This is a genomic window from Nonomuraea sp. NPDC048881 (genome assembly GCF_040649795.1).
GTDB lineage: Bacteria > Actinomycetota > Actinomycetes > Streptosporangiales > Streptosporangiaceae > Nonomuraea.
In genome coordinates this window covers 389,091-845,178 of record NZ_JBEZGC010000001.1, presented here as the reverse complement: position 1 = coordinate 845,178, position 456,088 = coordinate 389,091, and the positions used below count along the sequence as shown (strand labels likewise).

The 456,088-nt window shown below is 71.3% G+C and carries 412 protein-coding genes, 1 tRNA gene, 1 other RNA gene, 3 pseudogenes and 1 riboswitch (2 of these 418 only partly in view); of the genes and pseudogenes, 190 read left to right on the top strand and 227 right to left on the bottom strand.

Features of this window, described 5'->3' with window-relative positions; translation table 11 throughout:
• From AB0C33_RS03990 to AB0C33_RS03975, 4 genes are all read left to right on the top strand, one after another.
• A protein-coding gene (locus AB0C33_RS03990) for a uracil-DNA glycosylase (RefSeq protein ID WP_352320349.1) crosses the window boundary here: on the top strand, positions 1-527 show its 3' portion. The gene continues 151 nt to the left of window position 1, outside the view; 527 of the gene's 678 nt are visible here — the last part of the coding sequence; the start codon falls outside the window, past its left edge; it ends in the stop codon at positions 525-527.
• A 10-nt stretch (positions 528-537) separates the two neighbouring features.
• Positions 538-867: a hypothetical protein gene (locus tag AB0C33_RS03985; RefSeq protein WP_352320347.1), complete on the top strand. Its 330-nt coding sequence runs from the start codon at positions 538-540 to the stop codon at positions 865-867.
• Between the two features lie 286 nt (positions 868-1,153).
• Positions 1,154-1,444 (top strand): MTH1187 family thiamine-binding protein, encoded by a 291-nt coding sequence (locus AB0C33_RS03980; RefSeq protein ID WP_358283378.1) that lies wholly within the window; start codon positions 1,154-1,156, stop codon positions 1,442-1,444.
• Between the two features lie 790 nt (positions 1,445-2,234).
• Entirely contained in the window at positions 2,235-3,836 is a 1,602-nt protein-coding gene (locus tag AB0C33_RS03975; RefSeq protein WP_358283376.1) for an FAD-dependent monooxygenase, read from the top strand.
• Positions 3,837-3,952: 116 nt separating this feature from the next.
• On the opposite strand, the gene AB0C33_RS03970 is transcribed toward AB0C33_RS03975, so the two are convergent.
• The 4 genes from AB0C33_RS03970 to glgX form a co-directional block, all read right to left on the bottom strand.
• Positions 3,953-4,945, bottom strand: coding sequence for a hypothetical protein (locus AB0C33_RS03970; RefSeq protein WP_358283374.1), 993 nt, complete (start codon positions 4,943-4,945; stop codon positions 3,953-3,955).
• Between the two features lie 203 nt (positions 4,946-5,148).
• A complete protein-coding gene (gene treZ, locus AB0C33_RS03965; RefSeq protein WP_358283372.1) occupies positions 5,149-6,861 on the bottom strand; it encodes a malto-oligosyltrehalose trehalohydrolase in 1,713 nt (570 codons plus the stop codon).
• Complete coding sequence (treY, locus tag AB0C33_RS03960) at positions 6,851-9,001, bottom strand: malto-oligosyltrehalose synthase (protein WP_358283370.1); 2,151 nt, start codon at positions 8,999-9,001, stop codon at positions 6,851-6,853. The genes treZ and treY overlap by 11 nt, the downstream gene beginning before the upstream one ends.
• Complete coding sequence (glgX, locus tag AB0C33_RS03955) at positions 8,994-11,087, bottom strand: glycogen debranching protein GlgX (protein WP_352349923.1); 2,094 nt, start codon at positions 11,085-11,087, stop codon at positions 8,994-8,996. The genes treY and glgX overlap by 8 nt, the downstream gene beginning before the upstream one ends.
• Before the next feature lie 606 nt (positions 11,088-11,693).
• Here glgX and AB0C33_RS03950 point away from each other — a divergent pair.
• From AB0C33_RS03950 to AB0C33_RS03930, 5 genes are all read left to right on the top strand, one after another.
• The gene (locus AB0C33_RS03950) at positions 11,694-12,542 is read left to right on the top strand and encodes a helix-turn-helix transcriptional regulator (protein WP_358283368.1); all 849 of its coding nucleotides are present in this window, start codon (positions 11,694-11,696) and stop codon (positions 12,540-12,542) included.
• Between the two features lie 221 nt (positions 12,543-12,763).
• Positions 12,764-12,967, top strand: a complete 204-nt coding sequence (locus AB0C33_RS03945; protein ID WP_352349919.1) for a DUF397 domain-containing protein — start codon at positions 12,764-12,766, stop codon at positions 12,965-12,967.
• 161 nt (positions 12,968-13,128) lie between these two features.
• Entirely contained in the window at positions 13,129-13,344 is a 216-nt protein-coding gene (locus tag AB0C33_RS03940; RefSeq protein WP_358283366.1) for a DUF397 domain-containing protein, read from the top strand.
• Between the two features lie 80 nt (positions 13,345-13,424).
• Positions 13,425-13,844, top strand: coding sequence for a large conductance mechanosensitive channel protein MscL (gene mscL, locus AB0C33_RS03935; protein ID WP_358283364.1), 420 nt, complete (start codon positions 13,425-13,427; stop codon positions 13,842-13,844).
• 67 nt (positions 13,845-13,911) lie between these two features.
• Positions 13,912-14,490, top strand: coding sequence for a hypothetical protein (locus AB0C33_RS03930; RefSeq protein ID WP_358283362.1), 579 nt, complete (start codon positions 13,912-13,914; stop codon positions 14,488-14,490).
• Here the strand turns inward: AB0C33_RS03930 and AB0C33_RS03925 are convergent.
• The gene (locus AB0C33_RS03925; RefSeq protein ID WP_358283360.1) at positions 14,481-15,398 is read right to left on the bottom strand and encodes a threonine/serine dehydratase; all 918 of its coding nucleotides are present in this window, start codon (positions 15,396-15,398) and stop codon (positions 14,481-14,483) included. The genes AB0C33_RS03930 and AB0C33_RS03925 overlap by 10 nt on opposite strands.
• A 66-nt stretch (positions 15,399-15,464) precedes the next feature.
• Between AB0C33_RS03925 and pip the strand changes: the two genes are divergently transcribed.
• Positions 15,465-16,424, top strand: coding sequence for a prolyl aminopeptidase (gene pip / locus AB0C33_RS03920; RefSeq protein ID WP_358283358.1), 960 nt, complete (start codon positions 15,465-15,467; stop codon positions 16,422-16,424).
• On the opposite strand, the gene AB0C33_RS03915 is transcribed toward pip, so the two are convergent.
• The gene (locus AB0C33_RS03915; protein WP_358283356.1) at positions 16,390-16,938 is read right to left on the bottom strand and encodes a phosphatase PAP2 family protein; all 549 of its coding nucleotides are present in this window, start codon (positions 16,936-16,938) and stop codon (positions 16,390-16,392) included. The genes pip and AB0C33_RS03915 overlap by 35 nt on opposite strands.
• An 86-nt stretch (positions 16,939-17,024) precedes the next feature.
• Entirely contained in the window at positions 17,025-17,327 is a 303-nt protein-coding gene (locus AB0C33_RS03910) for a hypothetical protein (protein WP_358283354.1), read from the bottom strand.
• A 79-nt stretch (positions 17,328-17,406) separates the two neighbouring features.
• Between AB0C33_RS03910 and AB0C33_RS03905 the strand changes: the two genes are divergently transcribed.
• Together AB0C33_RS03905 and AB0C33_RS03900 are read left to right on the top strand one after the other, a co-directional pair.
• Positions 17,407-18,201 (top strand): universal stress protein, encoded by a 795-nt coding sequence (locus AB0C33_RS03905; protein ID WP_352349903.1) that lies wholly within the window; start codon positions 17,407-17,409, stop codon positions 18,199-18,201.
• Positions 18,202-18,211: 10 nt separating this feature from the next.
• Positions 18,212-20,314, top strand: coding sequence for a histidine kinase (locus AB0C33_RS03900; RefSeq protein ID WP_358283352.1), 2,103 nt, complete (start codon positions 18,212-18,214; stop codon positions 20,312-20,314).
• Here the strand turns inward: AB0C33_RS03900 and AB0C33_RS03895 are convergent.
• Genes AB0C33_RS03895 through AB0C33_RS03885 form a run of 3 tightly spaced genes read right to left on the bottom strand, consistent with a single transcriptional unit; the run spans position 20,255 to position 22,965 of the window.
• On the bottom strand, positions 20,255-20,863 hold the full coding sequence (locus AB0C33_RS03895) for a response regulator transcription factor (RefSeq protein ID WP_358283350.1): 609 nt from the start codon (positions 20,861-20,863) through the stop codon (positions 20,255-20,257). The two genes, AB0C33_RS03900 and AB0C33_RS03895, sit on opposite strands and share 60 nt — an antisense overlap.
• Before the next feature lie 12 nt (positions 20,864-20,875).
• Positions 20,876-21,994, bottom strand: a complete 1,119-nt coding sequence (locus AB0C33_RS03890; RefSeq protein WP_358283348.1) for a glycosyltransferase — start codon at positions 21,992-21,994, stop codon at positions 20,876-20,878.
• On the bottom strand, positions 21,991-22,965 hold the full coding sequence (locus tag AB0C33_RS03885) for a glucosyl-3-phosphoglycerate synthase (RefSeq protein ID WP_358283346.1): 975 nt from the start codon (positions 22,963-22,965) through the stop codon (positions 21,991-21,993). Before AB0C33_RS03885 ends, AB0C33_RS03890 begins: the two co-directional genes overlap by 4 nt.
• Before the next feature lie 98 nt (positions 22,966-23,063).
• Here AB0C33_RS03885 and AB0C33_RS03880 point away from each other — a divergent pair, with 98 nt between their 5' ends.
• Positions 23,064-24,014 carry a Gfo/Idh/MocA family oxidoreductase gene (locus AB0C33_RS03880; protein ID WP_358283344.1) on the top strand — a complete coding sequence of 317 codons (951 nt, stop codon included), beginning with the start codon at positions 23,064-23,066 and terminating at the stop codon, positions 24,012-24,014.
• Positions 24,007-25,125, top strand: coding sequence for a zinc-binding dehydrogenase (locus AB0C33_RS03875; RefSeq protein WP_358283342.1), 1,119 nt, complete (start codon positions 24,007-24,009; stop codon positions 25,123-25,125). Before AB0C33_RS03880 ends, AB0C33_RS03875 begins: the two co-directional genes overlap by 8 nt.
• Positions 25,126-26,309: 1,184 nt before the next feature.
• Here AB0C33_RS03875 and AB0C33_RS03870 read toward each other — a convergent pair.
• The gene (locus tag AB0C33_RS03870) at positions 26,310-27,095 is read right to left on the bottom strand and encodes a sugar phosphate isomerase/epimerase family protein (RefSeq protein ID WP_358283340.1); all 786 of its coding nucleotides are present in this window, start codon (positions 27,093-27,095) and stop codon (positions 26,310-26,312) included.
• The gene (locus AB0C33_RS03865; protein WP_358283338.1) at positions 27,092-28,126 is read right to left on the bottom strand and encodes a zinc-binding dehydrogenase; all 1,035 of its coding nucleotides are present in this window, start codon (positions 28,124-28,126) and stop codon (positions 27,092-27,094) included. Before AB0C33_RS03865 ends, AB0C33_RS03870 begins: the two co-directional genes overlap by 4 nt.
• Positions 28,127-28,576: 450 nt before the next feature.
• Between AB0C33_RS03865 and AB0C33_RS03860 the strand changes: the two genes are divergently transcribed.
• The 4 genes from AB0C33_RS03860 to AB0C33_RS03845 are packed head-to-tail and all read left to right on the top strand — an operon-like array spanning position 28,577 to position 32,838.
• Positions 28,577-29,947 (top strand): extracellular solute-binding protein, encoded by a 1,371-nt coding sequence (locus AB0C33_RS03860; protein WP_358283336.1) that lies wholly within the window; start codon positions 28,577-28,579, stop codon positions 29,945-29,947.
• Positions 29,944-30,858, top strand: a complete 915-nt coding sequence (locus AB0C33_RS03855) for a sugar ABC transporter permease (protein WP_358283334.1) — start codon at positions 29,944-29,946, stop codon at positions 30,856-30,858. Before AB0C33_RS03860 ends, AB0C33_RS03855 begins: the two co-directional genes overlap by 4 nt.
• A complete protein-coding gene (locus AB0C33_RS03850; RefSeq protein ID WP_352349881.1) occupies positions 30,845-31,690 on the top strand; it encodes a carbohydrate ABC transporter permease in 846 nt (281 codons plus the stop codon). Before AB0C33_RS03855 ends, AB0C33_RS03850 begins: the two co-directional genes overlap by 14 nt.
• 2 nt (positions 31,691-31,692) lie before the next feature.
• Positions 31,693-32,838 carry an ROK family transcriptional regulator gene (locus AB0C33_RS03845; RefSeq protein ID WP_358283332.1) on the top strand — a complete coding sequence of 382 codons (1,146 nt, stop codon included), beginning with the start codon at positions 31,693-31,695 and terminating at the stop codon, positions 32,836-32,838.
• On the opposite strand, the gene AB0C33_RS03840 is transcribed toward AB0C33_RS03845, so the two are convergent.
• Complete coding sequence (locus AB0C33_RS03840) at positions 32,839-33,564, bottom strand: helical backbone metal receptor (RefSeq protein WP_358283330.1); 726 nt, start codon at positions 33,562-33,564, stop codon at positions 32,839-32,841. It abuts the gene before it with no gap.
• Positions 33,565-33,706: 142 nt separating this feature from the next.
• Between AB0C33_RS03840 and AB0C33_RS03835 the strand changes: the two genes are divergently transcribed.
• Entirely contained in the window at positions 33,707-34,513 is an 807-nt protein-coding gene (locus AB0C33_RS03835; protein ID WP_358283328.1) for an SAM-dependent methyltransferase, read from the top strand.
• Positions 34,514-34,522: 9 nt separating this feature from the next.
• Positions 34,523-35,422, top strand: a complete 900-nt coding sequence (locus tag AB0C33_RS03830) for a TIGR03619 family F420-dependent LLM class oxidoreductase (RefSeq protein ID WP_358283326.1) — start codon at positions 34,523-34,525, stop codon at positions 35,420-35,422.
• Between the two features lie 66 nt (positions 35,423-35,488).
• On the opposite strand, the gene tpx is transcribed toward AB0C33_RS03830, so the two are convergent.
• Together tpx and icmF are read right to left on the bottom strand one after the other, a co-directional pair.
• Positions 35,489-35,989, bottom strand: coding sequence for a thiol peroxidase (gene tpx / locus AB0C33_RS03825; RefSeq protein ID WP_358283324.1), 501 nt, complete (start codon positions 35,987-35,989; stop codon positions 35,489-35,491).
• Between the two features lie 140 nt (positions 35,990-36,129).
• Positions 36,130-39,336: a fused isobutyryl-CoA mutase/GTPase IcmF gene (gene icmF, locus AB0C33_RS03820; protein ID WP_358283322.1), complete on the bottom strand. Its 3,207-nt coding sequence runs from the start codon at positions 39,334-39,336 to the stop codon at positions 36,130-36,132.
• Between the two features lie 126 nt (positions 39,337-39,462).
• Between icmF and AB0C33_RS03815 the strand changes: the two genes are divergently transcribed.
• Positions 39,463-40,515: a glucose 1-dehydrogenase gene (locus AB0C33_RS03815; protein ID WP_358283320.1), complete on the top strand. Its 1,053-nt coding sequence runs from the start codon at positions 39,463-39,465 to the stop codon at positions 40,513-40,515.
• An 11-nt stretch (positions 40,516-40,526) separates the two neighbouring features.
• Here the strand turns inward: AB0C33_RS03815 and AB0C33_RS03810 are convergent, their stop codons facing one another.
• Positions 40,527-41,516, bottom strand: coding sequence for a CHAP domain-containing protein (locus AB0C33_RS03810; protein WP_358283318.1), 990 nt, complete (start codon positions 41,514-41,516; stop codon positions 40,527-40,529).
• A gap of 115 nt (positions 41,517-41,631) precedes the next feature.
• On the bottom strand, positions 41,632-42,402 hold the full coding sequence (locus AB0C33_RS03805; protein ID WP_352349865.1) for a protein phosphatase 2C domain-containing protein: 771 nt from the start codon (positions 42,400-42,402) through the stop codon (positions 41,632-41,634).
• Positions 42,403-42,477: 75 nt separating this feature from the next.
• Here AB0C33_RS03805 and AB0C33_RS03800 point away from each other — a divergent pair, with 75 nt between their 5' ends.
• Together AB0C33_RS03800 and AB0C33_RS03795 are read left to right on the top strand one after the other, a co-directional pair.
• The gene (locus AB0C33_RS03800; protein ID WP_358283316.1) at positions 42,478-44,325 is read left to right on the top strand and encodes an N-6 DNA methylase; all 1,848 of its coding nucleotides are present in this window, start codon (positions 42,478-42,480) and stop codon (positions 44,323-44,325) included.
• Between the two features lie 38 nt (positions 44,326-44,363).
• The gene (locus AB0C33_RS03795; RefSeq protein WP_352349861.1) at positions 44,364-45,260 is read left to right on the top strand and encodes a serine/threonine-protein kinase; all 897 of its coding nucleotides are present in this window, start codon (positions 44,364-44,366) and stop codon (positions 45,258-45,260) included.
• Here the strand turns inward: AB0C33_RS03795 and AB0C33_RS03790 are convergent.
• Entirely contained in the window at positions 45,244-46,206 is a 963-nt protein-coding gene (locus AB0C33_RS03790) for an alpha/beta hydrolase-fold protein (protein WP_358283314.1), read from the bottom strand. The two genes, AB0C33_RS03795 and AB0C33_RS03790, sit on opposite strands and share 17 nt — an antisense overlap.
• Positions 46,207-46,396: 190 nt before the next feature.
• Between AB0C33_RS03790 and AB0C33_RS03785 the strand changes: the two genes are divergently transcribed.
• Genes AB0C33_RS03785 through AB0C33_RS03760 form a run of 6 tightly spaced genes read left to right on the top strand, consistent with a single transcriptional unit; the run spans position 46,397 to position 52,720 of the window.
• Positions 46,397-47,692, top strand: coding sequence for an extracellular solute-binding protein (locus tag AB0C33_RS03785; RefSeq protein ID WP_358283313.1), 1,296 nt, complete (start codon positions 46,397-46,399; stop codon positions 47,690-47,692).
• Entirely contained in the window at positions 47,689-48,648 is a 960-nt protein-coding gene (locus AB0C33_RS03780) for a sugar ABC transporter permease (protein WP_358283311.1), read from the top strand. Before AB0C33_RS03785 ends, AB0C33_RS03780 begins: the two co-directional genes overlap by 4 nt.
• The gene (locus tag AB0C33_RS03775; RefSeq protein ID WP_352349853.1) at positions 48,645-49,448 is read left to right on the top strand and encodes a carbohydrate ABC transporter permease; all 804 of its coding nucleotides are present in this window, start codon (positions 48,645-48,647) and stop codon (positions 49,446-49,448) included. Before AB0C33_RS03780 ends, AB0C33_RS03775 begins: the two co-directional genes overlap by 4 nt.
• Positions 49,445-50,815, top strand: coding sequence for a GH1 family beta-glucosidase (locus AB0C33_RS03770; RefSeq protein WP_358283309.1), 1,371 nt, complete (start codon positions 49,445-49,447; stop codon positions 50,813-50,815). Before AB0C33_RS03775 ends, AB0C33_RS03770 begins: the two co-directional genes overlap by 4 nt.
• 32 nt (positions 50,816-50,847) lie before the next feature.
• Positions 50,848-51,843, top strand: coding sequence for a LacI family DNA-binding transcriptional regulator (locus AB0C33_RS03765; protein ID WP_358283308.1), 996 nt, complete (start codon positions 50,848-50,850; stop codon positions 51,841-51,843).
• On the top strand, positions 51,830-52,720 hold the full coding sequence (locus tag AB0C33_RS03760; RefSeq protein WP_358283306.1) for an aminoglycoside phosphotransferase family protein: 891 nt from the start codon (positions 51,830-51,832) through the stop codon (positions 52,718-52,720). Before AB0C33_RS03765 ends, AB0C33_RS03760 begins: the two co-directional genes overlap by 14 nt.
• Before the next feature lie 59 nt (positions 52,721-52,779).
• Here AB0C33_RS03760 and AB0C33_RS03755 read toward each other — a convergent pair whose 3' ends face one another.
• A complete protein-coding gene (locus AB0C33_RS03755) occupies positions 52,780-53,541 on the bottom strand; it encodes an SDR family oxidoreductase (RefSeq protein ID WP_358283304.1) in 762 nt (253 codons plus the stop codon).
• An 82-nt stretch (positions 53,542-53,623) separates the two neighbouring features.
• On the opposite strand from AB0C33_RS03755, the gene AB0C33_RS03750 reads away from it, so the two are divergent.
• Positions 53,624-54,496 carry a LysR family transcriptional regulator gene (locus tag AB0C33_RS03750; RefSeq protein ID WP_358283302.1) on the top strand — a complete coding sequence of 291 codons (873 nt, stop codon included), beginning with the start codon at positions 53,624-53,626 and terminating at the stop codon, positions 54,494-54,496.
• Positions 54,497-54,510: 14 nt separating this feature from the next.
• Here AB0C33_RS03750 and AB0C33_RS03745 read toward each other — a convergent pair whose 3' ends face one another.
• The 3 genes from AB0C33_RS03745 to AB0C33_RS03735 form a co-directional block, all read right to left on the bottom strand.
• Positions 54,511-55,146: a hypothetical protein gene (locus AB0C33_RS03745; RefSeq protein WP_358283300.1), complete on the bottom strand. Its 636-nt coding sequence runs from the start codon at positions 55,144-55,146 to the stop codon at positions 54,511-54,513.
• A gap of 57 nt (positions 55,147-55,203) precedes the next feature.
• Entirely contained in the window at positions 55,204-56,193 is a 990-nt protein-coding gene (locus tag AB0C33_RS03740) for a LacI family DNA-binding transcriptional regulator (protein WP_358283298.1), read from the bottom strand.
• A 191-nt stretch (positions 56,194-56,384) separates the two neighbouring features.
• Positions 56,385-57,257, bottom strand: a complete 873-nt coding sequence (locus AB0C33_RS03735; protein ID WP_358283296.1) for a PfkB family carbohydrate kinase — start codon at positions 57,255-57,257, stop codon at positions 56,385-56,387.
• A gap of 190 nt (positions 57,258-57,447) precedes the next feature.
• On the opposite strand from AB0C33_RS03735, the gene AB0C33_RS03730 reads away from it, so the two are divergent.
• The 4 genes from AB0C33_RS03730 (at position 57,448) to AB0C33_RS03715 (ending at position 60,210) form a co-directional block, all read left to right on the top strand.
• Entirely contained in the window at positions 57,448-58,188 is a 741-nt protein-coding gene (locus tag AB0C33_RS03730; protein ID WP_358283294.1) for a hypothetical protein, read from the top strand.
• A 172-nt stretch (positions 58,189-58,360) separates the two neighbouring features.
• Positions 58,361-59,044: a DUF4344 domain-containing metallopeptidase gene (locus tag AB0C33_RS03725; RefSeq protein WP_358283292.1), complete on the top strand. Its 684-nt coding sequence runs from the start codon at positions 58,361-58,363 to the stop codon at positions 59,042-59,044.
• 17 nt (positions 59,045-59,061) lie between these two features.
• Entirely contained in the window at positions 59,062-59,763 is a 702-nt protein-coding gene (locus AB0C33_RS03720) for a maleylpyruvate isomerase family mycothiol-dependent enzyme (protein WP_358283290.1), read from the top strand.
• Positions 59,764-59,775: 12 nt separating this feature from the next.
• Positions 59,776-60,210, top strand: coding sequence for a DUF6343 family protein (locus AB0C33_RS03715; protein WP_358283288.1), 435 nt, complete (start codon positions 59,776-59,778; stop codon positions 60,208-60,210).
• On the opposite strand, the gene AB0C33_RS03710 is transcribed toward AB0C33_RS03715, so the two are convergent.
• From AB0C33_RS03710 to AB0C33_RS03700, 3 genes are all read right to left on the bottom strand, one after another.
• Positions 60,118-60,357 (bottom strand): DUF3040 domain-containing protein, encoded by a 240-nt coding sequence (locus AB0C33_RS03710; RefSeq protein WP_358283286.1) that lies wholly within the window; start codon positions 60,355-60,357, stop codon positions 60,118-60,120. The two genes, AB0C33_RS03715 and AB0C33_RS03710, sit on opposite strands and share 93 nt — an antisense overlap.
• A 153-nt stretch (positions 60,358-60,510) precedes the next feature.
• Complete coding sequence (locus AB0C33_RS03705) at positions 60,511-60,756, bottom strand: type B 50S ribosomal protein L31 (protein WP_358283284.1); 246 nt, start codon at positions 60,754-60,756, stop codon at positions 60,511-60,513.
• Positions 60,757-60,784: 28 nt separating this feature from the next.
• Complete coding sequence (locus AB0C33_RS03700; protein ID WP_358283282.1) at positions 60,785-61,546, bottom strand: SDR family oxidoreductase; 762 nt, start codon at positions 61,544-61,546, stop codon at positions 60,785-60,787.
• 75 nt (positions 61,547-61,621) lie between these two features.
• Here AB0C33_RS03700 and AB0C33_RS03695 point away from each other — a divergent pair, with 75 nt between their 5' ends.
• Both AB0C33_RS03695 and recQ read left to right on the top strand, forming a co-directional pair.
• Entirely contained in the window at positions 61,622-62,842 is a 1,221-nt protein-coding gene (locus AB0C33_RS03695) for an MFS transporter (RefSeq protein WP_358283280.1), read from the top strand.
• Between the two features lie 64 nt (positions 62,843-62,906).
• Positions 62,907-64,754, top strand: coding sequence for a DNA helicase RecQ (gene recQ / locus AB0C33_RS03690; RefSeq protein WP_358283278.1), 1,848 nt, complete (start codon positions 62,907-62,909; stop codon positions 64,752-64,754).
• A 194-nt stretch (positions 64,755-64,948) separates the two neighbouring features.
• On the opposite strand, the gene AB0C33_RS03685 is transcribed toward recQ, so the two are convergent.
• Together AB0C33_RS03685 and AB0C33_RS03680 are read right to left on the bottom strand one after the other, a co-directional pair.
• Positions 64,949-65,536: a TIGR03086 family metal-binding protein gene (locus AB0C33_RS03685; protein ID WP_358283276.1), complete on the bottom strand. Its 588-nt coding sequence runs from the start codon at positions 65,534-65,536 to the stop codon at positions 64,949-64,951.
• Between the two features lie 208 nt (positions 65,537-65,744).
• Positions 65,745-66,635 (bottom strand): SMP-30/gluconolactonase/LRE family protein, encoded by an 891-nt coding sequence (locus tag AB0C33_RS03680; RefSeq protein ID WP_358283274.1) that lies wholly within the window; start codon positions 66,633-66,635, stop codon positions 65,745-65,747.
• Positions 66,636-67,387: 752 nt separating this feature from the next.
• On the opposite strand from AB0C33_RS03680, the gene AB0C33_RS03675 reads away from it, so the two are divergent.
• Positions 67,388-67,687 (top strand): hypothetical protein, encoded by a 300-nt coding sequence (locus tag AB0C33_RS03675; protein WP_358283272.1) that lies wholly within the window; start codon positions 67,388-67,390, stop codon positions 67,685-67,687.
• A 107-nt stretch (positions 67,688-67,794) separates the two neighbouring features.
• Here AB0C33_RS03675 and AB0C33_RS03670 read toward each other — a convergent pair whose 3' ends face one another.
• Positions 67,795-68,607, bottom strand: coding sequence for a lysophospholipase (locus AB0C33_RS03670; protein WP_358283270.1), 813 nt, complete (start codon positions 68,605-68,607; stop codon positions 67,795-67,797).
• A gap of 74 nt (positions 68,608-68,681) precedes the next feature.
• Here AB0C33_RS03670 and AB0C33_RS03665 point away from each other — a divergent pair, with 74 nt between their 5' ends.
• Genes AB0C33_RS03665 through AB0C33_RS03650 form a run of 4 tightly spaced genes read left to right on the top strand, consistent with a single transcriptional unit; the run spans position 68,682 to position 70,946 of the window.
• Positions 68,682-69,170 (top strand): methylated-DNA--[protein]-cysteine S-methyltransferase, encoded by a 489-nt coding sequence (locus AB0C33_RS03665; RefSeq protein ID WP_358283268.1) that lies wholly within the window; start codon positions 68,682-68,684, stop codon positions 69,168-69,170.
• Positions 69,167-69,868, top strand: a complete 702-nt coding sequence (locus AB0C33_RS03660; protein WP_358283267.1) for a 2OG-Fe(II) oxygenase — start codon at positions 69,167-69,169, stop codon at positions 69,866-69,868. Before AB0C33_RS03665 ends, AB0C33_RS03660 begins: the two co-directional genes overlap by 4 nt.
• Positions 69,865-70,308: a hypothetical protein gene (locus AB0C33_RS03655; RefSeq protein ID WP_358283266.1), complete on the top strand. Its 444-nt coding sequence runs from the start codon at positions 69,865-69,867 to the stop codon at positions 70,306-70,308. The genes AB0C33_RS03660 and AB0C33_RS03655 overlap by 4 nt, the downstream gene beginning before the upstream one ends.
• A gap of 11 nt (positions 70,309-70,319) precedes the next feature.
• Positions 70,320-70,946: an alpha-ketoglutarate-dependent dioxygenase AlkB gene (locus AB0C33_RS03650; protein ID WP_358283914.1), complete on the top strand. Its 627-nt coding sequence runs from the start codon at positions 70,320-70,322 to the stop codon at positions 70,944-70,946.
• Here the strand turns inward: AB0C33_RS03650 and AB0C33_RS03645 are convergent.
• Entirely contained in the window at positions 70,912-71,610 is a 699-nt protein-coding gene (locus tag AB0C33_RS03645) for a helix-turn-helix domain-containing protein (RefSeq protein ID WP_358283265.1), read from the bottom strand. The two genes, AB0C33_RS03650 and AB0C33_RS03645, sit on opposite strands and share 35 nt — an antisense overlap.
• 92 nt (positions 71,611-71,702) lie before the next feature.
• Positions 71,703-72,917: an amidohydrolase family protein gene (locus AB0C33_RS03640; protein ID WP_358283264.1), complete on the bottom strand. Its 1,215-nt coding sequence runs from the start codon at positions 72,915-72,917 to the stop codon at positions 71,703-71,705.
• Positions 72,918-73,005: 88 nt separating this feature from the next.
• On the opposite strand from AB0C33_RS03640, the gene AB0C33_RS03635 reads away from it, so the two are divergent.
• Both AB0C33_RS03635 and AB0C33_RS03630 read left to right on the top strand, forming a co-directional pair.
• A complete protein-coding gene (locus AB0C33_RS03635; RefSeq protein WP_358283262.1) occupies positions 73,006-74,214 on the top strand; it encodes an MFS transporter in 1,209 nt (402 codons plus the stop codon).
• A gap of 4 nt (positions 74,215-74,218) precedes the next feature.
• Positions 74,219-74,671 carry an SRPBCC domain-containing protein gene (locus AB0C33_RS03630; RefSeq protein WP_358283260.1) on the top strand — a complete coding sequence of 151 codons (453 nt, stop codon included), beginning with the start codon at positions 74,219-74,221 and terminating at the stop codon, positions 74,669-74,671.
• A 48-nt stretch (positions 74,672-74,719) separates the two neighbouring features.
• On the opposite strand, the gene AB0C33_RS03625 is transcribed toward AB0C33_RS03630, so the two are convergent.
• The gene (locus tag AB0C33_RS03625) at positions 74,720-77,845 is read right to left on the bottom strand and encodes a BTAD domain-containing putative transcriptional regulator (protein WP_358283258.1); all 3,126 of its coding nucleotides are present in this window, start codon (positions 77,843-77,845) and stop codon (positions 74,720-74,722) included.
• Between the two features lie 89 nt (positions 77,846-77,934).
• On the opposite strand from AB0C33_RS03625, the gene AB0C33_RS03620 reads away from it, so the two are divergent.
• The gene (locus AB0C33_RS03620) at positions 77,935-79,413 is read left to right on the top strand and encodes an MFS transporter (protein ID WP_358283256.1); all 1,479 of its coding nucleotides are present in this window, start codon (positions 77,935-77,937) and stop codon (positions 79,411-79,413) included.
• A gap of 149 nt (positions 79,414-79,562) precedes the next feature.
• Here AB0C33_RS03620 and AB0C33_RS03615 read toward each other — a convergent pair whose 3' ends face one another.
• Positions 79,563-79,916, bottom strand: a complete 354-nt coding sequence (locus AB0C33_RS03615) for a nucleotide pyrophosphohydrolase (RefSeq protein ID WP_358283254.1) — start codon at positions 79,914-79,916, stop codon at positions 79,563-79,565.
• 106 nt (positions 79,917-80,022) lie between these two features.
• Here AB0C33_RS03615 and AB0C33_RS03610 point away from each other — a divergent pair, with 106 nt between their 5' ends.
• The 3 genes from AB0C33_RS03610 (at position 80,023) to AB0C33_RS03600 (ending at position 83,211) form a co-directional block, all read left to right on the top strand.
• The gene (locus tag AB0C33_RS03610; protein ID WP_358283252.1) at positions 80,023-81,294 is read left to right on the top strand and encodes an FAD-binding oxidoreductase; all 1,272 of its coding nucleotides are present in this window, start codon (positions 80,023-80,025) and stop codon (positions 81,292-81,294) included.
• A 103-nt stretch (positions 81,295-81,397) separates the two neighbouring features.
• On the top strand, positions 81,398-82,627 hold the full coding sequence (locus tag AB0C33_RS03605; RefSeq protein WP_358283250.1) for an ATP-binding protein: 1,230 nt from the start codon (positions 81,398-81,400) through the stop codon (positions 82,625-82,627).
• Positions 82,624-83,211, top strand: coding sequence for a hypothetical protein (locus AB0C33_RS03600; RefSeq protein ID WP_358283248.1), 588 nt, complete (start codon positions 82,624-82,626; stop codon positions 83,209-83,211). The genes AB0C33_RS03605 and AB0C33_RS03600 overlap by 4 nt, the downstream gene beginning before the upstream one ends.
• A gap of 184 nt (positions 83,212-83,395) precedes the next feature.
• Here the strand turns inward: AB0C33_RS03600 and AB0C33_RS03595 are convergent, their stop codons facing one another.
• Positions 83,396-84,406, bottom strand: coding sequence for a LacI family DNA-binding transcriptional regulator (locus tag AB0C33_RS03595; RefSeq protein ID WP_358283246.1), 1,011 nt, complete (start codon positions 84,404-84,406; stop codon positions 83,396-83,398).
• Between the two features lie 151 nt (positions 84,407-84,557).
• On the opposite strand from AB0C33_RS03595, the gene AB0C33_RS03590 reads away from it, so the two are divergent.
• The 7 genes from AB0C33_RS03590 (at position 84,558) to efeB (ending at position 92,404) form a co-directional block, all read left to right on the top strand.
• The gene (locus AB0C33_RS03590; RefSeq protein WP_358283244.1) at positions 84,558-85,850 is read left to right on the top strand and encodes an extracellular solute-binding protein; all 1,293 of its coding nucleotides are present in this window, start codon (positions 84,558-84,560) and stop codon (positions 85,848-85,850) included.
• Positions 85,847-86,806 (top strand): sugar ABC transporter permease, encoded by a 960-nt coding sequence (locus AB0C33_RS03585; RefSeq protein ID WP_358283242.1) that lies wholly within the window; start codon positions 85,847-85,849, stop codon positions 86,804-86,806. Before AB0C33_RS03590 ends, AB0C33_RS03585 begins: the two co-directional genes overlap by 4 nt.
• The gene (locus AB0C33_RS03580; RefSeq protein WP_358283240.1) at positions 86,803-87,648 is read left to right on the top strand and encodes a carbohydrate ABC transporter permease; all 846 of its coding nucleotides are present in this window, start codon (positions 86,803-86,805) and stop codon (positions 87,646-87,648) included. The genes AB0C33_RS03585 and AB0C33_RS03580 overlap by 4 nt, the downstream gene beginning before the upstream one ends.
• A 2-nt stretch (positions 87,649-87,650) precedes the next feature.
• Complete coding sequence (locus AB0C33_RS03575) at positions 87,651-89,018, top strand: cellulase family glycosylhydrolase (RefSeq protein ID WP_358283238.1); 1,368 nt, start codon at positions 87,651-87,653, stop codon at positions 89,016-89,018.
• Positions 89,019-89,141: 123 nt separating this feature from the next.
• Positions 89,142-89,975 (top strand): iron uptake transporter permease EfeU, encoded by an 834-nt coding sequence (gene efeU, locus AB0C33_RS03570; protein ID WP_358283236.1) that lies wholly within the window; start codon positions 89,142-89,144, stop codon positions 89,973-89,975.
• An 11-nt stretch (positions 89,976-89,986) separates the two neighbouring features.
• The gene (gene efeO / locus AB0C33_RS03565) at positions 89,987-91,126 is read left to right on the top strand and encodes an iron uptake system protein EfeO (RefSeq protein WP_358283234.1); all 1,140 of its coding nucleotides are present in this window, start codon (positions 89,987-89,989) and stop codon (positions 91,124-91,126) included.
• A 15-nt stretch (positions 91,127-91,141) separates the two neighbouring features.
• Complete coding sequence (gene efeB, locus AB0C33_RS03560; RefSeq protein WP_358283232.1) at positions 91,142-92,404, top strand: iron uptake transporter deferrochelatase/peroxidase subunit; 1,263 nt, start codon at positions 91,142-91,144, stop codon at positions 92,402-92,404.
• 19 nt (positions 92,405-92,423) lie between these two features.
• Here the strand turns inward: efeB and AB0C33_RS03555 are convergent, their stop codons facing one another.
• Positions 92,424-92,963, bottom strand: a complete 540-nt coding sequence (locus AB0C33_RS03555) for a CGNR zinc finger domain-containing protein (protein ID WP_358283230.1) — start codon at positions 92,961-92,963, stop codon at positions 92,424-92,426.
• Between the two features lie 28 nt (positions 92,964-92,991).
• Here AB0C33_RS03555 and AB0C33_RS03550 point away from each other — a divergent pair, with 28 nt between their 5' ends.
• Positions 92,992-93,873 (top strand): arginase family protein, encoded by an 882-nt coding sequence (locus AB0C33_RS03550; RefSeq protein WP_358283228.1) that lies wholly within the window; start codon positions 92,992-92,994, stop codon positions 93,871-93,873.
• Between the two features lie 116 nt (positions 93,874-93,989).
• Here the strand turns inward: AB0C33_RS03550 and AB0C33_RS03545 are convergent.
• Both AB0C33_RS03545 and AB0C33_RS03540 read right to left on the bottom strand, forming a co-directional pair.
• Positions 93,990-94,127 (bottom strand): annotated as a pseudogene (locus tag AB0C33_RS03545) (nitroreductase family deazaflavin-dependent oxidoreductase); the annotation flags it as partial.
• 77 nt (positions 94,128-94,204) lie between these two features.
• Positions 94,205-94,633, bottom strand: coding sequence for a hypothetical protein (locus AB0C33_RS03540; protein ID WP_358283226.1), 429 nt, complete (start codon positions 94,631-94,633; stop codon positions 94,205-94,207).
• An 80-nt stretch (positions 94,634-94,713) separates the two neighbouring features.
• Between AB0C33_RS03540 and AB0C33_RS03535 the strand changes: the two genes are divergently transcribed.
• Positions 94,714-95,391: a TetR/AcrR family transcriptional regulator C-terminal domain-containing protein gene (locus AB0C33_RS03535; protein ID WP_358283224.1), complete on the top strand. Its 678-nt coding sequence runs from the start codon at positions 94,714-94,716 to the stop codon at positions 95,389-95,391.
• A 52-nt stretch (positions 95,392-95,443) separates the two neighbouring features.
• Here AB0C33_RS03535 and AB0C33_RS03530 read toward each other — a convergent pair whose 3' ends face one another.
• Complete coding sequence (locus AB0C33_RS03530; RefSeq protein ID WP_358283222.1) at positions 95,444-97,018, bottom strand: hypothetical protein; 1,575 nt, start codon at positions 97,016-97,018, stop codon at positions 95,444-95,446.
• Between the two features lie 106 nt (positions 97,019-97,124).
• Between AB0C33_RS03530 and AB0C33_RS03525 the strand changes: the two genes are divergently transcribed.
• On the top strand, positions 97,125-97,907 hold the full coding sequence (locus tag AB0C33_RS03525) for an SDR family oxidoreductase (RefSeq protein ID WP_358283913.1): 783 nt from the start codon (positions 97,125-97,127) through the stop codon (positions 97,905-97,907).
• Positions 97,908-97,921: 14 nt separating this feature from the next.
• On the opposite strand, the gene AB0C33_RS03520 is transcribed toward AB0C33_RS03525, so the two are convergent.
• Positions 97,922-98,311 (bottom strand): VOC family protein, encoded by a 390-nt coding sequence (locus AB0C33_RS03520; protein WP_358283220.1) that lies wholly within the window; start codon positions 98,309-98,311, stop codon positions 97,922-97,924.
• 64 nt (positions 98,312-98,375) lie between these two features.
• On the opposite strand from AB0C33_RS03520, the gene AB0C33_RS03515 reads away from it, so the two are divergent.
• The 3 genes from AB0C33_RS03515 to AB0C33_RS03505 all read left to right on the top strand — a co-directional run bounded on the left by AB0C33_RS03515 (position 98,376) and on the right by AB0C33_RS03505 (position 101,087).
• On the top strand, positions 98,376-98,804 hold the full coding sequence (locus AB0C33_RS03515) for a MarR family winged helix-turn-helix transcriptional regulator (RefSeq protein ID WP_358283218.1): 429 nt from the start codon (positions 98,376-98,378) through the stop codon (positions 98,802-98,804).
• A 116-nt stretch (positions 98,805-98,920) separates the two neighbouring features.
• Positions 98,921-100,012 carry an ABC transporter ATP-binding protein gene (locus AB0C33_RS03510; RefSeq protein ID WP_358283217.1) on the top strand — a complete coding sequence of 364 codons (1,092 nt, stop codon included), beginning with the start codon at positions 98,921-98,923 and terminating at the stop codon, positions 100,010-100,012.
• A complete protein-coding gene (locus AB0C33_RS03505; RefSeq protein WP_358283215.1) occupies positions 100,005-101,087 on the top strand; it encodes an ABC transporter ATP-binding protein in 1,083 nt (360 codons plus the stop codon). Before AB0C33_RS03510 ends, AB0C33_RS03505 begins: the two co-directional genes overlap by 8 nt.
• On the opposite strand, the gene AB0C33_RS03500 is transcribed toward AB0C33_RS03505, so the two are convergent.
• From AB0C33_RS03500 to AB0C33_RS03480, 5 genes are all read right to left on the bottom strand, one after another.
• Positions 100,982-102,262: a Gfo/Idh/MocA family oxidoreductase gene (locus AB0C33_RS03500; RefSeq protein WP_358283213.1), complete on the bottom strand. Its 1,281-nt coding sequence runs from the start codon at positions 102,260-102,262 to the stop codon at positions 100,982-100,984. The genes AB0C33_RS03505 and AB0C33_RS03500 overlap by 106 nt on opposite strands.
• A gap of 10 nt (positions 102,263-102,272) precedes the next feature.
• Positions 102,273-103,547, bottom strand: coding sequence for an extracellular solute-binding protein (locus tag AB0C33_RS03495; RefSeq protein WP_358283211.1), 1,275 nt, complete (start codon positions 103,545-103,547; stop codon positions 102,273-102,275).
• Between the two features lie 45 nt (positions 103,548-103,592).
• A complete protein-coding gene (locus AB0C33_RS03490) occupies positions 103,593-104,459 on the bottom strand; it encodes a carbohydrate ABC transporter permease (RefSeq protein ID WP_358283209.1) in 867 nt (288 codons plus the stop codon).
• A complete protein-coding gene (locus tag AB0C33_RS03485; RefSeq protein WP_358283207.1) occupies positions 104,443-105,402 on the bottom strand; it encodes a sugar ABC transporter permease in 960 nt (319 codons plus the stop codon). The genes AB0C33_RS03490 and AB0C33_RS03485 overlap by 17 nt, the downstream gene beginning before the upstream one ends.
• 206 nt (positions 105,403-105,608) lie before the next feature.
• Positions 105,609-106,562 (bottom strand): LacI family DNA-binding transcriptional regulator, encoded by a 954-nt coding sequence (locus tag AB0C33_RS03480; RefSeq protein WP_358283205.1) that lies wholly within the window; start codon positions 106,560-106,562, stop codon positions 105,609-105,611.
• A gap of 192 nt (positions 106,563-106,754) precedes the next feature.
• Between AB0C33_RS03480 and AB0C33_RS03475 the strand changes: the two genes are divergently transcribed.
• The 5 genes from AB0C33_RS03475 (at position 106,755) to AB0C33_RS03455 (ending at position 112,614) form a co-directional block, all read left to right on the top strand.
• The gene (locus AB0C33_RS03475; RefSeq protein ID WP_358283203.1) at positions 106,755-107,645 is read left to right on the top strand and encodes an NAD(P)-dependent oxidoreductase; all 891 of its coding nucleotides are present in this window, start codon (positions 106,755-106,757) and stop codon (positions 107,643-107,645) included.
• Positions 107,642-108,514: a 5-dehydro-4-deoxyglucarate dehydratase gene (locus AB0C33_RS03470; RefSeq protein WP_358283201.1), complete on the top strand. Its 873-nt coding sequence runs from the start codon at positions 107,642-107,644 to the stop codon at positions 108,512-108,514. The genes AB0C33_RS03475 and AB0C33_RS03470 overlap by 4 nt, the downstream gene beginning before the upstream one ends.
• Positions 108,511-109,560 carry a mandelate racemase/muconate lactonizing enzyme family protein gene (locus AB0C33_RS03465; RefSeq protein WP_358283199.1) on the top strand — a complete coding sequence of 350 codons (1,050 nt, stop codon included), beginning with the start codon at positions 108,511-108,513 and terminating at the stop codon, positions 109,558-109,560. The genes AB0C33_RS03470 and AB0C33_RS03465 overlap by 4 nt, the downstream gene beginning before the upstream one ends.
• 11 nt (positions 109,561-109,571) lie before the next feature.
• On the top strand, positions 109,572-111,545 hold the full coding sequence (locus AB0C33_RS03460; RefSeq protein ID WP_358283197.1) for a DUF6807 family protein: 1,974 nt from the start codon (positions 109,572-109,574) through the stop codon (positions 111,543-111,545).
• A gap of 73 nt (positions 111,546-111,618) precedes the next feature.
• Entirely contained in the window at positions 111,619-112,614 is a 996-nt protein-coding gene (locus AB0C33_RS03455; protein ID WP_358283195.1) for an acyltransferase family protein, read from the top strand.
• Positions 112,615-113,061: 447 nt separating this feature from the next.
• On the opposite strand, the pseudogene AB0C33_RS03450 reads toward AB0C33_RS03455, so the two are convergent.
• Positions 113,062-113,238: pseudogene (locus AB0C33_RS03450) on the bottom strand (TetR family transcriptional regulator); the annotation flags it as partial.
• Positions 113,239-113,306: 68 nt separating this feature from the next.
• On the opposite strand from AB0C33_RS03450, the gene AB0C33_RS03445 reads away from it, so the two are divergent.
• Positions 113,307-114,530, top strand: coding sequence for an acyl-CoA dehydrogenase family protein (locus AB0C33_RS03445; RefSeq protein WP_352319665.1), 1,224 nt, complete (start codon positions 113,307-113,309; stop codon positions 114,528-114,530).
• On the opposite strand, the gene AB0C33_RS03440 is transcribed toward AB0C33_RS03445, so the two are convergent.
• From AB0C33_RS03440 to AB0C33_RS03420, 5 genes are all read right to left on the bottom strand, one after another.
• Positions 114,525-115,286 (bottom strand): polyphosphate polymerase domain-containing protein, encoded by a 762-nt coding sequence (locus AB0C33_RS03440; RefSeq protein ID WP_358283193.1) that lies wholly within the window; start codon positions 115,284-115,286, stop codon positions 114,525-114,527. The genes AB0C33_RS03445 and AB0C33_RS03440 overlap by 6 nt on opposite strands.
• The gene (locus AB0C33_RS03435) at positions 115,283-115,813 is read right to left on the bottom strand and encodes a DUF4956 domain-containing protein (RefSeq protein WP_357991601.1); all 531 of its coding nucleotides are present in this window, start codon (positions 115,811-115,813) and stop codon (positions 115,283-115,285) included. The genes AB0C33_RS03440 and AB0C33_RS03435 overlap by 4 nt, the downstream gene beginning before the upstream one ends.
• Positions 115,814-115,900: 87 nt before the next feature.
• Positions 115,901-116,563: a response regulator transcription factor gene (locus AB0C33_RS03430; RefSeq protein WP_352319662.1), complete on the bottom strand. Its 663-nt coding sequence runs from the start codon at positions 116,561-116,563 to the stop codon at positions 115,901-115,903.
• On the bottom strand, positions 116,560-117,957 hold the full coding sequence (locus AB0C33_RS03425; protein ID WP_358283191.1) for a HAMP domain-containing sensor histidine kinase: 1,398 nt from the start codon (positions 117,955-117,957) through the stop codon (positions 116,560-116,562). Before AB0C33_RS03425 ends, AB0C33_RS03430 begins: the two co-directional genes overlap by 4 nt.
• A 12-nt stretch (positions 117,958-117,969) precedes the next feature.
• Positions 117,970-118,287, bottom strand: coding sequence for a hypothetical protein (locus AB0C33_RS03420; RefSeq protein WP_358283189.1), 318 nt, complete (start codon positions 118,285-118,287; stop codon positions 117,970-117,972).
• Between the two features lie 129 nt (positions 118,288-118,416).
• On the opposite strand from AB0C33_RS03420, the gene AB0C33_RS03415 reads away from it, so the two are divergent.
• The 4 genes from AB0C33_RS03415 to AB0C33_RS03400 all read left to right on the top strand — a co-directional run bounded on the left by AB0C33_RS03415 (position 118,417) and on the right by AB0C33_RS03400 (position 124,233).
• The gene (locus AB0C33_RS03415; RefSeq protein WP_358283187.1) at positions 118,417-119,214 is read left to right on the top strand and encodes an SDR family oxidoreductase; all 798 of its coding nucleotides are present in this window, start codon (positions 118,417-118,419) and stop codon (positions 119,212-119,214) included.
• 74 nt (positions 119,215-119,288) lie between these two features.
• Complete coding sequence (locus AB0C33_RS03410; protein WP_358283185.1) at positions 119,289-120,122, top strand: hypothetical protein; 834 nt, start codon at positions 119,289-119,291, stop codon at positions 120,120-120,122.
• A gap of 90 nt (positions 120,123-120,212) precedes the next feature.
• The gene (locus AB0C33_RS03405) at positions 120,213-123,302 is read left to right on the top strand and encodes a DUF3427 domain-containing protein (RefSeq protein ID WP_358283183.1); all 3,090 of its coding nucleotides are present in this window, start codon (positions 120,213-120,215) and stop codon (positions 123,300-123,302) included.
• Between the two features lie 79 nt (positions 123,303-123,381).
• A complete protein-coding gene (locus AB0C33_RS03400) occupies positions 123,382-124,233 on the top strand; it encodes an SDR family oxidoreductase (protein ID WP_358283181.1) in 852 nt (283 codons plus the stop codon).
• A 9-nt stretch (positions 124,234-124,242) separates the two neighbouring features.
• On the opposite strand, the gene thiC is transcribed toward AB0C33_RS03400, so the two are convergent.
• The gene (gene thiC, locus AB0C33_RS03395; protein WP_358283179.1) at positions 124,243-125,721 is read right to left on the bottom strand and encodes a phosphomethylpyrimidine synthase ThiC; all 1,479 of its coding nucleotides are present in this window, start codon (positions 125,719-125,721) and stop codon (positions 124,243-124,245) included.
• Positions 125,714-125,826, bottom strand: a riboswitch (TPP riboswitch). Its footprint overlaps the gene before it by 8 nt.
• A gap of 35 nt (positions 125,827-125,861) precedes the next feature.
• Here thiC and AB0C33_RS03390 point away from each other — a divergent pair.
• Positions 125,862-126,482, top strand: coding sequence for a class I SAM-dependent methyltransferase (locus tag AB0C33_RS03390; protein WP_358283177.1), 621 nt, complete (start codon positions 125,862-125,864; stop codon positions 126,480-126,482).
• Here AB0C33_RS03390 and AB0C33_RS03385 read toward each other — a convergent pair.
• Positions 126,442-128,685 (bottom strand): glycoside hydrolase family 95 protein, encoded by a 2,244-nt coding sequence (locus AB0C33_RS03385; protein WP_358283175.1) that lies wholly within the window; start codon positions 128,683-128,685, stop codon positions 126,442-126,444. The genes AB0C33_RS03390 and AB0C33_RS03385 overlap by 41 nt on opposite strands.
• Before the next feature lie 59 nt (positions 128,686-128,744).
• On the opposite strand from AB0C33_RS03385, the gene AB0C33_RS03380 reads away from it, so the two are divergent.
• Together AB0C33_RS03380 and AB0C33_RS03375 are read left to right on the top strand one after the other, a co-directional pair.
• The gene (locus AB0C33_RS03380; protein ID WP_352349714.1) at positions 128,745-129,095 is read left to right on the top strand and encodes a hypothetical protein; all 351 of its coding nucleotides are present in this window, start codon (positions 128,745-128,747) and stop codon (positions 129,093-129,095) included.
• Positions 129,096-129,097: 2 nt separating this feature from the next.
• Positions 129,098-129,934 carry a universal stress protein gene (locus AB0C33_RS03375; protein ID WP_358283173.1) on the top strand — a complete coding sequence of 279 codons (837 nt, stop codon included), beginning with the start codon at positions 129,098-129,100 and terminating at the stop codon, positions 129,932-129,934.
• 76 nt (positions 129,935-130,010) lie between these two features.
• Here AB0C33_RS03375 and AB0C33_RS03370 read toward each other — a convergent pair whose 3' ends face one another.
• The 4 genes from AB0C33_RS03370 to AB0C33_RS03355 all read right to left on the bottom strand — a co-directional run bounded on the left by AB0C33_RS03370 (position 130,011) and on the right by AB0C33_RS03355 (position 132,174).
• A complete protein-coding gene (locus AB0C33_RS03370) occupies positions 130,011-130,640 on the bottom strand; it encodes a YbaK/EbsC family protein (protein WP_358283171.1) in 630 nt (209 codons plus the stop codon).
• Positions 130,630-130,929: a winged helix-turn-helix domain-containing protein gene (locus AB0C33_RS03365; protein ID WP_352349708.1), complete on the bottom strand. Its 300-nt coding sequence runs from the start codon at positions 130,927-130,929 to the stop codon at positions 130,630-130,632. Before AB0C33_RS03365 ends, AB0C33_RS03370 begins: the two co-directional genes overlap by 11 nt.
• Positions 130,930-131,003: 74 nt before the next feature.
• A complete protein-coding gene (locus tag AB0C33_RS03360; protein ID WP_358283169.1) occupies positions 131,004-131,666 on the bottom strand; it encodes an AIM24 family protein in 663 nt (220 codons plus the stop codon).
• A 121-nt stretch (positions 131,667-131,787) separates the two neighbouring features.
• Entirely contained in the window at positions 131,788-132,174 is a 387-nt protein-coding gene (locus tag AB0C33_RS03355; protein ID WP_352349704.1) for a response regulator, read from the bottom strand.
• A gap of 114 nt (positions 132,175-132,288) precedes the next feature.
• On the opposite strand from AB0C33_RS03355, the gene AB0C33_RS03350 reads away from it, so the two are divergent.
• The 3 genes from AB0C33_RS03350 (at position 132,289) to AB0C33_RS03340 (ending at position 133,742) form a co-directional block, all read left to right on the top strand.
• Positions 132,289-132,360, top strand: a tRNA-Arg gene (locus AB0C33_RS03350).
• A gap of 664 nt (positions 132,361-133,024) precedes the next feature.
• Entirely contained in the window at positions 133,025-133,186 is a 162-nt protein-coding gene (locus AB0C33_RS03345) for a hypothetical protein (RefSeq protein ID WP_358283167.1), read from the top strand.
• Between the two features lie 85 nt (positions 133,187-133,271).
• Complete coding sequence (locus AB0C33_RS03340) at positions 133,272-133,742, top strand: hypothetical protein (protein WP_358283165.1); 471 nt, start codon at positions 133,272-133,274, stop codon at positions 133,740-133,742.
• A 36-nt stretch (positions 133,743-133,778) separates the two neighbouring features.
• On the opposite strand, the gene AB0C33_RS03335 is transcribed toward AB0C33_RS03340, so the two are convergent.
• The gene (locus AB0C33_RS03335) at positions 133,779-134,603 is read right to left on the bottom strand and encodes a hypothetical protein (RefSeq protein WP_358283163.1); all 825 of its coding nucleotides are present in this window, start codon (positions 134,601-134,603) and stop codon (positions 133,779-133,781) included.
• 193 nt (positions 134,604-134,796) lie between these two features.
• Between AB0C33_RS03335 and AB0C33_RS03330 the strand changes: the two genes are divergently transcribed.
• Together AB0C33_RS03330 and AB0C33_RS03325 are read left to right on the top strand one after the other, a co-directional pair.
• The gene (locus tag AB0C33_RS03330) at positions 134,797-136,812 is read left to right on the top strand and encodes a CehA/McbA family metallohydrolase (RefSeq protein ID WP_358283161.1); all 2,016 of its coding nucleotides are present in this window, start codon (positions 134,797-134,799) and stop codon (positions 136,810-136,812) included.
• A gap of 96 nt (positions 136,813-136,908) precedes the next feature.
• Positions 136,909-140,046 (top strand): BTAD domain-containing putative transcriptional regulator, encoded by a 3,138-nt coding sequence (locus AB0C33_RS03325; RefSeq protein WP_358283159.1) that lies wholly within the window; start codon positions 136,909-136,911, stop codon positions 140,044-140,046.
• Positions 140,047-140,091: 45 nt separating this feature from the next.
• Here AB0C33_RS03325 and AB0C33_RS03320 read toward each other — a convergent pair whose 3' ends face one another.
• The 3 genes from AB0C33_RS03320 to AB0C33_RS03310 form a co-directional block, all read right to left on the bottom strand.
• Entirely contained in the window at positions 140,092-142,929 is a 2,838-nt protein-coding gene (locus AB0C33_RS03320) for a M48 family metalloprotease (RefSeq protein ID WP_358283157.1), read from the bottom strand.
• Positions 142,929-143,489 (bottom strand): hypothetical protein, encoded by a 561-nt coding sequence (locus tag AB0C33_RS03315; protein ID WP_358283155.1) that lies wholly within the window; start codon positions 143,487-143,489, stop codon positions 142,929-142,931. The genes AB0C33_RS03320 and AB0C33_RS03315 overlap by 1 nt, the downstream gene beginning before the upstream one ends.
• 143 nt (positions 143,490-143,632) lie before the next feature.
• A complete protein-coding gene (locus AB0C33_RS03310; protein WP_358283153.1) occupies positions 143,633-144,493 on the bottom strand; it encodes an alpha/beta hydrolase in 861 nt (286 codons plus the stop codon).
• Positions 144,494-144,581: 88 nt separating this feature from the next.
• Here AB0C33_RS03310 and sigJ point away from each other — a divergent pair, with 88 nt between their 5' ends.
• On the top strand, positions 144,582-145,526 hold the full coding sequence (gene sigJ / locus AB0C33_RS03305) for an RNA polymerase sigma factor SigJ (protein ID WP_358283151.1): 945 nt from the start codon (positions 144,582-144,584) through the stop codon (positions 145,524-145,526).
• A 94-nt stretch (positions 145,527-145,620) separates the two neighbouring features.
• Positions 145,621-146,817: an FAD-dependent oxidoreductase gene (locus tag AB0C33_RS03300; protein WP_358283149.1), complete on the top strand. Its 1,197-nt coding sequence runs from the start codon at positions 145,621-145,623 to the stop codon at positions 146,815-146,817.
• A gap of 37 nt (positions 146,818-146,854) precedes the next feature.
• Here the strand turns inward: AB0C33_RS03300 and helR are convergent, their stop codons facing one another.
• From helR to AB0C33_RS03285, 3 genes are all read right to left on the bottom strand, one after another.
• Positions 146,855-149,032, bottom strand: a complete 2,178-nt coding sequence (helR, locus tag AB0C33_RS03295; protein WP_358283147.1) for an RNA polymerase recycling motor ATPase HelR — start codon at positions 149,030-149,032, stop codon at positions 146,855-146,857.
• Between the two features lie 232 nt (positions 149,033-149,264).
• Positions 149,265-150,260: a sporulation protein gene (locus AB0C33_RS03290; RefSeq protein ID WP_358283146.1), complete on the bottom strand. Its 996-nt coding sequence runs from the start codon at positions 150,258-150,260 to the stop codon at positions 149,265-149,267.
• Between the two features lie 174 nt (positions 150,261-150,434).
• Positions 150,435-150,707: a GlsB/YeaQ/YmgE family stress response membrane protein gene (locus AB0C33_RS03285; RefSeq protein ID WP_358283144.1), complete on the bottom strand. Its 273-nt coding sequence runs from the start codon at positions 150,705-150,707 to the stop codon at positions 150,435-150,437.
• 131 nt (positions 150,708-150,838) lie between these two features.
• Between AB0C33_RS03285 and AB0C33_RS03280 the strand changes: the two genes are divergently transcribed.
• Positions 150,839-151,324, top strand: a complete 486-nt coding sequence (locus AB0C33_RS03280; protein WP_358283142.1) for a YbhB/YbcL family Raf kinase inhibitor-like protein — start codon at positions 150,839-150,841, stop codon at positions 151,322-151,324.
• Complete coding sequence (locus tag AB0C33_RS03275; RefSeq protein WP_358283911.1) at positions 151,240-151,416, top strand: hypothetical protein; 177 nt, start codon at positions 151,240-151,242, stop codon at positions 151,414-151,416. Before AB0C33_RS03280 ends, AB0C33_RS03275 begins: the two co-directional genes overlap by 85 nt.
• Positions 151,417-151,444: 28 nt before the next feature.
• On the opposite strand, the gene AB0C33_RS03270 is transcribed toward AB0C33_RS03275, so the two are convergent.
• The 3 genes from AB0C33_RS03270 to AB0C33_RS03260 are packed head-to-tail and all read right to left on the bottom strand — an operon-like array spanning position 151,445 to position 154,868.
• Positions 151,445-153,259, bottom strand: coding sequence for a glycoside hydrolase family 15 protein (locus tag AB0C33_RS03270; protein WP_358283140.1), 1,815 nt, complete (start codon positions 153,257-153,259; stop codon positions 151,445-151,447).
• Positions 153,260-153,289: 30 nt separating this feature from the next.
• A complete protein-coding gene (locus tag AB0C33_RS03265) occupies positions 153,290-154,534 on the bottom strand; it encodes a DUF6596 domain-containing protein (RefSeq protein ID WP_358283138.1) in 1,245 nt (414 codons plus the stop codon).
• Complete coding sequence (locus AB0C33_RS03260) at positions 154,527-154,868, bottom strand: YciI family protein (RefSeq protein ID WP_352319589.1); 342 nt, start codon at positions 154,866-154,868, stop codon at positions 154,527-154,529. Before AB0C33_RS03260 ends, AB0C33_RS03265 begins: the two co-directional genes overlap by 8 nt.
• A 143-nt stretch (positions 154,869-155,011) precedes the next feature.
• Here AB0C33_RS03260 and AB0C33_RS03255 point away from each other — a divergent pair, with 143 nt between their 5' ends.
• Together AB0C33_RS03255 and AB0C33_RS03250 are read left to right on the top strand one after the other, a co-directional pair.
• Complete coding sequence (locus tag AB0C33_RS03255; protein ID WP_358283136.1) at positions 155,012-156,211, top strand: serine hydrolase domain-containing protein; 1,200 nt, start codon at positions 155,012-155,014, stop codon at positions 156,209-156,211.
• A gap of 55 nt (positions 156,212-156,266) precedes the next feature.
• Positions 156,267-158,588, top strand: a complete 2,322-nt coding sequence (locus tag AB0C33_RS03250; RefSeq protein WP_358283134.1) for a tetratricopeptide repeat protein — start codon at positions 156,267-156,269, stop codon at positions 158,586-158,588.
• Positions 158,589-158,597: 9 nt separating this feature from the next.
• On the opposite strand, the gene AB0C33_RS03245 is transcribed toward AB0C33_RS03250, so the two are convergent.
• A complete protein-coding gene (locus AB0C33_RS03245) occupies positions 158,598-159,284 on the bottom strand; it encodes an alpha/beta fold hydrolase (protein ID WP_358283132.1) in 687 nt (228 codons plus the stop codon).
• Positions 159,285-159,295: 11 nt separating this feature from the next.
• Complete coding sequence (locus AB0C33_RS03240) at positions 159,296-160,255, bottom strand: alpha/beta hydrolase (RefSeq protein WP_358283130.1); 960 nt, start codon at positions 160,253-160,255, stop codon at positions 159,296-159,298.
• Between the two features lie 174 nt (positions 160,256-160,429).
• On the opposite strand from AB0C33_RS03240, the gene AB0C33_RS03235 reads away from it, so the two are divergent.
• Entirely contained in the window at positions 160,430-161,155 is a 726-nt protein-coding gene (locus tag AB0C33_RS03235; protein ID WP_358283128.1) for an alpha/beta hydrolase, read from the top strand.
• Between the two features lie 42 nt (positions 161,156-161,197).
• On the opposite strand, the gene AB0C33_RS03230 is transcribed toward AB0C33_RS03235, so the two are convergent.
• The 11 genes from AB0C33_RS03230 to hisG (AB0C33_RS03180) form a co-directional block, all read right to left on the bottom strand.
• Positions 161,198-162,130, bottom strand: coding sequence for a hypothetical protein (locus tag AB0C33_RS03230; RefSeq protein WP_358283126.1), 933 nt, complete (start codon positions 162,128-162,130; stop codon positions 161,198-161,200).
• Positions 162,131-162,178: 48 nt separating this feature from the next.
• Positions 162,179-162,874 (bottom strand): LuxR C-terminal-related transcriptional regulator, encoded by a 696-nt coding sequence (locus AB0C33_RS03225; RefSeq protein ID WP_358283124.1) that lies wholly within the window; start codon positions 162,872-162,874, stop codon positions 162,179-162,181.
• A 58-nt stretch (positions 162,875-162,932) separates the two neighbouring features.
• Positions 162,933-163,658, bottom strand: a complete 726-nt coding sequence (locus AB0C33_RS03220; protein WP_352323225.1) for a GntR family transcriptional regulator — start codon at positions 163,656-163,658, stop codon at positions 162,933-162,935.
• Positions 163,655-164,584, bottom strand: a complete 930-nt coding sequence (locus tag AB0C33_RS03215; RefSeq protein ID WP_358283122.1) for a PfkB family carbohydrate kinase — start codon at positions 164,582-164,584, stop codon at positions 163,655-163,657. Before AB0C33_RS03215 ends, AB0C33_RS03220 begins: the two co-directional genes overlap by 4 nt.
• Positions 164,581-165,492, bottom strand: a complete 912-nt coding sequence (locus AB0C33_RS03210) for a hypothetical protein (protein WP_358283120.1) — start codon at positions 165,490-165,492, stop codon at positions 164,581-164,583. Before AB0C33_RS03210 ends, AB0C33_RS03215 begins: the two co-directional genes overlap by 4 nt.
• A gap of 1 nt (position 165,493) precedes the next feature.
• Entirely contained in the window at positions 165,494-167,596 is a 2,103-nt protein-coding gene (locus AB0C33_RS03205) for a N,N-dimethylformamidase beta subunit family domain-containing protein (RefSeq protein ID WP_358283118.1), read from the bottom strand.
• Positions 167,596-168,816: an ABC transporter permease gene (locus tag AB0C33_RS03200; RefSeq protein ID WP_358283117.1), complete on the bottom strand. Its 1,221-nt coding sequence runs from the start codon at positions 168,814-168,816 to the stop codon at positions 167,596-167,598. The genes AB0C33_RS03205 and AB0C33_RS03200 overlap by 1 nt, the downstream gene beginning before the upstream one ends.
• Complete coding sequence (locus AB0C33_RS03195) at positions 168,813-169,904, bottom strand: ABC transporter permease (RefSeq protein ID WP_358283115.1); 1,092 nt, start codon at positions 169,902-169,904, stop codon at positions 168,813-168,815. The genes AB0C33_RS03200 and AB0C33_RS03195 overlap by 4 nt, the downstream gene beginning before the upstream one ends.
• Complete coding sequence (locus tag AB0C33_RS03190; RefSeq protein WP_358283113.1) at positions 169,901-170,920, bottom strand: BMP family ABC transporter substrate-binding protein; 1,020 nt, start codon at positions 170,918-170,920, stop codon at positions 169,901-169,903. The genes AB0C33_RS03195 and AB0C33_RS03190 overlap by 4 nt, the downstream gene beginning before the upstream one ends.
• A gap of 148 nt (positions 170,921-171,068) precedes the next feature.
• Positions 171,069-171,875: an HAD family hydrolase gene (locus AB0C33_RS03185; protein WP_358283111.1), complete on the bottom strand. Its 807-nt coding sequence runs from the start codon at positions 171,873-171,875 to the stop codon at positions 171,069-171,071.
• Complete coding sequence (hisG, locus tag AB0C33_RS03180; protein ID WP_358283109.1) at positions 171,872-172,738, bottom strand: ATP phosphoribosyltransferase; 867 nt, start codon at positions 172,736-172,738, stop codon at positions 171,872-171,874. Before hisG (AB0C33_RS03180) ends, AB0C33_RS03185 begins: the two co-directional genes overlap by 4 nt.
• A gap of 183 nt (positions 172,739-172,921) precedes the next feature.
• Here hisG (AB0C33_RS03180) and priA point away from each other — a divergent pair, with 183 nt between their 5' ends.
• A complete protein-coding gene (gene priA, locus AB0C33_RS03175) occupies positions 172,922-173,659 on the top strand; it encodes a bifunctional 1-(5-phosphoribosyl)-5-((5-phosphoribosylamino)methylideneamino)imidazole-4-carboxamide isomerase/phosphoribosylanthranilate isomerase PriA (RefSeq protein ID WP_358283107.1) in 738 nt (245 codons plus the stop codon).
• On the opposite strand, the gene AB0C33_RS03170 is transcribed toward priA, so the two are convergent.
• The 5 genes from AB0C33_RS03170 to AB0C33_RS03150 are packed head-to-tail and all read right to left on the bottom strand — an operon-like array spanning position 173,656 to position 180,115.
• Positions 173,656-174,141 carry an NUDIX domain-containing protein gene (locus AB0C33_RS03170; RefSeq protein ID WP_358283105.1) on the bottom strand — a complete coding sequence of 162 codons (486 nt, stop codon included), beginning with the start codon at positions 174,139-174,141 and terminating at the stop codon, positions 173,656-173,658. The genes priA and AB0C33_RS03170 overlap by 4 nt on opposite strands.
• Complete coding sequence (locus AB0C33_RS03165; protein WP_358283103.1) at positions 174,138-175,916, bottom strand: ABC transporter ATP-binding protein; 1,779 nt, start codon at positions 175,914-175,916, stop codon at positions 174,138-174,140. Before AB0C33_RS03165 ends, AB0C33_RS03170 begins: the two co-directional genes overlap by 4 nt.
• Before the next feature lie 21 nt (positions 175,917-175,937).
• Entirely contained in the window at positions 175,938-177,761 is a 1,824-nt protein-coding gene (locus AB0C33_RS03160) for an ABC transporter ATP-binding protein (RefSeq protein WP_358283101.1), read from the bottom strand.
• 28 nt (positions 177,762-177,789) lie between these two features.
• The gene (locus AB0C33_RS03155) at positions 177,790-178,845 is read right to left on the bottom strand and encodes a Gfo/Idh/MocA family oxidoreductase (RefSeq protein ID WP_352349616.1); all 1,056 of its coding nucleotides are present in this window, start codon (positions 178,843-178,845) and stop codon (positions 177,790-177,792) included.
• Complete coding sequence (locus AB0C33_RS03150) at positions 178,838-180,115, bottom strand: aminotransferase class III-fold pyridoxal phosphate-dependent enzyme (RefSeq protein ID WP_358283098.1); 1,278 nt, start codon at positions 180,113-180,115, stop codon at positions 178,838-178,840. Before AB0C33_RS03150 ends, AB0C33_RS03155 begins: the two co-directional genes overlap by 8 nt.
• 224 nt (positions 180,116-180,339) lie before the next feature.
• On the opposite strand from AB0C33_RS03150, the gene AB0C33_RS03145 reads away from it, so the two are divergent.
• The 5 genes from AB0C33_RS03145 to AB0C33_RS03125 all read left to right on the top strand — a co-directional run bounded on the left by AB0C33_RS03145 (position 180,340) and on the right by AB0C33_RS03125 (position 185,451).
• A complete protein-coding gene (locus AB0C33_RS03145) occupies positions 180,340-181,059 on the top strand; it encodes a phosphoribosylaminoimidazolesuccinocarboxamide synthase (RefSeq protein ID WP_358283096.1) in 720 nt (239 codons plus the stop codon).
• Positions 181,046-181,750 (top strand): SDR family NAD(P)-dependent oxidoreductase, encoded by a 705-nt coding sequence (locus tag AB0C33_RS03140; RefSeq protein WP_358283094.1) that lies wholly within the window; start codon positions 181,046-181,048, stop codon positions 181,748-181,750. Before AB0C33_RS03145 ends, AB0C33_RS03140 begins: the two co-directional genes overlap by 14 nt.
• Before the next feature lie 43 nt (positions 181,751-181,793).
• The gene (gene hisG / locus AB0C33_RS03135) at positions 181,794-182,681 is read left to right on the top strand and encodes an ATP phosphoribosyltransferase (RefSeq protein WP_358283092.1); all 888 of its coding nucleotides are present in this window, start codon (positions 181,794-181,796) and stop codon (positions 182,679-182,681) included.
• A 71-nt stretch (positions 182,682-182,752) separates the two neighbouring features.
• The gene (locus tag AB0C33_RS03130) at positions 182,753-183,961 is read left to right on the top strand and encodes an MFS transporter (protein WP_358283090.1); all 1,209 of its coding nucleotides are present in this window, start codon (positions 182,753-182,755) and stop codon (positions 183,959-183,961) included.
• A 50-nt stretch (positions 183,962-184,011) separates the two neighbouring features.
• A complete protein-coding gene (locus AB0C33_RS03125; RefSeq protein WP_358283088.1) occupies positions 184,012-185,451 on the top strand; it encodes a cation:proton antiporter in 1,440 nt (479 codons plus the stop codon).
• 83 nt (positions 185,452-185,534) lie between these two features.
• Here the strand turns inward: AB0C33_RS03125 and AB0C33_RS03120 are convergent, their stop codons facing one another.
• Together AB0C33_RS03120 and AB0C33_RS03115 are read right to left on the bottom strand one after the other, a co-directional pair.
• Positions 185,535-188,696 (bottom strand): CARDB domain-containing protein, encoded by a 3,162-nt coding sequence (locus tag AB0C33_RS03120; protein WP_358283086.1) that lies wholly within the window; start codon positions 188,694-188,696, stop codon positions 185,535-185,537.
• 71 nt (positions 188,697-188,767) lie between these two features.
• The gene (locus tag AB0C33_RS03115; RefSeq protein ID WP_358283084.1) at positions 188,768-189,571 is read right to left on the bottom strand and encodes a class I SAM-dependent methyltransferase; all 804 of its coding nucleotides are present in this window, start codon (positions 189,569-189,571) and stop codon (positions 188,768-188,770) included.
• Between the two features lie 72 nt (positions 189,572-189,643).
• Between AB0C33_RS03115 and AB0C33_RS03110 the strand changes: the two genes are divergently transcribed.
• The gene (locus AB0C33_RS03110) at positions 189,644-190,243 is read left to right on the top strand and encodes a TetR family transcriptional regulator (RefSeq protein ID WP_358283082.1); all 600 of its coding nucleotides are present in this window, start codon (positions 189,644-189,646) and stop codon (positions 190,241-190,243) included.
• Between the two features lie 9 nt (positions 190,244-190,252).
• Here AB0C33_RS03110 and AB0C33_RS03105 read toward each other — a convergent pair whose 3' ends face one another.
• Positions 190,253-191,278, bottom strand: coding sequence for a hypothetical protein (locus AB0C33_RS03105; protein WP_358283080.1), 1,026 nt, complete (start codon positions 191,276-191,278; stop codon positions 190,253-190,255).
• 98 nt (positions 191,279-191,376) lie between these two features.
• Here AB0C33_RS03105 and AB0C33_RS03100 point away from each other — a divergent pair, with 98 nt between their 5' ends.
• The 5 genes from AB0C33_RS03100 (at position 191,377) to AB0C33_RS03080 (ending at position 199,387) form a co-directional block, all read left to right on the top strand.
• On the top strand, positions 191,377-192,159 hold the full coding sequence (locus tag AB0C33_RS03100; RefSeq protein ID WP_358283078.1) for an SAM-dependent methyltransferase: 783 nt from the start codon (positions 191,377-191,379) through the stop codon (positions 192,157-192,159).
• Positions 192,160-192,274: 115 nt separating this feature from the next.
• Positions 192,275-195,325: a WD40 repeat domain-containing protein gene (locus AB0C33_RS03095; protein ID WP_358283077.1), complete on the top strand. Its 3,051-nt coding sequence runs from the start codon at positions 192,275-192,277 to the stop codon at positions 195,323-195,325.
• A gap of 54 nt (positions 195,326-195,379) precedes the next feature.
• On the top strand, positions 195,380-196,759 hold the full coding sequence (locus tag AB0C33_RS03090; RefSeq protein WP_358283075.1) for an FAD-dependent monooxygenase: 1,380 nt from the start codon (positions 195,380-195,382) through the stop codon (positions 196,757-196,759).
• Between the two features lie 253 nt (positions 196,760-197,012).
• Positions 197,013-198,413, top strand: a complete 1,401-nt coding sequence (locus AB0C33_RS03085) for an AMP-binding protein (RefSeq protein WP_358283073.1) — start codon at positions 197,013-197,015, stop codon at positions 198,411-198,413.
• The gene (locus tag AB0C33_RS03080; protein WP_358283071.1) at positions 198,413-199,387 is read left to right on the top strand and encodes a hypothetical protein; all 975 of its coding nucleotides are present in this window, start codon (positions 198,413-198,415) and stop codon (positions 199,385-199,387) included. The genes AB0C33_RS03085 and AB0C33_RS03080 overlap by 1 nt, the downstream gene beginning before the upstream one ends.
• A gap of 18 nt (positions 199,388-199,405) precedes the next feature.
• Here the strand turns inward: AB0C33_RS03080 and AB0C33_RS03075 are convergent, their stop codons facing one another.
• Positions 199,406-202,447, bottom strand: coding sequence for a BTAD domain-containing putative transcriptional regulator (locus AB0C33_RS03075; RefSeq protein WP_358283070.1), 3,042 nt, complete (start codon positions 202,445-202,447; stop codon positions 199,406-199,408).
• 111 nt (positions 202,448-202,558) lie between these two features.
• On the bottom strand, positions 202,559-205,903 hold the full coding sequence (locus AB0C33_RS03070) for a serine/threonine-protein kinase (RefSeq protein WP_358283068.1): 3,345 nt from the start codon (positions 205,901-205,903) through the stop codon (positions 202,559-202,561).
• A gap of 99 nt (positions 205,904-206,002) precedes the next feature.
• Here AB0C33_RS03070 and AB0C33_RS03065 point away from each other — a divergent pair, with 99 nt between their 5' ends.
• Both AB0C33_RS03065 and AB0C33_RS03060 read left to right on the top strand, forming a co-directional pair.
• Positions 206,003-206,542: a hypothetical protein gene (locus AB0C33_RS03065; RefSeq protein ID WP_358283067.1), complete on the top strand. Its 540-nt coding sequence runs from the start codon at positions 206,003-206,005 to the stop codon at positions 206,540-206,542.
• A gap of 37 nt (positions 206,543-206,579) precedes the next feature.
• Positions 206,580-207,020, top strand: coding sequence for a PPC domain-containing DNA-binding protein (locus tag AB0C33_RS03060; protein WP_358283065.1), 441 nt, complete (start codon positions 206,580-206,582; stop codon positions 207,018-207,020).
• 102 nt (positions 207,021-207,122) lie between these two features.
• On the opposite strand, the gene AB0C33_RS03055 is transcribed toward AB0C33_RS03060, so the two are convergent.
• On the bottom strand, positions 207,123-207,257 hold the full coding sequence (locus tag AB0C33_RS03055; RefSeq protein ID WP_358283063.1) for a hypothetical protein: 135 nt from the start codon (positions 207,255-207,257) through the stop codon (positions 207,123-207,125).
• 190 nt (positions 207,258-207,447) lie between these two features.
• Between AB0C33_RS03055 and AB0C33_RS03050 the strand changes: the two genes are divergently transcribed.
• The gene (locus tag AB0C33_RS03050; RefSeq protein WP_358283061.1) at positions 207,448-208,050 is read left to right on the top strand and encodes a DNA starvation/stationary phase protection protein; all 603 of its coding nucleotides are present in this window, start codon (positions 207,448-207,450) and stop codon (positions 208,048-208,050) included.
• 359 nt (positions 208,051-208,409) lie between these two features.
• The gene (locus tag AB0C33_RS03045; RefSeq protein ID WP_357970689.1) at positions 208,410-208,697 is read left to right on the top strand and encodes a DUF3040 domain-containing protein; all 288 of its coding nucleotides are present in this window, start codon (positions 208,410-208,412) and stop codon (positions 208,695-208,697) included.
• A gap of 15 nt (positions 208,698-208,712) precedes the next feature.
• Here the strand turns inward: AB0C33_RS03045 and AB0C33_RS03040 are convergent, their stop codons facing one another.
• The 3 genes from AB0C33_RS03040 to AB0C33_RS03030 form a co-directional block, all read right to left on the bottom strand.
• Positions 208,713-209,801, bottom strand: a complete 1,089-nt coding sequence (locus AB0C33_RS03040; RefSeq protein WP_352349572.1) for a LacI family DNA-binding transcriptional regulator — start codon at positions 209,799-209,801, stop codon at positions 208,713-208,715.
• Between the two features lie 43 nt (positions 209,802-209,844).
• Positions 209,845-210,717, bottom strand: coding sequence for a PfkB family carbohydrate kinase (locus tag AB0C33_RS03035; RefSeq protein WP_358283059.1), 873 nt, complete (start codon positions 210,715-210,717; stop codon positions 209,845-209,847).
• Positions 210,718-210,806: 89 nt separating this feature from the next.
• Complete coding sequence (locus AB0C33_RS03030) at positions 210,807-211,808, bottom strand: SIS domain-containing protein (RefSeq protein ID WP_358283057.1); 1,002 nt, start codon at positions 211,806-211,808, stop codon at positions 210,807-210,809.
• 286 nt (positions 211,809-212,094) lie between these two features.
• Between AB0C33_RS03030 and AB0C33_RS03025 the strand changes: the two genes are divergently transcribed.
• Genes AB0C33_RS03025 through AB0C33_RS03010 form a run of 4 tightly spaced genes read left to right on the top strand, consistent with a single transcriptional unit; the run spans position 212,095 to position 216,011 of the window.
• Positions 212,095-213,417 (top strand): extracellular solute-binding protein, encoded by a 1,323-nt coding sequence (locus AB0C33_RS03025; protein WP_358283055.1) that lies wholly within the window; start codon positions 212,095-212,097, stop codon positions 213,415-213,417.
• A 28-nt stretch (positions 213,418-213,445) separates the two neighbouring features.
• Positions 213,446-214,333, top strand: a complete 888-nt coding sequence (locus AB0C33_RS03020; protein ID WP_358283053.1) for a sugar ABC transporter permease — start codon at positions 213,446-213,448, stop codon at positions 214,331-214,333.
• Positions 214,327-215,163 (top strand): carbohydrate ABC transporter permease, encoded by an 837-nt coding sequence (locus AB0C33_RS03015; protein WP_358283051.1) that lies wholly within the window; start codon positions 214,327-214,329, stop codon positions 215,161-215,163. The genes AB0C33_RS03020 and AB0C33_RS03015 overlap by 7 nt, the downstream gene beginning before the upstream one ends.
• Before the next feature lie 5 nt (positions 215,164-215,168).
• Positions 215,169-216,011, top strand: coding sequence for a TIM barrel protein (locus AB0C33_RS03010; protein WP_358283049.1), 843 nt, complete (start codon positions 215,169-215,171; stop codon positions 216,009-216,011).
• Here AB0C33_RS03010 and AB0C33_RS03005 read toward each other — a convergent pair.
• The 3 genes from AB0C33_RS03005 to AB0C33_RS02995 all read right to left on the bottom strand — a co-directional run bounded on the left by AB0C33_RS03005 (position 216,006) and on the right by AB0C33_RS02995 (position 218,776).
• The gene (locus tag AB0C33_RS03005; RefSeq protein ID WP_358283047.1) at positions 216,006-217,130 is read right to left on the bottom strand and encodes a hypothetical protein; all 1,125 of its coding nucleotides are present in this window, start codon (positions 217,128-217,130) and stop codon (positions 216,006-216,008) included. The genes AB0C33_RS03010 and AB0C33_RS03005 overlap by 6 nt on opposite strands.
• On the bottom strand, positions 217,127-217,636 hold the full coding sequence (locus tag AB0C33_RS03000) for a SigE family RNA polymerase sigma factor (RefSeq protein WP_352349556.1): 510 nt from the start codon (positions 217,634-217,636) through the stop codon (positions 217,127-217,129). The genes AB0C33_RS03005 and AB0C33_RS03000 overlap by 4 nt, the downstream gene beginning before the upstream one ends.
• An 81-nt stretch (positions 217,637-217,717) precedes the next feature.
• Complete coding sequence (locus AB0C33_RS02995) at positions 217,718-218,776, bottom strand: DUF418 domain-containing protein (protein WP_358283045.1); 1,059 nt, start codon at positions 218,774-218,776, stop codon at positions 217,718-217,720.
• Between the two features lie 118 nt (positions 218,777-218,894).
• Between AB0C33_RS02995 and AB0C33_RS02990 the strand changes: the two genes are divergently transcribed.
• Together AB0C33_RS02990 and AB0C33_RS02985 are read left to right on the top strand one after the other, a co-directional pair.
• Positions 218,895-220,031 (top strand): histidine kinase, encoded by a 1,137-nt coding sequence (locus AB0C33_RS02990; protein ID WP_358283044.1) that lies wholly within the window; start codon positions 218,895-218,897, stop codon positions 220,029-220,031.
• A complete protein-coding gene (locus AB0C33_RS02985) occupies positions 220,028-220,675 on the top strand; it encodes a response regulator transcription factor (RefSeq protein WP_358283042.1) in 648 nt (215 codons plus the stop codon). Before AB0C33_RS02990 ends, AB0C33_RS02985 begins: the two co-directional genes overlap by 4 nt.
• 21 nt (positions 220,676-220,696) lie before the next feature.
• Here the strand turns inward: AB0C33_RS02985 and AB0C33_RS02980 are convergent, their stop codons facing one another.
• From AB0C33_RS02980 to AB0C33_RS02940, 9 genes are all read right to left on the bottom strand, one after another.
• Positions 220,697-221,107 carry an Rrf2 family transcriptional regulator gene (locus AB0C33_RS02980; RefSeq protein ID WP_358283040.1) on the bottom strand — a complete coding sequence of 137 codons (411 nt, stop codon included), beginning with the start codon at positions 221,105-221,107 and terminating at the stop codon, positions 220,697-220,699.
• A gap of 13 nt (positions 221,108-221,120) precedes the next feature.
• Positions 221,121-221,984 (bottom strand): ABC transporter permease, encoded by an 864-nt coding sequence (locus tag AB0C33_RS02975; RefSeq protein ID WP_358283038.1) that lies wholly within the window; start codon positions 221,982-221,984, stop codon positions 221,121-221,123.
• A complete protein-coding gene (locus AB0C33_RS02970) occupies positions 221,981-222,787 on the bottom strand; it encodes an ABC transporter ATP-binding protein (protein WP_358283036.1) in 807 nt (268 codons plus the stop codon). Before AB0C33_RS02970 ends, AB0C33_RS02975 begins: the two co-directional genes overlap by 4 nt.
• 12 nt (positions 222,788-222,799) lie before the next feature.
• Positions 222,800-223,864 (bottom strand): ABC transporter substrate-binding protein, encoded by a 1,065-nt coding sequence (locus AB0C33_RS02965; RefSeq protein ID WP_358283034.1) that lies wholly within the window; start codon positions 223,862-223,864, stop codon positions 222,800-222,802.
• 83 nt (positions 223,865-223,947) lie between these two features.
• Positions 223,948-224,412 carry a GNAT family N-acetyltransferase gene (locus AB0C33_RS02960; RefSeq protein ID WP_358283032.1) on the bottom strand — a complete coding sequence of 155 codons (465 nt, stop codon included), beginning with the start codon at positions 224,410-224,412 and terminating at the stop codon, positions 223,948-223,950.
• Positions 224,409-225,392, bottom strand: a complete 984-nt coding sequence (locus AB0C33_RS02955) for an ABC transporter substrate-binding protein (RefSeq protein WP_358283031.1) — start codon at positions 225,390-225,392, stop codon at positions 224,409-224,411. Before AB0C33_RS02955 ends, AB0C33_RS02960 begins: the two co-directional genes overlap by 4 nt.
• Before the next feature lie 15 nt (positions 225,393-225,407).
• Positions 225,408-226,163, bottom strand: coding sequence for an amino acid ABC transporter ATP-binding protein (locus AB0C33_RS02950; RefSeq protein ID WP_358283029.1), 756 nt, complete (start codon positions 226,161-226,163; stop codon positions 225,408-225,410).
• Positions 226,160-227,032: an amino acid ABC transporter permease gene (locus AB0C33_RS02945; RefSeq protein ID WP_358283027.1), complete on the bottom strand. Its 873-nt coding sequence runs from the start codon at positions 227,030-227,032 to the stop codon at positions 226,160-226,162. The genes AB0C33_RS02950 and AB0C33_RS02945 overlap by 4 nt, the downstream gene beginning before the upstream one ends.
• The gene (locus AB0C33_RS02940) at positions 227,019-228,188 is read right to left on the bottom strand and encodes an LLM class flavin-dependent oxidoreductase (RefSeq protein ID WP_358283025.1); all 1,170 of its coding nucleotides are present in this window, start codon (positions 228,186-228,188) and stop codon (positions 227,019-227,021) included. The genes AB0C33_RS02945 and AB0C33_RS02940 overlap by 14 nt, the downstream gene beginning before the upstream one ends.
• Before the next feature lie 120 nt (positions 228,189-228,308).
• On the opposite strand from AB0C33_RS02940, the gene AB0C33_RS02935 reads away from it, so the two are divergent.
• The 3 genes from AB0C33_RS02935 to AB0C33_RS02925 all read left to right on the top strand — a co-directional run bounded on the left by AB0C33_RS02935 (position 228,309) and on the right by AB0C33_RS02925 (position 230,566).
• Positions 228,309-229,205, top strand: coding sequence for a TauD/TfdA family dioxygenase (locus AB0C33_RS02935; protein WP_358283023.1), 897 nt, complete (start codon positions 228,309-228,311; stop codon positions 229,203-229,205).
• A 129-nt stretch (positions 229,206-229,334) separates the two neighbouring features.
• Positions 229,335-229,469 (top strand): hypothetical protein, encoded by a 135-nt coding sequence (locus AB0C33_RS02930; protein WP_352330037.1) that lies wholly within the window; start codon positions 229,335-229,337, stop codon positions 229,467-229,469.
• Positions 229,469-230,566, top strand: a complete 1,098-nt coding sequence (locus tag AB0C33_RS02925) for a putative sulfate exporter family transporter (RefSeq protein ID WP_358283022.1) — start codon at positions 229,469-229,471, stop codon at positions 230,564-230,566. Before AB0C33_RS02930 ends, AB0C33_RS02925 begins: the two co-directional genes overlap by 1 nt.
• A 32-nt stretch (positions 230,567-230,598) precedes the next feature.
• On the opposite strand, the gene AB0C33_RS02920 is transcribed toward AB0C33_RS02925, so the two are convergent.
• The 16 genes from AB0C33_RS02920 to AB0C33_RS02845 form a co-directional block, all read right to left on the bottom strand.
• On the bottom strand, positions 230,599-231,138 hold the full coding sequence (locus AB0C33_RS02920) for an OsmC family protein (RefSeq protein ID WP_358283020.1): 540 nt from the start codon (positions 231,136-231,138) through the stop codon (positions 230,599-230,601).
• Positions 231,139-231,162: 24 nt separating this feature from the next.
• Positions 231,163-231,783, bottom strand: coding sequence for a VOC family protein (locus AB0C33_RS02915; protein WP_358283018.1), 621 nt, complete (start codon positions 231,781-231,783; stop codon positions 231,163-231,165).
• Positions 231,780-232,346, bottom strand: coding sequence for an alkylhydroperoxidase domain protein (locus AB0C33_RS02910; RefSeq protein WP_358283016.1), 567 nt, complete (start codon positions 232,344-232,346; stop codon positions 231,780-231,782). Before AB0C33_RS02910 ends, AB0C33_RS02915 begins: the two co-directional genes overlap by 4 nt.
• Positions 232,343-232,927 carry a CMD domain protein gene (locus AB0C33_RS02905; RefSeq protein WP_358283014.1) on the bottom strand — a complete coding sequence of 195 codons (585 nt, stop codon included), beginning with the start codon at positions 232,925-232,927 and terminating at the stop codon, positions 232,343-232,345. The genes AB0C33_RS02910 and AB0C33_RS02905 overlap by 4 nt, the downstream gene beginning before the upstream one ends.
• Positions 232,924-233,916, bottom strand: coding sequence for a putative FMN-dependent luciferase-like monooxygenase (locus tag AB0C33_RS02900; protein WP_358283012.1), 993 nt, complete (start codon positions 233,914-233,916; stop codon positions 232,924-232,926). The genes AB0C33_RS02905 and AB0C33_RS02900 overlap by 4 nt, the downstream gene beginning before the upstream one ends.
• A complete protein-coding gene (locus tag AB0C33_RS02895; RefSeq protein ID WP_358283010.1) occupies positions 233,913-235,460 on the bottom strand; it encodes an ABC transporter ATP-binding protein in 1,548 nt (515 codons plus the stop codon). Before AB0C33_RS02895 ends, AB0C33_RS02900 begins: the two co-directional genes overlap by 4 nt.
• Positions 235,457-236,245, bottom strand: a complete 789-nt coding sequence (locus AB0C33_RS02890) for an ABC transporter permease (protein WP_358283008.1) — start codon at positions 236,243-236,245, stop codon at positions 235,457-235,459. Before AB0C33_RS02890 ends, AB0C33_RS02895 begins: the two co-directional genes overlap by 4 nt.
• Positions 236,242-237,171 (bottom strand): ABC transporter permease, encoded by a 930-nt coding sequence (locus AB0C33_RS02885; protein WP_358283006.1) that lies wholly within the window; start codon positions 237,169-237,171, stop codon positions 236,242-236,244. The genes AB0C33_RS02890 and AB0C33_RS02885 overlap by 4 nt, the downstream gene beginning before the upstream one ends.
• Entirely contained in the window at positions 237,168-238,790 is a 1,623-nt protein-coding gene (locus AB0C33_RS02880; protein WP_358283004.1) for a TIGR04028 family ABC transporter substrate-binding protein, read from the bottom strand. Before AB0C33_RS02880 ends, AB0C33_RS02885 begins: the two co-directional genes overlap by 4 nt.
• 111 nt (positions 238,791-238,901) lie before the next feature.
• Positions 238,902-239,990, bottom strand: coding sequence for an LLM class flavin-dependent oxidoreductase (locus AB0C33_RS02875; RefSeq protein WP_358283002.1), 1,089 nt, complete (start codon positions 239,988-239,990; stop codon positions 238,902-238,904).
• Positions 239,987-241,021 carry an LLM class flavin-dependent oxidoreductase gene (locus AB0C33_RS02870; protein ID WP_358283000.1) on the bottom strand — a complete coding sequence of 345 codons (1,035 nt, stop codon included), beginning with the start codon at positions 241,019-241,021 and terminating at the stop codon, positions 239,987-239,989. The genes AB0C33_RS02875 and AB0C33_RS02870 overlap by 4 nt, the downstream gene beginning before the upstream one ends.
• Positions 241,018-242,187, bottom strand: coding sequence for an LLM class flavin-dependent oxidoreductase (locus tag AB0C33_RS02865; RefSeq protein ID WP_358282998.1), 1,170 nt, complete (start codon positions 242,185-242,187; stop codon positions 241,018-241,020). The genes AB0C33_RS02870 and AB0C33_RS02865 overlap by 4 nt, the downstream gene beginning before the upstream one ends.
• Positions 242,184-243,506, bottom strand: coding sequence for an NtaA/DmoA family FMN-dependent monooxygenase (locus tag AB0C33_RS02860; protein WP_358282997.1), 1,323 nt, complete (start codon positions 243,504-243,506; stop codon positions 242,184-242,186). The genes AB0C33_RS02865 and AB0C33_RS02860 overlap by 4 nt, the downstream gene beginning before the upstream one ends.
• Positions 243,503-244,414, bottom strand: a complete 912-nt coding sequence (locus tag AB0C33_RS02855; RefSeq protein WP_358282995.1) for a glutathione S-transferase C-terminal domain-containing protein — start codon at positions 244,412-244,414, stop codon at positions 243,503-243,505. Before AB0C33_RS02855 ends, AB0C33_RS02860 begins: the two co-directional genes overlap by 4 nt.
• The gene (locus AB0C33_RS02850) at positions 244,411-244,929 is read right to left on the bottom strand and encodes a flavin reductase family protein (protein ID WP_352349501.1); all 519 of its coding nucleotides are present in this window, start codon (positions 244,927-244,929) and stop codon (positions 244,411-244,413) included. The genes AB0C33_RS02855 and AB0C33_RS02850 overlap by 4 nt, the downstream gene beginning before the upstream one ends.
• 347 nt (positions 244,930-245,276) lie before the next feature.
• Positions 245,277-246,617: a lanthionine synthetase LanC family protein gene (locus AB0C33_RS02845; protein ID WP_358282994.1), complete on the bottom strand. Its 1,341-nt coding sequence runs from the start codon at positions 246,615-246,617 to the stop codon at positions 245,277-245,279.
• Between the two features lie 110 nt (positions 246,618-246,727).
• Between AB0C33_RS02845 and AB0C33_RS02840 the strand changes: the two genes are divergently transcribed.
• Positions 246,728-247,282 carry a hypothetical protein gene (locus tag AB0C33_RS02840; protein ID WP_358282992.1) on the top strand — a complete coding sequence of 185 codons (555 nt, stop codon included), beginning with the start codon at positions 246,728-246,730 and terminating at the stop codon, positions 247,280-247,282.
• On the opposite strand, the gene AB0C33_RS02835 is transcribed toward AB0C33_RS02840, so the two are convergent.
• A complete protein-coding gene (locus AB0C33_RS02835; protein WP_358282990.1) occupies positions 247,268-247,870 on the bottom strand; it encodes a TetR/AcrR family transcriptional regulator in 603 nt (200 codons plus the stop codon). The two genes, AB0C33_RS02840 and AB0C33_RS02835, sit on opposite strands and share 15 nt — an antisense overlap.
• Before the next feature lie 67 nt (positions 247,871-247,937).
• Here AB0C33_RS02835 and AB0C33_RS02830 point away from each other — a divergent pair, with 67 nt between their 5' ends.
• Entirely contained in the window at positions 247,938-248,969 is a 1,032-nt protein-coding gene (locus AB0C33_RS02830; protein WP_358282988.1) for a saccharopine dehydrogenase NADP-binding domain-containing protein, read from the top strand.
• Positions 248,966-249,814, top strand: a complete 849-nt coding sequence (locus AB0C33_RS02825) for an NAD(P)H-binding protein (RefSeq protein ID WP_358282986.1) — start codon at positions 248,966-248,968, stop codon at positions 249,812-249,814. Before AB0C33_RS02830 ends, AB0C33_RS02825 begins: the two co-directional genes overlap by 4 nt.
• A 34-nt stretch (positions 249,815-249,848) precedes the next feature.
• Here the strand turns inward: AB0C33_RS02825 and AB0C33_RS02820 are convergent, their stop codons facing one another.
• Positions 249,849-250,337, bottom strand: a complete 489-nt coding sequence (locus tag AB0C33_RS02820) for a helix-turn-helix domain-containing protein (RefSeq protein ID WP_358282985.1) — start codon at positions 250,335-250,337, stop codon at positions 249,849-249,851.
• A gap of 69 nt (positions 250,338-250,406) precedes the next feature.
• Here AB0C33_RS02820 and AB0C33_RS02815 point away from each other — a divergent pair, with 69 nt between their 5' ends.
• Positions 250,407-251,831, top strand: a complete 1,425-nt coding sequence (locus AB0C33_RS02815) for an MFS transporter (protein ID WP_358282983.1) — start codon at positions 250,407-250,409, stop codon at positions 251,829-251,831.
• Here the strand turns inward: AB0C33_RS02815 and AB0C33_RS02810 are convergent.
• The 4 genes from AB0C33_RS02810 to AB0C33_RS02795 form a co-directional block, all read right to left on the bottom strand.
• Entirely contained in the window at positions 251,828-252,502 is a 675-nt protein-coding gene (locus tag AB0C33_RS02810) for a sigma factor-like helix-turn-helix DNA-binding protein (protein ID WP_358282981.1), read from the bottom strand. The two genes, AB0C33_RS02815 and AB0C33_RS02810, sit on opposite strands and share 4 nt — an antisense overlap.
• Positions 252,503-252,559: 57 nt before the next feature.
• Complete coding sequence (locus AB0C33_RS02805; protein ID WP_352349485.1) at positions 252,560-253,852, bottom strand: ArsB/NhaD family transporter; 1,293 nt, start codon at positions 253,850-253,852, stop codon at positions 252,560-252,562.
• Between the two features lie 172 nt (positions 253,853-254,024).
• On the bottom strand, positions 254,025-254,810 hold the full coding sequence (locus AB0C33_RS02800; protein WP_358282979.1) for a hypothetical protein: 786 nt from the start codon (positions 254,808-254,810) through the stop codon (positions 254,025-254,027).
• Positions 254,811-255,068: 258 nt separating this feature from the next.
• The gene (locus AB0C33_RS02795) at positions 255,069-257,807 is read right to left on the bottom strand and encodes an AAA family ATPase (protein ID WP_358282977.1); all 2,739 of its coding nucleotides are present in this window, start codon (positions 257,805-257,807) and stop codon (positions 255,069-255,071) included.
• 102 nt (positions 257,808-257,909) lie between these two features.
• Between AB0C33_RS02795 and AB0C33_RS02790 the strand changes: the two genes are divergently transcribed.
• The gene (locus AB0C33_RS02790; protein WP_358282974.1) at positions 257,910-258,524 is read left to right on the top strand and encodes a LysE family translocator; all 615 of its coding nucleotides are present in this window, start codon (positions 257,910-257,912) and stop codon (positions 258,522-258,524) included.
• Between the two features lie 3 nt (positions 258,525-258,527).
• Complete coding sequence (locus AB0C33_RS02785; RefSeq protein ID WP_358282972.1) at positions 258,528-259,067, top strand: TetR/AcrR family transcriptional regulator; 540 nt, start codon at positions 258,528-258,530, stop codon at positions 259,065-259,067.
• A 12-nt stretch (positions 259,068-259,079) separates the two neighbouring features.
• Here the strand turns inward: AB0C33_RS02785 and AB0C33_RS02780 are convergent, their stop codons facing one another.
• Genes AB0C33_RS02780 through AB0C33_RS02755 form a run of 6 tightly spaced genes read right to left on the bottom strand, consistent with a single transcriptional unit; the run spans position 259,080 to position 267,347 of the window.
• The gene (locus tag AB0C33_RS02780) at positions 259,080-260,276 is read right to left on the bottom strand and encodes a hypothetical protein (RefSeq protein WP_358282971.1); all 1,197 of its coding nucleotides are present in this window, start codon (positions 260,274-260,276) and stop codon (positions 259,080-259,082) included.
• A 9-nt stretch (positions 260,277-260,285) separates the two neighbouring features.
• A complete protein-coding gene (locus AB0C33_RS02775) occupies positions 260,286-260,666 on the bottom strand; it encodes a Rid family detoxifying hydrolase (protein ID WP_352349473.1) in 381 nt (126 codons plus the stop codon).
• Between the two features lie 9 nt (positions 260,667-260,675).
• Positions 260,676-261,752, bottom strand: coding sequence for an alanine racemase (locus tag AB0C33_RS02770; RefSeq protein WP_358282969.1), 1,077 nt, complete (start codon positions 261,750-261,752; stop codon positions 260,676-260,678).
• A gap of 44 nt (positions 261,753-261,796) precedes the next feature.
• On the bottom strand, positions 261,797-263,326 hold the full coding sequence (locus AB0C33_RS02765; RefSeq protein ID WP_358282967.1) for an amidohydrolase family protein: 1,530 nt from the start codon (positions 263,324-263,326) through the stop codon (positions 261,797-261,799).
• 8 nt (positions 263,327-263,334) lie between these two features.
• A complete protein-coding gene (locus AB0C33_RS02760; RefSeq protein WP_358282965.1) occupies positions 263,335-266,691 on the bottom strand; it encodes a DUF4153 domain-containing protein in 3,357 nt (1,118 codons plus the stop codon).
• Positions 266,688-267,347: a response regulator transcription factor gene (locus AB0C33_RS02755; RefSeq protein ID WP_352350467.1), complete on the bottom strand. Its 660-nt coding sequence runs from the start codon at positions 267,345-267,347 to the stop codon at positions 266,688-266,690. The genes AB0C33_RS02760 and AB0C33_RS02755 overlap by 4 nt, the downstream gene beginning before the upstream one ends.
• A gap of 96 nt (positions 267,348-267,443) precedes the next feature.
• Between AB0C33_RS02755 and AB0C33_RS02750 the strand changes: the two genes are divergently transcribed.
• The 4 genes from AB0C33_RS02750 to AB0C33_RS02735 all read left to right on the top strand — a co-directional run bounded on the left by AB0C33_RS02750 (position 267,444) and on the right by AB0C33_RS02735 (position 271,117).
• Positions 267,444-268,298: an arylamine N-acetyltransferase gene (locus tag AB0C33_RS02750; RefSeq protein WP_358282964.1), complete on the top strand. Its 855-nt coding sequence runs from the start codon at positions 267,444-267,446 to the stop codon at positions 268,296-268,298.
• A 39-nt stretch (positions 268,299-268,337) separates the two neighbouring features.
• Positions 268,338-269,405 (top strand): protein kinase, encoded by a 1,068-nt coding sequence (locus AB0C33_RS02745; RefSeq protein WP_358282962.1) that lies wholly within the window; start codon positions 268,338-268,340, stop codon positions 269,403-269,405.
• Complete coding sequence (locus AB0C33_RS02740; protein ID WP_358282960.1) at positions 269,402-270,820, top strand: glycosyltransferase family 39 protein; 1,419 nt, start codon at positions 269,402-269,404, stop codon at positions 270,818-270,820. The genes AB0C33_RS02745 and AB0C33_RS02740 overlap by 4 nt, the downstream gene beginning before the upstream one ends.
• Before the next feature lie 105 nt (positions 270,821-270,925).
• Positions 270,926-271,117: a hypothetical protein gene (locus tag AB0C33_RS02735; RefSeq protein WP_352322643.1), complete on the top strand. Its 192-nt coding sequence runs from the start codon at positions 270,926-270,928 to the stop codon at positions 271,115-271,117.
• A gap of 25 nt (positions 271,118-271,142) precedes the next feature.
• Here the strand turns inward: AB0C33_RS02735 and AB0C33_RS02730 are convergent, their stop codons facing one another.
• Together AB0C33_RS02730 and AB0C33_RS02725 are read right to left on the bottom strand one after the other, a co-directional pair.
• Positions 271,143-271,454: a DUF3817 domain-containing protein gene (locus AB0C33_RS02730; RefSeq protein WP_352349459.1), complete on the bottom strand. Its 312-nt coding sequence runs from the start codon at positions 271,452-271,454 to the stop codon at positions 271,143-271,145.
• 2 nt (positions 271,455-271,456) lie between these two features.
• The gene (locus tag AB0C33_RS02725) at positions 271,457-272,239 is read right to left on the bottom strand and encodes an SURF1 family protein (protein WP_358282958.1); all 783 of its coding nucleotides are present in this window, start codon (positions 272,237-272,239) and stop codon (positions 271,457-271,459) included.
• A 106-nt stretch (positions 272,240-272,345) separates the two neighbouring features.
• Here AB0C33_RS02725 and AB0C33_RS02720 point away from each other — a divergent pair, with 106 nt between their 5' ends.
• Both AB0C33_RS02720 and AB0C33_RS02715 read left to right on the top strand, forming a co-directional pair.
• Entirely contained in the window at positions 272,346-272,519 is a 174-nt protein-coding gene (locus AB0C33_RS02720; protein WP_357990759.1) for a hypothetical protein, read from the top strand.
• A gap of 234 nt (positions 272,520-272,753) precedes the next feature.
• A complete protein-coding gene (locus AB0C33_RS02715) occupies positions 272,754-274,208 on the top strand; it encodes an NAD(P)/FAD-dependent oxidoreductase (protein ID WP_358282956.1) in 1,455 nt (484 codons plus the stop codon).
• Positions 274,209-274,218: 10 nt separating this feature from the next.
• On the opposite strand, the gene AB0C33_RS02710 is transcribed toward AB0C33_RS02715, so the two are convergent.
• Complete coding sequence (locus tag AB0C33_RS02710; RefSeq protein ID WP_358282954.1) at positions 274,219-274,896, bottom strand: GH25 family lysozyme; 678 nt, start codon at positions 274,894-274,896, stop codon at positions 274,219-274,221.
• Positions 274,897-275,107: 211 nt separating this feature from the next.
• On the bottom strand, positions 275,108-276,832 hold the full coding sequence (locus AB0C33_RS02705) for a gamma-glutamyltransferase family protein (protein WP_358282952.1): 1,725 nt from the start codon (positions 276,830-276,832) through the stop codon (positions 275,108-275,110).
• 95 nt (positions 276,833-276,927) lie between these two features.
• On the opposite strand from AB0C33_RS02705, the gene AB0C33_RS02700 reads away from it, so the two are divergent.
• Together AB0C33_RS02700 and AB0C33_RS02695 are read left to right on the top strand one after the other, a co-directional pair.
• Positions 276,928-278,037, top strand: coding sequence for a sensor histidine kinase (locus tag AB0C33_RS02700; protein WP_358282951.1), 1,110 nt, complete (start codon positions 276,928-276,930; stop codon positions 278,035-278,037).
• A complete protein-coding gene (locus tag AB0C33_RS02695) occupies positions 278,034-278,681 on the top strand; it encodes a response regulator transcription factor (RefSeq protein ID WP_352349443.1) in 648 nt (215 codons plus the stop codon). Before AB0C33_RS02700 ends, AB0C33_RS02695 begins: the two co-directional genes overlap by 4 nt.
• Here AB0C33_RS02695 and AB0C33_RS02690 read toward each other — a convergent pair.
• Positions 278,662-280,167, bottom strand: a complete 1,506-nt coding sequence (locus AB0C33_RS02690; protein WP_358282950.1) for an FAD-dependent monooxygenase — start codon at positions 280,165-280,167, stop codon at positions 278,662-278,664. The two genes, AB0C33_RS02695 and AB0C33_RS02690, sit on opposite strands and share 20 nt — an antisense overlap.
• A 57-nt stretch (positions 280,168-280,224) precedes the next feature.
• On the opposite strand from AB0C33_RS02690, the gene AB0C33_RS02685 reads away from it, so the two are divergent.
• From AB0C33_RS02685 to AB0C33_RS02660, 6 genes are all read left to right on the top strand, one after another.
• Positions 280,225-280,422: a helix-turn-helix domain-containing protein gene (locus AB0C33_RS02685; RefSeq protein ID WP_352326953.1), complete on the top strand. Its 198-nt coding sequence runs from the start codon at positions 280,225-280,227 to the stop codon at positions 280,420-280,422.
• The gene (locus AB0C33_RS02680) at positions 280,419-280,892 is read left to right on the top strand and encodes a Clp protease N-terminal domain-containing protein (RefSeq protein WP_352349439.1); all 474 of its coding nucleotides are present in this window, start codon (positions 280,419-280,421) and stop codon (positions 280,890-280,892) included. The genes AB0C33_RS02685 and AB0C33_RS02680 overlap by 4 nt, the downstream gene beginning before the upstream one ends.
• A 59-nt stretch (positions 280,893-280,951) precedes the next feature.
• Positions 280,952-281,725: a class I SAM-dependent methyltransferase gene (locus tag AB0C33_RS02675; protein WP_358282948.1), complete on the top strand. Its 774-nt coding sequence runs from the start codon at positions 280,952-280,954 to the stop codon at positions 281,723-281,725.
• A 140-nt stretch (positions 281,726-281,865) separates the two neighbouring features.
• Positions 281,866-282,102, top strand: coding sequence for an SHOCT domain-containing protein (locus AB0C33_RS02670; protein ID WP_352349435.1), 237 nt, complete (start codon positions 281,866-281,868; stop codon positions 282,100-282,102).
• A gap of 96 nt (positions 282,103-282,198) precedes the next feature.
• Positions 282,199-283,077 carry a sulfite exporter TauE/SafE family protein gene (locus AB0C33_RS02665; RefSeq protein WP_358282946.1) on the top strand — a complete coding sequence of 293 codons (879 nt, stop codon included), beginning with the start codon at positions 282,199-282,201 and terminating at the stop codon, positions 283,075-283,077.
• A 56-nt stretch (positions 283,078-283,133) separates the two neighbouring features.
• Positions 283,134-284,522 carry a tetratricopeptide repeat protein gene (locus AB0C33_RS02660; RefSeq protein WP_358282944.1) on the top strand — a complete coding sequence of 463 codons (1,389 nt, stop codon included), beginning with the start codon at positions 283,134-283,136 and terminating at the stop codon, positions 284,520-284,522.
• A 34-nt stretch (positions 284,523-284,556) separates the two neighbouring features.
• Here the strand turns inward: AB0C33_RS02660 and ald are convergent, their stop codons facing one another.
• Together ald and AB0C33_RS02650 are read right to left on the bottom strand one after the other, a co-directional pair.
• Positions 284,557-285,666: an alanine dehydrogenase gene (gene ald, locus AB0C33_RS02655; RefSeq protein ID WP_358282942.1), complete on the bottom strand. Its 1,110-nt coding sequence runs from the start codon at positions 285,664-285,666 to the stop codon at positions 284,557-284,559.
• Positions 285,667-285,718: 52 nt separating this feature from the next.
• A complete protein-coding gene (locus AB0C33_RS02650; RefSeq protein WP_358282940.1) occupies positions 285,719-287,101 on the bottom strand; it encodes an aspartate aminotransferase family protein in 1,383 nt (460 codons plus the stop codon).
• 231 nt (positions 287,102-287,332) lie between these two features.
• On the opposite strand from AB0C33_RS02650, the gene AB0C33_RS02645 reads away from it, so the two are divergent.
• Positions 287,333-288,688: a dipeptidase gene (locus tag AB0C33_RS02645; RefSeq protein ID WP_358282938.1), complete on the top strand. Its 1,356-nt coding sequence runs from the start codon at positions 287,333-287,335 to the stop codon at positions 288,686-288,688.
• Between the two features lie 100 nt (positions 288,689-288,788).
• Positions 288,789-289,559, top strand: coding sequence for a phytanoyl-CoA dioxygenase family protein (locus AB0C33_RS02640; RefSeq protein ID WP_358282936.1), 771 nt, complete (start codon positions 288,789-288,791; stop codon positions 289,557-289,559).
• A 22-nt stretch (positions 289,560-289,581) separates the two neighbouring features.
• Here AB0C33_RS02640 and AB0C33_RS02635 read toward each other — a convergent pair whose 3' ends face one another.
• Positions 289,582-289,800 carry a hypothetical protein gene (locus tag AB0C33_RS02635; protein ID WP_358282934.1) on the bottom strand — a complete coding sequence of 73 codons (219 nt, stop codon included), beginning with the start codon at positions 289,798-289,800 and terminating at the stop codon, positions 289,582-289,584.
• Positions 289,801-289,812: 12 nt separating this feature from the next.
• Positions 289,813-290,262 (bottom strand): hypothetical protein, encoded by a 450-nt coding sequence (locus AB0C33_RS02630; protein WP_358282932.1) that lies wholly within the window; start codon positions 290,260-290,262, stop codon positions 289,813-289,815.
• Between the two features lie 94 nt (positions 290,263-290,356).
• On the opposite strand from AB0C33_RS02630, the gene AB0C33_RS02625 reads away from it, so the two are divergent.
• Genes AB0C33_RS02625 through AB0C33_RS02610 form a run of 4 tightly spaced genes read left to right on the top strand, consistent with a single transcriptional unit; the run spans position 290,357 to position 294,446 of the window.
• Positions 290,357-291,001, top strand: a complete 645-nt coding sequence (locus AB0C33_RS02625; RefSeq protein WP_358282930.1) for an alpha/beta hydrolase — start codon at positions 290,357-290,359, stop codon at positions 290,999-291,001.
• A 60-nt stretch (positions 291,002-291,061) separates the two neighbouring features.
• A complete protein-coding gene (locus tag AB0C33_RS02620) occupies positions 291,062-291,628 on the top strand; it encodes an ATP-binding cassette domain-containing protein (protein ID WP_358282926.1) in 567 nt (188 codons plus the stop codon).
• A complete protein-coding gene (locus tag AB0C33_RS02615; protein WP_358282924.1) occupies positions 291,628-293,883 on the top strand; it encodes a YhgE/Pip domain-containing protein in 2,256 nt (751 codons plus the stop codon). The genes AB0C33_RS02620 and AB0C33_RS02615 overlap by 1 nt, the downstream gene beginning before the upstream one ends.
• Complete coding sequence (locus AB0C33_RS02610) at positions 293,880-294,446, top strand: TetR/AcrR family transcriptional regulator (RefSeq protein ID WP_358282922.1); 567 nt, start codon at positions 293,880-293,882, stop codon at positions 294,444-294,446. Before AB0C33_RS02615 ends, AB0C33_RS02610 begins: the two co-directional genes overlap by 4 nt.
• Before the next feature lie 7 nt (positions 294,447-294,453).
• Here the strand turns inward: AB0C33_RS02610 and AB0C33_RS02605 are convergent, their stop codons facing one another.
• Positions 294,454-294,975, bottom strand: a complete 522-nt coding sequence (locus tag AB0C33_RS02605; protein WP_358283909.1) for a cysteine dioxygenase family protein — start codon at positions 294,973-294,975, stop codon at positions 294,454-294,456.
• A gap of 117 nt (positions 294,976-295,092) precedes the next feature.
• Here AB0C33_RS02605 and AB0C33_RS02600 point away from each other — a divergent pair, with 117 nt between their 5' ends.
• The 3 genes from AB0C33_RS02600 (at position 295,093) to AB0C33_RS02590 (ending at position 303,159) form a co-directional block, all read left to right on the top strand.
• Complete coding sequence (locus AB0C33_RS02600; RefSeq protein WP_358282920.1) at positions 295,093-295,974, top strand: LysR family transcriptional regulator; 882 nt, start codon at positions 295,093-295,095, stop codon at positions 295,972-295,974.
• 60 nt (positions 295,975-296,034) lie between these two features.
• Positions 296,035-296,664, top strand: coding sequence for a LysE family translocator (locus AB0C33_RS02595; protein ID WP_358282918.1), 630 nt, complete (start codon positions 296,035-296,037; stop codon positions 296,662-296,664).
• Positions 296,665-296,748: 84 nt separating this feature from the next.
• The gene (locus AB0C33_RS02590; protein ID WP_358282916.1) at positions 296,749-303,159 is read left to right on the top strand and encodes a hypothetical protein; all 6,411 of its coding nucleotides are present in this window, start codon (positions 296,749-296,751) and stop codon (positions 303,157-303,159) included.
• Positions 303,160-303,329: 170 nt separating this feature from the next.
• On the opposite strand, the gene AB0C33_RS02585 is transcribed toward AB0C33_RS02590, so the two are convergent.
• The 5 genes from AB0C33_RS02585 to AB0C33_RS02565 are packed head-to-tail and all read right to left on the bottom strand — an operon-like array spanning position 303,330 to position 309,526.
• Positions 303,330-304,916: an acyl-CoA synthetase gene (locus AB0C33_RS02585; RefSeq protein ID WP_358282914.1), complete on the bottom strand. Its 1,587-nt coding sequence runs from the start codon at positions 304,914-304,916 to the stop codon at positions 303,330-303,332.
• Positions 304,916-306,064, bottom strand: coding sequence for a thiolase domain-containing protein (locus AB0C33_RS02580; RefSeq protein WP_352323091.1), 1,149 nt, complete (start codon positions 306,062-306,064; stop codon positions 304,916-304,918). The genes AB0C33_RS02585 and AB0C33_RS02580 overlap by 1 nt, the downstream gene beginning before the upstream one ends.
• A gap of 3 nt (positions 306,065-306,067) precedes the next feature.
• A complete protein-coding gene (locus AB0C33_RS02575) occupies positions 306,068-307,087 on the bottom strand; it encodes a thiolase domain-containing protein (RefSeq protein ID WP_358282876.1) in 1,020 nt (339 codons plus the stop codon).
• Positions 307,084-307,986 (bottom strand): OB-fold domain-containing protein, encoded by a 903-nt coding sequence (locus AB0C33_RS02570; protein WP_358282874.1) that lies wholly within the window; start codon positions 307,984-307,986, stop codon positions 307,084-307,086. Before AB0C33_RS02570 ends, AB0C33_RS02575 begins: the two co-directional genes overlap by 4 nt.
• Complete coding sequence (locus AB0C33_RS02565) at positions 307,976-309,526, bottom strand: acyl-CoA synthetase (RefSeq protein WP_358282872.1); 1,551 nt, start codon at positions 309,524-309,526, stop codon at positions 307,976-307,978. The genes AB0C33_RS02570 and AB0C33_RS02565 overlap by 11 nt, the downstream gene beginning before the upstream one ends.
• A 126-nt stretch (positions 309,527-309,652) precedes the next feature.
• Here AB0C33_RS02565 and AB0C33_RS02560 point away from each other — a divergent pair, with 126 nt between their 5' ends.
• Entirely contained in the window at positions 309,653-310,462 is an 810-nt protein-coding gene (locus tag AB0C33_RS02560) for a crotonase/enoyl-CoA hydratase family protein (RefSeq protein WP_358282870.1), read from the top strand.
• A 105-nt stretch (positions 310,463-310,567) separates the two neighbouring features.
• Positions 310,568-311,041, top strand: a complete 474-nt coding sequence (locus AB0C33_RS02555) for a carboxymuconolactone decarboxylase family protein (protein WP_358282868.1) — start codon at positions 310,568-310,570, stop codon at positions 311,039-311,041.
• Positions 311,042-311,192: 151 nt separating this feature from the next.
• Here the strand turns inward: AB0C33_RS02555 and AB0C33_RS02550 are convergent, their stop codons facing one another.
• The 5 genes from AB0C33_RS02550 to AB0C33_RS02530 all read right to left on the bottom strand — a co-directional run bounded on the left by AB0C33_RS02550 (position 311,193) and on the right by AB0C33_RS02530 (position 316,301).
• Complete coding sequence (locus AB0C33_RS02550; RefSeq protein ID WP_358282866.1) at positions 311,193-312,299, bottom strand: nitronate monooxygenase family protein; 1,107 nt, start codon at positions 312,297-312,299, stop codon at positions 311,193-311,195.
• An 88-nt stretch (positions 312,300-312,387) separates the two neighbouring features.
• Positions 312,388-313,128: an SDR family NAD(P)-dependent oxidoreductase gene (locus AB0C33_RS02545; protein ID WP_358282864.1), complete on the bottom strand. Its 741-nt coding sequence runs from the start codon at positions 313,126-313,128 to the stop codon at positions 312,388-312,390.
• 52 nt (positions 313,129-313,180) lie between these two features.
• Complete coding sequence (locus tag AB0C33_RS02540) at positions 313,181-314,500, bottom strand: FAD-binding oxidoreductase (RefSeq protein ID WP_358282862.1); 1,320 nt, start codon at positions 314,498-314,500, stop codon at positions 313,181-313,183.
• Complete coding sequence (locus AB0C33_RS02535; RefSeq protein WP_358282860.1) at positions 314,497-315,384, bottom strand: decaprenyl-phosphate phosphoribosyltransferase; 888 nt, start codon at positions 315,382-315,384, stop codon at positions 314,497-314,499. The genes AB0C33_RS02540 and AB0C33_RS02535 overlap by 4 nt, the downstream gene beginning before the upstream one ends.
• The gene (locus tag AB0C33_RS02530; protein WP_358282858.1) at positions 315,381-316,301 is read right to left on the bottom strand and encodes a DUF3068 domain-containing protein; all 921 of its coding nucleotides are present in this window, start codon (positions 316,299-316,301) and stop codon (positions 315,381-315,383) included. The genes AB0C33_RS02535 and AB0C33_RS02530 overlap by 4 nt, the downstream gene beginning before the upstream one ends.
• 120 nt (positions 316,302-316,421) lie before the next feature.
• On the opposite strand from AB0C33_RS02530, the gene AB0C33_RS02525 reads away from it, so the two are divergent.
• Entirely contained in the window at positions 316,422-317,669 is a 1,248-nt protein-coding gene (locus AB0C33_RS02525; RefSeq protein WP_358282856.1) for an acyltransferase, read from the top strand.
• Here the strand turns inward: AB0C33_RS02525 and AB0C33_RS02520 are convergent.
• A complete protein-coding gene (locus tag AB0C33_RS02520; protein WP_358282854.1) occupies positions 317,612-319,435 on the bottom strand; it encodes a hypothetical protein in 1,824 nt (607 codons plus the stop codon). The two genes, AB0C33_RS02525 and AB0C33_RS02520, sit on opposite strands and share 58 nt — an antisense overlap.
• 34 nt (positions 319,436-319,469) lie before the next feature.
• Between AB0C33_RS02520 and AB0C33_RS02515 the strand changes: the two genes are divergently transcribed.
• A complete protein-coding gene (locus AB0C33_RS02515; RefSeq protein WP_358282852.1) occupies positions 319,470-320,207 on the top strand; it encodes a methyltransferase domain-containing protein in 738 nt (245 codons plus the stop codon).
• On the opposite strand, the gene AB0C33_RS02510 is transcribed toward AB0C33_RS02515, so the two are convergent.
• From AB0C33_RS02510 to AB0C33_RS02475, 8 genes are all read right to left on the bottom strand, one after another.
• Positions 320,148-321,125: a DUF3068 domain-containing protein gene (locus tag AB0C33_RS02510; RefSeq protein ID WP_358282841.1), complete on the bottom strand. Its 978-nt coding sequence runs from the start codon at positions 321,123-321,125 to the stop codon at positions 320,148-320,150. The genes AB0C33_RS02515 and AB0C33_RS02510 overlap by 60 nt on opposite strands.
• The gene (locus tag AB0C33_RS02505) at positions 321,122-322,960 is read right to left on the bottom strand and encodes a hypothetical protein (RefSeq protein WP_358282840.1); all 1,839 of its coding nucleotides are present in this window, start codon (positions 322,958-322,960) and stop codon (positions 321,122-321,124) included. Before AB0C33_RS02505 ends, AB0C33_RS02510 begins: the two co-directional genes overlap by 4 nt.
• Positions 322,957-327,096 (bottom strand): alpha-(1->3)-arabinofuranosyltransferase family protein, encoded by a 4,140-nt coding sequence (locus AB0C33_RS02500; protein WP_358282838.1) that lies wholly within the window; start codon positions 327,094-327,096, stop codon positions 322,957-322,959. Before AB0C33_RS02500 ends, AB0C33_RS02505 begins: the two co-directional genes overlap by 4 nt.
• Positions 327,093-328,316, bottom strand: a complete 1,224-nt coding sequence (locus AB0C33_RS02495) for a glycosyltransferase family 4 protein (RefSeq protein WP_358282836.1) — start codon at positions 328,314-328,316, stop codon at positions 327,093-327,095. The genes AB0C33_RS02500 and AB0C33_RS02495 overlap by 4 nt, the downstream gene beginning before the upstream one ends.
• 82 nt (positions 328,317-328,398) lie before the next feature.
• Positions 328,399-328,530: a hypothetical protein gene (locus AB0C33_RS02490; protein ID WP_260477562.1), complete on the bottom strand. Its 132-nt coding sequence runs from the start codon at positions 328,528-328,530 to the stop codon at positions 328,399-328,401.
• A 124-nt stretch (positions 328,531-328,654) separates the two neighbouring features.
• Positions 328,655-330,163 carry a hypothetical protein gene (locus AB0C33_RS02485; RefSeq protein WP_358282834.1) on the bottom strand — a complete coding sequence of 503 codons (1,509 nt, stop codon included), beginning with the start codon at positions 330,161-330,163 and terminating at the stop codon, positions 328,655-328,657.
• Positions 330,164-330,240: 77 nt separating this feature from the next.
• Positions 330,241-332,418 carry an acyl-CoA dehydrogenase gene (locus AB0C33_RS02480; protein WP_352349366.1) on the bottom strand — a complete coding sequence of 726 codons (2,178 nt, stop codon included), beginning with the start codon at positions 332,416-332,418 and terminating at the stop codon, positions 330,241-330,243.
• 70 nt (positions 332,419-332,488) lie between these two features.
• A complete protein-coding gene (locus AB0C33_RS02475) occupies positions 332,489-333,271 on the bottom strand; it encodes a hypothetical protein (protein ID WP_358282832.1) in 783 nt (260 codons plus the stop codon).
• Between the two features lie 665 nt (positions 333,272-333,936).
• On the opposite strand from AB0C33_RS02475, the gene AB0C33_RS02470 reads away from it, so the two are divergent.
• Together AB0C33_RS02470 and AB0C33_RS02465 are read left to right on the top strand one after the other, a co-directional pair.
• Entirely contained in the window at positions 333,937-335,367 is a 1,431-nt protein-coding gene (locus AB0C33_RS02470; protein WP_358282830.1) for an AMP-binding protein, read from the top strand.
• Positions 335,368-335,386: 19 nt separating this feature from the next.
• Positions 335,387-336,475: a trypsin-like peptidase domain-containing protein gene (locus AB0C33_RS02465; protein ID WP_358282828.1), complete on the top strand. Its 1,089-nt coding sequence runs from the start codon at positions 335,387-335,389 to the stop codon at positions 336,473-336,475.
• Between the two features lie 95 nt (positions 336,476-336,570).
• Here AB0C33_RS02465 and AB0C33_RS02460 read toward each other — a convergent pair whose 3' ends face one another.
• From AB0C33_RS02460 to AB0C33_RS02450, 3 genes are all read right to left on the bottom strand, one after another.
• A complete protein-coding gene (locus tag AB0C33_RS02460) occupies positions 336,571-337,110 on the bottom strand; it encodes an OmpA family protein (RefSeq protein WP_358282826.1) in 540 nt (179 codons plus the stop codon).
• A complete protein-coding gene (locus AB0C33_RS02455) occupies positions 337,094-337,663 on the bottom strand; it encodes a lipoprotein (protein ID WP_358282824.1) in 570 nt (189 codons plus the stop codon). Before AB0C33_RS02455 ends, AB0C33_RS02460 begins: the two co-directional genes overlap by 17 nt.
• A gap of 83 nt (positions 337,664-337,746) precedes the next feature.
• Positions 337,747-338,715, bottom strand: a complete 969-nt coding sequence (locus tag AB0C33_RS02450; RefSeq protein WP_358282822.1) for a helix-turn-helix domain-containing protein — start codon at positions 338,713-338,715, stop codon at positions 337,747-337,749.
• 98 nt (positions 338,716-338,813) lie between these two features.
• On the opposite strand from AB0C33_RS02450, the gene AB0C33_RS02445 reads away from it, so the two are divergent.
• The 3 genes from AB0C33_RS02445 to AB0C33_RS02435 are packed head-to-tail and all read left to right on the top strand — an operon-like array spanning position 338,814 to position 341,148.
• Positions 338,814-339,239: a hypothetical protein gene (locus AB0C33_RS02445; protein ID WP_358282820.1), complete on the top strand. Its 426-nt coding sequence runs from the start codon at positions 338,814-338,816 to the stop codon at positions 339,237-339,239.
• A 47-nt stretch (positions 339,240-339,286) separates the two neighbouring features.
• Positions 339,287-339,748 (top strand): SRPBCC family protein, encoded by a 462-nt coding sequence (locus tag AB0C33_RS02440; RefSeq protein ID WP_358282818.1) that lies wholly within the window; start codon positions 339,287-339,289, stop codon positions 339,746-339,748.
• Positions 339,745-341,148, top strand: a complete 1,404-nt coding sequence (locus AB0C33_RS02435; RefSeq protein WP_358282816.1) for a hypothetical protein — start codon at positions 339,745-339,747, stop codon at positions 341,146-341,148. The genes AB0C33_RS02440 and AB0C33_RS02435 overlap by 4 nt, the downstream gene beginning before the upstream one ends.
• Positions 341,149-341,228: 80 nt before the next feature.
• On the opposite strand, the gene ssrA is transcribed toward AB0C33_RS02435, so the two are convergent.
• The 6 genes from ssrA to prfB form a co-directional block, all read right to left on the bottom strand.
• Positions 341,229-341,613, bottom strand: a transfer-messenger RNA (tmRNA) gene (gene ssrA, locus AB0C33_RS02430).
• A 304-nt stretch (positions 341,614-341,917) separates the two neighbouring features.
• Positions 341,918-343,783: a penicillin-binding transpeptidase domain-containing protein gene (locus AB0C33_RS02425; protein WP_358282814.1), complete on the bottom strand. Its 1,866-nt coding sequence runs from the start codon at positions 343,781-343,783 to the stop codon at positions 341,918-341,920.
• A 20-nt stretch (positions 343,784-343,803) separates the two neighbouring features.
• Positions 343,804-344,271, bottom strand: a complete 468-nt coding sequence (gene smpB / locus AB0C33_RS02420) for an SsrA-binding protein SmpB (RefSeq protein ID WP_352321717.1) — start codon at positions 344,269-344,271, stop codon at positions 343,804-343,806.
• Between the two features lie 23 nt (positions 344,272-344,294).
• A complete protein-coding gene (gene ftsX / locus AB0C33_RS02415; RefSeq protein ID WP_352321716.1) occupies positions 344,295-345,203 on the bottom strand; it encodes a permease-like cell division protein FtsX in 909 nt (302 codons plus the stop codon).
• A gap of 20 nt (positions 345,204-345,223) precedes the next feature.
• Positions 345,224-345,913 (bottom strand): cell division ATP-binding protein FtsE, encoded by a 690-nt coding sequence (ftsE, locus tag AB0C33_RS02410; RefSeq protein ID WP_020541427.1) that lies wholly within the window; start codon positions 345,911-345,913, stop codon positions 345,224-345,226.
• A gap of 379 nt (positions 345,914-346,292) precedes the next feature.
• Positions 346,293-347,408, bottom strand: a complete 1,116-nt coding sequence (gene prfB, locus AB0C33_RS02405; RefSeq protein WP_358282811.1) for a peptide chain release factor 2 — start codon at positions 347,406-347,408, stop codon at positions 346,293-346,295.
• A gap of 47 nt (positions 347,409-347,455) precedes the next feature.
• Between prfB and AB0C33_RS02400 the strand changes: the two genes are divergently transcribed.
• Positions 347,456-348,487, top strand: a complete 1,032-nt coding sequence (locus AB0C33_RS02400; protein WP_358282809.1) for a hypothetical protein — start codon at positions 347,456-347,458, stop codon at positions 348,485-348,487.
• Between the two features lie 19 nt (positions 348,488-348,506).
• On the opposite strand, the gene AB0C33_RS02395 is transcribed toward AB0C33_RS02400, so the two are convergent.
• The 3 genes from AB0C33_RS02395 to AB0C33_RS02385 all read right to left on the bottom strand — a co-directional run bounded on the left by AB0C33_RS02395 (position 348,507) and on the right by AB0C33_RS02385 (position 354,385).
• Positions 348,507-353,375: an NAD-glutamate dehydrogenase gene (locus AB0C33_RS02395; RefSeq protein WP_358282807.1), complete on the bottom strand. Its 4,869-nt coding sequence runs from the start codon at positions 353,373-353,375 to the stop codon at positions 348,507-348,509.
• 258 nt (positions 353,376-353,633) lie between these two features.
• Positions 353,634-353,831: a zf-HC2 domain-containing protein gene (locus AB0C33_RS02390; RefSeq protein WP_352349335.1), complete on the bottom strand. Its 198-nt coding sequence runs from the start codon at positions 353,829-353,831 to the stop codon at positions 353,634-353,636.
• On the bottom strand, positions 353,831-354,385 hold the full coding sequence (locus AB0C33_RS02385; protein ID WP_352321706.1) for a sigma-70 family RNA polymerase sigma factor: 555 nt from the start codon (positions 354,383-354,385) through the stop codon (positions 353,831-353,833). Before AB0C33_RS02385 ends, AB0C33_RS02390 begins: the two co-directional genes overlap by 1 nt.
• 141 nt (positions 354,386-354,526) lie before the next feature.
• Between AB0C33_RS02385 and AB0C33_RS02380 the strand changes: the two genes are divergently transcribed.
• The 4 genes from AB0C33_RS02380 to AB0C33_RS02365 all read left to right on the top strand — a co-directional run bounded on the left by AB0C33_RS02380 (position 354,527) and on the right by AB0C33_RS02365 (position 360,074).
• Complete coding sequence (locus tag AB0C33_RS02380) at positions 354,527-355,957, top strand: DUF1996 domain-containing protein (protein ID WP_358282804.1); 1,431 nt, start codon at positions 354,527-354,529, stop codon at positions 355,955-355,957.
• A 55-nt stretch (positions 355,958-356,012) separates the two neighbouring features.
• Positions 356,013-356,840 (top strand): hypothetical protein, encoded by an 828-nt coding sequence (locus tag AB0C33_RS02375; protein WP_358282802.1) that lies wholly within the window; start codon positions 356,013-356,015, stop codon positions 356,838-356,840.
• A gap of 31 nt (positions 356,841-356,871) precedes the next feature.
• Positions 356,872-358,479 carry an NADH-ubiquinone oxidoreductase-F iron-sulfur binding region domain-containing protein gene (locus AB0C33_RS02370; protein WP_358282800.1) on the top strand — a complete coding sequence of 536 codons (1,608 nt, stop codon included), beginning with the start codon at positions 356,872-356,874 and terminating at the stop codon, positions 358,477-358,479.
• 86 nt (positions 358,480-358,565) lie between these two features.
• Positions 358,566-360,074 carry an FAD-binding oxidoreductase gene (locus tag AB0C33_RS02365; RefSeq protein WP_358282798.1) on the top strand — a complete coding sequence of 503 codons (1,509 nt, stop codon included), beginning with the start codon at positions 358,566-358,568 and terminating at the stop codon, positions 360,072-360,074.
• A gap of 1 nt (position 360,075) precedes the next feature.
• Here the strand turns inward: AB0C33_RS02365 and AB0C33_RS02360 are convergent, their stop codons facing one another.
• Positions 360,076-360,729, bottom strand: coding sequence for a L,D-transpeptidase family protein (locus tag AB0C33_RS02360; RefSeq protein ID WP_358282796.1), 654 nt, complete (start codon positions 360,727-360,729; stop codon positions 360,076-360,078).
• 588 nt (positions 360,730-361,317) lie between these two features.
• Here AB0C33_RS02360 and AB0C33_RS02355 point away from each other — a divergent pair.
• Positions 361,318-361,953 carry a GNAT family protein gene (locus AB0C33_RS02355; protein ID WP_358282794.1) on the top strand — a complete coding sequence of 212 codons (636 nt, stop codon included), beginning with the start codon at positions 361,318-361,320 and terminating at the stop codon, positions 361,951-361,953.
• Between the two features lie 10 nt (positions 361,954-361,963).
• Here AB0C33_RS02355 and AB0C33_RS02350 read toward each other — a convergent pair whose 3' ends face one another.
• From AB0C33_RS02350 to AB0C33_RS02340, 3 genes are read right to left on the bottom strand one after another with little or no spacing between them, the layout of a single operon-like run.
• Entirely contained in the window at positions 361,964-363,925 is a 1,962-nt protein-coding gene (locus AB0C33_RS02350) for an acetoacetate--CoA ligase (RefSeq protein WP_358282792.1), read from the bottom strand.
• A gap of 58 nt (positions 363,926-363,983) precedes the next feature.
• On the bottom strand, positions 363,984-364,841 hold the full coding sequence (locus AB0C33_RS02345; protein ID WP_358282790.1) for a serine hydrolase: 858 nt from the start codon (positions 364,839-364,841) through the stop codon (positions 363,984-363,986).
• On the bottom strand, positions 364,838-365,767 hold the full coding sequence (locus AB0C33_RS02340) for a LysR substrate-binding domain-containing protein (RefSeq protein ID WP_358282788.1): 930 nt from the start codon (positions 365,765-365,767) through the stop codon (positions 364,838-364,840). The genes AB0C33_RS02345 and AB0C33_RS02340 overlap by 4 nt, the downstream gene beginning before the upstream one ends.
• Positions 365,768-365,952: 185 nt before the next feature.
• Here AB0C33_RS02340 and AB0C33_RS02335 point away from each other — a divergent pair, with 185 nt between their 5' ends.
• Positions 365,953-367,461 (top strand): penicillin-binding transpeptidase domain-containing protein, encoded by a 1,509-nt coding sequence (locus tag AB0C33_RS02335; protein ID WP_358282786.1) that lies wholly within the window; start codon positions 365,953-365,955, stop codon positions 367,459-367,461.
• A gap of 108 nt (positions 367,462-367,569) precedes the next feature.
• Here AB0C33_RS02335 and AB0C33_RS02330 read toward each other — a convergent pair whose 3' ends face one another.
• The 10 genes from AB0C33_RS02330 to AB0C33_RS02285 all read right to left on the bottom strand — a co-directional run bounded on the left by AB0C33_RS02330 (position 367,570) and on the right by AB0C33_RS02285 (position 375,543).
• Complete coding sequence (locus AB0C33_RS02330; RefSeq protein WP_358282784.1) at positions 367,570-368,277, bottom strand: haloacid dehalogenase-like hydrolase; 708 nt, start codon at positions 368,275-368,277, stop codon at positions 367,570-367,572.
• A 96-nt stretch (positions 368,278-368,373) separates the two neighbouring features.
• Positions 368,374-369,000 carry an HAD hydrolase-like protein gene (locus AB0C33_RS02325; RefSeq protein WP_352321686.1) on the bottom strand — a complete coding sequence of 209 codons (627 nt, stop codon included), beginning with the start codon at positions 368,998-369,000 and terminating at the stop codon, positions 368,374-368,376.
• Between the two features lie 34 nt (positions 369,001-369,034).
• Positions 369,035-369,544 (bottom strand): hypothetical protein, encoded by a 510-nt coding sequence (locus tag AB0C33_RS02320; protein WP_357990569.1) that lies wholly within the window; start codon positions 369,542-369,544, stop codon positions 369,035-369,037.
• A gap of 31 nt (positions 369,545-369,575) precedes the next feature.
• The gene (locus AB0C33_RS02315; RefSeq protein ID WP_357970302.1) at positions 369,576-370,223 is read right to left on the bottom strand and encodes an HAD family phosphatase; all 648 of its coding nucleotides are present in this window, start codon (positions 370,221-370,223) and stop codon (positions 369,576-369,578) included.
• Positions 370,224-370,282: 59 nt separating this feature from the next.
• The gene (gene nagZ, locus AB0C33_RS02310; protein WP_358282782.1) at positions 370,283-371,599 is read right to left on the bottom strand and encodes a beta-N-acetylhexosaminidase; all 1,317 of its coding nucleotides are present in this window, start codon (positions 371,597-371,599) and stop codon (positions 370,283-370,285) included.
• 59 nt (positions 371,600-371,658) lie between these two features.
• Positions 371,659-373,323 carry a phosphoenolpyruvate--protein phosphotransferase gene (gene ptsP / locus AB0C33_RS02305; RefSeq protein WP_358282780.1) on the bottom strand — a complete coding sequence of 555 codons (1,665 nt, stop codon included), beginning with the start codon at positions 373,321-373,323 and terminating at the stop codon, positions 371,659-371,661.
• Positions 373,320-373,583, bottom strand: a complete 264-nt coding sequence (locus tag AB0C33_RS02300) for an HPr family phosphocarrier protein (protein ID WP_352321677.1) — start codon at positions 373,581-373,583, stop codon at positions 373,320-373,322. Before AB0C33_RS02300 ends, ptsP begins: the two co-directional genes overlap by 4 nt.
• Before the next feature lie 180 nt (positions 373,584-373,763).
• Positions 373,764-374,210 (bottom strand): PTS glucose transporter subunit IIA, encoded by a 447-nt coding sequence (locus tag AB0C33_RS02295; RefSeq protein ID WP_352349301.1) that lies wholly within the window; start codon positions 374,208-374,210, stop codon positions 373,764-373,766.
• A gap of 10 nt (positions 374,211-374,220) precedes the next feature.
• Entirely contained in the window at positions 374,221-374,457 is a 237-nt protein-coding gene (locus AB0C33_RS02290) for a PTS glucose/sucrose transporter subunit IIB (protein WP_352349299.1), read from the bottom strand.
• Between the two features lie 51 nt (positions 374,458-374,508).
• The gene (locus AB0C33_RS02285; RefSeq protein WP_357970290.1) at positions 374,509-375,543 is read right to left on the bottom strand and encodes an SIS domain-containing protein; all 1,035 of its coding nucleotides are present in this window, start codon (positions 375,541-375,543) and stop codon (positions 374,509-374,511) included.
• A gap of 177 nt (positions 375,544-375,720) precedes the next feature.
• On the opposite strand from AB0C33_RS02285, the gene AB0C33_RS02280 reads away from it, so the two are divergent.
• The 3 genes from AB0C33_RS02280 (at position 375,721) to AB0C33_RS02270 (ending at position 379,201) form a co-directional block, all read left to right on the top strand.
• Complete coding sequence (locus AB0C33_RS02280; RefSeq protein WP_352349295.1) at positions 375,721-376,461, top strand: GntR family transcriptional regulator; 741 nt, start codon at positions 375,721-375,723, stop codon at positions 376,459-376,461.
• Positions 376,462-376,530: 69 nt separating this feature from the next.
• Positions 376,531-377,847 carry a PTS transporter subunit EIIC gene (locus AB0C33_RS02275; protein ID WP_358282778.1) on the top strand — a complete coding sequence of 439 codons (1,317 nt, stop codon included), beginning with the start codon at positions 376,531-376,533 and terminating at the stop codon, positions 377,845-377,847.
• Positions 377,848-377,926: 79 nt separating this feature from the next.
• Positions 377,927-379,201, top strand: coding sequence for a PTS transporter subunit EIIC (locus AB0C33_RS02270; RefSeq protein WP_358282776.1), 1,275 nt, complete (start codon positions 377,927-377,929; stop codon positions 379,199-379,201).
• Positions 379,202-379,284: 83 nt separating this feature from the next.
• On the opposite strand, the gene secA is transcribed toward AB0C33_RS02270, so the two are convergent.
• Positions 379,285-382,074: a preprotein translocase subunit SecA gene (gene secA, locus AB0C33_RS02265; protein ID WP_358282774.1), complete on the bottom strand. Its 2,790-nt coding sequence runs from the start codon at positions 382,072-382,074 to the stop codon at positions 379,285-379,287.
• A 225-nt stretch (positions 382,075-382,299) separates the two neighbouring features.
• Between secA and AB0C33_RS02260 the strand changes: the two genes are divergently transcribed.
• The gene (locus AB0C33_RS02260; RefSeq protein ID WP_357970282.1) at positions 382,300-382,560 is read left to right on the top strand and encodes an HGxxPAAW family protein; all 261 of its coding nucleotides are present in this window, start codon (positions 382,300-382,302) and stop codon (positions 382,558-382,560) included.
• A gap of 280 nt (positions 382,561-382,840) precedes the next feature.
• Positions 382,841-384,034: a crosslink repair DNA glycosylase YcaQ family protein gene (locus AB0C33_RS02255; protein WP_352349285.1), complete on the top strand. Its 1,194-nt coding sequence runs from the start codon at positions 382,841-382,843 to the stop codon at positions 384,032-384,034.
• Between the two features lie 199 nt (positions 384,035-384,233).
• Here AB0C33_RS02255 and AB0C33_RS02250 read toward each other — a convergent pair whose 3' ends face one another.
• From AB0C33_RS02250 to mtrA, 6 genes are all read right to left on the bottom strand, one after another.
• Positions 384,234-384,932 carry a response regulator transcription factor gene (locus AB0C33_RS02250; protein WP_352326269.1) on the bottom strand — a complete coding sequence of 233 codons (699 nt, stop codon included), beginning with the start codon at positions 384,930-384,932 and terminating at the stop codon, positions 384,234-384,236.
• Positions 384,933-385,196: 264 nt separating this feature from the next.
• Positions 385,197-385,862: a ribosome-associated translation inhibitor RaiA gene (gene raiA / locus AB0C33_RS02245; RefSeq protein WP_358282772.1), complete on the bottom strand. Its 666-nt coding sequence runs from the start codon at positions 385,860-385,862 to the stop codon at positions 385,197-385,199.
• 627 nt (positions 385,863-386,489) lie between these two features.
• Complete coding sequence (locus tag AB0C33_RS02240) at positions 386,490-387,089, bottom strand: ComF family protein (protein ID WP_358282770.1); 600 nt, start codon at positions 387,087-387,089, stop codon at positions 386,490-386,492.
• 250 nt (positions 387,090-387,339) lie between these two features.
• The gene (locus AB0C33_RS02235; protein ID WP_358282768.1) at positions 387,340-389,064 is read right to left on the bottom strand and encodes an LpqB family beta-propeller domain-containing protein; all 1,725 of its coding nucleotides are present in this window, start codon (positions 389,062-389,064) and stop codon (positions 387,340-387,342) included.
• Positions 389,051-390,721, bottom strand: a complete 1,671-nt coding sequence (gene mtrB / locus AB0C33_RS02230) for an MtrAB system histidine kinase MtrB (protein WP_358282766.1) — start codon at positions 390,719-390,721, stop codon at positions 389,051-389,053. Before mtrB ends, AB0C33_RS02235 begins: the two co-directional genes overlap by 14 nt.
• An 84-nt stretch (positions 390,722-390,805) precedes the next feature.
• Positions 390,806-391,483: an MtrAB system response regulator MtrA gene (gene mtrA, locus AB0C33_RS02225; protein ID WP_043620615.1), complete on the bottom strand. Its 678-nt coding sequence runs from the start codon at positions 391,481-391,483 to the stop codon at positions 390,806-390,808.
• 268 nt (positions 391,484-391,751) lie between these two features.
• Here mtrA and AB0C33_RS02220 point away from each other — a divergent pair, with 268 nt between their 5' ends.
• The 5 genes from AB0C33_RS02220 to AB0C33_RS02200 are packed head-to-tail and all read left to right on the top strand — an operon-like array spanning position 391,752 to position 397,415.
• Positions 391,752-393,119 carry a glycerophosphoryl diester phosphodiesterase membrane domain-containing protein gene (locus AB0C33_RS02220; RefSeq protein WP_358282764.1) on the top strand — a complete coding sequence of 456 codons (1,368 nt, stop codon included), beginning with the start codon at positions 391,752-391,754 and terminating at the stop codon, positions 393,117-393,119.
• Positions 393,116-393,754, top strand: a complete 639-nt coding sequence (locus AB0C33_RS02215; RefSeq protein ID WP_358282763.1) for a DUF4129 domain-containing protein — start codon at positions 393,116-393,118, stop codon at positions 393,752-393,754. The genes AB0C33_RS02220 and AB0C33_RS02215 overlap by 4 nt, the downstream gene beginning before the upstream one ends.
• Positions 393,751-395,016: a DUF4350 domain-containing protein gene (locus AB0C33_RS02210; protein ID WP_358282761.1), complete on the top strand. Its 1,266-nt coding sequence runs from the start codon at positions 393,751-393,753 to the stop codon at positions 395,014-395,016. Before AB0C33_RS02215 ends, AB0C33_RS02210 begins: the two co-directional genes overlap by 4 nt.
• 13 nt (positions 395,017-395,029) lie before the next feature.
• A complete protein-coding gene (locus AB0C33_RS02205) occupies positions 395,030-395,986 on the top strand; it encodes a MoxR family ATPase (protein WP_358282759.1) in 957 nt (318 codons plus the stop codon).
• A gap of 55 nt (positions 395,987-396,041) precedes the next feature.
• On the top strand, positions 396,042-397,415 hold the full coding sequence (locus tag AB0C33_RS02200; protein WP_358282756.1) for a DUF58 domain-containing protein: 1,374 nt from the start codon (positions 396,042-396,044) through the stop codon (positions 397,413-397,415).
• A gap of 11 nt (positions 397,416-397,426) precedes the next feature.
• Here the strand turns inward: AB0C33_RS02200 and AB0C33_RS02195 are convergent, their stop codons facing one another.
• Positions 397,427-398,419 (bottom strand): stage II sporulation protein M, encoded by a 993-nt coding sequence (locus AB0C33_RS02195; RefSeq protein WP_358282754.1) that lies wholly within the window; start codon positions 398,417-398,419, stop codon positions 397,427-397,429.
• Between the two features lie 51 nt (positions 398,420-398,470).
• Between AB0C33_RS02195 and AB0C33_RS02190 the strand changes: the two genes are divergently transcribed.
• A complete protein-coding gene (locus AB0C33_RS02190) occupies positions 398,471-399,454 on the top strand; it encodes an RDD family protein (RefSeq protein WP_358282752.1) in 984 nt (327 codons plus the stop codon).
• A 27-nt stretch (positions 399,455-399,481) separates the two neighbouring features.
• Here the strand turns inward: AB0C33_RS02190 and AB0C33_RS02185 are convergent, their stop codons facing one another.
• Complete coding sequence (locus AB0C33_RS02185) at positions 399,482-400,888, bottom strand: hypothetical protein (protein WP_358282750.1); 1,407 nt, start codon at positions 400,886-400,888, stop codon at positions 399,482-399,484.
• 168 nt (positions 400,889-401,056) lie between these two features.
• Here AB0C33_RS02185 and AB0C33_RS02180 point away from each other — a divergent pair, with 168 nt between their 5' ends.
• Positions 401,057-401,689: a DUF305 domain-containing protein gene (locus AB0C33_RS02180; RefSeq protein ID WP_358282748.1), complete on the top strand. Its 633-nt coding sequence runs from the start codon at positions 401,057-401,059 to the stop codon at positions 401,687-401,689.
• Positions 401,690-401,693: 4 nt separating this feature from the next.
• On the opposite strand, the gene AB0C33_RS02175 is transcribed toward AB0C33_RS02180, so the two are convergent.
• Both AB0C33_RS02175 and ahcY read right to left on the bottom strand, forming a co-directional pair.
• Positions 401,694-402,929: an adenosylhomocysteinase gene (locus AB0C33_RS02175; protein ID WP_358282746.1), complete on the bottom strand. Its 1,236-nt coding sequence runs from the start codon at positions 402,927-402,929 to the stop codon at positions 401,694-401,696.
• A gap of 65 nt (positions 402,930-402,994) precedes the next feature.
• Entirely contained in the window at positions 402,995-404,422 is a 1,428-nt protein-coding gene (ahcY, locus tag AB0C33_RS02170) for an adenosylhomocysteinase (RefSeq protein ID WP_352349253.1), read from the bottom strand.
• 102 nt (positions 404,423-404,524) lie between these two features.
• On the opposite strand from ahcY, the gene AB0C33_RS02165 reads away from it, so the two are divergent.
• Entirely contained in the window at positions 404,525-404,860 is a 336-nt protein-coding gene (locus AB0C33_RS02165) for a MerR family DNA-binding transcriptional regulator (protein WP_352323391.1), read from the top strand.
• A gap of 62 nt (positions 404,861-404,922) precedes the next feature.
• On the opposite strand, the gene AB0C33_RS02160 is transcribed toward AB0C33_RS02165, so the two are convergent.
• From AB0C33_RS02160 to AB0C33_RS02140, 5 genes are read right to left on the bottom strand one after another with little or no spacing between them, the layout of a single operon-like run.
• Positions 404,923-405,849 carry a cation diffusion facilitator family transporter gene (locus AB0C33_RS02160; RefSeq protein ID WP_358282744.1) on the bottom strand — a complete coding sequence of 309 codons (927 nt, stop codon included), beginning with the start codon at positions 405,847-405,849 and terminating at the stop codon, positions 404,923-404,925.
• A 50-nt stretch (positions 405,850-405,899) separates the two neighbouring features.
• Positions 405,900-407,006 (bottom strand): SIS domain-containing protein, encoded by a 1,107-nt coding sequence (locus AB0C33_RS02155; RefSeq protein WP_358282742.1) that lies wholly within the window; start codon positions 407,004-407,006, stop codon positions 405,900-405,902.
• The gene (locus AB0C33_RS02150; RefSeq protein ID WP_352323388.1) at positions 407,003-407,170 is read right to left on the bottom strand and encodes a Trm112 family protein; all 168 of its coding nucleotides are present in this window, start codon (positions 407,168-407,170) and stop codon (positions 407,003-407,005) included. Before AB0C33_RS02150 ends, AB0C33_RS02155 begins: the two co-directional genes overlap by 4 nt.
• Entirely contained in the window at positions 407,167-408,516 is a 1,350-nt protein-coding gene (locus tag AB0C33_RS02145; RefSeq protein WP_358282740.1) for a phosphomannomutase/phosphoglucomutase, read from the bottom strand. Before AB0C33_RS02145 ends, AB0C33_RS02150 begins: the two co-directional genes overlap by 4 nt.
• A 42-nt stretch (positions 408,517-408,558) precedes the next feature.
• Positions 408,559-408,927: a DUF3499 domain-containing protein gene (locus AB0C33_RS02140; protein ID WP_352323386.1), complete on the bottom strand. Its 369-nt coding sequence runs from the start codon at positions 408,925-408,927 to the stop codon at positions 408,559-408,561.
• A 415-nt stretch (positions 408,928-409,342) separates the two neighbouring features.
• Here AB0C33_RS02140 and AB0C33_RS02135 point away from each other — a divergent pair, with 415 nt between their 5' ends.
• Complete coding sequence (locus tag AB0C33_RS02135) at positions 409,343-409,702, top strand: metallopeptidase family protein (protein ID WP_221762053.1); 360 nt, start codon at positions 409,343-409,345, stop codon at positions 409,700-409,702.
• 44 nt (positions 409,703-409,746) lie between these two features.
• On the opposite strand, the gene AB0C33_RS02130 is transcribed toward AB0C33_RS02135, so the two are convergent.
• The 4 genes from AB0C33_RS02130 to AB0C33_RS02115 all read right to left on the bottom strand — a co-directional run bounded on the left by AB0C33_RS02130 (position 409,747) and on the right by AB0C33_RS02115 (position 417,055).
• Positions 409,747-411,054, bottom strand: coding sequence for a DUF5719 family protein (locus AB0C33_RS02130; RefSeq protein WP_358282737.1), 1,308 nt, complete (start codon positions 411,052-411,054; stop codon positions 409,747-409,749).
• Positions 411,051-413,858, bottom strand: coding sequence for a glycosyltransferase family 2 protein (locus tag AB0C33_RS02125; protein WP_358282735.1), 2,808 nt, complete (start codon positions 413,856-413,858; stop codon positions 411,051-411,053). Before AB0C33_RS02125 ends, AB0C33_RS02130 begins: the two co-directional genes overlap by 4 nt.
• A 104-nt stretch (positions 413,859-413,962) precedes the next feature.
• Complete coding sequence (locus AB0C33_RS02120; protein WP_020546325.1) at positions 413,963-414,223, bottom strand: WhiB family transcriptional regulator; 261 nt, start codon at positions 414,221-414,223, stop codon at positions 413,963-413,965.
• A gap of 321 nt (positions 414,224-414,544) precedes the next feature.
• Positions 414,545-417,055 (bottom strand): hypothetical protein, encoded by a 2,511-nt coding sequence (locus tag AB0C33_RS02115; RefSeq protein WP_358282733.1) that lies wholly within the window; start codon positions 417,053-417,055, stop codon positions 414,545-414,547.
• A 182-nt stretch (positions 417,056-417,237) separates the two neighbouring features.
• Here AB0C33_RS02115 and cofD point away from each other — a divergent pair, with 182 nt between their 5' ends.
• The 4 genes from cofD (at position 417,238) to AB0C33_RS02095 (ending at position 420,724) form a co-directional block, all read left to right on the top strand.
• Positions 417,238-418,176, top strand: coding sequence for a 2-phospho-L-lactate transferase (gene cofD / locus AB0C33_RS02110; RefSeq protein ID WP_358282731.1), 939 nt, complete (start codon positions 417,238-417,240; stop codon positions 418,174-418,176).
• Positions 418,173-419,444 carry a coenzyme F420-0:L-glutamate ligase gene (locus AB0C33_RS02105; RefSeq protein ID WP_358282729.1) on the top strand — a complete coding sequence of 424 codons (1,272 nt, stop codon included), beginning with the start codon at positions 418,173-418,175 and terminating at the stop codon, positions 419,442-419,444. The genes cofD and AB0C33_RS02105 overlap by 4 nt, the downstream gene beginning before the upstream one ends.
• 100 nt (positions 419,445-419,544) lie before the next feature.
• Complete coding sequence (locus tag AB0C33_RS02100) at positions 419,545-420,282, top strand: lytic polysaccharide monooxygenase (RefSeq protein ID WP_352349228.1); 738 nt, start codon at positions 419,545-419,547, stop codon at positions 420,280-420,282.
• 16 nt (positions 420,283-420,298) lie between these two features.
• Positions 420,299-420,724, top strand: coding sequence for a DoxX family protein (locus AB0C33_RS02095; RefSeq protein ID WP_358282726.1), 426 nt, complete (start codon positions 420,299-420,301; stop codon positions 420,722-420,724).
• 31 nt (positions 420,725-420,755) lie between these two features.
• Here AB0C33_RS02095 and AB0C33_RS02090 read toward each other — a convergent pair whose 3' ends face one another.
• Positions 420,756-422,468, bottom strand: a complete 1,713-nt coding sequence (locus AB0C33_RS02090; RefSeq protein ID WP_358282724.1) for a substrate-binding and VWA domain-containing protein — start codon at positions 422,466-422,468, stop codon at positions 420,756-420,758.
• A gap of 846 nt (positions 422,469-423,314) precedes the next feature.
• On the opposite strand from AB0C33_RS02090, the gene AB0C33_RS02085 reads away from it, so the two are divergent.
• The 10 genes and pseudogenes from AB0C33_RS02085 to AB0C33_RS02040 all read left to right on the top strand — a co-directional run bounded on the left by AB0C33_RS02085 (position 423,315) and on the right by AB0C33_RS02040 (position 430,306).
• The gene (locus AB0C33_RS02085) at positions 423,315-423,794 is read left to right on the top strand and encodes a hypothetical protein (RefSeq protein ID WP_358282722.1); all 480 of its coding nucleotides are present in this window, start codon (positions 423,315-423,317) and stop codon (positions 423,792-423,794) included.
• A 206-nt stretch (positions 423,795-424,000) separates the two neighbouring features.
• Positions 424,001-424,705, top strand: a complete 705-nt coding sequence (locus AB0C33_RS02080) for a hypothetical protein (protein ID WP_358282720.1) — start codon at positions 424,001-424,003, stop codon at positions 424,703-424,705.
• A 545-nt stretch (positions 424,706-425,250) separates the two neighbouring features.
• Entirely contained in the window at positions 425,251-426,090 is an 840-nt protein-coding gene (locus tag AB0C33_RS02075; protein WP_358282718.1) for an AAA family ATPase, read from the top strand.
• 14 nt (positions 426,091-426,104) lie between these two features.
• Complete coding sequence (locus AB0C33_RS02070) at positions 426,105-426,299, top strand: hypothetical protein (RefSeq protein WP_358282716.1); 195 nt, start codon at positions 426,105-426,107, stop codon at positions 426,297-426,299.
• A 752-nt stretch (positions 426,300-427,051) separates the two neighbouring features.
• Complete coding sequence (locus tag AB0C33_RS02065) at positions 427,052-427,447, top strand: hypothetical protein (protein WP_358282714.1); 396 nt, start codon at positions 427,052-427,054, stop codon at positions 427,445-427,447.
• A 9-nt stretch (positions 427,448-427,456) separates the two neighbouring features.
• Positions 427,457-427,666, top strand: a complete 210-nt coding sequence (locus AB0C33_RS02060; protein WP_358282712.1) for a hypothetical protein — start codon at positions 427,457-427,459, stop codon at positions 427,664-427,666.
• 3 nt (positions 427,667-427,669) lie between these two features.
• Positions 427,670-427,858, top strand: a pseudogene (locus tag AB0C33_RS02055) (CHC2 zinc finger domain-containing protein); the annotation flags it as partial.
• A 16-nt stretch (positions 427,859-427,874) separates the two neighbouring features.
• A complete protein-coding gene (locus AB0C33_RS02050; protein ID WP_358283931.1) occupies positions 427,875-428,567 on the top strand; it encodes a hypothetical protein in 693 nt (230 codons plus the stop codon).
• Positions 428,568-428,575: 8 nt separating this feature from the next.
• Positions 428,576-428,797, top strand: coding sequence for a hypothetical protein (locus AB0C33_RS02045; RefSeq protein ID WP_358282710.1), 222 nt, complete (start codon positions 428,576-428,578; stop codon positions 428,795-428,797).
• Between the two features lie 795 nt (positions 428,798-429,592).
• Positions 429,593-430,306 (top strand): hypothetical protein, encoded by a 714-nt coding sequence (locus AB0C33_RS02040; protein WP_358282708.1) that lies wholly within the window; start codon positions 429,593-429,595, stop codon positions 430,304-430,306.
• A 171-nt stretch (positions 430,307-430,477) separates the two neighbouring features.
• On the opposite strand, the gene AB0C33_RS02035 is transcribed toward AB0C33_RS02040, so the two are convergent.
• The 3 genes from AB0C33_RS02035 to AB0C33_RS02025 form a co-directional block, all read right to left on the bottom strand.
• Positions 430,478-430,876 (bottom strand): hypothetical protein, encoded by a 399-nt coding sequence (locus tag AB0C33_RS02035; RefSeq protein WP_358282706.1) that lies wholly within the window; start codon positions 430,874-430,876, stop codon positions 430,478-430,480.
• Between the two features lie 118 nt (positions 430,877-430,994).
• Entirely contained in the window at positions 430,995-431,390 is a 396-nt protein-coding gene (locus AB0C33_RS02030; RefSeq protein WP_358282704.1) for a hypothetical protein, read from the bottom strand.
• 1,103 nt (positions 431,391-432,493) lie between these two features.
• Positions 432,494-432,862, bottom strand: coding sequence for a hypothetical protein (locus tag AB0C33_RS02025; protein WP_358282702.1), 369 nt, complete (start codon positions 432,860-432,862; stop codon positions 432,494-432,496).
• 1,295 nt (positions 432,863-434,157) lie between these two features.
• On the opposite strand from AB0C33_RS02025, the gene AB0C33_RS02020 reads away from it, so the two are divergent.
• Positions 434,158-434,439: a winged helix-turn-helix domain-containing protein gene (locus AB0C33_RS02020; protein WP_358282700.1), complete on the top strand. Its 282-nt coding sequence runs from the start codon at positions 434,158-434,160 to the stop codon at positions 434,437-434,439.
• 1,299 nt (positions 434,440-435,738) lie between these two features.
• Here AB0C33_RS02020 and AB0C33_RS02015 read toward each other — a convergent pair.
• The 16 genes from AB0C33_RS02015 to AB0C33_RS01940 all read right to left on the bottom strand — a co-directional run bounded on the left by AB0C33_RS02015 (position 435,739) and on the right by AB0C33_RS01940 (position 443,824).
• Positions 435,739-436,038: a hypothetical protein gene (locus tag AB0C33_RS02015; RefSeq protein WP_358282698.1), complete on the bottom strand. Its 300-nt coding sequence runs from the start codon at positions 436,036-436,038 to the stop codon at positions 435,739-435,741.
• Positions 436,039-436,719: 681 nt separating this feature from the next.
• Positions 436,720-437,055 carry a hypothetical protein gene (locus AB0C33_RS02010; protein WP_358282696.1) on the bottom strand — a complete coding sequence of 112 codons (336 nt, stop codon included), beginning with the start codon at positions 437,053-437,055 and terminating at the stop codon, positions 436,720-436,722.
• A 504-nt stretch (positions 437,056-437,559) separates the two neighbouring features.
• Positions 437,560-437,880 (bottom strand): hypothetical protein, encoded by a 321-nt coding sequence (locus tag AB0C33_RS02005; RefSeq protein WP_358282694.1) that lies wholly within the window; start codon positions 437,878-437,880, stop codon positions 437,560-437,562.
• Positions 437,881-437,964: 84 nt separating this feature from the next.
• Positions 437,965-438,396: a hypothetical protein gene (locus tag AB0C33_RS02000; protein ID WP_358282692.1), complete on the bottom strand. Its 432-nt coding sequence runs from the start codon at positions 438,394-438,396 to the stop codon at positions 437,965-437,967.
• An 85-nt stretch (positions 438,397-438,481) separates the two neighbouring features.
• Positions 438,482-438,805: a hypothetical protein gene (locus AB0C33_RS01995; RefSeq protein WP_358282690.1), complete on the bottom strand. Its 324-nt coding sequence runs from the start codon at positions 438,803-438,805 to the stop codon at positions 438,482-438,484.
• 74 nt (positions 438,806-438,879) lie between these two features.
• Positions 438,880-439,302 (bottom strand): hypothetical protein, encoded by a 423-nt coding sequence (locus AB0C33_RS01990; protein WP_358282688.1) that lies wholly within the window; start codon positions 439,300-439,302, stop codon positions 438,880-438,882.
• A gap of 81 nt (positions 439,303-439,383) precedes the next feature.
• A complete protein-coding gene (locus AB0C33_RS01985; protein ID WP_358282686.1) occupies positions 439,384-439,713 on the bottom strand; it encodes a hypothetical protein in 330 nt (109 codons plus the stop codon).
• 298 nt (positions 439,714-440,011) lie between these two features.
• Complete coding sequence (locus AB0C33_RS01980) at positions 440,012-440,266, bottom strand: hypothetical protein (RefSeq protein ID WP_358282684.1); 255 nt, start codon at positions 440,264-440,266, stop codon at positions 440,012-440,014.
• Between the two features lie 132 nt (positions 440,267-440,398).
• Positions 440,399-440,677: a hypothetical protein gene (locus tag AB0C33_RS01975; RefSeq protein ID WP_358282682.1), complete on the bottom strand. Its 279-nt coding sequence runs from the start codon at positions 440,675-440,677 to the stop codon at positions 440,399-440,401.
• Positions 440,678-441,047: 370 nt separating this feature from the next.
• On the bottom strand, positions 441,048-441,326 hold the full coding sequence (locus AB0C33_RS01970) for a hypothetical protein (RefSeq protein ID WP_358282681.1): 279 nt from the start codon (positions 441,324-441,326) through the stop codon (positions 441,048-441,050).
• 84 nt (positions 441,327-441,410) lie between these two features.
• Positions 441,411-441,749: a hypothetical protein gene (locus AB0C33_RS01965; protein WP_358282679.1), complete on the bottom strand. Its 339-nt coding sequence runs from the start codon at positions 441,747-441,749 to the stop codon at positions 441,411-441,413.
• Between the two features lie 84 nt (positions 441,750-441,833).
• The gene (locus tag AB0C33_RS01960; protein WP_358282677.1) at positions 441,834-442,160 is read right to left on the bottom strand and encodes a hypothetical protein; all 327 of its coding nucleotides are present in this window, start codon (positions 442,158-442,160) and stop codon (positions 441,834-441,836) included.
• Between the two features lie 77 nt (positions 442,161-442,237).
• Complete coding sequence (locus tag AB0C33_RS01955) at positions 442,238-442,453, bottom strand: hypothetical protein (protein WP_358282675.1); 216 nt, start codon at positions 442,451-442,453, stop codon at positions 442,238-442,240.
• A gap of 87 nt (positions 442,454-442,540) precedes the next feature.
• Complete coding sequence (locus AB0C33_RS01950) at positions 442,541-442,828, bottom strand: hypothetical protein (protein ID WP_358282673.1); 288 nt, start codon at positions 442,826-442,828, stop codon at positions 442,541-442,543.
• A gap of 252 nt (positions 442,829-443,080) precedes the next feature.
• The gene (locus AB0C33_RS01945; RefSeq protein WP_358282671.1) at positions 443,081-443,269 is read right to left on the bottom strand and encodes a hypothetical protein; all 189 of its coding nucleotides are present in this window, start codon (positions 443,267-443,269) and stop codon (positions 443,081-443,083) included.
• Between the two features lie 174 nt (positions 443,270-443,443).
• A complete protein-coding gene (locus tag AB0C33_RS01940; protein WP_358282669.1) occupies positions 443,444-443,824 on the bottom strand; it encodes a hypothetical protein in 381 nt (126 codons plus the stop codon).
• A 1,316-nt stretch (positions 443,825-445,140) separates the two neighbouring features.
• Between AB0C33_RS01940 and AB0C33_RS01935 the strand changes: the two genes are divergently transcribed.
• The 6 genes from AB0C33_RS01935 to AB0C33_RS01910 form a co-directional block, all read left to right on the top strand.
• A complete protein-coding gene (locus AB0C33_RS01935; protein ID WP_358282667.1) occupies positions 445,141-446,988 on the top strand; it encodes a hypothetical protein in 1,848 nt (615 codons plus the stop codon).
• A 160-nt stretch (positions 446,989-447,148) separates the two neighbouring features.
• Positions 447,149-448,954: a hypothetical protein gene (locus AB0C33_RS01930; RefSeq protein ID WP_358282665.1), complete on the top strand. Its 1,806-nt coding sequence runs from the start codon at positions 447,149-447,151 to the stop codon at positions 448,952-448,954.
• 587 nt (positions 448,955-449,541) lie between these two features.
• The gene (locus tag AB0C33_RS01925; RefSeq protein ID WP_358282663.1) at positions 449,542-449,910 is read left to right on the top strand and encodes a hypothetical protein; all 369 of its coding nucleotides are present in this window, start codon (positions 449,542-449,544) and stop codon (positions 449,908-449,910) included.
• Positions 449,910-454,694, top strand: coding sequence for a hypothetical protein (locus AB0C33_RS01920; RefSeq protein WP_358282661.1), 4,785 nt, complete (start codon positions 449,910-449,912; stop codon positions 454,692-454,694). The genes AB0C33_RS01925 and AB0C33_RS01920 overlap by 1 nt, the downstream gene beginning before the upstream one ends.
• Positions 454,694-455,791 (top strand): hypothetical protein, encoded by a 1,098-nt coding sequence (locus AB0C33_RS01915; RefSeq protein ID WP_358282659.1) that lies wholly within the window; start codon positions 454,694-454,696, stop codon positions 455,789-455,791. The genes AB0C33_RS01920 and AB0C33_RS01915 overlap by 1 nt, the downstream gene beginning before the upstream one ends.
• On the top strand, positions 455,791-456,088 hold the beginning of the coding sequence (locus tag AB0C33_RS01910) for a C40 family peptidase (protein WP_358282657.1). Its footprint extends 326 nt past the window's final position; the window shows 298 of its 624 coding nt (coding positions 1-298); its start codon is at positions 455,791-455,793; its stop codon lies off the right edge, out of view. Before AB0C33_RS01915 ends, AB0C33_RS01910 begins: the two co-directional genes overlap by 1 nt.

The following is a 456,088-nucleotide window of genomic DNA, read 5'->3' as shown; positions in this document are numbered from 1 at the left end:
GCGCGTTCAACCAGCCCTTCGACGACGTCAGGGTGCTGATCGTGGGCCAGGACCCGTACCCCACGCCCGGCCACCCCGTCGGGTTGTCGTTCTCGGTGGCGCCCGAGGTGCGGCCGATACCCGGGAGCCTGCTCAACATCTACAAGGAGATGGAGTCCGACCTCGGCCTCCCCCGCCCCGCCAACGGCGACCTGACCCCGTGGGCCGAGCAGGGCGTGCTGCTGCTCAACAGGGTCCTGACCGTCATGCCCGGCAAGCCCGCCTCCCACCGGGGCAAGGGCTGGGAGCAGGTCACCGAGCAGGCCATCCGCGCCCTCGTGGCCCGCGACAAGCCGATGGTCGCCATCCTGTGGGGCCGCGACGCCCGCAACCTCGCGCCCATGCTCGGCAGCGTGCCGCGCATCGAGTCGGCGCACCCGTCCCCGCTGTCGGCGCGCAGCGGCTTCTTCGGCTCGCGGCCGTTCAGCCGCGCCAATGAGCTGCTCACCCAGCAAGGCGCCGCACCTGTCGAGTGGAAGCTGCCCTAGCATCGTCGCCATGAGTGATGAACCGAAATACCTGCGCCTTACGGTCGAGCTGACCGTGGAGGTGCTCGACGTGAACGCGCTGCAGGCGGCGGCGCTGGCCGAGATCCGGCATCCCGACGCCGACCTCAGCGACGAGGAGCGCTCCGAGCAGGCCGACCTCGTCAACTCCGACGAGACCGGCGCCTCGGCGCTGCAGTGGCTGATCGAGCCGGACCACGTGCTGCAGCTCGTGGACCACATCACCGAGATCGAGCCGCGTGAGGCCGTTCTCGGGGTGGAGCCGTCCGAGGGGCCGAGCGAGGACGAGGACGAGGACCACCACGACCACGACCACGCGTGACCTCTCGCACGTGACGTGACCTGAAGTGGTGTGACCTGATGTGGTGTGGCGTGACGTGACGTGATGTACGCCGACCGGCCACGGCGCCCATCGCGTCGTGATCTGCGACGTGCGGCGACCGGCCACGGCGCTCCATCCGCGCCGCGGCTCCGTCGTACGGCGCCCATCACGTCGTGACCTCTGACGTACGGCGATCAGCCACGGCGCCCCACCCGCGTCGTGGCTCTTCGCCCCGGCTACGATCGTCTCGTCCGGGCTCTTTCCGTTCTCCGAGGGATCTGTCGCCATGATCGTGGCCTTCTCCATCACCCCGCTGGGCGTCGGCGAAGGGGTCGCCGAACCGGTCGCCCGCGCCGTCAAGGTGGTCCGCGAGAGCGGCCTGCCCAACCGCACGGACGCGATGTTCACCACGATCGAGGGCGAGTGGGACGAGGTCATGGACGTCGTCAGGCGCGCGGTGGACGCCGTCGCCGAGGTCGCCCCGAGAGTCAGCCTGGTCCTCAAGGCCGACCTGCGCCCGGGCGTGACGGACGGCATGACCACCAAACTCCAAAGCCTCGAACGCCACCTCCCCTGACCCACCTCCCCCACGCAGAGGAACTCTCGGCCGCACCCTCGTACCGCGAAGCCCACGATCTGCGGATGCCGGCTGAGCACGCAGCTGGGCACACGGGTGAGGAACCTCCCACAGTCGGACGTGGTGTGGAACCCCGTAGGGGGCACGTGGCGCGCCACCCCTGCGGCAGACATATGGCTCGGAGCCGTCCATGGCGGGACGTGGCAAGGAGCCGCGCAGCAGGCACGTGGCGCGCAACCATCCCGTAGCGGACACACAGCGAGAAGCCCGGCAGCCGGCATGCAACGCGCAGCCCCTACGGCGGGCACAGGGCAGGAAACCTCCCGTAGCGGGCACATGGTTGGGGCGGGCACCCGGAGCACAACCCCCCGGCGGTCACAGGGCTCGGAGCCCCAGTAGCGGGCGCGTGGCGCGGAGCCCTGCAGCGGGCACGCCGCGCGCAGCAGCCCCTGCGGCGGGCACATGGCGCAGAGCCCCCGTAGCGGACACGTAGCCCGGAGCTCTCGTAGCACAGCATGGCGAGTAATCCCGTAGCGGATGCGGGGCGCCGAAGGTTGGATCCAAGCGCCACTGCTCGACCTTCTGGTGATGTCGGCGTTGCGCGGCTTGCGAGCGGGGCGGGCAGCGGCCGTTTGGCCTCGCGCTCAGACGGCGGCACGCTCCTTTCGGGGAGCGCAGAGCTCCGATGAATGTTGGGATTCGCGATATGTCTTGACCGTCTCCGTAAACGCGACATATCGTGTCGCTTGATCGGAGAACGCGATACTACTCGTGCCCGGAGGTGGAGGCAATGAGACAAGAGCGAGTGCCCGTGCTGGTGGTCGGCGGCGGGTACGCGGGCCTGAGCGCTGCCGCGCTGCTGGCGTGGCGCGAGGTGCCCGTCATTCTGGTCGAGCGGCACCCGAGCACGTCCATCCAGCCCAAGGCGTTCGGCATGGGACCGCGAGCCGTCGAGCTGCTGCGGCCGCTGCCGGGGATCGAGCAGACGTTCGCCGACATCTGGATCGGCATCGGCGACTCCATGCGCATCGCGATCGCCAAGACGCTGGCCGACCCCGATCCGCAGATGATCTTCGAGGACACGGGCGAGTTCGACGCCCTGGCCGACCTCACCCCCGTGCCCCGCGTGGGCGCCCCCCAGTCGGAGGTCGAGCGGGTGCTGCGCGCCTACGCCGACGAGCTCGGCGCCGACCTGCGCTTCTCCACCGAACTGATCTCCCTCGACCAGGACGACGACGGCGTCACCGCCGTGATCCGCGCCGCCGACGGCGAGGAGAGCGTCGTACGGGCCGACTACGTGGTGGCGGCCGACGGCCACCGAAGCTCCCTGCGCGAGCGGCTGGCCGTGCCCACCTCCGGGAGGGGCGACCTGGTGCAGATGCGCTCGATCATGTTCGACGCCGATCTGACCGGTCTGGTGAACGAGCGCGAGGTCATCGTCTGGTACCTCCACAACGACGCGTTCACCGGCGTCATCGTGACCGGCACGGGCGTCGGCGCGCACGTGCTCGGCATCAACCAGACCCCCTCCCCGGACGGCGGCGCGGACGCCCTCACCGAGGAACGCTGTGTCGAGCTCATCCGCGCCGGAACCGGCATCCCGGACCTGGACGTGCAGGTGCTGGACACGGCGACGTTCAGCCTGGCGCACGTCGTGGCCGACACCTTCCGCGCCGGACGCGTCTTCTTCGCCGGCGACGCCGCCCACACCATGCCGCCCACCGGCGGCCAGGGCGGCAGCACCGCCCTCCAGGACGGCTGCGACATCGCCTGGCGCCTCTGGCTGGTGCTCAGCGGGCAGGCCGGCCCCGGCTTCCTGGACACCTACGACGCCGAACGCCGCCCGATCGGCGCCCTGACCGCCGACGCCCAGCTCGCCAACCTCAGCGTGCGGATGCCCGTGGACGAGCGCTCCGACTACCCCGAGCCCCTGGAGGACTTCCTGCAGGCGATGCTCGGCTACCGGTACCACTCCGCCGCCGTCCTGGAGGAGCCCGGCGACGACGGCTCGCTCCTGGAGGACCCGCGCGTCCCGAGCGGCCGGCCCGGCAGCCGCGCCCCGCACGTCGTGCTCGACTGGGAGGGGCAGCGCATCTCGACCATCGACCTGTTCGGCTCCGGTTTCGTCCTGCTGGCCGACAAGTGCGGCGGCCAGGTCTGGATGGACGCCGGCCGCGTGGTCAAGGAGCGCCTGGGCGTGCAGCTCACCCGCATCCTGGTGGACGACGAGCTGGTGGACGTGGAGGGCCGCTGGCGGGAGCGGTACGGGGTGCGGGAAGGCGGCGCTGTCCTGGTGCGGCCCGACGGGTACGTGGCCTGGCGCGCCCCTCGCCCCACGTCGGACCCCATGTCCACGCTCGACCAGGCCCTCACCCGGATCCTGCACCGCTGACCACCTGCCTTTCGCCGGACCGGGCCCGATGGCCTTCGCCGGGGTCGTGAAACGTGTGCATGGGCGGGGAGGCACGTACGTGCTCCATGGGTCTGGCCGTCTCGCGGGGGCGGGGGTCAGGCGGCCAGGGCCGGGCGTGCGGGGTGGTCGGCGGAGGTCAGGTCGAGGCTGGCGGCGGCGCACAGCCAGTCGTTGACCGAGCCGGTGAAGCCGGACGGCGGCCCCACCTTGAGACAGGTGAGCCGGCCGCTGCCGGGGGCGGGGCCCACCTTCAGGCGGCGGATGGCGCCCGAGCTACCCGGCTCGCCGAGGTCGGCGAGGACGCCGAGGTCGGCGAGGTCGGCGTCGCACGGGGTCAGCCGCACGCCGAAGGGCGGGACGCCCCTGAGGGCGCCGGACGGCTGGATCCGCAGGAGGTCGTCGATCTCGTGGCAGTTGGCCTGCGGGTGCACCCGCAGGTGGGCGAGCTGGTCGGCGACCAGGCGATGGGCCACCGATCGGAGGAGGGCGGTCGCGCAGAGGCTGTGGGCGCAGGCGGCGCCGTCGAGGGTGATCTCCGGGAGCGCGAAGCGGCGCAGGCCGCGCGAGGTGACGCGCAGGCAGTCGCAGGCGGCCGTCTCGGACGGGTCCCATGGGGGGCAGGTGGCGTCGTCGCGCATCTGCACCTCCCAGGTGAGCCAGTCGTCGCCGAGGCGGAAGTCTTCCGGCTCGCCCGGCGACCTCGGGCAGGCGGGCACGGCCGAGGCGGTGGACGGGTCGATCAGCAGGCCGTCGCACTGGCGGGCGAGGGCGCGGGCGACGGCTCTGGCTGTCTGGGCGTTGCCGGGCAGGCGGCGTGGAGGCGCGGTGGTGGACACCAGCACGTGTTGCCCGGCCCGACGAATCCGCCGTCGTTCGTCGCCCGTGAGGGTGAGGCCGGCCGGTCGCCAGGGGGCGGGGACATGGGTGACGGTCAGGGACGGCGGGGTGTCGAGCGCGTCACGGGCCGCCTTCCGGTACGGCGCGGGGACGCGCCAGGGCACGAAGGTGTCGACGTCGAACGGCAGGTGCTCCACGGCTACGACGAACAGTGAGGTCAGCATGGCGGGGAGCGGCAGAACGATCTTCATGAGGTGCCTCGCCTTCGAAAACGTGGTGAGGCACCCAGGATCCGGAACCGGGCCGGCCGTGGTGCGGCCGAACCCGGTTCTGGGGACGAACCCGCCGACCGGCCCCCACCCTGTGGACAACCACCGGGGAGGCGGAGGCCGGACATTCCGGGGATGGTGCGGGTGATGGCGAAGGTCTGACCAGGAGGCGGAGAGCGTTCCGGTCAGGGGGTGGTGCGGGTGATGGCGAGGGTTTGGCCGGGGAGGCGGAGGCCGTCGGGGCCGGCGGCGACCGGGTCGTCCGAGGCCAGGAGGAGGGTGGCGCCCGCCGGCGGCAACGTCAGCGTCTCCGGGGAGAAGTTGACGCTGACGCACACCGTCCCGCGCCACATGACCAGCCACCTGCCCTCCGGATCGGCCTCCACCCGCACCCGGTCCAGCCGCGGATCCGACAGCTCGGGCAGCGCCTTGCGCAGCGCGATGAGGTCCCGGTACCAGCACAGCAGGGACCAGTTCTCCTCCTCCTTCAGCTCGCTCCAGTCCAGCTTGGAACGGAGGAACGCCTCCTCGTCGGACGGGTTCGGCGCGTCCCAGGCGTACCCGAAGCCGTCGAACTCGCGCTCGCGCCGCGTCCCCTCGCTCTCCCGCAGCTCGGGCTCCACATGGTCGGAGAAGAACAGGAACGGCGTGCCGGCCCCCCACTCCTCCCCCATGAACAACATCGGCGTGAACGGCGAGGTCAGCAGCAGACCGGCCCCGAGCCTGAGTGCGGACACGGGCAGGCGGTCGCCGCCGGGCCGGTTGCCGATCTGGTCGTGGTTCTGCAGGCAGGCGACCAGCCGGTGGCCGGGCACGCCGGTGAAGGGCTGCCCGTGCGCCCGGTCGCGGAAGCTGGAGTAGCCGCCGTCGTGCAGCACGCCCCGGGTCAGCACCCGGGCCAGCGCCGACGGATCGGCGAAGTCCTCGTAGTAGCCGTGGCTCTCGCCGCTCACGGCGGTGTGCAGGGCGTGGTGGACGTCGTCGTTCCACTGCGCGGTCATCCCGAGGCCGCCGGCCTCCAGCGGGCGTACCATGCGCGGGTCGTTGAGGTCGGACTCGGCGATCAGCGACAGCGGCCGGCCGAGCGAGCAGGCCAGCGCGTCGACCTCCTCCGCCAGCTCGGCCAGCAGGTGGCGGGCGCGCCTGTCGTGCAGCGCGTGGACGGCGTCCAGCCGCAGCCCGTCGATGTGGTAGTCGCGCAGCCACTGGACGGCGTTGCCGACGAAGTACCGGCGGACCTCGTCGGACCCCGGCCCGTCCAGGTTGACCGCTTCACCCCAATAGCTACCAGCAAAGCCGGAAAAATACGGACCAAAGGGGTGGAGGAAGTTGCCCGACGGCCCCAGGTGGTTGTAGACCACGTCCAGGATGACGCCGATCCCGGCCCGGTGGCACGCGTCCACGAACGACTTCAGCCCGTCGGGCCCGCCGTACGTCTCGTTGACCGCGTAGAGGTCGACGCCGTCGTACCCCCAGTTGCGTCCGCCGGGGACGGGGGCGACCGGCATGATCTCCACGAAGTCCACGCAGAGCTCGACCAGGTGCTCCAGCCGCTCGATCGCAGCGGCGAACGTCCCCTCGCCGGTGAACGTGCCGACGTGCAGCTCGTAGATCACCGAACCGCGCAGGTCGCGGCCCTTCCAGTCGTGGTCGGACCAGGTGAAGCGGTCGTGCTCGTAGACCGCGCTCGGCCCGAACACCCCCTCGGGCTGCCGCCGGGAGCGCGGGTCGGGGTAGGGCCCGCCACCGTCGAGGACGAAGGCGTACCTGGTGCCGTGGCCGGCCTCGGCGACCTCGGCCCACCACCAGCCTCTCTCCCCCTGGGACATCGGCCGGCGTCCGTCCAGAACGTCGACCTCGACAGCCGTGGCCTTCGGTGCCCAGACCTCAAAGATCATGTCGCTCCAGCAGTGAGACGGGGTACTGATCGAGCAGCCGGGCCAGCGGAACCGTCCCCGAGTGCGGCTCGCCGGTGAGCAGGTCGCGCCAGGATCCGCCGGGCAGCGTCAAGGTGGTGTCGCCCCACACCGAGTGGCCGGCGACCGCGGAGCGGCGCGCGAGGCGTACCGGCAGCCTGGTGGCGACCGCCACCGCCCGCGGGCCTTCGCCCCGGGCGAAGGCGATCGCGTGCTCGGCCGCCTCCCCCTCCGCCCGCAGCGGCAGGTACGGCGCCGCGCCCCCGAGCCGCCTGCGCAGCCGCAATGCCTGCGTCGTGACCAGGAGCTTGGCGGCGTCCCAGGAGCTCTCGGGCTTGCGCGGGTACGTCACGGGCCGCCGGTTGTCCGGATCGACCAGCGAGAAGTCGGTGGTCTCGTTGCCCTGGTACACATCGGGCACCCCGGGCATCATGAGCTGCACCAGCTTGGCCCCGAGCGAATTCGACATCGCGAACGGCTCTATGCGCTCGGTGAACTCCTCCACCGGCAGCCGCACGGCGGCCTGCGCGAACTCCCGCAGCCGCCGCTCGTAGCCGGCGTCGGGACGCACCCACGAGATCGCGGTCTTGGCCTCCCGAGCCGCCTTGAGCAGGTAGTCGGTGAAGCGTTCCGCGGAGATCGGCCAGGCGGCCATGAGGTTCTGCCAGGCCAGGTAGTCGAGATGGGGGTCGAAGGAGAGCTCCCGCGACCACTCCGACACCACGGACGCCCACTCCCGCGGCATCTCCGACAACACCGACAACCGGGCCCGCACGTCCTCCGACCGCTTGGTGTCGTGGGTGGACAGGGTCGTCATCGTGTACGGGGACATCTCCCCGCAGAAGTCGTGGAACTCCTCGACCGACACGCCGAACACGTCCGGCTCGCCGCCCACCTCGTTGAGGCACGACAGCGGGAACCACCGGTACAGCGCGGTGTCCTCCACGCCCTTGGCCATGACAGGGCCGCACGTCTGCTGGAAGCGCACGATCGCCTCCGGCGAGCCGTACAGGACCTCCCGGACGAGCGGCCGCACGGCGGGCGAGCACTCGGCGGCGGCCAGCTCGACGATCTCCACCGACTCGGGCGGCGGCTCCTCCCCCGGCACCAGGTACGCCCGGTAGAGCGGCATCGCGGCCAGCAGCTCCGACACCGCGGCGGGTGCGCAGCCGGTGACCCTGGCCAGCCGGTCGATCTCCGCCCCGAAGAACAGGTCGAGCACCTCGCGCTTGGCCTGCGTCATCACCGGACGGTAGTCGTCGGGCTGCCCGGTCAGCTCGCTGAACAGCCGGACCAGCGGCTCCTTGCCCGAGGGGTCGACGAACAGGCCGTTGACCCGGTTGAGCACCTCGTAGCCGGTGGTGCCGTCGCAGGCCCAGTCGGGCTGCAGCCGCTCGGGGCCGATGAGGATCTTCTCCACGACCGTCCAGGGGCCGCCGGTCCGCTCGCGCAGCCGGTCGAGGTAGCCGCGGGGGTCGGCCAGGCCGTCGGGATGGTCGATGCGCAACCCGTCGACCAGGCCCTCGTCGAGCAGCCAGAAGATCACCTCGTGCGTGGCGAAGAACACCGCCGGGTCCTCCACGCGCAGCCCGATCAGCGAGGAGACGTCGAAGAAGCGCCGGTAGCCGGGGCCCTCCCGCCAGTCGACCAGCCGGTAGTGGCCCGGGTGGGGGAAGGCGTGCTCGTGGTAGCGCAGGACGTCGCCGTCGACCACGGGCTCGGTGTCGTCGCCGAGCACCGGCAGCGCCACCTTCCCCTCCACCCACTCGATGTCGAACCAGTTCGCGTACGGCGAGGCGGGCCCGTCCTTGAGCACCGACCAGAACTGGGCGTTCATCGTGTTCATGTGGTTGGGCACGATGTCGATGACGATGCCCAGGTCGTGCGCGGCCAGTTCCTGGGCCATCTCGCGGAAGCCGGTGGCCCCGCCGAACTCCTCCCTGATCCTGGAGTGGTCGACGACGTCGTAGCCGTGCCGCGACCCGGGCGTGGCCTGCAGCACCGGCGACAGGTAGACGTGGCTGACGCCGAGGTCGCGCAGGTAGCCGGCGATCTCGGCGACCTGCGCGAAACCGAAGTCGGGGGTGAGCTGCACCCGGTACGTCGAGGCCGGCCTAGACACGGCGCAGCACCCGCACGCTGCGTCCGGGGACCTCGATCGCCTCGCCCGCGCGCACCATCCGCACGTCGAGCCTGATGGGCATCGCGGTGTCGATCTCGGTGTGCCACATCTCGCCGTAGTCCTGGGGGATCGTGAACTTGATCGTGTCGTGGTGGGCGTTGAACAGCAGCAGGAAGGAGTCGTCCCGGATCGGGCGGCCGCGCCGGTCGGGCTCGGTGATGGCGTCGCCGTTGAGGAAGACGGCCAGCGACTTGGCGTAGCCGACGTTCCAGTCGCTGTCGGTCATCTCCTCCCCGGACGGGGTGAGCCAGGCGATGTCGCTCAGCCCGCGGACCGGCCTGCCGTAGAAGAACCTCCTGCGCCGGAAGACCGGATGCTTCTTCCGCAGCGCCGCGAGCTCCTGGGTGAACTCCAGAAGCAGCCAGTTCTCCCTGATGTCGGACCAGTCGACCCAGGTCAGCTCGTTGTCCTGGCAGTAGCCGTTGTTGTTGCCCTTCTGGGTGCGGCCCAGCTCGTCGCCGTGCGAGAGCATCGGCACGCCCTGCGACAGGAACAACGTGGTGAGGAAGTTGCGTTTCTGCTGCTCGCGCAGCGACTCGATGGCCAGGCTCGCCGGGCCCTCCTCGCCGCAGTTCCACGACCGGTTGTCGTCGGTGCCGTCGCGGTTGCCCTCTTTGTTCGCCTCGTTGTGCTTGTCGTTGTACGCGACGAGATCCTGCAGGGTGAAGCCGTCGTGGCAGGTCACGAAGTTGATGGAGGCGGCCGGGCGGCGGCTGTCGTCCTTGTACAGGTCGCTGGACCCGGTGAGGCGGGAGCCGAACTCGGGCAGCGTGGCGGCCTGCCCGCGCCACAGGTCGCGGATCGTGTCGCGGTAGCGGCCGTTCCACTCGGTCCAGCGCGAGGGGAAGTTGCCGACCTGGTAGCCGCCGGGGCCGACGTCCCAGGGCTCGGCGATGAGCTTGACCTGCGACAACACCGGGTCCTGCTGCACCAGGTCGAAGAACGCGCTCAGCCGGTCGACCTCGTGCAGCTCGCGGGCGAGGGTGGAGGCGAGGTCGAAGCGGAACCCGTCGACGTGCATCTCGATGACCCAGTAGCGGAGCGAGTCCATGATCATCTGGAGGACGTGCGGGGAGCGCATGAGCAAGCTGTTGCCCGTGCCGGTGGTGTCGACGTAGTAGCGCTTGTCGTTCTCGACCAGGCGGTAGTAGTTGCTGTTGTCGATGCCCCTGAACCCCAGCGTCGGCCCCAGGTGGTTGCCCTCGGCGGTGTGGTTGTAGACGACGTCGAGGATGACCTCGATGCCCGCCTCGTGCAGGCTGCGCACCATCGCCTTGAACTCCAGCACCTGCCCGCCGCGCTGCCCGGTGCTGGAGTAGCGGTTGTGCGGGGCGAAGAAGCCGATGGAGTTGTAGCCCCAGTAGTTGGACAGGCCGCGCTGCTCCAGGATGTGGTCGGTGACGAACTGGTGCACCGGCATCAGCTCCAGCGCCGTCACGCCGAGCTTGGTGAGGTGGTCGAGGATCTCTGGGTGGCCGAGCGCCGCGTACGTGCCGCGCAGGTGCTTGGGGATCTTGGGATGGCTTATCGTCAGCCCGCGCACGTGGGCCTCGTAGATCACCGTGTCGTGGTACGGCGTCGCCGGCGGCCGGTCGTGCCCCCAGCCGAAGAACGGGTTGATCACGATGGACCGCGGCACGTACGGGGACGAGTCGGCGTCGTTGCGCGTGTCCGGCTGGCCGAACCGGTAGCCGTAGACCGCCTCGTGCCAGTCGACGCCGCCCTCGATCGCCATCGCGTACGGGTCGAGCAGCAGCTTGTTGGGGTTGCAGCGCAGGCCGCGCGCCGGCTCGTACGGCCCGTGCACGCGGTAGCCGTAACGCTGGCCGGGGCCGATGCCCGGCAGGTAGCCGTGCCAGATGAACCCGTCGACCTCCGTGAGCGGCACCCGCGACTCGACGTTGTCCTCGTCGAACAGGCACAGCTCCACCGCCTGGGCGACCTCGGTGTAGAGCGAGAAGTTCGTGCCCGCGCCGTCGTACGTCGCCCCGAGAGGATAGGGGTCTCCAGGCCAGATCTCGATCATCGAGGCTCCCTTGCGGTCTCTCCCATGTTCCGTTCCCCCGCTCCGCCGGACAAGGCCACCCTGTTCCTTCCCACGCGTCCGTCCGGAATACTCCGAAAAATCGAGTGAGCCGCCTCCGACGGCGCGGTGTCGAAGGCGGCTCACGTGTTCGGCCCGGTGGGGGGTGCGGCGAGGTTCACGGATCCGGTGCGCGGCCCCCGCGCACCGGATCCGCACCCGCGATCGGGCGACGCGACGCTGCGTCCCCGATCCCCCGCGATCAGGACGGTCGATCCTCGCTCTGGCAGGAGCGAACGATCGTCGCAGCCGGGCCGACGAGCCCCCGTCGGCCCAGCCTTATGTGACGGACGGCCTCTGGTGAGCCATCACGTCAGGGAATGAACGCGGCATTTCGATCTCTGGTGGTTTGATCAAATCAGCCCCAGGGCATCCCCCTCTCTTACGGCTTGGCTGACTTTTACCCTCCGACACCGGAAACCCACCCCGAATTGGCACTTGCCATAGGAACGTGCCGGTGACGATTACCTACCGCACATGCCTTCGAAACCGAACCCGGGGGTACGCTCCGGGGCAACCGGCCACCGCGCGGGAAGGGAGTGTGCGGCGATGACCATCCCCAACCCGACGCTCCGGCAGCGGCAACTGGCGATGCGCTTACGCGAGCTGCGCAACGAGAAGAACCTCAGCATCGCCGAGGTCGCCCAGCTCCTCCTGTGCTCCCCGGCCAAGATCAGCCGGATCGAGACCGCCCAGCGCGGCGTCAGCCTGCGCGACGTGCGCGACCTGTGCCGCCTGTACGAGGTCTCCCCCGCCGAGTCCGCCCAGCTCATGACGCTGGCCAAGGACGCCAGGCAGAAGGAGTGGTGGCAGTTCTACGACAACCGCGAGCTGCGGCAGATGCTCGGCCTGGAGGCGGAGGCCAGCGCCATCACCGAGTACGAGATCACCACCGTGCCCGGCCTGCTCCAGACCGAGGACTACGCCCGCGCCGTGATCCGCGGCTGGCTGCCCCGCATCGCGCCCGACGTGCTCGACGACCGGGTCAGGGTGCGGATGAAACGCCAGGAGTGGCTGCACCGGCCCGACACCCTGCGCTACTGGGTCCTGCTGGACGAGTCGGTGCTCTACCGGCACGTGAGCAGCCGGCAGACCATGCGTGAACAGCTCGACCGGCTCATCGAGCTGAGCGAGCTGCCGCACGTCACCATCCAGGTGATCCCGTTCACGGCGGGGGCGCACGTGGGTTTCGACAGCACCTTCCGGCTCATGGAGTTCGACCATGACTCCGGCATCGCCGACACCATTTTCGTGGAACATCAAATGGGCCTTTTCTACCTGGAGGCCGATAAGGTGGTCCGGCGGTTTCGTGAGATCATCGACCATCTGCGGGCCGAGGCCCTGGGCATCCAGGAATCGAAGCGGCGAATTACCGAGATGGCCGCAAACTTCGCTTAGCACTTCGTCACGAGATCATCTCTTTTTTTCTGGCCACCTGGCATGATGCCGCCGACACATCGGGACCTCGCTTCCGCGGCAAGTGCCAGGTGCTACTGTTCATCCATTGGGACACTTTCGCTCTCCACGTGAGATCGCCGGTGTCCGACCAACACCGTTCCAGCGCGCCCGGCGAGGTCCGACCGCCGCCGCGCCCATTGTCGATGCACGAGGGGGAGACAATGACGTCCCACCACCCTGACGTCCAGGCGGGTCCGCGGTGGCGGGCCGCGTCGCGCTGCAACAACGGAGAATGCGTCGAGGTCGCGTTGCTGTCCGCCGGCGAGATCGGCGTGCGGGACAACAAGAACCCGGCCGGCCCTGTTCTCACGTTCAGCGCCCGGGAATGGGACGCGTTCCTGCATGGAATACGTCAGTCCGGCTGAGCGCGCGACGCTTTTTTCCGGCGGACGTCCTCACGGACGCCCGCCTTTTTTGTCCGGCGCTGACGGTTGCACTGCCCCTTTTGTCGCCTGGTCATCCTCTGCTGTCAAGGTAAAATCACCTTCGGCTCAATACCTCTACAGCCGCCTTCAGGAGGTAATGGATGAAACGCCCACCTGCCCTTGACCAGGCACGCTGGCAACGGTGCAACAATGGCGACTGCGTCGAGGTCACCATGCTCGCCGACCGGGTCTGGGTGCGGGGAAGTCAGGACGCCAGCGGTGCCGTCCTGTCGTTCACCACCGACGAGTGGGCCGCGTTCCTCGACGGCGTGCGGCGCGGCCACTTCGATCTCGAACGGCTCGCGCCCCAGGTCTGACCGGCCACGACGTTCTCCATCGGGCTCTGTCGGGGGCCATCGGGGTTTCAGGCCGCGGCCCCCGGCAATATGCCGACTCCATGGGCGGTTTCAAGAAGTTCTTACTCCGAGGCAACATCGTCGAGCTGGCCGTCGCCGTCATCGTCGGGGCGACCTTCAGCGGGCTCGTCCAGGCACTGGTCACCGATCTCATCACCCCGCTCATCGGCGCGGTGACCGGCGGCCGGCAGCCGAACTTCGCCGAATACTCCTTCACGATCAACGGCAGCCAGTTCAAGTACGGCGACTTCCTCAACCACCTGCTGACCTTCCTGGTCATCGCGGCGGTCGTCTACTGGCTGGTCGTGGCCCCGATGACGCGGCTGATCCACCTGCTCGACCGCGACAAGGCAGCGACGACCAAGGAGTGCCCCGAGTGCCTGTCCGACATCCCGGCCGAGGCCAGCCGGTGCGCCCATTGCACGGTGGAGCTGGTGCCCCAGTCCGAGAAACCGCGCTGAACCGTACATCACGGACTCTTGACCCCAGTGGCGCGCCGGCACGGTGGACGTTCGGCAAGATGGACCGATGAGCGTTGAGTTGATGGTCTGGGACGAGCCCGTGCCGATCAGCAGGGATCAGGCCCGGACCACGTATCTGGCGGTGAAGCGGAGCGACCCCGTCGAGGGGGACGTGCCCGACGTCGCCAAGGAGCTGCCCGGGCAGGTCGCCCTGTACCCCGGGCACGTCCTGGTGACGATGGACCTGGACACGATGGACGAGAGCTCGGCCCAGGTGTTCACCACCGCCCGCGCGCACGGCCTGGTCTGCTACGACCCCCAGCGCGACCTGGTGCACAACGTGGCCCCGCTCGGCGTGTACGAGGGCATGCAGCTGCACACCGGCGACGGGATGGTCGTGCACGACCCCGACCTCGGGCTGGTCCAGGACGTCCTGGCCACCCTGTCGCCGCAGAACCCGTTCGTCGCCCTGGTGAACTTCGGCCGGCACTTCCTCCAGGTCTCCCCCGGCTACGAGCTGGAGTACAAGGAGGGCGCGATGGTCCGTGCCGTGGTGCCCGAGCTGGCCGAGGTGCAGCAGGCCTTCCACGAGTACGCCACCGGCGAGCGCGGCTTCCTCACCCGCCACACCTGGGCTCAGGCGTAGACCTGGGCGAACAGCTCCGGATCGACGTTCCCCCCGGACAGCACGGCCACCGTGCGCCCGGCGGGGACGCGGCCCGACAGCAGGGCGGCCGTGGTCGCCGCGCCGCTGGGCTCGGCCACCAGCCGGGCGGTGCGCGCGATGTGCCGCATGGCCGCCCGCAGCTCGTCCTCCGAGACGGTGACGATGCCTTCGAGGTGCTCGCGCAGGTGGGCGAAGGTCAGCTCGGACACCTGGTTCACGCGCAGCCCGTCGGCGATGGTCCGGAACGTGCGGGTGGTCTCCCAGGCGACCACGTGCCCGGCCGCCAGGCTCTCGGCGGCGTCGGCGGCCAGCTCGGGCTCCACGCCGTACACGCGGACGTCGGGCCGCAGCGCCTTGACCGCCGCCGCCACGCCGGCGGCCAGCCCGCCGCCGCTGACCGGCACGAGCACCACCTCGACGTCCGGCAGGTCCTCGACGATCTCCAGCCCGATCGTGCCCTGCCCGGCGATGATCGCGCGGTGGTCGTAGGGCGGCACCAGCGTCAGGCCGCGCTCGCCGGCCAGCCGCTCGGCCGTCACCTCGCGCTGGTCGGGCGGCACGACCACCAGCTCGGCGCCCCACCCCTCGATCGCCGCCGCCTTGACCGCAGGGGTGCCCTCGGGCACGACGACCACGCACGGCACGCCGAACTGCGCCGCCGCGAACGCCAGCGCCTGGCCATGGTTGCCCGAGGAGTGCGTGACGACGCCGGCCGGACGCAGCGAGGCCAGCGCGTTGTAGGCGCCGCGGATCTTGAACGACCCGACCGGCTGCAGGCTCTCGGGCTTCAGCCACGCCTCGCCCATCCTCAGGAGCGGCGTGCGCACCGCGGTTCCGTTGATCCGCCCGGCCGCCGCGCGGATGTCGTCGATCGTCACCAGGTCCATACGGTCACTCTAGGCGCGGACCGGCACAATTCGGCCGGCTCCTGCTCCATGGCAGGATCGCGAGACATGAGAACTCTGTACCCGCCCATCGAACCCTACGAGTCCGGCCTGCTCGACGTGGGTGACGGCAACCAGATCTACTGGGAGGTCTGCGGCAACCCCGACGGAAAGCCGGCCGTCATGCTGCACGGCGGGCCGGGCGCCGGGTGCAGCGCCAACCACCGCCGGCAGTGGAACCCCGAGCTGTACCGCATCGTCCTGTTCGACCAGCGCAACTGCGGGCGCAGCCTGCCGCACGCCAGCACGCCGGGCACGTCGCTGGCCGCCAACACCACCTGGAACCTGGTGGCCGACATGGAACGGCTGCGCGAGCACCTGGGCATCGAGCGGTGGCAGGTGTTCGGCGGGTCGTGGGGCAGCGCGCTGTCGCTGGCCTACGCCCAGACGCACCCCGACCGTACGACCGAGCTGGTGCTGCGCGGCATCTTCACGCTGCGCCCGCACGAGCTGCGCTGGTTCTACCAGGAGGGCGCGAGCTACCTGTTCCCCGACCTGTGGGAGTCGTACCTGGCGCCGATCCCCGTCGAGGAGCGCGGCGACCTCATGGCCGCCTACCGCGCCCGGCTCGAAGGCGACGACGACGCGGTCCGGCTCGCGGCGGCCAAGGCGTGGTCGCAGTGGGAGGGCGCCACGATCACGCTGCTGCCCGACCCGAGCCTGGTGGCGGAGTTCGGCGAGGACAAGATGGCGGTGTCGTTCGCCAGGATCGAGAACCACTACTTCCACCACGGCGGCTGGTTCGAGCCCGAGCAGCTCATCAGGGACGTCGACCGCGTCCGGCACATCCCGGCCGTGATCATCCAGGGCCGCTACGACGCCTGCACGCCCATGGCCACCGCCTGGGACCTGCACAAGGCCTGGCCCGAGGCCGACTTCCAGGTGGTGCACGACGCCGGGCACGCGGCGACCGAGCCCGGCATCGTCGACCGGCTCATCGCGGCGACAGACGGCTTCGCGCGAGCCTGACCGCGGGGGTGACCGCGCCGACCAGCAGCAGCGCGAACAGCGGCGCGAGCACCAGGCCGAGCAGGAAGCCGCCGGCCACGTCGTGCGGGTAGTGCACGCCGACGAACACCCGGGAGAAGCCCATCAGGGCGGCCAGCGGCAGCACCACCCAGGCCAGGGCGCGCCAGACCAGGATGAGCGTGCCCGCTGCCCCGGCGGCGATGACGGTGTGGTTGCTGGGGAAGGACCAGTCCGTGGAGGGCGGGCAGGCCGCGATCGTGGCGATGCCGCCGCGGCACGGCCGGTCCTCCCGGACCAGCAGCTTCACGCCCTCGCTCACGATGTACGCGCCCACCACCCCGGCCGGACCGGCGATGGCGAGCGCGAGGTCGCGGGCGGGGGCCTGGCGGGCCCGCCACCAGCACACGAGGAACAGCGCCGCGAAGATGAACAGGCCGGCGTCCGTGCCGAACTCGGCGAGGGCGTGCAGCCACCCGGGCGTGGTCAGAGCGAAGTCGACGATGTCGCGGTACACAGGTGTCCAATCCGTGAACGGGTAGTGGACACGACCTTATGAACTTTGATCGTCAAATGCTTCGACCGAAAGGGCGATTCCGGTCCTTACCCAAGATACTGGCGCACGAGGAGGGCGCGCCTCTGCTCCAGCTCGCCTTCGGTGATGAGCCCGCGGTCGAACGCCTCGGCGGTGGCGTCCCGCTCGGCCATGTAGTACGCGGCCATGATCTCGCTGCGCAGCGGGGTGAAGCCGCGCTCCACGCAGTCGGAGAAGACGGTGACCTTCTGCTCGACGACGCCGGCGGGGACGGTGCACGTCAGGTCGTGCGCCTTGAGGTGCTGAACCGCTTCACGAAGGGTGACCGGGCCGAGGGACCCGTTGAAACGGGTGTCAAGGGTGATCTTCACTGTTTTTACGCCTCCAATCGTTGCAAACGCATCGACAAAGACCGCGTATTCCCAGTTCAGAGCGGGTAAGGAGGCAAACGTGATCGGAGAGCACGTGATCGTCGGCTACAGCAACGACCCCGGTGGGCGGGACGCCCTCGCGCTCGGGGCCGCCATCACCCGGCTGACCGGGGGCGAGCTCACGGTGGCGTCGATCTATCCCCCGGGCAGCCCGGGGCTGGCCGTCGAGGCCCAGGCCAACCTGGCGCACGCGGGTGAGGAGCTGGGCGTCGTCCCGGCCGAGTACATGGCGTTCGAGAGCCGGGGCACCGGCCGCGGGCTGTCGGTGCTGGCCAGCAGGATCAGGGCCGACCTGATCGTGGTCGGCTCGGCGAGCGGCGGCCAGTACGGCCGCATCGCCGTCGGCAGCACCGCCGACCACCTGCTGCACCTGTCGCCGGAGGCGGTGATGCTGGCGCCCTCGGGCTACGTGCCGCCCGACGAGCCCGCCCGGCTCACCCTGGCCTACGTCCACCGGCCGCAGTGCGACGCGGCGGTCGAGCGGGTGGCCCAGGCGGCGCTGCGGCTCGACGTGCCGCTCCGGCTGATCACCCTCGACCTGCGCACCGAGAACCAGGGCAAGCTGCGCGACGACCTCGCCCTGGCCGTACGGCTGGCCTGGGAGAGCACCGGCATCGAGGCCGAGTCGGAGGTGGCCGAGGGCCACGACGTGCAGGCCGCGCTCAAGGACGTCGAGTGGCTGCCCGGCGAGCTGCTGGTCTGCGCCGCCGGCGAGGACGCCCAGCCCCACCGGGTGTTCCTGGGCGAGCTGGCGATGAAGGTGCTGCGGTCGTCGTCCTGCCCGGTCACCGTGCTGCCGCGGGGGTTCTCCTAAGCTTCTGGGCGTGCGTGTCGCCCGATTGATCGTCGTCGTGGTGCTGGCCTCGCTGGCCGGCGTCTACGTGGTGGCCGGCGCCTGGGGGGCGCTGCCGGTGCTGGCCGTGCAGTGCGCCTTCACGCTGCGGGCCAGGAAGGGGTGGCTGCTCGCCGTCCAGGGTGTGCTGGTCTACGCGGTGACGCTGGGGCAGGGCGCGTCCGTCGCGATCCTGGGCTTCCTCGCCGGGTCGCTGCTGGTGACGCGCTGGTGGGCGCTGGCGCCCGCGGTGGCCTTCAGCGGCGTCGTGATCCACCACTGGCGCAATGCCGGCGACGCGGTCTCCACGACGGACCTCGCGATCACCACGGTGCTGGTGTCGCTGGTCGTGTTCGGCCTGATCCGGCTGGTCGAGCGGGTGACCGAGATGGAGGCCACCCGTCCCGCGCTGGCCGCGGCGGCGGTGGCCGAGGAGCGGCTGCGCATCGCCGCGGAGCTGAGCGACGGCCTCGGCCGCGGCCTGGCCACGATCGGCGCGGGCGCGCGGCGGGCGCTGGCCGCCCCGCGGGACGCGGCCGGGACGCTCGGCGAGGTGGTCGCGACGGCACGGCTGTCGCTGGCGGACGCGCGCGCCGCGGCGGCCGGCTACCGCGCGATGTCCCTGGCCCCCGAGCTGACCACCGCCCGCGCCCTGCTGGAGGCGGCCGGCGTCGGCGTGGAGGTGCGCGCCGCCCACACCGAGCCGCTGGGCCCGGCGGGCGCGCTGCTCGCCTCGGTGCTGCGCGAGGCGGTCACGGACGTCGCCCGCCGCGGCACCGCCACGGTGTGCGTGATCGAGACCTGGGAGGAGCCGGAACGAGCCCAGGTGCGCCTGCGCGTGGCCGACGACGGCCGCCGCACGGCCGAGGACGACGACGCCGGCGGGCTCGCCGGCCCGGCGGGGCTCACCCGCCAGGTGGCGGCGGCGGGCGGCACGCTCACCCGCGGCCTGTCCAGCCGGGGCCGGTACACGGTGGAGGCCGCGCTGCCCGCCACCCGCCCGCCCGCGGCGGCCCGGCGCGAGCCGCCCGACGTCTCGGTGGTCCTGCTGGCCGCCGTGCTGGTGGGGTTCAGCGTCAAGGCGCTGCTGCAGATCCCGGCCGGGCTGCTGGCCCCGGCGGTCGCGGCGCTGGCCGTGATCGTCGTCATGCAGCTGCGCTCGGTCGCCGGCCGCCACATGGTGGCGCTGGGGGTGATGGCGGCGCTCACCTTCGCCCCGATCCCGGTGTTCGGGCCGATCTGGCTGGGGACGGCGGGCTTCCTCGCCGGTCCGGTGCTGCTCGCCTTCCGCCCGCGGACGGCCTGGCCCCTGACGGCCGCGATCCTGGCCGCGGTCTGGACGATCGCCTCCCTGTACGAGCTGCCCGGCCGCGTCAACATCACGGTGAGCACGCTCACCACCGGCCTGGTGGTCTACAGCCTGCTGCGCCTGGCCCAGCTCGCCAAGGAGCTGCACGCGGCCAGGGAGAGCCTGGCCCGTTCGGCCGTCGTCGAGGAGCGCCTGCGAGCCGCCCGCGACCTGCACGACCTGCTCGGCCACAGCCTGGCCGCCATCCTGCTCACCTGCGAGCTGGCCCGCCGCCTGCCCGACCCCGTCCGGGAGCTGGAGAACGTCGTCGCCATGGCCGAGCACGCCCGGCACGACCTGCGCTCGGTCACCGGCGAGCAGCGCGAGCTGTCCTTCGCCGCCGAGGCCGAGTCGGCAGGGAAGGTGCTGGCGGCGGCCGGGGTCGAGGTCACCCTGCGGCTCGCGCACCCCGAGCTGCCGGCCGAGGTCGAGACCGTGCTCAGCACCGTGTTGCGCGAGGCCGTGACGAACGTCCTGCGCCACAGCGCCGCGCGCGCCTGCGTGATCTCCACCTCCGTGGCCGGCGACGAGGTCGGGCTGCTCGTCCGCAACGACGGCGCGGGGACGGCGGCCCCCCGTCGCGGCTCGTCCGGGCTGGGCAACCTCACCACCCGCCTGGTCACGCTGGGCGGCCGGCTCACGACCTCCGCCGCCGACGGCTGGTTCCGGCTCGACGCGCGGGCCCCGCTAGATCCAGCCGGCCTCGGTGGCGATGCGCACGGCGTCGGTGCGGTTGCGCGCGTTTAGCTTGGCCACGATGGCCGTCAGGTAGTTGCGCACGGTCCCGGCGGTCAGGTGCAGCCGCCGGGCGATGTCGGGGGCCTCGGCGCCGCCCGCCACCAGCCGCAGCACGTCGGCCTCGCGCGGCGTGAGCGGGTTGTCGGCCAGGTCCCAGGCGGTGACCGCGAGCGACGGGTCGAGCACCCGGCCGCCCCGGGTGACCTCCCTGATCGCCGCGACCAGGTCCTCCGGCGGCGCGGTCTTCAGCAGGAAGCCGTCCACCTGGGCGGTCAGGGCCCGCTTGAGATGGCCGGGTTTGCCGTAGGCGGTGAGCATGAGCGTGCGGCACGAGGGCACCCTGGCCCGGATCTCCGCCGCGGCGGCCAGCCCGTCGAGGGTGCCGGGCATGTCGATGTCCAGCACGGCCACGTCCGGCCGGTGCGCGGCGGCCGACGCCAGGGCCGCGTCACCGGACTCGACCGCGGCCACGATCTCGAAGTCGGCCTCCAGGCCGAGCAGGGTCGCGAGCGCGTGCCTGATCACGGCCTGGTCCTCGGCCAGAAGTACGCGAATCATCGGACATGTCTATCAGTCGGCGCGCAGCACCCGGTCGTACAGGTCCAGGTAGCGGTCGGCCATCACGCCGGGCGAGAAGCGGCGCCGGGCCTCGCGGCGGCACTCCTCCGGATCGATCTCGTCCACCCGCTGGACGTACTCGGCCAGCTCCTCCTCGGTGTCGGCGAGGAAGCCGGTGCGGCCGTGATCGATGATCTCGGGCAGGCAGCCGCGGCGCAGGCCCACCGGCGGCACCCCAAGTGCCAGGGCCTCGACGACCGCCGTGCCGCCCGGCTCGTCCCACTGGATGGGGAAGAGCGCGGCGCGGGCCGAGGCGTACAGCTCGTCCCTTTCCTGGCCGCCGACCGCGCCGACCCACCTGACCAGGTCGCCGTCGAGATAGCGGGACACCTGGTCGAGGTGGTAGCGCACGTCGGGGTGGCTGTGCAGCGGGTGGTAGGGGTCCTGCAGGACGACGTCCAGCTCGGCCTGGCTGTCCCGGCCGCAGACCGGGCCGGCCACGACCAGCGGCAGGCCGAGCTTCTGGCAGATCCGGGCGGCCACGTGCTGGCCCTTGAGCCCGCAGATCCGTCCCATGATCACCAGGTGCTCGCCGCGCTCGGCGCGGACGTCCTGGCCGGCCAGCGGCGTGGCCAGGTGGACGGCGCCCAGCGAGGCCGCGCGCAGAGCCTCCGGGGCGCGGGCGAGCTGCGAGTCCGACACCCCGTTGACCGCGATCGAGCGCGGGAAGGCGCCGTAGAACGCCGGGTGTTTGCGCAGGTCCCAGTGGAGGGTGTGGAGGACCGGCGGCCCGCCCAGCGCGGCCAGCACCGCCGGCCCGACGACCTCCACGTGGTCGTGCACGAGGTCGATGTCGTCGCGGCCGCGCAGCTCGGCGGCCACCCGCGCCTGGTGCGCGTGCGCGATCCCCATGACCTGGTTGTACGGCTTCTGCAACTCCGCGAACTGGCCCTCGTCGTAGACGGCGATCAGCTCGTCGGCCTCCAGCGTGCTCGACGCCACGGAGGCCAGCACGACCTCGACGCCGCGTTCGCGCAGCGCGGGGACCAGGGTGGCGACCACGTTCTCGATGCCGCCGTAGCCGGGCGGCGGGACCGCCAGCCACGGTCCCGCGTTGATCAACACCTTCACGCGACGTCCTCCTCCAGCATGAGCGAGGCGAGCGGCGGCCGTTCCGCCACTCCCACGTCCACCAGGCCGGCCCGCCCGTCGAGACCGAACTGCAGCAGCGTGTGAGCCGGGGGTACCGAGGACACCACGCGGCCCTGGCGTTCCAGCCGGGACCACGCGGTGAGCATGATCTGCCCGGCCATCCGGCCGAGAGCGTGCACGGACTGGTGGCCGTGCGCGCGGGAGCCCAGGTCCACCTGGGCCATGGCGTCGAGTCCCACCAGTTGGAGGAGGTCGACGAGGAGGCCGAACTCCACGCCGTACTCGGTGACGAAGGGCACCTGTTCCAGCACGTCGCGCCGGGCGGCGTACTCGCCGCCGAGGGGTTGGCGAAAGCCCGCCAGCTCCGGCCAGAACAGGTTGAGCAGGGGCCTGGCCACCAGCTCGGTGACCCGGCCGCCCGCGCCGCGCCGGGGCACGCCGTCCTCGCCCGTGAAGGGCCGTTCGTACGTGGCCTTGACGAAATGGGTGCCCGGGTTCACCAGCAGCGGACCGACCAGCCCCGACACGAAGTGCGCGCCGAAGTTGAGCAGGTCCGAGTCGACGAAGGCGACGATGTCGCCGTGGGAGGCGGCCAGGCCCTTCCACAGCGCCTCCCCCTTGCCCGACAGGCGCGGCAGGTGGGGCAGCACCTCGTTCTGCGCCACGACGCGCGCGCCCGCCGCGCGCGCCCGTTCCGCCGTCGCGTCGGTGGAGTTGGAGTCGACGACGAGGATCTCGTCGACGAGTGGCGCCTGCTCCACCAGTTCACGTCTGATCACGGTGACGATGTCCCCGACCGTGCGCTCTTCGTCGCGCGCCGGCAGGACGACGCTCACCGTTGTGTTGCCCTTGGCCTCGATTAAGGCATCCACCGGCCATTCCGCGGCCGTACTGGAATGCGGGCCGCACCACTCCTGGGCCCTGGCAAAGGCTCGCACATCTGTCTCCATGCAGTCAGCCCCATCTCATAGGGGCACGACCCCTGCCCGATCTATGCGCCTTCGAACATCCTTGTTTGTTAACCCCTAGACGTGGCATATGTCGGGTTGTGTCCCCAATTACCCGTGTCGGCATCATTGGTGCCGGAAATGTCGCCGCTCGCCACGCAGATGTCCTGTCCGGCTTCCCCGATGTGACGATTGCCGGGGTGGCCGACACCGATCTCCACAAGGCTGAGGCGTTGGCCTCCGCGCACGGCGCCCCCGCCTACGGCGACCATGCCGGTCTGCTGGAGGCCGGCGGTCTCGACGCTGTCTACGTCTGTGTGCCTCCTTTCGCGCACGGTAACCCTGAATACGACGTCTTGTCGTGCAATCTCCCGATTTTTGTGGAAAAACCCCTTTCTCTCGACCTCAAAACCGCAGAAAACATCGCAGCCGAAATCGACCGGCGCGGGCTGCCGTCCGCCGTCGGCCACCACTGGCGCTACCTCGACATCGTCGACCGGGCCCGGGAGCGGCTCGACGGCCGTCCCGTGCAGCTCGCGCTCGGGCACTGGCTGGACAAGGTCCCGCCGGTCGGCTGGTGGCTGAAGGCGAGCATGTCGGGCGGCCAGATCCTGGAGCAGGCGGTCCACGTCCTGGACCTGGCCAGGCTGCTGGTGGGCGAGGTGTCGATGGTGCACGCCGTACCGGCCGGGAACGCGGTGGACGGCGAGATCGACCGGGCCACGTCGGCCGTCATGAGCTTCGCGGGCGGCGCGACCGGCCTGCTGGCCACCTCCTGCCTGCTGCGCCACAAGCACCGGGTGGGGCTGGAGGTGTGCGCCGACGGCATCGCGCTGGAGCTCAGCGAGACCCGGCTGCTCGTGGACGGCGAGGAGGCCGTCGAGGACGGCGGGCACGCCAAGACCCTCGTGGACCGCGCGTTCATCGACGCGGTGCGCGGGAAGGACGCCGACGTGCGCGCGCCGTACGGCGAAGCCCTGCGAACCCACCGCCTGGCCGTCGCGCTGGCGCGCTCCGCGGCGGAACGGAGGCCGGTGATGCTGGATGACTGAGGCGACGAGCACGATCCTGAGCATCGAGGCGCCCGGCGAGGTGCGCCTGGTCGAGGAGAAGCTGGCCGGCCTGCCCGACGGCGGGTTCATGGTCGCCACCACGCACAGCGGCGTCTCGGCGGGCACCGAGCTGACCTATCTCAAGGGCGCCAACCCCTACCTCACCTCGGCCTGGGATCCGGCGCTCGGGCTGTTCCTGCCGGGCACGCCGTCGGTGGCGTACCCGGTGCGCGGCATCGGCTACATGCAGGTGGGCGTGGTCGCCGAGACCCGTACGCGGGCCGTGGCCGAGGGCGCGCGGGTCGCCATGGCCTACGGCCACCGCACGGCGTACGTGGCCGACCCGATGGCCGACCGGTTCGTCGTGCTGCCCGGCGACCTCGACCCGCTGCTCGGCATCTACGTCGCCCACATGGGCCCGATCTGCGCCAACGGCCTGCTGCACGCGGCCGCCGACCTGCACGGCCCGGCCGTCCAGCACCTGGGCGACGGCGTGCGCGGCCGCCGCGTCGCGGTGGTCGGGGCGGGCGTGGTGGGGCTGCTGACCGCGTCCTTCGCCCTGTCCTGCGGGGCCGCCGAGGTGGTGGTCGTGGACGAGACCAGGGCCAGGCTCGCGGTGGCCGAGGCGATCGGCGCGCAGGTCCTGGCCGCCCCCGACGACGACCCGGCGGTGACGCTGAAGCGCCGCTGGCGGCACGCCCCGGGCGACCGCGGCGCGGACCTGGTCTTCCAGTGCCGCGGTCAACCGCGGGCGCTGGCCCTGGGGCTGCGGCTGCTGCGCCCGCAGGGCACGCTGATCGACCTCGCGTTCTACACCCAGGGCGCCGACGAGGTGCGGCTCGGCGAGGAGTTCCACCACAACGGGCTGGCGCTGCGCTGCGCCCAGATCGGCCGGGTGCCGCGCGGCCTCGCGCACGCCTGGGACCGGGAACGCCTGTCGCACGAGACGATCGGCCTGCTCAGGGAGCGCGGGAGGCTGCTACGCGAGCACCTGGTCACCGACGTCGTCGGCTTCGGGGAGGCTCCCGAACTTCTGACCGATCTCGCGGCCCGACGGCGGCAGGCCGTCCAGGCCGTGCTCAGCCACGACGTCGAGGATGAGGGCCGCTGACCAGCTGAAGTCCCGGCACCCGTGGCCGCGCAGCGTGAACGGGTTGAAGTACTCGCGGAAGCCGGAGTGGGCGACGGCGTGGATCATGCCCTCGGCGAGCAGGTCGGCCAGGTCGGGACGGCGGTCCCGCAGCCCCTGCCAGACCAGCCAGGTCAGGTTGATCCAGCTCGGCCCGCGCCAGTAGCGGGCCGGGTCGAACTCGGCCGTGGCCGGGGCGTGGCTGGGCAGCACGCCGTCCTTGAGTGAGAACTTGTCCAGGGCCGTGCCGATCAGCGCCTCGGCGATCTCCGGCGGCAGCCCCGGGAGCATGAGCGGCACCAGGCCGGCGGCGCTGCCCGAGCGGATCAGCCGGCCGGTGCGCAGGTCGCGGGGGCGGAAGTGGCCGTCCTGGTAGAGGTGGTCGACCATGGCGGCGGTGACGGCGGCGGCCTCACGCCGGTGGGGGCCGGGATCGTGGCCGCACACCTGCGCGATCTCGGCGAGCGCCGACTCGGCCACGCCGTACGCGGCGTTGAACAGCGGGTCCTCGATCTCGAACGAGCCGGCCCGCCGGTAGCCGCTGTCGCGGTAGGCGCCGGCCAGGGCGACGTACCGCTCGTAGTCGCGGTCGGTGGGGCGCTCGTCGGCGCTGACGGTGTTGAGGTCCCGGCGGACGAAGCCCGTCGCGCCGGTCTCGACCGCCCGCAGCGGAAGGTCCCAGGCCGGGCTGTTGTCCATGCCCGACTCCCACGGGTGGACGATCGAGATCAGGCCCTCGGGCGAGCGGCGGGAGGCGCGCAGGAACTCCTGCTGGGCGACGAGCTTGGGATAGATCCTGGCCAGGAACGCCGGGTCGGGCTCGGCCTGGTGCACCTTCCAGGCGGCCAGCGCGTGCACGGGCGGCTGCACGATGCCGGAGGTCGCCGAGCCGGACGGCGCGCGGGCGCCCCAGAACTGCGGGCCGGGGAAGTAGGCGCCCTCGGGCACGACGGGGTTGAACACGATGTGCGGCACCCGGCCATCGGCCCACTGGGCGCCGAACAGCGACAGCAGCTCCGCCCTGGCCCGCCGCGGCGACCAGCGGGCGTTGCCGATCGCGATGAAGGCGGAGTCCCAGCTCCACTGGTGGGGGTACAGACGGCGGGAGGGAACCGTGTGGCTGCCGTCCCAGTTGGCGACGAGCACGCGTACGGCGTCGCGGAGGATCATAGGAATTTCCTGATGAAGGCCGCCGTCTGCGGGAGCACGATCTCGGGCTCGCCCCGCAGCCGGCATTCGAGGGCGAGGTAGCCGTCGAAGCCGACGGCGTCGAGCGTGGCGAGCTGCGCGCCCCAGTCGAGGTGGCCGGTGCCGGGCTGGTTCCTGTTGGACTCGCTGATCTGCATGTGCGCGAGGTACGGGGCCGCCTCCGCCAGGGCCCGGCAGGGGTCGTCCTCCTCGATGTTCATGTGGTAGGTGTCGCCGACGATCCTGATCGAGTCCATCGAGCAGTACGAGACCGCGTCGGCCAGCGTGTTGACCATGTGGTTCTCGTACCGGTTGAGGGGTTCGAGCATGATCAGCACGCCGTTGCGCTGGGCGTGCTCGCCGAGGATGCCGAGCGCCTCGGCCAGCACCTCCCGGTCGTCCGCGGCGGTGCGCGGCGGCTCGAACGGCGGCAGCCGGAGCGAGAACTGGCCCCACGAGGCCGGGGTCATGACGCCGATGCCGCCCAGCTCGGCGATCACCGTGAGCTGCGACCTGAGCTGCTGGATGGCGTCCTTGCGTTTGGCCGGGTCGAAGTCGCCGATGAAGTGCGGCATCTCGACGCACACCGTCGGCATCACGACGCCGTCGGCCAGCGCCCGCTTGAGCTCGGTCAGCCGGCCGGCGAAGTGGAAGTCGCCCTTCCCCCTCAGCTCGATCGCGTCGAACCCGGCCTCCACCGCGAACGCGAACTTCTCCTGCAGGCTGCGGCCGGGCAGAAGCTGCTCCTGGGCGGCGAGCTTCATCGTGACTCCTCGAAGGTGAAGACGAGCTGGAGCACCTCGGACTGGTGCTTGTCGATCAGGTCGAACGCCTCGGCCGCCTGCTCGACCGGCACGAGGTGGGTGACCAGGTCGCCGACCTCGACCTCGCCCCGGTGCACGAGCTCCATGAACGTGCGCTGGAGGCGTTCGACGTCCCAACGGTGGGCCAGCCAGGAGGCGACGCCGCCGATCTGGGAGGAGACGAGCTGCACCTGGTTGTGGTGGAACTCCTCGCCCAGCCGCAGCCCGATGCCGTCGCCCTGGTAGAAGCCGGCCGCGACGACCCGGCCGCCCTTGCGCACGCTCCTGATGGCCTCCTGGAGCCCCAGGTGGTTGCCGCTGAGCTCGATCGCGGTGTCGGCGCCCTCGATGCGCTTGCGCAGGAACTCGGCGACCGACCCCGACCGCACGTCGAACGTCTCGGCGGCGCCGAACTTCCTGGCGAGTTCGAGCCGGTCGGGGATGGCGTCGGCGGCCACCACCCGGGCGCCGCTGAGCACCGCCATGCGGGTGGCGAGCAGGCCGATGACGCCCTGGCCGAAGATCGCGACCTGGTCGCCCAGGTGCACGTCGGCGGCGTGGACGGCGTTGAGCGCGATGGCGCCGACCCGGGCGAAGACGCCCGCCACGGGGTCGGCCCCCGGCGGCAGGATGTGCCCGGCCAGCTTCTCGGCGGGGACGACGGCCTCGGCGCGGTGGCCCCAGATGCCCCACACGAGGCTGCCGACGGGCGGCTCGGCGACGTCGGGGGCCGCCTCCACCACCTCGCCGACCTCCTGGTAGCCCCAGCCGGACAGGGGGTAGGCGTGCGTCTGGCCTTCGAGGAAGAGCCGGCGCTCGGTGTCCCACTTACGGGTGAGGTAGGGATTGGTGCCGCGATATGCGGTCAGCTCGGTGCCCGCGGAGACCCCGGAATAGAGGGTCCGCACCCGGACGGAGCCCGGCACGAGTTCGGCGGGCGACTCCAGGCTGACGCTGACACGGCCTGGCTCTTGGAAGGTGATGACGCGCATACCCCACACTTACGCTTTTTGATCAAACAAAAGTCAGAGATTTAGTGTTTGTTTGCACACCATAGTTGCGCTCGAAACACTCGTAAGTCTACGACTTCCGTCGATCGCGGCCGATGGAATCCAGGTTTCCGGGAGGGCGCGTTCTGGAAAGAGACCTTACCGACATGTCACGCCCTGTCTGTCCACCTGATCCGGAAGCGCCAGAAGTGCTTGCCCGGGCAGCAGCCGGATGACCGAAATGACATCAGACCAGATCGTTTCGAGGTGGGCGTCCGTGATCGGTTCTGGGGAAGATTTGCCGGAACGCCGAGCAACCTTTTACCGAAGGCCCTGGTGACGGGCGGCGGCGGCACGGCGAGAGAACGGACCGGTCTCGTTCTCGCCTACGCCAGGTGCCTGCCCCTTATCTACGGGTAAGTGCGGCATATCCCCAAACCAGAGGAGCGTGCCATGCCGAACCGGGTCACCGCCGTCCTCTCCGTCGCACTGCTGGCCTCGGCCGCCCTCACGGCCTGCGGCGACGGCGGCGAGCAGCAGTCCGGCGCGAACCAGATCACCGTCTGGACCGAGGAGAACCTCGGCGACCGGATGGCCGTGCAGAACCAGATCATCGCCGAGTTCACCAGGAAGACCGGGATCAAGGTGAAGCTGGTCGGCGTCGGGGAGGACCAGTTCAGCCAGACCGTGACGGCCGCCGCCGCCGCGGACGACCTCCCCGACGTCATCGGCGCGCTACCGCTGGCCTCCGTCCGCGAGCTGGAGGCCAACGACCTGCTGGACACGGAGACGCCGGGCCGGATCGTGGACGGGCTCGGCAGGGACTCCTTCTCGCCGCGCGCGCTCGAACTGGACTCCTCGGGCGGCAAGCTGCTGGCCGTGCCCAGCGACGGGTGGGCGCAGCTCCTGCTCTACCGCAAGGACCTGTTCGACAAGGCCGGGCTGGCGCCGCCGGACACCTACGAGGCGCTGGAGGCGGCGGCGGCGAAGCTGAACGCGGGTGGGGTGGCGGGCATCACGCTGGCGATCGCGCCCAAGGACTCCTTTACCGCGCAGAGCTTCGAGCACGTGGCGCTGGCCAACGGCTGCCAACTGGTCGACAATTCCGGAAATGTCACGCTAGATAGCCCACAGTGCGTGAAAGCCTTCGACTTCTACGCAAAGCTGGCGAAGAACTACTCGGTCAAGGGCAAACAGGACGTCGACTCCACCAGGGCAACGTACTTCTCCGGGAAGGCGGCCATGATGATCTGGTCGTCGTTCATCCTCGACGAGCTGGCGGGGCTGCGTAAGGACGCGCTGCCGAGCTGCGCCGAGTGCCGCGCCGCCCCCGAGTGGCTGGCGAAGAACACCGGCGTGGTCACGGCGCTGAAGGGCCCCGGCGCGAGCGCGCCCGCCCAGTACGGCGAGATCGTCTCCTGGGCGGTGCTGCGCGGCGCCGCCGCCGATCCGGCCGCCAAGTTCGTCAGGTACATGATGGACGAGGGCTACGAGCGCTGGATCGGGATGGCGCCCGAGGGCAAGTTCCCCACCCGCAAGGGCTTCGCCGACAAGTGGAAGCAGCTGCCCGCGGGCGTGGACGCCAAGAAGCCGCTGTCGGAGGTCTACCCGGCCGACGTGCTCGACGCGCTGCGCCGCAGCCCCGACACCTTCGCCCGCTGGGGCATCCCGCAGGGCCAGGGCAAGCTGGTCGGCGCCACGATGGGCGAGCTGCCCGTGCCCAAGGCCCTGAGCCAGGTGGCCGACGGCTCGCTGACCCCGCAGGCCGCCGCCGTCCAGGCCAAGAAGGACGTGGAGACCATCAAGCGCGGGATCCGGCAATGAGCGCACCCCGCACCCTGCGGCAGCGGGAAGGGCGGGCCGGGCTGGCGTTGATCTCGCCCACGCTGGTCATCACGCTGGTCGTGGTGGTGCTGCCGCTGCTGTGGGCGGTCATGCTGGCCTTCCAGGACGTACGGCTGATCAACATCCGCCGGGCCGGCGTCTTCGGGCACTACACGCTGGAGAACTTCACGTACGTGATCTCCGAGCCGGGCTTCTGGGCGTCGCTGGTCAACACCCTGATCTACACGGTGGCCGGCACGGCGTTGTCGATCGCGCTCGGCCTGGTGACCGCGCTCGCCCTGCGCGACCGGTTCCCCGGCCGCACCCTGGTCAGGGCCTCGATCCTGATCCCGTACGTGGCGCCGGTGGTGGCCGTGGCCTTCCTGTGGGAGACCATGCTGAACCCTCAGTACGGCATCGTGAACACCTGGCTGAAGGAGCCGATCGCCTTCCTCACCCAGGCCCAGGGCGACTTCCTGGGGCTGAAGGTGCCGGTCGCGCTGCTCACGGTGATCGCGTTCGAGGCGTGGCGGTACTTCCCGTTCGCGTTCCTGTTCATCCTGGCCCGGCTGCAGGCCCTGCCGGCCGAGCTGGAGGAGGCCGCGGTCGTGGACGGCGCCACCCCCACCCAGCGCTTCCGGCACGTGATCATGCCGCAGCTCTGGCGCATCGTGGCGCTGCTGGCGGTGCTGCGGTTCGTGTTCACCTTCACCAAGTTCGACGACGTCTACCTGCTGACCGGCGGCGGCGCCGGCACCGAGGTGGTCAGCGTGCGCGTCTACAACTTCCTGACCGCCCGCGACGACATCGGCGCCTCGGCCGCGCAGGCGATCGTGCTGGCCGTCGTCCTCGTCGTCCTGCTGGCCGTGTACCTGCGCTTTTTCTCGGGAGGCGACCGTGAGCAGGGATAGGTTCGAGCGCGCGCTGTTCGCGGCGCTGCGGCCCGTGGTCATCGTGTTCCTCTTCGCCGTCACCGGGCTGCCGTTCCTGTACATGGTGACGCTGTCCGTACGGGACATCCAGGAGCTCATCCTGGAGCCCGGCTCGGTGTGGCCGCGGCACTTCACCCTGGACACGTACGTGAACGTGCTGACCACGCAGGGGTTCCTCACGTTCATCAGGAACAGCGCGGTCGTGGCGGTCGCCTCGGTGGCCGCCACGCTGCTGATCTCGATCCCGGGCGCCTACGCCGTCGCGCGGCTGCGCTTCTTCGGCCGGCGGCAGGTGCACTTCCTGTTCCTCGCCGTCTACCTGTTCCCGGCGATCGTGCTGGCCATCCCCCTGTTCGTGCTGTTCACCATGCTGGGCCTCAGGGGATCTCTGGTCGGACTGATCCTGGTTTATATCGCGCAGACCGTGCCCGTCACGGTATACATGCTGCGCAACTACTTCGAGACCGTGCCGCAGAGCGTGGAGGAGGCGGCCGCGATCGACGGCTGCTCGCGGCTGTCGACCATCTGGCGGGTGGTGCTGCCACTGTCCAAGCCCGCGCTCATGGCAACCGGCCTCTACGCGTTCATGATCGCGTGGAACGAGTTCCTGTTCGCCCTGCTGTTCCTCGTGGAGCGGCGGGAGAGCTGGACGGTCTCCCTGGGGCTCTCTCAGCTGGCGGGGAGCATAGAGATCCCCACGACGGTGCTGATGGCAGGATCCGTGGTGCTGACGCTGCCCATCGTGATCGTGTTCTTCGCCAGTGAACGGCTGCTGACGGAGGGCCTCACGGCAGGAGCGGAGAAGGGATAGACATGCTGACGGCAGGGCAGGTCCTCCAGCTCATCCGCGATGGCTCCTGCCGTACCCGCAAAGACCTGATCGAGTTCACCGGCCTGTCCCGGTCGACCGTCACCGACCGGGTCGACCGGCTCATCGCCGCCGGCTACCTGCACGAGTCCGGCGTCGGCGCCTCGGGCGGCGGCCGGCCGCCCTCGGTGCTCGACGTCGACGCCGCCCGGCGGCTGATCCTCGTGGCCGACCTGGGCGCCACCCACGCCAGGGTGGCGCTCACCGACCTAGCCGCCCGTCCGATGGCCGAGGAACGCGCGGAGATGCGCATCGACCGCGGGCCCGAGCCCGTGCTGACGTGGGTGCGCGAGGCGTTCCAGCGCCTGCTGGACAGGGCCGGGCGGCCGGCGGGCGACGTGTGCGGCATCGGGCTCGACCTGCCCGGCTCGGTCGACCACACCGGCGGACGGGTGATCAGGTCGTTCCTGATGCCGGGCTGGGACGACCATCCGATCAGGGAGGCCGTCGGGCGCACGTACGACGTGCCCATCCTGGTGGAGAACGACGCCAACGCGATGGCCCTCGGCGAGTGGTGGTCGTCCTGGCGGGAGACCGACTCGCTGATCCTGGTCAAGGTGTCCACCGGCATCGGCACCGGCATCGTCCTCGACGGGCGGATCTACCGGGGCGTCGAGGAGGCCGCGGGCAACATCGGGCACGTCCGCATCCGGGAGACCGACGACCGGGTGTGCACCTGCGGCTCGCGCGGCTGCGTGGCGTCCCTGGCCAGCGGGCACGCGCTCGCGGCCGACCTGGGCCGGGAGACCAGCCGCGACGTCGTGCGCCTGGTGCAGGCCGGCGACCCGGCGGCGATCGCGCGCGTCCAGGAGGCGGGCCGCACGCTGGGCGTGGTGCTGGCCACCGCGGTCAGCCTGCTCAACCCCGGCGTGCTGGTGCTGGCCGGGGACATGGCCCAGACGGAGGAGCACTACCTGACCGGGATCAGGGAGATCGTCTACCGGCGGAGCCTGCCGTACACGACGCGCAACCTGGAGATCGTCACCAGCAGGCTCGGCGACCGGGCCGGGATCGTGGGCATGGCGGTGATCGTGATGGAGCACGTGCTCTCCCCCGCGGCCGTGGACGCCGCGCTGGCCGCCGTCGGCTGATCAGGCCAGCGCGCGCGGCAGGGCGGTGGCGGCCTCGGTGAGCGAGGGGCCGTACCAGGTCAGCAGGCGGCCGCTGACCAGCGCGCAGTCCAGGCCGGGGAACGCCTCGGGGCCGTCGTCCGCGCTGAAGGCGTAGGGCTCGTCGGGCAGGACGACCAGGTCGGGGCGGTTGCCGGTCAGCTCGGGCAGGGGGATCTTCGGGTAGCGGTCGGGGTGGGCGGCGTACAGGTTGTCCACGCCGAGGTGGCGCAGCACGTCCCCGGTGAAGGTGTCGCGGCCCACGACCATCCAGGGGCGGCGCCAGATCGGGACGATCGCGGTGCGGCGCGGGCCGTCCGCCGGGGCTCCCCACGCCTGGCGGGCCTCCGTCAGCCAGTCCGGGAGGTCCGTCCGGCAGGCGTGCGCGAACATGCGCTCCAGCGAGGCGAACGCCTGCTCCAGCGTCTCGATCCTGGTCACCCACACCGCCACGCCCGCCTCGCGCAGGGCCTCGACGTCGGGTGCGCGGTTCTCCTCGGCGTTGGCCAGGACGACGTCCGGGCGCAGCCGCAGGACGGCGTCGAGGTCGGGGTTCTTGGTGCCCCTGACCCGGGCCACGTCGAGGTCGGCCGGATGCGTGCACCAGTCCGTCGCCCCGACCAGCGCCTCCGGGACGGTCGTCGCCACGGACTCGGTCAGCGACGGCACCAGCGACACGATCCGCCGGACGGTCTGGGGTACCTCCACAGGGATCCCTGTGTCATCGTGGACCACGGCACCACCTTAGGTTGCGTTTTCCTGAAATATGCGTAGCACCACTCTTATGTCGGTATAGATCCGTAGAATCCCGGTAAAGATCGTTAAAACTCTGTGATCGGGGGCTCGACGGTTGGAGCACGAGGCATCGGATTTCGATCCGAACACGCCGAACGTGGCACGGCTCTACGACTACTACCTCGGCGGCAAGGATCACTTCCCGGTCGACCGCGAGGCGGCCGAGCGCATCCTCACGGTGGCGCCCGAGGTACGGGCGGCGGCGCGGGCCAACCGCGCCTTCCTCGGCCGCGCCGTACGCCACCTCGCCGAGTCCGGGATCAGGCAGTTCCTCGACATCGGCACGGGGCTGCCGACCCAGGGGAACGTGCACGAGGTGGCCGCCAAGGTCGCCCCGGGCTCCCGCGTCGTCTACGTCGACCGTGACCCCGTGGTGCTGGTGCACGCCAGGGCGCTGCTCACCGGCCACGGCGAGGACACCACGGTGGTCGAGGGCGACCTGCGCAGCCCGGGCGACATCCTGCGCGACCCGGAGGTGCTGCGGACCATCGACTTCAGCCGGCCGGTCGCTGTGCTGCTGGTGGCGATCATGCACTTCATCGAGGAGTCCGACGATCCCGAGGGCATTCTCAAGACCCTGCGTGAGGCCATGGCGCCGGGTAGTTACCTGGTCATGTCCCACGGCACCAGCGACGCCCGTCCCGACGCGGTCAGCGCGGGCACCGAGGTCTACCGCAACGCCACCGCGCGGCTGGCGCTGCGCAGCCGGGCCAGGATCAGGGAGCTGTTCGAGGGCTTCGAGCTGGTGGAGCCCGGTCTGGTGTGGCTGCCCGAATGGCATCCCGACCAGGCGGACACGATCGACTTCATGGACCGCCCCGAGTCGTCGCTCATCGTGTGCGGCGTGGCCAGGAAGGTCTAGGACGCGCCCATGGACCTCGGCCTCGCCGTCCCGCAGTACGGCAGGTTCGCCGCGCTGGGCAGCGTGACGCGGGTGGCCCGCGAGGCCGAGGCGATGGGGTTCGCCGGCCTGTGGGCGGGCGACCGGCTGCTGACGCCGCTGCGGCCCAAGGACCGCTATCCCGGGGGCGACGGCAGCGTGCCGCAGGCCCATCGGGTGTTCCTCGACCCGTTCGCGGTGCTGGCGGTGGCCGCGTCCGTGACCTCGTCGGTCCGGCTGGGAACCAGCGCGCTCAACGCCTGCTGGTACCCCCCGCCGGTGCTGGCCCGCTCGCTCACCACGATCGACCACCTGAGCGGCGGCCGGCTGGCGGCGGGCCTCGGCCTCGGCTGGTCCTCCGACGAGTACGCCGCCGTCGGGGTGCCCTGGAAGGGCCGGGCCGAACGTTACGAGGCCACCCTCGACGCTCTGGAGGCGATCTGGGGCGCGGACCCCGTGACGTTCGAGCACGAGCTGTGGACGATCGCGCCCAGTCACATCGGCCCCAAGCCGGCCCGCCGCCCGCCGCTGCTGCTGGCCGGGTTCGCCCCGGAGGCGTTGCGCCGGATCGGGCGCAGGGGCGACGGCTGGCTGACGGCCGCGCTGCCCGTGCCCGTGCTCCTGTCGATGTGGGAGACGGTCAGGGAAAGCGCCGAGCAGGCCGGACGCGACCCCGATGCCCTGCGCATGATCCTGCGCTCCAACCCGATGATCACCGCCGACGGCGCCCCGCCGCGCAGCGGCACGGTGGCCGAGATCGCGGCGTACCTGTCGCAGGCGGCGGAGGCCGGGGTCCACGAGGTCATCCTGGACCTCCAGCACACCGCCGCCGACGACGACCACCTGCTGGAGCTGGCCGCCGACTTCCGTGAGCGCCTTCGCACCGCCTGAGCGGGGCCGCTTGAGCGCGGGCTGCTTGAGCGCGGGCTGCTTGAGCGCGGGCTGCTTGAGCGCGGGTTACTTGAGCGCGGAGAGCGCGCCCTCGTAGTCGGGCTCCTGGGTGATCTCGGGCACCAGCTCGGAGTAGATCACGTTGTCGTCGGCGTCGATCACGACGACCGCGCGCGCGGCCAGGCCGGCCAGCGGGCCCGACTCCTGGGCCACGCCGTAGTCGGCGAGGAACTCGCGCCCGCGCATGAGGGACAGCATGGTCACCTTGTCCAGGCCCTCGGCGCCGCAGAACCGGTTCTGGGCGAAGGGCAGGTCGGCCGAGACGCAGAGCACGACCGCGTCGGGGTGCTCGGACGCGACCTGGTTGAAGCGGCGCACGGAGGCCGCGCAGACGCCGGTGTCGACGCTCGGGAAGATGTTGAGCACCTTGGTCTTGCCGGCGAAGTCGGCCAGCGTGCGGTCGGACAGGTCGGTGCCGACCAGCTTGAAGGCGGGCGCGGCGTCGCCGGGCTTCGGGAAGGCGCCGCCCACGGTGATCGGGTTGCCCTTGAAAGTGACGTCGGACATGAAAGCCTCCTGATAGCGATGTTCCCCGACCAGCGATCCTAGCGGCGCGATCTCCCCCACGCCGTAGCGGCTCGGGCAGGGCACAGCGGCGGCCCGGAAGCGGCGGCCGCCGCCCGCCGGGCCGTCGTCCGTCGCTGTGCCTAGACGTTGCGCCGGTACTGGCCGCCCGCCTCGAACAGGGCCTCGGTGATCTGGCCGAGCGAGCAGACCCGGGCCGCGTCCATCAGCACCGCGAACGCGTTGCCGTCGGACATCGCGACCTCGCGCAGCCGGGACAGCTCCGCGGGCGCCTGCGACCGGTTGCGCTCGTGGAAGGCGTGCAGGCGGTCGAGCTGCGACTGCTTCTCCTCCTCGGTGCCCCTGGCCAGCTCCAGCTTGTGGGGGTCGGACTGCTCGGCGCCGGGGTTGCGGAAGGTGTTGACGCCGATGATCGGCAGGGATCCGTCGTGCTTGCGCATCTCGTACAGCATCGACTCGTCCTGGATCTTGCCGCGCTGGTAGCCGGTCTCCATCGCGCCGAGCACGCCGCCCCGGTCCGACAGCCGCTCGAACTCGGCCAGCACGGCCTCCTCGACCAGGTCGGTCAGCTCGTCGATGATGAACGAGCCCTGCAGCGGGTTCTCGTTCCTGGCCAGGCCCCACTCGTGGTTGATGATGAGCTGGATCGCCATCGCCCGGCGCACCGAGTCGGCCGACGGGGTGGTGACGGCCTCGTCGAAGGCGTTGGTGTGCAGGCTGTTGCAGTTGTCGTAGATGGCGATCAGGGCCTGCAGGGTGGTGCGGATGTCGTTGAAGGACATCTCCTGGGCGTGCAGCGACCGGCCCGAGGTCTGGATGTGGTACTTGAGCTTCTGGGAGCGCTCGGCCGCGCCGTAACGCTCGCGCATGGCCACCGCCCAGATCCGGCGCGCCACCCGGCCGAGCACGCTGTACTCGGGGTCCATGCCGTTGGAGAAGAAGAACGACAGGTTCGGCGCGAAGTCGTCGATCCGCATCCCCCTGGCCAGGTACGCCTCCACGTACGTGAACCCGTTGGCCAGCGTGAACGCGAGCTGGCTGATCGGGTTGGCCCCCGCCTCGGCGATGTGGTAGCCGGAGATGGAGACCGAGTAGAAGTTCCTGACCCCGTTCTGGATGAACCATTCCTGGATGTCGGCCATCATCCGCAAGGAGAACTCGGTGGAGAAGATGCAGGTGTTCTGCCCCTGGTCCTCCTTCAGGATGTCGGCCTGGACCGTGCCCCTGACCGTGGCCAGCGTACGGGCGCGCAGGTCGCTGGCCTCCTGCTCGTCGGGCTCGCGGCCCTGCTCGGCGCGGAAGCGGTCGAGGGCCTGGTCGAGCGCGGCGTTGAGGAAGAAGGCCAGGATCGTGGGCGCCGGGCCGTTGATCGTCATGGACACCGACGTGTTGGGCGCCGCCAGGTCGAACCCGTCGTAGAGCACCTTCATGTCGTCGAGCGTGGCGATGGACACGCCCGAGGTGCCGACCTTTCCGTAGATGTCGGGACGCAGGTCGGGGTCGTGGCCGTACAGGGTGACCGAGTCGAAGGCGGTGGACAGCCGGGTGGCGGGCTGGCCCTCCGACAGCAGCTTGAAGCGCCGGTTGGTGCGGAACGGGTCGCCCTCGCCGGCGAACATCCTGGTCGGGTCCTCGTCGTCGCGCTTGAACGGGAAGACCCCGGCGGTGAACGGGAACGACCCGGGCAGGTTCTCCGAGCGCAGGAAGCGCAGCAGGTCGCCGTGGTCGCTGAAGCGCGGCAGGGCCACCCGCGGGATGCGGTTGCCGGACAACGTCTCGCGCCAGAGCGGGGTGTGGATCTCCCGGTCGCGGATCTTCACGACCAGCTCGTCGCTGCGGTACGCCTCCTTGATCGCGGGCCAGCCGTCGAGCAGGCGGCGGCTCTCCTCGCTCAGCTCGCCCTCGGCCTGCTCGGCGAGCCCGGCCAGCCGGGCGTCCTCGCCGTCCAGGAGCTCCCGCACGGCGGCGAGCTGCTGACGGCGGCGCGCGACCTCCGCCTGGGCCAGCGTCTCGGCGTGGTAGGTCCGGACGGAGTCGGCGATGTCGGACAGGTAGCGGGCGCGGGCGGGCGGGACGATGGCCGCGGCCGCCTTGGAGGTGCGCTCGGTCACGACGGGCAGCAGCCCCGGCCCGACGTCCTCCAGCAGCAGGCCCTTGAGGTGCTGGTAGAGGGCGGTGACGCCGGCGTCGTTGTAGCGGGCGGCGATCGTGCCGAAGACCGGCATGTCCTCGGGCGACCGGCCGAACGCCTCCCGGTTGCGCACGAGCTGGCGGCGCACGTCGCGCAGGGCGTCCTCGGCGCCGCGGCGCTCGTACTTGTTGATGACGACGGCCTCGGCGAAGTCGAGCATGTCGATCTTCTCCAGCTGGGAGGCGGCGCCGAACTCGGGGGTCATGACGTAGATGGGCACGTCGACGTGCGGGACGATGCCGGCGTCGCCCTGGCCGATGCCGGGGGTCTCCACGATCACCAGGTCGTAGCCGGCCGCGCGGCACGCGGTGACCACGTCGTCGAGGCAGGCCGGGACCTCGTTGGCGGCCCCGCGGGTGGCCAGCGAGCGGAAGTAGGTCTGGGGGCCCAGGCTGTTCATCCTGATGCGGTCGCCGAGCAGCGCGCCGCCGCCGCGCCGGCGGGTGGGGTCGATGGCGAGGATGGCGATGCGCAGTTTGTCGTCGTTGTCCACCCGGAACCGGCGGACCAGCTCGTCGGTGAGCGAGGACTTGCCCGAACCGCCCGTGCCGGTGATGCCGAGCACCCGCGCCGGACGCTCCTGGACGGCGACCGCCGCCTTCAGCCCCTCGGCCAGCTCGGCGGGGGCGCGGCCGGACTCCATGAAGGTGATCGCGCGGGCCAGCGCCGCCTGGTCGCCCGAGAGCACGGCCTCGACCGACGGCGGGTCGCCGAGCTCGTGGTCGCACTCCTCGATCAGCTTGTTGATCATGCCGGGCAGGCCGTACCGCTGGCCGTCCTCGGGCGAGAAGATGCGCGTGACGCCCCGCTCGTGCAGCAGCTCGATCTCCTCGGGGACGATCACGCCGCCACCGCCGCCGTACACCTTGACGTGGCCCGCGCCGCGCTCGCGCAGCAGCTCGACCAGGTAGGTGAAGAACTCGACGTGGCCGCCCTGGTAGGAGCTGATGGCCACGCCCTGGACGTCCTCCTGGACGGCGGCCGTGACGATCTCGTCCACGGACCGGTTGTGGCCGAGATGGATCACCTCGGCCCCCTGCGTCTGGAGGATGCGCCGCATGATGTTGATCGCCGCGTCATGGCCGTCGAACAGCGCCGCGGCGGTCACGAAACGAACAGGGTACGCCGGAACGTGCACGCCTGATCACTCCTTTGTGAGGGGACCCTCCTGCGAAAGATACTAGGACGTCCAACTATTTCGATAGTAGGACGTCCTCGTAGCTCCTTCCGGTCTGGGTAAGGACTGCCCCAGGGGGTGACGCCGATGCGCGCGTTGACATTCGAGCCGGGCCGGCAGGGGACGCTGGAGGTGGAAGAGGTGCCCGATCCGGAACCGGGGCCCGGGGAGCTCCTCGTCCAGGGGCTGGCCCTGGGGGTCTGCGGGACCGACAGGGAACTGGCGGACGCCGAGTACGGCTGGGCGCCGCCCGGCAGGAGCCGCATGGTCATCGGCCACGAGTCGCTCGGCCGGGTGCTCCAGGTGCCCGACGGGTCCGCCTTCTCCCCCGGCGACCTGGTCGTGGGCGTGGTGCGCCGGCCCGATCCCGAGCCGTGCGGGGCCTGCGCGCGGGGCGAGTTCGACATGTGCCGCAACGGCCGCTACACCGAGCGCGGCATCAAGGAGATCGACGGCTACGCCAGCGAGCGGTGGGCGGTCAAGGCCGGGTACGCCGTGCGCCTGGACCCGTCGCTGGAGAGCGTGGGCATGCTGGTCGAGCCGACGTCCGTGGTGGCCAAGGCGTGGGAGCACATCGAGCGCATCGGCTCGCGCGCCTGGTTCGAGCCGCGCACGGTGCTGGTGACCGGCGCGGGGCCGATCGGGCTGCTGGCGGCGCTGCTGGGCCGGCAGCGCGGGCTGGAGGTGCACGTCCTGGACCGGGAGGCGGGCGGGGCCAAGCCCGCGCTGGTGGCCGACCTGAGGGCGACGTACCACGTGGGCAGCAGCCTGGAGGCCTTCGCCGACGCCAAACCGGACATCATCATCGAGGGCACCGGGGTGGGACAGCTCGTCATGGAGGCGCTGACCTGCACGTCCGCGGCCGGGATCGTCTGCCTGGCCGGGCTCGGCGCGGGCGGGCGCACCCACCGGCTGGACGTCAGCGAGATCAACCGGGACATCGTCCTGGAGAACGACGCGATCTTCGGCACGGTCAACGCCAACCTCCGCCACTTCCGGGACGCCGCCACCGCCCTGGCCCAGGCGGACCGGAGCTGGCTCGAACGCCTGGTCACCCGGCGCGTCCCCCTCACCCAGGCGAAGGACGCCTTCAGCCACGAGCCGGGCGACGTCAAGGTGGTCCTCGACCTGACCTCCTGATCCCCGTGGCTTCAGCTCTTCGGGGTGTAGGGCCTGCGGCGGTTGGCGGGAACACGGCCCGCGCCCGTCCTGCCGTCGCGCGGGGCGGGCACCTCGGGCGCCGCCGCCGGGACGGCGCGGGGCCGGAGCGCGGCGGAGGAGGACGGCCTTTTCTGCGCGGGAGGGCCGGCAGGGGCGGCGGGGGCGGTGCCCACGCGGATTCCGGCGGCCTCGCGCGGCGGCGGCGCGGGGGTCAGCACGGTCACGCGCGGCGCCCATTCCTCGTCGTCCCTCGTCCGGCCGGCGCCGCGGCCCTCTGGCGCGTTCCAGAAGCGCAGCCAGCCGAAGCGGCGGTGGACGCCACGACGGCGGCCGGTCACGCGTAAGGAGAGCACGACGGTCACCAGCACCATCGCGACCAGCAACGCGGGCGGCGTGCCCAGGACGTCGAGCGGCGAGGACCGGCCCGCGTCCGTGCGCGGCGCGGGCACGAACGGCCGCTCGGTCGACCGGATCTCGGTCGCCTGGTCGGCCGCGGCCTTGACCACCCGGGGAAGGCCGTAGCCGACGACCTTGTCGGTGTCCCTGACCTTGCGCTTGAGCCAGACGCGGTCGACGTTGGCCTCGATGGTGTGGATCTTCCTGCCCTCGACCCGTTCCACGATCCCGACGTGGTCGACGCCCTTGTAGCTCTTCCCGCCGCCCCAGTCGAAGAAGACCAGCGCGCCGGGCTCGGGCCGCTGCGCCCAGGCCTTCTGCTTGATGAACCAGGCGGCGTGGGACGGCGTCCAGGCGAACTGCCCGACGTACGGGCCGAGGCCGGTCTTGTCGGCCGCCCAGGCGATGAACATGTCGCACCAGGGCGCGTTGCGGTATTGGGTGTCCTGGACGCGATCCGCGTACCACTGGCCGAATTTGGTGCTCTGGCCGCTCTTCTCCTTGTAACCGAGTTCCTGCCGTACCTGCTTCAGCAGCGCGTCCGCGATCGGGTCCAGGGTGACTCCTCCCCGAAAAACCGACAAATCACGATGGACTGTAGTAGCGCCATCGCGAAATTGCTCGAATCATTCAGAAAGTGTCTATTTATAGGCCCAAATTTCGGCATTGGGACGCATGTGACGGGTGGTGCGTCCCTCGTCAGGCTCCGGCGCCCACGCGGTAGACGCTCACCTCGCCCGCGCCCGGCGCCACCACGTCGGCCACGATCACGGTGACGTTGTCCGGCGAGCCGCCCTCGTTCGCCAGGTCGATGAGCCGCTGGACGGCCGCCGCCGGGTCTGCCACCGTGGTCAGCACCTCGTGCAGGACCTCGGGCCCGAGCACGGTGGTGAGCCCGTCGGAGCAGAGGAGGTAACGATCGTCAGGCTCGGCCTCGCGCAGCGCCATGTCCGGTTCGGCCCTGCCCTCGCTGCCCAGGACGCGCAGCACCATGGACCGCCGGGGGTGCACGGCGGCTTGATCCTCCGTTATCCGCCCTTCGTCCACCATCGACTGCACAAGTGTGTGATCCTTGGTCATCTGATAGAGCGCACCATCACGAAGCAGGTATCCGCGGGAGTCACCCAGATGAGCAAGGGCGAACCGGTAGCCGTCCCACAGCATGGCGGTCACCGTGGTCCCCATCCCCCGGCGGGCGGGGTCGATGTCGGCCAGTTCGACCAGCCTGCGGGCCGCCTCGTGCACGGCGCCCTCCAGGGCCGCCTCCAGGTCCGAGCCGGTCTCGGGAAGCGTGGCATCCAGCTCGCGCATGACGGCGATCGCCGCCGAGCTCGCCAGCTCGCCGGCCGCGTGCCCGCCCATGCCGTCGGCAACCACGAGCAACCGGCCACTCGCATAGCCGGAATCCTCGTTCTGCTCCCTGCGACGGCCCACGTCTGATCCGGCGGCATAGCGGATGTTGTGCTTCATACCCAGCAGTAAATCATTGGTTGAAAGACTTCACAAGCAGATGCGCTGAAGACTCTTGTGAACTACTGTGGCCTCATGAGCCACGACCCGACCGTGAACGCCGGGGACATCGCCCGGCTCGCCGGTGTCGGGCGTGCCGCGGTGAGCAACTGGCGCCGCCGCCACGACGACTTCCCCCAGCCGATCGGCGGAACCGCGAACCAGCCGCTGTTCTCGCTGCGGCAGGTCGAGTCCTGGCTGCGCCGCTATGGGAAGTCCTACCAGGTCTCGCTGGGAGATCGGGTGTGGCAACGCCTGAAAGCCGCCGGCGATCTGCGGCTGGGCCATCTGGTCGCCCAGGCTGGAACGTTGCTGACCAGCGGGAAGAGCGAGCTGGAGCCCGAGCTGGCCGGGCTCGTGTCGGAGCTGGCCGAGCGCCACGGCGCGCTGACGGCCTACGAGTTCCTCTGCGAGCGATACCTGGAGGCCCACTCCCGTCAGCTCTCGGTCACCCGCCACGACGTGGCCGAGCTGATGCTGCGGCTGGTCCGCGCCGAGGGGGCCACCGTCCTCGATCCGGCCTGCGGGGTCGGCACCCTGCTCCTGCCGCCGGCCGCCGCGCTTCCCGCCGCGCTGCCCGGCGGGGCGGAACGGTCCGGAGCCGTTCCCGGCGACCCCGCTCCCGCCGCGGGCGACGACCCGCCGCCGGGCCGGCCCGCCCGGGTGCTCGGGCAGGAGCTCAGCGAGACCTCGGCCGCCATCACCGCCGCCCGCCTGCGGCTGCGCGGCATCGAGGCCGACATCGTGGCCGGCGACTCCATGCGGCTCGACGGCTTCCCCGACCTCAAGGCCGACGCCGTGGTGTGCGATCCGCCGTTCAACGAGCGGGCCTGGGGTTACGAGGAGCTGACCGGCGACCCGCGCTGGGAGCACGGCCTGCCGCCGCGCGGCGAGCCCGAGCTGGCCTGGGTCCAGCACTGCCTCACCCACGTCCGGCCCGGCGGCCTGGTCGCCGTGCTCATGCCGCCGGCCGCCGCGAGCCGCAAGGCGGGCCGCCGGATCAGGGCCAACCTGCTGCGCGCCGGAGCCCTGCGCGCGGTGGTGGCGCTGCCCGGCTCCGACCTGTGGCTGCTGCGCCGGCCGAGGGCGGGCGAGCGGCCGCCGTCGGAGGTGCTCATCCTCGACGCGACGGCCGACCTGGCGCCGGTCGAGCCCGCCTGGCTGGCCTACCTCGACGACCGCTCCGACCAGACCGTGCGCATCATCGACCTGCTGGCCGACGAGGTCGACATGACCCCGGCCCGCCACCAGCGCCGCGACGACGTCGGCCGGGCCTTCGCGCAGGCCCGCGACCGGTTCCTGGCCGCCGCGGCCGTCCCGCCCGACCTGAAGGTGCTCGACCAGCCGCTCGACCAGCCCTCCACGACGCTGGGCGACCTGATCAAGGAGGGCCTGGTGAGCACGTCCCAGGCGCCGCCCAAGATGGCCGCCGACGGGGGCGACGTGGCCGTGCTCACGGCCGACGACGTGCTGAGCGGCGGCGCGCCCTCCGGCCTGACCACCATGCAGCCCGGCCTGATCGTGATCCGTCCGGGCGACGTGGTGGCCTCCTACTCCGGGGTGCGGGTGATCGCCGAGGGCGGCGCGGTGCTCGGCCCACACCTGACCCTCTACCGGGTCGACGCCCGCCGGCTCGACCCCGACTTCCTGGCCGGCTTCCTACGGGCCGCGGGCGGCCGGGTGACCACCGGGTCCAGCAGGTTCGACGTGCGCCGCACCCGCGTGCCGCGGTTGTCGCTGAAGGAGCAGAAGGCGTACGGGGAGGCGTTCAGGCAACTGGCCGTGCTGGAGGACGCGCTGCGCGAGACCTCGACCCTCGGCCGCACGCTGATCAGGCTCGGCCTCGACGGGCTGGCCGACGGCCATCTGCACCCGCAGTCCTGACGGTGTAGTTTTTCCCGAAAGGCTGCGTGGAGGGGCGAATGGTCATCGGCGACCGCTATGAGCTCGACGACCTCCCCCTCGGGCAGGGCGGGATGGGCGCGGTCTACGCGGGGCACGACCGCCACCTCGACCGCAGGGTGGCGGTGAAGCTGCTCAGGCTGCCCAGCGGCCCCGACCACGAGCTGGAACGCCGCTTCATCCGCGAGGCGCGCATCCTGGCCAGGCTGGAGCATCCGGGCGCGCCCGTGCTCTACGACTTCGGCACCCACGAGCAGCGGCTCTACCAGGTGATGCAGTTCATCGAGGGCGTCACCGTGGCCGACGTGGTCAGCGAGCACGGCCCGCTGCCGGTGCCCTGGGCCGCGGCCATCGCGGCGCAGGCGTGCGCGGTGTTGTCGGCGGCCCACGCCCTGGCGATCTGCCACCGCGACCTCAAGCCGACCAACCTCATGCTCTGCCCCGACGGCAGCGTCAAGGTGCTCGACTTCGGGCTGGCGCTGCTGCGGGACGCCGACGTCACCACGTTCACCCGCATCGGCCAGATCCTCGGCACGCCGGCGTACATGGCCCCCGAGCAGATCCAGCACGGCGTGGCCGAGCCGCGCAGCGACCTGTACTCGCTCGGCTGCGTCCTGCACGAGATGCTGACCGGGCGGCAGCTGTTCACCGGGCCGACCGACTACGTGGTGTTCGAGCAGCAGGTCAAGGAGCGTCCGCCGGCCATCCCCGGGCTTCCCGACGAGCTGGGCGCGCTGCTGGCCGAGCTGCTGGAGAAGCAGCCGGAGAACCGTCCGGCCGACGCCGACGAGCTGTACGAGCGGCTGGCCCCCTTCGCCGTCGAGCTGCCGATGCTCCCCGGCTTCCTGACCGAGGCGCCCAGCCCCGGCCGCATGTACGCCCGCATGGTGGGCCGCGTGCTCAGCCGCCGGTCGTAGCGCCCCGGAGCCCGGCGAAGGCGGCGATCAGGGCGTCCCCCAGGCGGTCGCGCCAGCAGTAGCGGTCGTGGCCGCCGTCGAACTCCCGGTAGTCCGCCGCCGCGCCGAGGACGGCCCGCAACCGCTCGGTCGGGCCGTGCATGTCGTCGTCCTCCAGGCTGCCGAGCTGGAGGTGCACGCGCGGCACCGGGCCCCTGGCCAGCTCGCCCGTCAGCCATTCGGGCTCGGGGCCGTCCGGCCACCAGAACGAGCCCGACTGCGACACCGCCGCCGCGAACCTGCCGGGATGCCGGTGTGCGGCGTAGACGGCGGTGAGCCCGCCGAGGCTCTGACCGGCGATCACGGTGAAGCCGTCGTGGGGCAGGGCGTCCACGAAGCCGGGGTCGCAGGTGAGCCGGGCCGTGCGCTCGGGGCCCGACTCGACCAGCCAGGCCCGCACCGGCGGGATGCGGCCGGCCGCGATGAGGTTGTCGAGGATGACGGGCAGGTCCTCGGTCCACTCCTCGCCGTCGAGCGCGACCAGCGAGCCGACCGGCGGGAGCGCGGGCTCGTACCGGAACCCGGCGGGCTCGCGGACGAGCCGGTGGCGGCGCCGGCCGGGGACCAGCCACGGTGAGGAGGGGGTCGTCTCGGCGATCGAGAAGCCCCGCCACAGGCGGGGGTTGAGCGGGTCGGCGACCTGCGCGCCGTCCACCTGGAGGTGGTAGGAGGCACGCCAGCCGCGCCGCACGCGGAAGGTGCGGCTCCACAGGTCCGGTTCGCGCTCCAGCAGGGCGTCGGCGCCGTCGGGACGCAGCCTGCCGGCCAGGACGCGCACCTCGCGGGCGGGGCCGTGCCACAGGAACGTGACCGTGTCGTGCTCGTCGTCGAGCCGGGTGACGACGGGCGTGACGGTCGCGCCGGGGCGCGGACCCGGCAGGGTCTCGGGCGGAAGGTCGCTCGTCAAGGCGGGCCGCTCCTCAGTCCGGTCGGAGACGTTGCAGCACCCTACCCCACTCGCCCTCGACCGGCTCTGAACGCGCTCTCTTGGTAACACCGATCGTTATGCGGACCCCGTTGACAGGGCGGCGTGACGGCCGCGAATCTGGCGAGAGAGCGCTCTCTCACATCCCCCGTTCTCCCCCAGGAGGGTTTCCATGACCCCTCGTGTCCGGCGGCTCGCCCTGCCCGTGCTCACCGCGTCCCTGCTCGCGCTGGCGACGGCCTGCGGTGGCGGCGGCGGCAGCCCCACCACCGAGGCGAGCGCCAAGCCCGGCGAGAAGATCAAGCTGTCCATCGGCCTCTTCGGCGACTTCGGCTTCAAGCCGCTCTACGAGGAGTACAAGAAGACCCACCCGAACATCGAGATCACCGAGGCCGTCACCCAGTTCAACGACCACCACAACAACCTGGTCAAGCGCCTGGCCACGAACGCCGGCGCGGGTGACGTCGAGGCCGTCGAGGTGGGCTACATCAGCACGTTCACCTCCCAGCCCGGCAAGTTCGTCGACCTCAAGCAGTACGGGCTGGACAAGCGCCAGGGCGACTACCTCGACTGGAAGTGGCAGCAGGGCCTCAGCAAGGACGGGCAGCAGCTCCTCGGCCTCGGCACCGACGTCGGCGGCCTGGCCATGTGCTATCGCAAGGATCTGTTCAAGAAGGCCGGGCTGCCGAGCGACCGGGCCGCGGTGAGCGCCCTCTGGCCGACCTGGGAGCAGTACATCGAGACCGGCAAGAAGTTCGGCGCCGCGAACGTCGCCGGCGCCAAGTTCGTCGACTCCCCCGGCGAGATCTTCCGCGCCATGGTCAACCAGGCCCCGGTCGGCCTGTACGACGCCCAGGACAAGATCATCGTGGCCAGCAACCCCGACGTGAAGAAGGCGTGGGACCTGTCCAACCAGCTCACCCAGGAGGGCCTGACCGCCAAGCTGGCCGCCTTCACCCCGCCGTGGAACACCGGCTTCGCCAAGGGCTCGTTCGCCACGATCATCTGCCCGGCCTGGATGACCGGGTTCATCCAGGAGCAGGCCAAGGACGCCTCCGGCAAGTGGGACATCGCGACCGTGCCGGGCGGTTCGGGCAACAGCGGCGGCTCGCACCTGATGGTGCCCAAGCAGAGCAAGCACCCCAAGGAGGCGGCCGAGCTGATCGACTTCCTGACCTCCAAGGAGAACCAGGCCAAGGTGTTCAAGGAGGAGGGCACGTTCCCGTCGATCCCGTCGCTGTACGACGACCCCTCGATCCAGAACTTCACCAAGCCGTTCTTCGGTGACGCCCCCATCGGCAAGATCTACTCTGACGCCGCCAAGGCGCTCAAGCCGCAGCACCTCGGCCCCAAGGAGGCCGACGTCCGGGTGGCGATCGGCAACGGGCTCGGCCGGGTCGAGCAGGGCAAGCAGACGCCCGACGAGGCGTGGGCACAGGTCCTCCAGGACGTGCAGAAGATCAAATGAGTACGCTCCCGCTGTCGGCGCCGGCCCGGCACCGGCGGCGTGGCGTGCGGCACACCCTCGACGTGAGGGTGTCGCCGTACGCCTACGTCGCCCCCTTCTTCCTGCTCTTCTGCGCCTTCGGGCTGTTCCCGCTGATCTACACGGCCTGGGTGAGCCTGCACGACTGGACCCTGCTGTCGGAGGAGCACACGTTCGTCGGCGCGAAGAACTTCCAGACGCTGCTGGCCGACGGCTACTTCTGGAACGCCACCTTCAACACGCTGTCCATCGGCGTGCTGTCCACCGTGCCGCAGTTGCTGCTGGCCGTCTGGCTGGCCCACCTGCTGAACCGGCGGCTGCGCTTCCAGACGCTGCTGCGCATCTCGATGCTGCTGCCCAACGTCACTAGCGTGGTGGCCGTGGTGGTGATCTTCAGCCAGCTCTTCGGCCGCGACTTCGGGCTGATCAACTGGGTGCTGTCGTGGGTCGGCATCGGGAAGATCGACTGGGCGGCCGGCACCGCGACCTCGCACATCGCGCTCTCCGTGATGATCATGTGGCGCTGGACCGGCTACAACGCGCTCATCTTCCTGGCCGCCATGCAGGCCGTACCGCGCGAGCTGTACGAGGCCGCCACCCTCGACGGCGCGAGCAGCTTCACCCAGCTGCGCCGGATCACCATCCCGATGATCCGGCCCACGATCATCTTCGTCGTCATCGTCTCCACGATCGGCGCGATGCAGATCATCGCCGAGCCCCTGCTGTTCGGCCAGAGCAGCGGCGCGGGCGGCGGCGCGGCCAGCGGCGGCCCGGACCGCCAGTACCAGACGCTCGCGCTGTTCGTCTACGAGCAGGGCTTCACCAAGTTCGACTTCGGGTACGCCTCGGCGGCGTCCTGGCTGATGTTCCTGGTCGTGGTGGTCGCCGCCGGGATCAACTTCCTGATCAGCCGCCGGGTGAAGGGCGGCACGACATGAGACTGCGCTACCTGACCCTCATCGCGGTCGCCTTCTTCTCCGCCTTCCCGCTCTACTACAGCGTCGTGGTGGCCTCGCGGCACAACTCGGCGCTGGCCGAGGTCCCGCCGCCGCTGCTGCCCGGCGGGAACTTCCTGGCCAACGTCGCCCGCGTGTTCGACACCGTGCCCTTCGGGCTGGCGCTGCTGAACTCGGTCATCGTGGCGGGCTCGATCGCGGTCGCGGTGATGTTCTTCTCGACGCTGGCCGGGTTCGCCTTCGCCAAGCTGAGGTTCCGGGGCAGGAACGCCATGCTGGTGATCACCGTGGCGACCATGATGGTCCCGGCCCAGCTCGGCATCATCCCGCTCTACCTGCTCATGGTGAAACTGGAGTGGACCGGCACGGACTACGCGCTGATCGTGCCGGCGCTGGTCAACGCGTTCGGGGTGTTCTTCATGACCCAGTACCTGACCCGGGCGCTGCCGGACGAGCTGCTGGAGGCCGGGCGGGTGGACGGGTGCACGACGTGGGGCCTGTTCTGGCACGTCGTGCTGCCCGCCGCGCGGCCGGCGGCGGCCGTGCTCGGCATGCTGACGTTCATGTCGGCGTGGAACGACTACTTCTGGCCGCTGGTCGTGCTGAACCCGGACAACCCGACCGTCCAGGTGGCTCTGTCCACGCTGGCCAGCGGTTACGTCAACGACTACGTGCTGGGCCTGGCGGGCACGGCGGTCGGCGTCCTGCCGCTTGTAGCGGTCTTCGCCCTGTTCGGCAGGCAAATCATCGGTGGAATCATGCAAGGAGCTGTTAAGGGATGAAGTTTCCCGAGGAATTCGTCTGGGGAGCCGCCACGGCCTCCTATCAGATCGAGGGGGCGGTCAAGGAGGACGGGCGCGGCCGCTCGATCTGGGACACCTTCTCCCACACCCCCGGGAAGGTCGCCGGCGGCGACACCGGTGACGTGGCCTGCGACCACTACCACCGCTACAAGGACGACGTCGCGCTGATGCGCGAGCTGCGGCTGCGGGCCTACCGGTTCTCGGTGGCGTGGCCGCGCGTGCAGCCGGAGGGGGCGGGGCCGATCAACCCGCGCGGCCTCGCCTTCTACGACAAGCTCGTAGATGAACTACTGGCCGCCGAAATTTCGCCCTATGTCACGCTTTATCACTGGGATCTTCCCCAAGCCCTCGAAGACCACGGCGGCTGGACGAACCGCGACACGGCCTACCGTTTCGCCGACTACGCCCAGGCCGTGCACGACCGGCTCGGCGACCGGGTGACCCACTGGACGACGCTCAACGAGCCCTGGGTGTCGGCCTTCCTCGGCTACGGCAACGGCGTGCACGCGCCCGGCCGCCGCGACCCGGGCCAGGCCATGCGCGCGGCCCACCACCTGCTGCTCGGCCACGGCCTGGCGGCGCGCCGGCTGCGGGCGGCGGGGGCGCGCAGCATCATGCTCGTGGTCAACTCCGCGCCGGTGCTCACCCCGGCCCAGGTCAACGACCCCACGGCGGTCGCCGGCGAGGCGGACGCGGCCGCCGCCGAACGCGTCCACGCCCTGCTGACCAGGCAGTTCCTCGACCCCGCGGTGCACGGCAGGTACCCGGAGGAGGTCCTGGCGGCGGCGGCGCGCAACGGCGGGACGGCGCACGTCCACGACGGCGACCTGGAGCTGATCAACGCGCCGATCGACCTGGTCGGCGTCAACTACTACAACCCGTGCGTGGTCGAGTCGGGCCCGGGGCTGCCCGCCGACGCCGCCTGGCCCGGCTCCGACGGCGTGCGCTTCACCACGGCGGAGGCCCCGGTCACCGCGATGGGCTGGCCGATCGTGCCCGACGGCCTGTCCCGGCTGCTCGTCCGGCTCTCGAAGGACTATCCGCAGGTCGGGCTCATGGTCACCGAGAACGGCGCGGCCTTCGACGACCTGGTCGAGGACGGCCGGGTGCACGACGACGAGCGCGTGGCGTACCTGGACGGGCACCTGCGCGAGCTGCACCGGGCCGTCGAGGCGGGCGCCGACCTGCGCGGTTACCTGGTGTGGTCGTTGCTGGACAACTTCGAGTGGGCCGAGGGGTACCGGCGCCGGTTCGGCATCGTGCACGTGGACTACGCGACGCAGACCCGGGTGCCCAAGGACAGCGCCCTGTGGTACCGCGACGTGATCAGCAGGAACGGCCTGTAGATTTTTTCCGTGCTCTCCCTCTTGGTGCAGTCATGAGACGCCCGACGCTGGAGGCGGTCGCCGCCCGCGCGGGCGTCTCCCGCGCGACCGCCTCCAGGGTCGTCAACAACCAGACGACCGTCGCGCCGCACATCCGCGACGCCGTGCAGCGCGCGATCGACGAGCTGGGCTACATCCCCAACTCGGCGGCGCGCAGCCTGGTCACCCAGCGCACCGACTCGGTCGCGCTGGTCGTCAGCGAGCCGGGCACCCGGGTCTTCTCCGAGGACCCGATGTTCTCCACGGCGATCAGGTCGGCCAGCTACGAGCTGGAGGCGGTCAACAAGCAGGTCGTGCTGATGCTGGCCTCCTCGCCCAAGAGCCACGCCCGGGTGGAGCGGTACATCTCGGGCGGTCACGTCGACGGCGTCATGCTGATCTCCATGCACGGCGCCGACCCGCTGCCGGCCGCGCTGTCGCGCCTGCGCGTGCCCGTGGTCTCCTACGGGCGGCCGGCCGTGCCGGTCGACATCCCGTTCGTCGACAACGACAACGTGGGCGGGGCCGAGGCGGGCGTCCGGCACCTGGTCGAGTCCGGGCGGCGCAGGATCGCCACCATCGCCGGCCCGCAGGACATGATCGCCGGCCAGGACCGCCTGACCGGCTACCGCAACGTGCTGCGCGACTCCGACCGCCGCTCGATCGTGGCCGTGGGCGACTTCACCCGGGAGTCGGGCGCGATCGCGATGCGCCAGCTCCTCGGCGACGACCCCGCGCTCGACGCCGTGTTCGTGGGCAACGACCTGATGGCGGTCGGCGCGCTCCAGGCGCTGCGCCAGGCCGGGCGGCGGGTGCCCGACGACGTCGCGGTGGTGGGGTTCGACGACATCGAGGCGGCCAAGTACACCGAGCCGCCGCTCACCACGCTGCGCCATCCGATCGCCGAGCAGGCGGCGGCCATGGTCCGGCTGCTGCTCGGCCTGTTCGAGGGCGGCTCGCGGGAGCCGGTGATCCTGCCGACCGAGCTGGTGGTCCGTGAGTCGGCCTGAGCCCGTCGGCGCCGCCCGGGTGATCTCCGCCGGCGAGGCCGTGGCCGCCGCCGTCGCGGTGGCCGAGGCGCACGGCGTCACGGTGCGCGAGCCCGTCGTGCTGAAGGACTCCTACAACCTGCGGATCCACCTGCGGCCGGCGCCGCTCGTGGCGCGGGTGCCCACGGTCACCGCGCTCGCCCGGCTCCGGCCCGAGGAGGCGATGCGGCGCGAGCTGGCGGTCGTGTCGTTCCTGCACGAGCTGGGGGCGCCGGTCGTGCCGCCGAGCGATCTGCTGCCCGCGCGTGTGCACGAGCGCGGCGGGGCGCTGGTGTCGTTCTGGCGGCACGTCGAGCACGACGGGTCGGGGCCGGTGACGCCCGAGGTGTTCGGGCGGGCGCTGCGCGAGCTGCACGAGGCGCTGCGCGGCTATCCCGGCGTGCTGCCGCGCCTCGGGCCGGTCCTCGACGAGACCGGGCACCTGCTCCGGGTGCTCTCCGCCGACCTGGAGCCGGCGGTGTCGGCCCGGCTCGCCGAGGCCCGCGCAGGGCTGGCGGCCCGGCTGCCGGACGGGGGGCAGGCCGTGCACGGCGACGCCCATCCGGGCAACCTGCTGGTCACGCCCGCCGGCCTGCTGTGGAACGACTTCGAGGAGACCACGTACGGGCCCGTGGGCTGGGACCTGGCCTGCCTGCTCGGCACCGTGCGGCTCGACGGCCGCGCGGCCGTGCGCGCCTACGGCGCCGACCCCGGTGACCCGGCCCTGGCGGTGTTCGCCGAGGCGCGGGCCCTGCAGTCCGTCCTGTGGACGCTGGTCAGGGCGCGGCGCTTCCCCGAGGAGCGGGCCGCCGCCCGCGCCGTCCTCGACGGCTGGCTGCGCGACCCCGACGCCCGCTGACCCGCCCGTTCTCAGGCCCGTTCTCAGGCCCGTTCTCAGGCCCGTCCTCAGGCCCGTTCTCAGACCGGCACGACGCCCTGCGCCGGGCCGAGGAAGTAGCCGCCGGTGGCGTCGAGCACGTGGCCGGTGATCCACCGGGCGTCCGGCCGGGCGAGCAGCGCCACGGCGTCGGCGATGTCCTCAGGACGGCCGATGCGACCGAGCGCGGTGACCTCGGTGACGCGCCGCTCGGCGACGCCGTCGTGGTCCTCGCGCAGCCAGGCGTTCATGTCGGTCTCGGTGACGCCCGGGGAGACGGTGTTCACGGTGATGCCGCGCGGGCCGAGCAGCGGGGCCAGGGTGAAGCCGAGCGTGTCCAGCGCGCCCTTGGTCATCGAGTACACGACGTCGGGCAGCGCGATGCGCACGACCGCCGAGGACACGTTGATGATCCGGCCGCCGTCGTTCAGCAGCGGCAGCGCCCGTTCGATGACGAAGTACGGCGCCCGCACGTTCACCGCGAACACCCGGTCGAACTGCTCGGGCGTGACCGAGTTCAGCACTCCGCCCAGGATGGCGGCGTTGTTCACCACGATGTCCAGCCGGTCGTCGCGCAGGCCGTCGAACAGGGCGTCCACGCCGTCCTCGAAGGCGGCCTTGACCGCGTACGCCTGTCCGCCGGCGTTCTCGATCTCGGTGACCGTCTCCTTCGCCAGGTCGTCGTTGGTGGCGTAATGGACGATCACCCGGGCGCCGCCGGCGGCCAGGCGGCGCGCCACGGCCCGTCCGATGCCGCGCGAGGCCCCCGTGACCAGCGCGGTCCTGCCTGCGAACTCACTCATGACGTGCTCCTTCATCGGTGGAGCTCCATCGTGCGGCGGGGACGTCACAGGCGTCCAAGACCGGCTGTTATAGCTTCTTGCTATGGATGCCCATATCCGGGATCTGCGGTATTTCGTGGCGGTCGCGGAGGAGTTGAGCTTCACGCGGGCGGCCACCGAACGGCTGTTCATCTCCCAGCCCTCGCTGAGCAGGCAGATCAGGCAGCTTGAGCTGTCCATGCGGGCCAGGCTGTTCGACCGTGACCGGCGGACCGTCGCGCTGACCGACGCCGGGGCCGCGCTGCTGCCGCTGGCCCGGCAGATCATCGAGCAGTGGGAGGACGCGCGGCGCGCGGTGGCCTCGGCGCGCGAGGAGCGCACGCTGACCGTGGGGTTCCAGACGCGGATCGGGCGGGGGGTGGTGCCGTCCATCGTGGAGGCGCTGCCGGGGTGGGAGCTGCGCTTCCGCCAGATCAGCTGGGCCGACCCGACCGTGGGGCTGGGCGACGGGCAGGTGGACGTCGCGGTCGCCTGGCTGCCCGTCCCCGGCGACGGCGTCTACGACTGGACGGTGGTGAGCACCGAGGAGCGGTGGGTGGCGCTGCCCGCCGGGCACCCGCTGGCCGGGCGGGCGGAGGTCGGGATGGCCGAGCTGGCCGGCGAGCCGTTCGTCGCGCTGCCGCGCACGGCGGGGCCGATGCGGGACTTCTGGCTGGCCGCCGACCGGCGCACCGGCCCGGCGCTGGTCGGGGCGGAGGCGGAGACGGCGGAGGAGGCGTTCGAGGTGGTGGCGTCCGGGCGGGCCGTCGCGCTGGTCTCGGCCGGGAACGCCGAGCTCTACCGGCGCGACGACGTGGTGGCGCGGCCGGTGACCGGGCTGCCGCCGAGCAGGCTGGCCATCGTCTGGCGCACCGACGACCGCAGGCCGTCGGTGCGCGCGCTGGTACGGGAGTTCGTCCGCTGCCTGTGCCCGTGACACGGCGCCCAGGGTCAGGCCGGGATGGTGGCGCGGGCCTCCTCGACGTGGGCGGCGACGCGGTCGGCGCCGCACGACTCGGCCAGGGCGCGGGCCTCGTCGGCGAGCGCCAGGGCCTCGTCGTACCGCCCCTGGGCGACCGCGATGTGGATCAGCCCGACCTGGTTGGACGCGACCCCGGCCGGCGATCCGAGCTCCCGGCGCAGCCGTGACGACTCCGTCAGCCTCTCGCGCGCCTCGTCGAGCCGCCCGGACCGGTGGGCCGCGATCCCCTGGTGCCTGAGCACCTCGGCGAGCGTGACCAGGTCCCCCGTCTCGGCGGCCAGTTCCCCGGCACGCCGGAGCAGGGGCAGCGCGCGGTCGAGATCGCCTGCGACGACCTGGTGGTAACAGCCCTCCCAGAACGCCGACTCCCCCTCCCCGCGCCGGTCGCCGACCGCTTTGAACAGCGCGCCGGCCCGTTCGAACAGCGGCAGCTCGCGCGGGTCGGCCTCGCCGCCCTGCACGAAGCGCACGTGCAGGACCCGGCCCCTGGCCAGGCACAACGCGGCCTCGACCGCGTCCAGCTCACGGTCGGACGCGGCGAGCGCGGCGTCGTCCCCTGCGTAGATCCCGCGTTCGTAGAGCCCTTTGGCCCGCTCGATCCACATTCGCCCGAATGTACGGGAAGTCGACGCCGTGACCAAGGGTGTTCACGGCGGCTCCGGTCAGCCGCGGGCCCGCGCCGTCGAGGCCCTGACCACCAGCTCCGGCTCGAACAGCAGCTCGTCGGCGGGCACCACGGCCTTGTCGATCTGGGCCACCAGCAGGTCGACGGCGGCCCGGCCCATCGCGTCGATCGGCTGGCGGACCGTGGTCAGCGGCGGCTCGGTGCAGTTCATCAGCGCCGAGTCGTCGAAGCCGATGACCGAGACGTCCCCCGGCACGGTCAGGCCGGCCCGCCTGGCCGCCCTGACCGTCCCGAGCGCGAGCAGGTCGCTGGCGCAGATCACGCCGGTCACGCCCTGCTTGACCAGCCTGGACGCGGCCGCGTGCCCGCCTTCCAGGGAGAACATCGTGTGCTCGACGAGTTTCGGGTCGCCGCCACGGGCCTGGAACGTCTCCAGCTTGCGCCGGGAGGGCATGTGGTCCTTCGGGCCGAGCACCATGCCGACGCGTTCGTGGCCGAGCGCGCGCAGGTGGGACAGGGCCATCTCGGCGGCCACCACGTCGTCGCAGGAGACCTGCGGGAAGTCCAGCCGCTCGACGGCCGCGTTGACCAGGACGGTCGGCAGCTTGCGCTCGTGCAGCAGCTCGTAGTGGTCGTGCGAGGCGTCGGCCTGGGCGTAGAGGCCGCCGGCGAAGACCACGCCGCTGACCTGCTGCTGGAGCAGCAGATCGACGTAGTCGGCCTCGGAGACGCCGCCGACCGTGCGGGTGCAGAGCACGGAGGTGAAACCCTGCTGGGCCAGCGCGCCGCCGACGACCTCGGCGAAGGCGGGGAAGATCGGGTTCTGCAGCTCGGGGAGCACCAGGCCGACCAGGCGGGCCCGGTCGCCGCGCAACTGGGTGGGACGTTCGTAGCCGAGCACGTCGAGCGCGGTCAGCACGGCCTCGCGGGTGGCGTCGGAGACCCCCGGCTTGCCGTTGAGCACGCGGCTGACCGTCGCCTCGCTCACCCCGACCTTCTTCGCCACCTCTGCGAGTCGTCGCGTCATGCGCAAACTATACGGCCTTCCGCGCAAGCGCTTGCGATCACTTACGTAGCCTCCGCCGCCCCTTCCCACTCCCGCCCAGGGCGGCCTTCCCGGCAATTTCGGCGCATCGGACGGAGGAAATACGGGGTGCCGCACGACAATGGCCAGTCAAATGTTTGCGCAATCACGTCAAGCGGTTGCGAAATTCTGCGTCACAGCTCCGCCCTGGACGGCAAGCCTTGCCAGTCGCTCACACTCGTCATCGCCGCCGCGCTCAGCAGCGCGCCCCGGTGCAGCCGTTCCTGCGGCGTGAGGCCGTCGAGCGCGGCGCTGATGTAACCGGCCGCGAACGCCTCGCCCGCGCCCGCCATGTCCACGACGGGCACCTGCGGGACGGCCACGTCGTAACGCATGCGGTCGGCGCGCACGCTGGCGCCCTTGGCGCCCCGGTCCACCACGACCTCGCGCTCGGGGGTGAGGGCGGGCTTGACCAGGTCCAGCTCGTCCTGGGCGAGGAAGAGCAGGTGGGACCGGCAGGCCAGCTCGCCGAGGACCTCCTCGGCCTCCCGGACCGAGGGCCACAGCTCGGGCACGTAGTCGACGGAGAAGGAGATCATCACCCCGGCCGTCCGCGCCGCGCTCATGGCGGCGTGCACGGCGTCGAGGGCGTCCCTGCTCAGGGCCGCCGTGACGCCGGTCACGTGCAGCATCTTGGCCGCGCCCACCCGGTCCATCGGCACGTTGCCGGGCGACAGCCGGGACCCGGCCGAGCGGGTGCGGTACTGGGCGGTCACCGGCTCGCGGCCGACGCGCACCTCCCTGAGCACCATCCCGGTCCGCGCCCCTTCGACCACCCGCACGTCCTCGACGTCCACGCCCTCGCCCCTGAGCACGGTCAGCGCCCTGGCGCCCAGCTCGTCGTCCCCCACCCGGGCGGCGTACGCGCATCGGTGGCCCAGCCTGGACAGGGCGATCACCAGGGTGAACTCGGGGCCGCAGACGTCCAGCCTGGCCTCGTTCTCGTGCCGCACCCGGCCGCTGGAGACCACCCCGAGCGGCTCTCCCAGCGCGTAGACGTCCGTCATGAGCCAGACTGTAGTTGGTCACGACTACGCCGAATGATTTTTTCGCATAAGTCCTGGCTAGGACCGTGATCAAATATTTTCTGTATCTTTAGCGAACCTTTTCCCCAACTCGTGCCTCAAAGTAGTAGAGGAAGCCGGCGCGCCCCGGCGCCGGCTTCGAGTCGATACGGGGAGAGGAATCAGCACCCTCATGAGAAAGATCGCAGTAGGAATCATCACCGCCTTCGTCGGCGGGGCCATGTTGGTTTCCGGCGCGGGCGCCGCCTCCGCCACCGCGACCAGGCACGCCACCGAACTCAAGATCCGTGACATCACCCCCAACCCGGTCGTGGTGAAGGCCGGCAGCGAGACCACCGCGTACTTCGACATCGGGGCCAGCTCCGACGTCCAGAAGGTCACGCTGAGCGTGTCGCCGGAGGGCGACGTCCGCACCTTCCGTGCCAAGGACGTCAAGGACCTCGAGGGCTGGCGCTTCGCCGTCCCGTTCAACGAGGGCGACTTCGCCGGCAAGTGGAAGGCCACCGCCGTGGCCTTCGACAAGGACAACAAGCAGGTCGCCACCGACTCCGCGTTCTTCAACGTCGAGATCCAGAAGGGCAAGGCCGACACCCGCATCACGCGCTTCACGGCCGACCCCTACAAGGTCCGTCAGGGCCGCTCGATCTACTTCTCCGGTCGCCTTCAGGTCGATGACGAAGGCTGGGAGGGTCTGCGCGGCGAGAAGGTGAGCGTCTACTACCGCGCCAACGGCTCCAGCGGCTGGAAGTGGGTCGCCTCGGCCAAGACCTCCTGGGGCGGCAAGTTCGCCACCAAGACCCGCGCCTGGAAGAGCGGCACGTTCAAGGCCGTCTTCGAGGGTGACGACGAGCTCAACAGCTCCGAGAGCCGTCGCGACTACGTCAAGGTCTACCGCTCCTGGCACCACCGCTGATTGATCGCCGAGGCCCGGTTCCCCTGGTGGGAGCCGGGCCTCCGGCTTTTCCGGATTCTTTTGCCGCCGGAGAGGTTTATCGATCAGCGGATCGCCGCATGGACTGTCCCATTTGCAAAGGAGGCGGCCCGCCGCCTCGCGGACACCGCGTCGATCCGACAGGAGCCCCCATATGCCCCACCCCCTGATCGCCCTCGTCCTGAGCCTGACGAGCACGTTGGGGGCGGCCCCTTCGGTCCGTTACGAACCCGCCGGCACGGCCCGCGAGCAGCACGCCAGGAAGCTTTTGAAGGACAGCGGCGTGCTGCGCACCCGGCTCGGCGGCGTCCAGGTCGTCGCCCGCGGCTGCGACGCGCCTCGCGCCACCTGGAACGGCGACCGGCGGCGGATCACGATCTGCTACTCGCTGGTCGCCAAGATCGACCGCACGCTCACCGGCGTCTCCGAGACGGAGGAGGCCGACCGGCGCACCGCCGCCGCCCGCGTGGACGGCGCCCTGGCCGCCCTCTACCACCACCAGCTCGGCCACGCCCTGGCCGCGCTCAACGGCCTGCCCGCCGACGAGCCACAGGCCGACCGGTTCGCCGCGCTGACGCTCGCGGCGCGCGGCGGCGGCCACGTCGTGGCCGCCGCCGAGGCCCGCCACCTGCTGGCCGCCCACACCCACGCCGACCATCTGTCGGGGACGGCCGCCTCCGCCACGTTCGCCTGCCTCCTGTACGGCGCCGACCCCGTCAAGTACGCCCGCATCGCCAAGGGCGGCTGGGTGCCGGCCGAGCGTGTGCCGTCGTGCCGCGCCGAGTACGAGCGGGCCAGGGCGGAACTGGGGTCACTGGCAGTGAAAGTCGGGGCCTGAGGGGTACGTCCGGATGTATGGCTGAGGAGCTGCTCAGAGACTTCGACCCGTTCGACATCTTCGACACCGAGGCGGCCCGGCTCGACCGGTTCTTCGACGGGCTCGACGAGGCGGGCTGGGCGCGTCCGTCCCGCTGCGCCGGGTGGTCGGTGCGCGACGTGCTGGCCCATCTGGCGGGTGAGGAGGCGTACAACCACGCCTGTCTCGACGGCACCGTGCAGGAGCTGCTGACCCGGGTGGCCGCCGAGGGGGTGACCGGGTTCAACGACTTCAACGAGTGGTCCGTACGGCAGCGCCGCGACCTGCCCGTCGAGGAGGTGCTCCAGGAGTGGCGCACCAAGAACGGCGAGACGCGCGAGCGTATGCGCGCCCTCGGCCCCGACGCGCTGATCGACACGACGGCGGGCCCGTACCCGGTGGGGTTGCAGACCTTCCACTACGACTCCGAGTACGCCACCCACGCCGACGACGTCGGCGCGCCGGTGGCGCCGGAGGAGATCGACGACCGGACGTTCTGGCGGGTCGCCGTCGGGCGGTTCGTGCTGGCCGAGCAGGAGTCGAGGGCGCAGGTGGAGCAGACGGCCGAGCAGATCTGGGTGAGCGTCGACCAGGGCAGCGCGTCGCTGTCGTACCCGGAGTTCGTGGAGGCCACGGTGGGACGGCTGCCGACCGACGGGCTCGACCCGCGGGTCGCCGCCGCGCTGCGGTGCCTGGCCTGAGAGGAGAGCGGGATGTGGCTGCGCAACCGCGCGGGCACCGAGCCGGTGACGGCGCGCAGCCCGCTGCGCGCGAGGCGGGTGCTGTCGTGGATCGCCCTGGTCGTCGCCGCGGCCGCGGCGGTCTTCTTCGTGACCCGCGCGATGGCCACGGGCCAGCAGGTGTGGGTCTGGGAGGCCGCCCTGGCCGCCGCGGTGGCCGTGGTGGCCGCCGTGGACCTGGCGGTGCTCAGGCGCCGGCGCGCCGGGCCGTCAGGCGGCGGGCACGCTCGGCCGGCCGGAGAGCACGGCGGGTCAGGTGGCGGGCACGGCGGGTCAGGTGGCGGGCACGGCGGGTCAGGTGGTGAGCACGGCGGGTCAGGTGGTGAGCACGGCCAGCAGGAGCAGCAGGATCACCGCGGCGGCCACCCCGAAGATGATCCAGACATGGGTCAGCGCCCACACCCGTAGCCGGTCACCGCAGGCCTGCGGGTAGTCGATACCGTCGGACTCGATCCTGTTGATCGCCGCCACGCGCCGGGCCAGTTCGGGGTCGTCCCGTTCGAGGCCCTGCTCGATCTCAGCGAGGATGCGGCGTTCCCTTCCAGAGAGACCCATCGCGATCACCATTGCTCCCACGCCGGTGAAAGCCTTGTACCCACCAGTAGCCCCAGCATGCCCGCCCGGCGCCTCCTTGGCGTGACATGCCGAAACCCCCGGCCGTTCCGGCCGGAAGGCGCGAACGGACGAGGGCGGGTCAAGCCTTGGCTGTCATTTCTTGCCGTAGCGCTGGTTGAAGCGCTCGACGCGGCCCTCGGTGTCGAGAACGCGGCTGCGGCCGGTGTAGAACGGGTGGCTGGCCGACGACACGTCGACGTCCACGACCGGGTAGGTCCTGCCGTCCTCCCACTCGACGGTCCTGCCGCTCGTCAGGGTCGAGCGGGTGAGGAGGGCGAAGCCGGCGCTCGGGTCGCGGAAGACGACCGGACGGTACGAGGGGTGCAGGTTCTTCTTCATGCCCCTCTCAACCGGATGGCAATGGTTTTCATTCCCTCGCTTCGGGGTCCATCCCGAGGACGGTCCGGCCGCCGTCCACGGGGATCGTCGCCCCGTTGACGAACGAGGCGTCCGGCGAGAGCAGGTGCGCCACGACCGAGGCCACCTCGCCGGGGAAGGCGACCCGGCCCAGGGGATGCACCCTGGCCATCTGGCGCTCGACGTCCACCACCTCGTCGGCGGTCCTGGAGGCCAGGAAGTCCTCGTAGCGTTCGGTGGCCACCGAGCCGGGCGCGACGGCGTTGACCCTGATGCCGTACCGGCCGTACTCGACGGCCAGCGACCTGGTCAGGCCCTCGGTCGCGGCCTTCGCGGTGGCGTAGGGCAGGCTGCCGGGCACCGCCCGCGTGGCCTGATGGGAGGTGACGTTGACGATCGCGCCCGGCGTGCCCGCCGCGAGGAAGCGGCGGACGGCGACCGCGCAGCCCACCAGCGCCAGGTCCAGGTTGGCCGCGATCAGCTGCCTGACCTCCGCGATCGGGGCGTCGTGCACGGAGGCGTCACGGAAGATCGCCGCGTTGTTGACCCAGCCCGCCAGCGTGCCGGCCTCCTCGGCCCGGTCGGCGGCCCAGGAGACCAGCTCCTCGTCGGCCGCGTCGCCCACCACGGGGACGACGCGGGGGCCGGTCCAGGACAGCGAGCCGCCGTCGCGGTCGATGACGACGACGGTGTCCTTCTCCCCCAGGAGCCGCTGGACCACGGCCTTCCCGATGCCACGCCCGCCGCCGGTCACCACGTAGGAAAGACTCATGCGTCCGACGCTACTCCGTCCCGGAGTGACCCTTGTCACCGTATTTCCGGCTGGTGAACGGGAACGAACCAATGCGTGATCGCCATACCCGGTCCGAGGTCGCCGGCCCGCGTGGTCGGGGCGCTCGCGATCACGCAGACGGCCGGCTACGGCGTGCTCTACTACGCGTTCTCGGTGTTCATCCCGCCGATGGCGCGCGACCTGCGGACGGGGGTCGCCCAGCTCACCGGCGCGATCACGGTGTCGGTGCTGGTGTCCGCGCTGGTGGCGCCCTTCGTCGGGCGCTGGCTCGACCGGCACGGCGGGCGCGCGCTGATGACGGCCGGGTCGCTGCTGGGCGGGCTCGCGGTGCTCGCCTGGTCGCAGGTGCGCACCGTGACGCAGCTCTACCTGGTGTGCGCGGCCCTCGGGATCGCCTCGGCCATGGTGCTCTACGAGGCCGCCTTCGCGGTGATCGTCGCCTGTTTCGACCCGGCCCGGCGGGCGCGCGCGCTGCTCGCCGTGACGGTGGTGGCCGGGTTCGCCTCCAGCATCTTCCTGCCGCTGACGGGGTTCCTCGTGGACCGGTACGGCTGGCGGCAGGCGCTGGTCGTCCTGGCCGCCGGGTACGCGCTGACGGCCGTGCCGCTGCACGCGCTGGCCGTGCGGGGGCGGGGGGCGTCCGCGCCGCCGGCCCGGCGTCGCGCGATCGTCGGCTCCGCGCTGCGCGAACGGCCGTTCTGGCTGCTGGTGGCCGCCTTCCTGGCCCAGACGGGCGCGGTGGCGGTCATGGGGGTGCTGCTGGTGACGTACCTGATCGCGCTCGGGCATCCGCCGTTGTTCGCGGCGAGCGTGGCCGGGCTGCTCGGCGTGTTGTCGGTGACCGGGCGGCTGGTCACGACGGGGCTGCAGAGCCGGTGGCCGGTGGCGCTGGTCACGGCGGCGATGTTCGCCGTCCAGGGGGTGGCGGCGCTGCTGCTGCCGCTGGCGGGCGACAGCGTGGCGGGGGCGATCGCCGGGGTGGTGCTGTTCGGGCTGGGGTTCGGGGTGGCCACGATCGCCCGTCCCGCCCTGCTGGCCGACCGGTACGGCACGGCCGCCTACGCGACGCTGAGCGGCGCGCTCGCCCTGCCCGTCACGGTGTCCAAGGCCGTGGCCCCGCTGCTGTCGGCGGCGGTGGCGCAGGTCGCCGGATACCCGGCGGTGATGGCCTCGGTGGCGGCGGCCTGCGTGCTCGGAGCGCTCTCGCTGGTGGCCTACGATCGGTACGGGCGGGCGCCGGAGCGACAGGCCGCGCTGCCCGCCGAGCCGACCTGAGACCCGCGGTCCGCCGTCGGCGGAACTGACGGAACGTCGGCCGACGACCACGTAAGGTAGCCGCATGGATACCCCCACCGAGGCTCTCCACCGCGTCTTCGGTTACGACTCGTTCAGGGCGGGTCAGCAGGAGATCATCGACCACGTCGTCGGCGGCGGCGACGCGCTGGTGCTCATGCCCACCGGCGGCGGCAAGTCGCTGTGCTACCAGATCCCGGCGCTCGTGCGCCCGGGGGTGGGGGTCGTCGTCTCGCCGCTGATCGCGCTCATGCAGGACCAGGTCGACGCGCTGCGCGCGCTCGGCGTGCGGGCCGGTTTCCTCAACTCCACCCAGGACTTCGACGAGCGCCAGCTCGTGGAGGCCGAGTTCCTGGCCGGCGAGCTCGACCTGCTCTACCTCGCCCCCGAGCGGCTGCGCGTCGAGGCCACGATGCGGCTGCTGGCCAAGGGCGAGATCTCGTTGTTCGCCATCGACGAGGCCCACTGCGTGGCGCAGTGGGGCCACGACTTCCGCCCCGACTACCTCGCCCTGTCGGAGCTGCGCGAGCGCTGGCCGCAGGTGCCGCGCATCGCGCTGACCGCCACCGCCACCCCGGCCACCCACGCCGAGATCTCCACCCGGCTCGGCCTCGACCAGGCCCGTCACTTCGTGGCCGGCTTCGACCGGCCCAACATCCACTACCGCATCACGTCCAAGAGCGACCCCAAACGGCAGCTCCTCGACTTCCTGCGCACCGAGCACCCGGGCGACTCCGGCATCGTCTACTGCCTGTCGCGCTCGTCGGTGGAGAAGATCGCCGCGTTCCTGGCCGACCACGGCATCGCGGCGGTGCCGTACCACGCCGGGCTCGACGCCCGCACCCGCGCCGCCCACCAGTCCCGGTTCCTGCGGGAAGACGGGCTGATCGTGGTGGCCACCATCGCGTTCGGCATGGGCATCGACAAGCCCGACGTGCGTTTCGTCGCCCACCTCGACCTGCCCAAGTCGGTCGAGGGCTATTACCAGGAGACCGGCCGCGCCGGGCGCGACGGCCTGCCCGCGACCGCCTGGATGGCCTACGGCCTGCAAGACGTCGTCCAGCACCGGCGCATGGCCCTGGAGGGCGACGAGGCCCACCGCCGCCGCCAGGTCCTGCACCTCGACGCCATGCTGGCGCTGTGCGAGACGGCCGGCTGCCGCCGGGTCATGCTGCTCGACTACTTCGGGCAGAAGGGCGCCGAGCCCTGCGGCAACTGCGACACCTGCCAGAGCCCGCCCGAGTCCTGGGACGGCACGATCGCCGCCCAGAAGGTGCTGTCCACCGTGCTGCGGCTGAAGCGGGAGCGCGGCCAGAAGTTCGGCGTCGGGCAGGTGGTCGACATCCTGCTCGGCAAGAAGACGGCCAAGGTGCTCCAGCACGGCCACGACTCGCTGACCGTCTTCGGCGTGGGCACCGACCTGGGCAACGCCGAGTGGCACGGCGTGGCCCGGCAACTGCTGGCGCAGGGCCTGCTCGCGGTGGAGTCCGACCACGGCACGCTGGTGCTCACCGACGCCAGCGCCGACGTGCTGCGCGGGCAGCGGGAGGTGCCGTTGCGCCGCGACACGGCCCGTCCGGCGTCCCGGTCGTCCAGGTCGTCGTCCGGGTCGTCCGGGGCGTCCGGGGCGAAGGGTCAGCCGGCCGCCGAGCTGCCCGCCGAGGCGGCGCCGCTGTTCGAGCGGCTGCGGGCCTGGCGGGGCGCGGTCGCCAAGGAGCAGGGCGTGCCCGCGTACGTCATCTTCCACGACGCCACGCTGCGGGAGATCGCCACGTTGTCGCCGTCCTCGCTGGCTGAGCTGAGCAGGGTCAACGGGGTCGGGGAGAACAAACTCGCCAAATACGGGGACCAGGTCCTGGAGGTCGTCGGGTCGGCGGCCACCGAAGACGCCTGACGCCGTCCCGCTCAGCTTCGGGAGGGCCACGGTTCGGGGTGATGGCGACGGCCGCACGAAGAACGGTCGTCGCCATCACGCTGGCCGACCTGGTCGAGGCGCGTGGCCCGCGACCGGCCGGACGGATGCCGGGCCCCGGTGTCCCTCTTTGATCGTACGGGGTGCCGCCGCCGGGTGGGGGGCCGGTCATGCCGTCAGTTCGGCCGGCGGCCGAGGTAGGCGAGGAGGTGGTCCTGGGCGGTGCCCAGCGGGGGCGGCCGCAGCCTGGCGGCGAACCGGGACGGACGGTCCTCGTCGGTGACGAAGAGATGGGCCAGGTCCAGCAGCTCTTCGGCGAGGGCGTGCGGGATCGGGCGGTGTTCACCGCAGGCCCGCGCGATGTCCCAGCCGTGCACGGTGATCTCGATGGCGCCCGCCGCGGCCACCATCGGCGTCGTCATGGGCACGTCCCCCACCGCGACCATCCCGGCCTGGATCGTGCCCGTCCACGTGCCGAGCACCTCCGTCGCGCCGTCCCTGAGCAGCAGCGCCGGGTTCCCGCACACCGGCCCGCCGACCGGTACGGGCCTGCGGGCGGGGGCGATGCGGCCGAGCGCGGCCTCGTTCAGGGCCTCGAAGGAGTCCTGCATGTGGTCCAGGAGCTCCTGGAGGTTCCAGCGGGAGCACGGGGTGGGCCGGCACAGGACGTGTGGGCTCACCACGCGCAGGCTGCCCAAGGTGTAGTGGATGGCCCTCTCCAGCAACGCCACCCCTGCCGTCAACGCCCGCGCCCGTTCGTCCATGTCGCCTCCTCGACCCATATAGACCTTGAGGGAAGCGGAAAATCATCGGCCCTGGGGACGGGGTGCCGTTCGCGCCCGGCGAGCGGAGCGGATGGGCATGCCTTCCGGCCACGGGTGGCCGCTTCGCGCGACTCGCCGTCCGTCCGGGCGGAGGAGCCCGTCCGGCGGTCCCGCGGGCCCTTCGCCGATCCACGGTCCGGACGGCCCTCTAGCGGTCGCCGGCTCCGGCGAAGGTGACCCGGATGGCGTACAGGTCGCCGGCCGAACTGGTGACGAACAGGTCGTTGCGCTTGGCGCCGCCGAAGGTCAGGTTCGAGACCGACTCAGGCAGCAGGAGCTTGCAGAGCAGGGCGCCGTCGGGGTGGTAGCAGTGCAGGCCGTCCAGGGCGGCGGCCCAGACGCGGCCGTAGCAGTCGAGCCTGATCCCGTCGAACCAGTCCTGGGCGAAGACCTTGCCGCCCGACAGCGTGCCGTCGTCGCCGACGTCGAAGATTCGAATGTGGCGCTCGCGGGTGTCCACGATGTACAGCCGGCTCTGGTCAAGCGAGAAGGCCAGCCCGTTGGGGCGGACGAAGTCGTCGGCGACGACGGTCAGCTCACCGCTTTCCGGATCGAGCCGGTACACGTGGTCCGCGCCGATCTCGCTCTCGGCCGGGCTGCCTTCGTAGTAGCCGGTGATGCCGTAGCGCGGGTCGGTGAACCAGATGGTGCCGTCGTGTCGGACGACGACGTCGTTGGGGCTGTTGAGCCCCTTGCCCCGATAGCTCGCGGCGAGCACGGTGATCGACCCGTCGTGCTCGGTCCTGGTCACCCGGCGCGCCCCTTGCTCGCAGGTGACCAGCCTGCCTTCGCGATCGACCGTGTTGCCGTTGGCGTTGCCCGCCGGGCTTCTGAACACGCCGACGGCGCCGGTCGTCTCGTCCCAGCGCAGTAGCCGGTCATTGGGGATGTCGCTCCACACCAGGTAGCGCCCGGCCGGGAAGTAGGCCGGCCCCTCGGCCTTACGGCTGCCCCGATGCAGCACCTCCACATACTCGTCACCACCGTCGAACCCGAACCGCTCGTCCACGACCTCGAACCGCGCCTTGAACCTGTCCATCACCGAACCACCTTTGGACATAACCGACTTTCACTGGACACCATATTGGAGATCACCCCTGCTACAGAAAGCGGTTCAGCAAGTGCTTCATTTGAGGAAATCCGTCACGTTCAGCGGGCGCACACGCGGCGGCACGCCGACACGGTCCGGAGGACGCCGAGAGGAGCGCGCGTGCGGGCTTTCGCTGCACCAGACTCGACCGGCGCGAGCGGGTGCCGCCGGTCGGGCCTGGTGCTCTTGGATCGCTACCGCGCGGGGAGCTCGGGGTGCGGGCGATGTGGGGGCTTATGTCCCGCTGGAACCTTTCGGGCGGGTGGGGGGTAGGTGAGGGCATGAGGAAGATGGCGGTGATTTCGGTGGCGGTGCTGCTGGCAGGGGTTGGATGTGCCGGAGGTGGCGGTCCTGGGCAGGGGGTGGGCGCGAGTGGTGGTACCGGGGCCTCGTTCGGAGGTGCGGGGAGCGAAGCGGATTCCTCGGTGAGCGTGGCTGCGGGGATCACACCGAGCGAGGCTGGGAGCCCAAGCCCGACCGCCGATGCCGCCCCGGCGCCCGACCCCAGCGCAGGCGCCCCCTCCGAGCCGACCTCCGCCCCCGACCTGAGCACCGCCGCCACACTGAGCACCGGCGGCCGCCCGAGCCCTGGAGCTGGGGTGGGGTCTGGTGACAGGGGGAGGGCGAGCGCGGAGGGTGAGCGGGTGGGGTGCCGGGGGGCGTCGGTGGTCGGCGGGGGTGGGTTTCCGGAGGTGCGGGGGGTGTCGGCGGACGCCGAGGTGTGGGGGTTGTTGTTCGTGTCCAAGCTGCCGCTTCGCCGGAAGGAGACCACCAAGATCGTGTGGCGGATGACCGGGGACGGGCCGCTGACGGTCAGGGCGTCCCTTCCTGACGGCGCCGCCGCCCGCCTCGCCTGGGGGCCCGAGGAGCACGGCGGGTCGTCCTGGCACCGGCCGGGGGACGAATGGGGCACCGGCCTCGTCTTCCCCAAGCCCGGCTGCTGGAAGATCGAACTCAGCCGCACCCACGGCAAGGGCCACCTCTGGCTACCGGTCGCCTGACACCACCCGGCGACCCACCGCGCAACTACGCCCGACTACCGGCCGGTCAGCGTCCAGCAAGCCCGGTGGCCCAGCAGCCAGGGGCCCACCAGACGCTGTAGCCCTCGTTACCGGTTGCTCAGAGCTCGGTCCACGAAGGTTTGGAGGTCGGTGAGGACCTCGTCCTTGTTGGTTTCGTTGAAGACCTCGTGGCGGGCGCCGGCGTAGATGCGTTCGGTCAGGTCGGTGCCCCTGACCGCCTCCACCCCGACCCGGCTGCCGGCCAGCGGTACGAGCTGGTCGTCGTCGCCGTGCACCCACAACGTGGGCAGGGCGCCGAACGTGCCGCCCTTGGCGATGGCGTCCAGCATCGCGGCGAACGCCTCCACCGTGGCCCGCTTGAACGGCCCGTGCCAGACCAGCGGGTCGTCCGCGTACGCCGCCCCCACCGACGGGTCGCGGGAGAGCGTGGCCGGGTCGATGGGGATGTCGGGCAGCTCGTCGAGCGCCATCAGCGCGGGGATGACCGCCCACTCGCCGATCACCGGGCCCGACAGCACCAGCGCGGTCAGGCCCTCGGCGTGGCGCTGGGCGTACCGGGCGGCGATCATGCCGCCCATGGAGTGGCCGATCAGCACGACCGGGACGCCGGGGTGGTCGGCCCTGGCGCGCTCCTCGACGGCGTGCACGTCGGTCACGACGTCCTCGAAGTCCTCGACGAGCACGCGTTCGCCCGCCGACCTGCCGTGGCCCATGTGGTCGAGTCCGTAGACGGCGGCGCCGTGCCGGACGAGACGGTCGGCGACGTACTCGTAACGGCCGATGTGTTCGCCGTATCCGTGGACCAGGAGGGCGAGGTAGCGCGGCCGGTCGTGCGGCCATTCGCGGACGACGTTCAGCCCCCGCGTGCCGGTGAAGGTGTGCTCTCTCGACTCGGCCATGAACTTCCTCTCCCATCCAGCCACGACGTCCGAAAACCGCTGACTTCCGCGGGCGCGCCGGTGTTGTAGAGAGTATGGACATCCACACCATCATCGACAGTCCGCTGGGCGAGATTCTCCTCGTCGGCGACGGCGTGGGACGGCTGACCCGCGTGTCGTTCGACGTGGGCGCGCCGCCCGGACGCCGGGAGCCGGCCGCCTTCGGGGAGGCCGAACGGCAGCTCGGCGAGTACTTCGCGGGCGGGCGTACCTCGTTCGACCTGCCCCTGGCCGCCCGCGGGACGGCGTTCCAGCAGCGGGTGTGGGCGGAAGTGGCGGCGCTGCCGTACGGGACGACGACCAGCTACGGCGAGCTGACCGCCCGCGCCGGCGTGGCGCGGGACCGGGTCCGCGCGGTCGGCGCGGCGATCGGCGCGAACCCGCTGCTCGTCGTGGTCCCCTGCCACCGGGTGGTCGCCGCGGACGGCGCGCTGACCGGCTACGCGGGCGGCCTGGAACGCAAGTGCGACCTGCTCACCCTCGAAGGCGTCCTGCAGCCGCAGCTCTGGAGCGTGTCGTCATGACGCCGCAGGTCGACGGGGCCGACTGGCAGCGGCTGGCCGGGGAGCTCGACGCCCACGGCTGCGCGCTGACGCCGCGGCTGCTCTCGCCCGGGGAGTGCGCGGAGATCTCCGGCCTGTACGACGAGGCCGGCCGGTTCCGCTCGACGGTCGACATGGCCCGCCACCGGTTCGGCTCCGGCCAGTACCGGTACTTCCGCCGGCCGTTCCCGCCGCTGGTCGAGGAGTTGCGGGCGGCGTTCTATCCGCGTCTGCTGCCGATCGCCCGCGACTGGGCGGCCCGGCTGGGGCAGCCCGCGCCCTGGCCGGACGACTTCGCCGAGTGGCTGGACATGTGCCACGCGGCGGGACAGACCAAGCCGACCCCCATCCTGCTGCGCTACCGGGAGAACGACTGGAACGCGCTCCACCGCGACCTGTACGGCGACCTCGTGTTCCCGCTGCAGGTCGTGATCGGGCTCGACCGGCCCGGCGAGGACTACACCGGGGGCGAGTTCCTGCTGGTGGAGCAGCGGCCGAGGGCCCAGTCGCGGGGCACGGTGACCGCGCTGCCGCAGGGTCACGGGCTGATCTTCACCACCCGCGACCGGCCGGTGCGCTCCTCGCGCGGCTGGTCGGCCTCGCCGGTGCGGCACGGGGTCAGCACCGTGCGTTCGGGGCTGCGGCACACCCTCGGCCTGGTCCTGCACGACGCGGCATGACCAGCGTGCGAACGGCCGAGCTGGACGCGCTGCTCACCCTCGTCCGGGCCCAGCGCCCACGGGCGCGGGCCGTCGTCGTCGGCCACGGCCGGGACGGCGCCCGCCTGGCCGAGGCGTTCGCCGACGCCTGGGACGGGACGGTGCTCGCGGTGGTCGCCTGGCCGGAGACGGCGGCGTCGTGGTTGCGCCAGGCCAGGCGGTTCACGGCGGGCGAACCGGACGCCTGGGTGGTCGCGGGCGCGCCGGCGGGATGGGCCGGGATGAGCGAGCGCCTGCGCCGCAGCACCGACTGGGATCCGCGCCGGACGTACGGTTCGGCGGCCACGGCCCGCGCGGTCGCCCTGGCCGCTCCTGGGACACTGGAAGGCATGCGCGGAGCCGACACCGACGGCACGACCTGGCGAATAGGACGAAACCTGATATATCGGGAACCATCGTGATCCCCCTACCGATGCGGGAGATCGCCCCGGGCGCGGTGCACGTCCCCGGCTGGCTGTCCCTCGCCGAGCAGCAGGACCTGGTGCGCGCCTGCCGCGCGTGGGCGACCGGCCCGGTGCCGATCCGGCACACCGTGCTGCCCGGCGGCGGCGTGATGTCGGTGCGGACGGTGTGCGTCGGCTGGCACTGGCAGCCGTACCGATACACGCGGCTGGCCCACGACGTGAACGGGCGGCGGGTCGCCGCGTTCCCCACGTGGCTCGGCGACCTCGGCCGCCGCGCGCTGGCCGACGCCTACGGCCGCCCGGACGACGGCTACGACCCCGACACCGCGCTGGTCAACTTCTACGACGGCCAGGCCAGGATGGGCATGCACCAGGACAAGGACGAGCGCTCCGACGCCCCGGTGGTGTCCCTGAGCGTCGGCGACACGTGCCTGTTCCGCTTCGGCAACACCGAGACGCGCGGCAAGCCGTACACGGACGTCGAGCTGGCCTCGGGTGATCTGTTCGTGTTCGGCGGCGCGTCCCGCTTCGCCTATCACGGCGTGCCGAAGGTCTACCCGGGCACCGGCGACCCGGCCACGGGCCTGGCCGCCGGGCGCCTCAACGTGACGATGCGGGTGACGGGTCTTCGATGAAGTAGTCGAACTGGTCGTCGGTGAGGGTGCGGCGCAGGATGCGCAGGACCTTGCCCGGGTCGTCGTGCGGGCCCGGGGTGTAGAAGGGCTTGCCGTCGCGGCCGAAGGTGATGGCCGAGCCGCCCTCCCACTTGCCCAGCAGGTCGCTGACGGGCGAGAAGTCCTCGTGGGGCTCGAAGCCGAGGGTGCGCGCGTAGTCGATCGAGCCGAAGACCAGGTGCTGGGCCAGCTCGATCGGCACCTCCTGGTAGCCCGCGTACTCGCCGAAGAAGTATTCGCGGAACCTGCGCAGGTCGCGCTCGTCGAGCACGTCGGGGCCGATGGTGTTCTTGATGCCGAGGCAGTAGACGTCGGCGAGGTAGCCGCAGACCGTCATCCGGTCCCAGGTGTGGCGCCGGGCGACCAGCACGCACACCATGCCGCCGGCGCCCGACTCCGGGGCCTCGTCGATCCAGCCCTTGGACGGGTCGACGCCCAGCCCGGCGCTCCAGCCGACGTTCATCCAGCAGCCGACCACCTCGGGCTCGGCCGACGTCACGTTCTCGGCGGCGATGGCGCGCACGAGGGGCGCGACGACCGACGGCGACACCTTGAGCGCCCGCGCGATCTCCTTGGGAGACCTGCCCTGGGCGCGCAGCTCGCGTACCTGATCCTTCAACTCCACACGCGGCAGCCTAGCGCCCGGCGTCCCGTCAGGCGGACAGGCCGCGGGCGAGCCACGCCAGGAACCGGAGCGGCCGGGCCTCCCCCTCCGGCTCAGCCGACGGACGAGGTCACGGTGTCCACGTGCTTCTGGCTGACCGAACGCCCCGACACCAGCACGAGGTCGAGCGCGCGCAGGTCGGCCAGGCGGTCGAGCGGGTTGCCGCGGACCGCGATGACGTCGGCGCGCTTCCCGGCCTCCAGGCTGCCGGTCTCGGCCCCGACCCCGCACGCCTCGGCGGCGCGTACGGTGGCCAGCTCGACGATCTCGGCGTTGCCGAACCCCGCCTCGGCGAAGACCTCCAGCCCCGACACGTAGTCGTCGGTGCGCTTGTCGAGCCCGGCGATGGCGAACCCGGTGTCGGTCCCGGCGACGAGCCTGATCCCGGCCTCGCGCATGGCGGCGAGGTTGCCCAGCCAACGGTCCATCGGCTCGGCGCCGACGAGCGCGCGCAGGTTCCAGAACTGGCCGTGCACGGTCGGGCACACGTACGTGCCGCTTGCGGCGATGCGGTCGGCCAGCCGCGCGTCGTAGGCCGGGCCCGCCGGGGTGTGGAACGTGCAGTGCTCGATCGTGGTGACCCCGGCCTCCAGCGCGTTGCCGATCGACTCGGGGGCGTGGGCGTGGGCCGCGACGGTCCTGCCGCGCGTCGCGGCCTCCTCCACGGCGGCCCTGATCAGCGCGGCCGGGTACTGGGCCCGCCAGCTCGGCACCGAGCCGGGTGACATCTCGCCGCCCGAGGCCATCACCTTGAGGCAGTCGGCGCCGGCCCGCAGGTTCTCCCTGGCCACCCGGCGGACGGACGGCTCGTCGTCGGCCTCGCCGCCCATGTACCAGCAGTGGCCGCCGGTGACCGTGATCGGCCGGGTCGCGGCGATCAGGTGGGGGCCGACGGCGAGGCCGTCCTCGATCGCGTCGCGCAGGGTGAGGTCGAGGAAGCCGCGTCCGCCGAGGTCGCGGGCCGTGGTGACGCCCGCGGAGACGAGCTTGCGGGCGTTCTCGGCCATGCGCAGCAGCAGCTGGCCGTCGCTCACGGCGCTGCGCCCGGTCACCGGGTCGACCGTGCCGTCGAACCCGAGGTGCACGTGCGCGTCGACGAGGCCGGGCAGCAAGGTGTGGCCGGGCAGGTCGAGCGTCTCCGCGGCCTGGCCCGCGCTGCCGCGGGGGCCCACCGAGACGATGCGCGAGCCGTCGATCAGCACCTCGCCGTCCGTGATGACCTCTCCGGGACGCCCGGTGAGCACCGTGCCGGCACGGATGATCCGCATGCCTCCACAGTGCCACAGGCGGCCCCGCCGGAAACAGGACCACCCCAATCGATAAGAAGGTTTACTTATTACGGCATGATGGCCGTCCATGTGGACGCGCGACTTCGTGCTCTTCTTCACCGCCCGCACGGTGTCGATGCTGGGCTCGGCGATGATGCCGGTGGCCACCGCGCTCGGCATGCACGACGCCGGTTACGGCGCCACCGGCGTCGGCCTGGCGCTGGCCGCCTGGATGGTGCCGATGGCCGGGCTCATCCTGTTCGGCGGCGTGCTCATGGACCGGTTCACGCCCCGCCGCATGATGGTCGGCGCCGACCTGGCCAGGGCGGCGACGCAGGCGGGCACGGCGGCCCTGTTCGGGCTGGGCCGGCCGGAGTTGTGGCAGGTCGTGGCCCTGTCGGCGGTCGCCGGGGCGGCGGCCGCCATGTACACGCCGGGCGTCGCGGGCACCATCTCGCGGATCGCGGCCGACGTGCAGCGGGCCAACGCCACCCTGCGCATGTCCGAGGCGATCATGCAGTTGCTCGGGCCGGGGCTGGCGGGGGCGCTGGTCGGGCTGGCCGGGGTGGGCGTGGTGTTCGCCGCCGACTCGGCCGGGTTCGCGATCAGCGCGGCGTGCCTGCTGCTCATGCGGGTGCGGGTGGCGGGCTCCGGCGAGGAGCCGGTGCTGGTGCGGCTGCGGGAGGGCTGGCGGGAGTTCCGGTCGCGCACGTGGATGTGGAGCGTCATCCTGATCTGGGTGGTCTTCGGGATCGCCCTGTTCGGGCCGCTGATCCCGCTGGGCTCGGTGCTGGTGACCGACGCGTACGGGCAGACGGCGTACGGGCTGGTCATGTCGGCGAGCGGGGCCGGGACGATCGTGGGCGGCCTGGTGGCGCTGCGGATCAGGCCGGCCAGGCCGCTGGTCGCGGGCGGGATCGGCATGTTCCTGTTCGCGCTGGAGCCGCTGAGCTTCGCGGCCGGCGTGCCGCTCGGCGTGATCATGGCCTGCCACGTGGTGGGCGGGGCGGGGTGGGCGTTCTGGTCGGTGATGTGGGCGACGAGCGTGCAGACGCTGGTGCCGGCCGAGGCGCTGAACCGGGTCAGCGCGTACGAGATCGGCGGCTCGACCATGTCGCTCCCGATCGGCCAGGCGCTGGCCGGGCCGGTGGCCGCCCTGGTGGGCTCCCGCGAGGTGCTGGGCTTCTCCGCGCTGGTCACGGTCGCCGGCTGCCTGGCGCTGCTGTCCCTGCGGCCGGTGCGGCAGATCACCGTAAGGCCACGGGAAGAGGACCGTAAGGCCGCTCCCGCATCGTAGAGGCATGACAACGACGCAGACCGCGCAGTACGAGATCGTCCGCACCTTCGACGCCCCCCGCGAGGACGTCTACGCCGCCTGGACCCAGCCCGAGCGCTTCTCCCGCTGGTTCGGCCCCCGCATGCTGGCCACGCCGGTCGGCCGGATCACCCTCGACGCCCGTCCCGGCGGCCGGTGGCGCGCGACGCTCGTCGGCGAGGAGGGGTTCGAGGCGACGCTGGAGGGCTCCTACCGCGAGGTGCGGGAGCCCGCCCGGCTGGTGTTCACCACCGGCGACCCCGACAACCCCGGCGACGGCCCGGCCTCGGTCGTGACGCTCGACCTGCTCGACCGGGACGGCGGCACCGAGATGCGCTTCCACCAGTTCGGCGTCAACACCGACCAGGAGCACGCCGAGCAGGCCAGGGCCGGCTGGGACGAGTTCTTCGACCGCCTGGCCGAGCATGTCGCCCGCTGACCCCCGCCACGCCGCCCTCCGACACGCCGCCCCCCGACACGCCGACCCTCAGAACAGGCCGAGGGCGTCGTCCAGCTTGTACGTGCCGCCCCGCTCGTACGCCGCGGCGAAGGCGTGCTCACCGAGGGCGTCCCGGACCCGGGCCGTGACCCGCTCCTCCTCCTCGCGTTCGGCGGCGTTGGCCGGGGTCCGGATCTGCTCGCGGACCGCGGCGGCCAGCCCCAGCAGCACCGCCGCCCGCTCGGTCGGCCCGGCCGCCGACGCCGCGCCCGCGACGCACGCCGCCGCCGTGCGCGGGTCGCCGACCCTGACCGCCGCGGCCAGCGCCTCCCGGTGCAGCTCCAGGGCCGCGGCCGGGTCGCCGCGCAGCTCGGTGACGTGGCCCAGCTCGACCAGCAGGTCCGGCAGGTGCAGCGGCGGCTCGACGGCGGGGTCGCGCGGCAGGCCCGCCAGCAGGTGGTGCAGGTGCGACTCGGCCAGGTCGAGCAGCCCGGCGCGGCGCGCGGCGAAGGCCAGGCCCATCTCGGCCATGGTCTCGCCCATCTTGTAGCCCTGGCCGAGCGCCAGCTTCAGCGCCCGTCCGCACAGCTCCATGGCCTGGTCGTAGGCGCCGTCGTGCAGGGCCGTCCAGCCCAGCCAGGCGATGCGCCCGGCCACCTCGGGCCACAGGCCGAGCTCCTCGGCCATGCGCAGCCCCTCGGCGAACAGCCGGCGCGCCCGCTCGTGGTCGCCGGCCATCTCGGCCGCGCCCGCCAGCCATTCGGTGGCCTGCAACATGCCCCAGCGGTCGCCCAGCTCGCCGAACAGCCGCGCGCTCTCCCCCGCGTCCCGCTCCAGCGCCTCGGTGTCGCGCATGGTGAACGCGTCGCGCGCCCGTCTGGCCAGCGCGACGGCGACGCCCCACGTGTCGCCGAGGGCGCGGCAGGAGGCCAGCGCCCGTCCGGTCAGCTCCTGGCCGGTGACCATGTCGGGCACGCTCATACCCGCGAACAGCTCGGCCCTGGCCCGCTCGCCCGGGTCGGCGACCCGCTCCAGCAGCGGCTCCCACGCGACCTGCTCGCCCAGCAGGAGCGCGAACCCGGCGTGCCAGGCCGCCGCCCGGCGCCTGGCCGGGCCGTCCGGCCCCGCGACGGCCAGCGCCGCGCCCAGCGAGCGCCTGCCCTCGGCCAGCCGGCCGCGCAGGAACCAGTACCAGGCCAGCGCGTTGACCAGGCGCGCGGCGGTGTCGGCGGCGCCCTCGGCGATCGCGGTGTCCAGCGCGGCCCGCATGTTGGCCGACTCGGCGTCCAGGCGCAGCAGGCGGTCCCGCTGCTCGCCGCCGTACAGGCCGGGTTCGGCCGCCACGGCCAGCTCCAGGTAGTGGCGCAGGTGGGCGCGGCGCACGTCGGCCAGCTCGCCGGCGTCGGCCAGGCGGCCCACGCAGTACTCCGACACCGACTCCAGCAGCCGGTACCTGACCCCCGTCGTGCTCTCGGCGACCACCACGAGCGAGCGGTCGACCAGCCGGGCCAGCAGGTCGAGCACGTCGAGCCCCGGCTCGGCGCACACCGCCTCGGCCGACTCCAGGGTGCAGCCGTCGGCGTGCACGGCCAGGCGGCGCAGCACCACCCGTTCCTCGTCCGACAGCAGGTCCCAGCTCCAGTCGATCACGGCGGTGAGCGTCTGCTGCCGGGCGGGCGCGCCCCTTCGCCCGGACGCCAGCAGCCTGAACCGGTCGTCCAGCCGGTCCACCACCCCCTGGACGCCCAGCGCCCGCACCCGCGTCGCGGCCAGCTCCAGGGCCAGCGGGATGCCGTCGAGCCGCCGGCAGAGCTGGGCCACCGCCTGCGCGTTGCCCGCCTCCAGGGCGAACCCGCGGGCCGAGGCGGCGGCCCTGGCGACGAACAGCCGGACGGCGTCCGAACGGGCCATCTCCGTCAGGTCGGTGCCCGCCGGCAGGTCGAGCGGCGGGACGCTCCACAGGACCTCGCCGTCCACGCCGAGCGGCTCCCTGCTGGTGGCCAGGACGGTCAGGCCTGGCGCCGCGGCCAGCAGCGCGTCGACCACCTCGGCGACCTGCTCGACCACGTGCTCGCAGTTGTCCAGCACGAGCAGCAGGCGCCTCGGCCGCAACGCCGCGGCCAGCCGCTCGGGCACGTCGCCGCCCGACGGGTCCTCCCGGATGTCCAGAGCGGCCATGATCGCCTCGGCGGGCGAGTGGGTGGCGCCGTCGAGCGCGACCAGCCAGGCGCCGTCGGCGAAGCCGTCCAGCAGCCGGTGCGCTACCTCCAGCGCCAGCCTCGTCTTGCCGACGCCGCCGGTGCCGGTGAGCGTCACCAGCCGCTCTGCGGTGACCAGCGAGCAGACCTCGGTCAGCGCCTCGTCCCTGCCGACGAGCTTGCTGACGGACGCGGGCAGGTTCGTGGTGGGCCGCTCGGCGGGCAGGCTCAGCGCCGGGTCCTGGGCCAGGATCGCCTGGTGCAGCGCGACCAGCTCGGGGCCTGGGTCGAGGCCCAGCTCGTCGGCCAGGCGCTCGCGCAGCTCGGCGAAGCTCGCCAGGGCGTCGCTCTGCCGTCCGGCCCGGTACAGGGCGCGCATGTGCACGGCGCGCAGCCGCTCCCGCAGCGGATGCCGGGCCAGCAGGTCGCCCAGCTCGCCCACGAGCAGCCCGTGCTCGCCCAGTTCGAGCCGGGCCTCGGCGCGCTGCTCCAGCGCCGTGAGCCGCTGCTCCTCCAGCCGGACGATCGCCGACCTGGTGTACTCCTCGTCGGCGAAGTCGGCGTACGCCGCCCCCCGCCACAGCGCCAGGGCGTCGGCCAGCAGCCCCGCCCTGGTCCGCGGGCTGTCGGCGGCCTCGGCGCGGGCCAGCAGGCCCGCGAAGCGGTCCGCGTCGAGCGCGCCGGGATCGGTGCGCAGCAGGTAGCCGGGCGCCCGCGAGACCACCAGGTTCTTGCCGCCCGGCTCGGCGTCCTCCAGCGCCTTGCGCAACTGGGAGACCCGCACCTGGAGCGCGCCCGCCGGGTTGCCCGGCGGCTCCTCGCCCCACAGGTCCTCCACCAGCCGGTCGGCCGAGACCGGATGGCCCTCGTGGACGAGCAGGTCGGCGAGCAGCGCCCGGACCTTGAGCCCGGGGATCGTCACGGGCTCCCCCGCGTCGGTCCACACGGCCAGCGAGCCCAGCACCCCAAAACGCATGTCCGTCACCTTATGCGCCGCCGTAAGTCCACGAGAAGCGCACCGGAAGCGCCCTCCGGCACGGTGAGAGCGACGAAAGGGGAAACGACATGAAGACCGGCACCCTCGCTGGACGGCGTGAATGGACGGGCCTCGCGGTCCTCGCCTCGGTGGCCCTGCTGCTCTCCATCGACCTGAGCGTGCTCTACCTGGCGCTGCCGCACCTGAGCGCCGGACTCGGCGCCTCCGCGCCGCAGCAGCTGTGGATCCTGGACATCTACTCGTTCATGCTGGCCGGGTTCCTGGTGACGATGGGGACGCTGGGCGACCGGATCGGGCGGCGCAGGCTGCTGCTGATCGGCTCGGTGGCCTTCGCCGCGGCCTCGGTGGCCGCCGCGTACTCGGTGAACGCGGAGATGCTCATCGTGTCCCGGGCGCTGCTCGGCGTCTCGGGGGCGACGCTGCTGCCGTCGTCGCTGGCGCTGATCCGCACGATGTTCACCGACGGCCGGCAGATGGGCACCGCGATCGGCCTCTGGTACGGCTGCTTCATGCTCGGCATGGCGGTCGGCCCGCTGGTGGGCGGGCTGCTGCTGGAGCACTTCTGGTGGGGGTCGGCGTTCCTGATGGGCGTGCCGTTCATGGCGGCCGTGCTGGTCGCCGGACGGCTGCTGCTGCCCGAGTACCGCAACCCGCACGCCGGCCGCCTCGACCCGGCCAGCGTGGCCCTGTCCCTGGCGACCATCCTGCCGGTCGTCTACGGGCTCAAGGAGGTCGCGCGCGGCGGCTGGCAGCCCCTCCCCCTGATCGCGGTCGCCGCCGGGACGGCCTTCGGCGTGGTGTTCGTCAGGCGGCAGCGCGACCTCGCCAACCCGCTGCTGGACCTGCGGCTGTTCGGCAACCGCGCGTTCGCGGCGACGCTGGGGATCATGTCGCTCGGCGGGATCGTCATGGCCGGGACCACGCTCATGACCACCCAGTACCTGCAGACCGTGGAGTCGTTGTCGCCGCTGGGCGCCGGGTTGTGGCTGGTGCCGCAGAACGTGGCGATGATCGTGGCCCTGTCGGTCGCGCCGCGGCTCGCCGCCCGGATCGGCACCGCGTACGTGATGGCCGCCGGGCTCGCGCTGGGCGCCGTCGGGCTGTTCCTGCACACCCAGGTCCCCAGCGTGGGCGGGACCGGGCTGGTCGTCACCGGGCTGGTGCTGGCCTCGGCGGGCATCGCGCTGCCGATGGGCGCGGGCAACAGCGTGATCATGACGGCCGCGCCCGCCGAGAAGGCCGGGTCGGCGGCGTCGCTGACCGAGACGAGCGGCGAGTTCGGGGTGGCGGTCGGGGTGGCCGCGCTCGGCAGCCTCGGCACGGCCGTCTACCGCGGGCGGCTTCCCGAGCACCTGCCGGTGGAGGCGGTGCGGGAGAGCATCAGCGCGGCGGTGACCGCCGCCAAGGACCTGCCCGGCCTGCTGGAGGTGGCGCGGGCGGCGTTCACGGCGGGGCTGAACACGGTGGGGGCCGTGAGCGCGGTGGTCTTCGCGGGGCTGGCCGTCTTCGCCCTCCTCGCCCTCCGCCACCACCGCCCGACGCCCTGACCCCCCTCCAGCCCGCTCGCCCCCTTCGTCCCCTGACCGCCGGCCCGGCCGGCGGTCCTTCGCCGTCCCCAGGGTTCTCGGGGCAAGCCGTTCGTACGCCCGGTCAGCCGGACGGCGGTGCCTTCCGGGCCGACCATTCGTACGTCCGGTCAGGTGGACGGCGGCGCCTTTCTGGCCGAGCCGCGGTAGCCGGCCGCGTCGTAGCGGCGTTCGTTGTCGGCCAGCTTGGCGGTCGCCGCCGCCATCAGATCGACGCCCAGGACGTCGGCCAGCCGGACCAGGTACAGGGTCACGTCGCCGAGCTCGGCGCGGATGCGGGCGAGCGTGTCGGGGTCGGGGCTCGCGGACTCCTCGGCGGTCAGCCACTGGAACTCCGCGACCAGCTCGCCCGCCTCCCCCGCCAGCGCCATCGCCAGGTTCTTCGGCGTGTGGAACCTCTCCCAGTCGCGGGCCCGCGCGAACTCCCGCAGCCGTACGGCCAGCCCTTCCAGCTCCTCGCTCACGCCACCCGACCCTACTGGCCCGCCGGCCGATTCATCACGACCGGTGATGACAGTCCGGGCGAACCCCGTCTGGTTCCCCGGCCGCTTCCGCGATCGACTGGCTTCCGTGTTCTCCCACTTCAACGGCCCTGTCCTCGTCCCCGGCGACCCCGGGTACGACGACGAGACGGCCCGCTTCAACACCGTCGGCGGCCCCGTCCGCCCCGCCGTGGTCGTCGGCGCCCGGGACGCGGACGACGTCCGGAAGGCGATCGACCACGCCCGGTCGGCGGGGCTGCGGGTGGCGGTCCAGGCGACCGGCCACGGCCTGTCGGCCCCGGTGGACGGGACCCTGCTGATCAACACCCGCCGGATGACCGGCCTGTCCGTCGACCCCGCCACCCGCATGGCCCGCGTCGGGGCCGGGGTGCGCTGGGGCCAGGTCATCGACGCCGCCGCCGGACACGGCCTCGCCCCGCCGAACGGCTCCTCCCCCCTGGTCGGCGCGGTCGGCTACACGCTGGGCGGCGGCCTGCCCGTGCTCGGCCGCACGTTCGGCTGGGCCGCCGATCGGGTCAGGTCCCTGGAACTGGTCACGGCCGACGGAACCCTGCGCACGGTGAGCCCGTACGAGAACCAGGACCTCTTCTGGGCCCTGCGCGGCGGCCGTCCGGGCGTCGGCGTGGTGACCGCGATGGAGCTGGAGCTGGCCGCCGTCCCGCGCTTCCACGGTGGCATGCTGAGCTTCCCGGCCGAACGGGCGTCCGAGCTGCTGGCCGCCTGGCTGCGCTGGAGCCGCGACCTGCCGGACACGATGAACACCTCCATCGCCCTCCTCCGCCTCCCGAACGCCCACCTCACCGCCGTCCGCCTCGCCCACGCCAACTCCTCCCCTTCACCCGCCCCCACCCCCTCGGACCTCACGCCCCAGGAGCTGATCGCCCCTCTCCGCGCCCTGAACCCGGCCGAGGACACCGTCAGGGACCGCCCCTACACCGAGATCGCCGCCGTCCACGAGGACCCCACGGAACCCGCCGCCTACCGTGAGCTCTCCCTGATGCTGCACACCCTCGACGCCGATCTGTTCGACCGCGCCGACCCGGACTTCGCGATGGTCGAGATCCGCCGCCTCGGCGGCGCGTTGGCCGCCGCCCCGGACGTCCCGAACGCGATCGACCACCGCACGGCCGCCTACAGCCTGACCACGATCGCCTTCGCGGGCACGAACCCGAAACCGCCCCTGGACCCCGCCGACCCGTCCAGCACGGGCCTCCGCTTCCGCAACTTCCTGGCCGGCCCGCAGGCCCCGGCCCTGACCGCCGAGGCGTACACCCCGTCCACCTGGACCAGACTCACCTCCCTCAAAACCACCCACGACCCCCACAACCTGTTCCTCTGACGGGCACCGCCAGGCCCGTGATACCCGTTTCACCGCGCCTGGCGAACAAAAGGCGCGCCAGACGGCTCCAAATGGGTATGGTGATCCCGACAAGGGAGACACCGTGCTTCTCAACTTCAGGTTGGCCAACGTCCTGTCGTTCCGTGACGATCAGCGTCTCTCACTGATCGCGACGGAGCTGAACGACGGCACCGCCCGCCCCATCCCGGTCCGGGGGGGAGGGCGGCCCCTGTCCGTGCTCCCGGTCCTGGGGATCTACGGAGCCAACGCCTCGGGAAAGAGCAACACGCTCGCCGGCCTGCGGCTGATGCGGCAGGCCGTGCTGCACTCGGTGGCGTGGATCAGCGAGGAGAAGCCGACTCGCCGGATCCCCTTCGCGCTCGACCCGGGCTGCGCGGACGAAGCCTCCTTCGTCGAGATCGACGTCGAACTGGCGGGTGTCCGCTACACCTACGGATTCGAGCTGGACGACGAACGCGTCCACGCCGAATGGCTGCACGCCTATCCCAAGGGCCGGCGTCAGGTCTGGTTCGACCGCGACGGCGACGACATCCGCTTCGCCGGGGAAGGGCTGCGCGGCGAGAAGCAGGATCTGGCGCGGAAGACCCGCCCGGACTCCCTCTTCCTCACGGTGGCCGCCGAGTGGAACAACGAGCAACTGCTGCCCGTGTTCGAGTGGTTCCGCGACAATCTGTGGCTGATCAGCCCCGAACACGACCTGCCCCAGCGCCAGGAGTTCACCAAGGCCAGGGCCCTTGCGGACGAACGGTTCAGGGATCAGGTCGGCCGCCTCCTGACCCGGGCCGACCTCGGCATCGTCGGTTTCGACCAGGACGCCCTGGCGCGCGGCGACGTCCGGCTGCTCCACCGCGCCGGCGATCACACGGCCTCTCTGGACTTCGCGCACGAGTCCATGGGCACACGCGCCTGGTTCGCGATGCTGGGGCCCCTGCTGGAGGCTTTCCAGCACGGCACCACGGTGCTCGTGGACGAACTGGACGCCAGCCTGCACCCCGCGCTCGCGGCCGAGGTGATCAGGATGTTCGAGAACCCCGAGGTCAACGCCCGAGGGGCGCAGATGGTGTTCACGACGCACGACGCGTCGCTGCTGCGTCCGCTCGCGGGCGGGGAGCGGATCCTGGACCGTGACGTGGTCTGGATGGCGGAGAAGGACCCCAGGGGCTCGACGGAGCTGTATCCGCTGTCGAGCCTGCGTCCACCGCCCCGTCCGCACGAGAACCTCGAACGCGGCTGGCTGCTCGGCCGCTTCGGCGGCGTGCCACGGGTCGTCCCCGGCGAGCTGGCACGCGAGGCGGGAGAGGCCCTCACATGAGCCCCGACAAGGTCAGAAAGAAGCGCCAACGCGGCTCCAGCCTGACGGCCCAGCCGCCGCCTCGCGCCGCCAATCGCATCTTCTACGCCGTCGCCGAGGGCGCGGTGACCGAGTACGACTACCTCACGATGCTGCAGAACGCGTTCTCCCGGCAGTGCTCGTTCCGCATCGACATGCCGAAATACCGGTCCGACGACATGAAACCGTGGAAAGTCGCCCAGCGCGCCCTGACCGTGGGGGCCCTGTCCCATCCGTCCTTCGATTTCTGGCTCTACCTGCACTACGGCCTCTACGACCAACCGCAGGACGGCCGTAACCACCAGGTCCACCAGCTGTTGTCGCAGCGGCCTGGCTTCGCGGGCTTCGGGGCGAGGGACAAGAGGATCACCAAAGCCCGCGCCGACCACCTCATGCCTCGTCTCAAGACCGCGTTCGACAACGCGCGGAGCTTGGACAGGCGCTGCGCCTCCGGCAGGTGCTCCCATCCGCGAGGCTCCGAACCGCGTTGCGGCCTCCTCGCCCAGGACCCGTCCAGCGGCATGTGGCGCCTTCTGGAAAGCCTCGGCATCCCGCCATTCCTCTGAGGCGGCCGGAGGAACTGGCTCGGCGACCGAGCAACGAACTGCCGCATATGCGATCAGGGCCGTCGAGCGGGCGATGTGAAGAGGTCTCGCAGGTCAAGGACGAGGCGCCAAGGCGCGGGGGTGCGCCGGAGGCGCCGGAGGAAGGGCGCCTGAGGCCGGAGGGCGAAGACCTTTGGAGCGCACCTCACTCCACGGCGGCCGTGCTTTCCCGGACTATCAGTTCCGTAGCCAGTTCCACCCGTTTCGTGTCCGGCACCTCGCCCTTCCCCATCCCCAGCACCGTACGGGTGGCCAGCGCCGCCATCTCCTGCAACGGCTGGCGCACGGTCGTCAGCGGCGGCCAGGCCGACTTCGACAGCGGCAGGTCGTCGAACCCCACGACGCTCAGGTCCTCCGGAACGCGCAGCCCCCGCTGCCGGGCGGCTTCGAACACGCCGAACGCCATCAGGTCGCACCCGGCGAAGATGGCCGTGGGCGGCTCGTCCAGTGACAGGAGTTCGTGGCCCTGGTCGTGGCCGGAGTCGACGAGGAAGGTGCCGCGCCGGACGAGTTCGGGGGCGAGCGGCACGCCGGCCGTCTCCAGTGCGGCCCGGTAGCCGTCGACGCGGGCCTGGCTGCACAGCATGTCGGCCGGCCCGCTGATCATGCCGATCCGGCGGTGGCCGAGTTCGAGCAGGTGGCGGGTGGCGGCCAGGCCGCCGTTCCAGTTGGTGGCGCCGACCGAGACGATGCCGGGGGCCGGCTCGCCCTCGGGGTCGACCACCACGAACGGCAGCGACCGCGCGCTGAGCTGGGCCTGCACGCCGGTGGACAGGCGCGAGGCGACGATCACCACGCCGTCGGTGCGGCGGGCGGCCAGCCGTTCGAGCCAGTCGCGGCCGGGGCCGGCGTGGGTGTGCAGCACCGAGATGACGACGCTGGCCCCGGCCTCGTGGGCCGCGCTCTCCGCGCCGCGCACGATCTCCATGGCCCACGGCGACTCGATCTCGGCGAACACCAGGTCGACCAGGCCGGCGGGGGTGTCGTCCTGGCTGACGCGCCGCTGGTAGCCGTGTTCCTGGAGCAGCCGTTCGACCTTGTGCCGGGTCGCCGGCGCCACCTCGGGCCGGCCGTTGATGACTTTGGAGACCGTGGGGATGGAGACCCCGGCCTCTTCTGCGATCAGCGCGATCGTCACGCGCCTCTTAGCTGACACGTTCGGGAGTGTATCCGAAAGTTTCGGGCTGGGATCGCTCCCAAGACAGCTATTGACGCCCTCCGCAGCACATACCTATGCTCCGATCAACGAAATTATCGGGGGCTATACGAAACTTTCATACCGCTGTGCCCGATGAAGGGACCCCTGGATGAAACGCGGTCTGATCCTCATGGCCACCGCCGTGCTCGTCGCCGGATGCGGCAGCGGCGGGAGTGGCGAGAGCGGCGGGCAGCCCGGCGGCTCGCAGCCCGGCCAGAAGCCCGCCAAGGTGACGCTGGAATGGTGGCACCTGTCCACCGCCGAACCGCTGAAGTCCCTGTGGGCGCAGCGGGCCAAGGACTTCGAGGCCGCGCACCCCGACGTCACCATCAAGGCGACGGTGCTGGAGAACGACGCCTACAAGGCCAAGCTGACCACGATCACCCAGTCGGGCAAGGCCCCCGACGTCTTCGTCACGTGGGGCGGCGGCGTGCTCAAGCAGCAGATCGACGCCGGCCTGGTCAAGGACGTCTCCGCCGACGTCGCCCCCGTGCTGGGCACGTTCACCCCCGCGGCGCTGAGCGCGTACCAGTTCGACGGCAAGACGTACGGGCTGCCTACGGACATCGGGCTGGTCGGCTTCTGGTACAACAAGAAGCTCTTCGCCAAGGCCGGCATCTCGGCCCCGCCCGCCACCTGGGCGGAGTTCCTCGACGACGTCAAGAAGCTGAAGGCGTCCGGCACCACCCCGATCGCGCTGGCCGGCAAGGAGAAGTGGCCGGGCCACTACTACTGGGCCTATCTGGCGATGCGCATCGCCGGCCTGCCCGCGCTCACGCAGGCGGGCGTGGACCACGACTTCACCAAGCCCGACTTCGTGGCCGCCGGACAGCAGGTCAAGGCGCTGGCCGAGCTCCAGCCGTTCCAGAAGGGCTTCCTCGGCGCCGGGTACGGCACCCCCGACGGGCAGGCGGCCACGGTCTCCAACGGCAAGGCCGCCATGGAGCTGATGGGCCAGTGGGCGCCCGCCGTGCAGAAGGACTCCGGCAAGGGCCTCGGCGACGACCTGGGCTTCTTCCCCTTCCCCGCGGTCGAGGGCGGCAAGGGCTCGATCGGCGACGCCTTCGGCGGCGGCAACGGCCTGTCGGTGGGCGCGGACGCGCCCCCGCAGGCCGTGGAGTTCGTCAAGTTCATGACGCGGATGGACCAGCACACCAAGGCCGTGGCGGCGGGCGGCGTGCTGCCGGTGCTCAAGGGCGAGGAGAGCGCGGTCAAGGACGCCAACCTCAAGCAGGTCGCGACCCTGCTGGCCGGGGCCTCCGGCTACCAGCTCTACCTGGACCAGGCCTACCCGCCGGCCGTCGGCCAGCAGGTGAACGACAGCGTGGCCGAGCTGATCGCCGGGACCAAGACGCCGGAGCAGATCGGCCAGGACATCAGCGAAGTGGCCAAGAGCGAATGACGACGCTGACCCGAGGACCGGCGGCGGTCGCGCCGCCGGCCCCCGCCCCGCCGGGCCGGCGGCGCGGGCGCGCGGTGACGATCGCGCTGTTCCTGCTGCCCGCGCTGGTGCTCTTCCTGCTGCTGGTGGTGGCGCCGATCCTGGTGGCGGTCTACGCCAGCGCGTTCAAGTGGAACGGGTTCGGCGGGCTGCCCACCGAGTTCGTCGGGCCGGCCAACTTCACCAGGCTGCTGTCGTCCGGCATCTTCGCCACCGACCTGTGGCATCTGGCGGTCCTGGTGCTGCTGTCGGTGCTGGTCCAGCTGCCGTTCTCGCTGGCCGTGGCTATGCTGCTGAACCAGCGCATCCGGGGGCGGGCGGTCTACCGGCTGGTGTTCTTCGCCCCGTACGTGCTGTCCGAGGTGATCACCGGCGTGCTGTTCTCGCTGATCCTCGCGCCGGACGGCGGCATGGCGAACCAGCTGCTGTCGGTGTTCGGGCTGGAGTCGGAGTTCCTGGCCGATCCGGACACCGTGATGCCCGCGCTCTTCCTGGTCATGACGTGGAAGTACTTCGGCTTCCACATGATGATCTACCTGGCCGGACGGCAGGGCATCCCGAACGAGCTGATCGAGGCCGCGCAGATCGACGGCGCGACGCCCTGGAAGACGTTCCGGCACATCACGCTGCCGCTGCTCGGGCCGACGATCAGGATCAGCGTGTTCCTGTCGGTCATCTACACCATCCAGCTGTTCGACCTGGTCTGGATCCTCACCGGCGGCGGCCCGTCGCACTCCTCGGAGACGATGGCCGTCACCATGATGGAGTTCGGCTTCAAGCGCTCCCAGGTGGGTTACGCCAACGCGATCAGCGTCGTGATGTTCGCGCTCAGCCTCGTCTTCGCCCTCGTCTACCAGCGGGTGGTGATGCGCCGGGACCTGGAGGGCGCGACGACGTCCATGGGAGGCCGTCGATGAACCACGGAAGGCCGCCCGCGCGGCGGCGCCGTCCCACCCTGCCCCTGCACGCGATCGCCTGGATCGTCGGCGCGTTCATCCTGGCGCCGATCGTGTACGCGCTGCTCGGCGGGTTCAAGAGCAACAGCCAGCTCTCCGGCAACCCCTTCGGCCTGCCCGATCCGTGGGTCACCGCGAACTACACCGACGTGCTCGGCTCGGGGTCGTTCTGGCGGCAGGTGTGGAACAGCACGTTCATCGCGGTCGCGACGACCGTGGTGATGGTCGCGCTGGCGGCGCTGGCCGCGTTCGTCTTCGCCAGGTTCGCCTTCCGCGGCAGGGAGGCGCTGTTCACGCTGTTCACCGCGGGGCTGATGTTCCCGTTCGCGGTGGCCATCCTGCCGATCTTCGTGCTGCTGCGCGCGTTCGGGCTGCTGGACGACCCGCTCGGCGTCATCCTGACGCAGGCCGCCTTCGGCCTGCCGCTGACGATCATCATCCTGCGGGGGTTCTTCCGGAGCATCCCGGGCGAGATCGAGGAGGCCGCGATCATCGACGGCTGCTCGCCGTTCGGGTTCTTCTGGCGGATCCTGCTGCCGATGGCCCGCCCGGCCATGGCGACGGTCTCCGTGCTGGCCGTCGTGGGCAGCTGGAACAACTTCATGCTGCCCCTGGTGGTCTTCAGCGACGAGTCGAGCTGGACGCTGCCGCTCGGCATCCAGCAGTTCCAGGGCCAGTACGCCACCGACACCGCCCGCGTCCTCGCCTATCTGATCCTGGCCATGGTGCCGGCGCTCGGGTTCTACGCCATCGCTGAACGTCACCTGGTCGGTGGGCTCACCGCGGGTGCGACGAAAGGGTGAACATGCTCCACGTCTCAGGAAGCCGGCTCCTCACCCCCGAAGGCACGCCCGTCCGGCTCAGGGGGGTGGGCCTCGGGGGCTGGATGAACATGGAGAACTTCATCACCGGCTATCCCGCCAACGAGACCTCGATGCGCGCGGCGGTGACCGGCGTGCTGGGCGAGGAGCGGGCCGAGCTCTTCTTCGACCGGCTGCTCACCTCGTTCTTCACCGGGAGCGACGCCGGGCTGCTGGCCGGGCTCGGCATGAACTGCGTGCGCATCCCGGTCAACTACCACCACTGGGAGTCCGACGACCGGCCCATGGAGATCGACCCGAGGGGCTTCCGGCACCTCGACCGGGTGATCGGCCTGCTGGGCGAGCGCGGCCTCTACAGCGTGATCGACCTGCACGCCCTGCCCGGCTCCCAGAACCAGCACTGGCACAGCGACAACCCGACGCACGTGGCGGCGTTCTGGCAGCACCGGCACTTCCAGGACCGGGCCGTGCACCTGTGGGAGGCGCTGGCCGACCACTACCGCGGGCATCCGTGGGTGGCCGGGTACAACGTGGTGAACGAGCCGGGCGACGTCTCGGGCAAGGTGGTCGGCCCGTTCTACGACCGGCTGGTCAAGGCCGTACGGGCCGCCGACCCGGACCACGTCCTGTTCCTGGACGGCAACACCTACGCCACCGACTTCTCGATGTTCCGGGAGATGTACGAGAACACGGTGTTCGTCATGCACGACTACGCCCTGGCCGGGTTCGCCCACGGCGGCCCGTACCCGGGGCTCACCAGGGGCGAGTGGTGCGACCGCGGCCAGTTGGAGGAGACCTTCGCCCGGCGGTCCCGGTTCCAGCGCGAGACCGGCACGCCGTTGTGGGTGGGCGAGTTCGGCCCGGTCTACACCGGCGACCCGGACCGGGACGCGCAGCGCTACCAGGTCCTGCGCGACCAGCTCGACATCTACGACGCCCACGACGCGGGCTGGTCGCTCTGGACGTACAAGGACGTGGGCCTCCAGGGCCTGGTGCACGCGTCGGGGGCGTACCTGGACAGGTTCGGCGCGTTCATCGGCAAGAAGCGGCGGCTCGGCGCGGACCGGTGGGGCTCGACCATGGAGGAGTGCGCCGACGTGCTCGCCCCGCTGCACCGGCTGGTCGAGACCGAGTTCCCGGACTGGACGCCCTACCCGTGGGGCGCCCGCTACCAGACCGACGACCTGATCAGGCACATCCTCATCGCCCAGGCCCTGCTGCCCGAGTACGCCGGGCTGTTCAGGGGGCTCGGCGACGACGAGCTGCTGGCCTTGGCCGACTCGTTCACGCTGGAGCAGTGCGTACGGCGCGAGCCGCTGCTCGACCTGCTGGCCGCCAATCTCACCGGCTGACAAACCGCCCATACAGTCGGGTGCGTCACACCACCGGGCAAACTATCGCCATCACTGCTTGCGCTAGGTATGCTTCGGCTGCCCTAATTTAGGTAAGCCTTTCCTCAGCCAGCAGGAGTGACGGTGTTCGCCAGCTACCTCATCGGACTGCGCGAGGGACTGGAGGCGACGCTCGTCGTCTCCGTCCTCATCGCCTTCCTCGTCAAGAGCGACAGGAAGGACAAGCTTCCCCAGGTCTGGACGGGTGTCGCCGCGGCGGTCGCGCTGTCCGTCGGCTTCGGCGCGCTGCTGACCTTCACCGCCGCCAACCTCGGGCACATGGGGCAGGAGCTGTTCGACGCGATCACCTCGCTGCTGGCCGTCGCGTTCGTCACCTGGATGATCTTCTGGATGCGGCGCACCGCCCGCGCGCTCTCCGGCGAGCTGCGGGGCAAGCTCTCCGACGCGCTGCAGATGGGCTCGCTCGCGGTGGTCGTGATGGCCTTCCTGGCCGTGGCCCGCGAGGGGCTTGAGACGGCGTTGCTGTTCTTCGCCGCCGTCCAGGGCGCGACCGCCACCATGGACCCCCTGCTCGGCATCGCGCTCGGCCTGCTCACGTCGGTGGTCATCGGCTGGGGTCTGTACAGGAGCGCGCTGAAGATCAACCTCACCAAGTTCTTCACCTGGACGGGCCTGCTGCTCATCCTGGTCGCCGCCGGCATCTTCAAGTACGGCGTGCACGACCTCCAGGAAGCCAACATCCTGCCCGGCCTGAGCTCCTACGCCTTCGACATCAGCGCCGTCCTGCCCGCCGATTCCTGGTACGGCGCGCTGCTTTCCGGCATGCTCAACATCACGCCGCAGCCGAGCATCGCCGAGGCCGTGGCCTGGATCGTCTACCTCGCGCCCACTCTCTTCCTCTTCCTGCTGCCACAGCGGGTGAAGACCACTCCCGCCTCCACCGCACCCGCGGCCTGAACAGGAGCATCATGCGTACCGCCATCAGCCTGTCCTTCGGCGCGCTCGCCCTTGCGGGCCTGACCGCGTGCGGCTCGGGCACCACCGCCACGCAGGCCGCCAAGGGGCCGGCCGCCGCGCCCGGCAAGATCACCGTGGCCGCGTCGGACACCGAGTGCAAGGTCGCGGCCGCCGAGATCGCGGCGGGCACGAGCACGTTCACGATCACCAACGGCGGCTCCAAGGTGACCGAGTTCTACGTGTACGCCCCCGGCGACCGGGTGATGGCCGAGGTCGAGAACATCGTGCCCGGCCTGACCAGGGAGCTGGTCGCCGAGCTGCCGGCCGGCGCGTACGAGACCGTCTGCAAGCCCGGCATGGTGGGCAAGGGCATCCGCAACGCGCTGAAGGTGACCGGCGAGCACAAGGCGCTCACCTCCGACGCCCAGCTCGCCGACGCCGTCGCCAGCTACAAGCGCTACATCAAGTCGCAGAGCGACACGCTGCTGGTCAAGACGCAGGAGTTCGTGGACGCCGTCAAGGCCGGCGAGATCGACAAGGCCAAGGAGCTGTACCCGGTCTCGCGGACGTACTGGGAGCGCATCGAGCCGGTCGCGGAGATCTTCGGCGACCTCGACCCGGCCATCGACGCCCGCGAGGCCGACCTGGCCGACGGCGAGGAGTGGACCGGATTCCACCGGATCGAGAAGGATCTGTGGATCAAGAAGGACATCAGCAAGGACGGCCCGGTCGCCGACAAGCTGATCGCCGACGTCAAGACCATCGTCCAGAAGTCCAACGCCGCCGAGCTGACCCCGCTCAACCTGGCCAACGGCGCCAAGGAGCTGCTCGACGAGGTGGCCTCCGGGAAGATCACCGGCGAGGAGGACATCTGGTCGCACACCGACCTGTGGGACTTCGACGCCAACCTCCAGGGCTCCAAGGCCGCCGTGCAGTCGCTGCGCCCGGTGCTGGAGCAGCGCTCCCCCGACCTGGTCAAGACGCTGGACGAGAAGTTCGCCGCCGCGGAGGCCGCGCTGGGCGCGCACCAGAAGGGCGACGGCTGGAAGCTGCACGACGAGCTGTCCAAGGCCGAGCTGAAGGCGCTGTCCGACGCGATCAACGCGCTGGCCGAGCCGATCAGTAAGATCGCACCGGTCATCGCCAAGTAACGGGAGGTGGGGGCGTTGTCGCAGGCCGGCGGGCGGATGAGCCGCCGCAAGCTGTTCGGACTGGGCGCCGCGGGCGCGGCCGTGCTCGGGGCGGGGGCGGTGACGACCAGGTCGCTGCTGGAGGAGCCGCCGGTCGCGCACGCCGCATCGACGTCCGATCCGTTCCCGTTCTACGGGCAGCACCAGGCGGGCGTCGTCACGCCCGCCCAGGACCGGCTGCACTTCGTCGCCTTCGACGTCATCACCGACAAGAAGGCCGAGCTGGTCGACCTGCTCCAGGAGTGGACGGCCGCGGCGGCCCGGCTGACGCAGGGCAAGGAGGCCGGGGCGTTCGGCGCGGTGGGCGGGGCGGCCGAGGCGGCGCCCGACGACACCGGCGAGGCGCTGGGGCTGCCCGCCTCGGGGCTGACGCTGACGATCGGGTTCGGCCCGTCGCTGTTCGACGACCGGTTCGGGCTGGCGGCCAAACGACCGGCCGCGCTGGCCGACCTGCCGAAGTTCCCCGGCGAACAGCTCATCCCGGAGATCTCGGGCGGGGACATCTGCGTCCAGGCGTGCGCGCACGACCCCCAGGTGGCCGTGCACGCCATCCGCAACCTGGCCAGGATCGGCTTCGGCAAGGTCTCGGTGCGCTGGTCGCAGCTCGGTTTCGGCCGTACGTCGTCCACGTCGCGGGCCCAGGCCACGCCGCGCAACCTCCTGGGCTTCAAGGACGGCACCAACAACATGAAGCTGGAGGACGCCGACCTGCTGCGCGACCACCTGTGGGCGAGCGGCTCGGACGGCCCCGCCTGGATGGCGGGCGGCACGTACATGGTCACCAGGAAGATCCGCATGACGATCGAGACCTGGGACCGCGCCTCGCTCGCCGAGCAGGAGCAGATCTTCGGCCGGGACAAGGGCGAGGGCGCGCCGCTGGGCAGGAAGGCCGAGTTCGACCCCGTGGACTTCGCCGCCAAGGGCCCCGACGGGCAGCCGCTGATCAAGGACGACTCGCACGTCAAGCTGGCGCACCCGAGCAACAACGGCAACGCCCACCTGCTGCGCCGCGGCTACAACTTCGTCGACGGCTCCGACGGCCTCGGCCGCCTGGACGCCGGGCTGTTCTTCATCGCCTACCAGCGGGACCCGCGCAAGCAGTTCGTGCCCGTGCAGATGAACCTGGCCCGGCACGACGCGCTCAACGAGTACATCAAGCACGTCTCCAGCGGCCTGTTCGCCTGCCCGCCCGGCGTCCAGGACGCGGGCGACTACTGGGGCCGCACCCTGTTCGCCTGACCCTGCTCAGCGCCCGCCGTCAGCGGTGGCGGGCGCGCGAGGCCTGGGCGTGGGCGCGGTTGGCGCAGCGGGTCGAGCAGAACTGCCGCTTGCCCGGCCGGCTGCGGTCGACGAAGGCGTCGGTGCACGGCGTGGCCGCGCACTGGCGCAGCCGTTCCCAGTCGCCGGCCGCGGCCAGCTCCAGCAACTCGGTGACGGCCCGCACGGCGAGCCGGCCCGCCACCGTCGCCCCGTCCGGCGCGACCAGCCGCAGCCGGGGCACGCCGCCCGCGGGCTCCACCGCCGCCCGCGCCGGCAGCCGGGCCACCCACTCCGCCAGCGCCCCCGCCCGGCCGTCGAGCTCGGCGGCCAGCACCGCCCGCAGCCGCTCGCGGACCTCCCTGACCTCCCGCAGGTCCTCCTCGCCGAGCCCATGGTCGTTCTCAAGCGGTTCGCCCAGTTCGCGGCAGAAGCGGCGCAGCTCCGCCACGTCGGGCAGCCGCTCGGGATCGTCCAGGTACTCGTCCCACGTGTTGGCCAGATCGACGGCCACGAGACCCGTCTCGATGAACTGGCGCATCCCTCACCCTCCTGCTACCGTCACGACTATGAGCACTATAACTCCTGACAGAAAACTGACCGTCCTCGACGCGCCGTCCAACCTCGGCCTGCGTCCACTCGCCGAGGATGTCATCCCCGGCTGCTACAAGGCCCCCTGGGCGTTGCGGGACAACGGGCTGGTCGCCCGGATCGGCGCGGCCGACGCGGGCGCGCTGGTCCCGCCCCGCTACGTGGCCACCTGGAAGCCCGGCGACGGCGTGCGCAACGGCGCGGCCATCGCCGCCTACACCCGGCGGCTGGCCGACCGCGTGGCCGGGATCAGGGCGGGCGGCGGCTTCCCCGTCCTGCTCGGCGGCGACTGCTCGATCCTGCTCGGCCCCGCGCTCGCCCTGCGCAGGACGGGCCGCTACGGGGTGGCCTACCTCGACGCCCACACCGACTTCCGCCACCTCGGCAACTCGCCCCACGTCGGCGCGGCGGCCGGCGAGGACCTGGCCCTGGTGACCGGCCGCGGCGACGACTACCTGACCGACATCGACGGCCTGCGCCCGTACGTCCGGGACGAGGACGTCATCGTGCTCGGCGTCCGGGACGACGACGACGTCCAGGAGCTCGCCGCCGAGGGCATCGCCTTCGTCGCCGGGGACGACATCCCCTTGGAGGCCGCCGAGCGCGTGCTCGTGCGCGACGACCTGGACGGCTTCTGGATCCACGTGGATGCCGACGTGCTCGACCCGTCCGTGCTGTCGGCCGTCGACTCGCCCACCCCCGGCGGCCTGACCGGCGACCAGCTCGCCGGCCTGCTCCGCGGGCTGCTCGCGCTGCCCGGGGCGGCCGGGATCCAGTTCGCCATCTTCGACCCCGACCTCGACGAGGACGGCAGCCAGGCGGCCACCCTGACCGACATCCTCGTCTCAGCCCTGACCTGACCCGTGGCCGTCCGGGGCGGAGCCGTCCGCCCGCGACGCCGCAGCACGGCCCGGCCGCCGGCGGCCCGGACGTTGCGCACCCAGTTCGCCTGCGGCCCGAGCATGGAGACCAGGTACTCACCGCCGTCGTGCCTGGCGACCGCGACGGGCACCGACGTGAGCGCGCCGCTGCGGCGTCCCACCACCTGGAGCACCGCCCCCTGAGGCAGCGGCAGCCACCGGGAGGCGTAGGTCAGCGCGTCGAGCCGGTTCATCGCCCGCATGAGCGCGTTGGGCCGCCCGCCCCGGTACATCAGGCGCTTGAGCGCCCCCGGCCACCGGGCGACGTGGATCATCGCGCCCTCCTCCACAGCAGCACGACCGCCACCAGCCCCGGGACCAGCGGAAGGACCTGCAGCCAGCCGAGCAGCGGCGCCAGGCCGACCTCGCCGTTGGTGTCCCGGACGGTCAGGCCCGCGAGCGCGAAGCACGACGCCACCACGAACAGCCCGGCCCCCAGCCACCGGGCCCACCCCCTGCCCGCCCCGGCCGCCCGGACGGTGACGAGCCAGCCGGCCAGCCCGAGCGCCCCCACGACCGAGAGGATCACCGTGTACGTGGTGACCCCCTCGTCGATCTTCCCCGGCCCCAGCTCCGGATAGCCCGCCCTGAGGTACTCGGCCAGCCCGGACCGGTAGGCGAAGGCGAAGAGGGTGACGAGCACCGTGAGCGCGGCGCCGCCGTACAGCAGGGCGGAGGCTCCGCGCGGCTTCCCTGTCATGACATCAGTCCCTTCTGGACGACATTCTTACAAAGTATGTTTTGACTATACTTACCACGTAAGAATCGAGAAAGGGCACCATGTCCCCGAAACGCACCCGCGGCCAGAACGCCGGCCTGACCAGGCAGGCCATCCTGCGGGCGGCTCTGGCGCTGGCCGACCGCGAAGGGCTGAAGGCGCTGTCCATGCGCCGCATCGGCCAGGAGCTCGGGGTCGAGGCCATGTCCCTCTACCAGCACGTCGACAGCAAGGACGCGCTGCTGGACGGCCTGGTCGAGCAGGTCGTCACGCAGGCCGCGCCGCTGCTGACCGAGGCCGCCTCATGGCAGGAGGCCCTGCGCGAGTACGCCCACGCGCTGCTGCGGGCGCTGCTCGCGCATCCGAACGTCGTCCCCCTGGTGGTCAGCCGTCCCGCGATCACGCCCGGGAACCTGCGCCTGATGGAGGAGGGGCTGCGCGTGCTGCGCGCGGCGGGGCTGCCGCCGGACCGCGCGCTGGACATGCTCTACGCCGTGACCGGTTTCGTCGTCGGCCACGTCGCCGTCCTGGCCGCCGGTGAGGTCGGTGGTGGGGCCGAACGGGCCGCGCCCGCGATGCGCGACATCCCCGAGCCGGATCTGGTGGAGACCCCGCTGCTGGCCGAGGCCACCCGGGCGCGGCGCGCCCAGCCGTCCTCGGGAGCCGACCGCCGTTTCGTCTTCGCGCTCGAAGCCATGCTGCGCGGCTTCGGCGAACCCTGCGAAAACGGCGAACCCTGACGGACACGGCGAACCATGCGAAGGCGGCGACCCCTGACGGAAGCGGTGAGCGCTAGCGGAAGACGTACCCGCTCGTGCTGGTGCGGCCGGCGGCGTTCGTGGCGGTGACCGAGGTCCACGGGCCGGGCGGGACGTAGGGGGCCCACGCCGACTCGGGGCGGCCCGGCCCGTGCCACCGCTGGGCCACGCCGACCTCACGGCCGCCGGGCGAGGTGAAGCGCAGGGTGCCGCCGCGCAGGTTGTAGCCCTCGACGGTGATCCCGGGCCGGCCGTCCCGTTCCTCGCGGTAGGCGTTCACGATGATCGGCTCCCGGCCGCCGTTCGCGATGTCGTCGGCCAGCGAGGGGGTGGCCGGGCTCGCCTGGCAGGTGAAGAAGGGCTCCCAGCCATAGGAGATGATCTTCGCGGCGCGCCCGCCCGTCGCCATGATCTGCTGGTCGAGCCGGGCCTTGCTGGTACGTCCCCGCAACGGCAGCGGCTCGACCCGCCCGCACTCGCCGTCCGCGGGCGCGGGCTCGAAGCCCTCGACGTTCACCCACAGCTCGACCCCGGCGGGCACGCTGCCGGCCGCCGCCTCGATGTAGTCCCTGGTGGGCCCGTAGTAGCCGTCGGCGTTGCGCACCCGGCCGACCACCGGGACGAGCCGGGGGGCGACCATGGACCCGCCCTCCTCGATCCCGTGCACGGGGACCTTGCCCGTGCCCCGCCCGTCCTGCACGGCGACGGCCATGGGCGCGCCGGCGCGGGTGGCGGCGATGTCGGCCAGCCCGCCGGGCACCTGGCCGGGTGGGAAACCGCGGCCCCTGCGGGCGTCGATGTAGGGGCTGACCAGGATCTTCCGGCCGGGCAGCGCGGCTGCGACCGCCGCGTGCTGGGCCGCGTACAGGGCGAGGACGGGGTCGCGCGGCCCCCGTTCGCGCATGGCCAGCTCGAACGACTGGTAGACCCCGCCGAAGGCGGCCGACCCGCCGAACCGCTCGCGGTAGCCGGCCAGCACCCGCGCGGTGAAGGCGTTCAGCGCGGCGAGGTGCGCGAGGTCGGGCTCCCACGGCTTGCCCCGCCGTTGCGGCGCGGCGGGCAGCCCGGGGAACACCCGCATCCCGTACGCCGCCGCCTCCTCGACCAGGTTGCCCAGCCCGTCGCCGTCGGTGGAGACCAGCACCAGGTCCTGGACGCGCGCGGCGCACGACGCGGCCAGCGACACGCGGTAGAAGACCCGCCCGCCGCTGTCGATCCGCCGGTCGAGCCCCGGGCAGCGCAGCGCGGAACGCCCGAACTCCTCGCTGGTCACGTACGTGTAGACGTGCCGGATCCGTTTGCCGGGCACCCGTGCGCAGGGCCGTCCGTCCACCCGGCAGGCGGCGAACTCCGGCTCCATCGGCCCGGCGTCGAACCGCGGCCCGAACGTGACGAGCGTGTCGCCGCCGAGCGAGTGGATCGCCTCCACCGTCCGCCGCGTGACGCACACGTCGGCCCGCGGCATGACCCAGTAGCCGGTGATCGCGTACGGCGAGGTCACCCGCGTGTCCCTGGGCGGGCACCCGTCGTCGCCGGCGCCGGGCCCGGCCGGGACCACGACGAGGACGGCGAGGACCACCATCACGACCAGCCACCGTAACCGCCGCACCCATGCTCCCCTCGACGTACCGACCAGAGTAGGCATCTACCCGATCCGCGGCCGGTAGTGCCCCGGTGCCGGCCGGCCGCGGGGCGGCACGGACAATGGAGTCATGGTGAGCATCGACCTCAGCGGCAGGACCGCGCTGGTCACGGGCTCGACCCAGGGCATCGGGGCGGCCATCGCGACCGGTCTGGCACGGGCGGGCGCGCGCGTCGGCGTCAACGGCCGCAGCGAACGCTCGGTGGCCGCGGCCATCGAGCGCATGGACCACCGCGGCCTGGTCGCCGCGCCCGGCGACGTCGCCACCGACGAAGGGCTCCAGCGGGTGCTCGGCTCGCTGCCGCAGGCAGACATCCTCGTCAACAACCTGGGCATCTTCGAGGCCAGGCCGGCGCTGGAGATCGACGACGCGGAGTGGCGGCGCTTCTTCGAGGTCAACGTCCTGTCGGCGGTGCGCCTCACGCGCGCCTACCTGCCCGGCATGATCGAGCGCGGCTGGGGCCGGATCCAGTACATCGCCAGCGACTCGGCCATCGTCACGCCCACCGAGATGATCCACTACGGCATGAGCAAGACGGCGCTGCTGGCCGTCTCGCGCGGGTTCGCCAAGGAGGCCGCCGGCAGCGGGGTGACGGTCAACTCGGTGATCGCCGGGCCCACGCACACCGGCGGCGTGGAGGAGTTCGTCTACCAGCTCGTGGACCGGGAGCTGCCGTGGGAGGAGGCGCAGCGGGCGTTCATGCGCGAGCACCGTCCGCAGTCGCTGCTCCAGCGGCTGATCGAGCCCGAGGAGATCGCCAACATGGTCGTCTACCTCAGCTCGCCGCTCGCCTCGGCGACCACCGGCGGCGCCCTGCGCGTGGACGGCGGCTACGTGGACGCCATCCTGCCCTGACCGCCCGCCCGTACTCAGTACGACTGGAGCTCGATCAGGTTGCCCTCCGGGTCGCGCAGGTGGGCGGTACGCAGGCCGGGCCCCCAGGCGGGCCGGTCCTGCGGCGGCGCGGCGACGGTGGCGCCCAGCCCGACGAGCCGGTCGGCCTCGCCGTCGACGTCGTCGACCCGCATCACCAGCATCACCGTGTCCTGGGCGCCCGCCGCCGGCAGCCCGGACGTGCCGACGACCTCGGCGACGCGGTCGCGGCCGAAGAGCACGAGACCGGCCTGGCCGTCGATGTCCCAGTTGGCGTACGTAGCCTCCGTCAGCACCTTCACCGGCTCCAGCCCGAGGGCGGCCCGGTAGAAGGCGACGCTCGCCGGGAAGTCGCGCACCAGCAGCCGAGGGTAGAGAGCGTCCATCCTGATCCTCCGAAATTAGTGGGTAGTCACCAACTATTGGGAACAACCTACACTTCTCGACGAGATGGAACTGCCACCCACCCTGCTCGGGACGACCACCTTCGTGCTGCACAAGGTCGGCGTCGCCAACCGGCGCGCCCTGGCCGCGCGGCTCACCGCCGACACGGGGCTGAGCCTGTGGGAGTTCGCGGCGCTGGCCACGCTCGACGACTTCGGCCCGGCCGCCCAGCGGGAGGTCGGCGACCGGCTGGGCCTCGACCCTAGCGACATGGTCCGCCTGATGGACGGCCTCATGGCCGAAGGGCTGGCCGCCCGGGAGCGCGACCCCGCCGACCGCCGCCGCTACCGGATCTCGCCGACCGCCGCCGGCCGGAACGTCCTGGAACGGGCCCGCACGGTGGTCGCGGACGTCGAACGCGAGACGCTCGCCCCGCTGACCGACGCCGAGCGCCGCGACCTCCACAGCCTGGTGATGAAACTCTTCTCACCCTGACAAATGCCATAACTCACGTCAACTGACGAACAACTGTCACAACAACTGCCCTCTTTGCACAAAGAATCAGATCATGTTAGATGGAGGGCAAGCTCCGGGAGAGAGGACCGGGCATTGTGACGCTGATCCTCGATGGCGTCCGCGTACGGCAGCGCGGGGAGACCTGGCTCGACGACATCCACCTGGAACTACCTCACGGACTGACCACCCTCGTCGGCCCGATGAACTCGGGAAAGACCACGCTCATGCGGGTCGCCGCCGGGTTGCAGCCGCCCGATTCGGGGCGGGTGCTGGTCAACGGAAATGACGTCACCTCGATTTCCGTGCGAAAGCGCTCGATCGCCTTCGTCTATCAGCAATTCATCAATTACCCGTCCCTCACCGTTTACGAGAACATCGCCTCGCCGTTGCGGCTGGACCGGTCGTACCGGAAGGACGGCATCGACCGGCGGGTGCGGGAGGTGGCCGCGGTCATGGGCCTCGGCGACCTGCTGGGCCGCAGGCCCGCGGAGCTGTCGGGCGGCCAGCAGCAGCGCACGGCGATCGCCCGCGCGCTGGCCCGGCCCGTGGACGTGCTGCTGCTCGACGAGCCGCTGGCCAACCTCGACTTCAAGCTCCGCGAGCAGTTGCGCGAGGACCTCAGGCGCATGTTCACCGGCTCGCCGGGCGTCGTCCTCTACTCCACCGCCGACCCGAACGAGGCCCTGACCTTCGCCGCGCCCGCCGTGGTGCTCGGCGAGGGCCGGGTGCGGCACGTCGGCGACCCGGCCACCATGTACGCCGAGCCGCCCACGCTCGCCGTCGCGGCCACGCTCAGCGATCCGCCGCTGAACCTGCTGCCCGGCACGGTCAGGGACGGCCGGATCGAGGTCATGGGCACCTCCTTCCCCGCGCCGGGCGCCGCCGCCTCCGGTCAGGGGGTCGTGCTGGGCATCCGCCCCCACCAGGTGACGATCACCCGGACCGGCCCCGGCCTGCTGGAGCTGCCCGCCGAGATCAGGCTGGCCGAGGTGACCGGTGGCGCGACGTTCCTGCACCTGCTGCTGGCGGGACGCCGGCACCTGGTGGCCCACCTGCCGGGCACCCGCCCGTTCACGCCGGGCCAGGCGGCCACCGCGTACGTGGACCCGCGGCACGTCTTCGTGTTCGACGAGGCCGGCGGCCGATTACCGGTCGCCCCGGCGGCGGGGGCGGGGCGGCATGGCTGACATCCGCCTGGAGGGCGTGGGCCACAGCTACGACGGCGGCCGCACGTGGGCGCTCAGGCCGACGACCTGGACCTGGCGCGGCGGCCGGGCCTACGCCCTGCTCGGCCCGAGCGGCTGCGGCAAGACGACGCTGCTGAACATCGTCTCGGGGCTGCTCACGCCCACGGCAGGCCGGATCTGGTTCGACGACCGCGAGGTCACCGGGGTCCCCACGGCCGGCCGCGACATCGCGCAGGTCTTCCAGTTCCCCGTCCTGTACGAGGAGATGTCCGTCTACGACAACCTGGCCTTCCCGCTGCGCAACAGGAAGGTCCCGGCCGAGGAGGTCCGCCGGCGCGTGCTGCGCGTCTCGGCCATGCTGGGCCTGGACGACGTGCTGCGCCGCCGGGCGCGCCGGCTCGACCCGGGCCGCAAGCAGATCGTCAGCCTGGGCCGCGGCCTGGTGCGCGAGCAGGTGGCGGCCGTGCTGCTCGACGAGCCGCTGACCGTGGTGGACCCGGCGCTGAAGTGGACGTTGCGCAGCAAGCTCAAGGAGATCCACCGCGACACCGGCCACACCCTGGTCTACGTCACCCACGACCAGACCGAGGCGCTGACCTTCGCCGACGAGGTGGTCGTGCTCAACGACGGCGAGATCGTGCAGGCCGGGGAGCCGGCCGAGCTGTTCCTGTCGCCCGCGCACGAGTTCGTCGGGCACTTCATCGGCTCCCCCGGCATGAACGTGCTGCCCGCCGAGATCGACGGCGACGTGGTCAGGATCGGGGACTCGAAGGTCGGCGCGGTGGTAGGCGCGGTGGCCGGCGCGCTGCCGCCGGGGCCGGTGCGGATCGGCGTGCGGCGGTCAGGGCGGGCACCCCGATCGCCTGCCGGGCCGCCGCCCGCAACTGCGGCCCCGGCAGGGACGGGAACAGCTCCCACTGCCCGCCGACGACCTCGGCCAGCTCCCCGAACACCGCCGGGGCGGACCCGTCAGGCAAGGCGGGTGCCGGTGTCCGCCAGCTGCACGGGGGCGCCCGAGGCGGCCGACAGGTTGGCCGCGACGCCGGTCAGGACGCTGCGGATGCCGTCCAGGTAGCCCGCCTGCCGGGCCAGCGGGTCGCCGGTCGGGCCGCGGAACACGTCGTCCAGCAGCAGCCGGTCGCCGCCGCCGTGGCCGCCCGCGCCCGCCTCGATCGGCACCTCGCGCGGCTCGGCCCAGTGGGGGCGCAGGGTGAGCCGCTCCCATGCCCCGGCGGCGTGCTCCTTGGACGCGGCGCTCGGATCGATCGCCGCGTGCGGCGGCGTCCAGGCCCGCTCGACCACCTCCAGCTCCAGCCGTCCGGCCGTGCCGTTGAAGGCCACCCGGTAGCCCTCGAAGGGCGCGTGGGCGTTCAGCGAGTACGTCAGCAGCGCCCCGCTGTCGTACCGGACCAGCACCGCCATGTTGTCGTCGATGGTCACGCCGTCGCCGAAGACGTCCTGGTCCCGGACGTAGCCGTCCTCGTGCTCGGCGTCCAGGTAGAGGCGCTTGAGCCGGGGATCGGCGGCGATGTCCAGGATGAACGGGTCGCTGCCGAGGCCGGGCGCGCCCCGGCCGCGTTCGGGACGGTCGGCCAGCCCCCGCGACCGCGCGTTGGCCGAGCCGTAGAACCGCAGCGAGGTCTGCGCGAAGACGGTCTCCGGCGCCGCCCCGAGCCACCAGTTGACCAGATCGAAGTGGTGGGTGGACTTGTGCACGAGCAGGCCGCCGGAGCTGGCCCGGTCGCGGTGCCAGCGGCGGAAGTAGTCCGCGCCGTGGATGGTGTCGAGCGTCCACTCGAAGTGCGCGGACGTCACCTCGCCGATCGCGCCGTCCATGAGCAGGCGGCGCACGGCCGAGTTGCGCGGCGAGTACCGGTAGTTGAAGGTGACGATCAGCCTGCCGGTGCTGCGCCGGGCCGACTCCGCGATGGCCGCGCAGCTCCCGGCGTCCACGGTGAGCGGTTTCTCCACGATGACGTCGCGGCCCGCGTCCAGGGCCGCGCACACGTAGCGGGCGTGCGCGGCGTCCACGGTCGCGACCACGACCGCGTCGGCGAGTTCGAGCACCTCGCCGAACTCGGCGGGGGCGAAGCACGGCACCTCGTGGCCGATCCGCTCGGCGTAGTAGTCCATGCGGGTCCGGTTGGTGTCGCACAGGGCGACGACGGTGCCGGTGTCGCGCCACTCGCCGAGCAGCGCGTCGACGTACAGCTGCGCGCGGTGCCCGAGCCCGACGAACGCGTACCTCATGGTCGTCCTCTCAGCCGCCGAGGGCGGCGTTGGCCTCGGTCAGGAACTTCTGGGCGGCGGCGTCGGGGGCCATCCGGCCGAAGATGACCTCCTCGGTGTACCGCTTGAGCATGTCCTCCAGGGCGCTGGCGCCCTTCGGCGGCGCGGCGGGCGGGTCGGCCAGCTCGCCCTTGATGGAGTCGACGAACTGCAGCGTCTTCTGGTCCGCGGGCGGCAGCTTGTCCTTGACCGCGGCCAGGACCTTCGAGCTGGCGGGCAGGCCGCGGTCGCTGAGGATGATCCCGCCGACCTCGGCGTCGTTGATCATGAAGTCGATGAACTTGGCGGCCTCGGCGGCGTGCTCGCTCTTGGCGGAGGCGGTGTAGAACATCGCCGGCTGGAGGAACATGCCGCCGGTGGTGGCGCCCTCCGCCTTGGGCAGGCGCAGCAGGCTCATCTCCTTGCCCGACGCCTTGGCGACCGCGCCGAGCTGGTTGCTCCACCACATGCCGGACGCGCCGGTGTTGGTGGCCAGCAGCGACTGGTCCACGCTGGTCGCGCCGACCTCGGCGGTCTTGGCGGCGTCGGGGCTGCCCTTGGCCTTGATCGTGTCCAGCATGACCTGCCACCAGGCCACGATCGTCTCCGGCGTGACGGCGATCTTGTTGCCCTGGTAGAAGGGCTCGCCGCGCTGTGCGGCGAAGATCTGCAGGAAGGCGGGGTTCCAGTTGAGCTGGGTGCCGTAGACCGTGCCGCCGCCCTTGGCGGTGATCTTCGAGCTGAGGTCGACGTAGTCCTTCCACGTCCACTTCGTGTCGTCGGGCACCTTCTGCCCGGCCGACTCCACCAGGGCCCGGTTGAGCACCACCGAGAAGACGTTCGCGCCGGTGGGGACGGCGAACTGCTTGCCGTCGATGCCGCCGGTGCCGAGCAGCTTGGGGTCGATGTCGGCGGTCTGGACCTTGCCGGTCAGGTCGGCCAGCGTGCCGCGGTCGGCGTACTCGCGAAGGCCGCGGATCTCCAGGGTGATGACGTCCGGGGCGTCGCTCGCGGCGACCTTCGTGGACAGCGTCTCGTAGTAGTTGGCGAAGTCGGAGAACTCGCCCTCGACGTCGATGCCCGGGTTCTTGGCCTCGAACTTCTTGATGGCCTCCTCGGTCATCTTCTGCCGCGCGTCGCTGCCCCAGTAGGAGAAGCGCAGCTTGACCTTCCCGCCGTCGTCGCCGCCGCTGCCGCAGGCCGCGGTGACCGCCAGCACGGCGGTGGCGAGCAGGGCCGCCGACCACGTCTTCTTGCCAGAGCTCACGGCTCTACCTCCTGTGGGATTCGTCTGTGTCGGGGGGTGGGGGAACTACTTCAGTCCCGTGGTGGCCACACCACGGATCAGGTACTTCTGGCCGGCCAGGAAGAAGCCGAAGATGGGCCCGAGCGCGACGATCGACATGGCGAACATCGGGCCCCACGACGAGTCGCTGCTGGCGTCGAGGAAGGTGCGCAGCGCCACCGGAGCGGTGAAGTTGTCCGGGTTGTTGAGGTAGAGGAGCTGGCTGAGGAAGTCGTTCCACGTCCAGATGAAGGTGAAGATCGCCGTCGTGGCCAGCGCCGGGGTGCAGAGCGGGATGATCACCCTGATGAACGTGCGCCAGTAGCCGGCGCCGTCGATCTCGGCGGCCTCGTCCAGCTCCCTGGGGAGCGAGCGGATGAACTGCACCATCAGGAACACGAAGAACGCGTCCGTGGCCAGCACCTTCGGCATGACCAGCGGCCAGATCGTGTTGATCAGCCCGAGCTTGGAGAACATGACGTACTGCGGCACGATCAGCACGTGGTGCGGCAGCATGATCGTGCCCAGCATGAGGGTGAACCACAGCTTCTTGAGCGGGAAGTTCAGCCGCGCGAAGGCGTAGGCGGCCAGCGAGCAGGCCACCAGGTTCGCCACCACCGACAGCACGGTGATCACCGCGGAGTTCCACAGGTAATAGCCGAAGGGGTGCTTCAGCGCGGTCCAGCCCTCGGTGTAGTTCTCCAGCGTGACCTCGCTCGGCCACAGGCCGGGCTGCCGGAAGATCAGCTCCTCGGGCTTGAGCGAGCTGGAGATCATCCACAGCAGTGGATAGAGCATGACCAGGCCGAACCCGATCAGCAGCACGTGCTTGACCACCCGGCCGCCCCTGAACGGGCGGAACAGGACGGGCAGCGGCCTACTTGGTGTCGCCATAGAAGACCCAATACTTGGACGCGAGGAAGTTCACCCCGGTGAGGCCGGCGATGATGAGCAGCAGGACCCACGCCATGGCGGCCGCGTAGCCCATGTCGAAGCTCTTGAAGCCCTTGAGGTAGAGGTAGAGCGTGTTGAACATCGTGGAGTCGGCCGGCCCGCCCGAGCCGCCGCTCACGATGAACGACTGCGTGAACGACTGGAACGACTTGATGATCTCCAGCACCAGGTTGAAGAAGATGATCGGCGTCAGCAGCGGCAGCGTGATCGACCGGAACTGGCGGAACACGCCGGCGCCGTCCACCGCGGCGGCCTCGTAGTAGCTGGCCGGGATCTGCCGCAGCCCGGCCAGGAAGATGATCATCGGGGCGCCGAACGTCCAGACGTGCAGGATGATCAGCGTGCCGAGGGCGGTGTCGGGGTCGCTGACCCAGCCGGGCCCCTGGATCCCGAAGACCGCCAGCACGGCGTTGACCAGGCCCTCGGCCCCGAAGACCTTGCGCCACAGGATCGCGATCGCCACGCTGCCGCCCAGCAGCGAGGGCAGGTAGAAGATCGACCGGTAGAGCGACAGGCCGCGCAGCCCGCGGTCGAGCACCAGGGCCAGGGCGAGCGCGAAGGCCAGTTGCAGCGGCACCGAGACCACCACGTAGATCGTCGTCACCTTCAGCGAGTTCAGGTAACGGGCATCCTCGGTGAACATCTTGACGTAGTTGTCGAACCCGACCCACTTGGCCTCCTCCAGGAGGTTGTAGTCGGTGAACGACAGGTAGAGCGAGGCGACGATGGGGCCGATCGTGATGACGAGCAGACCGGCGAACCAGGGCGCCAGGAACAGGTAGGCGGCCCGCGCCTCGCGGCGGGAACGTCTGGACGCGCGACGGTCTCCCCGCTCGGGCGGGGTCGCGGCGTCCGGGAGTCTCACCGCCACCGAGTCAGCCATGACGGAACTCATTCGTCATCACGGACCTTCCGGCGAGATGTGAATGGATAGCGCTTTCCTATAGCTGCCGGGAAAGTTCCGTCAACCCTTTGCAGGCGTTACATCGCCGTTATCGATATATCGACACCGCATTTTCCCTGGTGACAAGCGCTTACCACGGAGAGGTAGGACGAATATTGCTGCGATTTAGTACAACCGTTTGCAGGTCATCTGGGCGGCGCCGTCGACTCCCGCACCACCAGCCGGGTCTCCAGCGAGGTCGTGGCGCTCACCTCCTGGATCAGCAGGTCGACCGCCAGCCGCCCGGCCGCCGCGGTGGGCATGGCGACCGTGGTGAGCTTGGGACGGTTCAGCCGCCCCGGCACGATGTCGTCGATGCCCACCACGCTGACGTCCTCCGGCACGCTCAGCCCGAGCTCGCCCAGCCCCTCGACCAGGCCGATCGCCATGAGGTCGTTGTAGGCGAGCACCCCGGTCACCCCGGCCTCGCGCACCGCGGACGCGGCGGCCAGGCCGCCCTGCTCGGTGGGCGCGTTCGGCCCGAGGACGACCAGCTCGACGCCCGGCACCCGCTCGGCGGCCGTCCGGATCTCGCCGCTCGTCCAGGAGCCCGGCGGGCCGGACAGCAGCGCCACGCGGCGGTGCCCGAGCCCGGCCAGGTGCTCGACCGCCAGCCGCGCGCCGTGCCCGACGTCCATCAGCACCGTGGCCGCGCCGCGCAGCCGCCGGTTGACCACCACGAGCGGCACCCGCTCGGCCAGCCGCTCCAGCACCTTGTTCGACGAGCGCGGGCTGCACAGGACCACGCCGTCCACCTGCTTGGAGAACGCCTGGATCAGCTCCTCCTCGGCGGCCGGCTCCTCGTCGGTGTCGGCCACGAACAGGTGGTAGTCGCGCTGCCGGGCCGCGGCGTGCGCGGCCTTGATCAACGGCGGGAAGAACGGGTTGGCGATGTCGGCCACGATCAGGCCCAGGTTGTGGGTGCGCCCGGTCGTGAGCGCCCTGGCCGCCCTGTTGGGCCGGTACCCCAGCTCCTCGGCCACCGTCAGCACTCTGGTCCGGGTCGCGGCGTTCACCATGTGCGGCGCGGAGAACGTCCGCGACACGGTCGATACGTGCACACCGGAAGCGCGGGCCACATCACGAATCGTCACTGTCACAGCCACCCACCCTAACGCAACCGCTTGCAGGCACCATGGCCACGGTGAAAGCGCTTGCCGCCCGACCGGCCACTGACCGCTCACATATTTTCCCAGCTAGACGCCATGGTCGAAAATCAGCTCTTGACGCCTCGCCCTGCCTGGCCCATAGGTTTGGTGCAACTGTTTGCAGTCCTGAAGGAGTCCCCCACGGTGAGCAGAGTGCTCGTCACCGGCAGCGCCGGACGCCTCGGCCGCAGCGTCGTCACCACGCTCGCCGCCGCCGGGCACGAGGTGATCGGCGTGGACCAGGCCCCCGGCACGCCCGTCGAGGCCGCCGCGACGTCACCGGCCGACCTCACCGACACCGGCCAGGCGTACGAGGTCGTCGCCCGGTTCCGGCCGGAGTCGGTGATCCATCTGGCGGCCATCGCGACGCCGTTCAGCCGGCCGGAGTCAGTGATCTTCCAGGTGAACACCCGGCTCGCGTTCAACGTCTGCGCGGCCTCGGTGGAGCTGGGCGTGTCCGGCGTGGTGGTGGCCAGCAGCCCCACGGTGATCGGGTACGGCGCGCCCGGCGGCTGGCGGCCGTCGTACCTGCCGATCGACGAGGAGCACCCGGCGCTGCCCTGGAACGCCTACAACCTGTCCAAACTGGTGGCCGAGCAGACCATGCGGACGTTCGCGCGGGCGGGCCGGACGAGGATGGCGGCCGTCCGGCCGTGCTTCGTCATCCCGCCCGAGGAGTGGGCGGGCGCGCCCACGCAGTCGGGGCACACCGTCAGGGAGCGGCTCGACCAGCCGGAGATCGGCGGCGTCTCGCTGTTCAACTACCTCGACGCGCGCGACGCGGGCGAGCTGTTCGCCGTGCTGGTGGCGGCGCTGCCCGAGCTGCCGGGCGGCGAGGTCTTCTTCGCCGGCGCGGCCGACGCCCTGGCCAGGGAGCCGCTGGCCGACCTGCTCCCGCAGGCCGTGCCGGGCACCGAGGAGCTGGCGGCGGCCCTCACCGGCACCGCTCCCGCCTTCTCCACGGACAAGGCCCGCCGCCTGCTCGGCTGGGAGCCCAAGCGAAGCTGGCGAACCGAACTCAAGGAATCCGAATGAATCTCAGCGGTGTGCTGTTCTTCCCCGTCACCCCCTTCGACGCCGGCGGCGCGCTCGCCGAGCAGGTGCTGGCCGAGCACATCCGGCGCGGCATGGCGCACGGCCCCGGCGGCGTGTTCGTGGCCTGCGGCACCGGCGAGTTCTCCGCGCTGTCGGAGGCGGAGCACGCGCGGGCCGTCCAGGTGGCGGCCGAGGTGGTGGACGGGCGGGTGCCGGTGTTCGCCGGGGCGGGCGGCCCGATCGGCGCGGCGCTGAACCAGGCGCGGGCGGCCCGCGCGGCGGGCGCCGACGGCCTGCTGCTCATGCCTCCCTACCTGACGCAGGGGCCGGCGAGCGGTTTCACCGCGTACGTGGCCGCCGTCGCCGCCGAGCTGCCGGTGATCGTCTACCAGCGCGGCCCGGTCGTGCTCGACCCGGACGCCGTGGTCGAGCTGGCCGGCGTGCCCGGCGTGATCGGGCTCAAGGACGGGCTCGGCGACATCGACCGGATGCAGCGGACCGTCCTCGCGGTCCGCGAGAAGCACCCGGACTTCTTGTTCTTCAACGGCCTGCCGACCGCCGAACTGACCATGCCCGCCTACCGCGGCATCGGCGTCGACCTGTACTCCAGCGCGGTCTTCGCCTTCGCCCCCGAGATCGCCGTGGCGTACCTGAACGGCGACGAGCGGCTGCTGACCGAGTTCTACGCGCCGCTGGTCCGCCTGCGCGACAAGGCGCCCGGCTACCCGGTGGCCCTGGTCAAGGCCGGCGTACGGCTGCGCGGCCTCGACGTCGGCCCGGTGCGCCCGCCGCTGGTCGACGTGGCCGAGGACCACCTGGCCGAGCTCGACGCGCTGATCAGGTCCGGGCTCGCCCTGGCGGCCTCGTGATCACCGGCCTGCGCACAGAGCTGCGGACGGTCCCCCTGCCCCGCCCGTGGGGCCCGGACGTGCCCGCCAACCACGTGATCGTCTGCCACGTGACGCTGGCGGACGGCCGCACCGGCACCGGGTTCTCCTGGACGCCGCAGATCGGCGCGCACGCCGTGCACGCCCTGCTGGAGCACGACCTGCGCGAGGCGCTGATCGGCCTGCCCGCCCATCCCGAGCTGGTGTGGGACCGGTTGTGGCGGCACCTGCGCGAGGCCGGCCCCGGCGGGATCACCACGGTCGCGCTGGCCGGGATCGACCTGGCGCTGTGGGACCTGCGCTGCGGCGCGACCGGCCTGGCCGACGTGCTGGGCCGGCGCCGGGAGCAGGTCCCGGCCTACGGCAGCGGCGTCAACCTGCACTACTCCCTGGAGGAGCTGACCGATCAGGCGCGGCGCTGGGTGGCCGCCGGGTACCGCGGCGTCAAGATCAAGGTCGGCCGTCCCGACCTGGCCGACGACGTGGCCCGGGTGGCGGCCGTACGCGAGGTGATCGGGCCCGACCGGCTGCTGATGATCGACGCGAACCAGCGGTGGGACCTCCACCGGGCCCGGCGCGCCCTGTCCGCGCTGCGCGAGTTCGACCTCCACTGGATCGAGGAGCCGCTGCCCGCCGACGACGTGGCCGCGCACGTCGAGCTGCGCCGCTCGACCGACGTGCCGGTCGCGGTGGGCGAGAACGTCTACACCGTCTACGGCTTCCGCGACCTGCTCACCGCGGGGGCCTGCGACGTCGTCCAGCCGAACGTGGTGCGCGTCGGCGGCGTCACGCCGTTCCTGCGGATCGCCGAGCTGGCCAGGGCGTTCGACGTGCCGGTCCATCCGCACCTGCTGGGCGAGGTGTCCGGGCAGCTCGCCCTGGCGCTGCCGCTGCCGCCGCTGGCCGAGGACGTCGAGGACGCCTCGTTCGCCCGCCTGGGGCTGCTGGCCGAGCCGTACCCGGTGCGGATCGAGGACGGCGTGCTGCGCGTCGGCGGCCACGCGGGACTGGGGTTGCGATGGGCGTGAGGACGGACCCCGTGAAGGTCGTCCTGGCCGGGGCGACCGGGCACGGGCGGCATCACCTGGACAACCTGCGCAGGCTCGCGGCCACCGGGCTGGTCGAGCCGGCCGGGATCTGCGACGTGCGGCCGGTGGAGCTCGACGTGGAGCTCGACGGCGGCCCCCTGCCGCAGTCGCCGGACCTGGGCGAGCTCGTCGCCGTCACCGGCGCGGAGATCACGATCGTCTGCACGCCGATCCACACGCACGCCGACCTCGCGGTCACGGCGTTGCGCGCCGGGTCGCACGTGCTGCTGGAGAAGCCGCCCGCGGCCAGCCCCGAGGCGCACGCGCGGATCGCCGCGGCGGTGGCCGAGACGGGGCTGGCCTGTCAGGTCGGCTTCCAGAGCCTCGGCTCGCGGGCGGTCCCCGCGCTGCGCGACCTGATGGCGAGCGGCGCGCTCGGCCGTATCCGCGGCATCGGCGGCGCGGGCGCGTGGGAGCGACCCTCGTCGTACTTCACCCGCTCGTCCTGGGCCGGACGGCGCAGGCTGCACGGCGCGGACGTGGTGGACGGCGCGCTCACCAACCCCTTCGCGCACGCCGTCGCGACCGCGCTGGCCCTGGTGGACGGCCCGGTCGAGGCGGTCGAGACCGAGCTGTACCACGCCCATCCGATCGAGGCCGACGACACCTCCTGCCTGCGCGTCCGGATCGCCGGCGGACCGGTGATCACGATCGCGGTGTCGCTGTGCGCGACCGGCCGCAGCGAGCCGTACCTGGTGGTGCACGGGGAGGCGGGGCGGGCGACGCTCACGTACACGCTGGACGAGCTGAGGGTCGAGCGGGCCGACGGCTCGGTGGAGACCACCGTGCACGAGCGCGACGGGCTGCTGGAGAACCTCGTCGCGCACATCCGCACGGGCGCCGAGCTGCTCGTCCCGCTCTCCCGCACCGAGACGTTCACCCAGGTCCTGGACGCGGTGCGACTCGCCCCCGAGCCGCTGCCCATCGCCGAACGGCACCAGGTCGTGGAGCGCGACGGCGGCGGCGCGGTCACCCACCGGTACCTGCCCGGCATCGCCGAGCTGACCGCGCGCAGCGCCGCGGAGCTGGCGCTCTACTCCGAGCTCGGCGCGCTGTGGACGGAGGTCGAGCTGCGGGTGGCGGGCGCGCCGGTCGCGGCCTACGAGTGGCGGCCCGACCTGCCCGCCGCCGACTCGCCGCGGCCGTACCTGCATCCGGTGCGCACGCTGGGCGGCGTCACCGTCACCGAGGTGCGGCCCGACGACCACGTGCACCACCTCGGCGCCGGCGTGGCGATCGCCGACCTGGGCGGCGCGAACTTCTGGGGCGGCCGCACCTACGTCAGGGGCCGGGGACCGGCCTGGCTGGACGACCACGGCAGGCAACGGCACGTCGCGTTCACCCGGCTGGCCGACGACGGCTTCACCGAGGAGCTGGAGTGGATCGGCCCCGGCGACCGGCTGATCGCCCGCGAGCGGCGCACGGTCACCGCCCGTCCGGTCGGCGACGCGTGGGCGCTCGATTTCGCGTTCACGCTGACCAACCTCACCGGCTCGCCGCTGGAGGTCAACAGCTCGGCCACCAAGGGCAGGCCCGGCGCGGGCTACGGCGGGTTCTTCTGGCGCGCGCCCGGCGCCTCGACCGGCCGGGTGACCTTTCCCGGGGACGAGGAGGCCGTGCACGGCAGCCGGGGCCGCTGGGTGGCCATGGCCGGGACCGGCCCGGACGGGCGGGGTTGGACGCTGGTGTTCGTGCAGGCCGGCGACGACCCCTGGTTCGTGCGGGTGGCGGAGTATCCCGGGGTCGGGCAGGCGCTCGCATGGGACCGTCCGCTCGTCGTCGAGGACACGCTGAGCAGGCGGGTCGTCACGGTCGTGGCCGACGGGCGGCTCGACGGGCCGTCGGTCTCGGCGCTGGCCGCCGCCGTGGAGACGACGATCGGGGACACCGCGATCGGGGACACGGCGATCGGGGAGCGCGCGTGACACCCGCTCTTCGGTAAGCCCTCATTCCCGGTTTCCCGGCGGTTCGGCGGGCCGCGGCTAGGGTGCGGAGTCTGTGAACGCACCCGTCATCGCCCGGCCCGCCACCGCCAGGGACCCGTTCTTCGACAACGCGAAGTACCTGGCCATCGTGCTGGTCGTGTGCGGGCACCTGATCGAGGACCAGCGCGACGCGCCGCTCGCCCACGCCCTGTACTTCTACGTGTACGTCTTCCACATGCCGCTATTCATCGTGCTTAGCGGCTATTTGTCGCGAAATTTCACGTTTTCGGGGGGCAAGGCGCGCAAACTCCTCTCCACCCTCGCCGTCCCTTATCTGATCTTCGAGCTGGCCTACTCGCTCCCCCGCCCGATCCTGTACGGCGAGTTCGAGCTGAGCCTGCTCGACCCGTACTACCTCACCTGGTTCCTGCTCTCGCTGTTCCTGTGGCGGCTGTCCACGCCGGTGTGGCAGCAGCTCAAGTGGCCGCTCGCGGTGGCGGTCGCGCTGTCCCTGCTGACCGGGCTCGACCGGTTGCCCGGCGAGCTGGCCATGAACCGCACGTTCGCGCTGCTGCCGTTCTACGTGCTCGGCCTGATGGTGCGGCCCGAGCACTTCGCCCTGCTGCGGCGGCCCTCCATGCGGCTGGCCGGGTTCTGCGTGCTGGGGCTGGGGCTCGCGGTCGCGCTGCTGGTGCACGAGCGGGTGCCGACCGAGTGGATCAGGTGGCGGCACTCCAACGCGGCCATCGGCGTGGACGACCTCACCGGCACCGCGATCAGGCTGGGGCTGCTGGCGGCGGGGGCGGTGCTGGTGGCCGCGTTCCTGGCGGTCACCCCGGCCCGGCGCACCTGGTTCAGCGGGCTGGGCTCGGCCACCATGTACGCGTACCTGCTGCACGGGTTCGTGGTGAAGGGCGCCGAGCGGCTCGGCCTGGGGCTGCCGCTGTCACTCCTGCTGGGCTTCCTGACCGCCACCCTGCTGTGCACGCCCTGGGTGCGCGGACTGTTCCGCTGGGCCGTCGAACCCCGCATGACCTGGGCCTTCACCCCGCTCCGCCGTCCCGCCTGACTCGTGCCTGAGCAGCCGCAGCGCGCCCCTGGACAGCGCGACCAGGATGTCGGCGCACTCCTCCAGGTCGGGGTAGCGGCCTTCCAGGTGGCCCATGGCCAGGGCGTTCGTGGCGGCGTTGACGCCCTCGGCGATCATCTCCAGGCGGCGCCGGTCCCGTTCGTCGCCGGCCGTGTAGCCGAGCGCGGCCAGGTCGGCCGCGTGGTGCTCGCGGTAGGCCGCGGCCGTACGGGCGGCGAAGTCGCGCAGCGAGGAGGACGGGTCGTGCCGCGCGCGCAGCTGGATGCGCAGCAGCTCGGGGTGGCGGCAGATCGCCTCCAGCGGGATGCGGAAGGTGTCGCGATGGCGTTCGAGGTCGCCGGGCGCCTCGCGGGCCCTGCGCCGGGCCTCCCGCATCGCGCCGCGCAGCCGGTCGCCGCCTTCCTCCGCGAGCACCAGCAGCAGCTCCTGCATGTCCTTGAAGTGCACGTAGAAGCTGGACTGCGCGATGCCGGCGGCCTTGGCGACCTTGCCTGTCGTCAGGCCGGTCTCGCCCTCCTCGTCGAGGATGGTCAGGGCTGCCCCGATCAGCCTGCGCCGGGTCAGGTCCTTCGCCTCGCTCCTGCTGAGCGGTGTGCTGGTCACGATCGCCTCACGGGACTTGTGTCTAATTTCACCGATAGTACTATCGGTGAAATTGCCGAAGGAGAGTCATGGCCATCGATTTCACTCTCGCCCCCGAGCACGAGGAGATCCGCAAGCGGGTCAGGTCCTTCGTCCAGGAGACCGTGATCCCCGCGATGTCCGGCGTGGAGGAGGGCGACCGGGATGCCTACCTCCGCACGATCTTCGAGCTCCGCCGCCGGGCCAGGGCCGAGGGCCTGTGGCTGCCGCACATGCCGAAGGAGTGGGGCGGCATGGGCCTCGGCCACGTCGAGCTGGCCATGGTGCAGTCGGAGGCGGCCAAGACCCGCATCGGCCCGTGGGTGCTCAACTGCCAGGCCCCCGACGAGGGCAACATGCACACACTCCTCCACTGGGCGGACGACGAGCAGAAGGAGAAGTACCTGCGGCCGCTGCTGGACGGCGTCCAGATGTCGTGCTTCGCGATGACCGAGCCCGAGGTCGCCGGGTCCGACCCGACCCTGATCCGCACCGAGGCGGTCAAGGACGGCGACGAGTGGGTGATCAACGGCCACAAGTGGTTCATCTCCAACGCCCGCCGGGCGAGCTTCGCCATCCTCATCGCGCGCACCGAGCAGGACGTGCCCGAGGGCTCGCGCGGCGCGAACACGGCCTTCCTGGTGGACCTGCCCAACCCGGGCTGGAAGGACGTGCGCGAGGTCGAGACGATGCACGGCTCGACCGGCCACAGCGAGATCGTGATCGAGGACCTGCGGGTGCCCGACAGCGCGATCCTCGGCGGCCGGGGCAACGGCCACCGGCTGGGCCAGTACCGGCTGGGCCCGGCGCGGCTCGCCCACTGCATGCGGTGGATCTCGCAGGCCGAGACGGCGCTGGACATGATGGTGGACCGGGCGCTCAACCGCTACAGCCACGGCTCGCTGCTGGCCGAGAAGCAGGGCGTGCAGTGGCTGATCGCCGACTCGGCCATGGAGCTCTACCAGTGCAAGCTCATGGTGCTGCACGCCGCTTCGAAGATCGACCGGGGCGAGGACTTCCGTACGGAGGTGTCGATGGCCAAGCATTTCGTGGCGAACAGCCTCAACCGCATCGTCGACCGGGCGATCCAGGTGCACGGCGCACTCGGCTACTCCACCGACACGCCGCTGGCGAGCATGTTCCAGCACGCCCGCTGGGCCCGCTTCGCCGACGGCGCCGACGAGATCCACCAGATGCGCATCGCCGAGCGCACGATCGCGGCCTACCAGGCGACCGGTTCGACGAGCGCGGCGACCGGCGGCCTGCCGCTATAGCGCAAGATAGCCCCGCATGACGGGCTGCCAGCGGTTGGCCGGGACGCCCCGGAGCGCGGCCACCGCCAGGCAGTACTTGCTGACGCTGACCGGCCGCACCCCCAGCCCGCGCAGCACCCGGTCCACCAGCGCCCGCCCGTCGGCCGACTTCGACTCCAGCAGCACCCGGTCGCGGCGGGCGGGCACCCGGCGGCCGCCGTCGTGGCAGAGCAGGCCGGTGTCGCAGGTCAGCCGGGCCTGCCCGGTTCGGTCGACGAGCGTGACCCGCCGGTAGTCGGTGGACAGCACGGGCCCGAGCGCGTCGGGCACGACGACGCTCAGCTCGCTGCTCAGCGTGTCGCCGACGAACTCCATGGCCTCGCTGGTCAGCTCGCCGGCCGCCGCGGCGTCGTACGGGATGCGGTGTTTGTCGGTGTTGCCGCGGGTGCCGTTCAGTTTCAGCTCCAGCCATCGCCCGCCCCCGTCCAGGTACGTGCGGGTGCGCAGCTTGAAGCGGCGCCGCCGGTCCTGCCGGTGCTGGCGGAAGGTCAGCAGATCAGGCGTGTCGAAATAGGTCGAGGTGTAGCGGAACTGGCGCAACGCCCCGATCCGCAGCACCGAGAGCCGGTCGCCCAGCTCGGCCACCAGCTCGGCCATGGCCGGGACGCTGACCACGTACTTGCGGTCCACCCGGCTCATCAGCTCCGGCACGTCGTCCAGCCCGACCGGCGGCAACCCGGCCGCGACGCCCGCCATCAGCGCGCCCGCGTCCCTCATCGGGCCACCTCGGCGATCTGGAAGCGCACGTCCACCACGGTCACGTCGCGCACATAGTCCACCTGGGTGACGACGCAGTGCAGGACGCGGCCCCGCAACCGGCTCTCCAGGTCGGCCCTGAGCAGCTCGGGGTCGGCGTGCACGACGTCGAGTGTCACGACCTGCTGCCTGGTGCGGCCCAGCAGGCGGGGGTGGTCGGCGACGTGCACGACGGCCAGCAGCACGCCGTCCAGGAGCAGCGCGGTCAGCGGGAGCTGGGAGGCGATGCCGTTCACCAGCCCGAGGACGATCGCCACGAAGTAGTAGGCGATCTCCTGCTGGGTGATCTCGCTGGACCGCAGCCGGATGATCGACAGCACCCCGAACAGCCCGAACCCGACCGCCAGGTCCACCCGCTGGACCAGCAGCAGGGAGACCACCGCGAAGATGCCCACGTTCAGCGCCACGTAGGCGAACAGCAGGTCGCGCCGGTGGTGTCGCCGGTAGTACAGGCCGTAGGCGAGGACGGTGATCGCCGCCAGGTCCATCGCCAGTCCGGCCGTCACGGTGTCTTGCCCCTCGTTCTCATGTCCACCAGCCTGCGGCTCGCCGGTGAGGGAGCCGTGAGGCGCCCATTAGGCGGCTCTCATCCGGTAGCCGGTGCCGCGCACGGTCTCGATGCGGTCGGGCCCGATCTTCCTGCGCAGGTAGCGGACGTAGACGTCCACGACGTTCGAGCCCGGGTCGAAGTCGAAGCCCCAGACGTGGCTGAGCAGCTGCTCGCGGGTCAGCACCTGGTCGGGATGCCGGCAGAAGATCTCCGCCAGCGCGAACTCCCTGGTGGACAGGTCCACCACGCGGTCGCCGACGTGCGCCCGCCGGGTCCGCAGGTCCAGCGCCAGGTCGCCGACGCGCAGCACGGTCGGCTCGGGCGTGCGGTCGGCCCGCAGCCGCAGCCTGACCCGGGCGAGCAGCTCCTCGAAGGCGAAGGGCTTGGCGATGTAGTCGTCGGCGCCGCCTTCGAGCCCGGCGACCGTGTCGGTCACGCCGCCCCGGGCGGTCAGGATGATCACCGGGATGGCCACCTTCGCCTCCCGCAGCCGCCGCAGCACGGTGAACCCGTCGCTGAGCGGCAGCCCGATGTCGAGCAGTAACAGGTCGAACCCGCCCGAACCGGCCAGGTCGTAGGCCGCGACGCCGTCCGTGACCACGGCCGTGACGAAGCCGTTGCCGCGCAGGCCCTTCTCCAGGAAGGCCGCGATCCTGCTCTCGTCCTCGGCGATCAGGATCCGGTTCATGCCCTGGCCAGCGGCAACGTCATCACGAAACAAGCGCCCCCCGCCGGGACGTCCGCCACTCTCACACCGCCTCCGTGCGCCTCGGCGATCGACCTGACGATCGCCAGCCCCAGTCCTGCCCCGTCGTGCCCGCCCGTACGTCCCGCGCCCCTGACGAACCGGCGGAAGATGCGCTCCCGGTCGGCGGGCGCGACGCCCGGCCCGCTGTCGCGCACCCACAACTCGGCCCGCCCGTCCCGCACGGCCGATCCGACCGCGATGAGATCGTCGTCCATGGTGTGGCGGACGGCGTTCACCACCAGCTGCATGAGCGCCTGCGTGAGCCGTTGCCGGTCGGCCGGGATCCGCGCCTCGGCCACCTGGTCGACCCGCCACCGCCGGTCGCCCAGCGGCCGGGCCTTGGCCACCACGCTCACCGTCAGGTCGGCCAGCTCGACCTCCTCGACCGCGAGGAAGCCGGGCTGCTCGGCCTTGGCGAGGGTGAGCAGGTCGTCCACGATCCGGTTCATGCGGTCCAGCTCGTCGGTGACCAGGGCGAGGGTCTCGGCCCGTTCGGCCGGGTCGTCCCCCATCAGCTCCAGATGCCCGCGGATGACCGTGATGGGGGTACGCAGCTCGTGCCCCGCGTCGTCCACGAACGTGCGCTGGACGGCGAAGGAACGTTCCAAACGGTCGAGCATGTGGTTGAACGTGGCGGCCAGCGCGGCCACGTCGTCGTCACCGGTCACCTTGAGCCTGCGGGTGAGGTCCGCCGAGTCGCTGATCTGCTCGGCCGTCTGGCTCACCAGCCGCACCGGAGCCAGCACCCGCCCCGCCACGAACCAGCCCGCCGCCCCCGCCAGAGCCAGCGCGGCCAGCGCCGACAGCCCGAGCACGCCGACCGCGTCCACGATCTCGCCCCGATGGCGGTCGTAGAAGACGGCGGCGACGAAATGGCCGGGACGGGGGTCGGCCGCCACCCTGACCGGGATGACGGCGTACCTGACCGTGCCCTCGACGCTTTCGGTGTCGCCGTAGGCGGGCCTGGTGGCCGCGGCCAGCACTTTGACCAGCTTCACGTCGGTGTCGAGCCGGGCCGGGGGCGTGACGGCGGTGATCCGGTCGGCCCTGCCGCCCACCATGGTGAAGAAGGTCTCCCAGCGGTCGGGCGCGTTGATCGCCAGGTAGCCGGTGAGCAGTTCCCGCACGTCGGAGACCGGCCGGCCGGTACGGGGATCATGGGCGGTGGCGGCGTACCTGCGCAGTTTCTCGGCCTCGTTGGTGAACTCCAGGTTCATCCGGTCGTCGAGGCGGGCGAGCAGGACGGTCCAGGTCGCGAAGATCGAGACCGCCAGGGCCAGGCCGACGACGGCGAGCATCCAGCCCACGATCCGGGCGCGGGCACTCACCCGCATCCGGCTCCCCGCTCAGTCGTCGTCATCGACGTCGTCTTCTTCGTCGTCGTCGCGGTCGTCATCGTCGTCGTCTCCGCCGCTCCAGGCGCGATGGTGGTCGTCGTCGCCATCATCATCGCCGCCTCCGGGCTTCGGCGCGGGCGGCTTGACGGGTTCCGCCTCGGTTCCCGGCGACGTGAACGGCCGTACGTCGCCGGCCGACGTCCCCGGCGAGGTCGAGACCGTGACGGACTCCCCCAGATCGGGCCCGTCGCCGGCCGCCCGCACCCACCCGGCCGAGAGGAACCCCGCCGCCGTCAGCGCCACGAGAATGAGCATCACGCGTTTCATGAGGTAGAGCGTCTGCCGCGCGGAGGAGACCATCCTGAGGCCAGGATGAGGAACCTCTCATCCCTTCCCATCCAGCCCGTCATCATTAGAATCATGTTCTGATACCGGCTGGTCGGTCAGGAGGTCTTCATGAGGGTGCGGGACAAGGTGATCGTCGTGACCGGCGCGGCCGGCGGCATCGGACGGGCGATGGCCCTGCGCTTCGCCGCCGAAGGAGCCACCGGGATCGTGCTGGCCGACCTGGACGAGCCCGGCGCGAGGGCCGTGGCCGACGAGATCGGCGACCGGGCGGTGGCCGTCCGCGCGGACGTCTCCGTCGAGTCCGACGTGGCCGCGCTGGCCGAGCCCACCCCCTTCGGCCCCGTGGACGTGTTCTACTCCAACGCCGGCATCATCGGCGGCTCCGGCCTCGACGCCCCTGTCCAGGAATGGACCTCCCTGTACGCGGTCAACGTCCTGGCCCACGTGCACGCCGCCCGCGCCGTCATCCCCGGCATGGTCGCCCGCGGCGGCGGATACCTGCTGAACACCTGCTCGGCGGCCGGGCTGGTGAGCTGCCCCGGCGACGCGCCGTACGCCGTCACCAAGGCCGCGGCCATCGCCTTCGCCGAGTGGGTGGCCATCCACTACGCCGCGCAGGGCATCAAGGTCAGCGTGCTGTGCCCGCAGGGCGTGCGTACCGGGATGCTGGAACGCGGCGTCGAGGAGGACCACCTGACGGCGCGCGCGGTGGGGGCGTCGGGCGCGATCCTCGACCCCGCCGACGTGGCGACCGCCGTGATCGACGGCCTGGCCGCCGAACGGTTCCACATCCTGCCCCACCCCGAGGTGGCCGACTTCTACCGCCGCAAGGCCGAAGCCCCGGACAGATGGCTAGCCGGAATGTCCAACTTCATCACCACCCTCCAATCCCCCCCAACCGACTGACCACGCCCGCCTCCTCCACACCCCACAAGGGGCTCCCCCTCGCCGTCGCCCTTCGCGAAAGGCCCGACCTGACCATGGACCAGCAGCTCACCCGGACCGCCCGCCAAGCCTGGCGCCGCCTGGAACCCGTCCACGGGATGATCTACTTCGTCCCCGAGGCCACCACCCGCTACGCCGCCCTCGGCCTCACCGGCATGTCCGGATATTTCACCTCACGCTCCGCCCCCTTGGGCCCCGCCCCCGCCGACCTCGTCATCGCCACGTTCTACAACTTCAACCCCGACCTCGTACGCCGCTCCCTCCCCTGGGACAAGGTCACCCCCGCCCAGGTCCTGCAAGCCCGCCTCGAAGCCGCCGCCGAAGCGCTCCGCCGGGCCGCCGTCCACGAACTGCCCGACCTCGTCCCCGTACTCACCCTGGCCAGGCGCGCCGCCGAGGCCGCCTGCGACCACCCCCAGGGCCGCCCCCTGTTCGCCGCCCACGCCGCCCTCCCCTGGCCCGACGACCCCCTCCTCCAGCTCTGGCACGCCCAGACCCTCCTGCGAGAGTTCCGCGGCGACGGCCACGTGGCGACCCTGCTGGCCGAGGGCATCACCGGCCTCGAAGCCCTCGTCCTGCACGCGGCCAGCGGCGAGGTCGCCAAGCCGTTCCTCACCATGAGCCGCGCCTGGCCCCCCGACCAGTGGGCCCACGCCGAGACCACCCTCCGCACCCGCGGCCTCCTGACCGCCGACAACGACCTGACCCCCGAAGGCAAGTCCCTGCGCCACCACCTCGAAACCCGCACCGACACCCTGGCCATGCCCGCCTACGGCGCCCTGGGCGAACCCGACTGCGAACGCCTCGCCGCCCTGGCCCGCCCCTTCGGCCGCCGAGTGGTGGACGCCGGCCTCCTCAAGCTCACCTGATCACCTGCGCCCCCGCCGGCGCCCGATCTACGCTGATCCTCCCGATCCAGGATCAAGGCCCAGGCGCCACGAAACAGGAGGCAGCGACCCGTGCCCGACACCCCCGTCCCCGGCCTGTACGACTCGCTGCTCACCCGCGGACTCCAGGAGCGCGCGGCGGGCTGGCGAGACGCGGATCACCTCGTCGAGATCTCCCCCGTCGACAAGGAGGAGGTCAGCCACCTGCTGGGCCGGTTCCTGGGCGAGACTGCCACCCGGGCGTTCGCCGCGCTCAAGGACCCGGAGGAGCAGGTGCGGCTGGCCAACCGGCTGCTCGCCCTGCTCGCTGACGCCGAGGCGGAGGTCGTCTCCGACGGGCCCGCCCGCCTGCTGTCCGTCGTCCGGAACGAACCCGGCGCGGCCGCCCCCGCCAGGCCGCTGACGTCGCTCTCCGAGGCGGCCCTGCTCACCAACGCCCGCGAGGACCCCAACCTGGCCCACGAGCTGGCCACCGAGCTGGCCAGCGCCGACCGGGTCGACCTGCTGTGCGCGTTCGTCAAGTGGTCGGGGCTGCGCATCCTCGAACGTCCGCTGGCCGAGCTGGGGCGGCGCGGCGTGCCGGTGCGGGTCATCACCACGACCTACCTGGGCGCGACCGAACGCCGGGCGCTCGACCGGCTGGTCCGCGACTTCGGCGCCGAGGTCCGCGTCAGTTACGAGCAGAACTCGACCCGGCTGCACGCCAAGGCGTGGCTGTTGCGCCGCCATACGGGCTTCGACACCGCGTACGTCGGCAGCTCGAACCTGTCCCGGGCGGCCCTGCTCGACGGGCTGGAATGGAACGTACGCCTGTCGTCGGTGACGACGCCCCGGCTGCTGGACAAGTTCGAGGCGACCTTCGACTCCTACTGGAACCGTCCCGAGTTCGAGCCGTACGACCCGGAGACGGACGGCGGCCGGCTGGACGAGGCGCTGTCCCGGTCGCAGAGCGGTGAACGGATCTTCGACATCCCGGCCCTGGTTCCGCATCCCTTCCCACACCAGCGGGAGATGCTGGAGGACCTCGATGTCGAACGGACCGTCCACGACCGGCACCGGAACCTGCTGGTGGCCGCGACCGGCACGGGCAAGACCGTCGTCGCCGCGTTCGACTACCGCAACCTGCAACGGCGTCTCGGCCGCCGGCCGACCCTGCTGTTCGTGGCGCACCGCCGGGAGATCCTGGCCCAGGCCATGCACACCTACCGGCAGGTGCTGGCCGTGCCGGACTTCGGCGAGCTGCACGTCGGCGACGAACGTTCCCGGCAGTGGCAGCACGTCTTCGCCTCGGTCCAGTCCCTCAGCAGGATCATCGACTCCTTCGCCCCCGACCGTTTCGACGTGGTCGTCATCGACGAGTTCCATCATGCGGCTGCCCACACGTACCGCCAGGTCATCGGCCGTCTCCGGCCCAAGGAGCTCCTGGGCCTGACCGCCACCCCCGAACGCGCGGACGGCACCTGGGTGCAGGACGAGTTCTTCGACGGGCGCATTGCCTCGGAGCTGCGCCTGTGGGACGCCCTCGACGCCGACCTGCTCTGCCCGTTCCACTATTTCGGCATCAACGACGAGACCGACCTCAGCACGGTGAAGTGGTCGCGCGGCTCCTACGACCTGGCGTCGCTGGACAACGTCCTCACCGGCGACACCGCTCGGGCGCGGCTGGTGTTGAACGCGCTCCTGGACAAGGTCAGCGACCTGGCGGCGGTGCGCGGGCTCGGATTCTGCGTCTCGGTGGGACACGCGCGCTTCATGGCCGACTTCTTCACCAGGGCGGGGCTGCCCTCGCGGGCGGTGGACAGCGGCACCGATGACCTGTCGCGCAAGGACGCGCTGAAGGCCCTGCGCGAGGGGAGGGTCACCTTCCTGTTCGCCGTGGACCTGTTCAACGAGGGCCTCGACGTGCCCGACGTCAACACCCTGCTCCTGCTGCGCCCGACCGAGAGCGCCACCGTCTTCCTGCAGCAGCTCGGCCGCGGCCTGCGCCGCACTCCCGACAAGGACGTGCTGACCGTCCTCGACTTCGTCGGCCAGCACCGCAAGGAGTACCGCTTCGGCAACCGGTTCCAGGCGCTCACCGGCTTCGTCCGAGGGCGGCTGGAGACACAGGTCAAGAACGACTTCCCGCTCCTGCCGTCGGGCTCGCAGATCGTCCTGGACCGGGTCACCAAAGACCGCCTGCTCGACGAGCTGCGGATCCATCTGAGCGCGACGGTCACCATGGTCACGCAGGAGATCCGGTCGCTCGCCGAGACATCGCTCGTGAAGTACCTGGAGGCGAGCGGCCGCGACATCGACGACCTGTACCGCAACCGCCGCTACTGGACCGACCTGCTGCGCCGCTCCGGCCTGGTCACCGCCCCCGCCTCCCCGCTGGAGAACGCGCTGGGCCGCCGGATCCGCGCGCTGCTCCACGTCGACGACCGCCCGCGGGCCGCGGCCTATGCCAGCCTGCTGCGTCCCGACGGGCCCCGCTACGACGACTGCCCGCCGACCACGCAGGCGTTCGCCCGCATGTTGTTCTTCTCCTTCTGGCGGGACGGCGGCGGCTTCGCCACCTACGACAAGGGCTTGGACCGATTGCGGGCCGAGCCGGACCTGTGCGGGGAGATCCTGGACGTCCTCGCCTACGGCGTGGAGCGCCCGCGTCATGTGACCAAGCCGCTTCCCGCGACGCTCGCCGGCGTGCCGCTGGTCCTCAACGGCCAATACTCGGCCGACGAGGTCCTGGCCGCTCTGGGCTGGGCGAGCCTCGGCGGTTCGGTGCCCGCCACCATGCGGGAGGGCGTGGCGTGGTGCCCGGCCACCCGCTGCGACGCCCTCTTCGTCACCCTGCGCAAGAACGAGAAGGAGTTCTCCCCGCAGACTATGTACCGGGACTATGCCCTGACCCCGGAGCTGTTCCACTGGGAGTCCCAGAACCGGACCGGTGCGGCGTCGGCCACCGGCCTGCGCTACCAGAGGCACGAGCACACCGGCAGCCACGTCCTGCTGTTCACCAGGGAACGCACGGAGAACGACCTTCGCCACCCCGAGCCGTATGTCTTCCACGGCACCGCCCGCTACGTCGAGCACAAGGGCGAACGCCCGATGGCCGTCACCTGGAGGCTGGACGAGGAGATGCCCGCGGACCTGTTCCGGCGCGCGGCCATCGCCGGCTGACCGCCGCGGCTCTGCGGAAAGGGCGGATCTGGGCGAAGCATGACGTTACCGATACCCCGTCAGGGGAAGATCGCCGGACATGCCGGAGACACCACCACCCCAGACCCAGCAGTACCCGGGCCGTACGGACGAGATGTCCCCCGAGCCGCGCGACGAGATGCGCGGCTACGAGGGCAGGGACCTGCTGGCGGGCAAGAAGGCGCTGATCACCGGTGGCGACTCGGGCATCGGCCGGGCGGTGGCGGTGGCGTTCGCCAAGGAGGGCGCGGACGTCGCCATCGCCTACCTCGACGAGCACGACGACGCCAACCACACCCGCGGCCTGGTCGAGCAGGAGGGACGGCGGTGCGTGCTGCTGCCCGGCGACCTGGGCGACCGCGACCACTGCGCGACGGTCGTGGAGCAGGCGGTCTCCGAGCTGGGCGGCCTGGACGTCCTGGTCAACAACGTGGCCTACCAGGCGCCGGTCGACTCCCTGGAGGAGCTGACGGACGAGCAGTGGGAGCACACGTTCGCGGTCAACATCCACAGCTACTACCGCGTCACCAAGGCCGCGCTGCCGCACCTGCGGGAGGGCAGCGCGATCGTGAACACCTCCTCGATCAACGGCCTGCGCGGCAACAAGACCCTCATCGACTACGCCGCGACGAAGGGCGCGATCAACGCCTTCACCTACTCGATGGCCCAGAACCTGGTCGAGCGCGGCATCAGGATCAACGCCGTCGCCCCCGGCCCGGTCTGGACGCCGCTGATCCCGGCCACGATGCCGGAGGAGAAGGTGGCGAAGTTCGGCGCGCAGGTGCCGATGAAACGGGCCGCCGACCCCGACGAGATCGCCCCTTCGTACGTGTTCTTCGCCGCCGACCGGCTGTCCTCGTACTACACGGGCGAGGTGCTGGCCCCGATCGGCGGCGAGACGCTCCCGGGCTGACCGCGCGGGTCAGAGGTAGATCGAGCCGCCCTTCCCGAGGAACTCGGCCGCCTTGTCGGCCATGCCCGCCCGCACCTCGTGGCTGAGCTTCATCGAGCAGAACTTCGGGCCGCACATCGAGCAGAAGTGCGCGGTCTTGGCGGGCGCGGCCGGCAGGGTCTCGTCGTGGAAGGCGCGGGCGGTGTCCGGGTCGAGCGACAGGTCGAACTGGTCCTCCCAGCGGAACTCGAACCGGGCGTCCGACAGGGCGTCGTCCCACGCCTGGGCCTGCGGGTGCCCCTTGGCCAGGTCAGCCGCGTGCGCCGCGATCTTGTAGGTGATCACGCCGGTCTTGACGTCGTCGCGGTTGGGCAGGCCGAGGTGCTCCTTGGGGGTGACGTAGCAGAGCATGGCGGTGCCGTACCAGGCGATCATGGCGGCGCCGATGCCCGAGGTGATGTGGTCGTAGCCGGGGGCGATGTCGGTGACGAGCGGGCCGAGGGTGTAGAAGGGCACGTCGTCGCAGAGCTCGCGCTGCAGGTCGACGTTCTCCTTGATCTTGTGCATGGGCACGTGGCCGGGGCCCTCGATCATCACCTGCACGTCGTGCGCGTGCGCGATCTTGGTCAGCTCGCCCAGGGTGCGCAGCTCGGCGAACTGGGCCTCGTCGTTGGCGTCCGCGATCGAGCCGGGGCGCAGCCCGTCGCCCAGCGAGAACGTCACGTCGTAGCGGGCCAGCAGGGCGCACATCTCGTCGAAGTGCTCGTACAGGAAGCTCTCGCGGTGGTGGGCCAGGCACCAGGCGGCCATGATCGAGCCCCCGCGCGAGACGATCCCGGTCTTGCGGCGGGCGGTCAGCGGGACGTGCGCCAGCCGCACGCCCGCGTGCACCGTCACGTAGTCGACGCCCTGCTCGCACTGCTCGATCAGGGTGTCGCGGTAGACCTCCCACGACAGCGCCTCGGGCCGCCCGCCCACCTTCTCCAGCGCCTGGTAGATGGGCACGGTCCCGACCGGGACGGGCGAGCTGCGGATGATCTGCTCGCGGGTCTCGTGGATGTTCGGCCCGGTGGACAGGTCCATGACGGTGTCGGCGCCCCACCGGGTGGCCCAGGTCATCTTCTCGACCTCCTCCTCGATCGAGGAGGTGACGGCGGAGTTGCCGATGTTGGCGTTGATCTTGACCAGGAAGTTCCGGCCGATCGCCATCGGCTCGGACTCCGGATGGTTGACGTTGGCGGGGATGACCGCCCGCCCGGCCGCGACCTCCTGCCGGACGAACTCGGGCGTCATCCCCTCCCGGACGGCCACGAACTCCATCTCCTTGGTCACCACGCCGCGCCGCGCCGCGCCGAGCTGGGTGACCGGCGAGCCCCACGCCGAGCGGTCGGCACGCGACGGCCCCGAGGTGTCGTAGAGCCGCACCGACGTGCCGTTCGACAGCCTGACCTCGCGCATCGGCACCTGAAGGTCACCGATGTAGATCTTGGAAAAGCGCGCGTCGCTCATCGCGCAAACTCCCTTCGCCGGCATTATCCGGAGCAGGTTCTGGCGGTCGGCGGCTGACAGCCGTCCTCTCAGCCCGGTCCGCACCGGGCTCCCGCGTTGGTCATCGCGATCATAACCCCGCGCGTGGCAGGATCAAGGGGATGTCTGATCCCATTGCGCACACGACCGCCACCTACGACCGCATCGCGCGCCAGTTCGACGAGCAGTTCACCGAACCGCCACCCTCGTTCGCGGCCTTCCGCGACCGGTTCGCCTCGGCCCTGCCCGCCGGAGCCACGGTCGCCGACCTGGGATGCGGCCCGGGGCGCGAGTCGGCCTGGTTCGCCGGACGCGGCCTGACCACCGTGGGCGTGGACCTGTCGATCGAGATGGCCAGGCTCGCCGCCGGGCACGGCGTGCCCACCGTCCTGGGCGATCTGCGACGCCCGCCGCTGTCGCCGGCCTCCCTGGACGGCCTCTGGTCGGCCGCGGCCCTCGTGCACGTGCCGTCCGAGCAGACCGAGGCGACGTTGCGCGCCTGGCACGCGGCGCTGCGCCCCGGCGGGGTGCTCGCGCTGACCACCGCCCTGGGCGACGGCGAGGGCTGGGAGCCGGTGCCGTACCGGACGGAGTACGAGCGCTGGTTCGTCCACCGCGACGCGGGCGACCTGCTCGCGGTGCTGGACGCGGCCGGGTTCGCGGTCGCCTGGCACGAGACGAACGTCACCCACCGCACGTGGTTCAGCGTGCTGGCGACAGCGCGCAGCTCTCCCCAGCCCTAGTCTCCAGGTCGAGCGCGAAGCCGGGGCCGCGCAGCCGGGCGGTCCCGCCGCGCGCCGACGACAGCCTGACCTCGACCGGCACGCCGTCCGCCCAGGTCACCCCGACGGTGAAGCCGCCGCGGGCGCGCAGCCCGTCGAACGAGCCCGCGCGCCAGGCGGCCGGCAGCGCGGGCAGCAGCTCGATGACGCCGGCGTGGCTCTGGAGCAGCATCTCGGCCACCCCGGCGGTCGCGCCGAGGTTCCCGTCGATCTGGAACGGCGGATGTGTGTCCCACAGGTTGGGCAGCGTGCTGGCGCGCAGTTGCCCGCTCAGCATGGCCAGGGCGCGGTCGCCGTCCTTGAGCCGGGCCCAGAAGTTGACCTTCCAGGCCATGCTCCAGCCCGTGCCGCCGTCGCCGCGCGCTTCGAGCGTGGTGCGCGCCGCGGCCAGGTGCTCGGGAGCGGTGAGCTGCGTCCCGGGGTGCAGGGCGTAGAGCTGGGAGACGTGCCGGTGCCGGTCGGACGGGTCGTCGAGGTCGGCCTTCCACTCCTGGAGCTGCCCCCAGGAACCGACCCGCAGCCCGGGATCGAGCCGGTCGGCCGCCTCGCGCAGCCGTCCGGCGAACTCGGCGTCCACGCCGAGCGTGCGCGCGGCCGCGACCGTGCAGGCGAACAGGTCCCGGACGATCTGCTGCGGCATGGCCGCGCCCGCGGTGAAGTCGCCGTGCTCGGGCGAGTACGCGGGCGAGACGACGAGGCTGCCGTCGCGCGCGTCGGGACACAGGTTGGCCAGCCAGAACTCGGCGGCCTCGCGCATCGCCGGATAGGCGTGCCCGCGCAGGTGGCGCTCGTCGCCGTCGAACAGGTAACGCTCGTAGAGCTGGCGCACCAGCCAGCCGGCGGCGTCCGGCATCCAGAACGACGTGGGCCAGTCGTGCACCCCCGTGAACCCGAACGGGTTGGTGTTGGAGTGCACCGCCCACCCCGCCGAGCCGAACATCGACCGCGCGGTCTCGCGTCCGGGCGCGCGCAGCCCCGCCACGAACTCCTGGTACGGCACCGCCGTCTCGGCCAGGTTCGCCGGCTCGGCCGGCCAGTAGTTCATCTGCAGGTTGATGTTGGTGTGGTAGTCGGACTCCCACGGCGGCGAGTTGGACGCGTTCCACACCCCCTGGAGGTTGGCCGGCAGCGAGCCGGGGCGGGAGCAGGCGATCAGCAGGTACCGGCCGTACTGGAAGTACAGCGTCTCCAGGGCTTTGTCGGACGGGGTGCCGGCGCCTTCGTAGGCGGCCAGCAGGCGGTCGGTCGGCAGGTCGGGCATGCGCTGGCCGAGGTCGAGGCGGACCCGGCCGAACAGCGCCCGATGGTCGGCCTCGTGCTCGGCCCGCAGCTCGGCGTACGGCCGCCGGGCCGCCGCGTCCACCGCTGCCGTGACGCGCGCCGCCGGGTCCGGGCCGCGGTAGCCGGGGTGGACGGGCGCGTAGTCGGTGGCCGCCGAGAAGACGAACACCGCGCTGTCGGCGCCCGTCACCACGACGCGGTCGCCCTCGTCCGTACGGGTGCCGCCCTCGGTCAGCACCTGGACCTGGCCCTCGTACACCAGGCCGTTGTCGGCGAGCACGCCCCGGACGCGCAGCCGTCCGGACTCGGCGGTCACTTCCTCCTCGCCGTCATGCGCGGTGCCGAAGCGCAACGTGAACCCCACCCGTCCCGGACGCCCCGCCGTCAGCCTGCCGACGATGACGTGCGCCGGGTACGAGGCGAAATATTCCCTGGTGAGGACCACGCCGTCGGCATCCTCGTACGTCACGGCGGCCACCGCCGTCTCCAGGTCGAGCGTGCGCCGGTAGCCGCCGGAGAAACCGCCGGTCACGTCGAGCAGCAGCTCACCGAAGTTCTGGTACGCCCCGAAGCCGGGAATGTGCCCCACCGTGCTGTAGGACGGGTTCCCCAGGATCGCGGCCACCTCCTCCGGCGCCATCGAACCCCGGTCGTCGATGACCCGCCGCACCGCCTCCAGAGCGCCGGGACGGTCCGCCGGCCAGTTTCCGGATCCACCGGGCTCCGCGCTGCCCGGACCGCCGGTCCACAACGACTTCTCGTTGAGCTGGACGCGCTCGGTCGCAAGCGTCCCGAACACGCAGGCGCCGAGCGCTCCGTTACCGATCGGAAGGACGTGTCCTTCCCAACTGGGGGCGGGCTCGTCGTACCGGAGCGTCAGCATGGCGATCAGCCTAAGGTTTGGCGATCGCCCCTGGCGGTACGGACTCCCTCAGGGGAACTATGATGAAGATCGCCGCTGTGGCCGCGATCGTGGCTCTCGCCACGATCGGACCGGCTGCCGCCTCTGGGGACGGCATCGAGCAGCAGGAAGTGAGCAAGCAGCAATACCGGACGCTGACCGCCCAGTGCCGCTACGCCGACACACCAGCCCTGCGCCAGAAGTGCAGGCAAGCGGTCAAGGACAACTACCGTATCGGCCGGCGCAACCGTTCACTCGACTGCCGGACGTACTCCGGCGTGACGGTCTGCGGCGAACTGCTCCTCAGCAAGACCGAGCGCGCGTGCATCGACGAGTCCACCAGACAGGGCTTGGCCTATCGCCGCGCCGAAGTGGAATGTTACGTGGCCTGACCATGATCGTCGCAGGTGTCGACGGCTCGCCGACCGGACTGCTGTCCGTCGACTGGGCCGCCAAGGAGGCAGTGCTGCGCGGGGTGTCGCTGACCGTGGCCCACGTGGTGCCCGACTGGGTCTGCCGCCCAATCTCCGGCCGGTACGCGGAGGTGGGCAAGTGGATGCGCGACGGCGCCAAGGAGGTGCTCGCGGCCGCCGAACGGCAGGCCCGCGAACTGGGCGCCGAGGTGACCACGGAACTCGTGCCCGGCGATCCCCGCGCCGCGCTGATCAAGACCGCCGAGCAGGCCGACCTGCTCGTCGTCGGCAGTCGTGGCCTGGGCGGCGTACGCGGGCTGCTGCTCGGCTCGGTCGCCCACGGGGTGGCCGCGCACGCCCAGACGGACGTCGTCCTGGTCCGCGATCCGCCCGCCGTTCCGCGCGGTGAGCTGGTGGTCGGCGTCGACCGTTCCGAGGGCAGCCTCCGCGCGCTGAAGTTCGCCTTCGCCGAGGCCGAGCTGCGCGGCGCCAGGCTGCGCGCGGTGGAGGCGTTCGCCTGGCCGCGTCCCTCGGGCTTCGGGCCCGCCGATCCGGAGGCCGAACGCGAGACCCGCGAGGCTCTGCGGACCTTCCTCGCCATACCCCGCCAATGCCATCCCGGCGTGGAGGTGATCGAGGACGTCGTGCACGGCCATCCCGTCGAGGTGCTGCGCGAGGTGGCGGCCGGGGCCGACCTGCTGGTCGTCGGCAGCCGGGGGCACGGCACGCTGAAGGGCATGCTCATCGGCTCGGTCAGCCAGGCCATGCTGCACCACGCGCCCGGCCCGCTCGCGATCGTGAAAGCCACCTCCGCCTAGGGGACGTTCCCGCAGGTCCCCGCCTTCGCCGTCCCCTCCTGCCTCCGGCCGCCCTGCCCCGGACGCCCGCTGGTGGCTAACCGGCGGCCGGCACCGCCGCCGCCACGATGGCGGCCACGCGCGGCGCGGCCAGACGTACGTAGTCGTCGGTGGCGAGCGCCAAGGAGCGGTCGAGGCGCGCGGCGTTGAAGTAGATCTCCGGCAGTTCCAGCAGCGAAGGATCGACGACCAGCTCAAGGCGGGGGTCATGGCTGAACGGCAACACCGTCCCGCTGACGCTGCCCGCCAGCTCCTCCGCGCGGTCCTTGTCGGCGAAGGCGACGTACGTGCCCTCCAGCAGCCCCTTGACCGCCTGCAGATCCAGCCGCGCGTCGCCCGGCACGACGGCCAGCACGTGCCGGGTGCGCTTCTTTCCGATCTTGACCATCACGATCAGGCACTTGGCCGCCTGCTCGACGCCGTGCCCGCGCAGGGCGCTCACCTGCTCGGTACGGCCCTCCGCCGGATGGTCGATCACCCGGTACCGCGCCCCGCCGGCATCGAGATCGGCGATCAGCCGCTCGTAGGCGTCCGGCCGCCGGTGGGCCTCGGGACCTTCCCCGGCATCGGGACCTTCCCCGGCATCGAGACCTCCGTGGGCTCCGGGACCTTCTCCGGCATCGGCGCCCTCGGAGCCGTCGGGACCTTCGTAGGCGTCACCAGTCACTGCTCAACATCTCCTTGGCCTTGGCGATCCGGCCCTCGTCGCGCTGGTAGAACACCCACTGCTTGATCTTCGTGCCCCGGATCAGCCCCGCCTGGGCCAGCACCTTGAGATGCTCGCCGCACGTGGGCCGGCTCACGCCCAGTTTCTCGGCGATGAACAACGAACAGACGCCGTCGCGTACGAGATCGCCGTCGCGCTGCGGGCCGAAGTGCCGCTCGGGGTCGCGCAGCCACTCAAGGATGAGCAGCCGTTTGTCACTGGCCAGCGCCTTGACCAGATCCACATCCACCGAGCCAGTATGGCAATAAGCTAATTACCTGTCCACGCCCGGCCCCTGGACCGCATGGCCCCGCCCGTACGACCTCAGGACGCCTGCACCACCGGCGCACCTTCGCTGGCCTGCACCAGGACGAACCCCTGCCCCCGGAACGCCAGCTGCATGGCCTCGCCGCTCCCGCGCCCGATCAACGCCCCGACCTTCATCGTGCGGTTGACCCCGACCTGCAGCCCCGTGCTCCAGCACACCGCCGCCTGCCCGTCCACGAACGTCGGCATCCGCGCCACGTCCAGCAACACCGGCGTGCCGTGCGTGGTCACCGCCACCCACCCCGTGCCCGTCACCGTGGTGTTGAACAGCCCACCGGCCGCGACCCCGGCCCCCTGCACCCGCTGGATGTCCCACCTGAGCTCCGGCCCGAACGCCAGCAGGTTCCGCCCGTTGACCGTCAGCCCCTCGTTCTCCAGGTAGAAGAGGTGGATGTCGTCGGCGTTGTCGGCCAGATAGAGCTGCCCCTGGCCGCGTACCCGCATCAGGGAGGCCCCCTCCCCCGTCACGGCCTTCTTCAGCAGCCTGCCGAGCCCGCCACCCTCGTAGTCGAAGTCCATCTGCCCCTGGAAGGCGACCATGGACCCCTGCTTGGCAAGCACCTCGTGCGGCAACTGGACCCGCAGCATCTTGCTGTTCTCCAGCGCGAACCCGCCGGGAAGCGGCTGGCCGGCCAGGTTGCCGAAGATCGAACTACGCACGTCGCGCCTCTCACGTCGATGGTCGTCGCCGCCGACGTGCATCCGGAGCCGGCCCGAGCGGCGTCATCTCCGCCGCTCCCACCACCTCCGGCACACCATCCGGCGCCGTTCTACAACCCCATCAACTCGGCGCCCCGGATGCGAGTTCCCGCACCACCTGAATGAGCTCGGCCGGATCGAACGGCTTGGTCAGGTACGCGTCGACCCCGATCCCCAGCCCCCGCCTCCGGTCGTCGTCCTGCGCCCGCGCGGTGATCAGGACGACCTTGATGTGACTGGTCGCCTCCTCCGTACGCAACTTCTCCGCCGTCGCCCACCCGTCGAGGCAGGGCATCATCACGTCCAGCGTGATCACATCCGGCATGACGTCCATCACGCGATCCAGACAGTCCTGCCCATCGGTGGCGGTCGACACCTCGAACCCCTCAAGGTTCAGGTTGACCGCGATGAGCTGCCGGATGACCTCGTCGTCATCCACGACCAGTACTTTGCCAAGAACGTCGCTCACGGGCGCAAAGCTAGCCCGTAGCGGGCCGGTCACGTGGGGTTTTCGCGGGATGCGTTCAAGGAGCGTTATCTGGTGCCGAGTGGTCCCCAGATGCTGATAGCCTTATCACTCGTCGCCCCCTTAGCTCAGGGGATAGAGCACCGGCCTCCGGAGCCGGGTGCGTAGGTTCGAATCCTACAGGGGGCACAAGATTCTGACCGGCGGCTCAGGCTGCCGACCAGAGCGAACGTCACAGTTACGGGCGGGCCTCCAGTCTCACGGAGCCCGCCTGTTCTCGTTGAAGTTCACCGACCGTGAGCCGATTGGCGTCGGGAAGCGGTCGCGACCGCCCCGAGGAAGACCCCATGCCCTGCGGGTGTGCTTCGGCAGCCGCGGCCGTCACCAGGTGGCGGAGGCCGGCCGGCCGGGGCTCACTCTTACCCCCGGCCGCAGCGCATCGCTTGGCGGGCCCACGAACTCCCGCTCACCTGTAAATCTCACCTCATGTCGTGCCGAGGTCGCCAAGGGTGCCGGAATTTCCGGGGGGACGGAAACGGTGCCGCGAATTGGTTCGTGATTCCCGGGACGCAGATCCGGAAGACGCGTCGCTTTCCCAGATTCCGCGCAATAAGCGAAAGGAGCGCCCGACGAGGACGTTCGCCGCGCTTTCTCTCCGGAGTGCGAGCCGGCACTCCATCGCCTGAATTGCGGAGCGCATCATCTCAGGCACCGAACGCGGCCACAGAATGTGCCAGCTTTCCGGCGGATCTCGCCGATGAAGAGAGCCTTCCCCAGAGGTGGGCAGGCACTGTCAGCCGTGGGGACGTCGATCTACTCCTGACGGTCCGCGGAGTGGGGCCTGATCAGTGCCATGGGCGCGTGCGGCGGCAAACAGGCGGTGATGAGCGTCTCCGACCCGCCGGACACCAAGTTCGTTTACTCCAGCCACAAGGAATGTAGTCTCGACGAGGCGCTGAAGCTGTACCACTTGCAGGACAACGGCAAGAAAACGGCCGACGTCGGCTACAATTGATCACCTTTGCCGCGAAAGTCGTGCGGCGAATTCTTCCAAGCGGCCGAAGACCCTGCCCGACAATGGGGTACGGAAAAGAGGGCCCATGCGATACGCCGGCACCGGTTCGACGACGGAGGCGCGGGCGCATTTTCGCCGGACCCTCGGGTGCGGGGATGTTCTGGTGGCGGTCGTGCTACTCGCCGCCGCGGTCGCGTGGGTGGACAGCCGGCTCGTCGACAGCGCGCTCTCGTATTGTTTCGGCGATCTCGACGGAGGCCAGGCGCTGGCCGGGCTGATTTTTCTCGGCGGCAGGTGGCTGCTTTTCATGGCCGTCTTCCTGTGCGGCGCGCTTCTCCTCGCCGGGTTCCGCGCGCTCGTGAGGCGGGCCGACGGCAGAGCCGCCGTCGTGGCCTTCCGGGTGGGCTTCTGGGTCACCGCCGCGCTGCTGGTGGTCGTCCCGGCCGGCCTGACCCTCTACGATTTCGCGACGACCGGCACCCCTACCGGCGCGACAGGGCTCAATTGCGGCGTGGGCAACGTGCCGCCCTGGTGGCCGGACTGGCTGCCGTCCTGAGGGCGACCGGTGATTGCCGGGAAGCGCAGCGTGTTCTCAACTCGGAAGACGCCAGTGGCAGACCTCGCCGTTGATGCACAACTCAGTTGTCGTGTCGCGAGAGTTCGGCGGCTTGACGGACACCTTTTCACCCCACCCCTGGTACTGGGTGTCGACGGAGAAGGTTCTGCCCACCAATTCATCAAGGCCGCCGGCGAGGGTGTACCTGCTCTGCACTCTGCTGATCGATCCCGTCGGAGTGAGCGTGAGGGTGTAGGACACTTTCGTACCGACGAGGCCCCACGAACCCTGGGTGGAATGGCTGAACCAGACGGAGCGAGCCTTGCCGAGCTGCTTGAAGGTGATCACGCCGGTGACGCTGTTCCCGTTCCTGTGGCCGTTCTTCAGCAGGGCCGCCACGGTGGCCGGCTCTGTCGGATTGAGAAGCTGCTCATCGTATCCGAGCAGCTCGGTGTGCCAGAGGTACAACTGGTGAGAGTTCTCCCACCAGACCTTGCCGTCTTTCAGCCACTTCCCGATGAGCCCACCGGACTGGTAGCTGGTGCCGCCGGGCTCGTGATTGAAACCAATGCCGCGTTCGGTTCCATGAGCACCTCCGGTCGTGGTGACGTCCAACGCCTTGACGCCTCCATTGGGCGCGTTGAACTCGAAGGTGCCTTCACGTCGGCGTTCAGTGAGTTTCTTCGTGCCCTTCGAGACGATGGCAGTTTCGGTGAAACGCACGCCGTGTCCGCTTGCCAGAATGCTTTTCAATGCCTGGACAGGATCTTGGGAGACTTCTCGCTCTGAGGAAGCCTGGGCTGGAGCAACCCCTGCCAGCAGAGCACCGCAGGCCACCAACGTCATGAGCGTGTTTCTCATGATGAAGAGAATGCCGCCATCAGGACACGCGCGGAACACGGACCGGATGCGACTGCCGAAAGACGAGGGGAGGCCGGTGGACGTGCTGGGTTCGGCGCGCCGACCGCCTTGAGGTCTTGCCCTTCTGCGCAAAGCGGGACACAGCGGGAGGTCCATGTCAGTATGACCATGGGTCCCCTCCGAGGAGTGTCCGATGTGTGACGATGCGTTGCTTCCTGGTCCCGTCTCCGCCGCTCTGGCCGAGTACCGCGCGCTCCGTGACGCGCACGGTCCCTGTTGGGGCGAACCGTCTCTGTCCTACGTCGTCCAGGCATGGGCGACCGTCTTCCTCGACCGCCGTTACAACTTCTACACCACCGGACTGCGCCAACTGGCCGAGCGCCATCCCGACCTGCCTGCCGCCGAGCTGGAGGATCATCTCGGCGAGGTGGATCCCGACCGGGTGGTACGTGACGCGCTCGCCGGCGACGTCGTGGACAACCTGCCCGTGCTGCGCCTGACGCCCGGCGGTCACGCGGTGGCGGCCGTCACGCGAATCGTGCTGGAGGGCGAGCCGTTTCGTACGGCGTTGCTGCTCGACTCCAGCAGGGACGAACCGGTCACCGTGCTCGTGGACGACACCCCTTACACGGTGGAGGCGTGCGGGGCCAAGGTGGTCGAGGTCGCCGAGTCCGTCGTCGTCGACGGGCAGCCGGTCGACCTGACGCCGCTGAGCAGGCGGGTGGCGGCGGCCGGCGTGCGGTTACGCGCGGGGTTCCCGTGCCGGTGGAGCGTGACGAGCGCGAACGGCCAGGGCTGGTACCCCGAAGGCGCGCCGCCCAAGCTGGACGCGCACCGCCGGCCGTTCTTCCACGGCGACGACCTCGTGGTCCGCGTCCCCGCCGAGCCCGTCACCGTGACCGTGGCCAGGGGGATGGAGTACGGCACCGCCGACGTGACCGTCACTCCGCAGGCCGGCGCGGAGACGCTGGTGGAGCTGACGCCCGAACGGCTGTACGACGCGGCCGCCCGCGGCTGGTACGGCGGCGACCTGCACGTCCACCTCAACTGGATGGGCGAGGAGCCCGCCGCGCCCGAGCTGGCCGCCGCAGCGCAGCACGGCGAGGACCTCCACGTGCTCAACCTGGTGGCGGGCAACGTGGCGAGCGAGCGCGTCTACGACGCGGAGGCGCTGGAGCAGTGGGTGGGCAAGGACCTGCCGTGGTCCGACGACCGGCATCTGGCCAGGATCGGCGTCGAGTTCCGCAACGACGTGCTCGGCCACTGCACGGCGTTCGGGCTGCGCGGGCTGCCGAGCCGCTACCACACGGGCTTCGGCGGCACGGCGGACTGGCCGCCCAACGCGGCGGCGTGCGAGGAGCTGAGGGCGCTCGGCGGGATCGTCTCCTACGGTCACCCGTTCCACACCGCGTTCGGCGACGACGACCCGCCGGACGTCGTACTCGATCGCGGACGGTCCTGCGCGGCCAGGGAGATCGTGGCCGACGCCGCACTGGGGCTGATCGACTCGCTCGATGTGCTCAACCATTCCTCCGTCCTGGCCACGGCGGCCGTGTACCACCGTCTCATCGGCGCGGGCAACAGGCTGGCGGTGACGGCGGGCACCGACGCCGTGTTGTCGTTCTGCCGCCGCGGCACCGCCTCCGCCCCGCCCGGCTGGGAGCGTGTGTACGCCAACGTCGCCGGCCCCCTCACCGCCGAGTCCTACGCCGAGGCGATCCTGCACGGTCGTACGTTCGCCACCACCGGGCCGTGGCTGGAGCTCACGGTGAACGGGCACGGCCCCGGCGACACGCTGGAGCTGCTGCCGGGCCAGGAGGTGGAGATCGTGGTCTCCACGATCGGGCCGGAGGTCGAGGAACTGGAGATCCGTACCGCTGCGGGCGTGCTCGCGCAGGGGCCTCCCGGGCGGCTGGTGGCCACGATGACGGCGGACGAACCGACGTACGTGGTGGCTGTGGCGACCGGCGGGCCGCACCAGCGCTCCCAGCACCGGCGCGGCGCCTACGCCCACACCAGCCCTGTGTACCTCGACGTCGCGGGCGTCCGCGTGGCCAGGGAGGCGGACGTGCGGTGGTGCCTGGCCTGGCTGGACCGGCTGGAATCCATCCTGCGCGAGTCCGGCCGCTTCGACACCCCCGCCCAGGTGGACGACCACCTGGCCCTGTACGAGCAAGCCAGGCAGATCTACCGCAACCGCCTCCCCTGACCCCGGCCCCAGGGCCGGTCGCGCAGCGGGTGGCGGGGGCGACGGGGGGCGGGGTGCGGTGGTGGTGGGTGGAGGGGTGGGTGGGAAGGTGGCTGGGTGCAGATCTCCCTCCTCGGCCCGGTCGCGGCCGCGTCCGACGACGCCTCTCCCATCGACATTCCCGGCGTACGTCTGCGGGTGCTGCTGGCGCGGCTCGCGTTGGAGGCCGGCCGGCCGGTGTCGGCGGACGCGCTGATCGACTGCGTCTGGGGCGAGGAGCCCCCGGCCGGGGCCGTCAACGCGCTGCACGGGCTGGTCTCCCGGTTGCGCAGGACGCTGGGGGGGCCGGAGTCCGTGGAGCTGGTGACCGGCGGTTACCGGCTGCCGCTGCGTCCCGAGGACGTGGACACCCACCGGTTCGAGCAGCTCGCCGGGCAGGCCAGGCGGGAGCTCGCGGCCGGCCGGCCGCGGGAGGCCTCCTCCCTGCTCCGCGCCGCCCTGGAGCAGTGGCGCGGCGACGCGCTGGCGGACGTGCTGGAGGCGGCGTTCGCCCGTAACGTGGCGGCGCGGCTGGAGGAGTTGCGCGCCACCGTCGCCGAGGACTTCTTCGACGCGGAGGTGCGGCTCGGCCGCCACTCCGAGGTGCTGGCCGACCTGCGGGTCGCGGCCGTCGCGCGCCCGCTGAGCGAGCGCCTGGCCGAACTGCGGATCCGGGCCCTGTCGGCCGCCGGACGCCAGTCGGAGGCGCTGGCCGTGTACGACGAGGTCCGCGGCAGGCTCGGCGACGAGCTGGGCATCGACCCCTCGCCCGAGCTCCGCGCGGTCCACCTCGCCCTCCTGCGCGGGGAGCTGAGCCGGCCCGCCGTACGGCCGCAGGCCGCGTCCAACCGGCTCCCGGCCAGGCTGACCACCTTCGTCGGCCGGGAGCGTGAGCTCGGCGAGCTGGCCCTGCTGCTTGCCGAAGCGCGGCTGGTGACGATCGTCGGGCCGGGCGGCGCGGGCAAGACCAGGCTGGCGCTGGAGGCCGCCGAGCAGGTCGGGGACCGGGCGTGGTTCGTCTCGCTCGCCGGGGTCACCCGTCCGGACCAGATCGCCGACGCGGTGCTCAGCGCCTGCGGCGGCCTGTTCGAGGGCGGGTTCAAGCCGCAGGCTCCCGCGCCCGCCCGGTTGGCCGCCCAGCTCGACGTCGGCCCCGCCGTGCTGGTGCTGGACAACTGCGAGCACCTGGTGGAGGCGGCCGCCGAGCTCGCCGAGCAACTGCTCGGCCGGCTTCCGCAGCTGCGCGTCCTGGCCACCGGCAGGGAGGCTCTGGCGATCGACGGCGAGGCCCTGTGCCACCTCGGCCCGCTCGGCCTGCCCGTGCCGGACGCGGACCTGGCCGAGGCCGCCGAGTCGGACGCCGTGCGGCTGTTCGTCGAGCGGGCGGGCAGGGTGCGCCAGGGGTTCGCGCTCGACCGGGCCACCCTGGAGCCCACGGTGGAGATCTGCCGCCGGTTGGACGGCATGCCGCTGGCCCTCGAACTGGCCGCGGCCAAGCTGCGGGCGATGACCGTGACGCAGATCGCCCAGCGCCTGGACGATCGGTTCCGCCTGCTCACCTCGGGCAGCAGGACCGCGCTGCCGCGCCAGCGCACGCTGCTCGCGCTGGTGGAGTGGAGCTGGGACCTGCTGGAGGAGCCCGAGCGGGCGCTGGCCGCGCGCCTGGCCGCCTTCCCCGGCGGAGCCGACCTGGCCGCGCTGGAGGCGATCTGCTCCGACGCGTCCCTGCCCGCCGAGGACATGGTGTACGTCGCGGGCGCGCTGGTCGAGAAGTCCATGATCCAGCAGGTCGGCGACAGGTACCGGATGCTGGAGACCGTCCGCGCCTACGCGGCGGCCCAGCTCGCCGAGCCGCCGGTCGGCGACCGTTTCCGCGGGTACTTCCTGGCGCTGGCCGAGGAGAACGAGCCGCTGCTGCGCACCCGGGACCAGCTGCGCGCCGTCGAGGTCTTCGACGCCGAGCACGACAACCTGGTCGCCGCGCTGCGGGCCGCCATCGGGGCGGGCGACGCGGCCACGGCCGCCCGGTTCGTCAGGTCCATGATCTGGTACTGGGGCATGCGCGGGATGTCCACCGAGTCCGACGCGTTCCTGAGCGAGGTGCTGGCGTTCGGCGACGAGTTGCCCGACGACGTCCGTACCGCCTTCGAGGTGGTACGGGCGACGGCGGGCCGGCGGGGCGGGCCGGAGGTCCGGGAGAACCTCAGCCGTCCGGGGGTGACGAAGTTCCACAACGCGCTGCCGTTGCTCCGCCTGTCCAGGCTCACCACCCAGGACGCCGGAGACCTGGAGGCCCTGGACTCCCCCGACCCGTGGGTGCGCGCCAGCGCCCGCTGGGCCTACGACTTCCTGCTCACGGAACAGGGCGACCAGGAGACCGGCGCCCGCCACAGGGACGAGGCGCTACGCCTGTTCGAGCAGGTCGGTGACCGCTGGGGCCTGGTGATGAGCCTGGTACGGCGGAGCCGCGTCCACGGCCTGCGCGGCGAGCACGAACACGCGGTCGCGGCCTGCGAGCGCGCCGTCGCGATCGCCGCCGAGCTGGGCACCGAGGAACACCTGTTCATCACCAAGTCGCATCTCGCCCAGAACCGCATGCGCGGCGGCGACCTGGACGGCGCGCTGCACGACATCCACGCCGCGCGACGCGTGGGCCGCGAACACGGCCACCGGCGGCTGGCGGCCAGCATGCTGTTCCCGCTCGCCGAGGTGCACCGCCACGCCGGCGACCTGGGCCGGGCCCATGAGGTCGTGAACGAGCTGGAGACGGTCGTCCACCGGCTGCCCGGCCCGCCCGAGCTGAACGGCGACGTGATCGTGTCCTCCCGGATGGCCGTCCTGGTGACCGAGGGGGCGGCGGAACGGGCGCGCGAGCTGCTGCCCCGCGCGATGCGCGGCGTGCTCGGGCACACCAACGCCAACGCCCTGGCCAGGGCCGCGGAGCTGCTGGCCAGGCTGCTCGGGCTGGAGGGCGACCCGGCGGGGGCCGCGACGGCGCTCGGCATGAGCCACGTGATCCGGGGCGTCTTCGACGAGGGCGACCCCGATCTGCGGCGGCTGGTGCCCGTCCTGGCCGGGCGGCTCGGCGACGCGGGTTACCGGGAGGCGTACCGGCGTGGCGCGGACCTGCCGCGGCAGGAGGCGATCGACCTGCTCATGACCCACTGCGCCGATCCGGCCGGGTCCGTTCCCCGGGGTGACCTTCCGCGTCCCTGACCGGAGTTGACCAGGCAAGGCTCGGCGCCGCCCGCCGCGCGGAGGTCACCTCGGCATCCTGGCGGTGACCGCTTCGAGCGCCTTCCCGGCCTCGATGAGCTCGTTCATGGACGTGATGAAGAGGTCGCCGTTCTCGTCCGCCAGGCTTTTCCGGCAGTTACGGCCGCCGTTGCCGGCCTGGGTGACGAACGTCCGCCAGAAGGCCCGGGTCTCCTGGTCGGGGACGTCGAAGTAGCGGCCCGCGTCCCGGGCGATCTCCCCCATGTGGGTGCACAGGGGGCCGAAGATCGCCGGCTCGACGGAGCCGCGCCCGGCCTGCGCGGCGTCGTTCAGGCTCTTGGAGAGACGTACGACATCGGTCCTGTAGCGTTCGCGCAGATCCCACCCGCCGTGTGCCCACCAGGCCTTCACCTGCAGCTGCCTCATCTCGGCGGACACCACCGCATCGTCGAGGCCCACCACCCGCTGGACCTGGGAGAGGGTGGCGGGTCCGGGCGATTCCTGCTGTGCGGCCGCCACGAGGGGCGCCGCCACCGCCGCCGCGCAGAGCACGGCCGTGGCGGCTCGCCGCGCGGCGAGCCGGCCGGTCGGCCGCGGGCCGGGAGGGAGGTCACGGGTCGCGCTTCGGGTCGTGGGCCGCAGCCTCCGGGCCGCCGACACGATGCCGGCCGCCAGGACGGCGGCGACCGCGGCGAGCACGAGAACGTAGCCCATGATGCTCTGCACGAGCGTCCAAGCCGGATCCGGCAGCCAGTGGCAGCGAACCGCCAAGGTGTTGAGCGGCTGGAAGCAGCCGTCCGCGGCGGCGAACACGAAGCGGCCGGCCAGGCCGCCCAACGCCACGACTTCGGCGGCGATCAGCGCGACGAGCAGCCGGTGACGGCTCGCCGGCACGCTCGCGACGGCGGCTGCCGCCGCGGCCGCCGCCACCAGGGCCACGAGCGTCCACGCCTGGTAGACCAGGGCGTAGAGGCCTCCTCGATCCGCGGGCGGGGGCTGCCAGGTGTGCATGTAGCCCATCACGACGGCGACGGCGGCCCAGCTCGCCGGTATCCCCAGCAGCACGGCCGGCAGCACCCGCCGCTGCAGCGGCACCCCCTTGTCCAGGGCCTCCCACCGGCCGGGCTCGGTCGACGAGCCGAGCGTCCACGAGGGTGGAGCGGTGGTCGGGCGGAACGTCCAGGTGAGCAGTGGCACCACCCACAGGGCCATGACCGCGGAGAGGACGAGCGGCGTGTCGAAGCTGGTGAGGAACGGCCACACCGCGCCGATCGCGGACTGCACGGCCGGATGCTCCTCCGGTGAGGCGCCGTACAGCTCCCGCAGGATCAACTGCATCCCGGCGGGGTCGACCGTTCCGGTGCTCGCCAGCAGCGCGCCTTCGCTCTGCCACCACACGAACCACGAGAACAGCACCAGCCACGCGGCCGTGAGCCCCAGCAGCATGGCCGGCCGGATCGTACGCCCCGGCCAGGCCCTGACCCACAGTTCGGCGCACTGCGCGGTCCACCAGGCGAAGGCCACCCCGGCGAACAGCACCAGCGCCAGCACCACCGGGTGGTCCGGGAACCACCGCAGGACCGTCACCCGGTTCAGCACCAGTTCGCCGGCCACTGCGCCGGCTCCCAGCCACAGCCCCGCGCGCACACCGGACGGCGCCCGACGCCCGGTCAGCACCGCATGGACCACGGCACGCCACAGCGCGATCCCGGCCACGCCGGTGACCAGACCCGCCACCAGCAGGGCCGGCAGCCGGCCCAGCCAGGTGCCGCTCGCGACGGGAGGCAGGTAGTCCGCCACCTGGACGTCGATGAGCGGAGCGGCGGCCCCGGTCAGGAACATGGGCAGCGCCTGCACACCGAACAGCGCGGCCGGGTCGGTGACGGCGTCCCGGCGCAGCGTCCAGCGCGGGTGCATGCGCCACAGCTCGACGAAGGAGCCGAGAGCCCGCCGCAGCCGGCCCGTGACCGGGGCGGGCACCGTGAACGCCAGAGAGCGCAGGTCGGCGCCCCAGCGCGTCGCGGCGAGGTCGGCGTGGATCTCCCGGCTGCGCAGGACGTCCGAGCGGGCGAGATAGACCAGGAGGATCATGCAGACCGGAAGCAGCAGGCCCCGCGTGGTGTACGCCGTCTCGCCGGGCCAGAACGGCGACCGCGCGGAGGTGGGGATCGCGGTGAGGTACCAGACGACGTACGGGAGGAGCACGAGGACGACGAACACCCGCCACACGACGACGGTGGCGTAGGTGATGGTGAGGTCGCGGTTGCGGATGTGGGCGAACTCGTGCATCGCCCGCGCGCGAAAGCCGTCGGGATCGGTGGTCCTGCGGGCGACCAGCCCGCCGTGCAGGCACACGATCGGGCGGCGGTCGCTGCCGAACACCACGGCGTCGGTCGTGACCGCCGTCAGGTCCACGACGATCCTGGGCACGCGGGCCAGGCCGGCCACGGCGGCGAGCTCCGCCATCCTGCGGCCGATCTCGCCGTCGTGGTCGATCACGTCCAGCGGTACGAGGCGGCCCCGCCGGACCTTCCAGTGCGGCAGGGCCAGGAACAGCGCCACGGCCGCCGCCGCCACCAGGACGAGCCCCAGGAGGGGCAGCCACCAGGGCGCGGCGGGCTCGTAGCGATCGACGCAGGCCCAGTAGGCGTCGTGGTTGGCGATGATCCGCGCGGAGATGCCCCGGTCGGTGCCCTGGGTGGGATCGCCGCCGGCGGCGAGCAGGCAGCCGTATCCGTAGCCGCCGTGGTATCCGCGGGCCACGACCTGCATCATCGAACCGCTGCTCACCAGCAGCAGAGTGAGCAGCAGCACGAAGCGCACGGTCGTGCCCGCGCCCAGCGCCCGCTCGTCGATCCGCGGGGCGGAGGCCGTGGCCGGCATCACTGGTTCTTCGTCAGGGGGGCGCCGTCGGCCGGGCCGTCCGGTTCCCGCGCGTCGAGTTCCGGTGCGGCCAGTGCGAGCCGGCCCACCACGGCGTCGGCGATGAGCCGGGCGCGGCTGTCGCCGAGCCCGTGCTCCACAGCGGTCTCCAGCACCCTGCGGTGGACCTCGGCGAGCTCGTCACGGGTCAGGTCAGGGACGAAGACGGCCGCCGCCCGCCTCCGGAAGACCTTGCGCAGCACGGCCTTCGTGCGCGCCGCCGCGCCGTCCACGGCGGCGGTCCCCACCCGCCGTGCGGCCTCGTCGACCATGAGCCACACCACCGGCGTCACCAGGGCCGCGATCTCCCCCAGACCGAACCCCAACGGCTCACGCCTGGCGCCCCGCCGGCCCAGCCGCCGGATCACGACGTCGTCGTCGAGCCCGGCCAGCCCGTCCACGAGCAGGAGCTCCTCCGGCGCGGTCGCCGCCACCACATCGCGCACGACGTCGCGGACCCTGGTCGTCGCCGCCCTGCTCGCAGGACCGCCGCCGCTGGGCGAAGCTGCTCCGGAACTCATGACGCCCCTCTCCGCATCGCGTTCTGTGACGCACCCGCCACGCTGTGCAGGAGCTCCATCCTCACGGAAGGGGCCCGGCGATGGAGGTGAACGCGGAAAACGGCATGAATCACGTGTCCGGGACGGCCGCCCCCGTCAGGGCGTCATTCGCGCAGGAAGGCCAGCAGGGAGGCGGCGAGTTCGTCCGGGGCCTCCTCGGCCACGTGGTGGCCGCTGTCGATCGGGTGGCCGGTCACGTCGTCGGCCCAGGTGCGCCAGATCGCCAGCGGGTCGCCGTACAGGTCCTCCATGTCGTCCTTGGACGTCCAGAGGAACAGGGTGGGGCAGGTGAGGCGGCGGGAGGCGGCGCGGTCGGCGTCGTCGGCCGCGCGGTCCACGGTCAGGCCGGCGCGGTAGTCCTCGCACATCGCGTGGACGGTGTCCGGGTCGTGGATGGCCCGGCGGTAGTCCTCGTACGCCTCCTGGCCCATCTGCTCGGGGCTGCCCTTGTACCAGGCGTCAGGGTCGGCGTTGATGACGCGTTCGGCGGGTTTGGCGGTCTGGCCGAGGAAGAACCAGTGCCACCAGGACGCCGCGAAGCGGGCGTCGGCCCTGGCCAGCGCCTCGCCGATGGGGATGCCGTCCATCACGACCAGGCGGGTGACGGCGGCCGGGTGGTCGGCGGCCAGGCGGTGGGCGACGTAGGCGCCGCGGTCGTGGCCGGCGACGGCGAACCGTTCGTGGCCCAGCGAGCGCATGAGGGCGACCATGTCGCGGGCCATGACCCTCTTGGAGTAGGGGGCGTGGTCGGGGGTGGTGGGCGGCTTGCCCGAGCGGCCGTACCCGCGCAGATCGGGGCAGACCACCGTGTGGTGGGGGGCCAGGAGGGGTGCGACGCGGTGCCAGGTCGCGTGGGTGCGGGGGTGGCCGTGGAGCAGCAGGAGGGGCGTGCCGGAGCCGCCGTACCGGACGAACAGGTCGGTCTCGCCGACGTCGATCACGTCGGTCGCGAAGTCGTCGAACATCGGCCGCCTCTACCCGGGACCGTCATGGATCAACACCTACCCAAGAACCGGAGTTCCGCCGCATAAGGGGACGTTCTAGGATCAGGCCATGCCTTTGACCGTGGACGACGTCGACCGGTTCGTGGCCGCCAGACCCCGCCTGGAGGCCATCGCCTACCGCCTGCTCGGCTCCGCCGCGGAGGCAGAGGACGCCGTGCAGGAGACGTTCCTGCGCTGGCAGTCCGCCGACGCGGGCCGCGTCGAGGTGCCCGAGGCGTGGCTGACGAAGGTGCTCACCAACCTGTGCCTCAACCAGCTCGGCTCCGCGCGGGCCCGTCGCGAGACGTACGTCGGGGAGTGGCTGCCCGAGCCGCTGCTCGCCGGCGACCCGATGCTCGGCCCGGCCGAGACCGCCGAGCAGCGCGAATCGGTCTCGTACGCCGTCCTCACGCTGATGGAGCGCCTGTCCCCGAACGAGCGGGCGGTCTACGTGCTGCGGGCCGCCTTCGACCACTCCCACCGGGAGATCGCCGAGATCCTCGACATCACCGAGTCGGCGAGCCAGCAGATCTTCCACCGCGCCAAGAGGCACGTCGCCGACGGCCGGGCCCGTACCGAGGTCGACGAGGCCGCCGCCCGGCGGATCGTCGAGGAGTTCCTGGCCGCCGCCACCAGCGGGCAGACCGAGCCGCTCGTCCGCCTGCTCACCCAGGACGCCATCGCGGTCGGCGACGGCGGCGGGAAGGTCCCGGCCCGCGCCAAGGCGTTCGAGGGCGCCGTCGCGGTCGCGAAGTTCCTGTGGGGCCTGGTCAAGCCCGGCAAGGCCAAGCGGGCCATCATCGGCGGCTCGCCCGAGATCTACCCCTGGACGGCCAACGGGGAGCCGGCCGTCGTGGCGGTCCTGGACGGCCGGGTCGTCGGCGTCATGTGCCTGGAGGTCACCGCCGAGGGCATCGCCGCGTTCCGCAACCAGGTCAACCCCGACAAGCTGGACCGCGCGACCGCGCGCTGGGTGGCCAGCGACCACGGAGAGCCGGTGTTCAGAGCCTTCTGAGACACGGTGTGACGCGCTTCACACCGTGATCCTGTCAGGAAAGCGCGGGCCGTCCGGTTCAGGTGGCGAACCCGCGTCAGACAGGAGCGAGGAAATGCAGCACCGCATCATCGTCCTCGGAGCCGGCTACACCGGAGCCGTCGTCGCCGGCCGCCTGGCCAGGCGGCTGAGCCGTGAGGACGTCGCCATCACCCTCGTCAACGCCGAGCCCGACTTCGTGGAACGCGTCCGCCTGCACCAGGTGGCGACCGGGCAGGACCTCAGGCCCCGGCCGTTCCGCGAGATGTTCGCCGGCACCGGCGTCGAGCTGCGGCTCGGGACGGTCACCGGCCTCGACGCCGACCGCGGGACCGTCACCGTCACCGGCGCGGGCGGCGCCGAGGAGCTGGCCTACGACACGCTGGTCTACGCGCTCGGCAGCGGCTGGAACGCCGAGGGCGTGCCCGGGACCGCCGAGCACGCCTACGACGTCGCCGGCCGGCCGGGGGCGCTGCGGCTGCGCGAGCGGCTGGCCCGGCTCGACGCCGGTCAGCGCGTGGTCGTCGTCGGCGGCGGGCTCACCGGGCTGGAGGCCGCGGCCGAGATCGCCGAGGCCCGTCCCGACCTCGACGTCGCCCTCGCCGCCCGCGGCGGTCTCGGCGACTGGCTCTCGCCGAAGGGCCGCGCGCACGTGCGCAAGGTCCTCGCCGGGCTCGGGGTGAGCGTGCACGAGCACACGGCCGTCACCGGCGTCGAGGCCGACCGGGTCACCACCGAAGGCGAGCCCATCCCGGCCGACGTGACCGTCTGGACGGCCGGCTTCGCCGTGCACCCGATCGCGCGGGCGACCACCCTGGAGGTCAGCGGCACCGGCCAGATCGTGGTCGACGGGACCATGCGCTCGGTCTCGCACCCGAACGTGTACGCCGTCGGCGACGCCGCCATGGCGATGGGCCCCGGCGGCAAGCCGCTGCGCATGTCGTGCGCGTCGGGCATCCCGACCGCCTGTCAGGCCGCCGACTCGATCGCGGCCCGGCTGACCGGCGGGAAACTGCCGAACACCTCGCCGCGCTACTTCAACCAGTGCGTCTCGCTGGGCCGGGGCAACGGCCTGATCCAGTTCGTCACCGCCGACGACCGCGCCCTGCCCAGGGTGCTGACCGGGCGGGTCGCCGCCGTCTACAAGGAGCTGATCTGCAAGAGCGCCGCCTGGGGCGTCGCCAACCCGATGATGGGCAAGCCGGCCCGGCGGCGCCGCGTCACCCGCCTGAACGCCCCGGCCGGCCCCGCCGCCGCCAGGGCGCGTGCATGACGATGGCCGGCGTGGCGCACCCGGCGGCGGGCCCCCGTCAGGGGGTCGTGAGGACGACGAGCTGCCGGGTCGCCCGGGTCATCGCCACGTAACGGTCGACCGCGCCCTCGACCCCCTCGACGCCCTCGCCGAACCGGTCCGGATCGACGAGGACGACCAGGTCGAACTCCAGCCCCTTCGACAGCTCCGGCGTCAGCGACCGGACCCGGGGCCGCTCCCGGAAGGCCGGGTGCCCGATCACGCAGGCGATCCCCTCGGGGTTCGCGGCGAGCCAGGCGTCGAGGATCGCGTCCAGCTCGGCGACCGGCCCGCGCGTGACCGGGACGCCGCTCTCCCGGATGGAGACCGGGACGTTGGCGTCCGGCAGGGCGGCCCTGATGACCGGCTCGGCCTCGGCCATGATCTCCGCCGGGGTTCGGTAGTTGACGCTCAGGCCGGCCAGCTCGACGCGGTCGATGCCGACCCGGCCCAGCCGTTCCGCCCACGACTCGGTGAACCCGTGCCTGGCCTGGGCGCGGTCCCCGACGATGGTGAAGCTCCTGGACGGGCAGCGCAGCAGCAACATCTGCCATTCGGCGTCGGTCAGCTCCTGGGCCTCGTCCACGACGACGTGCGCGAACGGCCCGGCGAGCAGGTCCGGCTCCACGGTGGGCAGCTCCGACTCGTCCACCAGGTTGCGCTGGAGGTCCGCCCGGCGAAGCTGGGTCACCAGGCCCTCGCCGTCGTCGTCGGCCTCGATCAGGTTGTCCACGACCTGGGCCATGCGCTCGCGCTGGACGGCCAGGGCGGCCTCCTGCCTGCGCTGCCGGCGGGACGCCTCCGGGTCGCCGAGGCGCTGGCGGGCAGCGTCCAGGAGCGGCAGGTCGGAGACCGTCCAGGACTGGGCGTCCGCGCGCTGGAGCCGCCGGATCTCGTCCGGGGCGAGCCAGGGGGCGCACAACCGCAGGTAGGCGGGGACCGTCCACAGGTCGCCGACGAGGTCGGTGGGCTCGATCAGCGGCCAGGCGCGGTTGAAGGCGGCCAGCAGCTCCCGGTTCGCGCGCAGCGACCTGCGCAGCAGCTCCGGCGACACCTCGTGATCGCCGTGCTGGTCATGCGGGTCGTGCTTGTCGATGAGGATCGTGAGCAGTTCCTCCCAGATCTGGTCGCGGGCCTCGTTGTGCGGGGTGCCGGGGTCGGCGGCCTGGAACGCCTCGGCCCAGTCCTCGGCGCTCAGCCAGACGTCCGACCAGTGCGTGGTGACCGTCATGCCCTTGGCGGGCGGGTTCTCGTAGAACCGGACGGCCGGCTCGATCGCCTTCACCATGTCCGCGGACGCCTTCAGCCGCGCCACCTCCGGGTCCCGCTCGGGTGCCGCCGCCGCCCCCTCGGGCACGAGGTCGCGCAGGGTGCAGGTGCGCACGCCGTCCTCCCCCAGGCTGGGCAGCACGTCGGCGACGTAGGCCAGGTAGGGCTGGTGCGGGCCGACGAACAGCACGCCGCCCTTGTTGTGGCCGAGCCGGGGGTCGGAGTAGAGCAGGTAGGCCGAGCGGTGGAGGGCGACGACGGTCTTGCCGGTGCCGGGGCCGCCGTCCACGACGAGGGCGCCGCGGGAGCCGGCCCGGATGATGGCGTCCTGGTCGGCCTGGATGGTGCCGAGCACGTCACGCATCCTGGACGAACGGTTGCCGCCCAGGCTGGCGATGAAGGCGGACTGGTCGTCGAGCGCGGCGTGCCCTTCGAAGCCGTCGGCGGTGAACACCTCGTCCCAGTAGTCGCTGATCCGGCCGCGGGTCCAGCGGTACCGGCGGCGGCTGGCCAGGCCCATGGGGTTGGCGTGGGTGGCGCCGAAGAACGGCTCGGCCGCGGGCGAACGCCAGTCGAGCAGCAGGCGGCGGCCGTCGCTGTCGGTGAGGCCGAGCCGTCCGATGTACACCGGTTCGGGGTGGTCGGCGGTGACCATGTGGCCGAGGCACAGGTCGAGGCCGAAGCGGCGCAGCGTCCGCAGGCGGGCGGACAGGCGGTGGATCTCCAGGTCCCGGTCGAGCGCCTGCCGGCCCTTGCCGCCGGGGGCCATGCGTTCGGCGTCGAGGCGGGCGGACAGGTCGGCGATCGACTGCTCCAGGCTCTCGGCGAGGGCCGCGAAGTGTCGCTCGTCGACGGCGATCAGCGCCGGGTCGGCCTTGGCGGCGAGGTTGCCGGGCAGGTCGAACACGCCGGTGGTCAGGGGATTCATGTATGTGGCTCCGCAACGAGGTCGGTCTTCGCGTGGCAAGGCTTTGGCCTCGGCGGACGATTCTGCGCCACGACGGGGGTCTTGCCGCAAGCCCCCCGGTGCGCTATACGTTAAGAGTGGAAAGGAGTAGAAGCTCCTTTTTCTGCCACTTTGCTCCGCGACACAGACCTCACGTCGACGTGCGGCGGAACCGGGGTGACCCGCCCGTGACGGGCGGATCACCGGTCGAGGGTCACCAGTCGCCGTCGCCGCCCTCGTCGTCGCCCTCGAAGATCTCCTCGACGATCTCCCCGGCCACCAGGCCGCCGACCACGCCGGCGGCGCCGGCCGCGGCCACCGCGCCCCAGCCCGGCCCGCCGTGGTGCTGCTCGTGGTGGCCGTAGCCGTGGTGACCGTGGTGGTCGCCGTGGCCGTGGTGGTCGCCGTGGCCGTGGTGGTCGCCGTGCCCGAAGCCGCCGTGGGCGTGCGCGGCCAGGCCGGACAGCCAGCGGTCGAGCTCGGCGGCCCAGTCGGTCTGCAGGGCGTCGGCGTGGCTGACGGTGAAGCGGCCGATCGCGTCGCCGGAGTAGCGGCCGGCGCGCTTGTCGGCCTCCAGGACCACCTCCAGCCCCGCCGGGTCGGCCACGAAGGTCACTTCGAGCTCGCCGAGCACGCCGGCGTACCGGCCGGCCGGGTAGAACTCGATCTCCTGGTAGAACGGCAGCTCCTGGCGCACGCCGTACAGGCGGCCGGCCTCCAGGTCGGCGGACTTGAACGCGAAGCCGAGCTGCAGCAGCGCCTCCAGGATGCGCAGCTGCGAGGGCAGCGGCTCGACCGCGACCTCGTCGAGGTCGCCCTTGTCGACCGCCTTGGCGATGGCGAGCTCGGTGCGCACGCCCAGCGCCATGCCGTGCAGCGGCTGCCCGCCGATCTGGCTGATGGGCGCCTCCCACGGCACGCCGATCTGGAACGGGATCGTGCGCTCCTCGCCCTGGCGCAGCACGAACGGCCCCGACACCTGGACGCGGGAGAACTCCCCGGCCCCCGCGTGCTCGCCGTCGCCGTGCTCGAACTCCACGCGGGCGACCAGGCCGAGGGTGACGTGCTCGATCTCGGCGTCGAAGTCGCCGCCCTTGAGCCGCACCTCGCCGGACAGCGTGCCGCCCGGCTGGACGCGCGGGGTCGCCAGAACGGTGTCCACCGAGGGCGCGCCGACGCCGAAGGCACCCAGCATGCGTTTGAAGACCACGGCTTGTTCTCCCTGTCGAAGATCGAATGTGTGCAGCCGACCCGCACAACGATCTCCGTCCGGCCCCGGTTCCGGCCATGCCGAAAACGTCTGCCGTACAAAAGGGAGCGGGGAACGGCGGGATCCCGGGGTGCGGCGTGTTCGCCGCACTCCGGGATCCCGGCGCGTTCCGCTCTACCGGACGCTGCGTCTGCCGTAGAGGCCCGCCGCCAGGGCCACCCCCAGACCGGCGAGCACCACCTGGATGACCAGTTCTATCCAGTCGATGCCACGGGTGTCCGCGACGCCGACCGCGGCGGCGATCGCGGTGCCGATGAGGGCCGCGACGATGCCGATCACGATGGTGAGCCAGATGGGGATGCTCTGACGGCCCGGCACGACCAGCCGGCCGATGACGCCGATGACGAGCCCGATGATGAGGGCGGAGATGATGCCGGTGACTTCCACGCTTCACACTCCCGTTCTGCCGCGCCGGGTGTCGCCACCCCTTGTGGGGAAGGAGTGCCCCCGGCCTGACAGCGCCATTGCTTCCCAGCAGCATCACAAAGAAACCGGACCACTCAGCCTGATATCGGTTCATGGCGGACAGGTTCCATGAGGGTGTGCCGTTCGCGGTGGTGGCGGAGGCGACGACCGCCGCCGTGGCCGCCGCGGTGCCGGCGAACGCCACCGCCTTCACCCTCACCAGCACCGCCTTCACCCAGGGCGGGATCATCCCGAAGGTGCACGAGTGCACCAGCGGCGGCCAGACCGACCCCGGCCGGCGCAACGAGTCACCGCCCCTGACCTGGAGCGGCGGCCCGGCCGGCACCCGCGGCTACGCCCTGGTGATGCGGGACCTGGACAACAACAACCTCATCCACTGGGTGATCTACGACATCCCGGCGGACGTGACCTCGCTGCCGCAGAACGTCGAGCACGCCTACCGTCCGACGGCCCCGGCCGGGCCCGGCAGATCTACTACCGCGGCAGCGCCAGCCTGTACGGCTACCAGGGGCCGTGCTCCCCCTGGTCGGTCAACACCTACCAGTTCACCGTGCACGCCCTCGACCGGGCCGCCCTGACCGAACTGGGCTCCGGTTCGTCCACGACGACCGCGGCGAGGGTGATCTCCGGCGCGTCCCTGGGGACGGCCGTGCTGTCCGGCGAGTCCTGAACGCTCAGGAGCGCCGGGAGTCCCGCGGTCAGCCGAGGGCGCGGTCGAGGTTGAAGGCGGCGCTGATCAGGGCCAGGTGGGTGAACGCCTGCGGGAAGTTGCCCTGCTGCTCGCCCGTCCGGCCGATCTCCTCGGCGTACAGGCCGAGGTGGTTGGCGTAGGTCAGCATCTTCTCGAAGGCCAGGCGGGCCTCCTCCACCCGGCCGGCGCGGACCAGCGCCTCGACGTACCAGAAGGAGCAGATGGAGAACGTGCCCTCCTGGCCGCGCAGCCCGTCGGGGCTGGCGTCCGGGTCGTAGCGGTAGACCAGCGAGTCGGACACCAGGTCGGCGGTGAGCGCGTCGAGGGTGGACAGCCACTTCGGGTCGGTGGGCGAGACGAACTTGGCCAGCGGCATCATCAGCAGCGCCGCGTCGAGCACGTCGCCGTCCTCGTGCTGGACGAACGCCTGCCGCACGTCGGACCAGCCGTGGGCCATGATCTGCCGGTAGACGTCGTCGCGCGCCCCGCGCCAGTGGGGGATGTCGGCGGGCAGGCCGCGGCGGGCGGCCATGCGCATGGCGCGTTCGATGGCGACCCAGCACATCAGCCGAGAGTACAGGAACTTCTTGCGTCCGCCCCTGGTCTCCCAGACGCCCTCGTCGGGCTGGTCCCAGTTGTCGCAGACCCAGTCGACCAGGGCGCAGACGGCGTCCCAGTGGTCGCTGGAGATGGGCTTGCCCCATTTGTCGTAGAGGTAGACGGAGTCGAGCAGGGCGCCGTAGATGTCGAGCTGGAGCTGGCCGGCGGCGGCGTTGCCGACGCGCACCGGGGCCGAGCCGCGGTAGCCCTCCAGGTGGTCGAGCTGCCGTTCGGGCAGGTCGGTGCGGCCGTCGATGCCGTACATGATCTGGAGGGGGCCGTTGGGGCCGGCGGCGCGCAGGCTGACGTGCCGGGTCAGGAACGACATGAACGCCTCGGCCTCGCCGGTGAAGCCGAGCCGGAGCAGGGCGTAGACGCAGAAGGCGGCGTCGCGGACCCAGAGGTAGCGGTAGTCCCAGTTGCGCTCGCCGCCGATCAGCTCGGGCAGGCTGGTGGTCGGGGCGGCGACGATCGCGCCGGTCGGCGCGTACGTCAGCAGCTTGAGCGTCAGGGCCGAGCGGTGGACCATCTCCCGCCACCTGCCCCGGTAGCGGGAGGCCGACAGCCATGTGCGCCAGAAGGCGACCGTGGCGGTCAGCGCCTCCTCCGCCTCGACGTGCGGGCAGCCGAGGGGCGGGATCTCGGCCTCGATCCGGTCGAGCGCGAACACCTCCGACTCGCCCTCCACGAGGGTGAAGCACGCCCGCACGTCGCGTCCGTCGCACTCGACCGGGACGGTGGCGCTCAGCCCGAGCGTCAGCTGGGCGGACTCGAAGACGGTCAGGCCGTCGACCTCGCGCACGACGTGCGGGTCGGCCCCGTAGCCGAAGCGGGGGGCCACCCGCGCGTGGAACGGCAGCGAGCCGCGCACGCAGAGCACCCGGCGGATCAGCCGCTGCCGGCCGCGGCCGCCCGGCTCGCCGATGATCGGCATGAAGTCCTGGATCTCGCCCACCCCGCTCTCGGTGAAGAAGCGGGTGATGAGCACGTTGGTGTCGGGGAAGTAGAACTGCTTGGTCCGCGCCGGCACGTCGGCGCCCAGCTCGAACGCCCCGCCCCGGTCGGCGTCGAGGATCGCGGCGAACACGCTGGGCGAGTCGAAGGCCGGGCAGCAGTACCAGTCGATGGTGCCGTTGGTGCCGACCAGGGCCACGCTGCGCAGATCGCCGATGAGGCCGTGCTCGGCGATCGGCAGGTAGCGGTCACCGTCTGCTCCACCCATCGCAGCAGTTCTCCCTGGTCAGGGCGGTGCTCAAACCTCGTGCCCGGCCTCCTCCAGCGCGGCCAGGCGGCGGCGGAGGTGGGTGCGCTCGGGCTCGCTCCCGGCCGCCCCGAGCGCGGCGCGGTACGCCTCGGCGGCCTCGGGCAGCCGGCCGAGCCGGTGCAGCAGGTCGGCGCGGGCCAGCAGGTACGGGTGGTAGTCGCGCAGCCGCCGCGCCCCGGCCAGCTCCTCCAGCAGCGCCAGCCCGGCCTCGGGCCCGTCGCGCATGGCCACGGCCGCCGCCCGGTTCAGCGCCACCACCGGAGAGGGGTCGAGCGCGAGCAGCACGTCGTACAGGGCCACGACCTGCGGCCAGTCGGTCGTGGCCAGGTCCGGGGCCTCGTCGTGCAGCGCCGCGATCGCGGCCTGGACGGCGTACGGGCCGGGCGGGCCGCCGCTGAGCGCGGTCACCACCAGCGCCGAGCCCTCCTCGATCATGGCCCGGTCCCAGAGGCCGCGGTCCTGCTCGCCGAGCAGGACCGGCTCCCCCTCGGGCCCGGCACGGGCGTCGCGCCGGGCGTGCACCAGCAGCAGCAACGCCAGCAGCCCGGCGACCTCCCGCTCGGCGGGCAGCAGCCGGCGCAGGATCCGGGCCAGCCTGATCGCCTCCTCGGCCAGGTCGAGCCGCTGGAGGAAGGGCCCGGAGCTGGCCGCGTAGCCCTCGGTGAAGATCGAGTAGATCACCTGGAGCACGCCGGGCACCCGTTCCGGCAGCTCGTGGGCCTCGGGCACGCGGAACGGGACGCGCGCCTCCCGGATCTTCTTCTTGGCCCTGACGATGCGCTTGGCCATCGTCTGGGCCGGCACCAGGTAGGCCCGCGCCACCTCGGGGGTGGTCAGGCCGGCCAGGCAGCGCAACGTCAGCGCCCCGCGGTCCTCGGCCGGCAGCGCGGGGTGGGCGCAGGTGAAGAAGAGCCGCAGCCGTTCGTCGGGCAGGCCGCCGTCCTCGCCGGGGGGCGCTTCGGGGGCGGCCCGCTCGGCCTCGGCCGCCAGGACGGCCAGCCGGGTGGCCAGCGCCTGCTCGCGTCTGAGCCGGTCGACCGCCTTGCGCCTCGCGGTGGTCATCAGCCACGCGCCCGGATTGGGCGGCACGCCCTCGGCGGGCCAGTGCCTCAGCGCCGCCTCGACGGCGTCGGAGGTGACCTCCTCGGCGAGGTCGAGGTCGCCGAAGCGGCGGACGAGCGCGGCCAGCAGCCGGCCGCGCTCCTCACGGAAGACGGCCTCGATCTCACGCATCGAAGTCGGCGACCGGGCGGACCACCACCGAGCCGCCGCCGCGCGCACCCGGGCAGCGCACGGCCCAGTCGAGGGCGGCGTCGAGGTCCGGCACGTCGATCACGTAGAAGCCGCCCAGCACCTCGCGCGTCTCGGCGTACGGGCCGTCGGTGACGGTCGGCGTGCCGTCGGCGCTCACCCGTACGGTGGTGGCGGTCACCAGGTCGGCCAGCGACTCGCCGGAGACCAGGATGCCCGCCTCCCGGACGGACTTGTCGTAGGCCATCCACTCCTGGAAGTCGCCCGGCTCCTGCTCGTCGGAGGTGCCGGCGTTGATCAGCAGCATGTACTTCATCGGTGTTCCCTTCGCGGTCGGCGTACGGCGGGGCCGCCGTACGCCTTCACCACGAACGGGACCCGCCCGGATGGACACGCCATGACGATGAGTTTTCCGGGTCCGTCCGGTCATTGTCACGACACGTCACTTCAGGAGGACCGATGAGCGTACTGGAACAGCGGATGCGGGGCGTGCTGGGCGGGTTCGTGGCGCGGGGCGAGGTGCCGGGGCTGGTCGGGCTCGTCCATCATCGGGGCGAGACGCACGTCGTGCCGATGGGCACGCTGGAGCACGGCGGCGGGGCGGCCGTCGAGGCGGACTCGATCTTCCGGATCGCGTCGCTGACCAAGGCCGTCACCGCGGCGGCGGCGATGATCCTGGTGGAGGAGTGCGTCCTGCGGATCGACGACCCGATCGACGACCTCGTCCCCGAGCTGGCCGGCCGCCGGGTGTTGCGCGCCCTGGACGCGCCGCTGGACGACACGGTGCCCGCCACGCGGCCGATCACCGTACGCGACCTGCTGACCTTCCGGCTGGGCACGGGACAGCTCTTGGTGGAGGGCGACGAGCTGCCCATCGTGCGCGCGATGCGCGACCCGCGGATCGACCGCGGCCCCGACGGCCCCGCCAGCGGCCCTGACGAATGGCTCGCCCGGCTGGGCGCGCTGCCGCTGATGTTCCAGCCGGGCGAGCGGTGGACCTACCACACGAGCGCCGACGTCCTGGGCGTGCTGGTCGCGCGGGCCGCCGGGAAACCGCTGCACGACTTCATGACCGAGCGCGTCTTCGAGCCCCTGGGCATGCGCGACACCGGCTACCACCTGCCGGCGGACAAGCTCCACCGCCTGGCGGCCTCCTACCGGCCGGACGGCTCGGGCGGCGTGACGCCGAGGCCCGACCCGCGCGTGTGGCACGAGCCGCCGGCCTTCCCGTCCGGCGGCGGCGGCCCCGGCCTGCTCTCGACCGCCCTTGACTACGCCGCGTTCTTCCGGATGCTGCTGGAGAAGGGGCGGCACGACGGCGGCCGGATCCTGTCGCGGGCCTCGGTCGAGCTGATGACGGCCGACCATCTGTCGCCGGCCCAGAAGGCGGGCGCCGAGACGTTCCTCGGGTCGGGCGGCTGGGGGTTCGGGATGCAGGTGGACACCCGGGCCGATCGCCTCCACACCCGGCCGGGCCGGTTCGGCTGGACCGGCGGGCTCGGCACCACGGCCTACGCCGATCCGTCGGAGGGGCTGGTGGGCGTGCTGTTCACCCAGGTGGCGATGACGTCGCCGGTGGCGCCCAAGGTCTTCGAGGACTTCTGGACCGTGACGTACACCTCGATCGACCAGCACCTCACCCCGTTTTCCGGCAGATAAGGTTGGTGTGCGGCGTTTCGGGGGATTTCGCCGCTCACAACGCTGAGGGGGACGGGTGGCGGAGTCGTTCGGCACGATGCTGCGGAGCCTGAGACACGCCGCCGGGCTGACCATCGAGGAGCTCTCCCACGCCTCCGGCGTCAGCGTGCGCGCCATCGGCGACATGGAACGCGGGGCCAGCCGGGGCCCGCAGCGGCGCACCGTCGAGGCCCTGGCCGAGGCGCTGCGGCTGGACGAGCCGCGGCGCACGGAGCTGTCCGACGCCGCCCGCGCCGGCCGCCCGCGCCAGGACGCCGCGCCGGGCGCCTGCGAGCCGCCCCGCGGCGTGGGCGACTTCACCGGCCGCGAACGGGAGCTGCGCCTGCTGCGCGACCTGGCCGCCCGCACGGCCGAGGACGCGCCCGCCGTCGTCGCCGCCGTCGCCGGGGCCGAGGACGCGCCCGCCGTCGTCGCGGCCGTCTCCGGGGCCGCCGGCATCGGCAAGACCGCCCTGGCCGTGCGCGCCGCCGCCCACCTGGCCAACCTGTTCCCCGACGGCCGCTTCTACCTGGACCTGCGCGGCATGGACCCGGTCCCGCTGGACCCCGGCACGGCGCTGTCCCGGCTGCTCAACGCCCTGGGCGTGGCCGAGCGGCGCATCCCGGCCGACGAGGAGGACCGCGCCGGCCAGTACCGCGCCCTGCTGCGCAGCCGGCGCTGCCTGGTCATCCTGGACAACGCCGCGCACGAGGCCCAGGTGCGCCCGCTGCTGCCCGCCGAGGGCCCGTCCATGACGCTGGTCACCAGCCGCCGCCCGCTGGCCGGGCTGGAGGGCGTGCACCAGGTGCCGCTGGCGCACCTGGCGGCCGGGGAGTCGGCCGCGCTGCTGCGCGCGATCGTCGGCGCCGAGCGCGCCGACGCCGACCCGGACGGGGTCGCCCAGGTCGCCGACCTGTGCGGGAACCTGCCGCTGGCGCTGCGCATCGCCGGGAACCGGCTGCAGAGCAGGCCCGGCTGGACCGCCGGGCACCTGGCCGCCCGCCTCGGCGACGAGGGACGCCGGGTGGAGTCGCTGGCCGCCGGCGACCTGTCGGTGGCGGCGGCCTTCGCGCTGTCATACCGGCAGCTGTCGGCGCCCGCGCGGCGCGGCTTCCGGCGGCTGGCGCTGGCCGCCGCGCCGGACTTCGGGGCGCCGATGACGGCCGTCCTCGCCGAGCTCGGCCCGGACGAGGCCGAGGACGCCCTGGAGGAGCTGGTCGATCTCGGGCTGCTGCAGTCGCCGTACCCCGGCCGCTACCGCTTCCACGACCTGGTACGGCTGTTCGCCCGCGCCCGGCTGTCCGACGAGGAGCCCATGACGGCGCAGCGGCAGGCGCGGCGGCGGATGGACGACTGGCTGCTGGAGATCGCGACCGTCGCCGGGCGCTGGTTCGAGCCCGGCTACGGCGCGCCGCCGTCCGGGTGGAGCTCGCTGGTCGAGCTGGACAGCGCGCGGCAGGCGCAGGAATGGCTCCAGGCCGAGGGCGCGGCGTGGCTGGCCGCGCTGCGGCAGGCGGCCCGCGCCGGCGAGCACGCGCGGGTCGTCGAGGTGGCCGAGGCCATGCACTGGTTCTCCGACCTGTGGATGCACTGGGGGTACTGGCCCGAGGTGTTCGAGCTGTCGTCCGGCGCGGCCCGCGAGACGGGCGACCGCCTGCAGGAGGCGGTGCACCTCAACTACCTGTCCTGGGCGCGCACGTACTGCCAGGGCCGCTACGACGAGGGCGAGCGGACCGCGCTGCGCGCGCTGGAGCTGGCCCGCGAGGTCGGGGACGTGCGCCAGCAGGGCTGGGCCCTGACCTACGCCACCTGGGCGCTGTGGGGGCGCGACGACCGGCGCGCCACGGAGACCGGCCTGGAACACGCGCGGCGGGCGGCGGAGTGCTTCCGGCAGGCCGGCGACCCCGAGGGCTACGCCCAGGCGATGCTCAGCGTCGGCAACGGCCTGCGCCGGCTGGGCCGGATCGAGGAGGCCGTACGGCACGGGCTGGAGCTGCTGGAACGGCTGCGCGACCCGGCGTTCGGCGGCACGCCGGTCATCGTCGCCCACGCCGTCGGGGCGGCGCTGGACCTGCTGAGCGACGGCTACTTCGCGCTCGGCCGCTGGCAGGAGGCCGCCGACCACTATCGTGAGGCGCTGGTCGAGCTGCGCAAGCGCCCGATCAACCGGGCCACGGCCCAGACGCTGACGAACCTGGGCCGGGCGCTGGTCGAGCTGGGACGGCGGGAGGCGGCGCGCGAGGCCTTCCAGGAGGCCCTGGAGCTGTACGAAGCCTCCGCCGACGCCGTCCGGGCGGCCCGCGTGACCGCCGAACTCACCCGGCTGGCCCCGGTGACAACGCATGGAGCCACCGGCTGAGCGGGCCGGTCAGGGGTCCACGAACCGTTCGATGAAGGTCAGGGCGGTGCCGCAGACCTCGCGCCAGCCGCTGTCCACGGTCATCGAGTGCCCGCGCCCCGGCAGCTCGACGATCTCGGTCAGATGGTGCCGGTTGCGGGCCTGCCACAGGTAGGCGGCGTGCGCGGCGGCCCACGGGACCGTGCGGTCCATCTCGCCGGCGACCAGCAGCAGCGGCCCCCGGTCCGGCGCGGCGCCGTCCAGGCCCGTGGGGTCGCCCGCCTCCGCCGCCCGGACGGCGTACGTCTCGTACAGCCGCCTGGCCTCCTCCTCGCCGACGGCGTTGGCCACGGCGTGCCGGAAGCGCCCGTACGTGAGCGCCCCGCGGAACGGCGCCGGGCTGATCGCCACGCAGGCGCAGGCCAGCCCGCGCCCGGCCAGGATCTGCGCGACCAGGCCGCCGGCGGCGTGGCCGACCAGGGCAGGCCGGCGCGCCAGCCCGCCGATCAACCCGGCGAAGTGGCCTGCGGGATGCCCGGCGGCCTCGCCGTCCTCGGGCCAGGCCGGGATGACGGGGACGAACCCCGCCTGCCCGAACACCTCGGCCCAGGGCTCCCAGCTCTCGGCCAGCAACCACGGGTCGTGGACGAAGACGACCGGGACCCGCCCGGTGGCGTTGGCGTGCCGCACCTGGTCGAGGTCGTAGGCGGAGGGCATGGCGCGGGAGGTCAGCTCTCGTGCAGGGCCCGGCGCAGCGTGCCGGCGGCCAGCTCGATCGCCGACTCGGCCGCGTACGTGCCGCGCAGCGCGTTGAGCATGACGAAGTCGTGGATGATGCCCTGGTAACGCACGGCGGTCACCGGCACCCCGGCGGCGCGCAGCTTGGCGGCGTACGCCTCGCCCTCGTCGCGCAGCACGTCCGCCTCGCCGGTGATGACCAGCGCCGGCGGCAGACCGGCCAGCTCCTCGACGGTGGCCCGCAGCGGGGACGCGGTGATCTCGGCGCGTTCGGCCTCCGAGGTCGTGTACTGGTCCCAGAACCACTGCATGCCGTCCCGGCGCAGGAAGTAGCCCTCGGCGAACTGCCGGTAGGACTCGGTGTCGAAGGACGCGTCGGTCACCGGGTAGAACAGCACCTGGCGGCGCAGCGACAGCCCGCCGCGCTGCTTGGCCATGATGGTCAGCGCGGCGGTCATGTTGCCGCCGACGGAGTCGCCGGCCACCGCGACGCGCGTGGCGTCCAGGCCCTTGGCGGCGCCGTCGGTGACGATCCAGCGGGCGACCGTCCAGTTCTGCTCGATGGCGACCGGGTAGCGGTGCTCGGGCGACAGGTCGTACTCGGGGAAGACCACGGCGGCGCCGGCGCCGGTCGCCAGCTCGCGGACCAGCCGGTCGTGGGTGTGGGCGTTGCCGAAGACCCAGCCGGCGCCGTGGATGTAGATGATCACGGGCAGGTCGCCGGTGCTGCCGGCGGGCCGCACGATGCGGGCCCTGACCTCGCCGGTGGGTCCGCCGGGGACCGTCACCCACTCCTCGTCCACGGCCGGCAGCTCGGCCGGGCCGGACTGCACCTCGTTCACGGCCTTGCGGCCCTCCTCCGGCGGGAGCTGGAAGAGGTACGGCGGCTCGGCGGTGGCCTCGGCGAACGCCTGAGCGGCGGGCTCCAGGACGGGCTTGATCATGATCACTCCAGGAAGGTGGGAAGCAGGGGGGCCGTCACCCATCCAAATGACCGGCCCTCGGAAAGACGAGGCGGAACCACAGGCAGAAGTACGTTTCCGCCTCGTGCGCGCGAGCGGCCCGGCTGTTGGATCGCCACCGGGGCCGACCGGTCCCTTTCGCCCTGAGAAGGAGTTTTTCCCATGACGGAGAGCACCACCCCGACGGTCGTCCTCGTGCACGGCGCGTTCGCCGACGCGGCGAGCTGGACCGGCGTCATCGCCGAGCTGCAGCGGGACGGCATCCCCGTGGTGGCCCCGCCGAACCCGCTGCGCGGCCTGGCCTCGGACGCGGCGTACGTCGCCTCCGTCGCGGCCCAGATCGACGGCCCGGTCGTGCTGGCCGGCCACTCGTACGGCGGCGCGATCATCACCGTGGCCGGCGCGGCGGACAACGTCGTCGGCCTCGTCTACGTCGCCGCGTACGTCCCGGACGAGGGCGAGAGCCTGGGCGAGCTCCAGGGCCGCTTCCCCGAGCCGCCGCTCGGCGCGAGCCTGCGGCAGGCGTCCTACCCGCTGGCGGACGGCGGCGCCGCCGTCGAGTTCACCATCGCCGCCGACGCCTTCCCGCAGGTCTTCGCCGCCGACGTGCCGGCCGAGGTCACCCGGGTCCTCGCGGTGGCGCAGCGGCCGCTGGCGGCCGGGGCGTTCACCGAGGGTGCGGCCACGGCGGCCTGGCGGGCCAAGCCGTCGTGGGCCGTCATCGCCGACGCCGACCAGGCCATCAACCCCGACGTGCAGCGGTTCGGGGCCGAGCGGGCCGGCGCGACCGCCGTGGAGGTCGCCGGCGCCTCGCACGCGGTCGCGGTGTCGCGGCCGAAGGAGGTCGCCGACGTGATCCGGGCGGCCGTCCGGGCCAGTGCCTCCTGATCGCCTCCTGACGGCCTGCCCGGCCGCCAGGAGGCCGGGCGGTCAGGACTGCTTGCCGAGCCCCTGGAAGCGGCTGTCGATGAAGTCGCCCCAGGTGGCGTTCAGCGACATCAGCTCGCCGTCCACCATCTTCCACTGGCGGGCCTTGTGCTGCGGGTAGGCGAAGAGCACCGACGACAGGCGCTCGTAGCCGACGGGCATCGGCTTGGTGTGCACCCGGTGCGTGGACGGCCGGAACCGCCCGTCGGAGGCGCTGGTGAGCATCCGGCCGATGTTGCACAGCACGACGTCGGTCCCGGCGATCACCGGCTCGACCCAGGTGCCGTCGTGCAGCACGTACTGCAGGCCCTGGTCGGACGGGGGAAGCTGGAGGCCGAGCATCTGGATGCCGGAGTGCTCGTGGGCCAGCACCTCGCGGTCGCCGACGTCCCGGTAGTGGATCACCCGCAGGTTCGTCGCGTCGTGCGAGAGGTCCAGCTCCGGCGTGCCGGGCGGCATCATGCCCCGGACGACCTCGCCGAAGAGCGAGATCAGCCGGAAGGCGATGTCGAACACCTCCGCGGCGCGGGCGCCGAACGCCGGGAAGGCCCGCAGCACGTCACCCGCCCCGGGCGGCTGGTCGCCGATCATGGCGCCGCTGACGTGGATGAACTCCTTCGGGTCGGGCACGCCGTTGGCCAGGCGCGGGATCTCCGAGTTGTACGGGAAGAACCCGTGCGTGCCGCCGACGGCGAGCTGCGGGACGACGTCGTAGGCGTAGTCGGACAGGCTCGGCCCGGTCGCCCGGCAGGCCGCGGCGAACTCGTTCATCATGGCCTCGACGCGCTCGCCGATGCCGGGCACCTCCGCGGCCATGAAGCCCCATCCGGTCAGCTGCGACCTGATGGCGTCGGTGGCGGCGGCCATGTCGGCCTCGATGTCATGCAGCCTGACGACGGGGGCGCGGCCGCTGAGTTCCATGAGAGGGACGTCCATTGTCACTCCGTTTCTCGATGACCGTTCGGGGATGGTTCGTCGTACGTGCTACGTGCCGGTGCTGCTCAGGTGGCGCGGGGTGCGGGCGGCGGGGTCGAGGCCGAGCCGCTGGGCGACCAGGGCGACCTCGGTGCGGTTGGAGCAGTTGAACTTGACGAGCAGGTTCGAGATGTGGCGCTTGACGCCGTGGATGGAGATGCCCATCGAGCGGGCGATCTGGTGGTTGCTCATGCCGCGCAGCAGCAGCGCCAGCACCATGTGCTCGCGCTCGGTCAGGCGGCCGAGCAGGTCGGGGCCGCCCCTGGACGGGACGGGCGCGTCGCCGCGCAGCAGCCGATCGAAGGTGCCCGACAAGCCGGCGACATTGATCTCGTCCCACAGCAGGCAACCGGCCAGCCCGTACCGCTGGGCGACGCAGGGGGCGAGCTCCTCCCCCTGACGCACCATGGCCAGGATCTGCGGGCGGGCCCGGCGGGGGCGTCCGCCGAGCACGTCCGGCAGGACCGCGAGCGGGATCACCGCCACGTCGAAGTCCTCGCCGGCCAGCAGCAGCCGGGCCTCCGCGCAGCTGCGCACGACCGCGACCCCGGCCACGTTCGACACCTTCATCAGCAGCGGCGGGAGCCCGTAGAAGGAGACCTCGTCCTCGGCGAGCCAGAAGACGGACAGCCTGGTGCACCTCGCCCGGAGGCTGGAAGGGGAGGCCGGGATGGGGTGGCCGGCCTCCAGCGTGATGGCACTCATCGCATGATCCTCTCTGCGTCGGCGAACGGCGGTCGGTCGGTACGCGGCGGCGGCTCACTCAGTCGCGGCGTCTCACCAGGTGGAAGGAGAAGTCGGTGCCCCTGTGGTAGTCCTGCGAATACAGCACCGGCCGTCCGGCGCTGTCGTGGTGGGTCTGGAGGAGCAGCAGCCAGGCGCCGCCGTCCTCGTGGGTGCCGATGCGCTCGGCCTGGGCGTGGCTGAGGGTCACCGCCCGCACCTGGGCGACGGCGTAGGCGATGGTGTGGCCGTGCTCGGTGAGGAGCTGGAACAGCGAGCCGGTCCAGTCCACCTCGTCCATGGGGCGGCCGATGAGCGAGCGCGGGAACAGGTCGATGGAGTACAGCAGCGCGTCGTCCCGGTGCCGGCGCAGGCGTTCCAGCCGGACGATGGCCTCGCCGGGCGGCAGTTGCAGCAGCTCGCGCTGGTGGCGGTCCGGCTCGGTGGCCACGACGTCGAGGACGGTGTTGTCGGCGGTGAACCCACGGCTGGCCAGCATCTCGGTGACGCCTTCGAGGCGGGTCAGCGGCCGGTCCAGGCTCGGCTGCGAGGTGAGGTAGCGGCCGTCGCCGTGCCTGGCCTGGATGAGCCCTTCCTGCTCCAGGAGCTTGAACGCCTCCCTGATGCTGGTGCGCCCGACGTCGAACAGGGTCATGAGCTCGTTCTCGGACGGCAGCCTGTCACCGGGGCGCAGCCCCTGCTCGACGATCAGGGCGTGCAGCCGGTCACGGATCTGGATGGCCAGGGTGGGATGACGTCGTGTCACGCGGGTCTCTCCTGCACGGACGGACCGCGGAGCGGGGCGATGCCGAGCTCGGCGGCCGATGGGTAGCTGGGGGCACAGAACCGGCGCGTGACCGAGACGGTCGCCACCTGGCAGGCGAGCCGGACGCCGCGCACCAGGCCCGTGCCGGCGCAGAGGGCGGCCGCCAGGGCGCCGGTGAAGGCGTCACCCGCGCCGGTGGTGTCCACAACGCGCACGCTGGGGACGTCGATCAGCATAGTGCCGCCGTCGTCGGCGATCTCGGCGCCGTGCTCGCCGCGGGTGACGACGACGATGCGTCCCCTGGTCCTGCCGCGCAGGTCGTCCAGGTCGCCGGGGGTCTCGCCGGCCAGCGCGGCCAGCTCGCCCTCGTTGAGCACCAGCACGTCGGCGCGGGCCAGCAGCTCCTTTCCGGTCCTCTCCAGGAACGGTCCCGCCGGGCTCGGATTGAGCAGGACGCGCACGCCCGGCGGGGCCGCCGTCGCGGCCGCGTACGAGATCTCCAGCGGGATCTCGCCCTGCAGCACGAGCACGGACCCGGCGGGCAGGCCGGCGACGACGGCGGCCGCCTGGGCGGGCGGCAGCAGGTCGGCGGCCCCCGGCCAGGTCATGACCATCTGCCCGCCGGCCGCGTCGACGTAGACGAAGCTGCGCCCGGTCGCGACGCCGACGGCCGTGGTGCATTCGCCGACCTCGATGCCCTCGGCGCGCAGCTCGGCCAGCGCCACCGGCCGGGCGGCGTCGTCGCCGAGGCAGCCGACGAACCGGGCGGCGGCGCCCAGCCGGGCCGCGGCGACCGCCACGTTCGCGGCCTTGCCCCCGTGCGCGGTGGCGTAGTCGGCGGCGTTGACGCTCTCGCCCGGCTCCGGCAGACGGTCGCCGAACATGTAGAGGTCGACGATGTAGGCCCCGATCGCGACGACGGTCACGAGCCCAGCCCCAGGGCGCAGGGCGCGATGCTGTCGGCGTCGACGGTCACCCGCACGTCGGGGTGGTGGTGCGCGAAGGTCACCGGAAGCAGCACGTCCGGCTCGGTGGTGAGCAACAGCACCCGGACGATGTACCGCTTCCAGGCGCCGCCGTCGGTGATCAGGTGCAGCCGGCGGGCGGAGAGGATCTCCGACATGCCGACGGTGATCGCCATCCGCGGGATCGCCTGCGTGTAACCGCCGGTCACCCGGTGGGAGTGGGCCACGATCGTGTCGTCGAGCAGCGGGACGACGCGCGTGGTCGAGGCGGCGAACTCCGCGGCGGTGTACTGGTGCCAGCGCGTGGACGGCGGCTCGTTGAAGGCCAGGTGCCCCCGGTAGCCGAAGCCCGCGTAGCAGGTGTCGGCCCCGCCCTCGGCGCGCAGGCGCACGCCGAACGCGTCGGGGTCGAACACGTCGGGGAAGACGACGTTGCCCGGGTGGGGCCGCAGGTCGGGGTCGAGGAGCTGGTAGAGGTTGCGGTCGCAGTAGCCGCGGAAGCTGAAGGGGTGCGAGGGGTCCACCGGCCGGCCCTGCCAGTCGAGGAACTCGTCCATGTGGAAGGCGTACACGTCGGCCCAGCTGATGCGCTCCTCGTTGCAGATGCGCGCCAGGATCGGGTACTGCGCCTTCGGGCCCACGGGCAGGATCCAGCGGGTGGGCTCGCCGCGCATGTTGCGGGCGCGTAACTCGTCGGCCATCTCCCGGGCCAGCCGGTAGTAGAGCTCGGTGGTGTCGGGGTAGACGGTCAGCGGGTGGCGGGCGATGGCCGCCAGTTCCTCGGCCGGCATGGACAACATCTCGTCGGTCAGCTCGGCCGACGTGCGGGGATAGGGGTAGTCGAGGTGCCTCGCGCTCGCGGTGGTCACGTCACTCCTCCTCACAAGCTGCGGGTTGCAGGAATCGGGACAGGACGTTCCGGGTGATTCGCCTGATGTCACCGTCACAGCAGGCGAGGCTGGTCACCCAGTTGACGGATCCGGCGGCGAACACCGCGCCGCCGGATCCGAGCAGTCGCAGGGTCATGTCGGCGCGTACGGCCTGCGCGCCCGAACCGGCCTCCTCGGTGGGGGGCCGGTAGTGGTGGCCGTGGCCGCCCGCGGAGGTCGCGAGCACCAGGGTGTCCGGCGGGGTGCCGAGCTCGGGCGCGGCCCGGTCGATCTCGTCCCCCGCCGCCCCGCCGAGCGCGAGGCCGCAGCAGCCCACCGGGTCGGTCCCGACGCCCTCGAACACCCAGGACGCCTCCTTCCGGTGGCTGTCGGGCAGGCGGGTGTAGCCGGGGGCGGGCCCCCAGCCCTGGGCGGCGAATCCGACGCCGAGCAGCTCCTGCGGCGCCAGGCCGCGGTGCCGCCAGAGGCCGCCGGGCTCGCCGGTGGAGGTCAGCACGTCCTCGCCGGGCTCGTCGTCCCACCAGTCGCCGACGTGGCCGCGGCGGACCTCGATGGCGTGCGGGTGGCGGGGGTCGACGCCGGTCACCCAGTAGAACCCGTTGCCGCCCAGGTACATGAGCCGGCCGCCGCCGGACACGTACGCGCTGAAGGCCGCGCGTCCGGGGGCGGTGACGTACTCGGGGTGGCTGCCGGTCAGGACGACGCGGTAGGCGGACAGCAGGTCGGCGCCGCCGTCGTGCACGTCCTCGTCGGCCAGCACGTCGAAGGCGAAGCCCGCCGCGCGCAGCCAGCGCAGCAGCAGCAAGTCGGCGGCGAAGTGGCGCGGCGCGCCGGTCATCCACCAGCGGTAGTCGGGGGTGAGGTTGAGCACCGGGCGGCGTCTGGAGGAGTGGGTGACGTGGCCGCCCTCGCGCCGCTGGTCGTACAGGGACAGGCCGAGCTCGCGATGCTCGTTGAGGTACGCGTCCACCGGAGAGAGCGTGATCACGCGGTCGGTGACCTGCCGGTAGTCGCCGAAGTACTCGGCCTCGCTGGACTGCCGGTGGTTGGCGTAGGCGAGGTAGGTGAACGTGGGCAGGACGACCGCGACCGGGCTCCTGCGCGTCGCGTCCGGGCGCGCCACCACCGGCAGCACGCACGACTGCCCCCGGGTCCGCAGGCGGACGCCGAGCACAGTGGAGCCGGCGTCCTGCGGGACGGTCAGCTCGCACGTCACCGGCCAGCGGGCGTCGTCGAGGTCCTCCGGGCTGACCTGGAGCGCGGTGCGGGCGTCGCCGCCCGGCCCGAGGAGCCCGGCCAGCGGCCGGTTGACGGCGCTCGCGTGGCGCCCGTTGCCGCTGACGTCCGGGACGACGGGCGCGCCGGGGCCGGCGGACGGGTCCCACAGGGCCAGCAGCTCGGGGCCGAGGTGCTTGACCAGTTCGGGACCGGTGGTCAGGTCGGTCAGCGGAACGCGGCCGGGCATGGCGAGCGGGCCTTCGGTCAGCATGGGCAGAGCGATCCGGCCCGCGTACGGATGCTCGTCGCCCGCCCCGATCAGCAGCTCGCCCGACGGGGACGGCAGCGGCAGGCGGGCCCGCCCGGCGCTCACGCCCGTGGTGCGGAAGTCGTTCAGATGCAGCACGGTCATCAGCGGCGCCGCCTCCCACGCCACGGCCAGCAGCGACCACTCCCCCGCCGGGACGGCCGAGCGCAGCCGGCAGCCCATGCTCCCCGACGGCGTCAGCACGGTCGCCTCGGGCCGGCCCTCCTCGTCGAGCGCGAGCAGCAGCCGCCATCCGGCGGCCCCCAGCCGGGCCACGACCTGGCGCGGCCCGAGCCGCTTCGGCCGGATCCAGAGGGCGAGGCCGCCCCTGGCGGGCGTCGGCACCGAGGCCGCCTCCAGCCGGGAGCCGGGCCGCAGGGGCCGCGGCGCGATCGTCACCGGCACGGCCGGGGTCAGGTCGGCCTCCCGGACGAGGTCCATGAGGGTGACGTCGGCGTCCCCGTCCGGGCCGGAGGCGTGCACGGCCAGTGACTCCCCGGGCGCCGCGGACCAGCGGTCGGCGTACCCCATCAGGCGGGGTTCCCGGTCGACGGCCATCACGCGTCTCCTCGCCGGTAGGGGATGCCGACGTAGGCCGGCATGCGGAGCCGTTGGGCGACCGTGACCAGCACCAGCAGCGTGGTGAGGTACGGCGTGGCGTACACGAGCTGGGTGGGGACCGAGTCGGTGCCCTGGAAGACCGCGAAGGCGGCGGCGCCGAGCAGCGCCAGCGTCGCGGCCGGACGCAGCCGCGTGCGGACGAGCGCGACCGCCGCGACCCAGGCCAGCACGGCCCCGAGCAGCAGCAGCACGTGCACCGCGCTCGCCTGGCGCAGTTGCAGCGCGTCGGCGTAGCCGAACAGCAGCGCCCCCGCCGCCGTGCCGGACGGCCGCCAGTTGCCGAAGATCATGGCGGCCAGCCCGATGAAGCCCCGGCCGCCGGTCTGGCCCTCGCGGTAGACCGTCGAGGAGACGGTGACCAGGTAGGCCCCGCCGAGCCCGGCCAGCCCGCCGGAGACCAGCACGCCGTAGTACCGCATCCGCAGCACCGGGACCCCGAGCGAGTCCGCCGCCGCCGGGTGCTCGCCCGCCGACCGCAGCCGCAGCCCGAACGCGGTCCGCCAGAGCAGCACGAAGCTGACCGGGACCAGCGCGACGGCGACCACGGTGAGCAGCGAGACCTCGTGCAGGAAGCCCCGCACGATCCCGGCGAGGTCGGACACCAGGAAGAACCGGCCGCGCTCCAGCGCGCCGAGCAGGTCGGCCGTGCCCCCGCCGCCGGCCAGGACGGGCACGCTGACCGTGCCGATCGACCCGCTCACCGGCGGCGACTGCGTGGCCCCCGCCCCCGGCAGGCCGCTGAAGGCGAGGACCGACATGAACCGGGCCACGCCCACCGCCAGGATGTTGATCGCGATGCCGCACACCACCTGGTCGACCCCGAAGGTGACGGTGACGACCGCGTGCAGCAGCCCGGCCGCGACCCCGCCGAGCGTGCCGGCCAGCACCCCGGCCCAGACGCCGAACCCGTACCCGGCCCAGGCCCCGCAGACCGTGCCGATGATCATCATGCCCTCGATGCCGAGGTTGGCGACGCCCGCGCGCTCGCTCCACAGGCCGCTCAGCCCGGCGAGCCCGATCGGGACCGCCAGCCGCAGCGCCGCCCCCACGACGCCCGACCCGGTGAGCTCGTCGGCGCCGGTGAACACCCTGACCACCGACATCGCCAGCAGCAGGACGAGCGCGGCCCGCCACCACCGGTACCGTCCCGCGCTCATGCGGTCGGCTCCAGCGCCGGGGACGCCTGCTCCCGTACGAGCCGCTCGGCCCGCCGGCGTTCCATCCGCCGCGCCACCTCGTAGGCCACCACGACGCTGAGCACGATGACGCCCTGCATGATCGTGACGATCTCCTTGGGGATGCCCTCGATGTCGAGGATCAGCGCCGAGCGTTCCAGGAACCCGAAGAGCAGGGCGGCCAGCGCGATGCCCGCGGGCGTGTTGCGGCCGAGCAGGGCCACGGCGATCCCGGTGAAGCCCGCGCCGGAGGGGAAGTCCATGCCGTACCGGTAGGTCTGGCCCAGCAGGTCGGGCAGCCCGGCCAGGCCCGCCAGTCCGCCGGACAGCACCATCGTGACGAGGATCATCCGGCGCGGGTCGATGCCCTGGACGCGCGCCGCCACCGGGTTCAGGCCGCCGGCCCTCAGCTCGTAGCCGTAGCGGGTGCGGGTGAGCAGCACGTGCACCGCCACCCCGAGCACGACCGCGCCCAGCGTGGCCGAGCCGAGCTGGTCGCCCGACGGCAGCGTGAGCTGCGGCAGCCGGGCCGACGGCGGCAGCTCCCGCGTCGAGCCCGAGGTGCTGCCGGCGGCGAAGACCTCGGCCAGCAGGTAGGCGACGACGGCGGTGGCGACGTAGTTCAGCAGCAGCGTGGACAGCACCTCCGAGACCCCGCGCCACACCTTGAGCACCGCGGCGATCCCCGCCCACAGGGCTCCGGCCAGCACGGCGACCAGGCAGACGAACGCCAGGTGCAGCGGGCCCGGCAGCCGCACGGCCGCCCCGGCGACCGCCGCGAACAGCGCGGCCACGTGGTACTGGCCCTCGACCCCGATGTTGAACAGCTTCATCCGGAAGGTGACGGCCACGGCGAGGGCGGCGAAGAAGTAGACGGCCGCCCGGTTCACCGCGGAGACGAGCGAGTCCGGCCGGACCCCGAACTCCAGCATCGTCAGGTACGTCCGCCCCGGCGCGGCCCCCACCGCGGCCAGCAGCGCGGTGGCGACCGTGAGCGCGATCAGCAGCGCGAGCGCCGGGACGGCGAGCACGCCCAGCGCTTCCCGGCCCGCCGCCCGCGCCCGGCTCACCGGCTCTCCGCCGGCCTGGCGGGCACCTTGATCTCGCCCGAGACGATCCGCTTGCGCAGCTCCTCCAGCCGCGGCTGGATGTCGGCGAGCTCGCCGCCGCTGGTGGCGTAGCCGACCCCGCCCTCCTTGAGCCCGAACTCGCGCACCCCGGCGATCGGCCGCCCCGCCACCGCGTCCCGGACGATGCTCAGCACCGCGACGTCGAGCTGCTTGGTGGCGCTGGTCAGGATCACCCCGGCGAGCCCGGGATCGACCGTCTTGCGCTGGTCGACGTCGACGCCGATCGCCCACTTGCCGGCCGCCTTGGCCGCCTGGAAGACGCCGAGCCCGGACGCCCCGGCGGCGTGGTAGACGACGTCGGCGCCGCCGTCGTACATGCCGCGGGCCGCCTCCTGGGCCTTGTCGGGGGCGGAGAAGCCGCTGAAGTCGGGCGGCTGGGACATGAACACGCTGGAGAGCTGGATGCCGGGTTTCACCGCGCGGGCGCCGGCCGCGTACCCGGCGAGGAACTTCTCCTGCGGCGGCGTCTGCACCCCGCCGACGAAGCCGATCTTCCCGCTGGCGGACTTGAGCGCGGCCGCCGCGCCGACCAGGTAACTGGCCTGCTCCTCGCGGAACACCACGTTGGTGACGTTGGGCAGCTTCACGGTGGCGTCGTCGATGATGACGAACTGGGTGCGGGGGAAGGCGGGGGCGACCTTGGCCAGCGGCTGGGCGTAGAAGAAGCCGACGGCCAGCACCGGGTTGTGGCCGGTCTGGGCCAGCAGCCGCAGGATCTCCTCCAGGTCGGACCCGGCGGCGTTGGGGCTGAGCTCCTTGGCCGCGACGCCGAGCTCGGCCTTCGCGCGGTCGACGCCGGCCCCCACCGAGTCGTTGAAGGATCTGTCGCCGCGCCCGCCGCGGCTGAAGGCCACGCCGACCGAGGTGGCGCCCTTCTTCTCGGCGGCGGGGCTGACGGCGGTGCAGGCGGCGAGCGAGCACAGCGCCGCGAAGAGTGCTAGGACGCGGACGAGCACAGGGGCAACGGCTAATCGGGGCACTGGGGCACCTCTCAGACGGGACGCCCGCGCCCGGCGCGGGCCCTGGCGGCCTGCCTCCGCAGGCCGATCCTGGCCGGTGCGTTCCCGGCTCCAGCGACCATCATGAATACTCGTCAGACAAGCGTCAATACTTCTCTGAGAAATCGGCCGTGGCGTGCCGTTCCAGCCACGCGGCCACCCCGTCGTCGTCGTTGGAGGCGGTCACCTCGCCCACCGCGCCGAGCACGGCGGGATGGGCGTTGGCCACCGCCACCGCGGTTCCGGCCCAGGTCAGCATGGGCAGGTCGTTCGGCATGTCGCCGAAGGCGATCACGTCGGCGCTGCCCAGGCCGAGCCGGGACGCCATCGACTCCAGGGCCGCGGCCTTGGTCACGCCGGACCGCATGACCTCGCAGAACACGTCGGCCGAGATGGTGACCTCGCAGCCGGTCAGCAGCCCGCGCACGGTCTCGTAGTACTGGCGGGCGGCGCCTTCGAGCTGGACCATGAGCTTGCCGACGTCGTGCCGGTCGATCTCGTGCTCCAGGCGGGGCACCCGGCGCGCGTCGCGGGCCAGCGGCTCGGGCAGGTGGAAGGCGTCCTCCAGGAGCAGTTCGAGGCGGCACTCGGCGCCCAGGCGCACGCCGGGGAACCGGTCGCGCAGCAGGGCCAGCGTCGCGGCGAGCGGCTGCCGGTCCAGCGGGCGGTAGTCGACCACCTCCTCGCTGCCGAAGTCGAAGGTGATCGAGCCGTTCCCGCAGACGGCGACGGCCGCGTGGTCCAGGGCCGCGGCCACCGGACGGGTGTCGCGGACCGGCCGCGCGGTCGCGATGACGAACACGTGCCCGGCGGCGCGGGCCCGGCGCACGGCGGTCCTGGTGCGCTCGGAGATCTGGCCGCGGGAGTCCAGGAGCGTCCCGTCGAGGTCGCACACGATCATCCGGCGGCTCACGGCGTGACGTCCTTCCCGACGCGCGACTCGATGACGTCGAGCGCCCCGGCGGCCAGGATGCCGCCGATGGTCTCGGCCAGGCCGCGCCGGGCCGCCAGCCCCTGCACGACCACCAGGCTCTCGGTCAGGCCGGTGCCGGCCCGCCAGGACCGTTCCGGCATCGACCCGGCGACCCGCGGCAGGTCGCGCGTGGTGGTGCGGACGGTCAGCAGCACGTGGGCCGCTCCCCCGTCGACCGAGGCCAGCAGCCGCGCGACCCGCTGGATCGCGGCGCGTCTGCGGGCGTCCCGCCAGGCGGCGGGGCTCGCGACGACCTGCGGGAGGCAGGTGCGCAACGTGGCGACGACCCGCAGGTCGTGCTCGTCCAGGGCGGAGCCGGGGCCGTCGGTCTCGATGACGGCGTCGGCCAGCTCGGGGACCTTGGCCTCCGTGGCGCCGAACGACGGGACGATCCGTACCGGAAGCGGCACGCTCTGGAAGAACTGCCGGGAGATCTTCGGGAAGCCGGTCGCGACCCGGGCCCCGGCGGGCAGGCCGGCGGCGTCCACGGCGGGATGCCCGGCGGGGACGGCGAGCACCAGCCGCCAGGGCGGCACGCACCCGCTCGCCTCGACCAGCTCGACCTTCGCGCCGGTCTCCTCGATCCAGTCGGTGCCGGTCACGCCGAAGTCGAAGACGCCTCGCTCCACGGCGAGCGGGATCTCGCGCGGCTTGTGGAAGGCCACCTCGACCCCGCCGTCGTAGGCGATGCTCGCCCGGTAGCTGCGCTCGGACGGCCGGCGCACCTCCAGCCCGGCCGCGGCGAACAGGTCGAGGACGGGACGCTCCAGGAACGTGCCCTTGGGCAGCGCGAGCGAGACCATGCAGTCCTCCTCGGAACAGGGGGACCGGCCCCCGGCGACTGGGCGTGCGGCGCGCACCGGCAAGCGTTCCCGTCCGGCCGGGCGGGGGCAAGTGAACCATGGTGGTGGCCGAAGGTTGACTTCGCTTCCTGACCAGTGTTCGCGATGATGGAAAAGGGGGGTTCACGGGAGAGGAAACGACGAGTGTCCACATGCCTGACCCTCCTGCCCGCCGTCGACGTGCGCGGCGGACGGGCCGTCCGCCTGCTGCGCGGCGAGTCCGGATCCGAGACCTGGTACGGCGACCCGCTCGACGCGGCGCTGGCCTGGCAGGACGCGGGCGCCGACTGGGTGCACCTGGTGGACCTGGACGCCGCCTTCGGCACCGGCTCCAACCGGGCGCGGATCGCCGAGGTCGTCGGCGCCCTGGACATCCCGGTCGAGCTGTGCGGCGGCGTGCGCGACGACGCGAGCCTGGCGGCGGCGCTGGCCACCGGCTGCGGCCGGGTGGTGCTCGGCACCGGCGCGCTGGAGCGTCCGGCGTGGGTGGCGGAGGTCATCGCCCGGCACGGCGACCGGGTGGCCGTCGAGCTGGACGTCTGGGGCACCACCGTACGCAGCCACGGCTGGACCCGCGACGCCGGCGAGCTGTACGAGACCCTGGCCCGCCTCGACGCGGCCGGCTGCGCCCGGTACGTCGTCACCGACATCGCCAGGGACGGCACCCTCGGCGGCCCCAACCTGAAGCTGCTGCGCGACGTCTGCGCCGCCACCGGCCGGCCCGTCGTCGCCTCCGGCGGCGTCTCCAGCCTGGACGACCTGCGCGCCGTCTCCTCCCTGACCCCGCTCGGCGTCGAGGGCGTGGTGGTGGGCAAGGCGCTGTACGCCGGCCGGTTCACCCTGCGACAGGCCCTGGACGCGGTACGCAAACCGGAGTCCTAGACCGGCCGCATGGCCAGCGCGCGCAGGGCCAGCTCGACCATGCCCGAGCCGGGCGACTCGGCGGCCAGGCGGCGCAGGGCGTCGCCGTCCAGCCAGCGGGCCTCGTCGAACTTGTCCTGCTCGATCGCGGGCCGGGTCAGGTCGCCCTCGACCGTGGCCAGCACGTCGATCTCGCGGCGCAGGCCGCCGTCGCCGCCGGTCCAGTCGAAGACGTCCACCAGGCCGCCCACCCGCAGCAGCCGCCAGCCGGTCTCCTCCGCGATCTCCCTGGCCAGCGCCGCGCACAGCGTCTCGCCCCGCTCGACGTGCCCGCCGACGATGTCCCAGCAGCCGGGGAAGAGCCGCACGTGGGCCGCCCGCCGTTGCAGGAACACCTCGCCGAGCGGGTTGAACAGCACGGCGCCGACCACGCAGCGCACGCCCGTGGCGGACGCCTCCCGCTGGATCGGCTCGAACTCCGCCGGATGGGGGGCGCAGGTCATGCGGTCTCCTGGTGCGCGTAGTAGGTGGCGTAGAGCTCGGCGAACGGGCCGTCGCGGCGCAGCAGCTCGTCGAACCGGCCCTGCTCGGCGATCTCGCCGCCGTGCAGCACGAGGACGCGGTCGGCGCGCCGGATGGTGGACAGCCGGTGGGCGATCACCACGACCGTGCGGCCCGCGCACAGCCGGGCCAGCGCGTCCTGGATGCCGCGCTCGGTCAGCGGGTCGACGCTGGCGGTCGGCTCGTCCAGCAGCAGGATGTCCGGCTCGCGGACGAACATCCTGGCCAGGGCGATGAGCTGCCGCTGCCCGACCGACACGCCCTGACCGCCGGCGGCCAGGCGGTCGTCCAGGGACATCGGCATGCTGCGGTCCCACACGCGGTGGCCGATCCGCTCGACGGCCCGGACGACGTCGTCGCGGCCGGCGCCGGGGCGGCCGTAGGCGATGTTCTCGGCGAGCGTGCCGGCGAAGATGAACGGGTGCTGCGGGACGACGCCCACCCGCCGCCGATAGGCCCGCAGGTCCAGGGTGCGGATGTCGCGGCCGTCCACCAGCAGCTCGCCGCCCTGGAAGTCGTAGGCGCGGGCGATCAGCTTGGCCAGCGTGGACTTGCCGCCGCCGGTGTGCCCGACGACCGCCACCGTCTCGCGGGCGGCGAGGCGCACGTCGAAGTCGCGGAACACGGCGGCGCCGGAGCCGTACCTGAAGTGCAGGCCGCGCGCCTCAATCGCGCCGGTCAGCTCGGTCACCGGCTCGTTGCCGCTCTGGACGACGGCGTGGTCGCTGTCGATCAGCGCGAACACCCGCTCGGCGGCGGCCAGCCCCTGCTGGAACAGGCTCCAGAACGAGGCGGCCTGGGTGACCGGCTGCCAGAGCATGCCGAGCGCCTGGAGGGCGAAGTACCACTCGCCCGCCGAGAGCCTGCCGATCGCCGCGAACCGCCCGCCCTGGTACAGCACGACCGCCGTGGCCAGGCCCGCCAGCAGCGTCAGAACCGGCAGGATGACCGCGTAGATGAGCCCCTGCCGGACGTAGACCCGGTACGACAGCCGGTTGACGTCGTCGAAGTCGTCGTGGACGGCCCGCTCGCGGCCGAAGCTCTTGGCGACCGCGATGCCCAGCATGGTCTCGTGCACGTTGGCGTTGACCTTGGCCATCACCCGCCGCGTGGCGGCCGCCGCCGTGCGGGCCACCCGGCGGAAGGCCAGGGCGGTGCCCAGCAGGAACGGCAGCGCCGCCAGGATGACCAGGCCGAGGCCGGGGTCGATCCAGAACACCACGCCGCCGAGCAGCACCACCAGGAAGAGCTGGCTGATCAGGTTGAGGGTGAGGGTGAGCACCGAGCCGAAGCCCTCGGTGTCGCCGGTGACCCGGCTGAGCACCTTGCCGACCGAGTTCTCGTCGTAGAAGGCGACGTCCTTGGCGAGCGCGGCGTCGGCGGCCTCGCACTGCAGCCGGTAGACCATGCCGCCCACCAGCCGCGCGGTGATCGCCTGGCGGGCCCAGTTCATCGCCCAGGCCAGCACCGCCGCCGCGACCACGAACAGGCACAGCAGCAGGCCGGGGCCGCTGCCGCCGCCGGCCTGGTCGATCAGGCGGGAGACGACGATCGGCACGGAGGCGGTCAGCAGCACCGAGCCCGCGACGAGCAGGGCCGAGCCGATCATGCCGGCGCGGTGGGCGCGCAGCTGCCGCAGGATGCGGGCCAGCAGGCGGCGGTTGCCGTACACGCGGTCGTAGGCGTCGGCGTGCAGGCCCGCGAACAGGTCGCTCACGGGCGCCGCCGATCCTGGGCGTCAGCCACTGTAGATCTCCCGGTAGAGCGCGCAGCGCGCCATCAGTTCGTCGTGCGAGCCCTGGTCGACGACCCGGCCGCCGTCCAGCAGCAGGATGAGGTCGGCGCGGCGGATCTGGCCGGGGCGGTGCGAGACCAGCACCGTCGTGCGGCCCGCCGTCGCGCGCTCGATCGCCTCGGTGATCGCCGATTCGGTACGGGCGTCCACGGCGCTGGTCGCGTCGTCGAGGGTGAGGATGCGCGGCTCGGTCAGCAGGGCCCTGGCGATGGCCAGCCGCTGCCGCTGCCCGCCGGACAGCGTCGTGCCGCCCTCGTTGAGCACGGTGGCGTAACCGTCGGCCATCCCCTGGACGAACTCGTCCGCGCACGCCTGCTTGGCGACGCGCAGGACGTCCTCGTACCCGGCGGCGTGCGGGGCGCCGAAGGCGATGTTGTCCAGCACGCTCTTGGAGAACAGGAAGATCTCCTGGTCCACGTGGCCGATCTGGCGGCGCAGCGCGCCGGGCTCCCACTCGCGCACGTCCCGGCCGTCGATCAGCACCCGGCCCTCGGTGGCGTCGTACATGCGGTTGACCAGTTTGATCAGCATGCTCTTGCCGCTGCCGGTGGGGCCGACGACGGCGAGGGTGCGGCCGGCGGGCAGGTGGAAGGAGACCTCGCGCAGGATGTCGCGGCCCTCGTGGCGCAGCGACACCCGGTCGAAGGTGATCGTGCCCTCGACGGCGGCCGCGGTGCCGCGGGTGTCCTCGCGCTCGCCGGGGGCGCCGTCGATGATCTGCCGCATGCGCGCGGCGGCCGCGAAGCCCTCCTGGATGACCGGCACGGCCTGCTCGGACATGGTGACGGGCTGCGCGAACAGCAGCAGCCAGCCGAGATAGGTCACCACCTGGGACAGCGCCAGCTCGCCCTGCGAGTAGAGGTAGAGGGAGTGCAGGGAGCCGGTCACCATGGCGAGGGCGAAGCTCAGCGCGGGCAGGTAGACCGCCTGCGCCCGGCCGCGCCGGACGAAGGCGTCCCGGTAGGCGGCGGCGGCCGATCTCAGGGCGTGCCGCTCGAAGTCCTCCTGCGTGGCGGCCTTGACGGTGGCGATGCCCGACAGCGTGGTGGAGAAGCGTTCGTTGAGGTCGGCGAAGGTCTCGCGGGTGCGCATGACCAGCGGGTAGAGCCGGCGCAGGTGGTAGCGCAGCGCGTAGGCGAAGACCAGGACCAGCACGCCGGGGGCCAGCAGCAGCCGCGGGTCCAGCGACGCGATGAACAGGATCGGCACCAGCAGGGCCAGCACGCCGTTGGCGGCGGTGGCGGCCCCGGGGCTGAGCATGTAGTCGACGAGCCTGGCGTCGTTGATGGCGCGGGCCAGGATGTCGCCGATGCGCTGCTGGTCGTGGAAGGCCATGCGCTTGGTCAGCAGGCTGCGGTACAGCTCGTCGCGCACGTCCCGCTTGACGCGCTGGGCGACGACCTCCATCGAGCCGTTCGACAGCAGGTCGGCGACGAACCGGCCGGCCGCCAGCAGCGCGGCCGCCAGCGCCGCCACCCCGACCGCGCCGAGGTCGTGGCGGGGGCCGGTGGCCTCGGCGAACGCCGCGCCGATCTGCACGGGGACGAGCGTGGAGCACAGGCTCGCCGCCGCGGCGGCCACGGTGAACAGCAGCAGCGACGGCCGGTGCCGGCGCAGGTGACCGGCGATCCACCGGCCCACCCCCCGCGATCCGGCCCGATCCCGCGTGGCGGCCGGATCCCGCGTGGCGGCCGGATCAGGTGACCCGGCCGGATCCCGCGACGCGACCGGCCGCCCGCCCGCGGCCGGTCGCGCCCGCTCGGTCATTCCTCCCCCTCCTCGTCGGCGGCCCGGCCTAGGCCGAGGCCCGGACGGACCCGGTCAGCAGGCCGAGGCCGTTCGTCGCGGCGGTGTTGAGCTCGGCCATCACCCGGTCGCACAGGGCGGAGGCGGCCAGCGCGTCGGAGACCGACGGCACGCCCTTGACCGGAGGACGGCCGCCCGTCTGGGGCTCGGCCGACCGCTGCGCGCAGGCGTCCACGAACGCCTGCAGCTCGGGCCCGAAGCCGCTGCGCCCCCACCCGTGGTCCAGGTTGCGGGTGGCGTGCAGCTCCTGGCCGTACGGCACGCCGTCGGACAGTTCGAGCGTCACCCGTTCCAGCGACGGCGCGCTGTACCGGCTGCCGTCCATGCCCTGGACGGTGACGCCCACCATGAACCGCTTGACGTGGTTGCCCATGCGCAGCGTGGACAGCGAGCCGTCGTGGTGCCGCAGGAACAGGTTGATCTGGAACCGGTCGGCGTCACTGGCGATGGCGTGCGCGTCCACCTGGACGACCGGCGACGGCACGAACCAGCGGGCCAGGTCGAGAGCGTGCACCCCGTTGTGCCGGATCCACGCCTCCAGGGTGGTGTCCACCCCCCACTGCGGCGCGGACGGGTGGCGGCTGTAGAAGTCGATGGTCACCGAGCACGGCGTGGCCCGGATCTCCTCGCTCAGCTCGTGCAGCCGCTGCAGGGTCTCGGCGTAGCGGAAGTTGAAGCCCACCTGGACGTGCCGCCCGCTGCGCCGCACCACGTGCTCCAGGTCCTGGAGCGCGGGCGTGGACGGCCCGGCCGGCTTCTCGACGAAGCAGTCCACCCCGCGCTCGGCGAGCTGCCGGACCAGCAGGTACGACGGCTCCGGCGGGACCGCCAGCACGGCGGCGTCCACCATCTCCAGGTCGAGCTCGTCCACCGAGGAGACGCAGGTCGCGCCGCCGGCCAGCGACTGCACGTCGGCGGCCAGCGACAGGTCGGGGTCGACGCAGGCCACGACCTGGTGGCCGCGGATGCGTTGCAGGAACGGGAACAGGTTCTGCTGCATCTGGCGGCCGCAGCCGACCAGGGCGAGGCGCAGGAGGTCAGCCACGGCCGGCCCCCGCGGGCGCGCTCCACGCCTCGAACGCCTGCCGCACCCGGTCGCGCAGGTCACCCCAGTCGATGTCGCGGTGGGCCAGGCACACGAAGGACGGGTGCCCTTCGAGCAGCAGGATGCCGACCCCGGCCAGCTCGGCCAGCAGCGACTCGCGCCGCTCCTTGTCGCCCAGCAGCCCCACGTCGTGGTAGACGAGCTCGAACATGCCGCCGCCGAGCACCGGACGGGCGCCCACCAGGGCCTCGACCCCGGCGTCCGCGGCGGCCGCGGTGAAGGCGGCGGCCACCTGCGTGCCGATCCGGCCGAGCTCGGCCCAGCCGTCCGGCGAGTCGCCGACGGGCTTCTCCAGGATGTCGCGGGTGGCCAGCGCCGCGTAGACGGCGATCATCTCCTTGGAGAACGTGCCGCTCAGCCGGGCCTTCTCGGCCAGCGCGAGCAGGTCGGCGTCGCCGGCCAGGATGCTCAGCGGGGCGCCGTTGGCCAGCGCCTTGCCGATCACGATCAGGTCGGAGCCGAGGGCGTTGTCGTGGTCGTAGCCGAGGGGCGAGATCCGGCCGCCGGTCTTGGTCTCGTCGAAGACGGTGAGCAGGCCGGACTCGCGGCACATGGCGACGGCCTGGCGCAGCACGTCGGCCGTGGTGAAGGAGGCCAGGTAGGCGTCGAAGACGAAGCAGCCCAGCCGGCCGCGGTGCCGTTCCAGCAGCTCGGCGAGGGATTCCAGGCGCAGGTCCACCCAGTTGGCCACCGGCTCGGACTCGCCGACGCCGCGCATGCCGTCGGTGTAGCGCAGCTTCTCCCGCAGGGGGGAGTGCAGCGGCTCGTGCCACTTGAGCGAGTCGGCGATCTGGGAGTCGTGCCAGCCGACGTAGCCGCTGCGGATGACGCCGAGCCGGCCGGTGCGCATCGCGGCCAGCCGGAAGGCGGCGGTGACCGCCTCGGAGGCGGTCTTGAAGAACGCGCCGCGGTCGCCGGGCCGCTCGCCGAGCAGCCGGTCGAGGTATTCCTGGTGGAACGTGGTGTAGCCCGGCAGCATGACTCCGTTGCCGAGATAACCACAGAGAATTTCGTTGAACTGGGCGTCCGCGTGACCGATTATCACTGGGCCATAACCCATGACGAAATCGATGTACGGTACGCCGTTCGCGTCGGACACCTCGCCCCGCCGCCCCCGCGAGAACAAGAGCTGCTGCCCCGCGGACCTGAACTTACGCGTGATCTTCGAGTGAGCTATGCGCTCATATTCCGACAACGATCCTCCCCCCATTGGGATTCTAATTAGGCTCGGAATTTCAATTTCTGAAGACAGTACCGTCCGGTCGCCGGGACCCGTCAAGTACTCTTTCTTCCAGTGCTCCAGGCAAGGGCGGACGACATATCAAGACCGCGAGAGCCACGTCAAGTGCTCCTTTTTCCAGGGTCACGCCGCCTTGACAGCGAGGTACTCGCAATATCAAGTTGTATGGGCCATTGTCGGCGGATGGAGGCGACGTGGATAACGGATCAGATCCGGGAACTCCGGCCGGCCGGGGCGAGCCGGATATCGTCGGGCGCAGTAAGCGTCTGTGGCTGCTGCCCGAGGGGCGGTGCCTGGTGCAGATAATCCCCAGCCTGCGCAGTTTCACGTACCACCGCGATGAAATCGTCGAGCGCACCGGGCCGCTCCGGCTCGATTTCTACGAAAGGGCGGCGGCCCGGCTGGCCGACGCCGGCGTGCCGTGCGCGTTCCGGGAACGCGTCTCGGCCGACTCGTACGTGGCCGACTACTGCCCGGCGCCGCCGTTCGAGGTGATCGTGAAGAACCGGGCCACCGGATCGACCACCCGCAAGTACCCCGGCCTGTTCGAGGACGGGGCCCCGCTGCCGCGCCCGGTCGTGAAGTTCGACTACCGGACCGACCCCGAGGACCAGCCGATCGGCGAGGACTACCTGCGCGCGCTCGGCCTGCCGGTGGAGGAGATGCGCGAGCTGTCCCTCGCCGTCAACGACGTGCTGCGGTCCTGGCTGCGCCCGCTGGAGGTGTGGGACTTCTGCCTCATCTTCGGTCAGGCGGCCGACGGCGGGCTGACCGTCATCTCCGAGATCTCCCAGGACTGCATGCGCCTGCGCCACCAGGACGGCTCCCCGCTGGACAAGGACCTGTTCCGGGACGGCGTGGCGGGCGAGGAGATCGTGAACCAGTGGAGCCGCGTCCTCGATGTCATCACATGAGACCCCGGCCGCGCTGGTCACCGGCAGCAACCGGGGCAGCGGGCGGGCCATCGCCGAGGAGCTGCGCGAGCGCGGCTACCGCGTCTTCTCCCTGAACCGCTCGCTCACGGGCGAGGACTGGCTCGGCGAGCACAGGTGCGACCTGGCAGACCCGGCGCAGATCGCGGAGGCGACCGCCCAGGTGCTCGGCGCGGCCGGCCGGCTCGACGTCTGCGTGTCCAACGCGGTGGACCGGGTGCTCGACCCGATCGCCGACCTGCGCGCCGAGGACTGGGAGCGGCTGGTCGCGATCAACCTGAGCGCCTGCTTCCACCTGCTCAAAGCCGTCCTGCCGGCGTTGCGGGCCGCCGGCGGGATGTTCGTCGCCATGGGCAGCCACGCCGGGACGCGGTACTTCGAGGGCGGGGCCGCCTACAGCGCCACCAAGGCCGGGCTGAAGGCGCTGGTCGAGACGCTGCTGCTGGAGGAGCGCCGCAACGGGGTGCGCGCCTGCCTGGTCTCGCCGGGCGCCATCGCCAACCTCGACGGCGACGGCTCTCCGCACAAGATGAGCACCCGGTCGGTGGCCCGCTGCGTGGCCACCATCGTCGACTCATGGCCGGACGACCTCGTGGTGGGCGAGATCGAGGTGCGGCCGTCCTCCCTGCCCGAGCCGCCCGTCGTCGGCATCGACCGGCTGCTGCACGTGTGACCCCGCCGCCCCGCCGTCCCCGCCGCGCCCGTCAGGAGGAACCATGATCTCGCTCGCCCTGCCGAAGGGCTCGCTGGAGCGGCGGGCCCTGGAGCTGTTCGCGACCGCTGGGCTGCCCGTACGGCGGCGCTCGGACCGCTCCTACCGCGGCACGGTGGACCACTCCGGCGTGTCGCACGTGGCCTTCTACAAGCCGCGCGAGATCCCCCTGGTCGTCGGCGACGGCACCTTCGACCTCGGGCTGACCGGCGCCGACTGGGTGGAGGAGACCGGGGCCGAGGTCGAGGTGGTGGAGTCGTTCGACTACTCCAGGAACACCGAACGGCCGTGGCGGCTGGTGCTCGCGGTGCCGTCCGGCCATCCGGCCCGCAGCGCCGCCGACCTCGACGACGGCGTCAGGGTGGCCACCGAGTACCCGAACATCGGCCGCCGCTTCTTCCGCGAGGCGGGACGCCGGGCCGAGGTGGTCGTGTCCTACGGCGCGACCGAGGCCAAGATCCCCGAGCTGGCCGACGCCATGATGGACGTCGTGGAGACCGGCCACTCGCTGCGCCAGAACGACCTGCGCGTCATCGAGACCGTGCGGACCTGCGGCGCGCAGCTCGTCGCCAACCCGGCCGCCTACGCCGACCCGGCCAGGCGCGGCGTGATCAGGAACATCGCCCTGCTGCTGCGCGCCGCCTGGGTGGGCCCGGCCCACGTGCTGCTGACCGTGCGCGCCCCCGCCGACCGGCTGGCCGAGGTGGTGCCCGCGATGCCGGGCCGGTCGTGGCGCGCGGGCGCCGACCTCGCGGACGGGACCATGGTCGTGCTCCAGGGCGTCCTGCCCAGGCGGGAGGTGCCCGAGACGATCGACGCGCTGCTGTCGGCCGGGGCCGTCAACGTCACCGAGTCGGGCATCGGCATCTTCGCCACGGGGGAAGCGGGTTGATCGGCGCCGCCGGCATGGCGAAGATCGGACGTGGGAACCCTGGCCCGCGGAGCGCAGTGCGAAGGAGACTCATGGACCCCCGGTCGGCGGCGAAGATCACGGAGGCGTCCCCGCGGCGCTCCCCCTGGCTGACGATCCTGCTCGTCTACGTCGGCGGGGTCGTCGGCGCGATGAGCCTCGGCAAGTTCTCCTCGGTCGGGCCCGCGATGGCGGCCCAGCTGGGGCTGTCGCTGTCGGAGCTGGGCTGGGTGATCTCGGCGGTGGTCGGCGTCGGGGCCGCGGTCGGCCTGCCGGCGGGCTATCTCGTCCGCCGCTTCGGCACCGGGCGGTCGCTGGTCACCGGGCTGGTCCTGATCGCGGCGGCGGGCGCGGCGAGCATGGCGGCGAACGACTTCGCCTGGCTGCTCGTCGCCCGCGGCGTCGAGGGCGTCGGCTACGTCCTGGTCACCATCTCCTGCCCGGCGCTGATCCTGCGCCTGGCCCACGAGCGCGACCGGGGCACCGCCCTGTCGGTCTGGGCGACGTTCGTCCCGGTCGGGCTGGGGGCCAGCACGCTGGCCGGCGGCGCGGCCGGCGACGCGCTGGGGTGGCGCGGCTGGACCGGCCTGATCGCCGGGCTGACGCTGCTGGTCGCCGCGGTGACGTGGGCGCGGCTGCCGCGCGGCGGCGCGGCGCAGGCGGCCGGGCCGGTGCCCCGGGCGCGGGCGCTGACCTGGCCGGGCGTGCTGGCCGCGGCCTTCTGCCTGACGGCGCTGGTGACCATCCCGGTGATCGTGCTGCTGCCCACGCTGCTCATCGAGCAGTACGGCCGCTCGGCCGCCGCCGCGGGCGCGCTCACCTCGGTGATCTCGCTGCTCGGCGTGGCCGGCGGGCTGGCGGTGGGCGTCCTGCTGCGCAGGGGCGTACGGGTCGGCGTGCTGGCCCTGTCCGGCTTCCTCGTCGTGCCGGCCGCCTGGATCCTGTACGCCGGCGGCTCCGCCGGGGGCGCGCTCACCGGCGCGGGTGTCATCTCCATGGAGAACGGCTTCCTCGGCGCCCTGGTCTTCGCCGCGCTCCCCCTCATCCTGGAGCGCCTCGACCACGCCGACGTCGGCAACGGCGTCATCGCCCAGGCCGGCAGCCTCGGCTCCCTGCTCGGTCCCCCGCTGTTCGGCCTGGTGGCGAGCGAGCTCGGCTATCGGGCCCTGATCCCCGTCATCGCCGTCGGCATCGTCGCCGCCGTCGGCGCCCTGCTGCTGATCGGCCGGCGGGCGGCCCGGCCGCTCCCAGCCGCCGACTGACCCGGCGAAGGGCCGGGAGCCCATCGCGGGATACGCAGGAAGGTGCGACCATGCGCGGACACGACCCGCTCGACGACACCGAACAGGCCCTGCTGCCCGCCCCGGCCCGGGGCCTGGCAGTCGCGCTGCTGCTGATCGCCGTGGCGGGCGTGTCGATGTTGCTGGTGTTCGGGCCTGGCGCGCAGCAGCCGGGGCATCCGGCGGCGCCGGCCGCGCCCGCCGGGGTGCCGCCCGCCCAGTCGATCCTGCGGCTGTTCCTCGCCGTGGCGGTCATCGGCGGGCTGGCCTCGCTGGGCGGCGTCCTGGCGCGCCGGGCGGGCCAGCCGTCCGTGGTGGGGCAGATGGTGGCCGGGCTGCTGCTCGGGCCGTCCGCGCTGGGCTCGCTGGCGCCGGGGGTGTCCGCGCTGATCCTGCCCGGCTGGGTCGCGCCGCAGCTCGAACTGCTGGCCCAGGCCGGGCTGGCGGTCTTCATGTTCACGGTGGGGCGGGAGTTCGACCCGGCCGCCCTCGGCCGGCAGCGCGTGGTCGTGGGGGTCGCCGCGCTGGCGATGACGGCCGTGCCGTTCGCCCTGGGAGCGGTCGCGGCGGTCCCGTTCGCCGGCGCGCTCGCCGGGCCGTCGGCGTCGGGCACGGCGTTCGTCCTGTTCGCCGGGACGGCGTTGAGCGTCACCGCGTTCCCCGTGCTGGCCAGGATCCTCCAGGAGGCCGGGCTGACCGCCACCCGGCTGGGCTCGCTGGCGATCCTGTGCGCGGGGCTGGCCGACGTGCTCGCCTGGTGCGCGCTGGCCGCGGTGATCGCCCTCGCGCACGCCGGCTCCCCGGCGGGCGTGCTGACCTCGCTGGGGCTGGCCGCCGCCCTGGTCCTCGCCGTGACCCTCGTCGTACGCCCCGCGCTCGCCGCCCTGGCGGCCCGGCACGCCGCCCGCCGGCTGCCCGCTCCGGCCGCGCTCGCGCTGGTCCTGGGCCTGATCTTCGCCCTGGCGGCGGCGACCGACGCCATCGGCGTGCACGCCATCTTCGGCGCCCTGCTGGCCGGGGTGGCCTTCCCCCGCGACGCCCCCGTGCTCGGCGCGGTGCCCGAACGCCTGGGCTCGCTCAACCGCGCGATGTTGCTGCCGGTGTTCTTCGCCTCGATCGGGCTGCGCACCGACGTGCATCTGGCGTTCGGCCATCCGGTGGTGCTGCTGGGCGGGGCGGTGCTGCTGGTGGCCGCCGTCCTCGGCAAGCTGGGCGCGGCCGGGGTGATCGCCTGGGCGGGCGGCATGCCGGGGCGACTCGCGCTCGGGCTCGGCGTGCTCATGAACGCCCGTGGCGTCACCGAGATCGTCGTGCTCAGCACCGGGCTCGGCATGGGACTGATCGCGCCCGGCACGTTCACGGTGCTCGTGCTGATGGCCCTGATCACCACCATGATGACCGCGCCGGCCCTGCGCCGCCTCGGCCTCTACGCCCCGGCCAGGGCCGAGCCGCGGACGCCGCAACCGGCCTGAGCCGGCCGCGGCGTCCTCATGGCGGCGTCCTCATGGCGGGGCCCTCATGGCGGGGCCCTCATGGCGGGGCCCTCATGGTGGGGTCAGTAGACCTCGCTCCGGTTGTTCACGAGCTCGTCGAGCATCGAGGTGGTGTCGGACCAGCGCCCGGCCGCCGCGCCGCCGGGCGGCAGGGCGAGGGTGGCGAAGGCGTACCTGACCGCCTCGCCGACCGTGCGCACCCCGAGCCGCCGGACGAGCGGCGAGTCGAGCCGGGTGCTCGCGTTGACCTGCCGGGCCGCCAGGTCGAGCAGCGTGGCCAGCAGCTGGAACCGGACGGGCCCCGGTTGCGGGCCGCCGGCCGACAGCGCGGCGACGGCCTCGGCGTCGGCCAGCTCGCCGTCCGCCTGGCTGTCGAAGCGCTGGTCGGTGGCCTGGACGCGGGCCAGGAACTCGGCGGTGCGAGCCTCCTGGTGCGTCTTCCAGTAGCCGTGCGAGCGCGGGTCACGGGTCGGGGCGACCTCGGTGACGGTCGTCGTGGCGGACGCCGTGGCGGGCTCGTAGACGCAGCCGTTGGCATTCCGGTACGCGGCGGCCGCCGTGTCGGGCAGCTCGGCGCCCTTCGTGAACAGCAGGCCGGGCCGGGCCGTGAACCCCACGGACACGTCCGCGCCGGGGTCGAGGGGGCCGAGCGTCCAGGTCAGGGTGGTGGTGCCGTCCGGGTTGCGGGTGACCGTCCCGGGCCGGGGGCCGGTGCCGCGGTCGAGCGCGCTGCTGTAGTAGACGTCCTTGGGCAGCGTGTCGGTGAGGACGACGCCGGTGGCCCTGCCGCTGCCGACGTTGGCCGCCCGCAGCCCGACGGTCATGGCCTCGCCGGCGTTCACCGTGGCCGGGGCGGTCTTGGTCAGGGTGAGCCGCGGCGCGTGCACGGTGGTGGCGGCCTTGGCGGTGTTGTCGCCCGTGTCGGCCTCGGGGCCGCCGGCGGTGTCCGTCGCGGTGGCGGTGGCCGTGTTGGTCAGGACGGCCGCGTCGGCCGTGTCGCACGGCACCGTGTACGTGAACGTCTCGGTCGTGGACCGCCCGGCGCCCAGGTAGGGAACCTGGCGGGCCTGGGCCGGCCCGGTGGGCGGGGTGTCGGTCACGCCGACGGAGGCCGCCGGGCCGGTGCCGACGTTGTCCAGCTTCACCTGGTAGGTGAGGGTGTCGCCGGGTTCGGCGTCGCGCTTGTCGACGCTCTTGGCGGTGACGAGGTCGGGGTCGTAGAGGTTGAAGAACGACATCTCCTGCCGTACGGCGGCGGTGAAGTCGAGCTCCTTCTCCGGCTCGCCGCCCGAGCCGCTGCACGTGGGCGCGGAGACGGGGAAGCTGCTGCAGGCCCAGCCCTTGGCGTCGGGCGAGAGCGCGGCCCGGTACTTGACGGCGGCCCAGTCGTCGTGGTCGCGCAGGGTCGTGCTGCCGCCGCTGGCGTTGACGTCCACGTTCACCGTCCCCGTGTCGATGAGCGGGGCGCCGGTGCCGGGGGCGGTGTTGTCGTTCCAGTTGATCGGCGCGTTGCCGGCGGCCGAGCGCAGCGGCCGGAACGTGCTGGTGGGGTTGGCGAGGTTGTCGGTCCACCAGAAGGTGTGGTCGGTGCCGTCGCCGATGCCGGCGGACTCGTTCAGCGTGCCCTCGGCGAGCGGGGGCAGGCGGCCGCTGGAGTAGCCGACCCGGATCGCGCCGATCTTCCAGTCCCTGAGCTGGTTGACCAGCAGCGGCGGCGGGCCGGTGGGGATGCCCGACTGGAAGAAGTAGTTCATGACGCTGAGGTAGTTGGGCTTCCACTGGTCGTTGACGTCGCCGCCGTGCCGCAGGCCCAGGGCGTGCCCGAGCTCGTGCATGATGGTCCCGGCCTGGTCCTGGACGGTGCCGACCTCGGCGTCGTCTCGGCCGGTCCCGACGGTGAGCACCTGCCGGTCGGTCGGGTCCGCGCTGGTGGTGTCGCACGTACGGTCCGGGCCCACGTGGATCTGGGTGCCGATCACCACGTCGTCGCCCGCCGCGGTGGTCTGGAGCCGGCCGTCGCCGCCGTAGTCCACGCCGAAGTCGGCCACGCACATCGTCCGCCACGAGCCGAAGGTGACGATGAAGTCCTTGTTGTTGTCCCTGGTGGGCTCGCAGCACTGCCCCGACGTGCCCGGCGACGTCGAGCTCCCGGTCGCGGTGGTGACGACGAGGTCGTGGGCGAAGATCGCGTAATGGGCGTACCTGGCCAGCTCGGCGGGGAAGTCGGCGGTGCGCGCGTCGCGGAAGTCGCTGTCGTCGGCCAGGCCCATGGCGGCCTGCTCGGGCAGTTGCGTGCCCTGGAGGTAGACGAAGTCGACGCCGTCCCGGTGCGTCCCGGGGTACGGGCACGGGTTCTCGGCCTTGACCGGCGCGGCGTCGAAGGCGTTCCGGACCAGGGTGATCGCGTCCGGCTTGGGCCGGTGGGAGTGCCTGGCGTCGGCCATGTAGTCGGCCTGCAGCACGATCGTCTTGCGGCACGGGTCCGCGCCGAGCGCCGGGAGGTCGGCGATGACCCCGCCGTTCCGGTCGCGGATCCCGGACAGCTCGACGAGGTCGGGGATGCCGTCGTGGTCGGTGTCGGGCATCACGGTGGAGACGGTGAAGCCGATCCTGGTCTTCCTGCCGTCGTTGTCCCTGGGGAAGCCGTGGTCGCCGTCGCCCTCGGCGCACGTCTGGCCCTTCTGCCGCCCCTGGGAGTCGACGCACGGCGTGCCGAACTGCACGCCGTCGCCCGACAGGGTGCCCGAGCGCACGTCGTAGACGAGGTCGAGGTCGAGGTCGTCGTTCTGGGGGCTGATGTCCATGCGGTCGTCGTTGGTGTTGAGGCCGCCGTCATAGTCCCAGAGGGCGACGGTGATGTTCACGGTCGGCTGGTCGCCGGGCAGGTCGGACTTGGTGAAGACCCAGCCGCCCGGTGCCTCGGGCAGGCCGAGGGGCTCGAACTCGTCGTCCTCGATGCGCGGGCCCGTTTCGAGCGGGCCGTCGGCGATCCTGACCTTCGGGTAGTAGTCGCCGTCGCCGACGCCGCCGCTGTCCGGGTCCTCGATCTGGCGGAGATAGTCGATGGAGAAGGTCAGCGAGAAGCCGGGGACCGCGGCCGACGCCGGCGTGGCCAGCGCCGGGATCAGGGCGGCGACCAGCACGCCGATCGCGGCGAACGAGAGCCGCCCGCGCCACCGCGCCGGCCCTTTCCGCCCGGTTCTCATGCCATGTGTGACGCTCACGGTGGTTCCTCCTGGGGTGTCGCTCTGAGGAGGATCGTCCGCGCGCGCTCCCATGGCCGCATGAGTAACGGCTACTCAGCCCGCCGGACGGCGGTGAGCACCAGGACGTCGTAGTGGACGGTGAAGGCGCCGCCCGCCGCGTCGATCGCGGCCCCGATGCCCGCCAGCAGCGCGCTGCGCCGCTCCGGCGGCAACCCGGTGACCGGGCCGTGCGTGGGCACCTGCGCCAGCCACTCGTCGCGGGTGTAGTCGCGCTCCCACGCGTAGTCCCACCGCTCGGGCTCGCCGAACGCGCCAGAGGCCCGGACGCCGTCGGCGATCTTGTCGAGCAGCGACGTGTACATGCCCAGGGCGGGGCCGGCCTGGCCGAGCGCCGGCAGGTCGGGCAGCACCCGGCGGTAGACCTCGGCGAAGGGCTCGGCCAGGGCGTCCGGCGTCTGGAAGACGTTCCAGAACAGCGCCAGCCTGCCCGCGGGCCGCAGCACCTGGGCCGCCTTGGCCGCGCCCGCGACCGGGTCGATCCAGTGCCAGGTCTGGCCGGCGACGACCGCGTCGAACGTGCGCCCGGCCGGGTCCCAGGACTCGAAGGCGGACACGTCCACCTCGATGCCGTCGCGCCGGGCCAGGTCGGCCATGCGCGGGTCCACGTCCACGCCGGAGACCCGGCAGCCGGCCGCCTGGAACTGGCGGGCCGCGATGCCCGTGCCGATGCCGACGTCGAGCACGTCGGGGCCGGGGCTCGACCCGGCGATCCGGGCCACCATCTCCTCGGGGTAGCGGGGGCGGGTGCGGTCGTAGCGGTCGGCGTCGGCGCCGAAGGACTCGGCCATCCGCCGGTGCAGGTGCGGCTCGTTCTCGGAGGTGTTAGTGGGCATGCGCCCACTCTAATGGGCACGTGCCCACTCGTCTACCCTGAACGGGATTCGCCGAGAAAGGAGACCGGCCCGGTGCCCACCGGCATAGCCCTCCGCGACGTGCGCGAACAGCTCTTCGACGCCGCCGAGCGCATCCTGCTCCGCGACGGGCCCAACGCCCTGACCAGTCGCGCGGTCACCACCGAGGCGGGCTGCGCCAAGGGCGTGCTCCACCGCCACTTCGCCGACTTCGACGCCTTCCTCGCCGAGCTGGTGACCGACCGCATCCGCCGCGTCGAGGCCCAGTCCGCCGCCCTGCGGGCCAGCGCGGGCACCGGCACCGTCGCGGGGAACCTCACCCGCGCGCTGCTGGAGCTGTTCGGCTCGGTCGCCGTGGCCGTCGTCAGCCTCGTCATCTCCCGCGACGGCCTGCGCGCCCGCCTGCGCCAGGCCGGGTCGGCCGGGCTCCCGCTGCTCGGCGAGGCCACGACCATGATCGCCGCCTACCTCGCCGCCGAGCGCGAGATGGGCCGCATCGCGGTCGACGCCGACGTCGACGCCCTCGCGCTCACCCTGATCGGCAGCGCCCACCTGCTGTTCGCCGGCCGTGAGGACGACCCGCCCGACGCCGCCGTCGTCGAGTGGATCGTCACCACGGCCATCGCCGACGCCGTCCAGCGCCGCCTGCTCTGAACCCCCGCCTCACCGGGCCGCGGCCGCCCCCAGGGCGATGGGCCACACGACCAGCAGGTACGCCTCCGACGGCTGGTTCGACGGCGTCGGCCGGTCCCGGCGACGGCCGTGGACGCGCAGGCCGTACCGCCCGGCGCCCTGGGGCGTCAGGTCGATCGGCTCGTCGGCGACGCCTCGCACGCGCATCACGCCGGTGGTGGTGACGAACTCGACCTCCTCGCTCTCCTCCCAGCCTCGGGCGGCCGCCACGGGCGGGCCGTCCTGCCAGTTCACGTGCAGGCCGACGCGTCCCGCGCGCTTGGCCGTACGGATGAGCAGGGAGTCGGGGGCGGCGGCGACCAGCCCGTCCGGCAGCGGCGGCGGGACGGCGGTGTCCTGGAAGGGGTTGACGATCCGGATCCGGTGGTCGGCGGTCCCCACCGTGACCCGTACCGGATGCGGCAGCGCCGGCCTCTCGTCCCGGCCCGACGCCAGGCGACCGCGCTCCGAGTGCGGGAGGCCGTGCTCGCGCGCCCATCGCCGGATCTCGGCCGACTTGTCGGGCAGGCCCAGCTCCTCGGCGACCCCGATGCCGAGGCTCGCCACCGCCTCCGGCCCGGTCTCCACCGGCCAGACGGTCACCAGGTAGAACTCGAACGGCACCTTCGGCACCGCGGCCGGGTCGACGTCCCGGCCGCGGGCCTGCACGCGCATGCCGTAACGGCCCGGCCCCTGGGGTGTCAGGAGGGGCAGGGCGTCCGGCGGGGCGTGCATCATGCCGGACAGGCGCACCTCGCCGGTGAAGGTGACGAGCTCCACCTCCTCGCTCTCGTCCCAGCCCTCGGGGTCGAGGGGCGGGGCGGTCTCGGCCAGCCGTACGGTCACGTCCACGACGCCGGTGTGGATGCCCGTCCGGATCACGGCGGCGCCGGGCGCCGAGGCGGTCAGTCCGTTGGGGACGGTTCCCGGATGGGCGCGGCCCGGCTCGCCGACCACGATCTGGTGATAGGTGACGTGCACGTCGGCCCTGGCTCGGGCGGGAGGTAAGTGGATCATCCCCGGAAGCCTAGCCCCGGCCGCCCGGACGTGGCCCGTGGGAGGGATCTTGGGGCTACGATCTCCCCCGTAGCCCCTTTCGTCCGGAAGGCGTCGCGATGAGCGAACGTTCGCTGAACACCGATGTTCCGAGCCCCGCCCGTATCTACGACCTGTGGCTGGGCGGCAAGGACAACTACGAGATCGACCGGATGGTGAGCGAGCAGATCCTCGCCGCCGTGCCCGACCTGCCGGTGCTGGCCCGTACGAACAGGGAGTTCCTCGGCCGCGCGGTGCGGTACATGGCCGGGGAGGCGGGCATCCGGCAGTTCCTGGACATCGGCACCGGCATCCCCACCGCGGACAACACCCACCAGGTCGCCCAGGCGGTGGCCCCGGACAGCCACGTCGTGTACGTCGACAACGACCCCATGGTCCTGGCCCACGCGCGGGCGCTGCTGCGGGCCGCGCCCGCGGGGACGACCGCCTTCGTCGACGCCGACCTGCGCGAGCCCGGCAAGATCCTGGCCGCCGCCGCCGAGCACCTCGACTTCGACCGGCCGATCGGGCTGACCCTGCTCGGCGTCGTGGACTTCCTCCCCGACACCGGCCAGGCCCGCTCGATCATCGCCGAGCTGCTGGAGCCGATGGCGCCGGGCAGCCACCTGGCCATCTCCCACGGCGTGGTCGGCAGGCAGCTCGAAGAGGGCGTCCGTCACTGGAACGAGAGCGGCGGGGCGCCCATGACGCTGCGCAGCCTTGAGGAGGTCACGAGCTTCTTCGACGGGCTGGAGCTGCTGGAGCCGGGCGTGGTGCCGCTGCCGCGCTGGCGTCCCGTCCCCGAGACGTTGTACGCCGACCGCGAGGCCGTCTACTGCGCGGGCGTCGGCCGCAAGCGCTGACCGTCCCCTGCTTCGCGCCGGTCCGGGCGATGCCGCCTTGCCGACCGGCGTACGCCGCCTGGCGGGCCCGCGTACCCTGAGTCCCCGATCAACTTCATTGAGTGACGGGAGCGGGATGGACGACGGGTTCGGCGCGGGGCTGGGGAGCGAGCGGGACCGGTGCGCGCGGGATCCGTGCCCCTGGCCGCCGGGGCCGTTCACGACCGGGGACGCCAGGTGGTTCTTCGGGCGCGAGCGGGTCGTGTCCGAGCTGGTGGGGCTGCTGGGGGCGCCGCGCGCCGCCCATCCCGTGGTGCTGGCCGGGGCGGCGGGGTCGGGCAAGACGTCGGTGCTGGCCGCCGGGCTGGTGCCGGCCGTCCTGGCGGGTTCGCCGGCGGGGGCGACGGAGCGGGGTCGCGCCGGGGTGTTGTGGCGTACGCCCGGCTCGCCGGTCCGGGGCGGGGGGCGGCCGGTGGAGGAGTGCGCGCTGCTGGTGGTCGACCGGTTCGAGGAGCTGTTCACGGCTCGGGCGGGATCCGGGGGCAAGGCGTACGTCGAGGAGCTGTGCGCGCTCGCGGCGGGCGGGCTGCCGGTGGTGATCGGGATGCGGGCCGGCTGCTACGAGCGGTGCCTGGGGTTTCCGCCGCTGGTCGAGGCGCTGCGGACGCGGTCGCTGCCGCTCGGCCCGATGACCGGCGACGAGCTGCGCCGCGCGATCATCGAACCGGCCCGGGTCGCCGGGCTGTCCCTGGAGCCGGGGCTGGCCGAGACGATCCTGCACGACCTGGGCGTCCGCGACGACGCCCCGGCGGCGGCCGACGCGCTGCCGCGCCTGTCCCACGCGATGCGCGCCACCTGGCACCGCCGCGACGGCGACACCCTCACCCACGCCGCCTACCGGCAAGCCACCGCGCCACCCCTCCCCCCCGGCCCCGCGCCAGCTTCCCCCTCCCCCGACCGGGAGGAGCCCCCTCCTCTGGAACCCGTTGGGCCCTCTCCTGGGCCGGAGGCGGCGGTTTCCGCCTCTGGCGCGGGGCCCGCGGCACTCTCCTCCGGCTTCGGTGGGGGCGGCAGGGGGTGTCCGGTCGGGCGGAGGGTGCGGGGGCTGGTCGTGGCGCTGGTGGTGCTGGTGGTGGTCGCCGGGGCGGGCGCGGGGCTGGCGTGGCAGAAGAGCGGCCGGGCGAGCGCCGCCCGCGTCACCGCGCTCGCCGAGCGGGCCGCCGTCCAGGCGCGGGCGCTGCGGGCCACGGACCCGGCGCTGGCGATGCAGGTGGCGGTGGCCGCCCAGGGCCTGGCCGACACCCCGGGCACCCGCGGCACGCTGCTCGACACCGCCGAGCCGTACGCCACCCGCCTGCGCTCGGCCGGTGACCGGCTGCGGGCGATCGCCTACAGCCAGGACCACGCCCTGCTCGCGACCGGCGCCGACAACGGCGTGGTCGAGCTGTGGGACGCCACCGACTCGCGCCGCCGCACCCCGCTGGCCACCCTGCCGCGGGCCGCCGGGCCGGTCGGCGCGCTCGCCTTCCGGCCGTCCGGCGGGGACCGCGTCCTGCTGGCGGCCACTCGGCAAGGGGTGGAGGTGTGGAACGTCGTGGACCCCGCCCGCCCGCGGCACGTCGCCGCCCTGCCCGGCGCGGCGACGGCGGCGTTCACGCCGGACGGCCGCACGGTGCTGGCCGCCGCCGCGCACGGCGTCCGGCGCTGGCGGCTCGCCGGCCGTCCGGTCGCCCTGCCCCCGGTACGCGCCTCCGCCCAGGTCACCCGCTTCGCCGTCGGCGACGACACGGTGGTGACCGGCCACGACGACGGCAGCGTGCGCCTGTGGGACCCGGCGCGGCCCGCCTCCCCCGCGGACACGATCGCGACCGGCCTCCAGGACGGCCCCGCCGCGCTCGCGATCAGCCCCGACGGCGGCGCGCTGGCCTGGTCGGCGCCCGCCCGCGGCACCTGGCTCTGCCTCCTGCGCGCCCGCCGCTGCGACCGGCCCGTCCGGTACGGCGACCCCGCCGGCGCCCTGGCCTTCAGCCCGGACGGCACCGTCCTGGCCGCCGCCGGCGACGACCGCGCGGTCCGGCTGTGGAGCGTCGCAAGCCGCGCGGAGGTCACCTCGTTCCCGCACCCCGACCGCGTGCTCGGCCTCGCCTTCACCGCCGACGGCCAGGCGCTGGCCACCGGGTCGGCGGCCGGCGCCTTCTACCAGTGGCGCCATCCGGTGCGCGTGCCCGACCCGGTGACCGGGCTGGCCCTGAGCCGGGACCGGACGCTCATGGCCACGACCGGCGCGCGCGGCGGCGCGCTGTGGGACGTCCGCGATCCCCGCCACCGCGTGCTGCTGTCACGCTGGAACGTTCCAGCGGCCGCCGCTCCGGCGCTGAGCGGCGACGGCCGCCGCCTGGCCACCGTCGAGCGCGGCGTGGCCGTGACCGTGTGGGACATCCGCGATCCCTACCGCCCGGCCCGGCACGTCCGGCTGCCGGTGCGCGGCCTCGCGGTCGCCGCCCTCAGTCCCGACGGACGCGTCCTGGCCACCGGCGACCACGGCGGCCGGCTGCTGCTCTGGGACGTCACCGGCCCGCCGCGCCGCCTGGCCGCCCGCGACGGCTTCGGCGACGTCGGCGCGCTCGACTTCAGCCCCGGCGGCGGCCTGCTGGCCAGCGGCGGCGCCGACCGCGGCGTACGGCTGTGGGACGTGCGCCGCCGCGCCCTCGACCAGGTCGCCCACCACGAGGAGCACGCCGACGCGGTGGCCGGCGTGCGCTTCGGCCCGAAGGGCGACGTGCTGGTCAGCACCGGCCACGACCGGACCGCCCGGGTCTGGCGGATCGCCGGCCCGGGCCGCGCCCCCCGTCCGGCGGTCCTGCGCGGGCACGGCGGCACCGTCCTGGTCGCCGGGTTCAGCCCCGACGGCGCCGCCCTGGCCACCACGGACGCCTCCCGCACCACCCGCCTGTGGGACCTGCGCTCCCGCCGGCCGATCGCCGAGCTGTCCCATCCCGACCTCGGGACCGTCCTGTACGCCGACGACCACACCCTCGTCTCGGCCGCCGGGCACGACCTGCGGTTGTGGGACCTGCGGCCGGAGTCGGTGGCCGAGCGCGTCTGCGAGGCCGCCGGGATGCCGCTCACCCGGGCCGAGTGGCGGCGCTACTTCGACGACCTGCCCTACCGTCCGCCCTGCTCGTGACCTCCGGCAGGGCGCTGACAGAGATCTGGCAGCGCTACCTGGCACGGTCCCCTCATGACGGACAAGACGGACGTGCTCATCGTCGGCGCCGGGCCCACCGGCCTCACCCTCGCCGTGGAGCTGGCCCGGCGCGGGATCGCCCACCGCGTCGTCGAGCGGGCGGCGGCGCCCTCGGCGGGCTCGAAGGGCAAGGGCCTCCAGCCGCGCACGCTGGAGATCTTCGACGACCTCGGGATCGTCGACCGGGTCCTGGCCGGGACGACGCCCTACCCGCCGATCCGGGTCAGGATCGGGCGGCTGCCGGTCTACCAGGGCCGCATGCACCGGCCGGCGGCGGCGAGCGAGCAGGTGCCGTACCCGACGGTGCGCATGCACCCGCAGTGGCGCACCGAGGCGCTGCTGCGGGAACGGCTGGCCGAGCTGGGCGGCGCGGTCGAGCACGGCGCCGAGCTGACCGGCTTCGAGCAGGACGCGGACGGCGTGACGGCCCGGCTCGGCACCGGGACGACGCTGCGCGCCCGCTACCTGGTCGCCGCCGACGGCGGCAGGAGCACGGTGCGCAAGGCGCTCGGCATCGGGTTCACCGGCCAGACCCGCGAGGAGGAGCGCATGGTCCTCGGGGACGTGCGCGTCGAGGGGCTGGACCGCGAGCACATCCACGCCTGGGTGCGGCCGGGCAGGGGGATGGTCGCCCTGTACCCCATGGCCGGCACCGACGCCTTCCAGTTCATGGCCCCGCTCCGGCCGGGCGCGACGCCGGACCTGACCCTGGCCGGCTTCCAGCGGCTCTTCGCCGAACGCTCGATGCTGCGCGCGGCCCGCGTCACCGAGTTGCTGTGGTCCTCGCTCTACCGGGTCAACATCCGGCTGGCCGACGCCTACCGCGCCGGACGCGTGCTGCTGGCCGGGGACGCCGCCCACGTGCACTCCCCGGCGGGCGGCCAGGGGCTCAACACCGGCGTCCAGGACGCCTACAACCTGGGCTGGAAGCTCGCCCGCGCGCTGACCGGCGGGCCGGCGTCGCTGCTGGACACCTACGAGGAGGAGCGCCGCCCGGTCGCCGCCCGTGTGCTCGGCCTCAGCACGGACCTGCACGACCGGAAGTCGTACAAGCGGGACGAGGAGACCTACCAGCTCCGGGTCGGCTACCGGGGCGGCTCGCTGGCCCGCGCGGGCGGCGAGCGGATGCCCGACGGGCCGCTGCGGCTGGCCGACGGCTCCCGGGCGCGCCTGTTCGACCTGCTGCGCGGCCCGCACTTCACGCTGCTGTCGCCGGACCCCGTGCACCGCGTGCCGGGCGGCCCGCAGGTGCGGGCGTACGCGCCGGCCGAGCCGTACGGCGGGGCGCGGCACACGCTCGTGCGCCCGGACGGCCACGTCGGGATCGCCACGGACTCCGCCGCCGAGCTGGCCCACTACCTGACGCTGGTGTGAAGCCCCCTTTGTAGTGGACCTGTAGTGGCTCTCTTGCGCCCCCGCACATCCTTGGATCTCAGCGGGCGCCACCCGTGCGCCCCGAGCAACCAGGGAGATCCTCATGGTCAAGACCGCTCGCCGTTACGCCAAGTACGCCGTCAGCGCCCTGTCCACCGCCATCTTCGTGCTGAACGGCTGATCACCCTCGCGTGCACCCCCGGGGGACCGCGTCTCCCGGGGGGCCACCCCCACACGAGCGGAAGGACGAGGCGTGTTCGGCACCGCGGTACGCCAGCTCGGTTATGCCTGGTCGATGATGTCGGGCCGCAGGTTCCGCCTGCGGGACGTGAATGCGCTGGCCGACGACATGCGCGTGACCCTGGAGACGTTCGGGTCCCCGGGCGAGGGCGCCGACGACCTGCTCGCGGGCAGCGACCCCGAGCTCCAGGAGGACCTGACCCGGCGGCGGCTGCGGCGCACGGTCCGCCACGCGGCCGCCGAGAGCCCCTACTACCGGCGCTGGTTCGAGACGAACGGCGTGGACCCCGGCTCGATCACGCCCGCGACGCTGTCCACGATCCCGCCCACGTCCAAGGCCGACCTGCGCGGCATGCCCGCCGCGTTCGTCTCCGACCGCGCCCGCCCGGTCGTGCTCGCGCACACGACGGGGACGACCGGGACGCCCACCATGGTGTGGTTCTCGGCGTACGAGATCGAGCTGATGTCCTCGATGTCGGCGCTGGCGCTCATGCTCGCCGGCAACCTGCGCTCCGCCGACCTGTGGGCCAACGCGATCAGCTCGCGGTCCATCGCCCAGATCCTCACCGAGCGGGCCGTCACCCGGACCGGGGCCGCGTTCGTGCACCTGGGCGCGGTCGATCCGGCCGTCGCGCTCGACCGGCTGGCCACCCCGATGCACGTGCCCGGCAAACACCCGCAGATCACCCAGCTCAACGTGACCGCCTCCTACCTGGCGGCCCTGGTCCAGGAGGCCGAGCGGGGCGGCTGGCAGGCCGGCGACTTCGGCCTGAGCACGATCTGGTCCGGCGGCGAGGTGCTGACCGACGCGCTGCGCGTGCGCGCGGAGCACACGTTCGGCGCGCAGGTCCGCGACGGCTACTCCATGACCGAGATCGCCCCCGTGGGCGGCCGGGTCTGCGCCGACGGCCACCTGCACCTGCCGGCCGACCAGGGGCTGGTCGAGATCCTCGACCCCGTCACCCTGCGGCCCGCCGAGCCGGGGGCCGTCGGCACCATCGTGGTCACCCCGTACTCCACCTACCGCGACACCACCCTGCTGCTCCGGTACGTCACCGGCGACCTGGTCAGGGTCCTGCGCGCGGACGAGCAGCCGTCGTGCGCGCTGGCCGCGCTGCCCGCGACCTCGCGCGTGCTCGGGCGGGTGTCGCCCGGCGGGCTCACCACGCGCGACGTCCTGGACGTGCTGCAGGCCGAGCACGCGCTGCCGCTGCCCACCCGCTGGTCGCTGGAGGGCTCCCTGCTGTACGTCGTGGCCGGCAAGTCCGACGCGGGCCTGCTCGGCCGCCTGGAGGAGCGGGCGCACGGGCTGCCCCTGGATGGCATCGTCCTGGTCGAGACCGCCGACGACCTGCCTGCCCCCTGCCGGCTCCGCGCCGACCTGCTGGAGCTCAGCTTCGAGCGAGGACTGTGATGACCCCGTACGTGCCGGCGCTGTACGCGCTCGTCGCCCTGACCGTCGCGCTGACCGCCGCCTACCTGGGCCGCTACGTCATGGCCAGGCCGCCGGTCGGCCGGATGGCGGGCTCCGACATCGCGGTCATGGTCGCCGCGCTGGTGGTGATGCCGTTCGCGTACCTGCACCTGCCGACCGGCGTCGTGGTGTCGGTCTTCGGGCTGGTGGTGCTGACGCTGGGGCAGCTCACGCTCGCGCCCGTGCTGGGCGGCCGATGGGCGACGGCGGCGGTGTTGCTGCTGTGCGCCGCCGACGTCGCCGTTTACCTCGCCGGATGGCCGGCGGGGGTGCTGGTGGTCAACGACGTGCTGCTGATGCTGCTCGTCGTCGGGGCGGTGAACCTGTGGGTGCAGGCCGCGGTCACGCCCGGCCAGGTGGCCGCGCTGGCGGTGGCGCTCACCGGCTACGACACGCTGGCCACCGGGCTGTCCTCGCTGACCCTCGACTTCGTGCAGCGCATGCAGGGGCTGCCGTTCGCTCCCGTGCTGGCCACCTCCTACGGCGAGAACCCCTCGCTGATCGGCCTCGGGGACTGCCTGATGTTGTCCATCTGGCCGGCGGTGGCGGTCCGGGCGTACGGGAAGGCGGCGGCCTGGTGGGCGGCCGGGCTGGAGGCGGTGCTGCTGGCGGTCTCCATCGCCGTCGTGCTGGGCGGCGGGCGGCCGATCCCGCTGCTGACCGCGCTCGGCCCGCTGATCTTCATCCAGTGGCTGTACTGGCGGCGGTGGTCGGCCCGGCGCACGCCCGCGCCGGTCCGGCCCGCGGTGAACCGGGCGCTGGACGTCCCGGCCGGCGCGCCGGCGGGGGTGTGGGCCGCGCTGGACGACGGCGGCGCGCTCGTCGGCGAGGGCGCCACCCCGGGCCAGGCCCGCCGCGAGGCCCGGCTGGCAGGCGCGACCGGCACCCCGGTCGTGCGGTGGCTCCAGGACTGAGACGGAAGCGGCGCCCCGTCACGGCTCGTCGCGGGGGTGGTCCTCCAGGTAGGCGGCGACCTGGCGGCCCTCCGGGGTGTCGCCGAACAGGGGCAGGGCATGCCGCCAGGCCGTGGCCGCCTCCTCGTGCCGTCCGAGGCGGGCGTGGGCCCGGCCCATCTCCGTGAGCGTGCGGGCCCGCCACACCTGCGGGCCGTCGCGGCCGAGCCGGTCCAGCGCGGCGGCCAGGTGCCGCAGCGCCTCGCGCGGGTCGCCCTGGCGCAGCCGGACGACGCCGAGTGCGTGCCCGCTCAGCGCCTCGCCCAGGACGTCGCCGCACTCCACGAACAGCCGCAGGCTCGCCGCCAGCGTCTCGGCCGCCTCCTCGAACCGGCCGAGCGCGCCCAGCGCCTCGCCGAGCCTGCGCAGCACCTTGCTCATCTCGACCCGGTCGCCGACGGCCTGGGCGGTCAGCAGACTCTCGCGGTAGCACGCGACCGCCTCGGCCGTCTCGCCCGCCTGGTAGCAGGCGGTGCCGAGGGCGCGCAGCAGGTTGCCGCGGGTGCCGTGGTCCTCCTCGCCGGTCTCCGCCAGCCGGGCACGCGCGATCCTGACGGCCTGCTCGTGCTCGCCGCGTTCGATGTGGATCCAGATCGGCCACGTCCAGGCGTAGGCCAGGCCGGCGGCGTCGTCGTGCGCGGCCAGCAGCTCGATCGCCGCGTACGCGTCGGCCAGCGCCTCGTCCAGCCGGCCCGAGCCGTGGCGGTCGGCGGCCCGGCTGATCAGCGCGTACGCGGCCCCGTGCGGGTCGCCGACCCGCTCGAAGGCGGCCAGCAGCTCCCCGCACGCCGCATCGGCGGCCGGGTAGCGGCCCCGCTCGATGTCCATGTTGACCAGCAGCAGCCTGGACCGCAGGGCCGTGCGCTCGTCGCCCGCCGCGGTGGCCGCCGCGATCACCGCGTGCTGGACGCGCTCGGCGTCGGCCAGGAAACGTTCCATCGTCAGGTAGCCGGTCAGGTGGTGGGCCAGCTCCGCGGCGGTGGCGACCTGCCCCAGCTCGGCGGCGGTGGTGACGGCGAGGACCAGCGTGCGCCGCTCGGCCGACAACCACACCGTGCCGGCGGGCGTGCCGGGGCCGGGCTCTCCGCGTTCGTAGGGCGGGGACAGCGGGATGGGCAGGCCGCGGGCGGCGGCCCTGGTCCTGCGGAGGCTTTCCAGCGCGAGCCGGGTCAGCGCGGCGTGCCGCTGCCCGGCGGGCTCCTCCGCCTCGGCGCGTTCCCTGGCGTAGACCCGCAGCAGGTCGTGCAGCCGGTAGCGGGGCTGACCGGCGGCGTCGATCTCGGTGGAGGTGAGCATGCCGCGCGCGACCAGCGTCTCCAGGACGGCGTCGGCCTCCCGCGCGGGCAGGCCGAGCAGGGCGGCGGTGGTCCATTCGGCGACGCTGTCCAGCCCAGCCAGCCCGAGCAGACGGAAGGCGTGCCTGGCCCACTCCGGCAGCGCCGCGTAGCCGGGCTCGAACGTCGCCCGGACGTCGAGGCCGCCGACGACCAGCTCGTCCAGGTCGTGGCCGGCCAGGCGGGTGGCCAGCTCGCGGACCGGCCAGACCGGGCGGATGGCCAGGCGGGCGCCGGCGACCCTGAGCGCCAGCGGCAGCCGGCCGCAGGAACGCAGGATCTCCTCGGCGGCGTCCGGCGCGGCGCCGATCCGGTCGCGGCCGGCCACGCGTTCGAGCAGCAGCCGGGCGTCCCGCTCGCCGGGCAGGTCGAGCCGGATCCGGACGGCGCCCTCCAGCGCGGGCAGCGGCGAGCGGGAGGTCACCAGGACCGCGCCGCGCGGGGTGCCCGGCAGCAGGTGGCGGAGCTGCGCCTCGTCCACGGCGTCGTCGAGGACGACCAGCACCGCCTGGTCGGCCAGCCGCTGGCGGAGCAGCCCGGCTCGTTCCTCGGCCGAGGCGGGGATCATGGCGCCGTCCAGGCCGAGGGAGCGCAGCAGCACGTCGAGCAGTTCGCCGGGGTCGCGCGCGCCGCGGGCGTCCTGGCCGAGCCGGACGAAGAGCTGGCCGCCCGGGTAGTCGGCGCGCAGCAGGTGGGCCAGGTGCACGGCGAGCGTGGTCTTGCCGATGCCGGGCAGGCCCGACAGGATCGCGATCGGCGGGCTGAGCCGGTCCGGCCGCGCCCGTAACAGCTGCAGCAGCTCGGCGATCTCCGGCTCCCGGCCGACGAAGTCGGCGGTGTCGGCCGGGAGCTGACACAACGCCTGAAGCGGCACGGCCGCCCCGGGCCACCGGTCGGCCGGGCCGGCCGCCGGGAAGCGCGGATCGGCCGCCGCGGTCGCCCCCGGCAGCCGGTCGAGGTCGGGGTCGCCGGCGAGCAGCGCGGCGTGCAGGCGGCGCAGCTCGGGGCCGGGTTCCAGGCCCAGCTCGGCGACCAGCAGCTCGCGGGCCTCGCGGAAGGCGTCCAGTGCCTCGTCCCGCCGCCCGCCGCGGTGCAGGGCGATCACGAGCTGCTCCCACAGCCGCTCGCGCAGCGGGTGGGCGGCGATGAGGGCGCGCAGCTCGGCGACGAGGTCGTCCTGCCGGAGGGCGAGCCGGGCGTCGATCCACTCCGACCGGGCGACCGCGAGGCGTTCCTCCAGTTCGAGGAGCCGGGGGGCCATCGCGCCGGTGAGCGGCACGTCCTCGGCGGGCGCGCCGCGCCACAGGGCGACGGCCTCGGCGTAGGCGCGCTCGGCCGCGGCCAGGTCGCCCGCCGCCCGCTCCCGCCGGGCCAGCCGCAGGGTGTCCTCGAACACCAGCAGGTCCAGGCTGCCCGGCGGGACCTCGCAGACGTAGCCCGAGCCCTCGGTGCGCACCAGCAGGCCGCCGCCCGCCAGGGACCGCCGGAGCTGGTGGACGTAGGTCTGGATGTTGGCCAGGGCCGAGCGCGGCGGATCGTCCCAGACGGCGGAGATCAGGCGCTCCCTGGAGACGGTCGCGTTCGGGTGGAGCAGCAGGACGCCGAGCACGGCCCGCTGCTTGCGGCTCAGGTGCACCCGCCCGCCGGGGCCGTTGACCCGGATCGTGCCGAGGATCGCGAAGTCCACCGTGCCTCCCTCGTGGCCGAACCGAAAGATCGGCTTTCCGGACGGCAGTACATCCCCCGCGACGGCGTTTTGACAATCCCGGGTGAGGGACCCTGACCTGATCCGGCGCGGTCAGCCGCAGACGGGCCGGTAGGGCAGCGTGGGCACGTACGTCCGCCACTCCCGTTCGGTCATTGCCCGCCCGGCGCGCGCGCAGACCGTCTTCGCCACCAGTTCGGCGGCGGCCGGGACGCGCCCGACGGTCCCGCCGGCGTCCACCGTCAGGACGTGCGAGCCGTCGGGCGCGAAGGCGATCGACAGCAGCTCGCCCTCGTCGCGGTCGAGTCCGCCGCCCGGGTCGGCGGACAGGCCGAGGTCGCCGCCCGTCGTGGGGTCGATCAGGCGGACGCGGCCCTGCCCCGCGTTGACCGCGACGAGGTCCTCGACCGGCGAGTACGCCGGCGTGCCGAGGAAGGAGAAGCCCTCGGTCCCCTCGGTCAGCCGCCGGCCGCCCGCGTCCCATGCGCTCAGCCGGCCGCGCGAGTCGAGCACGACCAGCCCGTCCCCCGCGTGGGTGAAACGCACCCAGGAGCCCAGGACGTCCTTGCCGAAGACGCTGAACGGCGGGCCCGCGGCCCGGCCGTCGGCCGCCCGCAACACGCGCACGTCCAGGCCGGTCACCGCCAGCCGTCCGCCGTCGGGCGCGAACGCCAGGTCCACGACCTGGCTCAGGGGCGTGCTCCACAGGCGGCGGCGCGACCGCCAGTCCCACAGCTCGACCGCGTCCTCGCCGGTTCCCGGACCGTCGAGCACGAGCGCGAGCCGGGCGCCGTCCGGGCTGAAGCGGACGAGCTCGGGCTGCGCCCGCCCGGCACCGGCGGTGAACCCGCCCACGGGCTGCCTGGTCGCGGGGTCCAGGACGCTGACGTCGTGGCCGGACAGCAGCGCGAGGCTCCGGCCGTCGCGGCTGAAGGCGAGCGCGTGCGCGGTGGGCAGGCGGCCGGACGTCCCGCCCCCGGCCTGGCGGAGCGCGCCGTCCACGACGAGGTGCAGCCCGTCCTCGCCGAGGTCGGCCCGCTCGTACGGCGGGCCCTCGACCGGCTCGTTCACCAGATCGGCGACGTCCACGGCGAACACCTGGTCGCCGACCAGGTAGCGGAAGGTCGTGCCGTCGAAGGCGGCGGCCGGGCGGCTTCCGGTGTCCACGTCCCCGCGCACCGGGACGGCGCTCAGCAGGTGGCTGTCGGGCAGCCGCCAGAACTGGACGGTGGCGTCGGTGACGGTGGCCAGCAGCCGGCCCGTGTGGTCGAAGACGGGATCGCCCTTGTTCCATACGCCTTCCGTGCCCTCGCCGACCTCCTCGGTCCAGCCCTCCTCCGTCTGCCTCAGGGTCAGGGTCCCGTCGCCGGACGTGGCCAGCCACCGGCCGTCGGGGCTCAGCGTGCCGCGCCGGGCGGCGGGGTCGGTGACGTCCCACTGCTCGCTGTCGTCCGGCTTGACGATCACCTTGCGGCCCTCGTGCCGGCGGACGACGTCCTGCCAGCCCTCGACCAGGTCCCTGGTCCGGTGGACCGGCCAGTCGCCGACCGGGCGGCCGGTGCCGGCGTCCCAGGCGCGGGCGCGGCGCCCGGTGGCGGCGACCAGCGTGCGGCCCGAGGGGGACAGCCCGATGTCGGACACCGGGTCGCGGCCGAGGCCCAGCCCGGAGATCAGGGTGACGCGCCGGCCCGTGCGCACGTCCCACAGCCGCGCCTGGTCCTGGCCGACGCTGAGCAGCGTGCGCCCGTCGGCGCCCAGCGCCCGCAGGGTGCTGCGGGCGGCGGCCGGGTCGCGGAACATGCCGCGCTCGCGCTGCGCGAGCGCGGCGGTCAGCGCCGCCCTGGCCTGCGGCGTGGGCCGCAGCCGCCAGGCGGCCACGGCGAGCAGACCGGCGAGCACCGGATCGCTCCGCCGGGTCGCCTCGGCGCGCGCGGCCAGGCGCGTGGACTCCGACGTCGTCAGGCGGTCCTGGAGCTCGTCGGCGCGGGCGGCGGCGAGCCTGCTCTGCTGGACCGCCACGCCGCCCGCGACCAGCGCGACGACCAGCAGCCCCGCCAGGCTCAGCGTCAGCAGCCGGGCGCGGCGGGCCCGGCGTTTGGCCAGCCGCGCCGACGACTCCAGGAAGTCTCGCTCGGCCTGGGACAGCCTGATGTCCCGGCGGGCGGTCGCCGCCCAGCTCAGGGCCTCGTCCAGCATCGTGCCGTGGAACAGGCCGCCGTCCCTGCGGCCGCCGTCGTCCCAGCGCCGGACGGCGGCCAGGATCGGGCCGTGGACGGCCAGCCCCTCCCTGTTGGCCTCGATCCAGCGGCGCAGCCGCGGCCAGGCGTGCGGCAGAGCCGGGCGGGCCAGCCAGACCTCGCGGCCGTCGCGGCCCAGCAGGTACGCGAACACCTCCAGGATCCTGGTGACCGCCGGGATCTCGGCCGCCGGGCGACCGGCCACCAGCTCGTCCAGGGCGGCCTTCCGGGTGGCCAGCTCGCCCATGCCGTCCACGGTGAACAGGCGCAGGAACACCTCGGGCGCCAGCTCCCGCTCCGCGGGGGACAGCAGGGTGTAGGAGTCCTCGGCCAGCGTGCCGAGCGACGGGTCGGCGACCGTCCCGGCGACGTGGGCGGCTTGTCGCCCGCGTTCGAGCAGCCGCGCGGTGTCGAGCCCGCCGTCCCCGCTGACCAGCGCGAGCAGCAGCCGGCGGGCCTCGGGACGCCGGCCGGGCTCCTTGCTCAGCGCCGCCGACACCAGCGGGCGCAGCGAGTCCGGCAGCGCGGCCAGGTCGGGCGTGGCCGACAACACCCGGTGCATCACCCCGCCCAGGCTCTCGGCCTCGAACGGGTCGGCGCCCGTGGCCGCGTACAGCACGACGCAGCCCCAGGCGAACACGTCCGCGGGCGCGCCGGCCCGCTGGCCGCCGAACACCTCGGGCGCCATGTACGTCGGTGTGCCGGTCACCAGGCCGGTCGCGGTCAGCGACATCTCGGCGGTGCGCGCGATGCCGAAGTCGATGACCCGCGGGCCGTCCGGGCCGAGCAGCACGTTGTCCGGTTTGAGGTCGCGGTGCACCACGCCGGCCTCGTGGATGGCGGTGAGCGCCGTCGCCACCGCCGTGGCCAGGCGGTGCAGGTCGCCGCCGAGGAAGCGGCGGCCGGCGGCGACCGCCTGGCGCAGGCTCGGCCCGGCGACGTACTCGCTGACGATGTGGGGGCGCGGGCCGTCCAGCTCGGCGGCGAGCACGCGGGCGGTGCAGAACGAGGCGACCCGCCGCGCCGCCTCGGCCTCCCTGGCCAGCCGTCCGGCCTCGTCGCCGTGCAGCACCTTGATCGCCACCCGGGCGCCGTCCTCGGCGTATGCCTCGTAGACGACGCCCTGACCGCCGGCGCCCAGCCGTCCGGCGAGCCAGTAGCCGCCCAGGCGTTGCGGGTCGTCGGGGGTCAACGCGTTCACGGCTGGTTGGATGCGATGATCGCCAGCAAAGTTGTGGTCATTTTTGCCGATTTATCGGTGCTTGACATTCCAGCGGCGTCAGGATCTAGGATCGCCGCCGTGCTCATGACCTTGACGCTCAGCGCGGCGCTCGTTCTGACCGGAACGCCCGCGCAGGCCACCAAACCCGTGTCGTTCCAGGGGTTCACCATCCAGATACCGGTCTCCTGGAAGGTGAAGAAGGACCCGATCGGCGGGCTCGACGTGGTCACCGGGGCCTGCTCCAAGCGGGCGACGGAGTGCCCCGGCTTCTCCCTCGGCGGGCCGCGGGCCATCGCCTACGCCTCCGAGGGCGGCACGTACCGGCCGGGGCAGCCGTACCACCCCAGCACCGGGGTCGTGGAGTGCGTCCCGGACCGGCGCTACTGGGAGGGCGTCCAGCCCGTCCGGCCCGCCCGCACCGCGACCGTGCAGGTGGGGGCGGGGCACCAGGCCCGCTTCACCGAGTGGAAGCTGGGCTGCCAGACGAAGACCAGCAAGCCGGCCCCGGTGTCCTTCACCCAGCGCATCTGGTACCTGCGCAAGGAGAAGGTGCTGGTCGTCGACCAGTGGAAGACCCCCGGGCTGGGGAACATCCTGGCCAAGGCCGTCTGGAAGTGACCGGGTTGCCCGCGCGCCGTGCGGGCAGGAGATCGTCATGCGCGGCAAGCGGCTCTCCACGGTGGAGGAGCAGACGTACGCGGTGGTCCTCGACCCCGGTGACGAGGTGGTCGAGAGCCTGACGGCGTGGGCCGCCGACAACGGCGTCCGCGCCGCCCGGCTGACCGGCATCGGCGGGTTCCGGCAGGTCACGCTGGGCTTCTTCGACCCGGAGGCGCTCCGCTACGACCCGATCCCGGTCGACCGCCAGACCGAGGTGCTCTCCCTGATCGGCGACTTCGCCATGCCCGACGACGACGTGCGGCCCACCCTGCACGCCCATGCGGTCGTGGGCCTGCCCGACGGCACGACCCGCGGCGGCCACCTGCTGGCCGGCCAGGTGTGGCCGACGCTGGAGGTGATCGTCACGCAGTCCCCCAGCTACCTGCGGCGCCGCCACGACCCCGCCACCGGCCTGGCCCTCATCGACCTGCGCTGACCCCCTCGGCCTGCGCCGCCGCCGACCTCTCAGCCCGCACTGTCCTCGCCGGCCGCCGGCCGCCGGCCCGGCCGCTCCCGCCCGGTCGCCGGGCGGCGGCGGTCACTCGAAGTCGTCCGGGTTCAGTTCCTTCATGTGCTCGAAGCGCTCGCGCTCCTCGTCGTACTCTTCCTCGCCTGCGGGGCCTTCGAGATCGGCCGCGGGCGTCTCTTCGTCCTCGGGCTCTTTGCGTCGCATGCTCATCCCCCTCCCGGCGGACCGGACACGGGGCTCCCCCGCGCCCATCGGTCCGGCTACCCCTCTGACCTGCGGGCAAACGATCGCGTACGCCGGATGTTGACCGGCTCTTGTGCGGGCTCGTGGGGGCGCTTGGCGCGCCGAAGGGGAGGTTTCCGGGCGATTGTTCCGACTATCTGAGGAGATGTACGTGCCCACCAAACGCTCCGCCAAGCCGACCCGGTCGAAGCCCGACAGCCAGCCGTGGCTGCACGTGAACGGCGTGGAGATCCAGGAGTACGGCACCGTGCGGATGTTCCCGCTCGGCCTCTCCCGTGACGCGCGCGAGTACTCCTGCCAGCGCCTCAACCAGATCCTGGCCGACACCCAGATCCTCTACAGCCTGTACAAGAAGCACCACTGGCTGATGCGCGGCCCGACCTTCTACCAGCTCCACCTGCTGCTGGACAAGCACGCCTCGGAGCAGATCGCGCTGGTGGACGAGATGGCCGAGCGCGTGCAGACCCTCGGCGGCGTCGCGGTGGGCGACCCCCGGCACGTGGCCGAGATCACCGTGATCCCGCGCCCGCCGAACGGCTGCGAGGAGGTGCCCGCCATGCTCTCGCGCCTGATCGAGGCGCACGAGACCATCCTCGTGGCCGCCCACGACGCGGCCGCCCGGGCGCAGGAGATGGGCGACGACGGCACCAACGACCTGCTGGTCTCCGACGTCATCAGGACGAACGAGCTCCAGACCTGGTTCCTGATCGAGCACCTGGTGGACACCCCGCTGGTGGAGAAGCCGGACAGCTGACCGGCCACCCGATGTCCGGTAAGCCGGAAATCGACGCCAGGTGAAGGAAATGTCTGGATTTAGGCGGACATCGCACACCGGGCGTAACGGTTCATACCGGGCGCAGTAAGGCGCCGCATCGAGCCTGCACCGCCGGGTACGGAGGAATCGCGGGCCTTCGGGGCCGCCGGCGACCCGCCAGAGCGCGCCGCCACGAAGGCGTGCCTCACCAGCGGGACGCCCTCTGACCAGGGCCGACCCCGACCGGGCCGCCCTGACGGGGGCTACTTCTGACCGGGAGCGACGGAGAACGACATGACCGAACCGCTGACCTCACCGCCCGCCCCCGCCCACGGCGTCGCGGGACGGGAGCGGCGGCCATGAGCCTGTCGGACCGCGAACGCCGCATCCTGGCCGAGATCGAGCAGGATCTGCGCTGGCAGGACCGCGACTTCGCCTGCCGCATCGACGCGCTCAACGCCAAACCGGCCCGCCGCCGCCGCTGCCCGGTGACCCGCAGGGAGATGGCGTTCATCCTGGTCATCGTGGTCGCGATGACCCTGCTGTCGGCGGTCGTGTTCGTGGCGGCGGGCCGTCCGCGCACCCCGCCCGCGCCGCGCCCCACCCGTGAGGTGGTGACCACCTCGCCCCAGGTCACCCATCCATGACCGCCGGCCGCCCGCTCAGGACGGCGGCGGGGCGACCGAGGCGCGGGTGACCAGGCGCGAGCGCAGCGTGTGCACGTCGTGCCGCGGCTCGGCCCCGTCGAGCACGTCGAGCAGCACCTCGGCGGCCTTCGCGCCGAGCTGGTGGACCGGCTGCTCGATCATCGTCAGCGGCGGGTCCATGACGGCCGCCCAGGCGCTGTCGTCGAAGCCGATGAGCGAGATGTCGGCCGGGTAGGACAGCCCGGCGGCGCGCACGGCCCGCAGCGCCCCGGTCACGGCGTCGGTCTCGGTGCAGAACAGGGCGGTGGTCCGGTCGGGCAGCGCCAGCATGCGGGCCACCTCCTGGGTGGCCCACTCCTCGGTCTTCGGGCCGGTCATGACCAGCTCGGGATCGAAGGGGATGCGGGCGTCGTCGAGCGCGTCGAGGTAGCCGCGCAGGCGCTCGCCGTCGGTCCACACGTTGCGGGCCTTCTCCAGCAGCGCCCGCCTGGTCACGGGCGGATCGACCGAGGACGGCCCCCACACGAACCCGATGCGCCGGTGGCCGGCCGCGATCATCACCTCGACGGCCTCGCGGGCCGCGCCGCGGTTGTCGATGACGACCGTGTCGAGGTCGAGCGGCGCGACCGCGCGGTCGACCAGCACGATCGGGATGCCCCGGCCCATGGCCGCCCTGATGTGCTTGACCTCGTCGCGCCCCACGGCTGCCGAGGCGATGATGACGCCGTCGACCCGCTTGTCGATGAGCACGTCGGTGGCCGCCACCTCCTCGTCGAGCCGCTCGTACGTGCTCAGCACGATCGTGTCGAACCCGCGGGCGCGCGAGGCGTCGGAGATGCCGCGCATGACGCCCGCGAAGAACGGGTTGCCGATGTCGGCCAGGATCACGCCGAGCGTGTGGCTGACCCCGGTGGACATGCTGCGGGCCAGGGCGTTGGTGCGGTAGCCGAGCTTCTCGGCCGCCGCCAGCACCCGTTCACGCAGCTCCGGGCTGACATAGCCGTAGCCGCCGAGGGTGCGGGCCGCGGTGGCGCGGCCGACGCCGGCCTCGGCGGCCACCTCCGAGATCGTCGGCCGCCCCGACTGGCTCCGGTCGGCTGCCATCGAACGGGTTCCTCGTTTCTGGGGGGTCGCGGGCACGCCCATGCTAGCCGCGCGGGGCGGGCCTGCCGAAGCCGAAGGCGCCTTCGACGAAGCACTGGTCGTAGGCGGTCTCCGCGCCGGCCAGCAGCGCCCGCAGGACCGCCCCGCGGCCGGGCGCGGCGCCCTTGCGCCAGCCGTCGCGCAGCAGGGAGACGGCGAACCCGGCCAGGAACGCGTCCCCGCAGCCCATGGTGTCGACGATCTTGCCCGGGTCCTCGACCAGCCGGGCGGGGGCGGCGACCAGGTGGTGGCCGTCGTAGGCCATCGCGCCGTCCACGCCCCTGGTGCCGAGGGCCAGGCGGGCGCCGCTCGCCACGGCGCGGGCCAGCAGGTCGCGGGTGCCCGCCGCGTCCAGGTGGGAGCAGGACAGGAGCACCAGGTCGGCGTGCGGGCAGACGCGGTCCAGGTAGGCGGGGGCGCGGTAGTCGTCCTCGCTGGACAGGTCGAAGCTGACCAGGGGACGCAGGCCGGCCAGGCCGGGCAGCTGGTCCTCGCTGCCGGAGTAGACGCTGGAGTGCACCAGGTCGAACGAGCCGGCGTAGGCGAGCAGGTCGCCGGTCAGCGCCAGCGGCTCCCGCACGGTGACGCCGCCGCCGTTCCAGCCCAGGAAGACCCGGTCGCCGTCGTCCACGCGCAGCCGCGACACGCCGCTCTCGCCGGTACGCACCACGCAGCGATCGACCGCGACGCCCTGCGCGGCGACGGCCTCGCGCAGGAAGCCGCCGAGGTCGTCGTCGCCGAAGACCCCGAGGTAGGCGGCCTCGACGCCGAGGCGGCCCGCGTAGACGGCGACGTTCACGCTGTTGCCGCCCGGATAGTCGATGCCCCGATCGACGAACCGGTCGACGATGTTGTCGCCGAAACCGAGGACTCTCATGTTTCTCCTGTGCCGAGGGGGTTCGGGATGGGCAGGCCGGGGCCGCTCCCGTCCCGGCGGGCGGGAGCGGGAGCGGGGGTGGCGGCGGCCTAGTAGTCCATGACCCGGTAGTAGCGGCGCAGGTCGAGCGAGTGGTCGCGGACCCGTTCCAGGTGCTTGCTGACCCGGCCCAGCACCGTGTCGAGCACCAGCGGCGCGAGCAGGCCGCGGAACTCGGGGCTGATGCCGTCGAGCGGGTAGTCGCGGGTGTCGAAGACGGTGACGTCCTTGGAGATGCGCCTGGCGAAGGCTTCGGCGCGGTCGGTGAGCGGGCGCGTCTCGTCCTCGCCCTGGAAGATCAGCACGCTCGTGTCCTCCTCCAGCAGCTCCAGCGAGCCGTGGAAGAACTCGGCGCTGTGCACCCTGGTGGTGCGCAGCCACTGCATCTCCTCAAGGATGCACATCGAGTACAGGTAGGTGAATCCCCACAGGTTCCCGCCGCCGATGAGGAAGTGGTAGTCGGTGTCCTTGTGGGCCTCGGCGAACGCGGCGGCCACCGGCTCGGCCTGCCGGGCGACCTCCAGCATCACGCCCGGCAGCCCGGCCAGCTCGCCGGCCAGCTTCTCGTAGCCCTCGAACTCGCCGCGGCGGGACAGCAGGCGGCCCATGAACAGCAACATCTGCTGGTCGAACGGCCACGCCTTCGGCTCCGACACCAGCACGGCGTCCACGGCCTTGGCGATCGGCGAGTCGGGGTAGCCGGTGAAACCGACCGTGTAGGCGCCCTTGTCCTTGACGTACTCGATCGCGCGCAGGCTGTCCTCGGTGGTGCCGGAGACCGAGGTGAAGATCGCGACCGTGCGCTCGCCGAGCCGGGCGTCGCCCGAGACGACCAGCTCGGCCGCGATCGCGGCGCGCACGTCGAGCGTCGAGCTGCGCCTGGCCAGGTGCTCGTAGGGCCACATCTGGGCGTACGTGCCGCCGGCGCCGACGAGCAGGAGGGTGTCGAACCCCTGGTCCACGAGCCGATCGACGAGCTCCTCGATCTGGGGGCGCAGGGCCACGGTGCTGGCCAGCTGCGACAGGAATTCCGGCTCGTTGAATCCGAGCATCTTCGCGTCCTTTCGGGAAAGCTTGCGGGCCGGCGGCGTCCAGCGGCCTGATACCGGTATCACGCGGAGGTCACGCTGACACAGGATCCGGCCACGCGTCAACACCCCACCTGCGAGAACCTGTCTCTTGCTGCTGTTTCATCGCAGGAAAAAGCCCACAGACAGGCGCTCGGAAAGAAAATCTTGCTTCGCGGTCTGGTACCGGTATCAGTTCATCTGTACAGTCAGCCAACACCCCCACCGCGGACCGGCAGGTCCCCCTCTCCCTCCGAGAGAAAGGAAGCCCATGCGCCCTCGCGCAATGACGTCGTTCGCGGCGCTCCTCGGGACGCTCGCCCTGGCCGGCTGTTCCGGCGGCGGCGACGGAGCGGCCACGGCCCCCGCCGCCGACCTGTCCGCCACGCCCGACTTCTCCGGCACGCTGAGCATCCTCACCAAGTTCGCCGGCGAGCCGCTGCAGCCGTACTTCGAGGATCTGGCCGCGGCGTACCAGAAGCAGCACCCGGGCGTGAAGGTCGAGCTCATCCAGGAGACCGACCAGAGCATCAAGGACAAGACCAAGACGCTGACCGCCTCCGACGCGCTGCCCGACGTCTTCTTCACCTGGAGCGGCAACTGGGCGGAGAACTTCGTGCGCGGCGGGCGGGCCGCCGACCTGAGCAAGGTGATCGGCCCGGACACCGAGTGGGGCAGGACGTTCAGCCCCGGCTCGCTGTCGGCCTTCGCCTACGACGGCAAGTACTACGGCATCCCGCTGTACGGCAACGGCAAGTTCATGGGCTACAACAAGACCGCCTTCGACAAGGCCGGCGTCAAGGTGCCCGGCACGTTCGAGGAGCTGGTCGGGAGCTGCGCGGCGCTGCGCAAGGCGAGCTACGAGCCGATCGCCTTCGGCAACAAGGACGGCTGGCCCGCCCTGCACTACCTCCAGCAGCTCTTCGCCTACGACGTGCCGGCCGACGTCCTGCAGGCCGACTTCACCCCGAAGACGGCCAAGCTCGACAACCCGGGCTACGTGACCGCGCTCAACCGGTTCAAGACCCTGGTCGACACCTGCACCGACACCGGCAAGGGCACCAACGGCGTGCTCTACAGCTCGGCGCAGCAGGCCTTCCACGACGGCAAGGCGGCCATGTACTACCAGGAGGTCCTGGAGTTCGACAACGCCACCGACAAGAACGGCCTCAAGCCGGACGACTTCGGCATCTTCCAGCTCCCCGCCCCCCAGAACGCGGCCGGCGACCCCAAGACCATCGAGGGCGCTCCCGAGGGTTACCTGATCAACGCCAGGTCGCCGCGGGCCGCGCTGGCCGTCGACTTCATGAAGTTCGTGACCTCCACGCAGAACGCCAAGACCCTGTCGGCGCCCCCGTACGGGCAGCCCAGCACGGTCGTCGGCGCGGTCAGCCCCGAGACCTCCAGCAAGGCCGTCTACGAGGGCATGGAGCAGGTCAACAAGGCGCCGCGGCTGGCCGCGTGGCTCGACACCGTCACCGTGCCCGAGGTCGCCGACGCCTGGCTGGCCGGCGGCGAGGCGCTGATCAGCGGCGGCTCGACCCCCGACAAGGTGCTGGCGAGCGTCCGCGAGGCGTCGGAGTCGGCGAAGTAGGCCGGGCGGCCGGAGGGAGAGCATGCCGGTGCGTGCCATACGTCAACGGGCGCTCGGCCTGGCGTGGGTGGCTCCCGCGCTCGCGCTGGTCGTGGTGTTCGTCTACCTGCCGCTGGTGCAGAACTTCCAGTTCAGCACCCTCAAATGGGACATCTACCGCGGCACCCAGGAGTACGTCGGGCTCGACAACTACCGCAAGCTGATCGACGACCCGGTCTTCTGGTCCTCGCTGGGCAACAACGTCCTGTATGCGGTGGTCTCGATCGTCTTCCAGGTGTTCGGCGCGCTGCTGCTGGCCGCGCTGATCGAGGGCGTCCGCAGTGAGCGGTGGCAGCGCGGCCTGCGGGCGGTGTACTTCATCCCGTCGGCGATCTCGATGACCGTCGCCGGCCTGCTCTTCTACTTCATCTACGAGCCCAACCTGGGCCCGCTCAACCACCTGCTCAGGGCGATCGGCCTGGACGGCCTGGCCCAGGCGTGGCTGGGCCAGGAGAGCACCGCCATGTCGGCGATCATCGCGATGAGCCAGTGGCAGGGCTTCGGCTACTCGACGCTGCTGTTCGCGGTCGCGATCCAGCGCATCCCGCGCGAGATCTACGGCGCCGCCGCCATCGACGGCACCGGCCCGGTCCGGCGGTTCTTCCACGTGACCGTGCCGCTCGTGCGCGAGATGACCGGGCTGATGATGATGGTCACCGTCTCGGGCGCCTTCCAGGTGTTCAACGAGGTCATGGTGATGACCAGCGGCGGCCCCGACAACTCCAGCCAGGTCCTGGGCACCTGGCTCTACCGCAGCGGCTTCGTGCGCAACAACTTCGGCTACGCCGCCGCCATCGCGACGGTGATCTTCGTCATCACGCTCGGCATCGCCGTGGGACAGATGTGGGTCACCCGTAAGAGAAGGGTGGAATGGTGAGTCGCCGCGGCTTCCTCGGCGTGATCGCGCGCGTGTTCCTCTGGGCGTTCCTGCTCTGCCTCGCGGTGGTCGTGCTCTATCCCCTGCTGTGGATGGTGCTCAACGGGTTCAAGTCCAACAGCGAGCTGTTCGGCAACCCGTTCGCGCTGCCGTCGAGCTGGAGCTTCGAGAGCTACCAGAAGGCGTGGAACCGGGGGGTGAGCGACTACCTGACGACGAGCGTGCTGGTCACGCTCACCTCCACGGTCGCCACCGTGTTCGTCAGCGCGTGGGCGGCCTACGGGCTGACCCGGGTGGACATCCCGTTCAACCGGTTCGTCACGATGGCCATCCTGGGCGGGCTCATGCTCGCGCCGACCGTGGCGCTCGTGCCGCTGGTCAAGATGTTCCAGGCCATGGGGTTGTACAACAGCTTCTGGGCGCTGCTGATCCTCTACACCGCGTTCCGGATCCCGTTCACGACGTTCCTCATCCGGGCGTACATGATCGACCTGCCGCGCGAGGTGGACGAGGCCGCCGAGATGGACGGGTGCGGCCGCTGGACCGCGTTCTGGCGGATCATCCTGCCGATGTGCAAGCCGATCCTCACCTCGACCGTGCTGCTGCACATCCTGTTCGCCTGGAACGAGTACCTGTTCGCGATGGTCTTCACCAGCGGCGCCGGCGTGCAGACGCTGCCGGTCGGCCTCACCGGCCTGATGAGCAAGCACGGCACGGACTTCCCCGTCGTCTTCGCCGGGATGGTGATCGCGGCGCTGCCCGTGGTGCTGCTGTTCTTCCTCGGCCAGCGCTACATCGTCAAGGGCCTCGCCGACGGGGTCGGGAAGTGAGTCCGATGTCGTTGTCACTGCGGCAGGTCACCGGTTCGAACTTCGCCTACCAGCACCTGCCCTTCGACCGTTTCCTCGACGACGCCGCCGCGCTCGGTCGCGAGCACCTGGAGCTGTGGGGCGTCGCGCCGCAGCTGCACGTGCCGTGGCTGAGCGACGCCGAGGCGCGGGCGATCCGCCGGCGCGCCGCCGGGCGGGGGCTCACCGTCCGCTGCCTGACGCCCGAGCAGGTGGCCTACCCCGTCAACCTGGCCTCGCCGGACAGCCGGCTGCGGGCCGCGAGCTTGGCGATGTTCCGCCGGGCCGCCGAACTGGCCGCCGAGCTGGGGGCCGAGCTGCTGCTGCTGACCCCGGGCCGGGGCTTCGAGGACGAGCCGGTCGCCGCCGCCTGGCGGCGCTCGGCCGACGCGATCGGCGAGATCTGCGCCTACGCCCGCACGCTCGGCGTGTCGTGCGTGCTGGAGGCGTTGCAGCGGGTGGAGTCCAACCTGGTCAACGACGCGCCCACGCTGGCCCGCATGATCGACGAGGTGGGCGCCCCGAACCTGGGCGCGGTGCTGGACACCGTGGCCATGGCGGCGGCCGGGGAGGACGTGGACGACTACTTCGACGCCCTCGGTGACCGCGTCAGGCACGTGCACCTGATCGACGGCTCCCCCACCGGGCACCTGGCCTGGGGCGACGGCGAGCTGCCGCTCACGGAGTACCTGGCCGCGCTGGACCGCAGGGGCTACCGGGGAGCGATGACGTTCGAGCTGTTCGGGGCCGGGGACTACGCCTTCGACCCGCGTCCCGTGGTGGAGCGCTGCCTGGCCTCCGTACAGGCAGCGCTCCCGGGAGCCTCATAGCCCGCCGACGGCTCCGGGCGTGACCAGCCCCCTGGCCGAGCCGGGATACCTGGCCACCAGCCTGGTCCTGCCGGTGCGGACGTCCACCGCGTAGGCCCGGGTGTCCTTCCCGACCTCGACGGCGAGCGTGACCTCCGACGGGCTCCGCCAGATCGTGGCGTTGTCGATGCGCGCCCCCTTCGGCAGGCCCTTGACCGGGACCTTCCGCACGGTGCGGCCGGTCCTGGTGTCGAGCACGGTGAGCCGGCGGGTCATGTACTCGGGCAGGACCTTCTTGCCGGGCGGGAACTCGAAGGCGACCACCGTGCGGCCGTCCGGGGCGAGCTCGCTGAACATGATGAAGACGCCGTCGAAGCGCACCGGCCTGCCGCCGCCGGTGACCGGCATGAACAGCAGGTCGGTCTTGCGGTAGCGGACCAGCTCGGCGACGCCGTCCTTGATGGCGACCGGCTCGTACACGCCGGGGACGGACACCGTCCCGCCGGTCCGCACGTCGATCAGCAGGCCGGGGTCCTTGGTGCCCTCGCGCGGGTCGAACGCCAGGTGACGGCCGTCGTCGGAGACCACCAGCAGGGAGCCCATGCCGAGGCGTTCCTCCGTCACCCTCGCGGCGGAGACCGTCTCCGCGCCGGTCACCATGTCCCGGACGACGTGCGCCTGCGCGTCTTCGTCGTAGTAGGCGAACATGCGCCCGTCGCGGCTGAGGGCGACGGGCACGCGGTCGTTCCTGGCGGTCGTCCCGAGCGCCTGGGGCACCCGGTACGTCCTGCCGTCGCCGGTGACCACCCGCCACTCGCCGTCCACGCAGCCGGGCGGCGCGCTCTTCCCCTTGGGAGGCAGGCAGCTCTGCCGGTAGGCGTGGCTGAGCGTCCCCACCTTCCCCTCGGGCAGGACGGGCACGGCCGCGGCCGCGGCCTGCGGCCCGGCAGCGGGCACCCGCCGCGGCCCGGCCACCAGCACGGCCGCCGTCACCCCGGCCAGCACCGCGATCGTCGCGGCGGCCGCCAGCGTCGCCGAGGCGCGGCGTCTGCGCCGGTACCCCGCCACCGCCAGGTCGGCCAGGTTCACCGGGGGCGCCTCCTCGGCGATGCCGTTCAGCGCATCACGCAGTCTGGTCATCGGGCCGCCTCCTGAGGGGTTCGCGAATCCACGAGGTCGGGGGCCAGCGCGCGCAGCCGCGCCAGCGCGTGATGGGTCTGGCTCTTCACCGTGCCGACCGCGCAGCCGAGCGCGTCGGCGGTCTGGGCCTCGGTGAGGTCCTCCCAGAAGCGCAGGACGATCACCGCGCGCTGCTTGCGCGTCAGCTTGTCCAGCGCCTGGCGCAGCACGATCCGGTCGAGCGCGTCGTCGTCATAGGTGACCGCGCGCTCGGGCGGGTCGGCGCTGGGCAGCTCGGGGTTCGGCCGGCGCCGCCACGAGATGTACTGGTTGACCAGCGCCTTACGCGTGTACGCCTCCGGGTTGCCGTCCCGCGCCAGCTTGTGCCAGTGCCGGACGACCTTGACCAGCACGCTCTGGAGCAGGTCCTCGGCCTGGTGAGGGTCGCCCACGAGCAGGTAGGCGGTCCGCATCAGCGCCTGTTGCCGGGCGATGACGAACTCGCGGAAGCCGTCATGAGCGTCCAATGTGGTGATCTCCCTTCGCCCGTTCCCAACGCGGCCGGCCGGGCGGAGGGTTGCAGGTTCGTCCCAGAATTCCCTACGGCCTCACCGGGCCCGCCGGGCGGGACGGCGGCCCCAGGTGGCCCAGCGCCACAACCATTCCAGCGGGCCGAAGCGGTACCGGCGCAGCCAGAGGGTGGACCACACCCACTGCAGAGCCAGGATGACGGCGGCGATCCCCACGATCGTGGTCAGCGTCCAGCCCTCCGGCGGGCCGCCGGCCAGCTTGCCGAGGACCAGGACCAGGGCGGTGGCGCTCAGGTAGTTGGTCAGCGCCATGCGGCCCAGCGGGGCGAAGACGGCCCGCAACACCGGGCGCAGCGGGGTCCTGAGCAGGACGAGCAGGACGCACACGTACAGACCGGCCATGAGCAGCCCGGACGCGGCCATCGGCAGGGAGACGCCCGTGCTTGCGGCCTGCCACATGAGCGCCGGGACGGTGGCCGCGGCGAGGCCCAGGGCCAGCAGCGCCGGGACGCGGGTGGAGCTCTCGATCCGGTCGATCACGCCGTACCTGGTGAGGGCCGAGCCCAGCAGGAACAGTCCGGGCACCAGCATCGTTCCGCCCCCGAAGACGACCAGCGCCACGACGACGAGCCCGGCGGCGAGCCCGGCCACGGCCCAGCGCGGCAACCATGTCGAGGGCAGCAGCACCACCAGGCCGACGACCGCGTAGACGGTCAGGATGTCGCCGCGCCACAGCAGGAACATGTGCGCCAGGCCCATGCAGCCCAGCAGGAGGAGCCTGCGCAGCAGCAACACCCGCGGATGGGGCACGCGGGCGGCGGCGGAGTCGAGCAGCAGCGAGAAGCCGACGCCGAACAGCAGCGAGAAGATCGGGAAGAAGCGCTGCTCGACGAGCAGGCCCAGCCAGCGGGCGGTGTCGTCGAGCGTCGCCTGCTGCGCGGTGACCGGGTCGGTGCCGACGTGCGAGATCGGCTGGACGTTGGCCAGCAGGATCCCGCACAGGGCGAAGCCGCGCACGACGTCGAGCGCGATGATGCGCGACCGCCCGGGGGCGGCCGGGGGTGTGGTGCGGGGTGTGGTGCGGGGTGTGGTGTCCTGGGGCAGGGCGCGGGCGGGCCGCGGGTCGTCATGGGGCATGAAGCCTCATCCTGCGGCGGGCGGCGCGGCGCGGGGAGGGTCCAAAGCAGGGTCCGGGCCGCGGCGACCGTACTTTCGGCCGGTGTGCCGGGCGGGCCCGCCTCCCTAGCCTGGGTGCGTGAACGTGCGGAACCGGCCGGAGCTCGCCTGGCCCCTCGGGCGGCGGGCCGCGGCCGTGACGGCGCAGGCCGCGCTCGCGGTGGCGGCCGTCGCCGTGCTGGTCTTCTGGGCCGGTCTGATCGCCGGCAGCTGGGGCGGCGGCTACTGGGTGTTCGACTGCGCGGCGGGGGCGGCGGTGTGCGCGCTGGCCCTGGCGCGCCGCCTGGCCCCGGTGTGGACGGCCGTGGCCGGGCTGGCGGTGGCGGCCGTGGCCGTCCTGGTCGCCGCGTGGGCCGGGCTGCCGAACGAACCCGGACCGGCCATGGTGCTGGGCCTGTCCGTGCTGGTCGGGTCGGCGGTCAGGACGCTTCCCGTACGGGCCGCCTGCGCCGTCGCGGCCGGTGGGCTCGCGGTCGCCGCGGCGAGCGCGCCCGGGGCGCACAACGGGGCCACGGTGGCGCTCAACGTGGCCGGGTGGCTGGCCGCCCTGGGCGTCGGCGGCGGTCTGCGGCTGCTGGCGGCGCGCCGCCTGTCGGCCGCCGATCGCGTCCGGCACGACGAGCGCCGCAGGCTGGCCAGGGAACTGCACGACGTGGCCGCCCACCACCTGACCGGCATCGTCCTGCAGGCCCAGGCGGCCCGGCTGCTGGCCCGCAGGGGGTCAGGCCCGCTGGAGGAGTCGCTGGAGGACATCGAGGACGCCGGCGCCGGAGCCCTGGCCGCGCTGCGCCGCGTCGTGGGCCTGCTGCGCGACGCCGGTGACGACGTGCCCTGCCCGGCCGGCCGGCTCACCGACCTGGTCGGCGGCTTCGACGGCCCGCCCGTGACCCTGCGCGTCCCCGGCGAGGCCGAGAGCTGGCCCCCGGAGGTGAACAGCACCGTCTACCGGATCGTCCAGGAGTCGCTGACGAACGTCGCCCGCCACGCGGCCCGCGCGGTCACCGTCGAGGTCACGGTCACCGGGCGGGACGGCGCGGTCGTGGTCGAGGTCGCCGACGACGCGCCGCCCGCGCCGCCGTCCCGGAGCCGCGGCGGCTACGGGCTGCTCGGCATGCGCGAACGCGTCGAGGCCCTCGACGGCACCCTGCGCGCGGGCCCCCGGCCGGAGGGCGGCTGGACGGTCCACGCGACCCTGCCACTAGGGGGGCGGCGATGACGATCGGCGTGCTGCTGGCCGACGACCAGGCGATGGTCCGCCGGGGCCTGCGGCTGATCCTGGAGGACCAGCCCGACATCCGCGTGGTGGCCGAGGCCCGGGACGGCGCGGAGGCCGTGGAGCTGGCCCGGCGGGTACGCCCCGACGTCTGCCTGGTGGACATCCTCATGCCCGGCATGGACGGCATCGCGGTCACCCGCGCCCTGGCCGGCGCAGGCGTGCCCGACCCGCTGCCGGTGGTCGTGGTCACCACCTTCGACCTGGACGAGTACGTCTACGACGCGCTGCGCTGCGGCGCGGCCGGGTTCGTGCTGAAGGACGCCGGCCCGGCCCTGCTCGCCGAGGCCGTACGGGCGGCCAGCACCGGGGACGCCCTGATCTCGCCGTCGATCACGCCGCGCCTGCTGGGCCGCCTGGCCAGGAGGGCGCCGCGCGCGACGGGAGCGGTGCACCCGCTGTCGGAGCGGGAGACCGACGTGGTGCGCGCGGTGGCCGCCGGTCGCACCAACCGGGAGATCGCCGCCGCCCTGCACATCTCGCTGAGCACCGCGAAAGGCCACATCTCCGCCATCCTCGACAAGCTGGGCATACGCAACCGGGTTGAGATCATCGTGTGGGCCTGGGAGAACGGGGTGGCGGGCTGACCGCGGGCCGGGGGACGTCCCTCAGCGCGACTCGTCGCCCAGCCGCACGCTCGCGCGGGCGATGTCGGCCAGCGTGATGTCGGCCAGCATCATCTCCTCGTGGTCGCGCAGCGCGCTCCACACCTCGGCGAGCGGGCTGGCCACACCGGGATAGCCGCCGTGGTCGCCGCCCTCGGAGACGCCTTCGACGATCAGCACGATGTCGGCGAGGGTGATCTCGCCGGCGGGCCTGGCCAGCCAGTAGCCGCCCTCGGGGCCGCGCTGGCTGTGCAGCAGGCCCGCCCGGCGCAGCTGCAGCAGGATGTTGTCGAGGAACTTGCGGGGGATGCCCTGGGCCGTGGCGATCTTCTCGGCGGGCATGGGGCCCGGCGGCGCTGCGGCCAGCTCGGCCGCGGCGCGCAGGGCGTACTGGGTTCTGGCGGAGATCCGCATGACCGTCTGCTGCTCAGGCGCTCACCTGGTGCAGGCCCCAGCGGCGGCGCAGCGCGTCGTCCGCCAGGCCGAAGACGCGGTCCACCACGATGCCGATGACCAGGATGACGATCATGGTGGCGAGCAGGCCGGGCGAGTCGGCCAGCTCGCGGGCGTAGTGGAGCTGCTCGCCCAGCGAGGCCTGGTTGGCGATGATGACCAGCAGCTCACCGGCCATCAGCGAGCGCCAGGCGAACGCCCAGCCCTGCTTGAGCCCGGCCAGGAACGACGGCAGCGAGGCCGGCAGGATGACGTGCCGGTAGAGCGCGATCCGGCGGAAGCCGAGCATGTGCCCGGCGCGCAGCAGGATCGGCGGCGTGTAGTCCACCCCGGTGATCAGGCCGTTGGCGATGGACGGCGCCGCGCCCAGCACCACCACGAACAGGATCGCGCTCTCCGACAGCCCGAACAGCAGGATGGCCAGCGGGAACCAGGCGATGGACGGCATCGTCTGGAGCCCGGTGATCAGCGAGCCCGTGGCGCGGCGCAGCGGCCCGATCCGCGAGACCAGCGCGCCGACGACCAGCCCGACGGCGATCGCCAGGGCGAACCCGGTGACCGCGCGGCGCATGGTGACCGTCAGCGCGGTGTAGAACTCGGGGTCGCCGAGCCGGTGCCCGAGTTCGGCGAGCGTGGTGACCGGCCCGGCGAAGACGTACTCGGGCCACCAGCCCGCCCACACCACGGCCTGCCAGACGGCCAGCACGATGAGCACGGCCGTGGCGATCGGCCACAACCCCGCCCACAGCCTGGAGGCCAGGCCGGCGCGGTGGCCGGTGCCCAGCTCCAGCGCGTCGAGCCCGGCGAGCTGCTGGGCGTGGGTGTCCGTCGTCGTCATGCGGGCTCCTCCTGACGGGCGTGGCGCAGGACCTCCTGGCGGAGGCGGCCGGTGATCTCCCCCGCCAGCTCGGCCACCTCGCCCGAGTCGGTACGGCGGGGCCGCGGCAGCGCGACGGGGAAGTCCTCGACCACCCGCCCCGGCCTGCTGGACAGCAGCACGACCCGGTCGCCGAGCCGGACGGCCTCGCGCACGTTGTGGGTGACGAACAGGACCGACAGGGCGCGTTCCCGCCAGATGCGTTCGAGCTCGTCGTGCAGCAGGTCGCGGGTCATGGCGTCCAGGGCGCCGAAGGGCTCGTCCATCAGCAGCACGTCGGCGTCCTGGGCGAGCGCCCTGGCCAGGGCGACGCGCTGGCGCATGCCGCCGGACAGCTCGTGCGGCCGTTTCCTGCCGAACCCGCTCAGGTGGACGATGTCGAGGAACTCGGCGGCCCGGTCCCGGCGTTCCCGCTTGCTCACGCCCTTGGCGCGCAGCGCCATCTCGACGTTGGCAGAGACGGTCAGCCAGGGGAACAGCGCGGGTTCCTGGAACATGAGCGCGACGCGGGCGTCGTCCACGTCGATCCGGCCGGCCGTGGGCCGGTCGAGCCCGGCGACCAGCGACAGCAGCGTGCTCTTGCCGCAGCCGGACGCGCCGAGCAGGCAGACGAACTCGCCGGGCGCCACCGACAGCGAGACCTGGTCGAGGGCTTGCAGGGCCGTCCGGCCCTGACCGTAGAGCTTGGAGACGGCCTCCAGCCGGATCGCGGGGCTCTGCCCGTCGACCCGGCCGGTGACCTGCTCCGTGAGCGGAGCGGACATCGCGTGCGCCTCCTACTTGTCGGAGATGGCCTGCTGGCCCTTGGCGGCGAGGACCTCGTTGAGGACCTTGAGGTCGTAGATGCCGTTCAGGTCGACCGGGTCGAGGAGGCCGACCTTGGTCGCGTGCTCGGCGCTGCCCACCAGCGACGAGGCGATCGGGTCGTTGGTGAAGGTGATGTTCTTGAACGCGCTGTCCAGCACCTCGGGCTTGAGCGCCTTGCCGGTCAGCTTCTGCAGGGCGGCGTTGGCGGTCTGCGCGGCGCCGGCCGGGTCCTTGGCGATGACGTCGTTGGCCTCGACGTGCGCCTCGATCAGCTTCTTGAGCAGGTCGGGGTGCTCCTTGGCCCACTCCTGGCGGACGATCAGGTGGGTGATCACGAACTGCTTGTTCGGCCACAGGTCGCGCTCGTCGACCAGCACCTTGCCGCCGCTCTCCTTGATCAGGCGGCTGGCGAACGGCTCGGGCACCCAGGCGCCGTCGATGTCGCCGGTGGCGAAGGTCTGGATGGTCTGGGAGTTCTCCTGGGGCACGATCGAGACCTCGCCGCCGCCCTTGGTGTCGGTCTTGATGCCCTTCTCGGTCAGCCAGTAGCGCAGCGCGACGTCCTGGGTGTTGCCGAGCTGCGGGGTGGCGATCTTCTTGCCCTTGAGGTCCTCCACCGAGTTGATCCCGGGCTTGACCACGAGGAACACGCCGCCGGACGCCGCACCGGCGACGATCTTGATGGCCTGGCCCTTCGACTTCGACCAGGCGTTGATGGCCGGGTTGGGGCCGACGTAGGTGGCGTCGATGGCGCCGGAGAACACGGCCTCGATCGCGGCCGGGCCGGCGTTGAACGTGCTGGTCCTGGGCGCGGTGCCGAGGTGCTTGGCGTAGATGCCCTTCTCCACGCCGACCAGCGCGGTGGCGTGGGTGATGTTGGGGAAGAAGCCCAGACGCACCTGCGTGCCGCCGGCTCCCCCGCTCTTCGCGCCGCTGTCCGCAGGGCTGCCGCTGCCCCCACAGGCGGCCGCCATGGTCGTGAGCGCCAGGGCGGCCAGGGTGGCCACCGTTACGCGAACCCTGCGAGCGTTCATCTCTTCTCCCTATTTCCCACTTATTTAGTGGCTTTAGAGTGTTTATAGGAGCAAGGGAGGGCGCTCGTCAATCCCACTCTGGGTCACAGACTCTTCACGAAAGGCAGCGGGCCGCGCGCCGGACGGTCGTCCGGGTCGAAGCGCGGGATGTAGCCGCCGGCCAGGTACAGGGCGACGGCCTCGGGCTGGCGGGGGCCGGTGGTCAGGTGAATGCGCAGGTAGCCGCGGCGGGCGGCCTCGCGTTCCAGCTCCCGTACGACGACCGCGCCCAGGCCGCGCCTGCGGTGGCCGGGATGCGTCCACACCCGCTTCAGCTCGGCCGTGTCGGCGTCGTAGCGGCGGAACGCCCCGCCCGCCACGGTCTCGCCGCCCACCACCAGGACGAGGAAGGCCCCGTCCGGCGGCGCGAACTCCTCGGCCGGGTACCGGTTCAGCTCGTCGTTGGCGCCGTACCGGCTGGTGTACTCCAGCGCGAGGTCCGCCAGCAGCGGCCGGACGGCGGGATCGTCCGGCGCGACCAGGCGGACCTCGAAGGCGGGCGCGCTCAACCGCTCTGCCTCGGCAGGCCCGGCGGGTTGACCCTGGACTCGGCGACCGCCTCGTTGCTCAGCCCCCACCGGTCGAGCACCTGCCGGTACGTCCCGTTCCCGATCACCGTGGCCAGCGCGTCGTGCACCGGCCCGACCAGGCCGTCGCCCTTCTTCGTCATCGCCGCGATGAGCCCCTGCAGGCCCGGCCCGGCGCCCGAGGCGGTGCCCACGATCCTGGAGCCGCCGCTGACCGCGACGTTGTAGGCGATGGTCGGGTTCGGGCCGAAGTACGCCTGCACGCGCCCCGACTTCAGGGCGAGCAGCACGTCGCCGTACTTCTGGTAGTAGAGGATCTCGACCGGTTTCCGACCGGCCTTCCGGTTCTGGGCGTCCCAGTCGAGCAGGATCTTCTCTTGGTTGGTGCCCGAGCCGACCGAGACGCGCAGCCCGGCCACGTCGGCGGGCCCGGAGATCCTCCTGATCGGGCTGGAGCCGGGAACCTGCCAGGCGAGCTGGTCGATCCGGTACGTCGCGAAGTCGTAGACGTCCTTGCGCTCCTCGGTGACGGTGACGTTGTTGAACACGGCCTCGTACTTGCCGGACCTGGCCCCCAGGAACAGGTTCTCCCAGGAGGAGCTCTCCGGCTCCAGCTCCAGGCCGAGCACGTCCGCCACGAGCTGGGCGAGGTCGGTCTCCACGCCGATCGGCGTGACGTCGTCACTGGCCGGGAAGACCAGCGGCGGCGAGCTCTGGACGCTGAAGCCGACGGTGAGCCGGCCGTCCCGGGCGATCTCGGCGGGCACCCGGGCGGCGATGCTCGCGACCTTGCCGGTGCGCACCCGCTTCTGGTCGGGGCCGGTGTCGACGGCGCGACCGGCGACCGCGCCGTCGACGCCGGCCCCCTCTCGGGCTCTATGGACGAGCGCGGGTTCGGCCGCGCAGGCGGTGACGGTGGTGGAGACGATCAGCAGGAGTGCGGGCACGGCGGTGAGACGCATGGGGGTTCCTTGTGATCAGAGGACCTTGCCGAGGAAGGCGCGGGTGCGCTCGTGGCGCGGGGCGTCGAGGACCTGCGCGGCCGGGCCGCGCTCGACGATGCGGCCGTCGTCCATGAACACGACGGTGTCGGCCACCTCCCGGGCGAAGCCGATCTCGTGCGTGACGACGATCATGGTCGTGCCGCTGCGGGCCAGGTCCCTCATGACCTCCAGGACCTCGCCGACCAGCTCCGGGTCGAGGGCGGAGGTGGGCTCGTCGAACAGCACCACCTTGGGCTCCAGGGCCAGCGCCCTGGCGATGGCGACGCGCTGCTGCTGGCCGCCGGAGAGCGTGCGCGGGTAGGCCGCCGCCTTGCCGGCCAGCCCGACCCGGTCGAGCAGGCGGGCGGTCAGCTCGGCCACCTCGGCGCGCGGCCGGCGCTGGGCCGACAGCGGGGCCTCGGCGATGTTCTGGCTGACGGTGAGGTGCGGGAAGAGGTTGAAGTTCTGGAAGACGAAGCCGATGCTGGTGCGCTGGCGGAGGATCTCGCGTTCGGGCAGCTCGTACAGGTGGTCGCCGGCGCGCCGGTAGCCCAGCAGCTCGCCGTCGACCGTGACCGTCCCGCGTTCCACCTTCTCCAGGTGGTTGATCACGCGGAGCAGGGTGGACTTGCCCGAGCCGGACGGCCCGAGCACCACCGCCACCTCGCCCTGGCGTACGCGCAGGTCGATGCCCTTGAGCACGTGCAGCGCGCCGAAGCTCTTGTGCACGCCGGCCAGTTCCACCATCATGAGCGGCCCCTGCCGTAGTGGCGCTCCAGGAAGTGCTGGCCGACCGAGAGCGTGGTCGTCAGGACGAGGTACCAGACGGTCGCGACCAGCAGCAGCGCCATCACCCTGCCGTTGCGGTTGTAGATCACCTGTACCTGGTAGAACAGCTCGGGCAGGGCCATGATGTAGACCACCGAGGTGCCCTTGACCAGGCTGACGATCTCGTTGCCGGCGTTCGGCACGATCGTCCGCATGGCCTGCGGCAGGATGATCCGGAAGAACCGGCGGGCCCGCGGCACGCCCAGCGCCGCCGCGGCCAGGCGCTGCCCCGGATCGACCGACAGCAGGCCGCCGCGGACGATCTCGGCGGCGTAGGCCGCCTGGTGCAGCGCGAGGCCGAGCGCGGCGGCGGTGACCGGCCCGATCAGGTCCATCGTGCCGACGTCGAAGAAGGCCGGCCCGAACGGCACCCCGAACGACAACCTCGGGTACAGCAGCGCCAGGTTGTACCAGAACAGCAGTTGCAGGATCAGCGGCACCGAGCGGAACAGCCACACGTACCCCCAGGCCACCGAGGCCAGCAGCCGGTTGGCCGACAGGCGCATGAGGGCGAGCAGGGTGCCGAGCGCGAACCCGAGCCCGATGCCCAGCGCGGTCAGCTCCAGCGTGAGCAGCACCGAACGCAGGACGGAGGGCGCGAACAGGTACATGCCGACGACGTCCCACTCCCAGGCGGGATTGGTGACCAGGGCGTTGGCCGCCATCGCCAGCAGCACCAGCACGGCGAGCGCGGCCACCGCCCGTGACGGGTGGCGGGCGGTCACGACCTTCGGCGCGGGCTCCTCCAGCCCGGCGGCGGGCACCGCCTCGGCCGTGTCACGCAGCGCCATGGCCCGCACGCACGTCGTCGCCACGACCCGAACGCGCGACTCCCTCGCGGGCGGCTCCCTCGCGGGCGGCGTCGGCGCGGGCGGCGTCGCGGCGGGCCACTTCCGCGCGGACGAGCGGGATGACGTGCCGGCCGAAGTCGACGGCGTCCTCCAGGATCGCGTAGCCGCGCGCCGAGAGGATCTCCACGCCCAGGTCGTAGTAGTCGAGCAGGGCCTGCGCGACCGTCTCCGGGGTGCCGACCAGGGCGGTGGAGTTGCCGGCGGCGCCGGTGGCCGCCGCGGTGGGCGTCCACAGGGCGCGGTCGTGCCGCTCCCCCCTGGCGGCCACCTCCAGCAGCCGCAGCGACCCGGCGTTCTGCGGCGGCCCCCCGGGACGCCGCCGCGGGTTCGCCCGGGAGTGTCGCAGCTCCCCCAGGATCCGGTGCGCCTTCTCCCAGGCCAGTTCCTCGGTGGGCGCGATGATCGGCCGGAAGGCCACCTGGATGCGCGGCGCGTCGGCCCGCCCGGCCGCGCGGGCCGCCTCCTTGACCGAGGCGATCTGCTGCGCGGTCTCGGCCAGCGGCTCGCCCCACAGGCAGTAGACGTCGGCCTCGGCCCCGCCGGCCGCGTACGCCGCGGGCGACGAGCCGCCGAAGGAGACCTGGGGCCGCGGCCGCTGGACCGGGAAGACGTCGGAGACGAAGTCCCGGAAGGAGTAGTGGGCGCCCTCGTGGTCGAACGGCTCCCTGGAGGTCCACCCCTTCTTGACGATCCTGATGTACTCCCTGGTCCTGGCGTACCGCTCGTCCTTGGTCAGGACGTCGCCCTCCCTGCCCTGCTCGTGGTCGTTGCCGCCGGTGATGAAGTGCACGGTCAGGCGGCCGTCGCTGATCTGGTCGAGCGTGGCGAACGTCTTGAGCGCGTACGTCGGGTACGACACGTTCGGCCGGTGGGCCAGCAGGATCCCCAGGCCCTCGACCCGGCCGGCGACGTACGCCGCCACCTGGGCCGGGTCGGGCGAGCCTGAGCCGTAGGCGAACAGCACCCGGTCCCAGCCGTGCTCCTGGTGGGCCCGCGCGAGCCGGAGCGTGTACTGCTTGTCGAAGGAGGGGCCCGAGCGGGGCGAGGTCTCCGAGCCGTCGTTGGTGCCACCGATACCGAGGAACTCCACAGGCATGTCGCGGCCTTTCTGGCGTCGTGAACGCCTTTCACCCCAGCACGGCGATCTTATTCCGTCAAGCCCTACCAATTTAGTTGGTTTTTATTTACGGTGGAGGCGTACGGAAGGAAGGACACCATGCCATCCCTGACCATCACCCCCGTCGCCGGCCGTATAGGAGCCGAGATCACCGGTGTGCGGCTCGCGCCCGATCTGCACCCCGACGTCGTGGCCGAGCTCCGCCAGGCCCTGCTCACCCACAAAGTGATCTTCCTGCGCGGTCAGGAGCACCTCGACGAGCAGAGCCAGGTGGGCTTCGCCCGGCTGCTCGGCGAGCCGACCGCCGCCCACCCGACCGTGCCCGCGCTGCACGGCAACGCCCACATCCTGGACCTCGACTACAGCAACGGCCACAAGGTCGACCGCTGGCACACCGACGTGACCTTCGTGGACCGGCCGCCGCTGGCCTCGGTGCTGCGCGCGGTCGTCGTGCCGGAGGCGGGCGGCGACACGTTGTGGGCCAACACCGTCAGCGCGTACCAGAACCTGCCCGCCGAGCTGCGCGACCTGCTCGACCGGCTGCGCGCCGTGCACACCAACCAGTACGACTACGTCCGCACGGCCACCATCGACGAGCGGGCCCGCGAGCACGCCGAGGTGTTCGCCTCCACCCTGTTCGAGACCGAGCACCCGGTCGTGCGCGTGCATCCGGAGACCGGCGAGCGCTCGATCCTGCTCGGCGACTTCGCCAAGCGGCTGAGCGGCCTGTCCGGGCACACCTCCGGGTCGATCATCCGGCTGGTCCAGGAGCACGTCACCGAGGTGGAGAACACCGTCCGCTGGCGCTGGTCGCCCGGTGACGTGGCCATCTGGGACAACCGGGCCACCCAGCACCGCGTGGTGCACGACTTCGGCGACCGTCCCCGCCGCCTGCACCGGGTCACGATCGCCGGGGACGTGCCGGTCGGCGTGGACGGCCGCACCAGCACCGCCCTCAGCGGCGACGCCGCGACCTACTCGCCGATCGCCGCCTGACCCTCCCCGGGGCCGCCCCGGCCACGAACGTCGCCGTGGCCGGGGCCTCGCGGAGCGGCCGAAGCCAGTGCGGGCGGGGTTGGCTGGGCCCCGCCCGCACCTCTCATCCCCCACCTGAAAGGCACGCCCATGAGCACCGGCGAATCCCCCACCGGACGCGAGAGCCGCGTCGCGATCAACGAGGACTGGGCCGCCACGGCCGTCGGCCTGGTCCTGCTCGTCCTCGTCCTCACCGGCGTCATCCCCGTCGGGCTGGTGCCCTGATGAGCGCCGCGACCGTCGCCGCCGACCGCGCGACCTGGCGCGGGACGGCGCTCGGCGTCCTGGTCGTCCTCGTGCTGGCCGCCGCGACCCGGTTCCTGGAGAAGGGCGTGCCCGGCTGGCTCCCGGACTCCGGGCTGGCCAAGGCCGTCGAGTTCCCGGTCTACGCGATCGCCCTCGGGCTGCTCGGCAACGCGCTGCTGACCGCGGCCGGGCTGCGGGAGCGGCTGGCCGGCGGGTTCCGCACCGAGTTCTTCATCAAGACCGGGCTGGTGCTGCTCGGCGCCTCCATCAACCTCAAGGTGATCGTCACCGCCGCCGGGCCGGCCGTGCTCCAGGCGATCGTGCTGATCAGCACGGTGTTCCTGTTCACCTGGTGGCTCGGCGGGCGGCTCGGGCTCGACGACCGGCTGCGCGCGCTGCTGTCGTCGGCCGTGTCGATCTGCGGGGTCAGCGCGGCCATCGCGGCGGCGGGGGCCGTCCAGGCCAGGAAGGAGCAGCTCGCCTACAGCGCGAGCCTGGTGATCGCGTTCGCGCTGCCGTCGATCTTCGTGCTGCCCGCCCTGGCCTCGGCGTTCGGGCTGCCGCCCGAGGTGGCGGGGGCCTGGATCGGCGGCAACATCGACACCACCGCCGCCGTCACCGCCGCCGGCACGATCGCGGGCGAGGACGCCCTGGCCATCGCCACGATCGTCAAGGTCACCCAGAACGCGCTCATCGGCGTCGTCGTGGTCGCGCTGACCGCCTGGTTCGCCTTCCGGGTCGAGCGGCGGGCGGACGCCGAGCGGCCGGGGGCGGCGGAGTTGTGGCGGCGCTTCCCGAAGTTCGTGCTCGGGTTCGTCGCCGCGTCCGTGATCGCCACCTGGTGGCTCACGACGGTCCCCGCGGGCCAGGGCAAGGCGGTCGTCGGGGTCGCCAACGACCTGCGGACCTGGTTCCTGATCCTGGCGTTCGTCAGCATCGGGCTGGAGTTCCGGGTGGCCGCGCTGCGGGCGGCCGGCTGGCGGCCGGTCGCCGTGTTCGCCGCCGCGACGGTGGTGAACGTGGTCGTCGCCCTGGCCCTGGCCCTGGCCCTGTTCTCCGGCTTCACGGCCGGCTGAGGGCCCCGTCCTCGGGGGGCGGGGCCGTCCCGCTACGCGACCGGCAGCTGCGCGGGATCCGCCACCCGGACGATCGAGCCGCTGATCTGCTGCGGGTTGCGGATCAGGTTGAGGATCGGGCAGACCCGCTCGACCTCGGCGTGCAGCCCGGCCAGCTGCTCGTCCGAGGCGGGCGAGCCGATCTGCACCTCGTAGCGGAAGTTGTGCGGGTACACCGGGACGCCCTGGTCGCCCGGGAGCTGGGCCCTCGGGTCGTATTCGGCGCGGACGTCCACCTCCAGGGAGTCGATCGGCACCTCCAGCTCGGCCGCCTTGATCAGGAAGATGTGCGTCACGCAGCTCCCCAGGACGCCGGCCTGCAGCTCGGGCGAGCCGGGGCCGAGGTCGTAGCCGGCGAAGTCGGGGCCGCTGTCGCTGATGATCTGGAAGTCCCTGATCCTGATGCGCCGGATCCCGCTGCGGCCCTCGGCCGTGACGTGGGCGTGCAGCGGCACCGGGCCGCCCGCCGGGGCCTCCCGGCGGGCCAGCAGGGCGGCGCGCTTGTGCGACAGGTACTCGCGAAGGGTGCTCATGGGTCTTTCTCTCTCGAACGGGGTTCAGCTCAGGGTCACGTGGCCGAGCGGGGTGTCGACGACGGCCCGCAGGCCGGGCTCCGGCCCCTCGGTGACGTCGAGCGTCACGTCCAGGGCGGCCAGGTCGCGGCGGAGCGCGCCGGGGTCGGGGTGGACGGCGGCGAAGGAGACCAGGCCGAGCTGCGGCAGGTCCGTGGCGGCCGGGTGGGTGGTCGTCCCCCAGTCGATGAGGAAGGGCACCGGACGGATCGCGGCGGGATCCTCGCGCCGGGTGAGCCGCCACTCCAGCAGCTCGCCGGACGGGGTGCGCCGGGACAGCGGCTGCACGTCGCCGGGGTCGTAACCGCTCTCGCGGGCCAGTTCCACGGTCTTGTCCAGGTCCTGCGGATGCACGGCCCAGGCGGCCAGGCGCGGCTCGGTCAGCGTCGCCAGCCCGAACGCCCGCGGCCGCACCTCCGACTCCGGGTCCGGTCCGATGATCTCCAGGTACGCGGTCGGCCCGAAGCGCACCAGGTAGTTCGCGGTGCCACCGGGATGGCTGCCGCCCCGGACGGGCCGCACGCCGGTGCGCGCGGCGAAGTCCTCGACCCCCGCGAGCAGGTCGGGAACGGCATAGACGAGGTGGTCGAGGTGACGGTCGGTCATCGGTGGTCCTCCGGTTCGCCGAGTGAGAGCATGAGCCGGTTCGCCCAGTTGAAGAAGGCGGCGGCGTGGATGGTGTCGCTGATCGCCAGGTCGTCCAGCCCGGCCGCGCGCAGCGCCGCGATGTGCTCGGGCCCGAACTCCACGGGCGTGGCGGCCAGCGCGACCGAGGCGTCGACGACCGCCTGCCAGGTGCCGTCCTGCGGCGCGTCCACCCCCTCGTCGAGCAGGCGCTGCACGTCCTTCGGGCGCTTGGAGTGGTGGGCGGCGAAGCGGGCGTGCACCGACGCGCAGAACACGCAGCCGTTGCGCCGCGAGGTCGCGGTCGCGGCCAGCTCGCGCTCGGCGCGCGGCAGCCCGCCGTCGGCGTTGTAGAAGATGTCGTTGTCGGTCTTGGTGCGCGCGTGCAGGATCTCGGGGTCGCGGGCCAGCAGCAGGAAGTACGGCGACGACGCCCGCGCCCGGTCCACCAGCGCCTCGTAGTGGGCCTCGGTCAGCTCCTCCGGCGCGAGCGGCGGCAGCCAGGGCCGCCAGCCGAGCTGTTCCTGGGTGAAGCCGGTGCTCACGCCGCCACCTCCGCGTTGAGCAGCCGCAGGCCGCCGACCACCCGGACCTGGAAGGCGAGGAAGGCGACGAGCTGCGACAACGTCACCACGCCCGTCGGGCTCCAGCCGGCCGCGGCCAGCGCCTCCAGGGCCTGCTCATCAGCCTCGCGGGGCCGGAACACCAGCAGGTGCGCGTGCTCGAACGCGGCGGTGAGCCGGACGCCCAGCTCGTCCGGGTTCCGGACCCGGTAGCGCAGGCCCTCGTCGCTCTCGGCGGCCAGCGGCGCGGGGTAAACGCCGTACGGGCCGGTGGTGGCGCCCGCCTCGACCTCGGTCTCGACGGCCTTCAGCAGGCCGGGAGCCAGCTCGGCGAGCCGGTCGGCGTAGAAGCCGGCGACGACGGCGTCACGGTGCAGCCCGGCCACGAAGGCCGCGACGGCGTCGCGTTCGACGAGGGTGACCTCGCCCTCCTCGTCGGGGGTGAAGAGCGCGTCGAAGCCGCGCTGGGCGTGCTCGCGGGCGGCGGGCCGCAGGTCGCGCAGCTTGTCGAGACGGGAGCCCGGTCTTATCCCGGCCAGGTGGTCGATGACGTCGTTGATCATGTGGAGCTCATTTCGGTGGTGGGGAGCCAGCCGAGCGCGGGGGCGACCTCGGTCGCCAGCAACTCGGTCGAACGCAGGACCAGCGGGTGCGGCGGGTCCACCGAGTGCACCTGGAAGACCAGGTCGGTGACCCGTTCGAGGGTCGGATCGGCGCGCAGGCCGTCGATGACGTCCTGCGGGGTGCCCACGTGCACGTCGAAGGCGGCGATGCGGCTGTCGAGGTCGCCGCCGGGCAGCTCCCACGGCAGCCGGCCGCGCCCGAGCCCCCGCTCGGCCCAGCGCAGCGCCTCTGCCCGGCTGTCGGCCACGAACGCGGTCCGCGAGGCCACGATGCGCGGGACGACGCCCGCGGGCAGGTTCTCGTAGTAGGCGTCCACGATCGGCCGTTGCAGGTCGGCCAGCGTCGCCTGGGGATCGTCGGCCGGCCGGGGCTGCGTGCGCGAGAGCATGAGCCCGTTGCCCGCCCGGCCGGCGCGCGCTCCGCCGGCGGCCGAGAACGTCGCCTCCCAGATCGCGCCGGGCAGCCGGGGCGCGGGCGGGTAGAGCCGGTTGCCGCCGCCCAGGTCCTCCCCCGACCAGGCCCTGAGCAGGATCGAGAGGTGCTCGGCGTACAGGGCGGCGCGGTCGCCGCTGTCGTGCCCGAACGGCCCGAACGACGACGGCGTCCCGCCGCTGCCGACCCCGATCTCCAGCCGCCCGCCGGTGAGCAGGTCGAGCACGGCGGCGTCCTCGGCCACCCGCACCGGGTGCTCCAGCGGCAGCGTGATGATGCCGGTGCCGAGCCGGATGCGGCTGGTACGGGCCGCCACGTGGGCGAGGAACACCAGCGGCGCGGGCAGCCCGCCCTCCTCGCCGTCGAAGTGGTGCTGCGCCACCCAGGCGGTGTCGAACCCGAGCGACTCGGCGTGCGCGATCTGCTCGGCGGCCAGCCGGTAGCGCTCCGCCGGGGGCGCCTCGTCCAGGACGCGGGTGAAGAAGCCGAGCCTCATCGCACCGGCTCCGGGATGGCGGCGAGCAGCTCGCGGGTGTAGTCGTCGGCCGGGTCGGTGAAGACCCGCCGGGTGGATCCTGATTCCACGATGCGTCCTTTGTTCATGACGGAGACGGTGTGCGAGATCTGCCGCACCACCGCCAGGTCGTGCGAGATGAAGAGGTAGGTCAGGCCGAGGTCGCGCTGGAGCTGCCCGAGCAGGTCGAGGATCTGCGCCTGGACCGTGACGTCGAGCGCCGAGACGGCCTCGTCGAGCACCAGCACCTCCGGGCCTGCGGCCAGCGCGCGGGCGATGGCCACCCGCTGCCGCTGCCCGCCCGACAGCTCGCGCGGCCGGCGCGACGACACGTCCGCGGGCAGCGCCACCCGGTCGAGGAGCTCCGCGACGCGGGCCCGGCGGGCGGCCCGGTCGCCGAGCCGGAAGTTGCGCAACGGCTCCTCCACGATGTCGGCGACCGACTGCCGCGGGTCCAGCGACCCGTACGGGTTCTGGTGCACGAGCTGGACGTGCCGGCGGAAGCCGCGGCCGTCGGGCGCCCCGGCGACGGTGACCGTGCCCGACGTGGGCTCGGCGAAGCGCACCACCATGCGCGCGGTGGTGGTCTTGCCGGACCCCGACTCCCCGACGAGCGCGTGCGTGGTGCCGCGCGGCACCTCGAACGAGACGCCGTCCACGGCCCGGAAAGGCCGCCGCCCCGACCGGAACTCCTTGACCAGGTCGCGCACCACGATCGCGGGCTCGGCGGCCACCGGCTCGCGGAAGGGGCGGGCCGACAGCGCGGGAGCGTCGTGCAGCAGCCGCCGGGTGTAGTCCGCGCCGGGAGCCGCCAGGATCTCCCTGGTCGGGCCCTGCTCCTCGACGCGGCCGTCCTTCATGACGACCAGCCGGTCCGAGCGGCTCGCGGCCACGCCGAGGTCGTGGGTGACCAGCAGCACGGCGGTGCCGAACTCGGCGCGCAGGTCGTCGATGAGGTCCAGGATGCGCCGCTGCACGGTGACGTCCAGGGCGCTGGTGGGCTCGTCGGCGATGATCAGCCGGGGTTCGAGCGCGACGGCGATGGCGATCAGCACGCGCTGGCGCATGCCGCCGGACAGCTCGTGCGGGTACTGACGGGCCCGCGTCTCGGGGTCGGGCAGGCCGACGCGGGTGAGCAGCTCGACGACCCGGCGCCGGACGGCGGCCCGGTCGCCGCGCTTGTGGATGCGCAGCACCTCGGCGATCTGCGCCCCGACCGTCTTGACCGGGTCGAGCGAGTTGGACGGGTCCTGCGGGACCAGCCCGATCTGGGCCCCCCGGACGGACTCCATCCGCCGCGGCGACCAGGTCGCCAGGTCGTTCTCCCCCAGCAGGACGCTGCCGCGGTCGAGCGAGGCGTTGCGCGGCAGCAGGCCGATGATCGAGTGCGCGGTCGTGGTCTTGCCGGACCCCGACTCGCCGACCACCGCGACCACCTCGCCCGGCTCGACGGTGAAGGACACGCCGTGGACGGCCGGGCGGCCGTCGTAGGAGACCGCGAGGTCGCGGACGTCGAGCAGGCTCACGAGGACTCCTTGGCGATGGACCGGCTGATCCGGCCGGCGGCGAGCACGACCGCGACCACCACGGCCCCGGGCAGCGTGGTCAGCCACCAGGACGTGGCCAGGTAGTTGCGGCCCTCGGCGATGAGCAGCCCCCACTCGGGGGTCGGCGGCTCGGCGCCGTAGCCGAGGAAGCCGAGCGTCGAGATGGCCAGGATGGCCACGCCGAACTGCAGGGCGGCCAGCGCGACGACGGGACCGAGCGAGTTGGGCAGCACGTGCCGCCACAACACGGCGGTGAACCGGCCGCCGCTGCCGAACGCGGCCTCGACGTAGTCGGTGCGGCGCACCCGGACGACCTCCGACCGTGACAGCCGGGCGAACGCGGCCACCGAGCCGACGCCGACCGCGACGGCCACGTTCACCGTCCCCGGGCCGAGCAGGATGATCACGACCAGGGCCAGGAGCAGGCCGGGGACCGACAGCAGCACGTCCACGACCCGCATGACGGCGGCGTCGGGCACCCCGCCGAGCGAGCCGGCCAGCAGCCCGAGCAGCGTGCCGAGCAGCAGGCCGACCGCGACGGCGACGAATGCCCCCGACAACGAGTGCACGGCCCCGTGCACCACCCGCGCGAACACGTCCCGCCCGACGGCGTCGGTGCCGAACAGGTGCTGCCCGCTCGGCGCCTGGAGCTTCTCGACCGGCACGCCGGCGATCGGGTCGTACCCGGTGAACAGCCCCGGGACGACCGCCCACAGCAGCGCCACGGCGATCACCGTCCAGGCCAGGATCAGGCCCGCCCTCACGACGCCGCCTTCAGCCGCGGGTCGAGCACCGGGAACAACACGTCCACCACCAAGTTGACCAGGACGAACACCGCCGCGGCGAGCACCACCACGGCCAGCATCACCGGCGTGTCCTGGGCGGTCACGGCCTGCTCGGTGAGCCGCCCGATGCCGTTGCGGCCGAAGACGGTCTCCGTCACCACCGAGCCCGCGATCAGCTCGCCGAACGTCAGGCCCGCCACGGTCAGCGTCGGCAGGACGGCGTTGCGCGCCACGTGCCGCCACAGGATCCACCAGCGGGTGGCGCCCTTGGCCGCGATCACCGGCACGAACGGCTGCGCGTACACCTGGTCGATGCCGCGCGCCAGCACCTGCGCGATGGGCGCCGAGATCGGCACGGCCAGCGTCAGCACCGGCAGGACGAGCTGCTGCAGCTCGCCGCCCCCGATGACCGGCACCAGCCGCAGACGGAAGGAGAAGACCTGGATCAGCAGGATCCCCAGCCAGAACGCCGGGACCGAGATGAACAGCGACGGCACCGACAGCAGCGCCCCGCGCAGCCACGACGTCCTGCTGTAGCTCGCCACGAACGCGATCACCACGGCGAGCAGCACCGCCAGGACGAACGCCGCCGAGGCCAGCCGGGCCGTCTCGGGCAGCGCCTCGCCCAGGCGCTCGACCACCGGGGTGCCGGTGTCGATCGAGTAGCCGAAGCCGCCGGTCAGGAAGCCGGTCAGGGTGCGCAGGTACTCGCCGACCGGCGAGCCGCCGCTGTAGTAGGCCCGGATGTCGGCGATCTGCTGCGGCGACAGGCCGAGCTCGGGGTTCTGGAACTTGATCAGGATCGAGTCGCCGGGCAGCAGTTGCAGCAGCACGTAGCTCGCGGTGAAGGCGGCCCACAGCACGAGCACCGCCTGCCCGGCCCGCGTCAGGAGATACCTGGTCATTGCTGGGCCTTCCACGCCGAGTAGAACCACGGCCGGGCGACCGCCTCGAAGGCCACGCCCTTGACGTACGGCGCGCCGCCGTACACCTGGGGCTCCTCGAACAGGGGGATGGCGTAGCCCTGGTCGATCACGTACCGCTGGATCTCGCCGACCTTGGCGTTGCGCTTGGCGTTGTCGGGCTCGGCGGACTCCTCCTCCAGCAGGGTGTCGAGCTTCTTGTCCTTGGACAGGATGACGTCGCGGTTCTGGCTGTGGAAGTGGCTCTTGATGACGTCCTGGTCGGCGCGGCCGACCATGCTGTGCGCGACGGCGGTCTTCTCGGCGTCCTTGATGTCCACGGCCTGGGTGCCGGCGTCGGCGGGGCGGATCTCCAGCTGCACGCCGAGCTTGGCCCACTGCTGGCCGACGAGTTCGAGCGTCTGCTTGGACAGCGGCTGCGGGCCGGCGACGAAGACGCCCAGCCGCAGCTTGACGCCGTCCTTCTCGCGCACGCCGTCGGCGCCCCTGGTCCAGCCGGCCTTGTCGAGCAGCGCGTTGGCCTTGGCAGGGTCGTAGGCCAGGTCCTTGGACAGGTCGAGGTAGCCCTGGGCGAGGTGGCTGAGCACGGAGGTGGCCCGCGGGTAGCTCGCGGTGAACAGGGTGTCCACGACCTCCTTGACGTCGGTGCCCGCCTGCAGCGCCTTGCGCACGTCGAGGTCCTTCAGGATGCTGTTGGACGGCCGCAGGTACAGGCCGTTGTTCACGCCCCTGGTCGGCTCGGCGTAGATCTGGAAGCCGGCGTCCTTGACGGTCTTCTCGTCGTACGCCTGGACGTAGCGCACGAAGTCGGCCTGGCCGGAGGTCAGCGCGCCGACCCGGACGTTGTCCTCGGGCGTCACGATGATCTTGATCTCGTCCAGGTACGCCCGCCCCTGGTGCTTCGACGACGGCGGCGCCCAGTCGTAGTCCTTGCGGGCGGCCAGGTCCACTTCCTTGTCGACGATCTGGTTCTTCAGCGTGAAGGGGCCCGAGCCGACGATGTTCTTCAGCTGGCACTGCTGCTCGTACGGCAGCGAGATCGTCTTCTTCGACACCAGCCCGGCCCCGATGACCGAGGTGCCCTGGAGGAAGCCGGGAGAGGGCTTCTTGAAGTGGAACTTCACGGTCAGCGGGTCGACGACCTCGCTGCGCTCGTAGTTGTTGACGAACTCGGCGACCGGCAGCTTGAGCTCGGTGTTCCCGAGGCCGTACACGTCGAAGTTCGCGGCGACGGCGGCGGCGTCGAGCGGGCTGCCGTCGCTGAAGGTCACGCCCTGGCGCAGGTGGAAGGTGTACTCGGTGGCGTCCTCGTTCACCTCCCACTTGGTGGCGATCCAGGGCTCGATCTCCAGGGTCTGCGGGTTCTGCCAGGTCAGCTTGTCGGTGATCTGGTTGAGGATGCCGCCGTTGGGATAGAAGCCGGCGGCCGGCAGGTAGAGGCAGGTGGGCGGCTGGTGCTCCAGGTAGGTCAGCGTGCCGCCGTAGACCGGCTGACCGCTGGACGGCGCCGCGCCGGCAGCACCCCCTTGGCCGCCACAGGCGCCGAGGAGCCCAACGACGGCGAGCATGACGGCTGCGGTGCGCAGGCTGGATGAGGACATGGGGGTACTGCCTTTCAGACAAAACATACCTAAAAAGTAGGAAAAGGCTACAGCAAACGCGCGACCGAAGCCACCAGGGGCTTCGGTCGCAGCGTCACAGGCGACTCCGGGTCACGGACGCGCCCAGGCCTCGGCGAGCAGTTCGTAGGAGCGCACGCGGTCGGCGGGGTCGTGGGTGATGGTGGTGACCAGCAACTCGTCGGCCCCGGTGACCCGGCGCAGCACGCGCAGCCCCTCGGCCACGGCCCGCGGCGTGCCGACGAATTGGGTGTCGATCCGGTCCTTGACCAGCGCGCGGTCGGCCTCGGTCCAGACGTGCCGGGCCGCCTCCGACGGCGTCGGGTACGGCATCGCGCCCGCCCCCGTCCTGATGCTGCGCACCCACAACCCGTACGGCGAGGCCAGCTCACGCGCCCTGGCCTCGTCCTCGGCCACCACCGCGTCGGCCGACACGATCACGTACGGCTCGGCCAGCTCGTCCGACGGCTTGAACGCCTCGCGGTACGCCTCCACGGCCTCCAGCACGCTCGACGGGCTGACGTGGTAGTTGGCCGCGAACGGCAACCCGCGCTCCCCCGCGACCCGGGCGCTCTGCCCGCCGCTGCTGCCCAGGATCCACACCTGGACGTCGGCCCCCTCGCCGGGCGTCACGTGGGCCTCGTGGGTCCCGCCGAGCAGCGCCAGCACCTCGTCGACCTGGTCGGCGAAGTCGGGCGTCACCGCTCCGGGCTGCTGGAGCAGGCTCGCCTGGAAGGCCAGGCGGGGGATCTTCGCCAGCCGCGACCAGTCGAAGGGCGGCGGGACGAGCAGCCCGTCCACCACCCTGGCCTCCGTGCTCGCCGGACGTGCGGGAGCCGGCTCGGCCCCGCGCCGCCCCGAGCGCCCGATGCCCAGATCGAGCCGGCCCGGATGCAGCGCGTCGATGATCCCGAACTCCTCCACCACGGACACCGGCGTCCGGTGGCCGAGCTGCACGGCTCCCGAGCCGACCCTGATCGTCGAGGTGGCCGCCGCCACCAGGCCGATCAGCACGGCGGGGGCCGAGCCGGCCACGCCCGGGGCGAAGTGGTGCTCGGCCAGCCAGTAACGGGCGTAGCCGAACTCCTCCGCGCGCCGGGCGAGCTCGATCGTGTCGCGTAACGCCTGGCCCGCGGTGCCGCCCGAGCTGATGGGGGCCAGGTCGAGGACGGACAGGCTCATGACGCGCTCCCCGGGAACGGGCGGCTGGGGATCTCCGCGCGCAGCGCCGGCGCGATCTCGGTCTGGAACAGCTCCAGCGTCTCCCGGTGCTGCCCCGGCGTCAGGCCGTCGGCGTCGGCGGGCAGGTGCATGACCTCGTGCCCGAACCGCTTGTGGTAGCGCAGCACCTTGTCGATGATCTGCTGCGGGCTGCCGACCAGGATCGAGCCGCGTTCGACGGCGTCCTCCAGGGTGGGGAAGACCGGCCGCACGCCGGCCCGCCGGAACGTCTCCAGGCGGGCCTGGTAGATCGGCCGGTACTCGGCCAGGGCCCGTTGCGAGGTGCGGGCCGCGTAGTAGCCCGCGCTGCCCGCCCCCACCAGGGCGTCGGCGGGGTCGTGGCCGTGATGGGCCCAGCGTTCGCGGTAGTGGTCGATCAGCTCGGCGTAGGGCTCGATGGGGTTGGTGACGTTGGCCGAGAACAGCGGGTCGCCGTGGCGGGCGGCCAGCTCGACCGACTCCTTGCTGGTCGCGCTGCCGTGCCAGACCCTGATCGGCCGTTGCAGCGGGCGCGGCCAGGTCTCGGCGTCGGTCAGCGCGGGCCGGAAGCGGCCCTGCCAGGTGACCCGGTCCTCCCGCCACAGGCGGCGGAACAGCTCGTACGACTCGCGGTTGCGCTCCCACTGGTCCGCGGCGGTGACGTGGAAGAGCCTGGCCTGCGCCGCGCCGTTGCCCTTGCCGACGATCAGTTCGAGCCGGCCGCCGGACAGGTGGTCGAGCGTGGCGTAGTCCTCGTAGGCGCGGACCGGGTCGAGCAGGCTCAGCGTGGTGACCGCGGTGAACAGCCTGATCCTGGACGTCCTGGCGGCGATGTGGCTGAGCACGACCGGGGGCGAGGAGGAGATGAAGGGCCGCTCGTGCCGCTCGCCCACGCCGTAGCCGTCGAAGCCCAGTTCCTCGAAGAGCACGGCGGTCTCGACGACCTCGCGGAATCGTTCCGTGGGTGACCGGCCGTCGCTGTGGACGATCAATGTGATGCCCAGAAATTTCATGACACCTCCGCGTACCTGCTCGCCGGGCGCGGCAGGCCGAGCAGCCCGCGTAGCGTCCGGGCTTCGTACCCGCTCCTGAAGGCCCCGCGCCCGCGCAGCTCGGCCGTCAGCTCCCGGCTGATCCGCTCCAGGTCGTACGGCACCGCCCCCGGCCGCAGCCGGAAGCCCTCGATCCCGGCCCGCCGCCACTCCAGCAGCAGGCCGGCCAGCTCCCCCGCGTCGCCGGTGAAGATCGCCGCGTCGGAGGTCAGTTCGACCCCGTCCAGCTCGTCGAGCCGCGCCTTGCGCCGGGCCGCGTCCGGGCCCAGGAAGACGAGCAGGTCGGCGAAGATCCGCAGGTCGCCGGAGAGCCCCCGGACCTCCTGGACGATCTCCCGCGCGTGCTCGGCCGAGCGCGGCGTGACGAAGACGACGTCCGCGCCGCCCGCCGCGAACTCGTACGGCAGCCGCGCGTGGGCCAGCGCGGCCACCACCGGCTGCCCCTGCGGCGACCTGGGCGTGATGGACGGCCCCCGCACCGAGAAGAACCCGCCCTCGAAGTCGATGTGGTGGAGTTTGCCGCGGTCGACGAACCGGCCGGCGGCCACGTCCCTGATCTCGGCGTCGTCCTCCCAGCTGTCCCAGAGCCGCCGGGCCACCTCCACGGCGTCGGCGGCCTCGGCGAACAGGGCGCGCACGTGCGGGTCGGCCGACAGGTCCACCCCGCCGGGCCTGTTCAGCACCTGGTCGAGCGGGGCGAACCGGCGGCGGCCGAAGTGGGCCGCCTCGCTCGCCCGCGCCGAGACCTGCGGCCGCCAGCCCGCCCGGCCGCCGCTGACGTGGTCGAGGGTGGCGATGCCGATGGCCACATGGAACGGCTCGGTGTGCGTGGTGGTGGCCGTCGGCACCAGGCCGATCCGGGTGGTCAGCGGCGCCAGCCGGGCCGCGAGCAGCACCGCGTCGAACCGGCCGCGTACCTGGTCGGTGCGGTCGTCGGGGCCGTCGGGCCGGGTGGACTGCAGGCCCAGGGCGTCCTCGATGGTGACGAAGTCGAGCAGCCCGCGCTCGGCCTCGGCGACGAGCCCCGCCCAGTGACCGGCCGAGAAGAGCCGCGTGCCGGGGGCCGCGCGCCAGGCGGCGGGGTGCCAGCCGGCGCCGTCCAGGGCGACGGCCAGGTGCAGCGTCATGACAGCTCCAGGTGCTCGCGCAGGGTGGTCCCGGTGTACTCCGTGCGGAAGACGCCGCGTTCGCGCAGCGCCGGCACCACCCGGTCGACGAACTCGTCCAGCCCGCCGGGGGTCAGGTGCGGGACGAGGATGAAGCCGTCGGCCGCGCCGGCCTGCACGTGCTCGTCCATCTGCCGGGCCACGCCCTCGGGGGTGCCGACGAACGTCTGCCGTCCGGTGACCTCGATCACCAGCTCGCGGATGCTCAGCCCCTTCTCCGCGGCCAGCGCCCGCCATTTGGCCGCCACCTCGGCACGGTCCTTGATCGGCACCCGTCCCTGGGAGACGCCTTGGGACAGGTCCGGCTCGACGTCGGGGAACGGTCCATCGGGGTCGAAGGCCGACATGTCCCGCCCCCACACCTGCTCCAGGAACGCGATCGCGGTCTGCGGCCCGACCTGCTGCCGCCGGATCCTGGCCGCGTTCTCGGCGGCCTCCTCGTCGGTGTCGCCCAGCGCGAACGTCACACCGGGCATGATCTTGAGCTGGTGGGGCTCCCGGCCGTACCGGGCCAGGCGGCCCTTGACGTCGGCGGAGAAGCGCCTGCCGTCCTCCAGCCTGCCGTGCGGGGTGAAGACCACGTCGGCGTGGGCGGCGGCGAACTCGCGGCCGTCGTCCGAGTCGCCGGCCTGGATGATCACCGGGTGTCCCTGCGGGGAGCGCGGCAGCGTGAACCGGCCCTCGACGGTGAAGTGCCTGCCCCGGTGGCTGACCGTGCCGATCGCGCCCTCCCGCAGGAAACGGCCCGCGCCCTGGTCGGCGAGCACGGCGTCCGGCTGCCAGGAGTCCCACAACTCGCGCGACAGCCGGACGAACTCCTCGGCCCGCCGGTACCGGTCGGCGGGGTCGAGGAAGCCGCCGCGGCGGAAGTTCTCGCCGGTGAAGGCGTCGGAGGTGGTCACCACGTTCCAGGCGGCCCGGCCCTCGCTCAGGTGGTCGAGCGTGGACAGCCGCCTGGCCAGCTCGTACGGCTCGTTGAAGGTGGCGTTGACCGTGCCCGCGAGCCCGAGCCGCGAGGTCACCGCGGCCAGGGCGCTGAGCACGGTCAGCGCCTCGGGCCTGCCGACCACGTCCAGGTCGTGGATGCGGCCCTTGAGCTCGCGCAGCCGCAGCCCCTCGGCCAGGAAGAAGAAGTCGAACGTGCCGCGCTCGGCCGTCCTGGCGAGGTGGACGAACGAGGCGAAGTCGATCTGGCTCCCCGACCGGGGGTCGGCCCACACGGTGGTGTTGTTCACGCCGGGGAAGTGCGCGGCGAGGTGCACCTGCCTCTTGCGCGTCACCGGCCCCGCCCGTGCGGCGTGTCCCAGGCGGCGGGCAGGCCCTCGACGGTCTCGCCGAACGCCGGGCGCTGGTAGAGGTCGCGGGCGTAGCCCCAGAGGTGCTCGAAGTCGGGCAGCTCGCGCTCGCTGATGAGGTGCTCGCGGTTGTGCAATGCGTCGAACCTGGCCAGCGTCACCCACAGCCGCACGTCCGCCTCGGTGATCGTGTCGCCGGTCAGGAAACGCTGCTCGGCCAGGCGTTCGTCCAGGCGTTCCAGGGCCGCGACGACGCGGTGGCGCTCGTCCTCGCGGGCGGCCTCGGTGCCGGCGGGGGCCACCCGGGTGACGCCGGTGTTGACGTCGTGGTAGATCCACGCGTTCAGCTTGTCGATCTCGCCGCGCAGGTGCTCGGGGTAGAGGTCGACCGAGGTGTCGGCCCACTTCTCGAACTGGGTGGCCAGATCGATCGTGATGTCCGGGAAGTTGTTGCTGACGATCCTGCGCCGCGCCCTGTCCCAGAGCACGGGCACCGAGATGTGGCCCGGGTAGCCCTTCTCGGTGGCGTCGTAGGCCTGCTCCAGGAAGGCGAACCCGTTGACCGGGTCCGGGCCCCTGCGCTCCCTGAAGGCCCAGCCCCGGCCGTCTCGCTCGTCGTCCACGTACGACAACGAGACGACGTCCTCCAGGCGCTTGAGCTTGCGGACGATCGCGACGCGCTGGGCGTAGGGGCAGGTCCAGGCGGCATAGACGTGGTAGCGGCCGGGCTCGGCGCGGTAGCCGCTGGTGCCGTCGGCGGTGACGCGCTCCTGGAAGGGGTAGACCGGGCGGTCCCAGCCGGCCGACAGGTGCAGGCGGCCGGGGCCGTAGCGGCCGTAGGCGATCCGGTCGAGCGGGCCGGCGTAGACCGGCGTGCCGGTGGTGGCGGTCACAGGTTCTCCTGGTGGGGTAGGAAGCGGCCGAACCGGCCCTGGTGGTAGAGCAGCGGGCGGCCGGCGTTGTGCGTGGCCGCCTCGGCCACCAGGCCGACGACCAGCACGTGGTCGCCGACCTCGACGGTCTCGTACGGCAGGCAGATCAGGTGGGCGGAGACGTCCTGGAGCAGCGGCGCGCCGAGCGGCCCCGCCCGCCACCGCGTGGGCGCGGCGAACCTGTCCACCCCCTTGCGCGCGAACCGCGCCGCCAGCTCGGCCTGGTCGCTGGCCAGGATGTTGACCGCGAAGTGGTCGGCCCCGCGCAACCACGGCCAGGTGGTGGAGGACTGGTCCACGTAGAAGGAGACGAGCGGCGGGTCGAGGCTGACCGAGGAGAACGAGGTGGCGGTGAGCCCCACGGGGATGCCCTCGCTCTGCGCGGTGATCACCACCACTCCGCTGGCGTGCACGGCGAGCGCCTGGCGGAACACGTCGGCGCCGACGGCCTGCTGGTCGGGCAGGGTGTCGGTCATGCGCCGGCCTCCGCTCGGTACGGGCGGACGGGTCTGATTGCGATCACGGAAAGGCTCCTCACGGGAGAGAGGGCGTGCTCACGCCGCTCCCGGCGGCCGGGCCGGGAGCGCCGGGAAGGGGGCACGCGAGGGTTCGTCAGCGGAGGCGTGGACGGCGTCGGCCACGCTGGAGCGCTCAGGGGAAGGCGGGCGGCTGCTGGTCCGTGATCAACGACACTGGGCGCTGGCGACGTGGCCGAAGTCCACGTGCGGGCGCCTGGTCAGGAGAGTGCCCTGGCTCATGCCAACGACGCTAGGCCGCCGCGAGCCTCAAGTCAATATTCCCTACTGGTTTTAAAGGGAATACCTTATTGGGATGAATCGCGAAGTTTGGCGGGTGGCACCGGGATCGCCGGGAAGGGGTTGTCCGGCAGCAGGATGACCCGGCGCGCCTGCCGGGGCTGCATGGCGGCGTCGAGGTGGAGCAGGGCGGCCCCGATGCCGGCCGCGCCGACCATGTACCCGGTGTCCGCGCTCACCTCGCCCGGCCGCAGCCGCCGGTACGCCTGGTACCAGCGGAACCCCTGCCCGTCGTGGTTGTCGCCGCGCCCGATGAGGTGCCCGGCGAGCACCTGGGCCTGCGCGAGGCGGGCTTCGTCGCCGGTCGCCGCCCACAGGCCGACGAACAGTTCGAGCAGCCCGGCCGCGCCGCAACACTGGCAGGCCACGTTCCAGAAGCCGTCGGTCTGCCGGAGGGGGGCGCCGCTCTCGACGACGCCGTGCGCGAGCCGTTCGACCCAGTCGAGGTGGCCGGGGTCGCCGGTGACCCGGTACAGCTCGTAGAACATCCGGGCCACGCCCGCCGAGCCCGAACAGAAGCCCAGGTAGTGCAGCTCGCGCCCCTGCGGCACGTGGTGCGGGACGACGGCGCACCTGCCCGCCACCGCGCTCACCTCGCGCACGAAGCCCGCGCCACGGGCGGCCGCCTCCAGGAAACGCCGCTCGCCCGTGACGCCGTGGAGCCTGGCCAGCAGGAAGGCGGTGCCCGCCGTGCCGGACAGGAAGCCCGGGGTGACGGCGTCGAGCGGCAGGTCCGCGCAGTCGCCGAAACGATGGCCGGGCACGGCGAGCCCGGCGATGCGCTCGCCCGCCGCCACCGCCGTCTCCTCGTAGCCGCGCACGCCGAGCGCGGCGGCGGCCTGGAGCAGCCCGAGCACGATCCCGCCGTCGCCGCGCTGGGCGGGCTCGCGGGTCCAGCCGAGGCCGCCGTCCAGCGGGCGGGCGGCGCGGACGATCGTGTCGGCCACCGCGACGGCCTCCTCCTCGAAGACGCCGTCGCCGAAGGCCCAGCCAGCCTCGATCAGCGCGACGAGCGTGCCGGTCAGGCCGTGGTAGAGGGTCAGGTCGGCGCGTTCGCGCCAGGTGGCGGCCAGGTAGCGGGCGCCTCTGCGGGCGTCGTCCAGGTACGCCTCGTGGCCGGTGGCGGCGGCCAGTTCCAGGAAGAACAGCACGATGCCGGCCGCGCCCGCGTACAGGGAGGCGGAGTCGCCGGCGGCGGCCGACCTGCCACGGGGGTCGGGGTTGGCGCGCCAGTGGCGGCCTCTGCCGTCGTCGACGGCGGCGGTGCGGATCCAGCGGCCCGCCATGATCGCGGCGGTCAGCGGAGTCTCGGCGCGCTCACTCGGCGAGCGGGTCCGGTCCAAGCCCATACTCCATTCTCCCACACTTCCGGTAGGAAAATCGGCCTTTTCTCAAGGGTTCGCCTCCATCATCGCGGGTAACGGAACGGTGACGTCGAGTATCGAACGGGGAGGGCGTCGTGAAGCGTCCCATCATCTGTGCCGCGATCCTGGCCCTGGGCGTCACGGGCTGCACGAACACCGGATACGACACAGGGCAGCACCTGCCGCAGAACGAGGGCGCGAACGCCGACGCCAAGGGCGTCATACACGTGCGCAACGCCCACCTGCGAGCCGCCGCCGGCCAGGCGGCCACCCCGTCCTCGCCCGCCGCCGAGCAGAACCTCTACGCCGTGCTGATCAACGACGGCCACAAGCCCGACCAGCTCCAGCGGATCACCGTCGACGGCGGCGGCTCGGTGCAGCTCTCCGGCGCCGCCGCCGACATCCGGCCCGGCCAGCCCGTGGGCGCGGGCGACCAGCCGCTCGGCACGGTCACCGGCGTACGCGGCGCCACCGTGCCCATGACCTTCACCTTCCGCGACGCCGGGGCCGTGCGCGTGTACGTGCCCGTGAAGCAGAACGCGAGCCAGTCCCCCGCCGGCTCGCCCGGCCCCGCGACCACTCCGGCGGCGCCGGGCCACGCGCCGCCGCACGCCCCCCGTCACCGGACCGGCCACTCAACCGGCCACTGACGGCCGCAGCGCCGACAGCAGCCGGTCCAGCTCGGCGGCGATCAGCGGCAGGTCGGCGTCCGGGTCGGCGGAGCGGGCCAGCAGCATGCCGCCCTCGCAGACCGCGCCGAACACGAGCTGCGCGCGGGCGGGCGCGTTCCCGCCCGCGATCCGGCCGCCCTCGGCGGCCCGGCGCAGGCCGCCGGACAGGACGCGCAGCAGGTGGTCGTACTCGATCTCGCGGGCGGTCTCCCAGCCCAGCACCGAGGGCGCGTCGAGCAGCACGATCTGCCGGAAGCCCGGGTCGAGGCAGTGCTCCAGGAAGGTGCGCAGGCCCCGGCGCAGCGCCGCCAGCGGGTCGTCCTCCTGGGCGCCGGCGTGCTCCAGGGCCGCCGCGACCTCGGCCAGCTCGCCGGTGAACGCCGCCCGGAACAGCGCCGGCTTGCCGCCGAAGTGGTGGTAGGCGGCCCCCTTGGTCACCCCCGCGCGGGCGGCGACGGCGTCGATCGAGGTGTCGGCGTAGCCGTTCTCGCCGAACAGCCGGCGCGCGGCGCCCACCAGCCGCGCCGTCGTCTCGTCCGTGCGTTCTGCCTGGGTACGGCGGCTCATTGACTTCCATACTCCTAGTACGTATGTTCGAATCACGTACCAGAAGTATGGAACATGGAGGCCGATCGTGTCCGCAGAACCCATCGCCGTCTACGGAGCAAGTGGTCATACCGGACGCCTGGTGGCGGCGGAATTACGCGCCCGCGGCCTGGAGGTGATCCTGGCCGGCCGCGACGCCGCCCGGCTCAAGGCCGTCTCCGACGAGCTCGGCGGAGCCCGCGTGCACGAGGCCCCGCTCGACGACGCCGACGCCCTGCGGGCCCTCACCGCCGAGGCCGGCGTGCTGGTCCACTGCGCCGGGCCCTTCACCGACACCGGCCGGCCCGTGGCCCGCGCCGCGGCGGCGTCCGGCTGCCACTACGTCGACCACGCCCTGGAGCAGCACCACACCAAGTGGATGTTCGACACCATGTCCGAGCCCGCCGCGGCCGCGGGCATCACGATGATCACGGCCATGAGCTTCTACGGCGGCATGGGCGACCTGCTGGCCGCGGCCGTGTCCGCCGGGCTGACCGGCATCGACCGGGTGACCAGCGCCTACGCCGTGTCCGGCTGGCGGCTGACCACCGGCGCGCGCAAGACCGCCGAGCTGCTGTTCGCCGACACCCGCCGCATCACCTTCAGCGACGGCGCCGAGCACGTCGGGTACGTCGAGCCGCGCAACGCCGTCTTCCCCTTCCCGCCGCCGCTCGGACCGCGGACGATGATCGCGCCGATCCCGTCGTCGGAGGTCGTCACCGTGCCCAGGCACGTGCCGGCCCGCTGGGTCGAGGCGCAGCTCACCGCGCACACCTTCGAGGAGGAGGGCGCGTTCACCGGCGAGGCCGTCGACCCGGAGACCAGGGCGGGCTCGGAGTTCACCGTGGCCGTCCAGGTCGTCACCGAGGACGGCGGCGCGGCCGGCCGGATCACCGGCCGCGACCTGTGGCGGCTCAGCGCGCTGGCCTCGGTCGAGGCCGCCGTGCGGCTGGCCGGCGGGCACGGGCCGGGGCCCGGCGTCTTCGCCCCGGCCGAGGCGTTCCCCGCCGAGCCGTTCCTGCGCGACCTCGAAGCGCTCGGGCTGCTCAGGCTCACCCTGCCGGGAAGGAGCGGACGATGATCCTGGTCACGGGCGCGGCCGGCGGCCCCCAGGGCGGCACCGGCAGGCAGGTCGCCGAACAGCTGCTCCAGCGCGACCAGGCCGTGCGCGCCTTCGTGCACTCCGACGACGAGCGCGCCGGCGAGCTGCGCAAGCTCGGCGCGGACGTCGTCGTCGGCGACCTGCGCGAGATCAGGGACGTGCGGCCCGCGATGCGCGGGGTGCGGCGGGCGTACTTCACCTATCCGGTGACGGCCGGGCTGCTCGACGCGACCGGCGCGTTCGCGGCGGCGGCCAGGGAGGAGGGGGTCGAGCGGGTGGTCGAGGTCTCCCAGCTCGACGCCCAGCCCGAGGCCGGGACGCCGCGCATGCGCCGCCACTGGCTGTCGGAGCAGGTCTTCGACTGGGCGGGGGTGGGCGCGGTGCACCTGCGCGCGGCGGTCTTCTTCGAGAACCTGGCCGTCGTGGCGGACGCGTACGGCGAGCTGGCCCTCCCACTGGGCCCGCCGGACACGCTGATTCCGCTCGTCGCCGCCGCCGACGTGGCGCGGGTGGGCGCGGGCCTGCTGCTGGACCCGGCACCGGCCGACCCGGTGTGCCTGGTGACGGGCCAGATGGCGACGGCCGCCGAGGCCGCCGACGCCCTCGGCGTGCGCTACGCGGACCTGCCGCCCGAGGAGTGGGAGCGGCGGGCGCACGACGTGTACCGCGACCCGTACGCCGTCGAGCACCTGAGCCACCTGTGGGCGATCTTCCGCTTCATCGGCTCCGGCGACCACCCGCTCTACCGGGTCACCGAGAGCATCGAGCGCGTCGGCGGGCGTCGTCCGGTGACGATCGGGGAGTTCGCCGCCGCCCGGCGCTGACCCCGTCCTGGCCGGCCCGCCTCCACCAGGCCGGTCAGCGCAGGCCGGCGAGCACGCCGCGCGCGACGGCCTCCCGCCCGGCCTCCTCCTCGGCCGCCGCCGCCTGCTCGGCCGCCATGCGCACGTCGTAGGCGGCGCGGGCCGTGGCGATCTCGCCCTGGTGCTCCTCGGTCCAGGTGACCAGGGCGCGGATGGTGGCGTGCAACGTGCCGCCGAGGGGCGTCAGCGCGTAGTCCACGCGGGGCGGCACGGTCGGATGGACGGTACGGCTCACCAGGCCGTCGCGCTCCAGGTGACGCAGGGTCCTGGTCAGCATGCGCTGGCTCACGCCGTCGATCATGCGGCGCAGCTCGGTGAAGCGCAGGCTGCGCCGGTCGAGCAGCGCGATCACCTGGAGCGACCACTTGTCGGCGATCCGGTCGAGGATCTGCCTGACCTCGCAGTCCTCCCGCTGGTCCCATTGCAGCACGTCGTAGTCGGTATCCCCGCAGTGACCGAGGGACATCGAGGTTCCGTCTTCCATGGCTCCTTATGGTGACCAAAAATGCTGCTGGTTACAAGAAGGAACCGACCATTGTGGAAGGAATTCACCATGTCTCCCTCGAACCACCCCCGCATGGGGGCGCGCGCGTGGAGCGCGCTGTTCGTCCTGGCGGCGGCCGTCTTCCTGGAAGGCATCGACGTGGCCATGCTCAACGTGGCGCTGCCGTCGATCCGCGCCGACCTCGGCCTGTCCACCGGCACGCTCAGCGGCGTGGTCAGCGCGTACGTGCTGGGTTACGGCGGCTTCATGCTGCTGGGCGGCCGGGCCGCCGACCTGCTCGGCCACCGCCGCATGTTCCTGACCTGGCTGACGGTGTTCCTGCTCTTCTCCGGGCTGGGCGGCCTGGCGACCGAAGGATGGATGTTGCTGGTCGCCCGGTTCGTCACGGGGGTCGCCGCCGCGTTCATGGCGCCCGCCGGGCTGGCGCTGGTCACCGGCAACTTCCCCGAGGGCCCGCAGCGCACCAAGGCGCTCGGCGTGTACGCCGGAACCGCGGCGGGCGGCTTCTCGCTCGGCCTGGTCGCCGGCGGCCTGCTGGCCTCGATCGGCTGGCGCTGGGTGTTCTTCGCCCCCGTGGTGCTGTCGGCGGTGATCCTGCTGGCCGCCGTCCCGCTGGTCAAGGACTCCGGCGAACGGGTGCGGGGCTCGTTCGACCTGGCCGGGGCGCTGACCATCACCGGCTCGATGTTGCTGCTCGTGTACGGCGTGGTCCGCCTGGAGGCGCCCGCGGACGGCTCCGGCGTCACCATCGCGACGTTCGCCGCCGGGCTGCTGCTGCTCGCCCTGTTCGTGCTGATCGAACGCCGCTCGTCCAACCCGCTGGTCCGGCTGGACATCCTGCGCTCGGGGCCGCTCGTCCGGGCCAACCTCGGCGCGCTGCTCTTCCTGGCCTCGTTCGCCGGGTTCCAGTTCCTGGCCACGCTCTACCTGCAGGAGGTGCGCGGCTGGAGCACCCTGCAGACCGGGCTGGCCATGCTGGTGATCGGCATCGACACGGTGCTGGCCCCCACGCTCACGCCGCGCCTGGTGAACAGGTTCGGCAACGCCCGCGTGCTGTTCGCCGGGATCGTGCTGTCGGCGCTGGCGTACGCGCTGTTCCTGCCGGTCGGCCCGGACTGGACGTACGCCGCCATGCTGCCCACCATGCTCCTGCTCGGCCTGGCCTTCTCGCTGACCTACGGCCCGCTGACCATGGCCGCGACCGAGGGCGTGGCGGAGGACCGGCAGGGCCTGGCCGGCGGCCTGCTCTACACGGCCATGCAGTTCGGCACCGCGCTCGGCCTGTCGGCGGTCACCGCCGTGAACGTGGCCGCGCTCGGCGGCGGCGCCGCGCCGACCCTGAACTCGCTCCGGATCGCCCTGGCCGTCCCGGTGGCCGTCGCGGTGGCGGCCGTGCTGGTGACCGCGTTCGGCCTGCGTGCCCGCGCCGCCGCCGCGCCCGTCGAGAGCCCGGTGCCCGAGACCGTCGGCTAGGACGGGTCCGCCCCCGGCGCACGCACCCGGGAGAGCTTGTCGGGGTTCGCGACCGTGTAGATGTCGCGCACCTGCGACCCGTCGGAGGTCAGATCGACGACCATGACGGCGAACGGCGCGTTCTCCACGAACACCACCGCCGACGGGTCCCCGTTGGTCTCCCGGTACTGGATGTCCAGCCCCTCCATCGGCTGGGCGGTGCGCGCGACGAGCAGCCGGGCCACCTTGTCGCGGCCCCGGACCGGACGCGGCCCGCCCACCACGGACTTGCCGCCGCCGTCGGCCCACAGGGTCACCTCCGGCGCCAGCAGCTCCATCAGCGCGTCGAGGTCGCCGCCGAACGCCGCCGCCACGAACCGCTCGGTCACCTCCCGCTGGACGTGCGCGTCCACCCGGTACCGCGGACGCCGGGCCTGCACGTGCTCGCGGGCCCGGTGCGCGAGCTGGCGTACGGCGGCGGGGCTGCTGCCGAGCATGCCGGCGATCTCGGTGTGCTGGAAGGCGAACACCTCGTGCAGGACGAACACGGCCCGCTCCAGCGGGTCCGGGTCCCGCGACGACCAGGCCAGCCAGGTGTCCTGGAGCACGTCCTCGATGTCGGAGACGCTGCCGAGCATGTTGTAGACGATGGAGAACAGCAGCTCCCTGTGGCCGCCGAAAACGTCCGTCATTCCAGGCATCATGTCCTTTGAGAGCCTTTGTGGCCCCCGGGTGTGACATGAACTGCGTCACACCAGGTAACGCAGCCACAGGTACGGCGTCGCCAACGCGACCGTCGTCGCGGTGACGATCAGACCGTACTTCGTGAACTGCCAGAAGCTGATCGGGGTGCCGTTGCGGGCGGCGATGCCGAGGATGACCACGTTCGCCGCCGCGCCCACGGCGGTGGCGTTGCCGCCCAGGTCGGCGCCGAGCGCCAGGGCCCACCACAACACCTGCGCCGGCCCCTCCCCGCCGTTGGCCTGGACGAGGTCGGCGACGATCGGGCTCATGGTGGCCACGTACGGGATGTTGTCGACGATGGCGGAGAGGCCCGCCGAGGCCCACAGCAGGACCATCGTGGTCAGCCCGAGCCGGCCGTGCGTGGCCTGCGCGGCGGCCTGGGAGACCTGGGCGATGACCCCGGTCTCCACCAGCGCGCCGACCATGACGAACAGCCCCGCGAAGAACACCAGCGTGGGCCACTCGACCTCGGCGATCGCCTCCTCGGTGGTCACCTTGGTGAGCGCCACCAGCACGCCCGCGCCGAGCAGCGCCACCACCGACGGCTCGTAGTGCAGCACGGGATGCAGCACGAACGCCGCCATCACCACCGCGAGCACGGTCAGCGACTGCCACAGCAGCCTGCGGTCGGCGATGGCCTCGCGCTCGTCGAGCGTCATGATCTCGGCCGCCAGCTCGGGGTCGTAGCGGAACGACCGGCGGAACATCACCCGGCACAGCCCGATGAAGACCACGAGCAGCACCACGATCAGCGGGGCGAGGTGGGCGAGGAAGTCGTTGAAGGTCAGCCCGCCGCGGCTGGCGATGATGATGTTGGGCGGGTCGCCGACCAGGGTGGCGGTGCCGCCGATGTTGGAGGCCATCGCCTCGGCGATGAGGAACGGCGCCACCGGCAGCGCCAGCCGTTCGCAGACCAGGAACGTCACCGGCGCGATCAGCAGCACGGTGGTCACGTTGTCCAGCAGCGCCGACGCGCCCGCGGTGATCAGGATCAGCAGCACCATGAGCCGGAACGGGCGCCCCCTGGCCCGTTTGGCGGCCCAGATGGCCAGGAACTCGAAGACGCCCGTCTGTTTCAGCACGCCGACGATGACCATCATGCCGAGCAGCAGGAAGATGACGTTCCAGTCGATGCCGGTGTGCTCGTCGAAGAAGGCCGCGCCGCCGTCGGTGGCGTGCAGCACCAGCATGATCCCCGCGCCGCCGAGCGCGGCGGCGACCCGGTGCACCTTCTCGGTGGCGATCAGCGTGTACGAGACGAGGAAGACGGCGACCGCCAGCCACGCGGTGACGGTCACGGCGGACCACCCGGGAAAGCCTTCAAGGAGAACTCCACGATCGACGACAGAATCGCCGACCAGACTTCCCGGCACACCTCAGGACAACTTACCAAGAGGCGCGGCCGGACGGGACCGGCGTACTGGCCGCCCGTACGGGGCCAGGCGCCGGTCGCGCCCGGTGGGTGGCCGGTCAGCCGACGTTGAACTGCCCCTTGAAGCCCGCGTGCAGCACACTGCCGGACGAGCCCGTGACGCACGTGCCCGACCCGCCGAGCAGGTAGGTGTCGAACCGGCCGGTGAACGTCCTGCCCCTGAACGGCCCGGACTGGATCGTCCCCGACACCTTGGCCGTGTCGTGCACGACCTCGACGATGCGCGCGCTGGCCTTGCTGGTCTGCCTGGTGCCCTTGATGGTCCAGTCGATGGTGACCGTGCCGGTGCCCCCGGGCGCGGCGGTCCCGGCGGCGGCGGCGCGGTCGCGGATGACGCCGTCGGACTGCCCCCAGCGCTCGCGGTCGTAGACGACGCGGTCGGCCAGGTTGCGCTCGTCCTGGTCGTGGACGATGCGGTCGGCCAGGCTGCGGCCCTCGCGGTTGTAGACGATGCGGTTGGACAGGCTGCGGTCCTCGGCGTCGCGGTCGCCGAACACGCGGTCGAAGGCGTTGCCCTCGCCGGACGGGCGTCCCCTGGTGATGGTGCGTCCGCCGCAGCTCGGGTTCACACCGTTGAAGCTGGCTCTGAGCCGTGCCGCGGTGACGCCCGTGCCGCTGCGGTCGACGCAGTTCCACGGCTCCCGGCGGCTGACGGAACGGTCCAGGTGCAGCAGCCGCTGCGCCCCGGGAATGTACTGTGCCTGGCCGGACACGGTGCAGGAGATCACGGCCGCGGCGTGCGCGGCCCCCGGGACGACGGCCGGAGCCAGGACGGTCAGCCCGGCGGCGGCCAGGGCGGGCAGTGACGTGGCGAGAGTAGGCATGAGACTGTTCCTTTTCGAGGCAGGACGGGTCGGCGCATCGGGCCGACCTGTCACGACAGGACGGGTCGACGCGAGCCGGCCCGGGCCCGCCATCGCTCTCCGGTGAGAGGTCCCGATCTCGGACGCTACGAGGCGAACCGCAAACATCGCCCCAAATGGCCGCACGTGGCGTCCCAGATGTACGGACTCACCCCTGCCTGTCCGCCCTCGGCATCTCCGGCAGCGCAGGCGCGGAAGCCCGGCAGCCGGAGCGGGCGATCAGAGGAGGTCGTGCGCGCGGGCGGCGGCGGCCGCCTGCGTACGGGTGGAGACCTCCAGCTTGGCCAGGATGTTGGAGACGTGCACGCTCACCGTCTTCTGCGCGATGAACAGCCGCCCGGCGATCTCCTTGTTGGTCAGCCCCTCGGCGACCAGCCGCAACACCTCGACCTCGCGCGCGGTGAGCCCGCCCTCGGCCTGCCCGCCGCCGAACCTGGCCCGCCTGCCGAACTCCAGCAGCGCGGCCTCCAGCGGCGCGGCCCGCAGCCGGCCGGCCGCCTCCTTGGCGAGGGACCACTCCTGCTGCGCCGCCTCCCGCTCACCGGCCGCGAGCAGCGCCTCGGCCAGCCGCCAGCGCGCCCTGGCCACCTCGTAGACGAAGCCGAAGTCGAACGCCGCGACCACCTCGCGCCACAGCTCGACGTCGAGCCGCCCGTGGAGGCGGCGCCAGTCGGCCTCCACGCGCAGCGCCCACGCCTGGCCCTCGGGGCCGAGGTGGCCGCCGTCGCCGGTCGGGCCCCGCGTCGCGGCGACCCTGGCACGTGCCAGCAGGTCGTCGGCGCCCTCGGTGGTGCCCAGCTCGGCCATCGCCCACAGGCCGACGGCGGCCAGCCGTAGCGTGCCGGACTCCCCTTCTTCGAGGGTGGCCATGGCCGCGTGGACGTGGTCGAGCGCGGCGGCCGGATCGCCGTTCCACAGGGAGTGTTCGGCCGCCATGCCCCGCGACATGTACGTGGCCAGCGGGTTGTGCCAGAACGGACGCAGCCACTCCAACCGCGCCTCGACCACCGGCAGCCCCCGCCCCACCTCGATGAACAGCGCGAACGACGACAGGATGGCCTCCGACAGCATGCCCACCCGCGCGCCGAACCCGGCGGCCACCGCCTCCGCGGCGTCCCACTCGCCCGCGACGTAGTGGATGAGCAGGCGCAGGAAGCGCAGGTCGGTGCCGTAGGTGCTCCATTTGAGGCCGGTGTCGACGGCCAGCTTGACGCCGTCGTCGGCTATCTCGGCGGCCTCGGCGAGCAGGCCGTGCTCGTAGTGGAAGCGGGCGTGGTGGAAGCGGGCCCGCAGGTCCATCGCCAGGTCGCCGGTCTCCCGGGCGGCGGCGCTCGCGACCAGCGATCTGGCCCGCGCCACGTCGCCCTGGAGCTCGACGTAGCTGGCCAGCGTGAGCAGCGCGCCCACCTCGGCGTCGACGGCGCCGCAGGCGCGGGCCGTCTCCAGGGCGCGCGTGGTCAGCGACTCGATCTCGCGGTGGCGCGGGCTCCACGACAGCGCGCGGGCCTGCGTGGCGAGGGCGCGGGCGAGGCTCGGCTCGTCTTTCGCGCTCTCGACCGCACGCTCGGCCGCCGCGATCGCGCCGGGCTGGTCGTTGGTCTCGAAGAGGTAGTACGCCAGCCGCTCCTCGACCTCGGAGGTCGAGGGCAGCGCGCGCAGCCGGTGGACCGCGCGGTGGTTGTCGCCGCTGTCGGCCGCCGCGACGGCGCTGCGGAAGGCCAGCGCGACCCGGCTCTCCCCGGCCAGCCCGGCGGCGCCCTCGACGCGGTCCCACAGGCCGAGCGCCTGGTCGTAGTGGTTGTGGGCCTCGGCGGGCGCACCCAGCCGCTCGGCCTCGCGGCCCGCCTGCGCCGAGGCCGCCAGCGCCCCGGCCAGGTCGTGGCCGGCGAGGTGGTGGTGGGCCAGCTCGGCGGGCGAGGTGAGCAGCCGGGCGAAGTCGGCGTGCAGCCGCGTGCGCTCGCCGGGCAGCAGGTCGGTGTAGACGGCCTCCTGCAGCAGGGCGTGGCGGAAGGCGTAACCGTGGCCCCGCACCTTGAGCAGGCCGCGCGAGACGATCTCCCTGACCGCCTCCTCGAACTCGGCCAGCGGCAGCCCCGCCACCTCGCGCAGCAGGTCGTCCTCCACCCGGCGGCCGGCCACCGCGGCGGCGCGCAGCACCCGCTGCCCGGCCTCGGACAGCACCTCGACCCGCGACAGCAGCAGGCTGGCCAGCCCGTCGGGCAGGCTGTCGCCCTCGGACATGGCCGCGAACAGCTCTTCGGCGTAGAACGGGTTGCCCTCGGCGCGCGAGACGATGAGCCCGAGCTCCTGCGCGTCCACCTGCCCCAAGGTGGTGACATAGTCCGACATTTCGCCGGATTCCAGCGGGCCGAGCTCCACGTTCGTCACCGACGGCAGCCGCTTCAGCTCGGCCAGCACCGCGCGCAGCGGATGGCGGCGGTGGAGGTCGTCGGTGCGGTAGGTGCCGGCCACGCAGACGCGCTCGCTCTGGAGCATGCGGCTGAGGAAGACCAGCAGGTCGCGGGTGGAACGGTCGGCCCAGTGGAGGTCTTCGATCACGAACAGCACCGGCTGGACGTCGGCCAGCAGCCCGAGCAGCGACCCGAACAGCCGCTGCTGGGTGAGCCCGGCCGACGGCGCCCCGCTCTCCCGGCCCGGCAGGAGCTGGCCCAGCATGGGATGGGCGGCGACGGCCTCGCGCACGCCGGGCTCGGCCCCGCGCAGCGCGTCGGCCAGCGGCAGGTAGGGCAGCGCGTCGCCCAGCTCGGCGCACTGGCCGACCATGACGTGGAAGCCGCGCTCGCGCGCCTCGGCGACCAGCTCGCCGACCAGGCGCGTCTTGCCGATCCCCGCGTCGCCGCCGACGAGCGCGACCCCGGCCGTGCCGTCGGCCGCGGACTCCAGCACACGCACGAGCTTGGACAGCTCGGCCGAGCGCCCGACGAGAAGACCGTTCACGCCAGCAAGTGTGCCACGGGCCTGTGACATTCCATTGGTCCGCCCAGCCGCCGCGGGATTGGCCCTCATCGTCGAACCGGACCCGCTCTACGCTGCTCTTTCGTGATCTCCTTGACGACTTTCGTGCTCTTCACGACGGCCTCGCTCGCCCTGGTGCTCGTCCCCGGCCCCAACCACCTCTACATCGCCGCCAGGGGCCTGGCCCAGGGCAGGGCCGCCGGGCTGGCCAGCGCGCTCGGCGTGGAGACCGGGACGCTGGTGCACATCGCCGCCGCCGCGGCCGGGCTCTCGTACGTGATCTCGCGGTCGGCCACGCTGTTCGCGGTCGTCAAGTGGGCCGGCGTGGCCTATCTCGTCTACCTGGGCGTGCGCGCCTTCACCGCCAAGGACGCGCAGGCCGGGACGCCGCCCGTGCAGCCGCTGGCCAAGGTGTTCCTCGAAGGGGTCCTGGTCAACGTGCTCAACCCCAAGGTGGCGCTGTTCTTCGTGGCGTTCCTCCCGCACTTCGTGGACCCCGGCGCCGGCTCGCCGGCGCTGCAGATCGTCGTGTTCGGCCTGACGCTGCTGCTCCTGGGGTTCGTCTCCGACGTCGTGTACGCCCTCACCGCCGGCACCCTCGGCACCCGTCTGACCAGGGGCGCCAAGGCTCTGCGGTACGTCAGCGGCGTCGTCTACCTGGGGCTCGGCGTGGCCATGGCGTTCGCCGGGAGAAAATGACCTATGGCGCCGAGGAAGCAGCAGGAGATCTTCGACGCGACCCTGTGGATGGTCGCGGAGAAGGGCTACGACGGGCTCACCGTCGAGGGGGTCGCCGAGCGCTCGGGGGTCAACAAGACGACGATCTACCGGTGGTGGCCGTCCAAGGCGGCGCTGCTGGGGGCCGCGCTGGTCGAGTCGGACGTGCTGGCGGTCGAGCCGCCGGACACCGGGTCGTTCCGCGGCGACCTGGTGGCGCTGGTCGAGCAGGTCGAGCGGCTGCTCACCGAGCCGCCCGGCAGCGACATCGCGGTCGCGGCGCTGGCCGCCGCCGTGCGCCATCCCGAGCTCGACGTCCGCCGGTTCTTCGCCGACCGGTTCGCGCGGGAACGCGTGGTGTTCGAGCGCGCGGTGCGGCGCGGTGAGCTGAGCGCGTCCGCCGACCCGTTGCTGATCATGGATCTGCTGGCCGGGGCCGTGTGGATGCGCACGGTCTTCCGCGGCCTGCCGCTGCCCGGCGGCTTCGCCGAGAAGGCCGTCTCGGCCCTGCTCGACGCCTTCTGAGCAGTTGGCAGGTCAGCCGGCGGCGGCGAGGGCGGCCGGGATGCGGTCGAGCACCGGGTGCGGCACCAGACCGTAGGCGTAGAAGTCGACCGCCAGCGCGCCCGCCGCCTTCGCGCCCCTGGCCTTGGCCACCAGGCGGTCGGTCGAGTCGCTGTCGGGGTAGCCGGGCCGCAGCACCGCCCGCACCTCGCGGTCCTTGCCCACCGACCGCAGGTACGCGCCCACGTCGTCGGCCACCCGCGCCGCGTCCCGCGCGTACGCCAGCACGCCGAAGGCGGGCACCAGGTCGCCCAGCGCCACCAGGTCCACGCCGAGCTGCCAGGCGTCGTGGGCGGCCAGGCCCGGCGTCGGCAGGCCGTCCCGGTAGCCCTTCACCGCCCCGGTGGAGTCGATGAAGACCAGCTTGGAGCCCTCTTCCGCGACCGCCGACGACACCTCGGAGACCAGCGTGGTGACGGTCTCCGAGCGCGCCCGCGCGTACGCCACCACCTCGGGCCCGGCGTAGGCGGTGAGCGCCGCCCTGGTCACCTCGCCCTGCGCGGCCGGGTCGCCGTCGAAGACGCCGCCCACGATCCGCGCGCACTCCTCGCGCGCCACCTCGGCGTTCACGCCCAGGTCGGTGGCCCGGCGCATGCAGTAGTCGCAGAAGCAGAGCCCGAACAGGAACGTGTCCATGGGGCCGAGCTGCACGAACGAGCGCTGCGGCTCGACCGGCGTGAAGTGCAGCGCCTCGGCGACCACGCTCTCGACGCCCAGCCGGGCCACCGCCCTGGCCAGCGCGACGGAGTATGCGCGCACGTCGGGATGGGCCGGGCACAGGTCGACGAGCGAGCCGCGGTCGCCGAAGCAGTCGCGCACGGTCACGTCGGGATGCTCGTTGCCGAGCGTGGCGTTGCGCAGGAAGACCGTCCAGCCGTGGAGCTTCAGGCCGCGCCCGGCGCACGCCTCGCGCAGCCCGTCGAGGGCGTGGACGTGGCCGGGCACGGGGGCGAGCCGCAGCCCGTCGAACAGCTCGGCCGGCGGGGTGAAGTGGGCGCCGTCGTGCCTGACGGTCAGCCGGGACAGTCCGTGCGGGGTGACGTCGCGCGCGGCGTGGTGGACGGCGCCGACCGTGACCCCGCCCACGCCGTACGCGCTGATCCTGTCGAGCACCCGCTCGACGCCCTCACCGTGCAGGTCCTCGGCGAAGACGTATACCGAACTGTCCACGTGCAGACCTTACGCGCTCTTGTGCGCGACGAAGTCGATCTCCACCAGGATGTTCATGAGCTGCGAGCCCACCGTCGTCCGCACCGGGTACGGCTGGGTGAAGTACGACTTGTACACCTCGTTGTACGCGGCGAAGTCCTCCTTCACGTTCTGGAGGTGGACCGTCGACTTGACGACGTCGTCGAAGCCGAGGCCGTGGGCGGCGAGGATGGCCCCGAGGTTCTTCATGACCTGGTGGGTCTGGGCGGCCACGTCGTCGCCGACGATCTCGCCGGTGTGCGGGTCGAGCGGGCCCATGCCGGAGGTGAAGACGAAGTCGCCCACCACGAGCCCCTGGGAGTACGCCCCGACCGGCGCGGCGCCCTCGGTGGTCTTGAGCTCTTTCTTCACGGAATCTCCCTAGAAATCGGTGTGGATCGTGCCGACGACACGGTAGTCCCGGTCCACCAACGGCAGCACGCGCCACTTGTCGAACGCGGTGCACGGGTGTGAGATCCCGAAGGCCAGCAGGTCGCCCGGCTTGAGCCCGTCGGCCCGGACGACGGTGTGCTGGTCCTGCATCTTCGTGATCGTGACGCCGCTGCGGCGCGGCACCGGCAGGCCCTCGTCGTAGGGCGCGTCGCGCTTGCCCATGCCCACGATCGCGAGGCCCGGCTCGGGCGTGGACAACACGTGCGCCCACACCTCAAGGGCCGGCCGCAGCTCGCCCTCCATCCGGTTGAACGGCGTGCGCTCCCGGTAGTAGCCGTCGTCGTGGGTGACGTACGCGCCGCTGCGCAGCAGGATCCTGGCGTGCGTGGTGACCAGCTCGCGCCCGATCACGTCGAACCACTGGCTGCCGCCGATCGTCAGGATCGGGGTGCGCACGCGGACGTGCTCGACGGCCTCCTGCAGCACGCCCAGGTAACGCCGCACCTCGTCGGCGCTCTTCAGCGCCCCTTCGTACCCGGCGACGCCGGCCAGCTCGACGCCGGGCGTCTCCTGCGCGTACGCGGCCACCTTCAGCAGCTCGTCGAGGGTGCGGCAGCCGGCTCGTCCGCCTTCGTGCCCGAGCTCCACCAGCACCCGGAACGGCCGGGTCGAGGCGTGCCTGGCGAGGATGTCCACCCCGGCCTCGGAGTCGACGAAGCTGAGGAACTCGAAGGCGGGGTCGCGGTCGAGCTCTCCGGCGGCCCAGGTCAGCCCGGCGGTGTCGACGACCTGGTTGGCCACCATGATCCGGTCGCCGCCGTAGCCGCGGGCGATCCTGGCCTGCCGGGTCGTGGCGACCGTCAACCCCCAGGCGCCCGCTTCGAGCTGCATCGCGGAGATCTCTGGCGACATGTGCGTCTTGACGTGCGGAGCCAGCTCCATGCCGTGGTCGCGGGCGAAGGCCGCCATCGTGGCCACGTTGTGCTCCAGCGCGTCGCGGTGCACGATCATCAGCGGAAAGCCGAGCTCGCCGTCGAGGACGGACTGCCCAAGGATCACCTGCACGACACCCCCCCTTTTATCCGCGTCTGACCTTATCCCAGGCGAGATCAGCGTGATCGAAGCGCCCGTCCGGGATTGGCCCCGGTCAGCTCGCCGCCGGTCAGCACCCGCACGCCGGAGACGAGCACGTCGTCCACGCCGTGCGCGGGGGTGCGGGGATCGGCGTACGTCGACCGGTCCGACACCGTGAGCGGGTCGAACACCACCAGGTCGGCGACGTGTCCGGCGCGTACCAGCCCGCGCCGGTCGAGCCCGAACCGCCGGGCCGGATGGGAGGCCAGGTGCACGACCGCCTGCTCCCACGTCCAGTCGCCCAGCTCGCGGACGTGCCGGCCGAGGAACCTGGCGAAGGCCCCGAACCCGCGCGGATGCGGATGACCGCCCACGTAGATGCCGTCGGAGCCGCCGGTGTGGGAGGGATGGCGCAGGATCCGGCGTACGGACTCCTCCCCCGCCGGGCCCTCGTCGGGACGCGCGGAGACGCACCCGGCCTCCAGCCGCGTCGCCACCAGCAGGTGGCGGCAGAAGGCGGCGGGCGTCATGCCGGCCCGCTCCGCGGCGTCCGGTAGGGCGAGCCCTTCGGCCCATTCCAGGCCGGGCGCGTGGGAGACGGTCAGCCGGGGGTAGACCTCGCCGAGCCCCGCCCACCAGTCGTCCAGCTCGGGCGAGCCGATCATCTCCAGCGCCGCGTCGGTGTCGGCGCCCGGCACGGACGGCGGCAGCACCACCATGGCCAGGATCGTGCTGCCGCGCAGGTAGGGGTAGGTGTCGAAGGTGAGGTCGACGCCGTCGTCGTGGGCTCTGCCGACCAGCGGCAGCAGCACGTCGGCCGGCCCGTGCAGGTGGGAGACGTGCACGGCCGCGCCCGAACGGCCGGCGATGTCCACGACCTCCGCCATGCCGACCCCGGCGTTCGCGCCGTAGGCCCGCATGTGGGTGACGTACGGCAGGCCGCCGAGCGGCGCGCACAGGGCGGCCAGCTCGGCGGCGTCGGCGTAGCGGCCCGGCAGGTACTCCAGCCCGCTGGACAGCCCCACCGCGCCCTCGGACAGGCCGCGCTCGACCCGCTCGACCATCGCGGCCAGCTCCGCCCGCGAGGCCGATGCCGGCGAGGGCCCGAGGACGTCGTAGCGGATCGTGCCGTGCGGCAGCAGGTAGGCCGTGTTCAGCGCCACCGCGCGGTCGTAGCCGTCGAGCAGCTCGGCCACGCTCAGCGGGCCCTCGTGCAGGGCGCCGTTGACGGCGGCGAAGTAGCGGGAGGCATAGGCGACGGTCGCCGCCGACCCCGGCGCGAAGGACAGACCATCCTGTCCCAGGACGAACGTGGTCACCCCCTGCCGCAACGCCGCGAGCTGCACGGCCGGGTCGAACACGGCCGCGTCGCCGTGCGCGTGGCAGTCGACGAAGCCCGGCGCGACGAACCGTCCGGTCGCGTCGATCACCGTCCCGGCCTGCGCGCCGCCCAGCCTGCCGACCGCCGCGACCTCGTCGCCCGCGATGCCCACATCCGCCCGGTACGGCGGCGCACCCGTGCCGTCGAGCACCCGGCCGCCGCTGATGACTACGTCGAACCTCACACCAAGATTCAATCAGAGCCGCGCGAGGACCCCGATGGGCACGTGATCGAGCGGACGACGGGCCGCTCGGCCAGCAGGTCCCTGGCCCGCGCGCGGGCGTGGTTCCAGCCGTTCCACGGGTCGGGGCGGTCGAGCCCGTTGGCGCGGACCACGTCGGCCAGCACGCAACTGCGCTGCGGCTCGGGCAGCCGGTCGAGCGCGGGCACGGCCTCCGCGCCCAGGTCGCCCAGGTAGTCGGAGTCCATGTTGGTCACGCCGCGCACCTCGACCTGGGTCTGCGCGACCTGCAGATCGGGGTTCACCATCGCGAACGCCCCCAGGCCGAGCCCGGTGACCAGGACGATCGTGCGCGGCAGCCAGCCGGAGCCGCGGCCCGCCAGGCGTACCGCCCCGGCCAGCAGCACCAGCGCGAACAGCGCGCCCAGCCACCACACCGTCGCCTGCACCGAGATCCGCAGCCGTGACAGGCCGTAGGCGTCGGTGTAGAGGCTCATCCGGTGCAGGGCCGAGACCAGCACCACCATGGTCAGCCCGCACAACACGCCGAGCATGACGGCCAGCAACCAGCGCTCGCCGCGCTCGGTCCGCAGCAGCCCCCCTGCCACCGCGACGATGCCCAGCACGAACACGCTGACCACCACGAGCTGGAAGAATCCCTGCCTGGCGTACTCGGCGTAGGTCAGGCCCGCCGTCCGCAGCACCCAGCCGTCGCCGCCGAACAGCACCCTGATCTGGACCGCCACGAACGCCGTGAACAGCAGGTTCACCGCGACCAGCGGCACCAGCCACACGCTCCTGCTCACGCCGAACTTGTGCTCAGGACCGACGGGGTCGATCACCGGCCGCAGCGCGACCAGCACCGTGGCGGCCAGCAGCACGGCGACGAACCCGAAGACGAAGATCCGCGAAGGCACCGAGTCGGCCCAGGCCGGGGTGCTGGTCAGGCGCTCGACGTACGCGGCGAACACCGCGTCGGCCGAGGCGAACAGCAGCCCGAACACCAGCACCAGCACGACCGTGATGCCGAGCCCCGCGAGCACCGGCAGGATCCGCCGCCTGGCGGTCAGCTTCCGCAACGGCCCGGCGAGGAACCACGGCACCGGGCCGAGCGCGAGCACCACGGACATGCCGCCCCTGATCACGCCCAGCCATCCCGCCCCCGCCCCGGACACCGCCAGCGCGCCCAGCCCGGCCCCCGCCATGAGCAGGATCGCGACCAGCCAGTCCGCGTCGCGCACGGCCGTCATGGAGATCAGCCAGTACGCCGTCATCCCGAACGCCAGCGTCCAGGGGGTCATCCTGCGCAGCACGGCCGGCAGCGCCGCCGCGCCGAGCACCATGGCGACGAGCACGATCCCCAGCCCGACCTGCGCGTCGGGCAGCGCCACGGCGGCGAACACGCCCGCCCCCGCGGCGGCCGGCAGCAGCCAGCGCGGCGGGGCGGGCAGCTCGGGCCTGGGGAAGAGCGGCGGCGGCACATACACCTGCCCACCCCCGCCCCCTGCCCGCCCCACCCCCTGATAGGCGGCCTCCTGATGCGCTGCCCCTTGATAGGCGGCGCCCTGGGGCGCGGCGCCCTGATAGACGGCACCCTGGTGCGTCGCGGTCTGGTAGGCGGCCTGGTAGGCCGCCGTCCTGCGCGCTGAGCCCGCGCCCAGCGCCATGCCGAGTGCGCCGCCCAGGGCGGTCACCATGACGAGGGTGACGAGCGCGAGACCGTCGCCGACGGTCATCGAAACCAGCACGGCCGCGAACAGACCGCCCAGGAACCCGACGATCACCCCGAGGACCCCGCCACCGACCATCCTGGCCAGCCCCCCGCTTCCAACCCCCGCCGGAGCCACCCCCGCCGACGCGGGCTGCGCCGGACCGCCTGCCTCATGGGCCCCGCCTCCCACGGGCACGCCGGACCCTGTGGTGGCACTGGCGCCTGTGGAGATGCCGGACTCTGCGGACAGGCCGACCCCTGCGGGGATGTCGGAGTCTGCGGGGATGCCGGCCCCTGTGGGGATGCTGGAGCCTGCGGGTGCGTCGAGCCCTCTGGGGGTGCCGGACGCCGCGAGCGGGCCGGGGTCCGTCATCGCCGGCGCGGGCGGCGCGTCCTCGGCCGTGGCCGGCCGGACCGGCGTTCCCGAGGCAGCCGCGCCCTCCCCTGCCGTCGCGCCTTCCCCCGCCGTCGCGCCGTGAGCGCCCGTCGCGCCCTCCACCGCCGTCGCGCCTTCGGCCGCCAGCTGGGGCGCCACGGTGCCGGAAGCCGGCGTGGGGGCGGTGGGGACGGCGCCTCCTGTGTGGGGGGCGGCGGCTGGGGGGAGCGGGTCTCTCAGGCGGTCGTCGTGGCTCCGGTTCGCCCCCGTGTCGAACGGTGTGTCCGTCATCGTCGTCCTTCCTGGTAGATCGACGACCATGCGGCACCCCGCGCACTCGTCGATGCGGATCGACCCCCCGTGCAGCTCCACGACCTCCTTGACGATCGCCAGCCCCAGCCCCGCGCCCCCGGAGTCGGCCGCGCGCCCCGCGTCCAGCCGGGAGAACCGTTCGAACACCCGCCCCCGGGCCGCCGCCGGGATGCCCGGCCCCTGGTCGGCCACCACCAGCCGAGCCCCGTCCCGCTCCGCGCCGCACGCCACCGTCACCACGCCCCCGGAAGGACTGTGCCGTACGGCGTTGTCCAGCAGGTTCGCCAGCACCTGCGCCAGCAGGTCGGGATCGGCCCGCACCCCCAGCCCGGCGGGCGCCGACGCCTCGATCGTGACGTCCTCACGGGCCAGCGACGCCTCCCGCACGGCCTGCTCGACCAGCGGCGCCAGCGCGACGGCCTCGGGCTCGATCAGCCGGACGCCGGAGTCCAGCCTGGACAGGTCGAGGAGCTGCGCGACCAGGCGGCCGAGCCGTTCGGTCTGGGCGAGCGCGGTCCTCATGGTGACCGGGTCGGGCGCGGAGACGCCGTCCACGACGTTCTCCAGCACCGCGCGCAGGCCGGTGATGGGGGTGCGCAGCTCGTGGCTGACGTTCGCGACGAGCTCGCGCCGCTGCCGGTCCACCTCGCCGAGGTCGGCGGCCATCGCGTTGAACGCCCTGGCCAGCTCGCCCACCTCGTCCCGCGAGGTGGCGCTGACCCGCAGGCCGTAGCTGCCCTTGGCGATCGTCTGGGCGGCCCTGGCCATCTGGCGCAGCGGCTTGGTCATGCCCATGGCCAGCACCTGGACCATGATCAGAGCGAGGATGACCGCGACCACGATCCGGACGTCCCGGGTGAACCCGGCGTTCAGCCCCACCTCGTTCACCACGAACGCGGTGCCCACCGCCAGCACGATGACGATGCCCAGCTTGACCTTGATGCGGCCGAGGAAGTCGAGCGGCCTCATTGCCGGACCAGGGCGTAGCCCACGCCGTGGACGGTGCGCACCACGTCGGAGCCGAGCTTGCGGCGCAGCGCGCGGACGTGGCTGTCCACGGTCCTGGTCGCGGCGGCCTCGGAGAAGCCCCACACGTCCGACAGCAGCCGGTCGCGCTCGAAGACCTGCCCGGGGCGCTCGGCCAGCCGCCGCAGCAGATCGAACTCGGTCCTGGTGAGCTGGGCCTCTATCCCGCCCACGAAGACCCGGCGCGCGGCCGTGTCGATCTCCACCTCGCCCACCCTGATCACCGTGTCCTCGACGGCGAGCTGGGCGGCCCGCTCGACCCGGCGCAGCAGCGCGTGGATCCTGGCCACCAGCTCGCGCATGCTGAACGGCTTGGCCAGGTAGTCGTCGGCCCCCACCCCCAGCCCGACCAGCACGTCGGTCTCCTCGCCGAGCGCGGTCAGCATGAGGACGGGCACCGGGCGCGCCGCCTGCATCCTGCGGCACACCTCCAGCCCGTCCAGACCGGGCAACAGCCGGTCGAGGATCACCAGGTCGGGCTCCGCCTTCCCGTACTGGACGAGGGCGTCCTGCCCGTCGCCCGCCACCCGGACGTCGAAACCCTCGGCGGCCAGCCTGTTCCGCACGGCCAGTGCGATCGTCACATCGTCCTCGACCACGAGGACACGCCGCTGCTCTGCCACGTACGAAAGCCTAGAAGTGCACTGTGCAGACGACACTCCATAATTTGTGCACATCTGGTGCAGACTTGCCGCGTGAACACCGCTGGCTACCTCAGCCGTCTGGGCCTGTCCCACCTGATAGACGCCCCCGCGAGCGCCGAGGGCCTGCGCGCGCTCCACGTGGCGCACGTCGAGAAGGTCGCCTACGAGGCGCTGGAGATCTGGCTCGGCCGCCCCACCTCCCTCGATCCCGTCGAGTCCGCCGAGCGCATCATCAGGGGCCGCGGCGGCTACTGCTACCACCTGAACGGCGCCTTCTCCGAGCTGATCAGGGCCCTCGGCTACGACGTCACCAGGCACGTCGGCGGCGTGCAGAACCCCGGCAGCGAGCCCGGCGTCACCGGCAACCACCTCGTGCTGACCGTGCGGGGCCTGCCGAGCCAGGACAACCCGGGCGGCGAGTGGCTGGCCGACCTCGGCCTCGGGGACGGCGTGCACGAGCCGCTGCCGCTGGTCGCGGGCGCGTACCGGCAGGGGCCGTTCACGTATGTCCTGCGGCCGTCGCAGGTCGCGCCCGGCGGGTGGCGGTTCGACCATGACCCGAGCGGTTCGTTCGTGGGGATGGATTTCGAGCGGACCCCAACAGAGATGTCCGCTTTCGCTGATATGCACAGCCATTTGTCGACGTCACCGTCGTCGGGGTTCGTGCGCACCGCCGTCGTGCAGAGGCGCGACGCCTCGGGCGTGGACACGCTGCGCGGGCTCGTCCTGACCCGCGTCGGCGCCGGCAGCCACTCGATCACCCTGGACACGGCGCGTGACTACTTCGCGGCGCTGGCCGACGTGTTCTCGCTGACCTTCGACGACCTGACCGACCAGGACGAGGAGCGGCTCTGGAGCAGGCTGCACGACGCCCACGAGGCGTGGCTGACCGGCCGGACCGCGTGATGGCCGGGCGGGCCGGGCGAGCGCTATCGTGCACTCGACATGGCTGAGACCAGGAAGCTGGCCGGGCGCTACCGGCTGCTCAACCCCCTGGGCGCGGGGTCCGTACGGCTGGCCTTCGACGAGACGGAACACCGCGACGTCGCGGTCAGGGAGCTGCGCATCCCGCCCGAGTTGCGCGAGTCCGCGCTGCACGAGGCGCGCAGGGCCGCGGGGCTGCGGCACGCCTCGATCGCCCGGGTGCTCGGCGTGCTGGTCGAGGACCGGGTGCCCTGGCTGATCATGGAGTTCGTCTCGGGGGTGTCGCTGGAGCAGGCCGTACGCGCGCGGCAGCCGCTGCCCGTCGTCCAGGTGGCCAGGATGGGCGTCTGCGTGTTGTCGGCGCTGTCCGTGGCGCACGCGGCCGGGATCGTCCATGGGCAGGTCAGCCCCGGGAACGTGCTGCTGACCGGCACCGGGAGGGCGGTGCTCACCGGGTTCGGGGTGCCGAGCCTGAGCATGCGGCCCTCGGCCGACCTGTGGTCGCTGGCGGCCACGCTGCACTTCGCCGTCGAGGGCCGCCCGCCCGGCCAGGTGCCCGCCGAGGGCGCCGACCCGCTGCGGTCGCTGATCCGCGCCATGCTGCATCCCGCCGGGTCGCCGCCGGTGGAGGTGGTCCGCGAGACGCTGGAGAGACTGGCTCTCGACCAGCCGCTCGACCAGGTCGTCCGCGCCCTTGGACCGCTCCCGCCCGCCGAGGTGGCCGAGATCGGGCTCGCCCTGCTCGACCAGCTCCAGGCCATGGGCGGGCGGCACGGGGCGGTGCAGCCGAGCGGCGTGCTCATCTCCGACCAGGGGCGGGCCACGCTGGTCGCGCCGCTGCGGTCGGGCACCGTCCCGGCGTACACGGCTCCGGAGGGGGTGGCGAGCCCGGCCGCCGACCTGTGGTCCCTGGGGGCGACCCTGTTCATGGCCGTGGAGGGGGTGCCGCCCGCGCCGGGGGCGTCGCTGGCGCGGGCCGGGGCGCTGGCTCCCGTCCTGGTGCGCCTCCTGTCCGGCAATCCGGCCGACCGTCCCGCCCCCGAGGTTCTCCGGCACGAGCTGCGGGCGGTCATGGGCCCGCGCCGATGACCCGCGTGCCCGTCCTGCCGCGTCCCGTCGCCGCCGCCACGCGGGACGCCGGCAGGTGGTGGCCGGTCGTGCCCGCGGCCGTCGCCGCGGCGGCCGGGTTCTGGGGGCTCTCGGGGCCGTCGTTGTGGCGGGACGAGTCGGTCAGCGCGCTGGTCGCGCGCATGCCGTTCGGCGAGCTGCGCCGTTTCCTGGCCGACCTCGACGCCGTCCACGCCCTCTACTACCTGCTCCTGCGGCCCTTCGCCGCGCTTCCCTGGCCGCCGGAGACCGCCGTCCGGCTGCCCTCGGTGCTCGCCTTCACGGCCGCCGCGCTCGGGGTCGCGGCCCTGGGCCGCCGCCTGGCCGGCACCTCCGCCGGCCTGTACGCCGGTCTGCTGTACGCCCTCACCCCCATCGCCGCCCGGTACGCCCAGGAGGCCCGCTCGTACGCCCTGGTGAGCGCGGTCGCCGTGCTGGCCACGTGGCTCCTGGTCAAGCTGCTCGACCGTCCCGGCGCGGGGGTCTGCGCGGCCTACGGCGCGAGCGTGGCGTTGCTCGGCTGGCTGCACCTGTACGCCCTGCTGCTCGTCCCCGCCCACCTGCTCACCGCCTGGCTGCCCGCCCTCCGCCGCCGGCTCACCGCGAACCCGATGCCCGCCGTCGTGCGGTCGTCGGTGGCGGTCGGCGCGGCGGGAGCGGCGCTCGTGCCGCTGCTCGTCCTGGCCGCCGGTCAGCGGGACGCCCAGGTCTTCTGGCTCAGGACCCCCGGCTGGGCCGAGCTGGCCGCCTTCCCCGGCGAGGTCGCGGGGGCGGGCGCGGTCGTGCTGTTCGCCGCCGCGCTGTGGGGAGCCGTACGCGCCCCGGCCGTGGCGGTGTGGGCGGTGCTGCCGGTGGCGCTGTCGTTCGCGATCTCCCAGGTCCAGCCCGTCTACCATCCGCGTTACGTGCTCTTCGCGGTCCCGCTGCTCGCGGTGCTCGCCGGGATCGGCCTGGCCGGGGTGCGGTGGCGGGCCGTGCCGGTCGCCGTCCTGGTGCTGTTCGCCGTGCTCGTGTCTCCCGCGCAGGCGGCGATGAGGCAGCCCGCCGCGCGTCCCGACGACCTGCGCACGCTGGCCGCCACGCTGGCCGCGGAGGAACGTCCGGGCGACCGGGTGTTGTTCGTGCCGCAGCGCTTCCGGCTGTTCGTGGCCGTGTACGGCGCCCCGTACGACCGCCTGACGGACCTCACCCGCGCGCCCGGCGCGCCCGGCCCGCGCACGGCCGCCGAACTGGACGCGGCCCTCAAGGGCGTGGACCGGGTCTGGCTCATCTCCCCCAGGATCGGGACGAAGTACGCCGACGACGAGCGCTACCGCACCCTCAAAAGAACGCTCGTCCCAGGACAGACCCGCACGTACGGCTCGATCCACCTCACCCTCTGGTCCCGCAACAATTGAGATACATCGCGTCATGGAACCTCAGGCACGGGTCCACTCGTTGGACGGGCGACGCAGAATGTGGGAGAGGCGGGGCGCGGGCTCCGCGTTCGGAGGAAGCCAGGGATGTCGCCAGTTCAGAAGTACGTCATCGGCGCAGGCGCCGCGGTTCTGCTCTCGCTGATCTTCTTGCCGGGCTGGATCACCCTGCTGGTGGTGCTCGGCGCGGTCGCGGCGCCGGTGGTCGGCTACCTCATGCTCGACCCGTCGCAGCGCGAGCGGCTCAAGCGGGCCCGCAGGCGCGGGATCGGCGGCTGAGGCCCGCGGGCCGCGGCGGGGGTCGTCAGGCCCTCGCCGCGCTCAGCTCCGACCGCACCCGGCCGTGCACCCTGCGCTCCACGTAGAACGACAGGAACGGGACCGTGCCGCCGAGCATGACCCCGAGCATGTACGGCCAGCTCCAGCGTGCCTTCATGCCCAGGTTCATGACGGTGATGAGGTAGATCATGTACAGGCCGCCGTGGATGGGCGCGACGATCTTCGACAGCTCGGCGGCGCCGAAGCCGTAGCGCAGCACCATCGCGACGCACAGGATGAGCAGCATGACGCCGACCACGTAGGCGAGCACCCGGAAGGGCTTGAGAGCCGATTCCACCGTTAACCTTCCAGAACCATCTCGGGGGACTTGTCGCGGTCCCGATCCGCCCGTACGGCGTCGCGTACGAAGTGGAACCACATGAAGACGGCGAATCCAGCGAAGATCCACCAGTTTGCGGCATAAGCCAGGTTACGCCAGGTCAGCGTGCCACCGACCTCCGGCGGCCGGATCTTCACCTGCGTGAGCGAGCCGGACGGCGGCTGGGCCACCAGGAAACCGGTCCGCAGCTTCTGGCCGGTCCACAGGTTGATCAGCTCGCCGGTGGACACGGTCTGCACCTGCCCCGGAGGCAGCCCCTCCGCCCGCCGCTGGACGCTGTCGGTGCCCTGCTGGCCCCGCAGCCGCCCGTGCACCGTGACCCGGCCCTGCGGCACGGCGGCGACGCCCGGATCGTCCGCCTCGGCCGCCCAGCCGCGCACGACCGGCATCAGCGTGCCGTCGTCGAGCCTGATCGGGGTGAGCACCCAGTAGCCGTGGCCGCGTGAGACGTTGCCGCCGGGGGCGTCGACGTCGGGCCGCCGGTCGGCGACCAGGAGCTGCCGGGCGGCCTCGTACGTGCCCTCGGCGGCGACCCTGCGGCCGACGGCCTCGCCGTCCATCTGCCCGCCCACCTGGGCCAGCGTGGCGACGCCCACCGGGGCCGGATCGACGGCCGCGTGCGGCTTGCCGGAGTCCTGGAACACGCCGAGCTGCCAGCGGCCGAGCAGGATGAAGGCGACGAGGACCCCGATCGTCAGCAGATGCAGCCCCACGACGCGGGGTGAGAGCAGGGTCCGGAGCATGCCTCAAAGCTATCCGCCGGGTGGAGTGGTCCCCTCATCAGCCCATGCCTATAGGTAGTGGCAAAGGGGTGCAAATGGACCATGTCATCGCGCTAGGCTGCTGGCCATGTCTGACCAGCATATCGATCCCGCGGGCAACACCCAGCAGTTCCGCGCCTTCGCGCAGCGCCAGGAGCAGGAGGCCGCGGCGGCCCCCAAGAAGTCGCCGCTGCTGCCGATCCTCGCGGTCGCCGTGGTCATCGTGATCATCGGCGTCGCCGCCTTCCTGCTGCTCCGCTAGCACCCAACCGCATACGGACACCCCACCCGCCCCGACGCCGTGGCGGGTCTTTGTCGTCTCCGCACATCCCCCGCATACCGGCCGGTCGGTGTGACGGGCTTCATGTCCGGACTGGACCAGCGGCTGACGACTGACTACATTGGACAATATGTCCAATACACCGGACATCAAGCCTCGCCGGGTGCGCTTCTCCTGGAAGAGCACGCCGCCGCGCTGCGGAGTTCAGGAGGTTCGGTGGCTGAGCCAGGACTGGTGATCATCGGCGCCGGCTTCGCCGGGATCGGCATGGCGATCAAGCTCAAGGAGGCCGGCTACCACGACTTCGTGATCCTGGAGAAGGCCGCCGACCTCGGTGGCACCTGGCGGGACAACACCTACCCCGGGTGCGCGTGCGACGTGCCGTCGCACATGTACTCCTACTCGTACGAGCTGAACCCCGGCTGGTCGCGGATGTTCGCCCCGCAGGCCGAGATCCGGGCCTACATGCGCATGTGCGCGGACAAGTACGGAGTGACCCCCCACATCCGCTACAACAAGCACGTCACGTCCCTGGAGTACGACGACGACCGCCGCGACTGGACGGTCACCACGGACGACGGCGCAACCATCCGGACGAAAGCGATCGTTTCCGGCATCGGCGCCCTCCACATCCCGAAATTTCCGGAAATTGCGGGGAGGGAATCCTTCGCCGGCCCCTCCTTCCACTCCGCCGAATGGGACCACTCGGTCGATCTGACCGGCAAGCGCGTCTCCGTCGTCGGCACCGGCGCGTCCGCCGTCCAGTTCGTCCCCCAGCTCGCCCCCCGGGTGCGCGAGCTGACCGTCTTCCAGCGCACGCCGCCGTGGATCCATCCCAAGCCCGACTTCGCCTTCTCCCCCGCCGCCCGGCGCGTCCTGGCCCTGCCCGGCATGGCGCGGGCCCTGCGCGGGGCCATCTACTGGGCGCTGGAGAGCCGGGCGCTCGGCTTCGCGGTGCACCCGCGCCTGATGAAGGCGCACGAGGTGCTGGCGCTCAAGCACCTGGCGGCGCAGGTGCCCGATCCCGGCCTGCGCCGCAGGCTGACGCCCGGCTACACGATCGGCTGCAAGCGCGTGCTCGTCTCCAGCGACTACTACCCGGCCCTGACCAGGCCGGACGTCACCCTGGTCACCGACGGCATCGCCGAGATCCGGCCCCGCTCGATCGTCACCACGACCGGCGCGGAGCACCCGGCCGACGTGATCGTCTACGGCACCGGCTTCAAGGTCGTGGAGGCCCTCCAGGACCAGCGCATCACCGGCCGGAACGGCCTGAAGATCCAGGACGCCTGGCAGCACGGCATCGAGACCTACCACGGCATCACCACCGCCGGCTTCCCGAACCTGTTCTTCCTGCTCGGCCCGAACACCGGCCTCGGGCACAACTCGGTCGTCTTCATGATCGAGTCGCAGGTCCGTTACGTCATCGAGTGCCTGCGCCTGCTCTCCAGGACCCAGGCCAGGGCGCTGGACGTCAGGAAGGACGCCCAGGACGCCTTCAACCGCCGGCTGCACGCGCGCCTGGACCCGCTCGTGTGGAGCGCGGGCGGCTGCCGCTCCTGGTATCTGGACGAGCACGGAGTGAACCGGACGATCTGGCCGGGCTTCACCTTCGAGTACTGGGCCCGTACGCGGAAGGTGCGGCCGCAGGCGTACGAGCTCATCTACTGAGGACGGCGGGTCACCTGCGGCCCAGCGCCTTGAGCTGGACGGGGGTGAGCGCGGAGACGTTCTGGTCCACCGGCGCGTCGGCGTACTGGTGGATGGTCCAGGTCTTCCAGTCGGCGGGGGCGGTCACCTGGCCGGGGCCCTTGCCGTAGCGGGCCACCCACAGCGGGTACCGCTGGAGGCCGTGGCCGTACTCGTCGGCGAAGTTCCAGCCGCTGTAGAACAGCGGCGTGACGCCGGTCCTGGCCTGGACGTGCGCCAGCCACTTCTTGGCCCAGGCGTTGACCTCGGTCACGGACCGGCCGTCGGTGGTCTCCAGGTCGAGCGCGAGCAGGTCGCCCTTGGCGGCCGGCTGCCGGTCGACCACGGACAGGAAGTGGTCGGCCTCGGCGATCGGGTCGTTCGACGGGTGCCCGTAGTGGTAGGCGCCCCGCACCTTGCCCTTCGCGCCCAGGTCGGCCCAGTGGCGGGCGAAGGAGGCGTCCACGCGGGTGGCGCCCTCGGTGGCCTTGACGATGCCGAACGCGGCGCCGCTGGCGGCCCAGTCGTGGTCCGGCTGGTAGTGGGAGACGTCCTGGCCGTAGGTGAGGCCGTCGGCGTGGGCGGGGGCGGACGTCAGGCCGAGGCCCGACACGGCGGCGGTGGCGGCCAGCAGGGCGCTCGCGTACAGCTTCTTGGCGTTCGGCTTCACGGGGTTCCTCCTGAGGGCAGGCGGCAGCCGCCCACGGGTGTCTGTCGGATGCCGCGACGGCGGCTGATGAGCTGCGGCAGGCGGTTCCAGCCCGGCGGCATGGCGCGTCGCGATGCCCGTTACAACCCCGTGACCTGGGCAAACATTCCCTCATGCCGGAGTCAAGCCGGCGAGTGGCGGCGGCCCGCGAGGGGGCCGCCGCCGTGCGCGCTCAGCGTGGGTCGACGACCAGGGCGCTGCCGCCGCCCCGCCGTACGGGCTCGGCGACGGCCTGGACCAGGCCGTGGCCGCGCAGTTCCAGCGCCGTGGCCGCGCCGATCTCGGGGTTCAGCACGAAGCCGTGCCCCTTGGCCTCCAGCTCGGCCCGGTACTTGTCGAGGAACGCCTGCTCGGCCTGCGTCTGGGCGGTGTTGCGCTGCGTGGCCCGCGGCGCGGCGAGGGCGTCGGGCAGGCTCATGCCGAATTCGTACCGGTTGACCAGGATCTGCAGCACGGTCGTGATGATCGTCGAGCCGCCCGGCGAGCCCGCGGCCAGCACCGGCCTGCCGTGGTCGAACACCAGCGTGGGCGCCATCGACGAGCGCGGCCGCTTGCCGGGGCCGGGCAGGTTGGGGTCGCCGGGGGCGGGGCCGAAGGTGAAGTCGGTCAGCTCGTTGTTGAGCAGCACGCCGCGGCCCGGCACCACGATGCCGTTGCCGCCGGTCGACTCGATGGTGAGGTTGTAGGCGACCACGTTGCCCCAGCGGTCGGCGACGACCAGGTGCGTGGTCTCCGGCCCCTCGTCCGCGATCGGGGTCGCGGTGCCGGTCGGGGTGGCGCAGGCGCCGTACGTGCCGTCGGGGCTCCCCGGGGCGACCGGGCTGGTCAGGGCCCTGTCGCCGATCAGGCAGGCGCGCTCCTTGGCGAACCCGTCGGACAGCAGCTCGCGCAGCGGCACGCCGGGGATGTCGCCGACGTAGGCGTTGCGGTCGGCGAAGGCCAGCCTGGACGCCTCCAGGTACTCGTGCAGGCCCACCTTGGGCAGGGCTTCGAGGATGTTGAGCGCCTCGCCGACGGTCGAACCGCCCGAGGACGGCGGGGCCATGCCGTAGACGTCCAGGCCGTTGTAGGAGATCTTGGTGGGCTCGCGCAGGAGGGCGCGGTAGTCCCGCAGGTCCGACAGCTCCATCAGGCCGGGCCTGACGTTGCGGGTGCTGCCAGGGGTGACCGGCGGCTTCTTCACGGTGGCGACGATCTCCGCGCCGAGCCGGCCGCCGTACAGCCAGCCGGGGCCGCGCCGGGCCAGTTCCCGGTACGTGTTCGCCAGCTCCGGGTTCTTGAACACCGAGCCGACCGGCGGCGGGGCGCCGTTCGGCAGGTAGAGCCGGGCCGTCGAGGTGATGTCCTTGAAGCGGTCGGCGTTCGCGGCGGTCTGGTCGTGGAACGTCTGGTCCACGACGAAGCCGCGGGAGGCCACCTCGATGGCGGGCTGGAGCGCCTGGCCGAGCGAGAGGGTGCCGAACCGGCGCAGGGCCAGGTCCCAGTGCGCCAGCGTGCCGGGCACGCCCGCCGACAGGCCGCTGGTGACGCCCTCGTCGAACGGGATGCCCTCGAAGCTGGACGCGGTCATCGCGCGCGGGGCGGTCTCGCGGCCGTCGATGGTGACGACCTTGCGCTGCCTGGCGTCGTACAACACCATGAAGCCGCCGCCGGTCAGGCCGGCCGAGTACGGCTCGGTCACCCCGAGCACGGCTCCGGCGGCCACGGCCGCGTCGACGGCGTTGCCCCCGCGTCTCAGCACGGAGATCGCGGCCTTGCTGGCGTCGAGGTCGACGGTGGCGACGGCGCCTCCGTACCCCTCGGCGACCGGGGCCTTCTGCTGGGGGCCCGCCGACGCGGGCGCGGCGGGCAGGAGTGAGATGAGGACTGCTGCTGCGGAGAAGATCACACGGCGCATGGTGTCCACGATGACCCAGCTACGCCCGTCGTGGTAGGGCCCCCTCGGACAAGGGGATGATGTCGCGCGCGCCGCCGGTGGCCTAGCGTGGAGGCGTGCGCTGGAAGTCCGGTTTCGACCCTTATCTCGCCCTCATCGTGGCGGTCGCCCAATTGGTGATCGCCCAGGGCGCGACGTGGGGCCAGCGTCTCCTCAGGGAGCAGCTCGACCCCTACGCGTACGCGTTGCTGCTGGTCGGGCCGCTGGCCATCCTCTTCCGCAGGCGGTTCCCGCTGCTGACGGTCGCCGTGGCGCTCGGCGCGATGGACCTGTTCCTCATCGGCGGCTACGCCTACGGCCCCGCCTTCCTCAGCCCGGGCGTCCTGCTGTTCCTCCTGGTCACCGGGGGCAGACGGCTGATGGCCTGGACGATGGCGACCATGACGGTGACCTCGCTCCTCAGCTACGCCTGGTGGGTGGGCAACCGGGACCTGTTCCACAGCGTGTCGATCCTGGCGTTCATCCTGCTGTTCATGGTCGTGGCCGAGCTGGTCAGGATCGTCAGGGAACGCCGGGCCGAGCGCGAGCGCGTCGCGGAGGAGGAGGCCAGGCGGCAGGCCAGCGAGGAGCGCCTGACCATGGCCCAGGAGCTGCACGACGTGCTCGCGCACAACATCTCGCTCATTCACGTGCAGGCCAGCACCGCGCTGCACCTCATCGACGCCAACCCCGAGCAGGCCCGCTCGGCCCTGGCCACGATCAAGACGGCGTCCAAGGAGGTGCTGGGCGAGATGCGCTCGGTGCTCAACGTGCTGCGCGACGGCGCCCCGCGCTCCCCGACGGCCGGGCTCGACCGGCTCGACGACCTCGTCCAGCGTTCGGGGATGGAGGTCTCGCTCCGGCGGGTGGGGTCGCGGCCGCTGCCGCCGCAGGTCGAGCGGGCCGCGTACCGGATCGTGCAGGAGTCGCTCACCAACGCCGCCCGCCACGCGCCCGGCTCGCGGGTCTCGGTACGCCTGGAGTACGGCGCCGAGGAGCTGGTCATCGTGGTCGCCGACACGGGGGCGACCAAGCCCGCCGTGCTGTCGGAGGAAGGCAGCGGCAACGGCATCCCCGGCATGCGCGAGCGCGCCTCCGCCCTGGGCGGCACGCTCGTCGCCGGCCCGTCGGGCGGCGGCTTCCAGGTCGAGGCCCGTCTGCCCCTACCCGAGGAGAACCCAACGTGATCAAGGTGTTGCTCGCCGACGACCAGGCGCTGGTCCGGGCGGGCTTCAAGGCCCTGCTGGACGCCCAGCCCGACATGACGGTGGTGGCCGAGGCGGCCGACGGCGCGGAGGCGGTGCGCCTGGCCGGCGAGCACGCCCCGGACGTCGTGCTGATGGACATCCGCATGCCCGGCACCGACGGCCTGACCGCCACCCGCCTGATGCCGCCCGGGCCGCACATCATCATCCTGACCACCTTCGAGCTGGACGAGTACGTCTTCGAGGCGCTGCGCGGCGGCGCGTCCGGCTTCCTGGTCAAGGACACCGAGCCGGCCGAGCTCATCCAGGCCGTGCGTGTGGTGGCGGCGGGCGAGGCACTGCTGTCGCCGAGCGTGACTAGGCGGCTGATCGCCGAGTACGCCTCGCGCGCCAAGGAGCCGGTCGCCACCCAGGGCCTCGACCAGCTCACCGAACGCGAGCGCGAGGTGCTCTCCCTGGTCGGCACGGGCATGACCAACGACGAGATCGCCGCCAAGCTGTTCATGTCGCCGGCCACGGCCAAGACGCACGTCAGCCGGGCCATGATGAAGCTGCACGCCCGCGACCGCGCCCAGCTCGTGGTCATCGCCTACGAGTCCGGCCTGGTCAAGCCGGGCTGGCTCTGACGGCGGACGGCCCCGCGCCGAACCACGCCCGCGCCGCCTCGGCCAGGCCGCCGGTCCCGGCCCAGGCCACGTACCCGTCGGGGCGGACGAGCAGCACGTCGGCGGGCGGCTCGGCGCACCGCGCCCGCACCACATCGATCCAGCCGCCCTCGGGCAGCACCGGGTCCGGGCCGTCGCCGGAGAGCGCCGGAACCGGGTCGTCGCGGAGGTCGAGCAGCACCGGGCGTCCGGCCCGCAGCAGCCCGGCGGTCCGCTGCTCCCCCGCCGCCGTGTCCAGCGGCAGGTCGGGGAGGAACCGGCCGGCGAGCGGATGCGGGTGCTCCAGCCCGGGCGCGGGCGGGTAGCGGGTGTCGGAGCCGTGCAGGAGCGCGGCGAGCCGGCGCAGCGGCTGCTCGTCGGCGAACAGCTCGGCGAGCAGCGCGCGCAGGGCGTCGCCGTCCTCGCCGGGGGCCCGTTCCAGCGCCGCCTGGGCGCGGGTCTGGGCCAGCGCCCGCGCGGCCACCGGACGGCGCTCCTGCTCGTAGGTGTCGAGCAGCCCGGCGGGCACCCGTCCGAGCAGCACGGCGGCCAGCTTCCAGGCCAGGTTGGCCGCCTCCGTCAGGCCGACGTTGAGCGCCGACCCGCCCGCCGGGAACAGGTGGGCGGCGTCCCCGGCCAGGAACACCCGCCCGGCCCGGTAACGCTCGGCGAGCCGGGCCTGGGCGACCGTGCCGGACAGCCAGATCGGCTCGCCCAGCGGCAGGTCCCGCCCGAACACCCGGCGTACGGCCGCGCGGAAGTCGTCCGGGGTCACCGGGCCGCCGGGCAGCGTGCCGCGCTCGCGCACGCCCGCGATGAGCACGCCGGGCCGCAGCGAGGTGAGCAGCAGCCGGCCGGCCGGGGTGCGGTTCCAGCCGGGCTCCAGGCCCTCGACGCGCGGCGCCTGGAACGGGCCCTGCTCGTCGCGGGCGAAGTGGCCGAGCCGCAGCACCTCGTCGTCGGTGGTGCCCGGGAAGCCGATGCCCGCCAGGGCGCGGACGGTGCTGTGCCCGCCGTCGCAGCCGACCACGTACCGGGCGCGGGCCCGGCCGGTGGACAGCTCCAGCGTGACGCCCTCCTCGTCCTGCGCCAGCCCGAGGACCTCGTGGCCGCGCCTGATCTCGGCCCCGAGCCGGACGGCCCGCTCGGTCAGCAGCCGTTCCAGCCGGGGTTGCTGGATCAGCAGCAGCCGCAGCGGCATGTCGTCGTGCCCGGCGAAGCGCAGCGGCACCTGCCCGAACGGGAACCCCGGGGCGGGGCCGGCGAAGCCGCTGCCCTCGGCGAGGACGCCGAGCAGGCCGCGGTGGCCGAGCAGCTCCACGATCTGCCCGGCGAGCCCGTTGGCCTTGGGCAGCTCGCTGGGTTCCGGGCGTTTGTCCAGCACGATCGGGCGTAAGCCGGCCAGCGCCAGCTCGCCCGCGAGCATGAGCCCGACCGGGCCCGCTCCCACGATCATCACGTCGTCCATGCCTGTCAGGCTAGATTGACAAAATCCCGGCTGTCAATCTAGCCTGACAATGTGGACATGGAAGAGCTGTCTCAACGCATCAGGTCGAACGACCCCGCCCTCGGCCTGCGGGCGGTGGGCGCGCTGCACCGGCTGGCCGAGCAGGTCGAGGCGGCGTCGGTGGCGGCGGCCAGGGAGCAGGGCTGGACCTGGGAACAGATCGGCGACGCGCTCGGCATGTCGCGGCAGTCCGTGCACGCCAGATACGGAAAGTGAGGATCGCCATGTTCGGCAAGGAGAAGAGCCCCTTCGCGGCCGTCGTCAGCGCGGCGCTCGACGAGGCCAGGCAGCGCGGCGACCGGCGGCTCGGCACCGAGCACCTGCTGCTCGGCCTGCTGCACGATCCCGCCGCCGAGCCGGCGCGGGCGCTCGGCGTCGACCTGGCCGGGGCGCGCGCCGCGCTCGACGAGCTCGACCGCGAGGCGCTGCGCTCGATCGGCCTCGACCTCGGCCAGGCCCCGCGCGCGACGCCCCGCCGGCATCCGCCGGTCCCCGGCACCGCGCTCACGTCGAGCGCCCGCGCGGTGATCAACGCCGCCATCGGGGCCACCCGGCGGAAGACCAGGCCGCAGGCGCCCCGCCACCTCCTGCTCGCCCTCCTGGAGCGCGACCGCCACGACCCGGTGGCCCGGCTGATCGACCAGCTCGGGATCGACCGCGCGGCCGTCCGCGCCCGGGTCGCCTGATCGGCGACACGGGAGAAATCCGGTTGAAGCCGCGGCCGGGGCGCTGACATGGTCGAAGGATGCGGCGTACATACGATGACCTGGTCGAGGAGGCCGACACGGTGTCCGTGGCCGGCTGGGACTTCTCCTGGCTGGAGGGCCGGGCCACCGAGGAGCGGCCCTCGTGGGGCTACTCCCGCCTGCTGGCCGGGCGGATGGCGGAGGCGCGGGCGGCGCTCGACGTCCAGACCGGCGGGGGCGAGATCCTGGCCGGGCTGCCCACGCTGCCGAAGGTGACGGTGGCGACCGAGTCGTGGCCGCCCAACCTGGCGCTGGCCGCCGCCCGGCTGCGCCCGCGCGGCGCGTACGTGGTGGCCGACGACGACGAGCCGCGCCTGCCGTTCCGCGACGGCGTCTTCGACCTCGTGGTCAGCCGCCATCCGGTGGCGACCTGGTGGGCGGAGATCGCCCGGGTGCTGCGTCCCGGGGGCGCGTACTTCTCGCAGCAGGTCGGCCCGCGCAGCGTGTTCGAGCTGACCGAGTTCTTCATGGGCCCCCAGGACGGCTCGGCCCGCGACCCGCGCCAGGCCGTGGCGGAGGCGGAGGCGGCCGGGCTGGAGGTGGTCGACCTGCGGGCCGAACGGCTGCGCATGGAGTTCCGCGACATCGGCGCGGTGATCTACTTCCTGCGCAAGGTGATCTGGATCGTGCCCGGCTTCTCGGTCGCCCGCTACGGCGACACGCTGCGCGAGCTGCACGAGCTCATCGAGGCCGAGGGCCCGTTCGTCGCCCATTCGTCCAGGTTCCTCATCGAGGCCCGGCGGCCCTGGGCGCACCCGCCCTTCGGACGATGAAACGCGCCGGCGCGCTACCGCCTCAGGCGTACGCCGGGCCCGCCCGAGCACTCCCCGGGGCGCAGCGGCGGCGGCTCCCGGAGGGCGATTCGCCGCGCCGCGCGAAGGCGGACCCTGGAGGCAGGACGAAGGAGGAAGTCATGCATCCGCATCTCTGGCCGGTCTTCCCGGTCTTCTGGGGCCTGTTCTGGGTCGCGCTCATCGCGCTCGCCGTCACCGCCCGCCGCAAGGGCTGGTGGGGGCGTCGCCCGGCGGCCGTCCCCGACCGGCCAACCGCGTCGGCCGAGCAGATCCTGGCCGAGCGGTACGCCCGCGGCGAGATGGGCGACGACGAGTTCTTCGAGAAGATGTCCGTGCTCAAGGGCGCAACCACCTAAACATCACTAAGGGTACAAGAACTGTCACTGGCCGCATCCAGCCTGCCGCGTTACGTTTCCCCCGAAAGCATCGCGCGCGAGCGGGGAGGGCTGAGCGTGGAGGCGGTCACCCTGTTCGCCGGGGGCGTGGCAGCCGGGCTGGTGGCGGGCACCGCCTCGTGCACGGCCGCCCAGGGCGGGCTGCTCGTGGGCCTGGTCGGCCACCGCCCCGGCCGCGACCCGGCGCTGGTGGCCTGGTTCCTGGCCGGCCGGCTGGCCGCGTACACGCTGGTGGGAGCGCTGCTCGGGCTGCTCGGCTCGGCGGTCGGCCTGCCGCCGCGGGCGCGGGCCGTGCTCCTGGTCGCGGCCGGCTGCGCCGTGATCGGGTTCGCGATCCGGCTCATGCGCGGCGGGCGGCACGCGTGCGCCGAGCCCGTCCGGCCGTCCGGGTACCAGGCGCCGCTGCTGGGGGCGGCCACCGTCCTGGTGCCCTGCGGGGTGACGATCGGCATGGAGATGCTCGCCGTCTCCAGCGGCTCGCCGCTGTCGGGCGCGGCGGCCATGGCGGGGTTCGTGGTCGGCACGGCGCCGGCGTTCGCGCTGCTCGGCTACGTGCTGCGGCGGATCTCCCGCACCCGGCTGGCCAGGTTCGCCGGGGTCGTCGCCGTCGCCGCCGGGCTCTGGACCGTCGTGGCCGGGCTCAACCTGGGCGGCTGGACGGGTGAGGCCGCACCGGCCGCCGCCGGCCCCGCCGCCCGGACCGTCACGGTCTACGCCACCCGCGAGGGCTACCGGCCCGCCGCCGTGTCCGTCCCGGCGAACGTACCGGTCGAGGTCATCTTCAAACTGGTCGATCAGGGCTGCACGGGCACCGTCACCATCGACGGACGCGACGTGGCCCTGCCCGCCACCGTACGGCTGCCGCCCCACCGCCCCGGCTCGCTGCGTTACGTGTGCGGGATGGGGATGTATTCCGGGTTCATCAGGTTCTCCTAGGGCCGTTGTCGGCGATTACGGTTCGCGATCGTATGATCACGTGCCACTCTGTCGCCATGGCCTGGTGGCAGGGAGAGGTGGCGACGCCGGCCGTTCCGGCGCCACGGGTGGGTGACGAGCCGGAGTTGCTGGTGGCCGCGCAGCAGGGCGACGCGCAGGCGGCCCACCGGCTCGGCAAGCTCTACGCCCAGCGCGGCGACCGCGCGGCGGCCCGGCTCTGGTGGGAGCTGGCGGCCGCGGGCGGCAACGTCGACAGCGCGTACAACCTGGGCGTCTGGCACGAGAAGCACGGCAGCCTGGAGGAGGCGGTCATCTGGTACGAGACCGCCGCGGCCACCGGCGACGCGGAGGCCGCCGCCAACCTGGCCACGCTCCTGCTCGAACAGCGCGGCGACGCCGGCGCCGCGCGGGCCTGGTTCGAACGCTCGGCCCTGGCCGGGTCGCGCGCCGCGGCCCGCCGGCTGGCGCTGCTGTGCGAGGACACCGGCGAGACCGGCGTGGCCCGCGAGTGGCACCGCAGGGCGGCCGACGACGGCGACATGGCCTCGGCCCACGACCTCGGCTTCCTGGCCTACTCCGCCGGCGAGGACGAGGAGACCGTGCGCTGGTGGGAGTACGCCGCCAGGGGCGGCCACGCCGACTCCGCCCACTGCATGGGCCTCTACCTGCACGCCAGCCGCGACCCCGAGGGCGCCGAGGCCTACTACCGGCTGGCCGCCAAGAACGAGCATCCGGGCGCCGCCTCCCGGCTCGGCGCCATCGCCCTGTCCCGCGGCGACCTGCGTACGGCCCGCGCCTGGTACGAGCGGGCGGCCGCCGCCGGGCGGCTGGAGGACCAGCGCATGGCCGGGTTCGTCTGCGTTGAGCTCGGCGACACCCCGGCGGCCAGCCACTGGTTCGGCAGGGCGGCGGCGGGCGGCGACGCCGAGTCCGCCTTCAACTACGGCCTGCTGCTGATCGCCGAGTTCGGCGACCTGGCCGGCGGCCGCCACTGGTTCCGCCAGGCGGCACAGGCGGGCCACCACGGCGCGGCGGTCGAGCTGGGCGGGCTGCTGACGGTCGCCGGCGAGCTGGGCGAGGCCGAGGAGTGGCTGGCCGATCCGCCGCCGCAGGCGTGGGCGCGCACCGCCGAGCCCGAGCTGGCCGCCCGCGCCGAGCTGGCGTCCGCGGCCACCGGCCGCAGGGGCGGCGTGCCGCTGTCGGTGCCCGACCTGACGGAGGTGCTGGGCACCTGGGACCTGGTGACCAGGCCGCTGCACGACCACTCCGACGTGATCGGCTGGCTGGTGGAGCGGAGCGGGGTGCACCGCAGCGCGGTCGAGCACCTGGCGTCGGTGCGCGGCACGCTGCTGCGCCCCGGCAGCGCGCCGTGGCCGGGCACGGGCGAGATCCAGCACGTCCTCGCCACCGCCCGTGACCTGCGGCGCCGCCTGGGAGTGCGTTAGGGGCGCGACCGCCGGCCGCGCCCCCGGAAGAGGATCAGAGAACGTCGGCGACCGGCGTGTACGGCAGCCCCAGCGCCTGGGCGACCGGCTCGTTGGTGAGCAGGCCGTCATGGGTGTTCAGACCGCCCGCGAGGCCCTGGTCGGCCTTCAGCGCGTCGCGCCAGCCCAGGTTGGCCAGCTTGACCGCGTACGGGAGCGTCGCGTTGGTCAGGGCGTAGGTGGAGGTGTTGGCCACCGAGCCCGGCATGTTGGCCACGCAGTAGAAGATCGAGCCGTGCACCGTGTACGTCGGCTCGGCGTGCGTGGTCGGCCGCGAGTCCTCGAAGCAGCCGCCCTGGTCGATGGCGATGTCCACGAGCACCGAGCCCGGCTTCATCCGCGCGACCAGGTCGTTGGAGACCAGCGTCGGGGCCTTGGCGCCGGGGATCAGCACCGCGCCGATGACCAGGTCGGCCTGCAGGACCTCGCGCTCGATCGCGTACGAGGTGGACACGAGGGTCTTGAGCCGGCCCTGGTAGATGGCGTCGATCTGGCGGAGCCGGTCGATGTTGGTGTCGAGCACGGTCACGTCCGCGCCCATGCCCACGGCGATCTGCGCCGCGTTGAGGCCCGAGACGCCGCCGCCGATGACGACGACCTTGGCCGGGGCCACGCCGGGCACCCCGCCGGGCAGCACGCCGCGGCCGCCGTTGAAGCGCATGAGGTTGTAGGCGCCCACCTGCGGCGCGAGCCGGCCCGCGACCTCCGACATCGGGGCGAGCAGCGGCAGCGTGTGGCCCACCTGCACGGTCTCGTACGCGATGCCGGTCGTCCTGGCGGCGAGCAGGGCGTCGGTGCACGGGCGGGAGGCGGCCAGGTGCAGGTAGGTGAACAGGACCAGGCCCTCGCGCAGGCGGTGGTACTCCTCGGCGATGGGCTCCTTGACCTTCAGGACCATGTCCGCCCCGGCCCAAACGGCGTCGGCGTTGTCGAGGATCTTCGCGCCCGCGGCGAGGTACTCCTCGTCGGTGATGTGTGAGCCGAGGCCGGCACCCCGCTGGACGGTGACGTCGTGACCGTTCCGCACCAGCTCGTGAACACCGGCGGGGGTGACCGCCACACGGTATTCGTGGTTCTTGACCTCGGCAGGGACGCCGATCTTCATCGTAGGGATCCTTTCGGAGACCGGCACTTCGTCGTACCGGGTGGGGAGGGTGTTAGAGGCGCGCCCACGCTTCCGAGAGCACACCCCGCAGGATGGATCCGATCTCGTCGAACTCCCTCTGCCCCGCGATCAGCGGGGGCGCGAGCTGGATCACGGGGTCGCCGCGGTCGTCCGCCCGGCAGTAGAGTCCGGCGTCGAACAGCGCCTTGGACAGGAATCCGCGCAGCAACCGCTCGGACTCCTCGGCGTTGAACGTCTCCTTGGTGGCCTTGTCCTTGACCAGCTCGATGCCCCAGAAGTAGCCCGAGCCCCGCACGTCGCCGACGATCGGCAGGTCGCGCAGGTCGTCGAGGGTGGCCTGGAAGAGGGGCTCGTTCTTGGTGACGTGGCCGAGCAGGTCCTCGCGCTCGAAGATGTCGAGGTTGGCGAGGGCCACGGCGGCCGACACGGGGTGGCCGCCGAAGGTGTAGCCGTGGGCGAACATGTTGTCGCCCTGCTTGAACGGCTCGAACAGCCGCTCGTGCGCGATCATTGCGCCGATGGGCGAGTAGCCGCTGGTCAGGCCCTTGGCGCAGGTGATGATGTCGGGCACGTAGTCGAACTTCTGGCCGCCGAACATGGTGCCGAGGCGGCCGAAGGCGCAGATGACCTCGTCGGAGACGAGCAGCACGTCGTACTCGTCGCAGATCTCGCGCAGGCGCTGGAAGTAGCCGGGGGGCGGCGGGAAGCAGCCGCCGGCGTTCTGGACGGGCTCGGCGAAGACGGCGGCCACCGTGTCGGGGCCCTCCATCTCGATGGCGCGGGCCACGCGGTCGGCCGCCCAGATGCCGTATTCCTCCGGCGACATGCCGGGGATGCCACTGATCTCGTCGGCGCGGTAGTGGTTCGTGTTCGGGACGCGCACCGAGCCGGGCACGAGGGGCTCGAACATCTGCTTGAACGCCGGGATGCCGGTGATCGACAGGGCGCCCTGCGGGGTGCCGTGGTAGGCGATCTGGCGGCTGATGACCTTGTGCTTGAGCGGCTTGCCGACGAGCTTGTAGTACTGCTTGGCCAGCTTCCACGCGGTCTCGACGGCCTCGCCGCCGCCGGTGGTGAAGAAGACCCGGTTCAGCTCGCCCGGCGCGTGCTCGGCCAGGCGGGCGGCCAGCTCGGCCGCCTTGGGGTGCGAGTAGGACCACAAGGGGAAGAAGGCCAGCTCCTGGGCCTGCTTGGCGGCGGCCTCGGCCAGCTCGCCACGCCCGTGCCCGACCTGGACGACGAACAGCCCGGCCAGGCCGTCGAGGTAACGCTTGCCGTGGATGTCGTAGATATAGGACCCCTCACCGCGCACGATGGTCGGGATCTCGTTCTCCTGGTAGGCGCTGTGCCTCGTGAAGTGCAACCACAGGTTGTCCTGCGCGGCCTTCAGGACGTCGTTTTCCGGCTGCGTCATGGTTATCTTCCCTCGTGTCGAACTCCCCACAGTGTGCATCTTCACCTGCGGTTTGCCAAGCGAATCGGTCGCAGCACTATGCAAGAAAATCGAGATCCGCAGAACCGTTGTGTAACAGCAACGAAATCCGCAGGTAGATTAACGCGCGGGTCATGCCCGTTTCCATACTGTGGAACCTTCTGTGATCCAATGAGACCAAACTGCCGAGAACGACCCCCGGGGGACCGTCCCGTGACTCCTGACCAGATCGAGAGCGCCGTCGCCGCCGCGATGCCCCGAGCCATCGAGGAGCTCAAGCGGCTCGCCGCCATTCCCTCCGTGGCCTTCCCCGGGCACCCGGAGGAGCCGGTCTACGCCGCCGCGGCGGCGACGGAGGAGCTCGTGCGCTCGGCGGGCCTGCCGCACGTCCAGCAGGTCGCCGTCGAAGGCAGCTTCCCCGCGATCTACGGCGAGGCCCCGGCCCCTCCCGGCGCGCCCACCGTCCTGCTGTACGCGCACTACGACGTGCAGCCCGCCGGCGACCTGGCCGCCTGGCGCACGCCGCCGTTCGAGCCCACCCTGATCGACGGCAAGCTGTACGGCCGCGGCTGCGCCGACGACAAGTCGGGCATCATCTCCCACATCGCCGCGCTGCGCGCCTTCCAGGGCCGGTTCCCGGTGGGCATCAAGGTCATCATCGAGGGCCAGGAGGAGTACGCGGGCGAGCGCCTGGAGGCCTTCGTCGAGCGCAACCCCGAGCTGCTGCGAGCCGACGCCATCGTGGTCGCCGACACCGGCAACCCGCGCGTCGGCGACCCGGCGGTCACGACGTCGCTGCGCGGCATGGCGGCCTTCACCATCGAGGTGCGCACGCTGCGCGAGGCCGTGCACAGCGGCTCGTTCGGCGGCGCCGCCCCCGACGCGCTGGCCGCCCTGATGCGCATGCTGACCGCGCTGCACGACGAGAACGGCGACATCCGGGTGCCCGGCCTGCCGCGCGGCAGCTTCCTCGGCCAGGGGCCCTCGGAGGAGGAGTTCAGGAAGACCGCCGGCGTGGCGGACGGCGTCTCGCTGGTCGGCTCCGGCTCGCTGGCCGACCGGCTGTGGGCCTCGTACGCCATCACCGTCACGGGCCTCGACGTGCCGACCGTGTCGGGCGCCGTGAACGCGGTCCAGCCGGCGGCGCGGGCCCGGGTGACCGTCCGGGTGCCTCCGTCGGGCGACCCGAAGACCACGGTCAACGCCGTGGTGGAGTTCCTGCGCCAGGTGGCGCCGTGGGGCGTGCAGGTGTCGTTCGACGACTTCACCGTCGGGTCCGGCTTCCAGGCCGACTCCGGCGGCAAGGCGCGGGCGGCGCTCAACCGGGCGATGGAGCGCGCGTTCGGCCGCCCGCCGCGCGACGTGGGCGCGGGCGGGTCGATCCCGCTGGTGAACACGCTGCTCAAGCAGTACCCGGCGGCCGAGATCCTGCTGTTCGGCGCCGAGGACGAGGACGCCGCCATCCACGCCCCCAACGAGCGGGTCGACCTTGAGGAGCTGCGCCGGGTGGCCACCGCCGAGGCGCTGTTCCTGCAGGAGCTGAGCCTGCCGTCGGCGCTCGGCGTCTGAGCCGCGCCTCTCGCCCCCGGGCGGAAATTGCGTTGCCCTTCCTGGCCGGCGTTCGTCAGACTGCACGACGTTCCGCGGAAACTGCCGGGAGGGGCTGCGTATGTTGACCGACGAGCAGATCGAGTCGTTCGTCGAGGACGGGTTCGTCCGGCTTCCCGGCGCGGTTCCCCGGGAGACCGCCGAGCAGTGCCGGGCCGAGCTGTGGGCGGCCAGCGGCTGCGACCCCGACGACCCGTCGAGCTGGACCCAGCCGGTCGTGCGGCTGGGCTGGATCGCGACCCCGCCGTTCCGCGCGGCGGCCAACACGCAGGCGCTGCACGAGGCTTACGACCAGCTCGTGGGCGCTGGGCGGTGGACCGCGCCCATGGGCCTCGGCACCTTCCCGCTGCGTTTCCCCAGCGACGAGGAGCCCGGCGACGACGGCTGGCACCTGGAGGCGAGCTTCGCCGGTGACGCCGGCGAGTACCGGGTGAACCTGCGCTCGCGCGGCCGGGCCCTCCTCATGCTGTTCCTGTTCTCCGAGGTCGGCCCCGACGACGCCCCCACCCGGGTACGCGTCGGCTCACATCTGGACGTGCCCGCCCTGCTCGCCGATTCCGGGGACGAAGGGCGTGAATGGTTCCCGCTGTGCGGGGAGGCCGTGCCGCTCAGCGAGGGGCGCCGGGAGGTCACCGTCACCGGCTCCCCCGGCGACGTCTTCCTGTGCCACCCGTTCCTGATCCACGCGGCCCAGCCGCATCGCGGCAGCGTGCCGCGGTTCATGGCCCAGCCGCCGCTGATGCCGACCGGCCTGCTCGACCTCACCGGCACCGCGCCGACGCCGGTCGAGCGCGCGGTCCTGAAGGGGTTGAACGGGACCGCTCCGGCTTAGAACGCCGAGCGGTCCGGGCGGGTCAGGCGTGGTGGTCCGCCAGGCGTGGTGTCTGGTTGGTCGTGCCGCGGCTGACCAGGCGGAGGCCGGTTTCCACCAGGGCCCAGCCCAGCCGTCGTTCCCAGGCGCGGGCGACCGTCCCCGGGTGCGTCCGGGCTGTCCGACGGGGTGTCCGGGCGGCGGCGGCGCGCAGCTCTTGCCCGCGCACTCGCTCGACAAGTAGGTATAAGTCGGGATTCATCCTGCTCTCTCCTCACGTCGTGAACGGGAACCCGTACAGGTGCACGGCCACGTTCTCGCGGCCCTCGGTGTCCCCCGCCTCGCCGGCCGCCCTGCCGCGGGCCGTCCACTTCACGACCACGTCGTCGATCTCCTGCCTGAGGTCGCGCAACTCCTCCGCGGTCAGCGACAGCAGGAACTCCGACCCGAAGGACGAGTCCTGCCAGGCCTCGCTCCAGGCCCACTGCGCGTCGAGGTAGCCGTCGTACATCTCGGCGAGCTGACGGGCGTGCAGGCGGGACAGGGTCTGGTGGACCACGACGCCCTCGGGGCTGTCGCGGAAGTCGGAGTTGCGGGTGGAGAAGCTCTCCGCCGACGTCCGCCACCAGCGCTCCCGGGCGTCGCCCCGGCCGCCCTGCGTCTCCTCGATGAGGCCGTGCGAAATAAAGGTTGCGAGATATTTTCTGTCGCAGCCGCTCGCCATACTGCGTCGGGAACAGGGACCCGACGAGGGGAGCAGCAGCCATGAGCGAGGCATCGCGGGGCGTTTCCGGCACGACGGCGCGGAGGTGAGGCGGATGGCGACGTTCGCGCTGATCCACGGCGGCGGCAGCTCCGCCTGGGACTGGCATCTGGTCGAGGCCGAGCTGCGCGCCCGGGGCCACCGCACGGTGGCCGTCGACCTGCCGATCGAGGACGAGTCGGCCGGGCTGGCCGACTACGCCGACACGGTGGCGCGGGCCGTCGGCGAGGCGGACGAGCTGGTCGTGGTGGCCCACTCGTGGGGCGGCTTCGTCGCCCCGCTGGTCTGCGACCGCCTGCCCGTCAAGCTGCTCGTGCTGGTCACGGCCATGATCCCGGTCCCGGGCGAGCCGCCGGGCGAGTGGTGGGCCAACACCGGCTACCAAGGCGCCGAGGGCCTGGACACGATCGCCGAGTACATGCACGACGTCCCGGAGGAGCTGGCGCAGGAGGAGTTGTCTCGGGGGCGTCCGCAGGCGGAGAAGTCGTCCGTCGAGCCGTGGCCGGGCGCGGCGTGGCCCGACGTGCCGACGCGGTTCCTGCTCTGCCGGGACGACCGGTTCTTCCCGCCCGAGTTCATGCGGCGGGTGGTCCGGGAACGGCTCGGTGTCATGCCCGACGAGATCGGGGGCAGTCACATGGTCATGCTGTCGCGGCCGAAGGAGCTGGCCGAGCGGTTCGAGGCGTATCTCACAGTGTGACGCACCGCATCACGAGGTAATCTTTTGTACTGACCAGTCAGTTCAAGAGATGGGGTTGTGGTGATCGTCGCGGAGGGCTTGTCGATCGAGGGGGTGTACCCGGCGGTCTCGCTGAAGGCGGGCCCCGGGACGCTCACGGCGGTCGCCGGACCGGCGGGCAGCGGGCGGACGAGCCTGCTGCTCACGCTGGCCGGGCGGATGAAGCCGACCACGGGCACGCTCTCCGTCGCCGGGCACACCAGGCCGCGGGTCATCCGGAAGGCGGCGGCGCTCGCGCTGGTCGACGGCGTGACGGATCTCGACAGAGCGCTGACGGTCAAGGAGCACCTGCGCGAGCGCAGGCGCAAGCCGTACCTGGAAGTCCTGAAGCGGGCGGGGCTCGCGGCGCCGGACACGACGCCGGTGAGCGAGCTGGACCGCGAGCAGCAGGTGCGCCTCGGCGTCGCCCTGGCCCTGCTGGACGAGCCCGCGGTGATCCTCGCCGACAACGTGGACGCGGGCCTGCCCGACGACCGCGTACGGGAGCTCTGGGACCTCCTGCGCGACCTCGGCGCGGGCCTCGGCACGGCCGTGGTCGCCAGCTGCGTGCGCCCGCCCGCCCGCTACGACCACCTCGTGGAGCTGTGATGAAGGGCATGCTGCGGTCCCGGTTGACCCGGGCTGCGCTGGCGGCGGTGATCGTGCTGCCGCTGCTGTACGCCGGACTGTACCTGTGGTCGTTCTGGGACCCCCAGGGCAACCTCGACCGGGTCCCCGTCGCGCTGGTCATGGAGGACCGCCCGGCCACGGTCGACGGCAAGACGCTGCACGCGGGCCAGGACCTGGCCGACGAGCTGCGCGAGCGCCGGACGTTCGCCTGGCACGAGGCCACGCCCCGGCAGGCTGCCGACGGGGTCGCCGACGGCAGCTACTACCTGTCGCTCACCGTGCCCGCCGACTTCAGCGCCCGGCTGGCCTCGCCGTCCGACGACACGGCGACCCCCACCCCCGCCCAGCTCGGGCTGCGCGTGGACACCGGCCGCAGCTACATCGTCGGCAGCATCTCCGACGCGGTCTTCAACGAGGTGCGCGCCGCCGCCGAGCGCACGGCCATCCATGACTACTTCGACAAGGTCTTCGTCTCGATCGGCGACATCCACGACGCCACCACCGAGGCCGCCGACGGCGCCGGCAAGCTGCACGACGGCGCGGTCAAGGCCGGCGACGGCGTCTCCCGGCTCAACTCCGGCCTCGGCACCGCCGAGAACGGCGCCCAGCAGCTCTCCGTCGGCCTGAACAGCGCCAACACCGCCACCGGCAAGCTGCGGAACGGCTCGGCCCAGGTCACCGGCGGCATCGGCAAGGCGCAGCAGGCCATCGGCGAGCTGCGCGACGGCCTGCGCAAGCTCCGCAGCGAGGGCACCTCCGAGCTGCGGAAGGGCACCCGGAAGGCGGCCGACCAGGTCCACACCCAGACGCGCGCGGTCAACCAGCTCGCCAACAAGTACGTGCCGGTGCTGAACGAGTGGGGCCCGAAGGTCGCCGACGCCGCCGAGCAGGTGGCCGACGCCGCCGACCGGCTGGCGGACGGCTCCGGCACGGGCGCCGGCGCGACCCGCGCGGCGGGCAGCGCCCGCGAGGCCGCCTCCCAGGCCCAGGCCGCGCTCGACCGACTCGGCGCGGACGCCGACCCCGAGGTGCGCTCCCTGCTGCGCAGCGCGGCGAACGCCGCCGAACGCGCCGCCGAGCAGGCCGGCTCTGCGGGCACCGGCGGCACGGGCGGCGCCTCCGCCCTGTCCGCCCAGGCCCGCGAGCTGGCCAGGAACGCCAGGAAGATCGCGGCCGTGGCCCCGCAGATCGGCCCCAAGGTCGACCAGGTCAGGACCCAGGTGAACGCCCTGGACGACGGCCTGGCCAAGCTGGCCGCGGGCGCGGCGACCGTGGACGCGAGCCTGGCCAAGGCCGGCACCGGCGCGGGCACCCTCTACCAGGGCGCGACCAAGCTGCACGACGGCTCGGCCCAGGTCACCAGCGGCCTCGGGCAGCTCGGCGGCGGCCTGGTCAAGCTCAGCGACGGCGCGAGCACCCTGCGCACCGGGGTCGGCCGGCTGCACGACGGCGCGGGCCAGGTGGACAGGGGCATGGACCAGCTCGCCAAGGGCTCGAAGGACCTGGCGGGCGGGCTCGGCGAGGGCGCGGAGAAGATCCCCGACTACGACGCCCAGCAGCGGGCCGCCCGCGCCGACGTGATGAGCGACCCGGTGCGGCTGGCCAAGACGGTCGACAACGAGGTCCCCAACTACGGCACCGGCTTCGCGCCGTTCTTCCTGCCGCTGGCGCTGTGGGTGGGCGCGATGATCACCTTCATGGTGCTCAAGCCGCTGAACCAGCGGCGGCTGGCCGGGACCCAGGGCGCGGTGCGCATCGCGCTGGCCGGCTGGCTGCCCGCGGTGGCGCTGGGCGCGGCCCAGGTCGGCGTGCTGGCGGCGGTGCTGCGGTTCGCGCTCGGCCTGGAGGCGGCCCACTGGCTCGGGGTGATCGGGCTGCTGCTGCTGGCGGCGGCCGCGTTCCTGGCGGTGGTGCAGGCGGTCAACGCGCTGCTCGGGCCGCCCGGCCGGGTGGTGGGGCTGGCGCTGCTGATGCTCCAGCTCACCTCGGCGGCGGGGACGTACCCGATCGAGACCTCGCCCGGGTTCTTCCAGACGATCTCGCCGTGGCTGCCGATGAGCTGGGTCGTCTCGGCGCTGCGCAGGCTGATCAGTGGCGGCGATCTGACCGTGGTGTGGCAGGCTTGCGGCGTGCTGTCCGCATTCCTCGTGCTCGGGCTCGCGCTGACCACCCTCGCGGTGGAGCGGGGCCGCGTCTGGTCCATGAAGCGCCTTCACCCCGAGCTGTCGCTGTGAGCAGGCAGGACACCCGGGCGAAGGTGTTCACGGCGGCGGTCGAGCTGATCGCCGAGCAGGGCTACGCGGCCACCACGGTCGACGCGATCGCCGAGCGCGCCGGGGTGGCCAAGGGCACCGTGTTCTACAACTTCGGCAGCAAGGAGGGCCTGTTCTCCGCGCTGCTGGAGCACTCGATCGAGCGGCTGGCGGGCGCGCTGGCCGCCGCCGACACCGGCGAGAGCGGTGTGGCCGCCCTCGACTCGGTCGTGCTCGGCCAGCTGCGCTTCTTCGAGGAGCACGGCCCGTTCGCCCGGGTGTTGCTGGCCGAGATGTGGCGCACCGCCTGGCAGGAGGCGGTGGCGCGGCTGCGCGAGAGCGCGCTCGGCGTGTACGCGGGCGTGCTGCGCAGGGCGGCGGCCGGCGGTGAGATCCGCGCCGACCTCGACGTGGAGACGGCGGCGACCGCCCTGTTCGGCATGGTCCTGACGGTCGCCATCGAACGCCGCGCCCTCTACCCCGAGCGGCCGATCGAGCAGACCCACCAGACCCTGGTCGAGCTGCTCCACGGCCGCATCAGGTGAGGCGGGCTCAGCGCACCGGCAGCTCGTAGACGCGGCGCACGCTGCTGCCCAGTTTGCCGACGTCGGCGCCGTACACGTGCAGCGACACCCCGACCTCGTCGCTGGTGTTGAGCACCATGTGGATGTCGCCGGGCGGGGCGAAGCCGCTGACCTCGCCCGGCCGGTTGTCGGCGCGTCCGATCTCCAGCAGGTGGTCGCCCATGTCGCGGTAGAGCGTCTCGTGCTCGATGCCGCTGAGGATGCCGAACGTGCACCACGACACGTGGTCGTGGATGACCGTGTACTGGCCGGGACGCCACACGACGGCCACGATCGAGAACTCGTCCTGGGCGTGCAGCAGGTGGGAGGAATAGCGGTCGGGCGTGCCGAGGCGCTCCTCGGGCGTGAGGATGTCCATGCCGGGCAGCCGGTCGCGCAGCAGGTCGGCGACGGCGAAGGCGGTCTCGCGGGCACCGAGCTTCCTGGCCACGATCTCGGAGATGCCGGACACCAGAACGTCGAGCCCTGGCCTGGTGGTGGTCGCGACCATGTTCACGGTGTCCCCCTAGGGAAAATGTGGCAATTTGTCCTCCCTCTCTACGGTGGCCCATGGCGATCGATAGGTCCAACAGAAGTCTTCTGGCCTATTGATAGATACGATTGATGAATGCTCGACGTCGCCCGGCTCCGCGTCCTCGTCGCGGTGGCCCGCAAGGGGTCGCTCACCGCGGCCGCCAAGGAGCTCCACTATTCCCAGCCGTCCATCAGCCACCACCTGGCCCGGCTGGAGGCCGAGACCGGCGCCAAGCTCGTCCAGCGGGTGGGGCGCGGCATCCGGCTGACCGAGGCGGGCCGGCTGCTGGCCGACCGCGCCGCCGACATCATCGGCCGGATCGACGCCACCGCCGAGGAGCTGGCCGCCCACGTGGGCCTGCGCGAGGGCCGCGTGCGGCTGGCCGCCTTCCCGTCGGCGCTCGGCACGTTCATCCCGTCCGCCGTCCGCCGTCTGGCGGCCGCCCATCCCGGGCTGCGGCTGGAGCTCACCGAGACCGAGCCGCCCGAGGCCCTCAGGCTGCTGCGCGCCGGCCGGGTCGACGTCGCCGTCATGTTCCGGTACGACGACACCGCCCCCGAGGACGCCGGCCTGCACCTGATCCACCTCCTCGACGACCCCAGCTACCTGGTCTCCCCCGAGCCGGGCGGCGAGCTGGCCGACCACGCCGACTCCCCCTGGATCGCCGGCTGCGACCGCTGCCGCAGCCACCTGCTCGACATCTGCGCCAAGGCCGGGTTCGAGCCGCGCATCTCCTTCACCAGCGACGACATCGTGGCCGTGCAGGCGCTCGTGGCGGCCGGCATGGGCCTGACCGTGCTGCCCGGCCTGGCGCTCACCGCCCACCGCAACCCCGACGTGGCGGCGGCCCAGGTGCCCGGCTCCACCAGGCACGTGTACGCCGCCGTCTACGGCGACCCGCCGCACCCGCCGGCCACCGGCGCCCTGCTCGAAGCGCTCGGCGCGAGCCTGCCGCCCGCCGGCGAAGGCCGTTGACGGCGTCCTTAGGACAAGCACATGAGGGAAAACCGTTGACGGCGTCCTTACGATGAGCACATGCCGGACATCACGCATATCGCGCTGTTCTGCGCGGCCACGCTGGGACTGCTCGTGGTCCCCGGCCCCGCGGTGCTCTACATCGTCACCCGCAGCGTCTCCCAGGGCCGGTCCGCCGGGTTCGTCTCGGTGCTGGGCGTGCACGCCGGCTCGCTGGTCCACATCGGCGCGGCAGCCCTCGGCCTCAGCGCGCTGATCGCGGCCTCGGCGACCGCGTTCACGGTCGTCAAGTACGTGGGAGTGGCGTACCTGCTCTGGCTCGGCCTGCGCAAGCTGATGAAGCGCGGCGGGGGGTCCGAGGAGGTCGTCGAGCTGCAGGTGCAGTCCAGGCGGCGGCTGTTCTGGGAGGGGTTCGTGGTCAACGTGCTCAATCCGAAGACGGCCGTGTTCTTCCTGACCTTCCTGCCGCTGTTCACCGTCCCGGCGGCGGGGCCGGTGGGACCGCAGATCCTGATGCTCGGCGGGTTGTGGCTGGTGCTGGGGATGGCCAGCGACGGCATGTACGCGCTGCTGTCGTCCACGCTGGCGGGACGGCTGCGCGGGTCCGTACGGGCGCGGCGGCGGCTCGACGTGGGCAGCGGCCTGGTCTACCTCGGGCTGGCCGCATGGCTCACAACCGAGAAGGCATGACAAGCCGCGAAATTTCCCGCTCTTAATGCGATAGTGAGATCGATCGGGGGACGAAAAGCCGGGACGTAGCAGCTAGGCGGACCCATGGACGCGCCACCGCACCGCCTCGGCCTCGAACGAGTCGTCGAGGTCTACTCGGGTCACGACGACGTGGTCGGCGTGACCGGGACCGGCCATGTGATCGGCACGGACCTCGTGCTGACCGCGTCCCTCGTGGTGGATCCCGGCGCGCCCTGCCAGGTGCGCCCGCCGTGGTCGTCCCGGTGGGCGACAGCCGAGCAGGTCTGGCGCGGGCACGGCGCGGTGCTGCTGCGGGTGCCCGGACCGCCCTGGGCCGACGTGCCCGGCATCGGGCACCTTCGGTGGGCCGCCTTGTCAGGGGAACGGGTGCCGTGCCTGGCCATGGGGTTCCCGCGGGCGCGGCGGCGGTCGGGGTTCAGGGACATCCGGGTGCTGTCCGGAACCGCCGCCGCCCCCACGGGCCCGGCGTCGCGGACGCTCAGCATGGACGTGCCCGGCCCGCCGCCTCCGATGGAGGTGTGGGCGGGGCTGACCGGAGCCGCGCTGCTGGCCGAGCCCGCCGGGCAGGTCGCCGCCGTCGTCACGGCCTCGGCCGCCGGGCACGCCCGGGGGCGGCTCGACGCGGTGCCCGTGGGCGTGCTGCTGCGCGACGACCGGTTCCGCGAGCTGACCGGGGCCGCGCCGGGCCCGCTGGAGAGCGTTTCCGCCGGTGACGGGCGGGTGATCCTGTCCGGGCTGCTGCTGCCGGCGCGGGAGCCGTTGCCGTCCGACTGTCCGGACTGGCGGCTGCTGCTGCCGCGGCACGCCGTGGTGCCGTACTCCGGGCGGGACGGGCAGCTCGCCGCCCTGCGGGCCTGGGCCGGGGAGCCGGCCGCGCTGTCGGTCGCGGTGGTGACCGGGCGGAGCGGCACGGGCCGTACCCGGCTGGCCGGGGAGTTGTGCGAGGAACTGCGGGAAGCGGGCTGGGACGCCGGTTTCCTGGCCCTGGACGCCGCGCTCGCCGCCCTGTCCGGGCGCGCGGCGGTGTCTTTGGAGGCGGTGCGGCCCTCGCTGGTGGTCGTGGAGTCGCCGGAGCCGTCCGCTCCGCTGGTGGGCGAGCTGGTACGGCGGCTGGCCAAGCACGGGCACAACCCCCGCGTACGGGTGTTGCTGCTGGCCCGCGAGCCCGGCGAGGCGGAGTGGTGGCGGCGGCTGGACACGGCGGCGGGCGGCTGGCTGCGCCGGCTCAACACCACGACCGTGCAGCTCAACCAGCACCCGCTCACCCTGAACGAGCGCACCGAGCACGCGTTCACGGCGATGAAGGCGTTCGCGCCGAGCCGGGCCGCGCTCCCCACGCCCCCGCGCCTGGACGACCCCGAGTACGGCCTGCCGCTCCGCGTCCACCTCGCGGCCCTGCTGCGGCTGCGCGGCGGCGAGACGGAGGTCCTGCCCGCGCCCACCCTTCCGGACGCCCTGCCCGGCGGCGGGATCGGCGCCCCGCCCTACCGGACGGCGCCCGAGCCCCGCCCCGGGACGTCCTGGAACGCCTTCCGTCCCGGCGGCCGGGGCGGAACCCGGACGCGCGCGACGGTGACCGTCGGCGAGGAGCTGCTCAGCCGCTTCCTCGACCGCGAACGCGACCAGTGGGCCACCGTCTGGCCCGCCGGCCGCGCCCAGGTGGACGAGACCACCGCCCGGCAGTCCGTTGCCCTGCTCACGCTCACCGCCCCCACCCCCGCCGAGCTGCCCGGCCTGCTGTCGGCCGTGCCCGCCCTGCACGGCGATCCGCAGGCCGCGGCGGTCGTCGCCGACTGGCTGGGACGCGTCTTCCCCGGCGTGGACCGGCTGTGCCCGCTCGGGCCGGACCTGGTGGCCGAGCAGGCGCTCGCCGAGACCGAGGACCTGGACGCGCTGGTCCTGGCCGTGCACGACCACGAGCGGCGGACGGCCGGACACCTGGCACGCCTGCTCGACGTGCTCCGCCTGGGCGCGGAGCGGGCGGAGGTGGGGCGGGCGCTGCGTTCGCTGGTGACGTCCAGGATCGGGGCGCTGGTCGCGGAGGCGGCGGCGAACCCCGCCACCCGGCTCGGCGACCTGCTCAACGCCGCGCTCACGCAACTGCCGGCCGACCGGGCGGCGACCGCGGCGGTGGCCGCGCTGCCCTTCGAACCACAGGTGGATGCGCAGATCGATTCCCGAGGGGATTCGTGGGGCGCTTCCCGGGCTGGGCCGCCGCTCGGGTTGCGGGCCCTTGAGGTGACGCTGGCCGAGCTGGCCGTACGGCACTTCCGTGCAGGCGGCAGGCGGACCGCGCTGGCGGGCGCGCTGGCCCGGCTGTCGTCCCGGTTGTCGGCCGTGGGCCGGGTGGGTGAGGCGGTGGTGGCCGCCGCCGAGGCCGTGGAGATCTTCGCGGCCGCTCCCCCGTACGAGGAGGCGGCCGGTCAGGCGGAGGCGCTGTTCGTCCTGGGGGCGTGCCTGCTGCTCGCGGGCGAGCCCGGCAGCGCGCTCAGGCCCGCGCAGGAGGCGGCGACCCGGTTCCGCATCCTGGCCGAGGACGACCCCCGGTACGCGGGACGGGCCGGGCAGGCGTACCACAACCTGGCGTGCGCGCTGCTGGACTCGGGGCGGACGGCCGAGGCGGTGGAGGCGTTCGCGGCCGCGGGCGGTGCCGGCGAGGTCGCCGCAGCCCTGACCGACGTCCTCACAGCGCACGCCTCCCCCACAAGCCCCACCCTCGCTCCCCCGACCCCCGCGCCCACCACCGCACAACCCCCGTCACCCAGCTCCCAACAGCCCACCACACCCGATGCCGGACCGCCCGTCATGCCGGGCGGCATCAGGCGGGTGCCCGCGCCTGTCCCGCCATTCGCCTTGCCCGGCCCCGAGCCGGGGGCGTTGCCCGAGTTGGCCGCCTGTCTTGCCGTCGCGGCCACCGCCGCCGTGGCGGGCGCGGCGCCGACCGACAGGGATCTGGCTCAGCGGTTGTGCCTGCTGGCCGGGTGGCTCGGTGAACACGGCAGGGCGGCCGAGGCCGTCGCTCCCGCCGCAGAGGCCGTCGTACGGCTGCGCGGCCTGGCGGACGAGGAGCCGGGCCTGCGGCTGATGCTGGCCGAGGCCGCGGGCCTGCTGGCCGGGCTGCACCGCGCGCTGGACGACCTGGACCAGGCCGAGCGGTTCGCCGCCGAGGCGGTGCGGAACCTGCGCTCGCTGGTCGCGCTCGAACCCGACGAGCACCGCCCGGCCCTGACCGTCCAGCTCCTCGACCTGGGCGAACTGCTGCTGACCGACGCGCGCCCCCGCGACGCGCTCGACCGGCTCCAGGACGCCGCGATCCTCGCCGCCGAACTGGACGAGCGGCACAGGGCCGTCAGGGCCCGCTCCAGACACCTGCTCGCCCTCTGCCTCGCCGGACTCGACCGCCCCGCCGACGCCCGAGCCCATGCGCAGGCAGCAGTCGCTCTGTACGACGCCCTGGGCACCGAAGACGCGTCCTACCGGCGACACCGGGAGGAGATCCGAGCCTGGCAGGAGTCGACGACCGACCCCACCGCCGCCGCCGCGGCCGCGGCCGGAGAAACCGAACAGCCCTGGATGACCACCCTGATCACCCCGCCGCCCGACGTGGCCAGAGCCGAACGAACCCTGATCGAACGCCGCGCCGCCCTGGAGCCCACGGACGGCCCCGCATCCGCCGACGGCCCTGCGGTCCTGGAAGGCCCTCAGGTCATGGACGGCCCTGGGGTCCCGGAAGGCCCACAGGTCATACGCCGCCCTGGGGTCGTGGAAGACTCGCAAGTCCCCGCCGGACCGACGCCCCCGACTGGCTCTCAAACCGCGACCAGGCCACAGGCCGCGGACAGGCCGCAAACTCCGGACGGGCCGCAAGCCGCGCGGGTGCAAGCGTACGCCGCCGCCCAGGCAGCGCTGGCACGCGCCTGGGCCGAAACCGGACGCGCCCGCGACGCCCTCCGCCTCGCAACCCAGGCCGCCGACCTGCTACGACGCCACGCGACACCTGACGACCCCGGCGACGGGAATGACGCGAACGGCGCAGGTGGCGCGGGCGTGAGCGGCGCGGGCCTGGACAGCGCGCGCCTGGGCGGCTCCGGTGTGGGCGACGGGAGCACCCGGGGGGCTGGAGTCGGTGGGGCGGTCGCGGGCGGGGTGGGCGCGGGTGGGGCCGTTGTGGGTGGGGCCGTTGTGGGTGGCGCCGTTGTGGGGGCGGTTGGGCGGGCGCTTGTGGGGTTGGGGCGGTATTCGGAGGCGGTGCCGTATCTGCGCGGTGCTGTTGAGGCGTGTGGGCCGCAGGCCGAGGTCAGCTTCGTGGTGCAGCAGGAGCTGGCCAAGCTGCTCGTCCTGGAGGTAGTGGCGCTGGAGGCCACGGGCCGCCTGGAGGTCGCCGACGGCGAGGCGGAGCGGCTGGTCGCGGTGTGCGAGGGGCTGGTGGCCGAGCGGCTGGAGTCCCCGGTCGTGCTCGCGGGGGCGCTGCGTCTGCACGCGGGCCTCCGGCTGGCCGCCGGGAACGTGGCAGGAGCGCTCCAATCGGTCACCCGCGCCCTGGACATCCTCGTGCCCGAGCCGCCCGAGCGCACCCGTCTGCTCACCGCCACCTGCCTGGAGCTCAGCGGCCTGTGCCACGCCGACCTGGACGAACACGACCTCGCCGCCGCCGAGCTGGCCAAGGGCGTCGCCCTGATGGCCGAGGCGGGCCCGCTCACCCGGGACCTGGCCGGCGTGCACGTCCGAGCGCTGGCCCGCCTGGCCCGGCTCCGCGTGACCGGCCACGGCCCGTCCGCCGGAACCGACCTGTATGCCCAGATCCTCCGGGTACGCCCGCTGCCCCACCCCGACGTGCTCACCACGGCCGTGGACGAGCTGTCCGCCCACCTGCGCGCGGCCACCCCGAGGACGGCCGCCAGGCTGCTGCCGCTGCTGACGGCGTTCGCCGAGGCGTTGGAGCGCGAGGCCCCGGTCAGCGAGAACCCGCTGCTGCACGAGCGGTTCGGCCACTGCCTCATGCTCGGCGGCGCGACGGCGGCTCCGGCCGTACGCGTCCTCAAGGGGCTGGCCGCGTTCGACGCCCGCCACCGGCACTCCCTGGGCCTGGCGCTGGCCGCGCTCGGCGACGCCGACCTGACCGTCCTTGAGCAGGCCGTGGACCTGTTGTCCGAGGACGGGAGGGCGCTGGCCGACACGCTGAACAGGTACGCGGTCAGGCTGTTGGAGGCCGGTCGGCCGGTGGAGGCGCTGGCCCACTCGGAACGCGCCGCCGACCTCTGCGACGAGCTGGACGAGCCCGCCGTCGCCGCCGTCACGTACGCCCAGCTCGGCGCCGCTCTGGCCGCCCTCGACCGTCCACAGGCCGCGCTGGAGGCGGTGACCTGGTCGCTGGCCGAGCAGGAACGCGCCGCGGAGGCGCGGGGCGGCGAGGCCGGGCTGCTCGGCGTGCGCGCGCAGGCGATCCAGGTGCGCGGGCAGGTGCTGCGCGCGTCCGGCCGGACGCAGGAGGCGCTGGCCCACCTGGTGGAGGCCATGCGCCTGCACGTCCGGCTCGCCCGGCCCGCGGCGGCGGCCGAGGTGGCCGGGACGGTCGCCGACGACCTGCTGGCCGCCGGGCGTCCCGAGGAGGCCGCCGAGTACGCCAGGATCGCCGTCACCGGCCTGCCGCCGCGCACGCTCAGGCATGCCCTGGCCACCCAGCGCCTGGTCAGGTGCCACATGATGCTGGGCGAGGCGCGGGAGGCGGGCGCGCTGGCCGAGGAGCTGATCCGGCTGGCCAGGCGGTCGCCGGGCGAGCTGACGTACCGGGCGATCCTGGCCGATTCGCTGGCGCAGAGCTCGGAGCTGCTGCCCCTGCTGCGGCCCGGCGCGGCTGCGGAGGCCGAGCAGCGGGCCCGCGAGGCCATCGCGATCTACGACGAGCTGCTGACCACGGGCATGAACGCCGAGGCGCTGCACGTCAGCCGGGCGGGGGCCGGGCTGACGCTGGCCGCCGCGCTCCGGCTGCGCGAGCAGCCGGCGGCGGCGGTGGGGCCGCTGCGCGAGGCCGTCGCCGTGCTCGAACGCCACGCCCCCGCGAACCCCCTGCTCGGCGGCATCCTGTCCCGCGCCCTGCTCATGCTGGGCGACGCGCTGATGGAGTCGGGCCGGGCGCTGGAGGCCGGCCTGGTCTTCCATCGCGGCGCCCAGGTCATCGACGACGAGCCGGCCGCCGCCGTCGCCCACGCCCGGCTCGGCTTCTGCCAGCAGGAGCTGGGCAGGGACGACGCGGCCGACACCGCGCTCCGGGTCGCGCACGGCCTGCTGCGCGGCCTCCTGACGGCCGGTGCCACCGCTCCGAACGGCGGGAACGGCGGGAACGGCGGGAACGGCGAGCTCACCGAGCTCACCGAGCTGCTGCGCGACGTGCTGCGCGGCCGGCTGCGGCTGCTGGAGAAGTCCGGCAGGCGCGAAGAGGCGGCCCAGGTGGAGGCCGAACTACGCACGACCTAGCCCACCGCGCGGCCGCAATCCACGAGCGACGACGCCGAGCCAGGAGCAAGGCGAGCCCCGGGCAAGGAGGTCGGCCCAGGAGGGGGCGCGGCCCGCGCGGAGGGGGCCAGTCCAGGAGGAAGGCGCGCCCCCGCGAGGGCGCCCCCGGTCAGGCGGTGAGCCGGAAGTGGTCAGGGGGTGGCGGCTTCGGCGGTTTGCCTGGCCCAGCGGTAGTCGGCCTTGCCGGCGGGCGAGCGGACCATCTCCTTCACGAACGCGTACGAACGCGGCACCTTGTACCCCGACAACGACGCCCGGCAGTGAACGTCCAGCTCGGCGGCGGTCACCTCGACGCCGGGACGCGGCTCGACCACCGCCGCCACCCTGCTCCCCCACCGGTCGTCCGGCACGCCGGTCACCACCGCGTCGAACACCGCCGGATGGCCCTTGAGCACGGCCTCGACCTCCTCGGGGAAGACCTTCTCGCCGCCGGTGTTGATGCACTGCGAGCCACGGCCGAACACGTGCACGGTGCCGTCGGCGTCCACGGTCGCCAGGTCGCCGGTGAGCAGCCAGCGGGTGCCGTCAGGGTCGGTGACGAACGTGCGCGCCGACTTGTCCGGGTCGTTGTAGTAGCCGAACGCCACCCGCCCGGACCTGGCCACCGTCCCCATCTGCCCCGAACCCGGCGGAACGGGACGTCCCCGCTCGTCCAGGACGCTGATCCTGGCCGACGGGTTGGGCTGGTAGCGCAGCCCGGTCTCGGGCGTGGAGCCGGGCAGCGCGGAGGCGGTGTAGCCTGACTCCGTCGAGCCGAAGCTGTCCACGATCATGACGTCGGGCAGCAGGCCCTGGAGCCGGTCGCGGACCGCGCCGCTCAGGATCGCGCCGGTCGAGCTGACGACGAACAGCGACGACAGGTCGTACGTGCCCGTCTCCAGCGCCTCGGCCAGCGGCCTGGCCATGGCGTCGCCCGTGATGCTCATGGTCAGCACGCGCTCGCGCTCGACCGCCCGCCACACCTCCCCCGCGTCGAACTTGGGGACGAGCACCATCGTCCCGCCCGCCCACCAGCTGATGAAGGTGGCCATCTGCGCGGCGCCGTGCATGAGCGGCGAGGTGGCCATCATGATCATGGGCGTGGCCTTGACGGCCTCGTCGATCACCTCCTGCGGGGTGGTGCGCGGGTCGCCGTACGGGTTGCCGCCGCCGAAGGCCATGAACAGGTCCTCGACGTGCCACATCGCGCCCTTGGGCATGCCGGTGGTGCCGCCGGTGTAGATGATGTAGACGTCCTGGCCGGTGCGCGGGGCGAAGCCGCGTTCCGGATTGCCGCGCTCCAGCGCCGCCTCGTACGGCACCGCCGAGGCGATCGACGACTCGCCGCCGACCGCGATCAGGTGCTCCAGCAGCGGCGCCTGGTGCGCGACGGCGGCCACGCGGGGGTCGAACTCGACGTCGTAGACCAGCGCGCGCAGGTCGGCGTCCTGGTAGAGGTAGAGCAGCTCGGCCTCGACGTACCGGTAGTTGACGTTGATCGGCACGGCCCGGATCTTGAGCGCGGCCAGCAACCCGGCCAGGTACTCCACGCCGTTGTACAGGTGCAGACCGACGTGCTGGCCCGGCCGCACGCCCAGGCCGGCGAGGTAGTGGGCGAGCCGGTTGGCCTCGGCGTCCAGCTCGGCGTAGGTGCGCCGCCGGTCGCCGCAGATGACGGCGGTGCGGTCCCCGATCACGTCGGCGAGTGCTTCGAACAGGTCCGCGTGGTTGAACTCCATCAGGGTCTCTCCCGTCCGACGATCCACATCGCGAAGAACTGGGCTCCGCCGCCGTAGGCGTGGCCGAGCGCCGTGCGGGCGCCGTCCACCTGGTGCTCGCCGGCCTGGCCGCGCACCTGGAGCGCGGCCTCGGCGAACCTGATCAACCCCGAGGCCCCGATCGGGTTGCTGGACAGCACGCCGCCGGAGGCGTTCCACGGGATGTCGCCGTCGAGGGCCGTGGCGCCGGACTCGGTCAGCTTCCAGCCCTCGCCCTCCGCCGCGAATCCCAGGTTCTCCAGCCACATCGGCTCGTACCAGGAGAAGGGCACGTACACCTCGGCCACGTCGATCTCGCGGCGCGGGTCGGTGACGCCGGCCTGGCGGTAGACGTCGGCGGCGCAGTCCTTGCCGCCCTGGGGGCTGACGGTGTCGCGGCCGGCCCGGAAGATGGGCTCCGAGCGCATGGCGGTGCCGTGCACCCAGGCGGGGGTGCCGGTGACCTTGTGCTCGGCGGCCAGGACCATCGCGCACGCGCCGTCGCTGGACGGGCAGGTCTCCAGGTAGCGGATCGGCTCCCAGAGCATCGGCGTGGACTCGACCATCTTCTGGTCGATGCCGGGGATCCTGAGGTGGGCGTAGGGGTTCTTCAGGGCGTTGAGCCGGTCCTTGACGGCGACCAGCGTGCCGATGTGGCCGGGCGCGCCGGACCTGCGCATGTACTCGCGGATGTGCGGCGCGAAGTAGCCGCCCGCGCCGACCACGAGCGACGCGCTGAAGGGCAGGTGCGTGGACAGCGCCCAGGTGGCGTTGGACTCCGACTGCTTCTCGAAAGCCACCACGAGCACCCGCTCGTGCACGCCGCCCTGGATCAGGCTCGCGCCGACCAGCGCCGTCGAGCCGCCGACGCTGCCCGCGGTGTGCACCCGCATCATCGGCTTGCCCGCCGCGCCGAGCGCGTCGGCGAGGTACGCCTCGGGCATCATCACACCCTCGAACAGGTCGGGCGCCTTGCCGACCACGACGGCGTCGATGTCCTTGAACGTCAGCCCGGCGTCCTCCAGGGCCCGCAGCGCCGCCTCGCGGACCAGGCCCGCGATGGAGACGTCCCTGCGCTTGGTGGTGTAGTGCGTCTGTCCGACCCCGATCACCGCGCAGCGGTTGCCCATGATTCACGCCTCCAGGACCGTGACGAGGTTGTGCTGCAGGCAGGGGCCGCCGGCGGCGTGCCCGACGGTGCGGCTCGCGCCGCCGTCGAGGATGCGCCGCGCGGCCTCGCCGATGCGGATGAGCCCCGTGGCCATGACGGGGTTGGCGGCGAGCGGTCCACCGGACGGGTTGATCAGCGTGTCGCCGCCCAGTTCGAGCGCCTCGCGCAGGATGAGCTCCTCGTGCGGGAACTGGGCGTGCAGCTCGGCCACCTCGACCGGGCCCTTGCCGACGCCGGCGGCCCGTGCGGCGTCGGCCGCGGAGACCGACCTGGCCAGGTCCCGCGTGCCCAGGTAGTGGGGCTCGATGCGGTGGGCGATGCCCCTGACGAACGCGGGGCGGCTGGTGAGCCGTCCGGCCAGTTCCGCCGTGGCCAGCACGATCGCCGCCGCGCCGTCCGTGACGGGCGGCACGTCCGTCTTCCTGAGGGGTTCGACCGCGACTTCCTCGCCGTCCGGTTCGGGCAGGTCGAGCGCGTACGGGTTGCTCCTGCCGTCCGCTCTGGACCTGCGGACGATCTCGTCGAGCTGCTTCCTGTCCGCGTCGAGCGCGTTCGCCTGGAGTGCGGCCAGGGAGAGCTGGTCGAGGCCGAGGGGTTCCAGGTAGTAGGGGTCGAGCTGGAGGGTCATGATGGTGCGCAGGTCGCCGAGCGACGACTTGCCGAAGCCGTAGACCAGGGCCGAGTCGATGTCGCCGTGCTGGAGGCGGACCCACGCCTCGTACAGGGCCCAGGCGCCGTCCATCTCGACGTGGCTCTCGGAGACGGGCGGCCAGGCGCCGAGCGCGTCCAGGGCGCTGACGAACGAGAACGGCGCCCCGGCCAGGTAGTCGCAGCTCCCGGAGCAGGTGAAGCCGAACCTGGTCAGCCCGGTCCGCTCCTTGACCTCGCTGATCACCGGCAGGATCAGCTCGGGCTCGGTGAGCCCGGTGTCGTGGTCGGTGTGGACGGTCTGCGCGAACGCGACGATCGCGACCTCTCTCATGACAGCTCCACGTCGGGCTCGCCGGTGGGGGCGAACCAGCGGATGTTCGCCATGGACTTGCTCCGCTCCTCCTCGGGCACCCAGACGGCCCTGACCCGCATGCCCTGGCGCACCTCGTGCGCGGGTACGTCGCCGATCAGGGCGATCATGGGGATGTCGGCGTTGTCGAGCAGGATGTAGGCGGAGACGAACGGCACTTCCGGCGCGCGCGGATCCGGCAGGTTGTTGATGGCGAACGTGGTGATCGTCCCGGTGTCGGGGAGTTCGAGCGTCTCCGGGATGAGACCTCCGCACTGGGGGCAGGACATCCGGTACGGCACGTACACCTGGTCGCACTGCTCGCAACGTCCGCCGAGGAAGACGCCGCGCTCGACGCCCTCCAGGAAGACGCGGAGCGAGCCGCCCGCCTGGAGGCGGTACTCGGCCCGCACGTTGGACACGATCTTCGTGACCTCGGGCGCGAAGTGGGCGATGTCGGTGATGTGGCCCGTGGGCCGGTCGCGCCACACCGGCCAGACCCGGGAGCCCTTCGACAGTGCCTTGGGGCTGTCGGCGGCGACGGCGTGCACGAGCGCGGTGTCGGCGCCGTCCAGCAGGATCGTGGCCCAGGCGAAGGGCCGGTCGAGCGGGTGGTTCTGCAGGGGCTCGGGCACCCAGGCCCAGGAGGTCACCGTGCCGGCCGGGCCGACCTCGACGTACTCGGAGGTGACGGGGTCGCCGGTGGCGGGGTCGTATTCGAGGGGCGGCACGAGCACCTTGCCCTCTTTCGTGCGCACTCCGACGATGCGGCGGCCGCGTAACTCGGTGAGGAAGCGCCCGATCACCGGCCCGGTCGTGCGGGTGTAACCGCCGGGGAACTCCAGGACGTGCTGGGCGACCAGCGGATCGTCAGATGGCACGGTCGTGACCCTCCCAGTACGGTGCGCGGAGCTTGCGCTTGAGCAGCTTGCCGTTGGGCTCGCGGGGCATCTCGGCGATGAAGTCGACGCTCTTGGGCCACTTCATCCGGGCCAGGCGGCCCTCCAGCGAGGCGATCAGCTCGGCCGCGAGCTCGGGACCCGGCGCGACGCCCGGCGCGGGCTCGACGACGGCCTTGATCTGCTCGCCCCAGTCGTCGTCCGGGATGCCGAACACGGCCACGTCGGCGACCTTGGGGTGGATCATGAGCTCGTTCTCGATCTCGGCCGGGTAGATGTTCGTCCCACCGGAAATGATCATGTCGGCCTTGCGGTCGCAGAGGAAGAGGAAGCCGTCCTCGTCCAGGTATCCGATGTCGCCGACCGTGAAGTAGTCCTTGAGCCGGTTCGCGGCGGTCTTGTCGGGGTCGCCCTTGTACTCGAAGGGCACGCCCATCATCTTCATGTAGATCGTCCCGGGGGTGCCGGTCGGCACGGGTTCGCCCTCGTCGTCCGCGATCAGCAGCTCGCTGATCGGCCAGGCGGAGCCGACCGTGCCCGGGTGCGCCTTCCAGCCCTCGGGCGTGGCCAGGGTGCCGCCGCCCTCGGTGGCCGCGTAGTACTCGTAGATGCAGTCGCCCCACCACTCGAACATCGCCCATTTGACCGGGACCGGGCAGGGGGCGGCGGCGTGGATCATCCACCTGAGCGAGGACAGGTCGTACTTTGCCCTGGTGGCCTCGGGGAGCGCGAGCAGGCGCTTGAAGTGCGTGGGGACCATGTGGGAGTTCGTGACGCGGTAGCGCTCGCACAGCCGGAGCGTCTCCTCGGCGTCCCATCTGTCCATGTAGACGAGGGTGTGGCCCATGTGCAGGGCGCTGCCGCCGAACTGGGTGACGGCGGTGTGGTAGCTGGGCGAGGTGACCAGGTGCGCGTTGGGCGGCCCGGCCGTGATGCCGAACAGGCCGAGCAGGAAGGTCATCAGCTCGGCGCCGTCGTCGGGGTCGAGGCCGCTCAGCGTGCGCCGGACGCCCTTGGGCCGGCCGGTGGTGCCCGAGGTGTAGTGCATGGTGGCGCCGGCCGTGCGGCCGGGCGGCGCGGTGTCCGGTTGCCCGGCGGTCAGCTCGCCCGCCGGGCGGAAGCCGTCCTGGCCGCCGTCCCCGAGGAGGAAGCGGCGGTGCGGCTCGATCGCCTCGGCTCCCCTGGCGCCCTCCTGGAGGAAGCGGGGGTGGACGAAGAACGCCTTGGCCTCGCTGTCGGACACGATGTAGCCGATCTCCGGGCCGGTGAGGTGCCAGTTGATCGGCGTGTAGTACCAGCCGGCCTGGAGCGCGGCCAGGTAGAGGACGAGGCCGTCCGCGCCGTTCGGGACCAGGCCGCAGATCCCGTCGCCCGGCTCCAGGCCGAGCTCGCGTAACCCGTGGACGAGGCGGTTCGAACGGGCCAGGAGGTCACCCGCGCGGTGCTCCGTGCCGTCGGGGTCGACGGCCGCGATCCACTCGGGATCCGCCTGCGCCAGCCTCCAGAAACCGAGCGTGCCCATCTGATCTCCTCAGCTCAGGCGTAGCAAAACAGGAACTTGTTCTCGTTTGCTGTGGGGAGCGTATCCCGCGGGTAAAGTTCGTAGCAAGCGCTTGATTCAGTAGCTTCTGGGACTTGGGAGGCGTACATGGAGCTTCTGCCGATCAGCACCCCGCACTGCCGGGTGGAACGCGACGGCCACGTCCTGACCGTCACGATGAACCGGCCGGAGGCCCGCAACGCCCTCTCCTCGGACATGCTGATCGGGCTGGCCTCGGCGTGGGCGTACGCGTCGGCGGAGCCCTCGATCCGGGTCGCGATCCTGACCGGGGCGGAGGGCACGTTCTGCGCCGGGGCCGACCTCAAGGCCATGGGCCAACCCTCGACCGATCCAGAGGTTCAGGCAAGAGCCGCCCAGATCCCGAATTTTCACTGGAAGGGGCTCTTGAGGGAGGACTTGCCGACAAAGCCGATCATCAGCGCTGTCGAGGGGTACGCGGTCGCCGGCGGCACGGAGCTGCTGGTCGGGACGGACCTGCGAGTGGTGGCGGAATCGGCCACCCTGGGGCTGTTCGAGGCCAAACGCGCACTCTTCCCCATGGGCGGCTGCGCGGTCCGGCTGCCCCGCCAGATCCCGTACTGCCACGCCATGGACCTGCTGCTCACCGGCCGTTCCGTGACCGCCGCCGAGGCCCTGGCGATGGGGCTGGTCAACCGGGTCGTGCCGGACGGGCGGGCGCTGGAGACGGCCCGGGAGCTGGCAGCGGACATCGCCGGTTCCGGACCGCTGGCGGTCCAGGCCATTCTGCGGACGTACCGGGACACCCTGGGCATGCCGGAGCCCGAGGCCCTGAAGGTGTCGGACGAGCTGGGCTGGCCGGTGATCGGCTCGGAGGACGCCAAGGAGGGCACCCGGGCCTTCCGCGAGAAGCGCCCGGCCCGCTACGAAGGCCGCTGACCACTCGCCGGGAGGAGAGACGCACGTCACATCCGTTCCTGTCACATCCCGTCCGGCTGCCCCGTCCGAGAGGTGGAAGCAGTCGACGACGACAAGGAGCGCGTCATGGAAGCCCGTCTCAACCTCTTCGAGAACCAGGTCGCGGCCAAGGTCATGAAGCACCTCATCGGCACCAACAAGGTCATCATGGACTCGGGCCTGCCCCACGCCACGCAGGAGCTGGTGAAGATCCGGGCCAGCCAGATCAACGGCTGCGGCTTCTGCACCGACATGCACACCAAGGACGCCGCGCACGCCGGTGAGACCTCGATCCGGCTCAACCTGGTCGCCGCCTGGCGCGAGGCCAAGGTGTTCACCGAGGCCGAGCGGGCCGCGCTGGAGCTGGCCGAGCAGGGCACCCGCATCGCCGACGGCGCCGGCGGCGTCCCGGACGAGGTCTGGGCGAACGCCGCCAAGCACTACGACGAGGAGCAGCTCGGGGCGCTGGTGTGCCTGATCGCCCTGATCAACGCCTTCAACCGGGTGAACGTCATCATCCAGCAGCCCGCGGGCGACTACGTGCCCGGCATGTTCGGCTGACCGAGAGCCGAGGGAGAGCCGGCGAAGAACGGCGGCCTGCGGAAGGAGTCAGTCCCGCAGGCCGTCGAGGACCGTCGTCACCAGGCGCTCCCGGACGCCGCCGGGATCGTCCCGGCCCGGATGCCACGTGCCCACGGTGACAGCCGGGCGATCAGTCCCGGGTGATGCGGTCGAGGCGTTCCAGGGCCTCCGCGTACTCCTCCACGAGCCCGAACACCACGTCCTTCGTCGAGCGCACCTGGTTGGTCAGGCCGATGACCTGCCCGGCGGGGAACGTGGCCAGCTCCGAGGCGTCCGAGCGGCCGATCCGGCGCAGGGCGTCCGAGACGAGCATGAACTGCAGCGGCATCGGCAGCGTGCCCGGCGACTCCTGCGACTCCCACGCCTCGGTCCACTCGTTCCTGAGCAGGCGGGCGGGCTTGCCGGTCCAGCTCCGGGAGCGCACGGTGTCGCGCGAGGTGGCCTCCAGGATGCGGCGTTTCGCCATCTCGGGGGTGTCGGCCTCCTCGACGGTGAGCCAGAGGGAGCCGGTCCAGACGCCCTCCGCGCCCAGCGCCATGCCGGCCGCCATCTGCCGGCCGTTCCCGATGCCGCCAGCCGCCAGGACGGGGACGTCCACGGCGTCCACCACCTGCGGGATGAGCACCATGGTCGAGATCTCGCCGGTGTGGCCGCCGGCCTCGGTGCCCTGGGCGACGACGACGTCCACGCCGACCTCGACCTGCTTGAGCGCGTGCCGCGGGGTCGAGGCGAGGGCGGCGACCTTGACGCCGTGCCGGTGGGCGAGCTCCACGACGTCGGCCGGGGGCGGCCCGAGGGCGTTGGCCAGCAGGGCGATGGGATGCCGGAGCGCGACCTCGACCTGGGGACGCGCGGTGGCGTCGGTCCACCCGAGCAGCACCCGGCCGGGGTCGGCGTCGGACGACAGGGGCGGCACGCCGTGCCTGCCCAGCAGGTTCTCGACGAACGCGCGGTGCCCCTCGGGGATCATCGCCTGCAGGCGGCCGACCAGCTCCTCGGGGGCGAAGTCGGCGCCCTCGTAGGAGGCGGGCATGACCACGTCCACGCCGTACGGTCTGCCGTCGACGTGGTCGTCGATCCACTTGAGCTCCATTTCGAGCTCTTCCGGGGTGAAGTAGAGCGCGCCGAGCACTCCCATGCCGCCCGCGCGGCTGACCGCGGCGACCACGTCCCGGCAGTGGCTGAAGGCGAAGATCGGGAGCTCGATTCCGAACATGTCCGTGACCCGTGTCCGCATGGCCCGACGATAAGCCGCGCCGCAGCCGAACTGCAACGTGTTCTACTCTAGAACCTTTCGTCGGTCGGCTTCCGGCTTGAATCGCGTTCTAGCGCGGCAGCCGCCGCCAGAGGGGCCGCGGCAGCAGGCGCAGCAGGCCGAACGCCGGGCCGAGCGCCCGCGGCACCCACACGGACGATGCGCCCTCGCGCAGCGCGCGCACGGTGGCCAGGGCCACCTGGCGGGGCGTCGAGGACAGCGGCGCCGGGGGCAGGCCCTTCGTCATCCGGCCGATCACGAAGCCCGGACGCACGATCAGCACGCGTGCGCCCGACCCGTGCAGCGCGTCGCCGAGCCCCTGCGCGAACCCGTCGAGCCCGGCCTTGGCCGAGCCGTAGACGAAGTTGGCCTTGCGCACCCGCGCCCCGGCGACCGACGAGAGCACCACGAGGGTGCCGTGCCCCTGCTCGCGCAGGACCCTGGCGGCGTGCAGGTCCGCGGAGACGTGGCCGCCGTAGTTGACCGCGACGGCCTCGGCGGCGGCGGCCGGGTCGGCGTCGTAGTCGTCCTGGCTGCCGAGCACGCCGAACGCGGAGATCACCACGTCGAGGTCGCCCACCAGCTCCACGGCCCGGGCCAGGACGGCGGCGTGCGACCCCACGTCCAGCGCGTCGAACGGCAGGACGTGCACCTCGGCGGCGAGGTCCGCCGGCGGCGTGAGCTCGCCCCTGGCGGCCAGCACGACCCTGGTCGCGCCCAGCCCGACCAGCAGCCGGACGATCTCCAGGCCGATCTCGCTCCGCCCGCCCAGCAGCAGCACGCTGTCGACGGCCCCGAGCGCGTTCCTCACGACGCCCCCCGCCCCGGAGCGGCGGCCGCCCGGGTCGCGTCAGAAGTGGTGGTCACAGTCGTAGTCTCCTGGACAGGTCCGAGCGGAACAGGCCCTCCGGGTCGGCCTCGTCCCTGATGCTCCGCCATCGTTCCAGTTCGGGGTACATCGACGCCATCATGTCGGCGCGCAGCCGGGCGTCCTTGGCCAGGTACACCCGTCCTCCGGCCTGTGCGACGCGCTCGTCGAAGCCGCGCAGGAGCCCGCTCAGGCCGCGCTGACCGGCCGGGATGTCCAGGGCCAGGGTCCAGCCGGGCACGGGGAAGGACAGGAAACCGCCCGAACCGGGACCGAACCGCTTGAGCACGGTCAGGAACGACACCGTCCCGTGCGCCGACAACGACCCGACGATGCCGCGCAACGTCTCCTCCGCGCCGAACGGCACCACGAACTGGTACTGCACGAAGCCGCGCGAGCCGTACATGCGGTTCCAGCCCTCGACGAAGTCGAGCGGGTGGAAGAACGGCGCGATGCCCTGCGTGACGGTCGCGCTCGCGGGTGCTCTGCGGTACCAGAGCTCGTTGAAGGCCCGCACGCTGAGCCCGTTGAGCAGCCCGTCCGGGGCCCACGGCGGCGCGTGCAGCCGGGCGCGCGGCGCGAAGACCGGCGGCGCCTTGTCCCCGTCGCGCGGCGCGTGGTCGCCCCTGGTCAGGACGCTGCGGCCCATCCGGCGGCCGCGGGCGAGCAGGTCGATCCAGGCCACCGTGTAGCGGTAGCGGTCGTCGGTGCGGGCCATGACGTCGAGCGTCTCGTCGAGGTCGGCGGTGCGCCGTACGTCCACCCGCATCAGGGACGACTCGACGGGCACGCAGCCGAACGTCGCCTCGGCCACCACCCCGGTCAGGCCCATGCCGCCGAGGGTCGCCCGGAAGAGCGGATCGCCGGGGCGCAGCACCCTGGCGGCGCCGTCGGCGGTCACCAGGGTGAGGGAGCGCACGTGCGCGCCGAAGGAGGAGTCGCGGTGGTGGTTCTTGCCGTGCACGTCGGCCGCGACGGCCCCGCCGACCGTGACGTGCCTGGTCCCGGGGCTCACGGGCACGAACCAGCCGCGGGGCACCAACGCCGTCATCACCTCGTGCAGGCTGACCCCGCCCGCCGCGGTCACGACGCCGGTGCGCTCGTCGAAGCTCCAGGCGTCCAGGCCGGTGCAGTCGAGGACGAGGCCGCCGGCGTTCTGGGCGGCGTCGCCGTACGAGCGGCCGAGCCCGCGGGCGACGACACCGCGGCCCGGCGCGGCCACGACCAGGTCGCGCAGCTCGTCCAGGGAGCGCGGGCGGCGCAGCACGGCGGGGGTGGGCGAGGTGCGGCCCCAGCCGGTGAGGAACGTGCTCACGCGTAGATCCCGAGCCCCACCAGGACGACCAGCGCGGCGGCGAAGACGAGGGTGGGCCGGTCGCGGATCACCAGTTCCTCGGGCTCCTCGCCGCCGCCCCGCTCGACCAGCAGGTTGTGCCGGAGCACCAGGAGCAGGAACGGGACGATGCTGAGCCCGTAGAACACGTTCTCGTGCGCGTTCAGCGCCCACAGGCAGTACGTGACGATCATCGCCCCGGACGCCATGATCCGCACGTGCGTCAGGTACGCGGCCGGGTAGGCGGCCAGCGTGGCCCGCGTCCCCGACACGCCCCGCGACCGCAGCTCGGCCTCGCGCTTGCCGGCCACCAGCTGCAGCGCGGCCAGCGAGACGACCACCAGGAACCAGCCGGTCACCGGCACCCCGACGGCGACGGCTCCGGCGTAGGCCCTGATCACGTGGCATCCGGCGACCGCGATGAGGTCCACGACCTCCTGGTGCTTGAGCCAGGTCGTGTAGGCCAGGGTCAGGGCGACGTACCCGGCGACGACCGCGGGCGACTGCCAGCCGCCGGTGAGCGCGGCGACCGCGGGCGCGAGGACCAGCAGGACGACGCCCGCCACCCGGGCCGTGCGCACCGACACCGCGCCGGAGGCGACGGCCCGGCGGCGCTTGCGCGGGTGCAGCCGGTCGGCCTCCACGTCGGAGGCGTCGTTCAGCAGGTAGGAGCCGCTGGCGGCCAGGCAGAAGGCGGCCAGGACGAGCAGCGCCGCGAGCAGGCGGCCCGGCTGCCCGAGCACCCCGGCCGCCATGGGGGCGGCCAGGACGAGCAGGTTCTTCAGCCACTGACGCGGCCGGGCCGCCCTGACCAGGGCCAGCGCAGGCGCGGGCGACCAGGGCCGGGCGACCACGCCCTGGCTCATGCGGACCGGCGGCCGCGCAGGGCGAGCAGCAGGCCGCCCAGGAGCAGGACGACCCCGACCACGCCGAGCACGATCGGCAGCGTGGTCCTGATCAGGTTGATCTGGCTCTTGCCCTCGGAGGCGCTGTCGACCAGGCCCTTGACCGTGTCGTCGGTCATCTTGGCGGTGGCCACGAACGCCTTGGAGCGCTCGATGCCGTCCTGGCTCTTGAGCACTTCGTTGCGCACCTGCTCCTGCTTGACGGGCGCGCCGGTGGTGGGCTCGATCCAGTAGGTGACGGTGCCGGAGTAGAACCGGTTCAGCTGCACGTCGCCCGAGGTGCCCATGCCGAACCAGGCGGCGGGCGCGTTCAGCGTCTGCGTCCTGGTCTCGGGGACGGTCTGCTCGAACTTGTACGTGGCCAGCCCGTTGACCTGCTCCTCGCCGACGAACCTGGCGTCGAACGCCTTGCCCGCGCTGGCGTTGAAGACCTGGTAGGTCTTCTTCTCCACGTCGAACGGGAACTTGTAGATCTGGCCCTGGAGCTGCACCGGGGCCTTGTCGATGCTGGCGCCGCAGCAGTTGAGGCCGACGCCGGAGCGCTTGTCGAAGGCGCTGCGCCGCTCGCTGAAGTTGATGCCGGGCTTGCTGTTGGTGACGTCGTTGACGGCGGTGAACTCGTCCCAGACGACGCGGTCGTCGTTGGCCTCCTTCACGTCGCCGCGGGTGGTGACGATGATGTCGAGGTCGGCGGTCAGCACCTTGCCGTCCGGGATGCTGAAGTACTGGGCGCCCGTCGCGTGCAGCTTGCTGATGCTGTACTGGTCGCCCTTGGCGGCCATGAAGGCGGGCGCGACCTGGAGACGCACCAGGGGAGCCAGAACGATGAGGAATGCCCCGACGGCGATGAGGACGCTGCCAACGACGACCCGGTTCATGGACCCTCCATGTGCGCAGGTGCACTGACGCCTGTTTGGGTGGTTAAGTACTGAAACGAACTACCTACTCGCCGGTATGTTATTGCGACGAGTGACCGACGTCACCAGGGATGCGGAAACGTGACCGAAACAGGTTCTACTTCGGGCGGGGTGCCGGTGGTCTCAGGACACCAGACCTCGCTCGACGGCGTGCGCGCCGTGGCCGCCTTCGCCGTCCTGCTGTTCCACGTGTCCATGGAGGCGGGGACGGCGCTGGACCCGGGGTTCCTGGGCGGCGTGCTGTCCAGGGGCGAGATCGGCGTGCCGATCTTCTTCACGCTCTCCGGCCTGCTGCTGTACCGGCCGTGGGCGGCCGAGGCGCTGCTCGGCGACCGGGCTCCGGACACCCGCCGCTACCTGTGGAAACGCTTCTTCCGGATCATGCCGGCGTACTGGCTGGTGGTCGCCGTGGCGCTGCTGCTGTGGGGCGAGGCGCACCAGGCCGACCCCTGGACGTGGGCGCAGATGTTGTTCCTCGTGCACACCTACGACATCACCCCCTGGTGGTACGGCCTCGGCCCCAAGGGACTCGGCCAGATGTGGAGCCTGGCGGTCGAGCTGACCTTCTACCTCACGCTCCCGCTGATGGCGGCGGTGCTGCGCAGGTTCGCCCTGCGCGGCGACCCCGACCTGCGGACCAGGGCACGGCGGCTGCTCATCGGCCTGGCCGCCTTCGGCGCGCTGTCCTACGTGTACACGGTCTTCGAGTACTTCCCCGACTACCGGCCCTGGATGAACGTGTGGCTGCCGCGCTCCTGGACGTTCTTCGTGCCCGGCATGGCGCTGGCCGTGCTGACCGTCTGGGCCAGGGCCGAGGACGGCCGCGCGCGGCGGCTGAGCGCCGCGCTGGCCTCCTCCTGGGGCACGTTGTGGGTCATCGCGGGCCTGGCCTACCTCATCGCCGCCACGCCGCTCACCGGGCCGCGCGCGGTCGGCCTGGGCAGCATCTGGACCGCGTTCACCGAGCAGGGCCTCTACACGCTCGTCGCCTTCTGCCTGGTCGCCCCGGCCGCGCTGGCGGCCGGACGGCCCACGCGGGTGCACGAGCTGCTCGGCGGCCGGGTGATGAGCTACCTGGGCCAGATCTCCTACGGCGTCTTCCTGTGGCAGTTCGTCATCCTCTACCTCTGGTACGACTTCACCGGCCAGCGGCCGTGGACCGGCAACCTCCTGGTCAACCTGGTCGCCGTCACCGCCATCACGGTCACCATGGCCGGGCTCACCCACCGCTACGTGGAGGAGCCGGCCAGGCGGCTGATCCGCCTGGTGCCTCAGCGCGCCGCCGGGCCCGGCTCGCCGAAGGCCACCGCCCTGAGGCAGAACGCCTGACCCTGCGCCCCGGCCGCGGTGATCCGCATGCCCTTGCCCGGCCCGTCGTGCGGCACGTAGAACAGCGCGCCCATGGCGCCGGTCGCGGGCAGCGTGGCCGCCCGCTGGGCCTCGCCGACCTCCACCACGACCTGCACGGGCCGCGGGCTGACGTACGACATGGCCACCACCACGCCGGGCCCGCCGAAGGACTCGACGGGGAACTCCTTCCCCGCCGGGTAGCACTTGCGCCCCTTGACCGCGTCGAAGAACGGCACCACCCGCCCCACCAGGACGAGCTTGCCCGTGTCGTCCAGCACGTACGGCTCCGCCGAGGGCCGCGGGTCGCGCATGCGCTCCCTGGTCGCGTCGTCGGCCAGCGGCGCCAGCACGTACGAGGTCATCCGGCGCTCCCCGTTCCACGGCAGGACGATCTCCGGCGGCACGGGACGGGAGTAGATGTCGGCCTCCCCCGCCGCCGCGGCCAGCGAGGCTCTCGCGTTCTCCAGGTACGTCCTGACCCGGTCGCCGGTGAGCGTGTCGCCGAAGGTGTTGATCGAGATCAGCGACACGACGACGAAGACGGCGGTCAGCGCGCCGCCGACGGCCGGCATGCTCGCCGGCACCGGCCGGCGTAGGACGTCGGGCTCGTCCTCCACCGGCATGACGGCCAGCGCCAGGCAGAGCGCGAAGAGCACGGCGGCGTCGGCGACGTACCGGGTCTCGGCGCCGACCAGGTCCCAGGCGGTGGCCCGCGCGATCACGGTGGGCACCGCGTCGGCGACCACCACGTAGACCGCCAGGATCGCCCACGCCCGCCAGGCCCGCCCGCGGTACACGCAGGTGACCACGACCAGCGCGGCGAGCACCGCCCACGCCACGGCCACGGTCACCGGGGCCGGGTCGGCCAGCCCGCCGGTGGAGGTGACGCCGCCCCAGCGCAGCGGGCCGCCGACCGCCCCCGTCGGGAAGGTCTCGCCCAGCAGCCTGCGCAGCAGCCCCGGGACCACCTCGGCCTTCGGGCCGGTCAGCGCGTCAGCCCCGGCGGTGTCGCGGCGCAGCCAGTAGAGCAGCGCGTACCCGGCCAGCAGCAGGCCGTGCGCCCACCAGACGGGCCTGCGCAGCTCGGCGAGCAGGGCACGGGCCCACAGGCCACGCCCGAGGTAGGCGCTGCTGACGCCGAGCACCACGAACGGGATGAACACCCCCTTGGTGGAGAAGGCCATCCCGACGGCGGTCCAGGCCAGGGCCCGCCAGCGGCCCTTGCCCTCGCGTACGTACCTGACGTGCGCGGCCAGCGCCGCGATCAGCGCGAGCTGCAGCGGCACCGCGTTGAGCGCGGCCGACCACCAGCTCATGGCGGGCACGGTGAGCGGCGCGAACGCGTAGACGGTCAGCGCGGCGAGCACCGCCGCCCGGTCGCCGAACAGCCGCCGCAGCAGCACCAGGAACATGACCGAGGCCGCCCCCTGGATCGCGACGGTCACGAACGACACCAGCGCCCAGCTGTACGGCGCGACCGACGTGAGCAGCCACACCAGGCCGAGCGCGCCCGGCATGAGGTGCCCCTTGTGCACCCTCATCAGGTACTCCCAGGTCGGCCCGCTGTCACCGGCCCCGGCCACGAAGAGGAAGTCGTCCTCGACGAAGTAGGCCTTGCTGAGCAGGCTCGCCCGGAACACCAGCGAGATCAGCACGATCAGCAGGCCCACGCCGATGACCGGCCCGGTGCGCACCGCCGGGATGGTGATCTGGAAGGGCTCGGCTCGCTTGACGTCTTCAGCCATGGACGTATCCCTCCACTGCAGTAAGCTCCGCGCCGTGGACACCGAACCGTTCCGAGCGGATCTCGGCAGATCCGTCCGGTTGCTGCGCGCCTTCCGCCTGGAGCAGAGCGACCCCGACTTCTTCTACGGCACCCTGGCCAGGGACACGGTGGCCCAGCTCGCCACCTACACCGACCTGGCCGGCGCGACCGTGGCCGACATCGGCGGCGGCCCCGGCTACTTCGCCGACGCCCTGCGCGCGGTCGGCGCGCGCCCGCTGTGCGTCGACTGCGACGCCGGTGAGATGCGCCTGCGCGACGGCGTGCCGCCCCGCGACGCCGTGCTCGGCAGCGCGCTCGACCTGCCGCTCGCCACCGGCTCGGTGGACGTGTGCTTCTCCTCCAACGTGCTGGAGCACGTGCCCGACCCGCTGCGGATGGCCGAGGAGATGGTCCGGGTGACCCGGCCGGGCGGGGTGGTCTACCTGTCGTACACGATCTGGTTCTCGCCCTGGGGCGGCCACGAGACCTCCCCCTGGCACTACCTCGGCGGCCACTACGCCGCCCGCCGCTACGCCCGCACCCACGGCAAACCGCCCAAGAACGTCTTCGGCGAGAGCATGTACGCCATCGGCGTGGCCAAGCCGCTGGCCTGGGCCCGCAGGAGGCGCGACGTGGAGGTCCTCGACGCGATCCCCCGCTACCATCCCCGCTGGGCCAGGCACGTCGTCCACCTACCTGGCATCCGCGAGCTGGTCACCTGGAACCTGCTCCTCGTCCTGCGCCGCAGGTGAGCGCCGCCGCGACAACCACAGGGCGGCCGCCACGCAGCCCGCGCCGAGCAGGCCGCCGCCGACCGGCGCCACCGTGCCGAGCAGCAGGATCCAGCGCTTGTAGGCGGCCGCCGTCGCCAGGGCCGCGGCGACGTCCGGCTCGGCGGTGCGGAAGTCCGCGTCCAGGGCGGTCAGGCGGCCCCGGCCGTCCGCGGTGACCAGCGTCTCGGTCACCTCCTCCAGCGTCCTGACGGGCAGGCCGCTGACCGGTTCGACCCAGTACGTGCGCCGGATCTCGGCGTAGCGGCCGAGGCCGACGTCGCCCTTGCCGGGCAGGCCGAGCAGGCGGCGCGGCAGCGGCGGCGTCTCGCCGGGCACGAGCCGGCGCGGCGTGCGCTGGACGTAGCGGTAGGTCTCGACGCCGCGCACCCGCTCGACCCCGTCGAAGACGGCCGTCACTGGGCGGCGCAGGCGCAGGTCGAACAGCGGGTAGTCGCGGCGCTCGGCGTTGAACGGCCAGCGGAAGGCCTGCCCGGTCTGCCGGACGGAGACGTCCTCGTCCAGGTACTCGCCGCAGCAGTTCACGATCTCGCCGGTACGCCGGTCGAAGGCCAGGCGGCGCTCGTGGTAGTCCAGGCGGTGGCCGTCGCGGGTGGCCAGGGAGACCGACTCGCCCCACACCGCGCGGTCGTCGTCGCCGGCCAGCACGTCGCCGATCAGCCACCGGGTCTGGACCAGGTCGCCGGTCGTCTGCCGCATGGTCGCCGGGTCCACGTACGTGGCCGACTCGGCGGTCGCCCTGGTCATGCTCTGCTGTTCCAGGGGGGCCTTGAGCACCCGGTCGTAGACGTACAGGCGGCTCAGCGGGATGAGCGTCAGCAGGAAGGCCCCCACGGCGGCCAGCACCAGCGCGAGGCTCCTTCGGCTCGGGACGGTCACGGCCGGGGCACCGCCTGTCCCGGCGTCACGTCGCCCAGGCACAGGCCGGGCGGCACGTCGTGCACGACGATCCGGTCCGCGCCGGGCACGGCCAGCACGAAGACCCGGCCGAAGCCCGCGCGCAGCTTCATGTCGGTGGCGCGGTCGCCCATCCACAGGGTGACCGTCGTGTCGGAGCGGGCCGCGTACCCCAGCCTGACCAGGGTGCCCTCGATCCGGGTGACGCGGTTGTCCAGCGGCACCTGGACGGTCCCGCCGGTCACCGGCCAGCATCGGTCGCGGGTCGTGGGCACGAGCGGGATGCCCTGCACGTCCACCGGGCGCAGGCGGCCCTGGTCGTCGAAGACCAGGCCGTCGAGCGCGGCGGGCGGCGCCTGCATCCTGGCCCTGAGCGCGGGCGTGGCCAGCGCGCCCAGCACCCGCGAGGTCAGGCTGTAGGTCCCGTACGAGTTCGGCAGCACCTCCGTCGGCACCAGCCGGTCGTAGATCACGCTGTCGGGGGCCGCCCTGGCCAGCTCGGCGCGGGCGGTCTCGATGTAGTCGTGCCGCCGCTCGGCCCCCAGGTACCCGGCGAAGAGCGTCACCGTGACCAGCGACGCGCCCGCGAACAGCCCGAGCGTCGCGCCGGCCGCCCCGGTCACCCGCTCCCGTGCCGGCAGCGCCCTGCGGTACGGCTCCTCCTCGCCGCGCAGCGGCAGCAGCACCAGGCCCACGACCAGCGCGAGCAGCGGGACGGCGTCGGCGACGTACCGGGTGTCGGTGCCGACGAACGAGCCCAGCAGGTGGACGCGTCCCCACAACACCGGCAGCGCGTCCGCGACCAGCAGGTAGCCCAGCAGCGTGGCCCAGGCCAGGACCGCCCGCCTGCGGTACCGGCTGGTGATCACCACCAGCGCGGCCAGGACGGCCAGGGAGGCGATGACCAGCGGCAGCGGCGGCGAGGCCACCCCCCAGTCGCCGCCCGCGAACCACCGCCACGGCCCGCCGAGCACGGTGGTGGCGAACGTCTTGCCCAGCAGCTCCCACAGGAAGCCCAGGGCCTGGTCGAAGATCGGCAGCGCCCCGCTGTTCGGCGCCGACGAAGACCGCTGGACGTAGAGCGCGCCGAAGGCCACCAGCACGGTCACGTACATGGCCCAGGCGGCCAGGTGGCGGCGCAGCGCGGCGCGCAGGCCGCCGTGGTAGATCGCGGTGAGGGCGAACAGCAGCAGCGGCAGCGCGAAGCCCTTGACGAAGCCCAGCAGCCCGACCAGCACCCACAGCGCCGCGGCCACGGCGTGCCGCAGCCGGCCCGTCCGCAGGTAATGCCAGTGCGAGGCGACCGCCATGGGCAGCGCGACCTGGAGGAAGACGGTGTTGAGCCCGGCCGCCCACCAGGCGAGCGCGGGCACGGTGACCGGCGCGAGCAGGAAGACCAGCAGCGGCACGAGGGTCGCCGGCCGCCTGCCGAAGACCACCCGCAACATGCGCAGCACGCCCAGGGCGGCCAGGGCGTGCAGCGCCAGCACCGTGCCGGCCGCCCACCCCCAGTCGAAGGGGTGCAGCCGGGAGACCAGCCAGGCCACCAGGAAGCCGCCCGGCATGAACTGGCCGAAATGGATCCGGGTCAGGTAGTCGAAGGACAGGTCGCCCTCCATCGCCCTGGCCACGAACTCGTAGTCGTCCTCCTTGAAGTACGCCTCCTGGACGACGGCCGCCTTGCCCGCCACCGAGGCGGCGATGAGCACGAGCCCGGCCAGCAGGACGCCGTGGCGGCGGGCCCACCGGGCGGCACGCGCCACCGGGCCGGGAACCGTGATGACGGTCCCCGGACGCGGCTTGATCGTGTCGGTCACGGAACACTCGTCATGGTCGGGCCGCCTGCGGCGACGGTGATCGGTACGGTGGTCTGCCGGGCCGGCGCGCGTCTGGCCGCCACCTCGACGAGGAGCTGCCCGAGCAGCGGCAGGCAGAGCAGCTGCGCCCACAGGCCGCCCGCGCCGAGCGCCACCGCGGCCGTGGCGGCCAGGTAGAGCGCGAGCCCGCCGGGCGGCCCGAGCAACAGGGTCCAGCGCCGCCGCCCGCGCATGTGCTCGGCCTCCCGCAGCGGACGCGACCAGGCGCCCAGCACGAACGCCACCCCGGCCACGCCCGCCCCCGCCGGCCCGCCGACCCAGTAGCCGAGCGCCACGGCGAACACCGCGACGTGCCGGATCCGTGGCCGGGCGGCCAGGACGGGCGCCAGATGGCGTCCCGGCCGGCCCCTGCCCACCAGGGCCAGCCCGGCGACGAGCAGCGCCAGCGCCCCGCCCGCGGCGAGCCCCGCCCGGTACGGCTCGTCCGGCTCGTAGGTGAGCGTCACCGTCCCGGCCGTGAAGGCGGGCAGGAACCAGGCCTGCCGCCAGCCGTCGAGCCGGACGGGCTTGAGCGCCGCGGCCCCCAGCGTGGCCTTCCAGCCGGCGTTGAAGTTCTCGTTGACCACCAGGTAGGCGTCGTCCTGGACGTTCACCTGGACGACCCGCTCGCCGGCCGCCCACGTGGTGACCGGCGTGCGCCGCATGACGGTGGGCCCGGCCGCGGGGCTGCCCGGCTCGTGCCGCACGACCGCCGACTCGACCCGGTACGACTCCCCCGGCCGCACCGACAGCCGGGTGGGACCGGCCACGAGCTGGAGCCGCTCGCAGGTCTCGAAGGTCACCGGCCGGCCGGTGACCACGTCGTGCAGGGTGCCGCCGGTGACGGCGGTGTGCACCTCGTTGCCGTCGATGGTGAGCGTGGGCCCGAAGCCGCACGGCAGCGTGAGTTTGAAGCCGGTCAGCGCGCCGAGCGGCCGCACGCCGGGGAAGGCCACGTCGCTGATCTCGATCGGCCGGCCGCCGGACGCGCCGAACTCCAGCGCGACCTTCCTGGCCCTCATCTCGGGGAAGCGGACGAGCCCGTCCGTGCCGACCCAGCTCTGCCGGACGCCGCCCTCCGCGCGGATCGTCACCCGGACGGGAGGGGCGCCGAGGTAGGAGTCGGGCGTGATGACGCGGATCTGCGACAGCTTCGTCTCGCGGGCCAGCTCGACGTTCAGCGTGGGCCTGGGGTCGAGCGGGTCGGCGAACCAGGCCGTCTTCGGGTCGCCGTCGAAGGCCCAGCGGCCGCCCGCCGCGCCGCTGTCCACCGCGGTGGAGGAGGCGCGCACGGTCAGGGAGTCGCCGGGCAGCGTGCTGAGGCGTTCGATCGTCGCGCGGTCGGTGACCGTGGCGCGGCCCGAGATGCCGTACGCGCCGTCCTTGCCGGTGACGAAGGAGCGGTCGAAGCCGTTGCCGTCGTCGCCCAGCACCTCGTGGCCCTTGGCGCAGCTCCAGGCGGCCGAGCCCCGGACGCAGCCGGGCACGTCGCCGGTCCTGGCGACCGCGACCGTGGCCGGCTCGCCGGTGTCCTCGCGCGGGTCGGGCACGACGATCGAGCGTCCGGGCCGGACGCCGGGGATGGCGAGCTCGGTGATGCCGACCCGGCCGCCGAGGCGGTTCGCCGGTTCGTACGCGGTGGCGACGACCTTCACCCGCAGCCGCTCGACCGGCCCCTTCGGCACGGCCAGCTCCTGCGGGTCGGCGGTCGCGCGCACCTTCTGGCGCAGGGAGCCGGCGCCGGTCTCCACGACGACCTCGCTGGGCGGCGGGCCGATCGGCGAGTTCTCGAACGCCACCTGGATCGTGGGGATCGTCAGCGGCTCGGCGAAGGTCACCTCCAGCCACTCCCCGACGGCGCCGTTCCAGCCGGTGGAGCGCCAGCTCGTGCGCCGGTCGCCGTCCAGCGCGGCGAAGGGCTGGTGGCCGGGCTCACGGCTGTTCGCCGCGGCGCCGACGTCGGCCTCGGAGCTGGAGGCGGTGACGCCCGCGACGCCGGTGAGGCCCGCCGTGGAGACGTACCGCGCCCAGCCGGGGTCGAGCAGGTCGCTGGAGGGCGAGCTGCCGCGCAGGGGTTCGTCGGCGGTGAGCGTGGCGCTGGCGTTGCGGCGCAGGTCGGCGAAGGCGACCTCCCTGCGGCGCAGCGTGTCGGTCAGGATCGTGTCGTGCGCGGGCACCTTGACCACGCCCGCGTCGTCGTTGAGCAGGACGGGCCGGTCGTCGTCCAGGAGGCCCTGCTCGGCCAGGGAGAGCACGGACTCCGGCGCGCCGCCGACGCGCAGCGGGCGGGTGGCGTCCACGGTGCCGACCAGCGGCGCGGCGCCGGCCACGCGGTAGATCTCGACGGCCGGGTAGGGCTGGTCCAGCCAGGCGGCGGCCCGGCCGTACTGGGCGATGCCGACGCCCGGCCCCATCTGGGCCACGAGCGAGACGCCCGGCGAGTCCTCCAGCGCCTGGTGCACCCGGGCCGGCCAGGCCGTGCCGATCGTCGCCCGGTCCAGGTCGTTCCGGACGACCAGGTACGACACCCCCATCCGGCGCAGCGTGGCGGCCAGCCCCGGCGAGCCCTTGCCGGTGGCCAGGCGGTCGTCCACGGCGGCCATGAGCCGCGAGATGCCGGCCGAGCCCCACGGCACGATCGTGTGGGTGGCCCAGCGGGCCTGCGAGAGGGCCTGCAACGGCTCGTCCAGGGGGCGGCCCCACAGGTACTCGCCGCGCTTGGCGCCCGGCACGGCCAGCACCATGCCGTCGCCGGCGTTGCGGTTGAGCCAGGTGATGGCCTGCCGCCAGTAGTCGGGGATGGCGGTGAAGCCGCCGGCGGGGGCGAGACCGGCGTACAGGACGGGCAGGCCCGACAGGGTCACGAGCCCGGCGGCCAGCACGGTCAGGGGCGTGCGCAGGCGCGGGCGGGCCAGTGAGAGCAGCCCGGCGAGGCCGAGCGCGACGGGCAGCCTGATCAGCGCGTCGAACTTGTGCAGGTTGCGGAAGGCGGCGAGCGGGCCGTCGAGCAGCCCGACCATCAACTGCTCGTGCGGCGTGCCGGGATGGCCGGTCGTGATGACGGCGATCCCGCACAGCAGGCTGATCAGCAGGAACGGCCGCTCGGGCAGCCGGCGCAGGGTGAGCCCGGCCAGGCCGAGCGCGGCCACGGCGGCGGTGACCACGATCAGCCACGGGACGGTGGACTGCTGGTGGGCGTCGGGCAGCCAGGTCTGGCCGTCCACGGTCAGGAAGCTGAGCCAGCTCGACGTGCCGCGCAGCGCGTTGACCAGCGACGTCACGCCGGTCGTCGCGGTGGCGGTCTCGATGTAGGGCAGGAAGGAGAAGATGTAGCCGCCGAGCGTGAGCAGCGGGACGGCCCACCACAGCGAGGCGAGCGCGACCAGCGGCAGCCACCAGGCGATCAGGCGGCGTTTGACCGGCCCGCCGCGCCTGGTCAGCAGGTACACCATCGGCACCACGAGCACGGCCGCCTCGGCCACCGCGTTGACCCCGCCGCAGAAGAGGAAGGCGAACGCCGACAGCGCGGCCGCCCGGCGCGGCGTAAGCTCGCCCTTGGCCCCCTTGACCAGCGGGAGCAGGATCCACGGCAGCACGGCGCTGGGCAGGAACTCCGAGGAGTTGATGCCGATGAGCGCCTGGGCGTGCGGCGCGAGCGCGTACACGAAGCCGGCCACGACGCGGGTGTGCGGGCCGCCGACGCCGAACGCGCGGGCGAGCTGGACCACGCCGAGGAAGGCGACGCACAGCACGAGCGACATCCACAGCCGCTGGACGGCCCACGACTCCATGCCCAGCTTGAGGAAGATCGCGTAGAACGGGCCCATCGGGAACAGGTAGCCGTACGCCTGGTTCTGCAGGTGGCCGAAGTAGGCGCCGTCCCACAGGTGCAGCGCCCGGCCGAGGAAGCCCAGCGGGTTGACCGCCATGTCGAGCTTCGTCTCGGGGATGATCTTCTCGGTCGAGGTGTTGAACGCGATGGCGCCGAGCAGCAGACAGGAGGCGAGCAGCCGCAGCCTGTGCCTGATCCGGGCCTCGTAGCTCTCGACGGTGGAATCCCCGCGTTCCCCCGGGGGTCCAGGCGAGGCTTGGGTCACTGAGGGGCTCCGCCGCAATCTTGGAGTTTCGCCAGGATAAGTCCGGTCATGTTAGCCCCAGTTCGGGCCCACGTAAATTCCCCGGCCCAGGCGCGGCAGGCCGCGGCCACCTCCGCCCGCCGCCGCGGGTCGGCCAGCTCCTCCAGCGCGCGGCCGATCACCTCGGCCAGGCTCTCGCCGTCCCGTACGAGCCAGCCGGTGACGCCGTCCCGCACCGAGTCGCGCAGCCCGGCCACGTCGTAGGCCACGGTCGGCACGCCGAGCGCGGCGGCCTCGATCACGGTCAGCCCCCAGCCCTCGAACTCCGAGGCCGTCACGTTGAGCCGGGCGGCGGCCAGCAGGGCGTTCTTGCGCGGCTCGGGCAGGAAGCCGTGCAGCTCGACCCGGCCGTCCAGGCCCCGGCCGGAGATCCGGGCGGCCAGGGCGTCGCGCTCGGGGCCGCGGCCCACGACGTGCACCCGCAGGCCCGGCCAGGCGTCGCCGAGCTCGGCGGCCAGGTCCACGACGCGCTCGATGCGCTTGTGGCCGATCAGGCGGCCGGCGTACACGAGGGCCGGCTCGCCGACGGCGGCCGGCGGCTCGCTGCGCGCGGGCTCGGCGCAGCCGTTCGGCACGACGGTGACCGGCGCGAGCCAGCGCAACTTCGTGGCCAGGTCGCGCCTCGACGACTCCGAGACGGTGACCGTCAGGCAGCGCCGGTAGACCAGCCGGGCCACCTCGCCCTCCACGAAGCACCCGATCCGGGCCAGCCAGGCGGGCAGGAAGGCGTGGAACTGCCGGTCGTGGACGTGGTGCACGAGGCTGATCACGGGCGTGCGGCGGCGGACGACGAGCGGGGAGAAGAAGGGGATGCCGTTCATGGTGTCGATGACGACGTCCACGCGCCGCCGGTGGATCAGCAGCCAGAGCGGGACCAGCAGGTAGACGAGGTACGGGTTGCCCATCCTGCGCAGGTCGACGCCGTCGAGCACCTCGGCGCGGCGCTGCCCGCGCTGGCGGCCGGTGAGGAACACGACCGAGGCCCCCTGGCTCAGCAGGAACCGGCTGACCTGCCAGGCGTACTCCTCGGCGCCGCCGGCCGTGGACTGGCAGGGTTCGCGGAAGTTGAGCATCGCCACGCGGACGCCCGCGAGTGGCCGCTCGCCCGCCGTCGCGTCGTTGGTCCGCGGCTCGATCAGCCGTGCCGTGTCCGCCTTGCGCTCACCGGTAAAGACCACCATCACTCCTCGTCGGCGGGCATGCGGGCATGGCGGAGCCATACTCCGTGCTCGCTGTGTATGGCCCCGCGTCAAGCGGGATGGATCACCTGGTGCCGTAGTTGTAGAGCGGCTGGTTGGGCGGGGTGAGCGACGGTGAGGCCACGTTGACCACCGCGACGGAGGCTCCGACCGCCAGCAGGGCTCCTATCGCCAGGGCCACGAGAAGTCGCAACACGAAGCTCTCCCTTCCTTCCGGTGACGCGGTGTGCCGAGACTAGAACGTGTTTCGTCTTGAATCCATAACATTGGTCAAACCGTGATAAAGCAAGTTACCCTCCGGTACATCATGAAACAGCCGGTCAACGCCGCAGCAAGCGCAGCTCTTCGCCGTCGAAAACCGTTCTCCAGCCGGGCGGCGCGGACGGGAACCCGTTCTCGCCCGCGGCCATGAGGAGATACCTGGCGGGCAGGTCGCCGTAGGCGCCGGCGACCAGCAGGTCGCCGGTCAGGCGGTTCAGCGGGTCCTCGCCGCGCACCCGCAGCCGGCCGCCGCCGGGCAGGCCGACGAGCAACGTGTCGTCCCAGAGCACCCGGCGCCGGAACAGCTTGGTCGCCGGGTCGAGCACCACGCGGCCGCCGTTCCAGGCGAAGGCCCGGTGGGCGCCCCACGGCAGCGACACCAGCGGGCCCGGCGCGGGGTCGCCGTCCACGATCCGCTGGACCGCCGTCCATTCCGCCGGGTACGTCACCGCCTCCAGCCGGCCGAACGCGCCCAGCGCGAACGTCGGCATCGCCAGCACCGGGGCCAGCACCCCGACCAGCGCGAGCGCGCCCGACCGCAGGACCGAGGCCAGGCCGACCGCCGTCAGCAGGGCCAGCGGAGCCAGGTATGCCTGGCCGTCGCGCAGCGGCCCGAACCCCGGCCACAGGGCGATGAGCCACTTGAGCGCCTCGCGTCCCGGCTGGAACGCGCCCAGCCCGGCGACGCAGAACCCGGCGGCCGCCGCCACCGCCAGGCCGCCCCACCAGGCGGGCCGTTCGGGGGCCGCGCGGAGGCGGGCGTAGCCGTACAGGCCGGCGAGGACCAGGAGGAGCCGGGCGGTCGCCGTCCACCACGCCTCCTGGCCCGGCAGCCCGGCCTCGGCGTTCCAGATGCCGCCGAGCGAGAGCAGGCTGCCCAGCACGCCGAAGGGCCCGTCGGCGCGGGCCGCGAACGCGTCCACGCCCGCCGGGTCGGTCACCGCGCCCGAGCCGAGCGCGGGCACCGCCCACGGCAGGCTGTACGCGACCAGCACCCCGGCGGCGACCGGCACCCTGCGCCGGGCGACGGCGATCGGCATCAGGGTGAGCCAGGACACCAGCATCGCCTGGAACCCACCCACCGCCGCCGGCAGCAAGGCCACCCCCAGCCGCCCGAACCGCGCGAACCCTCCGGAGGTCTCCCGCGTGAGCGCGCGGATCGCCCACGGAAGCCCGGCCACGCCCAGGAGCAGGGCCCACTGGCCGAGCATGAGCCGCTGGGCGAGGTAGAGGTTCCAGGCGTAGAACGCGGCGGCCACGAGCCGGGCGAGCCTGCGCTCCGGCGGAACCAGCGCCGCCGCCCCGGTCGCGGCCAGCACGAACACGGCGACCAGGGCCGCCTTCTGCACGATCTCCACGGGCATCGCCCTGGACAGCAGCGCCACGACCAGGTCGCTGGGCACCGCCCGGGGGAAACCACCGCGGTCGGGCCACAGGGGCGGATCGGGCACGAAGAGCAGGTCGTACCGGAGCACCAGCCCCCAGCCCAGCGCCGGGCCGAGCGCCAGCACCGCCAGCCCCAGCCCCAGCACCGCCGGCCCCCAGCGGCCCGCACGGCCTTCGAGCACCGTGACACCGCCTCTCCCTCGTGCCAGGACCGGCAGTCCGGGCACAAGGGAGATTAGCCGCCGACGCCTCACATGTGTTACTTACCGGGCTCGGGGTCCCGGGGCAGGCCCAGCATGCGCTCGCCGATGATGTTGAGCTGCACCTCGGTGGTGCCGCCGTAGATGGTCATGGCCCTGGTCGCGAGCACCGCCCGGTTCCAGTAGCCGGCGTCGCCGAGCTTCATGTCGGCGGCCACCACGGCCTGGGCGCCGAGCAGGCCGACGGCCGTCTCGGAGACGTGCTGGGCGTGCGAGGTGGACAGCAGCTTCCGTACGGACGCGTCGGCGCCCGGCTCGTTCCCGGCCAGCTGCTTGAGCGTGACCCGCAGCGACAGCGCGTTGATCGAGTGCCCCTCGCACACGACCCCGGCCACCTCCTGCTCCTCGGCCGGCGTGAGCTCGCGCCCGAGCCGGCCGATCAGCCCGAGCAGGTCGGGCACGGACGCGCCGGTGCCGCCCGATCCGGACGACAGCGAGACGCGCTCGTTGGACAGCGTGTTGCGGGCGACCTTCCAGCCGTCGCCGACCTCGCCCACGACCAGGTCGTCCGGGACGAAGACGTCGTCGAGGAAGACCTCGTTGAACAGGTTCTCGCCGGTCATCTCGGTCAGCGGCCGGACCGTGACGCCGGGCGCCTTCATGTCCACCAGGAAGTACGTGATGCCCTCGTGCTTGGTGCCCTCGGAGGAGTTGCGGGCGATGCAGATGCCCCATTCGGCCACGTGCGCGACCGACGTCCAGATCTTCTGGCCGTTGAGCCGCCAGCCGCCCTCGACCTTCTCCGCCTTCATCTGCAGCGAGGCCAGGTCGGACCCGGCGCCCGGCTCGGAGAAGAGCTGGCACCAGATCATCTCGCCGCTGAGCGTCTTGGGCAGGAAACGTTCCTGCTGCTCGGGCGTGCCGTACACGGCGATGGACGGCACCACCCAGGCGCCGATGATCATCGCGGGCAGCCTGACCTTGGCGGCCTTGAGCTCCTGGGCGATGAGCACCTGCTCCAGCGGCTTGGCCGCGCGGCCCCACGGCCTGGGCAGGTGGGGCATGACGAACCCGCGGTCGGCGAGCGCCCGCTTCTGCTCCTGGCCCTCAAGGCGGGCGATCTCGGCGATCTCCGCACGGATGCCCTCGCGCAGCTCCTCGGCGCCCTCGGGCAGGTCGATCTCCATCTCCCGGCCGACGCCCTGCAGGGCGAGCGCGGTCACCGAGGCGGCCCACTCGGCCGACGAGCCGAGCAGGGCGCGCAGGGTGAGGGCGCGCCGGTAGTAGAGGTGCACGTCGTGCTCGAAGGTGTAGCCGATGCCGCCGAACGTCTGGATCGCGTCCTTGGCGCACTGGACGGCCGCGTCGGGGGCCATCACCCCGGCGACGGCGGCGGCGTACTCCAGCTCGCGGCCCTCGGCCCTGGTGGCGTCCCAGACGGTGGCGCGGGCCTGCTCAAGGGCGACGAGCATCCGGGAGATCTTGTGCTTGATGCCCTGGAACTGGCCGATCGGGCGGCCGAACTGCTCGCGTACCTTGGCGTAGGCGGCGGCGGCCGTGACGCACCAGGACGCCAGCCCCGCGGCCTCGGCGCCGAGCAGGATCGCGGCCAGGTTGAGCACGTCGGGGCTCTCCACGCCGTCGAGCACACGCTCGGCGGGCACGCGCGCCTCCGACAGCTCCACCTTGGCCACCGGCCGGGTCAGGTCGAGCGACCGGACCGGCGTGACGGTGACGGCCGAGGCGTCGACGGCGATCCACTCCTCGCCCTCGGACGTGGTCACCGGCAGCACCAGCACGTCGGCCAGCGAGCCGGCCAGCACCGGGTCGGCCGTGCCGGACACGACCAGCGAGCCGTCGTCGGCACGGGAGCCGGTGAGCGAGCCGGACAGCGCGACGGCGCCCGTCAGCGTGCCGTCGGCGAGGGCTTCGAGCAGGTCGTGCCGCTTGGAGGCGTGGATGACCGCACTGGCCAGCACGGTCGGCACGTACGGGCCAGGGGCGAGCTTCTCGGCCAGCGCCTCGACGGCGACGGCCGCCTCCAGCAGCCCGTAGCCCGAGCCGCCGGACTCCTCGGGCAGGTGCAGGCCGAGCAGCCCCTGCTCGGCCAGGCCCGGCCAGAAGGGCGGACGTTCGTCCGACCCGGATCGCAGCAGCTCCGAGGGGATGTTCCGCTCGGCCCAGCCGCTCACCGAGTCGCGGAGCGCCTCGTGCTCCTCGCTCAATCCGATCGCCATTGCTCATCCTCCAGCCAGGTCAAAGTCAGTGCCCGATGCCCAGAACCATATTCTAGAGCATGCTTCTGGCCTAGAGGGGCCGCACCTGCTGGACGAGTGTGTTCAAATCAGCCCATCGCGCCTTGTTCTTCTCGGGAATAGAGGCCAGCAGCATCGCCGGCTTGGTCTTGCCCACCTCGACGACCGTCACCACGGCCTGGGCGGTCTCGCTCTTGCCGCCCGAGACGTAGGTGACCTTGTAGCCCAGCGACCAGCCCTTGCCGACCGGCACCTTCGCGGACCCGGTCCAGGAGGTCAGCTCGGCGCCCGCCGGATACTGCGTGCGCAGCGCCCAGCGGGCCGCGCGGACGGCCATCTCGCGGTAGTCGGCGTCCTTGGAGGGCTTCTTCTCCGGGGCGTCGCCGGGGAACATGGCCGAGGCGATCACGGTGTGCGGCACCGCCACCTTGCCGATGCGCTGGGCGACGGTGAACGGCGCGAACGACTTGGCGTCCCAGGGCGCGGCCAGGCGCGGGTAGCTGATGCCGCTCGTCTTGTCGGAGATGATCCCGCTCACCACGGACGCCTTGCCCGGCAGCGTGGGGAACGCCTTGCTCGCCGGCACCGAGGGGAGCGCGACCGGCGTCTCGCTGGGGGTCGGGGAGGCGGTCGGGGTGGCGGTCGCGGCCGGCACGGGGGCGACGGAGACCGTCGTCCCGGCGGGGTCGCCGGTCGTGGGCACGTCGCCGGAGAACACGACGAAGATCAGCAACACCGCCGTGACGGTGACGAGGATGGCGCCCGCGAGATAGATCGCGCGGATGGGGATGTCCCCGATGCCACGCTTGTGCGGCTTGGTGACGAGCGGCGTCACAGGACCGACGGCGCCCGGCTGGCGCTGAGGCTGGGGCTGGGGCTGGGGCGACCTGGGCGCTCCCGGCGGCCACACCTGCACGGGCTGATGCTGCGACGCCCTCCCCGGCCCTGGCCGCTGCCCCTGCCCTTGCGCGTGCACCTGCCCCGGCCCTTGCGCAGGCCCAGGCCCTTGCGCAGGCCCTGGCCCCGGTCCTTGTGCGAGCCCTTGCCCCGCCCCTTGTCCTGGCCCTTGCGCGACCCCCGGGCCCGGGCCCTGCCGGCCGGCGCCTTGGAACTGCTGGTTCCCCCCCGGAGACTGCGGCGGGAGCGGCGGGCCTCCCTGCGGGCCGGACGGAGGCTGCGGCCGCACCTGCGGACCCGAGGGCGGCCCGGGATAGGGACGCGGCTGCGGGCCGGACGGAGACTGCGGGCCGGACGGCGGCTGAGGAGTCGGCCGTACCGGCTGGGACGCACCCGGCCGCGGCGGACGCGGGATCTTGACCGTCTGCTCCGCAGGCGGCACGACTTGCTCGGCAGGCGGAACAACGACCTTGCGAAAAGGTTGGGTGTCCTGTGCTGATCTCTCGTCGCCGACGTCCGCCATGGCCTTGAGGTTACGTCACCGAAGAGCAGGATAATTCCTCTATTCCCCCAGCAGAATCTAATTCTGTATGGTCTGCGGACATGAGGGGTTTCTACGAGATCGCAGCCGCCGACCCGGACCGTCCCGCCCTGCTCGGCGACGACGGCGCGACCTACGGCGAGCTGCTCGCCCGCGCCAACAGAGCCTCCCACGGCCTGGTCGCGCGTGGCGTCCGGCCGGGCGGCGCCGTGGTGACCGTGCTGAAGAACGGGCTCGACGCCCTCACCATGATGCTGGCCACCTACCAGATCGGCGCCTACCTGGTGCCGGTCAACTGGCACTACACGGCCGAGGAGATCGACTACATCGTCGCCGACTGCGGCGCCGACGTCGTCGTCTCCCCCGGCGCGCTCACGGTCGCCGACCTGGCCGACGGCCGGCCGGACACCGCGCCCGAGCACCGCCGGGCCGGCTCCATGATGCTCTACACCTCCGGCACCACGGGACGCCCCAAGGGCGTGCGCCGCCGGCTGCTCGACCTCACGCCCGAGGACCTCTACCCCATCCTGATGCGCAAGAGCTGGCGGCACTTCGGCCTGCCGTCCGACGGGGTGCACCTGGTGTGCTCGCAGCTCTACCACTCGGCCCCCTACGGCCAGGCGATGATGGCGCTGCAGTTCGGCCACTCGATCGTGGCGCCGGAACGGTTCGACGCCGCCGAGGCGCTGGCGCTGATCGAGCGGCACCGGGTGACGAACGCGTTCATGGTGCCCACGATGTTCCACCGGCTGCTCGCCGTGCCGGACCGGAAGACCTACGACCTGTCCTCCCTCACCCACCTCTACCACGGCGCCGCCCCCTGCCCGCCCGCCACCAAGCAGGCGATGATCGACTGGCTCGGTCCCGTCCTGTGGGAGTACTACGGCTCGACGGAGGCCGCGGTGGCGACGATGGTGTCGTCCCAGGAGTGGCTGGAACGGCCGGGCACGGTCGGCAGGGCGCTCGACGGCATGGCCTTCACGATCATCGGCGACGACGGCCACGAGGCGGCCCCCGGCCAACCCGGGACGGTCTACATCGGCGGCATCAACCGCTTCGAGTACCACGGCGACCCCGGCAAGACCGCCTCGGCCATGCGCGGCGCCGCCTACACCCCCGGCGACATCGGCTACCTCGACGCCGACGGCTACCTGTTCCTGCTGGACCGCAGGACCGACCTGATCATCTCGGGCGGCGTCAACATCTACCCCGCCGAGATCGAGGCCGCGCTGCTCGAACATCCGTCGGTGGCCGACGTGGCGGTGATCGGCGTGCCCGACGCCGAGTGGGGGCACAAGGTCGTGGCGCTGGTCCAGCCCGTGCCGGGCGTGACGGGCGGCGCGGAGCTGACCGCGGAGCTGCTGCGGCACTGCGCGCCCCGGCTGGCCCGGATGAAACACCCGCGGGTGATCGAGTACCGCGAGTCGCTGCCGCGCACCCCCACGGGCAAACTCAGCAGACGGGACGTCCGGGAGGCGTATCTTTCCCGCTGAGCTGGGCAGACATCTCCCCATGAGGGAGATCGTCGCCGGACTGACAGCCGTCGTACTGCTGGCCGCCTGCGGGCGGTCCCCGTCGATCCCGGCGTCCACCTCCACGGCCACCGCGAGCCCGGCCACGACCACGCCGGGCTCGCCGACCGCCGGCGAACAGGCGCCGGGGAGCGCGCCGCAGTCGCTGGAGAGCGCGTACGAGCGGGTCATCACGGACGTCCTGCCGTCGATCGTGCAGATCAACACCAAGGTGGGCCTCGGCTCCGGCATCGTCTACGACACGGCGGGCCACATCGTCACCAACGCCCACGTGGTCGGCGAGGCGACCGAGATGAACGTCACGATCGCCACCGGCGGCGCGCCCCGCCCGGCCAAGCTGGTCAAGGCGTTCGGCGCCGGCGACCTGGCGGTGATCAAGGTCGATCGGCCCGACGGGCTGCGCCCGGCCAGGTTCGGCGACTCGGGCAAGCTGCGGGTGGGCCAGATCGTCCTGGCGATGGGCAACCCGCTGGGCCTGTCGGGCAGCGTCACGAACGGGATCGTCTCGGCGCTCGGCCGTACCGTCAGCGAGCCCCAGAGCCCCGAGTCGCCGGGCGCCACCATCAGCGGCGCGATCCAGACCTCCGCCGCGATCAACCCCGGCAACAGCGGCGGCGCGCTGGTGAACCTGGCCGGCGAGGTCATCGGCATCCCGACCCTCGCCGCCACCGACCCTCAGCTCGGCGGCGGGGCCGCGCCCGGCATCGGGTTCGCGATCCCGAGCAACACGGCCACCGACATCGCGGCCCAGATCGTGAAGAACGGCAAGGTCACCAACAGTCACCGGGCCGCGCTCGGCATCCGCGGCAGCACGGTCATCGGCGCCACCGGGCAGCCGAGCGGTGTGGGCGTGGCGAGCGTGGAGAAGGGCGGGGGCGCGGAGAAGGCCGGGATCCGGGCCGGTGACGTGATCCTCTCGATCAACGGCAAGAAGACCACGACCATGGCCGCGCTGTCGGAGGAGATCACCGCCTTCAAGCCCGGCGACCAGGTCAAGGTGGAGGTCCTGCGCCCCGACGGCGGCACCCAGACCGTCACGGTCACCCTCGGCGAGCTCAAGGCGGAGTGACGGCCCGACCCGGCCGCTGTGCCAGCGCCGGGCCGGTGTGTCCCTGCCGGGCCGATCCCTCACTGCCCGGCCGATCCGTCAGCCGGGCCGGCCCCTCACTGCCGGGCCGTGAAGACGATCTCCACGCGCCGGTTCTTCGCCCGGTTCCGTTCCACCGGCTTGCCCTCGACCAGGTTGGGCAGCTTGGGCCGCCTCTCGCCGTATCCGGCGGCCTGGAGGCTCACGTTCCCGCCGCCGAGCAGGCTCTCCAGGGCCGCGCGCACGGCCTGCGCCCGCCGCCGCGACAACGCCAGGTTGTACGCGTCGCTCCCCTGGTCGTCGGTGTGCCCCTCGATCCTGACGACGCCGCCCGCGCCCTCCGCCTCGACCTTCGCGGCCACGTCCGCCAGCCGTTTCCTGGCCTTGGGCGTGAGCCGCCACTTGTCCAGCGCGAACAGCACGTCGCTGGTCAGCGCGACCGTCACCTCGCGGCCCTGCCTGGTCTCGCTCTGGGCGCCGTCCATGGACTCGACCTCGCCGACGATGTCCTCGACCGGCAGCACCAGATCCTCCACCGGGCCGGCGGCGTCGGACGGGACCGGGACCGGCGTGGGCGTCAGCACGAGGGCCAGCGCCAGGCTAAGAGAGCGGAACATCGGTGAGCACGCCCAGCATCGGCATCTCGACGTTGACCTTCGTGACCTCCGGTGGCGGCGCGGCGAAGACCGCGTACAGCGTGCTGGACTCCCCCGCCTCCAGGAACTGGCCCTGCGTGCCGGAGCACACGCAGGTGGCGTCGGCGGCGGTGCCGTTGCGGGCGACCCGGTAACGCTTGGCGTTCACCGGGTCGATCAGGGAGACGTTGGAGACCGTGTAGTCGAAGCCGCCGCCGCCCAGGCCGTTGTGCACGTTGACCTTGCCCTCGACGGCGGTGATCGTCCAGTTGAGGGTGGCGGTTCTACCCTGGCGCAGCAGGGCGGTGATCTCGACGCGGGCCTTGCCGTACTGGTCGCCGGAGCCGACCTTGGCCTCACGGGTGGCGATGACCACGTCCCCCTGCGGCGGCGCCGTCTGCGCGGGCGCGGTCCGCGGCGGCGCTGGGGCGGTGGTGGTCGCCTCCTTGGCGGCGGTCTGCGGCTGCCCGCCGGGCGACATGCCACACCCTGTCAGGACGACGGCCGCCCCGATGAGCACGATCGTCTTTCGCATCTGCTGATCACCTTAATGCTCAGAAAAGGCTCAAGTCAGACACCCTAGCCCGGATTGCCCATTTCGGGCGGGATAAATGGCGATCAGCCGGTCGCGGACGACTGGGTCAGCCGATAACGGGACGGCGGGATGCCGTACCGGTCCACGAACGCCTGGCGCAGCGTCTCGGCCGTCCCGAACCCGCACCGTACGGCGATCGCGGACATGGGCAACGAGGTCGAGGCCAGCAGCTGAGCCGCCCCCTCGGTACGGGCCCGCCGCACGAACCTGCCCGGCGTCTGCCCCAGATGCCGGAGGAACAGCCGGGTGAGATGGCGTTCGCTGACGCCCGCCGCGGCGGCCAGCGTGGCCGCGGTGAGGTCGGCGGCCAGGTTCGCGCAGATGTGCTCGACGATCCGCCTGACCAGGCCGTCGGCGGGCGCCGGAGGGCTGACGAACATGCTCATCTGGGCCTGGTTGCCCGGCCGTTGCAGGTAGGTGACCATGCCGCGGGCCACCGTCCTGGCCAGTTCGGCGCCGTTGTCCTCCTCGACCAGGGCGAGCGTGAGGTCGAGCGCGGCGGTGACCCCCGCGGACGTGGCCACCTCGCCGTCGCGGACGAAGATCGGGGCCGGGTCCACGGTGACGCGCGGGTAGCGGGCGGCCATGTCGGCCGCCTCCCGCCAGTGGGTGGTGGCTCGCCTGCCGTCGAGCAGTCCCGCGGCGGCCAGCACGTACGCGCCGGTGCACACCGACGCGACCCGCCTGCTCTCCCGCGCCAACCTGCGGACATGGCCGACGACCAGCGGGTTCGCCGCGGCGTCCACGTGGCCGGTGCCGCCGGAGACGATGAGCGTGTCGAGCGGCCCGGTGATCCGCTCCAGCGTGAGCTGGGCCTGCAGCACCAGCGCGCCGGCGGTGGTCACGGGATGACCGCCGGGGGTGGCCAGCCGTACCTGGTAGTACGGTGAGGCGCCGTGCCAGTTCGCGTTCTCCAGCGTCGAGCTGACGCACGCGATGTCGAGCAGCTCGGCCGCCTCGTAGGCGACGACCACGACCCGCCGGTACTCCATGGCACGACTGTAGGTCCGGAAGACCAAGAACCCAAGTTTCCAGACATGTACGGCTTCGCCCCTCGTCCCCGTCCCCCCACCCGGCCACAGTCGGAGCCATGACACCGACGCCCCCCGCACCCGCGACCCCCTCCGCGACCGGACGCCGCTGGTCGAAGTTCGCCCTCCACTACGTGGAGATGATCGTCGCCATGTTCGTCGGCATGTTCGCGCTCGGCGCCCTCCAGTCGGCCGTCGGCCTCTCCGTCTCCCACGACGCGTCGCCCGAGCTCGCGTACCTGATCATGGCCTTCGACATGTCGGTGGGCATGGCCGTGTGGATGCGCTTCCGCGGCCACCGCTGGCCGGCGACGCTGGAGATGTGCGCGGCGATGTTCGTCCCGATCGTGCCGCTCTATCCGCTGCTCTGGCTCGGCGTCATCGACGGCGGCGTCCTGATGCTCGTCGCGCACGTCGCGATGTTCCCGCTCATGCTGGCCGCCATGTTCCGCCGCCTCGACGAGTACGCCGGCTGCGCCCACTAGCCCGACCCCCTCGGCCCCGCGCCCACGGGGATCCCTAAGATGCCGCCATGGCGCGTTTCGAGACCGTGACCCTGGTCTTCGCTCCCCCCGAGGTGCTCTTCGACACGTCGCTGTCGGTCGAGACCCACACCGCGTCCATGGCCGGCTCGTCGGAACGCGCCGTCGCGGGGGTCACCACGGGCCTGCTCGGCCTCGGCGACCAGGTCACCTGGCAGGCCCGGCACTTCGGCCTCACCTGGCGGATGACCTCCACGATCAGCGCCTGGGAACGGCCCGCGTACTTCGTGGACGAGCAGGTGTCCGGGCCGTTCCGCCACTGGCGGCACGAACACCGCTTCGAGGCGGCTCCGCACGCGGGCGCCACCCTCATGACCGACGTCGTCGACTTCTCCGCCCCCGCCGGCCCCCTGGGCCGCCTGGCCGAGCTGCTGGTCCTGCGCCGCCACATGACCCACCTCATCAACATGCGCAACCAGCACATCAAGACGATCCTCGAACCGTCCCGTTGACCGAACCCGCGCCGCCCGGCGGTCGTCAGAAGCAGCGGCAAAGGCTGACGGACAGCGGGCCCGACCGTCCACCCGGCGGGGTCGCGTCGCGGCCGCTGCTGGTCCTGGCCCAGCTCGTCGCCGCCTGGGCGGCCGGATCGGTCTTCCTGCCGACGGCGTGGCTGGTCCTGCTGGCCGTGCTGTTCGCCGGCGACGAGGCGGTGGCCCTCGCCGCCGCCGCACTGGGCGTGGCGGCCCTGCTCGGCTACCTGGTCATCGTGATCAGGGCCACCCGCGGCGTGTCCGTGCTCGGCGCGACGCGCGGCGGCCGGCTCCTGTGGGCGCTGCTGGTGCTGGGCCTGGGAACCGCCGGCTGGGCCCTCGGCTGGGTGGTGACCGACGTCGCCGGCCTCGGGGTGAGCCGCGACCTGCTGCTGACGGCCGTGCTCGGCGGCGTTCCGTACGCCCTCGTGGCCGGGACGCTGCTGCGCGGGTGGCGCCACAAGGGCGTCGCGCTCGGGCTGAGCGTGGCGCTTCTGGGGGCGGGCGTGGCCGTGCTGCGCCAGGAGCCGCCGGACGACCTGGAGGCACGCCTGGCGGCGGGCGACCTCCACCGGGAGACCGCGTACGTGGTCGCCGTCCCCGGCTACCGGCCCGACGGCCGGGACTACGGCGGCGGGCTGGGCGGCTCCGGCTTCACTCCGGCGGACCCGGCCGCCATCCCGCCCGACCGGTTCGTCAGGATCGTCGCCTACGACCGGCTCCTGCCGGGCGCGGCCGTGTGCGGCCAGCCCACCGCGCAGGACGCCGACCTGCCGACCGGATCCTGCACGGCCGAGCCCGGCGGCCTGGTCCACCGGCAGGGCCCGGTCGAGCACGGCTACCAGGTGCGGGTGGGCCGCCGGTACGTCACGGTGGTGGGCAGCACCGCCGTCCCCCGCGACCTGCTCCGGTCGGCCGCCCGGAGCCTGCGCCCGGCCACCGCCCGCGATCTGGGCGACCAGGAACAGACCGGCGACTACTACGCGGCCCGCGTCCCGGGCTACACCCCACAGCTCATGGGCATCCCGGCGGGCCTGGTCTATATGCCCTCCGACCACACCGGCAACGGCGGCCAGAGCGTCCACATCACGTTGTCCGTGAGCCAGGCCGACGACGACTTGTGCTATCTCGCCCAGAAGTGCACCCCCGTCGGCTCCGGCCTCACCTATGTCCGCCGAGAGGACACGCACGGTTACGCGGTGCGCCGCGGCACGGTGACCGTCCAGGTGCTCGGCGGCCTGCGGGTGGACGCGGAGCCGTTGCGCCGGGCCGCGCTCGACGCCCGCCCGGCCACCGACGCCGAGCTGCGCCGCCTGCTGCCCCCGCTGGAGCCGCGCACCCCCCTCGACCGCCTCCGCCGCTGGCTGCGCACGTTCTGAGCTCGGATGCGCACGTCTTCCGGACAGCGAAAAGCCTCCGACCCGCCGAGGTTAGTCGGCGGGTCGGAGGCTTTTTGATCACGTGGAGGTGGCGGGAATCGAACCCGCGTCCTTCAATCCCAAGTCAGGGCTTCTCCGGGCGCAGCCTGCTGTGCTTTTCTCAGCCCCGGCGATCACGCAGGCGAGTCGCCGACGGGCTCAGCCACTGTTTGATTTCCCGATCTCCCCCGTGGCCGGGTCGATCGGTTGAGCCTTCTAACGATGCCAGACACCGGGCCGAAGGCACTCCCGGGCTGACAGAGGTTTCGCTACTTAGGCAGCGAGGGCCAGGGAACCCTGGCCGACCTCAGTGCGCTTGGAATTGGCACTTATTGTTTTGCGGTCACAGGATTAACGAGGTTATGTCCGCAGTCCTCGGCCCGCTTCACCTGGCTTGCAAGATCGAAGTCGAAGCCAGTCACCCCCTGTGCAGTTGTCAACACGCCTCAGGCTGATCATCACGCAGAGGCGAGCAACACTGAATCTACAGGGGACAACGCCCCCAACGCCAACTTAATTCCAGCATGGCGAAACCCCCGGGAGCGTGGCACAGCAGCACGCGCTCCCGGGGGCCGACCGGCAGGGTCGAGCCGGTCCGGACGGCAGGACTTCCCCCGAGATGAAGTCCTGATCTCATCACGGCGACTGAGTCCGCAACCCCCCGAGCGGGCCCAGTCATTCAGTAAGACGCAGCCACGACCAGGAACGGTTGCTCGCCGTCACAAGATTTTCACGCAGAGTCACGAAGGCCCGAGAAGAAGCTGCCCGCGACGGCCGCCGCGTCGTAGTTCTTGGCCAGGACGGCGATCGCCACGTCCCCCTGCCAGCCGACGAACCAGGTCATGGGCTTGTCCTGGGTGCCCGCCGTCGCGCGCACGCCGTAGACCCTGCCCCGGCCCGCCTGCGCGGGGCTGCCGACCGCCCCGGCGCGCATCATCGCGGTCAGCGCGGTGCGCACCTTCGGATCCATCGGGACGGCGTCCGGCTGCTTGGCCGGGACGACCTCCGCCGCCGGATCGGGCGACGTGGGCGAGGTCACGAGCACCGGCGGCCGCCAGGTGCCCGACCCCACGGCCGCCGCGACCAGCGCCATCGACAGCGGGCTGACCTCGACGGTCTGGCCCGCGATGGCCCTGGCCTTGTCGGCGTCGCTGGACAGTTCGGGCATCGCCCCGCTGAACGACTTCAGCGGCAGCCGCCACGGCTGGCCGATGCCGAACGCCTTGGCGCTCGCGGCCAGGCCGCCGGCGCTGGCCCGGCGGGCCAGCGAGGCCAGCGCGGTCACGCAGCCCTTGGCGAAGTTGTCCTGGAACGTGGCCGACGACGTGACCCCGGCGGTCTGGCTGGTGTGCACGAACTTGGCGCCGCCCACCGTGCGCTCGGCCGGGCAGGCCAGCCGCTGCTTGGTGCTGACGCCGCTCTTGATCAGCGCGTCGGCCGCCACGATCGAGAAGGCCGTGCCCGCGGGGAACCTGCCCGCCAGCGCGTCCTTCTCCTGGTTGAGCCCGCTGGTGCCGACCGCGAGGATCTCGCCGGTGTCACGCTGGACGGCCACCAGCGCGCTGGTGGCCGTCTCGGCCACCGCCCGCTCGGCCGCCGCCTGGGCGCGGCTGTCGATCGTGGTCTTGACCGAGACGTTCTGGCGGCCCAGCCACTCCTTCAGTTTGGCCACCTGCCGGCCGGTCTTGAGATCGAGGGTGATCACCTTGGTCTCGGTGGAGCCGGTCAGATAGTCCTGGTACGCCTGTTGCAGGCCGCTCTGGCCGATCGAGTCGCCGGCCCGCTGGGGGCCGCCGAGCTTCTGCTCGTCCTCGGGGGTGAGCGCGCTGACCTTGCCGACGATCTGCTTGGGGGCGGCCGGGTCGATGGGCTGCGGCTGCGGGTCGGTCTGGATGCCGGAGATGCCGGCCAGCTTCGACTTCATCGACAGGTAACGCGAGCGCCCGAACGTGACCAGCGGCACGAACTTGTCGGGCGGCGAGGACCTGATCCGGCTCAGCAGCCGGTCCTGGGCGTAGCCGGTGATCGCCGACAGCTTGGCCACGACGTCCTCGGCCCGGTCGCCCAGCGCGGACGGCACCACGCCCACGACGTAGACGTAGAGCTCGTTCTGCAGGGGGTCGTCGGCTCGGTCGACCACCGGCTGGCGCGGCTTGGGGTTGGTCTCGACCGCGAACCGCTGGCCCTCCTTGAGCTGCGGATGCAGCACCGACGGCGACCAGCGCACCTTCCACCTGCCGTCGACCAGGTGCAGCGGCAGCGAGCCGTCGTACGCCCAGAGCGGGGTGTTCTCCCCCAGGTCGACCTCGGCGCGGAAGTCGGCCTTGGACTCCTCGCCGTTCACGCTCACGCTCTTGATCTTGAAGCGGAACGAGGCCGCGTCGAGCTCCAGCTTGGCGTTGGCCAGGGCCTTGCCCACCTTGGCGGGGTCGCCGTCGGTGCGGCCCGCGGCCAGGGCGTAGTCCTCGGACTGCCAGCCCACGAGGAAGTCGCGCACCGCGTCGTGCGGCGAGGACTCCTCGAAGCAGCCGGTCAGCGTCATGCTCGCGACCGCCAGGGTGACGGTCGCGGCAAGGGTGCGGCGCGCGCGTGTCATCGGTTAGAGTGCCGCCGCTCTCATCGGTTGCGGTGCCGCAGGGCCCGCGCCATCTCCCGCTTGGCCTGCTGCTCGGCCAGCGACTGCCGCTTGTCCCAGTCCTTCTTGCCCCGGGCGACGGCGATCTCGACCTTGGCCCGGCCGTCCTGGAAGTACAGGACCGTGGGGACGATCGTGAGGCCGCCCTCCTTGGTCATGGCGGCCAGCTTCTCGATCTCCTTGCGGTGCAGCAGCAACTTTCGCTTGCGCTTGGCGGCGTGGTTGGTCCACGTGCCCTGCATGTATTCGGGAATGTGCACGTTGAGCAGCCACGCTTCGCCGTCGTCGATGCTGGCGTAGCCGTCGACGAGCGAGGCGCGGCCCTCGCGGAGCGACTTCACCTCCGTGCCCTGGAGCACGAGCCCCGCCTCGAAGGTGTCCTCAAGGTGGTAGTCGTGCCGGGCCCGCTTGTTCTGGGCGATGACCTTCCGCCCGGTCTCACGTGGCATGCTTCGACCTTACCGGCGATTCCTCACACCCTGAGGTATCGGCGGAGCGTCACGAACGAGGCCAGCACACAGATCACGACGCCGATGGCCATGGTGAGCGTGATGGTCTGGGCCACCGCGTCCCAGCCGAGCTGGGCCATGCCGCTGCCGAAGTAGCCGGCGATCTCCTCGAACAGCAGGACCTTCGTCACGATCAGGATGATGGCCGCGAAGACGCCGCCGATCAGACCGGCGATCACGCCTTCCATGACGAACGGCAGCTGGATGTAGAGGTTCGAGGCGCCCACCAGGCGCATGATCCCCGTCTCCCGGCGCCGGTTGAACGCCGACAATCGCACCGTGTTGCCGATCAGCAACGCCGCGGCCAGCACCAGCACGATGGCGACGGCCAGCGCGTAGAAGGACAGCTTGTCGAGCAGGTCGAAGAACTTGCCGATGAGCTGCTTGTGGTCCATCACCTGGGACACGCCCGGCTGGCCCTTCACGGCGTCGATCACCGGTTGGTAGTTGTCGGGGTCGACCAGCTTCACGCGGAACGACTGCGGCATGTCCTCGACCCTGGTGGCCTGGACGAGCGTCGGGCTGGCCTGGTAGGCCGTCTTGAAGTTCTCGTACGCCGTGCTCTGGTCCTCGTAGAAGACCTCCTTGACGCCCTGGAGGCTCTCAAGGCGGGTCTTCAACGCCTTCGTCTGGGCCGGCGTGACGGCCTTGCCGTTGCACTCGGGGATCGCGGTGCCCTTGGTGCACAGGAAGACCGAGATCTCGACCTTGTCGAACCAGAAGGACTTGAGCATGGAGACCTGGGCGTTGATCATCAGGCCGACGCCCAGCATCGCCATGCCGACTGCCACGGTGATGACGACCGCGATCGTCATGGTCAGGTTGCGACGGAGGCCGATCCAGACCTCGGAGAAGATGAAGTTCGCCCGCATGTTGTGTCTGCCGCTCCCTGTCAGTACGCCTGGCCGTACACGCCACGCGACTGGTCACGGACGATCTTCCCGTCCTCCAGCTCGACGACGCGTTTGCGCATGGAGTCCACGATGGCCGCGTCGTGCGTGGCCATGACGACCGTGGTGCCAGTTCGGTTGATGCGGTCGAGCACCTTCATGATGCCGATGCTCGTCGCGGGGTCGATGTTGCCCGTGGGCTCGTCGGCCAGCAGGATCATCGGCCGGTTGACGAACGCGCGGGCCATGGCGACACGCTGCTGCTCGCCGCCGGACAGCTCGTCGGGCATGCGATGGGCCTTGCCCTCCAGGCCGACCAGCTCGATGACCTCGGGCACGACCTTGCGGATGAACCGCCTGGGCTTGCCGATCACCTCTAGGGCGAACGCCACGTTCTCGTAGACGTTCTTGTTCGGGAGCAACCTGAAGTCCTGGAAGACGCAGCCGATGCGGCGGCGCAGGTGGGGCACCTTGAAGTTGGAGAGGCGGGCCAGATCCTTGCCGGCGACGTGGATCGCCCCGGAGTTGGGCCGCTCCTCCTTCAGGACCAGACGCAGGAACGTGGACTTGCCTGACCCCGAAGGGCCGACGAGGAACACGAACTCGCCCTTGTCCACGTCGACGGAGACGTGGTCGAGAGCGGGCCGGTTCTGGTTCGCGTAGACCTTGGTGACATTATCGAAATGGATCACGAGAGCATCACGGCATGCCAGTCTAGGGGTCAGGACGGAAGCGAGGGTGGCACATGCCCATTTCCCGCCGCCGGCCGATCGGGGGCGCCGTCTTTACTGATGATCGACGTTCCGATTGGCCAGACGACAGTCTAGGGGGAAGACTGGCATGGAACGTCCATAACGGAAACAAAACGATTGTGCGGCTAGACTTGGGGCTGTCATGAGTTGTGAACACCTCGTATGCGCGCAGTGCGCCCACCCCGTGATCGAGGGCCGCTGCCCCCTCTGCCGAGCCAACAGGGAGCGGATGCACAATCACGGCTTCGCCGGACTGTCACCCGCCCTCGTCGTCGTCCTGCTCCTCGTGCTGCTCTTCGCGACGCTGGTGCTCAGGCACCTAGTCGGTGCCTGACTCCGCCCTGCGCATCCAGCGGATCTCCGACTCGATGAACCCGTCGAGGTCGCCGTCGAGCACCGCCGACGGGTTGCCCGCCTCGGTGCCCGTACGCAGGTCCTTCACGATCTGGTACGGGTGCAGCACGTAGTTGCGGATCTGCGTGCCCCACGACGTGGTGGTCGCGCCACGCAGCTCCGACATCTTCTCCGCCTCCTCCTGCCGCTTGCGCTCCAGCAGCTTGGCCTGGAGCACGTTCATGGCCGAGGCGCGGTTCTGGAGCTGGGAGCGCTCGTTCTGGCAGGAGACCACGATGCCGGTGGGCAGGTGGGTGATGCGCACCGCCGAGTCGGTGGTGTTGACGCCCTGGCCGCCGGGGCCCGAGGACCGGTAGACGTCGACCCGCAGGTCGTCTTCGTTGATGTCGATGTGGTCGGTCTGCTCGACGACCGGCACGATGTCGACGCCCGCGAACGAGGTCTGGCGGCGGCCCTGGTTGTCGAACGGGCTGATGCGGACCAGCCGGTGGGTGCCGTGCTCGCCGCGCAGCGTGCCGTAGGCGTAGGGGGCCTTGATGGTGAACGTGGCCGACTTGATGCCGGCCTCCTCCGCGTAGGAGGTGTCGTAGACCTCGGTGGAGTAGCCCTTGCGCTCGGCCCACCGCAGGTACATGCGCAGCAGCATCTCCGCCCAGTCGGCGGCGTCGACGCCACCGGCCTGGGAGTTGATGGTGACGAGCGCCTCGCGGGCGTCGTACTCGCCCGACAGGAGCGTGCGCACCTCAAGGGCGCCGATGTCGGTCTTGAGTGACTCCAGCTCCTTGTCGGCCTCGAGACGCGTGTCGTCGTCGCCTTCCTCGGCCGCGAGCTCGTAGAGCACCTTCAGGTCGTCGAGACGGCGCGCGACGCCCTCGACGCGGTTGAGCTCGCCCTGGAGATGGGAGAGCTTGCTCGTGACCTTCTGCGCCTGCTCGGGGTCGTCCCACAGGTCTGGGGCGGCAACCTGCTGCTCCAGCTCCTCGATCTGCTTGCGCATCGCGTCGAGGTCGAGCACGTCCTGGATGCTGCGGAGCGTGTTCGCGAGCTCGTTGATCTCTTCTGCCGGATCGATGCCTGCCACGTCTCCCTAGGGTACGCGACCCTCGCGTGCACGAATAACATGGCGAGGTGCGTGCATACGGTCGGGGGAAGATGCTGGCGCTCGCCGTCGGCGTGCTGGCCGCGGCGACCGCGTGCACAGGCCCTGCTCAGACGTCCCCGGCGGTGACCCAGGGAAAGGCGGGCGCCACCGGCGCGGCGAGCCCTTCGCCCAGCGCGCCGCCGCCCGCCGTCACGCGTCAGGAGGCGGCCGAGGCGGTCGCCGAGATCCTGCCCACCGACGACGTGCTGCGCGTGGAGAGCCCCGTGACGGGGCGGCTCTTCCTCGACACCGACCTGGTCGCCGGCGGGCAGCTGGCGCTCACGCAGGCCGCCTTCGAGTCCACCGGCGACCGCCCGCCGCGCTACGCCTGGGGCTCGCCCACCCTCTACGTGCCCAGGTTCGCCCAGGGCGAGCGGGCGCCCTGGTTCAGCGCGCTGGCCACGCGCAACGGGCAGCCGACGCTGCTGACGTTCGCCAAGAGCGGCGACGACTGGCTGCTCAGCTCGGCCGCGCAGCTGCTGCCGGGCCAGGAGCTGCCCCGGGTGCGGCTCGACGCCGACGGCTACGCCACGGCCCTGACGCCCGACGACAAGACCGTCACGATCAGCCCCCAGTACATGGGCCCGGTGCACGCCAGCGTGGCCGAGACCGGGTCGGCCGGGGTGACGGCGGGCCTGCTCGCCGACGGGCCGTACACGACGGAGGTGGCCAAGCAGATCGCCACCGACCGCGAGACGGCCAAGAAGGACGGGTTCAGCTACGACTCGATCTTCAGCGCCGACAACTGGCCGGTCTACGCGCTGCGCACGGCCGACGGCGGCGCGCTGATCCAGTACTCGCTGTCGCGCAACACCTCGACCCGCACCGTCGCCAACAACACCTACATCATCCCGGTGCCGCCGGAGGCGAGCTGGGCCATCTCGACCTCGTCGGTGCGCCGCAGCCTCAAGCTGACCGAGGTCCACCAGTACGCCACGGCGGTGCCCCCGCTGTCGGCCCCGGCCGCCGCCCGGGTCGTCGCCCACGACGGAGCCCTCACCCGCGCCAGCGGCGAGTGAGGGCCCCTTCGGGCGGTTCCTACGCCTCCGTGTGAGGCAGGTTGCTGGCGGCCACCAGCGTGCGGATCGCGCGCAGGGCCACCGAGAGCGTCGCCAGGTCGAAGTGGTCGCTCTCCCAGATCTCCGACAGCGTCTGGCGGGCGCGTCCCACGGCGGCCGCGTTGCCGTCGGTCCACCGGGCCAGCCGCTCCTCGGGCGGCAGCCCGGACGTGCTGTGGGCCAGCACGTCACGGGTCAGCGACGCGTGCGCGGCGTACAGGTCGTCGCGCAGCGCCGAGCGGGCGATGGAGTTCCACCGGTTGTCTCTGGGCAGGGCGATGACGCGTTCGCGCAGGCGGGCCAGCTGCAGGCGGTCGGCCAGGTCGAAGTAGACCTCCGCCACCTCGTTCACCGGACGGCCCGTCAGGGACGCCACCTCGACCAGGTCCAGCGTCGAGTACGCGGGCACCATCGCGGCCACCCGCTCGGCCAGCTCCTGCGGCACCCCGCGGGCCACGAAGGAGTCGCGGCGCTCCTCGTACGCGGCCAGGTCGGGCCCGGTGAGCAGCTTGGGGATGTGCGCGGACAGCCCGTTGACGCCCTTGAGGAAGAAGCCGACCGACCCGGCCAGGTCGAGCGGCGGACGCCGGTTGACCAGCAGCCAGCGGGTGCCGCGCTCGACCAGCTTGCGGCCCTCCAGCAGCATGGCGATCTGCGTGGCGGTGTCGACCTCGTTGTCCAGCGCCTCCACGGCCCGGTAGAAGCTCGGCAGGTCGAAGACCTCCCGCGCCACCAGGTACGCCCGCACGATGTCGGACGTGGAGGCGCCGGTCTCCTCCGCGAAGCGGAACATGAACGTGGTGCCCATGGCGTTGACCAGCTCGTTCACCACGCAGGTCGTGATGATCTCGCGCCGCAGCGGATGGGCGTCCATGTACGTACGGAACCGCTCGCGCAGGTCCGACGGGAAGTACGACACCAGCCAGGAGGCCAGGTACGGGTCGTCGGGCAGCTCGGAGCCCAGCACCTCGGCGTCGGCCACCAGCTTGGTGTAGGCCAGCAGGACCGAGAACTCCGGCGCGGTCAGCCCGAGCCTGGCCTGCCGCCGCTCGGCCAGCGTCTTGTCCGAGGGCAGGAACTCCAGCTCGCGGTTGACCAGCCCGTCGCGTTCGAGCTTGCGCAGGTAGCGGGCGTGGATGTGGAGCATGTCGACCGCCTGGGCGCGGGTCGCGTCGAGCACCACGTTCTGGGCGTGGTTGTCGCGCAGCACCAGGTCGGCGACCTCGTCGGTCATCGACGTGAAGACCTGGTTGCGCTGCTTGTCGGTCAGCTCGCCGTCGCGGACGACCTGGTCGAGCAGGATCTTGATGTTCACCTCGTGGTCGGAGGTGTCCACGCCGGCCGAGTTGTCGATGAAGTCGGTGTTGACCAGGCCGCCGTTCAGGGCGAACTCGATGCGGGCGAGCTGGGTGAAGCCCAGATTGCCGCCCTCGCCGATGACCTTGCAGCGCAGGTCGCCGGCGTCCACCCGGAGCATGTCGTTGGCCTTGTCGCCGACGTCGGCGTGGGACTCCGAGCCGGCCTTGACGTAGGTGCCGATGCCGCCGTTCCACAGCAGGTCGACGGGGGCCCGCAGGATGGCGCTGATCAGGTCGTTGGGTGCCAGCGAGCTGACGCCCGCCTCGATGCCCAGCGCCTCGCGCATCTGCGGGGTGATCTGGATCGACTTGGCCGTACGCGGGAACACGCCGCCGCCCGCGGAGATCAGCGACGGGTCGTAGTCGTCCCAGGAGCTGCGCGGCAGGTCGAACAGGCGCTGCCGTTCGGCGAACGAGCGGGCCGCGTCGGGCGCCGGGTCGATGAAGACGTGCCGGTGGTCGAAGGCGGCCACCAGCCGGATGTGCTGGGAGAGCAGCATGCCGTTGCCGAACACGTCGCCGGACATGTCGCCGATGCCGGCCACGGTGAAGTCGGTGGTCTGCACGTCCACGCCCATGGTGCGGAAGTGGTACTTGACCGACTCCCAGGCGCCGCGGGCGGTGATGCCCATGGCCTTGTGGTCGTAGCCGACCGAGCCGCCGGAGGCGAAGGCGTCGCCGAGCCAGAAGCCGTACTCCTTGGCCACGCTGTTGGCGATGTCGGAGAAGGTGGCGGTGCCCTTGTCGGCGGCGACGACGAGGTAGGTGTCGTCGCCGTCGTGCCTGACCACGTCGGCCGGCGGCACGACCTTGCCGTCGACCAGGTTGTCGGTGATGTCGAGCAGGCCGGAGATGAACATCCGGTAGCAGGCCACGCCCTCGGCCAGCACGTCCTCGCGGTTGCCGGACGCGGGCGGCTGCTTCACCACGAACCCGCCCTTGGACCCGGTGGGCACGATGACGGTGTTCTTCACCATCTGCGCCTTGACCAGGCCGAGGATCTCCGTCCTGAAGTCCTCCATGCGGTCGGACCAGCGCAGGCCGCCGCGGGCGACCTTGCCGAAGCGCAGGTGCACGCCCTCGACGCGGGGCGAGTACACGAAGATCTCGTACTTCGGCCGCGGCAACGGCAGCACGCTGATCGCCTGCGGGTCGACCTTCAGCGAGATGTACGGCTTGCGCTGCCCGTCGACCGTCTGGAAGTAGTTGGTGCGCAGGGTCGCCTGGATCATCTCCAGGTAGGCCCGCAGGATGCGGTCCTCGTCGAGGGAGGCCACCTCGTCGAGGGCGCCCAGGATCTCCTCGTTGAGCGCCTCCACGAGGTCGACCCGCACGTCGTCGCCGCGCCTCGGGTCGAGCTTGGCCTCGAACAGGCGGACCAGCAGCCGGGCCAGCCGCACGTTGCCCAGCAGCACGCGTTCCATGTAGAGCTGCGAGAACGTGCTGCCGGCCTGCCGCAGGTACTTGGCGTAGACCCGCAGGATCTCGACCTGTTCCCAGGTCAGGCCCGCCCGCAGGATGAGGGCGTTGAAGTTGTCGGCCTGGACGCGGCCCTGCCACAGGGCGCTCAGGCCGTCCTGGAAGAGCCGCTTGAAGTCGTTCCTGTCCACCTCGACGGAGGGGGTGTAGCGCAGGCCGAAGTCGTAGATCCAGGCGTTCTTGGTGCTCGCGTCGCCGTCCCGGTCGATCTCGTACGGCCGCTCGTCCACGACCTCGACGCCGAGCCGCTGGATCAGGGGCAGCGCCTCCGACAGGGAGATCGGCGAGCCCACCTTGTAGATCTTCAGCCGCCGCTCGCCCTCGGTGGCGTCGTACGGCTCGTAGAGGTTGATCGCCACCTCCTCGCCGTCGGCGACGAGCTGCTCCAGGCGGCGCAGGTCGACCACGGCGACCTTGGGCGGGAAGTCGGCCTTGTACCCCTCGGGGAAGGCGGAGACGTACCTCCTGGCCAGCGCGGGAGCCTCCTCCTCGGAGGTCATCTCGTCGAGGGCGGTGGCCAGGTCGTCCTCCCAGGAGCGGGTGAGCGCGGCCAGGCGCGCCTCCAGCTCCTCCACGTCGACGGAGGGCGCGGGGAGCTGCTTGCCGCGCTCGCCGCGCACGACCACGTGCAGCCGGGCCAGCACGGACTCGCCGATCATCGCGCTGTAGTCGAGCGACCTGCCGCCGAGCGCCTTGAGCAGCACCTCCTGCATCTTCAGCCGCACCTTGGTGGTGTAGCGGTCGCGGGGCAGGTAGATCAGGCAGGAGATGTAACGGCCGTAGTCGTCGCGCCGCAGGAACAGCTTGACCTGCTTGCGCTCGCGCAGCCGCAGCACGCCGAGCGCGATCGGGAGGAGCTGGGCGACCGAGGTCTGGAACAGCTCGTCGCGCGGGAACGTCTCCAGGATCTCGATCAGGTCCTTGCCGTCGTGGCTGTCGGGCGCGTGGCCGGCGGCGTTGAGCACCTCGGCCAGCTTGCGCCGCAGCACGGGGATCCTGGAGATCGACTCGTTGTAGGCCACGTGCGTGAACAGGCCGAGGAAGCGGCGCTCCCCGATCACCTCGCCCTCGGGCGAGAACAGCTTGACCCCGATGTAGTCGAGGTAGGTCGCGCGGTAGACGGTGGCCCGGCTGTTGGCCTTGGTGATGATCACGAGCTGCTTCTCGCGGGCCTTGGCGCGCACCTCCGCGGGCAGCGCGGAGAAGCTGTCGGAGCCCACCTTGTCGTCGCGCAGGATGCCGAGCGCGGCCCCGGGCAGGGCCTTCAGTACCTCGCCCTGGTCGGTGTGCTCCAGCCGGTACTCGCGGTAGCCGAGGAACGTGAAGTGCCCGTCGGCGAGCCAGCGCAGCAGGTCGAGGCTGTCCTCGACCTCGGCGGGCTCCAGCGGCGGCGGGTTCATGCTCAGGTCTTCCGCCGTCTGGACGGCCAGGGCCCGCATCTTCCTGAAGTCCTCGACCGCGTACCGCACGTCGGCGAGAACCCGCTGCAGGTCGGCCTCGACGCGCCTGAGGACCCCGGGGTCGGCCTGACGGTCGATCTCGATGTGGATCCACGACTCGACCAGCATCTGGCCGGTGACGTCCTCCTGGCCGCGGACGAGCATCCGGCCCGTCATGTCGCGGCGCACCCGCATCTGGGGGTGGACCACGAGGTGGATGCCGATGTCCTGCCGGTCGAGCTCCATGGTGACCGAGTCGACCAGGAACGGCATGTCGTCGGTGACCACCTCGACGACCGAGTGCCCCGGGTCCCAGCCGTTCTCCTCCAGCGTGGGGGTGTAGGCGCGGACCACGGCCCGGCCCTGGGGGCGCACCTCGGCGAGCTGGCGCTGGGACATCGCCGGGCCGTACACGTCGACGGGGTTGCGGTCGAGCAGGTCCTCGGGTGCGACATGGCGGTAGTAGAACCGCAGGAAGGAGAGGGCCTCCTCCGCGCTCATGTGCTCGCTGCCGACCGCGCAACTCTCCGCGGCTCTTTGCAGCAGCTCATCCTTGGCCTCGTCGAGCGGCATTTCGCTCTCACTCCTTTGTGAGGGTTTGCCATGGCTGTTCATAGCCAGGCTCTTAGTTCCCATAGCGAGGGGAAGTAGTGCAGACGGGTACGTCCGGGGAGATGGGCGACAGCCGGCCGCCTTCCTCGCCGGACCGCCGGCGCGGGGGGAACGGGCGCATCACCGTCGATGCCCACCGAACACCTCCCCCTGAACGCCCGGCCCTGATTCCGGGCGTGTGCCTCGCCGTACCGATATCACCCGAAAAGGGCATAGACGTCAACGTGACATCGACATGGGGGGATCGTCGCCGGAGGCCGAGGGGGCGGTCTTGAGATCGTCGAGCCGGTCGGGAAGCTCGGCCAGCTCCATGAGCTCGGCCTGGCACCGCTCGCACGCGTCGAGGTGGCGTTCGAACGCCTCGTGCTCCTCCTCGTCGAGGACGCCGAGGACGTAGGCGGCCACCCCGTCGTGCATCAGCCGGCTACCCCCTTGTCACGCAGCTGTTCGCGGAGAGCCCGGATGCCGTAGTAGAGCCGGGACTTCACCGTGCCCGGCGGAATCCCCAGAATCTCCGCCGCTTCACTTATCGTACGGTCTCGGAGGTAGGTCTGCTCAATGACTTCGCGGTGTTCGGCGGACAGGCTGCGCAGCGCGTCCGCGACGACGATCGCCGACAGCGCGCGCTCGGAGCCGTCCGGCACCGACATCTGGTCGACTTCGGGCGGCTCGACCTCGTGAGGCCGGGCGCTCTTCCGTCGGCGTCCGTCGATGACGATGCGGCGGGCCACTGTCAGCAGCCACGCCCATAAAAGGCTCGGTTCCCATTGCAGTCTTGCCGAGTTTCGCCAGGCCCTGACCAGCGTCTCCTGTACGACGTCCTCGGCCCATTGCAGATCGTTTCCGGTCGATTTGCGTACGTGGCGCAGCAGAGGGCCGCCGAACTCCTGGTAGAGCACCGCGATGCGATGTTCCGCCTCGGCATCCGCACTCTCGAACCTGCCGTCGAGGTGACCTAGCACGGGGCACATCTTTACACCTTCGTTATCGGTCCGGCAGCCACTCCGATAACTCCAGTTATTTCTAACTATCTCCGGTCATGGGTGAACCTGATGGTGTAAGCCCGCGTACCTCCCACCATGCAACGGCTGACAACCATGAGAACCGGGCGCATGGCCGCGGCCATGACCGCTCTTGCCGTGGCGGCGGGCGGCCTGGTGTCCGCCGCCGTCATCGGCGTGGCCCCGGCGCGGGCCGACCACTGCGACCCGGCCCAGGCGAGCCAGGACGACTCCCGCCGCCAGCGCGACCGCGCCCCGGACCAACAGGCCCCGGACCAGCAGGCGCCTGACGAGCAGGCACCCGACCAGCAGGCCCCGGACCAGCAAGTGCCGGACCAGCAGGTCCCGGATCAGCAGGCGCCCGATCAGCAGGCGCCGGACGGGCAGGGGCAGGGTGGGGATCAGCAGGTGCAGGGCGGCGGGATCGTGCTGCGCGACCCGGCGCAGTCGCCGGAGCCGGAGGACTCCGGCGACGCCCTGTTCCGCCGCGACCGCTCCCCCCGCACCCCCACGACCGCACCCCAGGACCCTCAGAACCCCCAAGACCCCCAGAACCCGCAGGACCCCCGGAACCCTCAGAACCCGCAGGACCCCGGTGACCAGTCGCAGGACCGGCGTGGCCGGCCGACCCGGACCGCCTCCCCCTCTCCCACGGCCTCCCAGGACGACGACTGCAAGGACCTCGGCCCGTTCGTCACCGACTTCGTGGACATCCGTCAGGTCCAGCCCCTGAGGCTCGACGCGGGTATAGGCAGGAACGGCTCACGCGGCACTTTCGTCGCTCAATGCGGCACCAACCGCAATGGTCACAACAACCCCGACAATTTCATCGTGGCCCCCGGCGTGAGCAACGGCGCCCACCATCTGCACGACTACGTCGGCAACCTGTCCACGGACGGCTTCTCCACCGACGAGAGTTTGGCCGCCGCCGGAACCACCTGCCGCCTAGGGGATAAATCCACTTACTTCTGGCCAGTTCTGCGCGACCGCAAAGTGGACGCGAACGTCCAGGACCCCGACGGCAACGTGGGCCGGGTGATCCGCGCCGGCACGGTGAGCCTGCAGTTCCGGGGCAACGCGACCTCCAGGGTCGTCGCGATGCCGAGGTTCCTGCGCCTGATCACCGGCGACGCCAAGGCGGGGACGAACGGCGCCGCGAACGCCCGCGCCCGCTGGAGCTGCACAGGATTCACAAATCGCATAAGTCCCGATAAATATCCGCTTTGCCCGCGCGGAAGTCAGGTTCTTCGTATTCTGGATTTCCCCAGCTGCTGGGACGGTCAGAACACCGACAGCGCCAATCACCGCACGCACGTGGTCTTCCCCGGGCAGAACGGCGCTTGTCCGCAAGGCACCAGGGCGATTCCGCAACTGCGCATGCTCCTCGCCTACACGGTTCCACAGGGTCCGTCGTTCGCCGTGGACGCGTTCCCTGAACAGAAGCACAACCCGGTCACCGACCACGCGGACTTCGCCAACGTCATGCCCGAACGGCTGATGCAGTTCGTCGTCTCGTGCATCAACCGGGGTCGCCGCTGCTGACACGTCCCCATCAGCCTTCCGAGTCGTACCCTCACCCGACCTTGGAGGGAAATAGATGCTCCACAGACGACACCCCCGGCACGCCCCCACCAAGCTGGACACAAGGAACGTCCGGCTGGGGGCGAGCGCCTCGTTGACGGCCGTCCTGTTGTCGGTGTTCGCGCTGGCCAGGACAGAACGCGGCGTCGCGCTGCTCGGCCGAGGAGTGAGTTTCCTAGAGTTCTACGCGGGCGTGTTCGCCCTGGTGCTGCTGACCGCGACGGTCGCGCTGGGCCTGGTCACCACCGAACGCGTGTTCCTGTCCCCGCCCAACCGGGTCAGGGCCCAGCTCGCGCACCGCGCCACCGCCCTCATCGGGCTCGCCTACCTGGTCACGCACATCGTCCTCATGATCAGCCTGGGACACGCGCCGCCGGGCGCGGCGATCGTGCCGGTCGCCGGGATCTACGTGGGGTTCGGCGCGCTCGCCTTCGACCTGATGGTCGTGGCGGTGGCCACGGGGATGCTCAGGGGCCGCTTCGCCGTGCGGGGCACGCCGTGGTTGTGGCGGCTGCTGCACTCGGCCGCCTACCTGGCCTGGCCCATCGCGATCATGCACGGGCTGACGGCCGGCCGGTCACCGGCCGGCTGGGTGGCCTGGTCGTACGTGGCGTGCCTGGCCGCGGTCGGGTCCGCGCTGATCGTGCGGGTGCTGGCCACGCTGCGCAGGCCGCCCGTCGTACCGGAGAGGGTCGAGGCGCCCGCCGTGACGGCCGGGGTGGCGGCGGACGTGCCCGTCGAGCGGCCGCGGGCGACGGCCGCGGCCACAGCGGCTGCCACGGCAGTGGCCGACGCGCCGGTGAGCCTGGCCGACGCACGGCGCAGGTACCGGGAGGCCGGATGAGCCCGCGCCGCGCGACCCCGGGGAGCCGGTCGTGATCCCGCACCGGGTGCCGCGCGTGCTGCGGATGGGCCCGGCGCGGCTGACCGCCGGGCTCGACCACTGCCGGCGGCTCGACCTGCCCGCGCACCGGACGCTGCACGGCGAGCCGCGGCCGCGCGAACTGGCCGAGCTCATCTCCATGGTGAACGAGGTCGACATGCGCGGACGGGGCGGCGCCGCCTTCCCGTTCGCCCGCAAGCTGCGGGCCGTGGCCGACGCGGCGGGCACGGGCGAGAGCGTGGTGCTGGTCAACGGCGCCGAGGGCGAGCCGGCCAGCTCCAAGGACGCCATGCTGCTCACCCGTAACCCCCACCTCGTGCTGGACGGCGCCATCCTGGCGGCGGAGGCGCTGGGCGCCCGCGAGGTGGTCGTGGCCACGGTCGAGGGCGAGGTGGCCGAGTCGTCCGTGGCGGCGGCCGTGGCCGAACGCCGGGCCGCGAACGTGTCGGGCGGTTCGGAGAGCCGCATCCCGATCCGGGTGGTCGGGCTGGCGGAGAGGTTCATCAGCGGGGAGGGCGGTGCGCTCGTCCGCGGCGTGAACGGCGAGGAGGCCATCCCGCCGGGAAGGAAGCGGCGGGCCGCGACGAGCGGCGTGGACGGGCTGCCGACCCTGCTGTCCAACACCGAGACCTACGCCCAGTTCGCGCTGCTGGCCGAGTACGGCCCCCAGAAGTACGCCGAGGTGGGCACCAGCAAGGAGCCCGGCACGATCCTGCTCACGGTGAGCGGCGGCGCGGCCAACGGCGCGGTGATCGAGGCGCCGACCGGCGTCCTGCTGGCCGACGTGCTCGCGTTGTGCGAGGCCGAGGCCGGGGACGGCGTGCTGGTCGGCGGCTACCACGGCGCGTGGCTGTCGGCCGAGGTGGCCGGGTCGGCGGTGATCTCGCGGGAGGGCATGAAGCTGGCCGGCGCCACGCTGGGCGCGGGGATCATCGTGCCGCTCGGCGACGGCACCTGCCCGCTGGGCGAGGCGGCCAGGGTGGCCTCGTACCTGGCCGCCGAGTCGGCCGGGCAGTGCGGGCCCTGCCGTCTGGGGCTGCCCGACGTGGCGCGTGCCCTGTGCGCGATCGCCGAGGGCACCGGCTCCGTGGACGCCGTGCGCCGGTGCGTGCGGGCCGTCGAGCGGCGCGGCGCGTGCTTCCATCCCGACGGCACGGCCAAGTTCGTGCTGTCGGCGCTGGACGCGTTCGAGAGCGAGATCGCGCTGCACCTGGAGCACGGCTCGTGCGGCCGGCCTGTGCGCGGCGTGCTGCCGATGCCCGAGCCGGAGGTGGAGCCCGAGTACCGGCTGGAGGTGGACTGGACCCGCTGCCAGGGGCACGGCCTGTGCGCGCACCTGCTGCCGGAGTTCGTGGACCTGGACGACTACGGGTTCCCGTCGTTCCGGAACGTGCCGGGGTGGATGGTCAAGGACGCGCGGCGGGCGGTCGAGATGTGCCCGGCGCTGGCCCTGCGGATCGTCCAGACGAGCGGGGAGGCGCCGAAGCCGCCCACGTCGCCGCTGCGGCTGGTCAAGGACGGCGTGCTGCGGAAGGCTCCCGGGCTGACGCGGGTGGGGGCCAGTACCAACATCTTCGGATTTGGCGGGACAGCGGGGTGATATCGGTAGTGATGTAGTTGTGACGAACTTGTCCGGAGGGCCAGGCGTCTCATCGATCGGTTCGACACGACCGACGGGGGACGCCCATGGACCGCCGCGACTTTCTCCACCTCACCGCGCTCGCGCCGCTGGCACTGGCCGCCGACGCGAGGACGCCCGCCGCACCGGCCACGGGCGCCCGGCCGTCCGGCGCCGGACCGTACGGCACCGGCACGCGCGGCGCTGAGCTGATCGGCGCGCTCGGCGCCGGGCGGTCGGCGCCGCCGCCGGACTGGGCGCGGCTGCGCGGGCGGCTCGCCGGCACGCTGGTGCTGCCCGGCGACTCCGGGTACGACGCCGCCCGCCGTCTGGTCAACCCGGCCTACGACCGGATCAGGCCCGGCGGGGTGGCCTACTGCGCGAGCCCGGCGGACGTCTCGGCGTGCCTGGCCTTCGCGCGCGCGAGCGGCGTCGCGGTCACCCCCCGCTCCGGCGGCCACTCCTACGCGGGCTGGTCCACCGGGACCGGCCTGGTCATCGACGTGTCCCGGATGAACACGGTCGCCTACGCCGCCGGACGGGCCACGATCGGGGCGGGCGCCAAGCTGGTCGACGTCTACGACGGGCTGGCCCGGCACGGCGTGAGCATCCCCGCGGGCTCGTGCCCCACGGTCGGGATCGCCGGGCTGGCGCTGGGCGGCGGCATCGGGGTGGTGTCCAGGAAATACGGCCTGACCTGCGACACCCTGGAGTCCGTCCGCGTGGTCACGGCCGACGGCCGCCTGCTGACCGCGGACGCCACCCACCACTCCGGCCTCTACTGGGCCTGCCGCGGCGGTGGCGGCGGCAACGTCGGCGTCGCGGTCTCCTTCACCTTCCGCACCCACGCCACCCGCGACCTGACCGTGTTCTTCCTGCACTGGCCGTGGTCCAGGGCCGGGGCCGCGGTGCGCGCCTGGCAGTCGTGGGCCCCGTCCGCGCCGGACGAGCTGTGGTCCTCGCTGCACCTGGCGCGCGAGGAACGCGATCTGGACGTGCTCCTCGTCGGCACGTACGAGGGCCCGAAGGCGTCACTGGACCGCCTGCTCGCCCCGTTGGTCGCCCGGGTCGGCGCGCCGTCGTCGAGGTCGGTGCGGACGACGTCGTACCGGGAGGCCATGATGATCATGGCGGGATGCGCGTCACGGCCCGTGGCGCAGTGCCGGCGGCCGCGGCGGGAGGCGTTCGCCGCCAAGTCGCACCTGGCCTACGCCGAGCTCCCCGCCGACGGCGTGCGCCGCCTGGTGGACGGGGTGGCGCGCGGCGGACGGCACGCCGTGCTGCTGGACGCGCTCGGCGGCGCGGTGGGCCGGGTCAAGCCGGCGGCCACGGCTTTCCCGCACCGGGCCGCGCTCTACAGCGTGCAGTACTACGCGAAGGGCACGGACCGGACCTGGCTGCGCCGGCTGCACGGCGAGCTGACCCCGCACTTCGGCGAGCACGCCTACGTGAACTACGTCGACCCCGACCTGACCGGCTGGCGCGGCGCCTACTACGGCCCCAACGCCGCCCGCCTGGCCGAGGTGAAGGCCACCTACGACCCCGACCGGCTGTTCCGCCTGCCGCAGGGCGTCTGACCTACTTCTCCCGCACATAGACCGGCTCGCCGATCTTCACCATGTCGAACAGCCGCTTCGAGGTGGGCAGCGGCAGGCGGACGCAGCCGTGCGAGGCGGGCCGCAGCGGCACCTTCGACGAGCCGTGCATCGCGATGCCCCCGACGAAGTAGAGCGAGTCGTACATCGTGCCCAGCGGGCCTTCGGTCCAGCCCGGCGCGCGGCTGGTGACGTGGAAGTCGCCGGTCGGGGTGATCGCGTTGCCGCAGTGGCCGTTCTCGCAGTAGTTCACCCGCGCGCCCGTCGAGACGTGCGAGATGAGCGCCGGGCGGCGGTGGCGGTAGACGATGAGCAGCTGGTAGCGCAGGTTGATCTCGACCCGGTCCGCCTCGCCGCGCGGGACCAGCGGCTTCATCCGCACCGGACGGTCGAAGGCCCGCCACACCTCCGGCCCGACCGCACCCTGGGGACGCAGGTGCCGGTGCTTCTGGAAGGCCCACACGCCGAACTTGGTCTGCTCGTCGTAGACGCCGTTGAGCCTGCCGTAGTAGTAGCCGTTCCGGTGCAGCCGCTCCTGGAGGCGCCTGACGGTCTCGCCACGGTCGCCCGGCCGCAGCACGATCCCCCCGCCGGGCACCGCCTTGTCCGCCTTATCCGCCTTGTCCGCTCGGTCCACCCTTTCTACCCGGTGCACCCCTTCTACCCGGTCCACCGTTTCTGCCCGGTCCACCCTGTCTGGCCGGTACGCCCTGTCTTCTATGTCAACCGTGTCCGCCGCGTCCGCCCTGTCCGCTTTATCCGGCGTGTCCGCCACGGCGGGCGTACCGGCCAGGAAGGGAAGCCCACCACACCCGAGAGCGGCGAAAACAACCGCTCTCCGAACCTTTGTGATCATAGGTCAACGCCTACCCAGATCGCCGACAATTCACGACACTGGCAAATCCCACTAAAAACCGGCATATCGCTTTTATGCGACGGCACGGTCAAACCTTTAGCAAGCGTGGACCGAGGCGAGACACGCGCGAAATCAGCGGAACAAAGCAAAGGCGGATGCGCCATGGACGCATCCGCCTTTTCTCCAGAGGCCGGGGAGCGAGCTGCGCGTTCACCCGCCCGGCCTCTGTTCACCCCTCCGAACAGCCCCAACCTTAGCCAAGGCGAGACCCGGAACGCACACCGTTCGGCAAATCCTTTCCGGCAAAGTTCGGGGCCGGGCAAAAAATGAGTCGCGCACGCGGAGGTACGCCTGGAAGTATGCCGGAATATGCGTAACTGGCCGCTCTTTGAGCTCTCCATCACCACGCCGCGGCTGGAACTGCGGCACCCCACCCTCGACGACCTCGACGAACTGGCCGACCGGGCGGCCGAGGGCGTCCACGAGGCCGGGTTCATGCCGTTCTTCTTCCCGTGGACCGATGCGCCCCCGGCCGAGCGGGCCCGCCGTACGGTGCAGTACCACTTCCGCAGCTGGGCCGGGTTCGCCGCCGACGACTGGTCGCTGGAGCTGGTCGTGGTGCACGAGGGCCAGGTCGTCGGCACCCAGGGCGTCATGGCGACCAGCTTTCCCGTCGCCCGCGAGGTCAGGACGGGCTCCTGGCTGGGCCGGCGGTTCCAGGGCCGCGGCATCGGCACGGAGATGCGCAGGGCCGTCCTGCACCTCGCCTTCGCCGGCCTCGGCGCGCGGCACGCCACGACGGAGGCCTTCGAGGACAACCACGCCTCGCTGGCGGTGACCAGGAAGCTCGGCTACCGCGAGGACGGCGTCACCGTCCACGCGCGCCAGGGCGAGCCGGTCGTCACCCGGCGCTTCCGCATGGCCCGCGAGGACTGGTCGCCGTCCCCCGACGTCGAGATCCGCAACCTCGACGCCTGCCTGCCCCTGTTCGGCCTGGAGCCCTGAGCCCTCCCCGTCACGGCCTGAAGTGCCGCAGCACCTCCGGGTTGGCCATGGCGTCGGGGTTGGCCGCCTCCTCGACGGGCGTGCCGAGCAGGATCTTGCGCACCGGCACCTCCAGCTTCTTGCCGGACAACGTCCGGGGGATGCCGGGCACGACGCGGATCTCGTTCGGCACGTGCCGGGGCGACAGCTCCTGGCGCAGGGCCGCGCACAGGGCGCGTTCGAGCGGCTCGCCGAACTCGGCGCCCTCGGCGAGGGTGACGTAGAGCAGCAGGCTGCCCTCCTGGCCGAGCTGCCCGGTGTCGATCACGAGGCTGTCGGCGATCTCGTCGAACCGCTCCACGACCCGGTAGAACTCGCTGGTGCCCATGCGCACGCCGCCGCGGTTGAGCGTCGAGTCGGAGCGGCCGTAGATGACGCAGCTGCCGTCCTCGTTGATCTTGATCCAGTCGCCGTGCCGCCACACGCCCGGGTAGACGTCGAAGTAGCTGTCGAAGTAGCGCCGCCCGTCGGGGTCGTTCCAGAACATCACCGGCATCGAGGGCATCGGCTTGGTCAGCACCAGCTCGCCCACCTCGCCCACCACCGGCTCGCCCTTGGGGTCGTACGACTCCACCTTGGCCCCCAGCGACCGGCACGGGATGATCCCCGCCCTGATCGGATGGAGCATCGTGGCCCCGACGAACCCCGTGCACACGTCGGTGCCGCCGGAGAACGACCCGATCGGCGTGCCGGGCAGCTCGGCGGCGACCCAGGCGAAGCCCTCGGGCGGCAGCGGCGAGCCGGTCGAGCCGATGCCGCGCAGCCGCTCCAGCCCGTCCGGACGCAGCCCGGCCTTCAGCGAGGCCATGATGTACGGCGCCCCCACCCCGAAGTACGTCACCTTCTCCGAGGCGGCGATCCGCCAGAGCGCGGCGGGCGAGGGATGCGTGGCCGAGCCGTCGTAGAGCACCGGCGTGGCCCCCACCAGCAGGGCGCCGACGAGGTAGTTCCACATCATCCAGCCCGTGGTGGTGTACCAGAAGAACACATCGCCCTCGCCCAGGTCCTGGTGGAAGGCGAGCGACTTGAGGTGTTCCAGCAGCACGCCGCCGTGCCCGTGCACGATCGGCTTGGGCAGCCCGGTCGTGCCGCTGGAGTAGAGGATCCACAGCGGATGGCCGAACGGCACCCGCTCGAACTCCAGCGGCCCCGCCTCGGCCCGCAGCCCTTCCCAGCCGATGACCTCGCCGTGCGGCATCGAACGGGCGTGCGCGGCGGCCGGCTCGGCCTCCTGGGGGGCACGGCCCTCGCCGGCCGCCGACAGGTAGGGGATCCAGACCGTGGCGCGCAGCGTGGGCAGCTCGGCGGCGATCTCGTTCACGGCGTCGGAACGGTCGTAGCTCTTGCCGTTGTAGTGGTAGCCGTCGACCGCGATGAGCACCTTGGGCTCGATCTGCCGGAACCGGTCGACGATGCTCGGCACCCCGAAGTCGGGCGAGCCGGCCGACCAGACGGCGCCGAGCGAGGCCGTGGCGAGGAAGGCGATCAGGGCCTGCGGGATGTTCGGCAGGTAGCCGGCCACGCGGTCGCCCCTGGTGACGCCGAGCCTGGCCAGGCCGGTGCGGACGCGGGCCACCTCGTCGCGCAGCTCGGCGTGGGTCAGCTCCTGGCGGGCGCCGTCCTCGGAGACGAAGACCAGGGCGGTGCCCTCGGTGCGCCGCAACGCGTTCTCGGCGTAGTTGACCTCGGCGCCCGCGAACCAGGTCGCGCCCGGCATCTCCCCCGACAACACCGGCCCGTCGCCGCGCTCCCCGACGACGTCGAAGTAGTCCCAGATCGACGTCCAGAACTCCTCAGGACGGTCGACGGACCACTGCCACACCTCCTCGTAGCTCGCGCCGGACCGCCCCAGCCACTCCAGGTAGCGGGTCAGCTTGGCGGCGGACACGACCTCGCCGGTCGGTTCCCAGAGAAGCGCACCTTCAGCAACCATGTGCCCCATCCTGTCGCCCGTCAGGTGGAAAGTCATACCTGACCTCCCCCATAACTTGCTACCTCCGTAGGTGGTCCACCGCCATACGGGCGGCGGTGCCGATCACCGCGTCCGCGCGCGGCTGGATGACCGCCGTGCTGAACGAGCGGGTGAACACCGCCACCGCGTACCGGCCGCCGTCGGGGTACTCGACCACGCCGACCTCGGTGCGCAGCGTCGGCAGCGACCCGGTCTTGCCGCCGACCTCGACGTCGTCGTACGGGAAGCCCGAGGCCAGCCGGTGTGGCCATACCTGCATGTTGAGCACGCCGCGCATCCAGGAGCACGACTGCGGCGAGGCGGCCTCGTCCCGCCAGATCATGGACAGCAGGCGGGTCATCTCGCGCGGGGTGCCGCGGTTGGTGTGCGCGGGGTCGAGCGCCCGCATGCGGGAGATGTCGTCGGGATCCAGGTACGGCCACCCATGGCCGGTGTCCAGCTCCATGGTCTCGTACAGGTCTCGGCCGCTCTGCAGCATCCGGGTGCCGTCGAGGCCGAAGGCGTCCAGCATGGCGTTGACGTTGTCCATGCCCACCCGGTCGAGCAGCACGTCGGCGGAGGTGTTGTCGCTCACCGCCATCATCAGGTACGCCAGGTCGCGCAGCGACATCGTCACGTCGTCGAGCATGGCCGACAGGCCCGTGGGGCCCGAGACCCGCTGGCCGGACGTCACGGTCGTCGGGGCCGTCGCGTCCAGCCGCCCGGCGTCGGCCTGCCGGCAGAACTCGACCAGCAGCGGCAGCTTGTACACCGACGCCAGGGGCATCGGCTCGTCGGCGCCGTGGCCGGACTGCCGTCCGGAGTCGATGTCGCAGGCGTGCAGCCAGCCCGTCACCCCGGCCATCCGGAACAGCGACGCGTAGTCGGGATCGCTCATGCCAGCATCCCCGGCCTCCGGCTGATCCGCCGCGCGGGCGCGGCGCCCTCGTCGGTCATCCCGGCGTTCTCCTTCAACGTGCGTACGGCGACGTCCGAGAACTCGGCGACCCAGTCCTGCTTCGGGCCCGTCGCCGCGCGCCAGGCCGTGGAGACCCGGCACGCGATCGGCGAGCCTAGCAGCGGCCGCCAGGCCAGCCCAGGGACGTCCGCCCTGGGCCCGAACGCCACCGCCTGGCCGGCGAGCACCAGGCCGAGCCCGGCGCCCTGGTGCACCTGGCCGGGCACGTACCCGTGGCGGCGGCACTCGGCCAGCGTCTCGGCGTGCCAGCCCGGCTCGCCCTCCTTGGGCGGCATCAGCAGCTCGCGCCCGGCCAGATCGGTCAGGTGCACCTCGCCGGCCCCGGCCAGCGGGTCGTCCCCGGCCAGCAGCACGCCCAGGGGCTGCACGAGCACCTGGCCGAAGTCCAGGCCGGGGGCGGCGACCGGATGGCGGACGAGCCCGACGTCGATCGCGCCTCCGGCCAGGGCGGACACCTGGTCGGCCGTCCAGGTCTCGACGGGGACGAGCCGTACGTCCGGGTTGACCGCGCGGAAGCCCGCGACCAGGGCGGCGATCACGGAGGCGGCCAGGTCAGGCGGCACGCCGATCTTGAGCACGCCGCCGTCGCCGCGGCGGGCCAGCTCGCGCAGCCGCTCGACCCTGGAGACGATCTCGCGGGACTCGCCGAGCAGCAGCCGTCCGGCCTCGGTCAGGCGTACCTGCCGGGCGGAGCGGTCGAAAAGCTGCACGCCGAGCTCCTCCTCCAGACGTTTGATGCGCTGGCTGAGCGGCGGCTGCGCCATGCCGAGGCGGATCGCGGCGTTCCCGAAGTGCAGTTCCTCCGCCACGACGACGAAGTAGCGGAGATGCCGGACCAAGTCCATGACCAGCCACTATATCCAGATTTATATCTAGATAGCCGTCATATCAATATTGGACGCGACTCCTCCGTCTCTGGTGTCCTCGGGCCATGGCATCACAAACGGGGACACTGTACGGGCGCGCCCGGCCGGAGGGACCACGTCGCGGACGGCGGCGCAGGTGGCCGCTGGTTCTGACCGTCCTTGTCGTGCTGATCGTGGCGGCGGGGGCCACGGTCTGGCTGTTGCGCACGAAGGGCTCACCCGAGCAGACGACCGACGAATACCTCTCGGCCTGGTCCGTCCAGGATTATGCGAAGATGCGGGCGCTCGTCGCCGACCCGCCCACCGACTTCGAGGCCTGGCACCGGCGTTTCCGCACCGACCTCAAGGTCGACCAGGCCACCTTCGCCCGCTCCCGCTCGACCGGACCCTTCGCCGACGACGGCCCGGACGACGACGGCTACCTGGGCTTCTCCGTCAGCCTGCGAGGCCCCCGGGACTGGACGTACGGCAGCCGGCTCAAGCTGGTCGAGCGGGACGGCGCCTGGAAGGTCGCCTGGACCCCGGCGACCATCCACCCCAAGCTCAGGAAGGGCCTCTCGGTGCGCCTGGTCGCCCAGAAGCGCGACCCCATCAGCGTCCTGGCCGCCGACGGCACCGAGATCGGCGGCGCGGACGCCCCCGGCTCGGTGCAGCAGCTGGTCGAGGGCATCAAGCAGACCTACCCCGACCGCTTCGACCTGGGCGGCGACTCCATCATCGGCCTCTACAAGGGCGACGAGCTGGTCGAGACGCTGGCCAGGCCGGGCGGCACCAAGCCGTTCAGCACCACGATCGACCTGAAGGTGCACGCGGCGGGGGCCGCGGCGCTGGAAGACGTCACCAAGCCGGCCTCGCTGGTGGCGCTGCGCGCCTCGACCGCCGAGATCCTGGCCGTGGTCAACAAGCCCGGCGGCTTCAACCGGGCGCTGCTCGGCAAGTACCCGCCCGGCTCGACGTTCAAGGTCGTGACGGCCTCGGCGCTGGTCGCGGACGGGGTCGAGCCCGGCAGGACGGTCACCTGCCCGGCCGAGAAGAACATCGGCGGCTTCCCCTTCCACAACGCCGGCTTCAAGGACTACGGCACGCTCTCCTTCCAGGACGCCTTCGCGCACTCGTGCAACACGACGTTCGGCGAGATGAGCGTGGCCGAGCTGAACGGCGGCAGGCTGGCCGAGGTGGCCAGGAGCTTCGGCTTCGGCATCCCGATCAAGCCGGGCGTGCCCGCCGTGCGGGCCGAGTTCCCCGACCCCAAGGACGACACCGACCTCGCCTCGGCCTCCATCGGCCAGGGCCGGGTGCTGGCCAGCCCGCTCAACATGGCCTCCGTCGCCGCCGCCATCGCCTCGGGCGCCTGGATCCCGCCGCGGATCGTGGCCAGGGAGATGGCCTCCGACGACCGTCCGCGCCCGCTGGAGCGGGGCGTGGTGTCGGCCCTGCGCAAGCTCATGCCCGCCGTCGTCACGGACGGGACCGCCAAGGGCGCGCACTTCCCCGCGGGCACCGCGGGCAAGACCGGGACGGCCGAGTACGGCTCGGGCAAGGAGCCGCCCGCGCACTCGTGGTTCATCGGCTACAAGGGGGACGTGGCGTTCGCGGTGATCGTGGAGGGCGGCGGCGCCGGCTCGGCCGTGGCGGCCCCCGTCGCCGCCCGCTTCCTCGCCGCCCTGCCCTGACGCGCCGCACGGGGGCGCGCGTGAGCCGGGTAGGAGGTCGTCAGCGGGGGCGGGGGGCGTCAGCGGAGGCGGGGTGTCGTCAGCGGGGGTGGGGGCGACCGGGCGGGGTCAGCCGGCCTTGCGGTCCAGCGGGGAGGTCAGGCCGGCCACCGCGGCCACCACCTCCGAGGCGTCCGACAGATCGGGCAGCACCAGGTCGGCGCCCGCCTCGCGCAGCTCGGCGGCCGTCGACCGCCCCGAGGCGACCCCGATCACGGCGGCCCCGCCGATCCTGGCGGCCTGCACGTCGCGCGTGGAGTCGCCGATCACCACCGTGTTGGCCGCCGTGAACGGCGTGCCCAGCCGCTGCTTGGCCCTGCCCTGCGCGACCTGCAGCAGCGTCGCCTTGGGGTAGACCTCCTCGCCGTAGCCGCCGAGCTCGAAGTCGACGTACCTGTCCAGCCCGAACGCCTTGAGCTTGTGCACGGCGTTGCCCTTGATCGTGCCGGTCAGCACCGACTGCACGACGCCGTCGAGCCGGGCCACCGACTTCAGCGCGTCCTTGGCCCCCGGCATCATCCGGCCCTCCTTGGCCAGCCGGCCGCGCCGGTCGGCGAAGGCGAGGGCGAGCGCGGCCAGGAACCTGGGCAGGTGGTCGTCCTCGGCCGGGATGCCGTTGACGGCCAGCGTCTCGAAGACGATCTCGGAGTCGGGACGGCCGAGCGGCGGCACGAGCTTGACCAGCGGCCGGCCGGTCACGGCGCGGAACGCCTCGGCGTAGGCGTCCCGGGTCACGATGGCGACGTCGACCAGGGTGAGATCGACGTTCCAGAGCACAAGGCGGTTGATGGCGACCTCCTGAGGGGTTCCCGGCAAGGGTACGGCCCCGGCCCGGCCGGGGGCTGCCCCCCGGCGGATCCGGCATGTCCCCCTTCAGGCGTACTGGAGCGCCTGGGCGAGCGTGTCCACCACGGGCAGGCCGGTGCCCTCCAGCTCGGCCCGCGTGGTCATGCCGCCGGTGTAGAGCACCGCCCGCGCGCCCACGTGCCGCGCGGCGAGCCCGTCGTCGACGCTGTCGCCGATCACCAGGATCTCGCCGGGGTCGAGGTCGAGGGCCTGGATGTGCGCCGTCATGTGCACGGCCTTCTCGCCGCCCGTGGTGCCGACCAGCCCGTCGATCCGGGTGAAGTGCCGGGTGATGCCGAAGGACTCGACGATCGGCACGAGATGGGCGTGGGGAGCCATCGAGCACAGCGACTGGGTGCCGGCCCAGCCCCCGAGCACCACCTCGGCGTCGGGGGCCAGCCCGCAGGCGGCGCTGAGCCTGAAGTAGTGCTCGTGGAACCCGTCGTCCAGCAGCTCCCACTCCCCCTCGGCCAGCGGCCTGCCGAGCAGCCGCTCGTAGGCGACCCAGATGGGGCGGGTGTAGACCGCACGGAACCCGTCGGCGGTCAGCTCAGGCAGCGCGTACGGCTTGAACAGGGCGTTGGTGGCGCCGACGACGGCCTCGACGTCGTGGAAGAGCGTCCCGTTCCAATCCCAGATGATGTGTTTTGTCATGTCCCAGCAAGCTTATTCGACAAGGGTGACGATCCTATGAACCCAGCAGGTCCGGGATCTCCTGGGTGGCGTACCACATGAGCTCGTGGGCCTCGGCGCCGTCGACCGTGAAGCGGGCGTCGTCGTCGCCGTCGTCGGCTGCGGGCAGCGCCTCGACGGCGGCCTCGATGTCGCCGACGGCGTCGTGGTCGTCGACGTGCACGGCGGCCACCTTCGCCATCGGGACGGCCGCGGCCAGGCGCACGCGGGCCCGTTCCTCCAGGTCGACGCCGGCCGAGACAGAGCCGTCGGGCACCTCGGCGGCCACCACCACCCGCCGGTGCGCGGCGGCCACGCCGTCGGCGCGGTCGGCGGCCAGCATGCGCAGCGAGGCGCGGGCCGCCTCGGTCAGCGCGACGTACTCCAGTTCCTCGGTGTCGCCCGAGGCGTACCACTCGGTCAGCGCGGGGGTCACCGCGTAACCGGTCAGGGGGGCCGGACCCAGCTCCCCCGCCTCGACCGCGCGGGCGAGGGCGGGGAGGGTGCACGGCAGATAGACGCGCATCACGAACCTTTCCGAAATCGCAAGGGCACCATCATGCCCGTCGCAGCGTGAGCCGGAGTACGGTCTCCAGCTCTGTGAGGGTCGTGTCGGCGTCGCGGTGGTGGATGCCGGTGATGCCGAGCGCGCGGGCGGCCAGGATGTTGGCCTCGATGTCGTCGATGAAAACGCACTGCTCGCCGGGCAGTCCGACCTGGTCGAGGGCGTGGCGGAAGATGCGTTCCTCGGGCTTGCGCATGCCGACCTCGCCGGAGATCACGACCGCGTCGAAGAGGCCGTCCCATTCGTGGCGGGGGTAGGTGTTCGACCAGGAGTTAGACAACAAACACGTCTTAACACCATTTTTCCGTACGTCGCGGAGCATGTCGTACATGGCGTCAACCCGTTCGAAGCCCGCGAACATGCGCTCCAGCAGCCCCTCGGCCACCGGCGGCACGCCGTCAACGGTGAGCAGCCGCGCGGCCAGGTCGCGCTCGAAGGCCGGGCCGTCGAGCTCGCCGCGTTCGAGCGCGTGCACGACGTTCTGCCCCTCGCCGCCCCGGTAGGCGTGGTCGACCAGCTCGCGCATCACCGAACGGTAGTGCTCGGCGTCGATCCGGTCGGCCGCGAGCCACCGGGCGATGGAGTCGGTCAGGCTGGTCGTGAGCACGCCACCCCAGTCGATGAGCACCCCTGCGACCACGACCGCCTCCTCGCTCGAATCCGGTTCTAGGATAGAACCCCGCGAATCGGCTTTCGCGCCTACCCCGCGGCCCGCACCTTGGCGGCCAGCCTGCGGTGCTCGGGCGAGCGCAGCACGCCGGCCGCCTGCTGCGCCGACGCGACGGGCGCCGCCGACAGCAGGCCCCTCTTCTGCTTGAGCCTGAGCAACCGGACCACCGACTGGTCGAGGCGGTCCTCCGAGACGCGCCCCGACTTCACCGCCGCCAGCACCGCCTGGTACGCCTTGCCCAGGTCGTACGGCATGAGCAGCAGGTCGGCCCCGGCCAGCACGGCGCGCACCGCCACCTCGCCGTCGCCGTACTTCTTGCGCACGCCCTCCATGTTGAGCGCGTCGGTGGAGATCACGCCCTTGAAGCCGAGCTTCTGCCGCAGCAGGCCGGTCAGGATGGGCTTGGACAACGTCGCCGGGTCGCCCGACGGGTCGAGCTTGGGGAAGACGATGTGGGCGCTCATCACGGCGTCGACCCCGGCGCCGACGGCGGCCCTGAACGGCGGCGCGTCGATCCTCTCCCACTGGGCCATGGTGTGCTTGATCACCGGCAGGCCGGTGTGGCTGTCGACGGAGGTGTCGCCGTGGCCCGGGAAGTGTTTGGCCGTGGCCGCCACCTTGGCGTCGCCGAAGCCCTTGACCGCCGCCGCGACCATCTTCGCCACCGCGGCCGGGTCGTCGCCGTAGGCCCGCCTGCCGATGACCGGGTTCCGCGGGTTGACGTTGACGTCGGCGACGGGCGCGAAGTCGAGGTTGACCCCGAGCGCCCGCAGCTCCTCGCCGGTCGCCCTGGCCACGGCCCTGGAGTTCGCCGGGTCCTTCGTGGCGCCGATCTCGGCCGCGCCCGGGAAGTCGGTCATCAGCGCGGACATACGGGAGACCAGGCCGTTCTCCTGGTCGGTGCCGACCAGCAGCGGGACCTTCTTCGACGCCTCCTGCAGGCCGTTGGTGAGCTGCACGACCTGGGCGGTGGACTTGACGTTCGCCGGGAAGAGGATCACGCCGCCCAGGTGGTAGCGGGCGATCACCTTGGCCGGGGTCTGGGCGCCGTAGCGGGCCTGGTTCTCGCCGGAGACGGTGTCGGCGGCGGTGCCGTACAGGACGGGCATGAACAGCTGGCCGACCTTCTCCTCCAGCGTCATCCGCCGCAGGGCCCGCAGCACCGGGTCGGACTCGGCCTGCGGCGGGCTCTGTGGTGTCGTGCTGCCCGCGGGGGTGGCGGCGGGAGTGGCGGCGGGGGTGGCCCCGTCGCCCGCCGGGGCCGCACTCGCCGGGGCGCCACCGCCGCCGCCGCACGCGGTCAGCGCCAACACCAGGAGCCCTGCCGGGCCGATCCGTCTGAACATGCCTTCCAAGGTATCCATGCCGCGGCCCGCACGAGTCCGGCGCCCCGAAAACGGCCCGTTCACACCCCCAGCGCCGCGAGCCCCGGCAGGTGGGTGCGCGCGACCGCGCGCGCGTTCGCCGCCGTGACCTGGGCCCGCGCGGTGCGCGCCGCCATCCTGCACTGCTCCAGCGTGTGCGCGGCCAGCGCCGCCCGTACGGCTCCCAGCGCCGCCGCCCCCATCGACAGCGTGGTCGCCCCCAGACCGACCAGCACGCACGCCAGAGCCGGATCGGCGGCCGCCTCACCGCAGATGCCCACCGGCTTGCCGTGGCCGCAGGACATGGCGATCAGGTCGAGCAGCGCCGGCTGCCACGGGTCCTGGAGCCCGCTCACCGTGCCGAGCTGGCGGTCGGCGGCGAAGGCGTACTGGGCCAGGTCGTTGGTGCCGAGCGAGACGAAGTCCACCACCCCGGCCAGCTGCCCGGCCCGCAGCGCCGCCGACGGGATCTCGATCATGACGCCCACCTTGGACAACCCGCGCGCCCGGCAGGCGTCGGCGAACCATCCGGCCTCCTCGGCCGTGGCCACCATGGGCGCCATCACCAGCAGCTCGGCCGGCGCGTCCTCGGCCGCCGCCGCCAGCGCGCGCAACTGCGCGTCCATCACCTCGGGGTAGCGCCTGAACAGGCGCAGCCCGCGCTCCCCCAGCGCCGGGTTCGGCTCGGCGGGGGCGGGCAGGAACCGCAGCGGCTTGTCGGCGCCCGCGTCGAGCGTGCGCACGACCACGGTGGCGCCGGGCACGGCCTCCAGCGCCGCCCGGTAGGCCCGTCGCTGCTCCTCGACGGCCGGGGCCTCGGCCCGGTCGAGGAAGAGGAACTCGGTCCGGTAGAGCCCGACGCCCTCCGCCCCGGCGGCCAGCGCCTCCGCCAGCTCGGCGGGGCCGGCGACGTTGGCCAGCAGCGGCACCGCGTGCCCGTCGGCGGTCCGGCCCGGTCCCTTGGCCGCGCCGATCGCCGCCTGCTTCGCCGCCGCCGCGTCCCGCGCCCCGGCCACGTGGTCGTCGGACGGCTCCAGGCTCACCTCGCCCGTCGTGCCGTCCACCAGGACGGGGACGCCGGCGGGGATGCCGGTCGCCCCCGGACAGGCGACCACGGCGGGCACGCCCATCGCCCGGGCCATGATCGCGGTGTGGCTCGTGGGCCCGCCCTGCTCGGTGACGAACCCGGCCACGTCCCGCCTGGACAGCAGGGCCGTGTCGGCGGGCGCCAGGTCGGTCGCGACCAGCACGTACGGCACCTCGGGGGCGGCCGGCAGCCCCGGCATCGGGTGCGCGGTGAGCAGGGCGATCACCCGGTCCCTGATGTCGTCGAGGTCGGCCGCCCGCTCGCCCAGGTAGCCGCCGGCCCCGCTGAGCACGTCCCGGTACTTCGTGAACGCCTCGAAGACCGCCCGGGGAGCGGCCAGGCCCCGGTCGATGAGGGTCCTGACCTTCACCACCAGACCGGGGTCCTCGGCCATCAGCGCCTGGGCCTTGAGGATCTCCCCGGCCTCGCCGCCCGCCTGGTTGCCGCGGGCCTCAAGCTCGCCCGCGACCCGTGAGAGCGCGGCCGAGGCCCGCTCCTTCTCCTGTTCCGCCTCACCGGTGTAGGTGCTGCCCTCGGGGGGTTCGGGCACAGAGGCGGTCAGAACGTACGCGGGGCCGTGCCCGATTCCCGGGCTGACCCCAACCCCCCGCAGGTTCATGGCGCTCCGGCGATCGTGGCCAGTTCGTCCAGGATCTCCTCGGAGCCGTCGCCCTCCGCCGTGATCACGACGGTCTCGCCCTGCCGGACGTCGAGCGCCATGATGGCGAGGATGCTCTTGCCGTTGACCGGGGCGCCGCCGCCGCTGGCCTTGGCGACGCTGATGTCCATCGGGGCCAGCTGGGCCCGTTTCACGAACGTCGCCGCGGGACGGGCGTGCAGACCCACCTCCGCCGCGACCGTGACCTTGCGCTCACCCATGAGCCTCTCCTTCTGTACCCGGTCCAGACCAGCTGGACCCTTGCGTGAATGGCGGCCGGCCGCTCGCGGTCGGGCCGGGCGCCGGCGTGGCTGGGGGCACGCCTATTGTGACGTCTTCTGCCGGTACGACCTTGCCGCTGAGGCGTCGTACGCCGGTCTCGGGGACCGCGCCGACGCTGTCTACGTCCATGTGAACAGCTCGTCCCCCACGTGCACCGCCCCCTGGACGATGCCGGTCACCGACTCCGAGAGGGCGTCCAGGGCCACGACGGGGCAGACCGGGGACCGTCCGCCGGCCTCGACGACGGACGGGTCCCACGCCACCACGGGCTGCCCCGCGCTGACCCTGTCGCCCTCGGCCGCCAGCAGCTGGAACCCCTTCCCCTTGAGCTGGACCGTGTCGATGCCCAGGTGCACCAGCACGCCCCTGCCGTCGTCCCCCACGATGACGTAGGCATGCGGATGCAGTTTCATGATTTTTCCCGCTATGGGGGCTACGGCCTTGCCGGGCCCCCGCAGCGGGTCGATCGCCGTTCCCGGTCCCACCATGCCCGCGGAGAAGACCGGATCGGGCACGGCGGCCAACCCCACAGCCGCCCCCTCGACCGGGGCGAGAACAGTCGTCATGGTCTCGCCCTTAGCCGATGATGTCCTCGATGTCGCTGGCGATCGTGTCCGCCTCGGGCCCCACGACGACCTGGACCACGTTCCCCGCGGCCATCACGCCGTGCGCCCCCGCCGCCTTGAGTGCGGCCTGGTCGACCTTGGACGCGTCGTGCACTTCGGTGCGCAACCGGGTGATGCAGGGCTCGATCTCGATGATGTTGTCGGCACCGCCGAGACCGGCGATGATCGCATTCACATCCGCCGCCATCCGGTCCTCCCTCGTTCCAACTCCGTGACCAGGCTAAACGAGGTGCCTCGCTCAGTCCGTCTGCGTGACCTTGTTGAGGCCGCGCGGCGAGTCGGGGTCGATGCCGAGGCGCCGGGCCAGCGCTTCGGTGAGGAGCTGGCCGGGGATGATCAGGCCCATCGGCGCCACCCATTCGGGCAGGTCGGGGCCGTTCAGCGCGGCCGTGCCGGCCTGCGCGAGCGCGTCGCCGCCGCCGATCGTGTACGCCGCCGCGCCCGCCGCCACGACCCGCTCGGCCAGGGCCACCGTGCCGGACAGCGTGGGGCTGTTCTCGGCGGCCACCAGCAGCGCCGGGGTGTCGGCGTCGACGACGGCGATCGGGCCGTGCAGCAGGTCGGCGTAGGACAGGCCCATGGCGTGCAGGTAGCAGGCCTCCTTGAGCTTGAGCGCGGTCTCCAGGGCCGTGGAGAAGGCGAGCCCGCGTCCGGACACCACCACGCCCGGCTTGTCCAGCAGCCCTTCGACGACCGCGTCCAGGTCGCCCGGCTCGGCGATCAGCTTCTCCACCGCGTCGGGCACCCGCCGCAGGTCCTCGGCGTTCACGTCGGCGCCCAGGCCCAGCGCGAGCACGGCCAGCGCGGCGAGCTGCGTGGTGTAGGTCTTGGTCGCCGGGACGGCCTTCTCCTCGCCGGCCAGCGTGCACAGCGCGACGTCGGCCGCCTGGGCGAGCGGGCTGTCCTCGCCGCCGTTGGTGATGCCGACCGTCTTCGCGCCGCAGTCCTTGGCCCAGGCCAGGGTCTCGACGATCTCCTCCGTCCGGCCCGACTGGGAGATCGCGACGGCCAGCACGCCGTCGAGGTCGAGCTTGCGCCGGTAGGTCGTCGCGATGGACGGCGCGGCCAGCGCGCCCATCCGGCCCGCGTGGGACTCGACCAGGTAGCGGCCGTAGACTGCGGCGTTGTCGGAGGTTCCACGCGCGATGAACAGCAGCTGGCGAGTCTGCTCGCCCACCGCCTTCACCTCGCCCACCCTGGGGAGCAGGGCGTCGAGCGTGGCCCGCAGCGCTTCCGGCTGCTCGGCGATCTCACTGCGCATCTTGGTGGTCATCCTGAGCTCATCCCTCGATTCATACGGTGTCGGACTTGACCGTCTTTCGCGACATGTGGTCTAGTCCGGACTAGACCAGTACGAACCATAGCCCATGGCCACCAAACAAGAAATCTGCCCATAGACTGCCGCACCACCAGATCCAGATTTCTTCTTTGCCGATCGAGGGGAGGATCCGTGGCGCACATCGATCCGGATAGCCCGGTGCCCAAGTACTTCCAGCTTCGCGAGATCCTGCTGGACCTCATTGACAGCAACGAGCTCAGCATCGGCGCGGCCATCCCGTCCGAGCGGGAGCTCTGCCAGCGGTTCGGCCTGTCCAGGATGACCGTACGGCAGGCCGTCGACCACCTGGTCTCCGAGGGCCGCCTGCACCGCGTGCCGGGCAAGGGCACGTTCGTGGCCAGGCCCAAGATCGAGCTGGCGTTGCAGCTCACGTCGTTCACCGACGACATGAGGGCGCGCGGGATGATCCCGGGCTCGCGCGATCTCGACCGCCGCATCGTGCGGGCCAGCGCCCACCTGGCCAAGGAGCTGGGGATCCAGCCGGGTGAGGAAGTGCACTTCATCGAACGCCTGCGCACGGCCGACGGCGAGCCGCTGTCCATCGAACGGGCGCACATCCCGGTCAAGCTCGCCCCCGATCTGGCTGATGACGACCTGTCGGACAAATCGCTGTACGAGCTGCTGGAGAGCCGCTACGGGCTGGTCATGGACGCCGGCGAGCTCACCATCGACGGCGGCATCGCCGACCCGAGCGACGCCGACCTGCTGAAGCTGCCGCGCGGCGGCGCCGTGCTGCTGCTCCAGCGCAGGTCCTTCTCCGGCGGCGTCTGCGCGGAGCTCGGCGTGTCCACCTACCGCGCTGACCGCTATCAGCTGCGGACCATCCTCGAAATGCCCGTTAGACGGGGCTAGGGCCACTCCGCCGGGCCCGGACGGCCTGCCCGGCGGACGCCTGACTCCCACCCCCCGGAGGAACGCCCGGTGAACGAGACCACCGCCGCCGCCCGGCCTTCGCCGTTCGCACGCGTGATGAACGTGCTCCAGCGGCTGGGCCGCTCGCTGATGCTGCCCATCGCGGCCCTGCCCGCGGCCGCGCTGCTCTTCCGGTTCGGGCAGCCCGACATGCTGGGCTCCAACGGCCCCGCCCCCGGCGGCCTGGCCGACGTGCCCGGGTTCGCGTGGATGAGCCAGGTCGCCGAGGTGCTGGCCGCGGCCGGGGACGCGCTCTTCCAGAACCTGCCGCTGCTGTTCGCGGTGGGCGTGGCCATCGGCTTCGCCCGCAAGGCCGACGGCACCACCGCGCTCGCGGCCGTCGTCGGCTACCTGGTGTTCGACCGGGTGACCAAGGTGATGTTCTTCGGCTCCGACATCCGCGACACGGTGGCCATCCGCCAGGTCCAGGACCAGGGCATCAAAGAGGTCATCAACTACGGCATGCAGAACCCCACCAAGGTGCTCGGCGGCATCGTGATGGGCCTGGTCACCGCGCTGCTGTGGCAGCGCTTCCACCGCATCAAGCTGCCGCCGTGGCTGGCCTTCTTCGGCGGACGCCGGTTCGTGCCGATCATCACCTCCATCGTCGCGCTGCTCCTCGGCGTGCTGTTCGGCTGGCTCTGGCCGGTCCTCGGCGAGTGGATCCGGCACGCCGGCGAGGCCCTGGCCGCCATCGGCCCGATCGGCACCGGCATCTACGGCCTGATCAACCGCCTGCTCATCCCGCTCGGCCTGCACCACTTCGTGAACTCGGTCGTCTGGTACGTCGTGCCGCAGTGCGAGGTGGGCGGTCACGTGCTGGGCGGCGACTGGAACTGCTACTTCGGCGGCGCCCCGCACTCCGGCCAGTTCATGGCCGGCTTCTTCCCCGTCATGATGTTCGCCCTGCCGGCCGCCGCCCTGGCCATGTGGCGGGCCGCGCCCCCGCACCGCCGGGCCACGGTGGGCGGCATCATGCTCTCGGCCGGGCTGGCCTCGTTCGTCACCGGCATCACCGAGCCGATCGAGTTCGCGTTCATCTTCGTCGCGCCCGCGCTGCTGGTCGCGCACGCCGTCCTGACCGGCCTGGCGATGGCCCTCACCACGCTCATCGGCGGGCAGCTCGGCTTCGGCTTCTCCGCGGGCCTGCTCGACATGCTGCTGAACGCCAGCAAGTCCAACACCCAGAACCTGCCGGGCATCCTGCTGCTCGGGCTGATCTACGGCGTCGTGTACTACGTCGTGTTCACCTTCCTCATCCGCAGGTTCGACATCATGACGCCGGGCCGGGAACCCGAGCCCGACCTCGACTCCGGCGAGACCTAGCGGCCGTTTTCCGCCACGCCCGCCGTGGTAGGAACCTGGCATTCCCCCGCTGACGGACCACCGAGCGGGGGTGAGGACCATGGGCGCGTCGCCCTGGTCGGCGACGTTCGCGGTGCTGCAACGTATCGGCCGCTCGCTCATGATGCCCATCGCCGTGCTGCCCGCCGCCGGCCTGCTCTTCCGCTTCGGCCAGGACGACCTGCTCGGCAAGGACGGCCTCGGCGGCCTCCTGCCCTGGATGCTGCCCGTCGCCAACGTCCTGGCCGCGGCCGGCGGCGCCCTGTTCGACAACCTGCCCGTCCTGTTCGCGATCGGCGTCGCGATCGGGTTCGCGCGCAAGTCCGACGGCTCCACCGCCCTCGCCGCCCTGGTCGGCTACCTGGTGTTCGACCGCGTCAGCCGCACGCTCTTCTACGACGCGGGCCACGGCGCGGTCTACGACAAGGTCATCGTCGCCACCCCCCAGGGGCCGATGCTCGACCTGGGGGCCCAGAACCCCACCGGCGTGCTCGGCGGCATCGTCATCGGCATCACCGCGGCGCTGCTCTGGCAGCGCTTCTACCGGCTGAAGCCGCCCCCGTGGCTGGCCTTCTTCGGCGGACGCCGCTCGGTCCCGATCATCACCGCCGTCGCCGCCCTGCTGCTCGGCGTCGTGTTCGGGCTGGTCTGGCGGCCGGTGGGCGACTGGCTGTCCGGCGTCGGCGACTGGCTCTCGGCCCACGGCACCGTGGGCACCGGCATCTACGGCGTGGCCAACCGCCTGCTGATCCCCGTCGGCCTGCACCACTTCCTCAACACCATCGTCTGGTTCACCCTGCCCGAGTGCCACGCCGGCGTGCACGGCGCCACCCGGGACGCCGCCGGCGACCTGAACTGCTACTTCGCCGGCGAGCAGGGCGCCGGCATCTTCATGACCGGCTTCTTCCCCGTCATGATGTTCGGGCTGCTCGGGGCCGCCATCGCCATGTGGCGGGCGGCCCCGCCGGAACGCCGCAAGTCCGTGGGCGGCATCATGTTGTCGGCCGGGCTGACGGCATTCATCACCGGCATAACCGAGCCCCTGGAATTCGCCTTCATATTCGTCGCGCCGGTGCTTTTCGTGGTGCACGCCCTGCTGACCGGGCTGTCGATGGCCCTGATGGCGGAATTGGGCGCGCGGCTCGGCTTCACCTTCTCCGGCGGCGCCATTGACATGCTGCTGAACGCCAGCAAATCGAACACCCACCGGCTCGGGCTGATCATCGGCTTCGGGCTGCTGTATTTCGTTCTCTATTATCTGATCTTCGCGTTCCTGATCCGCCGCCTGAACATCCCCACCCCCGGCCACGAACCCCCCGCCCCGCCGGCCCCCTAGGCGCCCCGCGCGCCGACGACGAAGCCCCCGCCCCTCCTGCTCGCGCAGGGGGACGGGGGCCCGTTCAGGCTCGCCTCAGCGGGTCAGACGGCGTTCTTCGGGTCGCCGTGGCAGCGCTTGTACTTCTTGCCCGACCCGCAGGGGCAGGGCGCGTTGCGCTCGACGTTCCCGTACGCGGCCCGCTCGGCCGACGTGGTGCGCACCCGCGTGTGCTCGACGTCGCCCTGCTCGCCCGGGGCGGAGTACTCGAGCTCGGCCGGGCGCTGCGGCGCGCGCAGGGCCGTGGAGATGATCGACCGCGTCTCGGTGACCGCGGCGTCCTCCTCCTCGACGATCGGGTTCTCCTGTACCTCGACCTCGAGGTTGAACAGGAAGCCGACGGAGTCCTCCTTGATGCCCTCCAGCATCGCGGAGAACATCTCGAAGCCCTCGCGCTGGTACTCGATCTGCGGGTCCTTCTGCGCGTAGGCCCGCATGCCGATGCCCTCGCGCAGATAGTCCATCTCGTAGAGGTGCTCGCGCCACTTGCGGTCGAGCACCGACAGGATGACCTGACGCTCGAAGTTGCGCGTGGCCTCCGCCCCGAGCTGCTCCTCGCGCCTGGCGTACGCCTCCAGGGCGTCGGCCTTGATCTTCTCGGAGATGAACTCGGCGGTCAGCTCCTCGCGGCTGCCGGCCTCCTCCACGAGGTTGTCGATGGTGACCGTGACCGGGTAGAGCTCGCCGAACGCCTTCCACAGCCGGTCGAGGTCCCACTCCTCGGCGAAGCCCTCGGAGGTGGCGCCCGCGACGTAGCCGTCGATCACGTCGCCGATGAAGCCGCGCACCTGGTCGTGCAGGTCGGCGCCCTCCAGCACGCGGCGGCGCTCGGAGTAGATCACCTTGCGCTGCCGGTTCATGACCTCGTCGTACTTCAGAACTTCCTTGCGGATCTCGAAGTTCTGCTGCTCGACCTGGTGCTGGGCGGAGGCGATGGCCTTGGAGACGATGCCCGACTCGATCGGCTGGTCGTCGGGGATGCTCAGCCTGTTCATGATCAGCTCGACCCTGGCCGCGTTGAACAGGCGCATGAGGTCGTCGCCGAGCGAGAGGTAGAAGCGCGACTCGCCGGGGTCGCCCTGACGGCCGGAACGGCCGCGGAGCTGGTTGTCGATGCGGCGCGACTCGTGCCGCTCGGTGCCGAGGACGTAGAGGCCGCCGAGCTGGGTGACCTCGTCGTGCTCGGCCTTGACGGCCGCCCTGGCCTTCTCCAGCGCCTCGGGGTAGGCCTTCTCGTACTCCTCCGGCGTGTCGACCGGGTCGAGGCCGCGCTGGCGCAGTTCGAGGTCGGCGCGGAACTCGGAGTTGCCGCCGAGCATGATGTCGGTGCCTCGACCGGCCATGTTCGTGGCGACGGTGACGGCGCCCTTGCGGCCCGCCTCGGCGATGATCGACGCCTCACGCGCGTGGTTCTTCGCGTTGAGCACCTCGTGCGGCACGCCGCGCCGCTTGAGCGCCTTGGACAGCCGCTCGGACTTCTCCACCGACGTGGTGCCCACGAGGACCGGCTGACCGGCCTCGTAACGCTCCTTGATGTCCTCGACGACCGCGTTGAACTTGGCGTCCTCGGTCTTGTAGACGACGTCCGGCTGGTCCTTGCGGACCATCGGCCGGTTGGTCGGGATCGGGACGACGCCCAGCTTGTACGTCTGGTGGAACTCGTTGGCCTCGGTGGCGGCCGTGCCGGTCATGCCGGACAGCTTGGCGTAGAGGCGGAAGTAGTTCTGGAGGGTGACCGTGGCGAGAGTCTGGTTCTCGTCCTTGATCTTCACACCTTCCTTGGCCTCGATGGCCTGGTGCATGCCCTCGTTGTAGCGCCGGCCGTGCAGCACGCGGCCGGTGAACTCGTCGACGATGAGCACCTCGCCGTCGGCGACGATGTAGTCCTTGTCCTTCTTGAACAGCTCTTTCGCCTTGAGCGCGTTGTTCAGGAAGCCGACCAGGTGGGTGTGCTCGGGCTTGTAGAGGTTGTCGATGCCGAGCCAGTCCTCGACCTTCTCGACGCCGGCCTCCAGGATGCCGACCGTGCGCTTCTTCTCGTCGACGATGTAGTCGCCGGTGCTCTCCTCGCCCGGGTTCTTCGCCTCGACGCCCTTGCGCAGCCGCGGAACGATCTTGGCGAACTCGCTGTACCACTTGCCCGACTGCTCGCCGGGGCCGGAGATGATCAGCGGCGTGCGGGCCTCGTCGATGAGGATCGAGTCGACCTCGTCGACGACCGCGAAGTTGTGGCCGCGCTGGACGCACTCCTCCAGCGACCACGCCATGTTGTCGCGAAGGTAGTCGAAGCCGAACTCGTTGTTGGTGCCGTACGTGATGTCGGCCTCGTACTGCTTGCGACGCTCGTCGGGCGCCTGCCCGGACACGATGCAGCCGACCTCCAGCCCGAGGAAGCGGTGCACACGGCCCATGGTCTCGGCGTCGCGCTTGGCCAGGTAGTCGTTGACCGTGACCACGTGGACGCCCTTGCCGGACAGGGCGTTGAGATAGGCGGGCAACGTACAGGTCAGGGTCTTGCCCTCACCGGTGCGCATCTCGGAGATGTTGCCGAGGTGGAGGTTGGCGCCGCCCATGATCTGCACGTCGAAGTGCCGCTGGCCGAGCACGCGGCGAGCCGCCTCGCGGACGGTCGCGAACGCCTCGGGAAGCAGGTCGTCGAGGCTCTCGCCGTCGGCGTAACGCTGCTTGAACTCGTCGGTCAGCGCGCGCAACTCCGCGTCGGACAGGCTCGTGAAGTCGTCCTCGATGGAGTTGACCTGATCGGCGATCCGCTTGAGCTTGCGCAGAGTCTTGCCTTCGCCGGCACGTAGGATCTTGTCGAGAATGGCTGCCACTTTATGTAAAGCTCCTCGCAGGTCTACCCCGGCGGCGCCGCCAGGAGGAGAGGCCGAGACAAACTTCCCCGGTTGCCATCGTAGGCGGTTCCGCAACCAGACACAGCCACCGTGACGACGAGGGCGCCGGACACGTCTGGGAGAATGGGGCCAAGGCAGAGGGTATGCCGGTTGAGCGCCGGTTCGCACCAATAGCGGGATATCCGGCAAAGGAAGGATTTAGTCATGGTTGAGGGGAAGAAGTCCGAGCACACGGAGAATCTCGGCAACCACGGCGGGCGCGCCTCCTCGTGGCTGGCCGTGACTGTCATGGTGGTGGGCACCATCGTGGCCGGCTTCGGGCTGACGGCCGACAACTGGACGCTGGTCTGGGTCGGCGCCGGCGTGTTCGTCGTCGGCGGCATCCTCGCCCTCGTCTTCGACATCTTCACGGACGTGGTGATCGACGCCCCCCGCGTCGGCATGCGCGCCGAAGACCACCGCTGACCCACCCGGCACACGGCGGGCCCCGACGGACCGGGCGCCCGCCGTTCCCATGCCAGGCCCCCTCCTGGACTCTTTCTTCTCGGCATCCAATTCCCCAACCCCGGTACATCGGCGTGTCGCCCCCGCCCCGCCGCTCCCGCCCCTCGCACGGCGCGTCTCTCCCGGCCCGCCCTTCCGGTCCAGGGCGTGCCCGGGGGTGGGCCGATTCTGTCGGTGGGCGCCGCTAAATTCCTCCCATGGATAGCCCTACCGTCCCCCAAAGCCTCCCGGGGTTCGCCGCATGACGAACGTGACCGACCTGACCGCCGACGAGGCGCGCCGGGTCATCCTGCGTGCCCAGGGGCTCATCGGCGCCGACGCGCGCAAGGGCGGGGTGCGCGGCATGCTTCGCCGGCTCGGCGCCGTACAGCTCGACACGATCTCCGTCCTGGCCCGCTCCCACGAGCTGGTCGCCTACGCGCGCCTGGGCGCGGTGGGCAGGCCCACGGTCGAGCGCGCCTACTGGCACGATCCCGCCCAGAGCTTCGAGTACTGGTGTCACGCCGCCTGCATCCTGCCCATCGAGCACTGGCCGCTCTACGCCTTCCGGCGCCGCGCCTACCGCGACCGGCGCTACCGCTGGCACGAGGTGCCCGACAGCGTCGACAAGCTGCTGCAGCAGGTGCGCGACTCTGGCCCGCTCACGACGTCCGACGTCGGCGGCGCCAAGAACGGCGGCCCGTGGTGGGACTGGTCCGACTCCAAGATCGGGCTGGAGTGGCTGCTCGACATCGGTGAGATCACCTGCGTGCGCCGCGTCGGCTGGCGCCGCGTCTACGACCTGACCGAGCGCGTGGTGCCCGCCGACCTGCTGGCCGACGACCTGCCCGACGAGGAGTGCGTCGTCCTGCTGGCCGCCATCGCGGGCCGGTCGCTCGGGGTGGCCAACCGTACCGACCTGCTCGACTTCCTGCGGCTCAAGGGCAAGTACGCGGCGATGCTCGACCAGGCCCTGCTCAGCGGCGCCGCCGGGCTGGTGCCGGTCAAGGTGGCGGGCTGGCCGGCCAAGAAGGGCCAGGCCAACGCGTGGGCCGATCCGCAGGCGCTGGAGTCCGAGCCGCGCGGCCGCCATCGCACGACGCTGCTGTCGCCGTTCGACTCCCTGATCTGGCACCGCGGCCGCACCGAGCGCGTCTTCGGCTTCAAGTACCAGCTTGAGCTCTACGTGCCCAAGGAGAAGCGCGTCCACGGCTACTTCACGATGCCGGTGCTGGCCGGGGGCCGCCTGATCGGCCGGGTCGACCCGGCTCGTGAGGGCACCACCCTGGTCGCCCGTCAGGTCCACCTGGAGCCCGGCCTGTCCCCGGCCAAGTGGGCCGACGCCCTGCGCGACGCCCTGTGGTCGGCCGCCGACTGGGTGGGCTGCGACGCCGTCCGCGTCGAACGCACCGACCCTCCGGAGCTCGCCCACCTCCTGACCGCGCCCCGGCCGTAGCTCATCAGCGGGCCGGCACTACGGCCGCGCCCGCCACGGCCGGAGAAGGGTGACAGGGGACGAGGGACGGCGATCGCACCGACTCACCGTCCCCGAAGGACGGGTTCGGGGCGCGACCGGCAAGCACCGCACGCACCTGCGCCACCGTCACGTGATCAGAGGGCGCGGCCGGCGGCCTCTGCACATGCCCGCGCCAGGGTCAGGTGATCTCCAGCATGCGTTCGCGTACCGCATAGACCACCGCTTCCATCCGCGAGTGCAGCTGAAGCTTGTCGAGGATGTTGCGGACGTGGTTCTTCACCGTGTTCTCGGAGATGAACAGCTGCTTGGCGATCTCGCGGTTGTTCATGCCCTTGGCGACCAGGCGCAGGACCTCCATCTCGCGGTCGGTCAGCCGGGGCACGGGGAGCTGCGGCGGGCGTTCGGCCTCCTTGCGGCTCATGTTCGCGAACTCGCTGATGAGCTTGGCGGCCATCGCCGGGTTGATTAAGGACTGGCCCTCGTGCACGCCCCGCACCGCGGCGGGCACGTCGTTGATCTGCACGTCCTTCAGCAGGTATCCGGTGGCGCCGGCCTTGATGGCCTCGAAGAGGTCCTCCTCCTCGTCGCTCACCGTCAGCATGATGATGCGGGTGCTCGGGACGGACGCCCTGATGCTCTTGGTCGCCTCGATCCCGTCCTGCCGGGGCATGCGCACGTCCATCAGCGCGACGTCGGGCATGAGGCGATCGGCCAGTTCGACCGCCTCCTGCCCGTCGCTCGCCTCACCGACCACCTCGATGTCGGGCTCCGCGGCCAGCGTCAACGCCAGGCTTCGCCGGATCAGCTCGTGATCGTCAACGATCAGCACGCGGATCGGCTCGCTGTCTGCCGTGCGGACCTCGCCGGACTCGGTCACGAGCCCTCCTCGGTCCGACTTGCGCCTGCCTTGCTCACGGGGAACCTGCTCATCGGACGGCCGCTCCGCTGTCACGCCCGGTCGGGGCCGTAGCGGCGGTCCGCATGGCGGTTGTCCCGTCAGTACCCTCGCTTCGCTCGCTCATCTGAACCTGACTGAGCTCGCTCACGTCTCCTCCTCGTCGGGGGGCCAGAGCCGTCGGACCGCCATGATGGCACGTATGGCACGGTCCTCGGGTGGTCGAGAAGATCTTCCGGTGTGCGATCAGGGCTCTACGAGCCGCAACACGCCGTAGTTGTACCCGCGCCGGTTGTAGACCACGCTCGGCAGGCCGCTCTCCTTGTCACGGAACAGGTAGAAGTCGTGCCCGACCAGTTCCATCTCGAGCATGGCCTGGTCGATGGTCATGGGTTCCGCTCTGTGGAACTTCTCCCGCACGACGAGCGGGCCGTCGCCGTCCATCTCGATCGGGACGATGTCGTCGTCGAGCTTGTCCTCCTGCACCGGCAGGTCCTCGTAGGACTCGGCCGGCTCGGGGACGGGCTTGGCTCCCCGGGACGGCGGGCCGGCGACGTCAGGGAGCGTCGCGGTGAGCTCCGCCACCGAGGGCGGGCAGTGGTTGCCGTGATGGACCTTGCGCCGGTCGGCCAGCCGGCGGAGGCGGCCTTCCAGCTTGTCGAGGGCTAGGTCGAGGGCTACGAACCGGTCGTCGGCCGAGGCTTCGGCGCGGATGGCCGGGCCTTTCGAATGGATGGTGAGTTCGACGCGCTCGCGCTGGTCGGCGAGGCGAGGGTTGCGTTCTTTGGACACCTCCACATCGACTCGGATGAGTTTGTTGTCCAGACGTTCGATCCTGGCCAGCTTGGTCGTCACCTGGTCTCGGAACCGGTCACTCACTCCTGTGTGCCGACCCTTGACGATGATGTCCATGCAACAGCCCCCCTTCGTCTAACGACTGAGCAAGAGCGCCCGACGATGTGCGTACCGGACGGGGTTTCCTGTCCGCCTCTCTGTCACCGCTACCCTCTTCCGCCACGACGTCACCGGGTTCTCGGGTGGCACCCGTCCGGCCGACCTGGTCTTCGACCCCACATTCGCCTGCTGAGGATTTCGCAGCTCTGTTGCCACTACTGCCCTTCTCTTCTGGCGAGGGACATCTGGACCCTCGGGAAGGCAGGACTTACCCCTAAGCCGCACCGTGATCGGTCGACAAAGAGTCGCCTTACGTGGACCGTTTTGCCTGCGGCTGGCCTCGGCTAGCAGAGCCGGGGACACCGACTCTGCGCAACCACGGACCCGGACGGGTGCCATGTCAGAACGCTATCCGCATCCTGGGCGAATGTCAGCCGGAGGCTCGGCCAAAGGATCACTTTCCGTGATTTTCCCGGAGTTCCGGACGTCCGAATGACTCCGGCGCCGGCGGTCGCCAACCCCTGCGGCCACGCGGCTTCCGGCCGCCTGAGCTGTGCCACCTCTTGTTCCCGGGAAGAGACATCCCCTCTTCAAGACGTCCCCAAGAATTGGATCTTTCTTTACCGACAGTGATGCAGAGCGATTTCAAGATCTTCGGCGTGTCGCGGCGACGGTGGCCGCCAACGGCACCCGCAGACCGGCGGCGCGCAGTGCTCGCGCGGCTTCGGTGAGCGAGGCGCCGGTGGTCAGGACGTCGTCCAGCAGCACCGCAGACGGCGCTGGAGGGCCTTTCACGCGCCCGGCCACACAGAGGGACCCGGCGAGGTTCGCGGCGCGCTGCGTGGAACTCAGGCCCGCCTGGTCGGCCACCCGTCGAGCCTGCCGCAGCGCCGCCCACGGCTCGGCCCGCACGCCGGACGCGACCAGGTGACGGGCGACGAGCACCGCCACCCGGCCCATGGGATCGTGCCCACGGACCCGCAGCGCCCTCCTCGCGCTCGGCACCGGCACGACGGCGAACGGCCCCCGCGCCCATCCGGCCCCGGTCCCGGCCGCCGCGTCCAGCGACGTGAGCACGGTGAACGCCAGCACCTGCGCCAGCACGCCGGCCAGCCCCACCGCCCCCCGCTCCTTGTACGCCAGGATCGCCGCGCGGGCCGCGCCCTCGTACGACGTGGCCGACCAGCACTCGGGCAGGCCGGGCGGGCCCGGCTCAGGCCCGCGCCTGGCGGGCGCGACCGCCATCCCGGCCGCGCATTCGGCGCAACACCGCGCCCCGGCACGCCCGCAGCCCACGCAGGACTGCGGCAGAAACACATCAAGCACCCCCGCCAACACGCCCCCAGCATGCCCCCCACCACCGACAGTTCCCCCGGCTCCGCGCACGCGCCTCCCAGAAGGGAGGCGGTTCGTGCGGACGGGCCCCTCGCAGTCCGGGCGGAGGACCAGTCCAGGAACGACCGAACCCAGGCGGAAGGCGGTCCGGGGGACGGGTTCAGCCCAGGGGGAAGAACGGGTTCTTGGCGTTGGGTTCGATCTTGCTGGTCCAGCCCTGGCGGTCCTGGTTGAGCTCGATGATCTTGGGGCCCTTCTCGGTGCTCGCCTCCGCGAGCACCCGCCCGTTCAGCGCCGTCACCCCCGCCAGCCGGTCCTTCAGCGGGATCCCGATGGTCTCGCCGTCGCCGATGTCGATCTCGTTCAGGATCTGCCCGGCCTTGCTCTTGATGAGGACCAGCAGGTGCTCGTCGTCCTCCCAGGCGATGTCCTCGATCTCGTACTCGACCTCCGTCGAGGTCAGCGTCTGGAGGTTGCCGAGCATGGGCCCGTTGAGCCCCTCGCTCAGCGCCCCGAGCTGCACGGTGTTCTTGCCGGTGCGCAGGGCCACCCGCACGCCGTCCCTGGCGATCCGGAACGCGGTGACGTCGAGGCCGTCGAGCCCGGGGGCGGAGACGCGCTCGGGGCCGCGCCCGCCGTTGGGGTCGTACCGCAGGACCACCTTGTTGTGCTGGTCGAACGTCCACAGGGAGCCGTCGCGGCGCCAGGTGGGGTCGGTGAGGTCGGCGCCCTCGACGACCTGCTGCCAGCGGCCCTCGGGGGTGAGCCCGGCGATCGAGATGCCGGTGGAGGTGCGCGCCGCGACGATCGCGCCGGTCTGCTGCGTGGACAGCGCGAACGCCTTGAAGTCGGTGTTCCCCTCCCCCGCCGGCCCGGACACGGCGATTCCTGGGCCCTCGGGGCTCATGACGTGCACGGACCCCTTGCTGGTGTAGTACGGCGTGCCGCCGCCGTTGTCCAGCCAGTGGGCCTCCAGGTTGGGCGGCTCGGTCCAGTACTGCTCGCCGTCGACCTGCACCTCGATGGTGCGGCTGTTGGCGACCTTGTTGCTGGTCAGGCTGTACTTGAGCTGCGCCACCAGGGCAGCCTTCTCGCCCAGGTCGAGCGGCAGGAGCGGGCCCGAGAAGTTGATCAGGACGCGGTCCTCGCCGGTGCCGACCGACTCGACCTGCGTGCCCTCGGGGAACACGGTGCCCACGGCGCCGCGCAGCGCGCCGCTCGGCCCCTTGAGCAGCCGCTTGACGATGGTCTGGGCGAAGGTCTCGGTCGGCTTGAGCCGCAGGCACACCCGGTCGACGACCAGGCGCTCGCGGGCGCTGTTGAGGTAGTACAGGTTGGTCAGCCGGTACGCCCGTGCCACGTCGGACTTGGTGAGCAGCAGCCCGTCCGGCAGGTCGTCGACGCGGTAGACGCCCCGGGCGTCCTTCTTCAGCACGAACAGCCGCTCGGGCGCGTTCCCCGACAGCGGCACGTACGCGTCGTCGGGGTCGATGCGGGCGACCTGCTTGCCCTTGAGCCCGTACGTCTCCGGCTCGTCGCCCTCCCCCGGGGGGTCCACCTGGTACGCGTCCTCGATCACCGTCACCGGCCCGGACGCCTTCCACTTGGCCTGGGCCTTGGGCGTCAGGTACCTGGCCAGCACGGTGGGGTCGTCGGGGTAGGCCGCCATGGCCGCCTGGAGCCCCTTGATGAGGTACTCGGGGTTCCAGTCGTCGCGCGGCGGGACGGCGATCATGCGCTGGAACGGCTTGTTCAGCGGATCGCCGCCCCCGGTGTCGCTCACCGTGTACGGCCCGCTCACCGGGATCACGGTGCACCCCGAGCCCGCGCAGGCCACGGCCGCGGCGAGGGCGACCGCGGCGCCCACCCGTCTAGTCCTCCTCATGGCCGCCTCCGTCCCCCGAGGCCGGGAGCAGCACCGGCGTCATGTGGCTGCGCCAGGTGCGCCGCATCTCGATCTCGGGCGGCACCAGCGACAGCGGCGAGCCCTTCAGGTCGGCGCCGGCCAGCCTGGGCAGCGTGAGGCGGAACTGCGAGCCCTCGCCCGGCTGCCCCCACGCCTGGAGCCAGCCGCCGTGCAGCGTGGCGTCCTCGCGGGAGATGGCCAGGCCGAGCCCGGTGCCGCCGATGGTCCTGGCCCTGGACGGGTCGGCCCGCCAGAACCGGTCGAAGACCATCGTCTCCTCGCCCGGCTTGAGCCCGATCCCGTGGTCGCGCACGGCGACGGCGACGGCGTCCCGGTCGGCCCCCACGGTCACCACGATCTCCCTGCCCTCGCCGTGCTCGATGGCGTTGAACAGCAGGTTGCGCAGGATGCGCTCGACGCGGCGGTTGTCGACCTCGACCATGCACGGCTCGTGCGGCAGGCGGATGTCGAAGCGGGTGGAGTGGCGCTCGGCCAGCGCCTCGGAGTCGGCGATGGCCCGGTGGACGACGTCGCGCATGTCCACGGAGTCGACGTCGAGCGTGGCGGCGCCGGCGTCGTAGCGGCTGATCTCCAGCAGGTCGGCCAGCATCGACTCGAACCGTTCGAGCTGGGCCTGCATCAGCTCGGCCGAGCGGGCGGCCATGGGGTCGAAGTCCTCGCGGGCGTCGTACAGCAGGTCGGCGGCCATGCGGACGGTGGTCAGCGGCGTGCGCAGCTCGTGGGAGACGTCAGAGACGAACTGGCGCTGGACCTGCGACAGCTCCTCAAGCTGGTGGATCTTGAGCGCCAGGTTGGCGGCCATCTCGTTGAACGAGTTCGCCAGGCGGGCCAGGTCGTCCTCGCCGCGCACCTTGAGGCGTTCGTCCAGCTTGCCGGCGGCCAGGCGCTCGGCGGCCTGGCGGGCCAGCCGCACGGGCGTGACGACCTGCCGCGCGACCAGGTACGCGATGGCGGCCAGCAGCAGCACGAGCCCGAGCCCCACCACGACGATGGCCAGCCGGACGTTGGACAGCAGCTCCTCTTCCTCGCTGAACGGGAAGAAGTGGTAGACCTGGTAGTCCTGGCCGGTCGTGGGCTCGTGCACGACGCCGCCGACCACGAACGTCAGCGTGGCCTGGCTCTGCCCGGCGAACCTGATCGACTCGATCTGGATCTCGGTCTTGCCGTACTCGGCCCGGTTCATGTACTTCTGCAGGCGCTGCCGGAGCGAGGCGGGCACGTCGGCCTGCACCACCCGGCCCGAGGCCCGCGACATGCCGGGCTTGGCCTCGTTGAGTATGAGGACGTCGTAGCGCTTCTTGGAGCCGTCCTCGCCCGACCCGGTGACGGTGTCCATGACCTCGTCGAGCGGGTTGACCTTCTGGTCGGTGTCGGGGGCCTTGGCGCCGTCGTCGGAGGGCGGGATCAGCGCGTCGGCGATCTGCAGGCGGTCGGCGTACGCCTCGTTGAGCGACGACTGCTGGCTGCTCGCGACCACGGACCGGTTGATCTCGTCGGACAGGAACGTGCCGAGGACGACCACGACGGTCACGGAGATCACCAGTGTGCTGGTGACCACCTGGAGCTGGAGCGAGCGCCGCCACACGCTGCGCACCCGGCCCGCCGCACGGCGCACCCTCCGGCGGACGCCGCCGAGAATCTGGCGGATCGTCCGTCGGCGGGCTTTTCTGGTCGGGGGCATGGCGGGGCGGGGCGAAGGCTAGGCGGGGCCGGCTTTGTAGCCCACGCCGCGGACCGTCACGACGATCTCGGGGTGCTCGGGGTCCTTCTCGATCTTGGCGCGGAGTCGCTGCACGTGCACGTTCACCAGCCGGGTGTCGGCGGCGTGCCGGTAGCCCCAGACCTGCTCCAGCAGGACCTCGCGGGTGAAGACCTGGCGCGGCTTGCGGGCCAGGGCGACGAGCAGGTCGAACTCCAGCGGCGTGAGGTTGATCGTCTCCTCGCCGCGCTTCACCGAGTGGCCGGCCACGTCGATGGTGATGTCGCCGATCTGCAGGATCTCGGGCGTCGGCTCGTCGGTGCGGCGCAGCCGCGCCCGCACCCGCGCCACGAGCTCCTTGGGCTTGAACGGCTTGACGATGTAGTCGTCGGCGCCGGACTCCAGCCCGAGCACGACGTCGATCGTGTCGCTCTTGGCGGTGAGCATCACGATCGGCACCCCCGACTCCGCCCTGATCCTGCGCGCCACGTCGATGCCGTCGGCGCCCGGCAGCATCAGGTCGAGCAGGACAAGGTCCGGGCGTGTATCCCGGAACGCGTCGAGGGCCTTGTCGCCGTCGGAGACGAAGGACGGCTCGAAGCCTTCTCCGCGCAACACGATGCCGAGCATCTCGGCGAGAGCGGCGTCGTCGTCGACGACCAGCACGCGACCTTTCATGGCCCCTCATTCGTTCTACGCATTGTGGGACATACCCGCACGATCGCTGAAGGTTACCCTTGGTCGGCCCATGTGTGGGACATGAGCCCTACGAAAGGCGAATTTTAGGTTCCCCCGGCAACCACAAACCCAGTCTGCGGTAACGGAGCGACTTTCGGCCATCCCCGGCTGCCTTCCTTGCCCCGTTTCGCCGATAAATGAGGGCAAGATGAGCCGGCGAATCACCTCGGTGACACCAGCCACCCGCCCAGCGTGCCAGGATTGGGATATGTCAGACGGTCACGGACGCACGCCCGAGACGCCCCCAGGCTGGTCTGCCGAACAGCCCCCGCCCTACAGCGCCCCGCAGGCTTCACCGTGGACCGCGCCGGGATCGCCCACGCAGACGCCGTACGGCCAACCGTACGAGCCGCAGGGCGAAGCCCCCCAGCCGCCGCCCTACGGCCCGCCGGGGCCTCAGCCACCCTACCCCCAGCCGGGCCACCCGCAGTCCGGTCATCCGCAACCGGGGTACCCCCAGCCCGGATACCAACAGCCGGGACACCAACAGCCCGGCTATCAGCAGCCTGGCTACCAGCAGGGCGGCTACCAGCAGCCCGGATACGGCTACATGCCGCCGCCCGCGCTGCGGCCCGGCATCATCCCGCTGCGGCCGCTGGGGCTCGGCGACATCCTCGACGGCACGATCAAGCTGATCAGGTCCAACCCCAAGGCCGTGCTCGGCCTGTCCGCCGTCGCCGCCCTGCTCGGCGCGGTGCCGCTGGCCGTGGGACAGGCGGTCATGCTCGGCTCGATGGGTGACATCCTCGACGATCCGCAGGCCGCCTCCGCCGGTCTCGACAGCTTCTACGGCCTCGTCGCCCAGTACAGCGGCATGTTCGCCTCGTACGCGATCCAGTTCGTCGTGGTCACGGTGCTGACCGGCGTGCTGACGCGCATCCTCGGCCGGGCCGTCTTCGGCGGCAACATCACCGCCGCCGAGGCCTGGCACCTCAGCAAGGGCCGGCTCCCGGCGCTGTTCGGGGTCGTCGGGCTGATGGCCGCCATGATGGTCGTGCCCCTGATCGTCCTCGCGCTGGTCGTGGTGGCGCTGGCGATGAACGTCTCCTCCTCCGAGGGCGTCGGGCTGACCATCGGCGTGATGGGGCTGTTCGTCCTGCTGTTCATCCCGTACTACCTGTTCATCACCACGCGCTTCGCGTTCGCCGCGCCCGCCGTGGTGCTGGAGGGCAGGGGTCCGATCGACGCGATGCGGCGCTCGTGGCACCTGGTGACCGGCGACTTCTGGCGGGTGCTCGGCATCCTGCTGCTGACGTCGCTGCTGGTCGGCCTGGTGTCGGGGGTGCTGTCGGTGCCGTTCTCGTTCGGCGGGACGCTGATCGGCATGCTCGGCGGCGGCTCGCCGGGCTCGGCCGTGGTCGCGGCGGTGTTCATCGCCGCCGGCGCCACGCTGAGCTCGATGTTCGCCTATCCCTTCCAGGCCGGCGTCTCCGGCCTGCTCTACGCCGACCGGCGCATGCGCGGCGAGGCGTTCGACCTCGTGCTGCAGACGGCGGCGATCGAGCAGCAGCGCCAGGGTTGGGTGCACGCCTCGGCCGACGATCTCTGGCACCCGTCCAACTCAGCCAGGTCGTGAGCCCGGTCGTGAGCCCGGTCGGCCGGGAGGAGGCGGCGCGCAAGGCGGCCGAGGAGCTCCTCAAGCCCGGATACGAGAAGGAATCCCTGTTCGACCAGCTCTACCGGCGTTTCGTCCAGTTCATCGGCGACCTGACCGACGCCGTGACGGGCGGCGGCCCGGCCGGCGGGATCATCGCCGCGGTCGTGATCACGCTCATCATCCTGGGCGTGATCATGCTGGTCGGCTGGCGGCTGCGCAGGACCGCCCGGCGGAACGCCATGGCCCCCGGCGGCCTCTACGGCGAGCGTGTGCTCAACGCCGCCGAGCACCGCAGGGCCGCCGAACGCCTGGCCGCCGAGGGCGAATGGACGCAGGCCATCCGCGAACGCCTCCGCGCCATCGCCCGCGACCTGGAGGAACGCGCCCTGGTGGACGGCATGCCGGGCCGCACGGCCGACGAGCTGGCCGCCGAGGCGGGCAGGGCGCTGCCCGGCTTCGCCGCCGAGCTGGCCGCCGCCGCGCGCTCGTTCGACGACGTCAGCTACGGCGGCGTGCCCGGCACGCAGGCCGCGTACCAGGCGATGAGCGACCTGGACGAGCGGCTGCGCCAGGCGCGGCCCGTCCCGCTCGCCGTGGGAGGCGGGCCGTCGTGAGCGTCTGGAACTCGGAGCCGGCCGCGGCCGGCAGCGCGCCGAGCGCGAACACCACCCCGGTCACCGCCCCGGTCACCACCCCGGTCGCCACTTCCGCGCCGGGGGCCGCCGGGCCCTCCGCCGCCACCTCCCCCACTGCCCGCTCCACCTGGCGGGCGAGCCGCATGATCGTCGTACTGGGCCTGGTCGTCGTCCTGGTCGCGGTGGCCGCGGTGCTGCTCGGCCCGCAGCGGGGCCCCTCGCGGTTCCTCGACCCCTCTGACACCTCGCTCGCCGGGTCGAAGGCGCTGGCGGAGCTGCTGCGGGCGCGGGGCGTCCAGGTCGACCGGGTCGACTCGGTCGAGGCGGCCGCCGCCAAGGCCGCGGGCGGCGGCCGGCTGCTGCTGGTCACCGACCTGACCTACCTCGACGAGCACCGCCTCGCCGAGATCCCCGGCGACCGGCTGATCGTCGGCGACCTGCCCGGCCTCGGCGTGCTGGCCCCCGGCACGAGCACCGAGCGCGAGCCGTCGCGGGTGCGCTCCCGCGAGCCCGGGTGCGCACTGCCCGCCGCCACGCGGGCCGGCAGCGCGCACGTCGGCGGCCTGGTGCTGAACGGCCCGCCCGGCGCCGCCTCCTGCTACCCCGCGGGCGACGGCTACTCCCTGGTCAGCTACCGCACCGGCGACGGCGCCACCACCACGGTCGTCGGCGACGGCGCGTTCATGACCAACCTGCGCCTGCCCGAGGACGGCAACGCGGCCCTCGCGCTCAACCTCGTCGGCACCGGCAGGCCCGTCACCTGGCTGGTCCGCCCGGACAATCCGCCCCCGCTCGACCTGCCCGGCTCCGAGGGCAAATCGATGTACGAGCTGATGCCCCCGAGCGTGCCCTGGGCGATCCTGATGACCTGCCTGACCGTGGCGCTCGTCGCGTTCTGGCGGGGGCGCCGCCTCGGGCCGGTGGTCACGGAGAGGCTGCCCGTCGTCGTGCGGGCCGCCGAGACGGTCGAGGGCCGCGGCAGGCTCTACCGCGCCAGGAGGGCCAGGCAGCGGGCCGCCGACTCGCTGCGCGCCGGCACGGTCGACCGGCTCACGCCCCGCCTGGGCCTGGCCCAGGGTGCCGGGCCGCACGAGCTGGTCGCGGCCCTGGCGGCACGGATCGCCGACGACCCGCAGGTGGTCGGCGCCGCACTGTACGGCCCGCCGCCGGCCGACGACGCCGGGCTCGTCGCGCTGGCCGGGTACTTGGACTCCATCGAAAGGCAGGTCAGTGAACTCTGAGGAGACTTTCCGCGTGGCCCCCTCGGGCGAGGCGGCCAGGGAGGCGCTCGGCGCGCTGCGGGCCGAGGTGTCCAAGGCCGTGGTCGGCCAGGACGCCGTGGTCACCGGGCTCGTCATCGCCCTGCTGTGCCGGGGGCACGTGCTGCTCGAAGGCGTGCCGGGCGTGGCCAAGACGTTGATGGTGCGCACTCTCTCAGCGGCCCTGTCGCTCGACTTCAAGCGCGTGCAGTTCACGCCCGACCTGATGCCGGGCGACGTGACCGGCTCGCTGATCTACGACGCGAAGTCCAGCGAGTTCGAGTTCAGGGAGGGACCGGTCTTCACGAACCTGCTGCTCGCCGACGAGATCAACCGAACCCCGCCCAAGACGCAGGCGGCGCTGCTGGAGGCCATGGAGGAGCGGCAGGTGAGCGTGGAGGGCGCGGCCCGTCCGCTGCCCGACCCGTTCGTGGTCTGCGCGACCCAGAACCCGGTCGAGTACGAGGGCACCTACCAGCTCCCCGAGGCCCAGCTCGACCGGTTCCTGCTCAAGCTCACCGTGCCGCTGCCGCCGCGCGACCACGAGATCTCGGTGCTCGAACGGCACGCGCGCGGCTTCGATCCGCGCGACCTGTCCGACGTCAAGCCCGTGGCCACGGCCGAGGACCTGGCGGCCGGCCGCGAGGCGGTCTCCCAGGTGCACGTGGCCCCCGAGGTGCTCGGCTACATCGTCGACGTGGCCCGCGCGACCAGGAGCTCGGCGTCGTTGCAGCTCGGCGTCTCGCCGCGGGGCGCGACGGCGCTGCTGGCCGCCTCCAGGGCGTGGGCGTGGCTGTCCGGGCGCCCCTACGTGACGCCCGACGACGTGAAGGCGCTGGCCAGGCCGGCGCTGCGGCACCGCGTCCAGCTGCGGCCCGAGGCCGAGCTGGAGGGCGCGACCGCCGACGGCCTGCTCGACGGCATCCTGGCCTCGGTCCCGGTCCCGCGCTGATGGCCCGCTCCGACGCACGCGAGAGGTCCGCGGCGGGCTCGGCCGGGAGGCGCCGATGGCTCTGACGGGACGCGCCGGACTGCTGGCCGCGGCCGGGATCGTGGTCGTGCTGCTCGCGCCGCAGCCCGGGGCCGCGCTGGCCGGGGTCTGCCTGCTGCTGGCCGCCGCGATCATCGTGGACCTGGTGTTCGCGGGCGCCGTGCGGCCCCTGCGGTTCCACCGTTCTGGCGACACGCTCGTACGGCTGGGGCAGACGGCCACGGTAGAGCTGATCGTGGAGAACCCGGGCCGCCGGCGGGTGCGCGGCCGGATCAGGGACGCCTGGCCGCCCTCGGCCGGGGCCGTCCCCCGGATCGCCGAGCTCGACGTGCCGGGCGGCGAGCGGCGCAGGATCGTGGTCACGCTCAACCCGACCAGGCGCGGGGACCGGTCGTCGGTGGCGGTGACCGTGCGCTCGGTCGGGCCGCTCGGCCTGGCCGCCCGTCAGGGCAGCCACCGTTCGCCCTGGTCGGTGCGGGTGCTGCCGCCGTTCCTGTCGCGCAAGCACCTGCCGTCCAGGCTGGCGCGGCTGCGCGAGCTCGACGGCCGGCATCCGGCGCTGGTGCGCGGGCAGGGCACCGAGTTCGACTCGCTGCGCGAGTACGTGGTGGGCGACGACGTGCGGTCCATCGACTGGCGGGCCACGGCGCGCCGCAACGACGTGGTCGTGCGCACGTGGCGGCCGGAGCGCGACCGGCGCGTGCTGATCGTGCTCGACACCGGCCGCACGTCGGCGGGCCGGGTGGGCGACGCGCCGCTGCCCCTGGCCGGAGCCGCCGCGCAGGGCCCGGGGCTGCTGGTACGTCCCGACCTGCGGCCCGCCCCCGGCTGGCCGCGGCTCGACTGGTCGATGGACGCGGCGCTGCTGCTGGCCGCGCTCGCCGCCAGAGCCGGCGACCAGGTCGACTTCCTGGCCTACGACCGGGCGGTGCGCGCGTGGGTGAGCGGCGCGTCCCGTACCGAGCTGCTGTCGTCGCTGGTCAACGTGATGGCGCCGATCGAGGCCGAGCTGGTCGAGGCCGACGGGCAGGGCATGGTGGCCGCCGTCCTGTCCCGGGCCAAGCGGCGCTGCCTGGTCGTGCTGCTCACCGACCTCAACGCGGCGGCGCTCGACGAGGGCCTGATGCCGGTGTTGTCGCAGCTGTCCTCGCGGCACCTGGTGCTGGTCGCGGGCGTGTCCGACCCGCGGGTGGCGGCCATGGCGGCCAGGCGCGGCAGCACCGAGGAGGTCTACGACGCGGCGGCGGCCGAGCAGGCCCAGCTCGCGCGCAGGCGCATCACGGCCAGGCTGCGCCGGCACGGCGTCGAGGTCGTGGACGCGCCGCCCGAGGACATCGCGCCCGCGCTGGCGGACGCCTACCTGGCGCTGAAGGCCGCGGGCCGGCTCTAGACCGAGGGCCGCTAGGCCGTGGGGGCGACGTCGGGAGCGCGTTCGACGTCGCCGGTCTCGTTCTCGCGCAGGGCTCTGCGGCCGAAGACGATCACGTACGTCAGGAAGGCCGCCTCGGCGAGCACGCCGATGCCGACCCGCACGGCCGTGGGCAGCCCGGACGGCGTCACGAACGCCTCGATCAGGCCCGACACGAACAGCACCACGACCAGCCCGAGCGCGACGCTCATCACCGCCCGGCCCTGCTCGGCCAGCGCCTCCAGCCGTTTGCGCGGCCCCGGATCGATCACCGTCCAGCCCAGGCGCAGGCCGACGGCGGCGGCCAGGAAGACGCCGGTCAGCTCCAGCAGGCCGTGCGGTGTGATCAGGCCGAAGAAGATGTCCAGCTTGCCCCTGGAGGCCATCAGTCCGGCCGAGACGCCGACGTTCTCGGCGTTGCTGTAGAGGATGAACGGGATGGGGATGCCGAGCAGGATGGCGTAGATGATGACCTGGGCCGACACCCAGGCGTTGTTGACCCACACGTGGCTGGCGAAGGAGGCGGCGGGGTGCTCGGAGTAGTAGTCGGCGAAGTCGTGGTCGACGAGCTGGGCGATCTCGTCCGGCGAGGCGATCGACGCCTGCACGTCGGGGTTGGCGGCCACCCACGCCCCCAGCACCCACGCGACCGCGATGCTGGCCAGCGCCGCGGCCAGCCACCACCAGCGCGCCCGGTAGGCCACCACGGGGAAGGAGACGGTGAAGAAGCGGGCCAGCTCCCGCCAGGCGGGCGTGTGCGCGCCGGTCACCGCCGACCTGGCCCTGGCCACCAGCGCCGACAGCCGCCCGGCCAGCACCGCGTCACGGGAGGAGGAGCGCACGATGGACAGGTGCGTGGACACCCGCTGATAGAGGTCGACCAGTTCGTCCACTTCCGCGCCGGTCAGCGAGGAGCGGTTCTTGACCAGGTGGTCGAGCCGGTCCCAGACGGGGCGGTGTGCTGTGACGAACGCATCGATGTCCACCCGACCATTGTGGCCGCTCGATCAATGCGGCATTGCCGTTAGGCTCCACATATGTCAGAGGTTGTGACCGGGGACGCCGTCGTCGTCGAGGTGCGGGTGGCCCAGATGCCCTCGCGCGCGCTGGCGTTCGTCATCGACATGACGGTGCAGCTCGTCGTGCTGATCGGCGCGTACATGCTCCTGGGCGCGTTCGCGGTCGTCACGGACGACGCGATGCTCGGCGCGGCCATGATCGTACTGCTGGTGCTGGTCATGATCGGCTATCCGGTGCTCTTCGAGACGCTCAGCAGAGGGCGCAGCCTCGGCAAGCTGGCGCTCGGCCTGCGGGTGGTCGCCGACGACGGCAGCCCGGAACGCTTCCGGCAGGCGCTGTTCCGCGGGCTGGCCGGGCTGGTGGAGTTCTGGATGTTCTCCGGCGCGCCCGCGCTGATCTCCTCGCTGGTCTCCCAGCGGGGCAAGCGGCTCGGCGACATCTTCGCCGGGACCATCGTGATCTCCGACCGGGGGCCGCGCGAGAGCGGGCAGGCCATCCTCATGCCGCCGCCGCTGGCCGCGTGGGCCGCCACCCTGGAGCTCTCCCAGCTTCCCGAGGAGGTGGCGCAGGCCGCCCGCCAGTACCTGATGCGCTGGCACGACCTCACGCCGCAGGTCCAGCACGACATGGGGGTGCGCATCGCGACGCAGACCGCGGCCTTCGTGTCGCCCGCCGCGCCCGCGGGGGTGCCGCCGCACGCGTACCTGAGCGCGGTGCTGGCCGAGCGCCGGCGGCGGGAGGAGGCCCGCTTCGCGCGCCAGGCCGCCCTGGCAGCCGGCGCCGCGCCGCGGTCCACGCCGTACGCGCCGTACCCGCAGCCGGGGCCGTACCAGCAGCCGGGGCCTTATGCGCCGCAGGGGCCGTACCAGCAGCAAGGGCCGTACCCGCAGGCGCCGCATCAGCAGGCGCCCTACCCGCGGCAGGCTCCGCAGCGGCCTCAGCCGGGGCCCGCGCCGGAGCCGCCGAAGGCGACTCCGGGCGGGTTCGCGCCGCCGCAGTGAGCCGGCGGCGCGGGATCATGCAGCGGATCAGTTGCCGCCGGGGACGCCGCGCCCGTGCTCGGGGTACGAGCCCTGCGTCTGCGCGTTCAGCTGGCCCATCTTGACGCTGTTGGCCTGGTTCGTCCGCGGGTCGTTGAGCTTGAGCACGTCCAGGCCCAGGTTGAAGTCCGAGCCGTAGATGTAGCCGTTGTAGTAGTACGCCGACCAGAAGCCCCCGTCGAGCGGCGGAGCGGTCTCGTCCGGCCCGCGCTCGAAGTAGGCGATCTCCTGCGGGTGGGCGGAGTCGGTGAAGTCCACCACCGAGATGCCGCCCTGGTACCACGCCTGCACCATGACGTCGCGGCCCTTGACCGGGATCAGCGAGCCGTTGTGCGCGACGCAGTTCTCGGTGTCGGCCTGGTGTCGGGCGATCTTGAAGTAGCCCTTGAACACGAGCTGCCCGCCGACGATGTCGTAGTAGGCGTTGGCGCCCTTGTTCGGGCCGATGGCCGCGTTGCAGGTGGCCCGGCTGCCGCCGCCCAGCTCGTCGGTGAAGACGACCTTCGTGCCCTCGTTGTTGAACGTGGCCGAGTGCCAGAACGCGAAGTTCACGTCATCGCGCACCTTCGCGGTGACCTTGGGCTGCTCGGGGTCGGAGATGTCGAGCAGGACGCCCTCGCCCATGCAGGCGCCCGCGGCGATGCCCTTCTCGGGGTAGGCGGTGATGTCGTGGCAGCCGGTGGTGGCCGACTTGCCGTTCGGGTACGGCAGCGGCAGGCCGGGGTTGCCGCCGTCGGGGAACAGGTTCGGCGTCGCGATGACGGCTGCGGCGGCCGGGTTGTCCAGCGGGACCTTGATGATCGAGATCAGGTCGTGCGGCGGCTTGCAGTCCGGGTAGTTCGCGTTGGGGCCGTAGGAGGAGACGTAGATATAGACGTTCTTGCCGTCGCGGCCGGGCACCAGCGTGTTGGTGTGCGAGCCGCAGTTGGTCTCGACCGACTTGACGTACTTGGGGTTGGACTTGTCGCTCACGTCGAAGATGCGCATGCCCTCCCACGACTCCTTGACGGAGGCGCTCTGGGAGGTGCTGCTGCACGAGTCGTCGTTGCGCGAGGAGTCGACGGACCCGAACAGCAGGTTGCCGTAGACGGACATGTCCATCTGGCCGCCTGGGCACACGACCGAGCTCACCAGCGACGTCTTCTTCGGCTGCTTGATGTCGTAGATCGAGAAGCCGTAGTAGTTGCCGACGAAGGCGTAGTCGCCCTGGAAGGCCATGTCGGTGTGGATGTCGGACAGCGCCTGTGGCTTGGGCACGTTCGTGACGTGCGTGATGTTGGAGCTCATGACGATCTCGCCGGGAGCCGGGATGTCCGCAGCCTGGGCGGGCAGTGTGGCGCCCGTTGCCGCCACGAGGGCGGCGACCAGGATGAGGGCCCTGCGGGGGGTGAACACTCCGTGGTCCTCCTATAAAGGGGGCATAAATCTCCGTCATCGTCGCTCACGCCGCCAGGACCTGGCCAGTGTCCAATGTGTCAAATCTTGTTCCGTTTCAACCTCTTTCGCTGGAGCGGTATATGGCCTAGAGTCCGCATTCTCGTCCCGAGCCAGTCAGGAGGCCGAGTGCGCGGCGCGCTCATCGTCATCGCGGGCACGCTGATTGCCCTGTCCGGCTGCTCCTCCGGCGCGTCCTCCGCGCCGCGGGCCGACTCCACCGCGCCGGTGCTCGCCCCCGGCCGTCCGGGCGAGCAGGCCCGCACGCTGGCCCCGGGCGAGGCGGCCACCGCCGTCCCCGGGCCCACGGCCAACGCCGCCGACATCACGTACGTCCAGGACATGATCGTCCATCACCGGCAGGCCCTCGACATGGCGATCCTGGCTCCCACCAGGGCGGACTCCGTCAAGCTCAAGGGCCTGGCCGACCGGATCAAGACGGCCCAAGGCCCGGAGATCCAGTTCATGACCACCTGGCTCAAGGAGCAGGACCAGAAGGTGCCCGACCACCACGCGGCGCACGGCGACATGCCCGGCATGGCCACGCCCGAGCAGATGGCGGCGCTGAAGGCGGCCACGGGCAAGGGCTTCGACCGGCTGTTCCTGGAGCTGATGATCAAACACCATCTGGGCGCCCTTGAGATGTCCGACCGGGTCCTGACCGCGGGCTCGCACATCAAGATCGAGGAGCTGGCCACGGACGTCAGCGTCACCCAGACGGCCGAGATCCGCCGCATGCAGGAGATGCAGGCGGCCCTCTAGCTCCCTAGGAGCCGACCCGCCAGGAGTGGAGGTAGTCCTCCTGCTCCGGGGTCAGCGTGTCGATGCCGATGCCGGCGGCGGCCAGCTTGAGCTTGGCCACCTCGTGGTCGATCTCCTCCGGCACGTCGTACACGCCGGGCACCAGGCCCGCCCGCTGCCCCGCCAGCCAGGCCACGGCCAGCGCCTGCGCGGAGAACGACATGTCCATGACGGCCGCCGGATGGCCCTCGGCGGCGGTCAGGTTGACCAGGCGGCCCTCGGCCAGCAACAGCAGGCGGTTGCCGTCGGGCATGACGTACTCGTCCGTGTTCGGGCGCACCCCCCGGTGCACCTCGCGGGCCATCTCGTCGAGGGCCCGCACGTCGATCTCGACGTCGAAGTGGCCGGCGTTGGCCAGGATCGCGCCGTCCTTCATCACGGACAGGTGCTCGGCCCTGATGACGTCCCGGTTGCCCGTCACGGTGATGAACAGGTCGCCGATCATCGCCGCCTGGGCCATGGGACGCACCTCGTAGCCCTGCAGGGTGGCGTCGAGGGCCTTGACGGCGTCGATCTCGGTGACGACGACCCGCGCGCCGAGCCCCTTGGCCCGCTCGGCCACGCCGCGCCCGCAGAACCCGAACCCGGCCACCACGACCGTACGACCGGCGAGCATGGTGTTGGTGGCGCGCATGATCCCGTCGAGGGTGGACTGCCCGGTGCCGTACCGGTTGTCGAACATGCGCTTCGTACGGGTGTCGTTGACGGCCACGACCGGGAAGCGCAACGCCTGCTCGGCCGCCATCTGCCGCAGCCTGATGATGCCGGTCGTGGTCTCCTCGCACCCTCCGCTCACGCCTTCGAGCAGGTCGGTGCGCTCGGTGTGCAGGATGTTCACCAGGTCGCAGCCGTCGTCGAGCACGAGGTCGGGGCCGAGGTCGAGGGCCTGGTGGATGTGCAGGTAGTAGGTGGCGCGATCGACCCCGGCCCGCGCGTGCACGGCGATCCCGTACGCGCGCAGGGCCTCGGCCACGTCGTCCTGGGTGGACAGCGGGTTGGAGGCGGCCAGCGCGATCTCGGCGCCGCCCGCCTTCAGCGCGCCCATGAGCACGGCCGTCTCGGCGGTGACGTGGAGGCAGGCCGCGATCTTGAGCCCGTCGAGCGGGCGTTCGAGCGCGAACCGCTCGCCGATGGCGGTCAGCACCGGCATCGAGCGCGCGGCCCAGGAGATCTGCCGCTCGCCGCTTTCCCAGAGATCCATGCCCAGCCCCTCGCGAAAAAGCACGGCTCCGGGAGGGGGACCCCCTCCCGGAGCCGCCCAGCCGATCAGTAGCGGTAGTGGTCGGACTTGTACGGGCCCTCGACGTGCACGCCGATGTAGGCCGCCTGCTCCTTGGTCAGCTCGGTGAGCTTGACGCCGAGCGCGTCGAGGTGGAGGCGGGCGACCTTCTCGTCGAGGTGCTTGGGCAGCGTGTAGACGCCGATCGGGTATTCGGCCGTCTTGGTGAACAGCTCGATCTGCGCGATCACCTGGTTGGTGAAGGAGTTGGACATGACGAAGCTGGGGTGGCCGGTGGCGCAGCCCAGGTTCATCAGGCGTCCCTCGGCCAGCACGATGATCGAGTGGCCGTCGGCGAAGACCCACTCGTCGACCTGCGGCTTGATGTTGTTCTTCACGATGCCGGGCAGCTTGGCCAGGCCGGCCATGTCGATCTCGTTGTCGAAGTGGCCGATGTTGGACACGATCGCCTGGTGCTTCATCTGCGCCATGTGCTCGGCGGTGATGATGTTGAAGTTGCCGGTGGTGGTCACGAAGATGTCGGCGATGCCGACGACGTCCTCCAGCGTGGTGACCTGGAAGCCGTCCATGGCCGCCTGAAGGGCGCAGATCGGGTCGATCTCGGTGACGATGACCCGGGCGCCCTGGCCGCGCAGCGCGTCGGCGCAGCCCTTGCCGACGTCGCCGTAGCCGCAGACCACGGCCACCTTGCCGCCGATGAGCACGTCGGTGGCGCGGTTGAGGCCGTCGATGACGGAGTGGCGGCAGCCGTACTTGTTGTCGAACTTCGACTTGGTGACCGAGTCGTTGACGTTGATCGCCGGGAAGAGCAGCTGGCCGTTCTTGTGCATCTCGTAGAGACGGTGCACGCCGGTGGTGGTCTCCTCGGTCACGCCCTTGATGCTCTCGGCGATGCGCGTCCAGCGCTTGTCCTCGCCGACCGTGCGGGTGAGCAGGTCGATGATGACGTGCCACTCCTCCGGGTCGTCGGCGCCGGCGGGGGGCACGGCCCCGGCCTTCTCGTACTCGGCGCCCTTGTGCACGAGGAGCGTGGCGTCGCCGCCGTCGTCGAGGATCATGTTGGGGGCGTCACCGCCGGGCCAGGTGAGGGCCTGCTCGGTGCACCACCAGTACTCCTCCAGCGTCTCGCCCTTCCAGGCGAACACGGGGACGCCCTTGGGGTCTTCGACGGTGCCCTCGGGGCCGACGACGACCGCGGCGGCGGCGTGGTCCTGGGTGGAGAAGATGTTGCAGCTGACCCAGCGGACCTCGGCGCCGAGCGCGACCAGCGTCTCGATGAGCACGGCCGTCTGGATCGTCATGTGCAGCGAGCCCATGATCTTCGCGCCGCGGAGGGGCTGGGAGGCCGCGTATTCCTTGCGCATCGCCATGAGGCCGGGCATCTCGTGCTCGGCGAGCCGGATTTCCTTACGGCCGAAGTCGGCAAGTGAAAGGTCGGCGACCTTGAAGTCCATCGGGATTCCCCTCGCGTCACGATTGCTGTCGCGGACGAGTTTAGGCGGCGCTCGGGCAGCCCCGCATCTCCGAGACAGCGAAACTGACGTAAGAATGTAAGGATGCGCATCACGGAAGCGGCCAAGCGGCTCGGCATGTCCCCACGAATGCTCCGATACCGGGAGGCACTGGGCCTGCTGCCGCCGGTCCGTGAGCGGGGGGCGCACCGCAGATTCGGGCCCGAGGAGCTGGCCGCCGTGGCGCAGGGGGTGGAGCTGGAGAAACGCTTCGACGTCTCGCCCGCCGAGCTGGCGTTCGCGTTGCGCGTACTGAGCGAGCCGCAGGTGGCCGCGGCCGTGCGCGACCTGGGCGTGCGCATCGGCCGCATCCAGGTGCCGCGCCGGGCCCTGGACTTCGAGAAGGAGAAGGCCCTGAGGCTCCTGCGACCCCAGGGCTGAGCGTCATACGCCCCGCGGAGCGTCAGCCGGCCGTCGTGCGCGGCCGGCTTCCGGGACGAGCGTCAGCTCGTCGTCGTGCGCAGCCGGTCGAGGTCGGGCTCCAGGTAGATCACCCGCGCGATCGGCACCGCGTCGCGGATGCGCCGCTCGGCCTCGTCGATGCCGCGGGCCACCTCGCCGGCCGTGTCGTCGTGCTCGACCGCGATCTTGGCGGCCACCAGCAGCTCCTCGGGGCCGAGGTGCAGCGTGCGCATGTGGATGATCCTGGCCACCTCGGGCGCCCCCTCCAGCGCGGCCCGGATCTGCTCCTCGACCTCGGGCGAGGCGCCCTCCCCGAGCAGCAGCGACTTGGTCTCGACGGCCAGCACGACCGCGATGATCGCCAGCAGCACGCCGATCATGAGGGTGCCGATGCCGTCCCAGACGCCGTCGCCGGTGATGACGGCCATCGTCACGCCGAACAGCGCGAAGATCAGGCCGAGCAGCGCGCCCAGGTCCTCCAGCAGGATGACGGGCAGCTCGGGCGACTTCGAACGGCGGATGAAGGCGAACCACGACTGCTTGCCGCGCAGCGGGTTGGACTCCTTGATCGCCGTACGGAAGGAGAAGCCCTCGGCGATGATCGCGAAGATCAGCACCGCGAACGCCCAGATGGGCCTGTCGACTTCGGCCGGTTCGGAGATCTTGTGCCAGCCCTCGTAGAGGGAGAAGACCGCGCCGATCGTGAACAGCACGACGGCGACCACGAACGCGTAGAAGTAACGCTCGCGCCCGTAGCCGAAGGGGTGGGTCTTGTCGCTGGCCCGCTGGGCCCGTTTCCCGCCGATCAGCAGCAGGAGCTGGTTGCCCGAGTCGGCGACCGAGTGGATGCCCTCGGCCAGCATCGAGGACGACCCGGTGAAGAACGCCGCCACGAACTTCGACACCGCGATCGCCAGGTTGGCGCTCAGCGCCGCAATGATTGCCTTCGTGCCACCACTCGCGCTCACCGGACGTCTCCACTCATAAAGATCACCTAAAAAGACCCTGACATGGGATCCTATTGGGAAATCCTGGCCCGAAGCTCATTGATCGTGGCCACAGGCGTCGGATCGACGGCGTAGCCGAGGGCCAGGTAGGTGGCGGCGTAGTCGGCCAGGCCGACGAGCGTGGCCAGCCGTTCGAGCGGATGCACGCCCTCCGCGGTCAGCTCGGTGACCGGCACGTCACGGTCGTGCGCGAGCCGCAGCGACGCCTCGCGCTGCCGCGTGACCTGGGGATGTTCCTCGACGTCGCGCAGCATGACGAGCCTGAGCGTCGGCCCGGCCTCGTCGGCGAAGATGTCCCGCTCGGCCAGCGGCCCCTCCAGGGCCGCCACCTGGTTGTGGCCGGCCTCGGGCAGCTGACCGAAGACCGCGGGGTACTTGCCGGTCTCGTTGAGCTGGCAGGCCAGCCGGTACGCCGCCGCGCAGGCCACCGGCGAGGAACCCCAGATCATCGGAATGCTCTCGGCCAGGTCCGTGGCGAGCGACTTACCCGGATTGACGAAGGACTCGCTGGAGGGCCGGCAGCGGTTGGCGATGTCCTCCAGGATCGCGGCCACCCGCTCGAACACCTCGGGCCCGGCGGTGACCAGCCCGAGCGCGGACGCGGCCACGATCACCGGAACCGTCAGCAGCCACAGCCCCGACCTCGGCTGCCCCTCGACCCGCACCGGGACGTGGATCGCCGACGCCTGCACGGCCACGGCCTCCAGCGGCGAGCCCGGCGGGCACACGGCCAGCAGCCCGCACCCCCGCCGGACGGCCTGGACGGCGACGGAGACCGTCTCGTCGTCGTCGCCGGTGGCGGAGACGGCGATGACCAGGTCGGTCGCGCCGACCCAGCCCGGCAGCTGGTAGGACCGCAACGTCACGATCGGCGCCGGCACGCCGTTGCCGCACACCGCCGCGAGGATGTCTCCGGTCAGGCCCGCCGTGCCCATGCCCGCGACCACGACGGCCCGCGGGCGGCCCTGGGCGGACAGCCGGTCGACGCCGGCCTCGACCGCGGCACGGTGACCCGTGCGCACCTGGGCGGCCGAGGCCGCGACCGCGAGCAGCATGCCGCCCGGATCGGCCGCGGTGAGGTGTTGCTGGTCATCGAGCCGCCCGGGCTCCCAGGTCACGGCTTCCTTGCCTCATCGACCAGCAGGACGGGGATGTCGTCGCGCACGGGGTAGATCAGACCGCAGTCCGTGCAGACCAGCTCCTCGGTCTCGGCCTCGGCGCGCAGCGGCGCCTTGCAGGCCGGGCAGGCCAGGATCTCCAGCAGCCAGTCGTCGATCTTCACAGTGACACCCTTCCCACGATGGCGAGGACCTCGTCCTTGATCGCCTTCATCTTGCTCTCGTCGGCCGCCTCGGCGTTCAGCCTGAGGAGCGGCTCGGTGTTGGACGCGCGCAGGTTGAACCACCAGTCGGGGCCGGTGATCGTCAGGCCGTCGAGCTCGTCGACCTCGCCGCGGCCCGCGAAGGCCGCGCGGACGAGCGCCAGCGCCTCATCCTGGTCGGCGACCGCGCTGTTGAGCTCGCCGGAGGCGTGGTAACGCGAGTAGGCCGCCACCACCTGGGACAGCGGGCGCTCCTGCTCGCCGAGCGCGGCCAGCACGTGCATCGCGGCGAGCAGGCCCGAGTCGGCGAACCAGAAGTCGCGGAAGTAGTAGTGGGCGGAGTGCTCGCCGCCGAAGATCGCGCCGGTGCGGGCCATCTCCGCCTTGATGAAGGAGTGGCCGACGCGCGTGCGCACGGGCGTGCCGCCGTGCTCGCGGACGATCTCCGGCACGCCGAGCGAGGTGATCACGTTGTGGATGATCGTGCCGCCGGGGTCTTTGGCCAGCTCACGGGTGGCGACCAGGGCGGTGACGGCCGACGGCGAGACGGACGCGCCCCGCTCGTCGACCACCCAGCAGCGGTCGGCGTCGCCGTCGAAGGCGAGGCCCAGGTCGGCGCCGCTCTCGACGACGGCCCGCTGCACGTCGAGGAGGTTCTGCGGCTCCAGCGGGTTGGCCTCGTGGTTGGGGAAGCTGCCGTCGAGCTCGAAGTAGAGCGGGACCAGCTCCAGCGGCAGGCCCTCGAACACGGCCGGGACGGTGTGGCCGGCCATGCCGTTGCCGGCGTCGGCGACGACCTTGAGCGGCCGGATCGCCGACAGGTCGACGAGCCCGCGCAGGTGGGCGGCGTAGCCGGACAGCAGGTCCTTCTCGATCAGCGACCCGGTCGGGGTGGCGGGGGCGCCCAGCAGCTCGGCCGCGCGGTCGCGGATCTCGGCCAGCCCGGTCTCGCCGCCGATCGGCACCGCGCCGCCGCGGCACATCTTCATCCCGTTGTAGCGGGCCGGGTTGTGGCTGGCGGTGAACATCACGCCGGGCAGGCCCAGGCTGCCGCTGGCGTAGTAGAGCAGGTCGGTGGAGCCGAGCCCGGCGAACACGACGTCGGCGCCGCGCGAGCGGGCGCCCCTGACGAACGCCTCGGCCAGCGGCACGGAGGACTCTCGCATGTCATGGGCGACCACGACGGACGCGGCTGCGGTCACCTCGACGAACGCCGCACCCACGGCCTCGGCGATCGGCTCGTCGAGCTCGTCGGGAACCACCCCGCGAACGTCGTACGCTTTGAAGATCTTGGCGAGGTCGCCCACTCTCCAGCTCCGCCCCTAGGTCGTTTGTCGTGTGAAACGAGCCTACCGGTCGCGGTGCTGCTGGGCCGACCGAAGAACGCGCAGGTGGCCCCTGCGCCCGACCTCGACCCCTTGGCCGACCGGCTCGCCGCTGCCGGACGGGGTGGGCCTGGCGGCTTCCCTGACCGCGTTGGCCAGCGCCTCCAGGTCGTCTGAGCTGGGGGAGTTGCCGTCGGTGGGGAGCCGGACGACCTCCCAGCCGCGGGGAGCGGTCAGCCGCTCGGCGTGTTCGGCGCACAGGTCGTAACAGTGTGGCTCGGCGTACGTCGCCAGAGGGCCGAGAACTGCGGTCGAGTCGGCGTATACGTACGTGAGCGTGAAGACGGCAGGCTGGCTGCAAGCGGTGCGGGAACAGCGGCGGACGGGGCTCACGGAGGGACCGTATCTGGTAAGAGTGCGAGGCGCCACTATCTGAGCGCTCTTAACGAGCGTGTCGCCACAATTCGGACACCTGTCGCAGGCTTTCCACCCACATGCGCCGATGCGCGCGCCTGAGGGACAACCTTGCCCCCTCGCCGCTGACGCCACACCGGTCGCGCCGTACTTTCCTGATTTCCTTGATCGACGACCGAGGAAGGTGACCGGCCGGAACGGACAGCCGGGCGTGAGGGCGTCCGTTGGAAGCGCTCCTTCCCCCGCTCCCTGAGGGCGGCGACGCGGGCGGGGGTTCCGGGGGTTCGCGGGCACGTGCCCTTACACTTGGGCGGTGACTCCAAAGCGCGGTCCCAGACGGCGCGATCGCCACGGTCGTGGCCTGCGCGGCCCCCTCGCCCCCTCCCACGTCCCCATGGCCCGTTCCCGCAGCGAGCGCTTCGACGACCTCGTCCTCGACGCCGTCGACCGGCTGCGGCCCCGGTGGGACAAACAGCTGTCCGCCGTGGAGTTCGCGGTCGAGGAGGTGCCGCCGCTCAACGAGCTGGGCGACGGCCCGAGCATGGGCACCGAGCCGATCCCGTTCGGCCGGGCCGACGCGGCCAGCGGCCAGTCACCGGCCGCGGTGGTGATCTACCGCCGCCCGCTGGAGGCGCGCGCCCGCGACCGCGACACCCTGGGCGCGATGGTGCACGACACGGTGGTCGAGCAGGTCGCCACGCTGCTCGGCCTCGCCCCCGAGACCGTCGACCCGGGCTACGACGACCGCCGCTGACCCGTGGCTTCCCCGGGCTACGCCGTCCGCCGTCGATCCGTGGCTCAGCCGGGCAGCACCACGCGGGGGCTGTCGGTCAGCGCGGGCAGCACGGTCCACACGCGCGCGGGCGCGAGCGGCTGGGCGGTGACGAGCAGGCCGTCCTTCTCCCGCTCCTCGATGACCCGGCCGCCGTAGACCTGGCCCGACACGGGCGTGACGACCACGGCGAACCCGCCCTTGCCGCGCAGCCGCACCTCCTTGGTCCGCCCGGCGGGCACCGCCACGTCGTACGGCCTGCCCGCCGCGCCCTTCGCCGGCACCTCCTGCACCCTGACCTCGCCGGGCCCGTCCGGCGCGGTGAACAGCAGCCGCGTGCCCGGACCGTTGCCCGCGACCGCGCTGCCCAGGTCGAGCGGGGGCGTGCCCGCGGTGAACGCCACGTCCAGCCGCTGCCCGGTGCCGGTGGCGACCAGCCCGGCCACGATCGGCGCGGGCGCGGTGAGCACGAGCGCGGCCGCCTCGCCGCCGATCCCGGTGGTCACGTCCAGCGCGACCACGCTGCCGGCGGGCACGTCGACGCTCTCGCGGCCTCTCATCGCGTACGCGGCGTCCTCGCTGACCGCCTTGACCTGCACGGACACGTCGTTCTCGCCGGGGGCGGCGACCAGCAGTTCGCGCCGCCCGCCGCCGCCGGGGATGCCGGGCACCACCACGCGGGTGGCCGGGGGCGCGGCGAGCGGCAGCCAGTCCACGCCGCCGCCGCGCATCGACGCCCTGGCCGCGACCGCGAGCCGGCCGAAGACGGTGGTCACGCCGACGGCCATGACGTCGGCCGAGGGCGCGAGCGTCTTGAGGTCGATCTCCTTGTGCTCGCCGGGCGCGATCTCCAGGCCGCGGCCCGCGTCGCCGGAGACCAGGCCCTCGGCCGCGTACACCTCGACGTCGGCCTGGGCCGGGGCCTTGTCGGCGTTGGTGAGGTGCAGGATCACGTCGGCCGCCGCGGGGCCGGGGCCGGCCAGCCAGGCCGACTGCGCCGGCTCGGTGCAGCGCACCCCGGACAGCCCGCGGGCCGCGCCCGAGGTCACCCGGGTGGTGTATCCGGCTTCGAGCGCTCCCGGGCCGTTCGTCACGTACGGCTCGGCGTTCTTCATGACCTCGTGGGACAGGCGTCCGGGCAGGTAGACGTTCATCCGCGCGCCTTCGGCGCCGGGGCAGACGGCCGTCACCGACTCGACGGCGACCTTCCGCGGCCCCTCGCCCCTGGCCGGGAGGGGGGCCGGGCGGGTGACGAGGGCGACGCCGTACAGGGCGGACAGGGCCACCACCACCAGCACCAGCAGGCCGAACCTGTTCTCCACGAACGCCTTCATCGCACCCCCGCGGGCACGGGGACGGCCGCCTCGACGCCCTCGACCGCGCCGCTCCCCCGGCGTCCCGGCATGGCCAGGACCAGCACGACCAGGGCCAGGACGCCCTGGGCCCACAACCAGGGCGCGTGCAGGACGTCCGCCGGCTGGGCGGGCACGCGGGTGAACGGCTCGGTCAGCCGCCACAGGCCGCCCGCCTCCGACAGGCTCATGCGTTCCAGCGACGGCTGGGAGTCCAGCGACCTGGCCAGCGGCGGCGGCACCGGCGCGGCCACCGCCAGCATGGCGATCCCGTGCTGGGCCAGCGTCGCGGCGTCGGTTCCGCCCCGGCCGCCGACCAGGCCGCGCGCCGCGTCCGCCACCTTCGACCGTCCCTCGGACGCGACCGGCAGCTCGGCCTCGCCGATCAACGGGGTACGGCCGTGCAGCACGGTGAAGGCGTCCCCCTTGACGACCAGCGTGCGCTCGCCGTGCCGGGTGCTCCACGCGGCCAGCGCGGGCAGCACGCCGGGCGCGTGGCCGGTCAGCGGGCCGCGCACCCCGTACGCCACCCAATAGCCGGCGGCCAGGATCGGCGTGCTCACCGCCGCGGCCACCACCAGGGACGCGCCGATCCTGCGCAGCCCGCCGTCGGCCCGCAGCTCGGCCAGCCGGTGCGCGGTCAGGCCGACGAGCACCAGCAGCCCGGTCCCCGCGAACGCCAGCGGCACGCCGGGCCAGGCCCGCGCCCCTTCGACGCTGATCCGGCTGACCAGGACGGCCGCCAGCACACCGTACAACGTGACGCCCCAGCCGATCGCGACGATCAGCCGCTGGCGGCGCATGAGCAGCGCGGCCAGCGCCGTCACCACCAGCCCGGCCGTCACCCAGAACGGCGGCAGCCCCGGCCCTCCCGGGCTGAGCGCGAGCAGCGACTCCGGCGCGAGCCCCGCCGCCACCAGGGCGGGATCGTGCAGGCCCGCCTCCAGGAGGATCCGGCCCGGGTCCGTGACCAGCCCGGCCAGCCACGGGAGCAGCAGCGCGACGGGCACCGCGAGCGCGATCACCATGGAGGTCACCACGCCGCGCCGCACCCCGCCGTACGCGACGGCGGCCAGCACGCCGAGCACCGCGAAGAGCGGGTACACCAGCGGGACGAACGCCGTCCCCACGGCCAGCAGCAGCCCCAGCGCCCAGGCCGCGCGCCGCGCGCGGCGCCGTTCCCCGGACAGCAGCGTGGTGCCGAGCGCGGCGTACACCGGGACCAGCACGAACACCACCGCCGTGCCGAGCCGTCCGGACGCGATCGCGCCGGTCGCGACGGGCAGCAGCGCGTACGTGCCCGCCGCCCACGCCCGCGCGGGCACCGCCGGGATGACGTGCCGGGTCGCCAGGTACGCCGACGCCCCGGCCAGCGGCACCGAGCCGAGCAGCAGCACGGACACCGCCAGCCACGTCTTGCCGAGCGCGAGCGTCGAGGCCAGCGCCAGCAGCGCCACGTACGGCGGCGCCCAGTCGGTGGAGCCGAGCCCGATGTCGTGGAAGCCCTCGGTGTAGAACCGCCACAGATCACCCGCGCCGCCCGTGACCGGGACCAGCGCGCCGCCGCCCAGCCGGTCGCCGCCGAGCAACGACCGTTCGGCGGCCACCGAGATCACGGCCAGGGCGATCATGAGGACGACGCCGGGCCGCCGGAGGAAGCCCTTGACCGCGCCGGTGTCGGCGGGTGCGCCGTCCTCGTCGTCCTCCGGGGTGGAGTGGTGGTGGCGGCCAGCGGAGTCGACGGGGCCCGCGCCGGCGAGGAAGCTCTGCACCATGTCGGTCAGCCGCCGGTAGGCCGCCCCCGGCGGCGTCAGCAACCGCTTGATACGAATAAATCCCTTTTTACGGCCTTCGCGGCGGGCCCTGCGCGCCTTCAGCAGCCGGAAGGGATGCGCCAGGATCGACCCCAGCGCCACCATCTCGTCCAGCGCGTTCGCCGGCTGCTTGCCCACCAGGAACAGCAGCGTGCGCAGGGCCGACCCGGCCAGGTTCCGCAGCAGCGCCCACACCATCACGCGGAACGGCAGGTTCGCCATGACGACGAACATCGCGTTGCGCCGGTCGAGCCTGCGCGGATGGTCGCCGCTAACCGTGATCCGCCGCCGTCTGCGGGCCGCCGCCTCGGCGTGCCAGGCCACCGCCGAGGTGACGGCCAGCACCCGGTGCCCGGCGTTGCGCACCCGCCAGCACAGGTCGAGGTCGTCGCGGAAGAGCGGGAACAGCGGGTCGAGACCGCCGAGCCGCTCCCAGACGTCGCGGCGGACCAGCATGCCCGCCGTGGAGACCGAGAGCACCTCCCGGATGCCGTCGTGCTGCCCCTGGTCGAACTCGCGCGGCTCCAGCCCGGTGTCCCTGCGCCCGGTGAGGCCGACGGTCACGCCCAGTTCGAGCAGGCGCCTGCGGTCGAGCCAGTCGCGCAGCTTCGGGCCGAGCACCGCCGCCTTGGGATCCTGCTCGGCCGCCATGAGCAGGGCCTCCAGCGCCCGCCGGTCGGGGGCGCAGTCGTCGTGCAGCAGCCAGAGCCACTCGTCCTGGCCGCACGGCGGCAGCCGGTCCAGCACCTCCGCCACCGCGTCGCCGAAGGAGGCCGAGCGCGGGAGCGCGAGCACGTTGGACGCGCCGAGCGCCTGCGCGAGCAGGTCGGCCGAGCCGTCCCTGCTGCCGTTGTCGACCCCGGCGACGCGCTCCGGCCTGCGGCTCTGACCGGCCAGCGCGCGCAAGGTGTCCCCCAGCCAGCGGCCGCCGTCATGGGCGACGACGATCGCGGTGACGAGGGGGCGTGACATGGGCGGGCGACTCCAGCGTTGATCAGGCGCGCCCACCCTACAGGTGACATCACACGCGAAAAAGGGCCACGCGGGCTACCGCGTGACCCTTTCGCTCATATCCCCTAAACGGCCTGGCGCTTGATCCGTCTGCGCTCCCGCTCCGACAACCCACCCCAGATGCCGAAGCGCTCATCGTGTTCGAGCGCGTACTCCAAGCACTCGGCACGGACCTCGCACGATCGACAAACCTTCTTGGCTTCTCGGGTGGAGCCGCCTTTTTCCGGGAAGAACGCCTCCGGATCGGTCTGCGCGCACAACGCACGCTCCTGCCATCCGAGTTCTTCAGCGTCAAGCTGATCCTGTGCGATGACCGGATCGGTCACTGCACACCTCCCTGCCGCCCGCCCGCAATGGAGCCCCCCATGGACGCCTTCCTCCTACCCACCCACGGGAAGGCGTAACAACATGGTTGTAATTACACGCGCGTGCCGTACGTGACGTCAAGCGGCATGACGGTATCCGGGGAAAGACCGACTCTCGCCCCGGTGTGCTCGGCATGTGGTGTTCGCACCAGGCCGAGGCCCCCTGCACAGCAAGGCTTCGACCCAGTTCGTTCAACGCTGTCAGCGGTCGGAACCGTACCAGGGCGGGGTAGACGCCCGCCCTTTGGGCCACCTTCTCTCTAGCCGTCGTTTGCCGGTCCGTTACCTGCGTGGCTCGTTGGGCGTGTATATGGCCGTTGGGTCGATTGGGTCGTCACCCGGGCGGTTCTGGGCGCCCAGGGCGTCCCCGAACTGCGAGGGGTCGAGCCGCATCGTCGACTCGCTCTGCGCCTCATTCCAGCCGGCCGGGGCCTGGTGGGTGGGGCGGTAGGTCTGGGGCTGCTCGTACTGGCCCTGCTGGGGTTCGTACGCGTTCTGCTGCTGCTGGTACGGCTGGGCCTGCTGCGGGTGGCCGAACGGGTCGTCGTACGGCCGGGCCGGCTGGCCGGCGTAGTCGGGCACCCGCAGGTCGGGCTGGGTGCCGGAGGCGGCCGTCGAGCTCTGGTAGGTCTCGGCCTGCTGGTAGGCGTCCAGGAGCTGCTGGGAGCGCGGGTCCACGGGCGGGTCCGGCTCCTGGAAGGCGGGGGTGGCGTACTCGTGGCCGGAGTAGCCGGTGAACGGCTGGCCGCTCTGCTGGTCGAAGGCGTTCTGCCGGTCCTGGTACGGCTGCTGCGGCTCCGCCTGCGGGTACGGGACGCTCGGGCTGGTCTCGCCGCTCGGGTACGCCTGGTCGGCGAAGGCGTTCGGGGAGCTGTTGCTCGGGGCGTACGGGTTCTCCGGGGTGGGGTAGCCGGACTGGCCGTACGCGCTGGGCTGACTGTCGGCCGGGACGTACGGCGCGGGGGTGTACTCGCCGGCCGGCGGCTGGTAGCCGGAGTCGGGGAGCGTCTCGGACGGGGTGTAGGCGGGCGGGGCGTACCCCTGGTCCTGGCCGAAGCCCTGCGGCTGCGCGAACGGCTGACCGGCCGGTGCCTGGGGGTTGCCGAACGGCTGCTCGGCGGACGCGGCGGGAAGCGCGGCCCGGGCCGGCTGGTAGGGCTGCTGCTGGTACGACTCGGACTGCTGGCCGTGCGAAGACTGCCCGAAGGGGGCCTGGTCGGGCTGCTGGCCGAAGGGTGACTGGTCGGGCTGGTGGCCCTGGGCGGGCTGGCCGAAGGGGGGCTGTTCGGGCTGGCCGTAGGCGGGCTGCTGGCCGTGCCCCTGGCCCTGGACCTGGCCGTAGGCGGGCTGGGCGTCGGGGGTCTGGGGGGCGTAGGGGGACTGCGCCTCGGCCGCGTGCGGGACGGGGGTCTCCTGCTGGTGGCCGTAGCCGGGGGCGTCGGACTGGCCGAAGCCGGGCGCGGAGGGCGCGGGCTGGCCGTAGCCGGCGGGGTCGGACTGGCCGAAGCCGGGCGCGGAGGGCGCGGGCTGGCCGTAGCCGGCGGGGTCGGGCTGGCCGAAGGCGGGAGCGGCGGGCTGGCCATAGCCGGGGGTGGACGGCTCGGGCTGGCCGTAGCCGCCGGTGGCGGGGTCGGGATGGCCGCCGTAGCTCGGGGGCTGCTGGCCGTAGCCGGGCTGCGCGCCGGGGTTCGGCGCCTGTCCGCCGCCGTAACCCGGCTGCTGCCCGAAGGCGGCCTGCTGGTCCTGCTGCCCGAAGGAAGCCTGGGAGTCCTGCTGACCGTAAGGGGCCTGCGGATCCTGCTGGCCGTACAGTGCCTGCGGGTCCTGCTGGCCGAAGGCGACGGTGGCGTGCTGGCCGGACGGGGGCTGGGGCGCGTACCCGGCGGAGGCGGCCTGGGGCTCGTAGCCCGAGGACGGGGACTGCGGCGCGTAGGCCGGGGACTGCTGGCCCGAGGGCGGCTGGGGCGCGTAGCCCGGCGACTGCTGGCCCGAGGGCGGCTGGGGCGTGTAGCCCGAGCCTGCGGGGACCTGGCCCGACGGCGGTTGCGGGGCGTAGCCGGAGGAGGCGGGCTGGCTGTCGGGAGCCGGGGGCTGGGCGTCCTGGCCCGGGGGGAGCTGGGCGAGCGCGGGCTGCTGGCCGTAGGGGGTCGGCGCGGCGTGCGGTTGCGCGTACGCGGGCTGGGGCGCGGGGTCGGGTCGGCCCTGGGAGGGCTGGTCGGGCTGGCCGTAGGCGGGCTGGTCCTGCTGGCCGAACTGCTGGGGGCGGCCGTACTGGGGCTGGTCCTGCTGGCCGAACTGCTGGGGCTGGCCGTAGTGGGTGGTGGGGCGGCCGTACCCGTCGAGGGTGGGGATGGGGGTCCGGCCGGGCATGACCTCGGGGAGCAGGTAGACCAGTCCGACGGCGGTCAGCGCGAGCATGGGCACGCCGGTGAGCACGTACTCCACCACGCCGCGGAAGCCGCCACCGGCGAACAGCCCGACGATCAGCGCCAGCGCGCCGAACACGGCGGCGAGCAGCAGGCCGGCGGCCGAGCCGTAGGCGATGAGCCGGGCCTTGGGCGAGCGCTCGCCGGTCCTGGTGACGAGCAGCACGGCGCCCACGAGCAGCGCGGTCACGACCGGGCTGGTCAGGCCCGTCAGGTTCGCGGCGGCACGGGTGGCGAACCCGCCGCCGAGCGGGCTGCCCGAGCCGATCAGGATGTGGCCGATCGTCAGGACGACGTCCACCAGCCCGGTGACGAGCATGATCCAGGCAGCCGGCTCCCGTAGTCGGGCGGCATTTACTTTGCTCATGAGTAACCCCCATCGGACCCTTTGGCCCGAAGGGAGTTTGCCACATTGCCGACTTTCGCGGCGGATGTCCCAAGAACCTCTTCCATCCCATTTACCCCTATACCTGGAGCTTCATTGCTCCGAAGTGGGGCAGAACCACTCCCCCCACGGGGATGTCGGACGCCGATGGAAGACTGGGACGCATGCACATCGTGTCACTCGCCGGCGGCATCGGCGGCGCCCGTTTCCTGCGCGGTCTGCGCGCCACCGCACCCGACGCCTCGATCACCGTCATCGGCAACACGGGCGACGACATCACCCTGTTCGGCCTGCGTGTCTGCCCCGACCTCGACACCGTCATGTACACCCTGGGCGGCGGCATCGACGAGGAGCAGGGCTGGGGCCGGGCCGAGGAGTCCCACGTCGTCAAGGAGGAGCTGGCCGCCTACGGGGTCGAACCGCAGTGGTTCGGGCTCGGCGACCGCGACTTCGCCACCCACATCGTCCGCTCGCAGATGCTGGAGGCGGGCTATCCGCTCTCGCAGATCACCGAGGCCCTTTGCGTGCGCTGGCAGCCGGGCGTGCGGCTGCTGCCGATGACCGACGACCGCTGCGAGACGCACGTGGTGATCTCCGACGAGCGCGGCAAGCGGGCCGTGCACTTCCAGGAGTGGTGGGTGCGCCTGCGCGCCTCGGTCCCGGCCGAGTCGTTCGCGCTGGTGGGGGTCGAGAGCGCCAAGCCCGCGCCGGGTGTGCTGGAGGCGATCGAGCAGGCCGACGTGGTCATCCTGCCGCCCTCCAACCCGGTGGTGAGCATCGGCACGATCCTGCAGATTCCGGGCATCCGCGAGGCGGTCGCGGCCAAGACCGTGGTCGGCGTCTCCCCCATCATCGGCGGCGCGCCCGTGCGCGGCATGGCCGACGCCTGCCTGACGGCCATCGGGGTGGAGACCACGGCCCAGGCCGTGCTCGACCTCTACGGCGCCGGCCTGGTCGACGGCTGGCTGGTGGCCGAGGAGGACTCCGGGGTGGCGCTCGACGGCGTGCGCGTGGTGTCCCGTCCGATCCTCATGCACGACGCCGAGACGGCCGCCGACATCGCCCGCACGGCGCTCGACCTGGCGCTGGAGCTGGCCCGATGAGCTCGCGACGGGTCGAGGTGATCGCCGTCACCGGCATCGGCGAGGTCCGGCCGGGCGACGACGTGGCCGCCCTGCTCAAGGACGCCGACCTGCGTGACGGCGACATCGTGGTGGTCACCTCCAAGATCGTCAGCAAGGCCGAGGGGCGCGTCCGCCAGGCGCCCGACCGTGCGAGCGCGATCGAGGAGGAGACCGAGCGGGTCGTCGCCAGGCGCGGCGACACGGTGATCGTCCAGACCCGCCACGGTTTCGTCATGGCCGCGGCCGGGGTCGACGCCTCCAACACCGAGCCGGGCACCGTCCTGCTGCTGCCCGAGGACCCCGACGCCTCGGCGGCGCGGATCAGGGCCGGGCTGGGCGCGCGGGTGGGGGTGATCGTCTCCGACACGTTCGGGCGTCCGTGGCGCAACGGGCTGACCGACGTGGCGATCGGCGCCGCCGGGGTGCGCCCGCTCGACGACTTCCGCGGCTCCTCCGACCCCTACGGCAACGCGCTCGGCGCCACCGTCACCGCGCTGGCCGACGAGATCGCGAGCGCGGCCGAGCTGGTCAAGGGCAAGCTCGACGGCGTGCCCGCGGCGATCGTGCGCGGTCTGGCCCATCTGGTGACCGACGACGACGGGCCGGGGGTCAGGCCGCTCGTCCGCCCGGCCGACGAGGACATGTTCCGCTTCGGCGCCCGCGACGTCGTGTTCGCCCGCCGTACGATCAGGGAGTTCTCCGACCGGCCGGTCGACGGCGAGGCGGTGCGCAGGGCGGTGGCCGCGGGCATCGCGGCGCCGGCGCCGCACCACACGACCCCGTGGCGGTTCGTGCTGGTCGAGTCGGCGCGGGCCCGCACCGAGCTGCTCGACGCCATGCGGGAGGCGTGGATCGACGACCTGCGCGGCGACGGGTTCACCGAGCAGTCGATCGCCAAGCGGATCAAACGCGGCGACGTCCTGCGCAACGCCCCCTACCTGGTCGTGCCGTGCCTGGTGATGGAGGGCTCGCACACCTACCGCGACGACCGGCGCAATGCCTCCGAGCGGGAGATGTTCGTCGTGGCGACGGGCGCCGGCGTGCAGAACTTCCTGATCCAGCTCGCGGTCGAGGGGCTGGGCTCGGCGTGGGTGTCCTCCACGATGTTCTGCCGGCCGGTGGTCAGGCGGGTGCTCGACCTGCCGGAGTCCTGGGACCCGATGGGCTGCGTGGCGATCGGGCACGCCGCCGCGCCGCCGCGCGACCGCGCCCCCCGTGACCCGCGCGATTTCATCGTGACGCGCTGAGCCTCTGACGAGAGTCTGGAAATCTGGTAAGCCAACCGTTTACCGTTAGGAAACTTTCCTTTACATTTGGACTATCCCCCCATGTAAAGGAGCCACTTCAATGCGAAGGACTCTCACGTTAGTCGCCGTGGCGGTGATCACCATCGCCACGGCGGTGTTCAACACCTCTCCCGCGTTCGCCCACGGTTATGTGAACTCGCCGCCCAGCAGGCAGGCGTTCTGCGCCCAGGGCAAGGTGCCCGACTGCGGCCAGATCGTGTACGAGCCGCAGAGCGTGGAGGGCCCGAAGGGCCTGCGGAGCTGCAACGCCAATCTTGGGCAGTTCGCTCAGCTCAGCGACGAGAGCAAGCCGTGGCCGGCCACCTCGGTGGGCAACTCGGTGACCTTCACCTGGACGTTCACCGCCAGGCACGCCACGCTCAACTACGAGTACTACATCGGCGGCACCCGGGTCGCGGTCTTCAACGGCAACGGCCAGCAACCGCCGTCGACGATCTCCCACACCGTCAACCTCTCCGGCTACTCCGGCCGCCAGAAGGTGCTGGCGATCTGGAACATCTCCGACACCTCCAACGCCTTCTACTCCTGCATCGACCTGCAGATCGGCGGCGGCGGCCAGCCGACCCCCACCCCCACCCCGACCGTGACCCCCACGCCCACCCCGACCCCGACCCCGACGCCGACCACGACGGCCTCGGGCACCTGGAAGGCCGGCACGGCCTACACCACGGGCAGCACGGTCACCTACAACGGCGTCTCCTACCGGTGCCTGCAGCCCCACACGGCCATCGCGGGCTGGGAGCCGCCGAACGTCCCGGCGCTCTGGCAGCGGATCTGAGGGTCCGGACAGGCCGATGACCAAGCTTCGTGACGCCGCGCTGTCGCTGTTCCGCATCGTGGTGGGCCTGCTGTTCGCCTGCCACGGGGCCGCCACTCTGTTCGGCGTACTCGGCGGCCCGTACGGCGGAACGACTCCGTCCGTAGGCCAATGGCCCGACTGGTGGGCGGGGGTGATCGAGCTCGGCGCGGGCGGCCTCGTCCTCATCGGGCTCGCCACCCGCGTCGCCGCCCTGCTCTGCTCGGGCACGATGGCCTACGCCTACTTCACCGTCCACCTGCCCAAGGGTCTGTTCCCGTTGCAGAACGGGGGCGAGACCGCGGCCATGTTCTCGTGGTCGTTCCTGATGCTGGCGCTGCTCGGCAGCGGCGCGTGGTCGCTGGACAAGCTCGTGTCCCGCTTCACCCACCGCGGCGAGAACGCCACCGTGCACCAGATGTAGGCCGAGGGGATGCCGGGCGACCGGCATCCCCTCAGGCGGCCGGCTTGCAGGTGGGATGGCAGAGCCTGCGGGCCAGCGCGCCGAGGAAGACGTCGATGATCTCCCCGGGCTCCTGCGCCTCGTGCAGCGAGCCGTTCGTGGCCGCCGCGATCTGCGACAGGCTGCCGCGGTCCACGTCCTTGCCGAACGCGATGATGACGATCTGGACGGGCTTGTCCGGGTCCCACTCCTTCCGCAGGGCGTCGAGGAGCCGCGGGAGCTTGACCCCCTTACCGTCGTCCTTGCCGGCGGTGATCACCAGCAGCGTGTTGTTCATGTCGTCGCGGTAGTCGCCGCTCATCCTGCGGAACCCGGCCAGCATCGCGTCGTAGAGCGAGCTGTCCAGGTCGGGGTGGGGGGCGATCGTGCCGGTCAGCTCGTCGAGGACGCTGCGCCGCAGCACCTGGCCCGACTCCGGCTCGCTGATCGGGCCGAGGCTGACCCGCTGCCGGTAGCCGCGGAGGTTCCCCACCTTGTCGGCGAACTCCCACATGCCCATGTGCGTGGAGTTCGGGAAGAGCTGCAGCCCGATCTTGGCCGCGGCCAGCGCGATGCGCACCTTCGTGCTGCCGTTCAGCGGCTCGGCCATGTGTTTGGAGGTGTCGGCCAGCACGAGGATGTTGGTCGGCGGCGCCAGCCTGCTCCAGGCGCGCAGCGCCTCGTCGATGTCCTGCTGCGACACCGACGGCCTGGTCTTCGGCGCCTCCGGCGGCAACTGCGGCCCCGGCGGGAGCGGCCCCAGCCGGCCGTCGCCCGACCTGAACCCGGCCCGCCGGACGATCTCCTGGGCCTGGCCGCCCTTCAGCCAGTCGGCGAAGGCGGTGGACGCCTCCGCGACGTCGGGATCGGCCGCCGTGACGACGTAGGGATAGTCGAGGTCGATCGTGCCCTCGCGCGGGTGCAGCGCGACGACCGGGTCGGGCGAGGGCACCCGGTTGTGGTTCCACACCGACTGCTCGGGGACGATGACCACCGGCCGCTGCCAGAACCCGCGGTCGTCCACGGCGTCCAGCATGCTGCGGTAGTCGGGCGCCGACCCGGCCTGCGCCCAGCGGACGAACGCCGTCAGCGCCTTGTCGGCGGCCGGCCCGGTGCCCACGACGTCCCTGGCCGCGGCCACGGTCGCGATCCCTGCTCCCACCAGCGACGGGTCGGGCACCCGTACGACGTCGGGCTCGCCCGAGCTGGGCGTCAGCCGCCCGCGCACGGTCGGCGGGAAGACCATCCGCCAGTTCATCTCGGTCCCGCCGACCGAGAAGCGCCGGGCCAGCGACGAGCGCGTGGCGAACACCAGCGGCGAGGTGGCCACCACGGTCTCCCCCGCGGGCAGCGAGCTCGCGCCCTGGCTGCGGGCCAGCCTGATCCAGGCCGAGGAGTCGGCGATCCAGCCGTCGGGACGTTCGCGCAGCACGCCGGCCCGGTCGCCGATCAGCGTGCGCAGCACGGTGGCCGACGGCTGCTCGGTCACCTGGACCAGCACGCACCGCCCGCCGACCGACGCCCTGGTCTCGTTGAAGCGCCCGGCGGCCTCCATGACCGCCGGCGCCACGTCCACGGCGGCGGCCACGCTGACCAGAACAGGATCTCGTGACACGCACAGGGCGGGACCGCCGCCGAGCACCACGTACAGGCTGCCGGCGGCGACGGCCACGGCGGCGAGGCCGGCCAGCATGCCCCGTTGGAGCGCCTTCCTGCGTCGCTGCACGGGAGGCAGCGCGGCACGGTGTCGACCCAACCGCACGATGAACCTCTCTCCAGTGGAGTGATGATTCTTCCAGTGCCTCCCATACCGGGCGCAACCCTTGTTAGAACTTGTTATACCGATTGCCCGGTTGACCTGCGGTGACGGTGTGAAGCTTGCATATATAAGAGAGTGCGTCAAGAGGTTTCCGGAAACTACGCTCTGTAACTCATTCCGGAGGAGCCTGCGGCCCTCGGGGACGCCTGGCGACGGGCGCAGGCGGGGACAGGAGGACGGCGGATGATCACGTCTCCCCCCAACGGCGGGGGGCTGTCTGGCTCCCGAGGTTCAGACCTATCTAGGTCTTCTCTCTATACCTACTAGGTAGCTAGAGGCTATCTGAAGGATAGCCTCTCTTCCTTCCTACCTAACTACACCTATCTATAGGTAAGTACCTTAGGTATCTCCATTGTAGTCAGGCGTTGCCATGATGCTGCAACCGGTTTTCCTCCTCTCCAAGGCCATCCCAATCGCTGGCCAGAGAGCCCCTATCGGGCTCTACAGCCAACAGTGGAGGGCTATACCCGTCTCCTCGGTAGTGGATACCAAGGCATACCCCTACCCCTTCAGGAGCCATCTGGATAGCAGGCTTTAGGGTAAGAAAATTCCCCTAAACCCGCCATTGCCTGAAGGCTTGAAGACTGGATTAGCACGTCAGAGCGAGAGTAGCCTTTATCTACCAGCCCAAACGGGGGACTTTAGGACGGGGGAAACATGGAGTTCCATACCCGCTATGCCTGCCCTACCAGGCTCACTGTCGGGGGAGGTGAAGGGGTCTACGGCCTCTGTGCCATGGAGTTGCTTACGGTCATGACCGGTGACCTCAGTCCGGAAGGAAGGGCGATGGACGATCACCCTGACGTCAACGCGACTCTTGCCCATCTGGCCATCCTGGTTAACGACAGCATGACCTACTACCAGAAGGACTCTCTTAGGACGGATACCCTCTGGCCTATCCTCCCCGCGTTGCTTGGTACCGCAGGCAACCCCTTCCCTCGGTTCGCCTACCTCAAGGCGCTTGAGGTGGATATCCATGAGACGGATCCCGTAGCGGTAGGGGTATGGCGGTACGCCGAGAGAGGCCGAGCCGGCGAATGGGCCGCCATGCATAGCGCTCTGGTGGATGCCCTTCGGCTAGCCATCACCATGCATCACGAGACCTATGGGACCACGCCACTCACCGACTACCTTCCCGAGCACATGGAGCGACTTAACGCCTTCCTGTCTCAGCATGAAGGTGAGTCGATGTTCTCTCCGGTGGAGGCTGAGGCCCTTGTATCTGGTGTGTAGGTACTGCCAGTACGAAGGCAAGGCGGAGAAGGGGTATATGCCTCGCCCTTCAACGGTGAAGACTAAGATCTGTCCCTCATGTAGGGCTAACGCCTACCAGGAAAACTGGTGGGAGGATTGGGAGGTAGAGGAGGACGACCAAGCCCTCGCTAGCAGTACAGACGGAGGCTGGTAGGCAATACGTACACCCGGTAACGGGAGAGCGGGTGTACTCTGTCACCACCATTTTGGATAGAGGAATCCCTAAGCACCTCTCCGACTGGGCGGCCAAGCAAGCCGCAGCCTTTGCCGTAGAGCATTGGGAAGACCTATCCTCCGCATCTGAAGATATGCGGTTTGAACTCATCTCCACTGCTCATCAGAGAGCCAGAGATGTCGCAGCCGACAAGGGCGATATCGTCCACACCTCGGCGGAGAATCACCTCAAGGGAACCCCTGACGGTAGCTCCCCAAAACATATCAGGCAGCTAGAAGCGTTCCTTAAGACGGCAGGACTCACCCCAGTCCATACAGAGGTAACCGTCTGGAATCGCACTATCGGCTACGCCGGTACGGCTGACCTGATCGCCATAGACAAGAAGTCGAGACACTACCTCATCGACTACAAGACCGGTAAAGGCATCTGGCCAGAGCATGCCGTTCAGGTTGAGGCACTGGCTAGAGGCGAGTTCATCATTCACGACGACGGAGGTGAGGAAGACATGCCTTTCATCAACGAGGTAGGCATTCTTCATCTCCGCCCACAGTCCTGGTGGTTTCATCCGGTAGTTGGGGATGACGCCCCCCAACGTAATTGGAGCACGTTCCTCGGAGCCAAGGACATTGCCGACTGGAAGCGATTCCATCCGTCCATGGTCTGGGGGACTACAGATAGATACAACCAAGCAAACTGGGAACAGTATGCGGCTTAGGTTCGGCACACAGTTCAACCGGTGCTGCCTTGACACCTTCAAGGCTCACGAAGATCGCTGGTACGACAATATGACCCTTACTTGTGGTCATTGCAACCAGAGTTACATTCTTCACCCGGACGGCTACTGGAAGAAGACTACGGAAGGAGATCAATAGGCTTGTCAGAAAACGGGGGAAGCCGGTTCACGTTCACACAGAAGTTCGGCCCTAACCTTACCTCTATGGTCGTCGTGCGAGCTGACGACCCTGATGAGGCTCAGGCATGGATCAACATCGCCGAGCAGCTTGCGCCTAGCCTTCAGGACTTGTCAGGGGTATATCTGCCCCCCAAGTCACCTGAAGAGGCCATTGCCAATCTCCAGAACGGCGGCATCACTGGGGATGTCTACGACGGTAAGACGTGCGTTCACGGGGCGATGACCTATAAGACTGGCGGCTACGGCTCTAAGCAGTGGGCTGCCTGGATGTGTCCAGCTCCACAGGGCGACCCATCCAAGTGTCAGCCTGTGGACGCTAAGACCGGAAAGCCTTGGCCTAAGCGTTAATGTTCAAGCTATCCCGATCCTTTCAGCGGGATAGTGAGCATGGGGCATCTCTTCCCCAGGTCTACAAAGCTTTCAAGGACATTCATCTCTACCGGGGAGACGTTGTCATGATGGCCGGACCGCCGGGGGCGGGGAAGAGTGCCCTTGCTACCAATCTGGCTCTATCCATGAGAGTCCCTACCCTCTACGTCTCCTGCGACATGGGGCCAACGACTTTCCTTCATAGAGCCGCTGCCATCCATACCACTACCAAGCTTGATGAGGTGAGGCGGGAGCCAGACAGGTACCTGAAGGATATGGAGGCAGTTGACCATCTGTACGTCACCTATCCCTCAAGGCCGGACGCTGAGGGGATAGCACGGGCGCAGATGGCTTTCCAGGAAATTCACGGGCTGCCATCCGACATCATGGTGGTTGACAACTTGATGAACCTTACCTCTGGAGCCAAGGACGAATGGACGGGTCTCAGAGAGCTTTCTCAGGTGATGCACTACCTAGCCACCGAACTTCAGATAGTTGTACTCCTGCTTCATCACCTGAATCTTGGGGGGCTGGATCTCAGATATCCCGCACCACTCAACGCAATCAAGGGCCAAGTGACTGAACTACCAGCAGTGGTTTTGACTCTGGCCAAGGGGGATGGGGTTCTCTATGCAGCCCCAGTTAAGAACAGGCACGGCAAGGCGGATCCCTCGGGGAAGACCTATGTCAGCTTGGATTACTCGGAGGAGACTCAAAAAATCTCTGATCCGGTACCTAATCCGACACCCCAACCAGCGCCTAGGAAAACTGGTCTGGAGATTCCAGATTGGTTCTCCAGAGCGATCAAGGACGACTAGAGAGGCACGACGACATGAACGCGGCGGCAATGGAGCTTCCTCAGCCTGAGGAAGAGGAGAACTGCGAACTGTGTGGCAAGGGCCCCTGTCCCATCCTGGGGGCCCTCGTGGACGCCTTCACGGCCGGGGAGGCTCCAGCCCCTCAGGTCGTCTCTCTTACCGGCGAGAGCATCGAGACGGAGGAGGCAGTTCTCAAGGGTGATCTGTAAGGAATGCGCCTACGCAGCAGACAACCGGCTAGCGCGGGCCCATCACTGTGGGGATGAGTGCGACTGCCAGCATCGCTACCCCAAGGGGTCTCTTGTCCTCTACCTAGAAGATCCGATTGTCCTCCGGTAGTCGCCAGGACAGAGGCCGACAGAGCGAGCTGGTAGCGGCGAAGTACTTCCGAGACAACCTGTGGCCTGAGTGCCAGGCAACGCCGGCCTCTCTCCCTGGCAGAGATCTGCGGAACACGCCTCGGGCCGCGGTCGAGATCAAGGCCCGTAGCAAGTTCAGCCCCATCGCCTGGATTCGACAGGCCACCCGAAATGCTGGTGGGGATACTCCGCTGGTTCTCATGAGACCCATCGGATACGGGCCTGAACGGGTAGACGACTGGCTCATGTTCATGCGCAACAAGGACTTTGTTGCCCTCTGGAGGAAAGCTTATGAAGCCGGAGGATCTAGACGGGCTGCTAAGCGGGCCTCTAGAGGTAAGGATTCAGAACCTCATCCGCTCAGCTATCGAATTAGGGTGGGATCCAAACCCGACGAGCATGGTTCTACGGTTCTCCAAGGAACGGTGTCATCCCTTCTTTCTGCGATGGGATTTGAACACGGAGACTATGAGATGGAACTTCGTCGGGTCGAGAGTCGGTCTAGTCCGTCCGGGGTTTAGCGGTCAGCTCAAGCTGAGAGACGTTGCCATCTACATGCAACACCCTGAGGCAATCCAGGAAAAGGCACCAAAGGAAAGCGCATGGAAGACAAAGACGTAACCTCCATCGATCAGCACAAGCCTCGCTTCTGGGGCTACGTGGGTCCTGAGCAAGTCATGGAAGACCTGGAGAACGGCCTCGCATACATCCGCCAACACGGGTGGTGTCAAGGCAGCCTCACCAACGTAGAGGGCAACGTCTGTGCCGTGGGCGGCATCATGCAGCCCATTCAGCGGGAGATCACCACCATATGGTTGGGCTGGTCTCACTACCCGGAGCACGCTGACCGCATCGCAGAGGCTAGGCATTGCCTCAACCAGAAGGTAAAGGAACTCACCGGCTTGCCGGATATGAGTATCGAGGTCTACAACGACTCCCCCACCCGAACAGTGGAAGACATCGAAGCACTTTTCGAGAAGACACTAGCCGACTTCTGAAGGAGGACCATGAATCAACAGGGCCTAGAGATCGTCAATGAGATGCTTGTTGCGGAGGTTACTGAGCTTCGGGCGAGAAACAAGCAACTCCGCCAAGCGAACAACGAGCTTCGTGCCTGGCGTCACAACGTCCGCAAGGCAGTCGGCTCCGGTAGGCCCGCGCCCACTGAACAGGCCGGCGCCCCCAATGCCAACCTTCTGGGATTCATCCGCATCTAGCGCATGGGATTCCCTGAACTCCTAGAGGCGTATGGAGTCTGGGTCAAGTCGGGGTGGGGGCAGATAAAGACGAACTGCCCCTTCCCCGATCATCCCGACACCAGCCCCTCTTTCAGTGTGAACCTAGAGGCCATGCTTTGGAACTGTCATGGCTGCAACCGTGTCGGTAATCACATCACGCTCGTTGCCCAGTTGGAGGGGATCCGCAATGCGGAGGCTAGACAGCGAATCATTGAAATTCTGGGAGGAGACCTCTCATCGGTATCACGAGCAGCTAACCGAGACAGCTCTCTCCTACCTAGCTGGGCGGGGGCTAAGTATGGCAGCAGTGGACTACTACCGGATTGGGTATGTGGATGATCCTGCTGCCGGGCATGACGACTATCGGGGGAGAATCGCCCTCCCCATTCTGAAGAAGTGCGGAGCTGTCGGCTTTCAATTCAGGTGCATCGAGGATCATCGTTGCAAGGACGCCAAGCACGCCAAGTATTACACCGATGGCGATCAATGGCTCTACAACACGGCCGCCCTTGACGAGCCTGGGGACGTGATCGGCTTCTGTGAAGGTGCCTTTAACGCCTACATCCTGTCCTTTGAATGCGGCATCCCAACGCTAGGGATCCCTGGAGCCGACTCCTGGAAGGGGCATCCCTGGTGGGCCGACATTGCTAAGGGACATCGGAAGCGCCTGTTCTTCGCAGACAACGACGCCAGCAACGACAAGAACCCTGGGGTACGCCTGGGCAAGGAGGCCGCTAAGGATGTGCTCGGCCTGAAGCTCATTCTCATGCCAGAGGACGAGGACCCCAACTCGACCTTTCTCAAGTTCGGTCGAGAAGAGATCTACCGAAGGGCGGGATACGTCCCCCCGTCCAGGAGACACCTGGAGCTAGTTTCCTAGGAGTACTCATGTCCCCCCAATACGCCAATCGGGCAGAGATCTACAGTCGTCTCTACTGGGCCGGCGATTGGCCGAAGATGATACAACTCGGCATGCTCAATCCAAGGGATATGCCGGATACCCTCACCACCAATAAGGCGGAACAGATCATGCGGATATGGCATGAGTTCCTTACCGCCTGCGGACAGATGTATCTGCTCATCAAGGAGCAGGAAGATGAACCAGCCTGACAATTTCGGAGAGCGGGTGAGGTTCAGCCTCCGGGAATGGCCTTTGTACTCCACGTGGGATGGAGTGGTCTACACCCACCACACCACCTGTCAGGGGGCGCGATCCATCCTCCTGAACGGAGACGACTTCCTGATGGCTGTCATGGAGCATCAGTGCTCCGAGCAAGAAGGGGGAGCAAGTGACGATCTGGCTCAAGCGTAAGTACTGGGTACCCAAGCCTGTGGGTCGTTATCGGAGTAGCAGTAACGACTCTGGCAAGTCCCGGCGAAAGAGCAAAGGCGGTTCACAGGAGCAGCCATTAAAGGCGCTCCACATGGACGGCAAGGGTCGAAAGAGGATGGTCAACCTGTGACATCAGCCACGTACCGTGTAGCCGTCTACGCTTCGCCAGGCTACCTGGATATGTGGAGCATCAGGTATTGGCTCTATAGGGTAACGGTAGCGATCAGGAAAACGGTAGCGGCGACTCGCATCTATGTAGTGGGCTCAGGCGGCAAGTCCGCGGTAGATGAGTTCTGTCGAAGCTACAAGTATCACTGGTATTCCATAGACGCTCCGGACCCCAAGGCCATCAGCTCTAGCCTGGAGCAGCTTAAAGAGGCATACGACCCTGACGTACTCCTCGCGTTTACCCGAGGTGGAGATACAACCTGGAGTTATGCTACTCTCGCAATAGAGCACGGCATGGAGGTAGTACTTACCGCCAAGCTCACGGGGGAACGAAACAACTAAATATCGCCTAACTGAATAGCGAGGCCCCCACTCAGGTGGGGGCCTTTTGCATTGGAGGAGACATGCGGGAGGAGTTATACGCGATGGCTACCAGCGTTGCTAGGGGCCTCGCTAAGCGTTGGAGGGAGGACTACGAGGATATCCGTCAAGAGATCCTTCTAGCAGCCCTCAAGGATGACCTAGATGCCTCATGGGAAGACGTGGAGGCATTAGAGAAGGATGACTATAAGGACCTGGCTAGCAAGACCAGGCGATGGATGAAGTATGCCGGCGAACGGTACTGCCGTCGCGAGAAGGCTGCCCGTGATGGATATGACGTGTCGGACGAAGTCTTCTACAGCAAGGCTCGGCTAGAGCAGCTACTTGAATGGCTGTTCGCTGTGGGCCTGGAGGAGAGGCCACCCATCGGTCGGTCGGAAAGCGTCTCCCGGAGTACAGGGGATCCGGCCGAGGGGGGTGGACACCTAGCCTCACTCCTGGACGTGCAGAGGGGACTAGACCAGCTACATTCCATCTACATTGACAGGCTGAAGGTAAGGTTCGGCTTACTCGCTGGATACAGTGACGACCAGATTGCGGCTATGAGTCAGAGCGAGATTCGGCATGTGACCGGATGGCATCACGAGAGGTTGCGCCAGCTCCTAGGTGATACAGGTGACCAGGTGAGGCACCGAGTAGACACAGCCTTGAGGAGACTCCAATGGGCACTAGGGGGAATGAATCCATGGAATAGGGGTCCAATGCCTACCGTGGACCGTTCCCGTTCCGTGACCTAAATTGGCATTACGGTCTGGTATCGTATGCATAGCTCACAGAGGAGGGACGGAACACTCTGCTAGTGAGCAGGGCACAAGGAAGGAAGCCCCTGGCATCGGTGATGCTGGGGGCTTTCCCTTTTTGGTCAACAAAAAAGCCCCAACCATCGGCTAGGGCTTTCGTGCCATCGACTACTGAGGAAGCGGCTGACCCGGCTCCCAGGTGGCCCACTTCTCTCCCCCTGGGGTCTTGAGGAACTGAGCGACCTTATCGGACTTGTGGCCGAAGTTGCCCTTAGGAACCTCACCGAAGGCGACCTTATGCCACGCCTTCATGGCATCAATCAGAGGCTTCCACTGGGCCTTCTCTTCGCTACCGTTACTCGTGGCTACCGGAACCGGTGCCAGCCGGGCCTGCGCCTTGAAGGTGTCGGAAGCCTTCTCGTACTTGCTCCACTCGGGAGGGCAGAGGTCCACCTCATAGGCGTCGCCGGTGATGATGTCGTAGAACTTCCTCGGCTGGATGTCTTCCGGCTTGGCCTTGCATGCTTCCCCGTGAACGTCGCAGATAGTGATCGTCCTGGTAGCCATTGATGAGGATCCCTTTCTATCTCCCCCTCTTTGGGGGAATGACTGTTGGAGTGTATCCCGAAAGGAGAAGGGGTAGCCCACTCTTCCGAGTAAGCTACCCCTTCTCATATTCATTAGGTCACGCCCTCGGGTTTACCCCATAGAGCTGACCGTTTCCGATGATGGCCTTGGAGTGAAGGCCACTCCCCCGCTCCCCTGACTTGAGTGCGACAGGAGTGCGGGGCTTGCGCTTCGTCTCCGTCTCCTCCGCTTCCTCAACCGCCTTCCTGACGGCATCGGCGTACGGGTCTCGACTCTCCTCGGGAGAGAGCAGGGAGACCAGAGTCAGAACTTCATCGGTCTTGTACCCGAGAGCGGCCAGCACCGACGCCATGCGGTCGGCCTGGATCGGGTGACTCTTCCACCGGTAGATGGCGGCAGCACTGGAGTACCCAAGCATGTCGCCAACCTCGTTCAGGGACTTGCCTTCACGGTCCGCCCACCAGCGAACGAAGGTGTAGAGGTCCGTCGGCACAGGCCCCGCGGATCCCTCAAACGGGTTCCATGTGGCCTGGTCGTCCCCCCCTTCCTCTGTCTCGGGGGGCTGTTCACCCTCCCCCGAGAACGTGACCCCTGGAATGGGGGAAGGTGCAGGAGCTGCGCCCTCCTGAGGGTCAGTCGCCGGCTCCTCCGTGGGAGGTAGCTGCGGCTGCTTCGTAGGGGCCGGCGCGGCAGAGGCTTGCGGGTAGAAGACCTGTCCCGGAGTGACCCGGTGGAGGCTGGGGATTACCAACTGTGCCCCAGGCACCTCCGCCCCATGCTTCTCCATGTAGGCGACAAGGTTCTTGATGGACTTGTCATGCGCCCTAGAGCCTCGCTCCTCTGTCGCGCATACATCTACCGTCCATGTGTGAGAGCCGCTAGGCCCATCGATGTGGACTGTGTATCGGTCCCCGATAACTCTTCTCTGCGACTCGGATTGGTCCTGGTCGCAGAAGTAGACGGGACCTTGGGGTAATGCCATCTTGCTCCGATCATGTGCCCATGTACCAGATGCCTACACTCTAGCGTGAGCAGGCTTGTGGCGCCTCTTCCCATGCTTTGCTTTTGCACCTTTCTCCAGGCATATGGGAGCCATCATCACGACGTAACCAACCGCCGTCATGATGACTCCCAGCGTTACCGCGATGTACGGAGCCGCCTCTAGTAAGATCACTTGCCCTACCTCACTGGTCTATAGGGAGTGCCCATCCCCTGATGTACTGCCAGAGCCCCATCAGGTGTGCCCGCCTGCTAGGACTCTCGTAGTGCAATCAAGACCGGCCTGTCTCCTCCTTCAGCTTCCTGAGCAAAGCTAGGACTACGCGCCTACCTACATCAGCGCTTGGAGTGAAACCACGGATAACTCCCTGCCAAACACTCAGAGGATCATCCATGTGGAACGTGGCTGTCTTGGTAGCCGGATCAATGACTACCGAACCATCACCCACTTCCACCGGCAGCGTACGTTGAATAGCCCTCATTTCCGCAGGGCTAAGACTCCCGATGGTCACTGACACATCGCCTCCTCTGGTTTTACCTGTACCGGTGCGGTCGGCACAGAAAGGCTCACAGGCCCTCGGGCCTGTGAGCCAATCTCTACTTCCGCATCTGCATCTCTTCTATGATCTTATAGAGAGCGCTTATGCCTAGGTGCTTTCCTATCCAGCCCCCGTTATAGAGGTTGGCTATCTCACGCGCACTCGCCCGAGGGAAGTCACGCTTGAGAGCGGCAATACGCTTTCGGTCGTGGATCTGACGCTGCCCTCTTTTAACTACCGGCTGCTTCCCGAACCACGTCTCATACTTCTGATACACGACATGACGGATAGCCGTTGGAGTGATGGCGTCTTCACCTTTCACCCTGTTGTACCTCTCGGCCATCCCTCTAGCATCGTGCACTAGACGGGGGTTGTCCTTCAGTATCCGCCTGATCAGGCCGTGATCATAGATGCGCTCGGCACCCATCAGCGACCCCTGCCCCGTAGGCGTCTCTCCAGGCAGAGGAGTGCTAGCAGGGCAGCTACGGTGATGAGAAGGCTGATCACGGTAGCCCCCTACGATTGTAGCGATAGGTCCAGCGGGGCCCCTTCCTGCCTCTGCTGCGGTACCGTCTTGCCGTCTTCGGGAGAGGTGACTCACTGAGCAATGCCCAAATCTGCTCAGGGTGTTCCTTCCTCGCCCTTTCTTGTTCGATGACGTCGCTGATGCGGAGTCTACTTACACCCTTCCGCATGAAGGGCCCCATGTAGCGGAGCCCCATGACTTCCCTTACTCGATGCTTTGCCGTTCCGAATGTGATGGGGATACCCACCGCTTCCGGACCCCATAAGCGGATCGCCGGATGCGGTTGAGACCAGTCCACCCAGAACACTGGACGCTTGGCTAGTCGGGATACACCCAAACCTCTTCCCTTCTCCTAGACAAAGAGATAGCCGCATGGGTCATGTGACCCATGCGGCTATCTATCTCTCTAGGAGCTGTGTTGTGTTACCGAGGAGAGTGCTTGGCTAGGAAGCTCAGTGACTCTGCCAACTTCTCCGGAGATGGAGCGGGGGTAGTGGGAGGCGGAATGTGCTGGTAGTGGTAGCGCTGCGCGCGTTCCCATGCAGCAGCTCTTGCTTGCATAGCCTCGCGGAACTTGCGCATCCTCGTTTGGGCCCTGGTCTCCTCCGGTTCCTTCTGCTTCAGCGCCTCAGCCGTAACGGCGGCGACGTTCCGGCCCGAGAGAATGACGTGGATCGTCACAACAGGTGCGCCCGTGACCATCGCAATCTCAGTCACCGGCAAACGCTGTTGGGCTAGTCGACGAACCTCGTTGATGACCTCGGGAGAGACCTTCGGAACCCTGCTTGCCATCACCGGAGACTGCCCTCCCTCCTGATCTCCTCGGCAACCGCCTCGACCAGGCCGTGAGCCGTCACCGCAGTGACGACAGCCGCTCTGCCTCGGTCTCGCTGCCAGGGGTCCAGGTCACGAGTCGCGTAGTACCAGAGATCCGTACTCGTTTGGCCAGCCCACGGGGCTGTTGAGGTAACTCGCCCAGCCCATCCCTCGTACGGGAGAGGGACGACGCTCGGGGCCGCCGGCTGGTCCGGGAGCTGGGCGACGTGCGTTGTGTCCATGCCTGTCAGGCTACGCCTAGCTAGCTGCTCCTAACCAGTCCTGAGGAGTCCTCATGAGGGTAAAGGGCTGCTCAGGAGTCATCTGGACCCTTAGCCGCCACTATGTCTGAGCAGCGCAGCTACGTATGGTGACTGGTCATGAGCGATCTTGAGCGGCGCGATCTTGACCGACGCAAGCCCCTGTGGCCGCAGATTGCGGAGATCATCAAGGACCAGATCCGCTCAGGCGAGCTGGCTCCAGGTGATCGCATACCTGGCATCCATGCCCTCATGCAGGAGTACTCCGTCACCAACTCCACGGCCCAGAAGGCACTCAAGCACTTGAAAGATGCCGACTGGGCCGAGAGCTGGTCTGGCAGTGGTACCTACGTCAAGGGCAATCCGGAGGCAGAGGAACCACCCTCGCCCCCTTCCCCTTGAGCCAGTACATGACGGAGTCGAACGACTTCCCTACCATCCACCCAGCGATGGGGGCGGCAAGGATGACCTTGCCGCCCTTCACCGCTATCCCATACGTGGCATAGGGAAGTGAAACCCAATACCAGGCGATCACCCCTTTCCGCGGATCTTCCGTAGGAGCCATCGGTAGTAATACCGGAAGTCCTCTGCATAGAGGTCCCGACATATCCATACAACCCAGATGAGTCCTGCGGCAGTCAGCGTGAGCATGAAGAGAGTGGTATTCGTTAGGCCGCGTGTATCTACAGCCATTCGGCATTCTCCCCTTCATCTGATAGCCAGACTATCCCCAGGCGTTTAGCTAGCTCCTCGGTTGTGAAGCCGGCCGCCTCATCATTGGCGATCGGAAACACATCGAGGTACCTGGCTATTGCCTGAGACACGTCGTGCTTATCTAACATCTCCCTTCCCTTCTGGAGCTGATCACTCCATTGCGTACCCATCCCGTCCCTCTGTGCCCTAAGGGATGGGTACTGGTGCAATGATCAGCCTTTCTACTTGCTTAGTGCCGGATTGGGATCAGGTTCAGGAACCCATTCCTTCGGTCCCCCTCCTCGCCAGTGGCACCATGGGCACCACCGATAGAGCCGGTTGTGACGCCAACCGAGAATCATGTTGACGCTCATGGGAATCGCAAAGGTGAAGATCCCCAAGACCTCAGCCACCCCCCTTCTCATAGGAAGGACATGCCCGAAGGCATATAGCAGCACGCCACCAGCCATGAGACCGATAGCGAGGCCCGTGTTGAACTTGTGGTAGAGCCGAAGCCAAGCCCGATGCTTCTCGGCTTTCTCGGCCCCGTTCAGAGGCATGGCCCTTGCGCACAACTCACAGAGCCTCCCGTGATGGGCCATTAGCTCTGAGAGGATGAGTACGCCTGAACCCATTATGAGGACGTATTCTAGGACTTCAGCCCATGTAGTCTCCGGCATGAACGCCGAATACAAGGGCCCACCTATGAGCACCACCGGCCATAGAGGCGTGCAGTAGTGCCCTATGAATCTGAATAGCTTCATACTCCCCTTTCTCTCTCTCGGCTCCGTGTTGAACCGATTAGAGGATGCACAGACACCCGCCTGCGCACCCCCTGAACGGTTCACTACTCCTTACTTCCGGCTGCTCCTGCCTCTTCGATGACCTCCGTAGCCGATATCGTGGGCGAGACCAATCCCAGCTCTCGACCTAATAGCAGCTCGATTTCGGTCGGCTTCACCGGAGTACTGTCGTAGGGACATTCGATGACTAGACGGAACTCTTGTCTCACGTCTTCCTCTTTCTCGCGTCCGCCCTTAGCTTCTGAAGCCAAGCCTCCGTGAGATCTCTGTGCTCCTCGGGACAGACCGCGTTGAACCCGTTCCGCATCTCGCCGAAGGTTCCGATCTGCAACCCCAGTGCCTCCAGGCCGGCCGTGTAGCTGCCGAAGATCTGGGCGAGGATGCATGAGTCAGGGTCGCCCATGTTCAGGTCGGCCCTGTTGACTCTGTCTCTCCAGGTGCGGGGGGCCTTCTCTTCCAACAGACGGAAGCCCCTGTCTACCTGGATCTCGTAGGAGTACGTCACGCGCTCCTCCGAGATGCCGCCTCTTGCCGAATAAGGTCCTCTACCTCATAGGCGAGAAGCGCAGCTTCGGTCACCATGCAGTAACCGGCGCTGTGCCTACGTCCTCCGGGGTATACCGCCTTACCCTTCTCCCGCGCCGATACGAGAAAGGCCCTCAGGTTGTAGAGGTGCCTGGACTCGTATACGGGCAGAATCTTGGCTAGAGGTTCTACCTCTGTCTCCATGGTGTGCCCTCCATGGGTTTGCCAGCGACTTAGGACCAAGCCGCAACACCCCACACAGACATAGCCTGCATGGGATGCAATGACTTAGTACTCGGTCGGGGGTATCGCCCGCTCTAATCTCTGCTCCAGCAGGAGAGCAATCCCTACCATGACGGAATAGGCGTTGAACTCGCCCTTCCTCCAGCTCGGGCCCCGCATGCCATCGGCGATCCGTTCAGCTCCACCCCTATGGGCATCCTGCTTCATCTGACGAATCACCTTGAGGCAACCTTGCATCTCTGGCTCACTCTGGCTAGAGAAGAAGAGTCGCCATATCTGTTCCACCGCGGCGTCCATCTCATGGAACGCCCTCGGATCTAGTGGGCCTGGATCATCGTCCATGTACTACCTCCCTTCTCTGGACCTGGGTTAGATCCATTAATGCCCCCACCTACGAGAGGCGGAGGCAATGACAGACCTAAACGGTTTCGTCGCAGTCACCCTCTACGGCGAGGAGCCGGTAGCCCCACTCAATGCCGTCGGCCGTAGTCACCGCATACCAGCCATCTTCCTGACCCTCGTACTCTGCGATGGATTCGGACAGTCTGGCGTAGTCGTCTTTGGAGTTGTCTCTCTCTTCGTTGTTCTCTGCCGTCCTTTCAGCCATCTGACTGTCTGAACCGATCTCGTCGGCTACCCATCCTTTGGCCTCTTCTAGGAGCCGTTCCCATTCGGCCTCGGGGCCGTGGAAACACTTCTGTCGCTCCGGAATAAGGCGACCGTTCGCGCTTACCCCGACATGCCAGTGAGACATGCCTTCTCCCTTCCCTAGGTGACCAGGAAGACCCACAGGGAGATCCTGTGAGCCAACCTGACTGCCTAGACGTGCCGGCCCCGCGTCAGAACAACGGCTCATCCCGTTCCGTGACGTCTGGGTCTACCAACATGGCCGCGTAGTACAGGCCATGCTGAACGAGCTTCCGGCTTGTCCGAGAAGCGATGAGAAGTTCCTCAGCTACCTTCCTTCGCTCGTCCCGCCTGATCTCCTCTTCCGTAGTGGGCCGAGGCCCACGCCCTACGTGAGATATGGAGAGCATTGCCTTGCCGTTGTGCGTGATCTCATAGCGGAAGACGGGTTCAACGACGCCCTCACGCCAGACCCGTTCGCTACTGACTAGCCCGTGATTGATCAGACTGTTCAGCGTGATAACGGTTAGCGAATGCGTGTGCAGTACCCAGCCGCTATCTGGATAGGGTCCTTGTGCCTGGAGTAGCCGAAGGCATTCCAGTTGCCTATGCCCTAGCGACATCCCTCCACCTAGTCCTCTATCTTCTCTTGGCCGGTGAGGAGTCGGTGAGCCATGGTGAAGACTTCTTGCCTCACCGTATAGGCGATCGGAAGGCCGTGGTTGTCGAGCCAGTCAGTCAGATAGACGTCGATTAGCTCCGCCGTTGCTTGTCGTCGGCCCATGAACACTGCATCTCGCTTTTGCCTTGCAGGGTCCTTCCCTTGAGAACGCACGTCGCTTTCCCAGTCACTATGCCGTTGGAGAAGGAGGTCATACCTCTTCATCGCCAGGGCGTTGGGCCCGTCGTCCAGCCACTTAATAGCGATGGCCTTGACGTCTTTTTCTTCCATGTGTGCTCCCTTCTGCGGACTACTCCGCAACTCCCCATACCTCCACCCCTGATAGGGGAGGCATAGGAAGCAACAGTCCTAGTCCTATTTGCTAGCCTTCATGAGGCGACTGATGACATAGGCCCTGAGATTGGTCCTCTGGGAGACGGGTACGGTCGAGATGAGATAGGCAAGCTTGTCTATCGCATCCTCGATAGGGTCATCCCGCTTGTCCGCCCGCTCTTTGGCCTTGAGGGCTAGGGTGGCCTCCGCGGCTTTATGCTCAGCCCAAAGCCCCTCCCGGAATTCCTCGCTGGTCCGCTCTCCGGTGTATTGCGGTTCTCCGTACCTCGTCGTACGTTCACCCTTGCGAAGGACCTTGACTTTATAGAGCGACCCGATCGCATATGTCCCCTTCGCCGCGTACAGCAGCGGGACGCCGTTCGGATCTATCCAGGCATGTACTCGCTTGCCATCGGAACTGACTCGGCTACCCCCAAAGGTCCATACCTCTTCCTGGGGTTCCTCATCGCTCATCTTGTGCGCTCCCTCTGATTGTGGGCTATTGACCACAGGCCCCCATACCTCCCCGTCTGTTAGGGAGGCATAGGAGCCGACAGCCTTAGTCCTTCTTGAGCCGCCTCAGCTTTTCGATCCAGGCCGCTCCGAGGATGACGTAGTCACCCATCGTGTGCCAGTCGCTATCACCGGCGAGAGCGAACCCCAGCCTTACCGACTCCTCGCCAGAAAGCTTGAGCTTCTTCTTTCCCGTGTCGTAGTCGCCGAATAGCTGGCCGAGAACGTCCTCTTCAGTGACATTCATCTCCAGACATTCCACGTTGATGTCCCGGAGCCAGTTCCTCAGCTCCCCATGCCACGGTGCTTGTTCGTTGAGGTAGGCGATACCGGCCTCGACTAAGGCGTCCGCCTGCTCTCTGGTAAGCATGTGTGCTCCCTTCTCTTAGGGCCTAGCGACCCTCCACCACTCACCTCCCGAGGGAGGCGAATGATGGGCTATCGCTAGTCCTCAATCCAGACGGGAAAGTTATGAGGGATCTCATCCTTGTAGCCCCACTGCGTGGTGTAGATGATGACCCTCTCTGTCTCCCCCGTGGGCTCCCCCGTCTCCTGGTCCACACGAGGGCGCTGCCTGTAGCCGTGCCAGTCCGCGAACGTGTCAGGGAACGAACCTGCCTCGGTGAAGTAGAACCGGCGCCCCCTGCGGAGTAGGCGTGCCTGGACACAGATGAGCTTGACGGCCTCCAGGTCCCGCGTGCCGACCTGGACCCGCTGACCAATGTGGGCCGCCGCGTCTAGGGGATCGACAACGCCCAGCTCGGTAGTGCCGTACCCGTGTCGCAGTACGGTCCCGAGGACCCGCGACCCGTCCACGCGCTTCCCCTTCACCAGGGATCCGATCGCCGGCACTCTCTGACCAGTCATTTCCGTGCGCTCCCTTCCGATTCGCCTATCTAGCGAATCTCCATGGCCTACAGACGATTGCCTGTAGGCCATGGGCTATCGCTAGTTCCTAGCAATCAGCTCCTCGTATGTGAGGTATTCATCCCCCTGGACGCCGACAAGGGGAATCCAGTTGGCGCGAGTCCCTGGCTTTCCGGGCTTGTGGATGGTCAGGAATCCGAAGTTATCCACCTCGTTGGAGATGGAGAGCCAATCCTTCACGGAATTGGAGTCCTCAAGGTCGAGGTCCGGGAAGTCGTCAGCGTCTTCGGCCGGAACCTGGGAGGCCAGGTACTCAGCACAGACGCGCATGAGCCTCGGAACCGACTCGTCCGTGAATACAACGACGTCCGCCCCGTCTACGGCAGGCCATTCGATGCACCCTATGAACATGTGTGCCCTTTCCAGATTTGCCCTCCTAGCAAATCTCCAATGCCTACCTGCGAGAGGCAGGCAAAGGGCTATTGCTAGACCTCGTGGAACTTCTCCCAGTGATCGAACTTCCGATCTCCGGGGAAGGGGTCGTTAGCGCTCCAGTGCATGGAATCGCTCCAGGCGTGTACCTGACAGTGATCCGTCCGACTGATGCGGGCCCCATCGGTGTACTGACTACGTTCCCCGATCTTCTTTCCGCCCTCATAAATCTCCCAGTAGCCCCACTGGCTAAAGGGAGGTTGACGGATTTCTAGGGTCATGACGTCAGCTCCAGGAGCTTTTCGGCCCCCACCTTCTTCTCTAGCTGCTCATACAGAGCGCATGAGGTCCCGTGCTCGCGGTGATACCTGATGTGTTCCTTGCGGATGTGCGTGCGCATGGTCCAGACCGTGGGGAAATCGTGCTCGGCCGGCAGACGCTCTTTGATCCACTCGGAGAGTTCCGAGCCGAGATCATCGCACTCCCGAAGGGACTCCATGTAGATCTCCGTGGAGTGGTCGGGAAGGCTCATGCCGCGCATAGTCGCGCAGTACGAACATGCCATTGTGTGTCCTCCCTTTGGCCGGTGTGCCCTCCGGCGTAGGGTGGCCTGTGAACAGACCAGGCAACCCACGGAATGACTCCCGCGGGCTCCCCTACCGGTTCACAATTCGTTGGCCGCTTGAATGGCTGCCCTCGTACCGAATGGGTCGCTCCCCTTGGGGATCCTCGCCACGCATTCCCCTAGATACCGGTTGCCCGGCTCCAGCATCAGAATCGCGTGCTCCTGGAATTCCCTTCGGAGTATCCCGAGGAATCCCGCTGCGCTTCCGACGGTCTCAAAGAGGATGTCTATCGTGGGACCGTCCATGTTGACGATGGTCCCCTTATGACCTCCCCCCAGAACACGCCTGATCTGCTCCAGCGGTGCCAGCTCTGCCATTGGTGTGTGCCCCTTTCTGAGTCTGTAGTGAACAGACCAAAGGGCCTACAAGCCGTAGCTTGCAGACCCTTTTATTGGTTCACCAACTTTTATGTCCTGGTCCCGCAACGGGGCAGTACCCAAGGTTGCGGTATGAACGGTCATATAAAATGAAGTGCTTGGCAAAGTCTGCCTCGGTCTCCAGAGTGGCGTTACACCCAGTACAGGGCTTCCCGAAAGGGATCCTTTCGAGGTCTGCTCTGCATTCATCCGAGATGAGATCCCACTTCGTGACCTTGTCCACCATTCGTATGCTCCCTCTGTCTGATAGGTAGGTGACCTATCAGGGCCGACCCACAAACCCGGACGCTTGTGGGTTCGCCTGACTGAGTCACATGAGCTGAACGTTTTCCATGACCCTGCTCTGGTACTCCTTAATGGCGTTGGTCGCGTTGTCCGCGTAGTAGCCGTGATCCCATTCCTTCCCCGCGTATCCCCTAGCGTCCAAATAGCAGACGACAAAGGGATTCTGCGGGTGATCACGCCAGAGCAGGAGGAGATACCTTTCCTCCTTACCTCCCGGCTTGTGCAGGCGTAGCGCGTAGAACACGGTTGCCTTGCCGGTAAGGATCTCGATCTCGTCGCCCTGCATGATGTCGGGCAATTCCATCGCCACTCCCTTGTGTGCCTGATAGCTCCGGTGAACTATCAGGGTTGGCCTATGGACAACCGCCCATAGGCTCACCTGATTGACTCACCTCTGGACTAGCCTGGGGCGTGGCCTAAGTCCTCGAATGTGCGGCCTGCGCAGCTCGGCCGCCGCCTCCATGACCCTGCTTAGGAAGGCGAATCCGCTCGGGTACCCCCGAGTCAATAGCCACTCCTCTAGGAATGGTTCGATCGTCTTCCACATCATGGCCTGAATGTCTCTCGACCCCTTGACGGTATGGCTACGGTCCGGGTTCTTCCCGTCCCGCTCCATGTCCTCAATAACCGAGAGCATCGCTTGCAGTTCAATGAGGACTTGGTCTATCGCCCTGGGGGCCGCCGATGATTCCTCAAACCAAGCTTTCGCTATTTCGTGAGGTTCCATCTCCGCCTTCTCCCTTGTGTGCTTGCCTGTTGGTGAACAGACAGGGACGGCACACCTACGATGAGGTGTGCTCGCCTGATTGACTCACCTGCTGCGGACAGCGAAGTTATTTCGCTCGGCCTTCTCGTGAAATATCCTCCGCGCCTGCTCCTCCGTGTAGATCTGGACCGTAGGACGGCACGTTTCTCCCTGGCGCCATTCCTTGTGGCCCAGGTAGGCGACGTGATGATTTAGCCCGCTGGAGTACCTGTCCTTTAAGAGCAACAGGTATTGCTCAGGCTCGGCCAGCCTTGCGGATCCTGGCTTGTGAGCCCAGTCGAGGACTTCAAAGTCTCCGATGCGGAATTCCAGGACATCCCCGATGTTGATCTGGGGCATATCCCCTTTACGGAGGTCGCCTCCGTACCTCATGTGTGCTCCCTTCGTGTGTCTGAGTGAACAGACAGAGGCGGCCTAGGGAGGTGAAGCCCTAGGCTCGTCTGTTTGCTTCACTTCTCCAGCTTCATTTCCGTGACTTCGCGGAGAACGGTCGTCTCGTAAGACCTGGCCTTGAACGTCTGTTGGTCCAAGTAGGTGATGTTCTTGTTCGCCCACTTGAGCATGGCCTCATCGCCTTTGGCGATCACCGCATCAGGTATGTCTAGTTCAACATCCCTGTTGATGATCCCGATAAGGCCACCAACCATCATCTTGACGGTTGCCATGTGTGCTCCCTTCAGATAGTCCAGGTGAACTACCAAGAGCGGCCTACCTCTTCTCCTAGAGATAGGCTCGCTTGGCTGACTCACCAATCACACGTACCCGAAGGAGTTGAGTAAGTCATCCGCGTATCGGTCCGTCTTTTCCGTGATCTGTTCGACGGTGGACTGACAACGCGCGTCCCATTCGGCGGAGTTTTCCTGTGTTACAGAACTGATGGCCTCCAGAAGTCCGTCATACCTTCCGGCTTCTTCAAACCATCGGCCTTTGTCGTAGGTGTCCCCCGACTTTTCGGCCTTCTGTTGCCAATACATCCAGTTCTGACGTGTCTCTACCAGCCGCTTCACGGCAGGCATGAGCAAGTCATACGACAGAACCATGTGAACCCCTTTGGTGTGCTCCCTCTTAGTAGTCCTGGTGAACTACTAGGCCGATGCCTATAGACCAGTGGCCTACAGGCATCCCTAGCTGACTCACCTTCCGTCAAGCCATATGACGACTCCGATGGATCCCGCCATGAGTACGGCTATGACGATTAGGCCGATGGTTGCGAGCATCCTTGTCCTCCCTTCGGTCTAGGCAGACCGGAGGGCCCACAGCTCACGCTGTGGACCGACCTACCGGCCTAGGCCCTACTCGCCCAGTGCAGTCACGCCTACCTCCCACATAGCGATGGAGCCGCTAAGGGTGAGGTGAACCATCGCGTCATGTACGGCAACCACAGCTACCGCTTCCGCAGCGAACAGAACGAGCGTCACAAGGTAGTGAACGCCCTTCCGCGCGTTGTGGTAGCGCTTGAAGGCAGCGGTGATGTGTTCCATGGGATGTGCCCTTCCCGTGTTGGATTACCTGACTGTCCTGATGATGAGAACCAAAGGAAGGATCATCACCAGACAGAACGCCACATGCTCAATCCAGATCATGTGTTGTCTCCCTTCCCGAGCGTCCCTAGTGGCCTATGACAGCCATACCGCTTCACGGCTAGGGACAGAGGGTCACTTTCCCTCTAAAACCACGTTCATCGTGCATGCGCCTGGAGCGTGTTCTGTGGCGCATACAGGGCATTTGGCCTGTCCACTACCGGCCGACGCTGAAGGGCTCTCAGAAGCGCTCTCAGCGCTCTCTGAGCCCTCCTTTGCAGCCTTAGCGAGTGCCCTCATACGCTTCTGATGAGCAAGGGCCCTTTTGACGTCTCTCTGTCGCCTAGCCGTTTCCTTCACGACTAGGTCATGGCTCACAGTGAACATCTGGCCCTTACAGATGCCAGCAGCGGGATATGCCCTCACTGCCTCCACCTGGATACCGCCGTAGACCGAAGCAAGGACCCTTACCTCCACTCGACGGTTGGTGATGTTCACGTAGTGCTTGGTAGCCATAGCTACTCCTATCCCTTGTGGTTACCCAAACGGGAGTACCTAGTCAGTGAGTCTCAATCGACGGATAGCCAGCCAATCTCTCACTGTGCCTAGGTACGCCCTATTGGGTGAGGGGATAGCCAACGGTTCAACCAAAGGTCTCCCCACCGGTAACCCCCTCTAAGGGAGTTTGCACACTCACACAGAGCGGACTTACTACTCAGTGCCTCTATCAGCCTGATCATCGTTGTCAGACAGCATCCCTTTGGATGAACGAGGTTTTCAGCTCCTAGAGGCAGATCCTCTAGAAGGGGTCCGTATGACCCTTCACCGCCAAACCCTGTGCTTTGCGCCTACCGCTATGAAGTTCACAAGCAACGTGTTCCTCGGGAGGGGAAGACCCTTAGCCACCGAAGTGACCTCCCATAGGGGCGCTCCTACCGATCGGATGTCCGTCTCGGTATTGCCCTCCCGTAGTGGCGGGGGCGATTGGAGCTATTGAGTTGGTAATGCAATGCACACACTGAACTAGGCACTGAAGGGCAGGAATGGCTGATGCTAACTCGCGTTCAACTCGTTACCAACTAGTGACATAAAAGTCAGACTTCAAGGCAGGAAAAGGGACAGAACAGGCACAACTCAAGATCTACCGTACGGCCTACGCTTCAATGTGTCCACATAGTGAGACAGTCAGTAAGTACATACTTGCGCAGCTCAGCATGGGTGGCCCTGCTGGCAGGCAGGGTAGGACTGTCGGCCGTTTGCCTCTATATGCCCACATCTGCCCTGATATGCCCAGATTCGTACCATGTTGGGGCGCTTGTACCCCTACATGCACACAAGGGCTCTACCTGCACAAACGGTATAGTCTGCGGTATACAGCACATGGGGTCATCTGATGTCTCTACCTCGTTTCGAGGTAGGCTCCGCCCGTTTCGTACCGATTCGTACCCGTTTGACCCCAGGGGTTTTAAGCCGGCCACCCTCCACCCCCTACTATCTCCTGTCAAATTTTTTTTACATCGCGCTACGGTCTGTATATGCATATGGCCTCCATATGAGCTATCCGACTACTCTAGGTTCACGTTATGGGATCGTTATCAATGGGCATAGCGATATGGCCTCCGAGGCGGACCTATATAGGTAGGTACGAACGTAGTGAGGCACCGGAGGTGCCGAACGGAGTGAGTACCTACTACACCCGCCCTTGAGGGGCGGGTTCATATCTACTGGCCAACCCTTCAAGGGGTTGGCCTTCTGTATGTAGATAGGTCTTATATATATAGGTACAAGTATGGGAGAGGTATCAGTTCTTGGCCAAGGGAGCCTTCTAGCTAGTGGGTAGGCGCGCTAGCGTCTATTCAACCGAGGAGGCCAAGCGTCGTATCGTTGATGCCCTCCGTAGAGGGTTGACGGTTAAGGATGCGTGCCAAGAGGCTGATAGGTCTGTCACCTCCTACAACCAGTACCGCTCTAGGGACTCGTCCTTCAAGGAGCAGTGTGACCTTGCTAGGTCTGGTCGAGGTGCGGAGTCTGATGAGGAGATCCGTCAGAAGCGCGCCGGCGCTTTCGAGGACTTCCGTGCCAAGTACCTCGGTATGGAGACCTTCACTCATCAGCTCCAGTGGATTGACCTTATTGAAGGTCGAGAGCCCAGAGATTTGCATCCGGCCATCAAGTATGAGCCTGGCTCCCGGCAACACATCCTGATCAACTGTCCGCCTGAGCACAGCAAGACCATGACTCTCTCAGTGGACTATGTGACGTATCGGATCTGCAAGGACCCTAATGTTCGTATCCTCCTGGTCTCCAAGACACAGGAGATGTCCAAGCAGTTCGTCTATGCGGTGAAGCAGCGCCTAACCCATCCGCGGTACTCAAGGCTTCAAGCGGACTTCGCTCCTGTCGATGGCTTCAAGGGCCCCGGAACCGTGTGGCAGTCCACTCAGGTGTATCTAGGCAGTGAGTCTAGGGACTCCTCCGAGAAGGACCCTACGTTGGCTTGCCTGGGCATCGGTGGCCAGATCTATGGCGCCAGAGCTGATCTCATCCTCTTAGATGACTGCATCGTTCTGTCGAACGCCAACCAGTTCGAGAGCCAGATCCGCTGGGTTCAGCAGGAGGTGTTGACCCGCCTCGGCCCTGCGGGTCGGTTGATCGTGGCGGGTACACGGGTGGACTCCGTCGACTTCTATCGAGAGCTACGGAACCCAGACAGGTACCCCGACGGCAAGTCTCCGTGGACCTACCTCGCTCAACCGGCCGTGCTCCAGTACGCCGACGATCCAGCGGACTGGGTGACCCTCTGGCCCCGCTCTAACGTGCCCTGGATCGGGGCGGAGGACGCTCCCGACGCCGCCGGCCTGTACCCCCGGTGGGACGGCAAGAGGCTGTATGCGCGGCGCGGCATCCTGGACCCCCGCACCTGGAGCATGGTCTACCAGCAGCAGGACGTCTCAGAGGCCAGCATTTTCACGGCTACAGCCATCCGGGCCTGTGTCAACGGCAACCGGACAGTGGGGCTCCTGAAGAAGGAGAACAAGTACCACAGGGACCAGGGCATGGATGGTCTGTACGTGATCGCCAGTATGGACCCGGCTATGGCTGGTGAGACTGCCACGGTCATCTATGGCGTGGATGTGAAGACTCAGATGCGATACGTGCTCGATGCCCACCGCATGCCTAACCCGTCCCCTCAGCAGATCAAGGACCTGATCCGAGGTTGGACCGAGAAGTATAGCCCTAATACATGGGTGATTGAGAAGAACGCCTTCCAACTGTACTTGACGCGAGATGAAGAGATCAGAAGCTACTTAGCGAATCGGGGTGTGACCATGCAAGAGCACTACACTGGCTCCAACAAGCTGGATCCCGACTTCGGTGTGGCCAGTATTGCCCCTCTGTTCTCTACTCAGATGATCGAGCTTCCTTCGTCTCACAACTCCGAAGGCATCAAGGCTCTGATTGAGCAATTGATTACCTGGCAGCCTGGCATCAAGGGCAAGGACCTCAAGATGGACTTGCCTATGGCTCTCTGGTTTGCAGAGCTGAAGGCCAGGAATCTGGTTGAGCAGCACACGATGAAGTCGAACACTCATCACCGGTCGCGGTATACGCCTCGGTATCGACTGCGTAGGCAAGCGACTCTGTATCTTGATGACCTCATGGAAGACCAGTGGGGGTAGGGGATATGGACATCCTTACCTGCCCTATCTGCAAGTGGACTGTTGCCGTAGCAGGCAATCTACGCTTGTCCGAGGAAGCCAGGTCGGCTGCTCGGAGAATCCTTGATCTGCACTTTGATACGCATGTTGAGGAGTTCAGGGAGGAACTTGAGGAACACCTTTGCTGACTGCTGCTGAGATCGGCTACCGGTGGCGTGAGATCCGCCAGAGGTATGCTGAGCGGGATCAGAACATGGCCGATATCAAGGCCATCCGTGCAGGTAACCTGCATGAGGTAGCCCCTGACATGTTCAGCGATGACGTCCCTAAGGCCATCATCGCTAACCACATTGACATTGCCGCGAGGGATACAGCGGAGATGCTTGCTCCCCTGCCGGCCTTCAACTGCTCTGCCGCTACTGCAACCAGTGATGCCGCTCGGAAGTTCGCGGACAAGAAGACCAAGGGTGTAGCTCACTACCTAGAGGTATCCAGCGTTCAGGCTCAGATGTATACGGCTGCCGACTACTACGTGTCCTTTGGGCTTATGCCTGCCATCCTTGAGCCAGACTTTGAAGCCAAGGTGCCAAGGATCTCGTTCATTAGCCCCGAGGGCTGCTATCCAGAGTTTGACCGATGGGGGCGGCTTGTCTCTCTCACTCGGTGTATCCGTAAGACCTGCATGGAGCTGTGCTCCCTGTATCCAGATCTGACGTATCAGATCTGCGGTGAGTACTTGAACCCCAATAGCAATGCCTTGCTTGAGGTCATCATGTACCACGACAAGGACCAGTGGCGAGTACTCATTCCCGAGAGGGAGAACCTTCAGCTCAACTACATGCCGAACTTCTTGGACGAGCCATGCGTGGTGGTGGCTCAGAGGCCAGGCGTTACCGATGTGGCCCGAGGTCAATACGATGACGTGATCTGGATCCAGCTAGCCAAGAACCGGTTCTCGATGATGGGCATGGAAGCCGCGGAGCGTTCGGTGGAGGCTCCTATCGCGGTCCCTATGGATGTCCAGGAGTTCTCTGTTGGGCCTGGAGCTACCATCCGTACCAACTCGCCTGAGAAGGTCAGGGTTGTAGGACAGGAGTTCTCACCTGCCGCCTTCCAGGAGAGTCAGCTTCTTTCGATGGAGCTGCGTACCGGTGCCCGCTATCCCGAGACTCGTACAGGGAACATGGATGCCTCTATCGTTACCGGTCAAGGCGTAAGGGCTCTTGAAGGCGGCTTCAATGCGAGCATTCAGGCGGCTCAGGAGATTTTCCGGAAGACCTTCAAGGACATCGTTCGTATTGCCCTGAAGATGGATGAGAAGCTTTGGGGTGATCATGAGCGGGATATCCGTGGCCAGGCAGATGGAGTCCCCTACTCCATCCGTTGGAAGCCCAGCCGGGATGTCAACGGCGATTACACCTGTGATGTCACCTACGGCTTCGCCATGGGGTTGGATCCCAACCGGGCCCTTGTGGCTCTCCTCCAGATGCGAGGTGACCGCCTCATCTCTCGGGACTTCACCAGGCGGCAGTTTCCCTTCGGGATCAATGTCAGCGAGGAAGAGACCCGCATCGAGGTCGAGGAGTTGCGGTCCGCCCTGCTCCAGTCCATCGCGGCCCTGGCTCAGACCATCCCCATGCTTGCCCAATCGGGCATGGATCCCTCCCAGGTGCTTGGCCAGCTCGGCGAGGTCATCAAGCGTCGTCAGAAGGGCACGGCTCTTGAGGACGCTGTGACCGCTGCGTTCGCGCCTCCCGAGGCTCCAGAAGGTACGGCCCCCCAAGGATCCTCCTCAGATCCTCTAGCCGCTCTCCTAGGTGGAGGACCTGCGGGCGGCGGTGGCGGGGGCCTACCTCCTGGTGTCGCGGAGGGGCAGGCAACCATGGGGCCCGGTGGAAGGCCAGACATCATGGCCATGCTCGCTGGACTCAATAGCGGTGGAGCGCCTACCAACACAGTCAACGTTAAGAGGTCACTACCTGCATGACGCTTCAGAAGGAGACTAACTAGATGTATACCCCTAAGCCTGTTCCCTCTCTGCCTGGCAAGGGCAAGGGTGGTGAGTCTATGGCCAGCTCTACCCGTGCTCCTAAGCATCAGGGCGGACCTCCGGCCAAGGACTCCACTCCTGTTCAGTCGGAGCTGCGTTGCCATGCCATCAATGCTGGTGCTGGCACTCGGGGTTCCACTGGCAAGGTGAACTCTGTTCCGCCTCGGTGCGGTTCTTCTACCTACTAGGAAACACAAGGAGCTGAGTGGGCCAGTACGACGACGAGGACGAGCTTGAGCCTCTACCGGCTATCCGGTGGTCATGGATGACCATCCCTATCCTTGGGGCTGTAGTCGTCTCAGGTGTCCTGGAGGCGTTGACCGATGGCGTGACCCATCTCGGTTCAGCCATGGCGTCCCACAGCAATTGGCGTCGTGAGCAAGCGGCGTTCCAGGATCAGGCCCGTACGGCTATCGAGAGGATCACCTCTGCCTAGCGGAGGCTACCGGGAGCCGAGCAACCCCGCGCCGGCCTCTGGTCCTGGTCGTCTCTCCCGTCGTACGGACGGCGGGCCGGCTCAGTCCATGCGGCAGCTCGGCGACGCGGCTTACGGCGAACAGGCGGCGTTCCAGGAGGCTCAGGCTGGGGCGCCCATGGCCATGGACAACCTTGCTGCCGGTGGGCCTGGCGCTGCTCCTGGCGCTCCTGTGGAGGTGACTCCGTTCGGTGCTGCCTCCTCCCGTCCGGGGGAGCCTGTGACGGCTGGCGCTCCTGTCGGGGCTGGCGTCGGCCTGGAGGCGTTGGGACTCACCACGCCTGACGAGCTGCTACGGCAGGACAAGCAGACGCTCTCCACTTACCTCCCTGTCCTTGAGTTCTTGGCCAACCAGCCCAACGCGATGCCTTCTCTGAGAACGATCGTCCGTCAGATCAAGGCTGCGGTGAACGCCTGATGGAGTGGTGGCAGCGTCTGGGTATCGCTGGCGCGGCCCTCCGCGATTCCTGGTCGTCATTCTGGGATGTGGCTAATGGCGTCTTCGGTGAGGACGACAAGACCTTTGAAGAGGTTCTTCGTACTGCTGCCCGTGTCCCTGTTGGTCTAGGTAACGCGGCTTTCCAGACTGTCGCTTCCCCTGTTCAGGGGATCGCCGAAGGCTTGAGCTGGGCAGAGGATAAGGCCACTTACCCGTTGCGTGCTGCCCAGGGAGTCATCAATCTTTCGCAGTCTCCTACGTGGGCCAAGCAGCAGGGCTACGGTCCCCCTACTGAGGGGGTCGGCCCCTTCCCCGATGTGTACGGCCAGGCGCTTCTAGACCCTGCTACCTATTCCAAGGGTTGGGATCTAGCCGCCAATACCTCCATCGGTCAGGGTGGGTGGATGGGCGGTTCGCCGGTTGGCGGAGGTGCCCTTTCTGTCTTCAGTGGAGCCTTAGGGACGCGAGCTGATGTCCTTGACGATCGGCAGGTAGCTGAGCTTAAGAACGACACTCTGTTTAATGTGGTCACTGGTCTTACCGATGCTGCCGCTACCTGGTATCTGGATCCAGTAACCAAGGTCGCTCGTGTTGGCGAGGCTGCTCAGAATGTGTCCAAGATTTACGGCATGGGTTCCCATGCTGCTGACCCTTGGCTAGAGCGTCAGCTATTTCAGCGGACCAAGCTAGGGGTCAAGGAGACCGACCCGGATGTGTTCGCCCATAGCGATAGGGTGAATGAGTTTCTGGCGTGGGCCTCGGGTAAGAGTGCGCGTCAGATCATTGAGCATCCGATGATTGCCCAGATGAGCAAGAAGGACGATGCCGCGGGCATCCTTGCGGGACTACTTGATGAGCAGGATGTGGATACCGCTCGCCTGGTTATTGCGCATGGCTTCGGCTCTCTGACTGCTCGCCAGGCGTTAGCGGAGAGGGCCGATGGTCTGGCGCGTCGAATCCAGAGTGTCAATAATCTGTCCAATCGGCCATTGGCTCTTGCGATCGTCAACAAGTCGCAGACTGGCCAGTGGTTGCCTCCGTCTCCGGTGCAGAGTGGAATTCCGAAGGGAACCCCTCCGCTGGCGCTGGCTAACGTCAAGGCTGCCGCCCGCCTGACGAGGAAGCAGCAGGCAACCGTTCCGGCCTGGACTACGAGCAAGGTCGTTCAGGGTGTCCTTGGCGGACTGTCCAAGGCTCAGATTGAGAAGGACCCTAAGACGCTCGGGTTTATCACTAGCGCTATCGGCAGTCGTGATGACGCTGGTGGCATCTGGGGTGACATGGTTTTCCGAGTCCCCCGCATGAGCGATTCCCGTAAGGCTGATAGGGCGATTGCCTACCAGGAGGGCTCGTTCTCTAAATGGTCTGAGAACTTCATTCCTGGCAAGGCGTTTGATTATGGGACGCGGGTTGTCACCTATCCGGGTTTCAAGCTGGCTCATGGCTTCACCGATAAGAGGCCGCCCACATGGTTTGATGTGAACCGTAAGGATACGTCCCCGGCGCTCCATGCGTATATGCGTCATGCAGGCGTCTTCGATGAGGCCCAGATAAACGGCCGTATGAATGAGTACCTGACCGCCATGGATATGGGGCAGCGTACCGAGGTCATCCGCAAGACGGAGAAGGAAGCCCTCATCAAGCTGGGCATGAGATATGGGCTTAGTAAGAAGCAAGCCCTTCTCATCGCCGAGGAGGGTATTGGTCGCCGCAACAAGCTTATTGCCAAGATTAAGAGCGGTGAAGCCGAGGGCGATCAGGTCTATGGGGTGTATGACGAGGACGGCAACTTCGTTAAGTGGGCTCTCTTTGAGACACAGGAGGTCAACTCCGTCCCGCTGAAGGACCTCAAGGCGTATGAGCGCATCTTTGAGAAGCACGGCGACACCTTGAGGACGATGGGTCTCGGTGACAAGTCGAGTGGGAAGCAGTTCCTTGAAGATGCCTTTGAGGTCTTCAATGGCGTGTGGTCCGCCACCAACCTGCTTCGTGTCGGCTACACCGTCCGGAACCTGACGGATGACACTCTGCGGGCCTTGGCCTCTCTCGGCGCGATGGGCGTCGTGGGAAATCTCGGTGCCGGCTTCCGTGCGGGCCTGCGTGCCAACGCGGCCATTCGCCTGGACAACGCCTATGTCAGGTCTCAGGCGGCAGGGTCGAACGCGGCGGTACGGCTGACGGCTCGGCTCCTGGACGCTGATCCTGTCGAGACTCGGCGGATGCTGGCGGAGTCCTACGACCAGATGGGGCGGGACCTCGGGAGCGTCGTCACACAGTCGGCCCTGGGGTTCAACTATCGAGGCCATGCCTACCGGGCCCCGTACGACGGCAGAGCCGAGACCTATCAATATGTGGTCGGCTCGTCCTTCAACAACATCACCAACACAGCAGCCGACATCCTGGCCAACCTTCGGCGCCATCACGCTCAGTGGGATGTGGTCACGCCCGACATGGTGACCCACATGGACTCATGGGTTCATGCCATCCACAACCAGATCGGCAAGTCGGAGCTAGGCCGCAAGTTCCTGGAGGGCATGTCGGGGGATGAGGTTCTTCGTTGGCTGACGCGGACGAAGGACGGTAGAGCTGTACTGTCCCGGCTAGGCCGCAAGGACAAGCACAATCCGCGGGAAGCTGCCTGGGCTAAGAAGTCCTCTGAAGAGATTGAGGAGCTTGTAGGCAGGGCTCAGGCGGTTGTCGACAATTACGTGCCCATGCTCAACAACCTGCCTGACCCTCTCATGCTTCGCCGCTTGGCCCTGGAGGGAAAGGTCACTCGGGATGTCCTGGAGGACCTGTTTCCCGATCAAGCGGTCAGGCCCACAGTGCATGGTCCTACTGTGGATTTGAATCTGTCTCAAGGTTCTGTGTACGACAAGATCGAGGCAATCACTAACTTCGGCTTTAAGTGGCTTGGTCAGGTTCCCACTGACAAGCTGGTGCGGCATCCGGTCTTTCGACGGCTCTACATCAATAACGTCAAGCGGTATCACAACGTATCCGAGACTCAACTAGCCGATCCCGCCAAGGTGGCGGAGCTGCAGAAGCTTGGCCGCGTTACCGCTGATGGTAAGTGGACGAGCGATCACCTTCGGCAGGTAGAGCACATCGCTAGGGAGCGATCCCTTAAGCAGATCAATGAGTTACTGTATGACGGCAGCACCAAGTCCGATATTGCTCACAAGCTGAGGTTTGTCTCTGCTTTCTTTTCGGCATGGGAAGACAGCTTGACCAAGTGGGCGCGTATCGCTATGGACAAGCCTCAGACGTTGATTCAGGGAGCCAAGCTCTGGAATGCTCCCAACGAGATGAACCTTGGTGCCACGGAGGACGAGGCGGGCAACATTGTCCCTCGGTTCACTGTGAAGACGAAGGATGATAAGGGCGAGTGGGTTAAGGATCCTGGCTCCTGGAATCCTCTGGATTGGAACAGGGAAGCCAAGATTGAGGTACGCCTACCCGAGGAGTTCGCTAAGCGCATTCCGGGTTTTGAGGGTGGCTCTTTCGAGATCTCCAAGCCTTCCATGAACCTTGTTCTTCAGGGTGACCCGTGGTGGCTTCCTGGTGCTGGGCCTCTTGTGCAGTACGGAGTGGGTCAGTTCGCTGACCACTATCCGACGACTCTTCCTGAGGTCTACAAGTGGGCTATCCCGTTCGGTAGCGAAGACAACTTCGTCTATGGGTTGCTACCGGCCTGGATGAGACGCTTGTGGGATTCGGGTGAGTCCATCAGTGATGGCTCTCGGGCTACTGCATTTGCCAGTATCGCTCAATCGGAGATCATGAGGGCGAAGCTTGGTAAGCGGACTATGCCTTCAGAGGAAGCGTTCTTCAAGGAGATTGAGGATCGCACGGACGCCTACTTCAAGCTGCGTGCCTTCACGAGCTTCATTGCCCCCTTCTCGGTGCAGTACAAGTCGCCATATCAGTTCTACATTGATCGCCTTCAGGGCTTGCGGGCACAGGAGAAGCCTGGCGATGAGATGAGTGCCGATGAGCGATTCTTGGCTAGCTACGGCAATGACTTCTATATCTTCACCATGTCGATGTCTAAGAATGCGACGGGTCTGCCGGCCAGCCGTGAGGCGTGGGACAAGAGTCAGAAGGTTAAGGAGCTGATTGCCAAGGATCCGGATCTAGCGAGTATCTACGTCGGGCAGATCAACAATCCCGAGTTCGATCAGTACGTCTATGACGCGCAGAAGCGGCAGAAGCTTGGGCCTGGTTCCAAGGAGACGGCACGTCAGGAACGCTCCCCTAAGGAAGCGCTTGATGAAGCCGAAGTCAAACAGGGCTTCCGCGAGTTCGGACAGTATATGGATGTGCTAGACGGGATGCTGCCGTACAAGGATATCCCGCTCGACTTCATTGACTTCGCCCGCAAGAAGCTCGCCATGCGAGTCGCCGAGAGATATCCGAAATGGGCCGAGGAGTATTACAAGACGGATCCGAACAAGGTACCGGCGACGATTGAGAAGCTTCAAACCTACCTTGTTCAGAACCCTAGGGAACTCCTGAAGCCCGAGATGCAAACTCTGGCCATGTATCTAAGGGACAGGGAGACCATGTTAGGCGTCCTGGATGAACTGAAGAAGCAAGGGCTTCCTCATACGCTCCAGGCGGAGGCAAACAGGGATCTAGCTGTGGCTTGGAAGAGTACCCAGGAGCAATACGCCGAGAGGAATACCGTCTTCTCGCGAATCTTCTGGAGGTACCTGAGCAATGACCGACTGCAACGCCGAGTAGGAGAAGAGGAGGAGTAATGGCCTGGTGGGACTCTAACGACCCTGAGTTTAAGCGTTTCCTCGGGATCCTCTTCGGCCCTGCGTGGGCCCTCAGCTCCGGCAAGGGCCTGACTACCGGTGAGGTCGAACGGAAGCAGTGGGAGGCGACACAGGCTCTCCTGAACGGTGAGGCGAAGTTCAAGGAGAACCCTCACCTCACGGAGACACGGAAGATCCTTGCTGAGCAGGAGGCGTCTGGCCTGGGCACTCCCACTCCCGCGGCTTCCCCCTCCCCCTCACCCTCTCCTACGTCGCCCAGCTCGACGACAGCGCCGAAGAGGCCGGCGGATCCGGCCGCCGAGGTGCGTGGCCTCCTGGACGACTACAAGGCGCAGCTCGGTACTACGGCCGCCACCAAGGATCCGTACTCCCTGACGGCTCAGTCCCCTGTGTGGGAGGGGCGGAGCAAGGGAGGCAGAGTGATCCGGGATCCCGACTCTCCCAACCGTCAGCGTGAAGTGACCAAGCCCAGCGACCTGACGCGCAGCATTGCTGAGGTCCAGATGGACCCCTATCGCTGGGATGCGGGACAGGCCAAGCGGATGGCTGAGCTGATGGAGAACGCTGGCTTCGACACCAAGGGCGGCAGCGTCGACCAAATGGCGTCCATCTGGTCTGGCCTGACTCAGACCGCTGCTCGCTTCTGGATGGTCGGTAAGCGGGTGAGTCCCTTGGACATCCTGAAGCGGACCGCTGACGGTACTCAGGCGGCAGCGCCCAAGACTACGACCTCCACTCAGACCACGGTCAGCGTCACCAACGCTTTGACAGCCGAGCAGCTTGCACAGGCAGCGCTTTCGCAGAGGCTAGGCCGTAAGGCGACTGATGTGGAGGTGGAGGAGTTCAAGCGGGAACTGCTTGCGGCCGAGAACAAGAATCCGACCACGACGACCACGACGACCACCACGGATGGCAAGGGCAACTCATCGTCCAGCTCCAAGGTGAAGCAGGGTTTGAACGCTTCCGACTTTGCGGTGGACTGGTCGCTGGGCCATAACAAGGAAGAGGCGGCTGCGTATCAGACGGCGGGCATCATGGTGCCGTGGCTTTTCGAGGCCCTTAAGGCTCCGGTCTAATGCCGTGGCCTCCTAGCGGATACATTGAGCCGAGTGTTGACCTCGGCACTCAGTTGGCCTCTCCTGTTACTCCTGGCCTTGAGAGTCCTGTGCAGGATCCTGCGGCGATCTCGTATAACCCTTCCTCGGGAGTGGTGGCGCCTGGCGTCAATGCGATGTGGGAGCCGGACTTTTCCGCCCTGCCGGATCCGAAGGAAGACAACATTAAGATCCCTACGACCGGTAAGACGAGAGAGCTTGTCATTCAGTACGCCCTAGAGAAGCTGGGCAGGAAATACGTGTGGGGTGGCGAGTCCG

Coding starts and splice junctions, on each gene's coding strand:
- AB0C33_RS03985 (WP_352320347.1), top strand. CDS start 538: ATGAGTGATGAACCGAAATACCTGCGCCTTACGGTCGAGCTGACCGTG.
- AB0C33_RS03980 (WP_358283378.1), top strand. CDS start 1,154: ATGATCGTGGCCTTCTCCATCACCCCGCTGGGCGTCGGCGAAGGGGTC.
- AB0C33_RS03975 (WP_358283376.1), top strand. CDS start 2,235: ATGAGACAAGAGCGAGTGCCCGTGCTGGTGGTCGGCGGCGGGTACGCG.
- AB0C33_RS03970 (WP_358283374.1), bottom strand. CDS start 4,945: ATGAAGATCGTTCTGCCGCTCCCCGCCATGCTGACCTCACTGTTCGTC.
- treZ (WP_358283372.1), bottom strand. CDS start 6,861: ATGATCTTTGAGGTCTGGGCACCGAAGGCCACGGCTGTCGAGGTCGAC.
- glgX (WP_352349923.1), bottom strand. CDS start 11,087: ATGATCGAGATCTGGCCTGGAGACCCCTATCCTCTCGGGGCGACGTAC.
- AB0C33_RS03950 (WP_358283368.1), top strand. CDS start 11,694: ATGACCATCCCCAACCCGACGCTCCGGCAGCGGCAACTGGCGATGCGC.
- AB0C33_RS03945 (WP_352349919.1), top strand. CDS start 12,764: ATGACGTCCCACCACCCTGACGTCCAGGCGGGTCCGCGGTGGCGGGCC.
- AB0C33_RS03940 (WP_358283366.1), top strand. CDS start 13,129: ATGAAACGCCCACCTGCCCTTGACCAGGCACGCTGGCAACGGTGCAAC.
- mscL (WP_358283364.1), top strand. CDS start 13,425: ATGGGCGGTTTCAAGAAGTTCTTACTCCGAGGCAACATCGTCGAGCTG.
- AB0C33_RS03930 (WP_358283362.1), top strand. CDS start 13,912: ATGAGCGTTGAGTTGATGGTCTGGGACGAGCCCGTGCCGATCAGCAGG.
- AB0C33_RS03925 (WP_358283360.1), bottom strand. CDS start 15,398: ATGGACCTGGTGACGATCGACGACATCCGCGCGGCGGCCGGGCGGATC.
- pip (WP_358283358.1), top strand. CDS start 15,465: ATGAGAACTCTGTACCCGCCCATCGAACCCTACGAGTCCGGCCTGCTC.
- AB0C33_RS03895 (WP_358283350.1), bottom strand. CDS start 20,863: ATGATTCGCGTACTTCTGGCCGAGGACCAGGCCGTGATCAGGCACGCG.
- AB0C33_RS03885 (WP_358283346.1), bottom strand. CDS start 22,965: ATGGAGACAGATGTGCGAGCCTTTGCCAGGGCCCAGGAGTGGTGCGGC.
- AB0C33_RS03875 (WP_358283342.1), top strand. CDS start 24,007: ATGACTGAGGCGACGAGCACGATCCTGAGCATCGAGGCGCCCGGCGAG.
- AB0C33_RS03870 (WP_358283340.1), bottom strand. CDS start 27,095: ATGAAGCTCGCCGCCCAGGAGCAGCTTCTGCCCGGCCGCAGCCTGCAG.
- AB0C33_RS03865 (WP_358283338.1), bottom strand. CDS start 28,126: ATGCGCGTCATCACCTTCCAAGAGCCAGGCCGTGTCAGCGTCAGCCTG.
- AB0C33_RS03860 (WP_358283336.1), top strand. CDS start 28,577: ATGCCGAACCGGGTCACCGCCGTCCTCTCCGTCGCACTGCTGGCCTCG.
- AB0C33_RS03855 (WP_358283334.1), top strand. CDS start 29,944: ATGAGCGCACCCCGCACCCTGCGGCAGCGGGAAGGGCGGGCCGGGCTG.
- AB0C33_RS03845 (WP_358283332.1), top strand. CDS start 31,693: ATGCTGACGGCAGGGCAGGTCCTCCAGCTCATCCGCGATGGCTCCTGC.
- AB0C33_RS03830 (WP_358283326.1), top strand. CDS start 34,523: ATGGACCTCGGCCTCGCCGTCCCGCAGTACGGCAGGTTCGCCGCGCTG.
- tpx (WP_358283324.1), bottom strand. CDS start 35,989: ATGTCCGACGTCACTTTCAAGGGCAACCCGATCACCGTGGGCGGCGCC.
- AB0C33_RS03815 (WP_358283320.1), top strand. CDS start 39,463: ATGCGCGCGTTGACATTCGAGCCGGGCCGGCAGGGGACGCTGGAGGTG.
- AB0C33_RS03805 (WP_352349865.1), bottom strand. CDS start 42,402: ATGAAGCACAACATCCGCTATGCCGCCGGATCAGACGTGGGCCGTCGC.
- AB0C33_RS03800 (WP_358283316.1), top strand. CDS start 42,478: ATGAGCCACGACCCGACCGTGAACGCCGGGGACATCGCCCGGCTCGCC.
- AB0C33_RS03795 (WP_352349861.1), top strand. CDS start 44,364: ATGGTCATCGGCGACCGCTATGAGCTCGACGACCTCCCCCTCGGGCAG.
- AB0C33_RS03785 (WP_358283313.1), top strand. CDS start 46,397: ATGACCCCTCGTGTCCGGCGGCTCGCCCTGCCCGTGCTCACCGCGTCC.
- AB0C33_RS03780 (WP_358283311.1), top strand. CDS start 47,689: ATGAGTACGCTCCCGCTGTCGGCGCCGGCCCGGCACCGGCGGCGTGGC.
- AB0C33_RS03775 (WP_352349853.1), top strand. CDS start 48,645: ATGAGACTGCGCTACCTGACCCTCATCGCGGTCGCCTTCTTCTCCGCC.
- AB0C33_RS03770 (WP_358283309.1), top strand. CDS start 49,445: ATGAAGTTTCCCGAGGAATTCGTCTGGGGAGCCGCCACGGCCTCCTAT.
- AB0C33_RS03765 (WP_358283308.1), top strand. CDS start 50,848: ATGAGACGCCCGACGCTGGAGGCGGTCGCCGCCCGCGCGGGCGTCTCC.
- AB0C33_RS03755 (WP_358283304.1), bottom strand. CDS start 53,541: ATGAGTGAGTTCGCAGGCAGGACCGCGCTGGTCACGGGGGCCTCGCGC.
- AB0C33_RS03750 (WP_358283302.1), top strand. CDS start 53,624: ATGGATGCCCATATCCGGGATCTGCGGTATTTCGTGGCGGTCGCGGAG.
- AB0C33_RS03745 (WP_358283300.1), bottom strand. CDS start 55,146: ATGTGGATCGAGCGGGCCAAAGGGCTCTACGAACGCGGGATCTACGCA.
- AB0C33_RS03740 (WP_358283298.1), bottom strand. CDS start 56,193: ATGACGCGACGACTCGCAGAGGTGGCGAAGAAGGTCGGGGTGAGCGAG.
- AB0C33_RS03735 (WP_358283296.1), bottom strand. CDS start 57,257: ATGACGGACGTCTACGCGCTGGGAGAGCCGCTCGGGGTGGTCTCCAGC.
- AB0C33_RS03730 (WP_358283294.1), top strand. CDS start 57,448: ATGAGAAAGATCGCAGTAGGAATCATCACCGCCTTCGTCGGCGGGGCC.
- AB0C33_RS03725 (WP_358283292.1), top strand. CDS start 58,361: ATGCCCCACCCCCTGATCGCCCTCGTCCTGAGCCTGACGAGCACGTTG.
- AB0C33_RS03720 (WP_358283290.1), top strand. CDS start 59,062: ATGGCTGAGGAGCTGCTCAGAGACTTCGACCCGTTCGACATCTTCGAC.
- AB0C33_RS03715 (WP_358283288.1), top strand. CDS start 59,776: ATGTGGCTGCGCAACCGCGCGGGCACCGAGCCGGTGACGGCGCGCAGC.
- AB0C33_RS03710 (WP_358283286.1), bottom strand. CDS start 60,357: ATGGGTCTCTCTGGAAGGGAACGCCGCATCCTCGCTGAGATCGAGCAG.
- AB0C33_RS03705 (WP_358283284.1), bottom strand. CDS start 60,756: ATGAAGAAGAACCTGCACCCCTCGTACCGTCCGGTCGTCTTCCGCGAC.
- AB0C33_RS03700 (WP_358283282.1), bottom strand. CDS start 61,546: ATGAGTCTTTCCTACGTGGTGACCGGCGGCGGGCGTGGCATCGGGAAG.
- recQ (WP_358283278.1), top strand. CDS start 62,907: ATGGATACCCCCACCGAGGCTCTCCACCGCGTCTTCGGTTACGACTCG.
- AB0C33_RS03685 (WP_358283276.1), bottom strand. CDS start 65,536: ATGGACGAACGGGCGCGGGCGTTGACGGCAGGGGTGGCGTTGCTGGAG.
- AB0C33_RS03680 (WP_358283274.1), bottom strand. CDS start 66,635: ATGGACAGGTTCAAGGCGCGGTTCGAGGTCGTGGACGAGCGGTTCGGG.
- AB0C33_RS03670 (WP_358283270.1), bottom strand. CDS start 68,607: ATGGCCGAGTCGAGAGAGCACACCTTCACCGGCACGCGGGGGCTGAAC.
- AB0C33_RS03665 (WP_358283268.1), top strand. CDS start 68,682: ATGGACATCCACACCATCATCGACAGTCCGCTGGGCGAGATTCTCCTC.
- AB0C33_RS03660 (WP_358283267.1), top strand. CDS start 69,167: ATGACGCCGCAGGTCGACGGGGCCGACTGGCAGCGGCTGGCCGGGGAG.
- AB0C33_RS03655 (WP_358283266.1), top strand. CDS start 69,865: ATGACCAGCGTGCGAACGGCCGAGCTGGACGCGCTGCTCACCCTCGTC.
- AB0C33_RS03650 (WP_358283914.1), top strand. CDS start 70,320: ATGCGGGAGATCGCCCCGGGCGCGGTGCACGTCCCCGGCTGGCTGTCC.
- AB0C33_RS03640 (WP_358283264.1), bottom strand. CDS start 72,917: ATGCGGATCATCCGTGCCGGCACGGTGCTCACCGGGCGTCCCGGAGAG.
- AB0C33_RS03635 (WP_358283262.1), top strand. CDS start 73,006: ATGTGGACGCGCGACTTCGTGCTCTTCTTCACCGCCCGCACGGTGTCG.
- AB0C33_RS03630 (WP_358283260.1), top strand. CDS start 74,219: ATGACAACGACGCAGACCGCGCAGTACGAGATCGTCCGCACCTTCGAC.
- AB0C33_RS03625 (WP_358283258.1), bottom strand. CDS start 77,845: ATGCGTTTTGGGGTGCTGGGCTCGCTGGCCGTGTGGACCGACGCGGGG.
- AB0C33_RS03620 (WP_358283256.1), top strand. CDS start 77,935: ATGAAGACCGGCACCCTCGCTGGACGGCGTGAATGGACGGGCCTCGCG.
- AB0C33_RS03600 (WP_358283248.1), top strand. CDS start 82,624: ATGAGCCCCGACAAGGTCAGAAAGAAGCGCCAACGCGGCTCCAGCCTG.
- AB0C33_RS03590 (WP_358283244.1), top strand. CDS start 84,558: ATGAAACGCGGTCTGATCCTCATGGCCACCGCCGTGCTCGTCGCCGGA.
- AB0C33_RS03585 (WP_358283242.1), top strand. CDS start 85,847: ATGACGACGCTGACCCGAGGACCGGCGGCGGTCGCGCCGCCGGCCCCC.
- AB0C33_RS03580 (WP_358283240.1), top strand. CDS start 86,803: ATGAACCACGGAAGGCCGCCCGCGCGGCGGCGCCGTCCCACCCTGCCC.
- AB0C33_RS03575 (WP_358283238.1), top strand. CDS start 87,651: ATGCTCCACGTCTCAGGAAGCCGGCTCCTCACCCCCGAAGGCACGCCC.
- efeO (WP_358283234.1), top strand. CDS start 89,987: ATGCGTACCGCCATCAGCCTGTCCTTCGGCGCGCTCGCCCTTGCGGGC.
- AB0C33_RS03555 (WP_358283230.1), bottom strand. CDS start 92,963: ATGCGCCAGTTCATCGAGACGGGTCTCGTGGCCGTCGATCTGGCCAAC.
- AB0C33_RS03550 (WP_358283228.1), top strand. CDS start 92,992: ATGAGCACTATAACTCCTGACAGAAAACTGACCGTCCTCGACGCGCCG.
- AB0C33_RS03540 (WP_358283226.1), bottom strand. CDS start 94,633: ATGACAGGGAAGCCGCGCGGAGCCTCCGCCCTGCTGTACGGCGGCGCC.
- AB0C33_RS03535 (WP_358283224.1), top strand. CDS start 94,714: ATGTCCCCGAAACGCACCCGCGGCCAGAACGCCGGCCTGACCAGGCAG.
- AB0C33_RS03520 (WP_358283220.1), bottom strand. CDS start 98,311: ATGGACGCTCTCTACCCTCGGCTGCTGGTGCGCGACTTCCCGGCGAGC.
- AB0C33_RS03515 (WP_358283218.1), top strand. CDS start 98,376: ATGGAACTGCCACCCACCCTGCTCGGGACGACCACCTTCGTGCTGCAC.
- AB0C33_RS03505 (WP_358283215.1), top strand. CDS start 100,005: ATGGCTGACATCCGCCTGGAGGGCGTGGGCCACAGCTACGACGGCGGC.
- AB0C33_RS03500 (WP_358283213.1), bottom strand. CDS start 102,262: ATGAGGTACGCGTTCGTCGGGCTCGGGCACCGCGCGCAGCTGTACGTC.
- AB0C33_RS03490 (WP_358283209.1), bottom strand. CDS start 104,459: ATGGCGACACCAAGTAGGCCGCTGCCCGTCCTGTTCCGCCCGTTCAGG.
- AB0C33_RS03485 (WP_358283207.1), bottom strand. CDS start 105,402: ATGGCTGACTCGGTGGCGGTGAGACTCCCGGACGCCGCGACCCCGCCC.
- AB0C33_RS03470 (WP_358283201.1), top strand. CDS start 107,642: ATGAATCTCAGCGGTGTGCTGTTCTTCCCCGTCACCCCCTTCGACGCC.
- AB0C33_RS03445 (WP_352319665.1), top strand. CDS start 113,307: ATGGCCATCGATTTCACTCTCGCCCCCGAGCACGAGGAGATCCGCAAG.
- AB0C33_RS03440 (WP_358283193.1), bottom strand. CDS start 115,286: ATGAGGGACGCGGGCGCGCTGATGGCGGGCGTCGCGGCCGGGTTGCCG.
- AB0C33_RS03435 (WP_357991601.1), bottom strand. CDS start 115,813: ATGGACCTGGCGGCGATCACCGTCCTCGCCTACGGCCTGTACTACCGG.
- AB0C33_RS03430 (WP_352319662.1), bottom strand. CDS start 116,563: ATGAACCGGATCCTGATCGCCGAGGACGAGAGCAGGATCGCGGCCTTC.
- AB0C33_RS03425 (WP_358283191.1), bottom strand. CDS start 117,957: ATGCGGGTGAGTGCCCGCGCCCGGATCGTGGGCTGGATGCTCGCCGTC.
- AB0C33_RS03420 (WP_358283189.1), bottom strand. CDS start 118,287: ATGAAACGCGTGATGCTCATTCTCGTGGCGCTGACGGCGGCGGGGTTC.
- AB0C33_RS03415 (WP_358283187.1), top strand. CDS start 118,417: ATGAGGGTGCGGGACAAGGTGATCGTCGTGACCGGCGCGGCCGGCGGC.
- AB0C33_RS03410 (WP_358283185.1), top strand. CDS start 119,289: ATGGACCAGCAGCTCACCCGGACCGCCCGCCAAGCCTGGCGCCGCCTG.
- AB0C33_RS03400 (WP_358283181.1), top strand. CDS start 123,382: ATGCCGGAGACACCACCACCCCAGACCCAGCAGTACCCGGGCCGTACG.
- thiC (WP_358283179.1), bottom strand. CDS start 125,721: ATGAGCGACGCGCGCTTTTCCAAGATCTACATCGGTGACCTTCAGGTG.
- AB0C33_RS03390 (WP_358283177.1), top strand. CDS start 125,862: ATGTCTGATCCCATTGCGCACACGACCGCCACCTACGACCGCATCGCG.
- AB0C33_RS03385 (WP_358283175.1), bottom strand. CDS start 128,685: ATGCTGACGCTCCGGTACGACGAGCCCGCCCCCAGTTGGGAAGGACAC.
- AB0C33_RS03380 (WP_352349714.1), top strand. CDS start 128,745: ATGATGAAGATCGCCGCTGTGGCCGCGATCGTGGCTCTCGCCACGATC.
- AB0C33_RS03375 (WP_358283173.1), top strand. CDS start 129,098: ATGATCGTCGCAGGTGTCGACGGCTCGCCGACCGGACTGCTGTCCGTC.
- AB0C33_RS03345 (WP_358283167.1), top strand. CDS start 133,025: ATGGGCGCGTGCGGCGGCAAACAGGCGGTGATGAGCGTCTCCGACCCG.
- AB0C33_RS03340 (WP_358283165.1), top strand. CDS start 133,272: ATGCGATACGCCGGCACCGGTTCGACGACGGAGGCGCGGGCGCATTTT.
- AB0C33_RS03335 (WP_358283163.1), bottom strand. CDS start 134,603: ATGAGAAACACGCTCATGACGTTGGTGGCCTGCGGTGCTCTGCTGGCA.
- AB0C33_RS03330 (WP_358283161.1), top strand. CDS start 134,797: ATGTGTGACGATGCGTTGCTTCCTGGTCCCGTCTCCGCCGCTCTGGCC.
- AB0C33_RS03320 (WP_358283157.1), bottom strand. CDS start 142,929: ATGCCGGCCACGGCCTCCGCCCCGCGGATCGACGAGCGGGCGCTGGGC.
- AB0C33_RS03315 (WP_358283155.1), bottom strand. CDS start 143,489: ATGAGTTCCGGAGCAGCTTCGCCCAGCGGCGGCGGTCCTGCGAGCAGG.
- AB0C33_RS03310 (WP_358283153.1), bottom strand. CDS start 144,493: ATGTTCGACGACTTCGCGACCGACGTGATCGACGTCGGCGAGACCGAC.
- sigJ (WP_358283151.1), top strand. CDS start 144,582: ATGCCTTTGACCGTGGACGACGTCGACCGGTTCGTGGCCGCCAGACCC.
- AB0C33_RS03300 (WP_358283149.1), top strand. CDS start 145,621: ATGCAGCACCGCATCATCGTCCTCGGAGCCGGCTACACCGGAGCCGTC.
- helR (WP_358283147.1), bottom strand. CDS start 149,032: ATGAATCCCCTGACCACCGGCGTGTTCGACCTGCCCGGCAACCTCGCC.
- AB0C33_RS03280 (WP_358283142.1), top strand. CDS start 150,839: ATGGCGGACAGGTTCCATGAGGGTGTGCCGTTCGCGGTGGTGGCGGAG.
- AB0C33_RS03270 (WP_358283140.1), bottom strand. CDS start 153,259: ATGGGTGGAGCAGACGGTGACCGCTACCTGCCGATCGCCGAGCACGGC.
- AB0C33_RS03265 (WP_358283138.1), bottom strand. CDS start 154,534: ATGCGTGAGATCGAGGCCGTCTTCCGTGAGGAGCGCGGCCGGCTGCTG.
- AB0C33_RS03260 (WP_352319589.1), bottom strand. CDS start 154,868: ATGAAGTACATGCTGCTGATCAACGCCGGCACCTCCGACGAGCAGGAG.
- AB0C33_RS03255 (WP_358283136.1), top strand. CDS start 155,012: ATGAGCGTACTGGAACAGCGGATGCGGGGCGTGCTGGGCGGGTTCGTG.
- AB0C33_RS03245 (WP_358283132.1), bottom strand. CDS start 159,284: ATGCCCTCCGCCTACGACCTCGACCAGGTGCGGCACGCCAACGCCACC.
- AB0C33_RS03235 (WP_358283128.1), top strand. CDS start 160,430: ATGACGGAGAGCACCACCCCGACGGTCGTCCTCGTGCACGGCGCGTTC.
- AB0C33_RS03230 (WP_358283126.1), bottom strand. CDS start 162,130: ATGGACGTCCCTCTCATGGAACTCAGCGGCCGCGCCCCCGTCGTCAGG.
- AB0C33_RS03225 (WP_358283124.1), bottom strand. CDS start 162,874: ATGAGTGCCATCACGCTGGAGGCCGGCCACCCCATCCCGGCCTCCCCT.
- AB0C33_RS03205 (WP_358283118.1), bottom strand. CDS start 167,596: ATGGCCGTCGACCGGGAACCCCGCCTGATGGGGTACGCCGACCGCTGG.
- AB0C33_RS03200 (WP_358283117.1), bottom strand. CDS start 168,816: ATGAGCGCGGGACGGTACCGGTGGTGGCGGGCCGCGCTCGTCCTGCTG.
- hisG (WP_358283109.1), bottom strand. CDS start 172,738: ATGGTCTCGCTCGCGCTGCCCAAGGGCACGTTCCTGGAGCGTCCCGTC.
- AB0C33_RS03170 (WP_358283105.1), bottom strand. CDS start 174,141: ATGACCTGCGCCCCCCATCCGGCGGAGTTCGAGCCGATCCAGCGGGAG.
- AB0C33_RS03160 (WP_358283101.1), bottom strand. CDS start 177,761: ATGACCGAGCGGGCGCGACCGGCCGCGGGCGGGCGGCCGGTCGCGTCG.
- AB0C33_RS03150 (WP_358283098.1), bottom strand. CDS start 180,115: ATGGGGGGAGGATCGTTGTCGGAATATGAGCGCATAGCTCACTCGAAG.
- AB0C33_RS03140 (WP_358283094.1), top strand. CDS start 181,046: ATGTCATCACATGAGACCCCGGCCGCGCTGGTCACCGGCAGCAACCGG.
- hisG (WP_358283092.1), top strand. CDS start 181,794: ATGATCTCGCTCGCCCTGCCGAAGGGCTCGCTGGAGCGGCGGGCCCTG.
- AB0C33_RS03130 (WP_358283090.1), top strand. CDS start 182,753: ATGGACCCCCGGTCGGCGGCGAAGATCACGGAGGCGTCCCCGCGGCGC.
- AB0C33_RS03125 (WP_358283088.1), top strand. CDS start 184,012: ATGCGCGGACACGACCCGCTCGACGACACCGAACAGGCCCTGCTGCCC.
- AB0C33_RS03115 (WP_358283084.1), bottom strand. CDS start 189,571: ATGCCCACTAACACCTCCGAGAACGAGCCGCACCTGCACCGGCGGATG.
- AB0C33_RS03105 (WP_358283080.1), bottom strand. CDS start 191,278: ATGATCCACTTACCTCCCGCCCGAGCCAGGGCCGACGTGCACGTCACC.
- AB0C33_RS03100 (WP_358283078.1), top strand. CDS start 191,377: ATGAGCGAACGTTCGCTGAACACCGATGTTCCGAGCCCCGCCCGTATC.
- AB0C33_RS03095 (WP_358283077.1), top strand. CDS start 192,275: ATGGACGACGGGTTCGGCGCGGGGCTGGGGAGCGAGCGGGACCGGTGC.
- AB0C33_RS03090 (WP_358283075.1), top strand. CDS start 195,380: ATGACGGACAAGACGGACGTGCTCATCGTCGGCGCCGGGCCCACCGGC.
- AB0C33_RS03080 (WP_358283071.1), top strand. CDS start 198,413: ATGACCCCGTACGTGCCGGCGCTGTACGCGCTCGTCGCCCTGACCGTC.
- AB0C33_RS03060 (WP_358283065.1), top strand. CDS start 206,580: ATGCGCGGCAAGCGGCTCTCCACGGTGGAGGAGCAGACGTACGCGGTG.
- AB0C33_RS03055 (WP_358283063.1), bottom strand. CDS start 207,257: ATGCGACGCAAAGAGCCCGAGGACGAAGAGACGCCCGCGGCCGATCTC.
- AB0C33_RS03045 (WP_357970689.1), top strand. CDS start 208,410: ATGAGCCTGTCGGACCGCGAACGCCGCATCCTGGCCGAGATCGAGCAG.
- AB0C33_RS03040 (WP_352349572.1), bottom strand. CDS start 209,801: ATGGCAGCCGACCGGAGCCAGTCGGGGCGGCCGACGATCTCGGAGGTG.
- AB0C33_RS03035 (WP_358283059.1), bottom strand. CDS start 210,717: ATGAGAGTCCTCGGTTTCGGCGACAACATCGTCGACCGGTTCGTCGAT.
- AB0C33_RS03030 (WP_358283057.1), bottom strand. CDS start 211,808: ATGCTCGGATTCAACGAGCCGGAATTCCTGTCGCAGCTGGCCAGCACC.
- AB0C33_RS03025 (WP_358283055.1), top strand. CDS start 212,095: ATGCGCCCTCGCGCAATGACGTCGTTCGCGGCGCTCCTCGGGACGCTC.
- AB0C33_RS03015 (WP_358283051.1), top strand. CDS start 214,327: ATGGTGAGTCGCCGCGGCTTCCTCGGCGTGATCGCGCGCGTGTTCCTC.
- AB0C33_RS03010 (WP_358283049.1), top strand. CDS start 215,169: ATGTCGTTGTCACTGCGGCAGGTCACCGGTTCGAACTTCGCCTACCAG.
- AB0C33_RS03005 (WP_358283047.1), bottom strand. CDS start 217,130: ATGACCAGACTGCGTGATGCGCTGAACGGCATCGCCGAGGAGGCGCCC.
- AB0C33_RS02995 (WP_358283045.1), bottom strand. CDS start 218,776: ATGCCCCATGACGACCCGCGGCCCGCCCGCGCCCTGCCCCAGGACACC.
- AB0C33_RS02985 (WP_358283042.1), top strand. CDS start 220,028: ATGACGATCGGCGTGCTGCTGGCCGACGACCAGGCGATGGTCCGCCGG.
- AB0C33_RS02980 (WP_358283040.1), bottom strand. CDS start 221,107: ATGCGGATCTCCGCCAGAACCCAGTACGCCCTGCGCGCCGCGGCCGAG.
- AB0C33_RS02975 (WP_358283038.1), bottom strand. CDS start 221,984: ATGACGACGACGGACACCCACGCCCAGCAGCTCGCCGGGCTCGACGCG.
- AB0C33_RS02970 (WP_358283036.1), bottom strand. CDS start 222,787: ATGTCCGCTCCGCTCACGGAGCAGGTCACCGGCCGGGTCGACGGGCAG.
- AB0C33_RS02965 (WP_358283034.1), bottom strand. CDS start 223,864: ATGAACGCTCGCAGGGTTCGCGTAACGGTGGCCACCCTGGCCGCCCTG.
- AB0C33_RS02955 (WP_358283031.1), bottom strand. CDS start 225,392: ATGCGTCTCACCGCCGTGCCCGCACTCCTGCTGATCGTCTCCACCACC.
- AB0C33_RS02950 (WP_358283029.1), bottom strand. CDS start 226,163: ATGATGGTGGAACTGGCCGGCGTGCACAAGAGCTTCGGCGCGCTGCAC.
- AB0C33_RS02945 (WP_358283027.1), bottom strand. CDS start 227,032: ATGGCGCTGCGTGACACGGCCGAGGCGGTGCCCGCCGCCGGGCTGGAG.
- AB0C33_RS02940 (WP_358283025.1), bottom strand. CDS start 228,188: ATGCCTGTGGAGTTCCTCGGTATCGGTGGCACCAACGACGGCTCGGAG.
- AB0C33_RS02935 (WP_358283023.1), top strand. CDS start 228,309: ATGCCATCCCTGACCATCACCCCCGTCGCCGGCCGTATAGGAGCCGAG.
- AB0C33_RS02930 (WP_352330037.1), top strand. CDS start 229,335: ATGAGCACCGGCGAATCCCCCACCGGACGCGAGAGCCGCGTCGCGATC.
- AB0C33_RS02925 (WP_358283022.1), top strand. CDS start 229,469: ATGAGCGCCGCGACCGTCGCCGCCGACCGCGCGACCTGGCGCGGGACG.
- AB0C33_RS02920 (WP_358283020.1), bottom strand. CDS start 231,138: ATGAGCACCCTTCGCGAGTACCTGTCGCACAAGCGCGCCGCCCTGCTG.
- AB0C33_RS02915 (WP_358283018.1), bottom strand. CDS start 231,783: ATGACCGACCGTCACCTCGACCACCTCGTCTATGCCGTTCCCGACCTG.
- AB0C33_RS02905 (WP_358283014.1), bottom strand. CDS start 232,927: ATGATCAACGACGTCATCGACCACCTGGCCGGGATAAGACCGGGCTCC.
- AB0C33_RS02900 (WP_358283012.1), bottom strand. CDS start 233,916: ATGAGGCTCGGCTTCTTCACCCGCGTCCTGGACGAGGCGCCCCCGGCG.
- AB0C33_RS02885 (WP_358283006.1), bottom strand. CDS start 237,171: ATGACCAGGTATCTCCTGACGCGGGCCGGGCAGGCGGTGCTCGTGCTG.
- AB0C33_RS02880 (WP_358283004.1), bottom strand. CDS start 238,790: ATGTCCTCATCCAGCCTGCGCACCGCAGCCGTCATGCTCGCCGTCGTT.
- AB0C33_RS02875 (WP_358283002.1), bottom strand. CDS start 239,990: ATGAGCCTGTCCGTCCTCGACCTGGCCCCCATCAGCTCGGGCGGCACC.
- AB0C33_RS02870 (WP_358283000.1), bottom strand. CDS start 241,021: ATGAAATTTCTGGGCATCACATTGATCGTCCACAGCGACGGCCGGTCA.
- AB0C33_RS02865 (WP_358282998.1), bottom strand. CDS start 242,187: ATGACGCTGCACCTGGCCGTCGCCCTGGACGGCGCCGGCTGGCACCCC.
- AB0C33_RS02850 (WP_352349501.1), bottom strand. CDS start 244,929: ATGACCGACACCCTGCCCGACCAGCAGGCCGTCGGCGCCGACGTGTTC.
- AB0C33_RS02845 (WP_358282994.1), bottom strand. CDS start 246,617: ATGGGCTTGGACCGGACCCGCTCGCCGAGTGAGCGCGCCGAGACTCCG.
- AB0C33_RS02835 (WP_358282990.1), bottom strand. CDS start 247,870: ATGAGCCGCCGTACCCAGGCAGAACGCACGGACGAGACGACGGCGCGG.
- AB0C33_RS02825 (WP_358282986.1), top strand. CDS start 248,966: ATGATCCTGGTCACGGGCGCGGCCGGCGGCCCCCAGGGCGGCACCGGC.
- AB0C33_RS02820 (WP_358282985.1), bottom strand. CDS start 250,337: ATGGAAGACGGAACCTCGATGTCCCTCGGTCACTGCGGGGATACCGAC.
- AB0C33_RS02815 (WP_358282983.1), top strand. CDS start 250,407: ATGTCTCCCTCGAACCACCCCCGCATGGGGGCGCGCGCGTGGAGCGCG.
- AB0C33_RS02810 (WP_358282981.1), bottom strand. CDS start 252,502: ATGACGGACGTTTTCGGCGGCCACAGGGAGCTGCTGTTCTCCATCGTC.
- AB0C33_RS02800 (WP_358282979.1), bottom strand. CDS start 254,810: ATGCCTACTCTCGCCACGTCACTGCCCGCCCTGGCCGCCGCCGGGCTG.
- AB0C33_RS02785 (WP_358282972.1), top strand. CDS start 258,528: ATGGCGCCGAGGAAGCAGCAGGAGATCTTCGACGCGACCCTGTGGATG.
- AB0C33_RS02760 (WP_358282965.1), bottom strand. CDS start 266,691: ATGAGGCCGCTCGACTTCCTCGGCCGCATCAAGGTCAAGCTGGGCATC.
- AB0C33_RS02745 (WP_358282962.1), top strand. CDS start 268,338: ATGGCTGAGACCAGGAAGCTGGCCGGGCGCTACCGGCTGCTCAACCCC.
- AB0C33_RS02740 (WP_358282960.1), top strand. CDS start 269,402: ATGACCCGCGTGCCCGTCCTGCCGCGTCCCGTCGCCGCCGCCACGCGG.
- AB0C33_RS02735 (WP_352322643.1), top strand. CDS start 270,926: ATGTCGCCAGTTCAGAAGTACGTCATCGGCGCAGGCGCCGCGGTTCTG.
- AB0C33_RS02725 (WP_358282958.1), bottom strand. CDS start 272,239: ATGCTCCGGACCCTGCTCTCACCCCGCGTCGTGGGGCTGCATCTGCTG.
- AB0C33_RS02720 (WP_357990759.1), top strand. CDS start 272,346: ATGTCTGACCAGCATATCGATCCCGCGGGCAACACCCAGCAGTTCCGC.
- AB0C33_RS02705 (WP_358282952.1), bottom strand. CDS start 276,832: ATGCGCCGTGTGATCTTCTCCGCAGCAGCAGTCCTCATCTCACTCCTG.
- AB0C33_RS02690 (WP_358282950.1), bottom strand. CDS start 280,167: ATGGACGACGTGATGATCGTGGGAGCGGGCCCGGTCGGGCTCATGCTC.
- AB0C33_RS02685 (WP_352326953.1), top strand. CDS start 280,225: ATGGAAGAGCTGTCTCAACGCATCAGGTCGAACGACCCCGCCCTCGGC.
- AB0C33_RS02675 (WP_358282948.1), top strand. CDS start 280,952: ATGCGGCGTACATACGATGACCTGGTCGAGGAGGCCGACACGGTGTCC.
- AB0C33_RS02670 (WP_352349435.1), top strand. CDS start 281,866: ATGCATCCGCATCTCTGGCCGGTCTTCCCGGTCTTCTGGGGCCTGTTC.
- AB0C33_RS02660 (WP_358282944.1), top strand. CDS start 283,134: ATGGCCTGGTGGCAGGGAGAGGTGGCGACGCCGGCCGTTCCGGCGCCA.
- ald (WP_358282942.1), bottom strand. CDS start 285,666: ATGAAGATCGGCGTCCCTGCCGAGGTCAAGAACCACGAATACCGTGTG.
- AB0C33_RS02650 (WP_358282940.1), bottom strand. CDS start 287,101: ATGACGCAGCCGGAAAACGACGTCCTGAAGGCCGCGCAGGACAACCTG.
- AB0C33_RS02640 (WP_358282936.1), top strand. CDS start 288,789: ATGTTGACCGACGAGCAGATCGAGTCGTTCGTCGAGGACGGGTTCGTC.
- AB0C33_RS02635 (WP_358282934.1), bottom strand. CDS start 289,800: ATGAATCCCGACTTATACCTACTTGTCGAGCGAGTGCGCGGGCAAGAG.
- AB0C33_RS02630 (WP_358282932.1), bottom strand. CDS start 290,262: ATGGCGAGCGGCTGCGACAGAAAATATCTCGCAACCTTTATTTCGCAC.
- AB0C33_RS02625 (WP_358282930.1), top strand. CDS start 290,357: ATGGCGACGTTCGCGCTGATCCACGGCGGCGGCAGCTCCGCCTGGGAC.
- AB0C33_RS02615 (WP_358282924.1), top strand. CDS start 291,628: ATGAAGGGCATGCTGCGGTCCCGGTTGACCCGGGCTGCGCTGGCGGCG.
- AB0C33_RS02605 (WP_358283909.1), bottom strand. CDS start 294,975: ATGGTCGCGACCACCACCAGGCCAGGGCTCGACGTTCTGGTGTCCGGC.
- AB0C33_RS02600 (WP_358282920.1), top strand. CDS start 295,093: ATGCTCGACGTCGCCCGGCTCCGCGTCCTCGTCGCGGTGGCCCGCAAG.
- AB0C33_RS02595 (WP_358282918.1), top strand. CDS start 296,035: ATGCCGGACATCACGCATATCGCGCTGTTCTGCGCGGCCACGCTGGGA.
- AB0C33_RS02590 (WP_358282916.1), top strand. CDS start 296,749: ATGGACGCGCCACCGCACCGCCTCGGCCTCGAACGAGTCGTCGAGGTC.
- AB0C33_RS02585 (WP_358282914.1), bottom strand. CDS start 304,916: ATGGAGTTCAACCACGCGGACCTGTTCGAAGCACTCGCCGACGTGATC.
- AB0C33_RS02580 (WP_352323091.1), bottom strand. CDS start 306,064: ATGGGCAACCGCTGCGCGGTGATCGGGGTCGGACAGACGCACTACACC.
- AB0C33_RS02575 (WP_358282876.1), bottom strand. CDS start 307,087: ATGAGAGAGGTCGCGATCGTCGCGTTCGCGCAGACCGTCCACACCGAC.
- AB0C33_RS02565 (WP_358282872.1), bottom strand. CDS start 309,526: ATGGGCACGCTCGGTTTCTGGAGGCTGGCGCAGGCGGATCCCGAGTGG.
- AB0C33_RS02560 (WP_358282870.1), top strand. CDS start 309,653: ATGGAGCTTCTGCCGATCAGCACCCCGCACTGCCGGGTGGAACGCGAC.
- AB0C33_RS02555 (WP_358282868.1), top strand. CDS start 310,568: ATGGAAGCCCGTCTCAACCTCTTCGAGAACCAGGTCGCGGCCAAGGTC.
- AB0C33_RS02550 (WP_358282866.1), bottom strand. CDS start 312,299: ATGCGGACACGGGTCACGGACATGTTCGGAATCGAGCTCCCGATCTTC.
- AB0C33_RS02535 (WP_358282860.1), bottom strand. CDS start 315,384: ATGAGCCAGGGCGTGGTCGCCCGGCCCTGGTCGCCCGCGCCTGCGCTG.
- AB0C33_RS02530 (WP_358282858.1), bottom strand. CDS start 316,301: ATGAACCGGGTCGTCGTTGGCAGCGTCCTCATCGCCGTCGGGGCATTC.
- AB0C33_RS02520 (WP_358282854.1), bottom strand. CDS start 319,435: ATGGCTGAAGACGTCAAGCGAGCCGAGCCCTTCCAGATCACCATCCCG.
- AB0C33_RS02495 (WP_358282836.1), bottom strand. CDS start 328,316: ATGGTGGTCTTTACCGGTGAGCGCAAGGCGGACACGGCACGGCTGATC.
- AB0C33_RS02480 (WP_352349366.1), bottom strand. CDS start 332,418: ATGGCGATCGGATTGAGCGAGGAGCACGAGGCGCTCCGCGACTCGGTG.
- AB0C33_RS02470 (WP_358282830.1), top strand. CDS start 333,937: ATGAGGGGTTTCTACGAGATCGCAGCCGCCGACCCGGACCGTCCCGCC.
- AB0C33_RS02465 (WP_358282828.1), top strand. CDS start 335,387: ATGAGGGAGATCGTCGCCGGACTGACAGCCGTCGTACTGCTGGCCGCC.
- AB0C33_RS02460 (WP_358282826.1), bottom strand. CDS start 337,110: ATGTTCCGCTCTCTTAGCCTGGCGCTGGCCCTCGTGCTGACGCCCACG.
- AB0C33_RS02455 (WP_358282824.1), bottom strand. CDS start 337,663: ATGCGAAAGACGATCGTGCTCATCGGGGCGGCCGTCGTCCTGACAGGG.
- AB0C33_RS02450 (WP_358282822.1), bottom strand. CDS start 338,715: ATGGAGTACCGGCGGGTCGTGGTCGTCGCCTACGAGGCGGCCGAGCTG.
- AB0C33_RS02445 (WP_358282820.1), top strand. CDS start 338,814: ATGACACCGACGCCCCCCGCACCCGCGACCCCCTCCGCGACCGGACGC.
- AB0C33_RS02440 (WP_358282818.1), top strand. CDS start 339,287: ATGGCGCGTTTCGAGACCGTGACCCTGGTCTTCGCTCCCCCCGAGGTG.
- AB0C33_RS02425 (WP_358282814.1), bottom strand. CDS start 343,783: ATGACACGCGCGCGCCGCACCCTTGCCGCGACCGTCACCCTGGCGGTC.
- smpB (WP_352321717.1), bottom strand. CDS start 344,271: ATGCCACGTGAGACCGGGCGGAAGGTCATCGCCCAGAACAAGCGGGCC.
- ftsX (WP_352321716.1), bottom strand. CDS start 345,203: ATGCGGGCGAACTTCATCTTCTCCGAGGTCTGGATCGGCCTCCGTCGC.
- AB0C33_RS02395 (WP_358282807.1), bottom strand. CDS start 353,375: ATGCCGCTCGACGAGGCCAAGGATGAGCTGCTGCAAAGAGCCGCGGAG.
- AB0C33_RS02390 (WP_352349335.1), bottom strand. CDS start 353,831: ATGCACGACGGGGTGGCCGCCTACGTCCTCGGCGTCCTCGACGAGGAG.
- AB0C33_RS02385 (WP_352321706.1), bottom strand. CDS start 354,385: ATGTGCCCCGTGCTAGGTCACCTCGACGGCAGGTTCGAGAGTGCGGAT.
- AB0C33_RS02380 (WP_358282804.1), top strand. CDS start 354,527: ATGGCCGCGGCCATGACCGCTCTTGCCGTGGCGGCGGGCGGCCTGGTG.
- AB0C33_RS02375 (WP_358282802.1), top strand. CDS start 356,013: ATGCTCCACAGACGACACCCCCGGCACGCCCCCACCAAGCTGGACACA.
- AB0C33_RS02365 (WP_358282798.1), top strand. CDS start 358,566: ATGGACCGCCGCGACTTTCTCCACCTCACCGCGCTCGCGCCGCTGGCA.
- AB0C33_RS02355 (WP_358282794.1), top strand. CDS start 361,318: ATGCGTAACTGGCCGCTCTTTGAGCTCTCCATCACCACGCCGCGGCTG.
- AB0C33_RS02350 (WP_358282792.1), bottom strand. CDS start 363,925: ATGGTTGCTGAAGGTGCGCTTCTCTGGGAACCGACCGGCGAGGTCGTG.
- AB0C33_RS02345 (WP_358282790.1), bottom strand. CDS start 364,841: ATGAGCGATCCCGACTACGCGTCGCTGTTCCGGATGGCCGGGGTGACG.
- AB0C33_RS02340 (WP_358282788.1), bottom strand. CDS start 365,767: ATGGACTTGGTCCGGCATCTCCGCTACTTCGTCGTCGTGGCGGAGGAA.
- AB0C33_RS02325 (WP_352321686.1), bottom strand. CDS start 369,000: ATGACAAAACACATCATCTGGGATTGGAACGGGACGCTCTTCCACGAC.
- AB0C33_RS02320 (WP_357990569.1), bottom strand. CDS start 369,544: ATGCGCGTCTATCTGCCGTGCACCCTCCCCGCCCTCGCCCGCGCGGTC.
- nagZ (WP_358282782.1), bottom strand. CDS start 371,599: ATGTTCAGACGGATCGGCCCGGCAGGGCTCCTGGTGTTGGCGCTGACC.
- ptsP (WP_358282780.1), bottom strand. CDS start 373,323: ATGAACCTGCGGGGGGTTGGGGTCAGCCCGGGAATCGGGCACGGCCCC.
- AB0C33_RS02300 (WP_352321677.1), bottom strand. CDS start 373,583: ATGGGTGAGCGCAAGGTCACGGTCGCGGCGGAGGTGGGTCTGCACGCC.
- AB0C33_RS02295 (WP_352349301.1), bottom strand. CDS start 374,210: ATGACGACTGTTCTCGCCCCGGTCGAGGGGGCGGCTGTGGGGTTGGCC.
- AB0C33_RS02290 (WP_352349299.1), bottom strand. CDS start 374,457: ATGGCGGCGGATGTGAATGCGATCATCGCCGGTCTCGGCGGTGCCGAC.
- AB0C33_RS02285 (WP_357970290.1), bottom strand. CDS start 375,543: ATGACCACCAAGATGCGCAGTGAGATCGCCGAGCAGCCGGAAGCGCTG.
- AB0C33_RS02270 (WP_358282776.1), top strand. CDS start 377,927: ATGGGCGCGTCGCCCTGGTCGGCGACGTTCGCGGTGCTGCAACGTATC.
- AB0C33_RS02260 (WP_357970282.1), top strand. CDS start 382,300: ATGGTTGAGGGGAAGAAGTCCGAGCACACGGAGAATCTCGGCAACCAC.
- AB0C33_RS02255 (WP_352349285.1), top strand. CDS start 382,841: ATGACGAACGTGACCGACCTGACCGCCGACGAGGCGCGCCGGGTCATC.
- raiA (WP_358282772.1), bottom strand. CDS start 385,862: ATGGACATCATCGTCAAGGGTCGGCACACAGGAGTGAGTGACCGGTTC.
- AB0C33_RS02240 (WP_358282770.1), bottom strand. CDS start 387,089: ATGGCGGTCGCGCCCGCCAGGCGCGGGCCTGAGCCGGGCCCGCCCGGC.
- AB0C33_RS02235 (WP_358282768.1), bottom strand. CDS start 389,064: ATGAGGAGGACTAGACGGGTGGGCGCCGCGGTCGCCCTCGCCGCGGCC.
- mtrA (WP_043620615.1), bottom strand. CDS start 391,483: ATGAAAGGTCGCGTGCTGGTCGTCGACGACGACGCCGCTCTCGCCGAG.
- AB0C33_RS02220 (WP_358282764.1), top strand. CDS start 391,752: ATGTCAGACGGTCACGGACGCACGCCCGAGACGCCCCCAGGCTGGTCT.
- AB0C33_RS02200 (WP_358282756.1), top strand. CDS start 396,042: ATGGCTCTGACGGGACGCGCCGGACTGCTGGCCGCGGCCGGGATCGTG.
- AB0C33_RS02190 (WP_358282752.1), top strand. CDS start 398,471: ATGTCAGAGGTTGTGACCGGGGACGCCGTCGTCGTCGAGGTGCGGGTG.
- AB0C33_RS02175 (WP_358282746.1), bottom strand. CDS start 402,929: ATGGATCTCTGGGAAAGCGGCGAGCGGCAGATCTCCTGGGCCGCGCGC.
- ahcY (WP_352349253.1), bottom strand. CDS start 404,422: ATGGACTTCAAGGTCGCCGACCTTTCACTTGCCGACTTCGGCCGTAAG.
- AB0C33_RS02165 (WP_352323391.1), top strand. CDS start 404,525: ATGCGCATCACGGAAGCGGCCAAGCGGCTCGGCATGTCCCCACGAATG.
- AB0C33_RS02135 (WP_221762053.1), top strand. CDS start 409,343: ATGGCCCGTTCCCGCAGCGAGCGCTTCGACGACCTCGTCCTCGACGCC.
- AB0C33_RS02130 (WP_358282737.1), bottom strand. CDS start 411,054: ATGAAGGCGTTCGTGGAGAACAGGTTCGGCCTGCTGGTGCTGGTGGTG.
- AB0C33_RS02125 (WP_358282735.1), bottom strand. CDS start 413,858: ATGTCACGCCCCCTCGTCACCGCGATCGTCGTCGCCCATGACGGCGGC.
- AB0C33_RS02115 (WP_358282733.1), bottom strand. CDS start 417,055: ATGAGCAAAGTAAATGCCGCCCGACTACGGGAGCCGGCTGCCTGGATC.
- cofD (WP_358282731.1), top strand. CDS start 417,238: ATGCACATCGTGTCACTCGCCGGCGGCATCGGCGGCGCCCGTTTCCTG.
- AB0C33_RS02105 (WP_358282729.1), top strand. CDS start 418,173: ATGAGCTCGCGACGGGTCGAGGTGATCGCCGTCACCGGCATCGGCGAG.
- AB0C33_RS02100 (WP_352349228.1), top strand. CDS start 419,545: ATGCGAAGGACTCTCACGTTAGTCGCCGTGGCGGTGATCACCATCGCC.
- AB0C33_RS02095 (WP_358282726.1), top strand. CDS start 420,299: ATGACCAAGCTTCGTGACGCCGCGCTGTCGCTGTTCCGCATCGTGGTG.
- AB0C33_RS02085 (WP_358282722.1), top strand. CDS start 423,315: ATGACCGGTGACCTCAGTCCGGAAGGAAGGGCGATGGACGATCACCCT.
- AB0C33_RS02075 (WP_358282718.1), top strand. CDS start 425,251: ATGTTCAAGCTATCCCGATCCTTTCAGCGGGATAGTGAGCATGGGGCA.
- AB0C33_RS02070 (WP_358282716.1), top strand. CDS start 426,105: ATGAACGCGGCGGCAATGGAGCTTCCTCAGCCTGAGGAAGAGGAGAAC.
- AB0C33_RS02065 (WP_358282714.1), top strand. CDS start 427,052: ATGGAAGACAAAGACGTAACCTCCATCGATCAGCACAAGCCTCGCTTC.
- AB0C33_RS02060 (WP_358282712.1), top strand. CDS start 427,457: ATGAATCAACAGGGCCTAGAGATCGTCAATGAGATGCTTGTTGCGGAG.
- AB0C33_RS02050 (WP_358283931.1), top strand. CDS start 427,875: ATGCGGAGGCTAGACAGCGAATCATTGAAATTCTGGGAGGAGACCTCT.
- AB0C33_RS02045 (WP_358282710.1), top strand. CDS start 428,576: ATGTCCCCCCAATACGCCAATCGGGCAGAGATCTACAGTCGTCTCTAC.
- AB0C33_RS02040 (WP_358282708.1), top strand. CDS start 429,593: ATGCGGGAGGAGTTATACGCGATGGCTACCAGCGTTGCTAGGGGCCTC.
- AB0C33_RS02035 (WP_358282706.1), bottom strand. CDS start 430,876: ATGGCTACCAGGACGATCACTATCTGCGACGTTCACGGGGAAGCATGC.
- AB0C33_RS02025 (WP_358282702.1), bottom strand. CDS start 432,862: ATGGGTGCCGAGCGCATCTATGATCACGGCCTGATCAGGCGGATACTG.
- AB0C33_RS02020 (WP_358282700.1), top strand. CDS start 434,158: ATGAGCGATCTTGAGCGGCGCGATCTTGACCGACGCAAGCCCCTGTGG.
- AB0C33_RS02010 (WP_358282696.1), bottom strand. CDS start 437,055: ATGTCTCACTGGCATGTCGGGGTAAGCGCGAACGGTCGCCTTATTCCG.
- AB0C33_RS02005 (WP_358282694.1), bottom strand. CDS start 437,880: ATGGAAGAAAAAGACGTCAAGGCCATCGCTATTAAGTGGCTGGACGAC.
- AB0C33_RS02000 (WP_358282692.1), bottom strand. CDS start 438,396: ATGAGCGATGAGGAACCCCAGGAAGAGGTATGGACCTTTGGGGGTAGC.
- AB0C33_RS01995 (WP_358282690.1), bottom strand. CDS start 438,805: ATGCTTACCAGAGAGCAGGCGGACGCCTTAGTCGAGGCCGGTATCGCC.
- AB0C33_RS01990 (WP_358282688.1), bottom strand. CDS start 439,302: ATGACTGGTCAGAGAGTGCCGGCGATCGGATCCCTGGTGAAGGGGAAG.
- AB0C33_RS01985 (WP_358282686.1), bottom strand. CDS start 439,713: ATGTTCATAGGGTGCATCGAATGGCCTGCCGTAGACGGGGCGGACGTC.
- AB0C33_RS01980 (WP_358282684.1), bottom strand. CDS start 440,266: ATGAGCCTTCCCGACCACTCCACGGAGATCTACATGGAGTCCCTTCGG.
- AB0C33_RS01975 (WP_358282682.1), bottom strand. CDS start 440,677: ATGGCAGAGCTGGCACCGCTGGAGCAGATCAGGCGTGTTCTGGGGGGA.
- AB0C33_RS01970 (WP_358282681.1), bottom strand. CDS start 441,326: ATGGAATTGCCCGACATCATGCAGGGCGACGAGATCGAGATCCTTACC.
- AB0C33_RS01965 (WP_358282679.1), bottom strand. CDS start 441,749: ATGGAACCTCACGAAATAGCGAAAGCTTGGTTTGAGGAATCATCGGCG.
- AB0C33_RS01960 (WP_358282677.1), bottom strand. CDS start 442,160: ATGAGGTACGGAGGCGACCTCCGTAAAGGGGATATGCCCCAGATCAAC.
- AB0C33_RS01955 (WP_358282675.1), bottom strand. CDS start 442,453: ATGGCAACCGTCAAGATGATGGTTGGTGGCCTTATCGGGATCATCAAC.
- AB0C33_RS01950 (WP_358282673.1), bottom strand. CDS start 442,828: ATGGTTCTGTCGTATGACTTGCTCATGCCTGCCGTGAAGCGGCTGGTA.
- AB0C33_RS01945 (WP_358282671.1), bottom strand. CDS start 443,269: ATGGAACACATCACCGCTGCCTTCAAGCGCTACCACAACGCGCGGAAG.
- AB0C33_RS01940 (WP_358282669.1), bottom strand. CDS start 443,824: ATGGCTACCAAGCACTACGTGAACATCACCAACCGTCGAGTGGAGGTA.
- AB0C33_RS01925 (WP_358282663.1), top strand. CDS start 449,542: ATGCGGCAGCTCGGCGACGCGGCTTACGGCGAACAGGCGGCGTTCCAG.
- AB0C33_RS01920 (WP_358282661.1), top strand. CDS start 449,910: ATGGAGTGGTGGCAGCGTCTGGGTATCGCTGGCGCGGCCCTCCGCGAT.
- AB0C33_RS01915 (WP_358282659.1), top strand. CDS start 454,694: ATGGCCTGGTGGGACTCTAACGACCCTGAGTTTAAGCGTTTCCTCGGG.